Source organism: Planococcus sp. TJ-307 (assembly GCF_058268435.1).
Genome location: NZ_JBZDOJ010000002.1, coordinates 400563 through 861935, shown reverse-complemented (window position 1 = coordinate 861935; position 461373 = coordinate 400563). Strand labels below are relative to the sequence as shown.

General features: G+C 43.7%; 469 protein-coding genes, 1 other RNA gene, 2 riboswitches and 5 other annotated features (2 of these 477 running past the window's edge). Of the genes, 331 read left to right on the top strand and 139 right to left on the bottom strand.

Annotation, left to right across the window (positions count from 1 at the left end):
- From tig to AC4EHK_RS10590, 12 genes are all read left to right on the top strand, one after another.
- On the top strand, positions 1–258 hold the 3' end of the coding sequence (tig, locus tag AC4EHK_RS10645; RefSeq protein ID WP_490978761.1) for a trigger factor. 1029 nt of this gene lie to the left of the window's left edge; 258 of the gene's 1287 nt are visible here — the last part of the coding sequence; its start codon lies beyond the left edge, outside the window; its stop codon occupies positions 256–258.
- A 176-nt stretch (positions 259–434) separates the two neighbouring features.
- Positions 435–1706, top strand: a complete 1272-nt coding sequence (gene clpX / locus AC4EHK_RS10640; RefSeq protein ID WP_490978760.1) for an ATP-dependent protease ATP-binding subunit ClpX — start codon at positions 435–437, stop codon at positions 1704–1706.
- A 149-nt stretch (positions 1707–1855) separates the two neighbouring features.
- A complete protein-coding gene (gene lon / locus AC4EHK_RS10635) occupies positions 1856–4183 on the top strand; it encodes an endopeptidase La (protein WP_490978759.1) in 2328 nt (775 codons plus the stop codon).
- Complete coding sequence (gene yihA / locus AC4EHK_RS10630) at positions 4180–4764, top strand: ribosome biogenesis GTP-binding protein YihA/YsxC (RefSeq protein WP_490978758.1); 585 nt, start codon at positions 4180–4182, stop codon at positions 4762–4764. Before lon ends, yihA begins: the two co-directional genes overlap by 4 nt.
- 563 nt (positions 4765–5327) lie before the next feature.
- Positions 5328–6701, top strand: a complete 1374-nt coding sequence (gene hemA, locus AC4EHK_RS10625) for a glutamyl-tRNA reductase (RefSeq protein WP_490978757.1) — start codon at positions 5328–5330, stop codon at positions 6699–6701.
- 84 nt (positions 6702–6785) lie between these two features.
- Positions 6786–7616: a cytochrome c biogenesis protein CcsA gene (gene ccsA / locus AC4EHK_RS10620; protein ID WP_490978756.1), complete on the top strand. Its 831-nt coding sequence runs from the start codon at positions 6786–6788 to the stop codon at positions 7614–7616.
- A gap of 18 nt (positions 7617–7634) precedes the next feature.
- Positions 7635–8564, top strand: coding sequence for a hydroxymethylbilane synthase (gene hemC / locus AC4EHK_RS10615; RefSeq protein WP_490978755.1), 930 nt, complete (start codon positions 7635–7637; stop codon positions 8562–8564).
- Positions 8557–9258, top strand: a complete 702-nt coding sequence (locus tag AC4EHK_RS10610) for a uroporphyrinogen-III synthase (protein WP_490978754.1) — start codon at positions 8557–8559, stop codon at positions 9256–9258. Before hemC ends, AC4EHK_RS10610 begins: the two co-directional genes overlap by 8 nt.
- Positions 9255–10238, top strand: coding sequence for a porphobilinogen synthase (gene hemB, locus AC4EHK_RS10605; RefSeq protein ID WP_490978753.1), 984 nt, complete (start codon positions 9255–9257; stop codon positions 10236–10238). Before AC4EHK_RS10610 ends, hemB begins: the two co-directional genes overlap by 4 nt.
- Complete coding sequence (gene hemL / locus AC4EHK_RS10600) at positions 10235–11521, top strand: glutamate-1-semialdehyde 2,1-aminomutase (RefSeq protein WP_490978752.1); 1287 nt, start codon at positions 10235–10237, stop codon at positions 11519–11521. Before hemB ends, hemL begins: the two co-directional genes overlap by 4 nt.
- A gap of 155 nt (positions 11522–11676) precedes the next feature.
- Entirely contained in the window at positions 11677–12726 is a 1050-nt protein-coding gene (locus tag AC4EHK_RS10595; RefSeq protein ID WP_490978751.1) for an AbrB family transcriptional regulator, read from the top strand.
- Between the two features lie 21 nt (positions 12727–12747).
- Positions 12748–12970 (top strand) — a binding site (T-box leader).
- A 51-nt stretch (positions 12971–13021) separates the two neighbouring features.
- On the top strand, positions 13022–15655 hold the full coding sequence (locus tag AC4EHK_RS10590; protein ID WP_490978750.1) for a valine--tRNA ligase: 2634 nt from the start codon (positions 13022–13024) through the stop codon (positions 15653–15655).
- Between the two features lie 285 nt (positions 15656–15940).
- Here the strand turns inward: AC4EHK_RS10590 and AC4EHK_RS10585 are convergent, their stop codons facing one another.
- The gene (locus tag AC4EHK_RS10585) at positions 15941–16738 is read right to left on the bottom strand and encodes an ATP-grasp domain-containing protein (protein ID WP_490978749.1); all 798 of its coding nucleotides are present in this window, start codon (positions 16736–16738) and stop codon (positions 15941–15943) included.
- The gene (locus tag AC4EHK_RS10580; RefSeq protein WP_490978748.1) at positions 16735–17598 is read right to left on the bottom strand and encodes an ATP-grasp domain-containing protein; all 864 of its coding nucleotides are present in this window, start codon (positions 17596–17598) and stop codon (positions 16735–16737) included. Before AC4EHK_RS10580 ends, AC4EHK_RS10585 begins: the two co-directional genes overlap by 4 nt.
- Positions 17599–17669: 71 nt before the next feature.
- Between AC4EHK_RS10580 and AC4EHK_RS10575 the strand changes: the two genes are divergently transcribed.
- Complete coding sequence (locus AC4EHK_RS10575) at positions 17670–18857, top strand: bifunctional folylpolyglutamate synthase/dihydrofolate synthase (protein ID WP_490978747.1); 1188 nt, start codon at positions 17670–17672, stop codon at positions 18855–18857.
- A gap of 47 nt (positions 18858–18904) precedes the next feature.
- Positions 18905–20608 carry a diguanylate cyclase gene (locus AC4EHK_RS10570; RefSeq protein ID WP_490978746.1) on the top strand — a complete coding sequence of 568 codons (1704 nt, stop codon included), beginning with the start codon at positions 18905–18907 and terminating at the stop codon, positions 20606–20608.
- Positions 20609–20652: 44 nt separating this feature from the next.
- Here the strand turns inward: AC4EHK_RS10570 and AC4EHK_RS10565 are convergent, their stop codons facing one another.
- The 3 genes from AC4EHK_RS10565 to AC4EHK_RS10555 are packed head-to-tail and all read right to left on the bottom strand — an operon-like array spanning position 20653 to position 23580.
- Entirely contained in the window at positions 20653–22542 is a 1890-nt protein-coding gene (locus AC4EHK_RS10565; protein WP_490978745.1) for a hypothetical protein, read from the bottom strand.
- The gene (locus AC4EHK_RS10560) at positions 22542–23096 is read right to left on the bottom strand and encodes a pilus assembly FimT family protein (protein WP_490978744.1); all 555 of its coding nucleotides are present in this window, start codon (positions 23094–23096) and stop codon (positions 22542–22544) included. The genes AC4EHK_RS10565 and AC4EHK_RS10560 overlap by 1 nt, the downstream gene beginning before the upstream one ends.
- Positions 23089–23580, bottom strand: coding sequence for a type IV pilus modification PilV family protein (locus AC4EHK_RS10555; protein ID WP_490978743.1), 492 nt, complete (start codon positions 23578–23580; stop codon positions 23089–23091). Before AC4EHK_RS10555 ends, AC4EHK_RS10560 begins: the two co-directional genes overlap by 8 nt.
- Positions 23581–23895: 315 nt before the next feature.
- Here AC4EHK_RS10555 and AC4EHK_RS10550 point away from each other — a divergent pair, with 315 nt between their 5' ends.
- From AC4EHK_RS10550 to AC4EHK_RS10505, 10 genes are all read left to right on the top strand, one after another.
- On the top strand, positions 23896–24294 hold the full coding sequence (locus AC4EHK_RS10550; RefSeq protein WP_490978742.1) for a hypothetical protein: 399 nt from the start codon (positions 23896–23898) through the stop codon (positions 24292–24294).
- The gene (locus tag AC4EHK_RS10545) at positions 24287–25789 is read left to right on the top strand and encodes a VanW family protein (RefSeq protein WP_490978741.1); all 1503 of its coding nucleotides are present in this window, start codon (positions 24287–24289) and stop codon (positions 25787–25789) included. The genes AC4EHK_RS10550 and AC4EHK_RS10545 overlap by 8 nt, the downstream gene beginning before the upstream one ends.
- 23 nt (positions 25790–25812) lie before the next feature.
- Entirely contained in the window at positions 25813–27471 is a 1659-nt protein-coding gene (locus AC4EHK_RS10540) for a GspE/PulE family protein (protein WP_490978740.1), read from the top strand.
- A 4-nt stretch (positions 27472–27475) separates the two neighbouring features.
- Positions 27476–28516 carry a type IV pilus twitching motility protein PilT gene (locus AC4EHK_RS10535; protein WP_490978739.1) on the top strand — a complete coding sequence of 347 codons (1041 nt, stop codon included), beginning with the start codon at positions 27476–27478 and terminating at the stop codon, positions 28514–28516.
- Position 28517: 1 nt separating this feature from the next.
- Positions 28518–29729 (top strand): type II secretion system F family protein, encoded by a 1212-nt coding sequence (locus AC4EHK_RS10530; RefSeq protein ID WP_490978738.1) that lies wholly within the window; start codon positions 28518–28520, stop codon positions 29727–29729.
- A 132-nt stretch (positions 29730–29861) separates the two neighbouring features.
- A complete protein-coding gene (locus tag AC4EHK_RS10525) occupies positions 29862–30353 on the top strand; it encodes a prepilin-type N-terminal cleavage/methylation domain-containing protein (protein ID WP_490978737.1) in 492 nt (163 codons plus the stop codon).
- Between the two features lie 60 nt (positions 30354–30413).
- Complete coding sequence (gene pilM / locus AC4EHK_RS10520; RefSeq protein WP_490978736.1) at positions 30414–31340, top strand: type IV pilus biogenesis protein PilM; 927 nt, start codon at positions 30414–30416, stop codon at positions 31338–31340.
- Between the two features lie 2 nt (positions 31341–31342).
- Positions 31343–32098, top strand: a complete 756-nt coding sequence (locus AC4EHK_RS10515; RefSeq protein ID WP_490978735.1) for a PilN domain-containing protein — start codon at positions 31343–31345, stop codon at positions 32096–32098.
- A complete protein-coding gene (locus AC4EHK_RS10510; RefSeq protein WP_490978734.1) occupies positions 32095–32889 on the top strand; it encodes a pilus assembly protein PilO in 795 nt (264 codons plus the stop codon). Before AC4EHK_RS10515 ends, AC4EHK_RS10510 begins: the two co-directional genes overlap by 4 nt.
- 245 nt (positions 32890–33134) lie before the next feature.
- A complete protein-coding gene (locus tag AC4EHK_RS10505; RefSeq protein WP_490978733.1) occupies positions 33135–33890 on the top strand; it encodes a prepilin peptidase in 756 nt (251 codons plus the stop codon).
- 40 nt (positions 33891–33930) lie between these two features.
- Here the strand turns inward: AC4EHK_RS10505 and AC4EHK_RS10500 are convergent, their stop codons facing one another.
- Entirely contained in the window at positions 33931–35457 is a 1527-nt protein-coding gene (locus AC4EHK_RS10500; RefSeq protein WP_490978732.1) for an AbgT family transporter, read from the bottom strand.
- A 387-nt stretch (positions 35458–35844) separates the two neighbouring features.
- On the opposite strand from AC4EHK_RS10500, the gene AC4EHK_RS10495 reads away from it, so the two are divergent.
- The 16 genes from AC4EHK_RS10495 to pheA all read left to right on the top strand — a co-directional run bounded on the left by AC4EHK_RS10495 (position 35845) and on the right by pheA (position 46736).
- Complete coding sequence (locus AC4EHK_RS10495; protein WP_490978731.1) at positions 35845–36453, top strand: Maf family protein; 609 nt, start codon at positions 35845–35847, stop codon at positions 36451–36453.
- Complete coding sequence (gene radC, locus AC4EHK_RS10490; RefSeq protein ID WP_490978730.1) at positions 36447–37139, top strand: RadC family protein; 693 nt, start codon at positions 36447–36449, stop codon at positions 37137–37139. Before AC4EHK_RS10495 ends, radC begins: the two co-directional genes overlap by 7 nt.
- 94 nt (positions 37140–37233) lie before the next feature.
- Complete coding sequence (locus AC4EHK_RS10485) at positions 37234–38262, top strand: rod shape-determining protein (RefSeq protein WP_490978729.1); 1029 nt, start codon at positions 37234–37236, stop codon at positions 38260–38262.
- A gap of 13 nt (positions 38263–38275) precedes the next feature.
- A complete protein-coding gene (mreC, locus tag AC4EHK_RS10480; RefSeq protein ID WP_490978728.1) occupies positions 38276–39160 on the top strand; it encodes a rod shape-determining protein MreC in 885 nt (294 codons plus the stop codon).
- Positions 39157–39687 carry a rod shape-determining protein MreD gene (mreD, locus tag AC4EHK_RS10475; protein ID WP_490978727.1) on the top strand — a complete coding sequence of 177 codons (531 nt, stop codon included), beginning with the start codon at positions 39157–39159 and terminating at the stop codon, positions 39685–39687. Before mreC ends, mreD begins: the two co-directional genes overlap by 4 nt.
- Before the next feature lie 22 nt (positions 39688–39709).
- Positions 39710–40375: a septum site-determining protein MinC gene (gene minC / locus AC4EHK_RS10470; protein ID WP_490978726.1), complete on the top strand. Its 666-nt coding sequence runs from the start codon at positions 39710–39712 to the stop codon at positions 40373–40375.
- A 1-nt stretch (position 40376) separates the two neighbouring features.
- Complete coding sequence (gene minD, locus AC4EHK_RS10465) at positions 40377–41177, top strand: septum site-determining protein MinD (RefSeq protein WP_490978725.1); 801 nt, start codon at positions 40377–40379, stop codon at positions 41175–41177.
- 60 nt (positions 41178–41237) lie between these two features.
- On the top strand, positions 41238–42176 hold the full coding sequence (locus AC4EHK_RS10460) for a nuclease-related domain-containing protein (RefSeq protein WP_490978724.1): 939 nt from the start codon (positions 41238–41240) through the stop codon (positions 42174–42176).
- On the top strand, positions 42163–42351 hold the full coding sequence (locus AC4EHK_RS10455) for a hypothetical protein (protein WP_490978723.1): 189 nt from the start codon (positions 42163–42165) through the stop codon (positions 42349–42351). Before AC4EHK_RS10460 ends, AC4EHK_RS10455 begins: the two co-directional genes overlap by 14 nt.
- Before the next feature lie 48 nt (positions 42352–42399).
- Positions 42400–42481 (top strand) — a sequence feature (ribosomal protein L21 leader region).
- 14 nt (positions 42482–42495) lie between these two features.
- Entirely contained in the window at positions 42496–42804 is a 309-nt protein-coding gene (gene rplU / locus AC4EHK_RS10450; RefSeq protein ID WP_490978722.1) for a 50S ribosomal protein L21, read from the top strand.
- A 2-nt stretch (positions 42805–42806) separates the two neighbouring features.
- Positions 42807–43136, top strand: coding sequence for a ribosomal-processing cysteine protease Prp (locus tag AC4EHK_RS10445; protein WP_490978721.1), 330 nt, complete (start codon positions 42807–42809; stop codon positions 43134–43136).
- 13 nt (positions 43137–43149) lie between these two features.
- A complete protein-coding gene (rpmA, locus tag AC4EHK_RS10440) occupies positions 43150–43443 on the top strand; it encodes a 50S ribosomal protein L27 (protein WP_308787978.1) in 294 nt (97 codons plus the stop codon).
- Between the two features lie 138 nt (positions 43444–43581).
- Positions 43582–44097, top strand: coding sequence for a Spo0B domain-containing protein (locus tag AC4EHK_RS10435; protein WP_490978720.1), 516 nt, complete (start codon positions 43582–43584; stop codon positions 44095–44097).
- A gap of 1 nt (position 44098) precedes the next feature.
- Entirely contained in the window at positions 44099–45388 is a 1290-nt protein-coding gene (gene obgE / locus AC4EHK_RS10430; protein WP_490978719.1) for a GTPase ObgE, read from the top strand.
- Between the two features lie 16 nt (positions 45389–45404).
- Positions 45405–45857 (top strand): ACT domain-containing protein, encoded by a 453-nt coding sequence (locus AC4EHK_RS10425; protein WP_490978718.1) that lies wholly within the window; start codon positions 45405–45407, stop codon positions 45855–45857.
- A 15-nt stretch (positions 45858–45872) separates the two neighbouring features.
- Positions 45873–46736 (top strand): prephenate dehydratase, encoded by an 864-nt coding sequence (gene pheA, locus AC4EHK_RS10420; protein ID WP_490978717.1) that lies wholly within the window; start codon positions 45873–45875, stop codon positions 46734–46736.
- Between the two features lie 223 nt (positions 46737–46959).
- Here the strand turns inward: pheA and AC4EHK_RS10415 are convergent, their stop codons facing one another.
- Positions 46960–47493 (bottom strand): transcription repressor NadR, encoded by a 534-nt coding sequence (locus AC4EHK_RS10415; protein ID WP_490978716.1) that lies wholly within the window; start codon positions 47491–47493, stop codon positions 46960–46962.
- Between the two features lie 125 nt (positions 47494–47618).
- Here AC4EHK_RS10415 and ruvA point away from each other — a divergent pair, with 125 nt between their 5' ends.
- The 14 genes from ruvA (at position 47619) to dtd (ending at position 62913) form a co-directional block, all read left to right on the top strand.
- Positions 47619–48215: a Holliday junction branch migration protein RuvA gene (gene ruvA, locus AC4EHK_RS10410; protein ID WP_490978715.1), complete on the top strand. Its 597-nt coding sequence runs from the start codon at positions 47619–47621 to the stop codon at positions 48213–48215.
- An 18-nt stretch (positions 48216–48233) separates the two neighbouring features.
- Entirely contained in the window at positions 48234–49232 is a 999-nt protein-coding gene (ruvB, locus tag AC4EHK_RS10405) for a Holliday junction branch migration DNA helicase RuvB (RefSeq protein WP_490978714.1), read from the top strand.
- Complete coding sequence (queA, locus tag AC4EHK_RS10400) at positions 49229–50311, top strand: tRNA preQ1(34) S-adenosylmethionine ribosyltransferase-isomerase QueA (RefSeq protein WP_490978713.1); 1083 nt, start codon at positions 49229–49231, stop codon at positions 50309–50311. Before ruvB ends, queA begins: the two co-directional genes overlap by 4 nt.
- A complete protein-coding gene (gene tgt / locus AC4EHK_RS10395) occupies positions 50308–51450 on the top strand; it encodes a tRNA guanosine(34) transglycosylase Tgt (RefSeq protein ID WP_490978712.1) in 1143 nt (380 codons plus the stop codon). The genes queA and tgt overlap by 4 nt, the downstream gene beginning before the upstream one ends.
- A gap of 42 nt (positions 51451–51492) precedes the next feature.
- Complete coding sequence (gene yajC, locus AC4EHK_RS10390) at positions 51493–51768, top strand: preprotein translocase subunit YajC (protein ID WP_142827736.1); 276 nt, start codon at positions 51493–51495, stop codon at positions 51766–51768.
- A gap of 120 nt (positions 51769–51888) precedes the next feature.
- Positions 51889–52203: a post-transcriptional regulator gene (locus AC4EHK_RS10385; RefSeq protein WP_490978711.1), complete on the top strand. Its 315-nt coding sequence runs from the start codon at positions 51889–51891 to the stop codon at positions 52201–52203.
- A gap of 159 nt (positions 52204–52362) precedes the next feature.
- Complete coding sequence (gene secDF, locus AC4EHK_RS10380) at positions 52363–54636, top strand: protein translocase subunit SecDF (protein ID WP_490978710.1); 2274 nt, start codon at positions 52363–52365, stop codon at positions 54634–54636.
- Between the two features lie 76 nt (positions 54637–54712).
- Positions 54713–55066, top strand: a complete 354-nt coding sequence (locus AC4EHK_RS10375) for a LapA family protein (protein WP_490978709.1) — start codon at positions 54713–54715, stop codon at positions 55064–55066.
- Positions 55067–55150: 84 nt separating this feature from the next.
- The gene (gene recJ / locus AC4EHK_RS10370; protein ID WP_490978708.1) at positions 55151–57493 is read left to right on the top strand and encodes a single-stranded-DNA-specific exonuclease RecJ; all 2343 of its coding nucleotides are present in this window, start codon (positions 55151–55153) and stop codon (positions 57491–57493) included.
- Entirely contained in the window at positions 57484–57996 is a 513-nt protein-coding gene (locus AC4EHK_RS10365; RefSeq protein ID WP_490978707.1) for an adenine phosphoribosyltransferase, read from the top strand. The genes recJ and AC4EHK_RS10365 overlap by 10 nt, the downstream gene beginning before the upstream one ends.
- 92 nt (positions 57997–58088) lie before the next feature.
- Positions 58089–59645 carry a glycosyl hydrolase family 28-related protein gene (locus AC4EHK_RS10360; RefSeq protein ID WP_490978706.1) on the top strand — a complete coding sequence of 519 codons (1557 nt, stop codon included), beginning with the start codon at positions 58089–58091 and terminating at the stop codon, positions 59643–59645.
- Positions 59646–59665: 20 nt separating this feature from the next.
- Complete coding sequence (locus AC4EHK_RS10355) at positions 59666–60190, top strand: type 1 glutamine amidotransferase domain-containing protein (protein WP_490978705.1); 525 nt, start codon at positions 59666–59668, stop codon at positions 60188–60190.
- Positions 60191–60270: 80 nt separating this feature from the next.
- Positions 60271–62463, top strand: coding sequence for a RelA/SpoT family protein (locus AC4EHK_RS10350; protein WP_490978704.1), 2193 nt, complete (start codon positions 60271–60273; stop codon positions 62461–62463).
- 9 nt (positions 62464–62472) lie between these two features.
- Complete coding sequence (dtd, locus tag AC4EHK_RS10345) at positions 62473–62913, top strand: D-aminoacyl-tRNA deacylase (protein ID WP_490978703.1); 441 nt, start codon at positions 62473–62475, stop codon at positions 62911–62913.
- A 199-nt stretch (positions 62914–63112) separates the two neighbouring features.
- Here the strand turns inward: dtd and AC4EHK_RS10340 are convergent, their stop codons facing one another.
- Complete coding sequence (locus AC4EHK_RS10340; protein ID WP_490978702.1) at positions 63113–64708, bottom strand: N-acetylmuramoyl-L-alanine amidase family protein; 1596 nt, start codon at positions 64706–64708, stop codon at positions 63113–63115.
- Positions 64709–64820: 112 nt separating this feature from the next.
- Positions 64821–65059, top strand: a binding site (T-box leader).
- 55 nt (positions 65060–65114) lie between these two features.
- On the opposite strand from AC4EHK_RS10340, the gene hisS reads away from it, so the two are divergent.
- The 4 genes from hisS to AC4EHK_RS10320 all read left to right on the top strand — a co-directional run bounded on the left by hisS (position 65115) and on the right by AC4EHK_RS10320 (position 69275).
- Positions 65115–66395 (top strand): histidine--tRNA ligase, encoded by a 1281-nt coding sequence (hisS, locus tag AC4EHK_RS10335; RefSeq protein WP_490978958.1) that lies wholly within the window; start codon positions 65115–65117, stop codon positions 66393–66395.
- A gap of 2 nt (positions 66396–66397) precedes the next feature.
- Positions 66398–68182 (top strand): aspartate--tRNA ligase, encoded by a 1785-nt coding sequence (gene aspS / locus AC4EHK_RS10330; RefSeq protein WP_490978701.1) that lies wholly within the window; start codon positions 66398–66400, stop codon positions 68180–68182.
- A 44-nt stretch (positions 68183–68226) separates the two neighbouring features.
- A non-coding RNA gene (ssrS, locus tag AC4EHK_RS10325) (6S RNA) lies at positions 68227–68409 on the top strand.
- Between the two features lie 101 nt (positions 68410–68510).
- Positions 68511–69275: a tRNA threonylcarbamoyladenosine dehydratase gene (locus AC4EHK_RS10320; RefSeq protein ID WP_490978700.1), complete on the top strand. Its 765-nt coding sequence runs from the start codon at positions 68511–68513 to the stop codon at positions 69273–69275.
- A 96-nt stretch (positions 69276–69371) separates the two neighbouring features.
- On the opposite strand, the gene AC4EHK_RS10315 is transcribed toward AC4EHK_RS10320, so the two are convergent.
- A complete protein-coding gene (locus AC4EHK_RS10315) occupies positions 69372–70664 on the bottom strand; it encodes a replication-associated recombination protein A (protein ID WP_490978699.1) in 1293 nt (430 codons plus the stop codon).
- A 276-nt stretch (positions 70665–70940) separates the two neighbouring features.
- Here AC4EHK_RS10315 and cymR point away from each other — a divergent pair, with 276 nt between their 5' ends.
- The 15 genes from cymR to mtnN all read left to right on the top strand — a co-directional run bounded on the left by cymR (position 70941) and on the right by mtnN (position 85860).
- Positions 70941–71357 (top strand): cysteine metabolism transcriptional regulator CymR, encoded by a 417-nt coding sequence (gene cymR / locus AC4EHK_RS10310; RefSeq protein WP_490978698.1) that lies wholly within the window; start codon positions 70941–70943, stop codon positions 71355–71357.
- 15 nt (positions 71358–71372) lie between these two features.
- Positions 71373–72506, top strand: a complete 1134-nt coding sequence (locus AC4EHK_RS10305; protein ID WP_490978697.1) for a cysteine desulfurase family protein — start codon at positions 71373–71375, stop codon at positions 72504–72506.
- Between the two features lie 14 nt (positions 72507–72520).
- Positions 72521–73639: a tRNA 2-thiouridine(34) synthase MnmA gene (mnmA, locus tag AC4EHK_RS10300; protein WP_490978696.1), complete on the top strand. Its 1119-nt coding sequence runs from the start codon at positions 72521–72523 to the stop codon at positions 73637–73639.
- Between the two features lie 14 nt (positions 73640–73653).
- Positions 73654–74313, top strand: coding sequence for a tetratricopeptide repeat protein (locus tag AC4EHK_RS10295; RefSeq protein WP_490978695.1), 660 nt, complete (start codon positions 73654–73656; stop codon positions 74311–74313).
- 24 nt (positions 74314–74337) lie between these two features.
- Positions 74338–76755: an SF1B family DNA helicase RecD2 gene (recD2, locus tag AC4EHK_RS10290; RefSeq protein ID WP_490978694.1), complete on the top strand. Its 2418-nt coding sequence runs from the start codon at positions 74338–74340 to the stop codon at positions 76753–76755.
- 304 nt (positions 76756–77059) lie between these two features.
- Positions 77060–77271, top strand: a binding site (T-box leader).
- A gap of 42 nt (positions 77272–77313) precedes the next feature.
- Positions 77314–79938 carry an alanine--tRNA ligase gene (alaS, locus tag AC4EHK_RS10285; protein ID WP_490978693.1) on the top strand — a complete coding sequence of 875 codons (2625 nt, stop codon included), beginning with the start codon at positions 77314–77316 and terminating at the stop codon, positions 79936–79938.
- Between the two features lie 89 nt (positions 79939–80027).
- On the top strand, positions 80028–80294 hold the full coding sequence (locus tag AC4EHK_RS10280; protein WP_490978692.1) for an IreB family regulatory phosphoprotein: 267 nt from the start codon (positions 80028–80030) through the stop codon (positions 80292–80294).
- Between the two features lie 2 nt (positions 80295–80296).
- Complete coding sequence (gene ruvX, locus AC4EHK_RS10275; RefSeq protein WP_308788005.1) at positions 80297–80713, top strand: Holliday junction resolvase RuvX; 417 nt, start codon at positions 80297–80299, stop codon at positions 80711–80713.
- 13 nt (positions 80714–80726) lie between these two features.
- Positions 80727–81035, top strand: a complete 309-nt coding sequence (locus AC4EHK_RS10270) for a DUF1292 domain-containing protein (RefSeq protein ID WP_490978691.1) — start codon at positions 80727–80729, stop codon at positions 81033–81035.
- 127 nt (positions 81036–81162) lie between these two features.
- A complete protein-coding gene (gene mltG / locus AC4EHK_RS10265; RefSeq protein ID WP_490978690.1) occupies positions 81163–82287 on the top strand; it encodes an endolytic transglycosylase MltG in 1125 nt (374 codons plus the stop codon).
- Between the two features lie 90 nt (positions 82288–82377).
- On the top strand, positions 82378–82983 hold the full coding sequence (locus AC4EHK_RS10260; protein ID WP_490978689.1) for an O-methyltransferase: 606 nt from the start codon (positions 82378–82380) through the stop codon (positions 82981–82983).
- A gap of 34 nt (positions 82984–83017) precedes the next feature.
- Complete coding sequence (gene udk, locus AC4EHK_RS10255; RefSeq protein WP_490978688.1) at positions 83018–83641, top strand: uridine kinase; 624 nt, start codon at positions 83018–83020, stop codon at positions 83639–83641.
- 76 nt (positions 83642–83717) lie between these two features.
- A complete protein-coding gene (gene greA, locus AC4EHK_RS10250; protein WP_215098774.1) occupies positions 83718–84194 on the top strand; it encodes a transcription elongation factor GreA in 477 nt (158 codons plus the stop codon).
- Positions 84195–84325: 131 nt separating this feature from the next.
- On the top strand, positions 84326–85084 hold the full coding sequence (locus tag AC4EHK_RS10245) for a DUF1510 family protein (RefSeq protein ID WP_490978687.1): 759 nt from the start codon (positions 84326–84328) through the stop codon (positions 85082–85084).
- Between the two features lie 71 nt (positions 85085–85155).
- Positions 85156–85860 carry a 5'-methylthioadenosine/S-adenosylhomocysteine nucleosidase gene (gene mtnN, locus AC4EHK_RS10240; protein ID WP_490978686.1) on the top strand — a complete coding sequence of 235 codons (705 nt, stop codon included), beginning with the start codon at positions 85156–85158 and terminating at the stop codon, positions 85858–85860.
- A gap of 51 nt (positions 85861–85911) precedes the next feature.
- Here the strand turns inward: mtnN and pssA are convergent, their stop codons facing one another.
- Positions 85912–86451, bottom strand: a complete 540-nt coding sequence (gene pssA, locus AC4EHK_RS10235) for a CDP-diacylglycerol--serine O-phosphatidyltransferase (RefSeq protein ID WP_490978685.1) — start codon at positions 86449–86451, stop codon at positions 85912–85914.
- A gap of 95 nt (positions 86452–86546) precedes the next feature.
- Here pssA and AC4EHK_RS10230 point away from each other — a divergent pair, with 95 nt between their 5' ends.
- The 12 genes from AC4EHK_RS10230 to AC4EHK_RS10175 all read left to right on the top strand — a co-directional run bounded on the left by AC4EHK_RS10230 (position 86547) and on the right by AC4EHK_RS10175 (position 95976).
- A complete protein-coding gene (locus AC4EHK_RS10230) occupies positions 86547–87320 on the top strand; it encodes a phosphatidylserine decarboxylase (RefSeq protein WP_490978684.1) in 774 nt (257 codons plus the stop codon).
- 39 nt (positions 87321–87359) lie between these two features.
- Positions 87360–87881, top strand: coding sequence for a YqeG family HAD IIIA-type phosphatase (locus AC4EHK_RS10225; protein ID WP_490978683.1), 522 nt, complete (start codon positions 87360–87362; stop codon positions 87879–87881).
- On the top strand, positions 87878–88981 hold the full coding sequence (yqeH, locus tag AC4EHK_RS10220) for a ribosome biogenesis GTPase YqeH (RefSeq protein ID WP_490978682.1): 1104 nt from the start codon (positions 87878–87880) through the stop codon (positions 88979–88981). The genes AC4EHK_RS10225 and yqeH overlap by 4 nt, the downstream gene beginning before the upstream one ends.
- Before the next feature lie 11 nt (positions 88982–88992).
- Positions 88993–89820 (top strand): shikimate dehydrogenase, encoded by an 828-nt coding sequence (gene aroE, locus AC4EHK_RS10215; protein ID WP_490978681.1) that lies wholly within the window; start codon positions 88993–88995, stop codon positions 89818–89820.
- On the top strand, positions 89807–90106 hold the full coding sequence (yhbY, locus tag AC4EHK_RS10210; RefSeq protein WP_142827770.1) for a ribosome assembly RNA-binding protein YhbY: 300 nt from the start codon (positions 89807–89809) through the stop codon (positions 90104–90106). Before aroE ends, yhbY begins: the two co-directional genes overlap by 14 nt.
- Positions 90103–90681 (top strand): nicotinate-nucleotide adenylyltransferase, encoded by a 579-nt coding sequence (locus tag AC4EHK_RS10205; RefSeq protein WP_490978680.1) that lies wholly within the window; start codon positions 90103–90105, stop codon positions 90679–90681. Before yhbY ends, AC4EHK_RS10205 begins: the two co-directional genes overlap by 4 nt.
- Entirely contained in the window at positions 90659–91234 is a 576-nt protein-coding gene (yqeK, locus tag AC4EHK_RS10200; RefSeq protein WP_490978679.1) for a bis(5'-nucleosyl)-tetraphosphatase (symmetrical) YqeK, read from the top strand. The genes AC4EHK_RS10205 and yqeK overlap by 23 nt, the downstream gene beginning before the upstream one ends.
- Positions 91231–91569 (top strand): ribosome silencing factor, encoded by a 339-nt coding sequence (gene rsfS / locus AC4EHK_RS10195; protein WP_142827773.1) that lies wholly within the window; start codon positions 91231–91233, stop codon positions 91567–91569. The genes yqeK and rsfS overlap by 4 nt, the downstream gene beginning before the upstream one ends.
- Positions 91566–92291: a class I SAM-dependent DNA methyltransferase gene (locus tag AC4EHK_RS10190; RefSeq protein WP_490978678.1), complete on the top strand. Its 726-nt coding sequence runs from the start codon at positions 91566–91568 to the stop codon at positions 92289–92291. Before rsfS ends, AC4EHK_RS10190 begins: the two co-directional genes overlap by 4 nt.
- Before the next feature lie 201 nt (positions 92292–92492).
- Positions 92493–93050 carry a helix-hairpin-helix domain-containing protein gene (locus tag AC4EHK_RS10185; protein WP_490978677.1) on the top strand — a complete coding sequence of 186 codons (558 nt, stop codon included), beginning with the start codon at positions 92493–92495 and terminating at the stop codon, positions 93048–93050.
- An 80-nt stretch (positions 93051–93130) separates the two neighbouring features.
- Entirely contained in the window at positions 93131–93703 is a 573-nt protein-coding gene (locus tag AC4EHK_RS10180) for a ComE operon protein 2 (RefSeq protein WP_490978676.1), read from the top strand.
- Between the two features lie 20 nt (positions 93704–93723).
- On the top strand, positions 93724–95976 hold the full coding sequence (locus tag AC4EHK_RS10175; RefSeq protein WP_490978675.1) for a DNA internalization-related competence protein ComEC/Rec2: 2253 nt from the start codon (positions 93724–93726) through the stop codon (positions 95974–95976).
- 77 nt (positions 95977–96053) lie between these two features.
- Here the strand turns inward: AC4EHK_RS10175 and AC4EHK_RS10170 are convergent, their stop codons facing one another.
- Entirely contained in the window at positions 96054–96188 is a 135-nt protein-coding gene (locus AC4EHK_RS10170; RefSeq protein WP_006828710.1) for a YqzM family protein, read from the bottom strand.
- A gap of 157 nt (positions 96189–96345) precedes the next feature.
- On the opposite strand from AC4EHK_RS10170, the gene holA reads away from it, so the two are divergent.
- Complete coding sequence (gene holA / locus AC4EHK_RS10165; RefSeq protein ID WP_490978674.1) at positions 96346–97374, top strand: DNA polymerase III subunit delta; 1029 nt, start codon at positions 96346–96348, stop codon at positions 97372–97374.
- A 53-nt stretch (positions 97375–97427) separates the two neighbouring features.
- On the opposite strand, the gene rpsT is transcribed toward holA, so the two are convergent.
- Entirely contained in the window at positions 97428–97676 is a 249-nt protein-coding gene (rpsT, locus tag AC4EHK_RS10160) for a 30S ribosomal protein S20 (RefSeq protein WP_006828708.1), read from the bottom strand.
- A 216-nt stretch (positions 97677–97892) separates the two neighbouring features.
- On the opposite strand from rpsT, the gene lepA reads away from it, so the two are divergent.
- The 20 genes from lepA (at position 97893) to recO (ending at position 118230) form a co-directional block, all read left to right on the top strand.
- Positions 97893–99722 (top strand): translation elongation factor 4, encoded by a 1830-nt coding sequence (gene lepA, locus AC4EHK_RS10155; RefSeq protein ID WP_490978673.1) that lies wholly within the window; start codon positions 97893–97895, stop codon positions 99720–99722.
- Positions 99723–99781: 59 nt separating this feature from the next.
- Positions 99782–100921: a radical SAM family heme chaperone HemW gene (hemW, locus tag AC4EHK_RS10150; RefSeq protein ID WP_490978672.1), complete on the top strand. Its 1140-nt coding sequence runs from the start codon at positions 99782–99784 to the stop codon at positions 100919–100921.
- Positions 100922–101011: 90 nt separating this feature from the next.
- Complete coding sequence (gene hrcA / locus AC4EHK_RS10145; RefSeq protein ID WP_490978671.1) at positions 101012–102046, top strand: heat-inducible transcriptional repressor HrcA; 1035 nt, start codon at positions 101012–101014, stop codon at positions 102044–102046.
- A gap of 17 nt (positions 102047–102063) precedes the next feature.
- Positions 102064–102663: a nucleotide exchange factor GrpE gene (gene grpE, locus AC4EHK_RS10140; RefSeq protein WP_490978670.1), complete on the top strand. Its 600-nt coding sequence runs from the start codon at positions 102064–102066 to the stop codon at positions 102661–102663.
- Between the two features lie 21 nt (positions 102664–102684).
- Positions 102685–104508, top strand: a complete 1824-nt coding sequence (gene dnaK / locus AC4EHK_RS10135) for a molecular chaperone DnaK (RefSeq protein ID WP_490978669.1) — start codon at positions 102685–102687, stop codon at positions 104506–104508.
- Between the two features lie 113 nt (positions 104509–104621).
- Positions 104622–105731, top strand: a complete 1110-nt coding sequence (dnaJ, locus tag AC4EHK_RS10130) for a molecular chaperone DnaJ (RefSeq protein ID WP_490978668.1) — start codon at positions 104622–104624, stop codon at positions 105729–105731.
- Between the two features lie 127 nt (positions 105732–105858).
- On the top strand, positions 105859–106800 hold the full coding sequence (prmA, locus tag AC4EHK_RS10125; protein ID WP_490978667.1) for a 50S ribosomal protein L11 methyltransferase: 942 nt from the start codon (positions 105859–105861) through the stop codon (positions 106798–106800).
- A 12-nt stretch (positions 106801–106812) separates the two neighbouring features.
- A complete protein-coding gene (locus AC4EHK_RS10120; RefSeq protein WP_490978666.1) occupies positions 106813–107550 on the top strand; it encodes a 16S rRNA (uracil(1498)-N(3))-methyltransferase in 738 nt (245 codons plus the stop codon).
- Positions 107551–107671: 121 nt separating this feature from the next.
- Entirely contained in the window at positions 107672–108340 is a 669-nt protein-coding gene (gene deoC, locus AC4EHK_RS10115) for a deoxyribose-phosphate aldolase (protein WP_490978665.1), read from the top strand.
- A gap of 95 nt (positions 108341–108435) precedes the next feature.
- The gene (gene rpsU, locus AC4EHK_RS10110; protein ID WP_008431605.1) at positions 108436–108609 is read left to right on the top strand and encodes a 30S ribosomal protein S21; all 174 of its coding nucleotides are present in this window, start codon (positions 108436–108438) and stop codon (positions 108607–108609) included.
- A 329-nt stretch (positions 108610–108938) separates the two neighbouring features.
- Entirely contained in the window at positions 108939–110264 is a 1326-nt protein-coding gene (locus tag AC4EHK_RS10105) for an NfeD family protein (protein WP_490978664.1), read from the top strand.
- A gap of 4 nt (positions 110265–110268) precedes the next feature.
- A complete protein-coding gene (gene floA / locus AC4EHK_RS10100) occupies positions 110269–111255 on the top strand; it encodes a flotillin-like protein FloA (protein WP_490978663.1) in 987 nt (328 codons plus the stop codon).
- 30 nt (positions 111256–111285) lie between these two features.
- Complete coding sequence (locus AC4EHK_RS10095) at positions 111286–111780, top strand: YqfB family membrane protein (RefSeq protein WP_490978662.1); 495 nt, start codon at positions 111286–111288, stop codon at positions 111778–111780.
- 230 nt (positions 111781–112010) lie between these two features.
- Positions 112011–112970, top strand: coding sequence for a PhoH family protein (locus AC4EHK_RS10090; RefSeq protein WP_490978661.1), 960 nt, complete (start codon positions 112011–112013; stop codon positions 112968–112970).
- 227 nt (positions 112971–113197) lie between these two features.
- Positions 113198–115267, top strand: a complete 2070-nt coding sequence (locus tag AC4EHK_RS10085) for an HD family phosphohydrolase (RefSeq protein ID WP_490978957.1) — start codon at positions 113198–113200, stop codon at positions 115265–115267.
- Positions 115268–115281: 14 nt separating this feature from the next.
- Positions 115282–115764: an rRNA maturation RNase YbeY gene (gene ybeY, locus AC4EHK_RS10080; protein WP_490978660.1), complete on the top strand. Its 483-nt coding sequence runs from the start codon at positions 115282–115284 to the stop codon at positions 115762–115764.
- Positions 115751–116104 carry a diacylglycerol kinase family protein gene (locus AC4EHK_RS10075; RefSeq protein WP_490978659.1) on the top strand — a complete coding sequence of 118 codons (354 nt, stop codon included), beginning with the start codon at positions 115751–115753 and terminating at the stop codon, positions 116102–116104. Before ybeY ends, AC4EHK_RS10075 begins: the two co-directional genes overlap by 14 nt.
- A 19-nt stretch (positions 116105–116123) precedes the next feature.
- Positions 116124–116534 carry a cytidine deaminase gene (locus AC4EHK_RS10070; RefSeq protein WP_308788035.1) on the top strand — a complete coding sequence of 137 codons (411 nt, stop codon included), beginning with the start codon at positions 116124–116126 and terminating at the stop codon, positions 116532–116534.
- Positions 116518–117435 carry a GTPase Era gene (gene era / locus AC4EHK_RS10065; protein WP_490978658.1) on the top strand — a complete coding sequence of 306 codons (918 nt, stop codon included), beginning with the start codon at positions 116518–116520 and terminating at the stop codon, positions 117433–117435. The genes AC4EHK_RS10070 and era overlap by 17 nt, the downstream gene beginning before the upstream one ends.
- Before the next feature lie 12 nt (positions 117436–117447).
- Positions 117448–118230 carry a DNA repair protein RecO gene (gene recO, locus AC4EHK_RS10060; protein WP_490978657.1) on the top strand — a complete coding sequence of 261 codons (783 nt, stop codon included), beginning with the start codon at positions 117448–117450 and terminating at the stop codon, positions 118228–118230.
- A 339-nt stretch (positions 118231–118569) separates the two neighbouring features.
- Here recO and AC4EHK_RS10055 read toward each other — a convergent pair whose 3' ends face one another.
- On the bottom strand, positions 118570–119946 hold the full coding sequence (locus AC4EHK_RS10055; protein WP_490978656.1) for a glycine--tRNA ligase: 1377 nt from the start codon (positions 119944–119946) through the stop codon (positions 118570–118572).
- A 324-nt stretch (positions 119947–120270) separates the two neighbouring features.
- Here AC4EHK_RS10055 and ccpN point away from each other — a divergent pair, with 324 nt between their 5' ends.
- From ccpN to AC4EHK_RS10015, 8 genes are all read left to right on the top strand, one after another.
- The gene (ccpN, locus tag AC4EHK_RS10050; protein ID WP_490978655.1) at positions 120271–120909 is read left to right on the top strand and encodes a transcriptional regulator CcpN; all 639 of its coding nucleotides are present in this window, start codon (positions 120271–120273) and stop codon (positions 120907–120909) included.
- A gap of 10 nt (positions 120910–120919) precedes the next feature.
- Positions 120920–121726, top strand: coding sequence for a pyruvate, water dikinase regulatory protein (locus AC4EHK_RS10045; RefSeq protein WP_490978654.1), 807 nt, complete (start codon positions 120920–120922; stop codon positions 121724–121726).
- Between the two features lie 198 nt (positions 121727–121924).
- Positions 121925–123724, top strand: a complete 1800-nt coding sequence (dnaG, locus tag AC4EHK_RS10040; protein ID WP_490978653.1) for a DNA primase — start codon at positions 121925–121927, stop codon at positions 123722–123724.
- A gap of 34 nt (positions 123725–123758) precedes the next feature.
- Positions 123759–124913 (top strand): RNA polymerase sigma factor RpoD, encoded by a 1155-nt coding sequence (rpoD, locus tag AC4EHK_RS10035; RefSeq protein WP_480334763.1) that lies wholly within the window; start codon positions 123759–123761, stop codon positions 124911–124913.
- 149 nt (positions 124914–125062) lie between these two features.
- On the top strand, positions 125063–126202 hold the full coding sequence (locus AC4EHK_RS10030) for an acyl-CoA dehydrogenase (protein ID WP_490978652.1): 1140 nt from the start codon (positions 125063–125065) through the stop codon (positions 126200–126202).
- A gap of 249 nt (positions 126203–126451) precedes the next feature.
- Positions 126452–126844, top strand: coding sequence for a cytochrome c550 (gene cccA / locus AC4EHK_RS10025; protein ID WP_490978651.1), 393 nt, complete (start codon positions 126452–126454; stop codon positions 126842–126844).
- A gap of 62 nt (positions 126845–126906) precedes the next feature.
- Positions 126907–127620, top strand: coding sequence for a tRNA (adenine(22)-N(1))-methyltransferase (locus AC4EHK_RS10020; protein ID WP_490978650.1), 714 nt, complete (start codon positions 126907–126909; stop codon positions 127618–127620).
- A complete protein-coding gene (locus AC4EHK_RS10015) occupies positions 127607–128719 on the top strand; it encodes a Nif3-like dinuclear metal center hexameric protein (protein WP_490978649.1) in 1113 nt (370 codons plus the stop codon). Before AC4EHK_RS10020 ends, AC4EHK_RS10015 begins: the two co-directional genes overlap by 14 nt.
- Before the next feature lie 184 nt (positions 128720–128903).
- Here the strand turns inward: AC4EHK_RS10015 and AC4EHK_RS10010 are convergent, their stop codons facing one another.
- Positions 128904–129170 (bottom strand): SunI/YnzG family protein, encoded by a 267-nt coding sequence (locus AC4EHK_RS10010; protein ID WP_490978648.1) that lies wholly within the window; start codon positions 129168–129170, stop codon positions 128904–128906.
- Between the two features lie 166 nt (positions 129171–129336).
- The gene (locus tag AC4EHK_RS10005) at positions 129337–130317 is read right to left on the bottom strand and encodes a 4-hydroxy-3-methylbut-2-enyl diphosphate reductase (protein ID WP_490978647.1); all 981 of its coding nucleotides are present in this window, start codon (positions 130315–130317) and stop codon (positions 129337–129339) included.
- Between the two features lie 130 nt (positions 130318–130447).
- Here AC4EHK_RS10005 and AC4EHK_RS10000 point away from each other — a divergent pair, with 130 nt between their 5' ends.
- From AC4EHK_RS10000 to AC4EHK_RS09980, 5 genes are all read left to right on the top strand, one after another.
- Entirely contained in the window at positions 130448–131743 is a 1296-nt protein-coding gene (locus AC4EHK_RS10000; RefSeq protein WP_490978646.1) for a DEAD/DEAH box helicase, read from the top strand.
- Positions 131744–131755: 12 nt separating this feature from the next.
- On the top strand, positions 131756–132655 hold the full coding sequence (locus tag AC4EHK_RS09995; RefSeq protein ID WP_490978645.1) for a deoxyribonuclease IV: 900 nt from the start codon (positions 131756–131758) through the stop codon (positions 132653–132655).
- Between the two features lie 191 nt (positions 132656–132846).
- On the top strand, positions 132847–133614 hold the full coding sequence (locus tag AC4EHK_RS09990) for a metal ABC transporter ATP-binding protein (RefSeq protein WP_490978644.1): 768 nt from the start codon (positions 132847–132849) through the stop codon (positions 133612–133614).
- The gene (locus AC4EHK_RS09985; RefSeq protein ID WP_490978643.1) at positions 133611–134465 is read left to right on the top strand and encodes a metal ABC transporter permease; all 855 of its coding nucleotides are present in this window, start codon (positions 133611–133613) and stop codon (positions 134463–134465) included. The genes AC4EHK_RS09990 and AC4EHK_RS09985 overlap by 4 nt, the downstream gene beginning before the upstream one ends.
- A complete protein-coding gene (locus AC4EHK_RS09980) occupies positions 134462–134872 on the top strand; it encodes a Fur family transcriptional regulator (protein WP_490978642.1) in 411 nt (136 codons plus the stop codon). The genes AC4EHK_RS09985 and AC4EHK_RS09980 overlap by 4 nt, the downstream gene beginning before the upstream one ends.
- Before the next feature lie 33 nt (positions 134873–134905).
- Here AC4EHK_RS09980 and AC4EHK_RS09975 read toward each other — a convergent pair whose 3' ends face one another.
- The 3 genes from AC4EHK_RS09975 to AC4EHK_RS09965 all read right to left on the bottom strand — a co-directional run bounded on the left by AC4EHK_RS09975 (position 134906) and on the right by AC4EHK_RS09965 (position 137331).
- Positions 134906–135496, bottom strand: coding sequence for a hypothetical protein (locus AC4EHK_RS09975; protein WP_490978641.1), 591 nt, complete (start codon positions 135494–135496; stop codon positions 134906–134908).
- A 13-nt stretch (positions 135497–135509) separates the two neighbouring features.
- Positions 135510–136631, bottom strand: a complete 1122-nt coding sequence (gene ispG / locus AC4EHK_RS09970; protein WP_142827814.1) for a flavodoxin-dependent (E)-4-hydroxy-3-methylbut-2-enyl-diphosphate synthase — start codon at positions 136629–136631, stop codon at positions 135510–135512.
- A 181-nt stretch (positions 136632–136812) separates the two neighbouring features.
- Positions 136813–137331, bottom strand: a complete 519-nt coding sequence (locus AC4EHK_RS09965; protein ID WP_490978640.1) for a DUF1189 family protein — start codon at positions 137329–137331, stop codon at positions 136813–136815.
- 168 nt (positions 137332–137499) lie between these two features.
- On the opposite strand from AC4EHK_RS09965, the gene AC4EHK_RS09960 reads away from it, so the two are divergent.
- From AC4EHK_RS09960 to AC4EHK_RS09900, 13 genes are all read left to right on the top strand, one after another.
- Positions 137500–139131, top strand: a complete 1632-nt coding sequence (locus tag AC4EHK_RS09960) for a Na/Pi cotransporter family protein (RefSeq protein WP_490978639.1) — start codon at positions 137500–137502, stop codon at positions 139129–139131.
- A 128-nt stretch (positions 139132–139259) separates the two neighbouring features.
- The gene (locus tag AC4EHK_RS09955) at positions 139260–139739 is read left to right on the top strand and encodes a DUF456 domain-containing protein (RefSeq protein ID WP_490978638.1); all 480 of its coding nucleotides are present in this window, start codon (positions 139260–139262) and stop codon (positions 139737–139739) included.
- Between the two features lie 154 nt (positions 139740–139893).
- Complete coding sequence (locus AC4EHK_RS09950) at positions 139894–140502, top strand: superoxide dismutase (RefSeq protein WP_490978637.1); 609 nt, start codon at positions 139894–139896, stop codon at positions 140500–140502.
- Positions 140503–140615: 113 nt separating this feature from the next.
- The gene (locus AC4EHK_RS09945) at positions 140616–142793 is read left to right on the top strand and encodes a peptidoglycan D,D-transpeptidase FtsI family protein (protein ID WP_490978636.1); all 2178 of its coding nucleotides are present in this window, start codon (positions 140616–140618) and stop codon (positions 142791–142793) included.
- Positions 142794–142966: 173 nt separating this feature from the next.
- Positions 142967–143935, top strand: a complete 969-nt coding sequence (locus AC4EHK_RS09940; protein WP_490978635.1) for a PstS family phosphate ABC transporter substrate-binding protein — start codon at positions 142967–142969, stop codon at positions 143933–143935.
- Between the two features lie 75 nt (positions 143936–144010).
- Entirely contained in the window at positions 144011–144937 is a 927-nt protein-coding gene (pstC, locus tag AC4EHK_RS09935; RefSeq protein WP_490978634.1) for a phosphate ABC transporter permease subunit PstC, read from the top strand.
- A gap of 1 nt (position 144938) precedes the next feature.
- Positions 144939–145817 (top strand): phosphate ABC transporter permease PstA, encoded by an 879-nt coding sequence (pstA, locus tag AC4EHK_RS09930; protein ID WP_490978633.1) that lies wholly within the window; start codon positions 144939–144941, stop codon positions 145815–145817.
- A gap of 29 nt (positions 145818–145846) precedes the next feature.
- Entirely contained in the window at positions 145847–146659 is an 813-nt protein-coding gene (pstB, locus tag AC4EHK_RS09925; RefSeq protein WP_490978632.1) for a phosphate ABC transporter ATP-binding protein PstB, read from the top strand.
- A gap of 20 nt (positions 146660–146679) precedes the next feature.
- Positions 146680–147339, top strand: a complete 660-nt coding sequence (gene phoU / locus AC4EHK_RS09920; protein WP_490978631.1) for a phosphate signaling complex protein PhoU — start codon at positions 146680–146682, stop codon at positions 147337–147339.
- A 215-nt stretch (positions 147340–147554) separates the two neighbouring features.
- The gene (gene rpmG, locus AC4EHK_RS09915; RefSeq protein WP_006830468.1) at positions 147555–147704 is read left to right on the top strand and encodes a 50S ribosomal protein L33; all 150 of its coding nucleotides are present in this window, start codon (positions 147555–147557) and stop codon (positions 147702–147704) included.
- Between the two features lie 64 nt (positions 147705–147768).
- A complete protein-coding gene (locus AC4EHK_RS09910) occupies positions 147769–148344 on the top strand; it encodes a 5-formyltetrahydrofolate cyclo-ligase (protein WP_490978630.1) in 576 nt (191 codons plus the stop codon).
- On the top strand, positions 148341–148538 hold the full coding sequence (locus AC4EHK_RS09905) for a YqgQ family protein (RefSeq protein WP_490978629.1): 198 nt from the start codon (positions 148341–148343) through the stop codon (positions 148536–148538). Before AC4EHK_RS09910 ends, AC4EHK_RS09905 begins: the two co-directional genes overlap by 4 nt.
- A 228-nt stretch (positions 148539–148766) precedes the next feature.
- Entirely contained in the window at positions 148767–150671 is a 1905-nt protein-coding gene (locus tag AC4EHK_RS09900; protein ID WP_490978628.1) for an LTA synthase family protein, read from the top strand.
- A gap of 81 nt (positions 150672–150752) precedes the next feature.
- On the opposite strand, the gene AC4EHK_RS09895 is transcribed toward AC4EHK_RS09900, so the two are convergent.
- Complete coding sequence (locus AC4EHK_RS09895) at positions 150753–150935, bottom strand: DUF2759 domain-containing protein (protein WP_490978627.1); 183 nt, start codon at positions 150933–150935, stop codon at positions 150753–150755.
- 152 nt (positions 150936–151087) lie between these two features.
- On the opposite strand from AC4EHK_RS09895, the gene AC4EHK_RS09890 reads away from it, so the two are divergent.
- Positions 151088–151726 carry an MBL fold metallo-hydrolase gene (locus AC4EHK_RS09890; protein WP_490978626.1) on the top strand — a complete coding sequence of 213 codons (639 nt, stop codon included), beginning with the start codon at positions 151088–151090 and terminating at the stop codon, positions 151724–151726.
- Between the two features lie 72 nt (positions 151727–151798).
- Here the strand turns inward: AC4EHK_RS09890 and AC4EHK_RS09885 are convergent, their stop codons facing one another.
- The gene (locus AC4EHK_RS09885) at positions 151799–152041 is read right to left on the bottom strand and encodes a DUF2626 domain-containing protein (protein ID WP_490978625.1); all 243 of its coding nucleotides are present in this window, start codon (positions 152039–152041) and stop codon (positions 151799–151801) included.
- 294 nt (positions 152042–152335) lie between these two features.
- Between AC4EHK_RS09885 and comGA the strand changes: the two genes are divergently transcribed.
- The 12 genes from comGA to AC4EHK_RS09825 all read left to right on the top strand — a co-directional run bounded on the left by comGA (position 152336) and on the right by AC4EHK_RS09825 (position 161304).
- Positions 152336–153379 carry a competence type IV pilus ATPase ComGA gene (gene comGA, locus AC4EHK_RS09880; protein ID WP_490978624.1) on the top strand — a complete coding sequence of 348 codons (1044 nt, stop codon included), beginning with the start codon at positions 152336–152338 and terminating at the stop codon, positions 153377–153379.
- The gene (comGB, locus tag AC4EHK_RS09875) at positions 153333–154376 is read left to right on the top strand and encodes a competence type IV pilus assembly protein ComGB (RefSeq protein ID WP_490978623.1); all 1044 of its coding nucleotides are present in this window, start codon (positions 153333–153335) and stop codon (positions 154374–154376) included. The genes comGA and comGB overlap by 47 nt, the downstream gene beginning before the upstream one ends.
- An 11-nt stretch (positions 154377–154387) precedes the next feature.
- Positions 154388–154705 (top strand): competence type IV pilus major pilin ComGC, encoded by a 318-nt coding sequence (gene comGC / locus AC4EHK_RS09870; protein ID WP_490978622.1) that lies wholly within the window; start codon positions 154388–154390, stop codon positions 154703–154705.
- Positions 154687–155130, top strand: coding sequence for a competence type IV pilus minor pilin ComGD (gene comGD / locus AC4EHK_RS09865; protein WP_490978956.1), 444 nt, complete (start codon positions 154687–154689; stop codon positions 155128–155130). The genes comGC and comGD overlap by 19 nt, the downstream gene beginning before the upstream one ends.
- Positions 155131–155137: 7 nt before the next feature.
- Complete coding sequence (locus tag AC4EHK_RS09860) at positions 155138–155419, top strand: hypothetical protein (RefSeq protein ID WP_490978621.1); 282 nt, start codon at positions 155138–155140, stop codon at positions 155417–155419.
- Positions 155407–155841 carry a competence type IV pilus minor pilin ComGF gene (gene comGF / locus AC4EHK_RS09855; protein WP_490978620.1) on the top strand — a complete coding sequence of 145 codons (435 nt, stop codon included), beginning with the start codon at positions 155407–155409 and terminating at the stop codon, positions 155839–155841. The genes AC4EHK_RS09860 and comGF overlap by 13 nt, the downstream gene beginning before the upstream one ends.
- Positions 155822–156022: a hypothetical protein gene (locus AC4EHK_RS09850; RefSeq protein WP_490978619.1), complete on the top strand. Its 201-nt coding sequence runs from the start codon at positions 155822–155824 to the stop codon at positions 156020–156022. The genes comGF and AC4EHK_RS09850 overlap by 20 nt, the downstream gene beginning before the upstream one ends.
- A 26-nt stretch (positions 156023–156048) precedes the next feature.
- Positions 156049–156561, top strand: a complete 513-nt coding sequence (locus AC4EHK_RS09845) for a shikimate kinase (protein ID WP_490978618.1) — start codon at positions 156049–156051, stop codon at positions 156559–156561.
- A 142-nt stretch (positions 156562–156703) separates the two neighbouring features.
- Positions 156704–156795, top strand: a riboswitch (glycine riboswitch).
- Between the two features lie 167 nt (positions 156796–156962).
- Positions 156963–158063 (top strand): glycine cleavage system aminomethyltransferase GcvT, encoded by a 1101-nt coding sequence (gene gcvT / locus AC4EHK_RS09840; protein WP_490978617.1) that lies wholly within the window; start codon positions 156963–156965, stop codon positions 158061–158063.
- 28 nt (positions 158064–158091) lie between these two features.
- On the top strand, positions 158092–159459 hold the full coding sequence (gene gcvPA, locus AC4EHK_RS09835) for an aminomethyl-transferring glycine dehydrogenase subunit GcvPA (protein WP_490978616.1): 1368 nt from the start codon (positions 158092–158094) through the stop codon (positions 159457–159459).
- Positions 159452–160915, top strand: coding sequence for an aminomethyl-transferring glycine dehydrogenase subunit GcvPB (gene gcvPB / locus AC4EHK_RS09830; protein WP_490978615.1), 1464 nt, complete (start codon positions 159452–159454; stop codon positions 160913–160915). The genes gcvPA and gcvPB overlap by 8 nt, the downstream gene beginning before the upstream one ends.
- Positions 160916–161124: 209 nt before the next feature.
- On the top strand, positions 161125–161304 hold the full coding sequence (locus AC4EHK_RS09825) for a hypothetical protein (protein ID WP_490978614.1): 180 nt from the start codon (positions 161125–161127) through the stop codon (positions 161302–161304).
- A 102-nt stretch (positions 161305–161406) separates the two neighbouring features.
- Here AC4EHK_RS09825 and AC4EHK_RS09820 read toward each other — a convergent pair whose 3' ends face one another.
- Together AC4EHK_RS09820 and AC4EHK_RS09815 are read right to left on the bottom strand one after the other, a co-directional pair.
- Positions 161407–162681, bottom strand: coding sequence for an AAA family ATPase (locus tag AC4EHK_RS09820; protein WP_490978613.1), 1275 nt, complete (start codon positions 162679–162681; stop codon positions 161407–161409).
- 69 nt (positions 162682–162750) lie between these two features.
- Positions 162751–163134 carry a rhodanese-like domain-containing protein gene (locus AC4EHK_RS09815; RefSeq protein ID WP_490978612.1) on the bottom strand — a complete coding sequence of 128 codons (384 nt, stop codon included), beginning with the start codon at positions 163132–163134 and terminating at the stop codon, positions 162751–162753.
- A gap of 99 nt (positions 163135–163233) precedes the next feature.
- Between AC4EHK_RS09815 and AC4EHK_RS09810 the strand changes: the two genes are divergently transcribed.
- From AC4EHK_RS09810 to AC4EHK_RS09705, 22 genes are all read left to right on the top strand, one after another.
- Positions 163234–164070: a lipoate--protein ligase family protein gene (locus tag AC4EHK_RS09810; RefSeq protein WP_490978611.1), complete on the top strand. Its 837-nt coding sequence runs from the start codon at positions 163234–163236 to the stop codon at positions 164068–164070.
- A 188-nt stretch (positions 164071–164258) separates the two neighbouring features.
- Entirely contained in the window at positions 164259–166817 is a 2559-nt protein-coding gene (locus AC4EHK_RS09805; protein ID WP_490978610.1) for a vitamin B12-dependent ribonucleotide reductase, read from the top strand.
- A 253-nt stretch (positions 166818–167070) separates the two neighbouring features.
- Entirely contained in the window at positions 167071–167511 is a 441-nt protein-coding gene (gene aroQ / locus AC4EHK_RS09800; protein ID WP_490978609.1) for a type II 3-dehydroquinate dehydratase, read from the top strand.
- Entirely contained in the window at positions 167508–168575 is a 1068-nt protein-coding gene (locus AC4EHK_RS09795; protein ID WP_490978608.1) for a M24 family metallopeptidase, read from the top strand. The genes aroQ and AC4EHK_RS09795 overlap by 4 nt, the downstream gene beginning before the upstream one ends.
- 17 nt (positions 168576–168592) lie before the next feature.
- Entirely contained in the window at positions 168593–169153 is a 561-nt protein-coding gene (efp, locus tag AC4EHK_RS09790) for an elongation factor P (RefSeq protein ID WP_308788076.1), read from the top strand.
- 127 nt (positions 169154–169280) lie between these two features.
- Positions 169281–169784, top strand: a complete 504-nt coding sequence (accB, locus tag AC4EHK_RS09785) for an acetyl-CoA carboxylase biotin carboxyl carrier protein (protein ID WP_490978607.1) — start codon at positions 169281–169283, stop codon at positions 169782–169784.
- Positions 169785–169801: 17 nt separating this feature from the next.
- On the top strand, positions 169802–171151 hold the full coding sequence (gene accC, locus AC4EHK_RS09780) for an acetyl-CoA carboxylase biotin carboxylase subunit (RefSeq protein ID WP_490978606.1): 1350 nt from the start codon (positions 169802–169804) through the stop codon (positions 171149–171151).
- 15 nt (positions 171152–171166) lie between these two features.
- The gene (locus AC4EHK_RS09775) at positions 171167–171562 is read left to right on the top strand and encodes an Asp23/Gls24 family envelope stress response protein (protein WP_490978605.1); all 396 of its coding nucleotides are present in this window, start codon (positions 171167–171169) and stop codon (positions 171560–171562) included.
- A 204-nt stretch (positions 171563–171766) separates the two neighbouring features.
- Positions 171767–172156: a transcription antitermination factor NusB gene (gene nusB, locus AC4EHK_RS09770; protein ID WP_490978604.1), complete on the top strand. Its 390-nt coding sequence runs from the start codon at positions 171767–171769 to the stop codon at positions 172154–172156.
- A gap of 15 nt (positions 172157–172171) precedes the next feature.
- Positions 172172–173032 carry a bifunctional methylenetetrahydrofolate dehydrogenase/methenyltetrahydrofolate cyclohydrolase FolD gene (gene folD / locus AC4EHK_RS09765; protein WP_490978603.1) on the top strand — a complete coding sequence of 287 codons (861 nt, stop codon included), beginning with the start codon at positions 172172–172174 and terminating at the stop codon, positions 173030–173032.
- A gap of 84 nt (positions 173033–173116) precedes the next feature.
- Positions 173117–174478: an exodeoxyribonuclease VII large subunit gene (xseA, locus tag AC4EHK_RS09760; protein ID WP_490978602.1), complete on the top strand. Its 1362-nt coding sequence runs from the start codon at positions 173117–173119 to the stop codon at positions 174476–174478.
- Positions 174471–174707 (top strand): exodeoxyribonuclease VII small subunit, encoded by a 237-nt coding sequence (xseB, locus tag AC4EHK_RS09755; RefSeq protein WP_142827851.1) that lies wholly within the window; start codon positions 174471–174473, stop codon positions 174705–174707. Before xseA ends, xseB begins: the two co-directional genes overlap by 8 nt.
- Positions 174704–175585 (top strand): polyprenyl synthetase family protein, encoded by an 882-nt coding sequence (locus AC4EHK_RS09750; protein WP_490978601.1) that lies wholly within the window; start codon positions 174704–174706, stop codon positions 175583–175585. The genes xseB and AC4EHK_RS09750 overlap by 4 nt, the downstream gene beginning before the upstream one ends.
- 93 nt (positions 175586–175678) lie before the next feature.
- Complete coding sequence (gene dxs, locus AC4EHK_RS09745; RefSeq protein WP_490978955.1) at positions 175679–177583, top strand: 1-deoxy-D-xylulose-5-phosphate synthase; 1905 nt, start codon at positions 175679–175681, stop codon at positions 177581–177583.
- Positions 177580–178401, top strand: a complete 822-nt coding sequence (locus tag AC4EHK_RS09740; protein ID WP_490978600.1) for a TlyA family RNA methyltransferase — start codon at positions 177580–177582, stop codon at positions 178399–178401. Before dxs ends, AC4EHK_RS09740 begins: the two co-directional genes overlap by 4 nt.
- 162 nt (positions 178402–178563) lie before the next feature.
- A complete protein-coding gene (ahrC, locus tag AC4EHK_RS09735) occupies positions 178564–179013 on the top strand; it encodes a transcriptional regulator AhrC/ArgR (RefSeq protein ID WP_142827854.1) in 450 nt (149 codons plus the stop codon).
- Between the two features lie 16 nt (positions 179014–179029).
- On the top strand, positions 179030–180727 hold the full coding sequence (gene recN, locus AC4EHK_RS09730; protein WP_490978599.1) for a DNA repair protein RecN: 1698 nt from the start codon (positions 179030–179032) through the stop codon (positions 180725–180727).
- A gap of 77 nt (positions 180728–180804) precedes the next feature.
- Complete coding sequence (gene spo0A / locus AC4EHK_RS09725) at positions 180805–181578, top strand: sporulation transcription factor Spo0A (protein WP_490978598.1); 774 nt, start codon at positions 180805–180807, stop codon at positions 181576–181578.
- Positions 181579–181861: 283 nt separating this feature from the next.
- Positions 181862–181993 (top strand): hypothetical protein, encoded by a 132-nt coding sequence (locus tag AC4EHK_RS09720; protein WP_490978597.1) that lies wholly within the window; start codon positions 181862–181864, stop codon positions 181991–181993.
- Positions 181994–182177: 184 nt separating this feature from the next.
- A complete protein-coding gene (locus AC4EHK_RS09715; RefSeq protein WP_490978596.1) occupies positions 182178–182432 on the top strand; it encodes a hypothetical protein in 255 nt (84 codons plus the stop codon).
- 33 nt (positions 182433–182465) lie between these two features.
- Positions 182466–182687: a DUF6241 domain-containing protein gene (locus AC4EHK_RS09710; protein WP_490978595.1), complete on the top strand. Its 222-nt coding sequence runs from the start codon at positions 182466–182468 to the stop codon at positions 182685–182687.
- A 240-nt stretch (positions 182688–182927) separates the two neighbouring features.
- Complete coding sequence (locus AC4EHK_RS09705) at positions 182928–183656, top strand: glycerophosphodiester phosphodiesterase (RefSeq protein WP_490978594.1); 729 nt, start codon at positions 182928–182930, stop codon at positions 183654–183656.
- 10 nt (positions 183657–183666) lie between these two features.
- Here the strand turns inward: AC4EHK_RS09705 and AC4EHK_RS09700 are convergent, their stop codons facing one another.
- Positions 183667–183900 (bottom strand): DUF2627 domain-containing protein, encoded by a 234-nt coding sequence (locus AC4EHK_RS09700; protein ID WP_008499061.1) that lies wholly within the window; start codon positions 183898–183900, stop codon positions 183667–183669.
- 125 nt (positions 183901–184025) lie between these two features.
- On the opposite strand from AC4EHK_RS09700, the gene AC4EHK_RS09695 reads away from it, so the two are divergent.
- The 13 genes from AC4EHK_RS09695 (at position 184026) to AC4EHK_RS09635 (ending at position 201124) form a co-directional block, all read left to right on the top strand.
- Complete coding sequence (locus tag AC4EHK_RS09695) at positions 184026–186071, top strand: sigma-54 interaction domain-containing protein (protein WP_490978593.1); 2046 nt, start codon at positions 184026–184028, stop codon at positions 186069–186071.
- 133 nt (positions 186072–186204) lie between these two features.
- The gene (gene yqiS / locus AC4EHK_RS09690; RefSeq protein WP_490978592.1) at positions 186205–187107 is read left to right on the top strand and encodes a phosphate butyryltransferase; all 903 of its coding nucleotides are present in this window, start codon (positions 186205–186207) and stop codon (positions 187105–187107) included.
- 31 nt (positions 187108–187138) lie between these two features.
- Positions 187139–188233 carry a Leu/Phe/Val dehydrogenase gene (locus AC4EHK_RS09685; RefSeq protein ID WP_490978591.1) on the top strand — a complete coding sequence of 365 codons (1095 nt, stop codon included), beginning with the start codon at positions 187139–187141 and terminating at the stop codon, positions 188231–188233.
- A gap of 117 nt (positions 188234–188350) precedes the next feature.
- Positions 188351–189433 (top strand): butyrate kinase, encoded by a 1083-nt coding sequence (gene buk, locus AC4EHK_RS09680; protein WP_490978590.1) that lies wholly within the window; start codon positions 188351–188353, stop codon positions 189431–189433.
- Between the two features lie 78 nt (positions 189434–189511).
- Entirely contained in the window at positions 189512–190939 is a 1428-nt protein-coding gene (gene lpdA / locus AC4EHK_RS09675; RefSeq protein ID WP_490978589.1) for a dihydrolipoyl dehydrogenase, read from the top strand.
- Positions 190940–190954: 15 nt separating this feature from the next.
- Positions 190955–191959: a thiamine pyrophosphate-dependent dehydrogenase E1 component subunit alpha gene (locus AC4EHK_RS09670; protein ID WP_490978588.1), complete on the top strand. Its 1005-nt coding sequence runs from the start codon at positions 190955–190957 to the stop codon at positions 191957–191959.
- Positions 191959–192942 (top strand): alpha-ketoacid dehydrogenase subunit beta, encoded by a 984-nt coding sequence (locus tag AC4EHK_RS09665; RefSeq protein WP_490978587.1) that lies wholly within the window; start codon positions 191959–191961, stop codon positions 192940–192942. The genes AC4EHK_RS09670 and AC4EHK_RS09665 overlap by 1 nt, the downstream gene beginning before the upstream one ends.
- A gap of 287 nt (positions 192943–193229) precedes the next feature.
- Positions 193230–194564 carry a dihydrolipoamide acetyltransferase family protein gene (locus AC4EHK_RS09660; protein WP_490978586.1) on the top strand — a complete coding sequence of 445 codons (1335 nt, stop codon included), beginning with the start codon at positions 193230–193232 and terminating at the stop codon, positions 194562–194564.
- A gap of 97 nt (positions 194565–194661) precedes the next feature.
- Positions 194662–196356 (top strand): methylmalonyl-CoA mutase family protein, encoded by a 1695-nt coding sequence (locus AC4EHK_RS09655; RefSeq protein ID WP_490978585.1) that lies wholly within the window; start codon positions 194662–194664, stop codon positions 196354–196356.
- Positions 196357–198504: a methylmalonyl-CoA mutase gene (gene scpA / locus AC4EHK_RS09650; protein ID WP_490978584.1), complete on the top strand. Its 2148-nt coding sequence runs from the start codon at positions 196357–196359 to the stop codon at positions 198502–198504. It abuts the gene before it with no gap.
- The gene (gene meaB / locus AC4EHK_RS09645) at positions 198504–199571 is read left to right on the top strand and encodes a methylmalonyl Co-A mutase-associated GTPase MeaB (protein WP_490978583.1); all 1068 of its coding nucleotides are present in this window, start codon (positions 198504–198506) and stop codon (positions 199569–199571) included. Before scpA ends, meaB begins: the two co-directional genes overlap by 1 nt.
- Positions 199572–199636: 65 nt before the next feature.
- Positions 199637–200077 carry a BrxA/BrxB family bacilliredoxin gene (locus AC4EHK_RS09640; RefSeq protein ID WP_490978582.1) on the top strand — a complete coding sequence of 147 codons (441 nt, stop codon included), beginning with the start codon at positions 199637–199639 and terminating at the stop codon, positions 200075–200077.
- A gap of 54 nt (positions 200078–200131) precedes the next feature.
- Positions 200132–201124, top strand: coding sequence for an aromatic acid exporter family protein (locus tag AC4EHK_RS09635; RefSeq protein WP_490978581.1), 993 nt, complete (start codon positions 200132–200134; stop codon positions 201122–201124).
- 352 nt (positions 201125–201476) lie between these two features.
- On the opposite strand, the gene prli42 is transcribed toward AC4EHK_RS09635, so the two are convergent.
- Positions 201477–201572, bottom strand: a complete 96-nt coding sequence (prli42, locus tag AC4EHK_RS09630; protein ID WP_490978580.1) for a stressosome-associated protein Prli42 — start codon at positions 201570–201572, stop codon at positions 201477–201479.
- 166 nt (positions 201573–201738) lie between these two features.
- Between prli42 and mce the strand changes: the two genes are divergently transcribed.
- The 5 genes from mce to rnz all read left to right on the top strand — a co-directional run bounded on the left by mce (position 201739) and on the right by rnz (position 207131).
- The gene (gene mce / locus AC4EHK_RS09625) at positions 201739–202137 is read left to right on the top strand and encodes a methylmalonyl-CoA epimerase (RefSeq protein WP_490978579.1); all 399 of its coding nucleotides are present in this window, start codon (positions 201739–201741) and stop codon (positions 202135–202137) included.
- Positions 202138–202152: 15 nt separating this feature from the next.
- Positions 202153–203694 carry an acyl-CoA carboxylase subunit beta gene (locus AC4EHK_RS09620; RefSeq protein ID WP_490978578.1) on the top strand — a complete coding sequence of 514 codons (1542 nt, stop codon included), beginning with the start codon at positions 202153–202155 and terminating at the stop codon, positions 203692–203694.
- Between the two features lie 20 nt (positions 203695–203714).
- Positions 203715–204833: a M20/M25/M40 family metallo-hydrolase gene (locus AC4EHK_RS09615; RefSeq protein WP_490978577.1), complete on the top strand. Its 1119-nt coding sequence runs from the start codon at positions 203715–203717 to the stop codon at positions 204831–204833.
- 89 nt (positions 204834–204922) lie between these two features.
- A complete protein-coding gene (locus tag AC4EHK_RS09610) occupies positions 204923–206164 on the top strand; it encodes a DNA polymerase IV (RefSeq protein ID WP_490978576.1) in 1242 nt (413 codons plus the stop codon).
- Positions 206165–206171: 7 nt separating this feature from the next.
- A complete protein-coding gene (rnz, locus tag AC4EHK_RS09605) occupies positions 206172–207131 on the top strand; it encodes a ribonuclease Z (protein ID WP_490978575.1) in 960 nt (319 codons plus the stop codon).
- 388 nt (positions 207132–207519) lie between these two features.
- Here the strand turns inward: rnz and namA are convergent, their stop codons facing one another.
- Positions 207520–208536, bottom strand: a complete 1017-nt coding sequence (gene namA, locus AC4EHK_RS09600; RefSeq protein ID WP_490978574.1) for an NADPH dehydrogenase NamA — start codon at positions 208534–208536, stop codon at positions 207520–207522.
- Positions 208537–208583: 47 nt separating this feature from the next.
- Positions 208584–209393, bottom strand: coding sequence for a pyrroline-5-carboxylate reductase (gene proC, locus AC4EHK_RS09595; protein ID WP_490978573.1), 810 nt, complete (start codon positions 209391–209393; stop codon positions 208584–208586).
- A 368-nt stretch (positions 209394–209761) separates the two neighbouring features.
- Between proC and AC4EHK_RS09590 the strand changes: the two genes are divergently transcribed.
- From AC4EHK_RS09590 to AC4EHK_RS09550, 9 genes are all read left to right on the top strand, one after another.
- Positions 209762–210709: an MBL fold metallo-hydrolase gene (locus AC4EHK_RS09590; RefSeq protein ID WP_490978572.1), complete on the top strand. Its 948-nt coding sequence runs from the start codon at positions 209762–209764 to the stop codon at positions 210707–210709.
- Positions 210710–210808: 99 nt separating this feature from the next.
- Entirely contained in the window at positions 210809–211369 is a 561-nt protein-coding gene (locus AC4EHK_RS09585; RefSeq protein ID WP_490978571.1) for a DUF3221 domain-containing protein, read from the top strand.
- 132 nt (positions 211370–211501) lie between these two features.
- Positions 211502–212737 (top strand): argininosuccinate synthase, encoded by a 1236-nt coding sequence (locus tag AC4EHK_RS09580; protein ID WP_490978954.1) that lies wholly within the window; start codon positions 211502–211504, stop codon positions 212735–212737.
- The gene (gene argH / locus AC4EHK_RS09575; protein ID WP_490978570.1) at positions 212734–214107 is read left to right on the top strand and encodes an argininosuccinate lyase; all 1374 of its coding nucleotides are present in this window, start codon (positions 212734–212736) and stop codon (positions 214105–214107) included. Before AC4EHK_RS09580 ends, argH begins: the two co-directional genes overlap by 4 nt.
- 380 nt (positions 214108–214487) lie before the next feature.
- Positions 214488–216242 (top strand): ABC transporter ATP-binding protein, encoded by a 1755-nt coding sequence (locus AC4EHK_RS09570; protein WP_490978569.1) that lies wholly within the window; start codon positions 214488–214490, stop codon positions 216240–216242.
- Positions 216242–218026, top strand: coding sequence for an ABC transporter ATP-binding protein (locus tag AC4EHK_RS09565; RefSeq protein WP_490978568.1), 1785 nt, complete (start codon positions 216242–216244; stop codon positions 218024–218026). Before AC4EHK_RS09570 ends, AC4EHK_RS09565 begins: the two co-directional genes overlap by 1 nt.
- Positions 218027–218360: 334 nt before the next feature.
- Positions 218361–219071, top strand: a complete 711-nt coding sequence (locus AC4EHK_RS09560; protein WP_490978567.1) for a cytochrome c biogenesis CcdA family protein — start codon at positions 218361–218363, stop codon at positions 219069–219071.
- Between the two features lie 23 nt (positions 219072–219094).
- Positions 219095–219418 carry a thioredoxin family protein gene (locus tag AC4EHK_RS09555; protein ID WP_490978566.1) on the top strand — a complete coding sequence of 108 codons (324 nt, stop codon included), beginning with the start codon at positions 219095–219097 and terminating at the stop codon, positions 219416–219418.
- Entirely contained in the window at positions 219411–219911 is a 501-nt protein-coding gene (locus AC4EHK_RS09550) for a CcdC family protein (RefSeq protein WP_490978565.1), read from the top strand. Before AC4EHK_RS09555 ends, AC4EHK_RS09550 begins: the two co-directional genes overlap by 8 nt.
- 14 nt (positions 219912–219925) lie before the next feature.
- Here AC4EHK_RS09550 and AC4EHK_RS09545 read toward each other — a convergent pair whose 3' ends face one another.
- Positions 219926–220360 carry a DUF2621 domain-containing protein gene (locus AC4EHK_RS09545; RefSeq protein WP_142827912.1) on the bottom strand — a complete coding sequence of 145 codons (435 nt, stop codon included), beginning with the start codon at positions 220358–220360 and terminating at the stop codon, positions 219926–219928.
- Between the two features lie 119 nt (positions 220361–220479).
- Between AC4EHK_RS09545 and AC4EHK_RS09540 the strand changes: the two genes are divergently transcribed.
- The 4 genes from AC4EHK_RS09540 to AC4EHK_RS09525 all read left to right on the top strand — a co-directional run bounded on the left by AC4EHK_RS09540 (position 220480) and on the right by AC4EHK_RS09525 (position 221777).
- Positions 220480–220698 (top strand): DUF1659 domain-containing protein, encoded by a 219-nt coding sequence (locus tag AC4EHK_RS09540; protein ID WP_490978564.1) that lies wholly within the window; start codon positions 220480–220482, stop codon positions 220696–220698.
- Between the two features lie 22 nt (positions 220699–220720).
- Positions 220721–220936 (top strand): DUF2922 domain-containing protein, encoded by a 216-nt coding sequence (locus AC4EHK_RS09535; RefSeq protein ID WP_490978563.1) that lies wholly within the window; start codon positions 220721–220723, stop codon positions 220934–220936.
- 54 nt (positions 220937–220990) lie between these two features.
- On the top strand, positions 220991–221119 hold the full coding sequence (locus tag AC4EHK_RS09530; protein ID WP_142827916.1) for a YvrJ family protein: 129 nt from the start codon (positions 220991–220993) through the stop codon (positions 221117–221119).
- A 94-nt stretch (positions 221120–221213) separates the two neighbouring features.
- The gene (locus AC4EHK_RS09525; protein ID WP_490978562.1) at positions 221214–221777 is read left to right on the top strand and encodes an SCO family protein; all 564 of its coding nucleotides are present in this window, start codon (positions 221214–221216) and stop codon (positions 221775–221777) included.
- 8 nt (positions 221778–221785) lie between these two features.
- On the opposite strand, the gene mscL is transcribed toward AC4EHK_RS09525, so the two are convergent.
- Positions 221786–222175, bottom strand: a complete 390-nt coding sequence (mscL, locus tag AC4EHK_RS09520; RefSeq protein WP_490978561.1) for a large conductance mechanosensitive channel protein MscL — start codon at positions 222173–222175, stop codon at positions 221786–221788.
- A gap of 157 nt (positions 222176–222332) precedes the next feature.
- Between mscL and AC4EHK_RS09515 the strand changes: the two genes are divergently transcribed.
- Positions 222333–222971, top strand: a complete 639-nt coding sequence (locus tag AC4EHK_RS09515) for a lytic transglycosylase domain-containing protein (RefSeq protein WP_490978560.1) — start codon at positions 222333–222335, stop codon at positions 222969–222971.
- A 42-nt stretch (positions 222972–223013) separates the two neighbouring features.
- Here the strand turns inward: AC4EHK_RS09515 and AC4EHK_RS09510 are convergent, their stop codons facing one another.
- The 3 genes from AC4EHK_RS09510 to AC4EHK_RS09500 form a co-directional block, all read right to left on the bottom strand.
- Positions 223014–223274: a GlsB/YeaQ/YmgE family stress response membrane protein gene (locus AC4EHK_RS09510; RefSeq protein ID WP_490978559.1), complete on the bottom strand. Its 261-nt coding sequence runs from the start codon at positions 223272–223274 to the stop codon at positions 223014–223016.
- Between the two features lie 89 nt (positions 223275–223363).
- Positions 223364–223906 (bottom strand): cysteine hydrolase family protein, encoded by a 543-nt coding sequence (locus tag AC4EHK_RS09505; RefSeq protein WP_490978558.1) that lies wholly within the window; start codon positions 223904–223906, stop codon positions 223364–223366.
- 272 nt (positions 223907–224178) lie between these two features.
- Positions 224179–225039, bottom strand: a complete 861-nt coding sequence (locus AC4EHK_RS09500) for a tyrosine-type recombinase/integrase (protein ID WP_490978557.1) — start codon at positions 225037–225039, stop codon at positions 224179–224181.
- A gap of 219 nt (positions 225040–225258) precedes the next feature.
- Here AC4EHK_RS09500 and AC4EHK_RS09495 point away from each other — a divergent pair, with 219 nt between their 5' ends.
- The 4 genes from AC4EHK_RS09495 to AC4EHK_RS09480 all read left to right on the top strand — a co-directional run bounded on the left by AC4EHK_RS09495 (position 225259) and on the right by AC4EHK_RS09480 (position 229629).
- The gene (locus tag AC4EHK_RS09495) at positions 225259–225750 is read left to right on the top strand and encodes a DinB family protein (protein WP_490978556.1); all 492 of its coding nucleotides are present in this window, start codon (positions 225259–225261) and stop codon (positions 225748–225750) included.
- Positions 225751–225891: 141 nt separating this feature from the next.
- The gene (acnA, locus tag AC4EHK_RS09490; RefSeq protein WP_490978555.1) at positions 225892–228606 is read left to right on the top strand and encodes an aconitate hydratase AcnA; all 2715 of its coding nucleotides are present in this window, start codon (positions 225892–225894) and stop codon (positions 228604–228606) included.
- Positions 228607–228896: 290 nt separating this feature from the next.
- The gene (locus AC4EHK_RS09485) at positions 228897–229337 is read left to right on the top strand and encodes an acyl-CoA thioesterase (protein WP_490978554.1); all 441 of its coding nucleotides are present in this window, start codon (positions 228897–228899) and stop codon (positions 229335–229337) included.
- Complete coding sequence (locus AC4EHK_RS09480; RefSeq protein WP_490978553.1) at positions 229321–229629, top strand: hypothetical protein; 309 nt, start codon at positions 229321–229323, stop codon at positions 229627–229629. Before AC4EHK_RS09485 ends, AC4EHK_RS09480 begins: the two co-directional genes overlap by 17 nt.
- Before the next feature lie 15 nt (positions 229630–229644).
- Here the strand turns inward: AC4EHK_RS09480 and AC4EHK_RS09475 are convergent, their stop codons facing one another.
- On the bottom strand, positions 229645–229935 hold the full coding sequence (locus AC4EHK_RS09475) for a HesB/YadR/YfhF family protein (protein WP_490978552.1): 291 nt from the start codon (positions 229933–229935) through the stop codon (positions 229645–229647).
- A 22-nt stretch (positions 229936–229957) separates the two neighbouring features.
- Positions 229958–230548, bottom strand: a complete 591-nt coding sequence (gene plsY, locus AC4EHK_RS09470; protein WP_490978551.1) for a glycerol-3-phosphate 1-O-acyltransferase PlsY — start codon at positions 230546–230548, stop codon at positions 229958–229960.
- A 131-nt stretch (positions 230549–230679) separates the two neighbouring features.
- On the opposite strand from plsY, the gene AC4EHK_RS09465 reads away from it, so the two are divergent.
- The 5 genes from AC4EHK_RS09465 (at position 230680) to AC4EHK_RS09445 (ending at position 237887) form a co-directional block, all read left to right on the top strand.
- Positions 230680–231093, top strand: a complete 414-nt coding sequence (locus AC4EHK_RS09465; protein WP_490978953.1) for a CoA-binding protein — start codon at positions 230680–230682, stop codon at positions 231091–231093.
- Positions 231094–231211: 118 nt separating this feature from the next.
- Positions 231212–233182: a DNA topoisomerase IV subunit B gene (gene parE / locus AC4EHK_RS09460; RefSeq protein WP_490978550.1), complete on the top strand. Its 1971-nt coding sequence runs from the start codon at positions 231212–231214 to the stop codon at positions 233180–233182.
- On the top strand, positions 233179–235605 hold the full coding sequence (gene parC, locus AC4EHK_RS09455; protein ID WP_490978549.1) for a DNA topoisomerase IV subunit A: 2427 nt from the start codon (positions 233179–233181) through the stop codon (positions 235603–235605). Before parE ends, parC begins: the two co-directional genes overlap by 4 nt.
- A gap of 274 nt (positions 235606–235879) precedes the next feature.
- Positions 235880–237172 carry a threonine ammonia-lyase IlvA gene (ilvA, locus tag AC4EHK_RS09450; protein WP_490978548.1) on the top strand — a complete coding sequence of 431 codons (1293 nt, stop codon included), beginning with the start codon at positions 235880–235882 and terminating at the stop codon, positions 237170–237172.
- Between the two features lie 151 nt (positions 237173–237323).
- Positions 237324–237887: a DNA-3-methyladenine glycosylase I gene (locus AC4EHK_RS09445; protein ID WP_490978547.1), complete on the top strand. Its 564-nt coding sequence runs from the start codon at positions 237324–237326 to the stop codon at positions 237885–237887.
- Positions 237888–238007: 120 nt separating this feature from the next.
- On the opposite strand, the gene AC4EHK_RS09440 is transcribed toward AC4EHK_RS09445, so the two are convergent.
- On the bottom strand, positions 238008–238436 hold the full coding sequence (locus AC4EHK_RS09440; RefSeq protein WP_490978546.1) for a hypothetical protein: 429 nt from the start codon (positions 238434–238436) through the stop codon (positions 238008–238010).
- A 312-nt stretch (positions 238437–238748) separates the two neighbouring features.
- Here AC4EHK_RS09440 and AC4EHK_RS09435 point away from each other — a divergent pair, with 312 nt between their 5' ends.
- Positions 238749–240704, top strand: a complete 1956-nt coding sequence (locus AC4EHK_RS09435; RefSeq protein WP_490978545.1) for a fructose-1,6-bisphosphatase — start codon at positions 238749–238751, stop codon at positions 240702–240704.
- A 43-nt stretch (positions 240705–240747) separates the two neighbouring features.
- Here the strand turns inward: AC4EHK_RS09435 and AC4EHK_RS09430 are convergent, their stop codons facing one another.
- The 4 genes from AC4EHK_RS09430 to AC4EHK_RS09415 form a co-directional block, all read right to left on the bottom strand.
- The gene (locus AC4EHK_RS09430; RefSeq protein ID WP_490978544.1) at positions 240748–241284 is read right to left on the bottom strand and encodes a 2'-5' RNA ligase family protein; all 537 of its coding nucleotides are present in this window, start codon (positions 241282–241284) and stop codon (positions 240748–240750) included.
- Between the two features lie 318 nt (positions 241285–241602).
- Positions 241603–242094, bottom strand: coding sequence for a DMT family transporter (locus AC4EHK_RS09425; RefSeq protein WP_490978543.1), 492 nt, complete (start codon positions 242092–242094; stop codon positions 241603–241605).
- Positions 242095–242107: 13 nt separating this feature from the next.
- The gene (locus AC4EHK_RS09420; protein ID WP_490978542.1) at positions 242108–242773 is read right to left on the bottom strand and encodes a Crp/Fnr family transcriptional regulator; all 666 of its coding nucleotides are present in this window, start codon (positions 242771–242773) and stop codon (positions 242108–242110) included.
- A gap of 11 nt (positions 242774–242784) precedes the next feature.
- Entirely contained in the window at positions 242785–243210 is a 426-nt protein-coding gene (locus tag AC4EHK_RS09415; RefSeq protein WP_490978541.1) for a DMT family transporter, read from the bottom strand.
- Positions 243211–243576: 366 nt separating this feature from the next.
- Here AC4EHK_RS09415 and AC4EHK_RS09410 point away from each other — a divergent pair, with 366 nt between their 5' ends.
- The 3 genes from AC4EHK_RS09410 to AC4EHK_RS09400 all read left to right on the top strand — a co-directional run bounded on the left by AC4EHK_RS09410 (position 243577) and on the right by AC4EHK_RS09400 (position 246694).
- Positions 243577–245631 (top strand): GAF domain-containing sensor histidine kinase, encoded by a 2055-nt coding sequence (locus AC4EHK_RS09410; protein ID WP_490978540.1) that lies wholly within the window; start codon positions 243577–243579, stop codon positions 245629–245631.
- A 94-nt stretch (positions 245632–245725) separates the two neighbouring features.
- Positions 245726–246226, top strand: coding sequence for an NUDIX hydrolase (locus AC4EHK_RS09405; RefSeq protein WP_490978539.1), 501 nt, complete (start codon positions 245726–245728; stop codon positions 246224–246226).
- 33 nt (positions 246227–246259) lie between these two features.
- Positions 246260–246694: an NUDIX hydrolase gene (locus tag AC4EHK_RS09400; RefSeq protein WP_490978538.1), complete on the top strand. Its 435-nt coding sequence runs from the start codon at positions 246260–246262 to the stop codon at positions 246692–246694.
- Between the two features lie 76 nt (positions 246695–246770).
- Here AC4EHK_RS09400 and AC4EHK_RS09395 read toward each other — a convergent pair whose 3' ends face one another.
- Entirely contained in the window at positions 246771–247220 is a 450-nt protein-coding gene (locus AC4EHK_RS09395) for a DUF305 domain-containing protein (protein ID WP_490978537.1), read from the bottom strand.
- Between the two features lie 221 nt (positions 247221–247441).
- Here AC4EHK_RS09395 and AC4EHK_RS09390 point away from each other — a divergent pair, with 221 nt between their 5' ends.
- From AC4EHK_RS09390 to AC4EHK_RS09380, 3 genes are read left to right on the top strand one after another with little or no spacing between them, the layout of a single operon-like run.
- Positions 247442–248302, top strand: coding sequence for an aminoglycoside phosphotransferase family protein (locus AC4EHK_RS09390; RefSeq protein ID WP_490978536.1), 861 nt, complete (start codon positions 247442–247444; stop codon positions 248300–248302).
- A 45-nt stretch (positions 248303–248347) separates the two neighbouring features.
- A complete protein-coding gene (locus AC4EHK_RS09385; protein WP_490978535.1) occupies positions 248348–249223 on the top strand; it encodes a DMT family transporter in 876 nt (291 codons plus the stop codon).
- 39 nt (positions 249224–249262) lie between these two features.
- Positions 249263–249820 carry a GNAT family N-acetyltransferase gene (locus AC4EHK_RS09380; RefSeq protein WP_490978952.1) on the top strand — a complete coding sequence of 186 codons (558 nt, stop codon included), beginning with the start codon at positions 249263–249265 and terminating at the stop codon, positions 249818–249820.
- 112 nt (positions 249821–249932) lie between these two features.
- On the opposite strand, the gene AC4EHK_RS09375 is transcribed toward AC4EHK_RS09380, so the two are convergent.
- Together AC4EHK_RS09375 and AC4EHK_RS09370 are read right to left on the bottom strand one after the other, a co-directional pair.
- A complete protein-coding gene (locus AC4EHK_RS09375) occupies positions 249933–250838 on the bottom strand; it encodes an S-layer homology domain-containing protein (RefSeq protein WP_490978534.1) in 906 nt (301 codons plus the stop codon).
- Between the two features lie 207 nt (positions 250839–251045).
- Positions 251046–252083 carry a YeiH family protein gene (locus AC4EHK_RS09370; RefSeq protein WP_490978533.1) on the bottom strand — a complete coding sequence of 346 codons (1038 nt, stop codon included), beginning with the start codon at positions 252081–252083 and terminating at the stop codon, positions 251046–251048.
- 107 nt (positions 252084–252190) lie between these two features.
- On the opposite strand from AC4EHK_RS09370, the gene AC4EHK_RS09365 reads away from it, so the two are divergent.
- Entirely contained in the window at positions 252191–253090 is a 900-nt protein-coding gene (locus tag AC4EHK_RS09365; protein WP_490978532.1) for a LysR family transcriptional regulator, read from the top strand.
- Positions 253091–253145: 55 nt separating this feature from the next.
- On the opposite strand, the gene AC4EHK_RS09360 is transcribed toward AC4EHK_RS09365, so the two are convergent.
- Positions 253146–254054 (bottom strand): ABC transporter ATP-binding protein, encoded by a 909-nt coding sequence (locus tag AC4EHK_RS09360; protein ID WP_490978531.1) that lies wholly within the window; start codon positions 254052–254054, stop codon positions 253146–253148.
- On the bottom strand, positions 254054–254743 hold the full coding sequence (locus AC4EHK_RS09355; RefSeq protein WP_490978530.1) for an ABC transporter permease: 690 nt from the start codon (positions 254741–254743) through the stop codon (positions 254054–254056). The genes AC4EHK_RS09360 and AC4EHK_RS09355 overlap by 1 nt, the downstream gene beginning before the upstream one ends.
- A gap of 175 nt (positions 254744–254918) precedes the next feature.
- Here AC4EHK_RS09355 and AC4EHK_RS09350 point away from each other — a divergent pair, with 175 nt between their 5' ends.
- The 6 genes from AC4EHK_RS09350 to AC4EHK_RS09325 all read left to right on the top strand — a co-directional run bounded on the left by AC4EHK_RS09350 (position 254919) and on the right by AC4EHK_RS09325 (position 259807).
- On the top strand, positions 254919–255635 hold the full coding sequence (locus AC4EHK_RS09350) for a response regulator transcription factor (protein WP_490978529.1): 717 nt from the start codon (positions 254919–254921) through the stop codon (positions 255633–255635).
- Complete coding sequence (locus AC4EHK_RS09345; RefSeq protein WP_490978528.1) at positions 255622–257334, top strand: sensor histidine kinase; 1713 nt, start codon at positions 255622–255624, stop codon at positions 257332–257334. The genes AC4EHK_RS09350 and AC4EHK_RS09345 overlap by 14 nt, the downstream gene beginning before the upstream one ends.
- A gap of 144 nt (positions 257335–257478) precedes the next feature.
- Complete coding sequence (locus tag AC4EHK_RS09340; protein WP_490978527.1) at positions 257479–257925, top strand: hypothetical protein; 447 nt, start codon at positions 257479–257481, stop codon at positions 257923–257925.
- A 34-nt stretch (positions 257926–257959) separates the two neighbouring features.
- The gene (locus tag AC4EHK_RS09335) at positions 257960–258418 is read left to right on the top strand and encodes a hypothetical protein (protein WP_490978526.1); all 459 of its coding nucleotides are present in this window, start codon (positions 257960–257962) and stop codon (positions 258416–258418) included.
- Positions 258419–258669: 251 nt separating this feature from the next.
- Entirely contained in the window at positions 258670–259302 is a 633-nt protein-coding gene (locus AC4EHK_RS09330; RefSeq protein WP_490978525.1) for a hypothetical protein, read from the top strand.
- Between the two features lie 274 nt (positions 259303–259576).
- Positions 259577–259807 carry a hypothetical protein gene (locus AC4EHK_RS09325; RefSeq protein WP_490978524.1) on the top strand — a complete coding sequence of 77 codons (231 nt, stop codon included), beginning with the start codon at positions 259577–259579 and terminating at the stop codon, positions 259805–259807.
- A 253-nt stretch (positions 259808–260060) separates the two neighbouring features.
- On the opposite strand, the gene AC4EHK_RS09320 is transcribed toward AC4EHK_RS09325, so the two are convergent.
- Complete coding sequence (locus AC4EHK_RS09320; RefSeq protein WP_490978523.1) at positions 260061–260642, bottom strand: hypothetical protein; 582 nt, start codon at positions 260640–260642, stop codon at positions 260061–260063.
- A 709-nt stretch (positions 260643–261351) separates the two neighbouring features.
- Here AC4EHK_RS09320 and AC4EHK_RS09315 point away from each other — a divergent pair.
- The 5 genes from AC4EHK_RS09315 (at position 261352) to AC4EHK_RS09295 (ending at position 267166) form a co-directional block, all read left to right on the top strand.
- Complete coding sequence (locus AC4EHK_RS09315; protein WP_490978951.1) at positions 261352–261891, top strand: class I SAM-dependent methyltransferase; 540 nt, start codon at positions 261352–261354, stop codon at positions 261889–261891.
- Positions 261892–262455: 564 nt separating this feature from the next.
- Complete coding sequence (locus tag AC4EHK_RS09310; protein ID WP_490978522.1) at positions 262456–263010, top strand: TetR/AcrR family transcriptional regulator; 555 nt, start codon at positions 262456–262458, stop codon at positions 263008–263010.
- 105 nt (positions 263011–263115) lie between these two features.
- Positions 263116–264453, top strand: coding sequence for an MATE family efflux transporter (locus AC4EHK_RS09305; protein WP_490978521.1), 1338 nt, complete (start codon positions 263116–263118; stop codon positions 264451–264453).
- A gap of 410 nt (positions 264454–264863) precedes the next feature.
- A complete protein-coding gene (locus tag AC4EHK_RS09300; protein ID WP_490978520.1) occupies positions 264864–266222 on the top strand; it encodes a right-handed parallel beta-helix repeat-containing protein in 1359 nt (452 codons plus the stop codon).
- Between the two features lie 50 nt (positions 266223–266272).
- A complete protein-coding gene (locus AC4EHK_RS09295; protein ID WP_490978519.1) occupies positions 266273–267166 on the top strand; it encodes an alpha/beta hydrolase in 894 nt (297 codons plus the stop codon).
- Between the two features lie 423 nt (positions 267167–267589).
- Here the strand turns inward: AC4EHK_RS09295 and AC4EHK_RS09290 are convergent, their stop codons facing one another.
- The 3 genes from AC4EHK_RS09290 to AC4EHK_RS09280 all read right to left on the bottom strand — a co-directional run bounded on the left by AC4EHK_RS09290 (position 267590) and on the right by AC4EHK_RS09280 (position 270096).
- A complete protein-coding gene (locus tag AC4EHK_RS09290) occupies positions 267590–267787 on the bottom strand; it encodes a GNAT family N-acetyltransferase (RefSeq protein WP_490978518.1) in 198 nt (65 codons plus the stop codon).
- Between the two features lie 446 nt (positions 267788–268233).
- Entirely contained in the window at positions 268234–269484 is a 1251-nt protein-coding gene (locus AC4EHK_RS09285; RefSeq protein ID WP_490978517.1) for an MFS transporter, read from the bottom strand.
- A 21-nt stretch (positions 269485–269505) separates the two neighbouring features.
- Positions 269506–270096: an ArsR/SmtB family transcription factor gene (locus tag AC4EHK_RS09280; RefSeq protein ID WP_490978516.1), complete on the bottom strand. Its 591-nt coding sequence runs from the start codon at positions 270094–270096 to the stop codon at positions 269506–269508.
- Positions 270097–270477: 381 nt separating this feature from the next.
- On the opposite strand from AC4EHK_RS09280, the gene AC4EHK_RS09275 reads away from it, so the two are divergent.
- Positions 270478–270927: a PH domain-containing protein gene (locus tag AC4EHK_RS09275; RefSeq protein ID WP_490978515.1), complete on the top strand. Its 450-nt coding sequence runs from the start codon at positions 270478–270480 to the stop codon at positions 270925–270927.
- 227 nt (positions 270928–271154) lie between these two features.
- On the opposite strand, the gene AC4EHK_RS09270 is transcribed toward AC4EHK_RS09275, so the two are convergent.
- Entirely contained in the window at positions 271155–271556 is a 402-nt protein-coding gene (locus AC4EHK_RS09270; protein WP_490978514.1) for a hypothetical protein, read from the bottom strand.
- A 239-nt stretch (positions 271557–271795) separates the two neighbouring features.
- Between AC4EHK_RS09270 and AC4EHK_RS09265 the strand changes: the two genes are divergently transcribed.
- The 5 genes from AC4EHK_RS09265 to AC4EHK_RS09245 all read left to right on the top strand — a co-directional run bounded on the left by AC4EHK_RS09265 (position 271796) and on the right by AC4EHK_RS09245 (position 277905).
- A complete protein-coding gene (locus tag AC4EHK_RS09265) occupies positions 271796–272791 on the top strand; it encodes an SMI1/KNR4 family protein (protein WP_490978513.1) in 996 nt (331 codons plus the stop codon).
- 12 nt (positions 272792–272803) lie between these two features.
- The gene (locus AC4EHK_RS09260; protein ID WP_490978512.1) at positions 272804–273271 is read left to right on the top strand and encodes a hypothetical protein; all 468 of its coding nucleotides are present in this window, start codon (positions 272804–272806) and stop codon (positions 273269–273271) included.
- A 14-nt stretch (positions 273272–273285) separates the two neighbouring features.
- Complete coding sequence (locus AC4EHK_RS09255; RefSeq protein WP_490978511.1) at positions 273286–273771, top strand: hypothetical protein; 486 nt, start codon at positions 273286–273288, stop codon at positions 273769–273771.
- 925 nt (positions 273772–274696) lie between these two features.
- A complete protein-coding gene (locus AC4EHK_RS09250) occupies positions 274697–276550 on the top strand; it encodes an EAL domain-containing protein (protein WP_490978510.1) in 1854 nt (617 codons plus the stop codon).
- A 98-nt stretch (positions 276551–276648) separates the two neighbouring features.
- Positions 276649–277905 carry a GGDEF domain-containing protein gene (locus tag AC4EHK_RS09245; protein ID WP_490978509.1) on the top strand — a complete coding sequence of 419 codons (1257 nt, stop codon included), beginning with the start codon at positions 276649–276651 and terminating at the stop codon, positions 277903–277905.
- Between the two features lie 293 nt (positions 277906–278198).
- Here the strand turns inward: AC4EHK_RS09245 and AC4EHK_RS09240 are convergent, their stop codons facing one another.
- The 3 genes from AC4EHK_RS09240 to AC4EHK_RS09230 form a co-directional block, all read right to left on the bottom strand.
- Complete coding sequence (locus tag AC4EHK_RS09240; protein WP_490978508.1) at positions 278199–280220, bottom strand: putative bifunctional diguanylate cyclase/phosphodiesterase; 2022 nt, start codon at positions 280218–280220, stop codon at positions 278199–278201.
- Between the two features lie 152 nt (positions 280221–280372).
- Positions 280373–282130, bottom strand: coding sequence for a sensor domain-containing protein (locus tag AC4EHK_RS09235; RefSeq protein ID WP_490978507.1), 1758 nt, complete (start codon positions 282128–282130; stop codon positions 280373–280375).
- 425 nt (positions 282131–282555) lie between these two features.
- The gene (locus tag AC4EHK_RS09230) at positions 282556–283041 is read right to left on the bottom strand and encodes a hypothetical protein (RefSeq protein ID WP_490978506.1); all 486 of its coding nucleotides are present in this window, start codon (positions 283039–283041) and stop codon (positions 282556–282558) included.
- A gap of 582 nt (positions 283042–283623) precedes the next feature.
- On the opposite strand from AC4EHK_RS09230, the gene AC4EHK_RS09225 reads away from it, so the two are divergent.
- From AC4EHK_RS09225 to AC4EHK_RS09205, 5 genes are all read left to right on the top strand, one after another.
- Entirely contained in the window at positions 283624–284307 is a 684-nt protein-coding gene (locus AC4EHK_RS09225; protein WP_490978505.1) for a response regulator transcription factor, read from the top strand.
- Between the two features lie 2 nt (positions 284308–284309).
- Positions 284310–285314 (top strand): sensor histidine kinase, encoded by a 1005-nt coding sequence (locus tag AC4EHK_RS09220; protein WP_490978504.1) that lies wholly within the window; start codon positions 284310–284312, stop codon positions 285312–285314.
- A 119-nt stretch (positions 285315–285433) separates the two neighbouring features.
- Positions 285434–286117, top strand: coding sequence for an ABC transporter ATP-binding protein (locus tag AC4EHK_RS09215; protein WP_490978503.1), 684 nt, complete (start codon positions 285434–285436; stop codon positions 286115–286117).
- Positions 286114–288693, top strand: a complete 2580-nt coding sequence (locus tag AC4EHK_RS09210; protein ID WP_490978502.1) for an ABC transporter permease — start codon at positions 286114–286116, stop codon at positions 288691–288693. The genes AC4EHK_RS09215 and AC4EHK_RS09210 overlap by 4 nt, the downstream gene beginning before the upstream one ends.
- 341 nt (positions 288694–289034) lie before the next feature.
- Complete coding sequence (locus AC4EHK_RS09205; protein ID WP_490978950.1) at positions 289035–289535, top strand: site-2 protease family protein; 501 nt, start codon at positions 289035–289037, stop codon at positions 289533–289535.
- 198 nt (positions 289536–289733) lie between these two features.
- Here AC4EHK_RS09205 and AC4EHK_RS09200 read toward each other — a convergent pair whose 3' ends face one another.
- Entirely contained in the window at positions 289734–289949 is a 216-nt protein-coding gene (locus AC4EHK_RS09200) for a hypothetical protein (RefSeq protein ID WP_490978501.1), read from the bottom strand.
- Between the two features lie 508 nt (positions 289950–290457).
- Between AC4EHK_RS09200 and AC4EHK_RS09195 the strand changes: the two genes are divergently transcribed.
- The 6 genes from AC4EHK_RS09195 to cls all read left to right on the top strand — a co-directional run bounded on the left by AC4EHK_RS09195 (position 290458) and on the right by cls (position 297271).
- Positions 290458–291597 carry a PstS family phosphate ABC transporter substrate-binding protein gene (locus tag AC4EHK_RS09195; protein ID WP_490978500.1) on the top strand — a complete coding sequence of 380 codons (1140 nt, stop codon included), beginning with the start codon at positions 290458–290460 and terminating at the stop codon, positions 291595–291597.
- Positions 291598–292319: 722 nt separating this feature from the next.
- Positions 292320–293291 (top strand): alpha/beta hydrolase, encoded by a 972-nt coding sequence (locus AC4EHK_RS09190; protein WP_490978499.1) that lies wholly within the window; start codon positions 292320–292322, stop codon positions 293289–293291.
- A gap of 57 nt (positions 293292–293348) precedes the next feature.
- On the top strand, positions 293349–293816 hold the full coding sequence (locus AC4EHK_RS09185; RefSeq protein WP_490978498.1) for a DUF4279 domain-containing protein: 468 nt from the start codon (positions 293349–293351) through the stop codon (positions 293814–293816).
- A gap of 74 nt (positions 293817–293890) precedes the next feature.
- A complete protein-coding gene (locus tag AC4EHK_RS09180; RefSeq protein WP_490978497.1) occupies positions 293891–294334 on the top strand; it encodes a hypothetical protein in 444 nt (147 codons plus the stop codon).
- A gap of 253 nt (positions 294335–294587) precedes the next feature.
- Positions 294588–294752 carry a hypothetical protein gene (locus AC4EHK_RS09175; RefSeq protein WP_490978496.1) on the top strand — a complete coding sequence of 55 codons (165 nt, stop codon included), beginning with the start codon at positions 294588–294590 and terminating at the stop codon, positions 294750–294752.
- Positions 294753–295816: 1064 nt separating this feature from the next.
- Positions 295817–297271, top strand: a complete 1455-nt coding sequence (gene cls, locus AC4EHK_RS09170) for a cardiolipin synthase (protein ID WP_490978495.1) — start codon at positions 295817–295819, stop codon at positions 297269–297271.
- 69 nt (positions 297272–297340) lie between these two features.
- On the opposite strand, the gene AC4EHK_RS09165 is transcribed toward cls, so the two are convergent.
- Positions 297341–298117 carry an ion channel gene (locus AC4EHK_RS09165; RefSeq protein WP_490978494.1) on the bottom strand — a complete coding sequence of 259 codons (777 nt, stop codon included), beginning with the start codon at positions 298115–298117 and terminating at the stop codon, positions 297341–297343.
- 246 nt (positions 298118–298363) lie between these two features.
- Between AC4EHK_RS09165 and lepB the strand changes: the two genes are divergently transcribed.
- Positions 298364–299062: a signal peptidase I gene (gene lepB / locus AC4EHK_RS09160; protein ID WP_490978493.1), complete on the top strand. Its 699-nt coding sequence runs from the start codon at positions 298364–298366 to the stop codon at positions 299060–299062.
- A gap of 63 nt (positions 299063–299125) precedes the next feature.
- Entirely contained in the window at positions 299126–299656 is a 531-nt protein-coding gene (locus AC4EHK_RS09155; RefSeq protein ID WP_490978492.1) for a GNAT family N-acetyltransferase, read from the top strand.
- 38 nt (positions 299657–299694) lie between these two features.
- Here the strand turns inward: AC4EHK_RS09155 and AC4EHK_RS09150 are convergent, their stop codons facing one another.
- Positions 299695–300267, bottom strand: a complete 573-nt coding sequence (locus AC4EHK_RS09150; protein WP_490978491.1) for a histidine phosphatase family protein — start codon at positions 300265–300267, stop codon at positions 299695–299697.
- A 64-nt stretch (positions 300268–300331) separates the two neighbouring features.
- Between AC4EHK_RS09150 and AC4EHK_RS09145 the strand changes: the two genes are divergently transcribed.
- The 6 genes from AC4EHK_RS09145 to AC4EHK_RS09120 all read left to right on the top strand — a co-directional run bounded on the left by AC4EHK_RS09145 (position 300332) and on the right by AC4EHK_RS09120 (position 308309).
- Positions 300332–300751 (top strand): hypothetical protein, encoded by a 420-nt coding sequence (locus AC4EHK_RS09145; protein ID WP_490978490.1) that lies wholly within the window; start codon positions 300332–300334, stop codon positions 300749–300751.
- A gap of 18 nt (positions 300752–300769) precedes the next feature.
- Positions 300770–305665, top strand: coding sequence for a DUF4132 domain-containing protein (locus AC4EHK_RS09140; RefSeq protein WP_490978489.1), 4896 nt, complete (start codon positions 300770–300772; stop codon positions 305663–305665).
- Positions 305666–305833: 168 nt separating this feature from the next.
- Positions 305834–306259 carry a VOC family protein gene (locus tag AC4EHK_RS09135; RefSeq protein ID WP_490978488.1) on the top strand — a complete coding sequence of 142 codons (426 nt, stop codon included), beginning with the start codon at positions 305834–305836 and terminating at the stop codon, positions 306257–306259.
- Positions 306260–306403: 144 nt separating this feature from the next.
- Positions 306404–307270, top strand: a complete 867-nt coding sequence (locus tag AC4EHK_RS09130) for an alpha/beta fold hydrolase (RefSeq protein WP_490978487.1) — start codon at positions 306404–306406, stop codon at positions 307268–307270.
- Positions 307271–307382: 112 nt separating this feature from the next.
- On the top strand, positions 307383–308132 hold the full coding sequence (locus AC4EHK_RS09125) for a hypothetical protein (protein ID WP_490978486.1): 750 nt from the start codon (positions 307383–307385) through the stop codon (positions 308130–308132).
- 18 nt (positions 308133–308150) lie between these two features.
- Positions 308151–308309, top strand: coding sequence for a hypothetical protein (locus AC4EHK_RS09120; protein ID WP_490978485.1), 159 nt, complete (start codon positions 308151–308153; stop codon positions 308307–308309).
- Between the two features lie 89 nt (positions 308310–308398).
- Here AC4EHK_RS09120 and AC4EHK_RS09115 read toward each other — a convergent pair whose 3' ends face one another.
- Positions 308399–309136: an alpha/beta fold hydrolase gene (locus AC4EHK_RS09115; protein ID WP_490978484.1), complete on the bottom strand. Its 738-nt coding sequence runs from the start codon at positions 309134–309136 to the stop codon at positions 308399–308401.
- Positions 309137–309225: 89 nt separating this feature from the next.
- Between AC4EHK_RS09115 and AC4EHK_RS09110 the strand changes: the two genes are divergently transcribed.
- From AC4EHK_RS09110 to AC4EHK_RS09100, 3 genes are all read left to right on the top strand, one after another.
- Positions 309226–309588, top strand: coding sequence for a hypothetical protein (locus AC4EHK_RS09110; protein WP_490978483.1), 363 nt, complete (start codon positions 309226–309228; stop codon positions 309586–309588).
- 85 nt (positions 309589–309673) lie between these two features.
- The gene (locus AC4EHK_RS09105) at positions 309674–310171 is read left to right on the top strand and encodes a hypothetical protein (protein WP_490978482.1); all 498 of its coding nucleotides are present in this window, start codon (positions 309674–309676) and stop codon (positions 310169–310171) included.
- A gap of 492 nt (positions 310172–310663) precedes the next feature.
- Complete coding sequence (locus AC4EHK_RS09100) at positions 310664–310933, top strand: hypothetical protein (protein ID WP_490978481.1); 270 nt, start codon at positions 310664–310666, stop codon at positions 310931–310933.
- A gap of 86 nt (positions 310934–311019) precedes the next feature.
- On the opposite strand, the gene AC4EHK_RS09095 is transcribed toward AC4EHK_RS09100, so the two are convergent.
- Positions 311020–311472: a universal stress protein gene (locus AC4EHK_RS09095; RefSeq protein WP_490978480.1), complete on the bottom strand. Its 453-nt coding sequence runs from the start codon at positions 311470–311472 to the stop codon at positions 311020–311022.
- Positions 311473–311782: 310 nt separating this feature from the next.
- On the opposite strand from AC4EHK_RS09095, the gene AC4EHK_RS09090 reads away from it, so the two are divergent.
- Positions 311783–311965, top strand: coding sequence for a hypothetical protein (locus AC4EHK_RS09090; RefSeq protein ID WP_490978479.1), 183 nt, complete (start codon positions 311783–311785; stop codon positions 311963–311965).
- Between the two features lie 91 nt (positions 311966–312056).
- On the opposite strand, the gene AC4EHK_RS09085 is transcribed toward AC4EHK_RS09090, so the two are convergent.
- On the bottom strand, positions 312057–312983 hold the full coding sequence (locus tag AC4EHK_RS09085) for a hypothetical protein (RefSeq protein ID WP_490978478.1): 927 nt from the start codon (positions 312981–312983) through the stop codon (positions 312057–312059).
- Positions 312984–313380: 397 nt separating this feature from the next.
- On the opposite strand from AC4EHK_RS09085, the gene AC4EHK_RS09080 reads away from it, so the two are divergent.
- The 4 genes from AC4EHK_RS09080 to AC4EHK_RS09065 all read left to right on the top strand — a co-directional run bounded on the left by AC4EHK_RS09080 (position 313381) and on the right by AC4EHK_RS09065 (position 316871).
- On the top strand, positions 313381–314460 hold the full coding sequence (locus tag AC4EHK_RS09080; protein ID WP_490978477.1) for a hypothetical protein: 1080 nt from the start codon (positions 313381–313383) through the stop codon (positions 314458–314460).
- 24 nt (positions 314461–314484) lie between these two features.
- Positions 314485–314955 carry a GNAT family N-acetyltransferase gene (locus AC4EHK_RS09075; RefSeq protein ID WP_490978476.1) on the top strand — a complete coding sequence of 157 codons (471 nt, stop codon included), beginning with the start codon at positions 314485–314487 and terminating at the stop codon, positions 314953–314955.
- Between the two features lie 245 nt (positions 314956–315200).
- Positions 315201–316052, top strand: a complete 852-nt coding sequence (locus AC4EHK_RS09070; RefSeq protein ID WP_490978475.1) for a DUF2785 domain-containing protein — start codon at positions 315201–315203, stop codon at positions 316050–316052.
- A gap of 63 nt (positions 316053–316115) precedes the next feature.
- Positions 316116–316871, top strand: coding sequence for an SDR family oxidoreductase (locus AC4EHK_RS09065; RefSeq protein ID WP_490978474.1), 756 nt, complete (start codon positions 316116–316118; stop codon positions 316869–316871).
- A gap of 427 nt (positions 316872–317298) precedes the next feature.
- Here the strand turns inward: AC4EHK_RS09065 and AC4EHK_RS09060 are convergent, their stop codons facing one another.
- Positions 317299–317631: a DUF3784 domain-containing protein gene (locus AC4EHK_RS09060; protein WP_490978473.1), complete on the bottom strand. Its 333-nt coding sequence runs from the start codon at positions 317629–317631 to the stop codon at positions 317299–317301.
- 183 nt (positions 317632–317814) lie between these two features.
- On the opposite strand from AC4EHK_RS09060, the gene AC4EHK_RS09055 reads away from it, so the two are divergent.
- From AC4EHK_RS09055 to AC4EHK_RS09025, 7 genes are all read left to right on the top strand, one after another.
- A complete protein-coding gene (locus tag AC4EHK_RS09055; RefSeq protein ID WP_490978472.1) occupies positions 317815–318906 on the top strand; it encodes a glycerol dehydrogenase in 1092 nt (363 codons plus the stop codon).
- Between the two features lie 160 nt (positions 318907–319066).
- Positions 319067–319510, top strand: a complete 444-nt coding sequence (locus tag AC4EHK_RS09050) for a GNAT family N-acetyltransferase (protein WP_490978471.1) — start codon at positions 319067–319069, stop codon at positions 319508–319510.
- A 94-nt stretch (positions 319511–319604) separates the two neighbouring features.
- Positions 319605–319798, top strand: a binding site (T-box leader).
- Positions 319799–319851: 53 nt separating this feature from the next.
- Entirely contained in the window at positions 319852–321282 is a 1431-nt protein-coding gene (gene proS, locus AC4EHK_RS09045) for a proline--tRNA ligase (protein WP_490978470.1), read from the top strand.
- A gap of 180 nt (positions 321283–321462) precedes the next feature.
- On the top strand, positions 321463–321750 hold the full coding sequence (locus tag AC4EHK_RS09040) for a hypothetical protein (RefSeq protein WP_490978469.1): 288 nt from the start codon (positions 321463–321465) through the stop codon (positions 321748–321750).
- Between the two features lie 23 nt (positions 321751–321773).
- A complete protein-coding gene (locus tag AC4EHK_RS09035) occupies positions 321774–322502 on the top strand; it encodes a HEAT repeat domain-containing protein (RefSeq protein ID WP_490978468.1) in 729 nt (242 codons plus the stop codon).
- A gap of 15 nt (positions 322503–322517) precedes the next feature.
- Positions 322518–323096, top strand: coding sequence for a histidine phosphatase family protein (locus tag AC4EHK_RS09030; RefSeq protein WP_490978467.1), 579 nt, complete (start codon positions 322518–322520; stop codon positions 323094–323096).
- Between the two features lie 25 nt (positions 323097–323121).
- Positions 323122–323682 (top strand): GNAT family N-acetyltransferase, encoded by a 561-nt coding sequence (locus AC4EHK_RS09025; RefSeq protein WP_490978466.1) that lies wholly within the window; start codon positions 323122–323124, stop codon positions 323680–323682.
- Between the two features lie 90 nt (positions 323683–323772).
- On the opposite strand, the gene AC4EHK_RS09020 is transcribed toward AC4EHK_RS09025, so the two are convergent.
- The 3 genes from AC4EHK_RS09020 to AC4EHK_RS09010 all read right to left on the bottom strand — a co-directional run bounded on the left by AC4EHK_RS09020 (position 323773) and on the right by AC4EHK_RS09010 (position 325796).
- Complete coding sequence (locus tag AC4EHK_RS09020; protein ID WP_490978465.1) at positions 323773–323955, bottom strand: hypothetical protein; 183 nt, start codon at positions 323953–323955, stop codon at positions 323773–323775.
- A gap of 129 nt (positions 323956–324084) precedes the next feature.
- Positions 324085–325206: an MFS transporter gene (locus tag AC4EHK_RS09015; protein WP_490978464.1), complete on the bottom strand. Its 1122-nt coding sequence runs from the start codon at positions 325204–325206 to the stop codon at positions 324085–324087.
- 62 nt (positions 325207–325268) lie between these two features.
- Positions 325269–325796 carry a TetR/AcrR family transcriptional regulator gene (locus AC4EHK_RS09010; RefSeq protein WP_490978463.1) on the bottom strand — a complete coding sequence of 176 codons (528 nt, stop codon included), beginning with the start codon at positions 325794–325796 and terminating at the stop codon, positions 325269–325271.
- 195 nt (positions 325797–325991) lie between these two features.
- Here AC4EHK_RS09010 and AC4EHK_RS09005 point away from each other — a divergent pair, with 195 nt between their 5' ends.
- Positions 325992–327194: an FAD-dependent oxidoreductase gene (locus AC4EHK_RS09005; protein WP_490978462.1), complete on the top strand. Its 1203-nt coding sequence runs from the start codon at positions 325992–325994 to the stop codon at positions 327192–327194.
- Between the two features lie 52 nt (positions 327195–327246).
- Positions 327247–327600 carry a hypothetical protein gene (locus AC4EHK_RS09000; protein WP_490978461.1) on the top strand — a complete coding sequence of 118 codons (354 nt, stop codon included), beginning with the start codon at positions 327247–327249 and terminating at the stop codon, positions 327598–327600.
- Between the two features lie 133 nt (positions 327601–327733).
- Here AC4EHK_RS09000 and AC4EHK_RS08995 read toward each other — a convergent pair whose 3' ends face one another.
- The gene (locus AC4EHK_RS08995; RefSeq protein WP_490978460.1) at positions 327734–328144 is read right to left on the bottom strand and encodes a GNAT family N-acetyltransferase; all 411 of its coding nucleotides are present in this window, start codon (positions 328142–328144) and stop codon (positions 327734–327736) included.
- Between the two features lie 92 nt (positions 328145–328236).
- Positions 328237–328737 carry a hypothetical protein gene (locus AC4EHK_RS08990; RefSeq protein WP_490978459.1) on the bottom strand — a complete coding sequence of 167 codons (501 nt, stop codon included), beginning with the start codon at positions 328735–328737 and terminating at the stop codon, positions 328237–328239.
- 200 nt (positions 328738–328937) lie between these two features.
- Between AC4EHK_RS08990 and AC4EHK_RS08985 the strand changes: the two genes are divergently transcribed.
- The 13 genes from AC4EHK_RS08985 to AC4EHK_RS08925 all read left to right on the top strand — a co-directional run bounded on the left by AC4EHK_RS08985 (position 328938) and on the right by AC4EHK_RS08925 (position 340300).
- A complete protein-coding gene (locus tag AC4EHK_RS08985) occupies positions 328938–329771 on the top strand; it encodes an alpha/beta fold hydrolase (RefSeq protein ID WP_490978458.1) in 834 nt (277 codons plus the stop codon).
- A 230-nt stretch (positions 329772–330001) separates the two neighbouring features.
- Complete coding sequence (locus AC4EHK_RS08980) at positions 330002–330445, top strand: Type 1 glutamine amidotransferase-like domain-containing protein (protein WP_490978457.1); 444 nt, start codon at positions 330002–330004, stop codon at positions 330443–330445.
- A gap of 118 nt (positions 330446–330563) precedes the next feature.
- On the top strand, positions 330564–331049 hold the full coding sequence (locus AC4EHK_RS08975) for a hypothetical protein (protein WP_490978456.1): 486 nt from the start codon (positions 330564–330566) through the stop codon (positions 331047–331049).
- Between the two features lie 48 nt (positions 331050–331097).
- Positions 331098–331604 (top strand): DUF3916 domain-containing protein, encoded by a 507-nt coding sequence (locus tag AC4EHK_RS08970; protein ID WP_490978455.1) that lies wholly within the window; start codon positions 331098–331100, stop codon positions 331602–331604.
- A 166-nt stretch (positions 331605–331770) separates the two neighbouring features.
- Positions 331771–333123 carry a 3' terminal RNA ribose 2'-O-methyltransferase Hen1 gene (locus AC4EHK_RS08965; protein ID WP_490978454.1) on the top strand — a complete coding sequence of 451 codons (1353 nt, stop codon included), beginning with the start codon at positions 331771–331773 and terminating at the stop codon, positions 333121–333123.
- Positions 333120–335711, top strand: coding sequence for a polynucleotide kinase-phosphatase (locus AC4EHK_RS08960; RefSeq protein WP_490978453.1), 2592 nt, complete (start codon positions 333120–333122; stop codon positions 335709–335711). The genes AC4EHK_RS08965 and AC4EHK_RS08960 overlap by 4 nt, the downstream gene beginning before the upstream one ends.
- A gap of 554 nt (positions 335712–336265) precedes the next feature.
- Positions 336266–336835, top strand: coding sequence for a class I SAM-dependent methyltransferase (locus tag AC4EHK_RS08955; RefSeq protein WP_490978452.1), 570 nt, complete (start codon positions 336266–336268; stop codon positions 336833–336835).
- Between the two features lie 131 nt (positions 336836–336966).
- Entirely contained in the window at positions 336967–337431 is a 465-nt protein-coding gene (locus AC4EHK_RS08950; RefSeq protein ID WP_490978451.1) for an NUDIX domain-containing protein, read from the top strand.
- Positions 337432–337458: 27 nt separating this feature from the next.
- Positions 337459–338106 carry a zinc dependent phospholipase C family protein gene (locus tag AC4EHK_RS08945; protein ID WP_490978450.1) on the top strand — a complete coding sequence of 216 codons (648 nt, stop codon included), beginning with the start codon at positions 337459–337461 and terminating at the stop codon, positions 338104–338106.
- Positions 338107–338204: 98 nt separating this feature from the next.
- Positions 338205–339050, top strand: a complete 846-nt coding sequence (locus tag AC4EHK_RS08940; protein ID WP_490978449.1) for an aminoglycoside 6-adenylyltransferase — start codon at positions 338205–338207, stop codon at positions 339048–339050.
- A gap of 13 nt (positions 339051–339063) precedes the next feature.
- A complete protein-coding gene (locus tag AC4EHK_RS08935; protein WP_490978448.1) occupies positions 339064–339615 on the top strand; it encodes an aminoglycoside phosphotransferase family protein in 552 nt (183 codons plus the stop codon).
- Positions 339616–339658: 43 nt separating this feature from the next.
- Positions 339659–339970 carry a phosphotransferase gene (locus AC4EHK_RS08930; RefSeq protein WP_490978447.1) on the top strand — a complete coding sequence of 104 codons (312 nt, stop codon included), beginning with the start codon at positions 339659–339661 and terminating at the stop codon, positions 339968–339970.
- 39 nt (positions 339971–340009) lie between these two features.
- Entirely contained in the window at positions 340010–340300 is a 291-nt protein-coding gene (locus tag AC4EHK_RS08925) for a hypothetical protein (RefSeq protein ID WP_490978446.1), read from the top strand.
- 47 nt (positions 340301–340347) lie between these two features.
- Here AC4EHK_RS08925 and AC4EHK_RS08920 read toward each other — a convergent pair whose 3' ends face one another.
- Positions 340348–340965: an NUDIX hydrolase gene (locus AC4EHK_RS08920; RefSeq protein WP_490978445.1), complete on the bottom strand. Its 618-nt coding sequence runs from the start codon at positions 340963–340965 to the stop codon at positions 340348–340350.
- Positions 340966–341116: 151 nt separating this feature from the next.
- On the opposite strand from AC4EHK_RS08920, the gene AC4EHK_RS08915 reads away from it, so the two are divergent.
- The 5 genes from AC4EHK_RS08915 to AC4EHK_RS08895 all read left to right on the top strand — a co-directional run bounded on the left by AC4EHK_RS08915 (position 341117) and on the right by AC4EHK_RS08895 (position 344692).
- On the top strand, positions 341117–341533 hold the full coding sequence (locus AC4EHK_RS08915; protein WP_490978444.1) for a GNAT family N-acetyltransferase: 417 nt from the start codon (positions 341117–341119) through the stop codon (positions 341531–341533).
- 276 nt (positions 341534–341809) lie between these two features.
- Positions 341810–342277, top strand: coding sequence for a GNAT family N-acetyltransferase (locus tag AC4EHK_RS08910; protein WP_490978443.1), 468 nt, complete (start codon positions 341810–341812; stop codon positions 342275–342277).
- Between the two features lie 22 nt (positions 342278–342299).
- Positions 342300–343217, top strand: coding sequence for an alpha/beta hydrolase (locus AC4EHK_RS08905; RefSeq protein WP_490978442.1), 918 nt, complete (start codon positions 342300–342302; stop codon positions 343215–343217).
- Positions 343218–343348: 131 nt separating this feature from the next.
- Positions 343349–344260: a DUF5996 family protein gene (locus AC4EHK_RS08900; RefSeq protein ID WP_490978441.1), complete on the top strand. Its 912-nt coding sequence runs from the start codon at positions 343349–343351 to the stop codon at positions 344258–344260.
- A 150-nt stretch (positions 344261–344410) separates the two neighbouring features.
- The gene (locus AC4EHK_RS08895) at positions 344411–344692 is read left to right on the top strand and encodes a hypothetical protein (protein ID WP_490978440.1); all 282 of its coding nucleotides are present in this window, start codon (positions 344411–344413) and stop codon (positions 344690–344692) included.
- 130 nt (positions 344693–344822) lie between these two features.
- Here AC4EHK_RS08895 and AC4EHK_RS08890 read toward each other — a convergent pair whose 3' ends face one another.
- A complete protein-coding gene (locus tag AC4EHK_RS08890) occupies positions 344823–345914 on the bottom strand; it encodes an FAD-dependent oxidoreductase (RefSeq protein WP_490978439.1) in 1092 nt (363 codons plus the stop codon).
- A gap of 16 nt (positions 345915–345930) precedes the next feature.
- A complete protein-coding gene (locus tag AC4EHK_RS08885) occupies positions 345931–346512 on the bottom strand; it encodes a CDP-alcohol phosphatidyltransferase family protein (protein WP_490978438.1) in 582 nt (193 codons plus the stop codon).
- A gap of 173 nt (positions 346513–346685) precedes the next feature.
- On the opposite strand from AC4EHK_RS08885, the gene AC4EHK_RS08880 reads away from it, so the two are divergent.
- From AC4EHK_RS08880 to AC4EHK_RS08855, 6 genes are read left to right on the top strand one after another with little or no spacing between them, the layout of a single operon-like run.
- On the top strand, positions 346686–348569 hold the full coding sequence (locus AC4EHK_RS08880) for an FAD-dependent oxidoreductase (protein WP_490978437.1): 1884 nt from the start codon (positions 346686–346688) through the stop codon (positions 348567–348569).
- A complete protein-coding gene (locus AC4EHK_RS08875) occupies positions 348566–349222 on the top strand; it encodes a TVP38/TMEM64 family protein (RefSeq protein WP_490978436.1) in 657 nt (218 codons plus the stop codon). Before AC4EHK_RS08880 ends, AC4EHK_RS08875 begins: the two co-directional genes overlap by 4 nt.
- 36 nt (positions 349223–349258) lie before the next feature.
- Positions 349259–350506, top strand: coding sequence for an ABC transporter substrate-binding protein (locus AC4EHK_RS08870; protein WP_490978435.1), 1248 nt, complete (start codon positions 349259–349261; stop codon positions 350504–350506).
- A complete protein-coding gene (locus AC4EHK_RS08865; RefSeq protein ID WP_490978434.1) occupies positions 350490–351374 on the top strand; it encodes an ABC transporter permease in 885 nt (294 codons plus the stop codon). The genes AC4EHK_RS08870 and AC4EHK_RS08865 overlap by 17 nt, the downstream gene beginning before the upstream one ends.
- On the top strand, positions 351374–352189 hold the full coding sequence (locus AC4EHK_RS08860; protein WP_490978433.1) for an ABC transporter permease: 816 nt from the start codon (positions 351374–351376) through the stop codon (positions 352187–352189). The genes AC4EHK_RS08865 and AC4EHK_RS08860 overlap by 1 nt, the downstream gene beginning before the upstream one ends.
- Before the next feature lie 12 nt (positions 352190–352201).
- Complete coding sequence (locus tag AC4EHK_RS08855; RefSeq protein WP_490978432.1) at positions 352202–353275, top strand: ABC transporter ATP-binding protein; 1074 nt, start codon at positions 352202–352204, stop codon at positions 353273–353275.
- A 121-nt stretch (positions 353276–353396) separates the two neighbouring features.
- Here the strand turns inward: AC4EHK_RS08855 and AC4EHK_RS08850 are convergent, their stop codons facing one another.
- A complete protein-coding gene (locus tag AC4EHK_RS08850) occupies positions 353397–354683 on the bottom strand; it encodes an NAD(P)-binding domain-containing protein (RefSeq protein WP_490978431.1) in 1287 nt (428 codons plus the stop codon).
- A gap of 87 nt (positions 354684–354770) precedes the next feature.
- The gene (locus tag AC4EHK_RS08845; protein ID WP_490978430.1) at positions 354771–355088 is read right to left on the bottom strand and encodes an ArsR/SmtB family transcription factor; all 318 of its coding nucleotides are present in this window, start codon (positions 355086–355088) and stop codon (positions 354771–354773) included.
- A 174-nt stretch (positions 355089–355262) separates the two neighbouring features.
- Here AC4EHK_RS08845 and AC4EHK_RS08840 point away from each other — a divergent pair, with 174 nt between their 5' ends.
- The 7 genes from AC4EHK_RS08840 to AC4EHK_RS08810 all read left to right on the top strand — a co-directional run bounded on the left by AC4EHK_RS08840 (position 355263) and on the right by AC4EHK_RS08810 (position 361005).
- Complete coding sequence (locus tag AC4EHK_RS08840; protein WP_490978429.1) at positions 355263–355610, top strand: ArsR/SmtB family transcription factor; 348 nt, start codon at positions 355263–355265, stop codon at positions 355608–355610.
- Positions 355611–355655: 45 nt separating this feature from the next.
- On the top strand, positions 355656–356075 hold the full coding sequence (gene arsC / locus AC4EHK_RS08835; protein ID WP_490978428.1) for an arsenate reductase (thioredoxin): 420 nt from the start codon (positions 355656–355658) through the stop codon (positions 356073–356075).
- Positions 356076–356095: 20 nt separating this feature from the next.
- Positions 356096–356473 carry an arsenite efflux transporter metallochaperone ArsD gene (gene arsD / locus AC4EHK_RS08830; RefSeq protein ID WP_490978427.1) on the top strand — a complete coding sequence of 126 codons (378 nt, stop codon included), beginning with the start codon at positions 356096–356098 and terminating at the stop codon, positions 356471–356473.
- The gene (arsA, locus tag AC4EHK_RS08825; protein ID WP_490978426.1) at positions 356473–358242 is read left to right on the top strand and encodes an arsenical pump-driving ATPase; all 1770 of its coding nucleotides are present in this window, start codon (positions 356473–356475) and stop codon (positions 358240–358242) included. The genes arsD and arsA overlap by 1 nt, the downstream gene beginning before the upstream one ends.
- A 14-nt stretch (positions 358243–358256) precedes the next feature.
- A complete protein-coding gene (locus AC4EHK_RS08820; RefSeq protein ID WP_490978425.1) occupies positions 358257–358529 on the top strand; it encodes an iron-sulfur cluster biosynthesis family protein in 273 nt (90 codons plus the stop codon).
- 173 nt (positions 358530–358702) lie between these two features.
- Positions 358703–360295 carry a long-chain-fatty-acid--CoA ligase gene (locus AC4EHK_RS08815; protein ID WP_490978424.1) on the top strand — a complete coding sequence of 531 codons (1593 nt, stop codon included), beginning with the start codon at positions 358703–358705 and terminating at the stop codon, positions 360293–360295.
- A 152-nt stretch (positions 360296–360447) separates the two neighbouring features.
- The gene (locus AC4EHK_RS08810; protein ID WP_490978423.1) at positions 360448–361005 is read left to right on the top strand and encodes a DEAD/DEAH box helicase family protein; all 558 of its coding nucleotides are present in this window, start codon (positions 360448–360450) and stop codon (positions 361003–361005) included.
- A gap of 23 nt (positions 361006–361028) precedes the next feature.
- On the opposite strand, the gene AC4EHK_RS08805 is transcribed toward AC4EHK_RS08810, so the two are convergent.
- From AC4EHK_RS08805 to AC4EHK_RS08795, 3 genes are all read right to left on the bottom strand, one after another.
- Entirely contained in the window at positions 361029–361559 is a 531-nt protein-coding gene (locus AC4EHK_RS08805) for a DinB family protein (RefSeq protein WP_490978422.1), read from the bottom strand.
- The gene (locus AC4EHK_RS08800; RefSeq protein WP_490978421.1) at positions 361556–361768 is read right to left on the bottom strand and encodes a hypothetical protein; all 213 of its coding nucleotides are present in this window, start codon (positions 361766–361768) and stop codon (positions 361556–361558) included. Before AC4EHK_RS08800 ends, AC4EHK_RS08805 begins: the two co-directional genes overlap by 4 nt.
- A 455-nt stretch (positions 361769–362223) precedes the next feature.
- Positions 362224–363039, bottom strand: coding sequence for a DUF1835 domain-containing protein (locus tag AC4EHK_RS08795; protein WP_490978420.1), 816 nt, complete (start codon positions 363037–363039; stop codon positions 362224–362226).
- Positions 363040–363264: 225 nt separating this feature from the next.
- Here AC4EHK_RS08795 and AC4EHK_RS08790 point away from each other — a divergent pair, with 225 nt between their 5' ends.
- The 7 genes from AC4EHK_RS08790 (at position 363265) to AC4EHK_RS08760 (ending at position 370665) form a co-directional block, all read left to right on the top strand.
- Positions 363265–363708, top strand: a complete 444-nt coding sequence (locus AC4EHK_RS08790) for an ASCH domain-containing protein (RefSeq protein ID WP_490978419.1) — start codon at positions 363265–363267, stop codon at positions 363706–363708.
- A gap of 227 nt (positions 363709–363935) precedes the next feature.
- Positions 363936–364445 (top strand): hypothetical protein, encoded by a 510-nt coding sequence (locus AC4EHK_RS08785; protein WP_490978418.1) that lies wholly within the window; start codon positions 363936–363938, stop codon positions 364443–364445.
- 12 nt (positions 364446–364457) lie between these two features.
- A complete protein-coding gene (locus AC4EHK_RS08780) occupies positions 364458–365018 on the top strand; it encodes a dihydrofolate reductase family protein (protein ID WP_490978417.1) in 561 nt (186 codons plus the stop codon).
- Positions 365019–365154: 136 nt separating this feature from the next.
- Positions 365155–366363: a Bcr/CflA family efflux MFS transporter gene (locus AC4EHK_RS08775; RefSeq protein WP_490978416.1), complete on the top strand. Its 1209-nt coding sequence runs from the start codon at positions 365155–365157 to the stop codon at positions 366361–366363.
- Between the two features lie 389 nt (positions 366364–366752).
- Positions 366753–367502 (top strand): TerC family protein, encoded by a 750-nt coding sequence (locus AC4EHK_RS08770; RefSeq protein WP_490978415.1) that lies wholly within the window; start codon positions 366753–366755, stop codon positions 367500–367502.
- 38 nt (positions 367503–367540) lie between these two features.
- Positions 367541–368920 carry a phenylacetate--CoA ligase family protein gene (locus tag AC4EHK_RS08765; protein ID WP_490978414.1) on the top strand — a complete coding sequence of 460 codons (1380 nt, stop codon included), beginning with the start codon at positions 367541–367543 and terminating at the stop codon, positions 368918–368920.
- Between the two features lie 143 nt (positions 368921–369063).
- Positions 369064–370665, top strand: coding sequence for a thiamine pyrophosphate-dependent enzyme (locus tag AC4EHK_RS08760; protein ID WP_490978413.1), 1602 nt, complete (start codon positions 369064–369066; stop codon positions 370663–370665).
- 51 nt (positions 370666–370716) lie between these two features.
- On the opposite strand, the gene AC4EHK_RS08755 is transcribed toward AC4EHK_RS08760, so the two are convergent.
- The 3 genes from AC4EHK_RS08755 to AC4EHK_RS08745 form a co-directional block, all read right to left on the bottom strand.
- Positions 370717–372819: a putative bifunctional diguanylate cyclase/phosphodiesterase gene (locus AC4EHK_RS08755; protein ID WP_490978412.1), complete on the bottom strand. Its 2103-nt coding sequence runs from the start codon at positions 372817–372819 to the stop codon at positions 370717–370719.
- A 149-nt stretch (positions 372820–372968) separates the two neighbouring features.
- A complete protein-coding gene (locus AC4EHK_RS08750; protein ID WP_490978949.1) occupies positions 372969–373046 on the bottom strand; it encodes a hypothetical protein in 78 nt (25 codons plus the stop codon).
- A gap of 11 nt (positions 373047–373057) precedes the next feature.
- Positions 373058–373711, bottom strand: a complete 654-nt coding sequence (locus AC4EHK_RS08745) for a cupin domain-containing protein (RefSeq protein ID WP_490978411.1) — start codon at positions 373709–373711, stop codon at positions 373058–373060.
- Positions 373712–373940: 229 nt separating this feature from the next.
- Here AC4EHK_RS08745 and AC4EHK_RS08740 point away from each other — a divergent pair, with 229 nt between their 5' ends.
- A complete protein-coding gene (locus AC4EHK_RS08740; protein WP_490978410.1) occupies positions 373941–374327 on the top strand; it encodes a VOC family protein in 387 nt (128 codons plus the stop codon).
- Positions 374328–375146: 819 nt separating this feature from the next.
- On the opposite strand, the gene AC4EHK_RS08735 is transcribed toward AC4EHK_RS08740, so the two are convergent.
- Together AC4EHK_RS08735 and AC4EHK_RS08730 are read right to left on the bottom strand one after the other, a co-directional pair.
- Positions 375147–376379 carry an MFS transporter gene (locus AC4EHK_RS08735; protein ID WP_490978409.1) on the bottom strand — a complete coding sequence of 411 codons (1233 nt, stop codon included), beginning with the start codon at positions 376377–376379 and terminating at the stop codon, positions 375147–375149.
- 139 nt (positions 376380–376518) lie between these two features.
- On the bottom strand, positions 376519–376842 hold the full coding sequence (locus AC4EHK_RS08730) for an ArsR/SmtB family transcription factor (protein WP_203339970.1): 324 nt from the start codon (positions 376840–376842) through the stop codon (positions 376519–376521).
- A 161-nt stretch (positions 376843–377003) separates the two neighbouring features.
- On the opposite strand from AC4EHK_RS08730, the gene AC4EHK_RS08725 reads away from it, so the two are divergent.
- Positions 377004–377231: a hypothetical protein gene (locus tag AC4EHK_RS08725; RefSeq protein WP_490978408.1), complete on the top strand. Its 228-nt coding sequence runs from the start codon at positions 377004–377006 to the stop codon at positions 377229–377231.
- 54 nt (positions 377232–377285) lie between these two features.
- Positions 377286–377447 carry a hypothetical protein gene (locus AC4EHK_RS08720; protein WP_490978407.1) on the top strand — a complete coding sequence of 54 codons (162 nt, stop codon included), beginning with the start codon at positions 377286–377288 and terminating at the stop codon, positions 377445–377447.
- A 76-nt stretch (positions 377448–377523) separates the two neighbouring features.
- On the opposite strand, the gene AC4EHK_RS08715 is transcribed toward AC4EHK_RS08720, so the two are convergent.
- The 5 genes from AC4EHK_RS08715 to AC4EHK_RS08695 all read right to left on the bottom strand — a co-directional run bounded on the left by AC4EHK_RS08715 (position 377524) and on the right by AC4EHK_RS08695 (position 382548).
- The gene (locus AC4EHK_RS08715; protein ID WP_490978406.1) at positions 377524–379527 is read right to left on the bottom strand and encodes an ABC1 kinase family protein; all 2004 of its coding nucleotides are present in this window, start codon (positions 379525–379527) and stop codon (positions 377524–377526) included.
- Between the two features lie 93 nt (positions 379528–379620).
- On the bottom strand, positions 379621–380883 hold the full coding sequence (locus tag AC4EHK_RS08710; RefSeq protein WP_490978405.1) for an MBL fold metallo-hydrolase: 1263 nt from the start codon (positions 380881–380883) through the stop codon (positions 379621–379623).
- Positions 380884–381118: 235 nt separating this feature from the next.
- Positions 381119–381634, bottom strand: coding sequence for a P-loop NTPase family protein (locus tag AC4EHK_RS08705; RefSeq protein WP_490978404.1), 516 nt, complete (start codon positions 381632–381634; stop codon positions 381119–381121).
- Positions 381631–382080, bottom strand: coding sequence for an SRPBCC family protein (locus AC4EHK_RS08700; protein WP_490978403.1), 450 nt, complete (start codon positions 382078–382080; stop codon positions 381631–381633). The genes AC4EHK_RS08705 and AC4EHK_RS08700 overlap by 4 nt, the downstream gene beginning before the upstream one ends.
- Before the next feature lie 15 nt (positions 382081–382095).
- Positions 382096–382548: an SRPBCC family protein gene (locus AC4EHK_RS08695; RefSeq protein WP_490978402.1), complete on the bottom strand. Its 453-nt coding sequence runs from the start codon at positions 382546–382548 to the stop codon at positions 382096–382098.
- Between the two features lie 187 nt (positions 382549–382735).
- On the opposite strand from AC4EHK_RS08695, the gene AC4EHK_RS08690 reads away from it, so the two are divergent.
- Positions 382736–382927 carry a hypothetical protein gene (locus tag AC4EHK_RS08690; protein ID WP_490978401.1) on the top strand — a complete coding sequence of 64 codons (192 nt, stop codon included), beginning with the start codon at positions 382736–382738 and terminating at the stop codon, positions 382925–382927.
- 53 nt (positions 382928–382980) lie between these two features.
- Here AC4EHK_RS08690 and AC4EHK_RS08685 read toward each other — a convergent pair whose 3' ends face one another.
- From AC4EHK_RS08685 to AC4EHK_RS08655, 7 genes are all read right to left on the bottom strand, one after another.
- Positions 382981–383262: a TIGR04104 family putative zinc finger protein gene (locus AC4EHK_RS08685; RefSeq protein WP_490978948.1), complete on the bottom strand. Its 282-nt coding sequence runs from the start codon at positions 383260–383262 to the stop codon at positions 382981–382983.
- Positions 383263–383326: 64 nt separating this feature from the next.
- On the bottom strand, positions 383327–383548 hold the full coding sequence (locus AC4EHK_RS08680; RefSeq protein WP_490978400.1) for a hypothetical protein: 222 nt from the start codon (positions 383546–383548) through the stop codon (positions 383327–383329).
- A gap of 187 nt (positions 383549–383735) precedes the next feature.
- Entirely contained in the window at positions 383736–384329 is a 594-nt protein-coding gene (locus AC4EHK_RS08675) for a histidine phosphatase family protein (protein ID WP_490978399.1), read from the bottom strand.
- A gap of 230 nt (positions 384330–384559) precedes the next feature.
- Positions 384560–384931, bottom strand: a complete 372-nt coding sequence (locus AC4EHK_RS08670; protein WP_490978398.1) for a nuclear transport factor 2 family protein — start codon at positions 384929–384931, stop codon at positions 384560–384562.
- A gap of 299 nt (positions 384932–385230) precedes the next feature.
- On the bottom strand, positions 385231–387144 hold the full coding sequence (locus AC4EHK_RS08665; protein ID WP_490978397.1) for a PTS fructose transporter subunit IIABC: 1914 nt from the start codon (positions 387142–387144) through the stop codon (positions 385231–385233).
- Complete coding sequence (gene pfkB / locus AC4EHK_RS08660) at positions 387141–388073, bottom strand: 1-phosphofructokinase (protein WP_490978396.1); 933 nt, start codon at positions 388071–388073, stop codon at positions 387141–387143. Before pfkB ends, AC4EHK_RS08665 begins: the two co-directional genes overlap by 4 nt.
- A complete protein-coding gene (locus AC4EHK_RS08655; protein WP_490978395.1) occupies positions 388070–388822 on the bottom strand; it encodes a DeoR/GlpR family DNA-binding transcription regulator in 753 nt (250 codons plus the stop codon). Before AC4EHK_RS08655 ends, pfkB begins: the two co-directional genes overlap by 4 nt.
- Before the next feature lie 192 nt (positions 388823–389014).
- Here AC4EHK_RS08655 and AC4EHK_RS08650 point away from each other — a divergent pair, with 192 nt between their 5' ends.
- The gene (locus AC4EHK_RS08650; protein WP_490978394.1) at positions 389015–389284 is read left to right on the top strand and encodes a phosphocarrier protein HPr; all 270 of its coding nucleotides are present in this window, start codon (positions 389015–389017) and stop codon (positions 389282–389284) included.
- Positions 389281–390999: a phosphoenolpyruvate--protein phosphotransferase gene (ptsP, locus tag AC4EHK_RS08645; protein WP_490978393.1), complete on the top strand. Its 1719-nt coding sequence runs from the start codon at positions 389281–389283 to the stop codon at positions 390997–390999. The genes AC4EHK_RS08650 and ptsP overlap by 4 nt, the downstream gene beginning before the upstream one ends.
- A gap of 46 nt (positions 391000–391045) precedes the next feature.
- Here the strand turns inward: ptsP and AC4EHK_RS08640 are convergent, their stop codons facing one another.
- The 5 genes from AC4EHK_RS08640 to AC4EHK_RS08620 form a co-directional block, all read right to left on the bottom strand.
- Positions 391046–391765 carry a 3-ketoacyl-ACP reductase gene (locus tag AC4EHK_RS08640; RefSeq protein ID WP_490978392.1) on the bottom strand — a complete coding sequence of 240 codons (720 nt, stop codon included), beginning with the start codon at positions 391763–391765 and terminating at the stop codon, positions 391046–391048.
- 278 nt (positions 391766–392043) lie between these two features.
- Entirely contained in the window at positions 392044–392202 is a 159-nt protein-coding gene (locus tag AC4EHK_RS08635) for a hypothetical protein (protein WP_490978391.1), read from the bottom strand.
- A 97-nt stretch (positions 392203–392299) separates the two neighbouring features.
- Positions 392300–393244: an MBL fold metallo-hydrolase gene (locus AC4EHK_RS08630; protein ID WP_490978390.1), complete on the bottom strand. Its 945-nt coding sequence runs from the start codon at positions 393242–393244 to the stop codon at positions 392300–392302.
- A 232-nt stretch (positions 393245–393476) separates the two neighbouring features.
- The gene (murJ, locus tag AC4EHK_RS08625) at positions 393477–394997 is read right to left on the bottom strand and encodes a murein biosynthesis integral membrane protein MurJ (RefSeq protein ID WP_490978389.1); all 1521 of its coding nucleotides are present in this window, start codon (positions 394995–394997) and stop codon (positions 393477–393479) included.
- A gap of 58 nt (positions 394998–395055) precedes the next feature.
- Positions 395056–396075, bottom strand: coding sequence for an ATP-grasp domain-containing protein (locus AC4EHK_RS08620; protein WP_490978388.1), 1020 nt, complete (start codon positions 396073–396075; stop codon positions 395056–395058).
- Positions 396076–396329: 254 nt separating this feature from the next.
- Here AC4EHK_RS08620 and AC4EHK_RS08615 point away from each other — a divergent pair, with 254 nt between their 5' ends.
- Positions 396330–397181, top strand: a complete 852-nt coding sequence (locus AC4EHK_RS08615) for an NAD(P)H-hydrate dehydratase (protein WP_490978387.1) — start codon at positions 396330–396332, stop codon at positions 397179–397181.
- Between the two features lie 48 nt (positions 397182–397229).
- Here AC4EHK_RS08615 and AC4EHK_RS08610 read toward each other — a convergent pair whose 3' ends face one another.
- Positions 397230–397697 (bottom strand): low molecular weight protein-tyrosine-phosphatase, encoded by a 468-nt coding sequence (locus AC4EHK_RS08610; RefSeq protein ID WP_490978386.1) that lies wholly within the window; start codon positions 397695–397697, stop codon positions 397230–397232.
- Positions 397698–397883: 186 nt separating this feature from the next.
- On the opposite strand from AC4EHK_RS08610, the gene AC4EHK_RS08605 reads away from it, so the two are divergent.
- Positions 397884–398306, top strand: coding sequence for a DUF2892 domain-containing protein (locus AC4EHK_RS08605; protein ID WP_490978385.1), 423 nt, complete (start codon positions 397884–397886; stop codon positions 398304–398306).
- A 454-nt stretch (positions 398307–398760) separates the two neighbouring features.
- On the opposite strand, the gene AC4EHK_RS08600 is transcribed toward AC4EHK_RS08605, so the two are convergent.
- The 3 genes from AC4EHK_RS08600 to AC4EHK_RS08590 form a co-directional block, all read right to left on the bottom strand.
- Entirely contained in the window at positions 398761–400191 is a 1431-nt protein-coding gene (locus tag AC4EHK_RS08600; RefSeq protein ID WP_490978384.1) for a carbon starvation CstA family protein, read from the bottom strand.
- A gap of 283 nt (positions 400192–400474) precedes the next feature.
- A complete protein-coding gene (locus tag AC4EHK_RS08595) occupies positions 400475–401758 on the bottom strand; it encodes an alpha/beta hydrolase (protein WP_490978383.1) in 1284 nt (427 codons plus the stop codon).
- A gap of 132 nt (positions 401759–401890) precedes the next feature.
- Positions 401891–402487 carry an SGNH/GDSL hydrolase family protein gene (locus AC4EHK_RS08590; protein ID WP_490978382.1) on the bottom strand — a complete coding sequence of 199 codons (597 nt, stop codon included), beginning with the start codon at positions 402485–402487 and terminating at the stop codon, positions 401891–401893.
- A gap of 307 nt (positions 402488–402794) precedes the next feature.
- Between AC4EHK_RS08590 and AC4EHK_RS08585 the strand changes: the two genes are divergently transcribed.
- On the top strand, positions 402795–403502 hold the full coding sequence (locus tag AC4EHK_RS08585; protein ID WP_490978381.1) for an NAD-dependent deacylase: 708 nt from the start codon (positions 402795–402797) through the stop codon (positions 403500–403502).
- A gap of 53 nt (positions 403503–403555) precedes the next feature.
- Here AC4EHK_RS08585 and AC4EHK_RS08580 read toward each other — a convergent pair whose 3' ends face one another.
- The gene (locus AC4EHK_RS08580; RefSeq protein ID WP_490978380.1) at positions 403556–404122 is read right to left on the bottom strand and encodes a YdeI/OmpD-associated family protein; all 567 of its coding nucleotides are present in this window, start codon (positions 404120–404122) and stop codon (positions 403556–403558) included.
- Positions 404123–404295: 173 nt separating this feature from the next.
- Between AC4EHK_RS08580 and AC4EHK_RS08575 the strand changes: the two genes are divergently transcribed.
- From AC4EHK_RS08575 to AC4EHK_RS08565, 3 genes are all read left to right on the top strand, one after another.
- Positions 404296–405231, top strand: coding sequence for an acetamidase/formamidase family protein (locus AC4EHK_RS08575; RefSeq protein ID WP_490978379.1), 936 nt, complete (start codon positions 404296–404298; stop codon positions 405229–405231).
- Positions 405232–405289: 58 nt separating this feature from the next.
- Entirely contained in the window at positions 405290–406960 is a 1671-nt protein-coding gene (locus tag AC4EHK_RS08570) for a DUF2207 domain-containing protein (RefSeq protein WP_490978378.1), read from the top strand.
- Positions 406961–407068: 108 nt separating this feature from the next.
- Entirely contained in the window at positions 407069–407803 is a 735-nt protein-coding gene (locus tag AC4EHK_RS08565) for a YqcI/YcgG family protein (protein WP_490978377.1), read from the top strand.
- A gap of 130 nt (positions 407804–407933) precedes the next feature.
- On the opposite strand, the gene AC4EHK_RS08560 is transcribed toward AC4EHK_RS08565, so the two are convergent.
- A complete protein-coding gene (locus tag AC4EHK_RS08560; protein ID WP_490978376.1) occupies positions 407934–408941 on the bottom strand; it encodes a LacI family DNA-binding transcriptional regulator in 1008 nt (335 codons plus the stop codon).
- Between the two features lie 174 nt (positions 408942–409115).
- Between AC4EHK_RS08560 and AC4EHK_RS08555 the strand changes: the two genes are divergently transcribed.
- The gene (locus tag AC4EHK_RS08555) at positions 409116–409883 is read left to right on the top strand and encodes an arylamine N-acetyltransferase family protein (RefSeq protein WP_490978375.1); all 768 of its coding nucleotides are present in this window, start codon (positions 409116–409118) and stop codon (positions 409881–409883) included.
- A 41-nt stretch (positions 409884–409924) separates the two neighbouring features.
- Here AC4EHK_RS08555 and AC4EHK_RS08550 read toward each other — a convergent pair whose 3' ends face one another.
- The 7 genes from AC4EHK_RS08550 to AC4EHK_RS08520 all read right to left on the bottom strand — a co-directional run bounded on the left by AC4EHK_RS08550 (position 409925) and on the right by AC4EHK_RS08520 (position 417031).
- Positions 409925–410869 (bottom strand): ABC transporter substrate-binding protein, encoded by a 945-nt coding sequence (locus tag AC4EHK_RS08550; protein WP_490978374.1) that lies wholly within the window; start codon positions 410867–410869, stop codon positions 409925–409927.
- Positions 410866–411414 (bottom strand): hypothetical protein, encoded by a 549-nt coding sequence (locus AC4EHK_RS08545; protein WP_490978373.1) that lies wholly within the window; start codon positions 411412–411414, stop codon positions 410866–410868. Before AC4EHK_RS08545 ends, AC4EHK_RS08550 begins: the two co-directional genes overlap by 4 nt.
- Positions 411415–411581: 167 nt before the next feature.
- A riboswitch (cobalamin riboswitch) is annotated at positions 411582–411780 on the bottom strand.
- 90 nt (positions 411781–411870) lie between these two features.
- Positions 411871–412824, bottom strand: coding sequence for an HNH endonuclease (locus AC4EHK_RS08540; RefSeq protein WP_490978372.1), 954 nt, complete (start codon positions 412822–412824; stop codon positions 411871–411873).
- A 182-nt stretch (positions 412825–413006) separates the two neighbouring features.
- Positions 413007–413792 carry a cytochrome c oxidase assembly protein gene (locus tag AC4EHK_RS08535; protein ID WP_490978371.1) on the bottom strand — a complete coding sequence of 262 codons (786 nt, stop codon included), beginning with the start codon at positions 413790–413792 and terminating at the stop codon, positions 413007–413009.
- Between the two features lie 162 nt (positions 413793–413954).
- The gene (locus tag AC4EHK_RS08530) at positions 413955–415070 is read right to left on the bottom strand and encodes a GGDEF domain-containing protein (protein ID WP_490978370.1); all 1116 of its coding nucleotides are present in this window, start codon (positions 415068–415070) and stop codon (positions 413955–413957) included.
- Between the two features lie 195 nt (positions 415071–415265).
- Positions 415266–415754: a GNAT family N-acetyltransferase gene (locus tag AC4EHK_RS08525; protein WP_490978369.1), complete on the bottom strand. Its 489-nt coding sequence runs from the start codon at positions 415752–415754 to the stop codon at positions 415266–415268.
- 26 nt (positions 415755–415780) lie between these two features.
- Positions 415781–417031 carry an MDR family MFS transporter gene (locus tag AC4EHK_RS08520; RefSeq protein WP_490978368.1) on the bottom strand — a complete coding sequence of 417 codons (1251 nt, stop codon included), beginning with the start codon at positions 417029–417031 and terminating at the stop codon, positions 415781–415783.
- Between the two features lie 97 nt (positions 417032–417128).
- Between AC4EHK_RS08520 and AC4EHK_RS08515 the strand changes: the two genes are divergently transcribed.
- The gene (locus AC4EHK_RS08515) at positions 417129–418790 is read left to right on the top strand and encodes an ABC transporter substrate-binding protein (RefSeq protein WP_490978367.1); all 1662 of its coding nucleotides are present in this window, start codon (positions 417129–417131) and stop codon (positions 418788–418790) included.
- A gap of 462 nt (positions 418791–419252) precedes the next feature.
- Here AC4EHK_RS08515 and AC4EHK_RS08510 read toward each other — a convergent pair whose 3' ends face one another.
- Positions 419253–419663 (bottom strand): DUF1259 domain-containing protein, encoded by a 411-nt coding sequence (locus tag AC4EHK_RS08510; protein WP_490978366.1) that lies wholly within the window; start codon positions 419661–419663, stop codon positions 419253–419255.
- Between the two features lie 419 nt (positions 419664–420082).
- Positions 420083–421153 carry a DmpA family aminopeptidase gene (locus AC4EHK_RS08505; RefSeq protein WP_490978365.1) on the bottom strand — a complete coding sequence of 357 codons (1071 nt, stop codon included), beginning with the start codon at positions 421151–421153 and terminating at the stop codon, positions 420083–420085.
- A 404-nt stretch (positions 421154–421557) separates the two neighbouring features.
- Between AC4EHK_RS08505 and AC4EHK_RS08500 the strand changes: the two genes are divergently transcribed.
- Entirely contained in the window at positions 421558–422073 is a 516-nt protein-coding gene (locus AC4EHK_RS08500) for a TVP38/TMEM64 family protein (protein WP_490978364.1), read from the top strand.
- 13 nt (positions 422074–422086) lie between these two features.
- On the opposite strand, the gene guaC is transcribed toward AC4EHK_RS08500, so the two are convergent.
- From guaC to AC4EHK_RS08450, 10 genes are all read right to left on the bottom strand, one after another.
- Entirely contained in the window at positions 422087–423070 is a 984-nt protein-coding gene (gene guaC, locus AC4EHK_RS08495; RefSeq protein WP_490978363.1) for a GMP reductase, read from the bottom strand.
- Positions 423071–423191: 121 nt separating this feature from the next.
- Positions 423192–424496, bottom strand: a complete 1305-nt coding sequence (locus AC4EHK_RS08490; RefSeq protein ID WP_490978362.1) for an MATE family efflux transporter — start codon at positions 424494–424496, stop codon at positions 423192–423194.
- 31 nt (positions 424497–424527) lie between these two features.
- Positions 424528–425289 carry an ABC transporter ATP-binding protein gene (locus tag AC4EHK_RS08485; RefSeq protein ID WP_490978361.1) on the bottom strand — a complete coding sequence of 254 codons (762 nt, stop codon included), beginning with the start codon at positions 425287–425289 and terminating at the stop codon, positions 424528–424530.
- A gap of 18 nt (positions 425290–425307) precedes the next feature.
- The gene (locus AC4EHK_RS08480) at positions 425308–426084 is read right to left on the bottom strand and encodes an ABC transporter ATP-binding protein (protein WP_490978360.1); all 777 of its coding nucleotides are present in this window, start codon (positions 426082–426084) and stop codon (positions 425308–425310) included.
- Entirely contained in the window at positions 426081–426872 is a 792-nt protein-coding gene (gene nikC, locus AC4EHK_RS08475) for a nickel transporter permease (protein ID WP_490978947.1), read from the bottom strand. Before nikC ends, AC4EHK_RS08480 begins: the two co-directional genes overlap by 4 nt.
- A 47-nt stretch (positions 426873–426919) precedes the next feature.
- A complete protein-coding gene (gene nikB / locus AC4EHK_RS08470; protein WP_490978359.1) occupies positions 426920–427864 on the bottom strand; it encodes a nickel ABC transporter permease in 945 nt (314 codons plus the stop codon).
- Complete coding sequence (gene nikA, locus AC4EHK_RS08465) at positions 427865–429385, bottom strand: nickel ABC transporter substrate-binding protein (protein ID WP_490978358.1); 1521 nt, start codon at positions 429383–429385, stop codon at positions 427865–427867. It abuts the gene before it with no gap.
- A gap of 611 nt (positions 429386–429996) precedes the next feature.
- Entirely contained in the window at positions 429997–431517 is a 1521-nt protein-coding gene (locus AC4EHK_RS08460; RefSeq protein WP_490978357.1) for a hypothetical protein, read from the bottom strand.
- A gap of 337 nt (positions 431518–431854) precedes the next feature.
- Positions 431855–432574, bottom strand: a complete 720-nt coding sequence (locus AC4EHK_RS08455; protein ID WP_490978356.1) for an anti-sigma factor — start codon at positions 432572–432574, stop codon at positions 431855–431857.
- Positions 432567–433133 carry an RNA polymerase sigma factor gene (locus AC4EHK_RS08450; protein ID WP_490978355.1) on the bottom strand — a complete coding sequence of 189 codons (567 nt, stop codon included), beginning with the start codon at positions 433131–433133 and terminating at the stop codon, positions 432567–432569. The genes AC4EHK_RS08455 and AC4EHK_RS08450 overlap by 8 nt, the downstream gene beginning before the upstream one ends.
- Positions 433134–433367: 234 nt before the next feature.
- Here AC4EHK_RS08450 and AC4EHK_RS08445 point away from each other — a divergent pair, with 234 nt between their 5' ends.
- Positions 433368–434231 (top strand): SDR family oxidoreductase, encoded by an 864-nt coding sequence (locus AC4EHK_RS08445; protein WP_490978354.1) that lies wholly within the window; start codon positions 433368–433370, stop codon positions 434229–434231.
- A 111-nt stretch (positions 434232–434342) separates the two neighbouring features.
- Here the strand turns inward: AC4EHK_RS08445 and AC4EHK_RS08440 are convergent, their stop codons facing one another.
- From AC4EHK_RS08440 to AC4EHK_RS08415, 6 genes are all read right to left on the bottom strand, one after another.
- Positions 434343–434774: an Hsp20/alpha crystallin family protein gene (locus AC4EHK_RS08440; protein ID WP_490978353.1), complete on the bottom strand. Its 432-nt coding sequence runs from the start codon at positions 434772–434774 to the stop codon at positions 434343–434345.
- Between the two features lie 233 nt (positions 434775–435007).
- Entirely contained in the window at positions 435008–436888 is a 1881-nt protein-coding gene (locus tag AC4EHK_RS08435; RefSeq protein ID WP_490978352.1) for an ATP-binding cassette domain-containing protein, read from the bottom strand.
- Positions 436889–436891: 3 nt separating this feature from the next.
- Positions 436892–437464 (bottom strand): ATP-binding cassette domain-containing protein, encoded by a 573-nt coding sequence (locus AC4EHK_RS08430; protein WP_490978351.1) that lies wholly within the window; start codon positions 437462–437464, stop codon positions 436892–436894.
- A gap of 50 nt (positions 437465–437514) precedes the next feature.
- Complete coding sequence (locus tag AC4EHK_RS08425; RefSeq protein WP_490978350.1) at positions 437515–438111, bottom strand: class I SAM-dependent methyltransferase; 597 nt, start codon at positions 438109–438111, stop codon at positions 437515–437517.
- A gap of 129 nt (positions 438112–438240) precedes the next feature.
- Positions 438241–439713 (bottom strand): aldehyde dehydrogenase family protein, encoded by a 1473-nt coding sequence (locus AC4EHK_RS08420; RefSeq protein ID WP_490978349.1) that lies wholly within the window; start codon positions 439711–439713, stop codon positions 438241–438243.
- Between the two features lie 27 nt (positions 439714–439740).
- Entirely contained in the window at positions 439741–440478 is a 738-nt protein-coding gene (locus AC4EHK_RS08415; RefSeq protein ID WP_490978348.1) for an SDR family oxidoreductase, read from the bottom strand.
- Between the two features lie 174 nt (positions 440479–440652).
- Here AC4EHK_RS08415 and AC4EHK_RS08410 point away from each other — a divergent pair, with 174 nt between their 5' ends.
- Together AC4EHK_RS08410 and AC4EHK_RS08405 are read left to right on the top strand one after the other, a co-directional pair.
- Complete coding sequence (locus AC4EHK_RS08410; RefSeq protein ID WP_490978347.1) at positions 440653–441315, top strand: TetR/AcrR family transcriptional regulator; 663 nt, start codon at positions 440653–440655, stop codon at positions 441313–441315.
- A gap of 276 nt (positions 441316–441591) precedes the next feature.
- On the top strand, positions 441592–441789 hold the full coding sequence (locus AC4EHK_RS08405) for a hypothetical protein (protein ID WP_490978346.1): 198 nt from the start codon (positions 441592–441594) through the stop codon (positions 441787–441789).
- A gap of 329 nt (positions 441790–442118) precedes the next feature.
- On the opposite strand, the gene AC4EHK_RS08400 is transcribed toward AC4EHK_RS08405, so the two are convergent.
- The 3 genes from AC4EHK_RS08400 to AC4EHK_RS08390 all read right to left on the bottom strand — a co-directional run bounded on the left by AC4EHK_RS08400 (position 442119) and on the right by AC4EHK_RS08390 (position 445007).
- A complete protein-coding gene (locus AC4EHK_RS08400) occupies positions 442119–442556 on the bottom strand; it encodes a PTS mannitol transporter subunit IIA (protein WP_490978345.1) in 438 nt (145 codons plus the stop codon).
- 30 nt (positions 442557–442586) lie between these two features.
- The gene (locus AC4EHK_RS08395; protein WP_490978344.1) at positions 442587–444065 is read right to left on the bottom strand and encodes a PTS mannitol transporter subunit IIBC; all 1479 of its coding nucleotides are present in this window, start codon (positions 444063–444065) and stop codon (positions 442587–442589) included.
- Between the two features lie 528 nt (positions 444066–444593).
- Positions 444594–445007: a DUF1648 domain-containing protein gene (locus AC4EHK_RS08390; RefSeq protein WP_490978343.1), complete on the bottom strand. Its 414-nt coding sequence runs from the start codon at positions 445005–445007 to the stop codon at positions 444594–444596.
- A gap of 618 nt (positions 445008–445625) precedes the next feature.
- Between AC4EHK_RS08390 and AC4EHK_RS08385 the strand changes: the two genes are divergently transcribed.
- The gene (locus AC4EHK_RS08385) at positions 445626–446312 is read left to right on the top strand and encodes a GIY-YIG nuclease family protein (RefSeq protein WP_490978342.1); all 687 of its coding nucleotides are present in this window, start codon (positions 445626–445628) and stop codon (positions 446310–446312) included.
- Positions 446313–446417: 105 nt separating this feature from the next.
- Entirely contained in the window at positions 446418–447272 is an 855-nt protein-coding gene (locus AC4EHK_RS08380) for a metallophosphoesterase family protein (RefSeq protein WP_490978341.1), read from the top strand.
- Between the two features lie 79 nt (positions 447273–447351).
- Here the strand turns inward: AC4EHK_RS08380 and AC4EHK_RS08375 are convergent, their stop codons facing one another.
- A complete protein-coding gene (locus tag AC4EHK_RS08375) occupies positions 447352–447816 on the bottom strand; it encodes a macro domain-containing protein (RefSeq protein WP_490978340.1) in 465 nt (154 codons plus the stop codon).
- Between the two features lie 297 nt (positions 447817–448113).
- Here AC4EHK_RS08375 and AC4EHK_RS08370 point away from each other — a divergent pair, with 297 nt between their 5' ends.
- From AC4EHK_RS08370 to pgeF, 3 genes are all read left to right on the top strand, one after another.
- On the top strand, positions 448114–449355 hold the full coding sequence (locus tag AC4EHK_RS08370; RefSeq protein WP_490978339.1) for a PucR family transcriptional regulator: 1242 nt from the start codon (positions 448114–448116) through the stop codon (positions 449353–449355).
- Between the two features lie 119 nt (positions 449356–449474).
- Positions 449475–450605, top strand: a complete 1131-nt coding sequence (gene ald / locus AC4EHK_RS08365) for an alanine dehydrogenase (protein WP_490978338.1) — start codon at positions 449475–449477, stop codon at positions 450603–450605.
- Positions 450606–450736: 131 nt separating this feature from the next.
- Positions 450737–451495, top strand: a complete 759-nt coding sequence (pgeF, locus tag AC4EHK_RS08360; RefSeq protein ID WP_490978946.1) for a peptidoglycan editing factor PgeF — start codon at positions 450737–450739, stop codon at positions 451493–451495.
- Positions 451496–451747: 252 nt separating this feature from the next.
- On the opposite strand, the gene AC4EHK_RS08355 is transcribed toward pgeF, so the two are convergent.
- Positions 451748–453043, bottom strand: a complete 1296-nt coding sequence (locus AC4EHK_RS08355; protein WP_490978337.1) for an L-lactate MFS transporter — start codon at positions 453041–453043, stop codon at positions 451748–451750.
- Between the two features lie 13 nt (positions 453044–453056).
- A complete protein-coding gene (locus AC4EHK_RS08350; RefSeq protein WP_490978336.1) occupies positions 453057–453332 on the bottom strand; it encodes a hypothetical protein in 276 nt (91 codons plus the stop codon).
- 215 nt (positions 453333–453547) lie between these two features.
- On the opposite strand from AC4EHK_RS08350, the gene citZ reads away from it, so the two are divergent.
- Positions 453548–454663 (top strand): citrate synthase, encoded by a 1116-nt coding sequence (gene citZ / locus AC4EHK_RS08345; RefSeq protein ID WP_490978335.1) that lies wholly within the window; start codon positions 453548–453550, stop codon positions 454661–454663.
- 103 nt (positions 454664–454766) lie between these two features.
- On the opposite strand, the gene moaA is transcribed toward citZ, so the two are convergent.
- From moaA to AC4EHK_RS08300, 9 genes are all read right to left on the bottom strand, one after another.
- Complete coding sequence (gene moaA / locus AC4EHK_RS08340) at positions 454767–455783, bottom strand: GTP 3',8-cyclase MoaA (protein WP_490978334.1); 1017 nt, start codon at positions 455781–455783, stop codon at positions 454767–454769.
- Between the two features lie 14 nt (positions 455784–455797).
- Positions 455798–456361 carry a molybdenum cofactor guanylyltransferase gene (gene mobA, locus AC4EHK_RS08335; protein WP_490978333.1) on the bottom strand — a complete coding sequence of 188 codons (564 nt, stop codon included), beginning with the start codon at positions 456359–456361 and terminating at the stop codon, positions 455798–455800.
- Complete coding sequence (gene moaD, locus AC4EHK_RS08330) at positions 456358–456591, bottom strand: molybdopterin converting factor subunit 1 (RefSeq protein ID WP_490978332.1); 234 nt, start codon at positions 456589–456591, stop codon at positions 456358–456360. Before moaD ends, mobA begins: the two co-directional genes overlap by 4 nt.
- Entirely contained in the window at positions 456588–457028 is a 441-nt protein-coding gene (locus tag AC4EHK_RS08325; RefSeq protein ID WP_490978331.1) for a molybdenum cofactor biosynthesis protein MoaE, read from the bottom strand. Before AC4EHK_RS08325 ends, moaD begins: the two co-directional genes overlap by 4 nt.
- Entirely contained in the window at positions 457015–457536 is a 522-nt protein-coding gene (mobB, locus tag AC4EHK_RS08320; protein WP_490978330.1) for a molybdopterin-guanine dinucleotide biosynthesis protein B, read from the bottom strand. Before mobB ends, AC4EHK_RS08325 begins: the two co-directional genes overlap by 14 nt.
- Positions 457524–458768 carry a molybdopterin molybdotransferase MoeA gene (locus AC4EHK_RS08315; protein WP_490978329.1) on the bottom strand — a complete coding sequence of 415 codons (1245 nt, stop codon included), beginning with the start codon at positions 458766–458768 and terminating at the stop codon, positions 457524–457526. The genes mobB and AC4EHK_RS08315 overlap by 13 nt, the downstream gene beginning before the upstream one ends.
- Positions 458769–458970: 202 nt before the next feature.
- Positions 458971–460254, bottom strand: a complete 1284-nt coding sequence (locus AC4EHK_RS08310) for an L-lactate MFS transporter (RefSeq protein ID WP_490978328.1) — start codon at positions 460252–460254, stop codon at positions 458971–458973.
- 263 nt (positions 460255–460517) lie between these two features.
- Positions 460518–461321, bottom strand: a complete 804-nt coding sequence (gene fdhD / locus AC4EHK_RS08305; protein ID WP_490978327.1) for a formate dehydrogenase accessory sulfurtransferase FdhD — start codon at positions 461319–461321, stop codon at positions 460518–460520.
- Positions 461308–461373, bottom strand: partial view of a Na-translocating system protein MpsC family protein gene (locus AC4EHK_RS08300; protein ID WP_490978326.1) — the 3' portion only. 318 nt of this gene lie beyond the right edge of the window; 66 of the gene's 384 nt are visible here — the last part of the coding sequence; the start codon falls outside the window, past its right edge; the stop codon is at positions 461308–461310. Before AC4EHK_RS08300 ends, fdhD begins: the two co-directional genes overlap by 14 nt.

Genomic DNA, 461373 nt, shown 5'->3' with positions numbered 1-461373 from the left:
GCACTTCGCGAGCAAATGCACGGCGATGCTGAAACACGCGTACGCGTTTCATTGACGCTTGAAGCAATTGCTGAAGCTGAAAACATGCAAGTGACTTCAGAAGACATCGACAAAGAGCTTGAAAAAATGGCTGGTCAATTCAACATGGACATTGAACAGATCAAAACAGCTCTAGGTGGAACTGAAATGCTTGAAAACGATATCCGTATGCAGAACACAGTTGAGTTCCTAGTGGACAACGCTAAAATTTCTGAATAACACACATAAGCAACATATAAGTAATAGGCGAAACAAGGTGCGGAGACGCACCTTGTTTTCCACTACATAGAACACTGCTTGTACATGTCCACTGCTGAACAATTAGCAGTGAATCTAATTAGTTGCTAGAATTACGATAATCTTGTAAGATAATGGCTTGAATAGGGGTGAATACATTGTTCAAATTCAATGACGAAAAAGAGCATTTAAAATGCTCATTCTGTGGCAAACCACAAGAGCAGGTTCGTAAACTGGTTGCAGGACCAGGTGTTTATATTTGTGACGAATGTATTGAGCTTTGTACGGAAATCGTAGAAGAAGAGCTTGGTACGGATGAAGAAGTAGAATTTAAAGAAGTGCCTAAGCCAAAAGAAATTCTGGACATCCTGAACGGCTATGTTATCGGTCAGGAAAAAGCGAAGAAATCTCTGGCTGTCGCGGTATACAATCACTATAAACGCGTCAACTCCAACAGCAAAATTGACGATGTAGAGTTGTCGAAATCCAATATTGTTTTGATCGGACCAACAGGAAGCGGGAAAACATTGCTCGCACAAACTTTGGCTCGCATTCTGAATGTGCCGTTTGCGATTGCAGATGCTACATCTTTAACGGAAGCCGGTTATGTCGGTGAAGACGTTGAAAACATCTTGTTGAAGCTGATCCAGGCTGCTGATTACGATGTAGAACGCGCTGAAAAAGGCATTATCTATATTGATGAGATTGATAAAGTCGCCCGCAAATCCGAAAACCCATCGATTACACGCGATGTTTCCGGTGAAGGCGTACAGCAGGCCCTTCTGAAAATTTTAGAAGGCACAACTGCCAGCGTACCACCTCAGGGCGGACGCAAGCATCCTCATCAGGAATTTATCCAAATCGATACGACGAACGTATTGTTTATCGTAGGTGGTGCTTTTGACGGCGTCGACCAAATCATCAAACGCCGTCTCGGCAATAAAATCATCGGTTTTGGTGCAGATCCAAACAAAGAAGAGTTGGATGAGAAATCATTGCTTAGCCAATTGATTCCTGAAGATCTTTTGAAGTTTGGCTTGATTCCTGAGTTCATCGGCCGTTTGCCTGTATTGGCAAGCCTTGAGCAATTGGATGAAAAAGCCTTGGTTGAAATTTTAACCGAGCCGAAAAATGCTTTGATCAAGCAATACCAGAAAATGATGGAGCTTGATGGCGTTAAGTTAACATTCGAGCCTGGTGCCCTTGTTGAAATTGCGAAATTGGCAATTGAACGCAAAACCGGTGCCCGTGGACTTCGTTCAATTATCGAGAACATTATGCTCGAAGTTATGTTCGACTTGCCTTCACGTGAAGACATTGTCGAATGTGTGATCACAAAAGAAACCGTTGCCGATAGCGTACAGCCTAAACTAATGTTAGAAGACGGCTCAGTTTACGTTAAAGACAATAACGAAAAAACATCCGCATAATGAGTGGAACTTCACCCTGCGGAAACATCTCGCAGAGTGATGGATGAACCAATCAAAAAGGATGATACGGGCTGACTCTGATCGTGCGCATCCGCACGGTCTGAGTCAGTCCGTTTTTGTTGAAAATATTCCCGGAGGTGACTTTTCAAATGGCTAAGAAAAAAGTAACGAAAAGCGTACCATTATTGCCGTTGCGCGGATTGCTGGTATTCCCGACGATGGTGCTTCATATAGATGTCGGCCGTGAACGATCTGTGGCTGCGCTGGAACAAGCATTGCTGGAAGACAATATCGTCTTTTTGGCGACCCAAAAAGATATGAGCACCGAGCAGCCTGAGAAAGATGATCTTCACAAAATCGGTACCTTAGCATACGTCAAACAAATGCTGAAATTGCCAAATGGCACAATTCGTGTACTTGTTGAAGGTTTGGAACGCGGGCAAATGAAAAACTACGAAGAAGCGGACAACTACACGGTTGTGGAAGTGACATCTTTCCCGGATGAAACGGAAAGAGATGCCGAACAGGATGCATTGATGCGCTTGTTGCTGGAGCATTTTGAGAACTATGCCAAGAGCTCGAAAAAAGTCACAACTGAAACGTACAATACGGTAGCGGATATAGAAGAACCGGGCCGATTGGCGGATATGGTGGCTTCCCATCTTTCGATGAAAGTCGCTGCTAAGCAGGAAGTGCTGGAAACCTTTGATATCAGCAAGCGTTTAGAGTTGCTCATTACGCGTCTGCACAGCGAACAAGAAGTGGTGGATTTAGAAAAACGCATCAACCTTCGCGTCAAAAAAGCGATGGAGCAAACGCAAAAAGAGTTTTATTTGCGCGAGCAGATGAAAGCGATCCAAACCGAACTTGGCGACAAAGACGGCAAATCGGCTGAAGTGGTCGACTTGAAAAAACGGATTGAAGAAGCGAAAATGCCTGAATCCACTGAGAAAGTGGCGCTAAAAGAACTTGACCGCTATGAAAAACTGCCTTCTGCTGCTGCAGAAAGCGGCATCATCCGCAACTACATCGAGTGGCTCGTGACGATACCTTGGTCAGAAGCAACAGAAGACCGTCTGGACATCAAGTACGCTGAAGAAGTATTGGACCGCGACCACGATGGATTGGAAAGCGTCAAAGAACGCGTATTGGAATATTTGGCTGTGCAACAAATGACCAATTCTTTGCGCGGACCTATTTTATGCCTGGTTGGGCCTCCAGGTGTCGGTAAAACGTCTTTGGCAAAATCCATTGCTGAATCACTGGACCGTAATTTTGTCCGCGTCTCACTTGGCGGCGTTCGTGATGAATCGGAAATTCGCGGCCATCGCCGGACCTATGTCGGCGCAATGCCTGGTCGGATCATTCAAGGAATGAAAAAAGCGGCTACGGTGAACCCAGTGTTCCTATTGGATGAAATCGATAAGATGTCGAATGATTTCCGTGGCGATCCGTCTTCTGCCATGCTGGAAGTGTTGGACCCGGAACAGAACAATTCATTCAGTGACCATTACATTGAAGAAACTTACGACTTGTCAAACGTCCTTTTCATTGCCACAGCGAACGATTTGGGATCGATTCCTGGACCGCTTCGCGACCGTATGGAAGTGATTTCGATTGCTGGGTATACGGAAGTGGAAAAACAAATGATTGCCAAAAATCACTTGGCACCTAAGCAGTTAAAAGAGCACGGATTAACGGATGAGCAGCTGAAGTTTGAAGACGAAGCCTTGCTGAACATTGTCCGCTACTACACACGTGAAGCCGGAGTCCGTGGCTTGGAGCGTCAAATTGCTTCCATTTGCCGCAAAGTGACCAAGCAGATCATTTCAAAAGAAAAAGAACAAGTAACGGTTAACCCTGCAGAAGTTGAAGAGTACCTCGGCAAACGCAAATTCCGTTACGGCATGGCCGAAACCGAAAACCAAATTGGTGTCGCGACTGGTCTTGCTTACACAACCGTTGGGGGAGATACACTTCAAATCGAAGTGTCCTTGTCTGCTGGCAAAGGCAAATTGCAGTTAACGGGGAAACTCGGAGACGTCATGAAAGAATCTGCACAGACGGCGTTGTCGTTTGTCCGTGCCCGTGCCGAATCTCTTGGAATCGATCCAAATTTCCACGAGTCACACGATATCCACATCCACGTTCCAGAAGGCGCCGTTCCAAAAGACGGCCCTTCAGCGGGGATTACCATTGCTACGGCATTGGTATCCGCTTTGACCAAACGTCCGATTCGGCGTGAAGTGGGCATGACAGGTGAGATTACGCTTCGTGGACGCGTCTTGCCAATCGGCGGAATTAAAGAGAAAACCTTGAGTGCACACCGCGCAGGACTGAAGACCATCATCCTGCCGCTGGATAACGAACGTGACTTGGAAGATATTCCGGAAACAATTCGTGAAGAAATGACCTTTAAACTGGTCTCTCAAGCAGACGAGGCGTTGGAAATTGCCTTGGAAGGAGAAAATGAATGAAAGTAAATAACGTAGAGCTTGTAATTAGTGCCGTTCGTCCGGATCAATATCCGGAAGACGGCCTGCCGGAATTCGCTTTAGCCGGACGGTCAAACGTCGGCAAATCGTCTTTTATCAACAAAATGATCGGCCGCAAAAGCATGGCCCGCATTTCATCCAAACCCGGCAAAACACAGACCTTGAACTTCTATAAAATCGAAGAAAAGCTGTTTTATGTCGATGTTCCTGGATACGGCTATGCCAAAGTATCAAAAAGTGAACGCGAAGCATGGGGCAAGATGATTGAACGCTATATCACGGATCGTGAACCGTTGCGCGCAGTTATCCAAATTGTTGATTTGCGCCACCCGCCAAGCAAAGACGATGTCGCGATGTATGATTTCATGAAGCATTTTGAAATTCCATGCATCATCATTGCCACTAAGGCGGATAAGATTCCAAAAGGCAAATGGGACAAGCACAAGAAAATTGTCCGCACCACGTTGGATATGGACAAATCCGATCCATTGATCGTCTTCTCATCTGAAACTGGATTGGGCAAAGACGAAGCATGGCAAGAAATTGAAAGCAGAATGGAATAAACTAAAGCGCAGCCTTCGGGTTGCGCTTTTTTGTATCCAAAAGAAATGTCTGTTGTCCATTCCGAAGGATTTGCCAAGAGAGGCAAAAGGCAAGGAGTTCGAAACGGTTGGTGGGCGCTCCGGCTCTTTTGGGAAGACAACGAAAAAATTAGGCTTGCTTTGATTCCAATCCATCTCTTAGTGCTAGCGCGTCCAGGGGAGAGGCGAAGCGAGGAGACCGGCGCCCTTTGCCTGGCTTCTTGCGGGGGCCCAGCCCAGAGCGACCGAAGCGAAGGATAAAAATTAACTTCTTTGGTTCAACCTATAATGCTCCATTAACTCGATATCACAAAAGCATCTATCTAGAGCAACTTCACAATCTATTTAACCGTTTAGTTAACAGGCAATTCCGACTAAGAGCGTTATACTTGTAGACACGAAACTCCTTTGCTAGTATTAGTTTATAATAATTATAATTAAGCGCTATATTCATGTCTTGTTCACAATTTCAAAGGCATATGAAAGCTGATAAGTGGTATACTAATATTATATGAAATATTGAACGTGAAAGGTGTTTTGTACCCATGCATACCTTAGTAGTTGGGGTGAATTATCGCTCTGCACCCGTGGAGATCCGTGAAAAGCTGTCATTTATTGAAAATGAGCTGCCACAGGCGATGCAGGCGTTAAAAGAACAAAAAAGCATATTGGAAAACGTAATCGTGTCTACTTGCAACCGGACAGAAATTTATGCAGTCGTAGATCAGCTTCACACAGGAAAGTATTATGTGAAGCAGTTCTTGGCTGATTATTTTGGCCTGCCGCAAGAAGCGATTTCACAGTACTTATTTGTCTATGAGCAAGATCAGGCAATCGAGCATTTATTCCGTGTAACGGCTGGCATCGATTCGATGGTTTTGGGCGAGACGCAAATTTTGGGACAAGTAAAAAGCAGCTTTCTTGCAGGCCAGGAACATGGGACAACAGGAACCGTGTTTAATCAACTGTTCAAGCAAGCTGTTACCTTGGCAAAAAGAGCGCATTCTGAAACAGCGATAGGCGAAAATGCGGTATCGGTATCGTATGCAGCTGTTGAACTCGGCAAAAAGATCTTTGGCACGCTAAAAAACAAAAGCGTGGTCATTTTAGGTGCCGGAAAAATGGGCGAATTGGCCATTAAAAACCTTCAAGGCAGCGGGGCGGACCGTATCACGGTCATCAACCGGACATTCGAAAAAGCTGAATTGCTGGCAGATAAATTCGGCGGCAAAGCCAAACCGTTAAACCAGTTGCAATGCGCATTACTGGAAGCGGATATTCTGATTTCATCTACAGGTTCAGCTGACTTTGTCATTGACCTTGAATTGATGCAGTATGTGGAGAAACTTCGCAAAGGCAAGCCGTTGTTCATGGTGGATATTGCGGTACCGCGTGATATGGATCCACGTATTGGCGACTTGCAAAACGTGTTCTTATATGACATTGACGATATGCAAGGAATTGTGGAAGCGAACTTGGCAGAGCGTGAACGTGCAGCTGGCCAAATCATGACCATGATCGACCAGGAAGCGATCCAGTTTAACGATTGGCTAACGACTCTGGGTGTAGTTCCTGTCATATCGGCGCTTCGCCAAAAAGCACTTGGCATACAGGCTGAGACGATGGCGAGCATTGAAAACAAAATGCCGGATTTAACTGACCGTGAGAAGAAAATCTTGAACAAACACACAAAATCAATCATCAATCAATTGTTGAAAGATCCAATTTTGCAGGCGAAAGAAATGGGCGGTGCGCCTAAATCCCGCGAGCAGTTGGAGTTGTTCATGCAAATCTTCGGAATTGAAGATGAAGTGGAACAGGAAATTGAGAAGCAATCAACAGCATTACAGCAGAAAACGGATAAAGCCGTTCTTCAAACCCAGCAAGCAACAACTAAAGCTCCCGGATATTCATTTTAAGCTTTCTTAAAGAGGCGTTTTCGAATCTATATGTTAAAATGTAGAGACGGAACGCCTTTAACTATGGAAACGAAGGGGAATGGGATGGCTGATATAACAATGGCAAGGCTGCACGAAGCTATGGTTATTCTATATGCTGTCAGCCTTGTTTTTTATTTTATAGATTACTTATATAAAGAGAAAAAAGCCAGTCGAATTGCCATGTCGCTGCTTGGCATTGTGTGGGTATTGCAAACAATATTTCTAGGCTTGTACATTTTTGAAACGCAGCGGTTCCCGATATTGACCTTGTTTGAAGGCATTTATTTTTATGCCTGGCTGCTGGTGACCTTATCGCTGGTCCTGCGTATTTTTTACAGGTTTGATTTTGCCGTATTTTTTATTAACATCATCGGATTTATCTTTATGACGATCCATACATTTGCGCCGGTCCAAATCGAACGGTCTCCTGTTGGGGAAGCATTGGTGTCGGAACTATTGTTTATCCACATCAGCTTTGCCATCCTGTCGTATGTGGCATTCTCCTTGTCATTCGTTTTTTCGGTGCTTCACATGATTCTTTACAGAATGCTGAAGCAGAAAAAGTGGACCAAGCAATGGAGCAGTTTGCCATCGCTTGGCCAAACCCAGCAATTTATGACGATTTCAATTCTGGTCGGCATTTCGCTGCTGTTTGTGTCGCTTGTACTCGGTTTGCAATGGGCGTATATCTCCCTCGCTGAATTTTCATTGCTCGACATGAAGATTATTGGGTCGTTTATCCTGCTGGTCGTTTACAGCTTTATCCTATGGTGGCATCGCAAAGGCTCATTAAACGGCATGAATTATGCACTGGCCCATGCGTATGCGTTTTTATTGCTGCTGATTAATTTCTTTTTGGGCAGCCGGTTATCTGAATTTCATTTTTGGTATTAAAGAAAGGTAGGATTTATTTTGAGAAAAATTATTGTAGGTTCAAGAAGAAGCAAGCTGGCGTTGACACAAACCAACCAGTTTATCGATAAATTAAAAGCAGCTGGAGCTCCTTTTGAGTTTGAAATCAAGGAAATCGTTACAAAAGGCGACCGCATCGTAGACGTCACGCTGTCAAAAGTCGGAGGTAAAGGTTTATTTGTCAAAGAAATTGAACAAGCACTTTTTGACCGGGAAATCGATTTTGCAGTTCACAGCATGAAAGACATGCCTTCTGTATTGCCTGAAGGCCTTGCCATCGGCTGTATTCCAGACCGCGAAGATCCGCGTGACGCTTATATTGCGAACGACCATGTGAAATTGATGGAACTTCCAGTTGGAGCAGTTGTTGGAACGAGCAGCCTTCGCCGCAGTTCTCAGCTCTTGTTGCTGCGTCCGGATCTTGACATTCAATGGATTCGCGGAAACATCGATACGCGTCTTGCAAAACTAAGAGCGGGCGATTTTGATGCTATTATTCTAGCGGCAGCCGGTTTGAAACGGATGGGTTGGAAAGATGATTTGGTTACAGAATTCATGGAAGTTAGTGAATGCCTGCCCGCTATTGGACAAGGTGCATTAGCCATTGAATGCCGCGAAGAAGACGCTGAATTGATGGCGGAACTTGCTAAAATCAATGATGAAAATACAGCATTGGCCGTTAACGCTGAACGCAAATTCCTTCGGGATATGGACGGCAGCTGCCAAGTGCCGATTGCTGGATATGCTACGGTCAATGATGGTGAAATTACTTTTACTGGACTTATTTCTTCACCAGAAGCTGATCAAGTGTTCAAGGAAATGTCTGTTAGCCGCGACCCGATCGAAGCTGGCCGGATTGTTGCAGAGAAAATCAGCGCACAGGGCGGTTATGATTTGATTCAACGCGTTAAAGCTGAGAGCAATGTCTAAGGAAAGACCGCTGCTCGAAGGCGAAACCATTGTTTTTACCGGTTCCAGAGAACCTGGGGAAGCGGTTCGCCATGCACGGTCACTTGGGGCAAAGACGCTTTATTTGCCGCTTGTCACCACTTCCATCCGTGAGTCGGAAAAGCCTGATTTTAACAGCTACGACTGGCTTATTTTTACGAGCCGCACCAGTGCGCAGGCATTTTGCCAGCTTCATGAAACGGTTAGAGCCAAAATCGCAGCGGTTGGTGATCAGACAGCGGCGATTCTGCGAAAGCACGGCTACGCACCAGATTTTATTCCGCAGATTTTTAGCGCCGATCATTTTGTCCAGGAGTTCCCGGCTATTGCGGGTCATGCCAAATGCTTGTTTATCAAAGGGTCTTTGGCGAAAAATACCATTGCCTCGATGCCAATGCAAGTGGACGAGTGGACAGTCTATGACACCGTGTTGAACATGGAAAACGCTGAAATGCTGGTGTTGTTGGAAGACATCATAATTCTTTTTGCCAGTCCTTCTGCAGTGTCGGCTTACCGGCAGGCAGGGGGAGACTGGTCGAATATCCGTACCGCTGCTATTGGCCACGTAACGCAAGAGGCTATCCAAGCAAACGGCGGAACAGTTGATTTTACTCCAAAGAAATACACGTATATAGAAGTCATCAACGAAATAGCGAAAGGAAGTTTGTCAAAATGAAAGAATTGAATTTTAACCGTCACCGCCGTTTACGCGGTTCAGCCAATATCCGGTCAATGGTCCGTGAAACGAGCTTACATAAAGAGGATTTCATTTATCCGATTTTTGTTGTCGAGGGTGAAAACATTAAACACGAGATTTCATCTATGCCAGGTGTTTTCCATTATTCATTGGATAAATTGGGGGAAGAACTGGATGAAGTTGTTGATCTTGGAATTCCTTCTGTCATTCTTTTCGGCGTACCCAATGAAAAAGACGCAGTTGGTTCACAAGCTTACCACGACCATGGCATTACGCAGGAAGCAATCCGCTTTGCAAAAGAGCGCCATCCTGAGCTAGTGGTTATTGCAGACACGTGCCTGTGCCAATATACCGATCATGGCCATTGCGGCGTGATCGAAAATGGCGTCATCTTAAACGATAAATCACTTGATTTGTTGGCGCGCACGGCTGTTTCACAGGCAAAAGCAGGAGCTGACATCATTGCACCATCGAACATGATGGACGGTTTTGTGGCAGCGATCCGTTACGGCTTGGACCAGGCAGGATTTGAAAATACGCCAATTATGTCGTATGGCGTCAAGTATTCATCTGCTTATTACGGACCGTTCCGTGAAGCGGCTCACTCAACGCCTCAATTCGGTGACCGCAAAACCTATCAGATGGATCCGGCTAACCGTATGGAAGCATTGCGGGAAGCGACTTCTGATATTCAAGAGGGCGCGGATTTCATGATTGTAAAACCGGCCTTGTCTTATTTGGACATTATCCGCGAAGTTCGTGATAACTTTGATATTCCAATCGTTGCTTACAACGTTTCAGGTGAGTACGCGATGGTCAAAGCGGCGGCGGCAAATGGCTGGATCGATGAAGAGAAAATTGTTCTTGAAACACTACTTAGCATGAAGCGCGCAGGAGCAGATATCGTCATGACGTATCACGCGAAAGATGCCGCTCGCTGGTTGGAGGGAAATAAATGACCTACGAAAAATCACAAGCAGCATTCACAGAAGCAAAAAAATTAATGCCGGGCGGGGTTAACAGCCCAGTCCGTGCCTTTAAATCGGTCAACATGGATCCGATTTTCATGCAATCAGGAAGTGGCGCAACCATTACGGATATCGACGACAATACGTACATCGATTACGTCTTGTCTTGGGGACCGCTGATTTTAGGCCACGCGCATCCAGAAGTGGTAGCAGCGATTCAGGAAACTGCTGCGCTTGGCACGTCATTCGGTGCACCAACCGAACTTGAAAACACCATGGCGAAACTGGTTATGGAACGTGTTCCATCGATTGAAATGGTCCGCATGGTGTCATCTGGTACGGAAGCAACGATGAGTGCATTGCGCGTAGCACGTGGTTATACGGGACGTGATAAGATCCTGAAATTCGAAGGCTGCTACCACGGACATGGAGACAGCCTCTTGATCAAAGCAGGTTCAGGCGTCGCGACCTTAGGTTTGCCGGATTCACCAGGCGTTCCAGCATCGATTGCGAAAAACACCATTACGGTCCCTTACAATGACTTGGAAAGCCTAAGATTGGCGTTCCAGGAATTCGGCGACGATTTGGCTGCCGTTATTGTAGAACCGGTTGCCGGCAATATGGGTGTCGTGCCGCCAAATGAAGGCTTCTTGCAGGAATTGCGCAATTTGACCACAGAAAACGGCACAGTACTTATTTTTGATGAAGTCATGACAGGTTTCCGTGTTGGCTTTAATTGTGCACAAGGTTACTTTGGTGTTACTCCAGATATGACGTGCCTTGGCAAAGTGATCGGCGGCGGATTGCCGGTCGGCGCATTCGGCGGCAAGCGTGAAATCATGCAGCAAGTAGCTCCAAGCGGTTCGATTTACCAGGCAGGCACCTTGTCCGGAAATCCGCTTGCCATGCGTGCAGGTTTCGAAACCTTGTCCCGTTTGACAGAAGAAAGTTACAACGTGTTTGTAGAACGCGGCGATCAGCTGGAAAAAGGGTTCCGGGAAGCGGCGACGAAATACAACATCCCGCATACCGTTAACCGCGCCGGATCGATGATCGGTTTCTTCTTCACAAACGAAGACGTGGTTGATTTTGAAACAGCGAAAACTTCGGACACGGATTTGTTTGCGGATTACTATCGTTTGATGGCAGAAGAAGGCATCTTCTTGCCGCCGTCCCAGTTTGAAGGCATGTTCTTATCGACTGCCCACACGGAAGAGCACATTGCAAAAACCGTAGAAGCATTCCATACCGTATTTGCTAAACTGGCACGCTAATATAAAATGGAGGCATCTGGATTTTTTCAGGTGTCTCTTTTTTGTTGGCTTCATCTAATGGAGCTGGAATCATGGAATTCTGTTCACCACCCATACACGCTGAAATTTCGTGTAACATAGATAGCAGCAACAACACGCGGAAAAGAGGAGAGACAATGAGGCCATTTATACTTACTGCCATCATTGCAGTAGCATCAGGAGCGGTTTTTGAAGCGGTCGGGATGTTTCTGCCCTGGCTATTAGGACCAATGTTTGCCTTGTTGTTGGTCAATCAGTTCACGAAACTGCCCCTTTACTGGCCAAAGTTTTTGCGGACAGCGGGACTGGTGATGCTGGGCATTCAAATCGGTTCATCCTTTACACGGGATGCAGTGCTGTTGATGGCCGTGGATTTGCCATATATGGCATTTATGACGGTATCGGTCGTCGCGCTGTCGATTGGACTGGGCCTCTTGTTTAAGAGAATGGTCAATGAAAGCTTGGCGACCAGTCTGCTTGGGTCGATTCCAGGAGGCTTGGCACAGATGGTCGTTCTTGCTGAGGAGATTCCGTCCGCAAATATCACCGTCGTGACAATGATGCAGACCATTCGGATTTTCATGGTGGTAACGATTGTGCCATTCCTGACCGTTTTTTTGAATGGCAGAGGCGCGGGAGAAACGCAACAGCAGCTATTTACATTTTCGCCGATGCTATTTCTAATGGCTTTCGTAGTTGGGATTTTGCTTTTCACCGGAATGAAACGGATCGGTTTTCCAGCTGCTGAATTGCTGGCGCCCATTTTGGCGATGGCTGTTGTTCAGTCCTTTTCGGGTGATGTCCTAATTGACATGCCTTACTGGCTCATTGCCATCGCGCAGGTGTTTATTGGGGCAAACCTCGGTTTGCAGATGGAAGGCATTGGTGAAAAGCTAACATTCCGGCTGGGTGCCGCGATTGTGTTGAACAACGTCTTGCTGATCGGGTTTACGGTGTTAATTGCGATGATTCTTGCCCACTGGCTGCCCGAATACATATTTCTCGACTTTTTCTTGAGTGCGGCACCTGGCGGCATTGCTGAGATGGCAATCACAGCGCTTGCAGCTGGAGGCGATGTGGCACTGATCACGGGCTTCCAATTGTTCCGTCTGTTCTTTATTTTGCTGATTGCGGCGCCGATTGTGGCATTCATTGTAAAAAAACTTGACGCTAAAACCGGATATTGAGTACAATGGGAGTAATTAGATAATCATGCGTTGAAGAGGATAGTAGGGTGTGCGTGCATTTCAGAGAGAAGACCGAGTGGTGAGAGGTTTTCATGGGCGCGCATTTGAATGTCACCTCGGAGCAGTTGCCGTGAAACACAGTAGCGGGAACCGGACTGAACATCCGTTATGAAACTTGAGAGCCAGGTGGGCAAGTGGACCTGTGTATAAAGGTGGTACCGCGAAAAACTCCTTCGTCCTTTACAGACGATAGGAGTTTTTTGCGTTCTGCCAGAAATTTAGAGGAGGAATTCCAATGACTGAACAAATGTCGACCAAGTACGATCCGCAATCGATTGAAAAAGGGCGTTACGATTGGTGGGTCAACAACAAATTCTTCGAAGCCAAACCAGAAAGCGGCAAAACGCCGTATACCATTGTGATTCCCCCGCCAAACGTGACCGGCAAGCTGCATTTAGGGCATGCCTGGGACACAACGCTGCAGGACATCATGACGCGCATGAAGCGCATGCAAGGCTTTGATGCGCTATGGCTTCCAGGAATGGATCACGCCGGCATCGCAACGCAGGCAAAGGTAGAAGGCAAGCTGAAAGAAGAAGGGCGTTCACGTTACGATTTGGGCCGTGAAGCGTTTCTTGAAGAATCATGGAAATGGAAAGACCAATACGCGGGCCATATCCGTGAGCAATGGTCGAAACTGGGCCTTGGCCTTGATTATTCCCGTGAGCGTTTCACATTGGATGATGGCTTATCAAAAGCGGTACGCGAAGTTTTCGTAAAATTGTACGAGAAAAAATTAATCTACCGCGGCAAATACATCATCAACTGGGACCCAGCAACACAAACCGCCATTTCCGATATTGAAGTGATCTACAAAGACGTACAAGGTGCGTTTTACCATATGCGTTATCCGCTTGCGGACGGCAGCGGCCACATCGAAATCGCGACAACGCGCCCGGAAACAATGCTTGGCGATACAGCCGTTGCGGTTCACCCGAAAGACGAGCGCTACCAGCATTTGATCGGCAAAAAAGTTATCTTGCCAATCATCGGCCGCGAAATGGAAATTGTGGCGGACGATTACGTGGACATGGAATTCGGAAGCGGCGCTGTGAAAATCACGCCGGCACATGATCCGAATGACTTTGAAATCGGCAATCGCCACAACCTGGAACGCGTGCTGATTATGCACGAAGACGGTTCAATGAACGAGAATGCCGGAAAATACGAAGGGCTTGACCGTTTCGAGTGCCGCAAGCAAATCGTTAAAGATTTACAAGACATGGATGTACTGTTCAAAATCGAAGAACACTTGCATTCAGTTGGCCATTCAGAGCGCAGTGGGGCAGTAGTAGAACCTTACCTGTCCACACAGTGGTTCGTAGACATGAAGCCGCTTGCTGCTGCTTCTGTAGAGGCGCAGAAAACAGATGCGGGCGTTAACTTCGTACCGGACCGTTTCGAGAAAACCTACCTGCACTGGATGGAAAACATCCGCGACTGGTGCATCTCGCGCCAGCTTTGGTGGGGGCATCAAATTCCGGCCTGGTACCATAACGAAACAGGTGAAATTTACGTAGGCCACGAAGCACCGGCTGACCCGGAAAACTGGACACAGGACGAAGACGTACTGGATACATGGTTCTCTTCTGCCCTATGGCCGTTCTCAACGCTTGGCTGGCCGGAAGAAAACGATGACCTAAGCCGCTACTACCCGACCGATGCATTGGTTACAGGCTATGACATCATCAATTTCTGGGTATCGCGCATGATTTTCCAGGCACTAGAATTCACAGGGGAAAAACCGTTTAAGGATGTCTTGATCCACGGACTTGTGCGCGATGCGGAAGGACGCAAAATGTCCAAATCGCTAGGCAACGGCGTTGATCCAATGGATGTGATTTCTGAATACGGAGCGGATTCTTTGCGCTACTTCCTGGCAACGGCTTCGTCTCCTGGACAAGATCTTCGCTACTCGAACGACAAAGTGGAGTCTGTTTGGAACTTTGCCAATAAAATCTGGAATGCTTCCCGTTTCGCTTTGATGAACATGGAAGGCATGACGTATGACCAAATCGACCTTTCCGGCAAGAAATCCGTAGCGGATTCATGGATCTTGACCCGGTTGAATGAAACCATCGAACAAGTAACAGAACTTGCAGAACGCTACGAATTTGGTGAAGTGGGACGTTCGCTTTATAACTTTATTTGGGATGACTTCTGTGATTGGTATATCGAAATGTCGAAATTGCCATTATACGGAGAAGACGAAGAAGCGAAGAAAATGACGCGTTCGGTTCTTGCGTATGTCCTGGATAACACGATGCGTTTGTTGCATCCGTTCATGCCATTCATTACGGAAGAAATCTGGCAGAACTTGCCGCACCAAGGCGAATCGATTACGATTGCAGCTTGGCCGACAGTGGACGATTCGTTGACCGACCAAAGCCAGTCTTCCAGCATGAAGCTGTTGATGGACGTGATCCGATCAGTACGGACAATCCGTTCAGAAGTGCAGTCGCCGATGAGCAAAAAAGTGCCGTTGACGATTTCTGCAAAAGACGCCAACATGCATGCTGTACTTGAAGCGAATGCAGCTTATATTGAACGTTTCTGCAACCCGGAAACTTTGACGATCGGCCAAAACATCGAAGCGCCAGAAAAATCGATGTCAGCGGTTGTATCGGGAGCCGAGTTGTTCATGCCGCTTGAAGGCTTGATCGACATTGATGCAGAACTTGCACGTCTGAACAAGGAACTGGAGAAATGGGCAAAAGAAGTGAAGCTCGTCAGCGGCAAGTTGTCGAACGAACGCTTTGTTTCCAAAGCACCTGAAGCCGTAGTTGCAGAAGAACGTGCGAAACAAGCCGATTACGTGGAAAAACACGCTACGGTTGAAAAACGCATCGTAGAATTACAGAACCTGTAAGATATAAAAACCGCTTTCCTCAATGGGAGAGCGGTTTTTTGATTTTACAGGGATATTCCGCAAACTAGCTCCGCTTTCCTGCGGGCTTGCGCCGAACTAACTTGGGCTTAACGCCCAAGTGGATTTCGGCACTTCGCTCTCCCGCGGGAGTCTACGCTAGTTTGCTCCATATCTATCCTTTTATTTAGATAATACAAAGGAAGTGAAGAAATTGGAGTTGCTTGAAATTTCCAAGATTCTTACTATAGGTGCTTCCACTAACAAAGCATATTGTGAATGCCAAAATTATTTTGGCCGATCTTCCCGTCGAAATGGTGCGTGCTTTTCCAATTGGTGTATATGCTCCACCAATAATTCGGCAATGTTTTCATCATGTGTTTCGTAAAACGAGCGGGCGCCGACAGGGTCTTCGATTTCATTGAATAAATGGCTTCCATCTTCCAGCAATAAAAAGTCGATGCCAATATAGTCGCTCTTTAAAGCACGCGCGATCCGCAGGACGTCTTTTTCCTGAGCCGTGGTGAGTGTGTATTTTTCGATAGTCCCACCCAGTGAATAATTGGCTTTAAATGAGCTGCCGGAGCTGCGCTTTACGGCCCCAACAACTTTTGTGCCGATAACATAGGCACGGACGTCTGCCTGATGCTGAACCACCGGCTGGAAAATCAGCGGTGAAGAGACGGCTGGGATTTCTTCAACAGCATTCAGCAGCCACACTTCCGAACCGCCGTGGCCATCTAAAGTTTTGGCAATGCACGGGAATGTTGCAGCATCTCGAAAGCTGGGAATGGGCGGAACACCCAGCAATAAGAACAATTGATAGCTTTGCCATTTGTCGTTGGCGATGCGGTTGACTTCTGCCCGGTTTACTAAGCGAATGCCTCGGTCTTCTAAAAAACGTGCTGCTTCCGGCCGACGTGAACGGAACACGACCGTATCGCCATGCAGCTCATTCGCCAGCAGCTGCAGACTATCTTCACTCCAGTTATCCCAGGTAAGCAATGAAGTGTCACCTAAGCGCACCAGCTCATCAATAAAGCCGTGATTGCGGTTGGCATCCTTTGTTTCATAGAGAAGTTTCATTCCAAGTCCTCCAATATATAAGCGATCATGGCGTCTGCAACATTGATGCCTGTAACATTCAGGATATTGCGGATGTGGGCGGCTGCATTGACTTCACACACCAAAGGCTGTTCATTTTCCCCAAACAACAAATCCACTCCAGCAAATGTCGCATTAACTGCATGCGCTGCGGCCAACGCCAGTTCTTTTTGAGCAGCGGTTAGCTCAATGGGAGAAGCCACACCGCCATTGGTAATGTTGGCGCGAAAATCGGTTTCAGAGTGGCGGTACATGGCCGCAACAATCTGTTCGCCGACTATATTCACGCGGATATCGCGTCCATGGCTTGATGCAACGAATTCCTGAAAGACAAAATCGATGCCTCTCAAGCTGTCGACTTTTTTATAAAACTGTTCTTCGGTTTCGATCAAATACACTTTCATGCCGAATGAGCCGTGTCCTTCTTTAATCACCATGGGAAGCCCTATACGGTCGATCACTTTTTCAAAATATCCGGAATTTGCTATTGAAAAATTTGGATAGACTTTTGGTGCAACGATGGTCCGTGGCATCGGCAAGCCTGTGGCCGCGAGCTGGACATATTGTGTGGCTTTGTTGTCGCATAAATCAATGACGGCAGGATCGTTGTAAACTGGTACGCCGCGGCTTTTCAAAAAATATCCAAGCAATATATCTTTATCCAATAAAACTGCAAAATCAGGTATACTTAAGTTGACTGATAAATCCATGATCGTTTCATAGTTTTTCATAATCTTTGCAGCGATGCCGGCTCTCTCAGCTGCTTCGGCCACAAGCCTGGCTTGGTCTTCAAACTTATCGGAAACTAAGCTTCCGTTGTAAATCACCCAACAACTCGTCATATCCATTCCACCTTCGTGCTATAATCATACACAAAAAGTGTATCATGTTTACTGCAGAAAAGAGGCTTCTTATGATTATCGGACTCGATCAATACAAAAACAAATGGAATATACATACAGACTCAACCATCCAGCCAGGACTGGAAGCCATTACTGCTGCTTTAGATGAGCTTGGAAACCCGCATCAACAAGGACGATTCATCCATTTGGCCGGAACCAACGGCAAGGGATCCACGGCTGCTTTTCTGTCGGCCATTCTTCGGGTGCACGGATACAGTGTCGGCAATTTTTATTCGCCGTGCATTGAGGATCTTCATGACCAAATCCAACTCAACGGCAAGCCGGTTGATCCAGAAGAGCTGGGATGGGCGATGGAAAAACTGAGTCATGTAACAACACCATTAACTGATTTCGAACTGTTGACTGCAGCAGCGTTTATCATTTTCAACAAACAGGCTCCCGATTTTATTATTATTGAGGCCGGCATGGGAGGGGCTTTTGACAGCACGAATGTCATCAATCCGGATATTGCTATCATTCCATCCATCTCAATCGATCATACTAATTTTCTGGGGGATACAATAGAAGAAATTGCATGGCATAAAGCCGGAATCATAAAAAAATGGAAACCGGTTGCCGTCGGAAAACTTCCGCAAGAAGCATTGGAGATTGTCCAAGAAACAGCAGACCGGCTTCATGCTGAAGTGATCCAGCCTAAGGATCTGACAGATGCACCGTTAAAATTAAAAGGACAGCATCAGCAACGAAATGCCAGCTTGGCACTGGAAGCTGCAAAAGAACTGCTGGATTTTAGTTTTAATGAAGAAAAAGCTCGAAAAGGGCTTTCTTCCGCAACTCTCGCATACCGTTTCGAAAGCGTATTGCCAGGAGTCATTTTTGATGGGGCTCATAACAAAGCGAGCATCGATGCACTGGTTGCAACGATCAAGGAGACAATGCCAGATCGCTCCATCCACATTGTTATGGGAATATTTAAAGACAAAGACTATGTTTATGCTTTGCGCCAGCTTGAGAAGGTCAGCGACCATTTCACCTTTGTTGATTTTGACAATGAACGTGCGTTGCCTGCGAAAACTTTATTTGATGAAAGTTTAAGTAAAAGAAAGACAATTGCAAATTTATGTGATATATTACCTGTAAATAGGATAGAAAAAGAGACTATAGTCACAGGATCGCTTTTTCTTCTCACAATTCTTCGAAATTACGAAAAAACATTTTTTCAACATTACCAAACCTAAACTCCGTTGTTCACTACGGGGTTAGTTGTACAGAAGGGGAAGATGTTATGGGAAAGAAATTAACACGCAAAATGATTCTTTGGAGCTTGTGGGCATTTATTGTGCCTGCAGGCTTGGTAGTTGTTTATAATTTTTTCCCGCCATCAGTAAGTGATCCCTGGAATTTAGCCGCCTATGTGTTGTTTTTTGTGTTAATGAGTTTCATGCCGATGAATATTAATGGAGCTTCAACGTTCCTGGTCCAGTGGATGATGGTTGCTCTATTTTTAAAATACGGAATTTTTATTGAAATACTGGTTTCGCAATTAGCGATGTTGATTGTGTTGTATCGAAGCCGCACCAGCGAAGCACAGTCGAAAAGAATTCCGTTTAATTCACTCATGTTTTTTTTGATGTCCTTATTTGCCGGCCTGGCATTTGTAGTTGCAGGTGGTCAATTCGGTTCTTTGGACCTGACGGAAGTGATTATGTATGGATTGATTTTTCAAGTAGTATCGGTTTTGAGCAATCAAATCATTTTTCAGGTTTATGATCGAATGATCGGCAATCACACTAAATTTTTCTCGATCGATGCTTTATGGGATTTTGGTTTGATGTTGCTAATTTTCCCATATGCCATTGCACTTTATATTTTTGAGTCCTATATCGGGATTGCGGCACTTGTTCTGCTGGGCGTGCCATTTTTCACCATGACTGCTGTACTGAAAATGTACAACAACTCCGCTCAGGTGAATACGGATTTGAAAAAAGCAGGAGCTATTGGGCATCAGCTTTCCGTTCACTTAGAAGTGGGAGAAGTACTGGATCAGTTTGTTGTGGAAGTCGCCAAAATGTTTGATGTGGAATATGCCTATGTGATCGATTACCGGGATGGCCAGCAACAAATGCTGCGAATTTACGAAAACGGCAAGTTGCAGCCTCGCCAAATTGCGTCCATCCCTTACAAGTACGGAATTGCTGGAAACGTTATCATCACCAATGATTCCTATATTTACGATGAAAGAAGCCAGTGGCAAAATCTGGTGACCGGCAACCTTCCAAAAGATACGGAGAGTTTGATGGCTACACCCATTAACCGCAACAACAAAACGGAAGGGGTGTTGGTGCTGGCATCGAAAAAAAGATATGCATTTACCAAACACCAGCTGCAAATTTTGGAAATCCTCAGCACTTATTTTGCGGTCTCGTTGGAAAAAGCCGGCTATATGCAAAAACTCATTGCCAAAAGCGAACGCTGCGGTTTAACCAAGTTGTACAATTATCGCTATTTGGACGAAACCCTGGAGAACTCCATTAAAGAAATGAAAGAGGGCCATTTGGCACAACTGTCACTGATCATGATGGACATTGACCATTTCAAGAGCATCAATGACCGTTACGGCCACCAAAGCGGCAACGACATCCTCATTCAGCTGGCGGATATCCTAAGAGAAGAGATAGGGAATGAAGGGACAATAGCCCGCTATGGCGGTGAAGAATTTGTTGTGCTGTTGACCGATTACAGCAAAGAACTGGCCATGCTGCTCGCTGAAAACTTGCGCAAGCGCATCGAAAAGCATGAATTTCTGATTGAAAGCGACCTCGCCGAAAACCGGGAACAGCAAATTGTCCACATCACTCTGAGCATTGGCGTCTCCACTGCACCGGATGACAGCGACGAAGGCATGTCGTTAATCCGCAATGCCGATCGTGCTTTGTATATCGGAGCGAAGCAGGCTGGGCGGAATAAGGTTGCGGCTTATGTGAAATAAAAAAGAAGGCTCAAGTTCAGCTTGCTGAACTTGAGCCTTCTTTTTTATGGTGCTCCATATTTCCTTTCTAACTCAATTGGTGGAGAAACATTTGTAATCCATGGTTCGGTTTGTATATCTAATTCAGAATAATTCTTTATTATATCCTGATCATATATGATCTGGAGTCTTGAGCTAGATTTTGGAAATTTTAATTGCTCACTATCGGTGTAGTATCTTTTTCCATCTCCTCTAAGAGCATTTAAAATTATTTTCCGAGCAGAAATACCACCATTAATTTTAATGTTCGAACCCACACCATAAATTTCTAGTAACTCTTCACTATACAAATATCCTTTAAATTCACTCGGAGTTGGTTTATCAACGGAATTATTGGATAAATGAATATTCCCTTTAGCAAAAACCATTAATGAACTATTGCGCTTTTCTTGATTACTTCCGATTATTTCAATGCCTTTTATTTCTGATTCTTTAATATCTACATCGCCATCTACATAAAAAATGGCATCGCTTGTCAGTAATTTATCACAAATAGATAAGTTACCCTTAATATAAAAAGTTCCTTTTACCGTAACTTTTCTCTTATTATTTGTTGTACATCCCTTGCTTCCTAATATCAAGTCCCCATCAATGTGTCCACTATTAGTAATTAATGAGTCAGCATCAGTTAAGTTTACACTTCCTGGCACACCTAATTTTCCGAAAGTGTTAGAGTTAAGAAATTTAAAAATATTTTCACCAGTATTAATGGGGGTAGTTTTACAAACCTCTTGGTATCTTCCAAGGAAAGGGAAAAATATCCATACCCATTCGTTAGTACATGCAGTTTTTGAATTTCTAAATTTTAAGTAGGTTTCAATACCTTCTCTATTTAAATTTTTCACTTCTTTAGTTTGGTTAATTTCAAATTGATTTTGAGAATTGGGATTTAAAATAATATCATTATTCTTTTGAGAAAAATTAATAGGTTTAATATTTACATTGGTAGAAACTCTTTGTGGCACTGTAATTGTTTCAGATGCTGGGGTATGTGTGGTTCTTTTCAGAAACAATTGATCAATGGTTAGATTAGTATCATAGTTCCCTTCAGAATTAACATATTTGGCATACTCTGTTTCACTAGCATTATCAAAAGAACTCATATTTTTTCCTTTGTATAAGTTTCCCTTAATAAATACTTTGCTGGATGTTAAATTAAACCCAGATAGTTGTGGTAAAACACTTGGTTCAGTTTGATATCTCGATCCAGACTTCCATATTCCATAGTCAGAGGAAATTAAATCTCCATCTATTTTTATATCCCCTTCAATTGAGGAACCGCCATTTAATATTAAATTACCCTCACCAGGCATATCTGGAAATCTGCTTGGATCAGTTGGATCTTCTGTATTGTCCACTTCAAATGCTCCTAAAACATAGTTTAAAAACTCAGGATAATCAGTGGAGCCAATATTATATGTGGCATAAAGGGTTTCTACTTTTGTTCCCGATTTCCCAGTGCTTTTAAAAGTTATATCTCTACGCAAATATTCAGTCGAAGAATTGACTTTTATTCCACTAGTCAAGTCTTGCTCAACCAAATGTATGCAGGTGGAATACTCCGTACCCGAATTCGAATCAGCCTTGTCTTTAATTGGACTGCCACTTGTACAGTTATACTTACTAGTGATTTTATTTATTTCTTTTACATAATCCGTAATACTGAGACCTTTTTCAGCTAGAACATTATTCAATTCATTGGTGATTTGTGAAGTGATACGTTCAATTCCTTTACTTGCTAAGTCAGAAGATTGAACAATTTCTTCACGTGTTTCGTTTTTTGTTACGCCATTAAAAGTCATGGCTATTAAACTAATACCCAAAATAGAAAATAACACTACAAGTAGCAATGTTAGGAGTAGGGAGTAACCTGACTCATCTTTTAACATACGCATTAAGAACCTCCTTCTAAATCATCGATAAGCTGTAATGTATTTTCAAACTTCATTTTATGTTCTTTATTACCTTTTATGGTTTTTAAAGTAAAAATAATTTTTATTTCTTTACCTTCATTGAACTCTGATATTAGAGTGGGTGATGTTGTATTATTACAATTTGTAGGAATTAGCGTAACATTTTTGTTATAAAACTGAATTGTTTTACCAGCCACTTTTAGACTGTTTTTTTCAAAACCTGTGAAATAGTGTAGAGAATCACTATTCGTATCAGCTGGTCCTATATAAGAACTGGCTTTTCCGTTAGAACAGTTGGAAAATACTGCAACCTTCGAATTTTTTAAAAGAAATACTTCTTTTATAAAACTAGACATGATTAAATCTGCTTCATCGCGTAATTCACTCTCAACTTGGATTTTCTGATAGTTTGAATAACCTTGAAAAAGTAATGTGTATGCAAGAGTACTAACTATACTAAGGATTACAATGGTAGCAAGAAGTTCCACGAATGTAATTCCTCGTTTACTAGTGATAAATTTTGCTGGACTATTCATATGATATATATCCCTCCACTGAGCTTGAAATATTGGACTGTTCAGCTCTTACAGTGACTATAACGTTTATCAATGAAAGATCGGATTCTGTATTTATCCTAACATCACTTACTTGAGTGTCCTGTGTCTGAGAAAAATTGAACTCAACATTATACTTCTTACTATTTATTTCATCCAATTCTAAATTGATTACTCTACATTTTCTTTTAACTCCAACCTGTGGTTCGACTAGTGGGCATGGACTCATAGCAAGTACATCTACTAATAGAACGTCATTGTCAGGGAAGTTCAATGTATTTTTTGAATCGACCTTTACTCTCTCCAAATAAGCATCAGCCAAATTAATGACAACCAATTTTTCACTATTTGTAACTGCCAGCCGATTAGTATTCGCAAAAACAGCTGTAAAGCTCATCAATACGATAGAAAGTATGACCAGTGAAGCAAGTACCTCTACCAAAGTAAAACCTCTCTCGTTTTTCATAAAACACCTCTTCATTTATCCTGTCTTCGTGTGTAAAAAGTAACAAGAAAGCTTATTCGAAGTTAAACATACTGTTATATATACCATTTTCTTTTTATCTTGACTAGCTGATTTTATCAGATATTCTCATTTAAATAGGGAATAAGTAATAATAATTATTTTCAGTATACGCTATTATTTATACCACTTATCTTGTATTATAGCTATATCAGATGGGTTACTTTGACCGATTCTATTACTTTAATTTCCATATTAGAGGGAATACCAAATTAAAAATTTTATTAGTGAGTATTGCATCACACAGGAGGAGTTTAGATGGTCCGCGTTTTTATATTCATTATTGCCGCAACGGCAGTATTATCTATTGCCTATCTTTTAGGAAAAGGTGAAGACAAAAAGAAACGAATGATTTTACTTGGGGCAGGCATATTTGCTGCGGCAGTCGCTCTTTTCATTCAGGGAAGCTTTTCTTTATACCTTTCGCTGGCAGCAATAGTAGCGATTTCACTTATTGGAGCATTGGGCTATGCGAAATATCTTGAAAAAGAACAAGAAAAGGATCAACAGCTTGTCCAGGAGCGCAAGAGCAGAACCAGCAGAATTCAACCCCAACCGGAAGAATCACCTAAAAAACCAGTTCATGAGCCAATAGCCGACAAACCGTTCGGCATGCAGACCATTGCGGTAATCAGGGAGGAAAAGAAAGTTGAATAATCAAGTATTTGGAACGACATTTGTGACGATTTTTGCATCTGGCTTATTACTCTTCGGAGTAGCCAATGCAGGGTCGGCAGCTGTTGATAAATGGCTATTCCCATCAGAAGAATTTGGAAATAATACGTACATCGGAACAACAAATGTTTCCAATATGGAAGTGGCGAGTGCCATGGCACAGTTTTCTGGTGCTACCGAAACGTGGAAACAGTCATCCGAGCTATTGGTGACCTATCAAGATGCAATGGCTAATTATCCGCTTGATGATGCCGAGATTTTATTAGAAGAAACAGCTCAGCAGGCACAGTCGGGTGTGCAAAATAATTTCATCTATGATCTTCAAAGCAGAACAACTGAACGGTTTTTAGCGGAAAACTTTCCGCAAGCAGAATTTTCTGCTTCGGAAGCCGAAGTACTTACCGTAAAACTGGAGCGGGCACTTCAATCAGGGCTTGAGCAAACGCATGTGACCATCAGCGATGATTCACTTACCATCGATCGTGAAACGGTAGCTGAAGTGGTTTTCCCAAGAAGCCCTTCTAGTGAAGCAGCAATAGCTGTCGTGGCTGCGATCAATGAAATCCAGATTGCACCAGGTGCAAGTTTTTCATTTTTGGACTTTGTTAATGAAGGCAATTTTATTGGTATGACAAACAGTGAACTAACTGAAATCGCTTCAGCAATTTACTCAGCAGTGCTTCAAACAAACTTTAAAATAGAAGAACGCAGTATTGGAACTGAAATTCCAGACGAAATTCCAGTTGGCCAAGAAGCGGCGATTAATCTTGAACTGGGGATCGATTTGGTGTTTTCCAACCCCAACGCCAGTTCGTTTACTTTAAATACAGCATTTGAGGGCGATTCTTTAACGGCTTCATTGACCGGCTTTCCATTTGTTTATGACTATGTGGTATTGACAGGCGCGAAAGAAACTGTTCAACCACGCCTAGTTAAGCAGTACAGCGCATTTGTTACAAGTGGTATTGCGGTAGATGAAGCGGGAAGCGAAGGGGTCCGGCTCGAAATGATTCGTTCGGTACTATCAGAAGGAGAAGAACTGGAGTCTGAAACGATATCAACCGATTTTTACCCACCTGTTAACCGAGTTGAAATTTATCCATTAATCTCACCACCTGTAGAAACGGTTCCAACTGAAAACGCTGATGGAGTGACGGAAGATCCAACAGGTGGTTCCACAGACGGTTCGACAGAAGGTGAAACTCCAAATGATGGCCAAGCATCAACGGATTCTCCAAATGGAAATACGGATACGGGTTCTGGAACGACAGGCGGACAAAATTCTTCTGGAGGCAATCCATCCACCGGATCAGGTAACGGAAATACCAATACTGGTTCTGGAACAGGAAACACAGGGTCAGGAGCAGGGAATAATTCTTCAGGTCAAGAAACTGGCAGTTCAACTCCGGATTCAAATAACAATTCAGGGTCTGACCAACCGGTTTACGATAAAGGCGGAAATTTAGTCCATCCGTAATCGATTTTAAGGAGGAGAAAGGATTGGCGAAAATACGCAAGCGGCTAGGCGACATTCTGGTTGATCATGGACTGTTGACACAGTCAGACCTGGATGAGGCGCTCAATACGAAAAAAGCAGAGCAAAAAATAGGGGATGCTCTTCTCCAACGGGGACTGATCACCGAACAACAGCTGATTGAAACACTTGAAGTGCAGCTGGGCATTCCGCACGTTTCGCTTTTCCGTTATCCTTTTGACAAAAACCTGTTTAATATGGTGCCAAAGGAAATGGCGAAGCGCAATCAGCTGGTGCCATTAAAAATAGAAGGCGACAAATTATTTGTGGCCATGACCAACCCGATGGACTATATCACAATTGATGACTTGCGGTTGACGACCGGCTTTCAAATTCAGCCGGCCATCGCCTCTAAAGAAGATGTCACGAAAACCATCTCCAAATACTATGATGAAGAATCCTTTGACGAATTTATCGTTGATTTGCCTGAGAGAACCCAAGAACAACAAGAAGATATGGGCGACTTGGATGCCCCAATTGTCCGCTTGGTCAGCCAAATTCTTTCCACCGCCGTATCGCTGAAAGCCAGTGATGTGCACATGGATCCACAGGAAAATCGTGTATTGATCCGTTACCGGATTGATGGATCGCTTCGTACAGAGCGAGTCTTGCCAAAAGCGATGCAAGGGATGATCACGGCACGGATCAAAATATTGGCGAATCTTGATATTACAGAAAGCCGCATTCCACAAGATGGCCGCATCAAGACGAATGTAGACACGCGACCGATCGATTTGCGTGTCTCTTCATTGCCGACCGTATACGGTGAGAAAATTGTTATGCGGATCCTCGATTTGAGTGCCAACTTGACCGATATTTCCAAGCTTGGCTTCAGCAAGTTGAACATGGAACGTTTTATGCGTGAAATTGATAAACCAAACGGCATTATTTTAATTTCCGGTCCGACGGGCTCTGGTAAATCGTCTACACTTTATGCTGCGTTAAACAAACTAAATAGTGAAGAAGTCAACATCATCACTGTCGAAGACCCAGTTGAATATCAGCTGGAAGGCATTAACCAAATTCAAGTGAATACAAATGTCGGATTGACCTTTGCGGCAGGGCTTCGTTCGATTCTCCGTCAAGACCCGGACATTGTCATGGTCGGGGAAATTAGGGATAAAGAAACAGCGGACATCTCCATACGTGCTTCGCTTACCGGCCATTTAGTATTGAGTACCATTCACACCAATGATTCCATCGCGTCGATTACGCGTTTAATGGATATGGGCATCGAGCCGTTTTTGGTAACAGCTTCGCTTAATGCCGTTGTGGCACAGCGCCTGATTCGCAGAGTGTGCCGAGATTGTCGGGAAATTCACCAGGCGACTGACCGAGAAAAACACATTTTTGAAAAACGAGGCTTGACGATTGATACCATTGCACGTGGAAGCGGTTGTTCCCAGTGCAACATGACCGGCTACCGTGGACGTATGGCCATTCATGAAGTGCTGGTTGTTGATGAAGAAATAAAAGACATCATCAACCGCAACGGTACGGCTGGGGAAATACGCGAAGTAGCCATGAAAAACAAGACAATTTTCCTGATTGACGATGGCCTATCAAAAGTGAAGGAGGGCATGACGACAACAGAAGAAGTTCTGCGCGTTGCCATGATGGACTAAACCTATGCCTACTACCTATATCGATGAAATATTAACCGCAGCCAGTAAACTGGACGTATCAGATATTCACTTAACCGCAGGAATTCCACCGGTTTTCCGGATGAATGGAGAACTTCAACGATACGGAGACACAATCGTTACCCCAGATCAAACAAAAGAAATCAGTGAAGCACTGGTTCCCGAGAAGGCATGGGAAGCATTTCAGTTAAAAGGCGAAATGGATTATTCGTATTCTTTGCCGGGGGTTGCGAGATACCGGGTGAACTCGTTTCAACAGCGCGGATCCGTATCGCATGCGTTCCGTGCCATTTCTGCAGGAGTTCCAACGATCGACCAATTGAAAATGCCTGGCATACTAAAGACACTAGCGGAAACCCATCAAGGTTTGATTTTGGTAACTGGACCAACGGGGTCTGGTAAATCAACCACTTTGGCCGCGATGATTCGCCATATAAACGAAACGATGACCAAGCACATTATCACGCTTGAAGATCCGATTGAGTACTTGCATCGGCACGGCAGCTCGATCATCAACCAGCGGGAAATTGGTTTTGACACCAATTCGTTTTCCAATGGCTTGCGGGCCGCTTTGCGCCAAGACCCGGATGTGATTTTGGTCGGGGAAATGCGTGACTTGGAAACAATCACCACCGCCATTACCGCAGCTGAAACCGGACATTTGGTAATGGCGACGCTCCACACATCCAGTGCTGCCTCGACCATTGAGCGGATCATTGATGTATTTCCAGCTGGCCAGCAAGCTCAAATCCGGACGCAGCTCGGTGGTGTTTTAAAAGCGGTGGTTTCCCAGCGACTGCTGCCAAAAGCAGACGGCAAAGGACGTATCGCTGCAACAGAAATAATGATCAATAACACTGCCGTTGCGAACTTGATCCGCACCGAAAAAGTACATCAAATTCCAAACGTTATCTTAACGAATCGATCATCAGGCATGCATATGATGTCAACATCCATTCAGGAACTTCTGACGAGCGGAAAAATTACTCGCCAAATCGCTCACCCTTACCTGAAAGGGGAAGAGTAACATGGCGCGATTTAAATACGAAGGCCGCGACACGAAGAAAGTAAGAAGCGGATTTGTTACTGCCGCCAATCGCAGGGAAGCGATCATTAAGTTGCGTGATGATGGTGTTAAAGTAATCGACATAAAAGAAATTGAAACGACAGCGCTCCAAAAGGACATCACACTTGGCAACCCGGTCAAACGTGATCAGTTCATCATGTTCCTGCGCCAGTTTTCTACCTTGATGCGTGCCGGTGTAACGATCGTCGATACGATTCGCATTTTGTCGCAGCAAGTTGAATCAAAAGCATTGGGCAAAACACTTGCGATCGTTGAAGATGAGCTGCGAAAAGGCAATACGTTATCGGATAGCTTGGCAAAGCACCCGAAAATTTTTGAACCTTTAACAATCAATCTGATTAAAGCTGGAGAAATGTCAGGGAACATCGACGAATCTTTGGACCGATTGGCAACGCATTACGACAAAGCCTACCAAACGAGACAAAAAGTTATTTCGGCGATGTCTTATCCGGCAATTGTAGGCTTTTTGGCAATTGGTGTAGTAATCTTTCTTTTGGCAACGATCGTCCCCATGTTTGTAGACATGTTCGAAGGATTTGGTGGAGAACTTCCGTTATTAACGCAGGTGGTTATGCAAGCGAGTGACTTTACTATCAGTTACTGGTACTTGCTTGTCGCCGCATTTCTCGTAATGGCAGTGTTGTTTTGGTTGATGAAGCGCAATAAAAGAGGACGAATGGCGTTGGATACCATTTTACTGAAACTTCCGGTGTTCGGGAAAATTTTCAAAAAATCGGCTTTGGCCCGATTGACGCGTACCTTGAGTTCGTTGTTTTCCAGTTCAGTCCCGATTTTACAGGCAATGACCATGGTTGAAAAAGTGGTCGACAATGCCGTGATGTCGAAAGTGCTGCTGGAGTCACGCGACTCGCTGGAAAGAGGGGGATCGCTAACAGAACCGATGCGCAACCATTGGGCATTTCCGCCGTTGATTCCCCATATGATTTCAATTGGTGAACAGACAGGATCACTCGATCACATGTTGCTGAAAGTTGCGGAGTTTTATGAAAAAGAAGTGGATGCAGAAACGGATCGCTTAAAAGCACTTATTGAGCCATTAATGATCGTATTGCTTGCTGCATTGGTCGGGACTATAGTCCTTTCTATCATGCTTCCGATGTTTGAAATGTTTAATAATGTGGATAATTTGTAGTCTTTTTAGAGTGGTCTATTAAAAATATTTTACAATAAAACAAGAAACTGCTCTTGCTATAACTATGACTTTTGTTATAATTAAGCTGTACTCATAGTAGTGCTAAATAGTAAAAAAATGGAGGAAAGAAAAATGAAAAAGTTTTTAAAGAGCAAGTTGAACAATGAAAAAGGTATGACATTGATCGAGCTTTTAGCCGTTATCGTAATCATCGCGATTATCGCTGCAATAGCTATTCCAGCGATTGGGAATATTATTGAGAATAGCCGTTATAGTGCTGTTAAAGCAGATGCAACCAATGTATTAAATGCTGCACAACTTTATTACACTGAAAATCCTCAAGGCCCACAACCAGCTACAACGGGAGGTGCTGCAACTAGTTTAACAGTAACAATTTTAAAGGCTGATGGTTTTCTTGAAAGTGAAGGTGAAATTCCAACAGGTGCTACTATCGCAAGAGTTTCTACTACTACGGCAAACACATTAGAATTATCTACAGCAGCTATACCATTTTCGGGATCTAAAACTGTTACCTTTACTGGCGCAACAATTAATGAAATTAATGGCGATACTGTTAGAGGAAGCTCGTCAGGAAATAAAATTATTGGAGTAACAACTCCATAGAATTTTGACATAACTATATCTACAAAATATTAAGCAATTAACATCCTAGGAGCTGAAAAAATGGCCTTACCGTTTTTATCGAAAAAAGCACGCGTCGTGACAATTACTATAGAAGAAGATGCCATTCGGTATGTAGAGCTGAAATCTGCAGAACCGCTCTCGATCAGCCAGGCGGAAGAGATGGCTCTTCCGGCCGGGATTATCAGAGATGGCGAAATTGTCGACGTGGATGCGCTTGGATCGATACTCGGTGAGGCTGTCAATCAGTGGGGTCTCTCTAAGAAGTCAGTCCGATTCCTCGCCCCTGACGAATTCGTTATCATCCGCAAAGTCACATTTCCCCAAGGTGTGAAAGTTGATGAGCTGAAGGGCCATTTCTTTATTGAAATCGGTTCGACGCTTTATCTGCCTTTCGAAGATCCAGTGTTTGACGTTGTGCCTTACAACGACAATGCTGAAGTGCTGATCATCGCTTCAAAAGAATCCGTCGTTAACTCGTATGAACAATTGTTTGACCAAGCCAAAATGAAAGCCGCAGTAGCGGATATTACGCCGCTCGCTTTGTACCGTTTGGCTTATCTGCAGCACGATTTTGATGAAGAAGAGCATGTCATGATGATCGACCTTCAATCAAAGAAAATGACTGTTTCTATTTTTCATGCGCATTATCCATTGTTTATGCGTCCGGTTGAATTGAATTTGGCTGAAGAAGAGTTTACGGATCCAGATATGTTTATTGAAGAAATTGAAACGGAAGCTGAAAAGTTGGGCAATTTTTATCGCTACAGCATGAACGCAGGAGAAGCGGGCATTACGAAAGTAGTCTGCAATGGCCTGAGAGATTGGCCGGAACTGCAGTCAAGGCTTGAAAAGCGTTTGAATGTACCGGTTTATCCGATCGTTATGAAACCCATCCCTTCCGAATTAAGCGACAGCATTCCTGAACGTTTTAACCGTGCCATCGGTTTAGCCCTGAAAGAGGTGTAAGCATGTTAGTAGATATTAATTTATTGCCGCAAAAAGAGCGGGAACGTCCCGTTATCCTTTTTGCGGCAATTGGGATTTTATTAGCGGCTGTTATAATATGGGCGATCTTTTTCTTTCTGGCACAGTCACAAACCGATCAGCAGGCAGCTGCCAATGCAGAATATACGCAAGTGGCTGCCCAAAGTGCAGCCATCCGCACCCAACTGGAAGCTTCTATCGGACTGAACGATGAGCAGCAGTTGCAGGCCACTGTCGATTGGGCAGAAGGCTATCAATTTGATACCGTGCCGTTGCTGGGTGACCTTGTGTCAAGGCTCCCGGAACGCGGATTTTTTGATTCGTTTTCATTCGTTCAACCGAACCTTGCAACATTAACGATTCAATTTGATACATCTCGCGAAGCGGCATATTACTTGGCCCAGTTAAAAGCTTCAGCGTTTTTGGAGTCGGCCCAGTTGGATTCTGTCACCAATGAAGAATTGGATGCGGAGACAGAAACGGATCCAAATACAGGGACTGCAGAAGAAATCATTGAAAATCCACGCTACTTGGCTACGTACAGCCTGGTTTATGTCGATGAGCGTTTGCCGGAAGAAGCAACGGTCAATGCAGATGGCACGGTAACAGAGGTGCCGGCAACAGAAGATGAGGTTCCGGTAACTGAAGAAGTACCAGTTGAAGAAGAGGTGCCTGTAACAGAAACCCCGGTTGAAGAAACGGAAACGGCTCCTGCAGAAACTGAGGTGGATGTGCAATGAGCAGTTTAACAAAACGCCAAAAAGAAATGGCATTGATCATATTAGCGGTTCTTTTGTTGGCCGGTAGCGCAGCGTTTTCTTATTTTTCGTTGTATGTGCCGGCAAGAGATGCACGCGTCCAGTCTGAGCAATTGCTTACTTCGGAAAAAGAAGTGCTGATGGCTTTAGAGGCACAGCAGGAAGCAGCACCGCCAACCGAAAAAATCAGCACACGAGACTTGCAGCGACAAGTTTCGGTAGAACCGTTGACAGATTTGATTTTGTTGCAAGTCGAACAAGCTGAGCTGATTTCAGAAACCTTGGTTACATCAGTCAATTTTACAGAGGCACCAGTTACATTGCTTCAGCCAGTTGAAGGGTTGGAAAGTATTCAAGAAGTTGTAGCGGCTATTGAATTTAATGCAGTGGACTATAACAGCATTATTACCTTTATTGAAGAAATTGAGGAAATGGAACGGATTATGGTGGTCGGCGCAATTGATTTTGCTGCTAACCCGGAGCTTACTCGGGCAGATCAGCTTGGCGAACCGTTGACAGTGTCCGTATCGTTTTCAGCCTATTACCGGCCAGATCTAGTGGCGTTAGCGGATACCCAGCTGAAAGTCGATTCTCCAGCGCCGGCCAATAAGATAAATCCTTTGCCGCAAAATGATGGCACCAGCTTAGTCGCACCCGAAATAGTACCTGAAGAAACCACAGAAGTCGAAACGCAGATTACAACTGATGATCCTGATACAGAAGTAAATGTGGAAGTCGATGTCGAAGAAAGTGAAGAAACGTCCGCTCAATAATAAATGAAAGAGAGAAATCATTGTGATTTCTCTCTTTTTGGTAGAGCTGGGTTGGCTGGCTCTTTCTGCAAACAAAAGGATGTATCGCGCAAACAAACGACTTTATTCTGCAAACAACAGACGATATCCCGCAAACAAACTAAGATTTCCCGCAAATAAAATCCAGTATTCCGCAAACAACGGCTCGGATGACCTCTTTTCGTCTCCGAAAAGGGTCGCTAAAAACTATAGCAAAGAGGGTTCTTATGGTTCTGACGTATTCAATATTTATATCCTTGTTTGGGCTCGTGTTCGGCTCGTTTTTCAATGTGGTCGGCTTGCGTGTGCCGAAAAAAGAATCGATTGCTTATCCGCCATCCCATTGCACCAATTGCCAGCGGCGTTTAACGGCAATTGATTTGGTGCCGGTCTTTTCATATTTATTCCTAAAGGGCCAATGCAGAACGTGCGGCTCGAAGATTCATTGGATTTATCCATTAATGGAAGCAATCACCGCGATTTTATTCGTGGCGTCGTATTTGGTGTTTGGGTTTACGCCAGAATTGATCGTGGCCATCCTGTTTGTTTCGATGCTGGTGATTATCACTGTGTCGGACATCGCTTATATGCTGATTCCCGACAAAGTGCTCTTGCCGTTTGCAGTCGTGCTGCTCGGACTGCGCTTTGTGATTCCGCTTGATCCGTGGTGGGACAGCCTGCTCGGTGCTGCAGTTGGATTTTTGCTGCTGTTCTTAATTGCAGTCGTGTCAAAAGGCGGGATGGGCGGCGGCGACATCAAGCTCTTTTTTGTGATCGGCCTTGTGCTTGGAATAGCCGGTACGCTGATGACCTTGTTCTTTGCTTCGTTTATTGGAGCAATTGTCGGCATTATCCAGCTTCGCGTGACGAAACAAGGGCGCAAAACCCCCATACCGTTTGGCCCATCCATTGCAGCTGCAGCGATCATCGTCTATTTCTGGGGCGACGGCATGCTCGACTGGTATTGGAATATGTTGATGTAAAAAAAGCTCAAGGAGATGTCCCTTGAGCTTTTTTCTTGCTTTAATTTGAATAAAAAATAGGTGAAGCCGGACCGAGGTCGAGACCGAACAGCATCCAAACGATCAACATCAATGACCAGATGATCATGAAGAAAATGGAGTATGGGAACATGACCGAAATCAACGTGCCGATGCCCATTTTCTTATCGTATTTCTGGGCAAAGGCGATGACGATTGCAAAATACGTCATCAGCGGCGTGATGATGTTCGTTGACGAGTCAGCGATGCGGTAAGCCATCTGCGTCAGTTCAGGCGAATAGCCAAGCTGCATCATGATCGGCACGAACACGGGCGCCATCATGGCCCATTTCGCAGAAGCTGAACCGATAAACAGATTGATGATTCCAGTGACAAGGACAAAGCCAAGGATCAGTGGAATGCCTGTCAAGTTGGCGGCTTCCAATACTTCGGCGCCATATACACCGAGTACCATGCCGATGTTGGATTCTGTGAAATAAGCGACAAATTGGCCAGCGGTAAATGCCAAGACGATGAACATCCCCATGGTTGCCATTGTGTCCGTCAAATGTGCGGCGACGTCTTTGTCGCTGCGGATGTCTTTAGTAGCGATGCCATAAAACAATCCTGGGATAAAGAACAGGAGTGTGATGATCGGCACCAATGAACTCATAAATGGCGACTGGACAATGCCGCCGTCTTCGGCACGCAAAATGCCGTTTTCAGGAACAATTAACAGCGCAGTAAGAATGATTCCAACCAACGCGGAAATTCCAGCCCATAGGAGGCCTTTTTTTTCTTCGGCAGTCAATCCTTTCAATTCTTCACGGTATTGGCCGTGGTATTCACCAAGGCGCGGTTCAACCACTTTTTCCGTAACGACTGCGCCAACAATGGTCAACAGAAAGACGGAAGCAATGATGAAGTAATAATTCATCGCAATGTTCATGCCTTCCGCATAAGTAGGGTCGATGATGGCAGCTGCAGCAATGGTCATTTCACCAAGCATGGCGTCTGTTGCCGACAGCAGCAGGTTCGCTGAGAATCCAGCAGAAACTCCGGCAAATGCGGCAGCGAGACCAGCCAGTGGATGGCGCCCGAGCGCTGCGAAAATAACTGCGCCAAGCGGGGGAAGGACGACATAGCCGGCGTCAGAAGCTACACTTGACATAATTCCGGCAAAGACAAGACCTCCCGTGATCAAAAACTTCGGAACGGATAGGACAAATGCCCGCAAGACAGCACTGATGAGTCCTGTACGTTCCGCAATTCCGATACCGAGCATCGTAACCAAGACTACACCCAATGGTGCAAATCCAATAAAGTTGTCGACCATGCTGGCGAATATGTACTGAATCCCTTCGGCGTTCAGCAAGTTGTTCACCTCGATGATTTCGCCTTCTTGCCCAGGGTGTTCGACCGTGATGCCAATCGCCGAGACGATGGCTGAAACCACGAGGACGGCAAATGCCAGCAAGGCAAACAAAGTTACCGGATGCGGAAGCTTATTGCCGATAAATTCGATGCGGTCCAATGATTTTTGAAATAATCCTTTGCGCTTTGTCTTCAAAAAGACAGCTCCTTTACTTAAGAATTGGGTGAAAATCATTAATACTTTATTTCATAATAATAATTTTCAAAAATTAATAGACAGTTTTCATTATAAAGGCTCGTTTATTCAAAATAAATCATTCTCGAAAAGTGCTAATAATGCTAATTTTGAATAATGTTTATATTTATTTGTAAATGATCTCGAAACCTTGTCTGGTCAGTCACGGCAAGATAATCGGCAGCAAAGTAAATATGAACTTTAGAAGGCGAAAACTAGTGGATCACAGAAAAATGACAGGGCAAAAATGAGATTTAGAAGTGCAATACGTCGCAAAAATGAGTTTTCACAGTTTGTTGAGTACTTAGTGGAATGATATGATGCTAGAAAAAAGGAGAGAATCCATCTATGAAATTCCAATCTGATTTCCCCATTATTTTAGCTTCCCAATCTCCGCGCCGCCAGGAACTGCTCGGACTGCTCGGCGTGGACTTTGCAGTCGTGCCGAGTACGAAGGATGAACCCGATCCCGGCCAGTTTCCAACAGCACTTGGCTACGTGCTGGCATGTGCTGAACAAAAAGCGCAGGAAGTGGCACAAGGTAACAGGGAGGCTGTGGTTATTGGCTCGGATACAATTGTTGTATGCGACAGCGAAATTTTACTGAAGCCCAAAAGCACCGCGCAGGCAAAACGCTATTTGCAAAAACTGTCTAATCGCACCCACCAAGTCATAACGGCCGTGACGGTGATGCAGGGAGACAACAAGCTGTCGTTTCATGAAACGGTTGACGTAACGTTTTATAACTTGCCGGAAGCTTGGATTGATTTATACATAAGTACGGAAGATCCATACGACAAAGCAGGCGCATACGGCATCCAAACGGTATCGGGTCTGTTTGTCCAAAAAATTCAAGGCGATTACAATGCGGTAGTCGGTTTGCCGATTGCAGGGCTGACGCAAAAGCTGGCAGCTGCTGGAATTATTTTCTTGGAGGGGAGCAGTGTAGAATGCTAAACGAAGCCCCATTGATGATCCGCGATGTGCATATTGCCGACCGTCCCCGCGAGCGTTTGGTCAACCAAGGCGCTGCCTCCTTGTCTAATCAAGAGCTGATCGCCATTCTGTTGCGTACGGGGAGTAAACAAGAGTCGGTCTTGCATTTGGCGAACCGGGTGATGACTCATTTCGAGCAAATTCAGGAATTGAAAAGCGCCACCATTGAAGAAATGGTGGCGATCAATGGCATCGGGCAGGCGAAAGCAGTACAGTTGCTTGCGGCAGTTGAGCTTGGCAGACGCTTGTCCTCGAAACAAACCGATACAAAATTCACGATCCGTTCTCCAAAAGATGCGGCTTCATATTTAATGTCCGACATGACCTCACTCAAACAAGAGCATTTCGTCGTGTTGTTCCTCAATATCAAAAACCAGGTGATGCACCGGCAGACGATTTTTGTCGGAAGCTTGAATGCCTCCATTGTCCATCCACGCGAAATTTTCCGTGAAGCCGTACGCCGTTCTTCGGCTTCCATTGTCTGTGCCCATAATCACCCTTCCGGCAATCCGGCGCCTTCGCCGGAAGACATTGACGTCACTAAACGGCTTGTCGAAGCTGGCAGCATTATTGGCATAGAACTGCTTGACCACGTTATTATCGGCGACCACCAATTCGTTTCCTTAAAAGAAAAGGGGTTCATGTAGCACTGTTTATTTTTTTTCTTTTCGTCTATAATGAGTGATATTGTGTCAACGCAATTGCCGAAATATCGGCTTGTTACAGAAAGGAAGAAACTCCGTGTTTGGATTTGGTTCAAAAAATATTGGAATTGATTTAGGTACTGCAAATACATTGGTGTATGTTAAAGGCAAAGGAATCGTTCTTCGCGAACCTTCCGTTGTCGTTAAAAATAAAAAAACTGGCGAAATTGTGGCAGTCGGCAGCCAGGCGAAAAACATGATGGGGCGCACCGCAAGTACAATTACGGCCATTCGTCCGATGCGCGATGGTGTCATTGCCGATTACGACACAACCTTGGCGATGATTAAACATTACTTGGTCGAAGCTTCCAAAGCAGCCGGCAGCAAATGGAAAAGTGGAACGGTAATGATTTGTGTTCCTTACGGCATTACTTCTGTTGAACGGCGTGCAGTTTTGAATGCTGCCAGAGGTGCTGGAGCGAGTGAGGCATATACAATTGAAGAGCCCTTCGCAGCGGCAATTGGAGCAGATTTGCCAGTATGGGAACCTATGGGCAGTATGGTCGTCGATATTGGAGGCGGAACTACGGAAGTAGCGGTTATTTCACTGGGCGGCATCGTTTCGAGTGAATCGATTCGCGTTGCGGGTGATGCACTGGATATGGAAATTACTCAGTATGTCCGTAAAACATACAACGTGTTGATCGGCGAACGAACAGCCGAAGCGCTGAAACTTGGCATTGGCTCTGCGCGTATCATGGAACCGTCTGAACAGGGCGTGACGATGGAAATTCGCGGACGCGACTTGTTGACCGGTTTCCCGAAAACACTGAATGTCACGTCCGAAGAAATTGCGGGTGCTTTAAGTGAATCGGTTGCGGCCATTGTGGCTGGTGTCAAAGCGACGCTGGAACAGACACCGCCTGAGTTGAGTGCAGACGTTATGGAAAACGGCATAGTTTTGACAGGTGGAGGCGCATTGTTGAAAAACCTTGATCGCGTCATCTCAGCTGAAACGTCCATGCCGGTGTTCATCGCCGAAAATCCTTTGGACTGTGTCGCACTTGGCACGGGCAAGGCTTTAGAAAACATGGACCAATTCCGCCGCCAGATATCAATCAAATAAGGAGGATGGCGACATGCCAAAGCTTTTAACGAACAAGCGGCTTATTTTGCTGCTGTTGGGTGTCATCCTGCTCGTAGCCCTCATTTCTTTTTCGCTCCGTGACCGCAGCAATGTATCGCTCCCGGAACAAATCATAAAAGATGCTGTTGGAGCCGGGCAGTCGGTGTTTTCGCGCCCTGCTCATTTTGTAACTGGAATTTTTGATAATGTCGATTCCTTGCTGAATACATTTGAAGAAAACCAGCATTTGAAAACGCGCTTAGAGGAGTTTGCAAGCGTGCAGGCTGAAGTAAAAGACTTGCGCTCTGAAAATGAAGAACTCAATCAACTTGTTGGAAAAGAAGAAGATTTGCGAGATTACAACCCAATCCAGGCCACCGTCATTGCACGAAATCCGGATCAATGGGAAGAAAAAATCATTTTAAACCGTGGTTCCAACCAAGGCGTGGCGGAAAACATGGCTGTCATGACTGCCAGCGGCCTCATTGGCAAAGTGACGTTGACAACGCCGACGACTTCCACTGTCGAATTGATTTCCACGCTTAATCCGAACTACCGGGTATCGGCGATGGTCGTGGGTGGAGACAACGACGTTTTTGGTTTGATCGAAGGCTATGATGCCGAACGCCGCGAACTTTTATTGAAGCGGATTGATGCCGATATCGAATTGAATGAAGGCGACCAAGTCATCTCCAGCGGGCTGGGCGGCATTTTTCCAAAAGGCATTTTGGTCGGCACCATTACTGAAATCACTATCGATGAATTTGGCTTGACGCAGCTTGCTTACGTTAAACCGGCTGCAGACTTTTCTTTATTGAACCATGTGATCATCGCGGACCGGGTAATGCCGGAAGTGGACGGTGAAGACAATGGCGTGACAGGAGACGATGAATCATGATCCGTTTCCTTATCCCGTTGATCTGCCTCGTCCTGTTTTTCATGGAACCGGTTTTCGGCCTTTTTTCACCTTTGAACATTGATGGAGAGTTGAATTACATTGTGCCGCGCTTTCTTATTATGTTCCTCATTTTCCTGACGCTTTACTATGACTTGAAGCATGCGATGTTTTATGGATTATTTTTCGGGCTCTTGTATGATGTCTTTTACATTGATATTATTGGATTATATTCTTTCTTGTATCCAGCCATTTGCCTCGTGGCGTCGTTTGTCTTCAAGCGGATTCCGCAGAATTTGCTGACAGCGACAGTGCTGACGCTTGCTTTATTGGCGATATTTGAATTTGTGCTTTACCAGTTTTTTCTGCTGATTTCATTAACAGGAATGCCGCTTGGCACATTTTTGTCCACACGGCTTTGGCCGACAATGGTCGCCAATTCGATTTTCCTGGTGATGCTCGGCTGGGTGTTCAAGTCAATAATTGTTACGCAGCTGTCAGAGCGTGACAATAAGATAGGGTTATATTAATGAAAGCGCAGGTGACACATTTTTGAAGAATCTCGTTACGATTAAAGGGAAAAATAAAGGGCTTGTGCTGTATTTAGATGATCAGTGTGCGTATACGGATCTATTGGCCGAGCTAAAGGCAAAGGTGTCGGATCCTGCGCTTGACAGTGATACCGAAGTCACGATCCACCTGAATAAGCGCTATTGCACAGACAGCCAAATTCAGGAATTGAGCGAGTCGGTCCAAACCAATCCACATTTAAAAGTCGTTTCGACGACCAGCGACATCCTGACTGTTGAACAAAGCGATCAAATGATCCTTGAACGCCAATCGGAAACTTACGTTGGCATCGTGCGCTCCGGGCAAGTCATCAAAGCCGAAGGCGATTTGGTCGTCATTGGAGATGTGAATCCGAACGGCCGGGTTGAAGCAGGCGGCAGCGTATACGTTCTCGGCCGGTTAAAAGGCGCTGCGCATGCGGGGACAAAAGGCAATCGCGACGCAGTTATTGCAGCGTCTTGGCTCGAAGCAACGCAATTGAAAATCGATGACGAATTGGAAACCATGACGGACGAGTTGTCCAGTTTATCAGAGCAGCCGGAAATGGAATGCGCTTATTTACATACAAACGGCACTATTATTATTGACCGTTTGCAGGAATTGCGGTTTATCCGTCCGCAAATTTCAACGTTTAAAGGAGGAAGCTAGTGTGGGAGAAGCTATCGTAATTACATCAGGCAAGGGAGGCGTCGGTAAAACGACGACAACCGCCAACCTCGGCACTGCATTGGCTCTTCAAGGGAAAAAAGTATGCTTGATCGATACTGATATTGGATTGCGTAACCTCGACGTCATCTTAGGTCTTGAAAATCGCATCATCTATGATTTGATTGACGTACTCGAAGGCCGCTGCAAAGTACACCAGGCGCTCGTTAAAGACAAGCGTTTTGAAGATATGCTGTACCTGTTGCCAGCCGCACAAACGGCTGACAAAAACGACGTCAACCCGGAACAGATGAAAGAATTGGTGACGGAACTGAAAAAAGACTATGATTTTGTCATTATCGATTGCCCAGCCGGCATCGAGCAAGGCTATAAAAATGCGGTTGTTGGAGCAGACCATGCTATCGTCGTTACGACACCGGAAATTTCTGCAGTCCGCGACGCTGACCGCATCATCGGCTTGCTTGAGCTGGAAGAAAACATCGACGCACCGCGTTTGATCATCAACCGCATTCGTCCGCATTTGATGAAAGCGGGAGAAGCGCTGGACGTCAATGAAATTACCACTCACTTATCCATTGATTTGTTGGGCATCATCGCAGACGACGAACGCGTCATCTCGAGCTCCAACAAAGGCGAACCGATTGTTATGGATCCATCAAACACGGCGGCACTTGGCTACCGCAACATTGCGCGCCGCTTGCTCGGTGAATCAGTGCCACTCATGAGCATGGAAAAAGCACCGCCAAGCTTGTTTACCAAAATCAAAGCTGTTTTCACAAAATAAGATCATTTGAGCCTCCGCTGTGAAAGCGGGGGCTTTTTTAAAACCTTGAGGAGGTGTCGGATGAACGATTTTTTATTGGCAGGAATGATTGCGGCAGAACGTCTGCCGACCGTGCACGAATCAAAGACTGCAGTATTGTCAGAACTGAAAAATTCGTTGGCGGGTGCCAGCGGTGAGCAACGCACGGCTTCTTTATTAAAGAGAGAACTGGATTTGCCGGGTGAAGCGATTTTTTTGAGCGATGTGCATATCCCATACAAAGACGGCGCGGCGCAAATTGATTTGCTGCTGGTTCATGCGGAATTTGTTTGCGTACTTGAAGTGAAAAACATGGTTGGGGAATTTTACTTTGACACGGTGAACTTTCAGTTTCACCGTGTAGTTGACGGCCGCAGGGAAGGAATGCGCAATCCGGAAGCGCAGCTGCACCGGGCAATACGAACGGCTAGCGGGTTTCTCGGCGTTCCGGTGCATGGTGTCATCGTTCTGGCAAGCCGGTCAGGAAAAGTGGTGGAAGCACCCAAACATTATCCGATTGTATCGCTCGACTATTTGCCGTTCTATTTGGAGCAGTTGGCGAATGGTCTAAAACTTTTCGATACAGCAGCGCTGGTCTCCAAACTGGAAAACTTGCCGACGCGAAATTCCAGTCACCACTGGCTCAAACGTCACGATCTCACTTTCGATTCCTTGCGCCTCGGCGTCACCTGTCCTACGTGCCGCACTTGTTCACTGGAATGGAAAGAGCGCAAATGGCTTTGCAAGCTTTGTGGCTTTTATTCGCGGGATGCACATGAAGTGACGCTGCAGGAATATGCGCTGTTGTTTGGCAACGAGCTCGATACAAGGCTTGCTTACCGTTTGCTTGGTGTGGAAGACAAGTATGTTCTTTACCGGCTGCTGGAAAAGACGGCGCTTCAAAGCAATGTTCGTGGCAAACGGCATATTGTAGAGAACCGCGAGTTGTTGCAGGAGTATTTTTCGCGTGTTTATCGATGACCGCACCTCAAATGGATTTAACCGCACTTCAACCGGCAAAGACCGCACCTTGCAAGCCGATAACCGCACCTCAAACCGCCTAAACCGCACCTCACGACCCAAAAACCGCACCTCAATCCAATCAATCCACAAGCTGCAGATCATCAATTCCTCAAAACCTCATATTCTCTATTGACGCAACCTGTTCTGGCGTGGTATTATTTTAATGTTATGTTTGTAGCGTACCGTGCTACAACCGCTCGAATCAGGTTGCTTTAAGAATTCGCTCCGGCGAGTCACCTGAATAGGCGAGTCTTATTCTAAGAGGAGGTGCAAGGATATGTACGCGATTATTGAAACTGGTGGAAAACAAATCAAAGTTGAAGCAGGCCAAGAGATCTATGTTGAGAAATTGACTGGAGAAGCTGGAGATGTTATCACATTTGATAAAGTTCTATTTGTAGGTGGAGACAATACTAAAGTTGGTGTTCCTTTTGTTGAAGGAGCTACTGTTTCAGCTAAGATTGTAAAAAGCGGTAAACAGAAAAAAATTACTGTCTTCAAATACAAAGCTAAAAAGAACTACCATAAAAAACAAGGTCACCGTCAGCCATACACGAAATTGACTGTCGATGCGATCAACCTGTAAGAATGATACTTGTAACTGTAAAAGAAACGTCAAAACGCATTTCGTCATTTGAAATGTCAGGCCACGCGGATTACGCTGAACACGGGCAAGACCTCGTATGTGCTGGAGCGTCTGCTGTCTCATTTGGAGCGGTGAACGCCATCATGGAGCTGACGGGAATCGAACCTGACATTCAGCAAGCGAACAGCGGCTTTTTAAAAGTCAGTTTTCCGATAAACCTGAATGAAAAGACGGACGAGCAGGTTCAACTGTTGGTACGCGCAATGATTGTTTCATTAAAAACGATTGAACAAGACTATGAAGAATATATTAAAATAACCTTCACAGCTTAGGAGGTGGGACAGAATGTTAAGATTAGATCTTCAGTTTTTCGCATCCAAAAAAGGTGTAGGTTCAACGAGAAACGGACGTGACTCAGAATCTAAACGCCTTGGCGCTAAACGTGCAGACGGCCAAGAAGTTACTGGTGGTTCAATTTTATACCGTCAACGCGGTACTAAAATTTATCCAGGAGAAAACGTTGGACGTGGCGGAGACGATACACTTTTCGCTAAAATCGACGGTGTTGTGCGCTTTGAGCGTTACGGCCGCGACAAGAAAAAAGTGAGCGTATACCCTGTAATTGCACAAGAAGCTTAATAAAAACGAAAAGGGCTGCTTTCGCAGTCCTTTTTCTTTTGAACATAATACGCGCGGTTCCCGTTGTACGCATTATTTTAGGAGATTATTGCATTCTCTTGGTATACTGGAATAAGAAGCTGAATCGGGACGTGACTTATGGAAAAAACAATGACAGTGGCACAATCGCTTCGGCATGCGCGCCATGATTTCTTGAATGAACTGCAATTGATCAAAATGAATTTGGACCTTGGCCGTCATCAGGAGGCGCAGGCCATAATTCGTTCGCATGCCGAAGCGGCTATGCATGCCAGCCGGCTGTCCGACCTTGGGCTGCCGCTGACAGAGGAATGGCTGTTGACTGCCAATTGGCGGTTTTCTGGATTCTATTTTCAAGTAGAGTGTCCTGCAGTTGAGGCACCTGCGCATTTGGATGAAGAGTTTCGCCGTTTTCTGGAAGACTTTGTGGAAACCGCCAAAGGCCATCTGGATCCTTACCAGGCATTCAACAGCAAAATTCTATTGGTTTCCAATGCCTTATCTTTTGAACTACACATCACCTGTCCGGGAAATTGGCTGGATTTGAAACTCGCAGAAGCACCAGGATTTACAGTACGAAAAGAGTGCAGCGGAAACAGCACATTGATTGCTGTCCGTGCACAGATGGAGGGATAATATGTTTGTCGATCACGTAAAAGTTTATGTTAGAGGTGGCGACGGCGGAGATGGCATGGTTGCATTCCGTCGCGAAAAATATGTACCGAACGGCGGACCTGCCGGCGGAGATGGCGGGAAGGGCGGAAATATCGTCTTTATCGTTGAAGAAGGATTACGCACGCTAATGGATTTCCGCTACAAGCGGATCTTTAAAGCAGACCGCGGAACACACGGCATGAGCTCCAATAAACACGGTGCCAAAGCACAAGATACCTTGATCAAAGTTCCGCCGGGCACAGTGGTAAAAGATGTGGAGACGGGCGAAACCATTGCCGATTTGGTGGAACATGGCCAAACAGCCGTGATCGCAAAAGGCGGACGCGGAGGCCGAGGAAACTCACGTTTCGCAACGCCTGCCAACCCTGCACCGGAACTGTCTGAAAAAGGCGAACCGGGCTTTGAACGCAATGTCATTTTGGAACTGAAAGTGTTGGCAGATGCCGGACTTGTTGGATTCCCGAGTGTCGGAAAATCAACCTTGTTGTCAGTTGTTTCAGCTGCCAAGCCGAAAATTGCTGAATATCATTTCACGACGATCGTTCCGAATCTCGGCATGGTGGAAACGGAAGATCAGCGCAGCTTCGTTATGGCCGATCTTCCTGGATTGATCGAAGGTGCTCACGAAGGAATCGGCCTTGGCCATCAATTCCTGCGCCATATCGAACGGACACGTGTTATCATCCACGTTATTGACATGTCCGGACTAGAAGGACGCGATCCTTACGACGATTATGTCACCATCAATGAAGAATTAAAGCAATACAATATGCGTTTGACAGAACGTCCGCAATTGATTGTCGCAAACAAAATGGATATGCCGGATTCAGAAGAAAACCTGGCGAAATTCCGTGAGAAGTTGCCGGAAGATGCCCGCATTTTCCCAATTTCGGCGTTGTCGCGCAAAGGCTTAAACAACTTGTTGTTTGCAATTGCCGATGTGATTGAAGTAACGCCAGAATTCCCATTGATCGACGATACGGAAGAAGATTCAGAAAGCACGGTTCTTTACAAACACGAATCCGATGCAGATGGCTTCAACATTACGCGTGATTCGGATGGATCATTTGTCTTGGCCGGTTATGCGATTGAGCGGATGTTCAAAATGACCGATTTCTCGCGTGAAGATTCAATTCGCCGATTTGCCCGCCAAATGCGCGGCATGGGAATTGATGATGCGCTTCGCGAACGCGGTGCGGAAAATGGCGACACAGTTCGCCTGCTTGAATTCGAATTCGAATTTATGGATTGATGCGGAGGTAACTTGAATGAAGGATATTTCGGAACAACGGTATTATTTGGTGCGTGAAGACGTTTTGACAGAAGCGATGCAAAAAACGCTTGAAGTGAAAAAAATGCTGCAAAACGACCGCATTTCCATTATGGATGCGGTCAACAAAACAGGTCTTTCGCGCTCTGCGTTTTATAAATATCGGGACGCTGTATTTCCGTTCCATTCGATTGTCAAAGAGCGGATCTTGACGGTTTTCCTGCAGTTGGAAGACCGTTCAGGGACGCTCGCGACGCTTTTGCAGGCAGTCGCCGACAACGGCTGCAATATTTTAACCATCCACCAGACCATTCCAATCCAAGGGCGTGCGAATGTTACCTTGTCCTTGGATGTAACGGCGATGGACGGGGATTTGGACGTCTTTTTGCATCAGCTGAAAAAACTCGATTTTGTCGAGTCGGCAGATGTGGTATCAAGCGGATCATCTTAATGGAGGAATGTTTAAATGACTGGACAAGCTGTTAAAAAAAGAATTTCATATTTAGGGCCGGAAGCGTCATTTACTCATCTTGCGGCAACCAAAGTTTTTCCTGAAGAGACCCTGGTGCCATTTACAACCATCCCCGAATGTATAGAAGCAGTGGCAGAAGGCAGCGTAGACTACGCTGTCGTGCCACTGGAAAATGCGTTGGAAGGATCTGTTCCATTAACAGTGGACTATTTGTTTCATGAAGCGCAATTGTATGTGACGGCTGAAGTCTTGTCACCGATTGAGCAGCATTTACTGGTACATCCGGAAAACCGCAACGCGGAATCGTTTGAAGCGATTTACTCGCATCCGCATGCATTGGCGCAATGCCACAAATACCTTTTTTATACATACAAACATACGCCTCTGGAGCAATACAGCTCGACGGCTGCTGCTGCGAAAATGGTTTCCGAGTTGCCGGAACGCAACATCGCGGCGATCGGCAATGAATTTTCCGCCCATAAATACGGGTTGGACATTTTGCAGCGCGATATCCACGATTTCCATTTTAACCATACGCGCTTTTTCGTCTTGTCGAAATCTGACCACAAGCTGACCGATCCGGCACACGACAATCAAGTCAAAACAACCTTGATGATCACGCCGCCCGACGATGACCGTTCAGGCGTCTTGCACCAGATCTTGTCGGTCTTTGCGTGGAGACGGTTGAACTTGAGCAAAATCGAGTCGCGTCCACTCAAAACTGGCCTTGGCGATTACTTTTTTATCGCCGATGTGCTGGCAGACGAAAGCGACACGATGATGCGTGGGGCGTTCGAAGAGTTGTCGGCAATTGGCTGTACAGTGAAAACTTTAGGTTCGTATTATACGTATAAATAAAACATGAAAGTCCCGCAGCCTAAACGCTGCGGGACTTTCATGTTTGTAGAAGGGATAGGAAATTTTTGAGCTTTATAGCAAATCCTGCTCTTCGGGCTGAAGCTATGCCCTAAGCGACCGAAGCGATGTGAAAAAGCGAACTCAATAAGCCGAACTGTCTAAGTTTGAACAAATAAAAAAACCCACAATCCCGCACAATGCGGGTTCATAGGTTCACAAATACTTATTCACTTTCTTCCAGCAAAAAGCCATTTTCCCGCATTCCGTTGACGGCTTTTTCAAGCGTCGCGTTGTCAGAAGCTGTGATTGTGTGAAGATGCGTGCCGTCAGTCAGTTCGAGCAGGTAGCTGGCACCGGTGTCGCGCACGCGCTTCATAAACGCATCAACGTCTTGAGCGCTCGAGACATGGATGCCTGCTGTTAGTTCGCCGTACACCGGATGCTCAATTGACACGTCTTTGACCGTAACGCCTGACTCTACAAGCAGCTTTAGTTCGCGTTCGGTGTCTTCAGGCTGATGCCGGCAAGCAATGCGTCGGCTTGCTTCTTCGTTTACTTGGCGGGCCAGAAATAAATAGCCTTGGCTCGTGGCAATAATGGGCTCGCCTTTTGCTTTTAACAGCGTCATGTCACCGACAATAACTTGGCGCGACACATTTGCCAGCGCTGCTAATTCGCTGCCGGTCATCGGCAGCGCAGACGTTTTAATTTTTTCCAGCAGAAATTGGCGCCGCTGTTCGCCGAGTAATTTTTTCATAGAGATCCCTCGCTTATCAACTCGTTCCCTTTATCTTATCATGTGCCGAACAGCAACGGGTTTATTTCGTCTAAAGCGGCTGAATATGGTATAATCATGGAGTTGAATTAAAGGAGAGACTGTCCATGTACGATTACATAAAAGGCAAGGTTACACGCGTAACGCCGGAATATTTAGTGATAGAACAGCAAGGAATCGGCTGGCAGATTTTTGCGCCAAATCCGTATTCATTCGGTTCAGACGAGCTGCAAGTTTTCCTGCACCACCACATTCGGGAAGATGCGCAGCTGTTGTTCGGATTTCCAACACTGGAGCAGCGCGAGTTGTTCCGCAAGCTGATCTCCGTATCCGGCATCGGCCCCAAAGGTGCGCTGGCGATTCTGGCAAGCGGCCAGCCGCAGCACGTCATCGAAGCGATCGAACGGGAAGATGAAACCTATTTGGTGAAATTCCCTGGAGTCGGCAAAAAAACGGCACGCCAAATGATTCTGGACTTGAAAGGCAAGCTGACCGAGTTTTTCGGCGATCCTTTCGATCCGGAAGAGTCCCATACTTTGTTGTCGAACGACCAAGCAGAACTGGAAGAAGCAATGCTGGCACTTGGTGCACTCGGCTACTCAGAACGCGAAATTACGAAAGTTAAACCGCAGCTGCGGGATCTCGATCTTGATACAGAAGGCTTTATGAAAAAAGCTTTGCAGCTATTGCTTAAACAAACTTGATGAAAGGAGGCGAACGGCATGGAAGAACGCATCATAGACAGTGAAATTTCGGAGTTTGATGAGCGCTTTGAACAATCGCTTCGCCCGCAATTGCTGGGTCAGTACATTGGCCAGCATACCGTAAAACACAATTTGCAAATTTTCATCGAAGCTGCAAAAATGCGCCAGGAAAGTCTGGACCATGTCCTGTTGTATGGGCCTCCTGGACTCGGAAAAACGACACTTGCAGCGGTTATTGCTAATGAAATGGAAGTCAACATCAAAATGACCAGTGGCCCTGCCATTGAACGGCCTGGCGACTTGGCGGCCATCGTGTCATCATTGGAACCTGGAGATGTTTTGTTCATTGATGAAATTCATCGCTTGAACCGGTCAATCGAAGAAGTGCTGTATCCCGCAATGGAAGACTTCTGTTTGGACATTGTGGTCGGCAAAGGGCCAACCGCGCGCTCTGTCCGGTTGGATCTGCCGCCATTTACGTTAATCGGTGCGACAACACGTGCAGGCGCCTTGTCGGCACCGTTGCGTGACCGTTTTGGCGTTTTATCCCGGCTTGATTATTACGACACGGAAGCGTTAACGGAAATCGTTGTCCGTAGTTCGAAACTGTTCGAAGCAGACATCGATCCGAATGCTGCTGTTGAAATTGCACGCCGTTCTCGCGGGACCCCGCGTATTGCCAACCGTTTGCTGAAGCGCGTCCGCGATTATGCGCAAGTGCGCGGAACCGGTTCGATTACGATGGACATGGCTGAGCAGGCACTGGAAATGCTGCAAGTTGATCCGCTTGGATTGGATCATATTGACCATAAATTATTGACGGGCATGATTGAGCGCTTCCGCGGTGGTCCGGTTGGATTGGATACGATCGCTGCCAGCATCGGCGAAGAGTCGACGACGATTGAAGACGTCTACGAGCCGTACTTGCTGCAAATTGGGTTTATCCAGCGAACACCGAGAGGCCGCACCGTAACGCCACTAGCCTATGAACACTTTAAAATGGAGATGCCTGAATGACTAAACTAAACACACCACCCACAACGTTAAATGTACAAGACTTTGATTTTGAACTGCCAGAGGAATTGATTGCCCAAACGCCGCTGCTTGATCGTACGTCGAGCCGGTTATTGGTCATGAACAAAATCACTGGAGACACGGAACACCGCCATTTTCGCGATATTATCGAATACTTGCATAAAGGTGACACGCTCGTTTTAAATGACACACGGGTGCTTCCAGCGCGCCTCATGGGCGTTAAAGAAGACACGGGCGCCAATATTGAGTTGCTGCTGCTCAAGCAAATTGAAGATGACGTTTGGGAAACCTTGGTCAAACCGGCGAAAAAAGTCAAAGTTGGAACCGTCGTTTCTTTTGGCGAGGGCTTGCTGCGTGCAGAATGCACCGGCATCCTTGACCATGGCGGACGTCATTTCAAAATGATCTACGACGGCATTTTCTACGAAATTCTGGACCAATTGGGTGAAATGCCCTTGCCGCCTTATATCCGTGAAAAGCTGGAAGATCAGGATCGCTACCAAACTGTTTTTGCCAAAGAGCGGGGAAGTGCGGCAGCACCAACAGCCGGACTTCATTTTACCGACGAGCTTTTGGAAGAAATTCGTGCAAAAGGTGTCCACATTGCGTTTATTACGCTGCATGTCGGGCTCGGCACGTTTCGTCCGGTGTCGGTCGATTCGATCGAAGACCACGAAATGCACTCGGAATTTTACCGCATCAGCAAGGAAACAGCTGATTTGATCAATCAAACCAGACAACAGGGGGGCCGCATTGTGTCAGTTGGCACTACGTCGACACGCACCCTGGAATCAGTTGCGCAGAAATTTGGCGGCGAATTGCAGGAAGACAGCGGCTGGACCGATATTTTCATTTTCCCGGGCTATGAATTCAAAGCCATCGATGGCCTAATCACCAATTTCCATTTGCCGAAATCCACTTTGGTTATGCTGGTCAGTGCTTTATCCAACCGCGACCATATTTTAAACGCCTATCAACAAGCCGTTGATGAACGCTACCGTTTCTTCAGTTTTGGAGATGCGATGTTCATTGAACCACAGAAAAAGGAGACTCACCCATGACAGCAGCAGTAACGTACGAACACATCAAAACCTGCAAACAAACCGGTGCGCGCCTGGGCATTGTCCACACGCCGCACGGTTCGTTTGAAACACCGGCATTTATGCCCGTTGGCACACAGGCGACAGTCAAAACCATGTCACCTGAAGAACTGAAAGCCATGAACGCCGGCATCATCTTGAGCAACACGTACCATTTATGGCTGCGCCCCGGCAATGACATCATCAAAGAAGCAGGCGGCTTACATAAGTTCATGAACTGGGATCGTCCGATCTTAACGGATTCGGGCGGCTTCCAAGTGTTTTCGTTGAGCGAATTCCGCAACATTAAAGAAGAAGGTGTCCATTTCCGCAACCATATGAACGGCGACAAACTGTTCTTAAGCCCGGAAAAGGCGATGCAGATCCAAAACGACCTTGGTTCTGATATCATGATGGCTTTTGACGAATGTCCGCCGTTCCCGGCAACGCATGACTACATGAAGTCCAGTGTTGAACGGACTTCCCGCTGGGCAGAACGCTGCTTGGAAGCACACGAACGCAAAGCGGACCAAGGATTGTTCGGCATTATCCAAGGCGGCGAGTTTGAAGACTTGCGCAAACAAAGTGCACGGGACCTTGTGTCGCTTGATTTCCCCGGTTACGCAATCGGCGGATTATCGGTCGGCGAACCGAAAGACGTCATGAACCGTGCGCTGGAATTTACGACGCCGTTAATGCCTGCCGACAAACCGCGTTACTTGATGGGCGTCGGTTCACCCGATTCCTTGATCGACGGCGCGATTCGCGGCATTGACATGTTTGATTGCGTCTTGCCGACTCGCATTGCCCGCAATGGTACCTTGATGACAAGCACCGGCCGATTGAATATCAAAAACGCCGCGTTCAAACGTGATTTTGGACCGATTGACGACAAATGCGATTGCTATACATGCACAAATTATTCGCGTGCATACGTCCATCACTTGATTCGTGCAGATGAAACGTTTGGAATTAGGCTTACTAGTTATCATAACCTGCAATTTCTGTTAAACTTAATGGGACAGGTGCGTCAAGCAATTCGCGAAGACCGCCTGGGAGATTTCCGCGAAGAATTTTTTGAAGCTTACGGTTTCAATAAACCTAATGCAAAAAATTTCTGAGTTTGCACGAGAATAGAGAAAGTGAAAGGGGGAAAATGAATAATGGAAACTTTAATTGCGTTATCACCTTTACTATTAATGTTCTTGCTAATGTGGTTTTTCATCATCCGTCCTGCCCAAAAACGCCAAAAAGCAACTAAGAACATGCAGACTGAATTGAGACGTGGCGACCGCATTGTAACGATTGGCGGATTGCACGGCCTTGTAGATGCAGTGGACGATGCAACTATCTACATTACTGTAGCTGACGGCACGCGCATGCAGTTCGAGCGTCAAGCAATCGCACGTGTTGTAGAATCAGCAAAATCAACAATCTAAAAACAAGTAAAAGCTCGCCTTCGATTTTGAAGGCGTTTTTTTAATGAAGATAATGTCCTTATTCTAAATTTTCCAGTTACGAGGTACAATAGGTGTAGTAAGGTGGAAAGGAGTCCATGCATGGCGAGTTATACGGAACAATTTGAGTTTGTTCTGCCGGCGCTTCAAAGCAAAAGCAGCGAATTTCACCATTTTCAATACGATACGTTTACAGAAGAAGACCTATGGGAATTTTGTGTCAAAAAAAAATGGCGAAAAAAAGACATAGATACAATGCATCTCTACGAAATGATTAATGATATTATGGACATGACCGCTTCGGACTTTCTGGCTTACCACCAAGTGGAAGAGCTGAAAAAAGCCCGTTGGAACGATGACAGCACATTAGAAAATATCGGACATCTCTTGCGTCCGTCCCCGAAAAAAACAACATAGCTGGTATGGATTGTCTATAAAATTTGGTTTTGAAAGAGATTGCTTTGAACAATGAAAACTGATTTTTCATTCAATCCATCCAGTTCGATTTGACAGCAATCAGCGGCTGTTTCATAATGATAGTGCTGTGTTTTACACACCCGAGGAGGAAGTTTACATATGAAAGCAAGAGGTCGCATTATTGCCTTTTTCTTACTGGTTATTGTACTGATAGGAATCATTGGCACCACAAGTTTACCCATCGCAAAAGACATTCGATTAGGCTTGGATCTTCAGGGCGGCTTTGAAGTGCTCTATGAAGTAGAAACTTTGGATGGCTCAGAAATTACGGAAAGCGTACTGACGGATACAACAGACGCATTGATGAACCGAATCAACGTGCTCGGCGTCAGCGAACCGGTGATCCAAATTGAAGGCGAAAACCGCATCCGTGTCCAATTGGCGGGAGTCGAGGATCAAGCTTCGGCGCGTGAATTGCTGTCGACTGAAGCCAATCTGACGTTCCGCGATGCAGAAGACAACTTGCTGCTTGCCGGAAATGACTTGAGCCAAGGCGGCGCAACTGGAACGTTTGACCAAAACGGCAATCCGATTGTTACTTTGGAATTGAACGATCCAGGCAAATTTGCAGAAGTAACCGAAACCGTTTCTCAAATGCCGGCACCGGATAATGTATTGGTCATCTGGCTGGATTTTGAAGAAGGCGTGGATTCTTTCGCAGAAGAACGTTTGAAGGCAGATCCTAAATTTGTTTCAGCACCAAGTGTGCAGCAGCGAATTTCATCGCCAACTGTTGAAATTTCTGGATCGTTCACTGTGGAAGAAACGCAGAACTTATCAGGAATCCTGAATGCCGGTGCTTTGCCGGTAAGTTTGGAAGAAATCTATTCAACTTCGGTAGGAGCGCAGTTTGGTGAAGAGGCGCTTGACCAAACCATGGTCGCAGCGGCTGTCGGGATTGCCTTGGTTCTGTTGTTCATGCTGGTTTATTACCGCTTGCCAGGCGCCATTGCTGTCGTTACCTTATCGGCTTATGTTTACTTGATCTTGTTGGTGTTTGAATGGATCGGCGGCGTGTTGACGCTCCCTGGAATCGCGGCAATTATGCTCGGTGTCGGGATGGCAGTAGATGCCAACATCATCACGTACGAGCGGATCCGTGAAGAAATGCGCGTCGGCAAGACAGTTAAAGAGGCCTTTAAGGTAGGTGCGCGTTCATCGTTCTCGGCAATTATTGATGCGAACGTGACAACCTTGCTGGCAGCTGCCGTCCTGTTTTATTACGGAACAAGCTCAGTTAAAGGTTTTGCGACACTATTAATCATTTCAATTTTAGCCAGTTTCTTAACAGCTGTCTGGGGATCGCGTTTGCTTTTGGGCTTATGGGTCAACAGCGGTGCACTCGACAACAAATTTGGCTTGTTTGGATTAAAGAAATCACTCATTCACACCAAACAAGAAGAGCTGGAAATTACCGATCTTACGACACGTTTTGATCGTTTTGATTTTGCGGGCAACCGCAATAAGTTCTTCTTGGCTTCGATCGTGCTGATTGTGGCAGGAATGGCCGTTCTTGGTGTATTCCGCCTGAATCTGGGTATCGACTTTTCAAGTGGTACCCGTGTTGAGATCGCTTCAGAATCAGCATTGACGAAAGAAGAAGTGCAAAGCTTCCTAGACGGTGCAGGCTATGAAACGGAAGATATTGTTATCTCGGGTGATGAAGCCAATCTCGGTGTAGCCCGGTTTAATGAAGAATTCAGCCAGGAAGAAATCAATGGCCTGAAAGCAGTCGCTGTGGAAGAATTTGGTTCTGAACCAAACATTTCAACGGTATCTCCGACAGTTGGTGAGGAACTTGCAAAAAATGCCATGTATGCATTGGCGATTGCAGCTCTAGGGATCATCATTTATGTTGCTTTCCGGTTTGAATGGCGTATGGGTGTGGCGTCTGTCGTCGCATTGGTGCATGATGCATTCTTTATTGTTGCTGTGTTCAGCCTGCTTCGCCTTGAGGTGGACATCACCTTTATTGCAGCTGTCCTGACTATTGTGGGTTATTCAATCAATGACACCATCGTGACATTTGACCGAATCCGTGAAAATATGAAGCGTATGAAGAAAATCGATACAGTCGAGCAGTTGGAGAATGTCGTTAACGTATCGTTGCGCCAAACACTCGGTCGTTCCGTCAATACTGTAATGACAGTTGTATTGGTTGTTATTGCATTGTTGATCTTCGGTGCACCGTCGATTACTAACTTCTCCATCGCTTTATTGATCGGCTTGATTGCCGGTACGTATTCTTCAATCTTTATCGCATCCCAGCTTTGGTTAGTCTTGAAAAAAGGCGAGCTGAAGAAAAAAGGACCAATCGATATTGAGAAAAAAGACCAGGAAAGCAAATGGGGTTCTGATGAGCCTGTAGTATAAGTTTCAATTTGAAATGGAACAGGGTATAGATAAAATGACCTTGTTCCATTTTTTTATTCTGAAAGGAGAATTGACAATGAAATTACAATGGCTTATTTTACTTGGACTTGTTTTTGCAGTAATCATTGCCGTATTCGCTGTTGTGAATGTTGACGAAGTACCGGTCAACTACGTATTTGGTGAAGCGCAATGGCCGTTGATTTTGGTTATTCTGGCATCTGCTTTGCTTGGATTTTTGCTGAGCGGCGTGCTGGCAATCATGCGCCAATACCAAATGCAGCGCAAAATCAAAGCTTTGCAAAAAGAGATGGCGGTTAAAGAAACTTTGATCGCAACTCAGCAAAACGAAATTGGCGAGTATCAAAAAGCCGGTGTCGTGCCGGATGCACAGATCGTCACCAGCGATGAACTGAAAAAAGAAGAAATTTAAAAGATGAACCTTTCGGTGCAGTTGCCGAAAGGTTTTTGTCTGCGTTTTTTTGCTGTATAATGAACCGGTGAGGAAGTGAAAGCAATGATTGAATCCAAAAAGAGGTGGCGTTTGACGACGCCCGATGAAAAAGCAGTAGAAGAAATCCAAAAAGAATTGAAGATATCATCAGTGCTGGCCAAGATTTTGGTGACGCGCGGTTTAAATACGGCAGCATCAGCGCGTTCCTTTATGCAGATGGACGCCAGCGCCATACACGATCCCTATTTAATGAAGGATATGGATGTGGCAGTTGAACGCATTCGTGAAGCGATCGAAAATCAGGAAAAAATTGTAGTCTATGGTGATTACGACGCAGATGGCGTGACCAGCACAACCGCAATGATGACCGTATTGCAGGATTTGGGAGCAGATGTGTCCTTTATGATCCCGAACCGCTTTAAACATGGCTACGGACCGAATAGCGAATTGTTCCAGCAGGCATTTGACAACGGCACCAAGCTGATTGTCACTGTCGATAATGGCATTTCCGGCATCGAGCAAGTTGATTTTGCGAATGGTCTGGGGATGGATGTTATCATCAGCGACCACCATGACATCGGAGACCAAATGCCGAATGCCTTGGCCGTCGTTCACCCGCGCCACCCTGAAGGCAGCTATCCTTTTGGTGAACTGGCAGGAGTTGGAGTCGCATTTAAAATAGCGCATGCTTTGTATGAAGAAATCCCAGATCACTTGATTGAATTGACGGCGATTGGCACGGTTGCGGACTTGGTTCCGCTGCATGGCGAAAACCGGTTGTTTGTCAAAGAAGGGCTTGCCGCTTTGATTGATTCGCCAAGCCCGGCCATTGCTGCATTGTGCGAAGTGTCGGGTGTCAAACAGCAGGACATTACTGAAGAAACGCTCGGCTTTATGTTTGGCCCGCGCATCAACGCCATTGGCCGACTGCAGGATGCCGATCCTGCTGTCCAAATGTTTCTGACAGAAGATCCGGCTGAAGCACGTTCGCTCGCATCCGGGCTGGACGTACTCAACAAAGAACGTCAGGCTATTGTTAAACAAATTTCGGAAGAAGCGATACAGCAAGTAGAGCAGCGTTATCCGGATGGATCGCCTCACGTCATTGTCGTAGCACAAGAAGGCTGGAATCCTGGCGTCGTCGGCATTGTGGCATCCAAACTGACCGAGAAATACTATCGCCCGTCCATTGTGTTGTCGCTGATTCCAGAAACCGGCAAAGCGAAAGGTTCTGCCCGCAGCATTGAAGGATTTCATTTGTACAACGAATTGGCAAAAAACCGCGATATCCTGCCTCATTTCGGGGGCCACCCGATGGCAGCCGGCATGACGCTGGAAGCGAGTGATGTGGATGATCTGCGCGAGCGGCTAAACGAACAGGCTAAAGCAAGCTTGACTGAAGAAGATTTGCTGCCGGTAGTGGAAATTGATATTCCATTGCGCTTGGATGAAATCGATATTACGGCGATTGAATCCATGCGGCTCTTGGCACCATTCGGCATGGGATTTGCGAAACCGAAGTTTTACCTGGAAGGCGTCAAAGTGGCTTCTATCCGCAAAATTGGAGCGGCGCAAAATCATTTGAAAATGGAACTGACGCAGCATGCCGCCACGTTGGACGCTGTGGGATTCGGCATTGGACCAATCGGTGACGAATTGACGCCGGACGTAAAAATTGATGTTATTGGCGATTTGCAGATCAATGAATGGAACGGTCGAAAAAAGCCGCAGTTGATGGTGGAAGATGTCCGGACCGATCAATGGCAGCTCTTCGACATTCGTGGCATCCGCCAAGTGTCGCGATGGTCCAAGTTGATTCCGCAGGAAAACCAAGTTTTTCTGGCATTTAACGAGGATACGCCTGCTTTGTTCCAATCCTTTCTGTCGGAGCCAATTGTGACGGTGGCTCAATTAAATAATTTGCCCGGCACTAAAGACCATTTGGTGCTGTTGGATTTGCCGGAATCGGAAGAGCAATTGGCGTCTGTATTGGCCGCATTAAAGCCGAAACGCATTTACGCCCATTTCCATGCCAAAGATTCGCAGTATTTCGAGCAGATTCCGACGCGGGAACAATTCAAATGGCTGTTTGCCTTTATCAAAAAACGAGGAACCTTCGATTTTAATAAACACAGCGAAGAGTTGGCTAAACACAAAGGTTGGACGCGTGAATCATTATTTTTCATGCTGCAGGTGTTTTTTGAACTCGGTTTTGTTACACTTAACAATGGTATTACCGAGATTGCCCAATCGCCAAGCAAACAGGATTTGTCGGAAGCGCCGATTTACAAAAAGCGCGAGCAGCAAATTGCTCTGGAGCAGAAGCTTTTGTACGCATCTTATAAAGATTTAAAAGAGTGGTTCGATGCGAAAGTGTCTGCCAAGGAGGAAGAAATATGGATTTGAAGAAGTATATTACGATTGTAGAAGATTGGCCAAAACCAGGAATCCGTTTTAAGGACATCACATCGCTGATGGATGACGGAACTGCTTATAAGTATGCAACGGACCAAATCGTTGAATACGCAAAAACAGTAAACGCTGAGATTATTGTAGGGCCGGAAGCACGCGGATTTATCATCGGATGTCCCGTGGCTTATGCGCTTGAACTTGGCTTTGCTCCAGTCCGCAAAGAAGGCAAATTGCCCCGCGAAGTGATTCGTGCGCAATATGGCCTTGAATACGGAACAGATGTATTAACGATGCACAAAGACGCCATCAAACCGGGACAGCGTGTGTTAATTACTGATGACCTGCTGGCTACTGGCGGCACAATTGGCGCGACCATCAACTTAGTTGAACAGCTTGGCGGAATCGTTGTTGGCTGTGCATTTTTGATCGAGTTGACTTATCTGGATGGCCGCAAAAATTTGGATGGCTACGACGTAACAACTTTAATGCAATATTAATACGGAATCTCTCTGCCTTTACAGGTGGAGGGATTTTTTTCTATCATGAAGGGTATGGAAATAAGAGCAAGTATGGGACTGGAGGTGACTGGATGATGGAACTGATAAAAGAGCATGATCCTCGTTTGAACGCTGCATGGATTGACCAATTGCTGGACGACCGTACACCTCTGGAAAGGATCACCCGTGAGACAGAACAATTCTTTAAGGCCATCAAAAAAGATTTCGCTGTCAGCAAACACGCCAAGCAAAAAATGAATTTTAAAGAACGGCTATGGTCTTTGTTTGCAGAAGAGTTTTCACTTGAAGATGAACATGGTTTTAAAACCAATGTTTCTGGCCAACAGCTTTACCCTGAGTGGAAAGAACGGTTGGACAGTGAATACCGGAAACTGGAATCGACAATTCAGCGGCGTGTGGATGTCAGGGAATTTGGTGCTGTAGGGGACGGAGAAACCGACTGTACTGATGCTTTTAAAAAAGCTTTTGGCAAAGGAGCAGTGGAAGTGAAGGTGCCGGCGGGCATCTTTATGGTGGACGGCTTGCAGCTGCCGTCTTGGACTCGGCTGATTGGTGCCGGCAAAGGACAGACTGTTATCAAGCTGCAAGCAAAGGCACCACGAAAGGCGCGTCTTTTAACCAACAGCAATTATGTGTCCGGCAACCGCAACATTTCTGTGGAAGAGCTGACCTTGGATTGGCATATTGAACGCCTTGGCGATATTAAAAACACCAGTGCAGGAGGCAATCATTCCAGCTGCCTGACCTTTGCGCATGTCACATACGGATGGGTGAAAGACGTGGAAGCACTCAATCCGGGTCTGCATTGTTTTGACATTACAGCCCCTCTTTATAACTATTCCGGAGACGGCATGCGGGGCAAGGGGGGCAGCCGGTTTGTCTGGCTCGACGGCGTCAGCGGCTCCGGTTTTGGAGATGATGGCTTAACAACGCATCACAGCGATTATATATTTGTTTCCAATTCGCATTTCAGCGATCCGAGTGGACGGGCGCATGCACTGGGATTCTCCAATTCAAACGGTTTTGAAATAGATGACGGGTCCCGGCACGTCTGGCTGGCCAACAATTCGAGCAGCCGTTGTTTCGGAGGCATTGAAGTCAAGGCACATGCCAATTCTTCAGCTGCAACAGGCGTCCACATTTCAGGTCATTTATCAATCCACGACAACCGGTCCTTTAATTTCCGCCATATAGGCCATCACAAAAAAGACGATCCGGAATCGCGGTCGGCGTTTAATATACTGGCTCAACGGCTGGTAGCGATTGAACCGATTGAAACGCCGTTGTACGAAGGTTCCTCTCCGCGCTGTTTGGTGGTGTCGGGCTACCGAAACGTCGCCATCAACCGATTTTTATTCATCGGAAATCCGAATCACGACTACAAGCGGCAACCGGCCGCTGCCATTCAATATCGTGCAGGCTATGTATCGTTAACAAATGGTGTTATTCGTGATTTTAAGACGGCTGCAGCAGACGTTTCGATTGCCGGTGGTGAACAAAGCGCCCGCAATGTTCGGGTGCAAAATCTGGTCAGCATCGGTTCAGCTGAACAGGCGGTTGCGGTTGGAAAAGGCAGCGAGCTTGTCCATTTGGAAGAAATCAGAAAGCGCAGTTCACATCTGCTTTAACAAAAAAAGGAGGCAATATTATGAGATTGACGGGTAAAAAAGTATTGAGTTTTGTACATCATGAATTCGAGGATTTGGAACTGTGGTACCCAATTTTAAGATTGCGTGAAGAAGGGGCGGAAGTAGAACTTGCCGGAGAAGAAACCGGTGTGGATTATATTGGCAAATACGGTGTTCCGGCGACTTCTGATTTGTCCTACGGAGAAGCACTCGCGAAAGAATACGATGCCATTCTTGTTCCAGGTGGTTGGGCGCCGGACAAAATCCGCCGTTTTCCGGAAGTTTTGGACCTGGTACGCCGAATGGATCAACAGAAAAAGCCGATTGGGCAAATTTGCCACGCAGGCTGGGTGCTTGTGTCCGCCAATATTTTAAACGGACGAAAAGTCACCAGCACGCCGGGTATAAAAGACGATATGACCAATGCCGGCGCGGAATGGCTGGATGAGCCGGTAGTGGTTGATGGCCATCTTGTGTCGAGCCGCCGTCCGCCCGATCTGCCGGATTACTTGCGTGAATTTATTAAAGTGATGGAGCAGAGCTAACAAAGCTTTACATTTAACCACTTTGTTTTTTATAATAGAAAGATATACTTTTGGAAAAATTTAAAGCAAGGTGGGCAATTATGGCTAAAGATCAAGTAAGAACAGCTGAAGATGTATTTGAAATGGTTGCGTCTTATATGAATGCCGATCATGTAAAAACGATTAAGAAGGCTTACCAGGTAGCTTACGATGCTCACATGGGACAATTTCGAAAATCTGGTGAGCCGTATATCGTACATCCGGTGCAGGTGGCTGGGATTCTTGCAGAATTGCAAATGGATCCAGCTACCGTAGCAGCGGGCTTTTTGCATGACGTCGTGGAAGATACAGAAGTCAGCCGTGAAGACATTGTCCGTGATTTCGATGAAGAAGTGGCAATGCTCGTCGACGGTGTGACCAAACTAAGCAAGATCAAGTACTTGTCCAAAGAAGAGCAGCAGGCGGAAAACCACCGCAAAATGTTTGTGGCGATGGCACAGGACATCCGTGTCATTTTGATCAAATTGGCGGACCGTCTGCACAATCTGCGGACCTTAAAATACCAGACCGTTGAAAAACAGCGCATCAAAGCCAATGAAACGCTGGAAATCTTTGCCCCGATTGCGCACCGGCTTGGCATCAATACCATCAAATGGGAACTGGAAGATACGGCGTTGCGCTACTTGAACCCGCAGCAGTATTACCGAATCGTCAATTTGATGAAAAAGAAACGGACCGAACGGGAAGACTATTTAAATAATGTGATAAGTGAGATCCGCACACAGCTCGACGAAGTCGACATTCAGGCGGATCTTTTCGGCCGCCCAAAACATATTTACAGCATATACCGGAAAATGGCGATTCAAAACAAGCAATTTAACGAAATCTATGACCTATTGGCAGTCCGGATCACAGTCGACAGCATAAAGGATTGCTATGCTGTGCTTGGCATTATTCATTCCACATGGAAGCCGATGCCTGGCCGCTTTAAAGACTATATCGCCATGCCGAAACAAAATCTGTACCAGTCGCTCCATACAACCGTGATTGGTCCGCAAGGCGATCCGCTTGAAGTGCAGATCCGAACCGAAGAAATGCACCGCATCGCCGAATACGGGGTGGCGGCGCATTGGGCATACAAAGAAGGCAAAACCATCGACAAGCCGAAAAGCTCGGTTGATTCACGTTTGTCCTGGTTCCGTGAAATTTTGGATTTCCAAAACGAATCGGACAATGCAGAAGAATTCATGGAATCCTTAAAATACGATTTGTTTTCCGATATGGTTTACGTCTTTTCACCAAAAGGCGACGTGATTGAAATGCCGGCTGGCTCTTGCCCAATCGATTTTGCGTACCGTGTCCACTCGGAAATCGGCAATAAAACCATCGGAGCCAAAATCAACGGCAAAATGGCCCCGCTCGATACCGAACTGCATACCGGAGATATTGTGGAAATCTTGACCTCCAAGCAGTCATTTGGTCCAAGCCGCGACTGGCTGAAGATTGCCAAGTCAACGCAGACCAAAAACAAAATCAAGCAATTCTTTAAAAAGCAATTGCGTGAAGACAATGTGCAAAAAGGCCGGGACATGATCGAAAAAGAAATCAAGGCACAAGAATTCCCGATCAAAGAAGTGCTGACAAATGAAAACATTAAGCGCGTCTGCGAAAAATTCAATTTTGCAGGGGAAGACGACATGTATGCAGCAGTCGGATTTACCGGCATTACCGCACAGCAAGTCGTCAACCGCCTGGCTGAAAAAATGCGCAAAAAGCGTGAGCAGGAAGAAGCGCTTGAAAAAATTACCGTTGAAATGAAATCCAATACACCGAAAAAGCAAACCGACTCAGGCGTCATTGTCCGGGGCATCGACAACATGATGATCCGCTTGTCAAAATGCTGCAACCCGGTTCCGGGCGACGACATTATTGGGTTTATTACCAAAGGGCGCGGCGTTTCAGTTCACCGGACAGATTGCCCGAACATCCACTCTGAGGCAAATGATCGGCTGATCTCGGTGGAATGGGAAAATGCAGGATCGCCGGACAACAAAGCATATCAAATTGACATCGAAGTGCAGGCGTATGACCGAACAGGGTTGATCAACGAAGTCATGCACATGGTCAGTGAAACGAAAACAACCATTACTGCTGTGAGCGGCCGTGCAGATAAAGACAAGATTGCGACGATCAACCTGTCCATCATGATTCCGCATATCTCACATCTGAACCGTGTGGTCGAACGAATCAAATCGATTCCGGACGTCTATTCGGTCTTGCGTGTGACGAATTAAGGAGGCAGCATGAGAGTAGTTTTGCAACGATCTAAAAAGGCTTCTGTGACAGTCGACGGCGACATTACCGGCGCAATCAGCTCCGGCTATGTCTTGCTTGTTGGCATCACTCATGAAGATACAGAAAGGGATGCTGATTACTTGGCTGGCAAAATTGCGCAGCTTCGCCTGTTTGAAGACGAAGAAGGCAAGATGAACCGATCCATTCTGGATAACGGCGGCGAGATCTTATCGATTTCTCAGTTCACACTTTATGGCGATGTTAAAAAAGGGCGCCGGCCAAGTTTTATTTCAGCGGCCCGTCCGGAAACGGCTGAACCGCTTTGGCTGGCCTTTAACGACGCGCTGCGCAGTCAAGGGCTGGTTGTTGAAACTGGCATCTTTGGCGCAATGATGGACGTGCAGCTGGTCAACGATGGCCCAGTGACGATCCTGGTGGAGTCAAAATAGAAACTTGTTGAGAAGTACAGGGAATTTCCTGTACTTCTTTTTCTGTCCGATTTTTTTGGCTATGCTCGTTCGCACCCGGATATGCACGCTTAGTTGAAAATATGCTCGCTCACAGGAAAATATGCACGTTCAGAAGATAATACGCACGAAAAGCAAAAAAAGATGCAAAAAAGCACGGAGAAAAAATTCTCCGTGCTTTTTATTCGCCTAGTTGTGCATCAAAATATTCGATAATGCCGCTGTAAAGGCCAAGTGCAGCTTGTTCGCGGAATTGGTTGCTGGTCAAGACGCGTTCTTCGTTGAAGTTGCTCAGGAAGCCGAGTTCAACGAGAACTGCCGGCTGGCGGTTTTCACGCAGCACCAAATAATTGCCGTGCTGGACGCCGCGGTCATGCAAGGTCAGTTTGTCACCGAGTCCTGTATTAAGGTATTCAGCCAGTTCTTTTTGGTAGTCGTGCTGGTAATAGGATGTGAATCCAGAAACGCTGCTGTCTTCAGTGGCGTCGTAATGGATGCTGATAAAAGCATCCGCTCCAGCTTGATGGCTTTCTGCAACGCGCTTGCGAAGATCAACGTACGTGTCGGATTGTCTAGTCATGACTACTTCTGCTCCTGCCGCACTCAAATGCTGTGACAAGATTTCAGATGTTTTGAGCGTCAGTTCTTTTTCTTCAGTTTTGCGCACGCCGACTGTTCCGCCGTCATTGCCGCCGTGACCCGGATCAAGGACAATGGTCAGGCCGTTTAAAGTGCCTTTTCTGCGGTCAGTTACTGCGGTTTCTTCTCCTTCAGTAGAAGATTCATCTGAAGAAATGACCCATTCTGCCACAAAAGCGGATTGGCCATCCGGCAATTGAACCTGATACCACTCACCTTGCTTGCCTGTTACAGTCAATTTATCACCGGCATTTGCACGGCTGGCTACTTCAGAGCCGGTCGATGCAGCCGTTCGAAGATTGGTGCCATCGGTCAAGATGGTTACCGATTCAGTAGAGTCATTTTCAACGGTCGCTGCAGTTTGGTCGGATAACTGGCCGTGAAATGCATATGCCCATCCATTTTTGCCTTCTGCCAGTTCAATTTCTACCCAATTTCCCTGCATTGAAACGACAGGGAAGACTTGGCCTTTATTTACCGTTTGCTGGATATCAGAACTGAGGTCGGGTTGTGAGCGCACATTCAATGCACTGACAGCAATTTCAAAAGAAGAGACTTTGGAAATAGCGTCTTTTTGTTGTACAGGTTCGGTGTCATTGTCAGACTGTTCGGTTTCAGCTGTTGATTCAGATTCGGCGGCCGCTTCTGATTCAGCTAAGCTTATGTATTGTTTGGAAACAAACCCACGCGTGTTGCGGAAGCTGATTTCAATCCAATCACCGGTCGTGCTGAGGACTTCCGCTTCTTCACCAGCATTCATTTTCGTCAACACAGCGGCTGATAAATCAGCTTGTGCACGAACATTCAAGCCATTCACTGAAGACACGGCTGTTTGTCCAGCAGCAGTTTGTTCCTCACCAGCCGCTGTTGTTAGCCAAGAAGCGATCCAGCCTTCTTCGTCATCTGTGCGAACTTCCAACCAATCGCCCTCTTTGGAAATAACAGAAGCAGTTTCTCCTTGTTCCAAGTCCCCAATGAGGCTATACGACAACCCTGGGCCGGACCGGACATTCACGGTCGTCCCGGAAATTTCGATGGTGCCGGTATCAGCGAGTGCGTGATCTTTATCAAGCAGCGGCAAAGTGCCCGCTATAAGTAAAAAAAATAAAATAATTGCGATGGATCCTTTGTGTTTCATGCCATTCCCCCTCATACATGTTCTCTTCCATAGTATCAAAAAAAAGACAGCTTGTGTCAAAAAGGTTGACAAGCTATGTGGGAGTTATTAAGATTGGTTTATTATCTTTATATATTTGCTGACGACGAAGAAAGTAATTGCATGATTTGGCTGAAAAGAGAGGGGAAGTCTCAGGCTGTAAACTTTCCTGCAGACACCTGCGATGAATAACACTTTTGAGGCTTTTTTCTGAAAAGCGCTTGCCGCTTATTAGGAAAAGACGGAACCGGCCGTTACCCGGAATGAGAGGGTGCATTTTCTGCATCAACTAGGGTGGAACCGCGGAAGCTTATACAAGCTCTCGTCCCTTGCGTAAAGCAAGGGGCGGGAGCTTTTTTGTATGGAAAAATAGAGGAGTGAAGAGATGATGAACATTCAAGCACCACGCGGCACGTACGATGTGCTGCCCGAGCAATCTGCCAAATGGCAGGAGATTGAACAAAAAATTAATGAGTTGTGCAGGCTCTACCAATACAAGGAAATCCGCACGCCCATTTTCGAACACACGGAATTATTCCAACGCGGCGTCGGCGATACAACCGATATCGTTCAAAAGGAAATGTATACATTTCAAGACCGCGGTGACCGTTCGCTGACATTGCGGCCGGAAGGCACAGCTTCTGTTGTCCGTTCATACGTCGAAAACAAATTGTTCGGCATGCCGGACCAGCCTGTAAAATTATTTTACACTGGCCCAATGTTCCGCTATGAACGTCCGCAGGCTGGCCGCATGCGTCAATTTGTGCAATTCGGAGTTGAAGCAATTGGTTCCAAAGATCCGGCCATCGACGCAGAAGTGATTTCGTTGGCGATGGACTTGTACCGCTCAGTTGGCCTTAAGCAGTTGCGCTTGGTCATTAACTCACTTGGTGACACGGAAAGCCGCATTGCGCACAAAGAAGCATTGATCAAGCACTTTGAGCCAAGCATCAATGAGTTCTGTGCAGACTGCCAGACGCGTCTGGAGAAAAATCCGTTGCGCATCCTGGATTGCAAAGTGGACCGAAACCACCCCTTGATGGCGACTGCGCCATCACTTGCCGATTACTTGAACGAGGAATCACAAGCTTATTTTGATGAAGTGCAATCTTATCTTGCAAGCATGGACATCGATTTTGTCGTCGATCCGAATTTGGTGCGCGGCCTGGATTATTACAACCACACCGCATTTGAAATCATGAGCGACGCAGAAGGCTTTGGCGCCATCACAACCTTAGCTGGTGGTGGACGTTACAATGGCCTGGTTGAAGATCTTGGCGGTCCAGAATCTCCAGGAATTGGCTTTGCAATGAGCATCGAGCGGCTACTTTTGGCATTAGAGATGGAAAAAGTGGAAATAGGCCAGTCGCAAAACTTGGAAGTGTATGTAGTAGCAATGGATGAAACGACGAAGAAAAAAGCATTTTCAGTCGTGCGCGACTTGCGCATGAATGGCATTTCGGCAGATATGGATTTTGCCGGCCGTAAAGTAAAAGCACAGATGAAATCTGCAGACCGCAAAGGTGCCGCATTCGTCATCGTGATCGGCGAAACGGAACTGGAAAGCGGAAAAGTGGCATTAAAAGAAATGGCGACGGGTGAACAACAGGAAATGGCATTCGAAGAAATCGCTGGAACAATACTGAAAAAGAAATCACTGGAGGAATAATTATGTCAAGAACGCATTATTGTGGAGAAGTCAACGAAACAGCTACTGGACAGCGTGTTACATTAAAAGGCTGGGTACAAAAGCGCCGGGATTTGGGCGGTTTGATTTTTGTTGATGTCCGTGACCGTTCGGGAATCGTCCAAGTGGTTTTCAACCCGGAAATTTCAAAAGAAGCAGCAGCAATCGGCGAATCGCTGCGCAACGAATTCGTGGTCCATATTGACGGACTGGTTGTAGAGCGGGCAGAAGGCCAAATCAATACGTCAATGAAAACCGGTAAAATTGAAGTGCAAGTGGATCATGCGGCCATCATCAATGCGGCTAAAAATCCGCCGTTCGCCATCGAAGACAATACCGATGTCAACGAAGACTTGCGCTTGAAATACCGTTACTTGGATCTGCGCCGTCCTGCGATGTATGAAACATTCAAAATGCGTTCAGACGTCACCAAATCAATCCGCCGCTTTTTGGATGAAGAGGGTTTTATCGAAGTGGAAACACCGATTTTAACCAAATCAACTCCAGAAGGCGCACGCGACTATTTGGTGCCAAGCCGTGTCCACGATGGTGAATTTTATGCCTTGCCGCAATCGCCGCAGTTGTTTAAGCAAATGCTGATGGTTTCCGGCTTTGATAAGTATTACCAAATTGCCCGTTGCTTCCGTGACGAAGATTTGCGCGCAGACCGCCAGCCGGAATTCACGCAAATCGACATGGAAATGAGTTTCCAGACAATGGAAGACATTATTGGGATGAACGAGCGCTTGATGGTGCAAATGATGAAAGATGTTAAAAACATCGACATCGAACCTACATTCCAGCGCATGAGCTACACAGAAGCAATGGACCGCTTTGGTTCAGATAAACCGGATGTCCGCTTTGGTTTGGAACTTGTGGATGTATCGGAGCTTGTTAAAGATTCTTCTTTTAAAGTATTTACGGGTGCTATTGAAAACGGCGGCCAAGTCAAACTCATCAACCTTAAAGGGCAAGCCGCCAACTATTCACGGAAAGACATTGATGCATTGGGCGCGTTTGCGGCCGTTTACGGAGCAAAAGGCCTGGCTTGGCTGAAAGTTGAAGAAGAAGGCGTCAAAGGACCAATCGCTAAATTCTTTGAAGGTGAAGCAGCAACTGCTTTGACGGAACGTGCACAAGCGGAAGCAGGAGATTTGCTGCTGTTTGTGGCAGATAAGAAGACGGTTGTGGCTGATGCACTTGGGGCACTTCGTTTGAAGTTCGGCAAAGAACTCGACTTGATCGACAACTCGGTTTATAAATTCCTATGGATTACAGACTGGCCGCTGCTTGAATACGATGACAAGGAAGGCCGCTACTATGCAGCCCATCATCCGTTCACGATGCCGTTTGAAGAAGACTTGGATAAATTGGCAACAGAACCGCAAAACGTCCGCGCGCAGGCCTATGATCTTGTGTTGAATGGCTATGAGCTGGGTGGGGGGTCTTCCCGTATTTATCGCCGTGACATTCAGGAGCAAATGTTCGAAGTACTGGGCTTCAGCAAAGAAGAAGCTAACGAGCAGTTTGGTTTCTTGATGGAAGCTTTTGAATACGGCACGCCTCCACATGGCGGCATTGCATTTGGTCTTGACCGCTTAGTAATGCTGCTCGCAGGCCGCACCAACTTGCGCGACACCATCGCATTTCCGAAAACAGCCAGCGCCAGCGACTTGTTGACAGATGCACCAAGCCCAGTTTCTGAAACACAACTTGAAGAATTAAGCCTATCCCTGAACATTCAGAATAATAAAAAAGTATCAGAGTAAAAAGCTTGTTTAAATAAAATAGGTATGCTAACATACTGGTATAGAGAATCCTGATGTGTACGTTTTAAGCAATTCGATTTTGACCCAACATTATGTCGTCGGGAGATCACATTTTACCATGGCTAACATGCCTTAACGGGAAGTTATAAGTGGTAAAGAGATCACCCACCTGCTTTCAGCGGGTTCAAACGATGCGCACCATCAAAGACGGCACGATTGGGATTCCTAATAAAAAATCATTTTTATCCCTTCGACAATTTATTGTCGAAGGGATTTTTAATGTGTATACTTTCTATTATGCGTACTAACTTTGAAAGGCAGTGGCTCAATGTTACATCAATTTTCTAGAAATGAACTGGCAGTAGGAAAAGAAGGAATCGATTTATTGAAGAACGCAACGGTCGCGATTTTAGGTATTGGCGGCGTAGGTTCATTCGCAGCAGAGGCTTGTGCGCGAAGTGGCGTTGGAACGATCATTCTTGTGGATAAGGACAATGTGGACATCACCAATATCAATCGGCAGCTGGTGGCCAATTTGTCGACCGTAGGAAAATCCAAAGCGGGCGTCATGAAAGACCGTATTGCCGATATTAATACAGAGTGCAAAGTGATTTCTTTGCATATGTTTTATACAGAAGAAACGTATGAAGAATTTTTCAGCTACAATCCGGACTATGTGATTGATGCATCGGATACAATGATTTATAAAGTCCATTTGATGGAAGAATGCTACAAACGCGGCATTAAAATTATTGCTAGCATGGGTGCGGCCAATAAAACCGATCCAACTCGCTTTAAAATTGCGGATATCTCCAAGACTCATACTGATCCACTTGCAAAAATTATCCGAAAAAAATTGCGCCAGGCTGGAATCTATAAAGGCATTCCTGTTGTCTTTTCAGACGAAAGCCCAATTATTGTCCGCGAAGATGTAGTGGAAAACGTCGGCAAGCCTGATGCACCGATCCGAAAAGCACAGATGCCGCCGTCGTCGAATGCATTTGCACCTTCGACTGTAGGATTGATTGCTGCCAGCTGGGTCGTCAACGACATCACCAAATCCATTCCAATCACACGTGTTCGTATGAATTAAACAAAAGAGCCGGTTCAGCGATGAGCCGGTTTTTTCTATATTGGAGTTTAAAGACATACAAAAAGCCATTTCCGGAAGGGGAAATGGCTGACTCAATTATATTTTTTTGTTTTTTCGGAAACTCTTCAGCTTTTCGTATATTCCTGCGAACTTTTTTTCTTCACCAGCAACAATGGGTTTGTAAAACTCGGCCGATTTTACTTCTTTCGGCAAATAATCCTGGTCGGCCCAACCGCCGAACGATCCAACCGGCGTGTCGTGCGGGTATTTGTAGCCACCGTGGCCAAGCTCTGCGCTGCCGGCGTAATGAGTGTCCCGCAAATGCATGGGGATGTCGCCAACATTGCCCTTGTTGATGGCGGCAGTCGCAGCATCAATAGCTTTGTAAGCTGAATTGGATTTTTCGGACAGACACATTTCTGCAACAGCCTGTGCAAGCGGAATGCGTGCTTCCGGCAGTCCGAGCCGGTCAGCTGCTTGGCAAGCTGCCAGAACGTGTCCGCCAACTGCCGGGTTTGCAAGGCCAATGTCTTCATAAGCCATCACCAGTAGGCGGCGTGTGACTGCCGTCAGGTCACCGTTTTCTAGTAAATGTGCCAAGTAATACATGGCGGCGTTAACATCGCTGCCACGCACTGATTTTTGCAGCGCAGACAGCAAGTTGAAGAAATGAGATCCTTTTTTGTCGCCAAAAACACCGACACGCTTAATCATCTGCTCGATCATTTGGTCCTCAACGATGTATGTGCCGTCGCGTTCGTCCGAAGCGATGACAATCGATTCCAGCATTGTCAACGCCTTGCGCGCATCTCCGTTAGTGCCTTCTGCAATGCGCTCAACCTGCTTCTCGGAAATGTCAATTTCTTCGTTTCCAAGACCGCGCTTCGGATCCGTTAACGCTGCATTTAAAAGTTGGACGATGTCTTCGTGCGCCAACCGTTTGAGCTGTTTGATTTCGCCGCAGCGTGAGCGGATGGCTGGATTAACGTCATGGAATGGATTTTCCGTTGTCGCACCAATGAGGACGATTGAGCCGCTTTCAACATGCGGCAACAAAGCATCCTGCTGCAGTTTATTGAAACGGTGGATTTCGTCCAGAAACAATAGGACTTTTCCAGTCATTCGGGATTCCGTTACAACTTCTTCGACATCTTTTTTGCCGGAAGTCGTCGCGTTCAATGCGATAAACGGCAAATTGGACGTGCCGGCAATGGCATGTGCAATGGACGTTTTGCCGATTCCAGGTTCCCCGTACAGCAGCATGGATGGCACATGGCCGTTAGTGATCATTTTATATAAAGCTGTGTGCGGCCCAATAACATCTTTTTGACCGACCACTTCGTCGATAGTTCGGGGGCGCATACGAAAAGCTAAAGGTTCGTTGTGCATAAAAAAACTCCTTCCGTACATTCGTTCTATCAGTATAGCGTTTAGAGTTTCAAAAGTCATTGCAAGTCCATTTGCCCCAAATTATGCTATACTGTTTTGAAGAATATTGGAATTTAGTTAGAGTGAATCAAAGTATTTTTTTTTGCAAATCACGCCGGTCGCTTTGGGCATAGCTTCCGCATGAAGCGTCAACTGGAGTGATTTTTTCGTTTAGTATCTTAATCAATTTAAACAGAGAAATTTTTAGTTCAATTTATTAAACTTAGAGGTGTAATGATGAAAATATCAACTAAAGGCCGTTACGGGCTGACCATTATGATTGAATTAGGCAAGCAATACGGAGAAGGCCCGGTGCCGCTTCGCAAAATCGCTGCAGAAAATGAATTGTCAGAAGCCTATTTGGAGCAGCTGGTGGGGCCACTCCGCAATTCAGGGCTTGTTAAAAGTGTCCGCGGGGCATATGGCGGCTATATGTTGACGCGCCATCCAAGAGAAATTTCTGCAGGAGACGTGATTCGTGTCCTGGAAGGTCCGATTCAGCCTGTGGAAGGCATCGAAGACGAAAAGCAGCCCCAGCGTGAGCTATGGGTGCGCATTCGTGACGCGGTAAAAAATGTTCTTGACACAACCACCATTGAAGATTTAGCGAAAGCCAACAACGGCGAAACCGAAAGTTATATGTATTATATATAAGGGAGTTAACTGATCATGAAACAAATTTATTTAGACCATGCAGCAACGTCGCCGATGCATCCGGAAGTCGTGTCAGCGTTTTCTGAAGCTCTTGGCACAGTTTATGGCAACCCGTCGAGCATTCACGGAACGGGCAGAGCAGCACGCAAAGCGTTGGACGATGCACGCAAATTATTGGCAGCGAGCATCCGCGCTGATGACAATGAACTCATTTTCACGAGCGGTGGGACAGAAGCAGATAATTTAGCGATCTTTGGCACAGCTACGAAAAAAACAGGCAAGCATATCATTACAACAGTGATTGAACACCATGCAGTTTTGCACGCTTGTGCGAAACTGGAACGTGAAGGATATGATGTCACTTACTTGCCAGTCGGCGAAAATGGCCGAGTGCAAGCAGAAGACGTGAAAAATGCGCTGCGGGACGATACAATTCTAGTGTCCGTCATGTTGGGCAATAATGAGGTTGGCACTTTACAACCCATCGCTGAAATTGGCGAGTTGCTAAAAGGGACAGATGTAACCTTCCACACCGATGCGGTTCAAGCGTACGGTGTTTTGCCGATTGATGTGGACCATTTGAATGTCGACTTGTTGTCGGTTTCTGCCCATAAGCTGAATGGCCCAAAAGGTGTCGGGTTTTTGTATCAGCGCAAAGGAACGGCTTTGACGCCCCTTTTGTATGGAGGGGAACAGGAACGCAAGCGCCGTGCCGGAACAGAAAACGTGCCCGCTATAACCGCATTTGCCAAAGCTGTGGAAATTTCACTTTCGACAATGGAAGACAAAGCATCGGCTTTTGAGCAATACAAAACAATTTTTAAATCTGCCTTGGATCAACAAGGTGTTGTCTATAAGGAAAACGGCAGTGACCAAATGCCGCATATTTTAAACCTCAGCATCCCAGGCATTGAAATTGAGTCGTTTCTGGTCAATTTGGATTTGTCAGGAATTTCAGCTTCCAGCGGATCAGCCTGCACAGCGGGGTCCATTGATCCTTCGCATGTGCTCGTTGCGATGTACGGGGAACAGGCTGCTGAAATCCGCAACTCCATTCGATTTAGCTTCGGCATTGGATTGACTTCTGAGGATATTGAACAAGCTGCCGCAAAGACAGCTCAAATCAGCCAGCGTTTGGCGTTAAAATGAAAAGGTGAGAGATAATGACTGCAAAAGCACCACAAGATATTCGCGTTGTCGTCGGCATGTCCGGAGGGGTCGACTCTTCGGTTGCCGCTTATTTATTGAAAGAACAAGGCTATGATGTCATTGGCATCTTTATGAAGAACTGGGATGACACCGATGAAAACGGCGTCTGCACGGCGACGGAAGATTACGAAGATGTTATCCGCGTCTGCAACCAAATTGGCATTCCGTATTACGCCGTAAACTTCGAAAAGCAATACTGGGACAAGGTTTTTACGTATTTCCTGGAAGAATACAAAGCGGGACGCACGCCAAACCCGGATGTCATGTGCAACAAAGAAATCAAGTTCAAGGCGTTTCTTGAGCATGCGTTGAGCCTTGGCGCGGATTATTTAGCGACTGGCCACTATGCACAAGTGGAGCACGCGGAAAACGGCGAAACCAAAATGCTGCGCGGCAAAGACAACAACAAAGATCAAACCTATTTCTTAAACCAATTGGATCAGAACCAATTGTCTAAAGTGATGTTCCCAATCGGCCATATGGAAAAGAAAAAAGTTCGTGAAATCGCGTTGGAAGCTGGACTTGCGACTGCGACGAAAAAAGATTCAACAGGCATTTGTTTTATTGGCGAACGTAATTTCAAAGAATTTTTGGGACAATACTTGCCGGCACAGCCTGGCGGAATGGAAACTTTGGAAGGCGTCAAAATGGGTACGCACGACGGCCTTATGTATTACACCATTGGGCAGCGCCAAGGTCTTGGCATTGGCGGCGCCGGCGATCCGTGGTTTGTCATCGGCAAAGATTTGAAAAAAAATGTCTTGTACGTTGGGCAAAATATCCATCACGATGCTCTTTTCTCAGATAGTCTGACTGCGGTAAACTTAAGCTTCACGTCAAATACAGCACCAACCGGCATTTTGGAATGCACTGCGAAATTCCGCTACCGCCAACAGGATGTCGGCGTGAGCGTGGAATTTAAAGGTGAAGAAGCCATTGTGACATTTGCAGAATCGGTTCGTGCCATCACACCTGGCCAGGCAGTCGTTTTTTATGACGGTGAAGAATGCTTGGGCGGCGGAACCATCGACCGCGTCTTTAAAAATGGCGCGCGTTTGGAATATGTAGGTTAATGGGAGAGACAGCGATGAATTACAATGAAATTGGCATACAGGCCTTACAAGAAGGCAATACGGAAGAAGCGATCAAAGCTTTCTCACAAGCAATCGAGGAACAGCCGGATGATGCGCTTGGCTACATCAATTTTGGGCATGTATTGACTTCAATCGATGAAATTGAGCGCGCCGAGCGCTTTTTCCAAAAAGCGATTGTGCTGGACGAAACATCAGCGACGGCGTATTACGGCTTAGCGAATCTATATTTCAACGCCGAGCGCTACGCAGAAGCATTGAAACTGTATGAAAAAGCATTGCAGTATGAATTGGAAGGCGCCGATGCACATTTCATGATCGGCAAATGCTTTGAAAAGCTGGAACAGCCGAAATTGGCGTTGCCTTATTTGCAGCGGGCAGTGGAACTCGATGAAACCGATGTACAGTCTCGCTTGAGCTATGGCATTACCTTGGCATCAATGGAATTGTTCGAGCTGGCAGAACCACAATTTCTGCAAGTGCTGGAGCAGGATCCGAACCATTCGGACGCCCATTATAATTTGGGTGTTCTTTATGCCGTGTCCACAAATCGCACAGAAGATGCGATGCATCACTTGAAACAAGCATATACGCTTGATGAACGAAACGAAATGGCACGCTACGCTTATGATATGATTGCAACAACACTGGAATAGCCACGTGAAAGGGAGACGACAGACATGACCGGACAAATCGATTTATTTCAAGAAGAAAAACAATTTGTATTAGGGCGTCCTGTCGTCTCAATTTTTCACAATCCCCAAAATTTATTCTCCATTGCGAAAGTGAAAATCCAGGAAACCAACACCCCTTATACCGAAAAAGAAATCATTGTGTCAGGCTATTTTCCAATGCTGACCATGGAAGAGCAATACCGGTTTACCGGAGTGGTAAAAAACCACCCGCGTTACGGCGTCCAGTTTCAAGTCGAGACCTTCAGCAAAGAAGTGCCTGAAACCGAGCAAGGAATCATCCATTATTTATCAAGTGACATGTTTGACGGAATCGGCCGAAAAACGGCGGAGACGATCGTAAAAAAATTGGGCAAAGACGCCATCAAAAAAATTCTGGAAGATCCCGATGCGCTGGACAAAATTCCCCGTTTGTCAAATGAAAAAAAAGACACCATTCGCGCAACGCTTCAAATGAACTTGGGCCTCGAGCGGGTTATGATTCAGCTGAACGACTGGGGGTTTGGCCCGCAAGTTGGCATGCGCATTTATCAGGCTTACCGCGAGGAAACGATTGATATTTTGACGAAAAATCCGTTTCAGCTGATTGAAGAAATCGAAGGAATCGGCTTTCAGCGCGCGGACGAACTGGGGTTGAAGCTCGGCATTACCGGCAGCCATCCCGACCGAATTAAAGCATCGATTTTGCATATTCTCAATCAAGCCTCGCTGTCAGAAGGACATGTGTATGTTGATGCCAAAACCCTTATTCCGATGGTTAAAGAGATGCTTGAAGCGCGGCAGCAGGGAGAAATTCCAATTGATGCGATTTCCAAAGCTGCCATCGAATTAAATGAAGAAGGCAAAGTCGCAGGCGAAGAAACACGGCTTTATTTGCCATCGCTGTATTATTCGGAAGTGGGCATTGCCACGAAACTGGAAACATTGCTGGCTGAACAGGAAACCCGCACGAAATTCCCAAGTTCAGAAGTCCGCAAAGCGTTGGGTGAAGCGGAAGAGCGGCTGGGCGTTAATTACGCAGAAACGCAAATTGACGCCATCGAAAACAGCATCAATTCGTCCGTCATGATCTTGACCGGGGGACCAGGAACAGGGAAAACCACCGTAGTCCGGGGACTCGTAGAAATATACGCAGAGCTGCACGGCTTATCGCTGGATCCTAAAGAGTACGCCAAGAAAAAAGAACCGTTCCCGATTATCCTGGCAGCGCCGACCGGACGCGCTGCCAAGCGTTTGAGCGAATCCACGGATTTGCCGGCGATGACCATTCACCGTTTGCTGGGCTTTAACGGACAGGAAAAAGATGAAGAAACCGAGAAAGAAATTGAAGGCAAATTGATCATCATTGATGAGATGTCGATGGTCGACACGTGGCTTGCGCATCAGCTCCTGAAAGCAGTGCCAGAGGACGCGCAGCTGATTTTCGTTGGGGACCAGGACCAATTGCCGCCGGTCGGACCGGGACAAGTGCTGAGAGATCTGCTTGAGTCGAAGCGGATTCCGACAGTAGAGTTGACGGATATTTACCGGCAGTCGTCGGGTTCGTCAATCATTGAGCTGGCCCATCAAATGAAAAACGGCCAATTGCCGGAAGACATTACCGCTAAAACAGCCGATCGTTCGTTTATCAAAGCAGGAATCGAGCAGATTCCGTCGGTTGTCGAAAAAGTGGTCAAAAGCGCTTTGTCAAAAGGCCATACCATTAAAGACATTCAAGTGTTGGCGCCTATGTACAAAGGGCCGGCAGGAATTGATGCCCTAAATCGCATGATTCAGGAAATGGTCAATCCAAACCCGGATGGCAAACGCAAAGAGCTGGTGTTTGGTGACATCACATACCGCATCGGCGACAAAATCCTCCAACTCGTCAACCAGCCGGAAAGCAATGTCTTTAACGGTGATATGGGCGAAGTTGTCGCGATCCTGAAAGCAAAAGAAACGGTTGAAAAGCAGGATATGCTGGTGGCGTCTTTTGACGGCATCGAAGTGACCTATGAACGCAGCGACCTAAATCAGCTGACGCTTGCCTATTGCTGTTCGATCCATAAATCGCAGGGTTCTGAATTTTCGACGGTTATTATGCCGGTTGTCCGGGGCTACATGAAAATGCTGCGGCGCAACTTGCTTTACACCGGGATCACCCGAAGCAAAGATTTCCTCATCTTGTGCGGCGACCCAAGCGTTTTCCGCTACGGCGTCGAACGCACAGACGACGCGCAGCGGATGACTACTTTGAAAAACCGCCTGGCTGTCGCAGCAGAACAACCGAAAACCGAGCAGGAAACCAAAGAACAAGCAGAAGCCGTTCAAAGCGGACCCATTAGCCTGACCAACGAAAACGTCCACGCCATCCACCCAATGATCGGCATGGAAGGCATCACGCCACAGAAGTTTATGGAAGCTTAATCGATTTGTTTTTGGTTTTAATATCCTGTAAAACAACTCCGCTCTCATTGCCATTCTTAGCGATGGCGCGTCCAAGGGCGAGGCAAGAAGGGTGTACTTTGCCAGGCTTTTTGCGGGAGCCCTGACCAAATCGGCCGAAGCGATGAGCAAAAGTTGTTTTCTTTCGTACAGCATGTATTACAGTCCACTCGTATGTGTTTAGAAATTCATAGGAAAAGAATAGAAGCCTCTGCCTGGAGCGATTTCTTTTCCCCACTATTGACATCACACTAAGCTTTTTCTATAATTCAAATTAGACTGATAGACAAACACATTGATGGAGACAGTATAAAATCGCATCCGGACAGAAACGGGACCCATGGCTGAAAGGCCCCGACGAGATTTGATTTTAGAAAGCTACTCTGGAGTGCAGCTAATCCCTGCCGTTGAACCGCGTTAAGGTGTTCGAGAGACACGGAGCTTTTCATGGTCCGTGTAACTAGGGTGGTACCGCGAAATAAAGCCTTCGTCCCTTTTTTGGGATAAAGGCTTTTTTATTATGCTGAGGAGGAAAAACAGATGAAGAATTTGAAAGCTGAAGACATTAGACAATTGTATCTCGACTTCTTTAAAGAAAAAGGACATGACCAGGAGCCCAGTGCACCGCTTGTGCCTTTTGAAGATCCATCGTTATTGTGGATCAACAGCGGCGTGGCAACGTTGAAAAAGTATTTTGACGGCCGTGTCATTCCTGAAAATCCACGGATCGTCAATGCACAAAAGTCAATCCGTACAAACGATATTGAAAATGTCGGAAAAACAGCGCGCCATCATACATTCTTTGAAATGCTTGGGAATTTTTCCATCGGTGAATACTTTAAAACTGAAGCAATTCATTGGGCTTGGGAGTTTCTGACGGATGACAAATGGATCGGCTTTGATGCTGAGAAATTATCAGTAACGATTCATCCGGAAGATGAAGAAGCTTACGGCATTTGGTTAAATGAAGTTGGGGTGCCGGCTGAACGCATTATCCGCCTTGAAGGAAACTTCTGGGACATCGGCGAAGGCCCAAGCGGACCAAACTCTGAAATCTTCTATGACCGCGGCGAAAGCTACGGCAATGATTTAAGCGATCCAGAACTATACCCAGGTGGAGAAAATGACCGTTACCTGGAAATTTGGAATTTGGTCTTCTCGCAGTTCAACCATAACCCGGACCATACGTACACACCGCTTCCAAAACAGAACATCGATACCGGAATGGGCTTGGAGCGCATGGCTTCTGTTGTTCAGGACGTACCAACCAATTACGATACTGATCTTTTTGTTCCAATCATTCGCAAAACGGAAGAAATTTCTGGCAAAAAATATGGCGAAAATGCCGATATGGACATGGCTTTTAAAGTCATCGCTGACCATATCCGCACCGTAGCATTTGCGATTGGAGACGGTGCGCTTCCGTCAAATGAAGGTCGCGGCTACGTCTTGCGTCGTTTGTTGCGCCGGGCTGTGCGTTATGCGAAAAAGCTGGGGGTTGAGAAACCGTTCCTATTCGAGTTGGTGCCGGTTGTAGGAGACATCATGAAAAACTTCTATCCGGAAGTGAAGGACAAGCAGGACTTTATTATCCGTGTCATGAAACTCGAGGAAGAACGGTTCCACGAAACACTTCATGATGGCTTAGCGATTTTGTCATCGGTTGTGGAAAAACAAAAAGCGGCAGGACATTCGGAAATTCCGGGCGAAGATGCATTTCGTTTGTATGATACGTATGGCTTCCCGGTAGAACTTACGGAAGAATACGCGGAAGAAGAAGGCATGGGGATTGATCACCAAGGATTTGAAGCAGCGATGCAAGCACAGCGTGACCGTGCAAGAAAAGCGCGTCAAAATGTCAATTCCATGCAGACTCAATCTGAAGTGCTGGGGAATATAAAAGAAGCCAGTGAATTTATCGGTTATAGCCAAACAGTATCAGATGCTAAGGTCCTCTTCATCATTAAAGATGGTGAACTGGCAGACAACGCACACGAAGGCGAAGAAGTTCAAGTCATTTTGGATCAAACGCCATTTTATGCAGAAAGCGGCGGCCAGATTGCCGACCGTGGAACATTAAGCAATGATTTGGTGCAAGCAGCTGTATTGGATGTTAAAAAAGCGCCAAACGGCCAGAACTTGCATTCCGTTCGCGTAGAAACCGGCGAATTGACGAAATCTACTGTCCACGCTCAAGTGGATGCATCAGAACGCCGCCATACGGTGAAAAACCATACAGCGACACATTTGCTTCACCAAGCGCTTAAAGATGTACTAGGTACGCATGTTAACCAGGCTGGATCATATGTAGGGCCAGACCGCCTGCGTTTCGACTTTTCGCATTTTGGGCAAGTGACAAAAGAAGAACTCGAAACGATCGAAGAAATTGTCAATGAAAAAGTGTGGGACGGCATCGCAGTCGAAACGGGCTACCATAATTTGCAGGAAGCAAAAGAAATGGGCGCAATGGCTTTGTTCGGCGAGAAGTATGGCGATGTAGTCCGCGTGGTTGAAATTGGCGGCTATTCTCTGGAGCTTTGCGGTGGAGTCCATGTGGCAAATACCTCTGAAATCGGCTTGTTCAAAATTGTATCTGAAGGCGGCATCGGAGCCGGTATCCGCAGAATTGAAGCGGTAACAGGCAAAGGTGCCTACAGCAGCTTAAAAGACAGCGAACAGACTTTGGAACAGGCTTCAAGCTTGTTGAAATCTACACCAAAAGATATGGTCCAAAAAGTACAGTCTGTACAGGCAGAAATAAAATCGCTGCAGCGTGAAAATGAATCCCTGCTTGCGAAAATCTCCAATGCACAGTCTGCGGGCATTCTCGATAGCGCACAAAAAATTGGCGATATTACGGTCCTGTCGGTAAAAGTGGAAGCAAAAGACAATAACCAGCTGCGCCAAATGGTGGATGATTTGAAAACCAAAATCGACAAAGCAGTGATTGTTCTCGGTGCGACTGATGGGGACAAAGTCATGTTGGCTGCAGGGGTTACAAAAGATTTGGCTGGCGGTGATTACCATGCGGGACAAATCGTCAAACACGTGGCAGAACTTTGCGGCGGAAAAGGCGGAGGCCGTCCGGACATGGCGATGGCAGGTGCGAAAGACGCTGACAAATTGGAATCAGCACTCGAATCCGTTTACAGCTTAGTGAAATAGGTTTAATAAATCTGAGCTATCGGTTATAATGAAAAATAGACAGCGGAAACGATTAATGCTATTTAAAATCCGAAAGCGAGGTGCTTGTCGTGAGTTCATTTGATCATACTATGAAGTTCGATTCCTCTGATGAGTCGATGGAGCAGGAAGTTAAGCAAGTCATGCTTCAAGTTCATGCTGCACTTGAAGAAAAAGGCTATAACCCGATCAATCAGATTGTCGGATATTTATTATCAGGTGATCCGGCCTATATTCCTCGCCACCAGGATGCGCGCAACATGATTCGCAAGCTTGAACGCGATGAAATTCTGGAAGAGCTTGTTAACTTCTACATCAAGAAGAATAACGAGGAATAATGATGCGCATAATGGGACTTGATGTCGGTTCGAAAACAATTGGAGTCGCAATCAGCGACCCAATGGGCTGGACTGCCCAAGGAATCGAAACCGTCAAAATAAATGAAGCGATCGAAGAATTTGGAATGGTTCGCCTTGGCGAGCTGATCAAGCAATACGAAGTGACAGAAGCGGTAGTCGGTTACCCGAAAAACATGAACAATTCAATCGGGCCGCGTGCTGAGGCATCTGAAAGATTTGCAGCTTTGTTGAAAGAAGCGTATAGTATACCGGTGGTCCTATGGGATGAACGGCTTACAACGTCGGCAGCAGAGAAGATGTTGATTTCCGCAGATGTCAGCCGCAAAAATCGCAAAAAAGTGATCGACAAGATGGCAGCAGTTATGATCTTGCAAGGCTATCTTGATTTTAAAAAATAATGAGGTGACGCAAATGGAACACGGACAAGAGCACATTACAGTCGTTGATGAAAACGGCAACGAACAATTATTTGAAGTATTGTTTACATTTGAATCAGCTGACTTCGGAAAATCATACGTCTTGTATTTCCCGGTAGGCGCTGAAGAAGATGAAGAAGGCGAAATTGAAATTCATGCATCTTCCTTTACTGAAAATGCTGATTCAGACGAAACGGCAGGCGGCGGAGAGTTGCGCCCGGTAGAAACTGAAGCAGAATGGGACATGATCGAAGAAATGCTGAATACGTTCCTTGACGAAGAAGAAGAAAACGAAGAACTTTAAAAAGCAGGAGGGACGGAATTGATTGCTGATTCCGTCTTTTTCTTTTGTATGATTTTCTTGTATACTGATAGGAGTTGAACATTTTCAGTCCAACTTCTGCAGAACAGAAAAGCTAGGGGGAACACCCGTGGAAAAACCGTCCAAAAAAGACATTATGTTTGAACGAATGACAGAAAAGAAGAAGGAAGTGAGAGTCGTCCGACGCATTGTATTAATAGTCGCACTGATCCTGTTGGTCATCATCGGAATTGCAGGCTTCCAAACTTATAATTACATCTCAAATGCTTTAGAGCCGGTTGATTCAGAATCGGAAGAAGTCATTACCGTCGAAGTGCCAATTGGTTCGAATTTGGACAGCATCGCGGCATTGTTGGAAGAAAACGGAGTCATTGAAGACGCTCGAATTTACAAATACTACGTGAAGTTTAATAATGAATCGGAGTTTCAAGCCGGAACCTATGGATTGCTTCCATCTATGACGCTGGCTGAAATTACGGAAAGCTTGAAAACAGGCACTGTTTACCGAGAGCCGCTCTACACCATTAATGTTCCGGAAGGACTGACGGTAGAAGAAATTGCCGAAAATGTTATTGCCGAAAAAACATCGTTTACGGCTGAAGAATTCCTGGAAAAAATTGAGGATCCTGTCTATCTGGAGGACCTCATGATAAAATACCCTGAGTTGCTAACAGACGATATTTTAGCTGAAGATGTCCGTTATTCCCTTGAAGGGTATTTGTTCCCGGCGACTTATCCTATTTACGAAGAAGACCCATCGCTGGAATTGTTGATCGAGCAAATGCTTGATACGACACAAGCAAATGTGATGCAGTATCAAACCGTTTTAGAGGAACTTGGCCAAACGCCTCATTGGCTGCTGACTTTCGCTTCTCTATTAGAAGAGGAAGCCACTGCACAAGCAGATCGGCAGACTATTGCCAGCGTCTTTTATAACCGCATAGAAGACGATATGCCTTTGCAAACAGATCCAACAGTCATTTATGCAATGGGCGAACACAAAGACCGCTTGTTCAATACCGATTATGAGTTCGAACATCCTTACAGCACCTATCAAAACAATGGGCTTCCGCCTGGACCCATTGCGAACTCCGGAGGGTCTTCAATTGAAGCTGTACTGGACCCTGCCGAAACCGAGTACTTCTACTTTTTGGCTGATTCAACAGGTGTAAATCACTTTGCTAAGACCTACGAAGAGCATTTGGCAAATCGTGATGAATATATTGGAAACTAAAACGATCGAGAAGGAAGCACCTCGCTTTCCTTCTCTTTTTATGGTAAAATTTGAAGTAATTTTTGCTGAGCCGAAAAGGAGCACTGCAGTATGGTGAACGAGCAATTATTAGCGACGCTCGAAGCGATTCGAGCATATGCTGTTGAACAACACGTACCGATTATGGAAGAACAGGGGATTCATGAACTGATTGAGCTGCTTAAAGTACAACAGCCAGAAAAAATTCTGGAAATCGGATCGGCTATTGGCTTTTCAGCAATTAAGATGGCTGAAGCACTGCCAGCAAGCGCAATAGACACGATTGAACGTGATGACTCCCGGTACCAAAAGGGAGTGGAGTTTATCGGACAATCAGGACTTGGCCATCGAATCCGCATATTTCATGCAGACGCCCTAGAGCTTTCGCTGGCTGATTTGAAGAAACAGTATGATGCTATCTTTATCGACGCAGCAAAAGGACAATACGAACGCTTTTTTGACAAATACGAAGAACTTTTGCCGGTAGGTGGAATCATCTATTGCGATAATATGGCCATGCATGGGCTTTCAGATTTGCCGTTATCGGAAGTGCCGAGAAGAAAGCGGACCATGATCCGCAACTTGGCGGCCTTTAAAGAGCATATGCTCAACCATCCTCGTTATGATACGGAATTATTGTCATCGGGAGACGGCATTATGATCTGCAAAAAGAAATGAAACACCAAAAAGAGGTTGCAAGGAGCTAAACAACATGTCTAAAAAACGGCCGGTCGTTATTGGGATCGCAGGGGGTTCGGGCTCGGGGAAAACGAGTGTTACGAATTCCATTTATGAAGTATTTAAAGAAAACTCGGTGGTAGTGATTGAGCAGGACTATTATTACAAAGACCAAAGTCATTTGGCTTTTGATGAGCGTCTGGAAACGAACTACGACCACCCATTGGCATTTGATACGGATTTGCTGATTGACCATATCAACAAACTGATTGATCGTCAGCCGATTGAAAAACCGGTCTATAATTACGCTGTACATACGCGTGCAGAAGAAACTGTATTGATTGAGCCCAAAGACGTTATTATCCTGGAAGGGATTTTGGTGCTTGAAGATGTTCGTTTGCGCGAATTGATGGACATCAAACTATTTGTCGATACAGATGGTGATTTGCGCATAATTCGCCGACTGCTGCGCGATATTAACGAACGGGGACGGACCATCGATTCAGTTATTGAACAATATTTGACTGTCGTCCGTCCCATGCACAACCAATTTATTGAGCCGACTAAACGCTATGCGGATGTTATCATCCCTGAAGGCGGCCAAAACGAAGTAGCAATTGATTTGATGGTTACAAAAATCAAAACAATTCTTGAATAGATTGCCAGATTATAATATGATGATACGAGACTGACGGATGCAGGCATCCAGGTCAGCAGTTGAAGGAGTGGGAACAATGGCTAACGAAAAACAATTTCCAATGACAGCTGCAGGAAAGCAGAAGTTAGAGGATGAACTAGACTTTCTGAAAACGATTAAACGAAAAGAAGTGGTTGAACGAATTAAAATCGCACGTGATTTCGGCGATTTGTCTGAGAACGCTGAGTACGACTCTGCAAAAGAAGATCAGGCTTTCGTAGAAGGCCGCATTTCAACACTTGAATCGATGATCCGTAACGCGGTAATCATAAATGAAAATGAATCCAATAAAGACATCGTTCGCTTAGGAACGACGGTTACATTTATAGAAGTTCCAGATGGCGATAAAGAATCATATACAATCGTTGGGTCTGCGGAAGCCGATCCATTAGAAGGCCGCATTTCAAATGATTCTCCAATTGCGAAAAGCATGATCGGCCGTACGATTGGCGAAAACGTCAAGGTTCTGACACCAGGCGGAGAAATGGAAATTAAGATTCTTTCAATCACGTGATCAAGCGGCCATTCTATTAAAAGGATGGCCGTTTCTCTTTAATCCGACTTTTAATGAAACGAAAATATCGCTGAAACGTCAAATTTGTCATACTGGATTTATGGTAAACTATTGAGAAAGGGGGACATTACATGTCTAACGAAGAAAAACCGTATCCCTCTCGTTTGAAGAAAAAGAAAAACCGGTCTAATTCCATTTTGAATATTATGATCGGCTTGGTATTTGCATTGATTCTCATCATAGGGGTATCGATGTTGTTTAGTGGAGGGGACGATCAGGCTCAAGATCCTGAGGCAGTCACAATTTCACCTGAAACCGAAGACCAAACGAGCGGTTCGGAAGACAGTGAAGGCGAAAGTGCCAACACTGAAGAACAACCAGAAGAAGATGCTGAAGTTTCTGATGAAGAACTAGCGGCAGCAGAAAAAGCTGAAAAAGAAGCTGAAGAAGCAAAAAAAGCTGAAGAAGAAAAAGCTAAAGCAGAAAAAGCTAAAGAAGAAAAGGCTAAAGAAGAAAAAGAAGGATCTGTCACAAAAGGCGGAACCATTACACGTGAAGACTCGAATGATCCAATCGTGGAAGAAACAGTCATCAACACGAGCTGGGAACCGGTCGGCACGAAACAAAAAGGCGATCACGTCTCTGTCTACCAGAAAGATTCGGTAGATTGGAACGAAAAGGTCAATGCTGTTTCCTATGCGACTGGCCTGGATGCCAATAATATGTATGTCATGATGATTAAAAATGGCGGGGGTCCGCAAAAATCAATTGCGACTGTCCAGTCTAAAGATGAATCCGAAAAATACCGTGTCCACATGGAATGGGTAGATGGCGAAGGCTGGAAGCCAGTGAAGATGGACGTGCTAAACACGCTGCAAGGCGCCTATTGATAGAGGCGTCTTTTTCTTTGATATAAACTGAAACAGTGAAGCTAACTGACTATGGAAAGAGGAATGACAAAATGAAAATCGGTGTAATTGGTGCGATGGAAGAAGAAGTTCAATTGTTGAGAGGCAGACTGGAAAATCCTCAGACAGAAGAAATAGCAAAATGTGAATTCACAATGGGTACATACGAAGGGCAGGAAATCGTTCTGCTGAAAAGTGGCATTGGCAAAGTGAATGCAGCTATGTCAACGACGATCCTTCTTCAGCATTATAAACCGGATATTGTCATTAACATTGGTTCTGCAGGTGGTTTTGATGAAGATCTTGAAGTGGGAGCAGTGGTTATATCAGACGAAGTTCGCCACCATGACGTGGATGTCACCGCCTTCGGTTATGAAATGGGTCAAGTTCCTCAGTTGCCAGCAGCGTTCACTTCTAACGAAGAATTGATTGAACTGGCAGTCAAAGCTGTCAAAGAAATGGGTCAGCATGAATACGCAGTCGGCTTAATTGCTACTGGAGATTCTTTTATGAACGACCCGGTGCGCGTAGCTCGTGTACGTGAACATTTCCCAACGATGAAAGCAGCTGAAATGGAAGCAGCGGCGGTTGCGCAAGTTTGCTATCAATTTGACGTTGCATTCGTTGTGATCCGTGCGTTATCGGATATTGCCGGGAAAGAGTCTTCTGTATCGTTTGACGAATTCTTGCCAATCGCTGCACAGCATTCAACTGAGATTGTCTTTAACGTAATCAGCCAGTTGGCAGCACGTATTTAACCGGCAGCAAACAAAAAAGCTGAGTGACGTTTTTCAACGTTCCTCAGCTTTTTATACTTTTTTTAAGGTGAAGGTACTGACCATTAGCAGCGAACAAATCACGAATAGGAACATATAAACGACCGGTGAAAGAATCGGCAGTCCGAAGTATGAAAGCGTAATGATTGTTCCTGCTGCAGTGATGGGCAAACCGGTAAAATACCCGGTGGCATCTGAGATATTGAAGCGAGCCAGCCGAAATCCTCCACATGAAATATAAAGGACAGTAAAAACCATGCCGATAAATCCGAAGTCTGTCAGAACAAGCTGGTATATTAAAATTGCGGGTGCGACACCGAATGACAATATGTCACTCATCGAATCGAGCTGTTTTCCTAAAGCGGATTCCTGATTGAACTTTCTTGCCACCATACCGTCAAAGCGGTCCAGAAAAGCCGCGATAAATATAAATAGCACGCTATAGCTATAAGATTCATTTAAAGTGGCCATAAGAGAAGCACCGCCAAACAGCATATTGCCGATTGTGAGGGTATTAGCGGTCTGTGACCTCAGCTTTTTGATGGTGTGATCCATTCTTTCTGTAATTAACAATGGAAAACACTCCTTCTTTTTTGTAAACTTGTTCACTCTAGTATACTGTGAAAGGTAAAAAAATGGTAGACTATTTTAGCGACGGAGGCTGTACTATGAAAAAATACCTGTACCAACGTTCAATCGAATTAACGAACGGAGCTTTCACTTCGAATTTGATCCGACAATTTGCTCAATCCAAAAGCAGCCGCAGGTTCATACCCGGCTATATTAAAGCCTATCAGATTTCAGTAGATGAAGTCGAAGAACCAGTGGCATCTTTTCCAACTCTTCACGAATTTTTTGTCCGAAAATTGTCGGAGTCCAGTCGACCAGTTTCTAGTGCACCTGTGGTTTCTCCAGTTGATGGAAAAATTGAAATCATCGGAGACCTTCAGGAAGGCACTCAATTTCTAGTGAAAAACCAATTTTATTCATTGGCAGACTTGTTGGGTAACAGCGCATTGGCTGAGAAGTACCAGGCTGGCAACTATGCAGTGCTCTATTTATCACCCGCTGATTACCACCGAATCCACAGTCCAGCTAACGGTAAAGTGAATAAACAATACGTCCTTGGAAAAAAATCTTATCCGGTTAACGCAGCTGGATTGCAGTATGGCAAAGCGCCCATCAGTGGAAATTACCGTATGATTACGGAATTGGAAACACCATCAGGCAGAATGCTGGTCGTCAAAGTCGGCGCGATGTTCGTGAATTCCATCCAGTTGACTGAAACTGGAGATAACTGGAAAAAGGGTGCTGAAGTAGGCTATTTCAGTTTCGGCTCCACCGTTGTTTTGTTTTTTGAGAAGAATTCCATCAAATTTGTCGAAGATATGTCTGCAGGACAGCGGATCAAGGTGGGAGAAGCGTTAGGAAATATGATATAATCAATAGCATTAAGTTCGGGAAAACAGGAGTGAGTTGTATTGTATCAAAATTTTGTACCAAGCCAATATGTAAAAGAAGTTTTTGACATTAAGCCGGAGATGCTGATCGAAAAAAATATTAAAGGCATTATCACGGATTTGGATAATACCCTCGTGGAATGGGATCGCCCAGACGCGACGCCAAAATTGATTGAGTGGCTGAAATCAATGAAGGATGCGGGCATCCAAGTCGTGATCGTTTCCAACAACAAGGAACTGCGGGTCAAGTCATTCGCAGATCCTTTAGGAATTCCGTTTATCCACCAGGCACGCAAACCGATGGGACGGGCTTTCCGCAAAGCGCTTCGGATCATGGAAGCAAAGCGCGAACAAGTGGTAGTAATTGGTGATCAGATGCTGACGGATATTTTCGGCGGCAACTTGAACAAGATGCACACAATCCTCGTGTTGCCGGTAGCTCAGTCAGATGGTTTTTTCACACGATTTAACCGGAGAGTGGAACGCAGAATCATGAAGAGATTGAAAGATAAAGGACAATTGATGTGGGAGGAAGAAAAGTGAGTGAAATGCCAACTTGCATCGGATGCGGTGTACAGATTCAAACTGAAAACAAAGAAGAGGTAGGGTATGCTCCACCATCTTCATTGGAAAAAGAAGAAATTATTTGCCAGCGCTGTTTCCGCCTAAAAAACTACAATGAACTTCAGCCCGTATCTTTAACGGATGACGATTTTCTTCGTATTTTAAATGGTCTTGGGGAACGCGATGGCCTGATTGTGAAAATTGTCGATATTTTTGATTTTAACGGCAGCTGGCTTCCGGGCCTTCACCGTTTTGTCGGAAACAACGACATCTTGTTGATTGCCAATAAAGCCGATTTGCTGCCAAAATCGGTCAAACAGCATAAATTGATTCATTGGATGAAGCAAGAAGCCCGCAAACTGGGGTTGCAGCCGATTGATATCTTGACAGTCAGTGCGCACAAAGGAACGGGAATTGCAGAAGCCATGGAAGCAATTGAAAAATACCGCAAAGGCAAAGATGTCTACGTGGTCGGCTGTACAAATGTCGGCAAATCGACGTTCATCAACCGCGTGATTAAACAGGCCACTGGACAAGCAGATGTTATCACAACATCGCATTTTCCAGGAACAACATTGGACATGATTGAAATTCCGTTGGATGACAAACGTTCATTGTTCGATACACCGGGCATCATTAATCACCATCAATTAGCACACCATCTTCAAACGGCAGATTTAAAACAGATCATGCCTAAAAAAGAAATCAAGCCGCGGGTATTCCAATTGAATGCAGAACAAACGCTGTTCGTTGGCGGCTTAGCTCGTTTTGACTTTATCCAAGGAGAGCGCTCATCATTTACTGTCCACATCGCGAATGATCTGCCGATTCACCGAACCAAGCTGGATAACGCAGATGCCTTGTATGAACAGCATTTGGGTGATATGCTGGCACCGCCTTCAGCTGAGTACAAAGATGATTTCCCTGAGTTGGTGCGCCATGAGTTCAGCATCAAAGACGCAAAGACCGATATCGTTTTTTCTGGACTTGGCTGGATTACCATTCAACACGGCAATGCTGTCATTGCTGCCCATGCACCTAAAGGTGTAGAAGTCATAGTTCGCCCATCTTTGATCTAGGAGGTTTTTGGATGAAGAAATGGTACGCGGTGATCGGTGATCCGATTGCCCATTCCTTATCCCCATTTATGCATGAATCATGGTTTGACGAGCACGGTATCGATGCTGCTTATATTCCGATTCATGTGGAACCGTCTCAGTTGAAAAAATCATTTGATGCGATGAAGACTTTAGGTATCAGCGGCTTTAATATTACGCTTCCGCACAAGCAGTCCATTGTGCCGATTCTTGGCAAATTGGAAGAAAGCGCGATGCAAATGAATGCTGTCAATACGGTGAATTTTGATGGTACGCACTACAGCGGTTCGAATACAGATGGTGATGGTTTTGTACGTTCTATGCTCGTGTATGACGTGGAAAAAACATCAAAAGTATTGCTTATCGGAGCTGGTGGTGCAGCGAGAGGCATCGCTTTTGCTTTAAAACGGGCAGGATTCACGGATGTGACCATCACCAACCGGACTTTCCGCCGGGCAGAAGAACTGGCTGCTGAAACCGGCAGCTCGGCCATAACGCTCGCGTCTTCAGAAGAGAGCCTGTCCGAATTTGCGGTTGTTATTCAAACAACATCTGTTGGCTTGGCTAAGGATGAAGCATTGCCAATTTCTCTGGAGCTAGTAAAGCCCGGAACTTTAGTGGCGGATATTATTTACAATCCGCTCGAGACACCCTTTTTGAAAAAGGCCAAAGAGAAAAAATGCGTGACATTAAACGGTGTTGGCATGTTTGTTTATCAAGGTGCAATTGCCTTTGAAAAATGGACAGGCGTACAGCCGGATACTGAAAAAATGATCCGATTGATCACAGAAAAACTAGGAGGCACTTATGTTAACAACTAAACAAAAAAGCTTTTTGAGAAGCGAAGCGCATCATCTTGATCCAATTTTTCAGGTAGGCAAAGGCGGCGTCAATGAAGCCATGCTCGTGCAGATCAAAGAAGCATTGGAAAAACGTGAGTTGGTCAAAATCAGCATTCTTCAAAACAACGAAGACGGCAAAGATGAAGTAGCAAAAGCTTTGGCCAAAGGCACAAAATCACAATTGGTTCAATTGATTGGCCACACTGTGATTCTGTACAAGCAGTCGGTCAACAACAAAAAAATCGAGTTGCCGGTCAAAAGATGAAAAAAGTAGGGATATTGGGCGGAACTTTTAATCCGCCTCATCTCGGCCATTTGATTATGGCTAATGAAGCGTACCATTCAGCTGAATTGGACGAAGTGCGCTTCATGCCTAACTTTATTGCACCTCACAAAGAAGTAGAAGGAGCCAGTGCCCAACAGCGATTGATGATGACCCAACTGGCGATTTCAGGACATCCGCATTTTAAGGTGGAAGAATTTGAAATTAACAGTGGCGGGGTATCCTATTCTTTCGATACGCTGACAAAGCTGATTGAACAGGAACCTGACACAGAGTTCTTTTTCATTATTGGTGGAGATATGGTGGAAGGATTGCCTACATGGCATCGGATTGACGATTTAGTGAAGTGCATTCGCTTTATCGGAGTTAAACGGCCGGGGCATAATACAGAAACACCTTACCCGGTCATGATGATCGACTCGCCTGAATTGCTGCTGTCATCGACCATGTTGAGACAACGCGCTGCCACTGACCGTCCGCTCACTTTTTTGGTGCCGGAACAAGTGGAAAGGTTTATTCGAAAGGAGCGTTTGTATGGATCACAGCCAAATGCTTGAAATGGTTAAAGAACGGCTTCCTGAAAAACGCTTTACGCATGTGCTTGGCGTCGTGGACACGGCAATTGAGCTGGCAAGGGAATTTCATGTTTCCGAAGACCATGCAGAAGTTGCGGCAATTCTACACGATGTCGCCAAGTTTTCAGATCGGGACTGGATGAAGTCCGTTATTGTTGCTGAAAAGATGGATCCGCTATTGCTTGCGTATCATTCAGAACTTTGGCATGCCCCGGTTGGCGCGTATTTGGCAAAAACTGAGTTTGGGGTAGAGCACGAAGATGTTCTGAATGCCATTCGTTACCATACGACTGGACGTGAGGGCATGTCCGATTTGGAAAAAGTGGTCTACATTGCCGATTTGGTCGAACCCAACCGCAAGTTTTCAGGTGTTGAAGAATTGCGACAATTAAAAGAACGGGGATTGGATGTTATGATGGAAGCCTCGGTCAAACATTCCATCGAATTTTTAGTATCGAAAAATCAACCGGTATTTCCGGATTCACTGAAGTGCTACAACGACTTCGTGCAACAGAAAGGGAAAGTGAAAGAATGACTAAAGAAACTTTACTACAAGTGGCGTATAACGCTGCAGAAGATAAAAAAGCAGAAGACATTGTTGTCTTGAATATGGAGGGAATTTCGCTGTTGGCTGACTTTTTCGTTATCTGCACAGGAAACTCCGATCGCCAGGTTCAATCAATTGCCAAAGAAATTATGGACAAAGCCCATGAAGAAGGCCATGAAGTGAAAAGTGTTGAAGGATTTGATTCGGCACGCTGGATCCTTGTCGATCTTGGCGATGTAGTGGCACACGTTTTCCATAAAGACGAACGCTCATACTACAACCTTGAACGCCTGTGGAGAGAAGCTCCGCAAATGGAAATATGAAATACGGAAAATTTGCCGCGGTCTATGATGGACTGATGGAAGATATTCCTTATGAAAAGTATGTGGAGTGGGTCGCTTCCCATGTCACATCCGGCAAATTGCTGGATGTGGCGTGCGGAACCGGCACATTGTCACAGCTTTTTGCTGAAATGGGCTATGACGTGACCGCCAGTGATTTATCAGAAGACATGCTGACGGTTGCCAATCAACGTTTCCAGGAAGCGAATCAATCGATTCCGGTGCTTCAATTGTCTATGGACAACTTGGAGGGGCTGGAAGGATTTGATATTGTCACCATTGCGATCGATTCGTTGAATTATTTGCAGAGCGGCCAGCAGGTCCAGCAGACATTCAAAGAAGTTTGCGGTGCATTAAACTCAGGCGGCCATTTTTTCTTTGATGTGCATTCTGTTTTTAAAGTGGATGTGCTTTACATGGATAGCCCGTTTGTCTATGATGCAGAAGAGATCGCATACATTTGGCATACCGAGCCAGGGGAAGCGGAACACAGCGTAATTCATGACATGACGTTTTTCGTTCGCCATAATGAGTTGTTCGAACGCTTTGAAGAAACGCATGAGCAGCAGACCTTCCCGGTCGACGTTTATGTGAAATGGCTTGAAGCTGTCGGGTTTTCTGTGGAGTCGATTACCGCAGATTTTTCAGATGACGTTCCGGATGAAGAAAGTGAACGTATCTTCTTTCATGCCAGAAAAAAATAAAATTAGCCTAAACCATCTGCATATTGCAGGTGGTTTTTATGTATTTAAAAATGATGGACAAGCATCTTCTAATTATTATATAATTCAAACAGCTTCTATTTAATTGCCTTCTGAAGAAATGAGGAATGCCAGCTGAAACTTTCCGATCTTCAGAACAAACCCGCGTGGCTGCTGATCCCCGCTGCTGCCATTGCGCTGCTGTTGATTTACTTCTTCTTTCCACAAGAGAAGCCGGAGACAACTCCTGCTGCTTCGCTCGAATTGATCAACGCTGAATCCCCTCAGCAGACAGAAACCCCTGAACCCGAAGATCCCGAAATAGCTGCAACATTGATGATCGATATAAAAGGCCAAGTGGCAAATCCGGGTGTTTATGAACTCCCGGCAGGATCCCGCATGCAAAATGCCATCGATGCCGCAGGTGGATTTACATCTGAAGCAGACAGCCGTGCCATCAATTTGGCGTTGATTGTCATGGATGAAACGAGTCTATATGTGCCTGCAGTTGGAGAAGAAGCCGTTGTGCCCGCTGCTGCAGCTCAAACGGCCTCAGCAGGCGGCAGCGGCCTGATCAACATCAATGCGGCAACAGAAACTGAGCTAATGGAACTGCCAGGCATTGGCCCGTCGAAAGCCGCAGCCATTCTTGCGTACAGAGAAGAAGCCGGAAAATTTAAAACACCCGAAGAACTGATGGAAGTGTCCGGAATTGGCGATAAAACGTTTGAACAATTAAAAGATTTGATCACAGCCAAATAAAAAGAGTAGAACAAAAGACGGTTGACGAAAACCTTGCCTCTGCTACACTTATTTTAACTACACAAGCAGGAGGCAATTAAATGAAGCGAATAACTTGGGACCAATTCTTCATGGCGCAAAGCCATTTACTGGCACTTAGAAGCACTTGCACACGCTTGGCTGTCGGAGCGACCATTGTGCGTGACCGGAGAATTATGGCGGGCGGCTACAATGGATCCATCTCCGGAGGCGACCACTGCATCGACAAAGGCTGCTACGTAGTCGATGGGCATTGTGTCCGAACAATTCATGCAGAAATGAATGCATTGCTGCAATGTGCAAAATATGGCGTCAGCGTCAGCGGGGCCGATATGTATGTCAGCCATTTTCCATGCCTCCAGTGCACAAAATCAATCATTCAGGCAGGCATTTCCCGGTTGTACTATGCCACCGACTACAAAAATCATGAGTACGCCATTGAGCTCTTGGAACAGGCAGGGGTAGAAGTGGTGCAAGTGGTATTCGATGAGCGGAAAATCGACTTTTTAAGTGTTGAAAAGTCGGCTCTTTACATCGAACTGTTAGAAAAATTGCGAGAAAAAGGCGGCAGCGAAGAAGAATTGGCCTATTACAATGAACGGGTGAGCCAATTATTCGGAGAAATCGAAGTGTAACAGCCACACATTTTTTATATGTGGCAACGGCAACAGCTCTTGCCACATATGCAGCGCATGAAACAGCGGTTCAACTCGTGTTCATGTTGCTGCTTTTTTGTTGGATGGGCTGGAAAAAAGAACGTATTCCGGTGATAATGGGCATTTTTATAATTGCTTGTGCAGTTTATTTGGTGCAGGATTTCCGAAGCCAAGACCATTTTGATTATTCACAGCCCTATTCCGGTCAACTGATATTTCGAGCAGGCGCAGTTATCGACGGTGACAGCTTAAGAGGGTTTGCAGCGTTGGCAGATGGAACGATTGTTTATGCCCGCTACCGTGTAAGCTCAAAGGAAGAAAAGGTAGTAATGGAAAAATTAGTAGATCAATCAATATTTCAAGTGTCAGGCATTTTCGAAGAGCCGTCTCCACCCTCGCACCGCTACGCATTTCATATGGCCGACTACTTGAAACACAATGGTGCTGCCTCGTTATTGGCGATTCAGTCGATTGATGGTGCAAAGGCGAATAATACGTGGACCAATCAATTGTTGAGCAGACGGGATGCTTTAAAGCATCATATTCGAGCGCATTTTCCTGAAAGCCTTGCCGCAGAAGCGGAAGCTTTGCTGATTGGGGAGCGGGAAAATATGGATCCAGAAGATCAGCGGGTGCATCAAACACTTGGCATCTCTCATTTATTCGCGATATCCGGTTTGCATGTAGGAATAGCATCAGGCTTGCTGTATGTAATTCTTATCCGTCTCCATGTCCGAAAAGAGACAGCGATTGTCGTTTTGCTTATAGTTCTGCCGCTTTATGCGGTAATAGCGGGAGGTGCGCCTTCTGTTTGGCGAGCGGTCAGCATGGTTTCTGTAGTATTGGCAGGCAAGCTATTCGGTTTTAAGTTGCCTATTGCTCCTATTATGTTAACTAGTATGATCGTTTTTATGCTATGGAATCCGTACGCCATGTACAAAATTGGTTTTCAGCTGTCTTACGGCGCGACATTTGGCATTATATACTCGTTAAAGTTTCTTTCAGGCATTCAGTCTTCTGTGAAAACAGGATTTATCATTACCTTCATTTCGCAAATGACTTTGTATCCTTTGCTGCTGTTTCACTTTTATGAGTTGTCGTTGTCGGCATTTGTGGTTAACAGCTTGTTTGTTCCTTTATTCACATTGCTGATCTTGCCAGCCAATTTTTTGCTGTTGTTTCTGACAGCGCTATTTCAGCCAGCCGCAGACTTTGTGTTTTATTTTTATGAACCGTTGCGGGGAGAAATCGATCGTTTTATGAGTTGGCTGGCTGAATTGCCCTATCAATTATGGAATCCTGGCAAACCTGATTTCTTTATAGCAGCGTTGCTGACAGCAAGCGTCTATTTGTTTTATTGTGCTGCTGAACGGCAATTCCGTCTGCGGCAGCTGCTGATTCTTTTGGTGCCGGCTATCGTGTTTTCGGCATTGCCTTATCTGGATCCACGCTTGAAGGTAACTTTTATAGACGTTGGCCAGGGGGACAGTGCGCTGATCGAAATGCCATACCGAGAGGCGGTTTACTTGATTGATAGCGGCGGGGTGCTAAGATTTGATACGGAAGCTTTCAAAGAGAGGAAGCAACCCTATGAAATCGGGCGTCAGGTTGTGGCACCCTATTTGAAAGGCAATGGCATTTCGTCGATCGATACGTTTATTATTTCCCACCCGGATGCGGATCATGCCGAAGGGGCGGAGGAGATTTTCCGGTTATTTTCGGTGAATGAACTCCATTTGACACCGGGGTCTGCATCAAATGCATTAATGGTGGAGCTCGCCTCTGATGCTGTTGAAGCCGAAGTGGCTTTTCCAGGTGCGGAATCAAATTGGACGATTGGAGACACACAGTTTACTTATTTGTCTCCTCTGGATGCGGAATATGAAGGAAATAATGATTCGCTTGTTCTGTTGATGAAAACCGGGGATTATCGTGTTTTATTCACGGGAGATTTGGAAGCGGATGGCGAGAAAGAGCTGCTTTCGCCTTATGGCAATGAACTTGCCGGACTGACGGTATTGAAAGTGGGACATCATGGCAGCAAGACTTCCAGCAGCGAAGAGTTTTTAAGGCTTCTGGAACCCAAACTTTCAATTTTTTCCACAGGCGCAGACAATCGTTATGGCCATCCGAGTGCAGAAGTGGTGGAACGGTTTGGTAAGCTTCAGCTGAATACGCTAAACACGGCAGAAAATGGGACCATCCAGCTGCTTTACGAAAAAGGAAAAATTGAACTTGAGACCATGAGATGATAGAAGAGAAGTTTGTCTTGATATAAGCAACAAAAAAAGGTTCCACGTCGTTAGACATGGAACCTTTTTTGATTTAATTACCGTGCTGCGAATTGTACAACTCCAGCAATGATAAAGATAAGGGCGAAAAATCCAAAGGATACGACAAAGCCCATACCTGCGTCAATTGCATCGTTACGCTTGGACTGTACATTCTGTTCAAATTCATTCATTGAAATCCCTCCTAATTCCTTCTAATTATAAGCGAAGCCAACGCAAAAATCTAGATTGAAGTAAACATAAAGAGGGGAATTTACGTGCCGACACATAACTGTCAAATACCCAAAGCGGTAAAAATCCGATATAGTAGAGAGAAGGGAGGCTGATACGATGATTACTTCCGTGTGGAAATCTATACGCAGCGGACAAATAGACCCTGTTTATCTCATTGTAGGAACAGAAAGCTATTTTATTGAAAAAACCTTGGACTTATTAAAAGATAAATTAACAGATGGCGGCGAACTGGAACTGACTTTTTTTGATTTGGATGAAGTCCCTGTTGAACATGTCATCGACGAAGCGGATACCATCCCTTTTTTCAGCGACCGCAAGCTGATCATTGCGCGGAATGCGTCGTTTCTGAGAGCGGCAGAACGCGGCAAAGAAAAAATTAACCATGATTTGAAAGCGCTGGAAGCTTGGCTGGAACATCCGCCGGGAAGTTCGGTGACGATTTTCGTGGCGCCTTATGAGAAGCTGGACGAACGAAAAAAAGTAACCAAACTGATCAAGCAACATACTGTATTGGTGGAAGCTAAACCGCTGCAGACAAATGACTTGGAAAGTTGGCTGATGCACGAAGCAAAAAGTTTTGGCAAAGGCATTGACCTGAAGGCGGCTCAGAAGCTCATGGAGATGGCTGGCACCAACTTGACGCTGTTGTCGTCGGAAATTGAGAAGATGTCTCTATACCTGGGATCTGCAGAGGAAGACATTACGGTTGAGCTTGTGGAAAACATGACGGCTCGGACACTCGAACAGGATGCTTTTAAAATGCTGCAATCATATCTCGACGGCAATATTAGCGGAGCGCTCAGCGTGTATTATGGCCTGCTGCGGCAAAAAGAAGAGCCGGTTGCATTGACAGCCTTATTGGCATCGCAGATCCGGTTTATGATCCAAGTGTATTATTTGCAGAAAAAAGGCTATCACGCACAGCAAATCTCCAAACAATTAAAAGCCCATCCATACCGTGTCAAGTTGTTGGTGGAAAAACGCCAGCAGATTTCTGAGAAACGATTGTTGCAAGTGCTCGGTGATTTGGCTGAAATTGATTTGCAGCTGAAAACACTCAGCGGCAATCGCGACCGCTTTCTGGAATTTTTTCTGATGAAGCGCGGCGGGCAAGCGCAGCGTTAAAAAAGTATAGAAAAAAGCCGGTTCCCTTTAGAGGAACCGGCTTTTTACATGTTTTACGCTTGTTTCATCAAGCGAGCTTTTTTACGAGCTGCAGTGTTTTTATGGATCAAGCCTTTAGAAGCCGCTTTTTCCACCTGTTTAATCGCCGCTTTTACAGTATCGCTAGCGTTATCGTCTTTGTTAGTCAAAGCTGTTTCAGCTTTCTTAATAGAAGAACGCATTGCTGATTTTACATGTGAGTTTTGAGCGTTTTTAGTGTCGTTCGTGCGCACACGTTTGATTGCAGATTTAATGTTTGGCATATCTTTCACCTCCTAGACAAGTAAGAAAGAGAAGAAATCATTTCAACTCTTTAATGTCTCTATACAACAACAGTTATTTTATCAAATCGGGGGAAGGAATGCAATAGATACATGCAAAGAAGTTTTCCTTGACAGTTAAATGATTTCAGGAGCTTTCATTGCTCAATGTCTGCTGTACTGCTATAATTCATAGTAGTTTATATAGGAGTGAAGAGAATGAATAATGAGGAAAGATTATCCCGGCAAAGCAAAATCCGCAACTTCTCGATTATTGCGCACATTGACCATGGTAAGTCTACGCTTGCAGACCGAATTTTAGAAATGACGGAAGCACTAACTTCCCGAGAAATGAAAGCACAGTCACTGGATTCCATGGATCTTGAACGGGAACGTGGCATTACCATTAAATTAAATGCAGTTCAGCTTAACTACAAAGCGAAAGACGGAGAAATCTATATTATGCATTTGATCGACACACCGGGACATGTCGACTTCACTTACGAGGTATCACGAAGCCTTGCTGCTTGTGAAGGCGCTGTACTCGTTGTCGATGCCGCCCAAGGAATTGAAGCGCAGACACTGGCAAACGTTTACTTGGCTTTGGATAACGATTTGGAAATTCTGCCGGTTATCAACAAAATTGATTTGCCTGCAGCCGATCCGGAACGTGTCCGCCACGAGATTGAAGAAGTTATCGGGCTGGATGCTTCTGAAGCCGTATTGGCATCTGCAAAAGCGGGAATCGGCATTGAAGATATTCTGGAACAGATTGTTGAAAAAGTTCCAGCGCCAACGGGTGATCCGAACGCACCGCTAAAAGCGTTGATCTTTGATTCTCTTTACGATCCGTATCGCGGCATTGTCGCATATATCCGCATTGTTGAAGGAACTGTGAAACCTGGAGACCGCATCAAAATGATGGCTTCCGGAAAAGAATTTGAAGTCATTGAAGCAGGAGTTTTCACCCCGCATGCCATTTTGCGTGACGAATTGACGGTTGGCGACGTTGGTTTCCTGACAGCGGCCATTAAAAATGTTGGCGATTCAACAGTTGGTGATACGATTACACTGGCTAACAACCCTGCAACAGAAGCATTGCCGGGCTACCGCCGTTTGAATCCGATGGTTTATTGCGGTCTGTACCCAATTGACACCTCAAAATACAACGATTTGCGTGATGCACTGGAAAAACTGGAATTGAACGATGCCGCACTTCAGTTTGAACCGGAATCTTCCCAGGCACTTGGTTTTGGCTACCGTTGCGGTTTCCTTGGCCTGTTGCATATGGAGATTATCCAGGAGCGCATTGAGCGTGAATTCAATATTGATTTGATTACAACAGCACCAAGTGTAATTTATGATGTCCACATGACAGACGGGGAAGTTTTGAAAATCGATAACCCTGCCATGATGCCGGATGCACAAAAAATCCAGATGGTTGAAGAACCTTATGTTAAGGCCACTGTTATGGTGCCGAATGATTATGTCGGTGCAGTTATGGAAATCTGCCAGAAAAAACGCGGCAATTTCATGACCATGGATTATGTTGATGACAGCCGTGTCAGCATCATTTATGAGCTGCCGCTTGCTGAAATCGTTTATGATTTCTTTGACCAGTTAAAATCAGGCACAAAAGGCTACGCTTCATTTGACTACGAACTGATCGGCTACAAAGAATCCAAGCTCGTGAAGATGGATATTTTGTTGAACACCGAACAAGTGGATGCACTGAGCTTTATTGTTCACCGTGACTTTGCCTATGAACGAGGAAAGGTAATTGTTGATAAATTAAAAAACTTGATTCCGCGCCAGCAGTTTGAAGTGCCAATCCAAGCCGCTATCGGACAGAAGATTGTGGCTCGACAAACCATCAGTGCCATGCGCAAAAACGTTCTTGCCAAATGCTACGGTGGAGATATTTCCCGTAAACGGAAACTTCTCGACAAGCAAAAAGAAGGCAAGAAACGGATGAAGCAAGTTGGATCTGTTGAAGTACCTCAAGAAGCATTTATGGCGATCCTGAAAATGGACGACCAATCAAAATAAACGAAAAAAAGGAGGCGGGAATTTCAGCCTCCTTTTCTTATTAGAAAAGAGGAAATAAAATGGTTAAAGGATTGTATATCCATATTCCATTCTGCCACCAAATTTGTTTTTACTGCGATTTCAATAAAGTGTATTTCAAAGATCAGCCGGTAGATGCTTATATTGATTCCGTAGGCAAAGAGCTGGCGCTATGGAAACAGCAAGGGGCGCTCGATCATCCGCTGGAAACCATCTTTTTGGGAGGCGGAACCCCGACTTCTCTAACTCCTGCACAATTGGAGAAGTTGCTGGGCTATATTCATCGCTACGTAACGATGGCAGCAAACCTCGAATGGACGTCGGAAGCAAATCCGGACGAATTGACGAAAGACAAAATGCAAGTATTGTTTGACGGTGGCGTCAACCGCCTGAGCATGGGTGTCCAGTCGTTCGATGAGGATCTGCTGAAACGATTGGGGCGTACCCACAGCAATTCAGACGTGAAACGCGCCGTCGATTCAGCCCGTCTGGTCGGTTTCGAAAATTTGAGCTTTGACTTAATGTACGGATTGCCTGGGCAAACGATGCAGCAATGGGACGATACGCTTGAGCGAGCCTTTGCATTTGACCTGCCGCATTTTTCTGCCTATTCGCTGATCATCGAACCAAAAACCGTGTTTTATAATTTGATGACAAAAGGCAAGTTGAATACGGTGACAGAAGATCTGGAAGCCGATATGTACGACAAGCTGATGAATGAAATGGACATCCGCGGGTTGAAACAATATGAAATTTCCAACTTTGCGCGTCCTGGACACGAATCGCACCACAACCTTTTGTATTGGGACAATGTCGAATACATCGGTGTTGGAGCCGGAGCACACGGCTATGTGGATGGCGTCCGCTATTCAAATGCCGGGCCATTGAAAAAATATATGGCACCGTTAGACGCAGGTGAGCGGCCAATTTTGAATACGCATGAAGTGCCGGTTCATGAAAAAATGGAAGAAGAAATGTTTCTGGGTCTGCGAAAAACTTCGGGTGTGTCGCTCATTCATTTTCAGGAAAAATTCCAAAAGCCGATACAGGATGTTTATGGCAACATACTCGATAAAGAAATAGCCAAGGAAAACTTGGAGATCTCGGAAGGCTTTGTTCGTTTGACCAAGAAAGGCCGATTTGTCGGCAATGAAGTGTTTGAACAATTTTTATTGGCTTAAAGCACTTCCGTTGACAAGGATCATTATATTTGTTAATTTTAATGTAGTATTAGCACTCGGGTACTTAGAGTGCTAACAGAGGTGATGATCATGTTAACAGAACGGCAACTGCTCATCTTAAAGGTGACAGTAGATGATTACATTCAATCAGCGCAGCCGGTAGGATCGAACCAACTCTCCAAAAAAGCCGGAATTTCGTTTAGTCCGGCGACCATCCGCAACGAAATGGCGGATTTGGAAAGCATGGGCTTTCTGGAAAAAACCCATACGTCTTCCGGACGCATTCCTTCGGAGAAGGGATACCGTTATTACGTCGACCATTTGCTGACACCAAGGCCGCTGCCACAGCAGGATATTGTGCAATTGCGCTCGGTTTTTGAGGAGAAGTTAACAGAGACAGAGCAAGTCATCAAACGCTCTGCAATGATTCTTTCGGAACTGACCAATTACACATCCATTTTATTGGGTCCTGATGTACGCCGGCATATTGTCAAAAAGCTGTCGATTGTTCCGTTGGCGCAAGATACGGCGGTTGCGATTATCGTAACCGATTCAGGGCATGTGGAAAATCGTGTGTTTTCCATTCCGCCGGGCCTCAATCCATCGGATATTGAGAAAATGGCCAATATCCTCAATGAGAGGCTTGTCGGCGTGTCGCTGAACAACTTGCACTTGCGGCTAGAACAAGAGACGCTGACCATTTTAAAACAGCATGTGGAGCGTTACGGAGAACTGTTCCATACATTCAGGAAAGCGGTATTGCTGCCGCATGACGACGAAAACATTTATTACGGCGGCAAGCTGAACATCCTGAAGCAGCCGGACTTCCATGATCTTCAAAAAATCAGGGATTTGATGGATGTCATGGAAGAAGCCAAGCACATTCCGATGATTTTGCCAGTAGGAAGCCAAGGCCTCCATATTCGCATTGGCTCGGAAAACGCGCTGTCGGCAATGGAAGATTGCAGTGTCATTACGGTATCGTATAATATCGGTGAAGAACAGACAGGGTCAATCGCCATCATCGGTCCGAAACGAATGGATTACAAACGCATCGTTTCCATATTGGATTTATTGAGCGGCGATTTGTCAAAAGAACTGACCCGTATGTTTAAAAGAACGTGAACAAAGGAGGAACAGATTTGCCTAAAAAAAATAAATCCCTAAAAACCGAAGAACAAACAGCAACTGAACAAGTTGAAGCAACAGAGCCTGTCTTGGAAACAGAAGAGCAGGCAGAATTTGCGGATACAGAGACACCAGAAGTTGGCGTTACAGCCGAAGAGGAAGCTGTTGATGAAGCTGAAGAGCTTCGCAAGCAGCTTGAAGCTGAACAAAACAAATATTTGCGCCTTTTGGCTGACTATGATAATTTCAAACGGCGTACTCAAAAAGACAGAGAAATCGCCAATAAATTCCGTTCTCAATCCTTATTGGCGGATCTTCTTCCAGTGCTGGACAACTTTGAGCGGGCATTATCGCTTCAAACAACCAGCGAAGAGTCGGCTTCCTTGCTAAAAGGTGTCGAAATGGTACAAAAATCCTTGACTGAAGCTGTAAGCCGTGAAGGACTTGAAGAAATTAAAGCGGTTGGCGAACCCTTCGACCCGAATTTCCACCAAGCCGTCATGCAGGAAAAAGATGATTCTGCTGAAGCGGGAACAGTCCTGCAAGAATTGCAAAAAGGCTACATCCTAAAAGGCCGCGTTCTTCGTCCGGCTATGGTAAAAGTAAACGAATAAAAATATTGGAGGAATTTAATCATGAGCAAAATTATCGGTATTGACTTAGGTACAACTAACTCAGCAGTCGCAGTATTAGAAGGCGGCGAACCAAAAATTATTCCAAATCCAGAAGGCAACCGTACAACTCCTTCTGTAGTAGCTTTTAAAAATGGGGAGCGCCAAGTCGGCGAAGTGGCAAAACGTCAGTCGATCACAAACCCGAACACGATTCAATCTGTAAAACGTTTAATGGGTACACAGGAAAAAGTAACAGCTGAAGGCAAAGACTATACGCCTCAAGAAGTTTCTGCAATGATTCTTCAATACATCAAAGGTTATGCCGAAGACTATCTTGGCGAAAAAGTAACAAGAGCGGTTATCACTGTACCAGCTTATTTCAATGATGCACAGCGCCAAGCAACTAAAGATGCTGGCCGCATTGCGGGTCTTGAAGTGGAACGCATCATCAACGAGCCGACTGCAGCTGCGCTTGCATATGGTTTAGACAAAACGGATACAGACGAAACGATTCTTGTTTACGACCTTGGCGGCGGTACATTCGACGTTTCAATCCTTGAACTGGGCGATGGCGTTTTTGAAGTAAAATCTACTGCCGGCGACAACCGACTGGGCGGAGATGATTTCGATAAATTGATCATCGATTATTTAGTACAAGAATTTAAAAAAGAAAACGGCGTCGATTTGTCTAAAGACAAAATGGCGACACAACGCCTGAAAGACGCTGCTGAAAAAGCGAAAAAAGATCTATCCGGTGTTTCTTCTACTCAAATCTCATTGCCGTTTATCACTGCAGGAGAAGCGGGACCGCTTCACTTGGAAGTTACAATGAGCCGTGCAAAATTTGATGAATTGACTTCTTCATTAGTTGAACGTACGATGGGGCCAACTCGTCAGGCATTGAAAGATGCTGGCATCTCAGCTTCTGAACTTGACCGCGTTATCCTTGTTGGTGGATCTACACGTATCCCAGCTGTACAAGAAGCTGTTAAGAAAGAAACTGGAAAAGACCCACATAAAGGCGTTAACCCGGATGAAGTTGTCGCAATGGGTGCGGCAGTACAAGGCGGCGTATTAACTGGCGACGTGAAAGACGTTGTATTATTGGACGTAACGCCATTATCACTTGGTATCGAAACAATGGGCGGTGTATTCACAAAATTGATCGAGCGCAACACAACGATCCCAACTTCAAAATCCCAAACTTTCTCAACTGCTGCTGACAACCAGCCAGCTGTAGATATTCATGTATTGCAAGGTGAGCGTCCGATGGCAGCAGCCAACAAAACGCTTGGCCGTTTCCAGTTGGCAGATATTCCACCAGCACAGCGTGGCGTGCCTCAAATCGAAGTAACATTCGATATCGATAAAAACGGTATTGTTAGCGTTAAGGCGAAAGATCTTGGAACTCAGAAAGAACAGACAATCACTATTCAGTCCAACACATCGTTGACTGATGAAGAGATTGATCGCATGATTAAAGAAGCGGAAGAAAATGCAGATGCGGATGCGAAAGTAAAAGAAGAAGTTGAACTTCGCAACGAAGCCGATCAAGCTGTCTTCACAACTGATAAAACAATCGCTGATCTTGGTGAAGTCGTATCAGAAGAAGAGAAAAAACAAGCGGAAGATGCACGCGATGAACTTAAAGCGGCATTGGAGTCAGACAACATTGACGACATTCGCGAGAAAAAAGACAAGCTTCAGGAAATCCTGCAAGGTCTGTCAATGAAAGCTTATGAGCAGGCAGCAGCTCAGCAAGCATCCCAAGAAGAAGGCGCAGCGCCAGGCAACGACGATGTAGTGGACGCTGAGTTTGAAGAAGTAAACGACGACAAAAAATAAACGGGTCATTGAAAAGTCAAAGCAAAGCAACATGCTTTGGCTTTTTCAATGTCTTTGCAACAGCGATTTAAACCGTGTACAATTACAGTTGATTGCTAGAGGGAGAGTGACTTATGAATAAACGAGATTACTATGAAGTATTAGGCGTATCCAAGTCTGCTTCTAAAGAAGAAATTAAAAAAGCATACCGGACCTTATCAAAAAAATTCCATCCGGATATCAATAAAGAAGCCGATGCTCCTGCGAAGTTTCAGGAAGTTAAAGACGCTTACGAAGTATTGAGCGACGAGCAGAAACGTGCACAATACGATCAGTTTGGCCATCAAGATCCAAATCAAGGTTTTGGAGGCGGCGGAGACGGATTCGGATTCGACGACATCTTCAGCACCTTCTTTGGCGGCGGTACGAGACGCCGTGATCCAAATGCTCCGCGCAAAGGCGATGACCTTCAATATTCCATGACCATCGATTTCATGGATGCCGTGTTTGGAAAAGAAACAGAAGTAGAACTTCCAAAAGACGAAACATGTGAAACATGTGACGGTTCGGGTGCAAAGCCGGGAACCAAGAAAAAAACATGTCCGTACTGTGAAGGTTCTGGCCAGATGAATGTGACACAGGACACGCCTTTTGGTCGCATGGTCAATCGCCGTGCCTGCCAGCATTGCGAAGGAACTGGACAGATTATCGAAGAAAAATGTACAACTTGCCGCGGTGAAGGGAAAGTCCGCAAAGTGAAGAAAATCAAAGTTACCATCCCAGCCGGTGTTGATGATGGCCAGCAATTGCGTGTCACAGGTCAAGGTGCACCAGGTGTCAATGGGGGACCAAGCGGCGATTTATATGTCGTGTTCCGCGTAAGACCGCATAAGCAGTTCCAGCGTGAAGGCGATGACATTTACTTGGATATTTCCATTACCTATCCACAAGCAGCATTGGGTGATGAAATTGAAGTGCCAACCATCTCCGGAAAAGTGAAGTTGAAAATCCCTGCCGGCACGCAAAGCGGCGCACGTTTCCGTCTAAAAGGCAAAGGCGTGAAAAATGTTCACGGATACGGAACTGGCGACCAGCATGTGATTGTCCGCATCAAAACTCAGACAAAACTCAGCGAGAAACAAAAACAACTTTTGCGTGAATTCGCTGAAATCAGCGGAGATATTCCGGAAGAGCACAGCAGCTCACTTTTTGACAAAATCAAACGCACCATCAAAGGTGAGTAAAAGAGCAGAAGCAGTGGACGTACTTGATTTGTTGTTTATCAATGCAATTCAATTTTTACAAACGGCAGACTCTTGCAGGAAGCAGGAGTCTTGCTGCCTGTAAAAATGAAAAAGGAGCTGGGCACAATTGAAATGGTCAGAACTGGCGATCCATACGACAAATGAGGCAATTGAAGCGGTTTCCAACATCATGCACGAAGCAGGAGCCAGTGGAGTTGTCATCGAGGACTCAGAGGATTTGACAAAAGAAAGGGAATATCGTTTTGGCGAAATTTATTCGCTGGATCCGGACGATTTTCCAGTAGATGGGGTTATTCTAAAGGCCTATCTGCCGGTCAACAGCTTTCTCGGAGAGACCGTCGAGGCCATTAAACTGGCCATCAATAACCTGGTCTCATTCGACATTAACATTGGCAAAAACGAAATAACCATCAGTGAAGTCAATGAAGAAGAATGGGCAACTTCCTGGAAAAAATATTACCACCCTGTCAAGATTTCCGAGCGTTTCACCATTGTTCCGACGTGGGAAACTTACAATCCAGTTTCGAGTGATGAACTGATCATTGAATTGGATCCGGGAATGGCTTTTGGGACAGGAACCCATCCAACAACGGTGATGAGTCTCCAAGCTCTGGAGAAAACCGTTCGTGCAGGCGACCGGGTCATTGATATCGGAACAGGATCTGGTGTACTGGCGATTGGAGCAGCATTGCTGTCCGCTAAAGAAGTCTATGCACTTGATTTGGACGACATCGCTGTAAAAGCAGCAACCATCAACGTTAAGTTGAACAAAGTGCAAGATACAGTGACAGTGGAAGAAGGCAATCTGGTTGACAAAATTGACCAGCCAGGTGATGTAGTAGTCGCCAATATTTTGGCTGAAGTCATTATGTCATTTACAGATGATGCCTTCAAAATTGTTAAGCCGGGAGGTCGCTACATTACTTCAGGCATCATCGCAGCGAAAAAAAATAACGTCAAAGCGGCACTGGAAACTTCCGGTTTTGTGATCGACGACGTTATGATGATGGAAGACTGGGTTACCATCATTTCAAAAAAACCTGAATAACGGGGTGCCACGATGCAACGATACTTTATAGAAGGACAGCTTCCTGAAAATCAAATAGTGGCGATAACTGGCGATGATGCAAAGCACATCGCCAAAGTTATGCGCCAAACAGTTGGAGAAAAGCTGATTGCGGTTATGGAAGGCAAGGCTTACCTGGCAACGATCCGTTCAACTGATCTTGATGTAGAAGTAGAGCTGGGAGAAGTTTTGAAAACGCAAGTAGAGCTGCCAAAAAAAGTGACCATTGCTTGCGGGCTTCCAAAAGGCGACAAGCTTGATTTAATCGTTCAAAAAGCAACTGAGCTGGGGATGTTCGCGCTGCAGCCATTTGCTGCAGAACGGTCCATCGTAAAATGGGACAGTTCCAAGAGTGAGAAGAAAATTGGGCGTTTGCAAAAAATTGCCAAGGAAGCTGCTGAACAGTCTCACAGGACACATGTTCCTGAAATTCACAGCATCTATAGTTTTAAGCAGCTGCTAAACCAGGCTGAATCGTATGATATGGTGATTGTTGCGTACGAAGAAGAGGCGCGGCAAGGCAGCAGAAAGCGGTTTGCTGAAACTTTGAAATCGTTGTATGATAAAGATTCAGTCCTGATTGTGTTTGGTCCTGAAGGCGGCATTTCTGATGCCGAAGTGGAAGCACTGAAAAATATTGATGCCACCTTTACTTCTCTCGGACCACGAATTTTGCGGACAGAAACGGCGCCTTTGTATGCACTGGCTGCTATTTCCTGCGAATTCGAATAAAGCTGAGAGTGTACTCTAAAGACTATCAACATACAGGGCACTGAGCTGCAGCGACATTTCCCGGTTGGGGGAAATTACCTGGTAAACAAAATGACTTTTTAATAGAATGGAGATTTTATTCATGACAAACATTGCATCTTATATTGACCACACCTTATTAAAGCCTGAGTCGACAGAAAGCCAAGTTGTTCAATTGTGTAAAGAAGCGGCCGAGTTTAAATTCGCATCTGTTTGTGTCAATCCGACTTGGGTTGAAACAGCAGCAACAGCATTAACGGGCAGTGGTGTGAAAGTATGCACGGTTATCGGATTCCCGCTGGGGGCATCTACACCTGAAACAAAAGCATTCGAAACGACAGATGCCATTTCAAAAGGCGCTGGCGAAATTGATATGGTCTTAAATATTGGCGCCTTAAAAAGCGGCAATAACGATCACGTCAAAAAAGACATTGAAGCAGTCGTCAATGCAGCAAAAGGCAAAGCGATCGTAAAAGTGATCCTTGAAACTTGCTTGCTTACAGACGAAGAGAAAGTAACTGCTTCACAACTGTCTAAAGAAGCAGGAGCAGACTTTGTCAAAACGTCTACCGGTTTTTCTAAAGGCGGAGCAACAATTGAAGATGTAAAATTGATGCGCCAAACAGTCGGTGCAGATTTGGGCGTCAAAGCATCTGGCGGCGTTCGCAGCCTAGAAGACGTAGAAGCAATGATTGAAGCAGGAGCTACACGTATTGGTGCCAGCTCTGGCGTGAAAATCATGCAAGGGTTAACTTCAGATTCCGATTATTAACTATTGACCTTTCTTTGAGAATACGATATAATTTTTGAGTATATAACACTTGTTGTTCTTCGCTTCAACGTGTGTTCGGAGGGAGGGAAAAAGAGATGACAAAAACTACCGTTCGTAAAAACGAATCGATTGAAGATGCTCTTCGCCGCTTCAAACGTACTGTTTCTAAATCCGGAACAATGCAAGAGGTAAGAAAGCGCGAGTACTATGATAAGCCGAGCGTGAAACGTAAACTAAAATCAGAAGCTGCGCGTAAACGTAAATTTTAATTGACTTTAACGAGTATAATGACTTTTAAAAAATATGAACGACCAGCCTAAACCGCCAACACGGATCTTCGTGTTGGCGGTTTTTCTAATTGTCACATTTGTAAGCGCATTACTTCGTTATTGAAGAAACTTTCCTTTATAATAAAAATAGATATACTTTAGGCAATATTTAAAAAATTTCTGTTCATAGGCTTTAATTAGTAAGCAGTGGAACAGGACAGGAAGAAAAGTGTTCATTCATCAAGTATATCCTAGAAAAATGAAACCTAATTCCTGTTCATCCGTATATATACAAACAGTAAATCTGTAACGTGAAAGGAGAGGTCCCATTGAGCAGAGTCAAAGTCTATTTAGGTTTTGGACTTTTACTGTTATCGTTTCTGCTCATGCTCCCGGCTATCCAGGCTGACACTTCGACAGTGTATGTCATACCAATCGAAGATGAAGTTGAAAGAGGACTGCAGGCTTTTATCGAACGGGGCATTGAAGAAGCGGAAGAAGCTGGAGCTGAAGCCATTATTTTTGAAATTGATACACCGGGTGGATTTGTCGATGCAGCAGATGGGATAGCGCGTTCGCTGAATAAAACTTCGCTCGAAAAACTGGCTTTTATCAATCAGGATGCACTTTCTGCAGGGGCTTTCCTGGCTTTGCATAATGATGAGATATACATGCATCCCAATGGCCGCATGGGCGCGGCACAAGTGATTGATCAAAGCGGAAATGCAGCTGCAGACAAAGCCAATAGTGCTTGGCTCGCATCCATGCGAAATGCGGCTGAGACAGCCAAACGTAATCCTATCTATGCTCTGGCAATGGCAGATGCTTCGGCTACTATCCCTGAGTTGGGAGTGGATGAAGGGGAATTATTGACTCTCGGTGCATCAGAAGCTTTAGAGGTAGGCTATTCGGAAGGAACCGTTTCTTCTCTTGATGAGCTGCTTGCATTAAAAGGCTTAGAAGATGCCACTGTTGTGATGGTTGACGAAACTTTTTCGGAAAGTCTCGCTCGTTTTCTGACCAATCCGTTAGTTGTGCCAATTCTTTTGTCATTTGCAGGGCTTGGGTTGCTGCTTGAATTGTTTACGCCAGGTGTCGGAATTCCTGGAATTATCGGCCTGACATTCCTGATGCTGTTTTTTTACGGACATTTGGTTGCCGGGTTGGCAGGGTACGAGTCCATCATTTTGTTGGTGATTGGATTTGGCCTGTTGGTCGCAGAATTTATCATTCCAGGTGGTGTTGCCGGGTTCCTGGGAATAGCGGCCATTATCGGCAGCGTTTTGTTAGCGGGTGGAGACCTTAAGTCCACTGCCATAGCAGTACTTATTGCAATGATAGTAGCAACAGTAGGGATGGTGATTGTAGTGAAATTCTTTGGTAAACGGCTGGATTTGTTCAAACGGATTATCTTGACTGATGCCACCGATACGGAACATGGCTATGTATCGACTACAAATCGCCCGGAGCTTGTTGGCAAAATTGCGCTAACGGTGACGGCGCTTCGTCCGTCCGGTACCATCAAGCTGGACGACGAACGTATAGATGCTGTATCTGAAGGCAGGTTCATTGATGGTGGAAAAGATGTTAAGATTATCAAGGTAGAAGGTTCGCGTATCGTTGTTCGGGAACTTGAAAAATTAGAGGAGGAATAAAACAATGGGACTTGAAACAATTGGTTTAGGTGCAGCAATAATAGGTATCATCATCGTTTTGGCAATTTTCTTCACATTCGTGCCAATTACATTATGGATTTCAGCATTGGCCGCTGGAGTGAAAATCAGCATCTTTACACTGATCGGTATGAGATTACGCCGAGTTATTCCATCACGGATCGTAAATCCATTGATTAAAGCATCAAAAGCAGGGTTGACAGTAACCATCAATCAACTGGAAAGCCATTACTTAGCTGGTGGTAATGTTGACCGCGTAGTGAATGCATTGATCGCAGCTCACCGTGCCAATATCGAATTGCCGTTTGAACGCGCAGCAGCGATTGATCTTGCAGGTCGTGACGTGCTGGAAGCGGTTCAAATGTCAGTAAACCCGAAAGTTATTGAAACACCATTTATCGCAGGTGTTGCGATGGACGGAATCGAAGTAAAAGCAAAAGCTAGAATTACCGTTCGTGCTAACATCGACCGTTTAGTCGGTGGTGCAGGTGAGGAAACAATCGTTGCCCGTGTTGGTGAAGGGATTGTCTCAACACTTGGTTCGAGCACAAGCCACAAAAAAGTTCTTGAAAATCCAGACTTAATCTCTCAAACAGTTCTCTCTAAAGGATTGGATTCAGGTACAGCTTTTGAAATCTTATCGATCGATATTGCCGACGTTGATATCGGCAAAAACATCGGTGCAGAATTGCAGACAGAACAAGCAGAGGCAGATAAGAAAATTGCACAGGCAAAAGCTGAAGAGCGCCGTGCAATGGCTGTAGCTAGCGAACAGGAAATGAAAGCGAAAGTTGTCGAAATGAGAGCGAAAGTTGTCGAGGCCGAAGCAGCAGTGCCATTGGCGATGTCCGAAGCTCTGCGTTCTGGCAACATTGGTGTCATGGATTACGTCAATTACAAAAATGTTCAAGCAGATACAGGTATGCGGGAGTCCATCTCGAAAACAGGCATGGACAAATCCGACGATAAATAATCGGCGGTAGCCATAAGGGAGGTTTGTCGTATGGAAGCTCTCATATTTGGACTGGTGATCATGGCGGTAAGTGCTTTTTTCAATAAAGGCAAAAAAGATTCAGCCGATGATGCTCCGGCTAAACCTGTCTCGACAAGATCAACAACTGGTACAGACAGGCGGTCCGGACAAAAAACGTTCAAACGAGTGGAAGATTATGCGAAAGAAATTTATGGGGAACTGCAGAATCAAAAAGCTCAACGACCAGAACTTGCAGAAAAAGCCGAAAGAAAAATCGAAGAAGCAGTCAATCGCACCCCTTTACGGGAAGTGCGCCAAGAAGTGCAACGCCGAGTTCCGCCGAGAGAAACACGGAACGAGATACACGACCGCATAAAGGAAACTGAAGCTCGTGTACTGCGAAGCGGTGGTTCTGCTCCTGTAGTTGAGAAAGAGATGGATGAATTGCTGCCACTGAGCAGTGATGACATTCGAAGAGGCATCATCATGGCGGAGATCTTATTGCCGCCAAAGTCCAAAAGATAGCAGCAGCCGGCCAGTGAAAACACTGGGCGGCTTTTTTATTTGAATAATATTATTATGTCAACTTTTTTGGATAAAAGAGTCCATTTAGATTTTTCTGCTATTTTAAAAATACCAAATCCTGAAAGGGGAATTGCCGTGGTTAAGCAATACAAGGTAAATATTTTACAAGTGATTATCTTTAATGATAGAGTGAAATTAGCAGTAAATACTCGATTCCAAGGAGCGTCCACATGACAGAAAACAACTTACTAGAATTACATGTGAAAGACCCAAATGAAGCGGTTCAGCTGCTCGGGATATCAGATAATCACTTAACATTAATTGAAGAAGCTTTTGATATTCAAGTTATCACCCGTGGGGAAGTCATTAAGCTGTCGGGTTCTGAAGAAGGCAAGCATATAGGGAAACTATTAATTGAACAATTGCTGCGGGTCATCCGTAAAAATATTAATATCGACCAGCGGGATATTGTCTCAGCTATTGAAATGGCGAAAAATGGAACAATTGAATATTTTGCAGAACTTTATGACGAGGAAGTCGCGCGCAATGCGAATGGAAGATCGATTCGCGCGAAAACCATTGGCCAGCGCCATTACATCCAAGCTGTGCGCAGCAAGGATCTCGTGTTCGGCATTGGGCCCGCTGGTACAGGCAAGACCTATTTGGCAGTCGTTATGGCCGTGCAGGCTCTTAAAAACGGCCAAGTAAAGAGAATTATTTTGACGCGTCCGGCTGTGGAGGCGGGAGAAAGCCTAGGGTTTTTGCCAGGTGATTTAAAGGAAAAAGTAGACCCGTATCTTCGCCCGTTATACGACTCCCTGCATGACGTGCTGGGATTGGAACAGACCAATCGCTTTATCGAACGCGGCACCATTGAAATCGCTCCGCTGGCTTATATGAGAGGGCGCACGTTGGATGAAGCATTTGTTATTTTAGATGAAGCACAGAACACCACAAAAGCTCAAATGAAAATGTTTCTGACGCGCCTTGGTTTTGGTTCGAAAATGATTATTACCGGTGATAAAACGCAGATTGATTTGCCGAGAGGCGCCGAATCTGGATTGATCGCAGCCGAAACCATTTTAAAAAGTGTCCGCAATATCCATTTTCAGTATCTCGAAAGTGGGGACGTCGTCCGCCATCCACTCGTGGCAAAAATTATTGAAGCTTATGAAGGACAGCCAACATAATAATGAAATTCACAAAAGGTGCGGAAGTTTATATTTCCGCACCTTTTGTATTGGAGAAACTCATATTAAAATTCTGACTCATTTAATTGGAGATAATTTCAAATTTTTAGAAATTCACGGTGAAATCCATTTCTGTAATTGTTATGATGGATGTATGGAATGCGGGGTGTAGAGACGTGCGTCAAAAAGCACTAGCGATTTTTAGAAAATTGGGCTATCGAAAATTAATGATGATGGGAATTTTATTAGCTGGCTTGATCTTATATGCTTTTTTATTGGACTCAGTTCGGGGAAATACATACGATATAAACTTGTTTCAGCTGTCCCCAGAAACGATACGCTCTGAAAAAACAGTAGAAGATCCGATTAAAACAGAGCTTGAAAGGCAGCGGGTGTCCGAAGAAGTAGAACCAAGCTATCAGTTTGTTGAGGAAATTGCCGACAATCAATCTGCGGTGGTTGAATCTCTTTTTGGCTATTTGCTGGATGCCAAAAAAGTACCGGAAGAGGACGAAAGTGGGCCATCTTCTGAAGCACTGCTGGCGCAGCTGCGCGAAGATCTTCGGCTCATGGAAACCAGTGAAAATGGTTTGCGTTTAACAGATGAAATGCTGAATGCTTTATTGTCGCTTTCTACAAATAGTCTGCTGAGTGTTCAAGAAGAATTAGACCGTTTTCTCCAGAATTATTTGGAAGAACCGCTGCGGGTAGAAGGAGTGGCGCGAATTCGGACTGAAATCGAACAAGATATTCGCAGAAGCGAACAAATTCCCGATAATGTGGTACTGGCGGCCGTAACCATTGGTAGATTTGGAATTATTCCAAACGAGCTGATCAATGAAGAATTAACCGCAGAGCAAATGGAACAGGTTCGCAACAGCGTGGAGCCTACTCGCATTCTTCAAGGTCAAGTACTAGTCCAAGAAGGTCAGGTGGTTGACCGAGAAGTTTACCGCCAACTCGAACTTGCTGGAATGACGGAAGAACAGCGAAACTACAGGCCGCTTCTTGGGTTGTTGATTTTTGTGGTCATCGCAATGGGCCTTTTGGCGGCAGTGATGTCACGATCAACCAAAGATGAAAGAGGAAAAGCAACTGAATTTCTAGTCATGCTTGTGGTCATTACCATTTCATTGGCGCTTATGAAATTAATATACGCTGTCAGTGAAAACTTTGAATTGGTGATTGCTTTTCTTTTTCCAACAGCGTTAGCTGGTATGCTTGTCAGGTTGCTGGTCAATGAACGGGCAGCTGTCTATGTGACAATTCTGATTAGTGCGGCCGCGGGCATCATGCTGCAAAGCGTTCATACTTCTTCATTGCAAGTAGATGTAGCGCTGTACATTCTTTTAGGAGGGCTCGCTGCAGTTTACTTGATTGACCGGGATGGGGGCCATGGGCGCATCATGCAGATCAGTTTGGCAGTTGCTGGCGTGAATGTATTGTTTGTTGCTTTTTACCTGCTAATTGGCCAAACACAATACAGCTGGTCAGAGATTGGCTTTTATTTCACAGCTGCAGTTGTTTCAGGTTTAATGTCGGGTGCATTAGCAATCGGTATGCTGCCGTTTTTCGAATCGGCATTTGGGATGTTGTCGACGATGCGGTTGATCGAATTATCCAATCCCAACCATCCCCTGTTGAAAAAAATTCTGATGGAAACACCTGGCACCTATCATCATAGTTTAATGGTCGCCAATTTGGCCGATGCTTCGTGTGAGGCAATTGGAGCAAATGGATTACTGGCAAGAGTGGGCTGCTATTACCACGATATCGGCAAAACCAAACAGCCGCAGTTTTTCATAGAGAACCAAGTAAATATCGAAAACCCGCACGATCGCCTGCCGCCGGAAAAAAGCCGGGATATCATTTTGGCGCATGGGGTTCAGGGAGCTGAAGTTCTCCGCAAGTACAAAATGCCGAAAGAGATCGTGGATGTAGCCGCGCAACACCACGGCACCAGCCTATTGAAATTCTTTTATTACAAAGCAAAAGAAACCGATCCAGAGATCATAGAAGAATCTTTTCGCTACGCAGGACCAAAACCGCAAACCAAAGAAATCGCTATTATTTGCATCGCAGATAGCCTCGAAGCGGCCGTCCGTTCAATGAAAGAACCAACTTCAGAAAAAATAAAAAAATTGGTGGATGCCATTGTAGAAGATAAACTGAAAGATGGGCAATTCGAGGAATGTGATATATCCTTAAAAGAGCTAAAGAAAGTAAAGGCGGTAATGTGCGAAACCTTAAATGGCATTTTCCATTCCCGCATTGAATATCCGAAAGAAACCAATTGATAGGAGGAACTGCTATGATCGCCATCGATTTTATGGACGAAACAGAAAGCCTGAACGAGCAGGAACTTGCGTTTGTGCAAAAAATATTGGAGCACGCTGCAAAAGAAGAAGGCTTAGGAGCCTCTGAAGTGTCAGTGACCTTTGTCACCAATGAAATGATTCGCGACATCAACCGTGAATACCGCGGCAAAGACCAGCCGACTGACGTTATTTCGTTTGCTATGGAAGAGCTGGGTGAAGGCGAAACGGCCATCATTGGTTCCACAGAACCGCGCATGCTTGGTGACATTATCATATCGCTCGACCGGACAAAAGAGCAGGCTGCGGATTATGGCCATTCATTCGAACGGGAATTGGGTTTTCTGGCCATTCATGGCTTTTTGCATTTGCTGGGCTACGACCATATGACAGAAGAAGATGAAAAGAAAATGTTTTCCCGTCAAGAAGAAATTTTGGTTTCACTCGGCATAACGCGTGATCAACATGGCGGCGCGTAGGTTTTTTCGTTCATTCCAGTTTGCAGCACAAGGAATTGCTACGGCGTTAAAGCGAGAACAAAATATCCGCTTCCATGCAGCTGCAGCCGTGGTGGTAGTGCTTGCAGGATTTTTGACGGGTTTGTCCGACGTAGAATGGCTGGTGGTTATTCTGCTGATTGGCGGTATGATCGCCTTGGAAATGGTGAATTCCGCTATTGAGCGCGTCGTAGACCTGGCGACTTCTGAGCTGCATCCATTAGCCAAACAGGCAAAAGACATGGCGGCAGGTGCTGTTTTGGTATTTGCCGTGGCAAGTGCTATAATTGGGTTACTGATATTTCTACCAAAATGGTTATAAATTCGCAGAGGTGATAAACATGGAAAAAGAACAATTGATGGAGCAAGCGATCGCGGCACGCAGCAATGCGTATGTGCCTTATTCAAAATTCCCTGTCGGCGCAGCGTTGCTGACAGCTGATGGAAAAGTGTATTTGGGCTGCAATATCGAAAACGCAGGCTATTCTATGACAAATTGTGCAGAACGCACAGCCGTCTTTAAAGCGGTGTCTGAAGGCGATAAGACCTTTACGGCACTTGCGGTATCTGCAGATACACCAGGCCCTGTATCGCCTTGTGGTGCATGCAGACAAGTGTTGGCAGAGTTCTGCTCACCGGATATGCCGGTTTATTTAACAAACTTAAAAGGTGACGTCCAGGAAACGACTATCAGTGAATTGCTCCCTGGCGCATTTTCAACGGAGGATTTAAAGTATGCAGCAAGAGAATAACGGCTTCAAATCAGGGTTTATTTCCATCATTGGCCGTCCAAATGTCGGCAAATCAACGTTTCTCAATCGAGTAGTGGGGCAAAAAATAGCCATTATGAGCGACAAGCCCCAAACTACACGCAATAAAGTACAGGGCGTTGTGACGACCAACGAAAGCCAAATGATTTTCATCGATACACCAGGGATCAACGAACCGCGCCATAAATTAGGCGATTTTATGCTGAAAGTGGCAAAAAATACGTTCCGTGAAGTGGATGTACTGCTGTTTGTTGCAAGCGGTATTGAACGTGTCGGCAAGGAAGACCGCTATGTACTGGAAATGCTGAAAGGCATTGATGTGCCAGTATTTTTGGTCATTAACAAAATCGATCAAGTGCACCCGGATAATTTGCCAAAAATTATTGAATCCTACCGCAAAGAATTTGACTTTGCAGAAGCGATTCCCATTTCAGCATTGGAAGGCAATAACGTCGAGACTTTGTTGGCGAAAATTAACGAGCGACTGCCAGAGGGGCCGCAGTACTACCCGGCTGACCAAATTACAGATCACCCAGAGCGTTTTATTATTTCTGAGTTGATCCGTGAAAAAGCTTTGCATTTGACGCGCGAGGAAATTCCGCATTCAATTGCCGTGGTCATTGAAAAAATTGCACCGGATTCTGAAAACAAAGACATGATTCGTGTTCAGGCCATCATTATGGTTGAGCGAGATTCCCAAAAAGGCATTGTCATTGGGAAAAAAGGGGTATTGCTCAAACAAATTGGTACACGCGCACGCCAGGATATCGAGAATCTCCTCGGTTCGAAAGTGTATTTAGAGCTTTGGGTCAAAGTGCAAAAAGATTGGCGCAACAAAGCGATGCATTTACGTGATTTCGGCTTCAGAGAAGACGAATACTAAGGAGTCCTTCCCATGCAAAATCAAGTAGAGGGAATTGTCATCCGTACGATGCCGTATGGCGAAACGAATAAAATTGTTACCTTGTTTACGAGAGAAGCGGGGAAAATCACCTGCATGGCCAGAGGGGCAAAAAAACCAGCCAGTCGGCTAGCCGCGATTACCCAAGTGTTTACCCATGGCAGTTTTTCCATCTACAAAGGACGAGGCATGGGCACATTGCAGGCAGGTGATCCGCTGGAATCGCTGCGGCATATTCGGGAAGACATCATGTCGACCGCTTATGCCAGTTACGTGACTGAATTGGTTGACCGGTTAACGGAGCAGGATGAGCCGCAGCCGGTCATCTACGATATGCTGTATCAGGCACTTCATGCTATCGATGATGGCCATGATCCAGAAGCGATCACCTTATTTGTCGAGTGGAAGATGCTTCAGGTGGCGGGCCTTGCGCCAACGCTGCACGAATGTGCCAACTGCGGTGCGACTGAAGGAGAGTTTGCTTTTTCGTTTCAGGAACTCGGCTTTCTCTGCCATCGCTGCTTCCATATTGATCGCTATATTATTCGTTTGAGTCCGGCTTTAGTGAAACTGATCCGCACCTTCTACTTTGTGCCGATTGAACGAGTAGGCTCCTTGACCTTGAAAAAAGAATCCAAGACCTTACTCAAACAAATCGTCCGCACGATTTACGAAGAAAAAGCAGGCATTCGCTTAAAGTCACGAAAATTCCTTGAACAATTGGAACGGACACCTGAATTTTTGCCGAAAAAAGAAGAGTTGCCGAAAGACGAATAGTCTTTTGGCAACTCTTTTTGTTTTGCTTTATTTAAAAGAAGTGTAGAAATAGCTTTGTACCTGTCAGAGCTGACCAGGCAATTCCGCTTTTCAGTGTCCAGACTCCAGCAGCCAGATTCTCGGGTCATAAGCCACTCTGGCTGTGCGGCAAAGAACGCCGCTTCGCCAGCGCGTCTTATGCCCGTCGACTCTACCCGGCTGCTTCCGCTTTTCGGTGTCCAGACTCCAGTGCCTAGCTCTTCGGGTCATAAGTCAACTCGGACTGTGTGGCAAAGAACGCCACACTGCCGGTCTGCCTTATGCCTGTCAGAGCTGACCAGGCACTTCCGCTTTTCTTAATTAAAACTGGATATGCTTTTCGATGTAAGCTTGCACTTCAGCGATCGGCATGCGTGTTTGCTCCATGGAATCGCGGTGGCGTACGGTTACTTGGCCGTCTTCGACCGAATCAAAGTCGTAAGTGATGCAGAACGGAGTACCGATTTCATCCTGGCGGCGGTATCGTTTGCCGATGGATTGAGATTCATCGTAATCCACCATGAAGTGTTTCGCTAAGTCAGCAAATACGCCAGTTGCGCCTTCTGCCAATTTCTTGGACAATGGCAATACAGCTGCTTTATAAGGAGCCAATGCCGGGTGGAATCTTAACACTGTACGTTTGTCGTCGTTTTCCAGCTCTTCTTCACTGTAGGCATCTACAAGGAAAGCCAGTGTGACACGGTCAGCTCCAAGAGAAGGTTCGATGCAATAAGGTACAAAGCGTTCGTTGGTTGCCGGATCGATGTAATTGAAATCTTCTCCAGAATGCTCCATATGGCGTTTCAGGTCAAAGTCGGTGCGATCTGCAATGCCCCAAAGTTCGCCCCAACCGAATGGGAATTTGTATTCGATGTCAACCGTCGCATTTGAATAGTGGGAAAGTTCGTCCTGGTCATGCTCGCGCAGGCGCATATTGTCTTCCGCCATATTCAAATCCAATAGCCATTTTTTGCAGAAGTCGCGCCAGTAAGCGTACCATTCCAAATCTTCACCAGGCTTGCAGAAAAACTCCAGCTCCATTTGTTCAAATTCACGCGTCCGGAACGTAAAGTTGCCGGGTGTGATCTCGTTGCGGAAGCTTTTTCCGATCTGGGCAATCCCGAAAGGCATTTTTTTGCGCATAGAACGCTGGACGTTTTTATAGTTGACGAAAATTCCTTGAGCCGTTTCTGGACGCAGGAAGATTTCGTTTGTTGAAGCTTCTGTGACGCCTTGGAACGTTTTGAACATCAAGTTGAACTGGCGAATATCCGTGAAGTCCTGTTTGCCGCATGTCGGGCATTTTACTTCGTGTTCTTGAATCAGTTCCGCCATGCGTTCGAACGACAAGCCGTCGACGATCAATTCAATGCCTTTTGCATCCAATGCATCTTCGATCAATTTGTCTGCGCGGTGGCGTGTTTTACAGCTTTTGCAGTCGATCATTGGGTCATTGAAGTTGCCGACATGTCCTGAAGCGACCCATGTTTTAGGGTTCATCAAGATGGCAGCGTCCAATCCCACGTTATAAGGGGATTCTTGAACGAATTTTTTCCACCATGCTTTTTTAATATTGTTTTTGAGTTCGACGCCGAGCGGGCCGTAATCCCATGTGTTGGCCAACCCTCCGTAAATTTCAGAGCCAGGGAATACAAATCCTCTGTGTTTTGCTAATGCTACTACATCTTCCATTGACATAAAATTACCTCCATAAAATAAAAAATCGCACCCATCCCCGGACATGTTAACATGTCCGAGGACGAGTACGTTAAGACCCGCGGTTCCACCTCGATTGACTGCAAAATGCAGTCCGCTTAAAATAGTAAATGGCTCTGGATCACCTTTTCCTGTAGTTGCAGGCTTACACCATCCCTGCTCGCTTTTGTTTACAGTACTTATCTATCCGTCGTTGCCTGTGTTAAGTTCTTACATATTGTATCACGGCAATGTTTTCTTCGCAATATCACGTTGATTAGTATATAATAATTGGTATTGAGTATCACATATTTATATTTTGAGGCGGTGAGTCCAATCGAACTCAATAAACGGCAAGAAGAAATTCTTCAAATTGTGAAAGGCAATGGTCCGATTACTGGCGAACAGATAGCGGATCGTTTGAGCCTAACTAGATCTACATTACGACCTGATTTAGCCATCCTGACAATGGCAGGCTTTCTAGATGCCCGTCCGCGTGTTGGCTATTTTTATTCGGGGAAAAAACCGGGACAGGATGTCACCGATACGATGAATAATATGAAGGTCAAGGATTTCCAATCGATTCCGGTTGTGGTCAGGGACGATGTCAGCGTTTATGACGCCATCAGCCAAATGTTCCTGGATGATGTCGGTACGCTTTTCGTTGTGGACAAAAAATCATATCTCACTGGCGTACTGTCAAGAAAAGATTTGCTGCGCGCAAGTTTGGGCAGCCAGAATCTATCTGCAATTCCTGTACATATCATTATGACGCGCATGCCAAACATTACGTATTGCGCAAAAAACGAATCACTGATCCAGGCAGCGCATCGCCTCATCAATCAGCAAATCGATGCCTTGCCAGTAGTGGAAGAACAGCCGGATGGCTTCAAGGTCGTCGGCAGACTAACAAAAACGAATATTACTCGTGCGTTTTTATCGTTATCGGAAAACCACGATTTGTGAGGTGCCAACTATGAATTCACTCCGCTTATTCATTGTCTCCGATTCGGTCGGAGAAACAGGGGAACTGGTCGCAAAAGCAGCGATCAGCCAATACTTGAACGCAGACCAAAATGCAATCCTCAAACGTTTTCCGTATATTGATTCGATCGATCATCTGCAAGAAATTGTGAAGTTGGCTGTCGCTCAAAAAGCATTTATCGTCTATACTTTGGTGTCTCAAGAACTGCGGGACTATATGCAGTCTGAAACAAAAAAGTTTTACGTTACAGCTGTAGATTTAATGGGGCCACTCTTAGATGCGTTAGAGAAAGAGCTAGATGCGCCGCCGCTCCAAGAAGCCGGTTTGGTCCGCAAACTGGATGATGACTATTTTAAAAAAGTAGAAGCAATTGAATTTGCGGTCAAGTACGACGATGGACGCGATCCACGCGGCATTTTGATGGCTGATATCGTTTTGGTCGGCATTTCGAGAACATCCAAAACACCGCTGTCTCAATATTTAGCACACAAGCGGCTAAAAGTTGCCAACGTTCCACTGGTTCCTGAAGTAGACCCGCCGGATGAGCTGTATCATGTGGATCCGGAGAAATGCTTTGGCCTAGTGATCTCGCCAGATAAACTGAATAACATCCGTAAAGAACGGCTGATTGCTCTTGGGTTAAACGATGATGCAAACTACGCTAAAATCGACCGCATTCACGAAGAAATTAGCCACTTTCACAAAGTAGTGGACCGCATCGGCTGCGAAATTGTAGATGTGACGAATCGTGCAGTAGAAGAAACGGCGAACTTAATCCTAAGCAAACTTCAAAAGTAACTTCGGGAAAACCACCTGCACAGGCGGTTTTTCTTTCTTTTTGCTAGATTTTTTGATATAAACGTTTTATAATGAAGAATTGTGGCTAAAGCTTACTATTGGATAAAATAGTTTGCTTTATCTTTTTGTCGAAAAATGAAGGATTTTGTCTTTCAATCACGAATAAAGTAAGATAAGCAAACAAAGATGGTGAGAAAAATGTCCAATCGAGTTCCTGAAGAAGTGATTGAAAAGATTCGGTCCAGCACAGATATTGTGGATGTCGTCGGTGAGTATGTTCAGTTAACCAAGAGAGGCCGCAACTGGTTCGGTCTTTGCCCTTTCCACGGAGAAAGCACACCATCTTTTTCTGTCACTGCCGACAAGCAGATCTTTCATTGCTTTGGCTGTGGAGCTGGTGGCAATGTCATCACATTTTTGATGGATATTGAAAATTTATCATTTCAGGAAGCCTTATCGAGACTCGGAAGCCGTTCAGGCATTGAGGTTGATATACAGAGTTCTGCTGAATCCGGTCCTGTGCAATCTAAAAGCGATCATCAATTGATCCTGATGCACGAGTTTGCTGCGGATATGTACCACCATATTCTGTTGAATACGGAAGAAGGCCAAGTGGCATTGGACTATTTGGAAAATAGGGGCTTTACACGGGAAATGATCGAAAAAAATAAAATTGGCTGGTCGCTCCCGGAATGGAATTACATGGCGTCTGCGCTCAAGCGAAAAGGCTTTAGCGAAGAAGAGTTGGAATCGAGCGGATTGGCAATCCCTCGTGAGCAGTCAAGCGGTTATTTTGATCGATTCCGCGGTAGAATCATGTTTCCGATCATGAACGAAACGGGCAAAGTCATTGCCTTTTCGGGTAGGGTCCTTGAACATACCAAACAAGAAGCGAAATATATGAACAGCCCGGAATCTCCGATTTTCCAAAAAAGCCAAGTGCTTTATAATGTGCATCATGCCAGAAGCGCCATACGCAAAAATCGGAAAATCATTTTGTTTGAAGGGTTTATGGATGTCATTGCAGCGGGTAAAGCAGGAGTTGACAATGCTTTAGCAACAATGGGCACGTCACTCACTGCACAGCACATTCGGCAAATGAAACGATTTGCACAGGAAGTTGTAATATGTTTTGACGGCGATGATGCAGGTTGGGAAGCTGCTAAAAGAGCAGCGATTTCCTTAAATGAAGATAATTTTAAAGTAGAAGTAGCCGTTTTGCCAGGCAAGATGGATCCGGATGATTTTGTCCGCGAAAACGGAGCCGAAGCTTTTAAAGAGCAGATTATCGGAAAGCCCCATGCTTTTATTGCATTCGCAATGATGCACGCCCGCAGGCACAAGAATTTTCAATACGAGAATGATTTGCTTCAGTATATTCAGGAAGTGCTGCAATTACTAGCCGGTAGGTCCTCGCCTTTAGAGCGGGATTTATATATAAAGCAATTATCAGAGGAAACCGGATTATCTCAAGAAGCGATTTTACAGCATTATCGAAAGCTTGAAAACAAAACGATTGAGCGAAACCGCCCTGAACCACCTGCAATCAAGGCGGTCAAAAAAGAACAAAAGCGAGTCACTTCGTTGCACCGGGCGGAGCGGATGCTGCTGTCACATGCGTTGGCAGATCCAAGTGTTATGGATAAGTTAGCAGCCGAAGCCAGCGGCATCCCGTTTGTCAGTGAAGAATTCCAAGCGCTGTATGTTCAATTGCTCGGTTTTTATGAGGAATGGGACAAAGCTGATTTCCACAAATTCCTGGAGACCTTACAGGATGCAGAACTTCGCAAACTTGTTATGGAAACTGCATTGTCTGAACGTGATCCGGAACATACAGATGAAGAAATTTCCGATTGTTTAAAGCACTTAAAAAAACATCGGGTCGAACAGCAAATCAATCTAAAAATCCAGCAATCAAAAGAAGCGGAAAAACAGCATGACTTAAAGCGCGCTTTGCTTCTTGCACAAGAAGTGATTGCTTTACGAAAATCATTGTAAGTTAATTCCGGTTTTTTTTAAAGGAGGAAGTCACATGGCAGAGAAGTCTGAACGCCAAACTGAAGTTGAAGCAAGCAATGTACCATTGACTACTGAAGGTCCGGAAGCAACTGTTGAGGAAGCCAAAAAACAGCTGATCGAAACAGGTAAAAAAACCGGAGAGCTAAATTACGAACAAATTGCTGACAAATTAGCGGTTTTCGAAATGGAATCCGATGCAGTAGAAGAGTTTATCGACCAATTAGAAGGACATGGCATCGAGTTGGAACGAAAATCCGATGACGAGGAACACTTAGACCGTCTGATGAAGCCAACTGAAGACAAGTTTGATTTGAACGATTTAAGCGTACCACCCGGCATTAAAATTAATGATCCTGTCCGCATGTACCTGAAAGAAATTGGGCGTGTTGACTTGCTGAAAGCGGAAGAAGAAGTCCGTTTAGCAAAATTGATTGAACAAGGTGACGAAGAAGCGAAAAAACGTTTGGCCGAAGCTAACTTGCGTTTGGTCGTCAGTATTGCGAAGCGCTATGTCGGACGCGGTATGCTGTTCCTGGATTTGATTCAGGAAGGAAATATGGGCTTGATCAAAGCCGTTGAAAAGTTTGACTACTCAAAAGGCTTTAAATTTAGCACTTACGCCACTTGGTGGATTCGCCAAGCCATTACACGCGCCATTGCTGACCAAGCACGGACAATTCGTATTCCGGTTCATATGGTGGAAACCATCAATAAATTGATCCGAGTACAGCGCCAACTGCTTCAGGATCTGGGCCGTGAGCCTTCTCCAGAAGAAATCGGAGAAGAAATGGATTTGCTGCCTGAAAAAGTACGTGAAATCCTAAAAATCGCTCAAGAACCGGTTTCATTGGAAACACCGATTGGGGAAGAAGATGATTCGCATTTAGGTGACTTTATCGAAGATTCAGATGCGCAATCGCCTTCTGACCACGCGGCATATGAACTGTTGAAAGAACAATTGGAAGATGTCTTGGACACCTTGACGGACCGTGAAGAAAACGTTCTTCGTCTGCGCTTTGGCTTAGACGATGGCCGTACACGGACATTAGAAGAGGTAGGCAAAGTGTTTGGCGTTACACGTGAACGGATTCGCCAAATTGAAGCGAAAGCGTTGCGTAAACTCCGCCATCCTTCACGCAGCAAGCGTTTGAAAGATTTTCTCGAATAGAACTATTCGCTAAACCACTTCCAGAAAATCTGGAAGTGGTTTTTTGTGGTGAAGAAAAAAAGGAAATCAGGTTAAAGCTTGAGTTTGACTTAATTTTCCCTATATAATGAAAAGTGTAAGCGTATTCATAACAAAGGGGATGTACACAAATGGATTTCGATTTGACACAAGAACAGCAGATGATCAAAAAGACCATGAAAGAATTTGCGGATAAAGTAGTGGCACCCGGTGCCATTGACCGTGACCGTTCCAAAGCATTTCCGACTGAAATTTTCAAACAGCTGTCCAACATGGGGATGATGGGCTTGCCATTTGATGAAAAGTACGGTGGTGCCGGAGCAGATACGACCAGTTTTGCGATTGTGACAGAAGAATTGAGCCGTGCCTGTGCGTCCACAGGAATCACGTATTCTGCACATATTTCTCTTGGCGGAGCGCCGCTGAATTTATTTGGAACTGAAGAGCAGAAAGAAAAATACTTGACGCCGATTTGTACCGGTGAATCGTTTGGTGCTTTCGGGTTAACAGAACCCAATGCCGGATCTGATGCTGGAGGTACGGAAACCCGTGCGGTCGAAGATGGCGACGACTGGGTCATCAACGGTTCGAAAGTCTACATCACCAATGCCAGCCATGCCAAGCACTTGGCGATCACAGCGATTACCGGAATGAACAACGGCAAAAAGGAAATCAGTGCCATTATTGTACCAACGGATGCCGAAGGGTTTACCATTATTGACAACTACGAGAAAATGGGGCTGCATTCCTCCAATACGACAGAATTGGTTCTGGAAAATGTCCGGGTGCCAAAAGAAAACTTGTTGGGCGTCCGTGGAGAGGGCTTTAAGCAGTTCTTAGTGACATTAGACGGCGGTCGCATTGGCATTGCAGCAATGGCCGTAGGGATCGCCCAGGCGGCATTTAATAAAGCCTTGGCTTATTCGAAAGAACGGAAGCAATTTGGCAAACCTTTGTCTGAATTCCAAATCACTCAGTTTAAGCTGGCGGATATGGCGATGAAAATTGAACTGGCCCGCAACATGGTTTATAAAGCTTCTTGGTTGAAAGACCAAGGCAGACCGTTCACAAAAGAAGCTTCCATGGCGAAATTGTACGCTTCGGAAATTTCTATGGAAGTAGCAGATGAAGCAATTCAGATTCACGGCGGTTATGGCTACATGAAAGAATACGAAGTGGAGCGTTATATGCGTGATGCCAAATTACTGGAAATTGGTGAAGGCACTTCTGAAATTCAGCGCATGGTCATTGCACGCCAAATTGGCTGCTAAATAAAGGAGAGCGGGCCTTGCGAACTGCAAGGCCTTTCTGATGCAAAAGATTTTTTAAAATAAGTTTTATTGGAAATCCAGCGAGGAAACTTGTCTGTAGATGCACCTCAAGTCAATTTAATTACCGTTTTTGTCACAAACAAGGAAAAGTTATCTGATAAGACTTTTCGTTTCACGGATAATACAGTACAATAATGAATGATACGAATAATATCATCTAGCAGAACATAGTAGAGGGAGGGTTAACAGATGCAAAAAAATGCAATTGTACCTTATATCTTAATCATGGCGTTCGGTATTGGTCTCATTTTCTTCTTATCAGTACAAGGAGTTAGCGACGAAGCTGAAATCGCAGAAGAACAAGCAGCAGAAGAAGAAGGCGGCGGAGAAGCAGCCGAAGGTGAAGAAGGCGGAGAAGCAGCCGCTGGCGATTTCGATCCTGAAGCACACGCACAGGCAAACTGTATTTCTTGTCACGGTTCAAGCTATGAAGGCGGAGTAGGTCCATCATTAGTGGCTACTGAGCTTCCACAAGCAGACATCGAAGACATTTTGATCAATGGTAAAGGCACGATGCCAGGCGGACTTGTAGAAGAAGAGAACGCAGCAGCAATGGCTGAGTGGGTTCTATCACTCGAATAGCATCTAAAAACCCTTAGTTCTTCTGGAGCTAAGGGTTTTTCTGTCAAATTAGGAGGATCTGAATGAATGCTCAACAATTATCACAACGGCTGACAAGAGTCGCCCATTACGTACCCAGAGGTGCAGCAGTTGCTGACATTGGCAGCGACCATGCTTACTTGCCTTGTCATCTCGTATTAAATGGCGTGGTGGATAAAGCCGTCGCAGGAGAAGTCGTTAAAGGTCCTTATGAATCCGCTCAAAAACAAGTTCAGCAGGAGGGGCTTGCTGAAAAAATTCAAGTCAGACTGGCAAGTGGACTTGATGCCATCTTTCCGGCAGATAACATAACCGCTGTGACGATTGCGGGCATGGGGGGGCCGTTGATTTGTTCCATCTTGGAACAGGGGAAAGAGCGCCTTGCCGGCGTAGAACGCTTGATTTTGCAGCCGAACGTCCATGCGAAATCTATCCGTGAATGGGCAACCGCAAACAACTGGACCATTGTTGAAGAAGAAATTTTAAAAGAAAATGAAAAAATCTACGAAATTTTAGTGCTTGAAAAAGCCTCATCAACCGTCATATGGACACCGCAGCAATTATTGATGGGTCCAGAACTGCTGAAAGAACAAACAAAAATTTTCCATGAAAAGTGGGAACGCGAGAGCGGCCAATGGAAAAAAATGGTTGCTTCTATGGAATCCACTGCTCAAACAGAAGAGATCATGGTGAAAAAACAGGAATTGATTGAGAAAATCCAGTTAGTAGAAGAGGTGTTGCAGCGTGAAAATTCCTAACGGTCAAGAAATTATCGCAGAATTCGAGAAATGGTCGCCCAAATACTTAGCCATGGAAGGCGATCCGATTGGTTTGCATGTGGGAACCTTAAACAAAAAAATTGAACGGGTTCTGATCACCTTGGATGTCAACGAAGAAGTGGTCGATGAAGCGATAACCAAAGGGGCTGGACTGATCATTGCTCACCATCCGCCCATTTTTCGCCCCTTAAAGAACTTACAGACTGATTTTCCGCAAGGACGATTGATGGAGAAGCTGATTAAGGCTGATATTGCGGTTTACGCTGCCCACACCAATTTGGATGTGGCCACAGGCGGCGTCAATGATTTATTGGCAGGCGCTCTTGGGTTGATGAATACCAGTGTGCTAGTGCCGACATTTGAAGCGGAGCTGGTCAAGATTGCTGTATTTGTTCCAGAAAGCCACGAGGATGCAATTCGGGAAGCATTAGGCAAAGCAGGAGCAGGTGCCATCGGTAATTACGAATATTGCAGTTATACGCTGTCCGGAACCGGCCGTTTCCAAGCAACAAGTGAGGCCAATCCTTACATTGGGGAAGCTGGAAAAATGGAAGTAACGGCTGAGTCGAAAGTGGAAGTCGTGGTCCGCAAAAACGAAAAAGACCGGATCATCAAAGCAATGCTCGCGGCACATCCTTATGAGGAAGTCGCATACGATGTCTTTACATTGGAAAACAAAGAAGTCGCGATGGGGTTGGGCCGTGTGGGAACACTTGAGGCCCCTATGACATTAAAGGAGTTTGCAGAATGGGCCAAGCAGCAGCTTGACGTGCCGGCTCTTCGTATGGTCGGAGATCCGAATGCCACCGTCAAAAAAGTGGCAGTATTGGGCGGGGATGGCAATAAATACATTCAACAAGCCAAACGTGCTGGTGCGGATGCCTATGTAACGGGTGATATGTACTTCCACGTTGCACAGGACGCACAGGCGATTGGCCTCAATATTATTGATCCCGGCCATCATGTGGAAAAAGTGATGATCCAAGGGGTAGTGGATCATATGGCGAAGCAACAGCCGAACTGGCAATGTGAATATTTGCCATCAAAAATCCATACAGAACCTTTCCGGTTCATTTAAAAAGAAGAGGCAGCGGCCTCTTCTTTTTGTTTTGGTCATTCAGAAATCAATTCGTTAAAGTATTTGGAGATTAGCGAACGGCCGTGAAGTGTTTAGAATGCTTTGGAAAGATTTTAAAAATGAATGCAGAAAGATGCCTTTGTTTACCAGAATTGATTGCCAACACATTTTAACAGCGCATTTATTAAATTGGGTTAATATACGAGTTTAGCTTTTGTTGTATCGACAGATAGTTGGTTGTAAATAAGACATACGTGCTTTTCTTTGTGACGATCACGACTCTATCTGTTGTGGCATACGGCGTTCCGATTCTGATTGCCTGTTTTTCTTTTCCGCCATACGTATCATCTGTGGTCACTGCTAAAATATCAGCTACTGGAATGGTGATCTTTGTTAATAGCCATCTAATCACGATATCAGAATTAACTTTTTTTACAAATACCTCAAACACAGTATCCCTCCATTCTATGAATTAACTTATTTTAACATATTAAGACAACTTTAACACTCGATTCCTTAACTCAACTGCCGTGCATGTTACATATTTAACCGGTTTACACATAAAGAAAAAGCTGCAGCCAAAAGTCAGGAAACTAACTTTTGGGGCAGCCTTCTTTTTATTCGCCTACAGGATACGGCTCGATGCGTTCTGAAGGTTTCGGGTGCTTGATTTTTGGAAGAATTTTGTTAAGCGGCACAGAGCGTGTCAATGCATGTGTCTCTGGGTCTGCCGGATCGAAAAGATCCAAAAATTTCATTACTTCTTTGACGATTGGTGTCGGTGTCGAAGCACCAGCTGTAATGCCGACTGTTTCAACGCCTTCCAGCCAGTCCAAGTTCAATTCCGACAAATCGGAAATGCGGTAAGCGGGTGTACCTGCGATGTCCTGCGACACTTGTGCCAGGCGGTTGGAGTTATTGCTCATTGGATCGCCAATGACGATCAATAAATCCGCTTCGCCAGCTTGTTGTGCTACAGCTTCCTGACGCACTTGAGTAGCCAGGCAAATTTCTTTGTGGACTTCAGAATGCGGGAATTTTTCTTTCAAGCGTTTCATCATGTCCACAACGTCCCATTGGCTCATTGTGGTTTGGTTGGTGACAATGATTTTTTCAGAATCCAATTCCAAACGGTTAACGTCTTCAACGGTTTCCACGAGGTGGACCATATCCGGAGCAACGCCAATTGCGCCTTCCGGTTCCGGATGTCCGCCTTTTCCGATATAGACGATTTGATAGCCGTCTGCTGTCTTCTCGCGGATCAAGTCATGCGTCACGGTGACGTCCGGGCAAGTTGCATCAATTGAGACAAGACCTTTTCGTTTTGCCAGTTCGCGTACTTGCGGAGAAACGCCGTGTGCCGTGAAAATCACAGTGCCGGTTTCCACTTTCTCCAAAATTTCAAGGCGGTTGGTGCCGTCCAACGTGATAATGCCGTCCTGTTCAAATGCATCTGTCACGTGTTTATTATGGACAATCATTCCTAGTATATAAATGGGGCGTGGCAACGTTTCATCCATTGCAGCGTTTTTCGCGATGACCATGGCATCGACCACTCCGTAACAATATCCTCTTGGCGATATTTTCATAACCTTCATCAAGTACCGCGCTCCTTTCAAAATCATACATTCATTATAACGGAGACGGCGCATGTTTACAAAAGTTGCATCGCGTAAAGGCATTATTTTATGCTATAATGTCTAGAGCGTAAGGAGGGAATTCTATCCCATGACAAAATTCAACGAATATCCATTCAAACCCTTCCTATTGGAAGCAGTAGAAAAACTCGGGTTTACAGAACCGACACCGATCCAAAAGGAAATGATGCCCCATATATTGAAAGGCTCAAGTGCGATTGGCCAATCCCATACAGGGACCGGAAAAACGCATAGTTTCATTATCCCGATCGTAGAACGCATCGACGTCAGCAAACAGGAAGTGCAGGCGGTAATTGCAGCACCAACTCGTGAACTAGGAACGCAGATCTTCAATGAGCTGCAGAAACTGGTTGTCGGATCCGGCATTGAAGTGAAATCGTTTATTGGTGGAACAGACAAGCAACGTTCCATCAATAAATTGAAAACACAGCCGCATATTGTGATTGGGACACCTGGTCGCTTGAAAGATTTGGTCAAAGAAAATGCCCTTCTTGTCCACACAGGAAAAATCCTGGTAGTAGACGAGGCAGATCTGGCATTTGACCTTGGCTTTATTGAAGAAATCGATCAGGTAGCCGGCAAAATGCAGGATGACCTGGAGATGTATGTATTTTCAGCAACCATCCCGGAAAAATTAAAACCGTTCTTGAAGAAATACATGGAATCACCGGTCCATGTGAAAATTGGCGATAAACGCCCAACAGCAGACGGCCTCGATTTCTATTTAGTGCCTGTTCGCAGCAAAAAGAAAATGGAACGTCTACAAGACGTTATGAAAGTCATCAATCCGTATTTGGCGATCATTTTCGTCAATACACGCACCAATGCAGATTATGTGGCTGACCAATTGGCAAGAGAAGGCATTCGTGTCGGCCGTGTCCATGGCGATTTAGCACCACGCGAGCGCGTCAAAATGATGCGCCAGATCCGCGACTTGGAATACCAATACATCGTAGCGACAGACCTTGCAGCGCGCGGAATTGATATTCAAGGCGTCAGCCACGTTATTAACTACGAATTGCCGGAAGACCTGGAATTCTTTATTCACCGTGTTGGCCGTACAGCTCGCGCAGGGATGAAAGGCGTCGCCATCACATTGTTCAAACCGGAAGACGATGATGCCATTGTACGGATTGAAAAAATGGGCATTCCTTTCCAGCAAAAAGACGTTGTCAAAGGGGAATTTGTGGATTTGAAAGAACGCCACAGCCGGACAACACGTACAAGAAAAACGAACGAAGCAGATGCGAAAGCAAAAACAATGGTTCACAAGCCAAAAGCTGTAAAACCAATGTACAAGAAGAAGATGAAGTGGAAAATGGACGAAATTAAAAAAATGGAACGACGCAAAAATCGCAAAAAGTAAGGAGATAGTTTCATGCTATTAGGATCTCACGTATCAATGAGCGGCAAAGGAATGCTGCTAGCAGCAAGTGAAGAAGCCGCTTCTTACGGAGCGTCGACATTCATGATCTATACCGGTGCCCCTCAAAATACGCGCCGCAAGCCACTTGAAGAGTTGAACATTGACGCAGGGCTTGCCCATATGGCTGCCAATAACTTAACAAATATCGTGGTTCATGCACCCTACATCATCAATTTGGGCAATACTCAAAAACCTGAGACCTTCGCGCATGGCGTTGAATTTCTTCAAAAAGAAATTGAGCGGACAGCAGCGCTTGGAGCAAAACAAATCGTTTTGCACCCGGGTGCTCATGTTGGAGCTGGGGCAGAAGCCGGCATAGCTAAAATCATTGAAGGCTTAAATGAAGTATTGACACAGGATTATCCCGTTAATATTGCACTTGAGACGATGGCTGGCAAAGGGACAGAATGTGGCCGCAGTTTTGAAGAAATCGCTGCGATCATCAATGGCGTTACCCATAACGAGCGCATGTCTGTGTGTTTTGATACATGTCATACACATGACGCAGGCTACAACATCAAAGAAGATTTTAATGGAGTGCTCGAAGAGTTCGATCGCATTGTCGGCATCGATCGCCTTCAAGTGCTGCACATCAATGACAGCAAAAATATTCGCGGAGCGGGCAAAGACCGTCACGAAAACATCGGCTTTGGTGAAATTGGCTTTGAAGCCTTAAACGGCATTGTTCATCACCCTGATTTGCTGCATGTACCGAAAATTCTTGAGACGCCTTATGTCGGTCTGGATGCCAAAAACAAAAAGCCGCCTTACGCATTCGAAATTGAAATGTTCAAAGCGGGCATCTTTTCCCCAGGCGCCATCGAAGAACTAAAATCGCCACTACAGGATTGAGAAGTTAAAGCTGGAGACGCACCCCATTTACGGGACTGTCTTCAGCTTTTTAGTTTTCATTTACGGCAAACTGAAAAAGATTAGTGGAAACGGAAAGGTATTTAAGCCCAATCTATTTACATTACTGGCGAAGTCTACTATACTTTCTTAAGGTAAATCGTAATCATTATTATTAGAAAAGAGGCGGCACAATGGTCGCGCCATTAATTGACATTAAAGACATTAGCTTTGAATATGAACAAACAAAAGCACTCGAGAACATTTCCATGAAAGTGGAAGAAGGGGACTTTTTGGCAGTGCTTGGCCCGAACGGTTCGGGAAAATCCACTTTGCTGAAAATCATGCTGGGACTCATCAAGCCGAGCAAAGGGAAAATCGAACTTTTTGGTGTGGATGCGAAAAATTTCAAAAACCGCGAATGGATCGGCTATGTATCCCAAAAATCCAATTCTTTCAATTCAGGATTTCCTGCAACGGTAGAAGAAGTGGTAGCAGGAGGATTGGCAAAGAAAACAGGTTTGTTCCACCGGTTGCCAAAATCCACTCATCAAGAAGTGGCAGAAGCGCTGAAGGCAGTTGGCATGCAGGACTTTATGGGCCGCAGTGTCAGTGAACTGTCGGGAGGTCAACAGCAGCGGATTTTCATCGCTCGTGCGCTGGTGGCAAAACCGAAAATATTAATACTGGATGAGCCGACTGTAGGAGTCGATCATCAAAATGTCCAAGCATTTTATGACATGCTGGCATCGCTGAATCGCGACAAAAATATCACGCTGGTGCTGGTGACGCATGATGTCGATACCGTGACTGACCGGATTACACACGTTGCCTGTTTGAACCAGACCATTCATTTCCATGGATTTAAAGAGCAGCTTCACACGATGAGCGACGAACAGCGCGAAGCGTGGTACGGCCATTCGGTCCGGAAAATTCACCATATCGGAGGAAGCCATGCATGATTGAAGCTATTTTATCTTACGAATTTCTACAAAACGCCTTTGCGGCTGGATTGATCATTGGGGTCATCGCTCCGCTTCTCGGTGTGTTTATCGTTGTCCGCAGGCTGTCACTGATTGCGGATGCTTTAAGCCATGTGACGCTTGCCGGCATCGCTGGAAGCTTGTATTTGAGCCAAAGTGTCGCGTCATTAGCTTTATTAAATCCATTGTTTCTTGGCATTGCAGCTTCGGTTGCCGGTTCGGTGCTGATTGAACGATTGAGAAGCCTGTACAAACATTACGAAGAATTGGCGATTCCGATTATTTTGTCAGCTGGAATTGGTTTTGGGGCCATTTTTATTTCCTTGGCACAAGGCTTTTCCAATGACTTGTTTGGCTATTTATTCGGCTCGGTGTCAGCAGTCAGCAGGCAAGATTTACTGATTGTGGCAGGAATTGCAGTTGTAGTATTGGCATTTATCTATTTTTTCTTCAAAGAATTATTTGTGTTATCGTTTGATGATGAGTATGCACGGGCTTCTGGCTTGCCTGCAAAGTGGATTCATTTTATGTTTATGATTGTTACGGCATTAGTCATTGCGGGTTCAATGCGCATTGTTGGTATTCTGTTAGTATCCTCGCTGATGACCATTCCAGTTGCAACGGCTATGCGAGTAACGAAAAGCTTTAAGCAAACGATTATTTTATCGATTATTTTCGGTGAAGTTTCTGTCATAACGGGCCTTGTTACCGCATTTTACTTTGATTTAGCACCGGGCGGCACCATTGTGGTTACATCCATTTTGTTATTACTCATAGTCCTGGCCTATAAAAAGATCATGGTTTCACTAAAAAAAGGAGCGATCGCATGAATTTAACCAATGCATGGAACATCCTGAAAGACAATGGTTATAAAGAAACGTCAAAACGCAATCAGATTTTAGAGTTGTTTTCCAACGATGAGCGCTATTTGACTGCAAGAGACTTATTGGATGTGATGCAGAAAGACTATCCAAGCATGAGCTACGACACGGTCTACCGAAACTTGGCAACATTTGTCTCACTGGGCATACTGGAGGAAACTGAACTATCAGGAGAGCGCCATTTCCGGATGCAATGCGAAAGTGATCATCATCACCATCATTTTATTTGTATGGACTGCGGCAAAATAAAAGAAATTCCGGTTTGTCCGATGGATATGTTGGGAGCGGCATTGCCGGCTTATGAAATTGCCAACCACAAGTTTGAAATATACGGAAAATGCCCCGCATGCAAATAAAAGCGAGAGTGGAAAATCCCACTCTCGCTTTTATTATTTGCTGCTCAATGTTTCTTGTGTACGAAACTCTTTTTTGACCCATTCATTTGCTTCCAACCAGTCGTAAACGCGAATAACTTTCGTAGGAATTGGCTGCCGGTTGTAAGGCGTATCGAACAGAATGACGGGTATGTCCAGTTCTTCAGCGATCTCCACAGCGTTGTCATGTTTGTCCTCAAAAAATAAATGGACATTGTGGCGCTTGGCTGTTTCGATTTTTTTGTGTGAACCGATCAATTCAATATGGTCGTAAGCGATGGCATGTTCCGCAAACCAGTCGACGGTGATGTCACGAACATTATCGCCTCTGGCAGAAATATAGTACAACTCGTACTCGTCTTTCCAGTCATTCAAAATCGTCTTGGCATTTTCGGAAACCGGGGAAGAAGCATAAATATGGTGCTCAGCATCCCGGAACCAAGAATAAAATTCGCCTTGTGCCAAATGGGGAAGGGCGGCGGTCAAATCGTATTCTTTAATATCGTCCAATGTCAGTTCACTTTTGAACTTTTCATTTATGTGAGGAATCAGCGATGTTGGAGATGTCACTGTTCCATCAATGTCTATTCCAAAACGGTATCTCACTCAGCTCACAACCTTATGCTTGTTGTTGTTCCAGTTCTTTCTTTTCTGCAGCTTGTTTAGCAAAGTATTCTTCTGCTAATTTATCGATTTCGACTTTTAACTCGTCAACCATTGTCGCTTCAGGAACTTTGCGGACGGTTTTGCCTTTCATAAACAGCAATCCTTCTCCACGGGCACCCGCGATGCCGATATCTGCTTCACGTGCTTCACCAGGTCCGTTTACTGCGCAGCCCAATACGGCCACTTTTAACGGTGCTTTGATGTGGGAAATGTATTCTTCCACTTCGTTGGCGATGGTGATCAAGTCAATTTCGATGCGTCCGCATGTCGGGCATGAAATCAAAGTTGCAGCATTGGAAGAAAGGCCGAAGATTTTCAGCATTTCACGAGCTACTTTCACTTCTTCAACTGGATCAGCACTCAGCGATACACGAAGCGTGTTGCCAATGCCTTTTGCGAATAATGCGCCAAGGCCAGCTGCACTTTTAACGGTACCCGAGAAGAGGGTGCCGGATTCCGTGATGCCGAGGTGCAATGGGTAGTCAAACGCTTTAGAAGCCAGTTCATATGCTTCGACAGCCAGGCTGACGTCTGATGCTTTCAGCGATACAATAATATCGTGGAAATCCAGGTCTTCTAAAATTTTAATGTGATGAAGGGCACTTTCAACCATGCCTTCAGCTGTTGGGTAGCCATATTTCTCGAGGATTTTACGTTCCAGTGAACCCGCGTTTACACCAATACGGATCGGAATGCCTTTTGCTTTAGCAGCATTTACGACAGCTTCGACTTTTTCACGGCGTCCAATGTTGCCGGGATTGATGCGGATTTTGTCTGCACCTTGTTCAATGGCAATCAACGCCAATTTATAATCAAAGTGAATGTCGACTACCAACGGAATGTTGATGCGCTCTTTGATGGCTCCAATGGCATAAGCAGCGCGTTCGTCAGGGCACGCTACACGAACAATTTGGCAGCCTGCTTCTTCCAGGCGCAAGATTTCTGCAACCGTTGCTTCCACATCGTGGGTTTTGGTTGTTGCCATACTTTGTATAAACAATTCATTACTGCCGCCGATCGTCAAATCTCCGACTTTTACGGGGCGTGTGTTTGAACGGTGTGTCATTTCGCTCATGAAAAATCTCTCCTTTTTAATGATGGCCAATTTTTGCGGCTCATCTGTGTGCAGCTAACAATCGCCGGAAATTCCGAAAATTATTGCCTCTATTCTATTACCTATAGCCATTTTAGCAGTCCAGCGCTCCAAAAGACAAGAAAGACGGCTGATTCCTCGCGTTCTTTACATTAAATTAACTTTACAATTGTTTCTTTTGCATCGGCGGCTTTTTAGGGTAATAGCCGATAGCCAAGTACAAATAAACAATTGTTAACATACTGGTAGCCAATGAAACCCATAAGCCCAAATTAGAAAAGCTCAAAGCAAATGCCAGTAATGTCGGAACGGTTACACTGAGTGCAGTCGTTCTCCATAAATGGCGATATTCCCCCCGACGCTTTCTTGCATTCAAAAGGAGGAGGGCAATCAATGCAAACAAACTGATCTTAATGAAATGATAAAGCGTAGTGGAAACAAAAAGGAATACCAGCGCGAAAGGATACAGCAGCCATTCAATTTCATCCACAAATTCAATAAGACCTTCGATGCTTCCAGTGGCAGTGTCAAAACCAAAAATCCATTCGATAAAAGAAACAAGGGTCAAGAGTGCGATAAAGAGGAAGATATACTGCATGATTTTGCCGATCTGCATAATACGGACGGCAGCTTGTTTTTTAGGTTCCATTAAACTCGCTTTGAATAATTGAAAAATATTCACGATTCTCTTCCTTTCTTCTATACAATAATCGTACCACGCGAAGAGGCAAAAAAAATGGCGCTTTGTTACGGGAATGTAAATTTTAAATAAAGGTGTTTACAAATTCTTAGTAAACTCTTCATAATAGGTTAGGTGTGAATAAGAAAATTTAGGAGTTGAATATGTATCGTGGAAATGAACTGGCAAGAAATCCTCTTTTCCTTTTTCGGTGGATTAGGGATTTTCCTATTCTCTATTAAGTTTATGGGTGACGCTTTGCAGAAGGCTGCGGGCGATAAACTTCGCGACATCTTGGATCGTTTTACAACCAATCCGTTTATGGGTGTATTGGTCGGGATTATTGTAACCATCTTGATTCAATCAAGTTCAGGAACTACCGTAATCGTCGTTGGGTTGGTAAGTGCTGGATTTATGACATTGAGACAGGCGATTGGTGTCATTATGGGTGCGAACATCGGTACTACAGTAACTGCCTTTATCATCGGGCTAGATGTAGGAGCTTACGCTTTGCCGATCATGGCTGTCGGTGCCGGAATGATTTTCTTCATTAAGAAAAATCAAATCCAAAACATCGGCCAAGTCATTTTTGGTTTTGGCGGACTTTTCTACGGAATGGAATTAATGAGCGGAGGCATGAAGCCGCTGCGTGAATTGCCGGCGTTTATCGATTTGACAATCAGCTTGAGTGAATTTCCGATTCTCGGAGTTGTTGTCGGTACAGTCTTTACATTAATCGTTCAAAGTTCCAGTGGGACGATAGCGATCTTGCAGGGGCTATACGACGAAGAAATCTTGACGCTTGCAGCGTCACTTCCGATACTGTTTGGTGATAATATCGGAACGACCATCACTGCAGTGCTTGCAGCATTGGGAACTTCCATTGCGGCTCGCCGGGCTGCGGCAGTGCACGTGCTATTCAATATTGTAGGGTCAGTCATTTTCTTGATTTTACTGGTTCCGTTTACTGCTTATGTAGAATGGATCGCAAGGGTGTTATCGTTAGAACCGATGATGCAGATTGCCTTTGCACACGGATCCTTTAATGTAGCGAATACACTTATTCAATTCCCATTGATTGGTGCTTGGGCTTACTTGGTTACGAAAGCCATTCCTGGTGAGGAAGTACTGGTTGAATTTAAACCGAAGCATTTGGATATCCACTTTATTGAACAATCTCCTTCAATTGCGCTTGGCCAGGCTAAAGAAGAAATTTTGCGCATGGGTACTTATTCTGTCCAAGGTTTGCAAGAAACGTATTCGTATTTAATGACGAAGAGCAAAAAACATGCGGAAATGGGTTACCAGTTGGAAGACGCCATCAATAATCTGGACAGCAAGATCACAGATTATCTGGTGTTGATTTCAGCTGAATCCATTTCAGCAGCAGATTCTACGCGCCACACAATGTTGATGGAAACCGTTCGTGATATTGAACGGATCGGCGACCATTTTGAAAATATCATTGAATTGGTTGATTACCAAGAAAACAACAAAGTGAAAATCACAGCAGAAGCAATGGAAGACTTAACCGAAATGTTTACATTGACAATTGCTACGGTTGAAAAAGCACTAAGTGCATTGAATACGACCAGCCACGAGCTAGCTCGTGAAGTAGCTGAACAGGAAGACCTGATCGACAAAATGGAACGCAAATTCCGCAAAAAGCATATTTTGCGCCTAAATGAAGGGGCATGTACAGCACAAGCAGGAATTGTGTTCGTTGATATCGTCAGCAACTTAGAACGAGTTGGAGATCACTCAGTAAATATTGCTGAAGCCATCTTAGGTAACCGTGCATAACTGCACCGTTTAACTAAAGGGATCGAAAGGCTGAACGAAACCCAAAAGACTCTCGTCTATCTAGCTTTACATTTTAAAAAATGTAAGGCACGATAGAAGAGAGCTTTTTTTTATTAGGGGGGATACAAATGGAAGTGATCGGTTGGATTGTTATCCTGCTTTTTTTCGTAATCGGTTTTGTCGGCTTGGTTTACCCCATTATTCCTGCGGTTTTATTTGTCTTTGGCGGTTTTATCATGTACGGCTTGTTTTTTAGCTTTAGTGATTTGCCTTGGTGGTTCTGGGCTATTCAAAGCCTATTCGTCATTTTGCTGTTTGGCGCGGATGCCGTTGCCAATGCATTCGGTGTGAAAAAATTTGGTGGTTCGAGAGCGGGTTTGTGGGGCAGTACAATTGGGTTGATCATTGGCCCCTTTGTAATTCCAATTATCGGTATTTTAATTGGGCCTTTTCTTGGCGCGATCATTGCAGAGATTTTAGTGAATAAATCGTCTTTGAAAAAGTCGTTTATGTCCGGGATCGGTTCGGTGGTCGGGTTTATCACTTCTGTCTTCACGAAAGGCATTATTCAAACAGTCATGGTTGCCATATTCTTCTTCACGATTTAGACCTCCTCAATTGCAGAGTTCCACGTGCTGTTAAATCAGGATAAATCAGTCAAAGGTCTGAATAACTGGAATTACCGTGCATTATGTTTGTGTAGGTCTGAAAATTTTGATAGGCTATGAAGGTAGACCAATAGACTCAAGGAGGAATTTAATCATGGCATATGAATTACCAGAATTACCTTACGCGTATGACGCACTTGAACCACACATCGACAAAGAAACGATGAACATTCACCACACTAAACACCACAATACGTATATCACAAACGTAAACGCGGCATTAGAAGGCCACGATGATTTGTCTTCAAAATCAATCGAAGAATTGATTTCTAATTTGGACGCAGTTCCTGAAGCTGCCCGCACTGCAGTACGCAACAACGGCGGCGGACATGCTAACCACTCATTATTCTGGAAGCTTTTATCTCCAAGCGGCGGCGGAAACCCGACAGGCGCTTTAGGTGAAGCAATCAACAGCAAGTTTGGAAGCTATGACGAATTTAAAGAAAAATTCGCGGCTGCCGGCAAAACTCGTTTTGGTTCAGGCTGGGCTTGGCTAGTTCTTTCAAACGGAGAACTAGAAATCACATCAACTCCTAACCAAGACTCTCCATTAATGGAAGGCAAAACACCATTACTTGGACTTGATGTATGGGAGCATGCATACTACTTGAAATACCAAAACAAACGTCCAGATTACATCAATGCTTTCTGGAACGTTGTAAACTGGGAAGAAGTTTCAAGCCGCTACGAAAACGCAAAATAATTGTCAATAATTGAAACTTTACACACACTTTTTCGTCTGAAAAAGTGTGTGTTTTTTATATGTGATGATATACTGATAAGTGGATATTTTTTTGCGAAAGGAGCAAATCCCCCATGAAACCACCTCAAAAAAGACGTGTTTCGCTTGCGCGAGTGAAACTGCAGTCTAACACTGTCTTTCGGATGAATATCCTCTTTTTCACGATTTTCCTCTTATTCTCTGTTCTGATTTTGCGTTTAGGTTTTCTCCAAATTGTTAAGGGTGAAGACTATGCGCGTGCGATAGCAAGAACGGAAGAAGTTCCTGTCAACACTAGCGTGCCGAGAGGGCGCATTTTTGACAGTGAAGGACGGATTCAGGTCGACAACACGCCGGTAAATGCCATTACGTATACCGCAATGCAAACGACCAAAAGAGAAGAAATGTTGAAAGTGGCTACAGAATTGGCCAGTTTGATCGAAAAAGACACTGATAAAGTGACGCTCAGGGACAAACAGGATTTTTATATACAATTAAATGGTGAAAGTGCCAGCGAAAAAGTGACAGATGAAGAAAAAGCTGCAATCGCTGCAGAAGATATAACTGAGACGGAAAAGCAGCGAAAGCTGGATGCATTGGTTCGAGACAAGATTACCGATGAAGAATTGGCCAGTTTAAGTGGGGAAGATCTGGAAATTTTGGCGATCTACCGTGAAATGACATCCGGTTATGCCTTAGCCCCTCAGATGATTAAGAATGATGGCGTGACAGATGAAGAGTTTGCACGTGTTTCAGAGCGGTTAACGGATCCCAATCTGAAAGGCGTTAATACGGTAACCGATTGGAAACGGGTCAAATCGAGCGATTTGACGATACTGGGAAGCACCACAACCCCGGAAACGGGAATCCCGGCGAACAGGCTTGATTACTATTTAGCACGGGATTATTCACGCAATGATCGTGTTGGCACGAGTTTCTTGGAACAGCAATATGAAGAAGTGCTGCAAGGCCAAAAATCAGTCGTCAAAAATATTACAGACGGCAGAGGAAGTGTTATTGAAACGCTTCCTGTAGACGAAGGAGAAGCTGGAAAAGATCTGGTTCTTTCTATTGACAGCGAATTGCAGAGCGAGCTGGAAAAAATTGTTGAAAATAAGTTGCTGGAGTTAAAAGCTGGCCCAAGTTCGAGATTAGTAAAAGATGCTTACCTAGTCATGATGGATCCGCAAACTGGAGAAGTTCTTTCTATGGTAGGAAAACGGCTTGGTGAAGATGAAGACGGCAAGAGAGTGATCAACGATTATGCATTCGGCACATTTACAGCGTCTCACGAAATGGGCTCTACTGTTAAAGGTGCAACCTTGTTGACTGGCTACGCTGAGGATGCCGTCGAGTTGAATGAAGTTCAAATAGACGAGCCCTTAAAATTTGCCGGTACTGCGCAAAAAAATTCAATTTTCAATACGCAATTATTCAACCGAATTCCAATGTCCGATACGATGGCAATTGAGCGATCTTCCAACGTTTATATGTTTAAAATTGCGATGAAAATTGCAGGTGCAGAATATCAGTACAATCGGGGCTTGTATGTAGCGCCAGAAAGCTTTGATGTGATGCGAAATTCATTTGCGCAATTTGGCCTTGGCGTTCAAACGGGCATCGATTTGCCCAATGAGGCGACAGGCTATCTGGGCGGCACCGTTCCGGGTTCCATGTTGCTCGATTTGGCTATCGGCCAGTTTGACACGTATACACCGCTTCAACTAGCGCAGTATATTTCTACGATTGCCAACGATGGATACCGCATGGAGCCACATGTAGTCAAGGAAATTCGTGCTGCTTCCAGAGACGGAGAATCGCTTGGACCGATTGAAACGATTGTAGAGCCGAAGATTCTGAATCGCATTAACAATACACAAGAAGAAATTGATCAAGTTCAGACTGGGATGCGCAATGTGTATATCGGAAGTTCTGGATCCGCACGTGCGCAATTCAGCGATGCCCCATACACAGCTGCCGGGAAGACCGGTACTGCCGAAGTGTATTTCTTTGAAAAAGACCATGAAATGAATGGCCAATACGCCATTAACATCGCACATGTTGGCTACGCCCCTTATGACAATCCGGAAATCGCATATGCTGTGGTGATTCCGTATGTCACAACGGATCCAGAGAATGTTCCACGAGCCAATAACGAGATTGCCCGTGCAGCAGCTGATAAATACTTTGAATTGAAAAATAAAGAAGCAGACTCAGCTTCCAACTTAATAAAAGAGCCATATAGCGACTCTGTTGTAGTCGAAGGCGAGTAAACCCTGGCCCCAAAACAAAGTTCTCAGCATGAGAACCTTGTTCTGGGGCTTTTTGTATGCAAGAAAAATCCGTTTACAATTTCTTAACATTGCCTTTATATGTCCTCAACAAATACCGTTTATAGTAGGGAATGTAAACAAAACAAACATAAATTCTAGGGGGAAATAACGTAATGAGAAATTGGAAATTTGCAATGGCGTCTACAATTCTTGGTTCGGCTTTAATTCTTGGTGCATGTGGCGGCACAGATGACACCGGTACTGAATCAGAAGAAACAGGTTCAGGCACTGCTGGAGATGAAGCAGCAGCAGTTGAAGGTTCTGTAATTGGTGATGGATCTTCTACCGTAGCACCAATTCTTGAAGGAATCGTTGAAGAATATGCTGGAGCTCAGCCAGATGTTCAAGTTACAGTAGGTGTTTCCGGTACAGGCGGAGGCTTCGAAAAATTTGTAGCTGGTGAAACTGATTTCTCAAATGCTTCTCGTCCTATAGAGGAAGAAGAAATTGCAGCACTTGAAGAAGCAGGAATCGAATATACAGAATTCCTTTTGGCTTATGACGGTTTGTCAGTTGTCGTCAATCAGGAAAATGACTTTGTTGACAACCTGACAGTTGATCAATTGAAGCAGCTTTGGGTAGAAGATGGCACGACGAAAATGTGGTCTGACATCGATCCAGAATGGCCGGAAGAAGAAATTGTCTTCTACGCACCAGGAACAGCTTCAGGTACTTATGATTACTTTAACGAAGTCATTCTAGAAGATGAAGACATTGTCAGCTCAGCTACACTTTCAGAAGATGACAACACGTTAGTTCAAGGACTTCAGGGAGATGCTAACGCAATCGGATTCTTCGGTTATGCTTACTATATTGCTAACCAGGATACGTTGAAATTGGTATCAATCGATGGAATTGAGCCAAATGATGAAACAATCGAGTCTGGCGAGTATGCACCATTATCACGTCCACTGTTCGTTTATGGCAAAAACTCATCAATTGCTGAAAATGAAGCAGTATATGATTTCATGCAATACACAATTGAAAATTCAGGTGAAATGGCAGAAGCAGTGGGCTATGTAGCTTTGAATGAAGAAGATTATGATGCTGGTTTAGCAGATCTTGAAGCGTTAAAAGAATAAAAATAACGAACAGTTTAGTCCAGTCTAAGGGTGAGCAGCCACTGCTCACCTTTTGCGGTTGAAAGGGGATTCTATATGCGGCAATCTGTGCAGGAAATGATCGCGCAGTCGAAGGGCAAGAAGAACAAAAAAATAATCGAAAAAATTATTCCAATTATTCTATTTTTGATTGCTTCTGTTTCGGTTTTGACATCTATCGGGATTGTTTTAACATTAATATTTGAAACTATCACATTCTTTACACGTGTACCGTTCTTTGACTTTATTACAGGAACCACTTGGTTGCCATTCTCTACTAATGAAGCTCAGTTTGGTATTTGGCCATTAATCATTGGTACGCTGAAAATAACGGCAATTGCAGTCGTCGTAGCTGTTCCAATCGGTATTTCAGCTGCAATTTACTTGAGTGAATATGCAAGCGAGAATGTTCGGCGTGTTATAAAGCCAATTCTTGAAATATTGGCAGGTGTACCAACAATTGTTTATGGGTTCTTTGCTTTAACGTTTGTTACGCCGGTTCTTCAAGCAATTTATCCGGATATTAAAATTTTCAATGCAATTTCTCCTGGTATTGTTGTTGGTATCATGATCATTCCGATGATTGCTTCGTTATCTGAAGACGCCATGTCTTCTGTGCCAAAAAGCATTCGTGAAGGTGCTTTGGCAATGGGGTCGACTAAGTTTGAAGTGGCTTGGAAAATTACGATACCTGCTGCACTTTCAGGAATTGTAGCATCAGTCGTTTTGGCGGTATCAAGAGCAATTGGTGAAACTATGATCGTATCACTTGCTGCAGGATCAACGCCAAGGTTCGACGGAGATTTTACCGGTTCAATTCAGACAATGACAGCTTATATTGTTCAGGTATCAAAAGGGGATGCTGGATATGGCACAACAATTTACTACTCCATATACGCGGTAGGATTTACGCTTTTCCTCTTTACCATGGCTATGAACATCCTTGCCGGCTACGTATCCAAACGTTTCAGGGAGGAATACTAATATGAGATATATTGAACAACAAACAGTGGTTAAACGGATGAATGGCAGGTTGATTGCCAACGCCATTTTCAAATACATCTTTCTTGCTGCTACTTTACTGGCTCTATTGGCATTGGTCGTTTTACTTTTCCGGATTGTATCGCAAGGAGCAGGAAATTTATCTTTTGAATTCCTAAATAGCTTTGCTTCACGTTTCCCGGACCAGGCAGGCATTAAAGCGGCCCTAGTTGGTTCGCTTTGGCTGATGATGGTCGTCGCGCCAACATCGATCATCCTGGGTGTCGGATCAGCAATTTATTTGGAAGAATACGCAAAACAAAATCGCATCACTAACTTTATTCGCATGAACATCTCGAACTTAGCGGGCGTTCCATCTGTTGTATTCGGATTGCTTGGATTAACCATTTTCGTTCGTGCGATGGCATTAGGCAACAGTATTTTAGCAGCAGGATTTACAATGAGCTTGTTGATCTTGCCAGTTATTATCGTTGCCGCACAGGAAGCGATTCGTGCAGTTCCAGGTGAACTTCGCGATGCTTCTTACGGGATGGGTGCCACTAAATGGCAAACCATTGTCAACATCATATTGCCGGCAGCGATTCCAGGAATCTTGACGGGAAGCATTTTGGCTCTGTCACGTGCTATCGGGGAAACAGCACCATTGATCGTTATTGGTGTACCCGTCATCATTCAGTTTTTGCCAGCAGGCGTTATGGATACATTCACTGCTTTGCCAATGCAAATCTACGATTGGTCAAGCCGTCCGCAGCAAGAGTTCCAAGCTGTGGCCGCAGCCGGAATTATCGTTTTGATGGCAGTTTTGCTGTTCATGAATTCGATTGCGGTTATCATCCGCAACAAGTTCGATAAACGCTACTAAACGCAAATTATGTGGAAGGGGTTCTACAAATGACAACTATTATTACAAATAAATCCGAGTCTGGCACAACGCCAGACCAAACAGCAAAAAAAGCGGTTTATGAGACCAAGCAGCTTAACCTCTGGTATGGCAGCAACCATGCCTTGAAAAATATTGATCTGGAAATTATGGAAAACGAAGTTACTGCGATTATCGGACCATCCGGATGTGGTAAATCAACCTACATCAAAACATTAAATCGCATGGTTGAATTGGTCACTTCCGTTAAGACATCTGGAGAGATTCTTTACCGTGGACGCAATATCTTTGATCAGGATTACGGAGTGGAAGAACTTCGTACGCGTGTCGGCATGGTTTTCCAAAAGCCAAATCCGTTCCCGAAATCCATTTATGACAACGTAGCATATGGCCCGCGTATTCACGGCATCAAAAACAAGAAAATTCTTGATGAAATTGTAGAGAAAAGTTTGCGTGGAGCAGCTATTTGGGATGAAGTAAAAGATCGACTTAACGAAAATGCCTACAGCATTTCCGGCGGACAGCAGCAGCGTATTTGTATCGCGCGCGCACTGGCGATCGAGCCGGACGTCATCTTAATGGATGAACCGACATCGGCATTGGATCCTATTTCAACATTAAAAGTGGAAGAATTGGTCCAGGAACTGAAAAAAGATTACAGCATTATCATCGTTACGCACAACATGCAACAAGCAGCACGGATTTCAGATAAAACCGCGTTCTTCTTGAATGGAGAAGTGGTGGAGTTTGACCATACCGATACCATTTTTTCAAACCCTTCCGACAAACGGACGGAAGATTACATTTCTGGCCGATTCGGTTAAGGGAAAAGGAGGCGGAACTTTTGTCTGTACGCGAGAAATTTGAAATCGAACTAAATTCTGTGCAAGAACAATTAATTGAATTAAGCACAATGGCAGTCACTGCCTTGAATAAATCAATGGAAGCTCTAGTGAATCAGGATGTGGATGAAGCGCTTGAAGTCATTGAAGACGATAAAGACATCAATCAGCTGGAAGAATTCCTTAACGACCGAGTGATTTTATTGATCGCTAAGCAGTCTCCGGTTGCCACGGATTTACGGCGCCTGATTGTCACCATTAAAGTGGCATCGGATATGGAACGTGTAGGCGACTATGCGGTTAATATCGCTAAGGAAACTATCCGCATCGGCAACCAGGAGTTGTTGCCGCAGATCATGCAAATTCAACAGATGCAAAAGCTGGCGGTTGCCATGCTTAGTCAAGTTATTGATGCATTTGTTGAAGAAGATGTAGTTAAAGCCAAAGAAATTGCCGAGCTGGATGACCAAGTGGACGAATTGTATGGCGATGTAATCCGCAAGCTGATGTTTGCAGGCGGAGAAAATCCAGACCGTCTCAGCCAGATTACGCAATTGGCGTTTATTAGCCGCTATATGGAGCGTTCTGCAGATCATGCGACCAATATCGCGGAACAATTGTTTTACTTGGTGCGCGGCCAGCATTACGACTTAAATAAGTAAGCAAGAATCTCTATTTGCAGGATTTGCATTTCTCCCGCTTTTAGAGTGAATGAGAAATGCCGGGAGTGAAAACTCTTGGCATTTTTTTAAATTAAGAAAGGTTCAATTAATTGGATTTTTACAGTAGACTTTATGACAGAATATGCTATAATAATTAAGTCGTATAGATCACGCTTATTTACAAACGATCTTTGAAAGAATTAGGAGGGATACCGATGCGTGTTAACATCACTTTAGCTTGTACAGAATGTAGCGAACGTAACTACAGCACTGTTAAAAATAAGCGCAACAACCCTGAGCGTCTTGAAATGAAAAAATATTGCTCACGTGAAAAGAAAATGACAGTACACCGTGAAACGAAGTAATTCCTTGATTGCCAAAACCTCCTGAGGTTTTGGCTTTTTTCTTTGCAAAGGAGCAGGTGCTAATATGGATAAAATAATGCAGCGTAAGCGAATACTCAGTTTGCTCAACAAGATGACTTTAGAAGAATACAGAACCAAGTCCGACAGAATCGTTGAGTTGCTAATGGAAGATCCAGTTTTTTTGAAAGCGGATACTATTGGGATCACCCTGTCTGCGTTCCCGGAAGTAGATACGTTTGGATTGGTTGAGGCGTGTTGGGCAGCAGGAAAGAAAGTCGCTGTACCAAAATGTGATCCTGCAACTCGGGGCATGGATTTTCGGTTGATCGACAGCGTGGACCAGTTGGAAGTCGTATATATGAAACTGCAAGAACCCATTGTTTCCGAAACGCTGTACATACAACCAAGCGCCATCGATTTGTTGATTGTGCCGGGTGTGGTATTTTCCAAGCAAGGCTATCGAATTGGCTTTGGCGGAGGCTATTACGATCGCTTTTTGGCAAACTACAAAGGCATTACAAGATCCTTGGTTTTTGAATGCCAGATTGTAAAAGAAGTTCCAGTAGAAGCACATGACTTGCCTGTCCAAGGCATTTATACAGAATATGGTTTTATTAAAACAGAGGCGGTGGGCAAATGAAAACATTATACGATGTGATGCAATTGCTGAAGCGCTATGGCACAGTTATATACACGGCTGATTACAAAGCAGACTTGGATTTGATGGAAGACGAAGTAAAAGAACTGTATCGGCTGCAATTTATTTCTCCCAAAGAATACGCAACAGCACTGCTTATTCTCCGCCAAAAAAAATCAGAATATGATAAAAAATAAATTAGGTTAGCGAAACTTATTTTGTTTTTGTTCGTCAAAAATGAGGGTAAACACTTTGTATACGAATAAAATACTTTTATACTAGTTTGTTCTGGCGTGCCTCGGTACAAAAGAATAATGGCACAGGCTTTTTCTTTTAAAACAGGGAAGTAGTGCTTGTAACGAACTTACTGTTAACATAAAATATTATAGAATAAATTAGATTAGTGAATAAGGAGGGGGCCGGATATGCTGAAAAAAGAATGGCCAACACATACGATTTTGGCAATTGCCATCATTGCCACATGGCTGAAAACATATATTGTTTACAAAACCAGTTTTTCAATCACGATTGACAACTTCCTGCAGGAATTTATTTTGTTCATTAACCCGTTGAGTATGCTGCTATTCATTTATGGGATTTCGCTGTTTCTCAAGAGCGAGAAAGCAAAAAATCGCTATTTAATTGGAGTGGCAGTCGTCACATCAATTGTGCTATATGGAAATGTAGCATTTTATCGCTTTTTCAGTGATTTTATTACTTTGCCGGTCCTTTTCCAAACTGAGAATTTCGGTGATTTGGGATCAAGTGCAGCAGCCAGTATTTTCTGGACAGATTTGCTGTATTTTTCAGACGTAGTGATTATTTTACTGGCGATCAAATTTATCAAGGTAAAATCGGTCGCCGCTGTTTCTTCCTCGGTACAACGCAAGGCTTACTATATTCTGGCACTCGCCGTCTTGTTCTTTAACTTGGGGCTGGCAGAAGCAGAACGGCCGCAGCTTTTGACGCGAAGCTTTGACCGTGAAATGCTGGTGAAAAACTTGGGGATGTACAATTATCATCTCTACGATGTTTATATTCAATCTAAATCACAAGCACAGCGTGCATTGGCTGATGGTTCGGAATTGGTTGAAGCCAATAACTACGTTCGTGCCAATCAGATTGAACCTTCAGAAGATATGAAGGGAATCGCAGAAGGCCGCAACTTGATTGTCGTCACGTTGGAATCGCTGCAAAGTTTTACAATCAATGGCGAAATGAATGGGCAAACGATTACGCCATTCCTGAACTCCTTGACTGAAGACGAAGACACCATCTATTTTGAAAATTTCTATCACCAAACCGGATTAGGCAAAACATCGGATTCAGAGTTCCTCCTTGAAAATTCTCTTTATCCTTTGAGCGGTGGAGCGGTATTCTTTACGCATAGCGGGAATACTTATAATTCGATGGCAGAAAGCCTTGGCAACAGTGGCTACACGACAAACGTTCAGCATGCCAATACAAAGAGCTTCTGGAATCGTGACATCATGTACGAGTCAATGAATATTGACGAATTTTATGATATCGAAAGTTTTGAAATCGGTGAAGGCGAAACAGTCAACTGGGGGATGAAGGATATTCCGTTTCTGGAGCAATCTGTGGACCATATGACGGAAATGGAGCAGCCTTTTTACAGCCGTTTGCTGACGCTGACCAATCATCATCCATTCACACTGGATGAAGAAGACAAATCGATTCCTGAATTCGATTCAACTTCAGGAACCTTGAACCGGTATTTCCAAACATCGCGCTATTTGGATGAATCACTTGAAGTCTTTTTTGACGAGTTAAAAGCAAGAGGACTGTATGAAAATTCAATTATCGTCATGTACGGTGACCATTACGGAATTTCAGAAAACCATAACGAAGCCATGTCACAGTATTTGGGTGAAGAAGTAACTGACTTTACCTCTGCTGAACTGCAGAAAGTTCCGTTCTTTGTCCACATTCCTGGCTATGGCGAAGGGCACGTCAACGATGAAGTCGGTGGACAAATTGATATGCGTCCGACCATTATGAACTTGATGGGCATCGATACGTCAAAAGACATTGGCTTTGGCGGCGATTTATTCTCAGAGGAGCATGAGGAATTTGTTGCTTTTCGCGATGGGCGTTTTGTAACTGATGAAGTGGTTTACGCAGGAAATGTCTGTTATGACAAAGAAACCGGCGAACCGACGGAGGAAGAGTTGTGCGCACCTTATATTGAGCAGGCGTTTACGGAGCTTGAATATTCCGAGTCGATCATCAATGGTGACTTGCTGCGCTTTTACAATGAAGAAGATGGCCAATTGACGACGATTCCTGAAGCCGAATTAGAACAATGAGGAGAGCGCGCACAGAGCGCCCTCTCTTTTTTTATGGCATAAAAAAAGCTGATGCAATTAACTGCATCAGCTTTTTCCGAATTAATGTAAGCCCGGTGGATAACCGTGTGTAATAATAGTTGCAACAGTGAAGGCGCCGAAAATTACAAACGTTCCAAAGTTAAAAAGAAAGCCGAGGACTTCTTTATTCTTTAGCGTTTGAACAGTGCCGATTGCCGCAAGAACTGCAGTAAGTCCAAAAATAACCATTAACATCCAACTCATCGAATGACACTCCCTTCAACTTAAACAGCCAGTGCCGCTTTGTTCTCTTTATATTGTAAAGAAATTCCTCACTTTTGTCGAGGACAAAAAGTGTCAGTCTGTTGACAGTCCTGAAAAGCGCGGCATGATATAATCGTATGGAGGTGAATAGGATGCTGAAAATCGATCAACTGGAGCTGGGACCTGTCCAGACCAACTGTTACATTATTTCGGACGATCAAAAAGAGTGCTTAATTTTCGATCCGGGGGAAGAAAGCAGCAAAATCCATGCGCTGCTGAAAAAGAAAAACTTAAAGCCAATCGCGATTCTTTTAACACATGCTCATTTTGACCACATTGGCGCAGTAGACGATGTCCGGGAACGCTATTCGATTCCCGTTTATCTGCACCACTTGGAGAAAGATTGGCTAAGCAAGCCGAATTTGAACGGCTCAGGAAAGTATGCAGATTTGCCGGATTACCGGGTTAGAGATGCGGACGTGTTGTTAACGGATGAAAAGAGTTTGAAGATCGGCTCTTTCCAGATGGACATTTTGCACACGCCAGGACATTCTCCGGGGAGTATCAGTTTTTCATTTGGCAACGAAGGCTTCGCAATTGTTGGGGATACACTGTTCCGCGGCAGCATTGGCCGTACAGACCTGATTGACGGTTCTGAGAAGAAGCTGTTGCAGTCCATCCACGACTCGCTGCTGACGCTTCCTGAACATATGATTCTTTACCCGGGACATGGTCCAGAAACGACCCCTGAGCAAGAGAAAAACAGCAATCCGTTCCTTAACGGATTTTAAAAATGGGTAGAACCGAAAACAAAAGGCGCACGGGAAAAATCCCATGCACCTTTTGTTTTTTATTTGTATTGATTAGTGTCCCGCACCAGGAACGTGGATAAATGTAGTGTAATAAGTGAAGCCTACGAAGAACACTGTCAGATAGGCGCCAAAAATATACATATACATGCGTTCAGAAACATTTAAGAATCCAAGAAGAACAAAAAATCCGGTGTTAGCGACCATTAATAATGATACTTCAACCATATCGCCTACATAAAAGAGAACTGCAAATATACCAGTCCACCATCCCATTAACTTGAACATATTATTCATGGGTAATCCCTCCTTTGCCACAACACAATAATCTCTTATTTATTATATAGGAAATAGAGTGAATGTGTAAACAGCGAGTTCATCTTTCTTTGTGACAAACAGGTGTACGGTTATTTGTTGATGCAAAAATCCCGAGTCACGGATAAAGTAAAAGCTTATCAAAAATAGAATTTGGCAGCTATAGGCGTTTCAAAATTTTATTTTGGCAAAAAATATTCCTTTCTGAAAAAGAGCCGGTTATACTATGTGTGAACAGAGATGCAGCCTCTGTTTACAGCAAAACAGGAGGTGGATATGCAATCGATTATTGAGCGCCGCTGTGTTGACCTTCTGCACGACGCGGCAAAAAATGGCACGACAGACATCCACATCAAACCCGAACCATCTTGCTACACCGTTTCGTACCGCTCGTTTCAAAACTTGCGGCAAGTAACCCAACTCCCCTTGGATCTGGGTGATCGCATGATCGCCTACTTCAAATACCTATCCCTTTTAGATATGAGTGAAAAGAGAAAACCCCAAACCGGTTCATTCCAGCTTCCCATCAACGAACGACCTCATTACTTTCGAATCTCGACGTTGCCGTCGGTGTTAACAAAGGAAAGCATTGTTATTCGAATTATGCCGGACAATACCGCAGAGTCCTTGCACCAGCTGGCTGCTTTTCGTGACTCAGCCCGGCTGTTAGAGAAACTATCTGAAGCCTCTCAGGGCCTTATTCTTTTAACAGGACCCACAGGCTGCGGCAAATCAACGACACTTTATTCGCTGCTGAAACATTGTGCTGAAAAACTGAATCGCAATATTATCACCCTCGAAGATCCTGTTGAACGGAAAAACCAGTCGATTCTGCAAATTCAAGTTAATGAAAAAGCAGGACTCAGTTACGCCAGTGGATTAAAAGCGATTCTCCGGCACGATCCGGATATTATTATGATCGGAGAAATCCGAGATTCGGAAACCGCCCAAATTGCTGTGCGGGCAGCCTTGACCGGGCATCTGGTTTTTTCAACGATCCATGCCAGGCATTCTGTCGGCTGCTTGCACCGGCTGCACGATTTAGGCGTTTCCTTTGAAGATATGTCGCAAACACTTATTGCGGTTTCAGCCCAGCGGATCATTCCGATGTTTTCTGATATCAGCCAGTCTGAATCCTGTTATCGTGCGCTCTTTGAAATTCTTGACGGCGAACGACTGGAAGGTGCTCTTCAGTCGGCAAGTTTGAAAAAACCTTATACGCTGCCAGAAGAGCTGTCATTTTCCGGACAGGTCCGGGAAGGAGTGAAGATTGGTGCGATTCAAGCTTCCTATGCGCTCAGCCAACATCCATCTTCGTGACCGTGAACAATTTTTGACGCGTCTGGCCGTTTTGATGAAAGAAGGGTATCTGCTGCCAGTTGCCTTAAATTTATTGCTGCCTATGCATACTTCCAGGTTGAAAGAAGCAACGAACGGCATCACGGTCATTTTAAAGAGCGGCGGAAATGCTGCTGAAATTCTGAAGTATTTAGGATTTAAAGACCATGTGCTGTTTCCAGTGGAAATTGCGGAATATCATGGGCGGCTGCCGGAATCGATTGACAGCATTGCTAAAAGTTTTGCACGGACCGAACAAGTTCAGAAAAAGCTGAAAAATATTTTGATCTATCCTGTATCCTTGTTGATTTTCACTTCTATTCTTTTTTTGTTTTTCCGCACCAGCTATGTGCCGAGCTTAACAGAAATGATGGAGACGCTTCAGCCTGGCGAAGAAGGCAGTGGGATTCCGGCTTATTTACTCAGTCTGCCAGACTTCTTTATCGCATTTTTTATCCTTTTTGCGGTATCGGCATATGTTTTCAGGATTTTGCTGAAAAAACAGGCGATTCAGCAGCAAATCAATTGGCTGCTGGCCGTTCCGGTTCTGCGCGGCTTTATGAAGCTGTACTGGTCGCATTTGTTGGCACGTGAACTCGGCACCTTGCTGCATAGTGGAATATCCATGCAGGAGTCGCTCGATCTGTTGCAGCGCCAAAATTATCACAAAGTGATTCAGTTCATGACTAGTCAGTCTCATGAAGAATTGATGCTGGGCCAATCATTTTCTGCATCTCTCGAACGTTTTTCATTTGTTTCGAGGGACATGCCGGCTTTTGTCCATCACGGAGAAGTGACCGGATATCTCGGGAAAGAATTGATTCTTTACAGCGAAGTGCTGATGGAGCGAATTGAACAGCAGACTCAGCAATTGCTGAGGATCATTCAACCTAGTTTTTTTATTATGATCGCCGTTTGCATCGTCGGTGCATATCTCGCCATTTTGCTGCCGATGTATAACTTAGTCCATACCATTTGAGGAGGAAAACGATGCGCTTTTTAAAAAGTCAAAAAGGATTTACATTGATTGAAATGTTGATTGTTATGCTTATTATCACCGTACTGATTGCCATTGCCATTCCGAATGTCACGAAACAGTCATCAGCTGTTGATGAAAAAGGCTGTAAAGCATTTGTACACATGGTACAAGGCCAAGTTGAATCTTATCGGATGGATTTGAAAGCTGTGCCAACCTTGGCTGACTTAGTGACCGAAGGGTATCTGAAAACTGGAGAAACAGAATGTCCAAATGGCGATGTGGTGAATATTTCGGTTGATGGAGTAGTAACATCCACAAAATCGTCGTAAAAGAGTGGGGGTTTACGCTGCTAGAAATGCTGTTGGTACTCGTTGTGCTGATGACCATCATCGCTATAGCAATCCCGAGTTACCAGACCTTTGCCAGCGCAAAAGAAGAACAGCGTTTTTTCGAACTTCTCAAGCAAGATATCTATTTTGCACAAAGCCAAAGCTATTCTTTACAGAAAACCGCAAAAGTTGTTTTTCGGGAAACCAAAGGTACTTATGAAGTTTTTACTGATTTGCAATCTGTGGTATTGTCACGTGAACTTCCGAAAACGGTGTCACTGAAAAAAACCAGCAACTTAAACGAGGTGTATTTCAATTCAAACGGCTCGGTCGTTGAGTCTGGTACGTTCCGTTTTGCGACCAGCAGTGGAGAAAAAACATTGGTCGTCCATTTAGGGGGAGGTAGGGTGGTGTTTTCTGAATGAGAGAGGAGTGTCTTGGGCGGAAACAATGGTAAGCCTGTTCATGGTCTTCGTCATTTTCGGCAGTCTGCTGCCGGTCATGCTCAGTGTGCAGCAAAGCCTTCATGCAAAGAAAGAGCGCGTCAGTGCTTATGAAACCTTGCACGAAGCCGCACGTCAAATCAGTTCAACAGAAACTGCCAGTGGGCATCGTACAGTTAATGGCACTGTCTACAATTGGCAATTGGCCGATCAATTATGTGTTGAATATGCAGACTACCAAGGAGACCGTGTGCGGGTATGCGCCAATTAGTCCGCGATGAAAAAGGTTTTTCGTTTTTGACAGCCATCTTCGATTTGCTGGTGTTGATGACGCTGTTGCCGCTGATTATATTGTTTTTCGGTTTTGCTGCAAGCTTTACAGAAGACTTGGATCCACAAAAAGCGGAATGGCAACTGTTTACTGTGGACTTGCAAAGCTATTTGACCAATAGCGACTCGCTTGAAATCATAAATGGAGGCACTGGAATCCGCGTTGTTCAGATGGGAGTGGAATACGATATTGAACTGTATACGGATATGATTCGCAAACAAAAAGGCAGTAGAGGCCATGAGGTGATGTTGACTCGGGTAAAGTTATGTAGCTTTTCACTCGTTGGCAATACGCTGAGGGTCCGTACTGAATTCACTACCGGCAGTTTGGAAGAGGCAGAATATGCTTTTACGCAGCCTTAAGAATGAAAAAGGTGCAATTTATCCTGTTGCGATCGTCTTTTTCTTGTCCGCTTTAATGCTGTTCTCTCACATGCTGGCGCATTATGCAATCCAATATAAAACATATGATGGTTTGGAAAATATGCACAGACATGCTACGATACAACTACTGAAGGATATTGAGCAAAAAAAAAATACCTGAGTAGGGGTAAGTATCGGGTGGGTAGGATGAACAGAATATATTTGATTGGATTCATGGGCTGCGGCAAAAGCGCAGTCGGCAGAAGGTTGAGCTTTCTGCTAAAACTACCCTTCTATGACATGGACAAAGAGATTGTCCGGCAGACAGGGAAAACGATTCCTGAAATTTTCGAGCAGCATGGCGAAGCATATTTTCGGGACTTGGAAACACAGTTTTTGCAAAATTTTAAAAACGATCACTGCATTATTTCAACTGGTGGCGGTGTTACCATGCGAAAAGCAAACCAGCGGATCATGAGGAACACGGGACTGGTACTGTTTTTGGATGCACCTTTCCGTGAAATCTGGCGACGGATTCACCGTGATCCGAATCGGCCAATCGTCCGCAAATCCAGTCGTGAGGAAATTGAAGCGCTGCACAAATCCCGCTACCGGGACTATAAACAAACTGCACATATTACCATCCGTACGGAATTTCGGACATTGCGGCAAATTACCCAATATGCAGCTTTTCAAGTGAATCGACTAAAAGGCGAATGAAATGATTTTAATTAATCATTTTGTTCGTCTTTTGTCCTTTTAAAGAAAAAAGATTGCGCTTCCTCTTGAACAATGTTAGGATATATTCAAAGTTATACTATTCTGTATAACGGTTTGGACCAATCATTTTTGATTTGGGCGGATGATTGTACGGGGAGAGAACGCAAATGCGTCGCCGAAGGAGCAAATGACAAAAGTCATGAATCTCTCAGGCAAAAAGACTCGTATAGGACGCATCTCTGGAGAATGCTGCATGGCAGCTACCAAAGAGGAAAGCCATTATGGTAAACTTTCAGGTTCCAGGACAGAGATTTCCCTTTTAAGGGAAATCTCTGTCCTTTTTTCGTGTCTCAGTACATTGTGCTGGCCGGAAGGAGTTTGATGAATGAGGAGGAAAATCATTGGCACAGTTAAAGCGTACACCTCTTTTTGAAACGTATTCACAGTATGGCGGCAAAACCATCGATTTTGGTGGATGGGAACTGCCGGTTCAATTTTCAAGTATTAAAGAAGAGCATGAAGCAGTCAGAACAAAAGCGGGGCTTTTTGATGTTTCTCATATGGGTGAAATTTTTGTCACAGGAGCGGGCAGTTTAGACTACCTTCAGCATCTCCTAACAAATGATGTGTCCAAAATTCAAGATGGCCAAGCGCAGTATACAGCCATGTGCTACGAAGACGGCGGCACAGTGGATGACCTATTGGTCTATAAACTAGCAGACGAGCATTATTTACTGGTCGTCAACGCTTCCAATATTGAAAAAGACTTTAAATGGATGGAACGCGCCAAAAAAGACGATGTGACATTGGACAACGCTTCTGACCGCTATGGTTTATTGGCATTGCAAGGTCCTTTGTCTGAAACGGTGCTTCAGCGACTGACAGCTGAAGATCTTTCAAGCATCAAGCCTTTCCGTTTTAAGCACGATGTTCAAGTGGCTGGCCAAACCGTTATCCTGTCCCGGACGGGCTATACAGGAGAGAACGGGTTCGAACTATATGCAGCGCCTGAAGCACTAACAATACTTTGGGACAAAATTTTAGCCGAAGGCAAACCGGAAGGTGTCGTGCCTGTAGGTCTCGGCGCGCGTGATACCTTGCGTTTTGAAGCTTGCCTTGCTTTGTACGGCCAGGAGCTGTCAAAAGACATTACACCTTTGGAAGCCGGCATCAATTTTGTCGTTAAACTGAAAAAAGAACAGAATTTCTTTGGCAAACAAGCCTTAATTGACCAAAAAGAAGCAGGAGTTCCACGGAAACTGGTGGGCATTGAAATGATCGATAAAGGCATTCCGCGCCATGGCTATCCGGTATACGTCGGAGATCAAAAAGTTGGAGAAGTGACAACAGGCACACAATCGCCAACCTTGAAGAAAAATATTGGGCTGGCTTTGGTTTCAAGTGAATTTGCAGAAATGGGTATTGAATTGGAAGTTGAAATTCGCAGCAAACGATTAAAAGCGAAAACAGTAGAAACGCCATTTTACAAGCGATCCAACTAAATTTAACTTGAAAAGGGGAAAGCACTCCATGAAGCATCGCTATTTACCAATGACGTCTCAAGACGAAAAAGAAATGCTGGAAACGATCGGCATTGATTCAATCGATGAATTATTTTCGGATATTCCGGAAAAAGTCCGTTTTAAAGGCGAATACAACATCAAACCTGCCAAATCCGAGTCTTCATTGACAAAAGAATTGGCGCAGCTTGCAGCCCTAAATGCCGACACCAACCGTTATGCATCATTCCTTGGAGCGGGTGTCTACGACCATTACAAGCCAATTATCGTGGATCACGTGATTTCGCGTTCTGAGTTTTATACGGCTTATACCCCATATCAACCGGAAATCTCTCAAGGTGAATTGCAGGCTATTTTTGAATTCCAGACGATGATTAGTGAATTGACGGGCATGGATATTGCCAACTCTTCTATGTATGACGGCGGGACGGCGCTTGCAGAGGCCGGAATGCTGGCAGCTGGCCACACGAAACGCAAAAAAATTCTGGTATCGCGTGCCGTTCACCCGGAATCCCGTGATGTCGTCCGCACGTATGCCCTTGGACAATCTATTGAAGTCATTGAAATCCCGTTGAAAGACGGCCATACAGATTTGGACGCTCTAAAAGGCATGATGGATGAAAACGTCGCGACTGTTATGATCCAGTACCCGAACTTCTTCGGACAGGTGGAAAACTTGAAAGAAATCGAGCCGATCGTCCACGAAGCCGGTGCGTTATTGTCTGTTTCATCCAATCCGTTGGCACTAGGTGCATTGACGTCTCCAGGCCAGCTTGGAGCCGATATCACAGTAGGCGATGCCCAGCCATTCGGTATTCCGGAAGCATACGGCGGACCTCATTGCGGATATTTTGCCGTAACGAAAAAACTGATGCGCAAAGTACCAGGCCGTTTAGTTGGCGAAACAACTGACGAAGAAGGCCGCCGCGGATTTGTATTGACGTTGCAGGCGCGTGAACAGCATATCCGCCGCGACAAAGCGACTTCCAATATTTGTTCGAACCAAGCCTTAAATGCGTTAGCGGCATCAGTAGCTATGACGGCGCTCGGCAAAGTCGGCACGCAGGAAATTGCCAAACAAAATATCGTCAAAACACATTATATGAAACAGCAGCTAAAAGGTGCTGGCCTTGAAATTGCATTCGAAGGCGCCCATTTCAATGAAATCGTTGTGAAAACAGAAGAACCGGTCAAGCAATTAAATGATCGTTTGTTTGAACATAACATCATTGGCGGCTATGACCTGGGGTTGAGCTATGACGAGTTCGCTGGCCATATGCTGATCGCGGTCACAGAACAGCGGACCAAAGAAGAAATCGATGCATTTGTGCAGGAAATGGCTGCAACAGTAAAGGAAGCGGGTGCTACTCATGCATAAAGACAACCAAGCGCTAATTTTTGAATTGACGAAAGAAGGCCGCGTTGGCTACAGCCTGCCGACTCTTGACGTGCCGGAAGTTGATTTGAGCGAGCTATTGCCGAATGATTTAATCCGTACAGAAGCAGCTGAACTGCCTGAAGTATCGGAACTTGATATTATGCGCCATTACACGGCCTTATCCAACCGCAACCATGGTGTGGATTCCGGATTCTATCCGCTCGGTTCATGTACGATGAAATACAATCCGAAAATCAATGAAACCGTTGCGCGGTACCCGGGATTTGCAAATATTCATCCGCTGCAGGATGAAAAAACCGTTCAGGGAGCTCTTGCGCTGTTATTTGACCTGCAGGAACACCTGAAAGAAATTACCGGCATGGATGAAGTCACATTGCAGCCTGCTGCAGGTGCACACGGGGAATGGACGGGATTAATGATGATCCGCGCCTACCACGAAGCACGTGGCGATATGAAGCGTACGAAAGTCATTGTTCCAGATTCGGCGCACGGCACCAACCCGGCGTCAGCAACAGTTGCCGGCTTTGAAACCGTAACGGTAAAATCAAGCGATCAGGGACTTGTCGATTTGGAAGACTTGAAGCGAGTTGTGGGAGACGATACTGCAGCGTTGATGCTGACAAATCCAAATACGTTGGGCTTGTTTGAAGAACAGATTCTGGAAATGGCAGCCATCATTCATGAAGTTGGCGGCAAGTTGTATTATGACGGCGCGAACTTGAACGCAGTGATGTCTAAAGCGCGTCCAGGAGACATGGGCTTTGACGTGGTTCACTTGAACTTGCACAAAACTTTCACGGGACCTCACGGCGGCGGCGGACCTGGATCTGGTCCAGTCGGCGTGAAAAATGATCTTCTGCCTTATTTGCCGAAACCGGTATTGGTAAAAAATGAAGACGTTTATACGTTTGACTATGATCGTCCAGAATCAATCGGCCGTGTGAAGCCTTTCTACGGCAACTTTGGCATTAACGTTCGCGCCTATACGTATATCCGTTCCATGGGGCCGGATGGTCTAAAAGCGGTAACCGAATATGCAGTACTAAACGCCAATTACATGATGCGCAGACTGCAGCCGCATTTTGATTTGCCGTATGACCGCCATTGCAAGCATGAGTTTGTTTTGAGCGGCCGCCGTCAGAAAAAATTGGGTGTCCGTACATTGGATATGGCGAAACGCCTGCTCGACTTTGGCTATCACCCGCCAACGATTTACTTCCCGTTGAATGTGGAAGAAGGCATGATGATCGAGCCGACCGAAACAGAATCCAAAGAAACCTTGGATGCGTTCATTGATGCAATGATTCAGATTGCCAAAGAAGTGGAAGAAAATCCAGAAATCGTTCAAAATGCACCACATACCACAGTGATCAGCCGTTTAGATGAAACTAAAGCGGCACGTAAACCGGTACTTCGCTATTACAAAGGCGAATAACCTAAAAGGGCGGGGAAGCCATTCGGCTTCCCCGCCCTCAGAGTGTAGACAAGGCTTACCAAAATGAATAGCCGTGCATAACCCCAACCGGTCCGGCGACTTCGCTTTCCGTGGGCTCAGCTTCAGCCTCATCGTCACTTTCGTTCCTGCGGGGTCTTCAGCTTTCGCTGTCCCACAGGAGTCTGCGTGGCCAGCCCGTTTGGGAGCGTGTGGTTCCAATCAAAGAGAGAAGCCTGTTCCTCACTTCATGCAAGAATTCGGAACGCAAGGCGGCGACTCCTGCTGGAGCAGTGAAGCGACATGAAGGAGACTCAGCAGGAGCTTGCGACGAGGAGGCTCAGCGCTTCGTCCGCGGAAAGCGTCCGCCTGAAGCGCAGGATTCCGTATAAAACCCGACCAAACGAGATTTTATTCATTTGGTCGGGTAACTATTCTTTTGTCTACAAGCTCAGGGTGCGGAAGCTATTTGGCTTCCACGCCCTTTTTGTCGTTCAGTAAAACCCGATCGACAGTTCTGGATCTTCCCAATCGTTTTTCTCTGCCCGTTTGTTTTGCTTCTGCAGTTCCGCGATGCGTTTTTCATAGCCGGAATCGCCTTCATAATGCCAATTCAAGGCAGAAGACATGTACAGTTCGTTCAGCTGTGAAATCGACAGCCCTTTTGTCAGCTTGGCCATGTTGGCAAGTTCTGCATCTGAAAAAATGTGTTTGATATCAAGTTTCCGCAAATACTTCTCGCGCAGCGATTTGGACGGCGCCGGAATTTCATAAGCGCGGTCAAAGCGGCCGGCGCGGTTGATCAAGGCCGGATCGATTTTCTCAGGGTAATTGGTGGTGCCGATGACAAACAGCCCTTCACGTGATTGTGTGCCGTCCAGCGTGTTCAAGAAAACGGAGCGGGTAAAGTCCGGCATCGAGTCAATGTCCTCGATTACCAGAATGGCTGGAGCGAGCCTCGAGACAATGCCGAAGACCTCCTGAATGGTGTAGCTGTTAGTGAACTCAGTGATCTGCCAATAGACGACAGGGGCTTCTGTAGAACCGGTGATGGACTTCACCAATGTGGTCTTGCCATTGCCTGGCGAACCATACAGTAGGATGCCGCGTTTGTAAGGAACGCCGTAATCTCGAAAAAACTGGCCATCCGCTTTGAAAAATTCATCAATCGAGCGGAAGATGTCTCGTTTGACGGAATCTGAGAGCATGACATCCTTCCGGTCGACGATGGCGTGTTCCCCGAAGTTGCGACGATGCACACCGTCTTCTGTGTCGACAAGATACGTAATATTGTTCATCAGCACCTGGCGCAATAATGCATTCATGGCTGTCAGGAAGGCAAAAGCCGAATCAACTGTTTTGGCAAAACAATGAAACTCCGGCCAGCTGTTGTCGGAAGCTGTGTAGAAAGGCACTTGGGCAATAGCAACATCGTGCTCTGGGAAATAAATCAGTTTGTTCTCAAAGCTTTCCTGGATTTTCAAATTGCCGCTGTACAAGTCGTCGGGTGCGTTGGCAATTTTTCCGAACGGACGGGCTTCATAAATAAAAGACAGCACTTCGTAAGAGAGCAATCGCTTTTCCATCATGTCGATCAGATGGCTGTTTAATTGCTCAATGGGTTCTGTTATATCAATGTGCATCCAGGAGCCAGCAGAACGGCCATCAAGCATGTTCAGGATGCTTTGGGAGACAATGGCAAGATCCGAATAATGCGGGAGCGTTTCCCGGATGTTCGCTTGATGTGGAAAAAGTAGGTCAGGTTTCATTGAGCTTCCTCTTTTCAAATGGAATAGGATGAAAAACGCCCTTCCAAAATGTGGAAGGGCGTTTAGTGTTCAGGCTTTCGATTTTATTTTTCCGGTCCATTGCTTGAACCCGCCTTGCAGCTGGAACAATTGATCGTAGCCTTTTTTCTGTAGGAAAATGGCGACGCGTCCACTGCGTGCACCGTTCTGGTCATACAAGTAAACGGGTTTGTCCGAACGAATTTCCTTATAGCGTTGGCGCAATTGTGATTGTGGAATATTGCGTGCTCCTAAAATATGGCCGGCCGCAAAATCTTTTGGCTCGCGTACATCAATCAATTGAGCTCTGCGGTAACCTTCGATAAATTGTTCCTGCGTCAAGTTAGTGACCGCTTTCTTCATGCGGAAATACATAATCACCGCGTAAATGATGATTGCCACAACAATGGCAATCGTGATGTATAAAAATTCCAATGTTCTTGCCCCTTTCTAATCTTCTTTTATTATAAGAGAAGAGATGACGGATATTCAATGCCAATGTTACACTAATTAGCGGAAATAGGAGGCGATCTTGTGAAATATCCAAAATGGAATTTTGTAAATTCAGGTGCGAACAGCCCTTCTTTCAATATGGCCCTCGATGAAGCCTTGCTGACATGGCATAGCGAGGGGCTTATTCCGCCGGTTATCCGTTTTTATAGCTGGCAGCCGGCTGCGCTGTCGATCGGTTATTTTCAAAAAGTAGAAAAAGAAATTGATATGGAAGCCGTCAACCGGCTTGGCCTGGGATTTGTCCGAAGGCCAACAGGAGGCAGAGGCGTTCTCCATGAACATGAACTTACATACAGCATTATTGTTAGTGAAGACCATCCGGATATGCCAGAAACGGTCACGGCAGCGTACCGGGTATTAAGCGAGGGCTTATTGGAAGGCTTTAAAAACCTCGGACTGGATGCTTATTTTTCTGTTCCAGATACAGATGCCAAGCGTGCTGATTTGAAAAATCCCAAATCAGCCGTTTGTTTTGATGCACCGAGCTGGTATGAAATGGTTGTTGAAGGAAAAAAAGTAGCGGGCAGTGCACAAACGCGCCAAAAAGGCGTGATTTTGCAGCATGGTGCAATTCTACTTGATTTGGATGTTGAGAAGCTGTTGTCTGTTTTCAAATTTTCGAGCGAAGAGGCGAAAGAGCGGATGCGCAGCAAAATTCCCGAAAAAGCGGTCTCGATCAATTCAATTCGCAAGGAGCCGGCCACTATAGAAGAATGCATTCGTGCATTTAAAGAAGGATTTGAACAGGCATTGTCCATCGAGTTGGAACCGTATACGCTGTCAGAACAACAGTTCGCAGATGTCAAGGCTTTAGAAGAAAAAAAATACGCCAATGCCGAATGGAATTTCCGTGTTTGAGTGTCTTTTGGCTCATTTTATTGATTTCCAAAGCCGGAAACCTTGCCATATATAGCTTTTAAAAGTGGCGAAGTTTTGAAGCAGAAAATTGTTATTGAAAAGGCGTTTCAACATATAGTATGATGGGAATTAAATTAGTACTACATATAGTATTTATGTACGTATATAACACAAAGGAGGAATTGTCAATGGTTTCCGCCACACAATCCCAGTACTCATTAAATTCAAAAGCATTAAACGAAGATATTAAAACGTTTCCGCAAGTGCACGCCGTTACTCCGGATATGAACTTGACGCATAAAGGGGTATCTCGCCTTGTTATGATTGACCGGTATTCATTCAAGGATACAGAGAAAAAAACCTTGAAAGCTGGCGATTTTGTTGTATTGACTGTCAAAGAAGATCCGAAATTCCCAGCCCGCGGTCTTGGCTACATTGTTTCCATCGATCAGCAAACCAATAAAGCACAAGTTTGGATCGAGGAAGATTACAGAAGTGCAATCGACAACCCGAAGGAACAGGAAGCAGGCATTGTCAATCGCCCGATCGACGTGATTGAAAAGCCGCTTGAAGTGTTCTACGAGCAGATTGCCAAACGCAATGCAACAGGCCTTGCTTCTGTAGAAAAAACTTCTGAAAAACGCCAGGAATGGTTTGAAAAATTTTATCAGCAATTGGTCGGATTAAAATTCATTCCGGCCGGCCGTGTGCTTTACGGAGCAGGCGCTGACACGGATGTCACGTATTTCAATTGCTACGTAATGCCGTTTGTTGCAGACTCACGCGAAGGCATTTCCGATCACCGCAAGCAGGTCATGGAAATCATGAGCCGCGGAGGCGGAGTTGGCACCAACGGTTCAACTCTTCGTCCGCGCAACACATTGGCTCGTGGAGTCAACGGCAAATCGTCAGGATCGGTATCTTGGCTGGATGACATTGCCAAGTTGACTCATCTTGTCGAACAAGGCGGTTCACGCCGCGGTGCGCAAATGATCATGCTGGCAGACTGGCATCCGGATATTGCCGAATTTATCATCTCCAAAATGCAGAATCCACGCATCCTGCGCTATTTGATTGAAAACACACAAGACGAAACGATCAAGAAATTAGCTCATGACAAATTAAAATTCAAACCGTTAACAGAACAGGAAGATGCCATGTATCAAGGCATCCTAAACTACCGTGCAATTCCTGGAATGGGCGGATTCAACGAAAAAATTATGCGTGACGCTGAAGCAAAACTTCGAGATGGCGGAACTTATTCGGTTCATAACGAAGAATTTTTGACAGGTGCCAACATTTCAGTCACGTTGACGAGCGATTTCATGACGGCGGTTGAAAACGACGAAGATTTCGATTTGCGCTTCCCAGCAGTGGAATCTTATTCGAAAGAAGAAATGGCCATCTACAATGAACAATGGCAGGAAGTCGGCGATGTTCGTGAGTGGGAACGCATGGGTCATGGTGTGCGCGTCTACCGGACAATGAAAGCCCGCGAATTATGGAACTTGGTCAATATTTGTGCGACTTATTCAGCTGAACCCGGCATCTTCTTTATCGATAATGCCAATGAAAAAACAAATGCGGCTGCATATGGCCAAAAAGTTGTTGCGACGAACCCTTGCGGCGAACAGCCATTGGCACCTTACTCCGTCTGCAACTTGGCTGCGGTCAACTTGGCACAGTTCGCAGATCCGAAAACAAAGGCAGTGGACTTTGAAGCATTGAAAGAAACGGTTCGCGTCGGTGTCCGCATGCAGGACAATGTGATTGATGCAACTCCATACTTCCTGGAAGATAACAAAGTGCAAGCACTTGGCGAGCGCCGCGTCGGTCTTGGCGTCATGGGACTTGCTGATTTGTTGATTTACTGCGATAAAGAATACGGTTCTCCGGAAGGCAATGAGTTAGTTGATGAGATCTTCAAGACAATCGCTACTGCGGCCTATGAAGTTTCAACTGAGTTGGCTGCAGAACGCGGCAGCTTCCCGTTCCTAGTTGGCAAAACCGACGATGAAACGGCAGCACTGCGCAAAGCCTTTACGGAAACTGGGTTTATGCAGGACATGCCAGCACATGTCCGCGAAGCGGTCCTTGAAAAAGGCATCCGGAATTCGCACCTGTTGACGGTAGCACCAACAGGATCCACAGGTACAATGGTCGGCGTTTCAACGGGTCTTGAACCTTATTATTCATTCACATACTACCGCAGCGGCCGCCTCGGCAAATTTATCGAGGTTAAAGCGGACATCGTCAGCGAATACTTGAAGAACAATCCGGAAGCGGATGAAGAAAACTTGCCGAAAGCATTTGTGACATCGATGGACTTGGCGCCGGAAGCACACGCGGATGTTCAATGCATCATCCAGCGCTGGATCGATTCATCGATCTCGAAAACAGTCAATGCGCCACGCGGCTATACGGTTGAACAAGTAGAAGGCGTATATGAGCGACTCTACAAAGGCGGGGCAAAAGGCGGTACGGTTTACGTCGATGGCAGCCGCGACTCACAAGTTCTAACTCTGAAAGCTGAAGACAATACGTTTGAAGAAGAGCACCAGCCGGAAGAAACGGGCAAGCGCCCGATCGTTCTAGTTGATACCATACAGGATATCCGTTCTACCAATGTCAGCATCGGTTCAGAAGTGGGCGATACGTGCCCAGTCTGCCGCCAAGGGACAGTAGAAGAAATGGGCGGCTGCAACACTTGCACCAACTGCAACGCTCAGCTGAAATGCGGATTATAAAATAACCAGCGCGATGGCCCACCAGCCATCGCGTTTTTCTTTTGGCTGCTTCCGCATTTCTATTTGATCCAGCTTCAGCGCCTAGAATCTCGGGGTCTTAAGTCCGCTTGCCTGTGCGGCAAAGAACGACACTTCGCCGATCTTTCTTATGCCCGTCGAATCTGAACGGCTGCTTCCGCATTTCTAAAAAGTTGCTGGATTGTTCCGATATGTTAAAATAATGAAGAATGTGTTGAGGGAGGGAGAAGGTCGAATGCGCGTGCTGGTTCTGAACGGCCCGAACTTAAATCGCTTGGGCAAGCGGGAGAAAGAAGCATACGGGACGTTTACGCTGGAAGAGTTGGAGAAAGAGCTCGTTGAGTTTTCTTATCATCATGGCATTGAGTTGATTTGCCGACAGTCAAACCATGAAGGGGAATTGATTGACTGGATTCACGGAGCTGGCGATGAAGCGCTTTCTGGCATCGTCTTAAATGCAGGAGCCTATACGCATACGAGCATCGCGATACGTGATGCCATCGCTGCAATCCAAGTTCCCGTAATTGAAGTACATATATCGAATGTTCACAAGCGTGAGAAATTCCGCCACCATTCCTATATTTCCCCAGTTACGATTGGGCAGATTGTCGGATTTGGGCAGGACGTCTATAAATTGGCGCTGCAAGCGCTGATTTTAAAACAGGAGAGAGGATGAACACAGTGAAACTACAAAAACTGCGCACAGAAATGAAGCATCGAAATATCGAGGCCGTACTTGTCACCAGTTCATACAATCTGCGTTATATTACCGAATTTACCGGAACTGCCGGTCTGGCAATCGTGACACAAGAAAAAGCGGTATTTATCACAGATTTTCGTTATACGGAACAAGCCAATGAGCAAATAAAAGAATTTGAAGTGGTGCAGGCAGAAAAAAACCTGATGGATCAAGCTGTTCAAACTGTTTCCTCGATGGGCATACAGAAACTGGCTTTTGAGCAGGATTACATGACTTATTCAACAGCTGTGCAATACAAGGAAAAGATGGATGTGGAGCTAGAGCCAATCAGCAACTTGATCGAAAAAATCCGGATGGTCAAGACGCCAGAGGAAGTCTCTGTCTTGAAAGCTGCAGCCAAGATTGCAGACGATGCATTTGAGCACATTTGCGGATTTATTCGCCCGGGGCTGAAAGAAGTGGAAGTTTCCAATGAACTGGAATTTTTCATGAGAAAACAAGGTGCGACTTCATCTAGCTTTGACATCATTGTGGCTTCAGGGCTTCGCTCAGCATTGCCACATGGCGTGGCAACAGACAAAGTCATTGAAAAAGGCGACATGATTACCTTGGATTTCGGAGCTCTCTACAACGGATACATATCCGACATCACCCGTACGGTAGCTGTTGGTGAACCTTCAGCCCAGATGAAAGAAATATATGATATTGTATTGAAGGCGCAGGAATTAGGCGTGGAGAAAATCGGACCGGGCATGAGCGGCATCGAGGCAGATGCACTGGCGCGAGATTTTATTAAGTCTAAAGGGTACGGAGAAGCGTTTGGCCATTCGACTGGCCATGGCATTGGCTTGGAAGTGCATGAGAGCCCAGGTTTGTCATTCAGATCGGAAACGGTTTTGGAGCCAGGCATGGCTGTAACCGTGGAACCGGGAATTTATCTGCCAGGAGTTGGCGGAGTCCGCATTGAAGATGATATACTGATAACCGAGTCAGGAAATGAACGGTTGACTAACTCCACAAAAGAGCTTCGCATTTTATAACAAACGGAGGAACTATAATGATTTCAGTAAACGATTTTAAAACAGGTGTGACAATTGAAGTGGACGGCGGAATTTGGCGCGTCATGGAATTTCAGCACGTAAAACCAGGTAAGGGTGCTGCATTTGTACGGACAAAGCTCCGCAATCTGCGTTCAGGAAGCGTTACAGAAAAAACATTCCGTGCGGGCGAAAAAGTAGCCAAAGCACAAATCGACAATAGCAAAATGCAGTATTTATATGCTAATGGCGACATGCACGCATTCATGGATACTGAGACGTACGACCAAATCGAATTGCCTGAAAAAAACATTGAGTACGAATTGAAGTTTCTTCAGGAAAACATGGAAGTCCAGGTTATCCAGTTCCAAGGGGAAGTGCTTGGCGTTGAATTGCCGAACACAGTAGTCTTAGAAGTGGTTCAAACAGATCCAGGCATCAAAGGCGATACAGCAAGCGGCGGATCAAAGCCTGCGGTCCTGTCAACAGGCTTGTCAGTTCAAGTGCCGTTCTTCATCAATGAAGGCGATCACCTAATCATCAACACAACGGACTCTTCATACGTGTCACGAGCTCAATAGCAACCAAAAGGCCTCTATATTTAGGGGCCTTTTTTTAAAAAGTCGGCTCAGCTATTTCAAAACATGATGAAAAAGTCTAAAATGAAATAGAAATCAGTTTAATACATATTAGGGGAGTAGGATGAATATGAAAATTCAAGAAATCCGTGAAATTATCAAATTGGTAGATGGATCGTCTATTGAGGAATTCTCTTACGAATTTGAAGGCGTCAAAGTTAAAATGAAGAAAAGCGGATCTGGCAACATCCAGCAAGCTGCAAACACTGTTCAAACACCACAAGCGCCTAGTGTTGCAGAAACTCCAACCGCCGCAGCACCAGCAAAAGAACCGAAAGCTGAAGAACTGGTATCGCAGGAAGCACCGGAGATTCCGGTTAACGATGATTCTGAGTACCATAAAATTCTTTCGCCAATGGTTGGCACATTTTACGAGTCTCCATCTCCGGACGAGGCACCTTACGTACAAACGGGAACAAAAGTAACTGCCGATCAAGTGGTCTGCATCGTAGAAGCCATGAAACTATTCAATGAAATCGAAGCAGAAGTAGATGGGGAAATTGCTGAAATTCTTGTAAAAGATGGTCAGCTTGTTGAATATGGCCAGCCTTTGTTCCTCGTGAAAGCAAACTGAGGAAAGGGGAGATGGCGATGAAGAAGGTATTGATTGCAAACCGTGGAGAAATTGCGGTCCGGATTATCCGGGCTTGCAAAGAGATGGGGATCGAAACGGTCGCTGTATATTCAGAAGCCGATAAAGAAGCACTTCATGTCGAGCTCGCAGATGAAGCATACTGCATCGGTCCAAAACTATCAAAAGACAGTTACTTGAACTTTTCCAATATCATGTCGGTAGCCAAGCTGACCAATTGCGATGGCATTCACCCAGGATACGGTTTCCTGGCTGAAAATGCGAGTTTTGCGGAACTTTGCGAAGCATGCGACATCATGTTTATCGGTCCGACAGCAGATGCGATCTCGCGCATGGGCACAAAAGACGTGGCGCGTGAAACTATGCGAAAAGCAGGGGTGCCTGTCGTGCCGGGTTCAACCGGCATCGTAGCTAATGAAGAAGAAGGGCTGCGCATTGCCGATGAACTCGGATTTCCGGTTATCATCAAAGCAACTGCAGGCGGCGGCGGAAAAGGGATTCGGGTGGCACATACGCGCGAAGATTTCATCAAAGGCTTGAACATGACGCAAAAAGAAGCGGCCGCGGCTTTTGGCAACCCAGGAGTTTACATTGAGAAATTCATTGAGGATTTCCGTCATATTGAAATTCAAGTACTGGCGGATTCGCATGGCAACGCCATTCATTTGGGCGAACGAGACTGTTCGATCCAGCGCCGGATGCAAAAGCTGGTTGAAGAAGCGCCGTCACCGGCCCTGTCGCCGGAGCTGCGCGCCGAAATGGGCGATGCTGCAGTAAAAGCGGCTTTGGCCGTCAATTACCGCGGAGCCGGAACAGTGGAGTTTATCTTTGATGCCGTCAACCAGAAATTTTACTTTATGGAAATGAACACACGCATTCAAGTAGAGCATCCGGTTACGGAAATGATTACAGGAATTGATTTGATCCAACAGCAGTTAAAAGTTGCTTCGGGTGAAACACTTGCCTATAAACAGGAAGACGTGACGTTTAAGGGCTGGTCGATTGAATGCCGCATCAATGCAGAAAATCCGGCGAAAAACTTTATGCCTTCAGCTGGCAAAGTTGATATGTACTTGCCACCGGGCGGCATGGGCGTCAGAATTGATTCCGCGATGTATTCAGGGTATACGATTCCGCCTTATTACGATTCCATGGTGGCCAAACTGATTACGTTCGCAGACACACGTGAAGAAGCAGTTGCGAAAATGAAGCGCGCATTGGATGAATTTGTCATCGAAGGCGTATTTACGACGATTCCGTTCCATTTGAAATTAATGGATCACGAGGTATTCAAATCAGGCGATTTCAATACGAAATTCCTTGAAAAATACGATGTACTGGGATCATAAGGAGGAGCTTGGCAAATGGCAGAAAAAACAGCACCTTACGTACGCATGAAATCGCATGGAGCTCAAGATTTAGGCAATATTGAAGTGGCTCCGGAAGTATTGGAGATTATCGCCAGCATTGCAGCAACAGATATTGAAGGCGTCGCCAGCATGCGCGGCAATTTTGCCTCTGGTGTGGTTGAACGGTTGGGGAAAAAAGTTCATGGCAAAGGCATCAAAACCGATCTTTCGGAAGAAGGACTGGCAATTGATGTATATTGTGTCATCAATTATGGCGTCTCCATTCCAAAGACCGCTTTAAAAATACAAGAACAAGTTCGGCAAACGCTTGAGAATATGACATCGCTTCAAACACAGGAAGTGAATGTCCATATCACCGGCGTCAATTTCGAGCCCCAAGCAACAGAATAAGCAGCGAGGCTGTCCTGAAAACCAGAAGTGGTTTTGGGGCAGCCTTCTCTTTGTTTTGCTCGGATAATCCCAATATATTCCTGAAAGAAAACAAGTTTCACAGAGGCAACGTCCTATTGACCGAACATTTCAAACATGGAAGTTCAGCCGGAATACCTGTATAATGGGGAAATAATTAGCTGTGAAAAGGAGATCGGATATATTATGAAACGACACGAAGCACGCGAAAAAGCGCTTCAGACCTTATTTCAATTAGAGGGAACTGAATTGACCATCGACGAAGCCATGGACCATGTAATGGCTGGCGAAAATGATAATTTTTATAGTTTATTGGTGCAAGGCACTCATGCTAATATGGCAGAGATCGATGAAAAACTGGTTGGCCACTTGGAAAATTGGTCATTGGAACGTCTTCCCAAAATCGAACGGACAATTCTTCGCATGGCCATCTTTGAACTGGGCTATATGGAAGATGCACCGGCGCGCGTCGTCATGAACGAAGCGATTGAACTGAGCAAAACTTTCGGAGATGATAAATCCAGCCGCTTTGTTAATGGAGTCCTTTCGAAGTTCACAGACGAATCAGCAAGTTAAATTGGAGGAGTTTACATGACTGCAAAATTGATTGATGGAAAAGCGGTAAGCCAGAAAATTAAAGTTCAGGTAAAAGAGCGAGTAGAGAACCTTGTGCAGCAGGGAATTACCCCGGGACTGGCTGTTGTGCTGGTTGGGGAAAACTCCGCCTCCCTTACATATGTAAAAAACAAGAAGAAGACATGTGAAGCACTTGGCATGCGCTCAGACCTGCATCAGTTTCCAGATACGTTGACTGAACAGGAACTGTTGGCGAAAATAGACCAATTAAACCAGGATCCGGAAATTCACGGCATCCTTGTGCAATTGCCGTTGCCAGCTCAAATCGATGAATTCAAAGTCATCTCAGCTATCAGTCCAGAAAAAGATGTGGATGGATTCCATCCGATTTCTGTCGGCAATATGATGATCGGCAAAGAGGCCTTCCTGCCTTGCACGCCGCACGGCATTATGGAGCTCCTGTCCCATTACGGCATTGATCCCGCGGGCAAACATGCCGTCGTCATCGGCCGTAGCAATATAGTCGGCAAGCCAATTGGCCAGCTGCTGCTTCAAAAGGATGCAACGGTGACGTATTGCCATTCCAAAACGAAAGATTTGGCAAGCATCACAGCGCAAGCCGATATTTTGATTGCTGCGATTGGCAGAGCCAAGTTTATTGACCATACGTTTATTAAACCGGGTGCTGTGATCATTGATGTCGGCATGAACCGGGACGAAAATGGCAAACTGTGCGGAGATGTCGATTTTGAGGATGTTCAAGAAACAGCCAGTTTTGTGACTCCAGTGCCAGGCGGTGTTGGGCCTATGACCATTGCAATGCTGATGGGAAATACACTGGAATCGGCAGAAAAAGGATTATCAAAGACAAAATAGGCAGAAGCATGTAAAATAAAGAGCAATAGGGCTGTTTTTCGAAAGAAAGACAGCTTTTTAAATTCACAGACAGGGGTTGAACGTGTGTCAAACGACCCGTATTTAAGTGTCAAAGCTTTAACCAAATACATAAAAAAGAAATTTGATGCCGACCCTCATCTTCGCGACGTTTACGTCAAAGGAGAGCTGTCGAATGTCAAAATCCATACGAGCGGACATATTTACTTTACCTTAAAAGACAATGCCGCACGATTGCCAGGCGTCATGTTTTCAGCAAGCGCGAAATCCGTCAAATTCAAGCCGGAAAGCGGGATGACGGTGTTGATCCGCGGAGATGTTTCAGTCTATGAAGCTTCCGGACAATACCAATTGTATGCGCAATCTATGCAAGCTGACGGCATTGGCGACTATTACTTGGCATTTGAACAATTAAAAGAAAAATTGGCCAAAGAAGGATTATTCGATGCAAGCCACAAAAAGCCTTTGCCGCGTTTTCCAAAAAGAATTGCCGTAGTCACTGCACAGACAGGTGCTGCCGTACGCGACATCATCATCACTTTGCACCGGCGCTATCCGTTGGCAAACGTTGTGCTGTATCCGACGCTTGTGCAAGGGGCTGGAGCGACGCAATCGATCGTCCAATCCATCCAGGCAGCAAATAAAGGTGATTTTGATGTGCTGATCGTCGGGCGGGGCGGTGGATCCATTGAAGATTTATGGGCCTTTAATGAAGAAGCAGTGGCACGGGTTATCTTTGATTCACAAATACCGGTCATTTCCGCGATCGGCCATGAAACGGATACCACCATTGCTGACTTTGTTTCGGACCTGCGGGCACCCACGCCGACAGCAGCTGCAGAATTGGCTGTACCAAGCCAGGCCGAACTGCTCGAGCGCGTATCCAGCTCCCGCAGCCGCATGTACCGGACCGTTTCCGGTACTGTCAATCAGCACAGGCAATCGCTGAACCGGTTGACTTCGTCCTTTCCGCTCGCTTATCCAGAGCGTCTGTACCGGCCCTTTATCGAGCGTGTCGAACGCGCGACAGATTCGCTTCAACGCGAGTCTGTCCAGCACTTAAAACGCTCACAGGAACGCTACCGCACACTGGATCAGCAGCTGAAATCCCGCGTGCCGCTGCAGCGGGTTCGCCAATCCGAAACGGAAGTAGCAGAACTGGCAAGAAGACTTGATTATCAAGTAAACCAGCTGTTGAAAAATCGCACGCAGCAGCTGTCGTCAGCAATTCGAACGCTTGATGCCCTGAGCCCATTGAAAATTATGGACCGGGGTTATTCGATTCCTTATATAGAAGGAGCTGTCGTTAAAAGTACAGCGCAAGTAAAAGCAGGCGACCGCTTGACCATCGCAATGCAGGATGGCACCGTCCGGTCAACTGTCAATGAAGTAAATCCAGCAAAAAAAGGAGACCAAAACGATGGCTGAAAAGAAAATCATGTTCAATGATGCAATGGAACAACTTGAGGAAATCGTTCGTCAGCTCGAGCAGGGAGATGTGCCGCTCGAACAAGCCTTAACGCTATACCAAAAAGGCATGGAGCTTTCAAAAGTCTGCCACGATAAACTGCAGAATGCGGAAAGCCAACTGGTTACGATGATGAAAGACGGCAAAGAAGTGCCAGCTGATATAGAAATGGACGGGAATGCTAAATGAATTTAACAGAATTCCGCACACATTACGAACCACTCATCCAACAGCAAATGGCTGAGCAAATTTTGTCCCTGTCGATTCCTAATTCCTTGAAGGAATCCATGCATTACTCGCTGCAGGCTGGAGGAAAACGGATTCGGCCGATCTTGCTGCTTGCTGTCCTTCACGAATTAAGCGGACAAGACCATCCGGATGCACTCAAAGTGGCCGCAGCAATTGAAATGATTCATACTTACTCACTGATTCACGATGACTTGCCAAGCATGGACAACGATGATTTGCGTCGCGGCATGCCCACCAACCACAAAGTGTTTGGGGAAGCTGTTGCCATTTTGGCAGGCGACGCGCTGTTGACTTACAGCTTTGGCATCGTGGCCCGCCTGCAGCATGTATCAAGCGATGATAAAGTGCGCTTGATTGACTTAATGAGTGTTTCTTCAGGCGCTGAAGGCATGGTCGGAGGACAGGTGCTCGATATTGAAGGGGAAGAAAAGAAACTGACGCTGCAGGAATTAGAGCAAGTGCACCGGTTGAAAACAGGCGCATTGTTGACGTACAGCATTTTGGCTGGCGGCATCCTTGCAAAGGCTTCCAATGAGGAAATGATGGCGCTTAGCCGATTCGGGGAGCATTTGGGTCTTGCTTTTCAAATTCAGGATGACATTTTGGATGTTACAGGAACTTCCGAAGAACTTGGAAAAACGGCTGGTAAAGATGAAACCAGTGAAAAAAGTACCTATCCAAGCCTTTTGACCTTGCCAAAAGCTAAAGAAAAGCTGGAATTCCATGCATTAGAAGCCATCAATGCGCTGCACTCGCTGAACGGAGAAAAAGCATTGCTCTTGCAGTTGACAGAGTTGATTGTCCAAAGAAAAAGCTAATTTTTAAGGCTCTGATTTGTACATTCGCTGTAGACTGATATAATATGAACAGAAAGTCCGAAGGAAAATTATATAAAAAGGTGTGTGATGGCAATGGATCTTCATTCGATTACTAGTCCATCTTTCTTAAAAGAGCTGAACACAAAGCAGCTTGAAGTATTAAGTGAAGATATAAGACGGTTTCTAATAGAAAATTTATCAGTAACAGGTGGGCATATCGGCCCGAATCTCGGAGTTGTGGAACTGACAGTTGCACTGCATAAAGTATTCGACAGCCCGGCAGACAAATTTCTTTGGGACGTGGGGCATCAGTCTTACGTACATAAAATTCTGACAGGAAGAGCCAGCCAATTTGACACTTTGCGTCAATTTAAAGGTCTCTGCGGATTTCCGAAACGCAACGAAAGTGATCACGATGTCTGGGAAACCGGCCACAGCTCGACTTCTTTGTCAGCTGCAATGGGAATGGCTGCTGCCCGTGATATTAAAAAAGACAGCAACCACGTCATCCCAATTATTGGTGATGGGGCACTGACAGGCGGAATGGCTTTTGAGGCGCTGAATCATATCGGCCATGCGCAAACGGACATGGTGGTCATTCTAAACGACAACGAAATGTCGATCGCTCCAAATGTCGGTGCCATGCATAGCATGCTCGGCCGGATGCGGACAGCTGGAAAATACAACAAAGTAAAAGATGATTTGGAATATTTATTGAAAAAAGTCCCAGCGGTTGGCGGGAAACTCGCGTCAACAGCTGAACGGGTAAAAGATTCCTTAAAATACCTTGTGGTTTCAGGCATGTTCTTTGAAGAAATGGGCTTTACGTATTTAGGACCGATTGACGGTCATGACTTGGATGAGCTGGAAGAAAATCTTCGTTATGCCAAGAAAACTAAAGGTCCCGTTTTGCTGCATGTCGTTACGAAAAAAGGCAAAGGATTTTTGCCGGCAGAACAAGATTTGATTGGAACATGGCACGGCACTGGTCCTTATAAGATGGAAACAGGCGATTTGGTCAAGTCTTCTTCTAAAGCACCTTCTTGGAGCGGTTTGGTAGCGGAAACTGTTCGGAAACTGGCCCGTACGGACGAGCGCATTGTCGCAATTACGCCGGCAATGCCAGTTGGTTCAAAACTGGAAGGCTTTGCTTCGGAATTCCCTGAACGCATGTTTGATGTTGGAATTGCGGAACAGCATGCGACAACAATGGCTGCTGGACTGGCAACGCAAGACATGAAGCCATTTCTTGCGATTTATTCCACATTTCTTCAGCGTGCGTACGATCAGGTCGTTCACGATATTTGCCGCCAAAATTTAAATGTCTTTATTGGGATCGACCGTTCAGGTTTGGTCGGAGCAGACGGTGAAACGCATCAAGGCGTTTTCGATATCGCGTTCCTGCGCCACTTGCCTAATATGGTCATTATGATGCCAAAAGACGAAAACGAAGGACAACATATGGTCAAAACGGCCATTGATTACAACGGCGGCCCAATCGCCTTGCGCTACCCAAGAGGCAACGGCCTTGGCGTCGCAATGGACGAAGAGCTTAAAGCATTGCCAATCGGTTCATGGGAAGTGCTTCAAAAAGGAACCGACGCTGTGATTCTGACTTTTGGTACAACGATTCCGATGGCGATGCATGCAGCGGAGCAATTGCTTGAGGAAGGCATTTCAGCTGAAGTCGTGAATGCCCGTTTCATTAAACCAATGGATCAAGCCATGCTGCACAGTATTTTTGAACGCAAAATTCCAGTCATAACGATTGAGGAAGCTGTACTTCAAGGCGGATTTGGCAGCGCTGTTCTGGAATTTGCACAGGAAAATGATTACCGCGAAACTGCTATTGACCGTTTGGGGATTCCAGATCAATTTATCGAACACGGCGATGTTTCTGAGCTGATGGATGAAATTCATTTGAACAGCGATGAAGTTGTCCGTGTCGTTAAAAAATGGACACAAGTCCAAAAACAGGCAGGTTCGACCATTCTATGAACAAACCTAAAAAAGAACGTGTAGATGTCCTGTTGGTAGAACGGGGCATCTGTGAAACACGGGAAAAAGCAAAACGGGCGATTATGGCCGGAATTATTTATTCGGGTTCTGAGCGCATGAATAAGCCTGGCGAGAAAATCATGGAAGACGCTCCGCTTCAAATGAAAGGCAATGATTTGAAATACGTCAGCCGCGGTGGCCTGAAACTTGAAAAAGCACTTCAGGAGTTCGATCTTTCGGTCGATGGCAAACTGATGCTGGATATTGGCTCATCGACTGGCGGCTTTACGGATTGTGCACTTCAAAACGGTGCCAAACATTGCTACGCGTTGGATGTTGGGTATAACCAATTGGCTTGGAAAATCCGGCAAGACGAACGTGTGACAGTGATGGAACGGGTAAATTTCCGCCATTCCAAACCTGAAGATTTTATACAGGGCCTGCCGGAATTTGCCACAATCGATGTATCGTTTATATCGTTGCGCATTATTTTTCCAGTCTTGAAACAGGTTCTGGTTCCAGGCGGAGATGTCATTGCGCTGGTGAAGCCGCAATTTGAGGCAGGCAGGGAAAACGTTGGGAAAAAGGGCATTATTCGTGATCCTAAAATTCATCGTGATGTCCTGCTAAAAGTCGGCATGTTTGCAGTTGACTCCGGTTTTCACGTGAAAAATATGTCGTTCTCTCCGATTACTGGTGGGGAAGGCAATATTGAATTTTTATTTCATCTTCAATCCGCTGCTGAAGGCAGTGACATAGCCGGAATCTCTGTTTCGTTGATCAACGAAACAGTTGAGTCTGCACATACATCTTTGTAAACACATTCCAATTGGAATGTGTTTTCTTTTGGAACGTGTTTTTGTATTTGCGATCAACTGTTCTGGGTTTCTTATGATTTCACATGCTTTTCTTGTCTTATGAATGAAATAACTGTAGGATATTAAGTATATGGAATAAATATTCACTCAAGGGGGAACACCATGAACAAGGGACAGCGCCACATTAAAATACGCGACCTCATTTCAAATCGTGAAATTGAAACGCAGGATGAGCTGGTGGATTTATTGAAGTCAGCCGGATACGAAGTTACACAAGCCACTGTATCTCGTGATATAAAAGAATTGCATTTGGTCAAAGTCCCACTTCAGGACGGGCGTTATAAGTACAGTTTGCCGGCAGACCAGCGCTTTAATCCAATGCAGAAATTGCACCGCGCATTGACGGATGCTTTTGTCAGCATTGATGGGGCCAGCCACTTTTTGGTCATGAAAACATTGCCAGGGAATGCCCATGCAATTGGGTCATTGATTGACCATTTGGACTGGGAAGAAATTTTGGGAACTATTTGCGGAGATGACACATGCTTAATTATTTGCAGAGACACCGAACATCGTGAAATTCTAAAACAGCGTTTAATCGAAATGCTTTAAGAAGAGGTGAACGGAAATGCTTCGGGAATTAGACATACGCAATTTTGCTATAATCGATGCTTTGACTGTCAGTTTCTCGGAAGGGCTGACAGTATTAACGGGGGAAACCGGAGCTGGGAAATCTATCATTATCGATGCAGTACATCTTTTGGCTGGCGGACGCGGCAGCCAGGAGTTTATTCGTCACGGTGCTAAAAAAGCGGAAATTGAAGGACTATTTTCGTTGGAAGATGAACAGCATCCGGTATTCCGTAAATTAGAAGAGTTCGGCATCATCTGGAGTGATGGCGACATTTTGTTGCGCCGTGAATTGAATGACAAAGGGAAAAATGTATGCCGCATCAACGGGAAATTGGTAACCATCTCTATTTTGCGGGAAGTTGGTGCAGCGCTGATTGATATTCATGGCCAACATGAAACACAGGAACTGATGGACGAAAAACAACATCTCTATTTGCTGGATCAGTTTGCAGGAAAAAGCCTGGCCAAGTCAAAAGAAAGCTACAGCCACACTTTCGATAAATACACAAAATTAAAACGTGAGTTTTCTTCCTATACTGAAAATGAACAGCAAATTGCACAACGCATCGATTTGTTGACCTTCCAGCTGCAAGAAATTGAAGCAGCGGAACTGGTTCTCGGCGAAGAAGAAGAAATGGTTTTGGAACGAAAAAAACTGCAAAATTTCAACAAAATCTATGAATCCATTTCAGCAGCCCATGAAGCGATACAAGGCGAAAGCAAAGGTCTGGATTGGATTGGTTCGGCAATGTCTGAACTGGAGCATGCTGCAGCTGTAGATGATACCTTTACAGGATCATCGGAAACTCTCTCTGGTGCTTTTTATTTGATTCAAGACACCGGAACGGAAATCAAGCGAATTTTGGATGACATGGAGTTCGATCCCGCTCGTTTAAATGACATCGAGCAGCGTTTGGCTGTTATTCAATCCTTAAAAAGAAAATATGGTGCTTCCGTTGAAGATATTTTGCTGTATCATGAGAAGCAGACAGATGAATTGGATAAATTGATTAATCGTGATCAACGCTATCAACTGGATCAGGAAAAGTTAAAGGAATTGACCGAGGATTTGCGTGTGGAAGCAGAAGAGTTAACGATTCTCCGCCGAAAAGCTGCAAAAAGCTTGGGCAAGGCAATTATGGAGCAATTAAAGGAATTACATATGGCAAAAGCCTCGTTTGAGGTGAATTTTTCGGTATTGCCAAATGGCCGATTTGACCGTAATGGCCACGATTCAATTTCCTTCTATATTTCCACAAATCTTGGTGAACCGTTAAAACCATTAACCAAGGTGGCATCTGGCGGCGAGTTGTCCCGAATGATGCTTGCGTTGAAAACCATTTTTTCCAAGCACCAAGGCATTACTTCCATCATTTTCGATGAAGTGGATACTGGCGTCAGTGGACGCGTGGCACAAGCAATTGCGGAAAAGATCGCAGCCATATCGGTCCATTCGCAAGTGTTGTGCATCTCGCATTTGCCGCAGGTCGCGGCTATGGCAGACCAGCATCTATTCATTGAAAAGAAAGTTGATAAGCAGCGGACCACCACTGCTGTTACTGAACTGGATGGACGTGAACGAACTGAAGAAATGAGTCGAATGTTATCAGGCGCTGAGATCACGGATCTCACCCTTCAGCATGCGGAAGAATTGCTGTCGCTCGCAGCGGACCGGAAGCTACTGATGAAATAAGTTGAGCGCAGTTTGGTAAGGTCGATCTGCTGGCTGTATCGGTATCTACTAGAGTCAGTCACCAAGGAGAGAGTCGAATGGACAAAATAAAGATCGCAATTGCAGATGATAATCGCGAATTGGTCGGACTGATGAGAGATTATTTAAATGCACAACCAAATATGGAAGTGGTGGACGTTGCCTATAATGGCAAGACCTGCATCGAAATGCTGAATAACTTGTCTGTTGATATTTTGTTGTTGGATATCATCATGCCCTATCTAGACGGTATTGCTGTGCTCGATGCCATTAAGGAAAATGGTGACTTGCAGGGAATTGATGTTATTATGCTATCTGCATTTGGGCAGGAATCAATTATGAGCCAGGCTGCTGAATACGGAGCTTCTTATTTTATTATGAAGCCTTTTGAAGCGGATCGATTGGCCGTGCAGATTAATCACATCATGAATACTCGTACCGGCATGTCTGGACAGTCGAGCAATCGGCCAACCAAAGAGGATCGAATCACCAATATGGTGAAAGATATTGGAATTCCTCCACATTTGAAAGGCTATAATTATTTAAAAGAAGCTGTCTCACTCGTACTTGAGGAACCAGAAATTTTGAATAAGGTTACCAAAGTACTATATCCTGGTATTGCGGCTAAGTTTGATACAACCTCGACTCGGGTCGAAAGATCGATTCGTCATGCGATTGAACAAGTCTGGAATCGCCATGAAACCGTTGACCACATCTCTGAAATCTTTGGATACAGTGTAGCCCATCTTGAATCAAAACCGACCAATTCCGAGTTTATTGCAATGGTTGCAGATAGCCTGCGACTGGAAATGCGAAATGAAACTCACCAATAAATTTGCTAAAACTTTCTTTTCGCTAAAATCGCGAAAAGAAAGTTTTTTTGTATGCCTTAAAAGCTACAATCTCAAAAACCTTATGTCACAAGCTTTTCAACGCATTATATAAAAAACAGCTACACAGAAGACAAAAACTTTCATTTTTATAATAAAGGAATCGGGTTTAAGAGTAGCGAATTAAAGGAAAAGGTTCAAGACGCCGTTTTTTGATGGGTAATAAATAGAGAGTGATAGTGATGCAAAACGGCCAATTCAGCAGAGTGAAAAGAGGCGAACGCAAATGCAATTGATCAGGCAAATTGATGATTATTTTCTAGGGAGTGGTGAAGGGACTGTCGTCGATCGGCTGTATTTTTACGGTGTGTATTGCGTTGCTATTCTGATTGCGTTTTTTACTATGCTGTCTTTGTAGTGAAATAAAGATGTATCTATAGATGATTGGAACCAATGAGGCAATTGCTCATTGGTTTTTTAGTTGATAAAACTTAGCTCTCAAAACAAAATTTGGAAGCTTGGCAGCCACACTGTTTTTTGTTATAGCAATACTTAATGCCTAATTAAATTAAACGGAAATGAGAACATAAAACTGAAGGAGTATGAACTATGTACAAAAAAATACTTACGTGGCAACTGCATGTATGGCGTTAGCCCTCCTCGGAATCGCATCTCTCCAAGTGTTAGAAAATCTGGAGAACGGAGCAGAAAAAGAGTCAGCGCAAACTCCAAATAAACAAGAAATTTCAGAAAATACAGAGAAAATGGGAGGGTTGGAATTTGCCCAGACAGTACCAGACGATGCAACAGAACAAGCTTTATTGGCCATGATGCACAAGATGACGCATCAAAAGTGATAGCATCTGAAAAATGGGGCTTAATACGAATGAATGATGCATCGATTGTTAAAGCAAATTTTACCGGACTCCAACGTTGATTCCAAAGAAGGGTTGTTGGAGATTGTCACAAAGTGGGAAAATGGGCAGTTCGACCAAGTAGAAGATGATCATAATTATATTTGGAATTGGCCAGGTGGCAGCATTGGACGTACGACAGGAGTTTTAAGCGAACAGCAGGAACAAGAATTTATCCGCAACAACTTCTCCGAGTAGATCCAGAATCCGGCTGTTGCCGGATTAGCACGTTATAAGTAATAAATGTAGTTTTTTACATAAGGATATTTCAGGAAAATCAAAACCAGTAACAAACAAAGTGGGCTGAACGGCAATCCTTTAACTTAAAAGCTCAAAATGTTAAAATGAAGCACACGTGAAAATCCAATGGGCAAGAAAAGTAGTGAAAAATAGCATTGTCCAATTGGTGTATTTCAGAAACGGAAGAGGATGATTTTATTGTCTGAAGTCAAAGTGTATGCACACCGAGGCGCTTCAGGATATGCATTGGAGAATACATGGAATGCATTTTTCAAGGCGTGCGAATTGGGTGTTGGCATCGAGCTCGACGTACAGATTACAAAAGACGGAGTTGTCGTCGTTTATCATGACGATAATCTGCGGCGTTTGACTGGCGTGAATGCAGCTATCGAAACGCTCGCTTACGAAGAAATAAAAGATTTGCGCATCGGCAGAAAGTGGCTGCGCAATTTTCAGCGCCATCAAATGCCATTGGCTTACGAGGTATTTCAATGGGCAAAAAAAAAGAAAATTCCTTTGAATGTTGAATTAAAAGAATCGTTTGCAAAAAATTCAAAAGGACCTCAGATTCTTGCAGCGATGTTGGAAGGAATAGACGATATTCATTTGTCTTCTTTCAACCCACAGTTGCTGCACGAAATGAAAAAACTGATGCCGTCCACAGAGATGGCCTGGATCGTCAAAAAGAATGTGCAACTGTCAGCTATAAACGAAATGCATTGGATTGATAGCCTTCATCTGCACAAAAAGCTTCTGGCAAAGTCTTTTTTTTGGACAGATATACTGAAACTGGATAAAAAAGTTAGGCTTTACGGCGTTCTTGGTTCCGAATCCCTCATTGATCGACTTCATCCGATGACTGTTGGCATCATTACCAATTACCCGGATCGTGTCAAAAGAAAAATTGCGTCTACCTATACCGGGTAGACGCAATTTTTTACTTCTGGAATCTTTTCGAAACGTTTCCTTTTTTGCGGTCTCGGTTTAGCAGAAATCCTGCAAAAAAACCGATTCCTAGAACAACAAAAATGGTGCCGAGTGTAAATTGGAGCCAAAGAGCCGGATAAGGCTCAAGCAATTTATTGAACAAGGTATCACGCATTAGTTTAATGCCATACGCCGCCATGATTCCTGGAATCAGCAAAATGATAAACGCTACTAGACGACCCATAATTCCACATCCTTCACCTTCTATTGTTTCTAATTCCATTAAAGTTGTCAAGAAAACCTTCCTGATGTACGCTTAAAACATTCTTGCAATTATTTGCATAAATCTATGCGAAAGGGTGAATTTTTTTGCAGAACGTCTTGATTATCGGGGGCGGAGTCGGCGGCTCAGCCATTTTAAATCTGCTTTTGGAATCTGACTATTTGCATGTGTCGGGTGTAGTCGATTTAAACTCTGACGCCAAAGCAATAGCAGTTGCAAATTCACACGGTATCCCAGTTGGGAACGACTACCAGTCATTTAAACATACGGATATCGATATTGTCTTTAATGTCACAGGAAGCGATCTCCTGCATCAACAGCTGCAAGCGCATTTTTTGAAAAAAACAGTGATCATCCCAGGGAGCCTGGCAAATGTTTTTGTCCGTCTGCTACAGGAAAAAGAGCATTTCATCAATCAGCTCAGCAAAGAAAGCCACCGGGAAAAAATCATTTTTAATTCAATAGAAGAAGGCATGATTGGCATCGATAGGACTAGCCACATCACCTTTATGAACAAAAGTGCAGCGAGGATGCTGGAAGTGGCTGTGGAGCACACCATCGGCCGGCACATTCATGAATTTATTTCGTTGAGCGAGTTGCCGAGAATATATGAAACCGGACGTATTGAACTGAACAAGGAACTCGAACTGAAAAACGGTTCGAAAATTGTTACTTCCCGTTTTCCGATGATTGATGATAATGGCGAAACGATTGGTGCATTTGCGGTGTTCAAAGACATTACGGAAGTCGTGTCACTGGCTGAAGAAATCACCGACTTAAAAGAAATTCAGACCATGCTCGAAGCCATCATCCAATCGAGTGACGATGCGATTTCGGTGGTTGATGAAAAGGGCAATGGCCTGCTTGTAAACCCTGCCTACACGCGCATTACGGGATTACAGATGGAGGACGTTATCGGGCAGCCGGCGTCTGCAGATATTTCCGAAGGGGAAAGTATGCACTTGAAAGCGCTGCAGACGCGCAAGCCTGTGCGCGGTGTCAATTTGAAAGTGGGTCCATCCAACCGGGAAGTGATTGTCAACGTAGCGCCGATCATTGTTGACAACAAACTAAAGGGCAGTGTCGGGGTCATCCATGATACGACTGAAATTCGTACCTTAATGAAAGAACTCGACCGGGCCCGCAGCATCATCCGGACGCTCGAGTCTAAATACACTTTTGATGACATCATCGGTTTGTCATCTGAAATGCAATTGTCTCTCCAACAGGCTAAATTAGCCGCACAAACCTTGGTGACGGTGCTGTTGCGCGGTGAGTCCGGCACCGGCAAAGAACTTTTTGCCCACGCCATCCACAGTGCCAGTGAGCGGAAATACAACAAGTTTGTGCGTGTCAGCTGCGCGGCACTTTCAGAGGAACTGCTGGAAAATGAATTGTTTGGCTACGAGGAAGGGGCGATTCCAGGCATCAAAACTGGAGAAAAACGCGGTCTCTTCGAAGAAGCGAATAATGGCAGTATATTTTTGGATGAAATCGGTGAGTTGTCTTCTTCGCTGCAAAGTAAATTGCTGCGTGTGCTGCAAGAACATGAAACCTTGCGTATTGGGGGCAGTAAACCCATTCCTGTAAATGTACGGGTCATTGCTTCGACCAATACCAATATGGAAAAAGCCTTGCTGGACGGAACATTTCGCGAGGATTTGTATTACCGTTTAAACCGCATGCCAATCCTCATACCGCCGTTGCGCAACCGTAAGCAGGACATACCGCGGATTGCTGAGCGGCTGCTGATAAAACTTAACCAGGAATATGGACGGAGCGTCGAATCCATCTCTGACAAAGCACTGCAATATTTGCGTGTCTACGATTGGCCTGGCAATGTCCGTGAACTTGAGAACGTTTTGAGCCGTTCCATGATTTTTATGCAGATGAACGACCGGACTTTAACAGAAGAGCATATTCCACTCAATATGCTGCGCGTTGCCGAAACGAAAAATGAAGTGTTGATTCCTTCTTCCGGTTCATTGCAAGAACAACTGGATACAGTTGAACGCGGCATTTTACATCATGCTTTAAAGCAATCAAATGGCAATAAGTCTAAAACAGCCAAACAGTTGGAAATCTCATTGCGCACCCTTTATTATAAATTAGAAAAATATGGGCTGATGTAGTCGTTGTGCAAATAATTGCAGGGTTTTGCAACTATTTGCAAAGTATTGGAGGGTTAATTGAAAATAAAACGCTTTCATCTCTTATATCTGGCCATCTGTTCTGCTTTAATTAAGAAGAATGAGGTGAGCAGTTATGGCCACATTAAACCATTTAATCGAAAATGTACCAACTACTTCCGATCATACGGTAGCAGTAGTTGCTGCAGCTGATTTGGCTGTCCTGGAAGCTGTCAGCATGGCTGTCAGCCGTAAAATGGCCAGATTTCGCCTGTATGATGATCTATCGGCAACAACAGAAATGATAAGGGATTATTTCCCGCAGCTTCTGAACCATCGGGATGTTCAGCTTTATCACACCAGCAGTGTAGAAATGGCCGCAGAAAAAGCAGTAAAGTCTGTGTCTATGAAAGAGTCCGACATTCTAATGAAAGGCCAAATAGCGACGGCAGTGCTGCTGAAAGCAGTATTGAATCCCGAATACGGCTTAAGAGCTGGATCTGTCATGTCGCATATTGCTGCTTTTGAAGTCCCGGGCTTTGACAGGCTGATTTTTGTGACAGATGCGGGAATGAACATTCGACCGGATTTGCCTCAAAAAGTACAAATTATACAAAACGCTGTTCAAATTGCACGTTCGGTTGGTGTTGAACTGCCGATTGTTGCGCCTTTAGCGGGAGTAGAAGTTATTAATCCCAATATGCAAGCAACTCTTGACGCTGCGGCGTTGACGGCAATGAACCAGCGCGGCCAAATCAAAGATTGCATTGTGGATGGGCCCTATGCTCTCGATAATGCCATATCTGTCGATGCGGCTAAACATAAACGGATAGCGGGCGACAATGCCGGCAAAGCCGATATCCTGCTCGTTCCAACTATTGAATCCGGCAATATCCTGTATAAATCACTGGTCTTTTTTTCAAATGCAAAAGTCGGCAGCATCATCGCGGGTGCAAAGGCGCCTATTGTCTTATCATCACGTGCCGATAGCGCCGAAAGCAAGCTGTATTCATTGGCTTTGGCGATTTGCTCATCGTAACGTTAGGAACATATATTAGGGGGAATTGACAATGGAAATTTTCAAGAGAATGGAACAATACGATTACGAACAATTAATTTTTTGCCAAGATAAAAACTCAGGGCTAAAAGCCATTATTTGCATCCACGATACGACGCTTGGACCGGCACTTGGCGGCACGCGCATGTGGAATTATGCGACAGAAGAAGAAGCCATCGAAGACGCAATTCGCCTTGGCCGTGGTATGACTTATAAAAATGCGGCAGCTGGATTAAATCTTGGCGGCGGGAAAACCGTTATTATCGGTGACCCATTGAAAGACAAAAACGAAGAAATGTTCCGCGCGTTCGGACGTTTTATCCAAGGCTTGAACGGACGCTACATAACTGCTGAAGATGTTGGAACTACTGTGGCAGACATGGACATGATCCACGAAGAAACAGATTTCGTCACAGGCATTTCGCCAGCCTTCGGTTCTTCAGGCAATCCATCACCAGTGACTGCTTATGGTGCATACATCGGCATGAAAGCTGCTGCTATGGAAGCATTCGGTGACGACTCATTAGAAGGCAAGACAGTAGCTGTTCAAGGTGTCGGCAACGTGGCTTACCCGCTTTGCGAATATCTTCATAAAGAAGGTGCAAAACTCATTGTCACGGATATTAACGAGCAGGCTGTGCAGCGCGCTGTAGAAGCATTTGGCGCAACAGCAGTTGCACCGAATGACATCTATTCACAGGAAGCGGATATTTTTGCTCCATGTGCAATGGGCGCAATTATCAACGATGACACGATTCCACAATTAAAAGTGAAAGTGGTTGCGGGTTCTGCCAACAACCAGTTGAAAGAAGAACGCCACGGCGACGAGCTTGAAGCACGCGGCATTGTTTATGCACCGGATTTTGTTATTAATTCTGGCGGCGTGATTAACGTGGCAGACGAATTATACGGATACAACAACGAGCGTGCAATGAAGCGCGTTGAAACCATCTACGACAGCATCACAAAAATCTTTGAAATCTCAAAACGCGATAACGTACCAAGCTATATTGCAGCTGACCGCATGGCTGAAGAGCGCATCGAACGCGTACGCAAATCAAGATCTCAGTTTTTAAGAAACGAGCACAATATTTTAAGCAGAAGATAATACGATTCAGCAGGTGAGTCCTTCCTTTTCACCTGCTGTTTTTATCTGAAATCAGATGAGTATTTATCGTTTTCATAAACAAAACTTAACTTTTAACTGAAGAAACGGGGGATCGATGTGCAAAAACAGCCCAATCGCATTCTAGTCATTAACCCTGCTTCTGTATCGACTAAAATCGGCGTTTTTGACAACGATATCCTGATCATGGAAAAGACCATACATCATTCACCAGACGAGTTGAGCGTATTTCCTAGCATTGCTGATCAAAAGATTTTCAGAAGGAACAGCATTTTGGAAGCGTTGGACGAAGAAGGCATGAATGTTTCCAATCTGGCAGCGGTATGTGGCAGAGGCGGATTGCTTCGGCCCATTGAAGGTGGAACCTATACAGTCAACGACGACATGATAACAGACTTGCGACAAGGGTATTCAGGGCAGCATGCTTCTAATTTAGGCGGCATCATTGCTTTCGAGATTGCAGGTGGGTTGAACATCCCATCCTTTATAGTCGATCCGGTTGTTGTTGACGAAATGGAACCCATTGCCCGCATATCCGGCTGTTCTTTGATCGAACGAAAGTCGATCTTCCATGCGCTGAATCAAAAAGCAGTAGCGCGGCGATATGCCAGTAAAATTGGACGGGCTTATGAAGACGTCAGGCTGATCGTTGCACATATGGGCAGCGGCATCACTGTAGGCGTTCACCAGTCAGGCCGCGTGATTGATGTCAACAATGGCCTGCACGGCGACGGACCATTCAGTCCGGAACGTGCCGGAACTTTACCCGCCGGAGACTTGGTGGAATTATGCTTTTCCGGACGGTACAGCCGACATGATATGATGAAGAAGCTGGTTAGGCATGGCGGATTGATGGCTTATCTTGAAACCAATGATGTGGTAAAAGTGGAGCGGCGCATTTCAAAGGGCGATAAACGAGCAGAATTGATCTATCAGGCAATGGCTTATCAAGTTGCCCGCGAAATTGGTGCTGCCAGTGCTGTGCTGAAAGGACAGGTAGATGCCATCATCCTGACAGGTGGGCTTGCCCACGGCAAAGGATTTGTGGAAACGATTACCGAACGGGTCAGCTGGATTGCAGACGTTGAAATTCAACCAGGTGAAAATGAACTTCAGGCATTGGCTGAAGGAGCTGCACGGGTATTGAATGGAGACGAACTACCAAAAACGTATACCATTTAGTTTGCATAAAAACGCCTGCTGGCAGGGAATATTCTTTTCCCTCGAGGCGATTGAAACAGAATGAAGGAGGACAAATCCATGGCTCAAAATTATGATGTTGTCATTTTAGGCGGCGGAACAGGCGGATATGTAGCAGCCATCCGCTCTGCACAACTTGGCCTGAAAACTGCAATTGTGGAAAAAGGTGAACTTGGCGGCACATGCTTGCATAGAGGCTGTATTCCAAGCAAAGCATTGCTGCGCAGTGCAGAAGTCTTTGCGACGACTAAAAATCACGCCGCTGATTTTGGTGTGCAAACAGGTGAAGTTTCCCTCGATTTTGCACGTGTCCAACAACGCAAACAAGGAATCGTCGACCAATTGCACGCAGGTGTTCAAGGTTTGATGAAAAAAGGCAAAATCGATGTTTATGAAGGCATTGGCCGAATCCTTGGACCTTCGATATTCTCGCCAAACGCTGGAACCATTTCAGTGGAAATGAAAAACGGTGAAGAAAACGAAATGCTGATTCCAAACAATGTCATCATTGCTACTGGTTCGCGCCCGCGCACTTTGCCTGGCCTAGCCATTGATGGCGAATTTGTCATGAGTTCAGACGAGGCATTAAAAATGGAAAGCCTGCCAAAATCAATCTTGATCGTTGGCGGTGGTGTTATCGGAATCGAATGGGCATCCATGCTGAATGATTTCGGGGTCGAAGTGACCGTTATCGAATACGCAGACCGTATCATTCCAACTGAAGACAAAGAAATATCCAAAGAAATGTTAAAATTGATGAAGAAAAAAGGCATCACTTTTGCGACTAGCGCGAAGGTAATGGCAGATACGTTGGAAACGGGCGAGAACGGTGTCACAATCCAAGCGGAAATCAACGGCAAAAACGAAAGCTTTTCTGCTGAGAAAATGCTGGTTTCGGTCGGACGCCAAGCAAATGTCGAAAACATCGGCATCGAAAACACGGATATCATCGTTGAAAAAGGCTTTGTGCAAGTGAAAAAGACATTCCAAACAAAAGAGTCCCATATCTACGCAATTGGTGATGTGATTGGCGGAATGCAATTGGCGCATGTCGCTTCTCACGAAGGCATTACAGCCATCGAACACATTAAAGGCAACAACCCGCACGCCATCAACTATGATTTGGTATCGCGCTGCATTTATTCCAATCCGGAAGCGGCAAGTGTGGGCATTACAGAAGATCAGGCAAAAGAAAAAGGGCACGATGTCAAAGTTGGCAAGTTTTCCTTTAAAGCCATTGGCAAAGCGTTGGTCTACGGCGAATCTGATGGGTTTGTCAAAATTATTGCAGATAAAGAAACAAACGATATTCTCGGCGTCCATATGATTGGTCCGCATGTGACGGATATGATTTCTGAAGCAGGCTTGGCAATGGTATTGGATGCAACACCGTGGGAAATTGCCGAAACGATCCATCCGCACCCGACGCTTTCAGAGGTTATGGGCGAAGCGGCGTTAGCCGTTGACGGCAAAGCAATTCATAGCTAAGGGAGGAAACAATTAATGGCTTCTAAACATGAAGAAATTGGATTGACGAGTGATGATTTACTAAAAATGTACGAAACGATGTTGATGGCCCGCCGTGTCGATGAACGCATGTGGCTATTAAACCGTGCAGGGAAGATTCCATTTGTGATTTCGTGTCAAGGACAAGAAGCCGCACAAGTTGGCGCTGCTTTTGCTCTCGACAACACGCAGGATTATATCGCGCCTTACTACCGTGATATCGGCGTGGTGCTTCACTTTGGCATGACGCCAAAGGACTTGATGCTGTCGGCGTTTGCAAAAGCGGAAGACCCGAACTCGGGCGGCCGCCAAATGCCTGGTCATTTCGGGCAAAAAAGCAACCGCATCCTGACTGGCTCTTCACCTGTAACGACACAATTGCCTCACGCAGTCGGTGTTGCGTTAGCCGGAAAAATGAAGAAAAAAGATTTTATCACATTTACGACTCTTGGTGAAGGTTCTTCCAACCAAGGCGATTTCCATGAAGGCATGAACTTTGCCGGCGTCCATAAACTGCCGGTTGTTATCATGGTCGAAAACAATAAGTACGCAATATCGGTGCCAGTCGAACGCCAATTGGCCAGTAAAAACGTTTCGGACCGCGCGATTGGCTACGGCATGCCAGGTGTAACAATTGACGGCAACGATCCCATTGAAGTTTATAAGCATGTTAAAGAAGCGGCTGACCGTGCACGCCGCGGCGAAGGACCGAGTTTGGTCGAAACCGTTTCTGAACGGATGACTGCCCACTCTTCAGATGATGACCATCGCCAATACCGCTCAGCGGATGAACTGGCTGCACAAAAATCGACGGATCCGATTCTGACTTTTGGTGCATATTTGAAAGAAAGTGGCATCTTAAACGATGAACTTGAAAAAGATATTAACGACCGCATCATGGTCATTGTCAACGAAGCAACTGACTATGCGGAAAACGCACCGTATGCAGAGCCGGAACACGCAATGAAATATGTCTATGCCGAAGAAGGAGGAGACGAATAATGGCTATTATGTCTTATATTGATGCCATCACGCTTGCCATGAAAGAAGAAATGGAACGTGACGAAAACGTCTTTGTTCTCGGAGAAGATGTTGGTAAAAAAGGCGGCGTTTTTAAAGCAACTCAAGGTCTTTACGATCAATTTGGTGAAGATCGCGTATTGGATACGCCTTTAGCGGAATCCGCAATTGCCGGAGTTGGAATCGGTGCAGCGATGTATGGATTGCGCCCAATTGCAGAAATGCAGTTTGCCGACTTTATCATGCCAGCGGTCAACCAAATCATTTCAGAAGCTTCCCGTATTCGATACCGTTCAAATAACGATTGGACATGTCCTATTGTTTTTCGCGCTCCTTTTGGCGGCGGTGTTCACGGCGCTCTTTATCACTCACAGTCTGTAGAAGCGATCTTTGCCAACCAGCCTGGCTTGAAAATTGTCATCCCTTCAACGCCTTATGATGCAAAGGGCCTCTTGAAGGCCGCAATTCGCGACGAAGATCCAGTGATGTTCTTTGAACACAAACGTGCATACCGCTTGATCAAAGGTGAAGTGCCGGAAGAAGATTACACAATCGAAATCGGCAAAGCGGACGTTAAACGTGAAGGCGAAGACATCACGGTCATTACTTACGGCTTGGCTGTCCACTTTGCATTGCAGGCGGCAGAACGCCTGGCAGAAGATGGAATCTCTGCGCATATCCTGGATTTGCGCACAATTTATCCATTGGACAAAGAAGGCATCATTGAAGCGGCTAAGAAAACCGGCAAAGTGCTGCTGGTCACAGAAGACAATAAAGAAGGAAGCATCATCGGAGAAGTAGCAGCCATCATCGCTGAAAACTGCCTGTTCGATTTGGATGCCCCAATCAAACGTCTTGCGGGACCCGATATCCCAGCAATGGCCTACGCACCGACCATGGAGAAATTCTTCATGATCAACCCGGACAAAGTCGAAAAAGCCATGAGAGAACTGGCTGAGTTTTAAGAAGAAAAGCGGAAGCGCCCATGTAGATTCGACGGGCATAAGACAGACCAGCAGGGTGGCGCACTTTGCCACACAGTTGGGTTGGCTTATGACCCTAGAATCTGGGCGCTGGAGCTAGACAATAGAGAAAAGCAGAAACGGCCGTTCAGCTCCGACAGGCATAAGACGCACTGGCGAAGCGGCATGTTTTCAGCCGCACAGTCAGAGTGGCTTATGACCCTAGAATCTGGGCGCTGGAGCTAGGTAATACAGAAAACAGTAGACCATCAAGTAAAGGAGGAACTCCCTTGGCTATAGAAAATATTAAAATGCCTCAGCTGGGTGAAAGTGTAACCGAAGGAACCATTGAAAAATGGCTCGTCCAGCCAGGCGATCATGTAAATAAATACGATCCGCTTGCAGAAGTCAATACAGACAAAGTGACTGCGGAAGTCCCTTCATCGTTCACAGGAACAGTTAAAGAACTGATTGCTTCTGAAGGTGAAACCTTGGCGGTCGGAGAAATTGTCTGCACCATTGAAACAGAAGGCGGCGATTCCGCACCTGTAGAAGAAGCCAAACCTGCCAGTGGAGACAAAGCAACCGAAATGCCAGCAGCAGGCGCTAAGCCAACCGGCAAACTGGAAGGAACGGAAGGATCTTCCCAACCTGTCAAGCCGTCCGGATCAAAAGGCCGCTACTCGCCTGCAGTACTTCGCTTAGCTCAGGATAACGACATCGACCTGGCTCAAGTGGAAGGTTCTGGAAACGAAGGGCGCATCACCCGCAAGGATTTAATGAAGCTGATAGAAGGCGGCACTATTCCGAAAGCAGGAGATGCCAAAGCCGCTCCCGCTCCACAGCAGGAACAGCCGGCAGCGCAACCAGCACCTGCACAACCAGCTCCTAAAGCGGCTGCGGCACCGATTGAAAGTGCACCTGGCGATATTGAAATTCCAGTCACAGGTGTCCGCAAAGCGATTGCTGCGAATATGCTGAAGAGCAAACACGAAGCACCACACGCATGGATGATGATCGAAGTGGATGTGACCAATCTTGTTCAATACCGGGATTCCATTAAAGGGGAATTCAAGAAAAAAGAAGGCTTCAACATCACGTATTTCGCTTTCTTCGTCAAGGCCGTTTCACAGGCGTTAAAAGAATTCCCAATGATGAACTCAATGTGGGCTGGAGATAAAATCATTCAGAAAAAAGACATTAACATTTCCATCGCAGTTGCTTCGGACAGCGCCTTGTTTGTGCCGGTCATTAAAAATTCTGATGAAAAATCAGTTAAAGGCATCGGCAAAGAAGTAAATGAACTGGCACTTAAAGCCCGTTCAGGCAAGTTGAAATCTGCTGATATGCAAGGCGGAACGTTTACAGTCAACAACACCGGATCGTTTGGGTCTATTCAGTCGATGGGAATCATCAATCACCCACAGGCAGCAATTATGCAGGTAGAGTCAATCGTCAAACGTCCCGTGATCATGGACAACGGCATGATTGCTGCACGTGACATGGTCAACCTTTGCCTATCGCTTGATCACCGTGTGCTTGACGGTCTTGTCTGTGGACAATTCCTGGCTCGCGTAAAAGAAATTTTAGAGAATATGTCAAAAGAAAATACATCGGTTTATTAAGAAAAGCTGGAGTCTCTGGACTCCAAGCTTTTTTTTCTTTAATGTCAGCGTCCAGTCGGGTAAAATGAAGACAGATAGCCTTTGAGGAGGGAATAGTTTGACAATCGATTCGATGAAAAAAACAAAATTTCCAACGCGTACATACAGTGAGTGGCAGCAAGCAGCTGAAAAAGCAATTAAAGGCAAACCCTTCGACGAAACTTTGAAAACGCCTACAATAGAAGATGTGAAACTTGAACCTTTATATATTAAAAGCATGCTCGATCAATTGGGCAACTACGTACCGGCGCAAATAGCCGCAATCCAACACGGCAAGCATCAGCCAAGCTGGCTTGTTTCTCAAGAAGTAATGGCCAATTCTGCCGAAGAATACTTGGCATTGATGCAGGACGACCTTCTCCGAGGAAATGAAACCGTTGTTTATACAGGTTTTCGAAAATTCGAGTGGACAGATGCGCAATTGAAAGAACTGGCGGAACTGATTGTCCAATACCCGCTTTATTTTAAATTGGTTGGTGAAGACCAGGACATTCTACGGGTATTCGAATTTGTGGCTCCAGAGCAGCTGGACCAAGTGCAAGGCGTTATTTTTTCAGAAGAAACAGTCATTGCGCCGAAACGGGTTCGTACCCAACTAGTTGATACGATTCCGATTCACCATGCGGGCGGAACAGCGGTACATGAACTGGGGGTTGCTCTCAGCATCCTCTCAGAGCGCATGGGGGAAGAAGATTTTCTGGAAACCGCTGCTGACACATGGATCCGATTTGCGGTAGATACTCAGTTTTTTCAGGAAATCGCGAAGCTGCGTGCATTCCGTGTGTTATGGCAAGCTTTTAGTTCAGCCTATGGAGAAAAAGCGCCGACGATCCCGCTTTTTACAGAGACATCCGTCCGCTCCTATTCTAAACTGGATCCTTACGTGAACCTGTTGCGTGCAGGGAATTCCACATTTGCGGCTGTCCTTGGTGGCACCGATGCACACACTGTGCACCCACACGACTTTTTGACAGAACCTGACCTGTCGAGCCGGCGCATCGCCCGCAACGTTCAGCTGGTTATTAAAGAAGAGGCACACGTATCGCATGTAGTAGATCCGTCGGCAGGCTCCTATTTTATTGAAACCTTAACAAAAGAATATGTGGACGCTGCATGGAGTTATTTCTTGGAAATCGAAGAGGCAGGAGGTTATTCTGAAGTAATCAAATCAGGATGGCTGACAGACGATATTCAAGCAAAATGGATTGACAGAGAAAAAAATGTTGCAACACGCAAACAATCACTGATTGGCACCAATATCTATGCTAACCCTCAAGAAGCGGTCAAAGATGCGAAAATCGATGACGGCCATTTAGAATATATGACAGCTAAGCGCCTTGCGACCCCTTTTGAAAAAATTCGGGCGCAAAGCAGAGTGACCGAGTTGAAAACCGCCATCATTTTGGCAGAACCTTTGAAAAACTGCAAAGGGCAAGTCGATTTTGTTTCTGGATTTTTGGCCGTAGGCGGAATTGAACCGTTAATTAGTCCATATGTAGCCACTGCAAGCGAAATTAACCAATTTTTAGCTAGTGAAAGTATTGATTATGCGGTTCTTTGTGGCTCAAAAGAAGCGATTGCTGCTGTGGTTCAAGGTTTGGATACACGTGCAAGCATCGACCTGGCAGGCAGGTATTCAAAAGAACAGCTGGCTGATTGGGCAAGTTACGGCATAAACGACACGCTGTATTCCGGAAAGCATCTTACTATAAAATTGAAGAAAATTCTTGAACTCGGAAAGGCGGCACTTTAAATGGCCAAACCTGATTTTTCCAAAGTAAAGCTCGATCAATTATCTGTTGCTTCCCAGGAGGTTCAGCAGCAAAGCCCCTTTACCACGAATGAAGGCATTGATATCAAACCCGTCTACACACAGCAGGACATTGAATTTCTGGAAGAAAGTATGCCCGGATTTGCACCAAATGTCCGCGGGCCATATCCAACCATGTATGTTTCGCGTCCTTGGACTGTTCGCCAATATGCCGGATTCTCGACAGCCGAAGAAAGCAATGCTTTTTACCGCCGCAATTTAGCAATGGGCCAAAAAGGCTTATCCGTTGCCTTTGACCTGGCGACGCACCGCGGCTATGACTCCGACCATGAACGTGTAGTCGGGGATGTAGGTAAAGCAGGGGTAGCTATTGATAGCGTAGAGGACATGAAAATCCTGTTCGATGGGATTCCCCTGGACCAAATGTCCGTGTCGATGACAATGAACGGTGCTGTCGTGCCAATCATGGCGTTCTTTATTGTAGCGGCCGAAGAACAAGGCGTTTCTCCCGAACAATTGTCGGGAACGATCCAAAATGACATTTTAAAAGAATACATGGTCCGCAATACGTACATCTATCCACCGGCTATGTCCATGCAAATAATTGCCGATATTTTCAAATACACATCGGATCATATGCCAAAATTCAATTCCATTTCCATTTCTGGCTATCACATTCAGGAAGCGGGAGCGACCGCGGATCTTGAATTGGCGTATACGCTTGCTGATGGACTGGAGTATGTTCGCACAGGACTCGCCGCAGGCATCGATATCGACCATTTTGCGCCTCGTTTGTCCTTTTTCTGGGGCATTGGCATGAACTATTTTATGGAAGTGGCAAAAATGCGAGCTGGGCGTGAAATTTGGGCGAAAATGATGAAAAGTTTCGATCCCCAAAATGATAAAGCTCTGGCACTTCGTACACATTCCCAAACGTCGGGCTGGAGTTTAACCGAACAGGATCCGTTTAACAATGTGACCCGGACTTTGATCGAAGCAAATGCAGCAGCCATGGGCCATACCCAATCGCTCCATACCAATGCGCTGGATGAAGCGATTGCCTTGCCAACCGATTTTTCTGCACGGATTGCGCGCAATACCCAGTTGTTCCTTCAAGAGGAAACCATGATGACCAATGTGATCGATCCGTGGGGTGGTTCGTATTATGTGGAATCGCTAACCAAGGAATTGATGGAAAAAGCATGGGATTTGATTGAGGAAGTGGAAGAATTGGGGGGCATGGCTAAAGCCATCGAAACGGGCTTGCCGAAAATGCGCATCGAAGAAGCAGCTGCGAAAAAGCAGGCACAAATCGATTCCAACGAAGAAGTGATCATTGGGGTCAACCGCTACCGGCTTGAGCAGGAAGATCCAATCGACATCCTGAATATCGACAATACAATGGTTCGCAAAACGCAAATCGAACGATTGGAGCGCATGAAAGCCGATCGCGATAGCGAAAAAGTGGCAGCAGCCCTGGAAGCTTTGGCAGCAGCCGCGAAAACTGGCGAGGACAATATATTGGCTTGTGCAATCGAAGCGGCGCGGCACCGAGCATCACTTGGTGAAATTTCTGACGCAATTGAGCAAGCATCCGGAAGACATAAGGCAGTGATTCGTTCCGTGAGCGGAGTTTACAGTTCAAACTTCTCCAACCAGCAGGAAATGGAAATTGTTAAAGAGATGACGGAAGACTTTATTGAAAATGAAGGACGCCGTCCGCGTATCCTAATCGCCAAAATGGGGCAGGATGGACATGACCGCGGAGCCAAAGTGATTGCTACAGCGTTTGCCGATTTGGGCTTTGACGTTGATATCGGGCCATTGTTCCAAACACCGGCAGAAACGGCTCAGCAGGCTGCTGAAAATGACGTCCATGTCATTGGGGTTAGTTCTCTAGCAGCAGGGCATATGACCTTAGTCCCAGACCTTAAGGCGGAACTTGTAAAAATTGGCCGCGAAGATATTTTGATCGTAGTCGGCGGTGTTATTCCGGCTCAAGATTACGAATTCCTCCGCAACAATGGAGCCAGTGCAATCTTTGGACCAGGAACCGTCATTCCGGTGGCTGCACAAAAAGTGATCGAAGAAATCTATGTGCGCCTCGGGTACGAGGAAGTGGCAGACTGATGAGCCGCGAAAAAAATTCACGGCGCGTCATGGAAGGGGTTCTTGAAACCCATGATGGCATGAAAGCTTTGCCACGGAAACGATTTAAAAAACCGCTAGCCGAAACCTTGGATATTCAAGCCCTCGCAGACGGAGTCCGGAGCGGATCGCGCCTGTACCTTGGAAAAGCAATCACCTTGCTTGAAAGTTCCAATCCGGAACATAAACAAAGCGGCCAAGAATTGCTGAACCATTTGCTTCCCTTTACTGGAAACAGCGTCCGCATCGGCATTACTGGTGTTCCCGGAGCAGGCAAAAGCACCTTTATTGAAACCTTCGGGGAGATGCTGACTGGACTAGGACACCGGGTTGCCGTTCTGGCAATTGATCCGAGTTCGTCACTCACCGGCGGCAGCATTCTCGGGGACAAAACCCGGATGGAAGAGCTCGCCCGCAATCCAAAAGCCTTTATCCGTCCATCGCCCACTGCTGGAACGCTCGGCGGTGTCCACAAAAAGACGCGCGAAACAATGCTGCTGTGTGAAGCGGCAGGATACGATGTAGTCTTAGTGGAAACCGTTGGCGTCGGCCAAAGTGAAACACTGGTGCGGGGCATGGTGGACATGTTCTTGTTGTTGGTCCTAACAGGTGCAGGGGACGAGCTGCAAGGCATGAAAAAAGGGATATTGGAGCTGGCAGATGCTATTCTGGTCCACAAGGCGGATGGAGACAATGCACGGCTGGCGAAAAAGACGGTTGCCGAATACAAGCAAATGCTGCATTTTCTGCAGCCGGCAACAGAAGGCTGGACAACCCGGCCGCTTGCGGTTTCCTCGCTTGAAAATACTGCCATTCCAGCTGTTTGGGAAGTCGTCGAGGAATTTGAAGCTGAGGCAAAAAGCAATGGCTATTGGAAAAAAAGGCGGCAGAAACAAACACAAGACTGGTTTCGTTCGATGATCACAGATGAGCTGCATAGCCGCTTTTTTGATGATGCGGAGCGCCGCCAATTGGTCAAAGAGCTCGAAAAGCAAGTGTTGGAAGATCGATTAACTGTCGCACAGGCAATCACACGCCTTTTTGAGTAAGCTTTTTTGCAAGTCGGTTGAACACCTGCTATGATTAGATGAGCAATGATAAGGAGTGATAGTTGATGAGCATGGATTTTAATTTCCTAATGAATGATATTGCCACACAAGCCCGCCAGGAATTGATTGATGGTGGATATACACAGCTTGAAACAGCTGATGCAGTAAATGAAGCATTTTCACAAAAAGGCACAAGCCTTGTTATGGTCAACTCGGTATGTGGATGTGCAGGCGGCATTGCACGCCCAGCAGCTTTGCATTCGATCCATTACGACAAACGCCCGGATAACTTGTTTACGGTTTTTGCAGGACAGGACAAAGAAGCAACTGCCCAAGCACGCGCAATTTTCGGTGACGACCACTTGCCATCTTCTCCATCGTTCGTCTTTTTAAAAGACGGAAAAATGGTTGATGAAATCGGCCGCCATGAAATTGAAGGCCACGACCCAATGTCTGTAATTACACATATTCAAGCAATCTTTGAACAGCATTGCGACGAAGTATAAGATTGAATGCCTCTTTTGGGGGCATTTTTTTCATGCCAAAATATGGAGGGGACAATGAAGCTGAATTTAAAGCCTTTTTCAATTGGGTATCGAACAATGAAAACCGCGTTGGGGGTATCGATTGCAATTTATCTCGCGCAATTGCTGCAGCTCGACTATTATGTATCTGCTGGTATTTTGACGATCCTTTGTATACAACCAACTAAGAAAAAATCGATTCGGGCTGCTTTTTCCCGGTTTATCGCCAGTTTGATTGCCATCTTATATGCATTGATCTTTTTTGAAGGAATCGCTTATCACCCGATTATCATCGGCGTCCTCATTGTCCTCTTTATTCCATTATTGGTGACGCTGCGGTTCCAAGATGGATTTGTCTCAAGTTCCGTAATCTTGATGCACCTTTACGATGCCAAAAACTTGAATTTTGATTTGTTGGTTAATGAATTGGCGTTAATGCTGATCGGATTTGGTACCGCGCTGGCAGTCAATATGTACATGCCAAGCATTGAAAAAAAACTGGCAAACTATCGCTATGAAATTGAAAATTTATATGCATCCATATTTCGCGAAATCGTTGTCTATTTGCGTGAAGGCGAATCTGCCTGGACCGGCAAAGAACTGATGGAAGCCCGAAAACTGCTGGAGAGTGCCAAAGCATTGGCGTACCAGGACGTTGAAAATCACATTACACGTCACGAAAACAAGTACTATCATTATTTTGAAATGCGTGAGCAGCAACTCGAGATTATCGAGCGGATTTTGCCAAAAATCACTGCGCTGCCTGTAATTGTAGACCAGACAGAACTGGTGGCTGATTTCCTCGAAGATTTGTCAGAGCACGTCCATTCCGGCAATACCGCGTACCGCTATATATCAAAACTGGACAAAGTCAAAGAAAACTTTGCCGCCTTGCCGCTGCCCGATCACCACGAAAAGTTCCTAGCCATGGCCGAACTCTACCAAGTCATTCACGAAATGGAATCCTATTTGGAGATCAAGCAATCGTACAAAGGCTTTAGCACAAGAAAAGCGGAAGCGCCCGTGTAGCTCTGCCGGGCATAAGACAGACCCGCGATGTGGCGTATCTTTGCCACAAAGCTGGGATGGCTTATGACCCAAAGAGCTGGGCGTTGGAGTCTGGACAATAAAGAAAAGCGGAAACGCCCGTGTAGATTCGACGGGCATAAGATGCTCTGGCGAAGCGGCATTTTTTCAGCCGCACAGCCAGAGTGACTTATGACCCTAGAATCTGGGCGTTGGAGCTGGACAATAAAGAAAAGCGGAAGCGGCCGTGTAGCTCTGTTGGGCATAAGACAGACCAGCAATACACTGGTTAGACTAAAAATATCCTGAAACAAAAAACAGCAAGAGCTCTAAGCTCTTGCTGTTTTTAAATTCATTAAATTACAAAGCTCAAGCCCATCATTAAACTTGATAGAAGCATGATGACGATCATCGCGTATACGATAAACTTGCGGAAAGCCGCATTTCTCATTAGTGGTAAACTCCTTTGTCAATCAGATCTTTGTTCAAAGCATATCATATTTCAAGGTGGAGTTGAAGAGACACGTTGTCTGTTTTCCAAATATTCGCTAACAGCTAGAGTTTTCGACAGTGAATCTGTACAATAAGAGGGAAGTCAAAAAAGGAAGTGAAAAGGGATGAAGAAAGTAGACCATATCGGAATCGCTGTACGGGATTTGGAGGAGGTCCTTCCTTATTATACGGATACACTCGGGCTCCCGCTGATGAAAATCGAAGAAGTGGCGTCGCAGAAAGTACGCGTCGCATTTATTGATGCTGGCAACGTCAAGCTGGAATTGCTGGAACCGATGGATGATGAAAGCGCCATCTTTAAGTTTCTGGAAAAAAAAGGCGAAGGCATTCATCACATTGCGTTTGGGGTGGAAAACATCGAACAGCGAATGGAAGAGCTGCGTAAAAATGGAGTGCGTTTGTTGAGCGACAAGCCGAAACCGGGTGCCGGCGGAGCAATGGTGGCATTTTTGCATCCAAAATCTTCAAACGGGGTATTATACGAAATTTGTGAAAAAGAATGATTAGGGAGTGGGAAAATGGATATTTACGAAAGAATCAATGAGCTGTATGACCGGAAGCGTGAGATTGAACTGGGCGGCGGCGAAGAACGCATTGCTAAGCAGCACGACAAAGGCAAACTGACAGCACGTGAACGCATTGATTTATTGCTCGATGAAGGCTCTTTTGTTGAGTTAAGCCCTTTCGTCGAACATCGCACGACAGATTTTGGCATGGCAAAAGGTCCTGGGGAAGGAGTCGTAACCGGATATGGCAAAGTAAACGGCAGACCCATTTACTTGTTTTCGCAGGATTTTACCGTTTTTGGCGGAGCTCTCGGTGAAATGCATGCTAAAAAAATTGCCAACGTTATGGACTTGGCGGCGCGAAACGGTGCACCGTTCATCGGTCTGAATGATTCGGGCGGCGCCCGCATCCAAGAAGGCGTTCTGTCACTCGATGGCTATGGCCAAATTTTCTACCGCAATTCCATTTATTCAGGCGTCATTCCACAAATTTCAGTCATTATGGGGCCTTCTGCAGGCGGAGCAGTTTATTCGCCGGCTATAACAGACTTTGTCTTTATGGTCGACAAGACTAGCCAAATGTTTATTACCGGACCGAAAGTGATCGAAACTGTTACAGGTGAAAAAATTTCCTCTGAGGATCTTGGAGGATCGAGAGTACATACAGCCATTAGCGGCAATGCCCATTTCCGCGGCGAGTCAGAGCAAAAAGTACTGGAAATGGTCCGTCAATTAATTAGCTATTTGCCTCAAAACAATACCGAAATGCCGCCGCGTCTTGAAAGCGGCGAAGAAGACGATTACCGTCCGGATTTGGCTGACGTTGTGCCTTATGAAGCAATCCGTCCATATGACGTGCGAAAAGTGGTCGAGCAAGTGGTCGACAGGGCCAGCTTTATGGAAGTGCAGCCGGAGTTTGCCCGCAATATTGTGATTGGACTTGCCCGCATTAAAGGCGAAACAGTGGGTCTTGTCTGCAACCAGCCAAAAGTTATGGCAGGCGGCCTTGATATTGATTCTTCCGATAAAGCAGCGCGTTTTATCCGGTTCTGCGATTCGTTCAATATTCCATTGATCACGTTTGAAGACGTTACCGGCTTTTTCCCTGGGATCAAGCAGGAACACGGCGGCATCATTCGCCACGGTGCGAAAATATTGTATGCCTATTCGGAAGCGACTGTTCCAAAAATGACGGTTATCCTCAGAAAAGCATACGGAGGAGCCTACGTGGCGCTTAATTCCAAATCAATCGGTGCCGACTTGGTGTATTCGTGGCCAAATGCAGAAATTGCGGTAATGGGGCCTAATGGCGCTGCCAATATTATTTTTGCCCGTGAAATCGCAGCAAGCGATAATCCAGAAGAAACCCGTGCAGCGAAAATTGAAGAATACCGCGTGAAATTCGCCAATCCTTATGTTGCAGCTGCACAGGGCATGGTCGATGACGTTATCGATCCGCGCGAAACGCGCATTAAACTGATTCAGGCATTGGACATGATGCGCAATAAAAAAGATACACGGCCAGCCAAAAAACACGGCAATATGCCGCTGTAAGAACAGAAGAGGTGCTTTGAATGAATAATGAAAGACTGATAAACGAATTTTTGGAATTGCTTCAAATTGATTCTGAAACTAAACACGAAGGCGAAATCGCCGCAATTCTCCAAACTAAACTGGAGGCAATGGGCTTTCATGTCGCAATCGATGAATCCGCGGCAGTTACCGGCCACGGTGCAGGCAATATTATCGCTACGCTTCGCGGCACGCTGAGCGAAGTTCCGGCTATTTATTTTACGGTCCACATGGATACAGTTACGCCAGGCGTCGGCGTCAAGCCTGAAATTCGCGACGGCTATGTCTACTCGGATGGCACGACGATTTTGGGAGCAGATGACAAAGCGGGAATTGCGGCATTGTTTGAAATGATTCGTGTGCTTCAGGAGCAGCAAGTGGAACACGGTGATATTCAATTGGTCATTACAGCCGGAGAAGAAAGTGGTTTGGTTGGCGCGAAGGAGCTGGACTCGTCTCTATTGATTGCCAAATACGGCTATGCGGTCGACAGCGACGGCAAAGTCGGCGGCATTGTCACAGCAGCCCCGAATCAGGCGAAATTGTGGACGACCATTCATGGAAAAACGGCTCATGCAGGTGTAGCGCCGGAAAAAGGCGTTTCCGCCATTACCATAGCGGCGAAAGCCATCGCAAAAATGACGCTTGGACGCATTGACGAAGAAACAACGGCCAATATCGGCCGTTTTGAAGGCGGTCGAGCGACGAATATTGTCTGTGATGAAGTCAATATTTTGTCAGAAGCGCGTTCAATCAGTGAAGATAAACTGGCAGATCAAACCACGCATATGGAGTCAGTGTTTGAACAGATGGCAGAAAAAATGGGTGGCCGTGCCGAGACGGAAGTTAAGCTGATGTACCCGGGATTCCATTTTGATGATATGGATCCAGTGGTGGAAATTGCACAAAAAGCAGCGGCTAAAATTGGTCGGCCGTCACCCATTTTGACAAGCGGGGGCGGCAGCGATGCCAATATTTTCAACGGCTTTGGCATTCCAACTGTCAACCTCTGTGTCGGGTATGAAGAAATTCATACGAAAAACGAACGCATGCCGATTGAAGAACTCGAAAAGCTGACTGAATTGCTGGTTGAAATCGTCAAAGAATCCACACAAAATTAAATAATGAACGTTGCGGGAGAGAGGGAACAGGATGTATGTTCCCTCTTTTTTTGATACACTGAAAGAAAACGGAAAGAAGAGCGATTTTCATGGCCAGCCGAATCATCTTCCATATTGATATGAACAGTTTTTATGCATCTGTCGAGCAATCGCATAATCCAGAGCTCAAAGGCAAAGCCATCGCCATCGCGGGAAATCCCAAAGAGCGTAGGGGCATTATTGTCACTTGCTCTTATGAAGCCCGTGCACATGGCATTTACACCACCATGCAAGTGCATGAAGCCAAGCGGAAATACCCAGATCTTCTGCTCCTGCCGCCAAACTTTGAACGCTACCGGGCAGCCTCAAAAGCAATGTTTGATATTTTGCGTTCCTACACGGAAATGGTCGAACCGGTATCGATTGATGAAGGCTATGTCGATGTCACGGAATTGGCTGAACAGCGGCATGCATTGGAAATTGCGGACGAAATTCAGCAGCGCCTGCTTGCTGAATTGGATCTTCCCTGTTCGATCGGCATTGCGCCCAATAAGTTTTTGGCCAAAACCGCTTCTGATATGAAAAAGCCGCTCGGCATCACCGTTTTGCGAAAACGTGATATTAAAGCCATGCTGTGGCCAAAACCGGTCATCGAAATGCACGGAATTGGCGACAGTACGGCAGCCCGGCTGAAAAGCTTAAAGATTGAAACCATTGGGGAGCTGGCTACAGCGAATGAAGGACTGGTCAAAGAAAAAATGGGGAAAAACGGTATTCGTCTGCAAGCTCGGGCAAACGGTGTTGATGATCGGCCAGTGGATCCGGATTCAATCTACGACACCAAAAGTGTTGGTACATCAACAACATTGCCAGTTGATGAAACGGATGAACAAAAGCTCAAGGCTCTGTTTCGTCAGCTTAGTGAAAAAGTGGCCAATCGTTTGGAAGCAAAAGAACTAGCCGGTCCTACAGTCAGCATCCAGACGCGCAGCTCGGATTGGAAAAACAGGACCCGCAGCATCACGCTGAACAACACCGTCTGGAAAGCAGATGATATTCACCGGAACGCCTGGCAGTTGTTCACTAAGCATTGGAACGGAGAGCCTCTCCGGCTGATTGGTGTCACCGTGTCAAATGTCGCTGATAAAGGCGACATGACAGAACAATTGTCGATCTTTAATTTCCAGGAGCATGTTCGTGAAGAGCCAATCCTCAATTTGATGTCACAACTGGAGAGCCGATTTGGCAAAAGCGTTTTGACAAGGGGTACAAAAATCAAAAAAACAAATTATGATTCAAAAACAAGTTTCAGCAAAGATTTCTTGGATGATCATGATCACGAAAGAAAGTAGGGAAAGCATGCAATTATTATTTTTAGGCACCGGTGCCGGAATGCCTTCAAAACAACGCAATACTTCTGCACTGGTGCTGAAGTTGCTTGAAGAACGGGGAACCGTTTGGTTGTTCGATTGCGGGGAAGCGACACAGCATCAAATTCTTCACACGACTGTAAAGCCCCGAAAAATTGAAAAGATTTTTATCACTCACCTGCATGGCGATCATATATTTGGCCTGCCTGGGTTGCTTGGCTCTCGCTCTTTTCAGGGAGGCGATGAGGCATTGGATATCTATGGTCCGGCGGGAATTAAAGAATACATTGAAATGACATTGTCCTTAAGCCGTACCCACCTGACTTATCCGATAGTGTTTCATGAGCTCTCGGAAGGCCTGCTGTTTGAAGACGAATTGATGACGGTGGAAACCCGTTTGCTGAATCATGTCATTCCATCTTACGGCTATCGCATTACCCAAAAGCCATTGCCGCCGAAACTTCTAGTCAATAAGGCGCTGGCACTTGGCGTCCCGAAAGGCCCGCTGCTGGCGAAGTTGAAAAACGGAGAAGATGTGGAAGTCGCTGATGGGCAGTGGGTTCGAAGCCAGGATGTGACAGAACCTGAAGAACCCGGATTTATCGTCACAATTTTAGGGGACACCCGTTTTTGCGAAGCAGCTGTAGAGCTGGGCCGCGGGGCAGATGTTTTGGTCCACGAAGCAACGTTTGATGGAACTTCTAAAAAAATGGCTGGGGAATACGGCCATTCAACTGTTTACGATGCCGCCGAAACAGCTCGTTTGGCTGGTGCTGATACGTTAATCATGAACCACATCAGCGCTCGTTTTTTGCCGGAAGATGACAAGCTGCTGCTGAAGCAAATGAAGGAAATTCATCCACGTGGTTGGATTGCACACGATTTTGCCGAATTCGACTGGGTACAGCACGATAAAAAAATCAGGAAAAAACAGGTAAGCCGTCCCTAAAAGATGGCTTTTTTTAGTAAATGCAAAAATTATTTATGGAAATAATAGAACACACGTTCCTTTTGTGATAAAATAAAGTTACAGCTGTATGAGGGCGGTTTGGCCATTCCCCAGGAAAGGGGGTGGTAACATGACCATCACAGAATCTTTCGGTCTCGTTTTTACGAGCATCGGGTTAACGATCAGCGCTTTGACACTCGTCGTTTCCATGATTTTGGTCATAAACAAAAAAAAATAACCGTCCCATGTGGCGTGGAATGACGGTTATTTTTTAAGCCTGTATTCCAGCCAACCGCTCTCGTGGCGGCATACAGCTGGCCGAATGCTCACGCATTCGGTTTTTTACGTTATCTTTAGTATACTAAATCTGAATTATTTTGCAACCGCCTTATACCCAACCGCGCTCATAGGGCACAGGGGCCGTAATGTCGGCCTTTAGCTCTTTGGCAGCAGTGTATGCCCAATAAGGATCGCGAAGCAGTTCACGGGCAAGGAAGACCATATCTGCACGATTGTTTTGAAGAATTTCTTCTGCCTGCAATGCGCTGGTGATCAAACCAACTGCCCCAGTTGCTATGGGAGTGTGCGTTTTGATGGTTTCCGCAAAAGGCACCTGATAGCCAGGATAAACAGAAATTCTTGCAGGTACAACCGCACCAGAACTGACATCAATCAAATCGACGCCTTGCTGCTTCATCCATTGGCACATTTCTACGTAATCTTCAGGCGTCATGCCGCCTTCACTGTAATCGTGTGCGGAAATTCGGACAAACAGCGGGCCATTCCATACTTCATTGACGGCATCAATGACTTGCCCTAAAAGCCGGTAGCGGTTCTGTGCATTGCCGCCGTACTCGTCAGTGCGTTTGTTGGTTAACGGAGAGAGAAACTGATTAATTAAATAGCCGTGAGCTGCATGTAGTTCAATTACATCAAAACCGGCTTTCTTTGAACGGGTAGCCCCGTGTTTAAAAGCTTGGATTGTTTCTTCAATGTCCGCTGCAGACATTTCCTTAGGTGTTTTGTAACTTTCATCAAAGGCAATGGCACTTGCCGAATAGATCTCGCCATCGATTGTTGCCTTTCGTCCAGCATGGGCCAATTGAATCCCTGTTTTGGCTCCATTTTGTTTCATTAAACGGACGATCTCTGCCTGGCCATCAATATGGCTGTCTTCCCAAATGCCGAGATCTCTGGCTGAAATACGGCCCTGTGGCTGGACGGCAGTTGCTTCAGTTATAATTAGGCCGACGCCTCCAACCGCTCGAGTCGGATAATGGATACGGTGCCAGTCCATAACTTGGCCGTCTTCCTGATCACTTTGATACATGCACATCGGTGCCATGACGATGCGGTTTTTAAAACTGGTTTGTTTGATCTCGTAAGGTTCAAATAACTTCGCCATTCAACATCCTCCTTATAGGTATACACTTACAAAGTATACAGAAGAATTTATTTAAATTCTTTTCCAAGCTCTTTTGATCGTTCAGAAGCTCGTGTTACGCATTCGCCAATCGTTTCTTTAAAATGATTGTCTGCTAATGATTTCAGGCCTGCTGCAGTCGTTCCGTTCGGGCTCGTAACTTTCTGGCGCAGTTCAGCAAAATCTTCCTGCTGCAACATTTCAGCTGCTCCAGCAAAGGTTTGGCGGACAAGCTTTTTGGCATCTGCATTGGACAGGCCATTCGCTACGGCTGCTTCGGTCATTGCTTCCGCAAAATAATAAATATATGCCGGACCGCTGCCGGCAACGCCCGTAACAGCATGCAATTGTTCTTCCTCTACGACTGTTACGCTGCCGATTGAAGACAGCAAATCACGCAAATCGTGCTGCTGTTCTTTTGTTACGTGCTTGCTCCAAGCCACGCCTGTTGCGGACTTGCCAATTTTAGCCGATGTGTTTGGCATGGCCCGCGCTACTGGGAAGTTTCCTACATGCTTTTGAATTGTTTCGATAGAAACACCAGCTGCAACAGATAAGATGACGGTATTGCCAGTCAGCTTGTCTTTAATACCGCTTAGTGCAGCCTCCACATCTTTCGGCTTCATTGCCAGCAAGATAAAATGAGCATCTTTCAGCTCTGTTTTTTCTGCGCAAACAATATGAACACCATATTCGTCGCTTAAAAATTCCAAGCGGTCCTGATCAGACCGGTTCATGACCGATATTTCCTCCGGTTTCATAATTCGTTTATTGATCCAGCCATGAATCATGGACTCTGCCATCGATCCCGCACCTACACATACGATTTTCATGTTCATCACTCTCTTTCTTCAAATTAAAAAGCGCAATCATCCCTGTTTTTACAAGGACGAAAACGCTTTGCTTCCGCGGTACCACCTAAGTTTGCCATTAAGACACCACTCGATATCCATAACGCGGACAAACGGCCGTGTTTTCACGGCAGCTAAAAAAGAAGGTTCCACAAAGGAGAGGGGGTGCGCATTTCAGCAATAGCGACACTCTCTAAACACCGTCACTCCGTGTACTGGCCTTTTATCTTCGCTCACATATGTTATTGAATTATAGAGGATATCTCTATCTCTTGTCAAATGCCATTAAGGAGTGACGACATCCTGTTTTACCTGTATGATTGATGAATAGTGATTCAGTTAGAGGAGATGGTAGCTTGACTTTACATAAGATTATTATTCCAACGCCTTTTGCGGTTGGAAACGTCAATTCTTATTTATTAAAAGGGGATGTGCTGACGTTAATTGATGCTGGGCCTAAAACTCCGGAAGCTTGGTTGGCTATACAGGCAGGGCTTAAGGATGCTGGCGTGGAACCGGGAGATATTGAGCAAGTTGTGCTGACCCATCATCACCCGGATCACGCGGGGTGGGTAGATGGTTTTGAACATGCGAAATTGTATGGTCATCCATATAACGATCCATGGCTGCGCCGCGATCAAGCTTTTTTTGAAAATCATGATGCTTTTTATATGGAAAGGCTAAAAGAAGAAGGGGTGCCGGGGGATCTGGAATTTTGGGTCAAAAAAATGAAACGTCCCTTAAACTTGATGGGCAGCCGTCCGTTGGATATGGCCATTAATGAAGGCGACACTTTACCGGGCTATCCGGAATGGCAGGTTCTTGAAACACTTGGACATGCGCAGAGCCATCTGTCTTTTTGGAACAAAGAAACCGGGGAAATGATTGGCGGCGATCATGTGATTGCCAAAGTATCGTCCAACCCATTGATTGAACCCCCGCTTGATCCAGCACAAGGGCGTCCAAAGTCTCTTCTCCAATACAACGCGTCTCTCAGTCGGCTGCTGACCATGCCCATTGATGTCATTTACAGCGGACATGGGGAGGAAGTGCGCAATGTCCATGAACTGATTACTTCCCGTTTGGCCAAACAGCATCAACGTGCAATGAAAGCATATGGAATAATTGGTGAGGGGCAGTATACAGTTTATGAACTGACAAAAGAGTTGTTTTCCCATGCCTACGAAAAAGAATTGGGATTGACTTTGTCTGAAACGATTGGCCAGATTGATTACTTGCTGGAAGAAGGTTTAATTACAGAGCGTTTAGGAACTGACGGCATTTTCTACTATAATAAGCTGTAAACTTTTGGCTGATAATTGCAACTGCTTTGTACAACAGGTAAAATTATCTCGTCAGTGTTTTAACACACCACGAATATACAGGAAAAGGATTGGGTAACTTTGAAAAAATGGAGTTTATTTTTAGCCAGCGTGGTATTGCTTGCCGCATGTTCAAACGAAGAAGCCGAACCGACTGAACCAGAAGAGGCGGAAGAACCAGAATTGGCAGTAGAACAGCAAGGGATGACTGAAGAAGGATTTATTACACAAGTCAGCGGAGAAGATATTTTGGTCAACAGCATTTATTTCAGCATTCCGGAAGATGTCAATGTTCAGTTCAACGACGGTGCAGAAACAACGGATGGAGAAATTCGTGACATCCGAACAGGGATGAAAGTCAGCATGGATTACCAGGGGCCGCTTGCTGAATCTTTCCCTATGCAAGGAAAAGCAGAAACCATTACGATTTTGACAGATGAAGAATCTGTCAAACAGTCGGATGCACTTGAAGCGTTTATCAATCAAGAGCAATTGTCAAGACTGATCATGATGGGGCAGCCTATCGTTCGCGACAATGAAATTGGATTTTTGTTCAGCAACATGGAAACGGGCGACGTGTCTGAAGTTCGGATCGATCTGGATACGCATGAATATACAATTGGTGGAGAACCAAGTGAATAAAAAATGAGAAAGCGGCTCTGGCCGCTTTTTTTCATGAAAATTTCTGATTGTATCTCTTGCACTTGATAAAAATCCATGATATAGTTTGTATATTCATTTCAAACATTGCATAAAAATACATTGGAGGTTTTCATATTGAATAAAAAGATTGTACTCGCATACTCAGGTGGATTAGATACATCGGTGGCCATTCCGTGGCTGAAAGGACAAGGCTACGACGTCGTCGCTGTTTGCCTGGATATCGGGGAAGGCAAAGATTTAGATTTTATTAAACAAAAAGCGCTGCAAGTTGGAGCGGTTGAAAGTTACATGATTGATGCAAGAGACGAATTTGCAGAAGAATACGCGTTGATTTCATTGCAAGCCCATACGCTTTACGAGGGCAAATATCCATTGGTATCTGCTTTATCTCGTCCATTAATTTCAAAAAAATTGGTTGAAATTGCAGAAGCAACGGGTTCTACTGCTGTGGCACACGGCTGCACAGGAAAAGGCAACGATCAGGTCCGTTTTGAAGTTTCCATTAAATCATTAAACCCGAATCTTGAAGTGGTCGCGCCGGTGCGTGCTTGGGCTTGGTCACGTGACGAAGAAATTGCATATGCCAAAGAGCATAACATTCCGATTCCCGTCAATTTGGACAGCCCGTTCTCCATCGACCAAAACTTATGGGGCCGTGCCAACGAGTGTGGCGTATTAGAAGATCCTTGGGCAACGCCGCCTGAAGAAGCGTATGACATCACTTCTTCGTTGGAAAACACACCGAACACACCGGATATTGTTGAAATTGAATTCGTCAACGGTGTTCCGACGCAATTAAATGGTGTATCGTACTCATTCTCTAAACTTATTCTTGAACTCAACGAAATCGCCGGCAAACATGGTGTGGGAAGAATTGACCATATTGAAAACAGACTGGTCGGCATCAAATCCCGTGAAATTTACGAAGCTCCTGCCGCAATGACTTTGATTGCAGCGCACAAAGAGCTGGAAGACATCACGTTAGTAAAAGAAATGGCTCATTTCAAACCGGTTATTGAAAAGAAAATGACCGAATTAATTTATGAAGGTCTTTGGTTTTCTCCATTGCGCATCGCATTGGAAGCATTCCTGAAAGAAACACAAACCTTTGTCAACGGAACAGTTCGTGTCAAACTGTTTAAAGGACATGCGATTATTGAAGGGCGTAAGTCACCAAACTCACTTTACAGTGAGCAATTGGCAACTTATTCTACAGACGATACATTCAATCACGAATCTGCGGTTGGCTTTATCGAACTTTGGGGCCTTCCGACAGTTGTTAATGCCATGGTCAACAAAAAAGAAGTGGCAGTTCCTGAAGATTTGAAAGAGAAGGTGAAATCATGACCAAACTGTGGGGCGGCCGTTTTCAAAAATCGGCCGAGCAGTGGGTCGATGAGTTCGGTGCTTCAATTTCCTACGATCAAAAATTAGTAATGGAGGATCTGGAAGGCAGCACAGCGCATGTAAAAATGCTGGCCGCCTGCCAGATTCTTTCTGAAGAAGATGGCGCATTGATCTTGTCCGGTCTTGAAACGCTGAAACAAAAAGCGCAGAACGGCGATTTGGAATACAGTGTATCGAACGAAGACATCCACTTAAACTTGGAAAAACATTTAATCGATGAAATTGGTCCGGTTGGCGGCAAACTGCACACAGCCAGAAGCCGAAATGACCAAGTGGCTACAGACATGCATTTGTATTTGAAAAACCGCGTCCAAGAAATTATTGAAGCCATTACGGCTTTCCAGGATGCCATCGTGACTCAAGCAGAAGCCCATGTGGAAACGATTGTTCCAGGCTATACGCATCTTCAGCGTGCGCAGCCAATTTCATTCGGGCATCATTTGATGACTTATTTTTGGATGCTTCAACGCGACAAGGAACGGTTGACAGAATCGCTGAAACGCATTGATATTTCTCCGCTTGGCGCGGGGGCAATGTCAGGAACAACTTTCCCAATCGACCGTGAAATGTCCGCTGAGTTATTAGGCTTTTCAAGCGTTTACCAAAACAGTTTGGATGCTGTCAGTGATCGTGACTTTATTCTTGAATTTCTCAGCAATTCCTCCATGCTGATGATGCATCTGTCGCGTTTTGCTGAGGAAATCATCCTTTGGTCGAGCGAAGAGTTCCGTTTTATCGAACTCGATGATACCTTCTCGACAGGATCAAGCATCATGCCACAAAAGAAAAATCCGGATATGGCGGAATTAATCCGCGGCAAAACCGGACGCGTATACGGCAACTTGTTTGGTTTGCTGACGACGCTAAAAGGCCTGCCGCTTGCTTACAACAAAGACATGCAAGAAGACAAGGAAGGCATGTTTGACACTGTCCACACGTTAATGGGCTCATTGCCGATTTTCGAAGGCATGATCCGTACCATGACGGTTCGTACCGATTCCATGGAAAAAGCGGTGCATTCCGATTTCTCCAATGCGACGGAGTTGGCTGATTATTTAGCTGCTAAAGGCATGCCGTTCCGTGAAGCGCATGATGTGACCGGCAAACTGGTGTTTACGTGCATTCAGCGCGGCTATTTCTTAAAAGACTTGCCGCTCACTGATCTCCAGCAAGCGAGTCCACTGATCGATGAAGACATTTACACTACCTTAATGCCGAGAACGGCAGTAGAGCGAAGAAACTCACTGGGCGGCACAGGTTTTGAACAAGTACATCATCAATTGGGACTTGCCAAGCAACTCATCGGGTAAAAAGTCCATATGATAAAGCCGTAGGCGGTTGGTACCCGCGTTCGGTCGATAAAAGCCAATTTTCCTCTTCCCCTATGGAAAATTGGCTTTTATTTTTTTGTCTTTTTCCAGAATAGGACCGCTATTTTTTTCGGAAAAGCACCTGGTCTGTCCGCAAGACTGATTTATTTTGCAAATCGAAATATTCTCTTTCCAATAGTTGACAAGTTTTGCTAAAATAAAGAGAATCTTTCTTCGGTAAGGATTGTGCCTATCCAGTCTTCTGATTGCAAACGGTGCTCCAAGCGCTTGGAGCTGCGAATCGCTTGGATTGATGGCGATTTTTCACCTTGCACGAAAAGCAAAGCATACAAACATCAAACGGCAAGGAGTCAAAGAATATGCGTGTATTTTGGGAGTTGGGTTGGTTTTTTAAAGAACGCAAAAAGCAATACTTGCTTGGAATTTTCATGTTGCTGATTGTCGCATTTTTGGGTGTTTTGCCCCCGCGAATTATTGGATTTGTGGTCGATCGCATCAGCCAGGGAACTTTGACACCGGAATACTTGCTTCAGTGGCTGGGAATTTTGGCGGCGGCAGCAATTGTGATGTATGTGTTGAGGTATGCATGGCGGCTGATGATTTTCGGCTCATCTATTTTGCTGGCACGAAATTTGCGTGAGCGGCTGTTTCAGCATTTTACGCAAATGTCCCACGCCTTTTATCAAAAACGGCGCGTAGGCGATTTGATGGCACACGCCACGAATGATTTGCAGGCAGTCCAGCAAACAGCTGGTGCCGGGGTATTGACACTGGTCGATTCGATTGCGACAGGCGGCTTCGTCATTGCTGCAATGGCTATCACGATTGATTGGAAGTTGACCTTGATTGTCCTGCTGCCCATGCCGTTGATGGCTTATATGACAAATTACTATGGCAAACTAATGCACAAGCGCTTCCACGGAGCGCAACAGGCATTTTCTGGGTTGAACGACAAGACACAGGAAAGCATTTCAGGGATGAAAGTCATTAAAACCTTTGGACAGGAGCAACAAGATATTGAAGATTTCACCAAGATGTCGGAACGGGTTGTCGCTGAAAACATTCGGGTAGCGCGGGTTGATTCCCTATTTGACCCGACGATTTCGGCGATTATCGGTATTTGCTATTTCCTGACCATCAGCTTCGGCTCTTATTTTGTTGTCAACGGAGATATGACCATCGGCGATTTGGTTGCTTTTACGGCCTATCTTGGCTTGTTGGTATGGCCTATGCTGGCATTCGGCTGGCTGTTCAATATTGTGGAGCGTGGACGCGCGTCTTATGACCGTATCCGTTTGCTGCTGGCAGAACCGATTGACATCGACGACCGGAAAGATGCCATCGATGAGGATCCGGCGGGTGATTTGATTGTTTCGCTGGAACGCTTTCAATTTACTGGAGACCAGCGGGCAGCGCTCAAAGATGTTTACTTTACGGTGAAGCGCGGCGAAACGCTCGGGATAGTGGGCAAGACAGGTTCCGGGAAATCCGCGATTCTCCGTTTGCTGCTGCGTGAATTTGATAATTATGAGGGAACGATTCTGTTTGGTGGTTATTCGATAGACAGCTTTAAAAAGCAGCGGTTGCGTCAGGCAATTGGCTATGTCCCTCAAGACCATTTCTTGTTTTCCACAAGCATTGCTGGCAATATCGCATTTGCACGTCCAGATGCCGGCTTGGAAGAAGTTCAGCAAGCAGCTGCACTTGCCTATATTCATGAGGACATTGTCAATTTCACAGATGGCTATGCCACCATGGTCGGCGAACGCGGCGTGTCATTGTCAGGGGGACAAAAGCAGCGCATTTCCATTGCCCGGGCATTAATGACCAAGCCCGAATTGCTGATTTTGGATGACTCGTTGTCTGCTGTAGATGCTAAAACAGAAGAAGCGATTCTGGGAGCTTTGAAAAAAACGCGTACCGGAAAAACGACCATCATTACCTCTCATCGGTTGAGCGCTATCCAACATGCCCACCAAATTTTGGTGATGGACAATGGCACGGTGGCTGAAATCGGTTCACACGAAGAATTGATGAAGAAAAAAGGACGCTATTATGAAATGTATGAACTTCAGCAATTGGAAGCGCTCGTCGAACAGGGAGGTGAGGTGTAATGCTGGCAAAAAAAACTGAAAAACAGCAGGAATTGACTGGGCATGATCAATGGATTGTCTTTAAACGATTATTGAAATACTTAATGCCGCATAAAAAGATGCTGGTGTTGGCTATGGCATTGTTGATTTTGACAGTGCTGGGTGATGTGCTTGGCCCGTTGCTTATTAAAATATTCATAGATGACTATTTAACGCCTAGCAGTTTTCCTACAGGTCCGGTGGTCGGTTTAGCATTTGCCTATTTGTTTATCCAAACTTCCAATGTTGTCATCAGTTATTTTCAATTGCTGAAGTTTCAAGAAGCTGCTTTAAAGATTATCCAGCAGCTAAGAATTGATGTTTTCACAAAAGTTCAAGGGCTCGGCATGCGCTATTTTGATCAAACACCAGCAGGCGGCATTGTGTCACGTGTCACCAATGACACAGAAGCCATCAAAGAAATGTTTGTTACCGTACTGATTGGTTTTATTCAAAGTGCATTTCTGGTTGTTGGAGTTTACATCGCCATGTTTTTCTTGAATTTCCGCTTGGCGCTGATTACGTTGATCCTGTTGCCGATTCTTGGCTGGATCATTTATTTGTACCGTAAATACAGCTCGGTCTTTTACCAGGATTTGCGGGAGCGTCTGGGACAATTAAATGCTAAGCTTTCCGAATCTGTTCAAGGGATGGGCATGATCCAGGCTTTCGGCCAAGAAACACGCTTGAAAGATGAATTTAACAAGATCAATGACAAGCATTGGCAAGCTGGAAAGCGCAACATCAAAATCGATGGCTTGCTGCTGCGGCCTGCAATCGATCTTGTCTACGCTTTGGCATTGATTATGCTGTTGAGTTATTTTGGCATTACTTCATTTTCGAATACGGTAGAAGTTGGCGTCATTTATGCATTTGTGACGTATATTGATCGATTTTTTGAACCGATCAATCAAGTGATGCAGCGTTTGTCTATTTTTCAACAAGCCATTGTCGCTGCATCCCGGGTTTTTCAACTATTGGATGAACCTGAAAAAACGCCACAGCAGTCCAATTCATTGGCGAAGGTAGAAGAAGGAAAAATTGAATTTCGTGATGTCAGTTTTTCATATGATGGCCAAACGGACGTGCTAAAAAATATTTCATTTACTGCTTGGCCGGGGCAGACGATCGCCTTGGTGGGGCATACGGGAAGCGGTAAAAGTTCCATTATCAATTTGCTGATGCGCTTTTATGAGTTCAACATAGGAGAAATACTGATCGATGGTGTGTCAGTGAAAGAGTATGAAGCAGCTGAGCTCCGAAGCAAGATGGGGCTTGTACTGCAAGATCCATTCCTGTTTTATGGCACGATTGAAAGTAATATTCGTCTTTTTGATCAAACCATTCCGGAAAAAGTGGTTCGCGAAGCAGCAGAATTTGTGCAAGCTCATCGCTTTATCGAAGCATTGCCGGAAGGGTACAACCAAAAAGTAACTGAGCGCGGCTCGACGTTTTCAAGCGGCCAGCGTCAGTTGGTGGCTTTTGCCAGAACCATGGCAACCGATCCAAAGATTTTGGTGTTGGATGAAGCGACGGCCAATATTGATACGGAAACGGAAATAGGCATCCAGTCGAGCCTTGAGCGCATGCGTCTCGGCCGAACGACCATTGCCATCGCGCACAGACTCAGCACCATTCAGGAAGCAGAATTGATTTTGGTACTCCACCACGGAGAAATTGTAGAGCGGGGCTCGCACCAACAATTGCTTCAGCACCAAGGTTTGTACCATAAAATGTACTTGCTGCAAAATGGCATCGTTCAATAAGGAAAAGAACAGCTTAGGCTGTTCTTTTTTATGTGAAAATAGAATCGGATAGATAAAATGGTTGTAAAAAATTTCAATGTAACAAACTACATAAGGATATATTAAAAAAGTTCAAAACCAGAAACAAGAAGAAATACATCTAAAAAGATAAATAGCAAATAAGAAACACGAAATTCGCTTTTTGAATAGAGAGTGTTGAAGGAGTAGCAGAGACAAATTAATACTGGATGCTTTCACCTCAGTGTATTTGTCCACAAAGATTTCACAGACATAGGGGCGGTGTTTCATGTGAAAATTTGGTAAGATGGGGAGAGTACAGGAAGGAGAATAACCAGTGGCATCAGATATAAATCTATTTTTGGCTTTTGGAGCCGGTTTTTTGAGTTTTATTTCGCCATGTACGCTACCTTTGTATCCCGCATTTTTATCTTATATAACAGGTATGACCATGGATGAAATTAAAAATGATAAAAAAGTTATGCAACGACGTGGCATGTTCCATACACTGTTTTTCTTATTAGGTTTTTCAACCATTTTTATTGCACTTGGATTTAGTACATCTTTTTTCTACGAATGGTTTATTCGCTATGATGAACTGATCCGTCAAGTAGGTGCCATTTTTATTGTCTTGTTCGGTTTGATGATCGTTGGTGTTTTTACGCCGAAGTTCCTCATGCAGGACCGTAAATTTTCGTTTAAAAATCGTCCGTCCGGCTTTTTGGGTACATTTGTTATCGGTTTGGCTTTCGCAGCTGGCTGGACACCTTGTACTGGCCCGATAACTGCAGCAATTTATGCCCTTGCAGCGGCCAATCCAGGTTCGGGCATTTGGTATATGTTGGCGTACGTTCTCGGCTTTGCAATTCCATTTTTTGTCCTGTCATTTTTCGTGGCACGTATGGGTTGGCTGCGCAAGCACAATCAAAAAATTATGAAGGCTGGCGGCTATGTTATGATTGGAGTCGGCATCCTGTTGTTTTTTGATGGCATGACCTATATAATCCGTGTCCTGAGCCCATTCTTTGGTGATTTCCAAGGATTTTAAATTGACTTGAAGCAGGTGACAAAATGGAAACCATTTCTAAGATAGAAGAATACCAATCAAAAATTGGTCAAGAGCAGTCGTTTCTGCTTTTTGTAAAAACCGATAATTGCTCAGTCTGTGAAGGGTTGCGTCCTCAGGTCGAAGCTTTTGAAGCGGATTACAAGCTGCCATTTTACTTAGTAAATGCTGCAGAAATATCGGAGTTGGCAGGGCAGCTGATGCTTTTTACAGCACCTGTTGTCCTGTTGTTCCGGCAAGGCAAAGAAATTCACCGCTTTGCGCGGTTTGTGCCGATCGAAGAATTGCGCCGCAGATTGGATAGTTTGGAGGGGAGTTTACATGTTTGATCAAATTCCCGCTGAAGTTTATCTAGTCGTTTCAACTGTCGGTGCGTTCGTGATGGGTTTGTTGGCCATGATTGTCCGATCAAAATCTGCTAAAAAGCCAGCTTCGGTCAAAAAGATTATTTTGCCGCCATTTTTTATGTCGACCGGCGCCTTAATGTTTATTTTTCCTTTTTTTCGAGTTGCCCCTTTGCAGATTTTCGAGGCGCTGGCCGTTGGTATCCTGTTTTCAACAGTATTAATCTGGACTTCCAAATTCGAAGTCCGCAATGGCGATATTTATTTAAAACAATCTAAAGCATTTGTCTTTATCTTATTCGGTCTGTTGCTGGTGCGTGTTCTCGCCAAAGTGGTCTTAAGTTCGAGCATTGACATCGGTGAGTTGGCAGGCATGTTTTGGATCTTGGCATTTGGCATGCTTTGGCCATGGCGTCTTTCCATGTTGTGGCAATACAAAAAAATTGCAGCAAAAGATAAAAACGCGATTCCCACATAAGGGAATCGCGTTTTTTACTGTTCAAAATACTGTTCGTACGGGCGGACATCGATTTCCATTTCCGCCAATTTCTTTCTCAAAAATTTATGATCGCGTTTTGGCGTTGCTAAAATATACCCTCGAATGATGTGTTCCAGTTTCATCTTTTTGACTTTTTCTTCAAGCATAACCTGGCCGATTCTTCCGGCAATTTTCTGTTTCGCTACCGGACGGAATAAGTCAGGAACCGGCTGCACCAACTCATTTAACATGGCTTTTTCTTCATCGCCCCATAAATGGATGGTTTTGTCGACATAATATTCTTCCCAGTTTAAATCTGAAAGGCCATCTTCTTTCGGCATAGACTTCAGGAACTTTCTGAACATGAAATATCCCCCAATGGCGAAAAGCCCCACCAGCACGACTACCCAAAATAGGATAAACCATAAAAACCAGCCACTCAGTTCCATATTGTTTCACCTCGTTTTTCCATTACTTCTATTATAGAAGGGTTTGAAAAGAAATTCATTAAAAATGTATCTCTTTTTTCCATCTGTGTCTATATAGCGAATGAAAGGAGGTGAGGAACATGGCCTTTAGTGATTTTAAGAACGCCAGTATTCGGTGCACATACGACAATGGCTTGGATGCCAGCGGCAAAGTAAAGAGAAAAGTTAAATCGTACCAAAACGTCAAAGAAACTGCAGCAGCAGATGAAATCTTCGAAACCGCTGCTATTTTGACGAATCTCGGAACCAAAACATTGATGGATGTTGAAAAACAATCTGCAATGACGATTTACCAATAATTCATTTAAGGAGGAATAACGAATGGCGAAAACATTGGAGCTCATATTCACGACAATCGCAGGGAAAGACGTCACATTAAGCGTGGACGAACCGCGTGACAATGTCACAGAGGCGGAATTGCTGGCAGGAATGCAGTCTATTATTGCGCAGAACGTTTTCGAAGTAGAAGGTTCACCACTTGGTACGGCGAAAGGTGCACGAATTGTCGAGCGAAATATTGTGGAGTACGAAGTATAAGCAAGAAGCTCTCCTGATTCGGGAGAGCTTTTTCTTTAGAAAGAGGTGAAAACAATGGCAGAGTGGATGCAATGGATTCAGGAACTGGGTTTCCCCATTTTTGTGTCTTTTTATTTGATGCATCGTGTGGAAACAAAGTTGGTCGCTATTCATGACGCATTGCTTACGTTAAAGCTGTCCTGACTTCACAAAATCGTGACAATGGCGGTTTATCATGTATTGTGCAGTTTCTTCACTTTCGCTATGATAAGAAGGATGAAAGAGTGGAGGCAATCTCATGCGATTTTTTTATTTATCCGTGCTGCTAAGTCTTGTCCTGTTTTTAGGAGCATGCGGCAGTTCTTCAATAGAAGATTTTTCTTATACCGATCACCGGGGAGAGCCGGTATCTTTAGAAGATTTAAAAGGAACGCCATGGCTCGCAACTTTTGTTTTTACAAATTGCGAAACGGTTTGTCCGCCGATGACATTCAATTTAAGCGGAATCCAGGAAGAGTTCGAAGCTGAGGGCTTAGAAGATTACAAGATTGTGGCCTTCAGTGTGGATCCAACGATCGATACGCCGGAAACCATGCAGGAATATTTAGCGCAATATTCGGTTCCGGATGAATCCAAATGGCATTTGCTTACGGGCTATACACAGCCGGAGATATCGGAATTTGCGAAAGACAATTTTAATTCTTTTGTACGGGACGATCCGGAGAGTGACCAGGTCATTCATGGAACCGCCTTTTACTTAGTGGATCAAGACGGAGTGGTTGTAAATAATTACGACGGTTTTGAAAATGTGCCGGTTGAAGATATAAAAAACGATTTGCGCGAATTAATTGAAGAAATGTAAAAAACCGGTCATAGACCGGTTTTTTCTTTGCCTAAAAGATCTCTGATTTCGATAAGGATTTCCTGAGTTTTATCCAAAACTTCTGGTTCTTCTTCGGCAGGCACGTCTTTTTTTCGTTTTATATTGGTGAAAATGCGGATAACTAGGAAGATCGAGAAAGCAATGATGAAAAAGTCGATAATCGACTGTATAAATAGTCCGTAATTCAACACCACATTATTGAACGTATAGCTCCAATTTGCGACACTGATTCCTCCGACCAATACTCCGATTAAAGGCATAATAATGTCCTGAACTAACGAAGTTACTATTTTTCCAAAAGCTGTTCCAATCACAACCGCCACCGCAAGGTCAATGACGTTTCCTTTTAAAGCAAATTTCTTAAAATCTTCCCACATATGTTTCACCTCCTGCATTTAAAGCTTAATTTTATCAGAAGCCTCCTGAATAATACAGGTGACTGCAAAATTTTAGCAAAGCGAGCGATCTGTGGGGAAACGGCAACGATAAGGAAGATATGCTACACTGAAACAAATGACAAATTAGGTGTGAAAAATGATGAAAAAGAAAATACCCAAAAAATACAAGCGCCAATTAGGCTGTCTCGTACTGTTGGTGCCAGCGGCGATTGTCGCTGCAACACTCGGTGCGATTGTTTACATGTTGTTTAATTCGGCAGTGGTAGTAGATACGCTCAAGGAAGCCCCAAGCCGCATCATTGAAATGGATGTGCCGGAAGAAAACATTCCGCTTTATCAGGAAGCAGCAGATGCCTACAGCATTCCCTGGACCTTGCTGGCAGCACACCACCGGATTGAAACCAGGTTTTCCACAATGGATCCGTTATTGTCGCCAGTCGGGGCAGAAGGGCACCTTCAGTTTATGCCCTGTACCTTTGTCGGTTGGAGCCATCCCACATGTTCAGGAAAAGGGCAAGGCGAAATTAGCGAAGAAGACAAAACCAATCTTGATGTGATTGCTTACTACGGGGGCTATGGAGTGGATGGAAATGGGGACGGCATTGCGGATCCTTATAATCTTACAGATTCCTTGTACAGCGCAGCCAATTATTTGTCGCAGAATGGAGCAGCAGAAGGCGATTTAGAAAACGCCATTTTCCAATACAACCACAGCGAAGAATATGTCGCGGATGTGCTTCATTACTACAATATGTACGAAGAAGAATATAATTAAACGCAAAAAAAGAGAGTGGACAATTGTCCACTCTTCTTTTAATTAAGATCTGCTTTTTTTGCGCATAGATCCCATGATTAAGCTAAGTACGAATACGAAGATTAAGGCACCAATTAATGCTGGGATAATAGCTACGTCCCAAATAACTGGACCTAGATCTCCAAGAATTAATCCACCTAACCAAGCACCAACAATACCTGCGATGATGTTACCGATAATGCCGCCCGGTACGTCTTTACCTAAAATCATTCCAGCGATCCATCCGATGATACCGCCCATGATAAGGAATAAAATAAATCCCATTTTTTCCAGCTCCTTTAGAATAATGTATAATTGCTACACTCTAGGTATAACCGGATTCAGGACATTTGAAACATAAAAAGTAAAAAAGATTATAAAACTTGTGCGCCCAAGGTTGTAGAGAAGTGGCGCAAAGCCCATTCGTGCCCGGCTGGATCGAAGCTGGCGACACCATTTTCATGAACAAAAATTTTATATCCTTTGTTGTAAGCATCCACTGCTGTGTGCAATACACATATGTCTGTACAGACCCCAACCAGATGAATTTCTTCTATATTGCGCTCTTGCAGCAGCAACTCCAGATTGGTGCCGGCAAATGCGCTGTATCTTGTTTTGTCCATCCAGATGATGCGGTCTGCATTGGCTTTATAGACGTCTGCCAAGCGGCCATATAATTCTCGCCCAGCAGTTCCTTCTATATTGTGCGGAGGAAAGAGTTTGGCTTCCGGATGGAATGCATTGGTTTTGTCATGCAAATCAACCGGCATAATGACAAGTTCTTTTTCTGTCAAGAAATCCTCCGTCAGCTGGCATATTGTTTCTTCAATAGCCTGTCCGGGCTTTCCACAGGTTAAAGCACCCTCGTCTGCTACAAAATCCAACGTATAATCGACAACCAATAATGCCTTTTTCATCTTATCCTCTCCAATCTTTTTCATTAATTATAAACCAAAAGCCATCAAAAGAAACAAAGCTTGCCACAAACTTTAGTTTTCAGTATAATCAGACTACAAAGAGGGAAGGGGTGGTCCTGATGCAATACGAAAATGTTGAAAAGCTAAATCGGCAGGCAACAATCTTTGTTGTTGTGCATACTTTGCTTATTTTAAATTTTGCTTTGGATTTCGGTTTCTTCCTATGATCGTATACAAAAATAACCTATCCCAACATCGTGGGATAGGTTATTTTAATGTGTGCCCCGTTTTAAGCGGACCAAGGAATCCTTGAGAATTCGGGATGCAGAGTCAAGTGAAACACCTAATATTTCCTGAATCTCCTCCAGGTTTTTATGTTCTACTGAATAAAGATAATACACATAAGCAAAACGAATATCGCCCGAGCGCATCGGCATGCCGACAAAAGAGGAAAGTGCCTCTGTATAGTCGGATAACGAACCCATCTGAAACATCGTATATTCATTTTTTACTTTAGATGACAAGAGATAAGGCGTTCCACGGAAAACCGCACGTTCGATCCCATCGAGCATAACGGAAATCTCTTTGTCGGTGAATTCGAGAATACACTGGTAGCCATCCTTTTTTTCAACGGCCAACCTCAATTTTCCGCTGCGGTCATCAAAATTGTCAATATCGATTGTTACCATATCGCGGAGGCGAAGTCCGCGCAAGTAAAGAATATAAAGAATCTTGGCATTCAAGGATAACTGATCTGCTTCAAGTACGGCATCCTTTTTCTTTAGCAAATCCTCGTAGTCCAAGTAGATATCGGATGGCGTCAAATCCAGTTTTCTGCTGAATTTAAATTTGGGCATGAAATCATTTGGAATGCGCCCGATCTGCCACATATAATCGAACCATCTTCTAATATAAATCAGCTTACGGTTTAAGGTGCTGTCTTTAATGCCGGACTCATGCTGATCCATCAAAAACTGTTGAATGTCAGAGGGGCGAATATCATGCGGTTCGACCGGTTTTTTATACGTATGCCTAAGAAAAGCGAAAAGCGAGCGGATTAATTGGACTTCATGGACGACCGTATTGGGACTAATGCCGTTGTCCAGCCGAAATTTCTCGTAACCATAAGGCATTCTGCGTCACCTCTTCTTCAGGGATTTCCTTAATTATACCATTCATTCATGCAAATAGAACGTGTTTTCCCTTATGCAGCGCGGCTTCAGCTTGACTGCTGATTTATTAGTAATAGGCAATATCTATAAAAACAGAGCTGTTCAAATGTATATAATTCATTCAGATTAGGGTATGTTAATAAAGATAGGCAAACAGATGAAACGAAGGTGGAACCCATTATGTTTAAAGAAGACAATGCAAAAATCAGAAACCAGGTTCTTCAGGCAGTGGAGGGGATGACTGATGAAAAACTAAACCAAAAACCATCACCAGAAGAATGGTCACCTATGCAGATTTTAGATCATATGCAACTTATGGAAAACACAGTTGCAAAAGGCGTATCCTACGAGTTAACAAAAGAAACAAGCGAAAAAGCCATGAAAAAGCCAATCGCATTGACTGTCAGCCGTTCGTTCAAAGTAAAAGCGCCAAAGCATGTCAAACCGACCGAAGAATTTGTCACGCTCGAGGAAATGAAAAAACGGTTAAATGCATCGCATAATTTCCTGTATGAAGTATATGCACAGGCAAACTCAGAGCGGCTTCACGAGAAATCAATGGCTCATCCGGTGTTTGGCAAATTGCCGCTGGTCCAGTGGTTTCCATTTGTTGGCCTTCATGAAAAACGGCATTTCAAGCAATTGGAAGAAACCTTAAGCAAACTCGATTGATTTAAAAGAAAGTCATTCGAAAAACTTATCACATTATATAATTTTAATGTAATTTACTTATGCTCATGCTTTCGGTATGATGGAAGAGGAGAAAAGCGCTGTCACGAGCCTTTTCAGAAGATTCAAAGGAGGAACACACACATGGCAAAGAGCAGTTTGCACAACAGCCGCACTTCTTTTGAGCTAAATGGCAAAACGTATAACTATTATCGTTTGGCTGCATTAGAAGAAGCAGGGATCGCTAAAGTATCACGCCTTCCTTATTCAGTAAAAGTTCTATTAGAATCTGTATTGCGTCAGCACGACGGATACGTTATCAAAGATGAGCACGTTGAAGAATTAGCAAAATGGGGCAAAGATGCCAACAAAGAAGCAGAAGTTCCATTCAAGCCTTCACGCGTTATTCTTCAGGATTTCACGGGTGTACCCGTAGTCGTTGATTTGGCTGCACTTCGTTCAGCAATGGCTGAAATGGGTGGAGACCCGAACAAAATCAACCCTGAAATTCCAGTGGATCTTGTAATTGACCACTCGGTTCAAGTTGATAACTACGGCACACAAGATGCACTTCGCATCAACATGGAGCTTGAGTTTGACCGCAATGCGGAGCGTTACCAGTTCCTTAGCTGGGCTCAAAAAGCTTATGACAACTACCGTGCAGTTCCACCAGCAACAGGTATTGTTCACCAAGTTAACCTTGAGTACTTAGCAAATGTTGTCCATGCAGTTGAAAATGCTGATGGCACATTTGAAACATTCCCTGATACATTGGTCGGAACAGATTCACATACGACAATGATCAACGGAATCGGCGTTCTTGGATGGGGTGTTGGCGGCATTGAAGCGGAAGCTGGCATGCTTGGACAGCCTTCTTACTTCCCAATTCCGGAAGTTATCGGCGTGAAAATGACTGGCGAACTTCCAAACGGCGCGACTGCGACTGATTTGGCGTTAAAAGTCACTCAAACTTTGCGTAAAAAAGGCGTAGTTGGCAAATTCGTTGAGTTCTTCGGACCTGGCGTTACCACATTGCCGCTTGCTGACCGTGCAACAATTGCCAACATGGCTCCAGAATACGGCGCAACTTGCGGATTCTTCCCAGTTGACGAAGAAGCGCTTGACTATATGCGTTTGACTGCACGTGATGCAGAACAAATCGCTGTAACGAAAAAGTATTTGCAGGAAAACAACATGTTCTTCAAAGTTGAAAACGAAGATCCAATCTACACAGACCTTGTGGAAATCGATCTTTCTGAGATTGAGCCAAACCTTGCTGGACCAAAACGTCCACAGGATTTGATTCCGTTGTCTCAAATGAAGCCTGAGTTCAACAAAGCTGTAACAGGTGAAGAAGGACCACACGGCTTTGCACTTGATGCAGCTGAAATTGCTAAAACAGCAACAGTCAACTTCAAAAACGGCAAAACGGCCGAAATGAAAACTGGTGCACTGGCAATTGCCGCCATCACATCTTGTACAAACACTTCTAACCCATACGTAATGCTTGGTGCTGGACTAGTAGCGAAAAAAGCAGTTGAAAAAGGATTGACTCCGCCTGCTTACGTGAAAACGTCATTGGCTCCAGGTTCGAAAGTTGTTACAGGCTACTTGAACGATTCAGGCTTGTTAGACTACATGAACCAAATTGGCTTTAACTTGGTCGGCTACGGCTGTACTACATGTATCGGTAACTCAGGTCCATTGCTTCCTGAAATCGAAGAAGCGATTTTGGACAATGATTTGCTGGTTTCATCTGTATTGTCAGGTAACCGTAACTTTGAAGGACGCATCCATCCGCTTGTAAAAGCGAACTACTTGGCTTCTCCAATGCTGGTTGTTGCTTATGCACTTGCTGGAACAGTGGACATCGACTTCGCAGTTGAACCAATCGGTACAGACAAAGAAGGCAAAGACGTATTCTTTAAAGACATCTGGCCTTCAACTGAAGAAATCAAAAAAGTAGTTAAAGACACGGTTACTCCAGAATTGTTCCGTAAAGAGTACGAGCATGTATTCAACGAGAACGAAGCTTGGAATGCAATCGAAACTAACGACGATTCATTGTATGAGTTTGATGCGTCATCAACTTATATTCAAAACCCGCCGTTCTTTGAAGGTCTTTCAAAAGAACCGGCTCCAATCCAGCCATTAGCTGGCCTTCGTGTCGTTGCAAAATTTGCAGATTCGATCACGACTGACCACATTTCACCAGCTGGTGCGATCGGCAAAGATACACCAGCAGGCTTGTACCTTCGTGCAAACGGCGTCGAGCCGCGTAATTTCAACTCTTACGGATCTCGTCGTGGTAACCACGAAGTCATGATGCGCGGAACATTCGCCAACATTCGTATCCGTAACCAAGTAGCTCCAGGAACAACTGGCGGTTACACCACTTACTGGCCAACGGGCGAAACAATGGCAATTTACGATGCAGCCATGAAATATCAGGAACAGGGCACAGGACTTGTGGTCTTAACTGGTAAAGATTACGGCATGGGCTCTTCACGCGACTGGGCGGCTAAAGGGACATTCCTTCTTGGCATCAAAACAGTCATCGCTGAAAGCTATGAGCGTATTCACCGCTCAAACCTTGTGATGATGGGCGTTCTGCCATTGCAGTTCGTGAACGGCGAAAGTGCAGATTCACTTGGCTTGACTGGACACGAAACCATCAGCGTCAACTTGTCTGACGACGTGAAACCACGCGACGTCTTGACGGTTACAGCAACTGCTGAAGACGGTAAAGTGACTGAGTTTAAAGTATTGGCACGTTTCGATTCCGAAGTGGAAGTGGATTATTTCCGCCACGGAGGCATCCTGCAAATGGTGCTCCGCAACAAATTGCTGGAAGTATAAGAAAAGCGAAAGCGCCCAAAAGCAGAAGCTAACCTAAGAGCGCGACTTCCTGTCGCAACGGTTAGCTGACCCGCATCCTGCAGCCCCTCGACGGGTATAAGACACACTGGCGAAGTGGCGTTTCTTCAGCCACACAGTCAGGGTGGCTTATGACCCTAGAATCTGGGCGCTGGAGTCTGGACAATAAGTTTTAGCTGAAAGTTAAAAAGGCTGCCGGGAAATTTCCCGGCAGCCTTTTCTACTATATTAAGAAGAAATTTCTTGTATACTGGTAAAGAGGTGAAATGGACATGTACATCAGTGAAAAAGAAATTGAAATCCGTTACGCAGAAACCGATCAAATGGGTGTTGTTTATCATGCCAACTACATCATTTGGCTGGAAATCGGGCGCACCAAGCTGATTGAAGACTTAGGATTCACCTATGCGGGCATGGAAAAGGATGGTTACTTGTCACCTGTAACCGATATTTCCATTCAATATAAAGCCGTTCTTCGGTACGGGCAAAAAGCTTTTGTCCGGACTTGGGTGGAAGAGCATGGACGATTGCGGACCAAGTATGGCTATGAGGTTGTTCATGAAGACGGCACCATTGCCGCAACTGCGATTTCCGAACACGTTGTGGTCAAAAAAGATACATTCCGTCCGGTTTCCATCAAGAAAATTTACCCGGAATGGCATGACAAATACGAAGAAATCAAAAAGCAGGCACCCGATGGCGTTCGGAATTAAGCGAGACGAGCTGGAACGCTGGAAACAAGGAGTCACTGATGGCCAGATATCTTTTTTAACCCATTATTGGGTGGACGATCGATTTCCGGGATGCAGCACGGTCACAAAAGTGGGCTGCTGTGACCTCGACAAACTTGAAAGTTGGGGCAAGCAATACGGATTGCAACGCGAATGGATGGATTTGCGGGGGAATTATCCGCATTATGACTTGTTCGGTGATCGCCAGCAGTCGATTTTACAGCGTGAAGGACATTTAGAACAACTGAATAAATTACAAAATAAAAAAGCATGAATAGCTCATGCTTTTTTATTTTGCGTATGAATAATCAAGTTCGTGCAATTCATCGTTGACGCTGACTTGAAGATTATGCCCATCAAAATACCAGACGTCGCTTTGTTCAATAAAATAAGTGACTTGATCTTGTTGAACTTGGACAGCCATTTCATGCGGCTGATCTTTGGTTACGCCGAGTGAAAATCCCGGCTGAAGCTTGCTGGAGCCACCGTAGCGGACGAAAAAACGTACAGCTTCTCCGGGCGCCACTTCCATTTCTTTCTTAAACCAATTGAGTGCGTCGTCACTGATGGTGATCTTCATATCACACGTCCCTCCACTGGAATTACCAGTTGATTTTAGGCTCTGTTCCTGCGCGTATGCGTGCAATATTGGCACGGTGGCGGAAAATGATGAACAATGCCAAAATGTAGATGACAATCATAAACAGGTAGTCGCCGGTGAAAATTGCGTAAATGGTCGTATAAATGATCGCCACAATCGATAAGATGATTGATGATAACGATACCATTTTAGTGATCTTCAATGCAATCAACAGCACTATGACCGCCATGACAAATAATGGCCATTGGTAGCCGAGCAAGATGCCGCCAGAAGTGGCAACGGCTTTCCCGCCTTTGAATTTGGCAAAGACCGGATAAATGTGTCCGATCACTGCGATGACACCAAACACCAGTGGGTGGATATCTGTTGCCATGTAAAGTGGAATCAGTGTTGCAGCTGTTCCTTTAAGAATGTCTAGCAAAGTAACCGCAATCCCGGCTTTTTTGCCGAGCGTCCGAAAAGTATTGGTAGCACCAAGATTGCCACTGCCTTTTGTGCGGATATCGGTGTTGTAAAAAAGTTTCCCAACCCAAAGGGCAGACGGAATCGAGCCAAGCAGGTATGCGAGTAAAATGGGAAGCAGTATAGTCATCATGGACTCCTTTAAAACAAGCTTATTTTTGTAGTATCAGTTTACCATGACTGAAGTTCTTTAAACAATAGCTGCCGGATTATTCAACAGGCAGGACAAAATCGTGTATGATAGAATAAAAAGGACAGGTGATCCTCTTGAACAATCCAAGCCGCAAAGAAATTAAAAACATACTTGATCATGCAAAAACGATTGCTGTGATCGGCCTCAGCCCGAACCCAAGCCGCACTTCCTATATGGTATCCGAAGCGATGCAACGGGCCGGCTACCGCATCATTCCGGTCAATCCTCAGGCAGAAACTGTTTTGGGTGAAAAAAGTTATGGTTCTTTGAGCGACATTCCAGAAAAAGTGGATATCGTCAACGTCTTCAGACGCAGTGAGTTTTTAGAGGATATAGCCGATGAGTTCACAAAAATCGAATGTCCTGTATTTTGGACACAATTAAATGTAGTTGATGAAAACGTATTTAATCGGCTGACTGATGCTGGATATACAGTCATCATGGACCGTTGCATCAAAGTGGAACACGCCATCCTGAAATAAGGCATTATCGCTAAGGGCGCCCAGCGCTCTTTTTCTATGAAGTTTGACAGATGGCAAGGAAATAGAATACGATAAAGAGAGATTAATATGCGAACGAATGTTCGTTGGAGGGAATTAGATGGCTAAAATTCAAAATACGGCATACAACGAAGAAGCGATCCAAGTACTCGAAGGCTTAGATGCTGTCAGAAAACGGCCAGGGATGTATATCGGTTCAACGGATACACGCGGTCTTCATCATTTGGTGTATGAGATTGTCGACAACTCGGTCGATGAAGCGCTTGCAGGACACGGAGACAAAATCACGGTTACCATTCATGACGACAACAGCATCAGTGTCCGGGATTACGGACGCGGCATGCCTACAGGAATGCATCGCAGTGGAAAACCAACACCGGAAGTTATTTTAACGGTCTTGCATGCCGGCGGGAAATTCGGACAGGGCGGTTACAAAACAAGTGGAGGTCTTCACGGTGTCGGTGCGTCTGTTGTAAATGCACTGTCTAAATTTTTGGAAGTGACGATCTACCGCGATGGTAAGAAATACCGCCAACGCTTTGAAAATGGCGGCAAGCCGGTGACGACATTGGAAGAAATTGGTTCGACTAAAGAAACGGGCACCTTGCTGCACTTTTTGCCGGACGAATCCATTTTCTCCGTATCGAAATACAATTACGAAACCCTTTCAGAACGTCTGCGCGAATCGGCTTTTCTGTTGAAAGGACTGAAAATTGAGCTGTTTGACCAGCGTACGGAAACGAAAGATATTTTCCATTACGAAACGGGCATTGAAGCTTTTGTTGCTTACCTCAACGAGGAAAAAGATGTGCTGCACCCCGTAGCGTATATCGAAGGTCAGCAGGACGAAATGGAAATTGAGTTTTCATTCCAGTTTAACGACGGCTATTCTGAGACGATCCTGTCGTTTGTCAACAACGTCCGGACACGTGACGGCGGAACGCATGAAACTGGCGCTAAAGCTGCAATGACACGGGTGTTCAATGACTATGCGAGAAAAATCAACTTGCTGAAAGACAAAGACAAAAACCTGGAAGGCTCCGACATCCGTGAAGGGTTGGCGGCCATTGTGTCTGTCCGCATCCCGGAAGCGCTGCTGCAGTTTGAAGGGCAGACCAAAAGCAAATTGGGAACGAGTGAAGCACGAAGCATCGTGGACTCGGTCGTTTCCCAGAAATTAATGTACTTCCTGGAAGAAAATGCAGATCTCAGCGCGTCTCTTGTACGAAAAGCCATTCGGGCATCACAGGCTCGATTGGCGGCTCGAAAAGCCCGGGAAGATGCGCGAAATGGCAAAAAACGCAAAAAATCGGATGCGTTGCTGTCCGGCAAATTGACGCCTGCGCAATCACGCAACGCCTCGAAAAACGAATTGTATTTGGTAGAGGGAGATTCGGCCGGCGGTTCAGCAAAACAAGGACGCGACCGGACATTTCAGGCAATTCTTCCGCTGCGCGGGAAAGTCGTTAATACCGAAAAAGCGAAGCTTGAAGAAATCATGAAAAATGAAGAGATTTCCACTATCATCCATGCCATTGGCGGCGGTGTGTCATCTGATTTTTCGATTGACGACATCGCCTACAACAAAATCATTATCATGACGGATGCGGATACGGACGGTGCACACATTCAAGTGCTGCTATTAACGTTCTTTTTCCGTTACATGAAGCCTTTGATTGAGGCCGGCAAAGTGTTTATTGCGCTGCCGCCGCTGTACAAAGTATCTAAAGGCGTTGGCAAAAAAGAAGTGATCGATTATGCATGGACCGAAGCGGATTTGGATGAGTCCATCAAAAAAGTCGGCAAAGGCTACACCTTGCAACGCTACAAAGGGTTAGGTGAGATGAACGCTGACCAGTTATGGGAAACGACCATGAACCCGGAAACCCGTACGCTGATTCGTGTAACCATTGAAGACAGTGCGCGCGCAGAACGCGGCATCACGACCTTGATGGGCGATAAAGTGGAACCGAGACGCCGCTGGATAGAAAATAATGTCGATTTTGGACTGGAAGATGACAGCAACATTCTAGAAAATGATTTGATTCACGCTGAGGAGGAACTTGTATGACACAAACCGAAAAATATCAAGATTTGCCGCTGGAAGAAGTCATCGGCGATCGGTTTGGCCGTTACAGCAAATACATTATCCAAGACCGGGCGTTGCCGGATGCCCGTGATGGATTAAAGCCTGTTCAGCGCCGAATTTTATATGCGATGTACCACGAAGGCAATACCAACGATAAAGCATTCCGGAAGTCTGCCAAAACGGTTGGTAACGTTATTGGCAACTACCATCCGCACGGAGACAGTTCCGTTTATGAAGCGATGGTTCGTTTGAGCCAAGACTGGAAAATCCGCCACATGCTCGTTGAAATGCACGGCAATAACGGTTCGATGGACGGGGATTCGCCAGCTGCCATGCGTTACACCGAAGCCCGTTTGTCCGCTATTTCTTCCGAATTGCTGCGCGATATCGACAAGCGTACCGTGGATTTTATTCCAAACTTTGACGATTCAGATATGGAACCGACCGTTTTGCCTGCCCGATTCCCGAACCTGTTAGTCAACGGTTCAACAGGCATTTCTGCCGGTTACGCGACTGACATTCCGCCGCATGCGCTTCATGAAGTACTGGATGCAGTATTGATGCGCATGGACAATCCGCAAGTAACTGTTGCCGAACTGATGACCGTCATTAAAGGCCCAGATTTTCCAACAGGCGGCATTATCCAAGGGGTGGATGGAATCCGCAAAGCGTACGAAACCGGAAAAGGCAAGATCATTGTCCGTTCAAAAGCTCAAATTGAACCGTTAAAAGGCGGAAAAGAACAAATTGTCATCACGGAAATCCCGTTTGAAGTCAATAAAGCCAATATGATCAAGAAAATCGATGACCACCGATTTGACCGCAAGCTTGAGGGCATCTCTGAAGTACGGGATGAATCGGATCGAAGCGGATTGCGCATCGTCATCGAACTGAAAAAAGATGTACAGGCAATGGGAATTTTAAGCTATCTCTACAAAAATACCGATCTGCAAGTCAGCTACAACTTCAACATGGTGGCTATCTACAAGCGCCGCCCAACAATGATGACCTTGCAAACCATGCTGGATGCATACATTGAACATCAAAAAGAAGTCATCACCAAACGCTCGGAATTTGATCTTCAAAAAGCGAGCGACCGCATGCACATTGTGGAAGGTTTGATGAAGGCCTTGTCGATTTTGGACAAAGTAATCAAAACGATCCGCTCTTCAAAAGACAAACGCGATGCGAAGAACAATTTGATATCGTCGTTTGATTTCTCAGAAGCCCAATCGGAAGCGATTGTTTCGCTGCAACTTTACCGATTGACGAATACTGACATTACCGATTTGCAAAAAGAAGAAAGCGATTTGAAAAAATTGATCGCTGAACTGACGGGCATTCTAACCAGTCCAACTAAGTTAAAAAACGTCATCAAGAAAGAATTGGCAAGCATCCGTAAGCAATTTGCTGAACCGCGCCGTTCGGTCATTGAAGACAAGATTGAAGAAATCACCATCACACGCGAAATCATGATTCCGAGTGAAGAAGTCGTGGTGACGGTAACAAAAGAAGGCTATGTCAAGCGGACCAGTACACGTTCACATGCCGCTTCAAACGGCAAAGACTTTGCGATGAAAGAATCGGATTACCTGTTGTTCGAAGACAACTTGAACACGCAGCACACCATTCTGATTTTCACCACTGCCGGAAACTTTGTATTCCAGCCGATCAACGAGCTGCCGGATATCAAATGGAAAGACTTAGGCCAGCATTTATCAAGCATCGTGCAATTAGATGCCAATGAATCGGTTCTTGCAGTCTTTCCATTCGAGAACTTTGAGGCAGATGCCAGTATTTTAACTGTTTCGAAACTGGGCCAAGTCAAACGGTCGGCTTTGAAAGATTACCAGATTCAGCGCTATTCACGCGCCATCAAAACCATGAACTTGAAATCAGATGACGCGATGATTTATGCCGCATTGGTGACGAAGGAAACCGAATTGTTTATTGGCACAAAACAAGCTTACGGCGTTCGTTTTCCGATGGATGAAGTGCCGCTTACCGGACTTCGTACCGGAGGCGTCAAAGGCGTCAACTTAAAAGACGGGGACGAAGCCGTTTCTGCAGTCATGATTGATCCGGAAGTAAAACAGGAACTCGTACTGATCACCCACCGCGGTGCAGCGAAAAAAATGAAGCTCCAAGAGTTTGAGAGCGGCAGCCGGGCCAAGCGAGGCGTTGTTATGCTCCGGGAGTTAAAATCAAATCCTCACCGTGTAGTCGCAGTGATTGGTGCAACGGGCAAAGAAGAAATTATTCTGGAAACCGATAAAGGTATCCGCATGCCGCTGGTAGCAAATTCGTTGAAGAATGTGGACCGCTATTCTAATGGTTCCTTCATTGCAGATGAAGCAAGTGATGGCAAAGTAACAGCAGCTTATCGATTCGATAAAAAGGAATAAGTACAAAATAACCCTGAACTCTCATTCAAGAGTTCAAGGTTATTTTTTATGAATAAATATATTACCATTCAAATGAATATTACTTTTTTATTCATCTAAAATTTAGTGAATAAAAATGACTGAAGCTTAAAGTATGGATAAAAGTCAACAGTTACATGTTCATATAAAATAGAGGAAATAAAAAGTTTTCGAACAATTGTCGCAATTTTCTCTCCAATTCAGCGAGTTGATGTGTTAGAGTAGTGAGATAAATAAAAATAAGAGGGTGACATCTATGACGAAAACCACCACCATCACAGAGCTTGACAGGGAAGTGGCATTTTCAAAAGTATCCGTGGAAGAAATCATGGTGGCTAACCAAGCCCTAAAGGATGTCGTCATCAAGACGCCATTGCAAAAAAACGAACTGCTGTCGGCACGATACGGCTGCAATGTGTACTTAAAACGGGAAGATCAGCAGGTCGTCCGGTCGTTCAAGCTGCGCGGTGCCTATAATTTCATTCGCAGCCTGAATGCAGCTGAACGTGCTAAGGGGATCGTCTGTGCCAGCGCAGGAAACCATGCACAAGGTGTAGCGTACTCATGTTTTGCATTAGGAATTGAAGGAAAGATTTTCATGCCGCTGACAACACCTCGCCAAAAAGTGTCGCAAGTCAAACGGTTTGGCGGGGACAAGGTGTCCGTTGTGTTGACGGGGGACACCTTTGATGATTCATTCACAACGGCTATGGACTATTGTACGGCAGAAGAAAAAGTCTTTGTTCACCCATATAACGACAGCCGCATCATCGCAGGACAGGGAACCGTTGCGGTGGAAATTTTGAACGATATGCAGGAGCCGCTCGACTTTCTGTTTTGCGCTATCGGCGGGGGCGGATTGGCTTCAGGCGTTGGCTCTTACTTAAAAGGCATTAGCCCTGCGACTAAACTAATCGGTGTGGAACCGGCGGGTGCTGCCGGCATGAAAACGTCGCTGGCTAATGGCAAAGTCACGCGTCTGGATACCATCGACACGTTTGTAGACGGTGCTGCAGTCAAGCAAGTGGGGGACCTCTCCATGGCCATTTGTTCCAAGGTATTGGATGACATTGCCCTAGTCCCAGAAGGCAAGGTCTGTACCACTATTTTGCAGCTGTATAACGAGAATGCCATTGTTGCGGAACCGGCAGGCGCGTTGTCTGTTGCGGCTCTTGATTTTTATAAAGATGACATTAAAGGGAAAAATGTGGTTTGCGTGATCAGCGGTGGCAATAATGACATTGAACGGATGCAGGAAATTAAAGAAAAATCCTTGATCTATGAAGGACTCAAGCATTATTTTATCGTTACGTTTCCACAGCGTGCCGGTGCACTCCGCAAATTTATGGAGCAGGTGCTAAGTGAGACTGATGACATCACTCATTTTGAATACACAAAACGAACAAATCGCGAAGAAGGACCGGTGCTGGTCGGTATTGAATTAAAGTTCCGGGAAGACTATGAGCCGCTGATTGAACGGATGGCAGAAAACGGCTTTCCTTACAAAGAAATCAACAACGACTCCTTGTTGTTCAATTTATTGATTTGAGGATTTTCTATAGTCCTAATTCTATTCAAAAGGGCGTTCGCTTTGTGCATAGGCACTGAGTGGACGCCCTTTCAATGTAGCTGGTAATCGTCCTCTATAAGGACTCGACTAATGGTATAGTAGAAGCAATAACAAGAACGGGGTGAAACAAGTGGAGAAACGGTGTTTATGGGCACAAAGCAACCAGCTTATGCAAAACTATCACGACGAAGAATGGTGCAGGCAAAGCTGGGACGATCGGTACATTTTCGAATTGCTGACGCTTGAAGGCGCGCAAGCGGGTTTATCGTGGAACATTGTGTTATCGAAACGTGAAGCTTATTTAGAAGCTTTCCATCACTTTGATGTGGCGCAATGTGCCGAGCTTACAGATGCCGATTTGGCAGCCATCAAAGAAAATTACACAGTCATTAAACATGCCGCCAAAATTCAATCCGTCCGTACCAATGCTCAAGCGGTTCAACATGTTTTAGAAGAATGGGACAGTTTTGCTGCGTTTTTGTGGAGTTATACAGACGGCAAGCCAATTCACAACCAGTGGAAAACCGATGCAGAAATCCCGGCCCAGTCTCCGTTATCGGTTCAACTGAGCAAAGACTTGAAAAAGCGAGGATTTAAGTTTGTAGGACCTGTGACCACTTACTCATTTATGCAAGCCATTGGAATGGTCAATGACCACATCGAAAGCTGCGCCTACCGAACACCGAAAAAATGAACGATTTTTAAAGCGCGAAAATGAAGGGCAGAGAAGCTGTGTTATTCCTTCTCTGTTCTTCTTTCTTCACCAGAGAGTTTTAATTCTGAATAAAATTAGTTCGAATATAAGCGATTCAACCTAATCATCCCGCCATTCGATCTCCAATTTATCAAGACTGTCGGTCAATACGGTATCCAGATCCATTAAACAAACATTGAAATCCAGGACATTCAGCAATTCAATACCGTTTCGGTACAGGCTGTAATGCCAAAGGTAGCTGAAGTCTTTGTCCGGATCTTGACGGTTAAATTCCATCATTAACGTTCGGACAAAATCGTCCAAACTGCCAAAGTAAATCGAGCTGTCTTGCATATTTGGCCAGCGCCCCACTTTTAAACCCGGCAAAGCTTCAACTACAGGTTTTCCGTTCTCTAACGGATTTTCTGGATTGTATTTTCCATTTGGTAGTACCACACTAAACTCGTCAGCCAATTCTAATGCGACGGCCAGAATTTCTTCCCAGCGTGGGAAAGAATCAATATTATAAATCATTGAATACTTAATCACGGCAACTACCTCTTTTTCTTTAAACGGGGGAAATGCTTCTGTCTTCGAAAGCTTTTTATCGTCTTGTTTTTTTGCACTAGAGCTTAGGGCGTTTCTGCTGTAAACTGAGAAATAAGAGAGACTTCTTTTTACGAATTGTTTCAGGCGACTTATATAACTAATGATACGATTCTTTCTATCCAAATAAAACTAGTTTATTAAACGCCTGAACCATGAGTTTGGCCAGCTGTTGATCCTTAATTACAATTTTTAGTATATCCGTTTCTGTTTTGGTTGAAAAAATAGAAACGAGACACAAAGGGGGATTATGCGATGTTAAACTTAAAATACTTGGATTTGCTAGCACAAAAATATGATAGCGAAGAAAAAGTCGCCACTGAAATCATCAACCTGGAAGCGATTTTGGATCTGCCCAAAGGAACGGAACATTTTGTGAGCGATTTGCACGGAGAATTTCAGGCGTTTCAACACGTATTACGAAACGGTTCCGGCAATGTCAAAGTAAAAATTAGAGACTTGTTTGAAAACGAATTGAGCGAAAAAGAGCTTAATGAGTTTGCCACATTGGTTTATTATCCGGAAGAAAAAATGCAATTGATCAAAAGCAATTTCACCACCAAAAAAGAATTGCACGACTGGTACATAGAAGTGATTGAGCGGATGCTGAAGCTGATTTCCTATGCAGCTTCCAAATACACGCGCTCAAAGCTGCGAAAAGCTTTGCCGAAGCAGTTTGTTTATATTATCGAAGAACTGTTGTACAAAACAGATGAGTTTAAAAACAAAAAAGAATATTACGCTAAAATGGTTGAGCAAATCATTGGATTGGGACAAGCGGATAAATTGATTATTGGCTTGGCGTACACCACCCAGCGTTTAACGGTGGACCACCTGCATGTTGTAGGAGACATTTACGACCGTGGACCGGATCCGCATAAAATTGTCGATACACTTATTGATTATCATTCGGTGGATATTCAATGGGGAAATCATGACGTTCTGTGGATCGGCGCATATGCGGGATCAAAAGTATGCCTGGCGAACATTCTGCGCATTTGTGCGCGCTACAACAACCTGGATATTATTGAGGATGTCTATGGCATTAATTTGCGGCCGCTGCTGAACCTGGCGGAGAAGTATTACGACGACAATCCTGCGTTTCACCCTAAGCGGATTTCAGATGAAAAACTGACAGAGCAGGAGCAGCTGCAAATCACCAAGATCCATCAAGCGATTTCAGTCATTCAGTTTAAATTGGAAAGTCCGATTATCAAGAGGCGCCCGTGCTTTGCAATGGAAGACCGCCTATTATTGGAGAAGGTCGACTATGAAAAAATGGAAGCCACCATCCATGGCAAAACCTATCCATTGGAAAATACGTGTTTTGCAACAATCAATCCGGACCAGCCCGATGAATTGCTGGAAGAAGAACAACTGGTCATGGACAAACTGTTGTTTTCGATGCAGCATTCAGAAAAAATGACGCGCCATATGAATTTCCTGATGAAAAAAGGGAGCCTTTACCTGAAGTACAATGGCAACCTGCTTATTCATGGCTGTATTCCACTTGATGAAGAAGGCAATATGGAAACAATGGAGATTGAAGGAAAGAGTTACGCTGGACGTGAGTTGTTGGATCTTTTTGAATATTATTTGCGGTATTCATTTGCACATCCAGAGGAAACCGACGATTTTGCGACCGATATGGTTTGGTATTTGTGGACTGGTGAGTACTCCTCACTTTTTGGGAAGCGTGAAATGACTACTTTTGAACGCTACTTTATAAAAGACAAAGAGACCCATAAAGAACGCAAAAACCCTTATTATTATTTGCGTGAGGACGAAGAAATGTGCCGCAAAATGCTTGAAGAGTTTGAATTAAATCCAGATCTCGGCCGCATTATCAATGGGCACACACCGGTCAAAGAGCGGGACGGGGAAAACCCGATCAAAGCGAATGGCAAAATGCTGGTCATCGATGGCGGATTCTCAAAAGCTTATCAGTCAACCACAGGAATCGCCGGATATACATTGTTATACAATTCTTACGGCATGCAGCTGGTTGCCCATCAACTGTTCAATTCAAAAGAAGAGGTGCTGCAAAATGGAACCGATGTATTGTCCATTAAGCGGCTGGTGGACGAAGAACTGGAACGCAAAAAAGTGCGGGAAACGAACATCGGTGAAGGACTGTTGCAAGAAATTTTCAATTTAAACAGCTTGAGAGAATATCGGTATACGAAGAGAGCTTCATTCAAAGTGAAATAGCAAAAGGAAGAGCCTCAGCGGCTGCGCTGGCTCTTCCTTTTTTTCAATGGGAATTAAGATTAATGTCTAAATACGGTTTATATGTGCCACCATCTGTTTCTTCATAGATTCTAATAAAAGTAACTCTAAAAACAGGGTACGATTGCAGCTCTTCTTCCGCTAAACGTTTCATGGTCTTTAATTCTCCTTGTGTGATTCCATTAAAAGTCTTAGCTAAGGTTATATGTGGTGTGAAATCTTCCAACTCAAAATACTTTTTTATGAATTCTTGAGTTGGAGAAATGGTTCTGACCAGCACGTTATGGAGTTCGACTAGTTCAGGAGATTGTGCACTTAAATACAAGATGTCTCTACCAAAGATATGGGGGTCACCAACAGTTAATTCAAATGAAGAAAAATTGGCACATATCTTTCTGACTCCATCAATCCATGTTTTGTCCTCAGTCAATCCACCTTGCGCTTTCAACGTCAAATGTGGTTCAACTGCCGCAGTCATCCCTTGAAAATTATATTTTTTCTGGAAGTTTGTGATTTTGGATTTTAATTCCTCCGGCGGCACAATGCCAATGAAGTACTGCAAGGAAATCCTCCTAACTAAACACTATATGTTGAGATGACGATTTTGACTTGCTGGTATTTCGCACATCAGCAATGTCTCCTGTAATTTGTTCCAACTCTTTTAGGAATCCAGCGGAAAACATCGGCTTGCTTTGAATTTTCCTTCTTAGCGCCGGCGCGTCCAAGGGTGAGGCGAAGCAAGGAGACAGGCGCACTTTCCCTGGCTTCTTGCGGGAGCCCTGCCCCCGAGCGGCCAAAGCGGTGGGTAACAGTTGGTTTCTGTAGTTCAACTTATATAGAAGTTCTGAATTGTTCTACTTAGGAAGCATACTTTAAAAATTTACCCCTTCACCGATTCACGAACGTTTAGTGATTTTCTGTTCTGTTCAGGCTGTTCTAACTTAGGGCCAAGCTGGAACAGCAAAACGCCTCCGCTGATCAACAGCACACCGAGCAGAGACTGCCAAGTGAAAGGAACTTTGTCGAGGCCGAACCAGCCGAGGGTATCCCACATCAGGCCAAAGAAGATTTGGGATACCATGATGAGTGAAATGGCGCGGCTGGGTCCAAGTATCTGGACGCCTTGGGTCACACAGGCGACGACGCCAACACCGAGTATGCCGCTGAACCAAAACCAGGGTTGTGCCTGGAAGTTAAACAGGGAGCTGCCTTCAAACGCCAATCCTGCAGCCAGAGAAGCCAAAAAACCAAGCAGCAACACCAGCGCTGTAGTGGACCAAACACTAATCTGTTTTTTTACATTGGCATTGAATGTGTTTTGAAGGCAGACAAATGCGCCGCCAAGCAATGCCAGTAAGATGCCGATTGCCATATCCTGTTTGCTCCTATTCGTATATATTTTGACCTGCTTGTGCAAGCAGGGATGCGCGGTCGACGATGGTAATCTTGCCGCGCTTTTTCGTGATCCAACCGGCCTGTTGAAATTGCAGCAAGACCCGGTTCAAATGCCGGTAACTCGTACCAATCAAATCTGCCATGTCGACAAGGGAGGTCGCATCAAGCTTGGGTTGTGTAGGAGTCATTGACAGCAGGTAGCTGGCCAAGCGAATGTCCACCGGGTACAGCAAGTTGAAATTCATAGCATACGATTTGAGTTCAAATTTCTGTGTAATGGTTTTTAAAAGAAACGCCAGCCACGCGGCATTGTCGTTCAGCACTTTTCGCAGCACTGCATAAGGAATTCGGATTACGCGCGTGTCGGAGACGGCTTCTACTGTGTTAATGAGCGGGCAGTGCTGGACATATTCGATATCTCCCACGACATCGAATGGACTTTTAAATGCCAAAATCAGGCGTTTCCCTTCAGGGGACAGCATAGAGATTTTTAACTTTCCTTCGACCAGCAAGTAAAGCGCTTCAGCATCGTCGCCTTGAGACAGCAGCCGCTCTCCGGCGGTTAAATTGTCGATTTGCATGGTTTGCTGGATCTGTTCCGGAAATAAATGCTCCAGTTCGTATTGGCGAAGGTAAGTAGTGATAGATTTTTCCATTGTTACCCTCCTTACCACTTTAATACAACAACGCCAGCGATCATTAAGACGAGTCCTGCAACTTGTGTGCGGCCGATTTTTTGCTTGGTCATGTCAAACCAGCCTTTGCCGTCAATCAGGACAGCCGTCATAAGCTGTGCAATCAGGAAAACGCCGATTGTCAGCGTAACACCCATTCGGTGGACAGCGGTCATATTGCTGTAAAGGACAACAGCTGCCAGCATTCCGCCAGAGGCATATAGCAGAGGCACTTGTGTTAAGTTTTGATATGTTCGATCCCGCAGCGATAAGACAATCAAAAATGCTAGGACAAATCCTGTGAACTGGGTCATCGTCGCTGCCTGCCACGTGCCGATGCTGTCGCTGATTGTGGCATTGGCAACACTTTGAAATGTCAAAAAGAAGCCGCCGGCCAGGGCAAAAAGTGTGCCTTTCATTCTATCCACTCACCTTTCTTTCCGTTCACTTTACGGAACTGACAAAGGGTTGAAAAGGACATATGTCCCTTTTATCATTGTAGCGAATACTGGATAACATTACAGAAGTATATTCAGGCGATCGATCCTGCAGCTTTACTTTTCAAGTTTTAAAAGGGCAATGAGAACTAACTTGAAAAAAGCGGACAGATAAAGAAAAAATAGATGCCGTATCGCTTTTTTAGTACAGGTGGATAAAATTTATCAGCCCAGGCAAATATATTTGTGGTAAGCTACTGACATAATATCTTGATGAGATAGAACGCTTTTTTACTAAAAAAGTTGGAACATTTTATTTCATGATGATCAAGAGCGGAGCGAATAGCCATGTTAAAAGAACAAAGTAGGTACTCAAGACTGGCAGAGTTAACAAAAGTCATCAACACAAAACTGGAGCTGCACGAGGTGCTGAATCATGTCACTGCAGCTATCTCGGAAGAAATTGTCCAGTGCGATTCTGTTGGAATATACTTGCCGAATGGTCCTGGCAGCTTTAAAGCAGTGGCTGGAAAACCGGAATCCATCAACGGCCACTCCATTCTGTCGCAAAAAATCAATTTGGAAACAGATCCGTTTGCGAAAGATGTGGTCACCGCAAAACAAACCATTTACATTCCAGATACTTCCAAAGACAGCCGGCCCAATCCAGGAGCGGTCGCTGCTTTCAATATCCATTCTCTGTTGGGTTTGCCCATTGTTTACGAAGACCATTTATTTGGCCTTGTTTTTTTGTTTGATTGCGGCAAGCCTATGAATATTTCGGGGCTTCAAATTCAAAGCGTTGAAGCTTACGTCAACATGGCTGCAGTTGCCATTCAAAATGCCAATAATTTAAAGCAAAAAGAACAATTAATCGCAGAGAAGCAATTGTTGCTTGATGCCAACCGTGAACTTTCTAGGTGTTCAACTGTAGAACAAAGCTTGGATATTTGCTTTCATTACTTAAGCAAAACGGTCGACTGTAAAAATGTAGCGGTTTATTTAAGAAATCCAAACAACTTGGATCGCCTGGACTTCAAAGGAATGAGCAAAGAAGCCGAATGGACAATAAGCGAATGGGAACGCGCATTGGTGGATATTCAAACAAACCTGAAGCACGAAAATACGATTTATGAAGTAATCGGCGAGCAAAAGATCAAGTTTATACCTAGTGAGGAAAGATGCCGTTTGCTGCTTATTCCGTTGATCTCCAAAGGAGAGTCGTTTGGACTCGTTGCGATCGCCTGCTTGATGGAAACGCTGCAGTCTGACGAGAAATCACAGGTGCATTTGGCGCAGTCGATTGTTGACGCAACAGCTTTAACGTATTCCAACTTAACGTATATGGACCAACTCGAGCTGCGCGTCAAAAACCGGACAAGTGAGCTGGCCACGGCAAATGAAAAAGTTACCAATGTGATTGACAGCATCACGGATGGTTTTTTTGCATTAAACAAAGACTGGGAAGTGATTTACATCAATCGCCACCAGGCGTTGCCGATTGGAAAAACTGCTGAGAATGTGCTAGGTGAGACCATTTGGTCGATTTTCCCTGAAAAGTTCCACGATATTATATACCGTGAACTTTCCCGTGCTATGACTGGACGGCTGCCGGTTCATTTTGAAATATCTTCTACAGCAGAATCGTATTGGTATGATGTGGTTGCCTATCCATTTGATGACGGCATCTGCTGTTTGTGCAAAAATACTACCGAGAAAAAAATCTATGAAAACGAACTAAAGCGCCTGTCCAATCTGGAATTGATTGGACAGATGGCTGCAGGAATCAGCCACGAAATAAGAAATCCGATGACGACAGTTAGAGGATTTTTGCAATTGCTGACAGACAATAAGGAATTACAGCATTTCAATACATATTTTGAACTGATGATTGAAGAACTGGACCGAGCCAATTCCATCATTTCAGAATTTTTGTCGATGGGAAATACCCAGTCATCAGATTTAGTAAAGCAAGATTTGAATGCTATTATTTGTGAAATTTCTCCGTTACTAGACATTGATACGTTCAATCAAAATAAGTTTATTCAATATGAAACCGGGCCTATTCCTGAGATGTTCTTAAACCGGAATGAGATTCGCCAATTGCTGATCAATCTTTGCCGAAATGGTCTTGAAGCTATGGAACCAGGGAAAATGTTGACAATTCGGACGTACATGGAAAATGACAAAACGGTGGTTCTTGAAATTCAAGACCAAGGAGAAGGCATTGAAGAAGCGGTATTGAAAAAGATCGGCACACCGTTTTATACGACAAAAGACAATGGCACTGGCTTAGGGCTAGGTGTTTCCTACGCCATTGCTGCGCGCCACAATGCAAAAATTGAAGTGCAATCGAGCAGCGAGGGCACCATTTTTGCAGTGAAATTTCATTATGAATGTTGATAGCTGTTGACTTGAAACAAAGAAGAACGAGATGCAGCTGCATCTCGTTCTTTGATCTATGGAATTATTCATGGAAAGAAAGAGAGTGAACGCCATGGTGGAAATCTGGGATTTATTTAACGAAAAAAGAAAATTGCTGGACAAACAACACATACGCGGCCAAGCATTACAGCCGGGAGAATACCACATTGTAGTGGAAATCTTTACGTTTAATAAGGACGGCAAGCTGCTGATTACTCAAAGAGATGCGGCGAAGACATATCCTTTATTGTGGGAATGCACAGGCGGATCGGTAACAGCTGGTGAAACAAGTTTAATGGGAGCGGTTCGAGAGTTGAAAGAAGAGACGGGGCTTAGAGCTAATCCAAAAGACCTGCAACTTGTCGGCAGCCTGAAAAAAGATGTCTATTTCTTAGATAGCTACATTTGGAAAAGCCCGACGCAAATTGACTCAACCGATTTCAAGTTGCAACCTGGGGAAGTGTGCGATGCCAAATTTGTTACGTTGCATGAATGGGAAGCAATGAATGAGCATCAATTGGTTGTTCCGAAAGTATGGAAGCGTTACCGGCATTACAAAAGCAGAATTGAATAATTATGAATGGTATGGGAGGAGGGTTTAGTGGTTTTGGAAAAACAGAATAACAATTCAGCATTTTCAGTGCCCAAGCATATCTTGTCGGCAGCAGCCATCGTGCTCAACGATAAAGGTGAGTTGTTGTTAATCAGAGGGCCGCGAAGAGGATGGGAAATGCCAGGTGGACAGGTTGAGGAAGGTGAATCGATTAAAGAAGCAGCGATCCGAGAAGTAAAAGAAGAAACAGGCATCGACATTAAAATAGAGAAATTTTGCGGTGTCTTTCAAAATGTGGAAGACTCTATTTGCAATATGCTCTTTTTGGCGAAACCGATTGGCGGCAAAGAAACCATCTCTGCCGAGAGCTTGGAAGTGGCATTTTACCCAATAGCAGATGCACTGCAGATGGTTACTTGGAAAAACTTTAGAGAACGAATTGAGTATTGCCTCGATGACAGCAGTCATCCGTTTTGCATAGAATTTTAGGTGCAGTTAACAGGACGTAAGGAAAAGGCCGGGAGCAATGGTATTTGCTTCCGGCCTTTTTTGGTTTGAAAAGATTTTATTCGTCTTCCAGCTCTTCAATCAGCCTTTTCATTTCAGCAATTTCTTCCCGCTGCGCTTGAATAATTTCATCAGCCAACTCGCGAACTCGGGGATCGGAAATATTGGCTCTTTCACTCGTCAAAATGGCGATTGAATGATGAGGAATCATCGCTTTCATCCAGCCACTGTCTTCAACCAGTACTTGACTGCGTGCCAGCCACAGTGAAAGTGCAAATACAACCGCACTTCCTGCCAAAATTAGCGTATTGGCCTTTTTATTCTGGTACATGGGCCGCATGAACAGCAGCATAACAATCGCCATAACGGAGCCCATTATCAAAGCCATGTATATACGGGTTTCACTGAAAAGAATGTGGTCCAATTGGAACACGTTCAAAAACATCAACCAATACATTATAAATGTTGATGTGAAAATCATGATTCCAAACTTCAAATAAGCATTCATAAGACATCCTCCTTTATCAATAGATTCTATTTGATGCTTCTTTATAGTGTTTACCATTTTATAGCCACAATAAACTCCATAAAAACTGCATAAATAGGTTGAGCATCTTTAATACTTAAGGAGAGTCCTATTTCTAAATCCAGTTCCTAAAAAATAACAATGGTTAATCTGGAAAATGGTATGATTATTTTAATGAAATGACAATAGTTAGGAGGTATTAGGTGGATGTTTCAACAATAATTTCCAAATTGAAAAAGGAAAACATACTGCCAGCGGTTAGTTGGCAATCCAAGCCTTTGACGGGTGGAACAATGAGTCGAGTGTTCCTCCTTCATGAAAAAAACAACAAGTCCTATATCCTCAAGCTAAACAATGCAAGTGTCACCAAATTAGAAGCTGATTTTCTTGTAATGTATCAAGAGATAACGTTGTTGCCAAACGTTGTAGCGGTAGATTCTTGCCATCGATATATCGTCTATGCACACATTCCCGGATCTACTGTCAAAACCATCAGCAGCAAGAAAGAGATTCTCCAAACTCTTGCTGTCCGTTTAATCAATCAGTACCAGGCTGTTTCTTCAAATGCAGGGTGGGGGCGGCAAGATGCGCCAGCAAGTTCGTGGCAACAATTTTTATCGCAAGAAGTGCAGGCAGCACGAGAATTAGTAGAGCCATTTCTAAAAAAAGAAGATATACCTATCACAGTCCCATTGCCGATTGAACAAAATTGGGACAGGGTTCAAAAAGAGCCCTATTTGATCCATGGCGATTGTGGATTCCATAATTTTATTGTGTGTGAAGAAAGGTTGATGGGTGTAATCGATCCCACGCCTATTTTAGGATTTCCACACTACGATTTGATTTATGCGTTCTTTTCATCACCAGAAGACTTGTCAAAAGACACATTGGATTCCGCTATTGCAGAGCTTACAGCGGAACTGCCGGAACAGAAGTTGCTTTATGAAGAAGTGCGGATTGGCTTGTACGTCCGGATCGCTATTTGCATTAAGCATCATCCAGCAGACTTGCCGGCATATTTAAAGGCTTGGGATTATTGGAGCCAGATAGCGGATAATTCTTAACGGCTAACGCAAACTTGGCTTTATGAGTGAAAGGAGAGTGGCAGAGTGAAAGAAAAACTCATTTTTTCATTTCTGGTCATCCTGACGACCGGATTGATGGGATCTTCCTTTGTGGTAGCCAAAATTGGATTGCTCTATGTATCCCCCTTGTTATTGGCAGGAACACGATTTACAATCGCCGGCAGCATCATGATCCTTTTTGTGTTGCTGTTCAAACGGAAACACCCGGAAACGGCTGTAGAGTGGGGGAAAGTCGTGCTGATTGGTGCTGTTCAAACCGCCGGCGTCATGGGGGCTATTTTTTTGAGCTTGAGAAGCATTACTTCTGGTGAATCCGTCATTCTCACTTTCATGAATCCTTTATTGGTGGTGATATTCGCAACATTGGCTCTCGGCATGCGCTACCGAATCGTTCAGTGGCTCGGCGTAGTTATCGGATTTCTGGGTGTTTTCGTCACGATGGGAAGTCAGTTGGGCATTGGAATTGGGACATTTTTCGGCTTTTCGAGTGCGGTATTTTGGGCAGTGGGAACACTGCTAATTAAGAGGTGGGGAGTCGCCATTGATATGTGGGTGTTGACCGCTTACCAGATGCTGTTTGGCGGACTCATTTTGCTATTGGGTTCTGTCGTGTTGGAAGATGCTTATTTTGTTCTCAATAAAATAAGCATCTCTATTCTGCTATGGCTTTCCATTCCAGCATCCATTGTTCAATTTACAATTTGGTTCCATCTTTTGCAAAAAGGAGATTCCGGAAAAGTAAGTGCCTTTCTCTTTTTGGCACCTTTTTTCGGCATCCTGTCCGGATGGCTGGTGTTGGGAGAAGAAATTGGATTGCCTCTGTTGATCGGCGGAAGTTTGATCTTCACGGGAATTTTCCTTGTAAATTGGCCGGAGAAACGGATAGGAGTGACAGTTTAAAAAGTAATTAACCATGAGTAAGAAGGGAAGCGGATTATGTTGATTACGATTACAGGAGAAAAGATTAGACTTATTAGTGCAACAGCATCCCTTTTGGATGCGCTTTATTACTGGCGTTTTGAGGACATTCATCAGGAAGCCAAAAAATGGAACGGCCCTTACATTCCAGAAGCATGGCTGAGCAAAGAGCAACACCGAAAACAGTGGCTGGAACAAACAGTGATTGCCAAAGATGTACCTGCCTCTCTCGTCATTATTGCCGATAACAAAGCGATTGGCTATGTAGGAGCTTATTGGGTAGACATAAATACAAACTGGCTGGAAACAGGCGTCGTTATTTATGATACCGATTATTGGAACGGCGGATACGGTTCGGAGGCCTACCGACTGTGGATAGACTTCTTGTTTACATCCACCGATTTGCACCGATTGGGCATGTCGACTTGGTCAGGCAATGAACGGATGATGAAAGTCGCTGAAAGGCTCGGAATGCGAGAAGAAGCACGCATCCGAAAAGCACGAATCGCAGAAGGAAAATATTTTGATGCCATTAAAATGGGGATGCTGCGCGAGGAGTGGGAAAGTGGAGTGATGTAACACTGATTCTGAAGTTTTTCCAGAAAGGAACAGGGAAAGTAGAAAGCCTTGGAGGCTATCACTAGTGTGTGATAGTCATCCAAGGCTTTTTAATGTATTGGTAATGGCTTATTTATTGTTTAAAGTTAAAATTTGCTTTAACAGTTGATTCAAAATCATCGACAATAAACTGGCCTGCTTTTCCGCTCAGGTTTTGTTTAGCGTGCTCAATTGTCAATAATTGGCGATCTGGCGATAATTTAAAAGAAGTCGGTTTTACAGGAATTTCAGTTCCATCTTCTAAAATAATCGTGAAGTAAAAGAAGTCAGCTATTTCGATAGCACTATAATCAGCTATTGCCGGCTCTGTCAAGGTAATGACAGTAGTAGTAGCAGAGTCTACTTTAGCACTTGAAGCTTCTGGATAATAGAGCCAATCTGTTGTTGTTTCGATTGTTTTGTATAGCAGATTCGCATATTCCCCACGTGTAATGTTGCTATGTGTTCCATAAGAAGTCGGTGTCTTACCTGAAGTGATTTCTGCACCATACAATGCTTCGATATACGGTTTGAATACTCCACCTGCATCAGAAAAAGGGGTTGGTTGCTGATATTCTTCCAACTCAAATGCGACAGACAAGAATTTAGCCATTGCTCCACGGCTTAATGGAGCAGATGGTTGGAATTCAGTTTTAGTTACTCCAGATACAATTCCTTCTTCTGCAAGTGCGTTTACTGAATTACGAACGCGATTGTTCAAGTCTTTAAAACCAGCATCTGTCGGGCTTTCAGTATCCAAGAACAGTAATTCCGCTAAAATTACCGCTGCATCTCCACGAGTTAATGGGTTTTGTGTACCAAACTTCGTTGAGCTTATGCCATCAGTAAGGTCTAGTGTGTATAAGAAATCCACTGCTTCATCATAATTCTCTCCAACGTCTGTGAATGGGTGTAAAGAAGAAGCGGAAGCAGGTGCTGAAATCGTAACGGTTGCTAATACTACAGCAGCAGCTGTATAAATAAATTTTTTGATAGTCAATGATGTATCCCCAATCTAAAAATAATAAGTTCAATTGTAAAAAATGAATACGAAAACAAGTTGCTCCTTCCATTCAATTCGTTAAACTTAGATTATTATAGCTGGTAATACTCTTCTTTGTATAGTAATTTTTTATAATAATTTCTAGTTATTAGTAAATATATATAGTCTAAATAAAATAGGTTTGTTCATGAGCTTAAAAACACTTTAGCGAACCATGAAATACGCAAAGACCGACAGCAAAATGGACGTAATGGTCATGGCGGCAAGCGGCAGCATGGCGCGTTCCCGCAGATCCCGCAGGCTGACCGTCAAACCTAGCCCTACCATCGCCGCTGTCAGCAACCACGTTGTCGTTGTCGACACAAAATCACGCAATGCTTCTGGGAAAGGGACAGAATGTCCGAGAACGTAGCTTCCCAGAACACTCAACAGGATAAAGCCCAGAAGAAACCATGGAAATTGAATTGAAGCGTCCGTTTCCTCGTCTTTATTTTTGCGTTTCATTAGGAAAATAAAGATTAAGCACAGAGGGACAAGTAGAAAGACCCGACCCAATTTTCCCAATAAGGCAATGGCCAGCCCATCTTCTCCGGCTGGGGCCCCCGCTAAAGCCACATGGGCAATTTCGTGCAGGCTGATGCCGACCCACATGCCGTATTCGATGTCATCAAGCGGCAGGAATGGGCGAAGAAGGGTGTAGGAAATGGCAAAAACAGTACCCATAAGCGCAATGATGCCGACACTGATTGCCGTATCTTCGTCTTTTGCTTTGATGATCGGGGCAATGGCGGCAATGGCGGCTGCGCCGCAAACCGCGGTCCCAACACCGAGCAAGAGAGAAATGGTCTTGTCGGCCTTAAAGCGTTTCGCCAGCCATACAGTAAGCAGGATAGCGAAAGCGATAACCACCATGTCGCGCAGCAATAAACCGAACCCATCGCTGAGGACCGTATCAATGTTCAATTTTAATCCGTACAAAATAATGGCAACGCGCAACAGGCGCTTTGAAGAAAAGGTGATCCCGGACCGGATGGCATTCGGGTAGCCGAAAAGTTGTCGGTAGAAAACCGCGATGATGATGGCACAAGCCAGTTGGCCGATTTGATCAAAGCCTGGCACTTGAGCCAAACCATAGCCGAGAAACGCAATTAGAAATGTAAATAGGACACCGCCAACCCAAGCGGTTTTAGGTGACAACGGATTTGCATTAGGTTGGATAGAGTTCGTGTTGTTAGTATTCATGGTGAAAACCTCCTGCAGGTAAGTATAGAAAAGGGCTATACATTAGTAAAATAACTATTTAAAATAATGATAATAAGTATTCCAATATACGAGAGTGAGGGCTAAGGATGGAGCAGCGTTTGGAAGTATTTCTCAAAGTGATTGAAATGAAGAACTTTTCTAAAGCAGCAGAGGCCCTGCACATGACGCAGCCTGCTGTCAGCCAGTATATTCGGTCACTGGAAGAAAGCATGGGCGTCAAGTTGCTGGAGCGAACCAATAAATATGTGCGCTTGAACAAAGCAGGTGAAATCGTCTATCACCACGCCGTTGAAATCAAAGAACTTTATGCAAAAATGGATCATCTTCTTGATGATTTAACCAATAAAGCGAGCGGATCAATCGCCATTGGTGCGAGCTACACATTCGGCGAATACTTGCTTCCGCGCATTATTGCAGAAGCAAAAGCACAATATCCGGACATCAAGCCGACCGTCACCATCGGCAACACGACCACAATTGCCGGACTTGTGCTAAGCCATCAGTTGGATGTCGGCATCGTAGAAGGGCATTTCAAAGATGTTCAGGAATTAAAGACTGAACCGTTTGCAAAAGATCGGATGGTCATTGTGGCATCAGCCGATCACCCCATGGCAAGCCGGCCGGTAACGATGGAAGAGTTGATCGAAGAAACCTGGATTTTACGAGAGCTTGGCTCCGGGACAAGAGAAGCATCCGAAAACGTCTTCAAGCAGTTTTCAATTGCACCCCAGTCCATCATGCATTTCAGCAGCACCCAGCCGATCAAAGCCATGGTCGAAGCGGGCATGGGCATTAGTTTGTTGTCGGAATGGGCCATTCAAAAAGAACTGCTCTATGGGGACATTAAAGTACTAAATGTTAAAGAACTTCCCTATACACGCGATTTTTCCATTGTAACCCGCTCGCCCTTTCAAACGAAGGCACTTTCTGCATTTTTGGACTTGTTGAAAAGCCATAAAGAGCTGACTGACTTTAAGATTCAGTAAACCCAAAAACCGATTCTGCAATTGCTGCAGAATCGGTTTTCTCACAATTTTTTTACTATTTTTCAGCCAAAAACATTTCTTCCAATGAAGGTTCATTGACCTCCACCCGGTAAATATTCACCTGGCAGTTTGTGAATGCGCGGATGATGTCGGCAATTTTTTGTTCACTGCCAACTGTAATGGTGGTATATGCTAGCGTTTTTTGCAGTTCAGTACCAGCCGTTTCCAGCCAGGCATATAGCTTCTGGGCTTCAGCAGCTGGTATTGGATCATGCTTTAGCTGAACGGTGATGGCGGAGCGGTAATAGGAACGCAGTTCGTCCATGGTGCCGCTTTTAACGATGCCACCGTTTTTCATGATGGCGATGGTGGTGCAAATTTTTTCGACTTCATCAAGATTGTGCGACGTCATAAATATAGTTTTTCCTTGCTGCTGCAATGAACCAATCAGCTTATGGATGTGCAATGCAGATTCAGCATCCAGTCCGGAAGTGGGTTCGTCTAGAAAAATCAGGCTTGGGTTGTGGATGATGGCTTGTGCAATGCCGAGTTTTTTCTTCATGCCAAACGAAAACTTGCTGACCTTTTTCTTTTCCACCTCTTCTAGTCCAACAAGCTTTAAGACATATTGGCATTCTGCATCAGAAACCGGTCTGCCAGATAGGGAAGAAAGAAACTTCAAATGTTTCATTGCCGACATTGAATGAAAAAGTGTAGAATAATCGGGCATTACGCCAATGTGCTTTTTCATGCGTTCGTCTGGACCATTTACGCCTAGAAGAGAGAAGCTGCCGCTCGTTGGAAAAGTAATGCCCGTCAGCATATTGATAAAAGTGGACTTTCCAGCGCCGTTGCGGCCGAGGAAACCAAAGATTTCGCCTTCTTCCACAACGAGGTTAATCCCATTCACTACAGAGGTAGAGCCATATGTCTTATGTAATTGCTTGGTTTCAACCGCTCTCATCAAAATTCCCTCCGACTGAAAAATATAGCTGCAGCTGCAAATAACACCCCAGCAAGGCCAAACACAACCAGAAACAAGTAGTTGTCTTCAATAAGGTAATAATAGGGGCTGGCAAACTTCAGCCAGCTAACCCAAGCATTATTTGTCAGCGCAACCCACGTGCCAAGAATTGGTGCCAGCAATCCAATAAAGATACCTAAGAACATGGTAATCGATGGTTTGGAAATCACGACGGACAATAATATAGCCAAAGCGATTTGGAACGTCGACAAAGCGATTACTTGTGAAAAAATGAAGAAGTTGAATTTCGATGAAAACAGGCCGATTACTATAAAGGATACGAGAATGCAAACAAACCAGAACAGCCAGGCACCCGCAAATTTGCCAAGCAAAATACGGAAACGTGAAGTGCGTGTCACTAGAAAGCGCATCGTGCGTTCGTGGCTTTCTTTATTAATGCTGTCGTGCGAAAGGCTCATAACGAACAGTTGACCGAAAAACATCAACACAAACAGCAGTCCCACCGTATGGATATTTGCCATTTCGTTTTCTGTCAGCGCAACGGCCGTACCCAAAATTTCCGAGTATTTTGCTGAAAAATAAGAAGTGATGAGCAACACCGCGATGATGATGATTGATTTAATACTTTTAAACATACCGATAAATTCTCTTTTCCCAATCGCAACCATGGTAAATCTCCTCCAAAATTCTTTTCGATGTCCTCTAAGTAAGGCATGCTTTTATTATAGAACCTTTTTCTTAAGGCAGAACAAACGTTACCTTAATTTTTCCTTAATTCTCCTTTTATCCCTTAAGAAAGTGATAGTATAGTTTACAGAATGCTCATGGAAAGGAACGGTCGCGATGAAAGAACCGCAGTTATTGATTGTTGAAGACGAACAAGCCATTTTACAGATGCTGATGACCATCTTAAAAAGAGAAAACTTTCTTCATATTGATACAGCAGGGTCAGCTGAAGAAGCTTTGGCTTTGTGTCGAACGAAATCCTATGACTTGATCTTGCTTGACGTAACACTGCCTGGTCGGAGCGGAATTGAAGTTTGTCCGCTTATCCGGGAAATCTCGGACGCATCGATCTTTTTCCTGACCGCTCGTTCAACGGACTTGGATAAGCTTTCGGGGTTTGCTGTGGGGGCGGATGATTACATCACCAAACCATTCAATCCATTGGAAGTTGCAGCACGCATCAAAGCGCATCTCAGACGTCGCTCTGGAAGTGCACCAAAAATTGACTCTTATCTATTTGAATATGGACCGCTTACTGTCAATACGAGTGCTGGCGAAGTGAAGTTACACGGACAGAACATTGAACTTCCAGCACAAGTTTATCAACTGCTGCTGTTTTTCTGCAGGCACCCCAATCAATTGTTCAGCAAAAGCCAGATTTATGAAAAAGTGTGGGGAGAAGAGTTTTTTGGAGAAGACAATACAGTGATGGTTCACATCCGTAAGTTGCGGGAAAAAATCGAAGCAAGTCCAAGCAGTCCTAAGTTTATCATCACAGTCAGAGGATTGGGCTATAAGTTCGTTCCGGATGGGGGCAGCCATGAATCTGCATAAGCGCTTTATGGTGCAATTTTTCATCCAGCTGTTCCTGCTGTCGCTGATTTTCTTAGTGTTGATGCTCACGGTGTGGGGAGTGATTGGTTTCACCATTTCAGAAGAAGAGATTCAAAACGATTTGGCCGAATCGGATGCCAGCTATTTCACCAATCGAATTGAGGAAGCTAATAATCAGTATTCCCTAAAAAAAGAACTGAAGGAATTAGCCAAGAGCCAAAATGGCTGGTTGGTTCTTTTAGATGAAAGTGGAGCGGTCGTTGATTCTTTCGATTCGCCTGAAGAACTACCGACGAAATTCACTGCGGGTGATTTTACAGATCGGCTATGGGGAAGTACTGAAAACAACCAACAATTCCAGTATTGGGAAATCGAATTTTGGGATGAGAAATCGCTGATGCTGTTGTATGGCAAACGAAACGCAGCCCAAGACTTAGTCACTTCCGCTATACCAGCCATTGATTGGCAAGAGGCAAAATTGAACTTAATCGCGGAAAGGAAAGAGCAGCTGACAAGTGAGCAGGCTTGGATGCAGCTTATTAGTCCCGAAGGCAAGGTTTTGGATAGCTATGGAGAGGTTGGTGATACCAGTCAGTATGCAATTCAGCAGTTGGGAGAGCTCGAAGGTAACAATCGGTCGCTTGCATCTTCAACAAATACGGAAACTGGACTCACAGTAATCGCAGGACTTCAAAACGTCCCGTCGACAGCTTGGGAGACGACCTTCTCAAATCGAAATTTCTTATTGTTTGGTTTAGTATCACTTATTCTATTGGCTGCTGGAACGTTTTGGTATGCCCGAAAGTTTGGTATGCCGCTCCTTGTGCTAATGCAGTGGATCCAAAACTTAGGAGAAGGGCGCTATGAACAGCCAGCGCATGAGAAAACCGGCTCTGTGATTACCAATAAAAAAGGGAAGGTCAAAAAAAAATACAGGCTTTATAAAGAGTTGGTCGCTACGCTTGATCAGTTGACTGCCACTTTAAAACTTCATCAGCACCAGCAGAAAACCTTGGAACGTACACGTGAGGACTGGATCAGTGGACTGTCGCATGATTTGAAAACGCCGCTGTCATCCATTTCAGGCTATGCCCAGATGCTCGAGTCACCCAGTTACGACTGGTCAGCAGAAGAAACCCGAGAATTTGCCTCCATCATGAATGAGAAATCTTCTTACATGATGGACTTGCTGGAAGAGTTGACCTTGACTTTCCGGCTGAAAAATCAAGCACTGCCTTTGGCTAAAGAGCAAACGGACATCAATGAATTTATCCGCCGTATTGTCATCCACTTTATCAACGATCCGTCAAACACAGCAATGAAGTTTGCATTTATGCCGGCTCCTCAAACTATTCAAGCTCATATTGATCCCATGTGGTTTCAGCGCATCATTGATAACTTAATTTCGAACGCTGTAAAATACAATCCAACAGGAACGGAAATCAAAATTTCTGTCTCAGTTATTGAACAGCATTTGTTTGTGGTGGTTATTGAAGATAACGGAATAGGGATGGAAACGGCAACACTCGATAAGCTGTTCGACCGCTATTATCGTGGGACCAATACCCATGACTCTACTACAGGAACAGGACTTGGCCTGGCAATTACCAAACAGCTTGTCCAGCTTCACGACGGCTCGATCCATGTAGACAGTATGCTGGAAAAGGGTACTGCCATACGCATTATTGTTCCAGTTTGAAGGAGCAAAGTATTTAAAACCGTTCGTAAACGTGGAACTTTTACGAACGGTTTTATTTCCAAATATCTCTGGATGTCTCAGTTACCCCTCAGTATAGTTAAAGAGAATTGTTTACCAGGAGAACCAAGCAAGTGAGAATTGGCGATGAATGATGACAGGCGTACCAGAATAGATGAATTAAAAATGGTTCAAAGACAAAAACAATTTATACAAATGCTTGAATCAAAAAATTATCCGTCACACCAACTTCTAGCCTCTAATGCAGATGAAGAAATATGGGATAAAATAAATCAGGGAAGAGTAATAGAAAGAATTGAAGAACTCAGCTTAGAAACCCTTCAAAGACAGATTGGTCAAATTTTTTCTGCTGACGAGAAACTAGGGACAGTACTTTACTTTAGTACAGACAGTTTCCCCGTTCAGTTTAATAAAAGTGAATTGATCCAGCATACGGATAAGATGGTTGAAGACCTCTCAAAGGATGCACTCTTGCATTGGTTCATATTTTCAATCGACTTGAACCAAATACTTTTGTTAGTAGAAAGTGAATACGGCTATTATGAGCTGACTTATTACGAAGAACACATTTAACATGATTTATATATCTGGAGATTGTCGGGAGGAAGTGAACTTCATAAAAAAAGAGATGGTGGAATTAGCAACTACATATGTAACTGGGAAACTGGATCGAGAACTTCTCATCCAGAAGGCAAGTCAATATTATAAACTAAACGCATATCATAAAGAGGAACTTTTCTTCAATTTGCTTGAAGAACTATTTGAAGATCCAGAGGACAATGAATTATTAGTCACCCGAGATTCGATCATCCGTATTATAGACAATTACATTCAAAAGTCTATCACCTTAGAGGATGTAGAACTTTGGTTTTGGGATGTACTACATTTAAATACTCCAGGGGATGATTCTGAAGAAGAATTAATTTTTTATCTCCTCTATTTGTTCGATAACTTGGAAATTAACGGAATCACAGAAAAGCATATAATAGATGTAAATAGGGTTTTAAAAAGGGTTCAACATGCTGATCTTGCTCTTGGGGAAGTAAAACGCATAATTGGAGAATAAAAAATCAATCGTAAAAGGAAGCTGTACCTATTAAACAATTTCACTGTATAAAGCTTTAGCTGAGACTAAAAAAGCGCTTTTTCTCTTTTTTGACTGTAAAAGTGTATGTGTAATAATGGTTTGGTTGCCCAAATTAGCTAGCTATCTTTTATGGAGTATGTATATTTGAAGGAACAATTAAATAGGTTCTCAGTTCTTCAAATGAAGAGCTCATTCAACGATTTGTATAGAGAAACAAAGGAGACGGCTGAATGATTGATAAGATAAGACAAGCTATTGACGATGGCAATTATGAAACGGATATTTATTTACAATTTACTGAATTTCAACAACAGGAAGACTGTTTGACCCTTACATGTTCAATTTATATGGACAAAGACCACGAAGAAAAGTTAATGGATCAATGGCTAATCAATTGCCTGGACTGGGAAGAATATCGAATGGAGTCTTTCGTTTCTTACGAGCAAGGAGAGTTTGAGGTTACAGATGAGCATCCTTACCTGTGGGATTATCAAAAACCATTGACTGAGCTATATTTTAAAGGGAAAACCATGAATGTAAAGGCGCTCATAGGGGCTCTGTATTTAAAGCACCACAGCCTCACCAATCATTTAATTCCCCTTGATCACTATTTAAATACGCATACCGGGATTGGTGACTTGGAATGGTTGCTAAGTAGCGGCCAAGGGTTGTTCTCAACAGCGCCGGAAATTTTAACCGAAGCCTATCAGGATTTATTAGTGGAATATGGATTTTTGACTTCTCAATTATCCGAAAAAAATTTGATTAGTAAGGATTTCCAGCTTTTGCGCTTAGGACCAAGCCATGTTATCGCGAAAGAGTTCAAAGTCGTCCGAGTTGGTGTTGAAAATTGGCTTTTATAAAATGGGAAAGCGATCAATTTTCTCGTGTTTTATCCTAGTATTTCATTTTGGCTGTAAGATACGAGTGCAATGAATCATTACTATATAGCTGTGACTTCTGACTAAAGAATTTATTATAGCGGAAGGATTTGAATATAACTTAAGCGCAGTTAAGTTACATTCAAATTCAATAGGAAAATAATTAAAAGGTTTTAGTATGCCAAAAAAAGGAAAATCGATTGCCTATGAGGAATTATTAAATATAAATTATTTGATACTAAAGGCGGTGAATTAAATGAAAGAAATACTAGTAGGGGGAATCGGGATTTTATCAGGAGTGATTTTATTCGGACTGACGCTAGTGGCCGCAGCGATTTATTCTCCTTATTTAGCACCAGTAGGTTACTCTTCTAAATTAGGGCTATATGTCACAGCACTAAAGGAAATTGGAATTTTACCAGTAGTAATCAGCATTGCACTTTTTACTTCTGGAGGTTATTTTCTAGTCAAAGATCTCAAAAGTTAATGGCCAATTATATTACCTATAAAATTATTGGTTCATTAGAATGTAACTGGGTCCTTTTTGTAGTTTTGAATGTAACTTATTATGAATTAAGTTACATCCAAATTAAAGGAAATATTGATTTTTTTATGGAATAAAAGAACCCTTTAAAATAATGGTTTCCGTTGGCAAAAATAAAAACGCCAATCCAATTAAGAATGACGTTTTCGTATGTTTACTTATAAGTGGCTTATGTTAATGTAATCATTTTTCAAATTCACTGCCGCAGTTTGAAATTCATTGTACTTCTCCCCACGGTTGAAACTTCATCTTTCCATATAAATTCTAAAGCATATTGATTCCCTATCATGTCTTCTTCAATTGTGATTTTAAGCATTGTATTTTCAGGGTTTTTTTGTTCCCTATTCAGTTCTTTTAAATTATATTCATCGGAGTTGTCTATTTGGATTAAATTAATTTCTGTTGGCTGAGGTTTCATCGAACTCCAATCAATCTGAAGCTGATTACCAACTTCGACATCGCCACTATGGATATCAGGGTAATTGTATTGAATAACTTCATCACAATCATTCCAACAAATTTTTTCATAAGAATGATCAAAAGATAGACTTTTCAAATTTTCCTTAGAAGATAACAGAGAAACGGAAGGCATAACCATACCCGAAAAATCCGATGGAAATTTTTCTTCAATTTCAATGATATTTTTTTCACTCTGTTTTTCTTGCTCAGATGCTTTGATTTCTTCCTCTGTCTTTCGTGACTCTTGATCTCCATTATTACAACCGAATAAAAGTATCGTGAACATTAGTATTACTAATAATAAATTGATTTTTTTCATTTTATGCCTCCTCTTTTTGTTATAACGTTGATATCCGAGAAAACTTTTGAATATAGGGCTTTTTATAAATAAGAACTTCTGTGATAAAAGTAATTATCAGATTTTTAAACTGTTAATAAGGCGTTTTCCTTTTGTATTCATTGAAAGTAACGATAGTTTTGTTTGTCATAATGAATACCTCTTTAACTAGCTGCTGTCCATTAATGAAATTTTCGAGCATTTTGACTATAACATTTTTTAATTGTATTTAATAGGTATTTAAGGAATAATATACCGATAAAAAAGCTAATTTTGAATGTAACTTAATAGCATTAAATAGCTATAGAAAGCAGTGTGTAGGTTTCAGAAAGTGAAGCGCTTTTCGCATAGCTACAATTAATAAAAAGCCGCCAATCAATGTGGAAAAAAAACCAATAGTGTAAATATTTCCCGGTTATATGAATAGTCACACTTATAAAAAGTACATCTAGTTATAACGAATCCTTAGTCCTGATAGAGGCGCTTACCAAAAAACAGCAGTAGAATTACTTCGCTACTCTACCACTCTTTATGAAACAGAAGAAATTCTCATCAATTTGAGAAATTAGATTTTCTAATTTCTTATGAGCTAATTTACATTCAGTGTTAAATTTTATTAAAATGCAAGTCATCTATAAACCAATTTAAACAAAAATTAGAGGTGATCTTGATGGAAGACGAACAAAAGTAAATTAAGGTGGTCATTGGAGCTGATAATTACAACAACAATACTGGATGGATTCATGCCCAAGAAGAGGAACTGAATTTAGTAGATATAACTACATGGGAAAATCATTTTAAAAAAGGTTCACTAACAGCTATCTTGGCGGAACACGTGTGGGAGCATCTTACCTATGAAGAAGGGATAGAAGCTGCAAAGATTTGCCATCAATATTTGAAACCTCAGGGGTATATTCGTTGTGCGGTTCCAGACGGATATTTTCCCGACGGAGCCTATCAAAATATCGTTAAAATCGGGGGACCGGGTCCTAAAGAGCATCCAGCTGCTAGCCATAAAATCGTTTATACCTACAAAACTTTAACGTCTGTATTTGAGATGGTTGGCTATGAAGTGAACTTACTTGAGTATTGTGAGGAATCAGGTCATTTTAAGTTTAATGACTGGCAGGAAAAGGATGGAGTTATCTTCCGCTCGAAAAAATGTGATCATAGAAATCAAGGGGATAAACTCAAGTTCCTATCACTCATACTTGATGCGATTAAGAGATGATTTACTCTAGTAGAATATATTTTATTATCTAGTTAAAACACATTTGCTTTTCACAAGATTGGAGTAATAGTTACAGGGATTACATAAAAAATCGAGGTCTATGGTTGGCCATGAAAAAGTGATTATGGTATTTGCTGGTGCATTTGTATTTGATGGAGAAATTGCCTTTTGTACGATGAATCCTTGAATAACAAGTTTCATAACCTTTTACATATCCATACCTTACAAAAGGGAAGAAGTTAGAAAGATGCTTCTTCTGTTTCTTTTCATTTGAGAGAGTTTTCTTTTACGAACGTTTTCTATTTATTGAATGGTTTATGAATGAAAAAATTAATGGGCTAAAATAACTCTTTTCAATAAAGAGGGTTATCAGAATTTTTCTTGTAACCAAGTAACTCTAAGTTGCTTTCAATTTAAATTTTAAATGAGTCAGCCTTGTCGCTTTTTTCTGAAAGCTTTTTTTACGAAAGGTTTAAAAGAGTTAAAAAACAAGAACTAAAGATTATTTAAATTGAACTTATAAAACTATTAATGTATTATTAGTTTTATGAATGGGGTGTTTAAATGAAATCTCGAATCATCCAGGCTTTTATAGAAGAAACTCGAGCTAATGGAATCAAATTTACAATGGATGATTTAACTAAGCGATTGGGAATCAGTAAACGGACACTCTATGAGCATTTTTCATCCAAATTAGAGATCTTGGAATCCATCATTGACTTAACTTTATCTGAAATTGATGAACGTTCTCGTGAAATTATTGAAAATAAAACACTTAGTTTACAAGAGAAAATCCGTCAAACCATCAATATAATGCCTGAACACAACGACTTTTATGATTTGCGGATTTTGGAACAGTTGAAACGTTACTATCCAGAACAATGGGAACGAATCAATCGAGAAATAAATCAATGGGATGATTTAAAACAACTTCTGGAAGAAGGAATGGAAAAAGGCCTGATCAAGAAACAAAATATAGATTTGTTGATGAAATTAATTATAGATGCAATCAATATTACACTTGATCAAAAGTTCTTCTCCGATCACAGCATTTCCGTTAAAGAGGCAGTGGAAGCAATCACTGAATTGCTGCTACATGGATTGATAAAAGAAAAGTAGGAGAAAAAGCTGGCTTTGGATAGCCAGCATTTTTTCGAACTCAGAAAACTATTTAAACAAAAAAAGTTTTATTGTTCTCAAAGAAGTGAGAAAGGTGAATTTATTATGAAACAACACGATTCAATAAATCGTTTAGATGTAGACTCAGTCAGAAAATCTTTTGCTCGCTACTTGATTCCTTCAACTATTGGGATGCTGCTCATGGCTGTCAATATTGTGGCTGATGGAATTATGGTCGGAAACCGGCTGGGGTCGGTGGCATTGGGAGGCATCGGAATCGCTTCTCCTATATATACGCTCTTTGTGGCTGTGTCGCTATGGATTGGGGTTGGTGCAGCAACCCGTTTTTCCACATTAATGGGGGCGAAGCGGGAAGATGAGGCACGTACAGTATTTTCACACGCAATCGTATCGATTTTCATCGTCACGATGCTTATCGGACTCGTGGCGTTTCCACTACGAACAGAGCTGGCATATCTTCTCGGTGCGAATCCAGATACGTATCCATATGTCGCTGATTATCTGTATTTGATTTTATTGTTTGGATTTATTTTTACGATTGAAAACACCCTTAGTATTATGGTCCGAAACGATGGCAGTCCAAACTTATCAATGATTGCATTAATTGTAACGGCAGTATTAAATATCATCTTAAATTATGTATTTCTGTTTGTACTGGATTACGGAGTAATGGGCGCAGCAGCAGCTACGTTGATAGCTGGATTTATCGGAATTCTCGTGTTAATCACCCATTTCTTTAAGAAATCTAATAACTTGCGGTTCGTCCGCTTTAAGTTTAACCGAAAGCTATTATTTCTGATTATCATAATCGGGTTCCCAAGCTTCTTATCTGAAGTGGGAATTTCTGTCTTCACTATATCGCATAATGTTGTATTCGAACGTTTGGCTGGTACAGCAGGTGTCTCAGCCTTTGCGATTCTCAATTATGTGCACAGCGTCATGCTTTTGGCTTTTCTAGGAATGGGATCAGCAATTCAGCCACTTGTTAGTTATTACAATGGTTCTGGAGAAAAAGAAAAAATGAAAAAGACACTTCAATTGGCTATCAGTACGGTACTTATTGCTGGCATTGGCTTTTTTATGATAGGTCAGTTTTTTTCTGCTTCCATTGTCAGTGTCTTCGGCGATTTTCCAGTAGCGGTCATAGGCTTAGCGATACCAGGTATTCGACTGTTTTTCATCGCTTATTTATTTATGGGCATCAATTTTGTGATGATGACTTACTATCAATCCACCGGGCATATCCGGATGGCCGTTTGGATTACTGCAGCTAGAGAAATAATTTTGTTGTTGATTTTACTCAGTATTCTTCCAGTTGTTTTTGGTGTAACAGGTGCATGGCTTGCTATCCCTGTTTCTGAATTTTTGGTTCTTCTGACAATCTTTTTTTATCAGAGAAAACGAACCAAACCTATTTTATAAAGAAAGCATAAAAAAGTTAGCCTATTACTAATCTACAAGGTGGAAAAAAGCATCATCACCGAATAGTAAGCTTGAAATTGAGAAAGACCGGAGGAGACAAACGCTGGAGCAAGTATTTCAATATTTAGAAGCGCTTCATTTCTAGCAGACAATTGGTGCTTAATAGTCTACTGCCACTAATCTGCCAAAAAGAGTTTCGTTTTGCAGAAGATCAACTTTGTGGGAAAAAGCTGGTTTCGAGCGATGAATTAAACAATTAAAGAAATTAAGCCGATAAACATGCTTGAAGAATGGTTAAAAGCTAGACGAGTATATTAGAGTGAATAGTCAAAAATCAAATTATACAGATTTAATAGAATATAATTTCTTAATAACAAGTGACAAAAAGTATGAACAAAATGGAGATGAACATGAAAAAAATACTGATGGTTTGCAGCATGACATTATTTATTCTATTTTTTGGTATGCTCTACATAAATGGGGAAGAGCATGCAGAAATTTATGTAGCGACAAATGGCAGTGACGTAAACACGGGATCAAAAACAGAACCATTTCGTACACTAAAAAAAGCAGCCTCTGTTGCTAGAGCAGGAACAACTGTCTATATCCGTGAAGGTATATACAAGGAACAACTTGTCATCCAACACAATGGAAATTTTTTTAAAGAAGTTATTTTTAAACCGTATAATCATGAAACGGTTGTACTAAGCGGAGAAAATACAAAAAGAGAAGAAGGCGATACGTCAATTGTTACTATTGAAAGTAAAAGCCACATTAGTATTGAAGGATTGCTAATAAAAGATTTAAAAACCGATTTGGCAAATGAAACAGTAATGGGGATTTTGGTAACCGGCTCCAGCAATCACATTACATTGAAGGATAATCATGTTCAGCAGATCGAAACTCACGCAAAAGATGGAAATGGCCATGGCATTGCAGTATACGGAACTGGTCCGATCGAACATATTGCAATTACAAACAATATCGTAGAAAATTTAAAGCTCGGAGCCAGTGAAGCGCTCGTTTTAAATGGTAATGTGAGCGAATTTAATGTGAGCCAAAATATCGTGCGCAGTAATGATAACATCGGAATTGATTTGATCGGGTATGAAGGTGTTTCTTCTGATGAAAGAGTGGATTTTGTACGCAATGGAGTAGTTTCCAAAAATACGGTCCATGACATCTCCACTTATGAAAATCCGGCATACGGCAAAGAATATAATGCTGGAGGGATTTATGTAGATGGCGGAAAAAATATTAAAATTGAAGAAAATAGTGTCTATCACAGTGATATAGGCATTGAAGCGACTTCCGAACACAAAGGAAAGTATGCGGACAATATCGAGATTGTAAATAACAAAATTTATGAAAACCGTTTTACAGGAATATCAATTGGCGGTTACGATGAGGAACGTGGAGGAACTCGAAATTCAACTGTTTCTCAAAATGTGATGTATCAGAATGACACGAAGGAGATGGGTGGAGGACAGCTCTTGATTCAGCATGATGCAAATGGAAATACAATTGAGAAGAACACCTTAATTGCTGGTCCATCACGCATATTTATTGCAAATTACTTTTTAACCAGTAAGAATAACAAAATGAAACAGAATGTTTTTCATAAAGAGGCAGGAAAAGAAGGCATCTGGATTTGGGAAGATAAGGAATTTACTTCTTTTGCTGATTTCAAATCCGTCTCTGAGAGTGATGGAAAGTCGAGTTACCAAGATTCGAACTATATCCCTCCCGAAAATTTTGAACTTAACTAAAAACAGTCAGACACTATTGTGTTTGCATGACTTACTAAGGAGCGAAAACTATGAACCAGTTTATCACCATCAATGAGCGAAAAATGGAAGTCGTTCAAAAAGGAAAGAATGGAGTACCTATCATTATTTTACCGGGAATGGGTTGTTCGTATGATGAATGGTTTAGAGTGGTAGAAAAGCTGAGTAAGACGAATAAAATGATCATGTTTCACCGTCCAGGATCAGGTGAAAGTGACATAGGAGAAGAAGAACGTACCACAATGGCGAATGCTGAAGAGGTGAAGCAGCTTTTAGAGAAGTTGGAAATAAAAGAACCGGTCATTCTGGTTGGACATTCCTATGGGGGATTATGCGCACAGCATTTTTCGAAACTCCATCCTGAAAAAGTAAGAGCATTGCTTTTAATTGATTCTACATCTGAGGACTTGGAAAGACTGGATGAGCTTGAACTTCCTGGATTAAGAGGGAATTCATCTAGCAACAATTGGCTGGAAGATTATCAAAACTATGCAAATACGAAAGAGGAAGAACTTAAAGAAATTATTCATCCCCAATTAACTGAAAGCCAGAAAAAGCTGCCTTTGCCTATACAAGAGCAATTAATTCGGTTTCGGCAAAAGCCGAATTTGTACAAAGCCATGATATCCGAATTCGCAAACTTTAAACTGGATGCAAAAACGATTAAAAACCTGGGTACGCTTCATGATATTCCACTTATCGCCATCGGCCGCGACAAAGACCATGTAATTCAAGAAGGTGTCAGCAGAGGTTTGCCTGAGTCGGAACTGTTGATGTTGGAAAATATGTGGCAGCAATTGATACTCGAACAAGGAAAACTTTCGAAAAAGAGCACAGTTAAGTTTGCAAAAAACGCAGGACATTCAATCCATTTGGATCGACCGGATTTTGTCGTAGCGGCTTTAATAGAATTAACAGAAGGCTAAAATTAAAATCGCTTATGAATAAAGCCTATAGTTCAAAAGCTGTTTTCCGTTCCAAATGGCCATAAATTTGAATTTCATATAAGGAACTTTATTGACCGATTGACCTGGTACAAAGATGAAAAAGACATTTGGCGTTCTTCGAATAAAAAATGGATTGAGGGAGAAGTAAGTTGTGAAAGATAGGTAACTTAAGGAACTTCTTAAGAAGGCGGGAAAAGTAATAAGTGAACATGAACTGCAGCCGTGCAACGATTTAACCCGAGACATTTTAAAAGAATACTCGCAAACAGAAGGGGCGGGATACAAACCACATCGGCTTAAATTCCAGCACGAGATTCGAGATGGAATTCAGGAAACAATCGACCAAACAGGCAGGTGTTTTGAACACTCTACAGGTCTTCTATTTGAACGCTCTATTTGATGTTACTCCCGGTACAAGTAGTAATCCTGTGCGTGGATGACTCTAAAACCAATTGACTCGTATAACCCTAAGGAATGAACATTCTTCGTCTCCACGTCAATATGGACCAAATAGCCAGCTTCGCTTTGCTGTTTGACGATGTTTCGTAGTACGTTTCTTCCTATACCATTATCCTGGTGTGCAGGAAGAATAAAATCCATACTTGGCGATCTTCTCGTTGTATGCGAATTTTTCCGACGGTTTCATTGTTTACATCAATCATCAGTGTCTCCCTATCCGGCTCTAAGTTGAGCCTGTTTACCATTTCCCGTGCATCTTCCAATGATAGATTGAAGGTTTCCACATCAAGTCGAATTCTCATTATCAAATTAAAATAGTTTTGCATATTACCTAGATAGAAGCAAGCAGTGATCTTCATGTTATTGAGTGATGAGTAAGATTAGCCGCGCCAACTAAAAAATATCATTTCATGACCTATTTCGGAGTGCGAAAACACATCATACAGGATTACCTATCAGTACATATTAGAAGCGGCCAAAATTTAGAAACTATAAATGCAGAAAGGGAAGAAGGTGCATTGAAAAGTCCTTTCTTTCTATTGGTGTGGGTTGTCTAAGTGTGAAGAATTTGGCTATCTTGCTTACTTCTAATCTACATTTCTGACAACTTTAGAGCGTAAGAGATAGATGGAAGAAATCAAGAGAATCAGCATACCGCACAGCAGCATCACGTTTGATATCGTGAACTGCATCACAAGAGCCAACGACACAAATGCATAAGATAAGGGAACAAGCCCATTTGAAGAGGCATTGACCAAGCTCATGACACGCCCGATTTTATTCGGGTCGGATTGTGCCTGGATCGTAGAAATCAGTGTGACATTGATAAAAGAAGAAAGAATACCCATGAGCGAAAGCAATAGAATTCCTTGCCACAGGAACCCAATTTGCCCTAGGAAGGTTAAGCAAACGCCCAAAATGCCAATCATCACCAACATGGTCAAACCTCGTTTTTCCCGCAGATTCAGAATACCTACCAGAATGGCTCCGGCCAGCATCCCGCCTTGATACGAACTTTGCAGAAAACTTAAATCCAACACTTCCCCTTTAAGGACACTATCCACCAGCAAAGGAATCCCCATTAGCAGCGGACCGAAAAAGAAAAAATTGATGAAGATTAAAATCACCAACATGTTTTTTAGGAAGGGCATTCCCCATACATACGAAAATCCTTCCTTCAGCTCCGATTTCGTGGAGGACCGGTCAGCAACTACTGGCCTTTTTTCTTCTTTAATGAGCGACGAAAACAGAAACGTCAGCAGTAAGAAGCCAGCAATTACTCCGAATAACAGACTGAACGACCCGAGAGAAAGCACCCATCCGCCCAACATCGGACCGGAAAAAAGAGCAATTTGATTGGAACTTTGAATGAAGGAATTCGACCTAGGAAGTGCTTCTTTCGGCACGACCGATGGCAGGAGCGACGTATTTGCAGGTGAAAAAAAAGCATCGACAATGCCAAAACATAAAGCAAAAAGAAGAAGTGCCCACAATTCCAACAAACTGAGTTGCAGCAGTAAAATCATGCCTAGTACCAACAGGCAGCGTACGAAACTGGAGATCAACATGATACGCGACCGACGGAATCGGTCAGCCCAGACACCGCCCAGCGTCATGAACAAGATCCGCGGCACCATGGTCGCCATCATGACGATTCCCAGCAGGCTCTCTTTTTCCAGAACAGTGATGATGTACCACTGTTCTGCAAACAGATACGTTGACAAGGCCAGGAAAGACGCGGTACTGGAAAGCCAGAGGAAAATAAACGAACGATTGCTGAACAGATTTGGAACCGATTTTTCCTGTACGGTCGCTTCGGCTACTTGGTCAATTGCCATGGGAGTTCTCCTTTCAACCGCTTACTTCTCTTTCCTAAACAATAACTCTTCAATCTGGAAAGCCGTGGTCATCAGGTAGTAATGCTGTTTGTCGGATTCCTCGTCCTCTTCGTTCAACGTCTCCAAGAGTTCTCGGTATTTTTGGGTAAATTCCACAAATTTTTTCTGACTTACCGTAAATTCGGTTTGAAGCGATAGGTTATTCCATTCTTCGACGTTGGAGGAATGCAGTTCGAATGATTCATCAGGTGCCGTCAGCACCCTGGTTTTAGCTCGGTCGATAACTTCCAGGTATGACTGACGTGTGGCTTCCTTGGATTCCACATACGTAAGCAGATGATCCGCTGGAATAAACCCTCTGGCGACCGCCTGATAGAATTTCAGGATATTTCCCCCTCGCTCTTCTTTCCGGACCAACCGAATGATTCCATACTTTTCTAATTCCCGAAGGTGATAGAGAACTTTAGCACGCGAAAGGTTGAGTTCTTGTGCGAGCATCTGTCCCGTATGAGGCTGTTCCACTAAATGAATGAGCATTTTGGTTCGCAGTGGATCACTGATGACTTTCAATTGTTCGTACGTTTCCAGAATAAAAATCGATTGTTGCTCCATTTATTAAACTCCTTTCTTAACCGGTTAACTTTTATTAACTTGATTATATACATAGACGATTTAAAAGTGCAACTTTTCTAAAAAAAATTTAAAAACATATAAACTTCTAGTCAGCTTCATTTTACATACAAGAATTTATTAGAAGCTAATTAACCAGAGAAGGCAGAGCAGCGGCTATTCAAAACGCATCACCTGCCTTTATATTTATGAAAGTGTAGTTTTGAGAAAGGTTTTGGTTTTAATTCAAAATAAAACGGAGTAAACGATATTGGAGTATTTTGGTATAATGAAAAAGATTTTTTGGTGAATCTTTTAACCATCGAAACTCGTATATTCATCACGGTTTTATTCGACCTTAGAACAAGGGAGGGACGTACTCTAATGGAATTTCGTTCAAAGATTGACCGATTCTTTCTCATAATGAACGGACTTGCCTTGTTGGTCGTGGCCGTTAGTATTTTTTGGCCTTTCTTTATTGAAGATAATATACCTCTGATGGCGGCAGTTTTTCTCATTGGAACTTTTGTTTTAACTTTCATTTTTATGCTGTGGATTATGTTCGACATCAAATATATTTTCCACTCGGATTATTTATTCGTCAAAGGTGGCCCGATTAGAAGCCAGATTCCATATAATGAGATCACTCGCGTCTCACCTACTTCTGATATTTTCACAGGTTACCGGATTTTGTCTTCGAAGGAAGGGATCGAAATTTTCTACAGCTCCGCCATAATGGGTAGCGTAAAAATCTCACCAAAAGAACAAGAGCTTTTCTTGGCAGAACTGAAGAAGCATGTTGCAAAGGGGCATTTTCGAACTAACCCGTATTAAAAGAATACTCCTGAAGCAGACACGATTTCGGATTTCTTACTTATTTATATTCACAAAGTCACTTAAGTTAATAACATCCGAAGTCGCCAGTCTTTTTTCTGATGACGTTTGAATGCAACTTACTTCACCTTAAATTGTATTTACAATAAAGGTAGACACTAAATGGCTCGAAAAAGAATCATTTCATGAGGTTGAAGCGCGAATTTATGAAATTAACACTTCAGTCATTAACCTTCAGCAATTATTACATACAATCTTTTTTCATTATTAACTACAGCTATATACCCTTGGTTTGGGCTAGCTGCTTCATAGATTGCTGTTCCTACAGCCAGCTTGGAAGCTGTCCCATTTTCAAAATCGTCAGCGTCATCAGTTTGAGTTTTAATTTCAAGAGCTTTTTTTCCTAATTTTAATTCTCGGTAAAATTCTCTACCGATATCTTCGACATTTATATAAGTAAGATCATCAACCATAATAATGTCCGCATCTGGATTTTTTGTTAATCGTTCCTTAGGATTTGGGTTTCCAATGTTTTCATCGTTAGTGGGCTGATCTACTGAATCATCATTACAGCTAATAAGTACCAATGAAACAAAAAATAACAGAAGCAACAGTAAGGGCTTTTGCATAAAAATTCTCCTTTTTAAATTGGTTTTCAAGTGTATTTCCTTAATATCACATCACTCATTGTCAAACACATCGCGCATTCTCAAAGTTAGGTGATATTAGTTTAGCATTAATGATAATCAGATATTTAAGTTTATCTGCCTAATAAATTATTTTGAATTAAAGGAGCTTATTAAATTTTCGCGAAATCTGATTTTTTTAATAAGATTATTATATCGAGTGAGAAAGAGGTGTTTCACTAATGATGCACAAAGGTTGGAGGCTACACTATTATTACAAATCCACTGAAATGTTTGCAGGTAGAAATGGTATTCTTCTCACAGCTGATATGCCGCATCCGTTTTCGGATAAGTTCGTTAATATTGCCAGCAAAGCTGAAATGGAACATATACATCCGAAAACAAAGGAGTCCATTCAGTATCGGCTGTCTGAATATGCACATGGCAATTATTTGGTTCGTTATTTGCTAGTGGATTTAGAAGAAGAACATGTAGCAGTGTGGCGGAAAGTCGAGCCGCTTGAACGAAGTGTTTCGGACTACAGGAACGAACCATCTTCTTCTGACGATACGTATGGAGTTTATATCGATGTTCCAGGATTAAAAGCCTTTATTGATGGCTACCAAAGTCAGAGTTTTCAATCGATCTGGAAAGAATACGATGACTTTTTAAATGACATATGCCAGCAATATTTGATTCCATTGAATCCCGGCAATGCCAAAGAAACGTGTTTACAGGTACTGGAATTATTGAGAAAAGAATCAGCGGATGAGTTTGTAACCTTATATCAGCTTTGCAATGGGCAAGATGAAGGGCAATGGCTAGACTTTATTGAAGCAGTGGGAGTTGCTTATGGGCATCTCAATGGGTACCCTTTGATGACACTGGAAGAAATACTGGTTGAAGTGAAAGAATCCGTAAAACATGAAGGTGTTAGAGCACCTGTAAAATCTATACCCGCAGGATATGTGAAAGATACCTTTATGTTAGGGAATAAGATACCCTTCCATCATGATGGAGGAGGCAATTTTACTGCCATTGACCTTGACCCGGATATTAACGGATCGTATGGCCAAATTATTTCTGTCGACCATGAGTACGACGAGAGGGTTGTACTGGCCCAAAGTTTAAAGGAATATATCCTGATTTTGTATTATTTCGTGAAGGAACTGGGTGTCATCGACAATGGCGAAGGATTTGATGGTGAACGGCCTATGGGCAGCTATATCCGAAAGTGAGGAGTGAATTTTATGGAGTTGAAGCTAACGAAATGGGAAGAAGACTATGCTAAATGGCCAAAATCCGATGTGTTTATTGCCCATACAGAAAAAGATGCATCGCTTATTTCTGAGATCAAAACTTTTTTTAAAGAAAACAATATTTCCTTCGCAACGCCAGAAGATGCGCGAGTCGCGAAAGAGTATGTTTTAACAATGGTTGGACCTTCACCGGTCCGGGATAGTTACTTTTTTCTGTTGATTGGCACCGAAGAAAATCTACATGATGAAGAGATTCAAGATTGGTTGTGGCATGCAGCACAATTGAACAAATCATTAATCAATCTGAAATTTTCTGAAGAAGTACAGCCGTCTGTAACTAATTGTTATTATTACAATGAAAAGACTAAGCAAGTGCAATTCAATGAGATTATGAACCGTGTCCGAACGGAAATACGCGATCCAAATTGGGTTTTTCCCCAGAAAAGGACACTCGAATAAAGAGGTGGCAAATATTGAAAAAAGCACTTATTACTTTATTAATATTATATGCGATTTCCTTTTTTGTTTTTATGCTAATTAATCAAATGACAGTTAGTCCAGGAACTTCATCTGGAAATGGTAATCCCGCTTTGCTGCTTGCGGTACCTCTGATTCCAATTCTAATTGTTGTGATTGTTTTATGGAAACAAATATTTCGTGCTTATTCAGTTACCACTCGTTTTTCTATAGTGGGTCTCTTTGGCACCTTAACTTATTTAATAACGGCTCTTGTTTACCAAAAGAAAAGAGTTGAAGATTATAAAGAAGTGATAAGAAGCGTACTAAACGAACAAACAGGTTTAGTCGATATAGATTATCTAAATAGCATCACTTCGCCTTTTTCTATCTTTGTAAACAACCAGTATTTTAACACTCATACTTTCTTAATTTTTATAGTTGCGTCTATTTTTCTTGCTTTGGTTTACGATTTATTAACCATTTCTGATACTTCTTCTTAGACGGTATTCCTAAAAAGATTCAGTAGTTTATCAACTCAGGAACACTACATAATTGGTATTCTCCAACGTGTCCATTGATAAAGAAGTACTAATAATGGCGGAGTTTCATTAGTTGAGGCGATCCGGAAAGTAAAAACCACGAATATTATGAATCGGGAAACTTTCAGGCAAAAAAACTGTAAAACGGAAGAAGTTTTGATGTTTCTGCTTTATAAACAGCTTTTTAGAAAAAACTTGTGTGGTGTTGTCAAAGGGGAAGGAACTTAACAATAAGTTCCTTCCCTTTTTTGGTTTTCAGAAATTTCCTTTTGTAAAAGGCGCACCGGCAATATGTATGTAAAAGTAAATAAATCTTTTCGTGTATGTTGGCATTCCTTCAGTTTCTCTAAACTTTAGACTTGTTTCTATACGAACTTAATCAAATCCAAATTCATAAAACTTCCCTATAGCTTGTCATACTTTTTGTTTCTTGTTGGAGAACTTAACTGATGCTCCATTAATTTCCTTTTTAATGCTGGATAATGGAATGACATAATCTAACTGGCTTCGTCCCCATCAGATAAGGCTTTTTCTTATAGCATAGGGAGTAAGTGACACAGAAAAACAAATTTTTTTAAAATTTTCATAAAATATAACTTTATAGGTCTTTATTAGTGGTATTATAATTTTTACATACTATATTATTTATAAAAATGTTAAATAATACAATTTTAATAAATAGTTTTACTATGTAAATAATGTTACTAGAGGAGTTTAATAACATGCTAGAACACATATTAGTTCTACATTGGTAGGTTTCACCATTTTTATTGTCACTCATCATGGTATTACTTACTTCATTTGCTAAAACAAAACTGTTCTTTGCAAATAAATTAAAAAAAGCATCAGGGCCTATTCTCAGAGAATTAATAACGGATGGAAGGAATTGAAAACCATACAACACCTAAATTATACAGACTACTTAACTGGATTACCGAATAGCAATTTCCTAAATAAACGATTAAAAGAGTTGGTAGATGACAAAAATGAAACTGCTATTTTGTTGTTGGAATTAGAAAGAATGAACAATATTAGAGACTCTATGGGACAAGAATCGAGCAATGCGATTATTCTTCTTGCCAGCGAACGAATAAAAACGGTTTTGGGTGAAGATAGTATTTTAATGCGGTGGCAAGAAGACAAATTCGTTATTCTCTTGACGAATACAAATTTTAAACGAACCACAACTATAGCAAAAATAATTTTAGAAATCATAGCTCAACCTTTAAAAAATATTCACCACGATATGTATGTCAATCCAAGTATAGGCATCAGCATGTATTCCAAAACCAGTAACACTATTGAGATATTGTTAGAAATGGCGAATTCTGCTCTTCATTATGCAAAAAAACACGGAAATAACAGTTACCACTTTTATACGTCTGACTTGGACGAGAAAACCCGAGAAAGTTTAGAGCTTGAAATGGAACTCTATAGAGCCATTGAACTTGACCAACTGACACTTCATTACCAACCACAACTTCATTTAAGTACGGGAGAGTATATTGGAAATGAAGCTTTAATTCGATGGAATCATCCAACAAAAGGAATGATTTCTCCTCTCCAATTTATTCCCATTGCTGAAGAAACGGGGCTTATTATTCCAATTGGGGAATGGGTATTGAAAACAGCTTGTGCACAAAATAAAAAATGGCAGTTAGCTGGATTTCCTCCAATGGCGATATCAGTCAATCTTTCCTCTCGGCAATTTTCACAAACAAATATCGTTGAAGTTGTGGAAAGAGTATTAGCTAAAACAGATTTAGAACCCAAATATCTTGATCTTGAAATTACAGAGAGTATGACAATGGATGTTGAAAGTTCCATTAAAAAATTACATGCCTTAAAGAAAGTCGGTATAACAATTAGTATCGATGATTTTGGCACAGGCTACAGTTCGTTGTCTTATTTGAAAGAATTTCCCATAGACCGGCTGAAAATAGATCAGTCTTTTATTCGTGACTGCCATCTTGATCCAAATAATGGGACCATCGTGAAAACAATTATTTCGATGGCCCATCATTTGAGCATTCAAGTAATTGCAGAAGGTGTGGAGACGAAAGAACATTTGGATTTTCTTCAAGAAAATTTATGTGATGAAGTTCAAGGTTATTTGTTAAGTAAACCACTGCCTGCGAAAAGTTTAGAACAAAATTTTTCTGATTTACACGAGAGCATTAGAAATCATGGACTTACGCCTGGAATAAGTCAAAGTTTATGGTTGGAAAGAGAATTAACACTGACTAAGCAAGAATTGCAAGACACCATTCGACAACAGGACGGCATCATTTTTAAGTTTAAATACAAAGATGGGAAATTCATTCATACCCTTTGCGATGGAGAACTACTTTATCGAATCGGATTGACTCCTAAACTGGTGATCGGCAAAGAACTCTCGCAGATTTTTTCTAATGAAAAAGCAAAAGATATCGAGCGGAACTATAGAAGGGCCTGGAAAGGGGAACAAAATATTTCTTACGAAGGTGAGAAAAATGGAGTATACTATCTTGTGATTTTACGCCCGATAAAAAGAATGAAAAAGGTTGTGGAGGTCATCGCAACCTGCATCGATATCACACAACGGAAGCACGCAGAGATAGCCCTGCAGCACAGCGAAAACAATTACCGGTTAATGGTGGAAAATATTAGCAACGCCATTAATGTGGTTGATAAAAATGGTCTAGTTCTTTATGCATCTCCATCTCGTGAAATTTTAAAAGGAATCTATCAAAACAACTAATTGTTTTATTCTAAGCAATAAAAATTAATAAGTAGACAAGTATTGTACAAAATACTTATCAACCAGGAGAACCCTGTAAAATTGGAGCGAAATACTAAATGACAAATGATTTTTATTTTCAAGTACAAGAAAGAAATGACCACGCAGCAGCGTTAATCACTGCAACTAAAGAACTTGCTTTTCAAACCGAAGAAAAAGCTGAACTTGCAGCAGCGTTAATCATCATGAACAAAGAGCTTATCTTTCTAAATGAAGAAAAAGATAAGCGCGCAGCAGAGTTAATTATCGCGAACAAGGAACTGGTTTTTCAAAATGAAGAAAAAGATAAGCGCGCAGCAGAATTAGTCATTGCGAACAAAGAACTTGCCTATCAAACGAAAGAAAAAGCTGACCGCGCAGCGGAGTTGGTGATCGCAAATAAGGAACTTATCTTCCAAAATGAAGAAAAAGATAAACGCGCAACAGAGTTAGTCATTGCGAACAAAGAACTGGTTTTTCAAAATGAAGAAAAAGACAAGCGTGCAGCAGAGTTGGTCATTGCAAATAAAGAGCTTGTCTTTCAAACCAGAGAAAAAGTAGATCGTGCAGCAGAGTTAATCATTGCAAACAAAGAGCTGATCTTTCAAACGGAGGAAAAAGCTGATCGTGCCGCAGAACTAATCATTGCAAATAAAGAGCTTGCTTACCAAACAGAAGAAAAAGCTGACCGCGCAGCCGAGTTAATTGTCGCAAATAAAAAACTTATCTTTCAAACGGAAGAAAAGGCTGACCGTGCTGCCGAATTAATTATTGCGAACAAAGAGTTGGTTTTTCAGAATAAAGAGAAGGATAAACGTGCGATAGAGTTAACAAATGCAAACAAAGAACTTGTTTTTCAAAACGAAGAAATTCTCTATCTTAGCTACCATGATCAATTAACAGGTTTATATAATAGAAGATTTTATGAAGAAGAGTTAAAAAGACTTGATACGATCAAAAATTTGCCTTTGACGATACTTGTTGGAGATGTAAATGGCTTAAAGGTAATCAATGATTCTTTTGGACATTCCATGGGTGATGTATTGCTGAAAAAATCTGCAGAAGTAATTAAAAGAGGCTGCCGGATCGATGACATTATCTGCAGAATCGGGGGAGATGAGTTTGTTATTTTATTGCCTAACACAGATTCTTCGGAAGCAAAAAAAATCAGCAAACGCATCAATGAAATTTCATTGCTGGAAAAAGTCGGCTCTATTAGTATTTCGGTTTCTTTTGGTTATGACACTAAATATGATGAGCAATGTGATATTGAAGAAGTCTTTAAAAAAGCAGATAAAAACATGTATACCAACAAGCTCTTAAGAGTTGGAAAGTAAAGAATAGCAGTGCTTTGATTTGAATCGGTCCATGTACATTCCGATTTCTTGACTCACTAATATGCAATTCGGAACTGAAGAAGGACCCTGTGTTTAAATAGTTGCTAATTTATAAAAAAAAAAACAGCCTTCGATGAACTGCACCGAACTTGTTAGACACCAATCTAACAATGGAGGTGCAGTTTTTTTATGGAAATAGATAAGAATACCAACCCTTGTGAGCTGTAGAATCGGAAAACTTAAGTATGACGAACTCTATTCCATCATCGGGTACTTTATTCAAGGAGCTGGTCTTATGGTGTAAATAGGTGTTTATTCTTCAGGTATTTCGTTTCAAAGTCGGTAACTTTCATTGGCTTGTCGTACAAGTAGCCTTGAAAAATACTGCAGTCGTTAGTCAGAAGAAAGTCTGCTTCTTCAATATTTTCAACGCCTTCAGCCACTAGGTCACATTCAATGCTTCTAGCCAGATAAATCAGAGATTTTAAAACGGATTCCGATTTCACATCCTGGCCAATTTTTTGCACAAAAAACCGGTCGATTTTGATTTTGCTGATGGGGAAGTGTGTCAAATAGGAAATCATCGAAAAGCCGGTGCCAAAATCATCAATGGCGATGGACATTCCCTTCGACTTGCATAGATATAAATTCTCCAATATCTTAGGTGAATAGGTCAATTCTGCCTGTTCGGTAATCTCGATTTCAATCATCTTTGGATTAATTTTATACTCGGACATTAATTCAACGAAATGTTCGAAGAAGTTCGAATTGCTTAGAAGTGACGCAGTCATATTGATCGCTACCGGTGAATTCCATCTGTATAGCCTTTCCCATTCCTTCATCTGTGTAAAAACTTCGTTGAGCAGATGAGAGGTCATTAACACAATTTTTCCAGATTCTTCGGCTACTTTGATAAATTCAAGCGGGGAGATTTCACCGAGCGTCGGGTGAGACCAGCGCGATAGAATCTCTGCACCCACAATTTTGCCAGTGTGCCCGTCGATTTGCGGCTGGAGGGTATAATAAAATCCGTTTGTTTTCAAGTCGCCGTCGAGCCCATCTTCAATCAATACCCGGCGATTCCGCAGAGTGATCATTTCCAGACTGAAAAAGATATGGGAATTACCAGGGGAAAGCTTCGCTTCGCTCATGGCGATCTCTGCATTGGAAAGCAAGGCATCTACTGTAATGGCATCAACTGGGTGGCTGACTATGCCAACGCTGGTACTAACGTTAACCTTTTGAGCATGATCTAAAGAGAAGGGATTGGCGAATATAAGTTCAATTTTTTTTATAAGCTCCTCATATAATTCGTCAGGATGCTGCTTCCAAACGATCAAAAATTCATTCCTATCAGAGCGTCCAATGTGGCAGGATTCGCTGACGAGCTCTTTCAGTTCATCAGCCACTTTTTTCATGATGGTATCACCTGCGTCATAGGTGTAAATGGAATTAATGAAGTTCAAGTTATCAACCATCAAATGGACAATAGAAAAATCGATTCCTTGTTCCAGTAAAGACTGTATCTTTTGGATAATTAGCTTACGATTTGGCAAGCGGGTCAAGTAATCGTAATACGCAAATTCTGTTAATTGAGCTTCTATTTTTTTCTTTTCGCTTACATCCTGAAAATAGACGGACAAACCGCCTTTTTCTAGAGGACAGGCTTTCACCAGGAACCATTTATCCAGCGGTTTGTAATAATCGACAAACTCGATGATGGTCTGTTCGGTCAAAGCACGGTTGTAGTGATGTGAAAAGGAGTCCAAAGCTTCCGGAAAGAGTGTAAAAATCCCTCTCCCGGCTGCGACTCCTCTTTTAACCTTAAGCAGCTCTTCTGCAATTTCATTCATGTAAATGACATTCAGATGGTCGTCCAACAAATAGAAACCATCTGTCATGCTTTCTAAAACAATTTCAGCAGTAATTTTCTCTTCAGAATGGAAGGTTATTGGTTTGAGATAGATGACAGCTCCTCTAGCGTGTTCGGAATCTAACTGAATCCCGCGGACAGTCACCTGCAGCCATTGAGTTTCTCCATTGCCCAAAAGAAAGGGATGCATCTGCCTATGTTCAGGTAGGTCATTTGCCATTACTTGTTTAATGAGGTTTTGTTCATCTGTTTTGCCCCGGCGCTCCAATTGTTCAAAATAATCCGTTCCAGTTTTCCAAAGGCCATCTTTTATTTCGTGTTCGATGCAAAAATTAACCCATGCTTGATTTACCTTAATAATTTTTCCATTTTCATCAATGGCAATAAGGAATTGATCTAGGGTGTTAATCCACTCCTGAATTTGTCCATAATTCTTTTTCATTAAGACACCCTCATTCCTATCAAATTACTATATCTGTTTGAGCGTGTTCAATTTTATTGGAGTGCCTGTTTTTTGTCCTCCAGTAGTTCAAAATAAAACACCTTTTTCTTACGTGAAATTTGTTTTATCGTTCCGCTCATTTTCTAACTTCGTCAAAGGTTTGATTCATAAGAGTTAGCAGTTTCTTTAGTCGGTTGTCCAACAAATGGACTGTTATCACCAGTGCTCAGGTTGACTCCTTCAAGACTTTGAAGGCGATAGGTGCCTCTGCCGGCTTTTTTGGCTTCGTACATCGCCAAATCGGCCTTTTTCAGTATGGAGGACACCGTGGCGCCCTCTAAAGAAACCAATGCAATGCCCATGCTGGCTGAAACATTTGCTGGGCCCTTCTCAAGCGTCCACGGGGCTTCCATGGCCAATTGGATGTCGTGTGCGAGTTCTTTCGCTGCTTCGCCTGTCGTGACGCTTGGCAGCAGCAATACAAATTCATCGCCACCGAGGCGGGCAGCCATATCACCTTCTTCAAGTGATTGAGTGAGACGTTTGCCAAATTCCTCGATTACCTCATCGCCAACTTCATGGCCCAGTTGGTCGTTGATTTGTTTGAAATGGTCAATGTCCAGCAAGATGACCGCTAAAGTTTTGCCGGATGGCTGTTGAGCAGCAATTTCTTCGGTTAGCCGCTGCTTGAAAAAGCGCCGATTGGGCAGCCCCGTCAGCGAATCGTGATAGGCGTAATAATGAAGTTTCGTTTCGTATTCTTTTTGGAGCGTAATGTCCCGTGTCATAGTCAGCATATGGACAAAGGCACCCTGCTCATTAAAAATCGGGGTTCCCTGAAGTTCCGACCAACGCCATCCCTTGGTTTTGTGTTCCATTCGGATTTCAATCACATAGCTTTTCGCTTCTTGGAGCGCTTGCGCATAAATTTCCCTTACCTGTGAAATATCTTCTGGATGAACGGTATGAAAAGAGGGTTTGTCCATGTATTCTTCCGGCTGAAATCCGTAGACATCTTTGATGGAAGGGGAGACGTACAAAATCTCTCCTTTGTCATCCCGTAAGACAATGACATCATGGGCATTTTCGGCAATGATGCGGAAGCGATTTTCACTTTCGGCGTATTGGCTGATGAGGTGATCAATTTCCGTCATATCCCGCAGGACGGCATAAACGCCGACGATGGCGTTTTCTTCTTCAATGGGCGCAAACTGGATGGACACGCTTATCAAATGTCTCATTTTTCCGCGAAACTTAGTTCGACACCCTTCGACATGTCCGTTCACTGCCTGACTGTAGTAATCTTTCAGTAATGCAGCGTCAGATTCGTAAAAAAAATTCTGGAATTCTACGCCAGTAATTTCCTCAGGCAAAAAGCCGGTCAGCTGCTCGACAGTTGAATTGCCTGCCTGAATCTTGCCGGCCAGGTCAAGAGACAGGATGGCATCTGCGTTGTTGTTATATAAGGACCTGTAGCGGGAACGGCTCTCCAGAATGCGTCTCCATGCTTCCTGGCTCTCGAGTTTTGCCAGACGTTCGCCGGTGGTATCTCTGACCACGCCGATAATGTACCGGCAGTTTCCATCGCCTTCAACGAAAGGAGTTAAGGTAGACTCGGAAAAGGAAGAATTGCCCTCCGGCGACATATAGGAGTCTGAATACATGACAATTTTGTGAGTGGCGAGCACCTTTCGATACTGCATCGTCAGTACATGTGCCAATTCGTCGTCATGTACTTCTTGAAAGGTTTTGCCGATGGCTGCTTGAGTTAAGCTGGTGCGGTCAAAAACGGCTTGATTCAGAAAGACATAAGTGAAAGCGTCATCATTTCCAATCTGGACGATAAATACCATATCTTGTATCGCTGTCATCAATGCTTGATAAAAAGGAAGAGCGCGACCTTTTTTCATGTTGTAAACTTCCTTTCTATAAACAAATTTAGGTTAATTTTCTGTGCAACGGTTCTCATTCAAGTGTGGTTTATCTTTTATTTGGACTATAAATTATTTTATTAAGGTAAATTTTTAAAATTAAAATAAATATAAAGTAATAATATGGAAAATTAAGAATAGACTGTCTCTCTATACTACAGGAAAAGTAGTAGAAATATACTAAATTAAAAATATATATTTAATTCTATGTATCTAATTAATTTAATGAGTATAAAGTTTTACTTGTCCCTTCTTATAGTGGAATGATTTTTTCGAAGGAATAGATCGGATTCATTGTTGCTTTTAGCAGGCAATTGTTCTAGCTCTTGATAAAGTCATGTGATGACAAAGTGAACATTCAATCGATTTTGAACGGGATGAGGAATCTTGGTATTACTTGTTGCTTAATCATCGTTTAATGTGATCTGCAACGTGTCCCATTCGGTATCTTTTTTATAGCGAAGAACGGAAATCACGTAGTCCTTCAAAACAAACTCATAATAGGTCTTACTGTTGTCTAGATCCGAATTCACTTCGATCGGTTCGCCGAACACTGTTTTAAGTTCATCAATGGTTTTATAATCTGCAAATACTTCTGCCGAAACTTCCAAGTGTTGAACCTTATCGCTGTCATGAGCGGTTGAATACGTTATATCTATCCCAAAATACCAGGTCTTGTTATCAAAATTTTTAACAAAGTAGGGCTTTGGTGCAGCTTTTTCTGGTTCTTCTTGCGGCATCTCCAAGCGCAAATCCGAAAATGGGAAATACCCATTGTTTATAGCAGCAAGGGTTTCAGCATCCAGAGAAGTGAGGGCTTCGGTCACATAAAACTCATCGTGCATGTTGAAATCACTGAGAATGTCTGCTGCTTTTCGCGGGTAGGTCACAAGGCCACCATTATTAAAAGTTTTTTCGCCGACTTTTTTAGGCGCTGCTTCGCCAGAAATAAACTCCCAGGTGGTGTATGCTGTTTAAAGCAACCCGAATAAAATACTTAATATGTTTATAAATTCTTCTTGATTATTTTGAACTAGTTTCATGTTTCCCATTATCAAATCTTTATAATAATTCGTAAATAAGTAATTGAGATCATTTTTAGGTACATCGATTTATTATAAATTCTTTTTCAACACTATAAATGACTTGTTGACCTTGTTAAAAGTTTTAATTTTATCAAAAAAACATTTTTTTATTTTTCTATTAGTGAAAATGTTCCTTGTTTAAAGTAGGTTAAAAGTAACTACACTATTTTTAAAGTCTTTTCACTTTTCTGGAGAACGTAAACTATCTTATTGGAAATAGATAATTGTTCAGGATTCCGAGTATCAGTGAAATTTAAATGAATTGCTTCAAAACAAAAATAGCCCTCTAGTCACGGAAAGCAAAAGCATGTATCGTAGATTCGTTAGGAATTTACGATACATGCTTTTTAATTTGCGAATTTCAAGTGAAATGATAGGGGGATACACATGAATATCCTAGTTGTCGAAGACGATCGCACCATCGCTTCCGGATTAACATATTCGCTTCAACAAGAAGGTTTCCATACAATTTTGTGTCATACAGCAGCTTCAGCAAAAACGGCAATCGAACAACAGCTTAGCGACATTGATTTATGTTTGCTTGATTTGTCTTTGCCGGATGGAAGTGGCTATGATTTATGCAAGCTGGCTAAGGCAAAGCGGGACATTCCCGTCATTTTTTTGACAGCATTTGATGATGAAGTGAACGTGGTTATGGGGTTGGACATGGGAGCCGATGATTACATTACGAAGCCATTTCGCATACGCGAACTTCAATCCCGTATCAATTCGGTATTGCGCCGCTACCAGCATAAAAGTCCGTCCAAATCCGTCATGCAACTGGGAGATGTCCAAGTGGACACAGTGAATGGGAAAGTACGAAAAGGCGGCAACGAAATTTTTTTAACGGCTTTAGAATATCGGTTGTTATTGGTTTTTACTAACCACGCCGGTCAGATCATCACAAGAGCTCAATTGCTCGATCAGATCTGGGATGTAGGCGGAGATTTTGTCAATGACAATACGTTGACGGTTTATATCAAGCGGCTGCGTGAAAAACTTGAGGCCGATCCCGGACAGCCTACTCTTATCAAGACCATCCGAGGTATGGGCTACAAGGCAGGTGATTGAGCTTGTTGCGAAATCGCGAAATTCAGCTATTTTTTACTGTACTAGTTTTTTTAAGCTTTGCTGGGGTGTTGCTTGCAGCTGTATGGGGTTCAGCTGCAGCCGGTTGGAGTGTGTTTGCCATCTCTATCGTATTGATTGCAACTACTGGGGTGTTCACATGGTGGCGCTACAGGGAAATTGACAGGCTGTCAGGCTATCTGCTAAAGATCAGTAATGGCGACTATCAATTGGATGTTCGAGACAATACTGAAGGTGAATTGAGCTTGCTCAAAAGCCAAATTTACAAAGTAACAACAAGGTTATCAGAACAAAGTAACACACTCCACAAAGACAAAGATAAGCTGACGAATGCCATCTCTGATATCTCTCATCAACTAAAAACGCCGCTCACCTCCATGATGATTATGGCAGATTTGTTAAGTGACAATCGAATTGATGATGAAAAACGTACTGAATTTACTCGGAATTTGAACAGTCAGTTGAAACGGATGGACTGGCTTGTTTCGTCTCTTCTCAAGTTATCAAAAATTGATGCCGGTACGATTGCTTTCAAAAAAGAGCCAATACTAGTTGCCGAGCTCATCGAAAAAGCATTCGCGCCCTTAATGGTGCCGATGGATATTAAAATGCAGCAATTAGATATCCAAGGAGACAAGCTTACTGCATTTTCAGGAGATCTGAATTGGACTGCTGAAGCACTGATCAATATCTTGAAAAACTGCGTTGAACATACCGCACCTGGTGAGAAGCTGTCTGTTCGTTACAAGGAGAATATTCTTTTTACTGAAATCATCATAACGGATAATGGAAGCGGCATATCAAAACAGGACTTGCCGCATATCTTCAAACGTTTCTACAAAGGCAGCAATGCAAACGATGACAGCGTCGGCATTGGCCTTGCGATGGCCTATAGCATCATCACGAGCCAACAAGGAGATATTGAAGTGAAGAGCGAACCGGAGACAGGTACGGTTTTTCATATTAAATTCTACAAGCAGGTAGTTTAAATGACCCTGCTTTTTTGTGTATGTTGCAAAGTGACAAAACTGTCACTCCCCGAGTCATCTCACAGTCATAAAGTCTCTTTATACTGAAACTAGAGATAGACATAAATGGAGGTATTCTAATGACAATTGTAGAAGTGAAAAACTTATCAAAAGTATATGGTGAAGGCGAAACTGCTGTGGCAGCGCTTGATGACGTATCGTTTTCTGTGAACAAAGGCGAGTTTATTTGCATCATCGGGCCATCGGGTTCAGGGAAATCGACCTTGCTCCATTTGCTCGGAGGGGTCGATCAGCCAACGAGTGGCAATGTATCAATCGATCAAACGGACATTTATGCATTGGACGAAACCCAACTCGCCATTTTCAGGCGTCGGCAAATCGGATTGATCTATCAATTTTACAACTTGATTCCGATTTTGACCGTCGAAGAAAACATTACCTTGCCGATGTTGTTGGACGAGCAAAAAGTAGATCCGCTGCAATTCAACAAAGTTTCAAATGCATTAGGGCTTGAAAATCGGTTGTCCCACTTGCCCAATCAGCTTTCCGGCGGCCAACAACAACGGGTGTCAATCGGGCGGGCACTGATCAGCAATCCGGCAATTATGCTGGCCGATGAACCGACTGGCAACCTGGACAGTAAAAACAGCGAAGAAATAATGAATTTGCTGAAAATGTTCAATAAGACATACAATCAAACTTTGATCGTGATCACTCACGATGAGCGCATCGCTCTGCAGGCCGACCGTATCATTTCCATTGAAGACGGTAAAGTAGCAAAAGATGAGGTTATCCGCCCATGAACATCATCAATAAAGTCACCATCCGTCATTTAAAGGAGAACAAACGCCGCTCGCTTGTGACGATAATTGGAGTCATCATTTCTGTTGCAATGATCACAGCAGTAGCCACACTGGGCGTATCGTTTCTTGATATGATGGTTCGCCAGGAAATCGAGAAAAATGGTGAGTGGCATGTCCAATACCAAAATGTAACGGAAGAACAGGTAGAGGCAATTGAACAGGACAGCGCAACACAAAATATGGTTGTCTCAAGCGATGGCTACGCAATTCTGGAAGGTTCTGAAAACGAGTACAAGCCGTATTTGTATTTCAAAAACTATGATAAAGAGGGGATGACGCAGTTTCCTCTTGCTGTCGCTGAAGGGCGTTTGCCGAATACGGAAGAAGAAGTCGCTATTTCAGAGACGGTTCAAGATAATGTTGATATGCCTTTTGAAATCGGAGATGAACTGACTGTGGACGTCGGTGAGCGAGTTCAGATAAACGACAACAAGCTGTTATCACAAGTGGACTCGCTTCAAATCACTGAAGGCGAAACCATGGAAAAGCTGGAAAATTTAGAAACTAAAACTGTAACAATTGTTGGAGTCATCAACCGCCCTGATTGGGAACCAGCCTGGTCACCCGGCTATACGGTAATTGGGTATGTGAATAAAGCAAGCGCTGCAGAGGGGCAGGAATTGGACGTATTTGTGACTGTTGCCAAGCTGGAATCGGAGCTTTTTGACCATGCCGATGAATTGGCCGAACAGAATGGGATTGTTGGCGTTGAGTTTAATTCCGAGTTGCTTCGCTATCATGGCTTGACAGACAACGACAATCTCCGGAGTACACTATTTTCTTTAGCCGGTATTTTTATGGCGGTTATCCTGATTGGTTCGGTAGCACTGATTTACAATGCATTTGCGATTAGTGTGTCTGAGCGGGCCAGGCATTTGGGTATGCTATCGAGCGTTGGGGCGACGAAAAAACAAAAACGCAATTCTGTATTTTTTGAAGGCGCTGTGATCGGAATCATCAGTATTCCAATTGGCCTCTTAGCAGGAATCGGAGGAATCGGGCTAACATTTATCTTTATCAACCCACTAATCGAAGATGCACTCTATATTACGGAAAAGCTGGAATTGGTAGTTACACCGGCTTCTGTGATCCTGGCATGTGGTATTTCAATTTTAACCATTTTCATCTCTACTTATATACCGGCAAGGAGGGCGTCCAAAATATCAGCGATTGATGCCATGCGCCAAACTCAGGATATCAAGCTGACTGGAAAAAGCGTCAAAACGTCCAAATGGGTCCGTAAAGTGTTCGGTCTTGAGGCGGAGATTGGATTGAAAAACGTTAAGCGAAACCGCAAACGCTATTTAGCAACTGTGTTCTCACTTGTTATCAGCATTGTGTTATTTTTATCCGTGGCTTATTTTACGGACGGGTTGAAAAAATCATTGGAAATGTCGCAAAGCGCCAGTCAATATGATCTGCAAATAAGCGGAGATGAATTGGACGATGTTGACTTGGCGAGTTATGCCCAGTTGGAGCAAGTCACAAAGACAACATTGATCAAAAATGCCCAAGCAGAAGCATTAATCGAAAGGGATCAGCTTCCTGGACAACTAACAGAACAACTGGAAAACGGCGAAATGTTCCTTGAAGATGAGAAATTCCGTTACTATGTTGATCTTCAAGGCATAGACGACGCAAGTTTTGCAGCCTATGCTAAAGAGATGGGGATGGAAGCTGATGGGTTTGCAGGCAATGGGAAAGCGATTGTCATTGACCAGACATCTTATGAAAATGCAGATTCCGGTAAATTCGTTGAAACTAATACCATCAACACGGAGGTTGGAGAAGAGATTGAACTGAATAAAATCCTATACAGTGAGTCAGGTGAACAGCTCGAAGGCGAAATATTGACTACAGTTGAAATTGCAGCTTTGACTGATCAACTGCCCATGGGTGTCCAAGCGGCGGGGCTTGGTGGTCTGACCATCATCGTTCCAAAAACGGCATTTGATCAATTGGATTTCACTGAAGAGGAAGCATCGACTTCCATCTATGCGACCAGCTCTGATCCGATGGCAACTCAAGAAGTGATTGAAGAACAAAATGATACGGATATTCAAGTGTATAATATTTTTCAACAGCGTCAGCAGCAAGAGCAGATGATTATATTAATGTCCATATTTACTTACGGTTTTATAACACTTATTTCCCTCATTTCCATCGCGAATATTTTTAACACAATATCCACAAGCATTTCGCTTCGGAGAAGGGAGTTTGCAATGCTGAGATCGGTCGGCATGACCCCAAGTGGATTCAACAAAATGATTCGTTACGAAAGCCTTTTTTACGGAGCAAAAGCATTAGCTTATGGTTTGCCAATCAGTATAGCAGTGATGCTAGTAATGCACCGTTCGCTCGGCTACACGTTCCAGTATGAATTTTCTCTTCCGTGGATGAATATTCTTTTTACTATAGTGGTAATCTTCCTGATTGTTGGAGCAGCCATGCTGTATTCAATTATCAAAATAAAGAACGCGAACATTATTGAAAGCCTCAAACAGGAAAACGCGTAAGACACGGCAATAAAGAAGAGCAGTAGTTTACAAGTGAAAAGTTGTCAAAAGCTATTTATGAAGAAAGAGAGAGAAGGTCTGTATTATTGAATAGCATCATCCGATCAACTTAAAAAGGTCAGCTAAGCGCTATGAACTTTAGAGCGCTTGGCTGATCTTTTTTGATACTTGCGTTGAGTTAGTTTGGAAATAAATTTATACAATCTAAACTGGAAAATTTGCTCAAAAATGAATCTTTTATTATTTTCCAACGTAGTAAAGAATAGGAAAAAACGGTTAACTTATTTTCAAAAAAAGGTGCCAACGACCAGCACCCAAAGAAAATGGAGGTTAGTACATTGATGGTTTTAGAAATTTTTACTGTTCTGCTGATTATCAATATAGTTCTCTTAATTCATGAAATGGGCCATGCCATCGCAACAATTATGCAGAATCAAAAAGCGAAGGCAGAAATTTATTTTGGTTCATCCAGCAAAGAGAAAAAACTGAAACTCAAGCTTGGGAGAATTACCTGCTATTTGACAATTGCGATTTCAGCGTTCTGCTGTACTTCGAACCCTGAGGAACTGCCGCGAATTACTCCAAAACAAAGATTTTGGGAACTGGCGGGTGGACCAATTGCTTCATTAGTAGGTTTCCTAATACTTTACTTTACCTCCCAGTTTTTTTCTGGTGTGGCAGGAAACATTTTCATCAACCTTGCAGGTGCTAGTCTATTTCTATTTATAACGCCATTAATTCCGTTTACTTACCCAGCATTTTTAGGGGGACTTCCAAGTGATGGGTTGCAGATTTTAAACCTGTTCAAGCAAAATAGAAAACAAAGTAAAGCTGTTTTATAAAAAGAGGCAAATGTAAAATGAGAGGCGAACCTGTGAAGTTCAGTCCGATGATTTTAGTATTGGATTTTACTCTTTTTAAATGAACTTATAATAAGGTACGAGAATGGCCAGGTTTAGGGAAAATCCTTTACCTGGCCATTGTTAGTAGTTTACAAGATTTATTAAAAACAGCTACTAGTCTTCAATTAAATTGGGAAACTATTTCCGTTTTTTTCTTTCACGCATACAAACAATTTTAATCTTTGTTTTTCCAGCTTCATAGTTGTACTCACGACTACTAACTATGTAACCCCATCCATTGTGAAATAGGGTATCTCCATTGTTTGGAATAAATATAAAACCATCTGATGCAATTGCTTCTGGAAAAAGATATTCGTTGTCAGCAATATCAAAATACCTTAATTCAGTTTTCATCCTCTCACCTCGATTATTATTACGTTCTCATGCTAGTTAAAGTTTCACTGATTGCGAACAAGTAAAACCAATTTAATGTGCATCTCCGTTGTTAAGCACAATTAACACCAGCCTCAAATACTAAAGAGTGCTTGGAATTTAATTTTAAAAAGACATAGAAAAACAAGTAGAGAAGAAGTATGATTAAGCAAACTTCTTTTCCTAATTGTCTGTAAAATCCTCCAATTATAACCTTTTTTTAATTAATTATTTTGAATAAAAAAGGAAAAGAATGCTTTCACTCACGTTAGTAAGGTTGGAAGCGAAACCATCATCATGGTTCTGGTAGAGAAGGGAAGGTTGGGCATAAACATGCAGATCAAAGAAACTGATTAAAAGGCAATTCAATATAGAAAATCTATTTTATTTACTGTAAAAATAAGAACATGCTTTTAGAACAGATATCCTGCAAAAGAGTCATGATTTTAAAACGAAACTCGATTGAATACATAATTATTGGAGGCGTAAGATGAATATATTTGCAAAAGCTATAGCAGGAATTATGATAATAATTGGAATTCTTTTTGTATTTTTTGGTGGATTACTTCATATTTTAAACACAGGGGATACCCAGTTAGTTGGCATCTTTGGCGCAATCATTATTTCACTAATTATTTTCTTTATTTTTCTCATGGAAAAGAGAAACGGAAAAAAAACAGTGATTTGGATTTCATTAGTTTTAGCGGGTGGAGCGGCCTTCGCAATTCCTCATTATTACAAAGAAAGTTTTGAAAAAGTGAGTGATGCAGAAGTAGATCTCTATGCCTATGAACCGTTTAAAGAAAATGAAAAACTGGCGAGATTGGATCAGAAATCCTCATTTCAAATAGAAGGAGAAGTCCCGATTTTGGACGGGGCAACGGCGCTATATCCATTGTTTGCAGCATTTGCTGAGGCTACATATCCAAAGAAGACTTATGATCCGTATAGAGGCCCTGTCGCTACCACAACAACGCCTTCAGCCTATAGTCGGCTTATCGAGGGGAATGTTGATGTAATTTTTGCGGCAGAACCTTCTAGTGGCCAGAAACAGGCGGCAAAAGAAGCAGGCATTGAATTGAATTTAACACCGATTGGCCGAGAAGCCTTTGTGTTTTTCATTAATTCTCGAAATCTCATAGATGATTTATCCAGTGAGGAGATCCAAGGAATTTACTCAGGGGAATTTGAAAATTGGGAAGAACTTGGTGGAAGAAACGACGAAATCCGTCCTTTTCAACGACCAGAGGATAGCGGAAGCCAAACTATGTTTATTAAATTTATGGAAGAGCAGGAAATTCAGGAACCTGAAACGGAAGAAATTGCTGGAGGAATGGAGGGAATGATAGAGGAAGTAGCAAGCTATCGCAACTATAAAAATGCCATTGGCTATACTTTCCGCTTCTATTCTGTCGAGATGGTTCAAAATGACAAAATTAAGTTACTATCAATTGATGGCAGTGAGCCAAGCCTCGAAAATATTCGCACAGGCGAATATCCATTGACTTCTGAATTTTATGCAATAACCGCAGGAACTAAAAATCCAAACGTGCAGCCATTTATTGAATGGATGCTTTCTGAAGAAGGGCAACAATTAGTGGAGGACACGGGATTTGTGCCGGTCAAGTAAACGTTGGAAGAATGTTAAAAAATAGTAAAATAAGAACAAGCAAAAGTGCATCTCTTTAATCCTAGCCGGACCGAAATTTGTTCCGCTAGATTAGTTTTAACCAAAATTCCATTTTTAAATTGGACAATAAGGCAACATGTCCTCAAACAACAAGAGCAACAGAGAACTAAAACAAGCCAGTAGGGTGATGCATTCCGAAAGTTAGAGTTTAAATCTAACTTTAAAGGGCATTCCCAAGTCGGCTTGTTTTTTTATAAGATCCATTTTAGAAATTATTGAAAGTATTTAAGTTACTGGCCGAATGCATCTCATTAGTTGAGATTTTAGTCTTTAACCAACTACTCACTCTAACTATTATTCTCCTCCACTCGTATAATTATTATCTCCCATTTTATAATTTGAACTTTCTCCGGGCTTATTGAGAATGCTGTTTCCGGTGTAGGAATATTCATTTCTTTTTTTGCGCTTCCATTCTATTAATACTCCAAAAGCTACAAGTGCGGCTATAGGAATTGAAAACATCCACATCTTTCATTCACGTCCTTTCGCTGAATTAAAATAGGGGTATAAGTTATAATCTACTTAAAACTAGAATGTTTGTTAAAAACTGATTTATTTGAATTTTAACATAAGAATGATTCTATTTCATCAAAATCAAATAGATAATCAGATGTTTGAAGAGTGAATACAGGCCATTGGAATAAAGTTTGGAGGAGAAGCCAGTGTGCTCAAGTATTAAAAATATAACTTATAATAAAAACGAAAAATACTGGGAAAAATATCAGCAATTCTTTCCAGAAGAAATGCAAATAACTGTCAACAACATGCCTGTCGAAAGATGGTGGCATTGGAACGATTATCACATCCATTTGGATAGAATGCAGGTTTCAAGTTCAAAAATCAAGGTTGTATTACTTCACGGAGCAGGCGGGAACGGCAGGCTTTTGGCACCTTATGCCCACATGCTACAACGGCTAGGGTATGATACAGTCTCCCCAGATCTTCCACCTTTTGGACTCAGCTATACTGATCCGTCCAAATCTATGGAGTACCGGGATTGGGTAATGATAGTAACGGAATTCGTCGAACAGGAGTTCAGGAGAGACGGTAAACCCATTGTTATACTGGGAGCCAGTATCGGAGGCATGCTTGGATACCAGGCAGCGTGTATGAGCAATCGAGTCAAAGGGTTGATTGTAACGACGTTTGTGGACACTAGTGATCAAAAAGTTCGTGACCAAATAGCCCCTAACAAGATAATAAGCCGCGCTGGCAAAATTGCGATGGATGGCTTTCCAAGGGCGTTAGATGGGTTTCACATACCAGTTAAAAAAGTATCAAAAATGGAGTTCATTACAAATAATGACGAACTGACAACATTAATTATGAACGATCCTCTAGCTGCTGGAACAAAAGTGACTCTGCGATTTCTAAGAACTTTTTTAAATACAAAGCCATTGATTGAGCCCGAACTCTTTGATGTCTGCCCCATATTACTTGCCCATCCTGAAATAGACCCGATGACGCCATTTAACTTAAGCAAGCCTTTTTATGACAGATTAAAGTGTAAGAAAAGATATGTGATGTTAGAAGGAGCAGGTCACTTTCCAATTGAGCAGCCAGGTGTAGAGCAATTAAAACAGGCCATGCTGCAGTTTTTAATCGAAATCGAAAATAGCGTCGCCGGCTATTAGTTTTGCTAACTGATAAGTAAGATGCAAGTCAATTGAATAATCATAGAGGGGTGCACAATGGAAGAAACAAACAGCTACACGTACTTTGGAATTGAAAGCAATGGAGAAATTGCAAAGGGTGGTTTAACTTCTTATCCCAAAGGCATGTTTAATCCAGAAGATATTTCAAATCTGCTGGGTATCCATGCTTTCAGCAGTTGGGCTTATGGAGATAAAAGAAAGGATGGATCCAAGTTTCTTTTTTCTTCATGGAGTGCAGAAAAATCTGCTATTGAAAGATTGGATGCAGAAGCTCAATGCCGGGATACCATCAAACATTTAAAAAACAAAATTCCACTGCTCAAACAAATCAAAGAACAATACGATGTGAATTTTATACTGGTGATTGTCCCCAGTGTATATGGCGAAGAAGCTCCTTATATAGGATTTGAAGAAGAGATCATTAGATTTTGTTATTTAACGGGAACAACAATTACAGTGGATATGTACATTTATCCAGCAGAAGATGAAAAGAGCTATTTTTAAACTCTTGAGTTCAGAAACCTATGTACAAGCAAGATAAATCTACGAAGATCACTGGTTTTAAGGAGATGCAAGGAATGTCGAAAAACAAAAAGAACAAGAAAGCAAAAAAGGAACAGAATATTTCATTTGATCCCTATTTTTCTGAGAAAGCAAAAATGGAAGTGAAAGTCGATAAACACGGCGTTTCTTTTGTTGGTAATGCGGAAGGGTACTTGTCACTTTCCAGGTTTTTTACCTATTTGGCAGAGGTTCACTTGTCTATAAGAGAAGAGCCTCACAGATCCGAGACAAATACAGTACAAGGGTATGGAGCCTACCACTTTAAAGACTACGTGGCTGAAGAAAAAATTCAACAAGGCGATTATTTATTTAGACCGGGTCCCATTCGCGAATTAGAAACTGACAATCACGAACAAGATGTATTATTTTGGTTATCCGATGTTATAGGTCCGGAATTTTGGTTGGAAAAAGAAAAGAAGGGTACAAAAGAAAAAAAGGAAAAGAAGGATTCAAAATGATGAAGGCAGTAGAGGAAGAGATTGTGAAATCATTCTTTGATAGGAAGGTGCAGGAAAGAGTGCTGCATGAATTGGTTTCACCTAATGTTTCATGTGTTCCAGGTGGCATATTTTGAAGCGGAACAAGCCTTTGGATCGCCGCCAAGGTATTTGTTAAAGAGACCCAAAATGAACTGATAAAGAACTAAGTCAAATTGTCTAGTTAATATAGGCTGCATAACATTTTAAGCGATTGAAGAAAGGGATTTTAGTTATGAAATTAGCATGGACAATATATTTAATAGGCTTGGTTCTTGTAATCGTATATTTCAATACTGGTTCCACCATTGCATTTATAATAGGGATTGGGCTTCAGCTAGCAGGGTTTGTCATTCAAACGATTACCAAAAGAAAAGCAGTAAAAGCCATACATAAATAGTAGAAAAAACTGTTTGAGTTTTCAAACGGTTTTCTTTTTCAATAGTATATATTTCAAATAGTTTTGGAATTTTTTAAAAAGAAGAACCAAAAGAGAGTCTTTTCGTTCTATAGAGTGAAAGCGATTTATTTTTTCTTATGAAGAGGGATACATCCCATGTAACGATATTGGAGGCTTCCAAAGCGAAAAAACTGATCAAAATTGTTTTAGTGATTTTAAGTGTGATTGCTTTCGGTATTGGGGTGTTTGTCATCATGTTCTACCTAAGTATGCAGCCAGATGCAGACCGAGAAGCACAGATTAGAGATGAAGCGGAGCTCTACTTGGCCGAAAATTTTAACAACGATTTTGAAATATACGATGCTTTGTATGACAACATGGGAAACTTCGAATTTGAATATGCGGCAAAGGCTCGGGATGTTCCCAACAATTCAATCTCGGAAGTTACAAAAACAATAACCTGTCTCTCGTTATTCGTCTTACTTTACCACGAGAAAGTAAGAGCGAAGATGAGATGCTTTTCACTGAGTTTATCTCTTTTTTACAAACTGAAAGAGAGTTAGAGCATGGAAAGTTGATCGTTTCTTATATTGCCAAAACAGGAGAAATGCTGGAGGATTACGAACGGAGCCAGGAATTTTAACAGATTAGAAGGGAGAGATTTTACTGAAAAAATTCTACTCTATACTTTCCGCCATTTGTTTTGCTTTAATGATCTTACCGTTTGCACTTCCTGCATCTCCTGGCGGCTTTGACCTTTTGGTTTTTATTTTGGGTATTAACTTTTACTTGCCGCTCGTTTTCGGCATAGCTGGAATCGTTCTGGGGCTGCTCGGCGTTAAAGGAAATGCCAGACTTTATTTAGTTTCGTTTAATGCATGTGGATTAATAATTTATATTTTTATTATGTTTACAGCTTTTTGGGGTTTTAAAGAACCTTGAGGATTTTCTAACTAAAAAGCGATAGAGGAAATAAATTTCTTCTATCGCTTTTTCCTTTTTATAAAGAGGATTATTCGGATATTTAGAGAATAGGAATGGGACATAGCGAAAGGGGTGGAGAGATGGATTGGTCGATCATTTTTAGCTGGACGCTGACTGGTATAATCCTATTGAATATTGCATTGGCGATTGTCGTTATTTTTAGTGAACGGCGTGATGCCGGTGCTGCCTGGGCATGGCTGCTGGTTTTGTTTTTCTTGCCAGTTCTTGGCTTTATAGTCTACTTGTTTTTCGGGCGACTGTTAAAAGATAGGAATTTCTATAAGTTAAGTGAAGAAGAACAGTCCTATCACTCTCGGCAAATTAATTCTCAAATCGAACGCATTCAAAGCGGCGCAGTGGAATACGATGATGAACTGCTGAAAAAACACAAGCAGCTGTTGATCATGAACTTGGAATCTTCCCGCTCAATGATCAGTTTTTATAATGACATGGATGTGCTTTCTGAAGGTGTACAAAAGTTCGATACAATGATTGCGGACATTGGAAGTGCACAGGAAGAGGTCAATATTCAGTATTACATCATCAAGCGGGATGCCCTCGGCAAGCGGCTTCTGGATGCTTTGCTGGAGCGGGCAAAAGCAGGGGTCAAAGTTCGTCTTCTTTATGATGGATTTGGTTCAAGGAGTTTAAAAGAGGCCGACTTTAAAGAATTGATTGCGAATGGCGGCGAAGTGCAGATTTTCTTCCCTTCGACTCTCGGCTTGATCAATTTCCGGGTTAATAACCGCAACCACCGCAAAGTTTGTATCATTGATGGAAAAGTTGGTTATATCGGTGGCTTTAATGTTGGTACAGAGTATTTAGGTGAAGTTGAGAAGTTTGGCTACTGGCGCGATGTTCATTTGCGTATACAAGGAGATGTTGTCCATCATATCCAGGAACGCTTTATTTTGGACTGGAACTACTCCAACCAGCACAAAAAAAGAGACGACTTATTTTGCTTTCCCCAGCACGAAGTTAAGAATTTGTCTCCCATGCAAATCGTCACAAGTGGCCCGAACTCCCATACAGAACACTTGAAGAACATGATGATCAAAATGATCCTAACGGCCGAAAGGGAAGTTTACATCCAGACTCCGTATTTCATACCCGATAAGAGTTTCATGGACGCCTGCAAAATGGCGTTGCTGAGCGGCGTGAAAATGCATATTATGATCCCGGGTAAGCCGGACCATCCATTTGTTATGTGGGGATCTTGGTCATTTCTGGGTGAACTGCTCGATTACGGCGCGGATGTCTATTTGTATGACCGTGGATTTCTCCACTCCAAAACAATGTCCATAGACAGTGAAATTTCTACCATTGGCACGACTAATTTGGATGCCCGAAGTTTCCGCCTGAATTTTGAAATGAATGCATTGGTGTTCAATCGCCAAGTCGCGCTTGAATTGGAGTCGTTGTTCGAGACAGATGCAGCTGACTGTCGGAAACTGACGAAAGAACTATATGCCAAGCGCAATTGGACGATTAAGTTCCGCGAAGGGGTGTCGCGTTTGTTAAGTCCGATTTTATAAACTGAGGAAGAACCCTTCAATGACTCTACTTTAGAAAATACTAAGACAGAAAGCTTCTAAACTTCGAGTTTAGTTTGTTTCACCGAAAATTGAATTGACTGCCATTTTCGCAATTGTATCGTTGGACATGATAAAATTATCTACTTTAATATGCGAAAAACTCTCCAGATGTTCCTGCCGCTCAATCTCTACAGTTTTAAACACATCAGGAGACAGTCGTTCTACAGCGGTAGCAATCAGTAGTGATTTTCCATCAGTCAGCATTTGATCCTCAATGCGGTCATCTGCAAAAATCAGGACCGCTTTCGCTTGATGAACATTGGCCTGCCGAAGTATCTTTTCATGTGTAGCATCCCCACGGACATAATGAATTCTCGTGTTGACCTTTTTTACTTTTTCCATTCTATCAATCACTACTACCTCAACTTGTTTATCAAGTTTCAATATTTCTGCTATGGCATTTTCAGCTTTATATGACCAATCAATGATCACAATATGATTTTGTCCTCTGAACATCAACTCACCCCTTTCTTTCCTTTTTTTATGCAATGTCATACTTTCGATTGTTTTTCCGATAAAGGCTGCAAACAACCCGATGCCAATAATATACAAAAAAACAACGGTGAAAATTCTTCCCTCATTGGTGGAAGGAGAAAGATCACCATAACCGACAGTCAAAATCGTCGTCATAGTGAACCATAATGAATCTGCGTAACTAGTAAAAGTCGATGGCTCTATGACAGGCAATAGAAGGGTACTCAATCCAATGAGTACTAATGTGCTAACCGTAAGTATAAGCCACGATAGTCTTATGGCCTGTAAGTAGAGTTTTCGAAGTATAATCAATTCTGAACCCTCCCTTTTTTCATTAGTATATACTACCAAATGTGAGTTTGGACTTCTCAATTTCAAGCAGTTTCAAGGCATATAGAAATACATATTCAGATTTTTCTTTTTTTAGACAAGAGATTTTAAAGACTTACTCGGAGCTTATTATGAAGCGATAAGGTTTATCTAACCGAAGAAAACATCCCTATGAAGACAAAAAATGAGAAGAGGCGATTGATTATAAACCAGAAAGGGGAATGCGGTATGAAAAAACGACCAAACAAGGATTTTTCTAGGCTGCCAAAAGCTTCACCAAAACGAAAAAAGTGGCGACGAGCAAAATTCATCGGTAGCATCTTAGGAGTTGGAGTCATCACGCTTTCTTCTTTTTTTGTGTTCAATAGTCCAGAAATGTTTTCACGTACAAATGAAATGAAGGATGATCCAGCTCCAGAGAGACTCTCCCAAGTTCCGGAAACCGATAATACTTTCACAATCGAATGGTCGTTTGATTCGATGGACAGGGGAGAGCATGATTTACTCACGGCTTTTCATGGTGAGCTTGTTGTTTCAGAAGAAATCGAACCACTAAAGCTTGGAGATATCCTCTATTACCAATTTCATGGAGAACAACAATTGGGACGCCTTGTTGGCTTGCCTGGTGAGACTGTAGAAATACAAAATGGGCAAGTGTATGTCGATGGCAACGAGCTAAATCCTTTTTACGGTGGAGCAGCAAGTCTCGGTATGACAAAAGAAGAGTATTTTAAGAGTGTCCACTCGGAAAATGTAGATTTGGATGCAATGGAAGAGTATTTTAATACTTCAATGGAGCCGGTCACTGTTGCAGGAAATGCGGTCTTTGTTTTGGTGGATATGTGGTGGAGAGGCAGGGACAGCAGAGAATACGGGCCCATTCCCTATGAACAGATACAGGGGATAGTTTTGGGTTATAAGCAATAGCTACGACTTGTAAATGATTGCAGAAGCGAAAATAGTAAATGGACAGATTCAGGGGGGACCGATATGAACTTCAAAAGCGCCCGGGTGTACTTGCGCCCCTTAAATGAAACGGATGCACCGACCTTGTTGACCAATACAGAGAATGAAGAAATACGCTACCTGACTGGAACGACACACTCATTTACGTTGGAACAAGTCCAGCAGCATATTCAAAACGTGGCGAAAGATGCAACCCGCTATGATTTTGCCATTTGCCTAACGGAAACTGATCAAATGATTGGAGAGCTATCAATTACAGATATTGACGAAAATAACAGAAAAGCAGGATTTAGAATTTCAATGAATGCTATGGAACTGACTGGCCAAGGTTATGGCACGGAGGCCATTCGCCTTGTCTTGAAATTTGTTTTTGAGGAACTTCGATTGAATCGTCTGCAATTGGAAGTGTTTAGCCACAACCTGCAAGGAATCCGAGCTTATGAAAAATCGGGTTTCCAAAAAGAAGGAATTTTGCGAGACTCTCTTTATTATAATGGGAAGTTCTCAGATGAAATTATCATGTCAATTATTCAAACAGATTACGATAAAATTTAAATATAGGTTTTATTTCAAAACACCAAAATAAAAACTTTTTATTGGTCAATCCATAATCGTTGAACATTCACTAATTCTTCCCCATCAAACTCCATCTTATAAATATCAGGTTTCGAGATGCGATTTAAAAACTGTAAATCGTAATTTCCCTCATAAAAACCCATCATCAACGTCATTACAACACCATGGGTTCCCAGTGCAATTTTTTTGCCGTGATATACAATTAGCAGTTCTTTTAAAATGTCTACAGCTCTTTTTTGGCATTCGGCATTTGATTCTCCTGCACCTAACGAATACTGTGGATCTGAAAATGATTTTTCTATTAATGGATCCAACTCGTTGTCGGCCATGCGCTCAGGAGCTGTTGAAAAAACTCTTTCTTTTAAGTCTTCAACCACTAAAACTTCTTTTCCTAACCGCTGTGCCAAAGGTTCAACCGTGGCAATTGACCGTGCATAGGGGCTGGAAACAACAATATCAATTTCTTCATTTTCCAAAATGGCAGTTACTATCTTTGCATCCAGCTGCCCTTTTTCTGTTAATCCTCTGGTTCGTTCATTTTCTTCTTTTGGTGAGTCGCTGTGCCTTACCATATATACAACTGTCGCCATAACTTTGTCCCCCTTTATATTATAAAAAGACTCCCATATTGACGGAATAGGAGAAATGCCAAGCATGAAAATATTTATTACCGTAAAAAATGCAAGTGCCAGGAAAAATTATGTGGACAAGCTGGAAGTAGAATTGCCCGCATCAATCACTACGCTGCAATTGCTGGTTGAAGAAATCGTCAAACAAAACGTCATGCATTACAATGCGTCCCTCGAACAAGGCAAGCTTGCTGCATTTCTCACTGCAAATGAAATGAGAGATCTGGAACCTACAGGAAAAATAGGATTTGGGGAAACGTATGACAATCGCCAAGCGGATATGGAAAAAGCATTACAAGAAGCCGAAGCAGCATTTGAAGATGGATTGTACCGTGTGTTCATTAACGAACTGGAAATAATGGAATACAAACAAACCGTCGCAATGGAACAGCACGACACAGTTGTATTTCTTCGATTGACAATGTTGGCTGGAAGAATGTGGTGACCCCAAGGAGGAAGTTAGATGAATGGCAAAATTGATAACGAGTATTTGAAAGAACTTCAAGAAAAAGTCGACAGTTTACCAGAAACAGACAAGGAGTTAGGGCGCAGACTGGAGAGATTCTGCACATTGGAAGAGTATAAATACGATGCCCACATTCGCCGATTTGAAAGACAGCTGGGGCGAAATGCGCCAAACTTTCAACTGAAAATTGAAAAGCTGCAGGACCTGACAAAACTGCTGCTGCCTCCATATTATTCGGACGTATTGGCATATATCATCCAACATGCAACAGATCATGCCTATACCATAGGCTATAGCAGAAAGCCATTTAGAACGAACGAGTTATCGGTCCATTGGGACACCATTCTTTGGAAATGTTTTGCGCTTCATGCACATGCAGCTTCTGGACTCCATTCTACGGAGCTGTTGACGCAAAAAACAGAACTTGCCGAGTACAGCATCAAAAGCGACATCATCGCCTATGAAATTGATCAGCAAAACCCTGAAATATTGGATCAGATACAACTTGCTGTATTTGGCGACAACAATATTGCCCTTGTCTCCAGAAATCTGATCAAAGGCATCGTCATGAGCCATGACAAAAAAATGCATACCTTGCTTGGCCAGCTGCTGGTGGCTGCTAGATTACAGGAGGGACTTCGGCAGAGCATTGTCGAAACGATGGATGAAGGCTGTTTGGAAGCCACAACCTGCTTGATGAACGTTATTTTAGAGCACGATCTTATCCGCTTCAGTTCGGTCGTGCGTGCAATGAGTGTATGGACAGGCATAGCTTTTGATGTAGAAAACAATCGAGTATTGAAACAAACGATTCGCTTCATGCATGAGGCATTGACTGACGAGGCACGCAGAGTTGAGGGTCTAACCAGTAAAAATGCAAACGAATTGTATATCAGTTTATGGGCAACTGCGGTTCAAGAGGAAAAGCTGTTGCCCGCCGCAGCAGCTGATGTTTTGAAAAACGGCGAGTCTTACCAGAAAGTTGTTGCTCTTTATTTAATGCACGAAAGCGAAAACCTGTCCGCAAAGTACAGCGTTGCCTCGGCAAACTTGGGTGTCTCCAACACTGAGGTAGAAGCAATGGTAATCGCTAATTACCCAGATACATATGACTACAAAACAATTTTTAACATACAGCGGAATGTAAAATCCATAACCGATGGTGTAAATTACATTCCTGAATTGACGGATACCAGAGAGCGCAACCATCAATTTGTAACATTAATGGATATGTTTTTGGCGGCTCCCAAGAAAGAGATTACGCTCACTTTTAAACTAGGCACCGGTGTTGAAATCTCTTACTCTGCAGACTCAGTCGCGCGAAAAATTCTTTACTTGATCGCCTATGATCGTGACGTACAAAAACTCAATAAACTTTTAGCGCACAAGGAGATTTTAAGTTCCGAAACAAAAGGCGTGATCCTAGAGAACTTTTTACACAATCCTGAAGATCTAATTCAACGAAATTTTATTTTTTCCAGTTTATCGGATCGAAGCAGCCAAAATCGGTGGCTCGCACTGAAAAAAGTTGAGCGTTTGTCATTGGATGCCAACGAAATAGCCCGTGTAGAGGCATTGTTAAAGCTAAAAACAGGAACTTTAAGGCAAAGTGCAATCAACATATTGATGAAGTTGGAGAAAAACGCGTTGCAGCAGTCTATTAATCGTCTTCTCTCGAGCAATCAAGAATTGCTGCGCCTTGGCGGATTGGAAATCCTCACGGAAATCCATGATAAAAAGAGAGATCAATTTTCTTTTTTTCAAAATGAGCATTTAGCTATTTCACAGCCTACGCAGAAAGAACAGGTTCTGCTCGATAAGCTAAAAGCGGCAGAACCTGATGATGCCCAAATAGGATTTGGGTTGTATAATCCCCAAAGTACGTTTCAATTTTTTGTAGAGCAAGCTCCAATTAAAGCGCTTCTGCTGCAGGATTTCTTAAGCATCGAGAAAGATCGTTTTGCAGAACTGCTAACGGGACTGGATGGGTTGGTGCTCGAGCACAAAGATACATCGTATGAACTGGAATGGTACGGTTCAATGGAGGTTTATTTGATTGGAGCGGAAATAAACAGAGACAACACTTATTACAGAGAAGAACACGAAAAAGGCATCACTTCGCTGCCGCTGGCAGAAGTATGGAAATCTTATATGGAAAAACAGAAAGCAACGGCTTCTGAACTGTTTCAACTGGAAACGATTTTTTCACTGCAAAAAGTTTACGACTATTACGAAAAGCTTTGTCAAATTGAAGCCAACCGGTCCACAGCCTCCAGCAAATGGAGAAAAGAGCTGCTGGAGTCGCTTTACCCAACGGAAAAAATGGCTGATTTCATTGGGATCCAGCAACAAATGGTATACATGCAGCAGATCAAAGAAATCATCACCGCCTTTTTTGAAGACCGGGACAGCCAGGCTTTTTTTGATGCGACCAGTCGGATTTTAAACACCTTAATTCGAGCCGTTCCTGAAGAAATCCGGAAAGATCAGAGTGGTTTGTATGAATACATGGCTCATCCTTGGTTAGAGTGGATGACTGAAGATTCCTTGGATGATGCTTGTTTTGCACGCTATTTTACCAGTAAATATGTACTTTACACCAGCAAGAAATTCCGTAGTTACCAGCCGAGTCTTGAGGAAATCAATCGAGCCTTTTCCCTTGCTCTGATCGATAGAAATGAATGCTTCCGGGAATTACTGGAGCGAGACGGCGGAGAGTATGGGCATCATCTCTATCAACTCACACAAGATAATCGTTCCCAGAAGTTCGAAGCGCTGAAAGAGCTAAAACATACACTGGTGGAACGCCTGCTTGAAATTGAGTTGAAAAGAGGAGAATTGCCAACACCGGCTTCCAGTTTGGCGGAAAAGATCGCCTATTTTGAAGGAGTAGAGTATTTCTTCTCTATCCTCAAAGCGCTGGAGGGAAATACCTTAGCGCGCGGTTATTTTTATTCTTTTGATGAGCATTACGCCAAAAAAGATATGATGAGCCAGTTGCTGAAAAGTTGTCATCCGCGACAAGGAGACACTTCAGACCATTTGGCTCGGATGTGCAACGAATTTCCCATTTCAGAAAAGCGTTTGTTGGAAGCTGCTATGTACGCTCCCCAATGGACTGACCTTATAGCTGACTATTTAGGATGGAGTGGATTGAAAAAAGCAATCTGGTATTTTCATGCGCATACAAGCGAAGTGCTATCTGCAGAAAAAGAAACGATTATTGCCCAGTTTTCCCCGATTTCCCCTGAACAGTTTAATGATGGAGCGTTTGACCTTAAGTGGTTCAAAGAAGCGCATGATGAACTGGGTGAAGAACGTTTTGAACTTTTATACCAATGCGCCAAGTATATTTCAATGGGTGCCTTGCATAGAAGAGCTCAATTGTTCGCAGATGCTGCAATGGGAAAATTAGATCCAGAAGAATTAAAAACAAGTGCTCAAATCAAACGCAACAAGGAGCATTTGCTTTCTTATAGTTTGCTGCCGGTCATTGGCGATACGGAAGAAACAATTCTGGAACGCTACGAATTTATTCAACAATTTCTCACTGAAAGCAAAAGCTTTGGAGCCCAAAGGCGGACAAGCGAGGCAAAGGTTGTGGAAATCGCTTTGGAAAACTTAGCGGAAACTGGCGGCTACCAAGACAGCATAAGAATGCGCTGGGTTATGGAAGCAAAGAAAATAGAGTCTCTCAAACCGTATACCATCCCTGTAGAAGTAGAAGGCTATCAAGTTTATATTGTGATTGACAAAAATGGCAAGAGCCGTCTTCAACTTGCCAAAAACGGAAAAGAGCTTGCTTCTTTGCCCGCAAAACTTAAAAAGAACGATTATGTACAAAAGCTAAAAGAAATCCACACAGAGTTGAAAAATCAAACTCGCCGTAACCGCACCGAACTGGAAAAATCAATGGTTAGGCAAAGCAAATTCAGCAAAAACGAATTGGAACGGATGATCCAAAATCCAACCGTCGAACCTATGGTTAAAAACTTGATCTTTCAAGTAGGAAATCGCTTTGGTTTTCTTGAAAAAAGTCAGCTCGTTCAAGAAAATGGAGAGATTTATGCTCTGCAAGAAACGGATCAAGTCAGGATTGCCCATTGTGTTGATCTGCATATGCACGGGGTGTGGGAGAAGTACCAACGGATTCTGTTTGACCGACAGATTGTACAGCCGTTCAAGCAAGTGTTCCGGGAGTTGTATGTTCTGAATGCTGATGAAAAAGCAGCCAGGTTCCGTTCAGCAAGGTATGCAGGGCACCAGCTCCAGCCTGCAAAAGCACTTGCTTTGTTTAGAGGACGTTCGTGGACAGTCCATTACGAAGAAGGGCTGCAAAAAGTAGATTACCAAGAAAACATTATCGCAACAGTGGATGCAATGGCTGATTGGTTTTCACCAGCAGATATTGAAAGCCCTACGATTGAACATGTGGCGTTTTTTGAACGAAAAACAGCGAAAGCTTTGGAACTGGCAGACGTTCCGCCCATTCTCTTTTCAGAAACGATGCGCGATGTGGACTTGGCCATCAGCATTGCTCATGTCGGCGGCGTGGATCCACAAGCAAGCTTGACCACAATCGAAATGAGGAAAGCAATCATACGGGAATCCATTCGACTGACGCAAACGGCAAACGTTCACCTCAAAGAAAACTTTGCTTATATCGAAGGCACCCTCGGTTCTTATGGAGTCCATCTAGGCAGTGGATCTGTCCAAAAGCAGGCAACAGGCTCGCTTTATCTTATTCCGGTCCATAGCCAGCACAGGGGCAAGCTATTCTTGCCATTTCTAGACGAAGACCCAAAAACAGCGGAAATTCTGGCAAAAATTCTTTTGCTGGCGAATGACAAGAAGATAAAAGATCCGCACATCTTGGCGCAGATAAACAATTAATTGTTTATCTGGCTGAGGGATTGCCACAAGTAATAGACAACCTGTCCGTATTATTTGGAGTTGAACACACATACTTTCAATAAATAATAATTTGAACTTATGCAGGTTTCTTCTAGACTTTAACGAATTAAATAAATGATTAATTTAATTCAGAACGGAGGAGAATCAATGGCATTAAAAGAAAAAGAGATTTACGTCAATTTGCCTGTGAAAGATTTGGATAAATCGGTGGAGTTTTTTACGAAGCTTGGATTTGAATTTCATCCAGAAATGACGGATGAAAATGCATCATGCATGATTGTCGGAGAAAACATTTTTGTTATGCTGTTAATTGAGCCTTTCTTTAAAACGTTCACCAAAAAAGAACTTGCCGATTCAACAACAAACACAGAAGTGATTGTGGCGCTTTCTGCCGATAGCCGTCAAAGTGTTGATGACATCGTCAACAAAGCGTTAGAAGCGGGCGGAACAGCTTCGAACGATGTGATGGATAACGAGTATATGTATGCTTGGAGCTTCCAAGACCTTGATGGCCATTTATGGGAAGTCATGGCCATGGCAGAAAACGGCGATTCGAATAAGAGCAATACGTAAAACCAGAAAACCATTTAGGAGAAATCCTAAATGGTTTTCTGGTTTATAAATCATGGTCTCGTAAAGGGGTTAAGTTATTGAAAGAAAGCAGCAATTTAAAATTTTGGGGGATTATACAATTGACACGACAAGAGGTGAAAAATTATGAAGCGAAAGGTCGAAATTTTCACGTGGAATGGCATGTCTATTGAGTATTCCATTGTTGGAAAGGGAGAACCCGTACTGGTCATGCACGGTGGACATTCAAATTGCAATGAAGAAATGGGTTACAGAGCATTGGTTGAAAACGATTTTATGGTGATCACTCCTTCAAGAGCAGGCTATGGAAAAACTTCAAAGAGGGTGGGGAAAAGCCTGTCGACAGCTTGCGAATGTTACCGCAAATTGATCAATCACTTGAATATCGAAAAAGTTCACTTGCTTGCGATTTCAGCTGGTGGACCCAGCGGCATCTACTTTGCATCACATTTTCCTGAAGTGGTCAGCACGTTGACTTTACAGTCTGCAGTAACCACTAATTGGCTTCAACCAAAAGATAAAGAATACAAGGCAGCTAAAATATTATTTCAACCTTATACTGAAAAGTTTACCTGGTCTTTTATTTCTGAACTAAACAATCGGTTTCCGCAATTGATTTTCCGCAGCATGTTTTCATCATTCAGTACTCTGTCCTACAGGGAGGCAAAAACTAAATTTGCGATTACTGATCGCGAATCCATGCGAAAAATGAACAATCGCCAGCGATCGGGCATTGGCTTTATGATCGACCTCAAGCAAAATGCGGAAATAACCATCGAAGATTTACAAGCAATTGCTTGCCCCACACTCCTTCTTCACAGTAAGCATGATGGAGCCGTCCCTTTGGAGCATCCTTACCATGCACATACACACATCCCTCATTCGAACCTTAATTTAGTCGACTCATGGGGGCATTTAATTTGGCTTGGGAATACGGCAAATGAAATCGATACAAAAACAATCTCTTTTCTAAAGACAAAAGGTATTTCTTGATGAACGACTGGATATTATTGGTATAATTAATGTGGAAATAGTTGTGATAAGATCACTTTCCAAACTTACTGCTGTTGCACCTTAGCTGAAATTTTATGAAAGGAGTCTTTGAATGAAGCATATTTATGCCTTTGAAAAAATAGAAGAGGTTGAAAAGTACCAAGCCGTCATAGAACGATTCAAAAGACATTTAAATGCCTATCAAAAACATTTAGAAACTAATTATTCCCTAGTAGACAAACCTAAGGCAGTTGTTTGGACGTCTGTAGAGTCAGCTACAACTGTTTTTTCTAATCTTCCCATCCCAGCATTTACAAACAAGAACACGATTTATATCTCACCAGATGTCCTAGCTTGGAGAGAACTTTTCGTCCAGCAGTTGGATGGGCTGGATCTTCCCCATATCATCCAGTTTTACGAGAAGCTTTCAGAAAAGCATGTTCTCACAATTCTCGGTCACGAACTAACTCATCACTCCGATTTGTTTTTAGATGAGTTTGACGAAGAGCGGGAAGACAGCATATGGTTTGAAGAAGGGATGTGTGAGTACTTACCCCGAAAGTTCCTGTTAACTGATGAGGAATTTCATCAAGTCTCAGCCATTGAAAAGGAGCTGGTCAACGTATTTGCGGTAAAGTATGGAGATCGACCGCTTGACGAGTTTGGAAGCAATTCGTATCAGGAAAGTTTATCAAGCATCATGTTTGATTATTGGAGAAGTTTTCTTACAGTAAAGTATTTGGTGGAAGTTTGTTACGAAAATAATATACAGGCAGTTTTTGAAGATTACACTGAATGGCATGCAGAAGGACGAAAGATTTCGCTTACTGAATATTTTAGATTAGAGAAGTTATCTGTGTAAAAATGAGGAAGAATTCATATGACTGTTTTATTAAAAGTTATAAGCATCCTGCTTATAATTTCAGCGGCGATTTTAATCTACACCGAGACGACCGGTCTTTTAATCGGTGTAATTCCTTTTGTTGCAGGCGCTCTTCTTTACGCCTATACGAAAAGTAAGAATGCATATGCTGAATAACTGATTAGAGTATGAAGAAGAAAAGAAGCTGAGCCCAGCAAATCTTTTCTCCTTCAGTTTGATCGGGTTATCAGCAGCCCTAAACTATATCAGAGATCATTTAACCACTCTCTCAAAACACGGTTAAAAAGCTCTGCTTTTTGTACAGGCCAGGCATGTTGTGCTCCTGGAATTAAACTCCCTTTGGCGTTCGGAATGAATTTTGGAGCCAATTGAATTGATTCAAGAATACCGCGGGACTCGCGATCGCCTGCGACGATAAAACATGGACTGGTGATCTTTCCATAGGATTCGTCCAATCTGAAAGACATGATTTCCTTCCAAATCGTTTCGTAGGTTTTACGTGTCAGCAGCTGATAATTCGTTATGAATTCAGTCGTTTTATCGGGAGGCAATTGGTAGTACTCCCGGGCCAGTTTGTTCAGGTAGCGTTCATTTTGTATGCCACGCTGTACTGCACGAGATTGCAATTTCATTAAAAACTGAAAGTGCATCGGTTTTGCGGTAATGCCGCTGACCAATAGGCTAAGAATATTTTCGGGAAACCGTTTTGCTAATTCTAACGCTACATGGCCGCCTAATGAAATTCCGACCACATGAACCTTTCGATTTCCAATCACTTCATGGGCAATTAACTCTGTGGTATCCGCTAAACGAACCCATGGCGTTGAGATGCTTTTCCCATGTCCCGGCAAATCGACCAGGACTAGTGGATAATCTGAGAAAGCAGCTTCTTGCTGCCACCACATCCAGCGGCTCGCCCCAAGTCCGTGGAGAAAGAGTATTGGGTCATTTTGATCGAGTCTGGTTTCCTTGTAATTTATCATATCTGAAATCCCCTATAGTAAATTATTTCCGAGGCAGGCAATTTTATTTAAGGAGTCATTAGTGGTTTCAACAAAAGTGGAGGGATATCATGACCAACGGAATCGATTTTTATATTGCCAATAAACCCAAAGAAATAGCGTCTTCCCCAAAACACGTAAAGTTTGACGAGAGACTTCACCAGTACCTGATAGATCAGGAGGGATATCCTGCAAAAAAACACAGCTTGTTAATCAATCTTGATCAATCCAGTGATCGCTTGTTTTCAACGAGAGATGTATATGAGTTAGTGATGATTTGTGAAAGACTGTTAAATGAATACAGACTAGATCTAACTAAACAAGGGGAAGCAGACAAAATTACGTGGGGCATCAACCAATTTGCACAAGATCTGAAAACGCTTTGCCTGGTTGCAATAGAACAAAACAAAAAAGTATTTGCAGCAGGTGATTGAAAAGTTTTTTGTATTTGCAACAAAGTGGTCCCGCTGTAACTAAAGTTTTCAACCGCCGTCTAAATGGTATTGGAGGCGGTAGGAAATGACCTTAAGACAATTATTTTTAATGAGTATACTTATTAGTATGATGGTCGGCTGCAGCTCCAAAAATCCACTGGTGCAAAATGCCAGAGACATGAATACTTCTTCGGAGGATCTAGAATCCATCTCACAAAAGCCACCGCAAATGAAAATCGAAATAAATGGAGAACAGTTTATGGCTGCCCTAAGTGGATATGCATGGAGTTACTTTGACCCAGAAGAAAATGCGATGGCTTCTGTGCAAGCAGAATCCATCTCACCTTTTGAACTGCTTGGCAACCGCAGTGCTCCGAAAGTAAATTCGAAAACATCTATTCAGTTTAAATTTGAGACAGATCCACTTTCTTACAAAGTAACTATTTGGGAAGCTGAAAAGAATTTAAAGAGTTCTTCTGATATGGTCGTTTTAGATGGACAAACTGGCAGAACGATTTATGAAGTGACAGCAACTTGGGAACAAGGAACAGCCCATTATTTTTTTCCTTTGATGGTTGAATAGTATTCGGACTTGGTAGTTGGTGTCTTTTTATAAAACTATATTTTGTCTAAAATTATTTACACTTGATAAAAAAGTCAGAAAAGAAATGAATAGAATCAATTCCATTTCATCCTAATATGTTAAGGTAATAATTAGGAGGTGATCTCTTGGAACGTTTTGATTTAAGCTTCAACAACCGAAGTGTAAGGATATATTTCGCTACAGTTCTTCCGTTAATGCTACTGGCAATAGTGTTGTATCTCTTTTTGCCAACTGAATTTCATTTGATTCCATCCTTACTATTGGTTACGGGGACTGTCAGCTATTTTATATGGTATTACTCGAATAAGAAAAAACATAGAAATTATTAGTTTTAAATCCGTGTTGGGTAAAGATGTAAGTTACATTTACTTATAGCGGAGGGATACTAATTCATAAATTGATTGTTATTTTTTGTTTCTACTAAAATTGTGTAAAGCTCTATGCTTTTGAAAAATACAAGGAGGGAGTACATTGGATCAAGTAGAGAAAAATCAGCAATTCTATTGGATCATCTGGCATCTTGCGCTGTTATTTATAGGTTTAGGAGCCATCAGAGCTCTTACTATTTACCAAGACGGGTTAGGGTTTGTCCTCAGCTTTATAGGTTTTTCTTTTGTGTCTATCCACGTCAAGTTTATGGAAAAAAAGTGGGGGGTTTCAAGAAAGGTGTCAATTCTCAGCTGGGTTGCATTTATGCTTGTGCTAGTTCCACTCGCTTACTGGCTTTCCTATCCTCGGTAAATAGCTAATCACCATGCCTTTATATACAATCAAAAAAGCTCGGTTAGCTTGAAAAACAAGTTAACCGAACTCTTCCGGAGAAATAATTACTGCTTAGGCTTTTTGCTTCGGACCACCAAAACATCACAAGGGCTGCTGCTGACAATATGTTGAGACACACTTCCCATTAATATATGTTCGACTGCATTCAAACCTTGCGCTCCGCATACGATAAGGTCGGCATCCACCTGCTTGGCATAGTCTCGTGTAATGACCTTATTAGGGGATCCCGGAACCACAAATTCATTCACTTCCGGGATGCCTGCTGCAACAGCTTCCTTCTTATAATCATCAAGCAGCTGGATGCCATAATCAAATACATCATCGTTTTTATCCGGTACACGTTTTGTCATCGCCGTAAAGGAGCGGGTATCGACTACGTAAATTAAGTTCAATTCCGCATTATCCCGTTTCGCTATTTGCACCGATTTTTTAAAAGCCGCTTCCGCTTCAGGTGATCCGTCAACCGCCGTCAAAATGTGTGTGTATTCCAAAGTCATGCTAATCCCTCCCAATTTTTTAATTCTTTTCTAAAGCTTAATTCTTCAATGCTGCTTAAAACCCTTTTAAAAAGACTGAATATTTAAATAAAATTTAAAAATAGACTTTTGAAGAAATTCAAATCTCAGCAGTTCCGAACAAAGCCAGTGCAAAAGAGCTTCAAATCCAGCTATGGGTGCCTTGTTTGTTTTGATGAAATGAGCAAGCCTGTTGTCCAAACACAGGAAAAACATGAAACCTCAACTGTACCGCTTCGTATATAAGAAATTAAAGATGTACATAAAATACAAATGAAAAGAGGGATTATTCATGTCTTCAGAAATAATCGGCCTACTTGCTATAGTCACAAGTATAATTTGGGTTACTATGACCTACGAACTTATGAAATCTTCAGAGACACAGAATGGGCGTAAGATTGTCACTTTAACGACAGCGGGCACTTTGTTTACATCGATCCTCACAGTTTCACTGTTTCAAAGTCTTCCATTTTAAAATGCGGAGAAATCATGAAGCAAAATATATACTAATAACTAGAGAGAAGGAGCCGCCTAAAAGCTCATCTTCTCTCTTTTCTCTATAACGCTCATGTTTGGGAAATGACAATGTCCTTACGAATGATTTCATTGTAATAATCAGGAGAGTACCGTTTTAAAACCATTAATCCTCTTAATGTATTCATAGCTCCAATTTTTGCGGTTTCCATCCGAAAGTGAATCTTGCCAGTGTAGGCTGGCCCTTTAGTCAAGTACCCTTTTTCAAACTTTTTTTTGAGCAGTTCCAATCCCTCTTCCAATGCGGGGGCATGCGGATAACTGATGGCCGCAAAATAAACCAAGGCGCGTAAGACGTCGTATTTCCACCTTGTTGGGAAGTGAAACTCAGCAATATAAGGCAAAATGATTTCATGGGTCGATTTTCTGCGCAACAGATTCCGGTCCAGCAAATAGCTTTGGCCCGTTTGAGTCTGTTTCTTTATCCTGGAAAGGCTGTTTCCATATCCTTCTTTTTCGTATTCTGCATATGCTTCCAGAACAGACAAGGTGGTGTGTATGGAACTTTTAGCACTATGGCTATGCGCAGCAGAACAATTCCAACCACCATCCGGCTGCTGCTGTTCAAGCAAATAGCGAATCATCTCATCAATAACAGATGACCGGTAATTGCCGTAGGTCAATAACCCAGAAAGCATTGCTACGACACAAACATCGTCTTCCACAAATTCTCGAGGGTTCCACATATAGTCGATCAAGGTCTGCAATCCCTGTTGGTAAATGGGATGCGCCGGATCAATTTCCAAAGATTTTAAATCTCTCATCGTATAAAAAGTCGATATCCACTTCGGGCTGTAAATCCCGTTTCCCCACGTCTTTTTTTCTCCATCAAAGTAAGAAAGAAATTGACTGATCCAACCGTCTGTTGTGTAAGAAGGATGTTTATCCAACAAATAGAGCTCAGTCTGCCTTTTTACAGCCGGGTCGCTGTCCAATAAAAAGTCAATAATCTTCATCATGGAAACCTCCTTCGGATACTTACCCACCTATTTATCTGGAAGTTATTCTAGATATCTTGTCTGTATCAAAATCAGATAGTTGATTGACATAAAGCTTGAATTCCGTACTTAAACTAAAAATTTGCACCCACGTACCAAAAATCAAAGCATCGTAAACGCTAGTCGGTAGAATATACCCAGTTAGTAGCATGAGGCCCTTTAAGTGTGGACGATAATTTCGATTCCACTGTTTAACATACTTCCATGTGCTTTTAATATTTCCTTCAATAACGTTAGATTTTTAAAATAAAAGTTCATACTGATTTTTAAAAAAATGTAAGAAAAGAACATTTCGAATGTTCTTTCATATAAAATTAGGAAAGATAAACTAAATAAAGGGTAGAAAGCAGGGAGTAGCATGGATCGAAAAAAACTGGAAGCAGCACTAGTTCATGCCGGTGTTCAAGAACCAATATTTCTCGGTGAGGGTGCATGGCATTGTGCTTGGAAAGTACAAAAAGACAATGATGATTTTGTATTGCGAATTCCGAAACAAACAGCTTATGGAAAAGCGGTACCATATAACGAGGAAACGTTAAAAGCGGACTATGGTGGAACCAAGCTGTATTACCAGTCTGTTAATGGAGCAACAGAAAGCGCAGCACCTGAATTTTACGAGTTTCATATTTCGCCGGAACTGACGTATACACTGGAAACTTTTGCTGGAAATCCTATCGACTTGCATACAATGACCGAAGAAAGGGCTTTTCAAATAGGACAGGAGGTCGGGAGGATCCACCGCGAAACTGAAGAAACTCTACACGGACTTAATGGTTTTGGATATCTTGCATGGACAGAGGAAAAAGGACTGCAAGGTACTTTTGCTGGCGATGCCAAGGAATTTTTGAAAGAAGAAAGCGAAGAGCATTTAGCAGATTACAGAACCTTATGTGCAGCTCGTTCGGAGTTTAAAGACCCAGTTGTTAACCAAACGATTCAATTGGCTGTTAAACTTCGAAATCAGCAGTTCACGAAACCGCTTCTGGCAAATCAGGACGTTTCGCCGGAAAATATCTTACTGGATAGCGGCCGTATTCGCTTAATCGATCCATATCCAAGCATTTATTATGCACGGGGAATGGCTGGCAATTTTATGAACCTTTATGAAACTTATTTTATCGGCTTGGCAGATACTCAGCGATATCGCAAACATCAGTTTTTAAAATGTACCGACCAGCTGAGAGCATTGGCAAAAGGATTTCTCGAAGGATACTGTGCAGGAGATTTGCATGTGGTAAAGGAAGTGAGAGGAGAACAAGTACTGCAGTTGCTGGAGACTGCATACAGTCATTTTTGTTTGTTGGGAGAAGAGATATCTGAGGGGACGAGAATTCGGTACGGCGATAAGGCAGCAATAGAAGAAAGGCTTGCGTGGCTTTCAAAAAAGTTGAAAACATTGGCCGATTCTCAAATCACAGAGCTTACTGCCAGTAACTGAAATCTAATAAAGGCAAGGTGGAAAATGAATTTGACTCAAGTTTTGCAAGAAATGAAAATTCATCCCATTACACAGTCATTTGAAGAAGAAGCAAGGGATGTAATCCTAAAAGGCTTAGAAGAGCGCTTTGGCTTTATCGATCCCAAGTACAATCCAGATTTGAAAAGCATCATTGAGAGCTATAGCGGGCGAAGCGCTGTGTTTTTAGTTGGCACCTACAAAAATCGAATAATTTGTACGGGTGCCGTTTCTTCGGAAGCTTCGGGTGTTGGAAGGGTCGAGCGAATGTCTGTCTTAAAAGAATACAGAAGAACCGGCGTTGCCAACCGGATGATTCATAGTTTGGAGTTATGGGCGGGAGATAACGGCTATAAAAAACTACTTTTAGAAACAAATAATGACTGGCAAAGTGCGATTGAATTTTATAAGAATAGCGGGTACAGCTTATATTTGGATGATGGAGAGCGCAGCCATTTTGTGAAGAATTTACTTTAGGTATGCTAATCAAAAACTGTACTCTCTCTTTGCTGGATCTTTTGCTTTGGTAAAAACGAAAGAAACATTTTAATGGATGTAGAACAAGTGGCAAAAAAAGTGAGAGCTCCTTGCAGGAAAAAAGTCAATTACAGAAACAGAGAAGGAAAACGCGACTAGAGACTTTTATGAAGATGTCAAAGTTGATGAAATAGATTTAAAAATTATGGGTTATTTATGATAACACTAGTTGAGAGAGGTGACTTATGACTACTCTTTTTGACACTATTCCGATGGAGGCAAATCAACTAAAGAAAACTTTGGTAGCTTTGCAGAAGAGAGAACAAAGCTGGAAGAAAGAAAATGAACTTTTAATAATCAAATCTATGATGGAACATATTGGATCGTCCGATAGTGAGTTGCGTGACAATCTGATTTACGGGACTTTTAGCAAATTAATACTAAACAAGAAAATTGAACATAAGCTATTGATTGAAATGTTGAACTCTTGTTTAGGCAGCAGTATGCTGTTCAAAGGCATAAGGGAAGTAAGATCAGATACAGTTTTTACCCGCTCTTTCACGTCATTATTAATTGCACTAATTTTATATAGAGATAATGAAGATGGTTTTTTAACAAGACACATGGTTTTGAAAGTAAAAGACAACCTGGTGTCCTACATAGAACAAGAAAACGATTTGAGAGGTTTTGTTTATGGAAAAGGGTGGGCACACAGTGTGGCACATGCTGCGGATGCATTTGATGAGCTTATAAAAAATAAAAACATTAAAACAGATGCGTATTCAGAAATACTAAATTCGCTTTGGAACAAAGCTTCTGTCTCTCACCATGTATATATTCATGATGAAGATGAAAGACTGCTTGTACCCATTCTTGAACTACTTAACAACGGGTTAGATCCTGTAGAGATTGAGAATTTGGCAAAAGATATTCCTTTAGAGTTAGAAAAATTAAACAAAGTGATAGAAGAAGAAAATTACTGGAAGTTGTACTCGAACTGTAAGAAATTCTTAAAAAGTTTTTACATAGTTATTGAAGATATTTCTGGTGCTTCGTCATTAAAAAAGAGTATAAGAAAATGTATTTTAGAGATGTAAAAATCAATATCTATCTATAAATTGCATTAGGTTGGAGCGTTTTCTCATAGGAGGGATTCAATCGTGACAGAACAACAAAAGCGTATCGCGGTTATAACAGGAGTTAGCAATCCAAAAGGTATTGGGGCTGCAGTCTGCCGAAAGTTGGCGTCACAGGGTGTAGATCTATTTTTCACTCACTGGAAATCAAACTTTGGTTTCCCTAACAACTTCAAATCAGAAATTACCGATATGGGTGTGCAGTGTGAGTTTATAGAGGTAGATTTGTCTGAAACAAGTGCTTACAAAACGGTTTTGTCTTCCGTGAATGAAAAGTTGGGATCACCTAACATTTTAATCAACAATGCGGCCTATTCAACCAATTCAAATTACATGGAGCTTACTGAAAAAATATTGGATGACCATTATAGTGTGAATGTCAGGACAACATCTTTGCTTTGTACAGAGTTTGCGGTGCAATTCCAAAAAAGTGAAAATAAGTTTGGAAGAATTATCAATCTAGTATCTGGGCAAGGTCTGGGTCCCATGCCCGAGGAGTTGGCTTATGCAGCAACTAAAGGGGCCATCTCAGCCTTTACGGTTTCGCTATCATCAGACCTTGCGAAATTAGGCATTACAGTCAATGCGGTTAATCCTGGGCCGACCGATACGACTTGGATGACGGATGACATTCGGCAGCATTTGCTTCCCAAATTTCCAACTGGAAGAATCGGACAACCTGAAGATGCAGCGAACATTATCGGATTTCTGGCCAGTGAAGAAGCACAATGGATCACCGGACAGATTATCAATTCAGAAGGCGGCTTTCTTAGAGGGTAGAAAATGTATACGCGGCACAGTAATAGCGGAGTTTTATTGCTAACCGTTTGAAAGAGGAACGTTATGGAGATCACAATAAACTTGCTTAACGAAAATCTATGCAAAAACAACCACTATAAATATAGCATCTCAAAAAGTGTTGAAGAAAACTGGTTTTATTCAGCAGGAAATTGGCGATGAAGAGTTTGAAATGAATGGTCAAATGAAGAAATTCATTTATTATTCTTGGGAGAAGAGAATATCGAGTTAAAAAGCATATATTACGACAATCACGATTTTTTATTGGGGTATGAAATATTAGAAGTTCCAGCAAAGGAGTTTATTTTACAGACATTTCACAGAAATCAACATCTTAAAACCGAGCAAAACAATAAAAAATGAGGGCATTCGATCGAATCATCGAATGCCCTCATTTTTTAATTTAAATTTAGGAACCACCGTTCTTTTTATATCGATTTCCCGTATTCATATAAACCAATGCAATGACGATGGTAGCGATCATCAAACCAATCCCGATGGTTAATAACCAATTTGTTTGGAGATATCCGCCTAAGAAAATAAAGGCCATTGAAAACGTAATGCAAAGCATCATTTTTCCTGTCGCTTTGCATAAAGCTACCTCATCATATTTGGCCTTTTCTTCAGCCGGCATCGTGTTATATCCTGCAATCAAAAATGCGCCTTTTCCCCGTAATAAAATAAAGCTCAAAATAAGAAACAAAATCATTACACCAAGTGGAACCAGCATTTCAATTGCCATAGTGACAAATCCTCCTTCTTAAAAAACTATAGTAATCATATCGTTTCATTTCTTATAAAGTTTCATTTTACTGCCATTTTGAAAACATACTTTGTTTGCCCAGTTAAATTCCAGGGAACGATAGTATTTAGAGCGATTAGTTGAATGGACTATAATAACAAGATTTGAAAGGAGCAATACATTATGCAAAAGAAAGTATTTATTTCACCTAAAAAATATATCCAAGGTGCTGGGGTTCTTAGCGAAATTGGCGAAGAGGTAGCAAAAATCGGGAAAGCTCCACTCGTGTTATCGGATAGCATTGTTTGGGAAATTACCGGAACTACGGTAAAAGAAAGTTTTGAAGCAGCAAATACGTCTTACATCTACGAAGAGTTTACAGGCGAAGCATCCAATACAGAGATTACTCGTCTGACTGAAGTCGGCAAGAATAAAAAAGCAGACGTAGTCATTGGCTTAGGCGGAGGCAAAACCATTGATACGGCAAAAGCTGTGGGTGATGCATTAGGAATCCCTGTAGTTGTAGCGCCGACTACTGCGTCTACAGACGCACCAACAAGTGCACTTTCTGTTATCTATTCGGATGAAGGCGTATTTGAGGGCTATAAATTCTATAACAAAAACCCGGAATTGGTGTTAATTGATTCCAAAGTAGTGGTAGGCGCACCCATCTTCTTGCTTGCTTCCGGTATGGGTGATGCGATGGCGACATTGGTTGAAGTGAGAGCTTCACAAAAACGCAATTCCAATACTATGGCTGGCGGGAAAGCAACGCTTGCAGCCATTGCGATTGCGGAAAAAGCAGAAGAAATCTTGTTTGATCAAGGGATTGCGGCATACAAAGCAGCCAAACAAAAAATTGTCACACCACAAGTGGAAGCAATTATTGAAGCAAATACTTTATTGTCAGGATTAGGCTTTGAAAATGGAGGACTCGCTGCCGCTCATGCGATTCACAACGGATTTACTGCCTTAAAAGGGGATATTCACAAATTGACCCATGGCCAGAAAGTGTCGTACGGAGTATTGACGCAGTTGGTCCTTGAAGGCTATTCTGAAAAAGAGATTATGCGTTATGCTGACTTCTTTAAAGCAATTGAATTGCCAACCACCTTAAAAGATCTTCATTTGGACGATGTTGCTTACGAAGATTTGTTGGAAATCGGCAAATTGGCAACGGTGGAAGGCGAAACCACGCACAACATGAATCCAGAACTTACACCTGAACAAATAGCAGATGCTATTTTGGCAGTAAATGCATTAACGACTGCTTAATTTTAGTTGATCAATACCCCCAATGGACTCAACAAGTCCATTGGGGGTATTTTGGTTGGGAATAAAGAAACCGTTGAATCCAAATTTTGCTCTTTCTAAACACGTTACTTTATTTTACTATATATTACAGAAGTACTAATAAAAGAAAAGAGGCAATAGCATGCAGATAGAAAGAGTCACACTGGACATGGTGGAGCGGGTTGTTCCTTTATTTGATGGATATCGGCAATTTTACGGTCAGCAAGAAGATAAACAAGCAGCACAACAGTTTTTGGAAGAACGCATTTCAAAAGAAGAGTCGATTGTTTTTATTGCATTGGTGGAAGGCGAAGCAGCTGGCTTTGTTCAGTTGTATCCAGTATTTTCTTCTGTTTCCTTGAAGAGAGCTTATATCCTCAACGATTTATATGTTGATCCACGATTTCGCCAGCAAGGCGCAGGAAAGCGGTTAATGGAGAAAAGCTTTGCTTACTGCGAAGAAAATCATGCCCGCTTTGTCGCGCTTGAAACAGCAACAGATAATGTCCAAGCCCAGAAGCTTTATGAACACATGGGCATGAGCCAAGAAGAAATGCTTCACTACTCAAAAACTTGGGAAGAGTAAGATACAACTAGTTTTGACAGAGGATCATCTAATTGGTGTTGACTTGTTTCACTATTTCAATTAATCTGTATAAAATACAAATAGCATTCCATTCGCACGTTTAAGGACTAGTAAACAAGCTGTACTTTTTCAGAGAGGATATTGCAAGCTGCGAGATATCCAATGTACATTTGTCGAACCTGCCTTTCATATTCTGTATTGAAAAATGCAGCGGTTGATGCCGTTAGCCATTTCGAGAGTAAAGCTTTGCTTTAAATAAGGGTGGTACCGCCTTCAGAGGTCCCTTAGTTTAAAGTGGGGCTTTTTTGTGTTCCAAAATATTTATTAAAAGGAGAATGGACATGGCCAAACAATTAGTTGAACAAATTACCAACATGGATCAAGACTTTGCGAAATGGTACACAGATGTTGTCACCAAAGCAGAACTGATTGACTACTCGAGCGTACGGGGCTCTATGATCATCCGCCCTTACGGATACGCCATCTGGGAAAACATCAAAGCTTCGCTTGACCAGGAAATCAAAAACACGGGCCATGAAAATGTCTACATGCCATTGCTTATACCGGAAAGCCTGCTTCAAAAGGAAAAGGATCACATAGATGGATTTGCGCCTGAAGTGGCCTGGGTCACGCACGGGGGAGATGAGCAGCTGGCAGAACGCTTGTGCATCCGACCGACTTCAGAAGTTTTGTTTGCAGAACATTATAAAAACATCATTCATTCCTATCGCGATTTGCCAAAGTTGTATAACCAGTGGTCTAACGTTGTCCGTTGGGAGAAAACGACCAGGCCGTTTTTGCGGACGCTCGAATTTCTGTGGCAAGAAGGGCATACGTGCCATGAAACAGAAGAAGAAGCTAAGGAAGAAACTCTTAGGATGCTCGATGTTTATGCCGATATTTGTGAGCGGGTGCTGGCAATTCCAGTAGTCAAAGGGCGGAAAACGGACAAAGAGAAATTTGCGGGAGCAAAGTCTACTTACACGATTGAAAGTTTGATGCACGACGGAAAAGCGCTTCAATCCGGTACTTCACATAGTTTCGGTACCGGATTTGCGGAGACATTTGGAATCGAGTTTTTAAACAGGGAAGGGAAGTTAGAGCCGGTTCACCAAACTTCATGGGGATTCACGACGAGGATTATTGGCGCGATGATTATGGTCCATGGCGACAACAAAGGATTGGTGTTGCCGCCTGCTATAGCGCCAACTCAAGTACTCGTTGTTCCAATCGCGCAGCATAAGGAAGGCGTGCTGGATGCCGCCTATGCCATTCACCAATCGCTTCAAACTTCATTGCGGGTCAAGATAGACGCGAGCGATAAAAAGCCAGGGTGGAAATTCAGCGAGTCCGAAATGAAGGGAATTCCAATTCGTTTGGAAATCGGTCCAAAAGATATTGAAAATGAGAAAGTGGTGTTGGTCCGAAGAGATACAGGAGAGAAAATTGATGTAAAAAACAAAGATATCGAAACAACAATCGACCGGCTGCTTCAGGAGATCCAGAGCTCGTTGTACGACAAAGCATTGGAACATCGCTTAGCCAAAACAACCGTTGCTGTGAATATGGAGGAGTTTAAAACGAATTTGTACCATGTCGGAGGATTTATCAAGGCGATGTGGTGCGGCGACCAAGCATGTGAAGATCAAATAAAAGAACAGACGCAGGCGACTTCACGCTGTATTCCCTTTGAGGAAAAAGGCGTTTCTGATACTTGTGTGTATTGCGGAAGAGCTGCGAAAGAATTGGTTTATTGGGCAAAAGCATACTAGAGCTATATGCTTTAGTTAGCAAAGAGGAAGAGCTTCTTAATGAAGTTTCTTCTTTTTTATTTGGATAAGGACGAAAGTGATACTCCGAAGCAAAATACCTGGGGCAATTTGCAAAAAATGAAACTATCCTCTTCCGCTTTTCGTATAAATAACCATCAAAGGTCGATGAAGAGGTGAGAAATGCAATCCAATTCGGACGCAAAAACTAATTCAATTAAACAAATTGGCATAAGAAGCGTTATGAATTTATATGGTGCGTTTCTGTTTTCGGGATTACTTCTGTCTATTTATGCACATGAAATTAAAGATGTCGGTGGATTCCTGGTGTTTCTTCTAATCAGCAGCGTGCTTTATTTTCTGTTGTGGAATCTTTATTTTAAAAGCGAACGGTGGAAAAAGATGGTTTTTATTACGTTATGCTTTATTGCATTGTTCAGCCTGTTTATGGTGTTCTTTACAGCAGCTTAAAAGAGGAGTTGAACACTACAATCATGAGAGTTGAACAGAAAAGGATGGCAATTGAACAGTTGCTGGCTCGAGGTGGACCAGATGTCTTTCAAAGAATAGCAGAATATGCAAAAGAGGAGGATCGAGAAGTACGAATCATGGCTATAGAAGGTTTGGGAGGACTTCCTGTCCATCCGATGATTAAATCCACACTTTTGCCACTAACAGAAGATCCGGACGAAGAAATTCGCTATTTGGCTCTTGAAGCATTATGGGGGTACACGGGAGAAGAAGTTTTTATTGCCCACATTAGGCGATTGAAAGACTCAGACGAGCTGGTCCGCATGTCAGCGGTAGAAGGGTTAGGTGAACTGAAGGACGCCCGAGCAGAAAAATATCTTATTGAATCCTTACGTGATGAGGAAGAAATTGTCCGGAGAGATGCAGCAGAAGGACTTGGCAAAATTGGAGCCGCAACTGCCATTCCAGTACTACAAAAGCATCTTCAACAGGAAAAGAGCAGTTTAACCAAGGTGGGGATTTATACCGGTTTGTACTTGCTGGGTTCCCAAATTCATTTGCAATCACTCTTGAACTTATTGAGCGATCCTTCTTATGCAGTCAGATGCGCTGTTGCGAACACGGTCGTGACCTTAGCTGACCCAGAAAATGAAAAAAACATCAAAAAAGCGCTGAAAGCCGCATTACGAAGAGAGCCGACAATTTCTGGCCAATCCACCCTGCAAGAAGTATTGGATGAATTAAACTCATAGACTGGGGATGTAAAGTTGGAATTGATTTTTATTCGCCATGGGCAAGGTGAACACACTGTGAATTTGCCAGACAGCCTTCAACTGGCCAATCCTTCATTGACAGCTAAAGGATTCAGCCAAGCTGAAAAACTGCGTTCTACACTTTCGTTAACTGCTGAAGATGTATTAATTGTCAGTCCAACTTTAAGAACCCTTCAAACGGCAACGATTTGGAGTGCAGATATAGCGTGCCAAAAAATTATCCATCCTTTGGCAGCACCACGCATATTTCCAACGCGGTTAAATGCAGTTACATTACCATGCGATATATTGCTTGATTTAAAGCGGCTTCAAAGTGACTTTCCTAATTTCTCTCTTGCACCAAATCTGTCTTTGTCCTTATGGTCAGAAGGCATTAATACGCTATCTGAAGATGAGTTTGCTAACTTAGCTGAAGAGTTTATTGGGTTTTGCCAAAGTTTCAAATGCCACAAAGTTTATGTCGTTACACATGATGGGACCATTACTTCATACCGCCAAAAGATGTTAAAGCAAAAATTCACAAGAAAAGATTTTCTTGAAGAAACAGAATGGATTCGACTGGTGGTTGAGTAAGTTACTACTAGTCAAGGAGGAACCGATGGACCAAACAAATAAGTTTCCCACACTTAAATCCGAGAGATTGATATTAAGGCAAGTTACTGAAGAAGATGCAGCAAATGTACTTGAGTACTTGTCCAATGAAAAAGTAACCAAGCATATGGGAATTGAAGCCTTCAAATCACGGCAAGATGCAATCGATGAAATTTCTTGGTATAAATCAATTTTCGATAAAGATACTGGAATTAGATGGGGCATTACGATAAAAGGCCAGGAAAAAGTTATTGGCAGTTGTGGGTTTTTAAATGTAAAGTCTCAGCACCATCGTTCGGAAATCGGAGTTGAATTGAGTGAAGAGTACTGGGGAAAGGGAATTGCAGGTGAAGCTTTCCAGTCGGTTTTAGCATATGGATTTGAACGCATGAATTTGCAGCGAATCGAAGCTTTAATCGAACCGGCCAATACTCCTTCCCAAAAGTTGGTGGAAAAACACGGGTTTCAAAAGGAAGGTTTGCTTAGAAGCTATGAATTTACGTGTGGAAAGTTTGATGATTTGTTTATGTATTCGCTGCTCAAGCAGGAGTTTAAGAGTAAAAACTAGCTCTAAAGGAACTAATGAAGGAGCGAACAAGAATTCTGAAAGTGACTTTTCAACCTATGTGTCACTTTCAAAACAGATCATGACAGTTTTTTAATCTGAAGATTTTTTATAATATTTATCCGTAAAGATGATGTAAAAGAGCGTAATCACTGCAGATAGTGTAATGTTGCTAAACCACTCAAACGAACCGTGATTTATATAATCGAGTCCGACTAAAAAAACAAGCAATATCGTAAACAAGACTACGTAAAAATAAGGACGATTCAGTTTCATGACGATCCTCCTCTTCAAACACTAATGATTGTTTGTGGTTGCATCTCTTATTATGGCGATTGGCTTCGAAAAAAGTTTCTTGTTAGAATGAAATATTTTACAAATTTTAACCGGTGAAGTGTTTGTTCATTACTCCGAATAAATTTTCGTTTTGCAAAAAAGAAACAAGAGCCCAACGATCGCAAACACGTTAAAGGCAAAAGGATATGAAATTTCTTCTATCAACATGCCCGCAGCCATCGATCCGGCTGATTGGCCAATGCCCAGTGAAAAAAATGAGATGCTGACGCCAATAGAAGGTGAAGCTGAAAACTCGCGTGTGCCCCAAACGATAAACAGGCCCGTCATGAAGATAAAAGAAATTCCGAATAACAGGGCCGAGAAGTAGATGGCTTCTTGATTGGAAATGGTTAACAAGAAAATAGAAGCAGAGACAACTACAACGCCCAATCGGTAGGATTGATTTAGTCCAATGGATTGAATAATGGCTCCAGCAATCCCCCCAAGAATTCCTGCGCCTCCCATGATGATCCAGAAAACCACACTTTCATTTGTTGAAAGGCCATGAACAACGGTAACGTAACTTCTCGAAAAGGTCCAATATATAGAAGAACTGAAACCGATTCCGACAGATGCCAAGATCAAAAATCGTGCCTTTGTTAATAATTTCAAATTAAATCTATTCGATTTTCTTACTGAAGGGGTTTGTTTTTCTTGTTCAATTACAGATGCATTCCACCAGCAAACCACGGTTGCAAGAACTGCAAATAGCACGTAACTCCATCTCCATTGGTCTGTAAATAGTAAAGCTACAGGGCCCATCATAAAAATTCCAAAGCTCGTACCCGCATTAATCCACGTGTTGCCCTTATCCCGCAAATTCGATTTCATTGTATAAGACACCACTTGGCTAAATGCCGGTGAAACCCATCCGCTGCCGGATCCTGCAACAAAAGCGCTGAAAGCCAGCATATAGAATCCTTGGGAAGCTGCCATCCCAATCATTCCAAGGCAGGCAGCACCACCAGACAGTAGAATTACGTTTCGCGCATTTAGTTTATGAATAAATAGTGAAGACGTCAGCAAAGCGAGTGTATAAGCAATGTAGGCTGCCGAACTTACATAGCCCGATTGGCTTTCAGATAAATTCAAAGTCGAACTGATGTCGGGCAAAAACAAACCAAAACTGTATCGTGCAAAAGCATAAGTGACAGCCACCATGGCAATACCAGGCATAATAATTTTCCACATATTTTCATCTCCTAATTATAGATAGAACGGTCACTATATTTTTGGTTAAAAAAAGTAAGCAGTCAGCCTACTTCTAAGTGTTGCACTAAAGGGATGAAGGAATCTTCAACTTTACCGATCTCTATGGTTTCGGATAGGGAAGTGGCTCCTTCAAATAACAGGGATAGCTGCAAAGCGGTCAAAGTGGAGAGCCCACTTGATTGGAAAAACTGAAGCAAGTTTTCTTTGTGGGAATAAACCTTCTGAACAATCAATTGATCTGGAGCACTGCCAAACTCTTCTTTAGCACGCAAAAACATACAACCGTTAGGCGAACTATTTTTTAACCACACTAAGTGGCCAGCAGCAAGGCGATTCTCAATAGATCCTTTTTCGCTATTTTTAGCTTCCTCTAATAAATCGAAGTAACCCTGTTCTCTTCTGTTCAGAATTTCCAAGATAAGTTCTTCTTTGGAGCTAAAATGATTGTACAGTGTCATCAGCGCGACGCCAGCTTCCTGGACAATCGCTTTCAAGCCAATTGCGTGAAACCCATGGCTGTAAAAAAGACGTTCAGCGGTTACGAGCAAATCTTCTTTTTTGGAACTCATCGTATCCCTCCATTAATATTAGATATAACGGTCACTCTAAAAATAACACATAGAAGTTTATTGCACAATGTATTGGGATAAAAATTTTACTTGTTTGTGAAAGAAAGAAGTGGTAAATTTAAAAGTATATTTCATAAATAGTAATGGTTACGTTTTAAGTCGAAAGAGTAATAATGGGAAATGGGGAGGCGTACGATGTTTAAATGGATAATCGTGGGCGGTGGAATTCAAGGAATAACCATGGCCAGTTATTTGATCAGAAAACAGAAAGCCAAGGTAGAGGAATTATTAATAATTGACCGGCACACAGAGCCTTTAGCGAACTGGCATCGCTGTACTGCCACTATTTCAATGCCTTTTCTTCGATCACCCGGAGTCCATCACCTGGATATAAATCCGTTTGGACTGGGAGCTTTTGCGAAGGACAATGAATTTGACGACAGCGCTTCTTTTCTTGGAAGATTTAAACGTCCTTCTCTTTTGCTGTTTGAAGAACATTGCACTTGCATGATTCAAGAATTGGCACTGAAGAAATGCTGGAAAAAGGGATCTGTTGAATCTATTAGCCGAAAGAATACAGGTTGGCAAGTAAATATGAGTAACAGCGAAACGGTGCAAAGTGAGCAATTGATCTTGGCGATTGGCAATAACGAACAATTGCATTTGCCTGAGTGGGCTGCCATTTTGCAGGAAGGTACACATGCACCGATATACCACATTTTCGACATGTCCCTTCCGAGATTAGAGAAACTAAAACCACCATTCACCGTAATTGGCGGAGGCATCACGGCAGTCCATTTAACTCTCAAGTTAAACAAGCTTTTTCCAAATCAAGTAACGCTGCTAAAGCGCCATTCGTTTCGCATCCATGACTTTGATAGCGATCCAGGATGGCTCGGCCCCAAAAAGCAAATGGCTTTCCATAAAACACACAGCTACCAAAAACGGCGACAGCAAATCAAGGCAGCGCGTTATAAGGGATCCATTCCCCGTGACTTGTACATCAAACTGCTTCACCAAGTGCGAAAAAATCCCAATCTCACAACGGATGGCGAAGTCCATTTCGGCAGGTTTGAGAAAGGTGCGATAAACCTGTACGATAAGTCTAACCGATTGCTTCAGCAAAGCGGAACCGTCTTATTAGCTACTGGCTTTCAAACAACGCTGCCTGGGAAAGAGTGGCTGGCACCAGCGATAGAAGAAAACCATTTGCAATGTGCCGACTGCGGATATCCCATCGTTTCCAAAAATCTTCAATGGGCCCATAACCTCTATGTCATGGGGGCATTGGCAGAGCTGGAAATCGGGCCGATCGCCCGAAACATTTCCGGCGCACGCCAGGCAGCTGATCGCATTACTCAACAGGTTTATGAAAAAGCGACCCAGCAATCGGACTAAGCAAAGCACCTTGCTGGAATTGACCCTATCAAGTAAATAAGGAGAGAGTCGTATGAATGAACGATTAATGGACTTTTTGTGGAAGAGTGAAGTTGCCAAACTTCCTATCGGAAAAAAGAAAATTTATGAATACGTTGTACAAGCAGAAAATGGCTTGGCAGAAAAAGCTGCAACGGCAGATGAGTTCTGCAAACTGCTATTGGCCGATTCTCCTGTAACTGCGGCGATGAATCATTTTCAACTGCCTTATGAAAAAGTAGTCTTTACAATCATGAGCACTGAAGAAGAGCTTCATCATAAAGTCGAACAACGTTATAAAAAGGTAAAGTGGGTAGATTACAGCAAAGCGGTAGATTCTAAAAATGCCAATAGCAATGGGAATTATTTATTCTTGTTTGTGAACTAGAAAATCTTTTAAATAGTTGCTAGAAAAAGGATGGATAATTAATATTTTCTGTCAAATAGCTTCCATATTAAAACAAAAACGTATTCGACTTTCTCGAATACGTTTTTGTCATGGGAAATAATTAAACTTTGTGCTAATCCATCTTTGCAAAGGCCACTAGCGTTCCCTTATCACAAGATTCAAAGCCAGTCTTTTCATAAAAATGCCGAACATTAGGGGCTTCTTCGGTCAGGAGTACTTTTTGCCGGACATTTTTGAATTTTTCCAAAACCTGATCTACTAAACGAGTCGCAACCCCTTGATTTTGATGACTGTATTTTACCAAGATGTCTTGTATATAGATGATTGTAAAACCATCGCCAACTACTCTGATCAAACCAATTAACTGTTCCTCTTCCCATGCTGATAAAACATATAGGGAATTTGATAGTGATTTCTCTAATTGATTTAAATCTTTAGTGTATGCGTACCATCCTACATCTTCATATAAAGCAGCCAGCTCTCTTTGATCAAATTCCTTTGTTACTTTTAATATAATCGTCATTGTTTTTCCTCCTCAAAATTTTATTTTGAAGAGTTCAGGCGTAATTTTTCCACTGTCTTATGCCTCCTTTTCTACTGATAATCTATAAGTTTTTATTGGAGCAGTTTGCGTTTTTCTTCCCATGCCTTTAACAGGTTTTCATGATATTCTTTTGGCTTTTCAATCAAAATCCAATCAATAGAGTGTCCAGGTGTTGGCATCCATTTTTTTCGGCGAAGCCGTATTTTTTCGTGGTTTGTGTAGTGAGGATGAATTACAGTAGACCTCATTAAAATTTGAAACCACAAAGAAGATTTACGGATACTTTCGATTTCATCCCAATACACTTTTGCCCCTTTTAAGTCAATGACTACTCCTTCATTATCCCAATAAAAACCTCTGCCTTCCTTTCTTTTTTTCCAAAGATAAATGGGATACCAAATGAAGGGGAGAGGGAAAATTAGTGTGATGCCTACAAACTTAAGCGTTTCCAAAAATCCTTCCGACAATGTCTCTCTTATAGCCAACACACAGATGAATAGAATTAGAAATCCAAATAGTAAAAAAACTACAATTAAGGGGTATGAAATTTTGTAAATCTTACTTTTTTTCACTAAAATCGCTCCATTCTAAGCTCACTTCTTTTGAAAACTTAAAATTTGTTAATTCGCTTCCAATTTAAGTATAACTAACAATATGAGAAAGTAAATTTAATTAAAAAGTAAAATGGATGACGATTTTTCTTGAAAACTTCATTTATTATTTTTACATATATTGTATAATTAAATGAAAAGTCTGAAAAGTGGTGAATAAGATGTGGAGACAAAGGATTATTGAAACAGAACGAGGCGGTTTCGAAATATTTGAGCAAGGAGAAGGAGAACCATTAGCTGTGACGCATCTTTACAGCGAATTTGATGAAAGAGGCAATTCAATGGCGGCTTTCTTTTCTAATGATTATCATGTCTATCTTATTAACCTTCGCGGAGCGGGGCAGTCCGCTAAAGTTTTAAACCCAGAAGAATATAGCATGGATGAAACTTTAAAAGATCTGGAAGCTATAAGGAATGCACTCGGCTTTGAAAAATGGGCGTTCGCCGGACATTCTACAGGCGGAATGCTCGCCTTAAAGTACGCCATTAATTACCCGGCATCTCTTACTAAAATCATTGCTGGTGGAGCAGCTGCAAGTAATGGCTATGGAAAAGATCCAAATAGCATTTATTGCAAGGAAAATCCAAATTACAACCGTGTAATGGAAATCATGACGCTACTGAATAATCCGGAAACACCTATTGAAGTACGTCAAAAGATCAGTTACGAATGGGCATTGATGTCGTATCATTCCGAAGAAAAACTAAAAGTTGCAATGAAAAAGCCAAACAGTGGGAAAACTGTTGGACTGCGACTGGATTATTTTATTAGAAAGGAATCTCCAAATTTTGATATCCGCGAGCAAATAAAAGAAATTACCGTTCCAAGTTTTATTTATGCAGGAAGGTTTGATGCACAATGTCCTGTAAATTTTGGAGAAGAAATAGCAGAGTTGATTCCAAACGCTAAACTGACTATCTTTGAGTGGAGCAATCACAATCCTTTTTCTGAGGAAGAAGACTTGTTCCAAGAGTTTGTGAAAAAGACACTTTAGAATATGGAAAAGACTTTTGGAATAGCGAGGTGTTCTACTTGGCAAGGTTGTTCTTTTATAGCGATCAAGTTGTTGAATCAACTGGAAACAAAAGAATGGATGGTTTTCTTTTTAATGGATTAGATATCAAAAATACAAAAATTGGCTATATTCCTTCCACAGAAGATAAAGAAAAAGTACACTTTCTTAAAAAAACACAGTATTAGCAAAGTTACGGAATAGAAGATGTTATGTTTTTTGACCTTTATGATGGGTTTGATTCTTCAAAGATAAAGGATTTGTTACAGTGTGACATCATTCATCTTGCTGCTGGAAATCCAATTGAATTTAGCAAAGCGCTTGAGCGGCATAATTTTAAAAAAGTATTGCGAGACTATGCAGAAGCAGGTGGAACAATCGTTGGGGTAAGTGGAGGAGCAGTTCAACTGGGCAAGTCTATTAAACTTTTTCAGCTGTTTATAGGGGAGAATGAAGAACAGTTAGAAAGTTTAAACCTTACAGAGTTTGAATTTTTACCTCACTATAATCGCTGGACCAGTGAATATATAAGAAAAGTGCAGCAATATGCTAAACAGACGGATACTCTTGTTTACGCAGGAAATGATGGAGACGGACTAATCGTTGAAAATGGAAACCTCAAAATGATAGGAAATATCGTTTTGATTAATTCTTAAAGATCTTTCTTGAAAAGTTGATTTCGAACTTCCAAAAAATAACCTGTAATTATTCAACAATAATTTAATGTAACTCATTCTTTTTTCATATATTTAGTTTTAAAGAGCGGAGATAAATATGAACTCTATACGTATAACAAAATACAATCCACTGAACAGGGATGCAAACGGCCATTACACATTAGTTGAAGAATGGACCAGTATATCAGATGTTGGAAAATCTTTTTATGGTCAAACCTTTACAATGCAGCAGTACTTGATCACAGAGGATAAATATATCGACGCCGTTGAATCGCTTATGCAGGAAACAGGTAGTACTCATTTGAGGATAATAGGCTTAGAGAATCATTTTAACGTAAAAGAAATGAACCTAACAGAAGGAAAAGCCATTCTTAGAAAAATGGTGAAAGAGCTGGTTAAGATGATTCTTCGGGAAGAAGTCTGGGGTAAACTTATAGCCAAAAACCAATTCGAAATACATTTCGGAACTGATTATTATATGTATTTTGTAGGAGAAGGGATTACAGAGGAGCTTATTAAAAGACTGAAAAGGATCGAAGGTTTATACATAGAAGAATTTCGGTCACCTTATCTGGATCAATGAAATTATATTTCATTTTAGTTTTATCAAATAATTTTTAGGAGAAAGAACATGCGTGAGAAAAAAGTCCGTGGGATAAAAAGGAAGTCGAATCAGATGAAACGAAGAATTGAAGAAGAAACTGCTGAGTTTCCAACCCATTTCTACCATGGCTACTGGCATCTTCATTTGCCAGTGGATCAAAGTTTTATCGATTCCACTCAAACACCTAAAAAAGTTAGGCAGCTGTGCATCCAAACCTTGATAGATCAAGCTGAGTATTTAATTAAACAGAAACCGAATACAGAAGAAACATACCGAGTAGTCGTGGCAGTAGATTTGCCCAAGTTGTGGGATTCACAACTTATTGTTTTTAAAGGCAACGAACATTTTGAAGGGTTTTTTAGCAGAAATAGTGAGGAACAAAAATGGCTGGAGCTTCCGTCAGACAGGAACATTCCAACCGAATGGGCGTTAACCATTCCAGAAAGTTTGTTTTTTACCGGCTGCAAAGAAGTGATTACAGACGATGATTATTATCATGAAGGGGAAATTTGGTTTATTGGAGAAATTATTTAAGCCGAGCATAAGGACTACGTTTTGAAAATAGGAGTGCAATGGGTTTTACGAACGTCTCGAAATCTTTTTAAGATGAAATTATTACTAAATATATGAATATATTTTCTAAATTTTATGATATGTTTAAGGCATTAAAGCAGAGGATCAATCCAAAGGAGAATACAGTATGCAGTTGACGATTCGGGCAACCGGTGACAATGTAAAAGCCATTTCATATTTAGTGTCCAAAAATCCGGAAAATTTATACGAGCGAAACCAAAAGGGCCATTTGGTCCGAATGTTTTACAGCAAGTTTGCAGATAAAGAACTTGAAATGACGGTTTTTGTAACTCCAGATCCACTGGAATTGATGCAAAACAAGTCCAATTCCTTTGATATTACGCATTATATTAACGACCGCGAATTTGCCGTCAGCAGTATTTTTTGTTCGTTTATTCGCTCTGCGCTCGGTACGGCATTAAATGGCCAGCCAAAAGAAGAATATGCTCAGTGGGTTGACCATGAATTCCCTTTCGTATTGGAATTGGGGCCGGTTGCTTCAACCTTATCGGATCAGCAGCTCAAGGATTTGTTCGAGCCTATGGGATACCAAGTAGATATTGAACGTCCTGAGATACACTACTCTTTTCAGTTGAAAGAAAGCAGCACTGTCCGCACCCTCACATTAACCGGAAATCAAACCCTCCAAAATTCTCTGCGTCATTTGTTTGTTCTCATTCCGGTCATAGACAATTACAAACATTATTTCATAGACGAAAAAGAGATTGAAAAACTGGAAAGGTACGGAGATGGCTGGCTGGAAGAGCATCCGATGCGGGAAATGATTTACCGGCAGGCCCTTCGCTTTAAAGAAATTTATAGCCTGGTAGAAAGCCCAAAAACAGAAGAAAAACCGGAAGAACCAGTGAGAAAAGTACGGTTGAATGAAATGCGCTATGAAAAAATTGTGGAAACCGCCAAACTGCTAAAGCCAAATAGCATTGTGGATTTTGGCTCTGGCGAAGGAAAACTGGCTGTTCAGTTGGGCTTTATCAACGGTGTCCAAGAAGTACTGGCAGTAGAGCCTTCTCAAGCAGCGACTTTAAAAGCAATCAAGCGTTTTGAAAAAGTGAAAGACCGGTCGAACTTTATTGAACCCACTACCTTATGGGGCTCGTTATTCTATTACGACGAACGCCTAAAAGGAAAAGACCTAATTATCCTATGCGAAGTGATTGAACACATAGACGAACAGCGGCTGCCAAAAGCATTCGATACGATTCTAAACTTGTATGCCCCAGAATCGCTTATTATTACTACACCAAATCAGGAGTATAACGAAATTTATGACATGGAAGACCATTTCCGGCATGACGACCATCGATTTGAATGGACACGTCAGGAATTCCGGGAATGGTGCAAGGCCCGGAATCACCTTGATTTATATGAGCTCGAATTTAGTGGAGTTGGTGAAGAAAACTTGAATCAAGGATTTCCTACGCAGATGTGTGTGTTTAAAAGGAAGGTGAACAACTCATGAAAATCGGCTTGCCCCATTCAGGGATCGTTTTATTAATTGGTCCATCAAATAGCGGGAAAACGACGTTATTGAAAAGATTAATCGAAGAAAAAGGAATATTGCCTTCAGAAGTCGTCAGCTCAGATGATTTTAGGGTGATGGTCAGTGACGAAGCGTTTATCGACTGGCGAAATCGTCCTCAGGATGAAGCTGCAGGGTTAATGGACAGCTATCAGGAAATTTCAACAGAGGCCTTCGAGATGATGGATTCTGTTATTGAAGCCCGGTGCCGCTTGAACAAGGTAGTCCTGGTTGATGCGACACATCTTCATTCAGAAGACCGCAAAAAGTATATTTTATTAGCGAAGAAGAATCATGTTTCCATTCATGCCATTGTCTTTGACGTTCCTGAAAAGATTTTGGTATACAGAGACGAAGTGCGTGACAATCCACGCGGAAAACGGCGTATCAAACAGCAGTTTCAAATTTTCAGGAATGAAAAGCGCACCATAAAAAAAGAAGGCTTTGCGACTGTGTATATGGTAAAAGAAACCGAAAGCATAGAAATCTTCAGGCATGCAAGCCAAATTGAACAAGATATCGGGCAAGGCATCGACATTATTGGAGATGTCCACGGCTGTTACGCAGAGTTGATGGAGTTGCTTGAAAAACTTGGCTATCAAGAAGATCAAGATGGATTTTTTGTACATCCGGAAGGCCGGAAATTCATTTCTGTCGGGGATGTAATGAGCCGCGGACCCGAGTCACTCAAGACGATGCTCTTCTTTTACAGACACGTTCAGCAAGAGCTTGCTTTGATGGTAGACAGCAACCACGGCTGGAAAATTGCCAGGTGGCTGGAAGGGCGGCAAGTGGTACTGGGACATGGAGACGAAAAGGTGGAAGAAGAATTTCTTGCCTATGAAACACAGTACGGGGAAACTGAACTTCAAAAACTCAAACGGCAGCTGCATCGGTTTTTGCTGGAAGCCCCTTCCCATTACGTTTTCAAAAAGAATGGAGCACCAGTTTTGGTTTGTACACATGCAGGAATCAGAGATGCATTTATCGGCAAGCAATCTGAGGCAATCAGTGATTTTTGCCGCTACGGAGATACGGATGGGTTTAGTGACACAGGAAAGCCGGTGCGAAAAGATTGGACAGTGGCTCACCAAAACAAATTACTGATCGTTTGGGGGCATGATCCAAAACCCAAGCCTCTATTGATCAATAACACCATCAATATTGACCAGGGCGTTGTTTTTGGCGGAGAACTGACGGCTTATCGATATCCGGAAAGAGAGTTCACAGCAGTAAAGGCCAAGCACGATTATTCCGGTACGGATGAAAACCCATTGGCTGAATGGGAGAAAAACCGGTTAAATCCGCCAAACCTTGCCAAGTTTATCCACGGGTATTCTGTATTGACAGAAGCGCTGGGTGAAGTGAAAATATTTCCAGAACAAGTTAAACCGGCAATCGATGCCGTTTCCCACTTCACGGTCCCAATCGAACAATTGGTCTATATTCCGCCAACGATGAGTCCGACACCAAAGGCATCCGGACTTGCAGATTATTTGGAACACCCAAAAGAAGCAATGGAGTATTTTAAAAGCAACGGAATCCAGACGATGATTGCAGAGAAAAAACACATGGGCAGCCGCGGCATCCTGTTCTTGTTTAAAGACAAACAAGCAGCGTTAAAGCATACTGGAATCGAATCACTGGGGACCATTTACACCAGAACCGGAAAGCGGTTTTTTGATAGTGAAACTGAAGAACGGCTTCTCGTACAATTGAACAAAGACTTAATTGGCATGAATTATTTCGAACAGTACGAAACCGATTATGTTTTGCTGGATGCAGAAATTATGCCGTGGAACTTAAAAGCGAAAGAGCTCATCAGCAGCCAGTATGCACATGTGGCAGAAAATGCATTGGTCGACCGCTCGCTGCTGAAAAAGAAGCTGAGTGCGGCGCTCGGAACCAACGAAGGCTTGCAGCTGTGGCTTGAGGAGTATGAGCAGAAACTTGAAAACGCGCACGAATTCAATGAAGTGTTCCAGAAATACTGTTGGAATGTGGACTCGATCAACTCTATTCAAATTGCGCCATTTCATGTGCTGGCACACAGCAACAAGGCTTTTATCGACAAGCCGCATGCGTGGCATATGGAAATGAACCAGTTTCTTTCCAGCCAATCTCAATTATTTGTAGAAACAGAATTCAAACTAATAACAGATGAAGCAAGCGAGAATGAGGTAATTGAGTGGTGGGATAGAATCACAGAAGACGGCCACGAAGGACTGATCATCAAACCTGAATTTTTTATTGCCAAAAACAAAGGGAAACTGCTGCAGCCTGCCATTAAAGTCAGGGGTCGCAAATACTTGCGGATCATTTACGGAATGGATTATGTAGAAGGCAAAAACTTAGAACGATTGAAGAACAGAAATACTAGCAAAAAACAGAAGATGGCATTAAAAGAATTTGCACTTGGAGTTGAAGGATTGCTTCGCTATACCAGCGGAGATACGATCGAACGGGTCCACGAATGCAGCTTGGGGACGCTTGCGATGGAATCAGATCCTGTCGATCCAAGATTGTAAAAAAACTGATCGAGTCAGAAGCTGTCACAAGTTTTTTGGCACAAATGAGACTTTTCCGATTGGATATGTAAAAGGAGTATTGAGAGGGCTTGGTCCAAAAACACGCGAGCATTTTATTTCCATCTCAAGTTTAACCAATGAGATATTCCTTTATAGAATTGAGAATAAAGAAGAGTACGGTAGTATAATTTAAGTCATTAATAGTTCGCCGAAATTATGTAGGGAAAGCTTTCTGTTAAGAAGGCTTTTTTCTTTGAATAAAATCGGCCCTAAAGAAATCCTACTTATGTTCACAAATCTCTCGAATATTATCAGTACTACAAACATTAATCGAAATATCCAATTAAATTTTTTGTATGTTTACATTTTCTTTAATGCAAAAATACCAATAATTCAAACAAATGAAATTTTAATTTATTTATTTTGTTTTTAAATGGTAATATAAGTATGTAATGAGGTTTATTCACAGCATCAAACGATTGGAAGGGTGATCATTCCTGTTAAATAATCGAGGATTTGATTTATGGGCAGATGATTACGACAGAACAGTTCAGGTGAGCGAAGACAACAACTTGTATCCATTTGCTGGATACAAAGATATATTGAACATGGTTTTTAATGAAGTGATGAAAAACGAAGAGTCGCGCGTGTTGGATATCGGATTTGGCACAGGGATTTTAACCAACAAACTATACGAAAATGGCCATCGAATAGACGGCTTGGATTTTTCGCCTAGGATGATCACAATCGCACAAGACAAAATGCCACAAGCTAATTTAGTGGAATGGGACATTTCAAAAGGGTTGCCGGACTCTGTGAAACAGAAAGAATATGACGTTGTCGTCAGCACATATACCTTGCACCACTTAACAGACGTGGACAAGGCACAACTTATAAAAAATCTATTGGAAATTCTTTCGGAACAAGGCAAGATCGTTATCGGCGACATTGCCTTTCAAACACGCGAAGAGTTAGAGATTTGCAGAGAAAACAGCAGTCCTTATTGGGATCCGGACGAATTTTATTTTGTATTTGATGAACTTCAGGCAGTATTCAAAGACTTTTGTTCCTGTGAGTTTTATCCACTTTCACATTGCGGTGGAGTAATCATAATTTCGAAATAGAGGAGTTGGAATCAGGGTCAAAAATCAGATTTCTAGCTCTCTCAAAACCTTTTATAAGTCCAGAGGAAATTGAGAAATACAATTGAACCCATTGAAATTGTTAAATACGAACGGATTGGAATGAAGAATGGATGGGGATTAGAAATTCGGCAAAGGCAGTTATTATTCAAGGACCTAAGGTTTTGATGACTAAAAATCAGGACGATGAAGGATTCTTTTATCTTTTCCCAGGTGGCGGCCAAGATTATGGGGAAACTCTGACAGATACAGTGAAGCGGGAATGCATAGAAGAAATCGGAAGCAACGTCGAAGTAAAAGAACTTCTCCACATTCGGGAGTACATAGGCAAAAATCATGAGCATGCTCATTTCGATGGTGGTGTTCATCAGGTGGAATATTACTTCGTTTGCCACCTGCTGGAAGAACAAGTGGCAGCGTCTGCTCCAACCAATCCGGACTCGCATCAAGTAGGGATCGAGTGGCTGACAGTTTCCCAACTGAAGGATTATCGAATTTATCCAAAAGGTATTTGCAAACTGATTCAAAGTTATGCAAAGAATAAAAAAGAAGCGGTTTATTTAGGGGATATTAATTAGAAAATTTCTGTGAAAGGAGTTAAGACAATGGGTTCTAGAATGATGCACTTGCTCATTGCTGATAAGGTGTCTGAGCAGTTGGCCATAGTGGATAAGCAACTATTTCTGTTAGGAGGAATTGCGCCTGATGCTACTTATACAACTGAAAGAAAATCAGCTTCGCATTTTTATGAAGGAAGTTTGGATGATGGTACACGGCACGTAAATTACAAGCGGTTTATTGGAAAATATCCACGAGATGTTCAAACAGAATATGGACTTGGATACTTGATTCATCTTATTTCCGACAATGTCTGGCTAAAGCAGGTTTATTTTAAAAACGACTTCAAAAACCGAATCGATGCTGATCCTCAATTGCTTGAAAAATGGCATAGCGATTTTAGAAAATTAAATGGGAAATTGATTAACCATTTTGGATGCGACGCTTTGAAAGATGAATTGATAGAATCCTTTCTGTATGCGACTCATATAAGTGAGATTAAGATTGAAAATCTTGAAGAATTCAAGCAGGAAACGGCTAAAGATTTTATATTTACGAGGAATGAACTAGCAAGTGAGCTGGAGGTATATTCCATGGAGCAAATTTTAGACTACATTGATTCCGCAGCCGAGGAGGCAGTAAAGGTTTGCAGAGACATTCGACTAGAATTGCTGGTAAACCAAGGAGATGAGTAAATGGAATTAACAGATTCTGCTGCTCATCAAGCATGGTTTATCCCCACACCCACAGGAAGGGTATGACCAGTCGAAGTTTTGGAGACAGGAGAGATCGTATGAAAAAAGGGTTTAGCAGTAGACATACTGAGAGAGATATGTCGATACCTACTTACCGAAAAGCTTTACTAGATAACGCATTGCAAGATTTAACAGCAGATCCAGATGTACTAGCGATTTACCTTAGCGGTTCATTAGCGAAAGAAAATTTTGATACATATTCAGACATCGACTTGCATACAATTGTAAAAGCTGAAAAGAAAGCAGAGTTTATTAAAAACAAGCGTGGCAGATCCGAGAAATGGGGGAAGGTGCTCTTTCATGAAGATCCCAATCCTAGTGGGCCAGTGGTAGTAAGCCATTATGAGCACTTCGTAAAAATAGACAGTTGGTATCATGAAGCTGATGAAATTTCGGCTTCTATTTGGTTGAAGAACACAAAGGTTCTATATGATCCAAACAGTGTATTGAATAAGATTTTACAGGAATCGGCTAAACTATCTTACAGTTTAGAATCAACTGAAGTAGAATTCTGGAAATCAAAAATTCTTGCGTATTCTCATGAAACTTATCGGGCTGCAATGAGGAATGAGAGGCTTCACGCAGAATCAAGTGTAGATAGAATGCAATGGCTTATTGTTTTTGGTTGGTACATGGAAAAGGGCGAACATTTTGATGCTTCTTACGGAAGTTGGTCCAAAGTAGAGGGTGAGAGAAGTATTTTGACTTTGAAGCAACTAACATTATTGAGAAGTTGGGAATGCGGTAAGAGTATTAATGAAGTAATAAAAATTTTGGTAAAAATGATTCCCGAAATTCTCAGGTTAAATCAAATTTTAAGTGAAAAATGTGGAATCGATTCTGACCAAGAACAATTTCAAAACATCTTGGAAATGAGTTATTGAGGGGAGTGATCTAATGAGTATCAGCCTGGTCAAACAAATTCCAGAAATCAGAAATTGCCAAAAGGTCACTCAAATAGACAAAGGATTTTCATCAGACACAAAATACTTAATTGATATGCATGTAGGCAATGACAAGCTATTGCTTCGAACATTTAGCTTGGAACAGTTCGATGTGAAAAAAATTGAGAGTACTATTTTACAAGAAATGCAGAGGCTTGGTGTCGCTTGCCCCAAACCAATAGCAATTGGCCAAACAGAAGAATTCGGATATATGATCGTTACTTACATAGATGGAAGTGATGGAGAGAGTGAAATTTTAACCACTTCAGAAAAAGAGCAGTTTTCGATCGGTTATAAAGCAGGCATGGAGTTACGCAAAATGCACCAGCTTGAAGCGCCCAAGCATATCGATTCCTGGTATAGAAGAAAAACAGAAAAGCATAAACGCTATATGAAAGCATATCTTTCATGCGGTGTGAAAATCGAACAAGATGAAAAAATTATAGATTTTATCGACACCAACCTTCATCTTATGAAACCGCGGCCAAATCGATTTTCAGCATGATGATTTTCATCTCAGCAATTTGATTTTGCACAATCAGCAGTTCGTGGGTGTTATAGACTTTGAAAGGTACGATTGGGGAGACCCCATTCATGAATTTCTCAAAATAGGGATTTTTAGCCGTGGACTAAGCATTCCGTTTTCCATCGGCCAAATAAAAGGCTATTTTAATGGGGCAGAGCCCGATGAAGATTTCTGGAGATTGTATTCATTGTATTTAGCGATGTGTGTGTTTTCTTCAGTCGTTTGGACTTTGAACACGTTTCCTGAGGATATGGATAATGCGCTCGATAAGATTTATACGTTTTTAGATGACCACGATTATTTCATTGACATAAAGCCGAAATGGTACAAGTAAGTTGCTGTATAAATCTAAGTAAATTGGATGTGAACAACGGTGATGAAAATGCTTGGTATACTGATAATTCTTACGGTTTTTTTATCAGCATGTGGAAGCTATGAAGGAACCGTAACAGAAAAGACAGATTCGAGTTTTATTATGGAAGTCTCTTCGAATGATTCAGAAGACGAAACGCTTATTGAATTGCATTTAACTGACGGCACAGTTTTTAAAGGCTCAATCCGTTCTTTTGATGAACTGGAAGAAGGAGATCAAGTCCGGGTTGTTCCCTTCGATCTGCCAAAAGACTTTTCGTATATTCTACCTTCAGAAGTGATAGTGGAATGAGTTCTGGATTAGAGAAATAACAGGTCTTAAATTTGTGGGTTACCAAATTACTCAAAAACTGTTGGTTTTGCCGGATTTCTCTCGAAGTCAAAAAGCAGCTTTATCTGGGATGCGATATTTCGATTTAATGAAAGGTCAGGTAAGTCATCTTCAGGAAAGAAATCTACTCCTTGCGTTTCGACACCGCTTTTAGCCTCACCGCCCACAATTTCGCATCGAATGAAAATTTTGTAATAATGAAAGGGTTGCGGAGGATGCGTGTGTTTCCTCATATCCAGCAAAGCCAGTATTTTTGTCGGAACTACGATAAAGCCGGATTCTTCTTCAATTTCTTTAGTAATGTTCTCTGATGGAGATAAGCCGATGTCGCAATATCCACCAGGCAACGCCCATTTGCCGTCAATTTTTTCTCGTACCATCAGAATTTTTCCATGTTGAAAAACAGCACCGCGCACATCCATTTTTGGTGTCTGGTACCCTTTCTCCACCGCAAATAAATCTTTCACCTGCTGCATTTCCAGTCCTGTGTGCTCTGACATAATTTCCACACTGATGCTACGCAGCTCCTCGTATCGTTCCAGATCATGTACATCGGTTGCGAAAGTCAATCCAGATTGAGAAAGCGCTTGGATCCGTTGCGCCCATTCCAGCCATTGTAAACTCATTTTTCAGCCTCCTAAATAATTTGTTTTTATTATCAGACGATCTATGACCTGCTTGCATCTTATTTAAATATTCTATCGTAACTCACTGGATTTTAACAATTGCATAAATTCAGTTATTATAAGAAATAAAGAATACTCTTAGGAATAAGAGGTGAGAATTATAAAGGAAATCAAAGCTGCGCAACTTGAGTCGGACTTGGCTGCACTATTTTCATACGTAATACCTGACGACAAAATTGCACAAGAATATGATCAGTATATCTCTTTAGAAAATCGTAAATTATACGGATTTTTTGTTGAAAATATTTTTGTAGGAATGATTGGCATCGAGTATTTAACTTTAAGTCATTGTGAACTTAAGCATATTGCTGTGTCTCCAATTCATAGAAAGAAAAGAACAGCAAGTTGCATGATTGACTTTGTGTGCCAGACGCATTCGTTCGATACCCTAACGGCGGAAACAGATATTGAATCTGTAGGATTTTATCGGAATTATGGATTTGATATAACTAGTTTAGGAGAAAAATATGCAGGTGTAGAAAGATTTTTGTGCACATTAAAAAAATGAAGTAAAAAAGGTTCAGTCAATGCGCTGACTTGCTTCTAGAGATGAGGAGACACTTATAGAAAAAGAAGAATTGTTGTCTTTGGTGAGGAGTAATTTTCCGGATTTATCGATTAACGAAATACGCGAGAACAATAGCGGTTGGGATAACAATATCTTGATTATGATTGGGACACTGCCTTAGCAAAATTCTCTCTGCTCCAAGGCAACTATTTATGTGTAAGCGACTTCTTGCGCAATAAAAATAATCCGTAATGGTCAAAGATAGGAGTAATGAAAGTGTTATATAGATTTCACCCTATGTCACAACAGCAAGCAGAAGAAATCGCCACTTGCTGGCGCTATGAAGGAATATATGCCTTTTACAACATGGATGCAGATCCAGAAGACTTTCAAGGGTTTCTGAATTCCAATGAAAGAGGAGATTCTTATTTTGCAGTTACACAGCAGCAAGAAGTTATAGGATTCTTCAGTTTTAGTCTGTTGACTGACAACAGCGTAGACATAGGGCTTGGAATAAAACCTAGTTTAACAGGACAAGGCAAGGGGTTAGAGTTCATGAGAGCGGGACTCGACTTTGTCAATTCAACTTATCAACCAGAAGAAATCTCACTATCAGTAGCTACTTTTAATGCGAGAGCCATAAACGTCTATAAAAAAGCTGGCTTTATAGAAGATGCAAGATACATACAGGCCACAAATGGAAGCAATTTTGAGTTTATGAAAATGATTTATCAACAAGAATAATGGTCACCGAAAGGAATACAGAATGAATCAATTTATAGATGTAAACAAAAAACGACTGGAAATATCTTTAAAAGGAACGCGCGGGATTCCAATTCTTATTCTTTCCGGTATGGGTTGTTCATTTGAAGAGTGGTTTGAAGTGACAGAACTTCTTGACCAGTCGAACAGAACGATCATGTTCCATCGGCCAGGTCTTGGAGAAAGTGAGATAGGTGGAGAAAAACGCACTACTTTACAAGTAGTCGAAGAAATCAATCAAGTGTTGCGTATTCTGCAAATAGAAGAGCCCGTTATTTTGATTGGCCACTCGTATGGTGGACTGTGTGCACAGCATTTTACCAAGCTGCACCCTGAAAAAGTGATGGCACTTTTTTTGATAGACGCTACCTCGGTGGAATTGGAACGACTCGATACATTGGATTTACCCATACTAAACCAAAATTCTTCAGATGAGGAGTGGCTAGAAGCATGTAAAAAGTACGCTCTTTCAAGTGAACAAGAACTAAAGAGAATGATTCATCCTGTATTATCGGATGCTCAAAAAAAGTTGCCACCATCTATTCAAACCAAATTAATAGAGTTCCAGCAAAAACCAAACTTATACAAAGCGATGAAATCCGAAACAGAAAATTGGAAAGCAGATGCCAAAGCGATAAAAAAACTAGAGTGCCTATCGGATCCATTGCTGGTTGTGATGGGCCGTGACAAAAAACATATGATTCAGCAAGGAATAGATGAGGGGTTGCCAGAAACTGAGTTAACTCTGCTCGAAGACACCTGGGAGCAACTGATTTTAGAACAGGCAGTGCTTTCAACGAATAATAAGGTCATTTTTGCGGAAAATGCATCGCATTCCATCCATTTGGACCGACCCGATCTTATAATTAAAATAGTTAAAGAAATTACAAACAAGTTTAATAAACACGAAAGGGATGTGTGATTTTGAAGTTAAGCAGTAAAAAGATAGAAGCGAGATTACTGGCTTTTAATTACATTACAATTTTCAAAAACACTTAATTTCCAGTCAACGGCCATGGACATCATCACCAAATAGTACAGGGAGGCGATTTCATGACACTCGATATTATCCGACATTCTGAATGGGCAGAGACCAAATTCACTTTGCACTTGATTTCACAAATTTTAGGTAAGATTAAACTGGAAACGGCGCAGCAGGAACCTCAATGGGCACATGTTGCACTGACGGTTACAACCGATGGGTTTTCGACAGGGTTATTATTTGCTCAAAACACTTCTTTTCAAGTTGAAGTAGACATTCGGAACAGCCAAATCCTTGTAAATGTCGAAGGGGATGTTCAGACGATTAGACTGGAGACAGCTAAATCCATAAAGGATTATTTTGAAGAGATATTTGGAGCGTTAAGCCGTCGCGGGATAAACATAGCGATCAATCCAAAGCCGCAAGAAATGGCTTATAAGAACAACTTGAATGAAGACACAGCTCCTTTACAGTTTGATCAGCAGCAAGCGATGAGAGGGCTGAAACTATTGCAGTTTGCACTGCGTGAACAGTCCAAATTTGTAGGTCCGCTGCGCTGCAGAAAAGTAAAGCCGGCGCTTTTCTGGGGAACCTTTGATGTGTCACTGCTCATCCTTCACGGCATCATGGAGCCATTTCCAGAAGACAAAGTCATTGAGAAAGCCGCTTTTGATGAACAGATGATCGAATACGGATTTTGGTTGGGCGATGAACAAGTGGATGTCCCCACATTTTTTGTTTTGCCATATCCTTTTTTATACAAGGATTTAAACAGCAATGCCTTAAAACCAACTCAAGCCTATTATGACCCTGCAAAAAGCGAGTTTTTTTTAGATTTGCAAAGCATAGCTGATTCTGCTAATTTGAGCGACACCATACAGGAATTTTTCTATTCCAGTTTCAATCTCTTAATAGAAGAACTGGGATGGGAAGGCTGCGCGGCATATTTTATTCCATTACAAATGAAGAAACAAAAGTATTAGCCGCAGAGACACTGCATTTCAGCACATCGTAATCAAAATGTGCTGAAACGCAGTTTTTTTCATTAAATTGAAAGAAAATTCGCTAATTTATATACGGAATGCTGATAGATTGATATACTAAAATATGGAATAAAAGAAAGGAAGATGGAAATGAAAATCATTTGGCAATCATTGCTTGGAGCTGCAGCGATTCATATCCTCTATTTTGCGGCAGCGATGTCTGTTGGATATGTTCAAACCATCACATACAAACCCAATTTTTCTGCTGCCTGGGAACATGCCGAAGCCTTGCCAAATGCAGTGGCGTTCGGCTCTTCAACTTCTCCTGTATGGTATGCTGGCACATTTTTAGCCGCGGCGATTGTTTGTGGACTGTTGCTCGTTGGGTACAAAAAACTGACCACCCAGCCCTTGCGTATAGAAAAGCATTAATGTACCGAAGAAAATTTTACAAATTAATATTTAGTTGAGAGTGATCTAAATTTCGAACGAGATGTTTACTGGGAGACTCATTTCTACCGATTTCATAATGTAAAAAAGCTGCCAACTGGCAGCTTTTCATTTACTCATAAAGATCTTTATAGCGCTTCATAAACTTCCGGTCGATACGCTGTTTAAGCTTCCAGGCAAACGCCCCGTGAAAATGCTTCGTGCCATAAGACAGAAAAGCTTCGCCTCCACCTGTAGACAGGATGGAGACATAGCATTTCTGCGGTGCAAACGGGAACAGCTTATTATTGGACAAGCTGTTTTTTAAATTCTTCCACAAGACAGGTCCTTGGCGTACTGCATAGACGCCATTTTTAGCGAGATCTGGATAACGGTCTATGGTGATGCAATCGCCGGCCCCAAAAATCTCTGGCCATTGAATGCTTTGCAGCGTCTCGTTGACCAGCAAAAATCCATCTGTATCTGTCGGTAAGCCCGAAAGCTTAAACAAAGCTGCACTTTTGGGTCCAGTTAGCCAGAGTACATCGGATTGCGGATAGGAATGGCCATTACTGGTTGTAACACCCACTTCATTGATGGACTGAATAGAAACCCCTGCGAAGAAAGGGAGTGATTTCTGCGCAGCGATGGCTTCGATTTTTTTAGAGGCTGACTCGCCCTGTCCTGCGAGCAGGGAAGTCGAGCTGAATAATGCGAGGTTCAGTGGCAGACTGTGCTGTTTTCTCCAAGCCAGTATCGAAAATGCCAGTTCAACACCTGAAGCTCCGCCACCGACAATCGCAGGCTGTGCCGATTCGCGCATCTTTATTAATTGCTCTGGAAAATGATAGTTGGGTTTGATGGACCTTACATATTCTATTGCCGTTTCCGGAATATTGCTTTGCGATCCGATATCAAACGATACCAAGTCATACCCATAGGTTTCACCCGAAGTACTTGCCAACACTTGATCTTCTGCTCTGACAGCCACGATTGAATCTTCTATAAAGCTAACATTTGCTGTCTGGCAAAGCCTTTTCAAATCAATTCGAATGTCCTCCAAATTATAAATGCCTTCCGTAAATCCCGAAAACATTCCAGAATAATATTGATAACGTGAGGGAGAGATGAGCAGGACACGCCAGTTTTCCGGGAGGCCCTGTTTTAATTGTTCCAGGCAGTGCAAATGTGCATGTCCGCCGCCAACCAGCACAAGGGTCTTCATCTGATGTCACCCCCATCTATTTTAAAATCAGTCGCGCTTCAGCCATGCGCTGAGCAATCGTCACAAGTTGAACTGCAAAAAATACCAGTGTGATGGCAGTTAAATGCGTTGAAAAAACAATCATTAGGGTAAACAGAATAAAGCCTTCTGTTCGCTCTGCCAGGCCGGCTTGGTAATAAAATGACTTCATGCCTTCTTTATCGGAAAGTGCGCCAACTGTCAGAAACACGGTCATCGCAACAATGATGGAAACGCTCAGCAGCAGCAAAGCCCACATCGAATCGGGAAAGCGGAACGCCAGCCCCAAAATAACGCTGATCTCGACCAGCCGGTCAAAGCTGATATCGAGCAAAGTTCCCCACGAAGAAGGTTTTGTTTTTCGTGCCATGGTTCCGTCAACCACATCCAAATACCCTGACACCCATAGAACAACGACCGCCCAAAAAGGCTGATCCAAATAAATAAAGAGGCCTGACGACAGCCCGATTGCAAAGGCAATTTTGGTTACGCCATCCGCGGTAAATCCTAATTTCAGCAACCTGTCAGCTGTTTTTTCTACAATTGGTTGAACGTGCTTTCGTGCATGAGTATCCAACATCGTGTTCACCTTTTCGTTTTCAAGATAATTTCAGTATATAATAGGATCCAACTGCTGACCCGTAATCCCACTCATTCAATGAAAATTAGAAGAATCGAGGGCGATTAAGAGAAAGTCAATTATGTTTTTTGTTAAGATGAACTTAATTCAGGAAAAGAGAGGAAATGGTAAAGATGGTTAAAAAATATGATATCGCCATAATTGGAGCCGGCGCTGCCGGACTGACTGCTGCTTTTACAGGAGCGGGGTTTTCAAAAAGCGTAGTGCTGATCGATAAGAACCTGCCAGGAGGAGAGTGTACCTGGTCTGGATGCATCCCAAGTAAATCGTTGATCAACATCGCAAAAGAAGTTCATCACGCCAAAAAATATACGCCCAATTTGGAAGTGGATACTTCGGTTGTTCTTAAAGACATCCAAGACGTGATTCAAAAAGTTTACGCTGGTGAATCTCCAGAAGTGCTGAAACAAGCGGGCATCGATTTTATCAATGGCTACGCAAAATTTGTAGGACCACATGCCGTGGAAGTAGACGGCGAACGCATTGAAGCGAAGAAAATCATTCTTTCTACCGGTTCTTCTCCGATGGTACCGCCAATCGATGGGTTGGACAAGGTATCGTATTTAACGAATGAAACCATTTTTAAGCAAAAATCTTTTCCAAAAACGATGACCATTCTTGGTGGTGGCGCAATTGGCGTTGAATTGAGCCAAGCGTTAAACCGCATCGGTGTCAAAGTGACGCTTGTGGAGAAATTCGAGCGAATCCTGCCGAAAGATGAAGAAGAGCTAGTCTTAATGATTCAGCAGCGTCTAATTGATGAAGGTGTAACTATCCATACAGGTGCTACTGCTATCAAAGCCGAACAAAATGGCGGACAGATCGCGTTAAAAATCGAAAAAGACGGCAATGAACAAACCATTTCAAGCGAAGGCCTCTTGGTTGCACTTGGTCGTCAAGCAAACGTCAAAGGCTATAATTTAGAAAGAGCGGGCGTTAAATTCGATTCGAAAAGCATCCAAGTGGACGATCATTTAGAAACCACTGCCAAAGGCATTTATGCGATTGGTGACGTTGTCGGTCCATACCAATTGTCGCATATGGCAAATGCTCAAGGAATCACAGCAACGCAAAACGCTATTTTGCCAATTAACCGAAAAATGGACTACGAGCATGTTACGTGGTGTACATACACCGACCCTGAACTGGGCAGATCTGGTATGTCCGAAGAAGAAGCGCGCGAGAAACATGGTGATTCGATTCGCGTTTACGAACATGACTACGCGGACATTGACCGTGCCAACACGAAAAAAGACAGCATCGGCAAAGTGAAAATCATTTTGGATAAAAAAGGCTTTATTTTAGGAGCTAGTATTCTGGGTGACCGCGCGGGTGAAATTATCAGCCAAATCCAGACGATCAAGTCCTTGCACATTAACTTAGGCAAATTATCCGGCGTGATTCATCCGTACCCGACTTACAGCGAAGTCTTGGTGAAGATCGGCAAAAAAGTCTATGTCGATAACCTGCTCAATCAGCCCGTTGTCAAAACCTTTAACAAAGCAAAAGCAGGCGAATTGCCGGCAGGCAAAATTGCCAGTTATGGAGCAGCTGCTGCAGCTGGCATCGGCATTGCTAATATGGCGATTAAAAACAACGTTAAACCCAAATTGGGCGTGGAAAATGGACGATTGAAAAAAATGCCTTCCACACCAAATGCAGTGTCGTCGCAATCTATACCAAAAGATAAATACGTACCTGCATTGCCATACAATGGCACCAAAAGCGAAGCGAAAAAGAACTTGATCGGCATGCTGAAAGGCTATGAAGGAGTCGAAATTGTTCAAAACGATGAGAATTATGTTTACGCAGTTGCCACTTCCAAAAAGATGAAATTCAAGGACGATATTGAATTTTACTTTAACGACGCCGCTCAGTGGATCGAATTCCGTTCGGCTTCGCGTGTCGGTTATTCCGATAACGGTGTGAACCGCAAACGCTATGAAGAAATGAAAAACCGTTACAACAACATCTCACGACATACCCGCAACTCATGAACCCAAAAACGCTTCAAATCGGAAAATGGCTGCTGATTGCCGTTGCAATTGGAGTGGTCATTTGGCTCAGTCGATCGGTTTTTGAAGTCGATGCCAATGATCTTCGCAACTGGATTTTGTCCTTCGGTCTGTGGTCGCCTGTAATCTACATCTTAATCTACACCATCAGGCCTTTGATCCTATTTCCGGCATCTGTCTTATCAATTGCTGGTGGATTGGCCTTCGGTGCTTGGCTGGGTACACTATATACGATTATTGGGGCTACCTTGGGGGCAATGCTGTCATTTTACGTGGCCAAAACCTTGGGCAAGAGCTTAGTCCGCAAAGAGTGGACCGGCAATGCCGCAAAAATCCAATCCCAAATGGAGCAAAATGGCTTTTTGTATGTGCTGCTGTTCCGTTTCATACCAGTTATTAATTTTGATTTGATCAGTTACACGGCTGCTTTTGCCAAAGTGCGTTTTTCTTCTTTTGCATTGGCGACGTTAATTGGCATCATACCCGGTACGTTTGCCTATAATTTCTTGGGCAGCAGTTTTGTCAGTGGAAACCCACAGATCATCGTTTTGGCTGTGGCGGTTTTTATCATCTTGACGGTGGTCCCGATTGTCATGCGAAATCGCTGGATGAAAAAACAACCACTGGACAAATAGGACAGTGGTTATCAACGGATTTAGGAAGTGAAACAAATGAAAAAATCTTTAGCAATAGTGCCCGGTATCCTTGCACTGTCGATCGCCGGGTGTTCATCAGAAACGGGAAGCGATGCAGTTGAGAGTGCTGACAGCTTGCTGACTGCCGATTGGCAGGAAGTAACTGAGGCTTCATCAGGGCAGGAAGTCAATATGTACATGTGGGGCGGCAACGACAACATCAACCGTTACCTCGACGAATGGGTGGCTCCACGTCTGAAAGAAGAACATGCCGTTGAGCTGAAACGCGTGCCGATGAACGATTCGCAAGACATCATCAATCAATTGGTGGATGAAAAATCAGCAGGTAAAACCGATGGCAGCATGGACATTATTTGGATCAACGGTGAAAATTTCAAGGCCGCCAAAGATAATGAACTGCTGTGGGGGGATTTTACCAACCAGTTGCCGAATTTTAACGACTATATCGATCAGGAAGCTCCCGAAATCGTGGCTGATTTCGGTGAACCTGTTAATGGCTTAGAAGCGCCGTGGGGAAAAGCACAATTCGTATTTGTCCATGACGAAAATAAATCAGCAATGCCGCCAAAATCAATGGAGGAACTGGCCGAGTGGGTCCAGGACAATCCCGGACAGTTTACATATCCGGCGTTGCCTGACTTTACGGGCAGTGCTTTTATTCGCCACGTGCTTTATGAAACAACTGGCGGCTACGAGCAATACCAGCAGCCAGCGGCGGACATTGCCGATTTAGAAGAACGATTGGAACCGATGTGGCAATATTTAAATGATATTGAACCGTACTTGTGGCGCGAGGGAGAAACGTATCCGGAAAGTTTGGCCAAGCAAGATCAGCTGTATGCAAGTGGTGAAATTGGCATGACCATGAGCTACGATCCGGCGCTTGCTGCCAGTGAGGTGTTGAAAGGCCGATTCCCTGAATCGACCCGCACTTTTGTTCTGGACGAGGGGACACTCGCCAATACGCATTTCTTGTCAATTCCATTCAATTCTTCTGCAAAAGCGGCAGCGATGGTAGCCATCAATGACCTGATGTCGCCAGAAGCACAAACCGCGAAATTGTCTCCTGAGAACTGGGGAGACTTATCCGCATTGGATCTGGAAAAATTGTCGCCAGAGCAGCAGCAAGCAATGAACGATGTGGATTTGGGTGAAGCCACATTGCCGCTGGAAGAGCTGGAAAGCCACCAATTGCCGGAATTATCGGCAGATTACATTGAGATTCTCGAAAAAGGATGGATGGAACATGTGGCGAAAGACTAAACCGTATCTTTTGCTGCTGCCAGCCATCGGCACCATTGTCCTCCTGTTTTTTGGAGGACTTTTTGATGGATTTTTGAAAAGTCTAGGCTATTTCCCGGCTATCGGTGAAACAGGCTTTGAATTGACGGCTTATACAAACCTGTTCCAATCACCTGATTTTTGGGAATCACTCAGTTTGACATTTCGAGTAGCCGCCCTGTCGTCAGTGATTTCGGCAGTGCTGGGAGCAGGAATCGCAATCTCGCTGTTTATGCTGAATGAATCTTCAAAGTCAGGCGCTGCCCAAGTGTGGCACCGGCTGTTTCAATTGCCTTTAACCATTCCGCATTTGGTGGGCGGCTATGTCATTGTGCTGCTCTTTATGCAAAGTGGTTTTTTGTCAAAAGTACTTGCTTCTGCTGGCTTGATTGATGAAATTACAGATTTCCCGGTTTTGGTCAATGACCCATTCGGCTGGGGCATTATCTTCACCTATGCTTGGAAAGAAGCTCCTTTTGTGTCTTTGTTGATCTATCCCGTGTTGGCCCGAATACATCGATCGTGGCGGGATGTTGCGCGTGTTTACGGGGCAGGCAACTGGAATTTTGTTCGTGAAATTGTTCTGCCGGCCGTACTGCCAGCCTGGACAATTGCGACTTTTATTGTTTTCGTCTTTACCTTTTCAGCTTTTGAAGTGCCATTTTTGCTGGGGGTCACGTATCCGAGCATGCTGCCGGTTTTCTCTTATCAGCTGTATACGAGCGGGACTTTAACTGACCGGCCAGAAGCACTGGCTGTCAACATCATACTTGCAGCACTGACCATATTATTGGGTCTCGTCGTTTACTACTTCAGCAAGCGCTGGAATGTGCTAAAGGGGTGGGATTGATGCAAAGTCCGCGCCGTTTACTGAATTCAGTTTTATTCTTTCTGGTATTTGCACTGATAGCATTGCCTTTTGTTCCGTTGATTTTGTCGAGTGTGTCTTTTGGCTGGCAATGGCCAAATGTTTGGCCAGAATCCTTCAGCTTCCGTGCGTGGACCTATGTTCTGTCCGGAAGCGCGGGAACCTGGTCGGCAATTGGAGCCAGCTTATTGATTGCGTTTGTTGTCACAGCTCTAAACGTACTGTTAGCTGTACCTGCTGCGAATGCACTGGTTCGCTATTCTTTCCGTGGAAAATGGCTGATGGAGGCAATTATTTTCGCCCCGATTGTGATTCCGCCATTTGTCGCTGTGATGGGCATCCATTTGACCTTTTTGCGCCTCGGTTTGACCGAGACAATCTTTGGGGTGGTGCTGGCACATATTTCACCAACTTTGCCGTACATGGTGCGCGCCATCATGATCAGTTATAACACCTTGTCGGTAGAATGGGAGAATCAGGCACGCATGCTTGGCGCTGGGCCGATTTCCCGTTTTGTTCATATCGTCTTGCCCCATTTGTTGCCGGGCATTGCAGCGGGAGCAAGTTTGAGCATCCTGATTTCTTTGAGCCAGTACTTGATCACGTTTATCATTGGCTCCGGACAGGTTGTCACACTGCCAATTTTGTTGTTCCCGTTTATCAGTGGAGGAGATCCTGCCGTAGCTTCGGCATATTCTTTGCTATACGCAGGCATCGCAATACTCACGCTGCTGGGAATGGACGTTGCTTTAAAGAACTACTACAAAAATAAGAAATCCGCTACAATGGACGGCTAAAGGAGTAAAAACATGAGTGACTTGCGCATTATCGACATTGAAAAGCATTACTCGCAAACCAAACAAGAAAATGCTACTGCCTTTTCTCTGAAGCCGGTCACGCTGACCATCAACGAAGGGGAATTTTTTTCCTTGTTGGGCCCTTCCGGCTGCGGAAAAACAACCTTGCTGAAATTAGTAGCCGGATTGTTGCCTGCAGACAATGGGGAAATCTGGGTGGGGGAAGATAACTTAACATCAGTTGCTCCAGAATTCAGAAGGTTCGCTATGGTGTTTCAGCAATCGCTGTTGTTTCCGCACATGACAGTAGAAGATAATGTGGCATTTGGGTTGAAAATGCAAAAAGTCAGCAAAAAAGAACGGCTGACCGATGCGCGCAGTATGCTCCAGCATGTCGGGCTCAATGGATTCGGCGAACGGTTTCCGCACCAACTAAGCGGCGGCCAACAGCAGCGCGTAGCTTTGGCACGGGCATTGGTTGCTAAACCGCGGGTGTTATTAATGGATGAACCGTTCAGTGCACTGGACCCGAGCCTCCGTGAAGAAATGAGAGAGCTGCTCAGCCGCATTCAAAAAGAATTTCAAGTGACCGTCCTGTTTGTTACCCACGACCGTGAAGAAGCATTTTATTTGTCGGATCGCATCGGCGTGATGAGCGAAGGAAAGCTATTGCAAGTGGGCAAACCAGAAGAACTATACGAACGGCCCATAAATACCAAAGTCGCTTCATTTTTGGGACTGAAAAATATTATTGAGGGAACCATTACAAACAATCGCTTTGTATCTAATAATCAGGGATTTGAATTTCACATTCAACATTTTATTCCAGAAGGCTCTGGTGCATTGGTTATTCATCCGGAGTCTATTCAATTAGTTTCAGAGGAAATTGGTGAATTGGATTCTATTCATTTCAAAGGAGTTATTCAACAGAAAAATTTCAATCATGGTTTTTACTCTGCTAAAGTAGAAGTGAGCGATTATACGTTAATATGCAGTTTCACCAGTCGGGAAGTTCGAGGAGTAGAGCCTGGTCAAAGGATTGACTTAATGGTAAGTAGTAAGGATATATTGTTTTTGAATAGCTGAATAAAAAAGACTTGCAGTCATTTTGACATGCAAGTCTTTTTTTATTTAAATTATTCATTCATAACACCCGCTCAAAAAATGAATGAATATGAATAGAATATAAAAATGAATGGTTTGAATTTTAACAACAACTGTTTCCAGCATCTGTCCCGGAAATAGTGAATACTAACGGCCGGCTGTTGCAGACACCGGTTTCTGGAAGATCCAGTTCGACACGTTTTGCGGCTTGGAAATCGCCCGCTAAGTGAGCCACTACGGAACGTGCTTGTTCAAAGCCTGTTGCCATGAGGAAAGTTGGGGCACGTCCGTAGCTTTTTGCACCAATGATGTAGAAGTCTTTTTCTGGCTGCCGCAATTCCTGCTCGCCGTGTGGCCGAACCGTGCCGCAGCTATGGACATTTGGATCAATTAGCGGCGCCAGCGCTGGCACACTTTCAGTAGCTGGGTCAAAAGCATAGCGAATCTCACGCAAAAAATCGAAGTTCGGGTGAGCACCGGTATTGGCAATCACCCGATCGAATGGACCAAGCTCCATCGCAAGGCCGTTTTGTTGAGCATGCAACACAATTTGCTCTTGATCTATCTTCAAGGATTTAACCAAGCATGCCGTTTTTACATCTATTTGTCCGTCATCCAGCAAAGCTTTGACTCGTTGTCCTAGAGCACCACGCTCGGGCAATTGGTCTGCATCACCTCCGCCCAGTGCTTGTTCAATGGATGTTTTTCGGACCATCCAGGTGATTTGCGTCTCCGGAAACACTTCCTTCAGTGCAACAAGCTCCAACAGGGAATTTAAAGCGGAATGTCCGCTTCCAACCACAGCAACACGTTTGTTTTCAAAGCGCTTTTGGTCGGCTCCTAAAATGTCTGGAATGCCGGTATCCACCCCTTCTGTTGCTTCATTTGGACCACCGGACACAACCGGGTTGGGGTTTTGCCACGTACCAGTCGCATCGATCACTGCCCGTGCAAGTATCGTTTCTCTTGTACCTGTCTCATTTTCAAAAACGAGTTCAAAAGGTTTTTCCTCACGATTAGCTGACTTCATTTTATCCAGTCCTTGCCGCTGAATGTGAATGACCCGGCTGTTTAAGTGAATAAACGGTTCCAGCTCGGGGAGTTGTCCCAGCGGCTGCAAGTACAGTTCAGCAATTTCTTTGCCAGTAGGCAGTTCGTTGGGATTGGGCAATGCCAGTCCATGCTGCTCAAATAGTTTTTTGGATGCCGCATCGATATTGTAACGCCAAGTCGAGAACAACCGAACGTGGCCATATTCGAAGAAATGGGTGCCAAGTGTGGGACCAGATTCAACTAACACAAAGGGTTGCTGGTACTGGACCAGATGGGCAGCAGCCGCCAGTCCTGCAGGTCCGCCGCCGATGATCGCTACGGGCAAAGTGGGGGTCATTGTGAAACACTCCTTCTATGATTAGATTTCATTTGTGAGCACTGTTCCATGTCTTTCCGATAACTGCAGTTTGAAAAAGGAGTTTTGCTAATCGGGGCTGATCATCCGGAAGAGCTCTTCCGGCAACAACCGATCGATTTCAGCTGTTTTTAACGCATAATAGCTCCACGTGCCTTTTGTTTCCTTCGTCACAAGACCAGCAGTTAATAAGATTTTCAAGTGATAGGACAGTTTTGATTGGGGCATGGCCATTTCGTCTACCAGGTCACATACACAGACTGATTGTTTCCGCGCAATCAATTCCAGTAACTCCAATCGTTTTGGATCGGCCAAAGCTTTAAATTTTTGAGCATAAGCTTTGTAAGGTGCGTGAATCGCAGCTGTCTGTTCTGTTTGTTGAGCCATTCCAGTTTCCTGCTTTCTGTTAATCAATTTTATTTGATGAAATAAGCATAGCCTTGATAAGTTCTTGTTGCAAGAATTAAATCAAAAAAAATTGATTTAATCTAAATGTTGTTTTATAACGATTGACTTATATAATCATAACGTTATATACTAGGCGCGAAGGAGTGGATCCGAATGAAGACCTTAACCAAACCATCTGCAGCTGACGTTACCGTTTGCTTAAAAGCAGTGAGTGATCCAACCCGCTTGTTCATGATGAAGCTGGTGGAAGCCGATGAATTGTGCGTTTGCCAATTTGTTGAGATGTTTGACATGAGCCAGCCGGCCATCAGCCAGCATTTGCGCAAGTTAAAATCTGCGGGACTTGTAACAGAAAACAGAAAAGGGCAATGGCGGTTTTATTCCATGAATCAGGAATCTGTTCATGCACCGCTGCTGCAGGATATTTTAAGTCATATTGAAGATACCGATCCACAACTGCTGGCATTGCGTGCAAAAGAAGCGCCCGTGGATTGCTGCTAGAGTACGTTTAACTACTATAGGACGATAAAAGGAGAACTTATACTCATGACGAAAAAAACTATTTATTTTTTATGCACAGGAAATTCATGCCGCAGCCAAATGGCTGAGGGCTGGGCAAAACAGCATTTAGCAGGTGAATGGGATGTTTACAGTGCAGGAATTGAAGCCCATGGATTAAACCCGAATGCGGTAAAAGCCATGAATGAAGTGGACATTGATATTTCTGCCCAGTCTTCAGACATCATCGATATGGACTTGTTGAACAATGCGGATTTCGTGGTTACGCTTTGCGGGGATGCAGCTGATAAATGCCCGATGACTCCACCTCACGTGAGACGTGAACATTGGGGCTTTGAGGATCCGGCAAAAGCACAAGGAACCGATGAAGAAAAATGGGCCGTATTCCAAACGGTTCGAGATGCAATCGGCACACGCATCGAAACTTTCGCTAAAACTGGAAACTGAACGTTAAAGGAGAATGACCGATGACAAAAGTGACGATATACGATCCAGCGATGTGCTGCGATACCGGTGTTTGCGGACCTGTTGTGGATCCGAAACTGACCGCTGTAGCAGCTGCTGTTTTTTCGCTTGAGAAAAAAGGATTTAGCATCAAACGTTTTAATTTAGGAAATGATCCAGCTGCTTTTGTGGAAAACAGGAAAGTCAACGCCCTGTTGTTTGATAAAGGCGTCGAGTCGTTGCCAGTGGTTTTGGTTGATGGCGAAGTCGTTAAAACCGGAGATTACCCCACGGCTCTAGAATTTTCTGAATGGTTCGGAGTGGACGCAGCCGAATTGCAGATGGGTAAACAGCCAAGCAATCCATTGAACGTCACAATTGCATCATCAGGTGCGAAATGATGAACGGAACATTCCAACCAGCTCACGTCAGCTCCACACCCTTTCTGTTCTTCACTGGAAAAGGCGGAGTCGGCAAAACGTCAACTGCTTCAGCGACAGCTGTTGCTTTAGCTGACACAGGCAAGCGCGTGTTGCTGGTTAGCACAGATCCGGCGTCCAACCTGCAAGACGTCTTTGGCATGGAATTAACCAATGAACCTCAAGCTGTTGATGGCATCCAAAATTTATTTGCCTGCAACCTCGATCCAGAAGAAGCGGCACGTACGTATCGGGAGTCGGTTGTAGGGCCCTACCGCGGCAAATTGCCGGAAGCAGTTGTCGACCAAATGGAAGAACAACTGTCGGGTGCTTGCACGGTTGAAATTGCGGCATTTGATGAATTCACCAAGCTATTGGCAGATGAGAAGGTTATGGACGATTATGACCACATCCTCTTTGATACGGCACCTACTGGCCATACCTTAAGGCTGTTAAAACTGCCAACTGCCTGGAGCGGCTTTTTGGATGATTCGACTCATGGTGCCTCTTGTCTTGGGCCACTTGCAGGACTGGATGCCAAAAAAGACCTTTATGCCAAAACGGTTCAGGCATTATCAGATTCAACTCAAACCACACTCGTCCTGGTGGCGCGTCCGGATACGGCTTCTTTCAAAGAAGCGTCCCGTGCGTCTCAGGAACTCGAAACCATAGGCATTGAAAATCAGGTGCTGATCTTGAATGGTGTTTATTCACCGGTTCAAAATGAAGACAAAGTGTCTGGCGCATTCGCGCACCAGCATAAACAAGCATTAAACGAAATGCCCGCCCATTTGAGGACCTTACCAGCGTACAGTTTGCCATTTGTTGCGTTTTCGCTGACCGGCATAGCCAATTTGCGGCGTTTGTTCCACGAGCCGGAATGGCGTCCAGCGTCGATTGGAAACACGGTTCATTCTCTTGCAGAACTGGATAGTTTAAAGGACATGGTGGACTATTATTCATCGCAGAACACGCGTGTCATTTTAACCATGGGCAAAGGCGGTGTCGGCAAAACGACGGTTGCTTCACTGCTTGCTGTGGGGTTGTCTGAAAAAGGCCACCACGTGCATTTAACGACGACAGATCCGGCGGCTCATCTGGCAGACCGCTTTGAAGGGACTGGTGGAGACCACTTGACGGTTTCGCGAATCGATCCGGAGCTGCAAGTAGAAGCATATAAAGAACAAGTGATGGAAGCGGCCGGTCCACTGGACGACGAAGCACGTGCGTATTTGGAAGAAGATCTGCGTTCTCCGTGCACCGAAGAAATCGCCGTATTTCGTGCATTTGCAGAAGTGGTGGCCAAAGCGGACAATGAGATTGTCATCATCGATACCGCTCCGACGGGCCATACATTGCTGCTGTTGGATGCCACGCAGACTTATCACAAGGAGTTGGAACGCTCAACCGGTGAAATTCCGGAAAGTGTCCAAAACTTGCTTCCGCGTCTGCGCAATCCGAAAGAAACCGATGTCTTGCTTGTCACGCTGCCAGAAGCAACCCCGGTGTTTGAAGCAGCACGTCTGCAGGAAGATTTAAAGCGAGCGGGCATTCAAGCAAAAAACTGGATCATTAACCAAAGTCTTGCGGGCACTGGCACAACCGAGGCGCTTCTGCAGGCAAAAGCTTACAGTGAATGGCCATGGATCCGTAAAGTCAGCCATGAGTTGGCTGAACAGACCGCGTTAATTCCGTGGCAGTCTCAAGACAGCATCGGCTATGAAAAAATGAAACAACTTGTTGCTAAATAAAAGGGGGATTTTCAATGAACATCACACAACCAGCGAAAGAAATGCTTTTAGAATCAATGAAAGAAAAAACGGCAGAAGGCATTCGCCTTTATTTCGCCGGACAAGGTTGTTGCGGACCGCAATTCGGCTTATCAATGGACGCACCGGAACAAGGCGACGTAATCAAAGAAGTCAACGGCATCCGTGTGGCGCTGGATGAACGCGTCAGCACCATGGTAGACGAAGTATCGCTGGATTTTAAAAATGGCGGCCTGGTACTGGAAGGCCTTCCCGAAAGCAATTGCTAATTGAATAGTCCATAGGTGCAAAAAAACCGGCTGCTTACAAAAAAGAGGAGCCGGTTTTTCTTGATCTGCCTGAATTGTCAATCCATTCCGAAAACTGTGTTGACACAGATTCCGGGGCTACCTATACTTGATCTATAACAGTGAACGATTTTAAAGACGAAAGGGGCCAAACTATGCTTGCACCATTGACACCCATCGATTGGAAGCGCCGAGCCGTTAAGTATTATCCAGAAAAAGTGGCCATCATCGATGAAGAAAAAACATTTACATACAAAGAATTCGGTGATCGGTCAGACCGCCTAGCATTTGCTTTGCACCATTCAGGCATTCAAGAAGGCGAACATGTCGCGGTTATGTTGCCTAACACCCATTACATGCTGGAATGCTTTTATGGAATTAGCCAGATTGGCGCGGTCATGGTGCCGCTCAATTACCGGTTGGCGGCAAAAGACTTGGAATACATCATTAACCATAGTGACGCTAAAACCTTAATCGTTGATGCCGAGTTCGGCAAACTGATCGAAGACATTCAGGACAAACTGCCGATTGAAAAATTTATTGTGGTGAAAGTCGATGGCCACGAGTCAAACATCGACGGCATTTCTTATGAAGATTTCATTCTGGTAGACGAAGGATTCATGCTGCCGGATGTAAGGATTGATGAAAACCAAATGCTGACACTGAATTATACGAGCGGCACCACTTCTAATCCGAAAGGGGTCATGCTGTCGCATCGCAGCAATTACTTGAATGCGGCCAACTTCCTTTATCATTTGAAAGTGGTCCACGATGATGTTTATTTGCATACCTTACCGATGTTCCATGCCAATGGCTGGGGCGGCGTGTGGGCCATTACAGCAGCGGGCGGCACGCATGTCTGCCTGCGAAAAGTCGATCCACCGCTCATACTCGATCTATTTGAAACACATAGCATTACCGTTCTGTGCGGTGCACCAACAGTTGTCAATATGCTCGTCAATGAACCAAAAGCAAAAACCGTCAACATCACCACCAACCCGCGTATGGGGACTGCTGGCGCTCCGCCTGCTGCTGCATTGATCGGCAAAGCCCAAGATCTACTCGGGTTGAATATGATGCATGTTTACGGATTAACCGAAACTTCGCCATTCATTTTGTACAACGAATGGAAAAAAGAGTTTGATGGCAAAACTCCGGACGAACAAGCAACCATTAAAGCACGCCAAGGCATTGAACTGGCGTTTAACGGCGAAACCAAAGTCGTCAATCAGGAAGATGGCAAAGAAGTCGAATGGAATGGCAAAGAGTTGGGCGAAATTGTCACACGCGGCAACGTCGTCATGAGCGGCTATTACAAAGATCCGGAAAAAACCGCAGAAGCGATTCGTGATGGCTGGTTTTATACGGGAGATTTGGCTGTTACGTATCCAGACGGTTATATTGAAATCCAGGACCGGATCAAGGACATGATCATTTCCGGCGGCGAAAATATTTCTTCTACGGAAATTGAAGGGGTCTTGTACAAACATCCGGATATTATGGAAGTTGCGGTCATCGCTGTTCCGGATGAAAAATGGGGAGAAGTGCCAAAAGCTATTATCGTCCTGCAGCCGGGAGCAGCAGTGACTGAACAGGAAATCATCAGCTACACCCGCGACAACATGGCGCATTTCAAAGCACCGAAGTCGATCGAGTTTGTCGAAGCGCTGCCAAAGACAGCTACGGGCAAGTTACAAAAGTTCCGCTTGCGTGAAATGTATTGGAATGGACAGAAGAAAGTGAATTGAACTGGTTGAATCGTGTTACTAATCTCCTGCTGTTACATGCTTTGGTGCATGTGACAGCAGGAGATTATGTATAGGTGCTGATTGATGCTTCTTAATATGGTATGTTGTAGTGAAAAAATGGCGTGGAAACACGGATGTTATCAGGAGGTATTATGAAGTTTATACTGCTATTCGGTCCTCAAGCTGTGGGAAAAATGACAGTCGGACACGAACTGGAGAAAATCACGTCTTTAAAACTGTTTCATAATCATATGACAATCGATATGTTGCATCCGCTATTCGGGTTTGGTGCTGAAACATGGCGATTATCCACTATTTTTCGTGAAGAGATATTTAGATCAGTCGCCCAAAGTGATGGAATAGGTATGATTTTCACATATGTTTGGGCATTTGATATGGAAGAAAATTGGGCTTTTGTGAAAAAGACACAGTCTATATTTGAAACTGTCGGTGGGCAAGTTTATTTCGTCGAACTGGAAGCAGATATTGAAGAGAGACTGCAACGCAATAAATCTGCGCATCGACTTGAACACAAACCAACTAAGCGTAACGTAGAAGAATCAGAGTCGGAACTAATTGAATCCATGAGTAAACATCGTCTAAATTCATTGCCAGATGAGATAAAAGAGAAAAACTACGTACGAATTAATAGCACGAAACACGATGCAAAAACAGTTGCTAGCTGGATTAAAGATCATTTTCATTTATAGGAATATAGAGCTGGAGCTATTTATTACCAATCCATGTTTTTATTTCGCAAAAGTCGCTGAATCGTCCGAATCTGTCCTCGATGACTGATTTCATCTTCCATCACATGAAACCATAAGTAAAAGTTATTATAGGGAACGCCATTCTCCCACTTGTTTTCTTCAAATAGCCAGCTGTCTTGTTTAGACGCCAATTGTTGCAGCGTTGTCTTTCGAACTTGTAGCAACTCATTTATGTAGTAATCAACAGAGCACTCTTTGATAGCTGTTTTTGCTTCCGTGCCCAGTTCCAGTGCAGTTTTCCATTTTTTAGTCTCATTTTCGGTCAAGTCTCTATGTTCAAACGATCCGATTTGATGGACAAATTCAATTGAGGCAATATGCAGCAAGAGAGAGGCAATTGAATTTGAACTGTCATTCGGCAAATAGTCGAGCTCTTCTTGAGTTAACTCCGAGATTTCATACAAGGTAAGGTTTCGGGTGTGTTCGAGCATTGAAACTAGTTCGCCGACTTTATTGGCATACAGATTTGTAGATACAATTCGATAATCAATCATTTATTCACGCCCTTTTTTAATTTATGGTATTTATAAACGAATGACAGGATCATGCATCCAGTAGCGACGAGCGGCAGATAGAACTTAACAAATGGATCCCCTTCGTAAGTATAGGCCGCAATATACAAAAGCAGCAAAGCCCCGCAACCTCCCCAAAGAGAGCGGACGAACTTTTCACGATTGCTTAAATTCCAATAAAAGATTTTCATCAATCACACCTCCTTTTCATTGCATGAAGTTACCATTCAACTTATTGCCAATCACTGCATAAGTAAGAGTTTTTTTTATAAGTCAGGTGTATAAAAGAAAAAGGAAGCAATCGAATGTTTTGGATTGTTTCCTTTTTTTGTGCTACAGTCTTTTCACAAAACGATTTTAGGCTATCTGTTAGGCAGTTAAGAGCTGTGTTGATTTGTCAGGTGCCATCAGTAAAAGCGTTAAGCTGCCCTACATAAAGCTTGTGATTACAAATGAGCGTTAGATCACTCGAACTGTCAAGGTGAATGTTCTTTCCTCCTAGAGACAAAACTCGGGGAAGATGATTATCAAAAAGATTGATTATTCCCATTATACATTATTTATTGGAAATTAAATGGCTAGTTAAGAAGAAAATGGATATAGTGAAAGAAAGGATCTATAAGCAAACCACTCCTTTTCAGATGGTTTACAAGGGTACTTTGACCTGATACGTGCACATAGAGTGAAGGTCACCTTGATAAGCTAATTGACCGCTCTTAATCAAAGAACGAATCCGGTAATCGATCCAGACATCCGAAAGCGACTGATCTGATAAACTGAGAACCTCACCAACGATGCGAACAGTTTTCACATAGTCGTTTTCTAGTGATTGGTCCAGGTTTCTTTGGATGCATTCGAGTATAAATTTATCTTCTCGAGTTTCTTCGTCCTCTACAATGTTGTTTTGTTTCCAAGAGCGGAGCAAGCCATTGCTGTCAAGCAGTTTTTCTGCGTCATTTTCTAAAGCACCTCTCATTTGTTTCGTAATTGCCATGGAGGAATATTTGTAGAAATGCGCCAGTTGTTTGCTGCAGCATTCACCCGAATGCCGTAAGATTTGCTGCATCTCTTGGTCTTTAAAATAGTCATCTATTGCATGTTGTGTGTTTACCATGTAGAGCTCGACTTGCTTTGTCTTGAGTAAAAAGCAGGAGATCCTCAGTCCAATTTGTTCTGCTGCATTGTCGCAGGTCCAGATGGTCACTTGTTGTGAGTCTTTCACATTTTGCAATGCTTCTAAAGAAGTGAGGTATAAGTTCTGGTTTTCAATCGAGTGGTCTTTAATGGGATTGAAAGAATGCTTTATCCAGTCAAATCGAGTTGAAATCCCTCTTTTTTGATGGATTTGTGCGATGGGACCGACAGAAAAATCAACAGGCAACTCAATAACCGGTTGGTCCAACCGATGAAAAACAGATCTTAAACAGGCCGCAGCCGATTCTCCAGTGACAACATGAATCATATGAAAACCCCTTTTTTTTAACACATTTTATCCAACTATCAAGATCGTAGCACAGCTTATTCAAGAATGGAGCAAATAAATGAACAATTCACCCGAATGTTATTTAGCTAAGTATTTTAATGGTCTGGTATTATGAATATAACCAATGCATTTTTAACTACGATAGAGAAAGAATAGATTTAACATTTAAATATATGAATAAAAATGAATAGTTGAGGTGTTTTTATGAATGAAAAAACAGGCGGTTTTTGGAATGAATATTGGATGCGGCAAAGCAAAGAGCCGCCAGAAGAATATGACGCTTTTCAGTTTGGAGCGGATGCTGATCGTTTAGCCCAACTCGTTGCAGTGGGTAAGAAAACCGCTACGTGTTCGGCGGCTGTTCTTTATGAGCTCGAAGGTGAGGCGATGCCAAAAGTTGGTCAATACAGCATCGTGTTAAACTTTAACGATTTGCCAGTTGCCATTATTCAAGTGACCAGCGTTGCTTTGATTCCTATGAACAAAGTTCCTGAAGAATTTGCGTTGGCAGAAGGCGAAGGAGACTATCGATATTGGTGGGAGGCACACAAAGATTTTTTCACACAGGAATTGGCTGTACATGAACTGAGCTATTCTGAAGATCTGCTGCTCGTATGTGAGCGGTTTAAAGTTGTTCACCGAGCTTAAAAGGCCGTTTTTAAATAGAAATGTAGTTATCTACTTAAGGATTTACCATTAAAAATCAAAACCGTCAACAACAAAAGAAAAAAATTGCCAACTTACTCGTAAGACAAAAGAGGAACAAAACAACTACTCACCGAATAGTATTAACTAGAATACCCAAAAGAGCTTTAAAGCGATGAAAAAAGACGTCTGAGTGTTACTATTTTTGCACTAAGAATGGAGAACGATAAATGGAGAGAATGGAGCAACAATTTACCATACTGTTTTCGGATGAACAAAGCCCATATTTTCAAGTGGATTCCACACTGCGCTGTGTTCTTCCTTTAAGTAAATTAAAAGGAAGGACTTTTTTCCAGAAATCTTTCATCTTGTTTTTGTTTGCCGATCATGGCCAAATCGATCTTACTTTTTTAAAATCCTATGCCAACGGGACTAACAAGAACTTTCGCAGCTTTGAAAAGCAATCCTTGCACCACACCATCCGTATTCAGAATTGGCGCGAGGATGTTGTACACAAAAAAGATGACACTGTCCAAATTAGATGCGTAACGATACAAGATATCGCCGCAAGCGAAGTTCTGGCCTACATTAAATCAATTGCGCGTGGGAAAGCGCCGTCTTTTATTGCCTTTTACAATGATCGCTACTTGCTCACCGTCGACAGCGACGAGCTTGTCGTGATTTCCAAAAACCAAGACGATTCAAATGCCGTGCGGACCTTTATCCAAAAAAATCAATGAGGAGAGATTGCTATGGCAAAAGTATATTTTGGCATGATTGTTTCACTTGATGGATTTGTTAACGATCGCAAAGGGGAAATCGATATGTTGTACGAAAGCTACAAGCCGCACGCGGCGACTCAAAAAGCGGATGAAAATACAGGTGCTGTGGTCATGGGGCGCAACAGTTTTGAGATGGCTGAAGATACGGATGGCTATGCCGATCACTACGAATTTCAAGTGCCGTTATTTGTATTGACGCATACACCGCCGGCTAAGCATCCAAAAGAAAATGATCAATTGACGATCACCTTTGTCACAGATGGCATCGAAGAGGCGATCCGGCAAGCAAAAATTGCGGCGAACGGCAAAGATGTGTTGGTGTTAGGCGCCAATGTTTGCCAGCAATTGCTTCAGGCCAATTTGGCTGATGAATTGCAGATTGCTTTTGCCCCTGTGCTGCTTGGCAAAGGGGTCCGCTTTTTTGAACATCTGCAAGAACGTGAAATCCACTTGGAAAAAAACATGGTAATTGAAACCGAGCAGCAAGTTGAGGTTTGGTACAAAGTGCTTCCAAGTCACCCAATGAATTAAATGCCTTCTTCTTTAAAAGCCTGGGATCTGCTTGACACACGAAATCTTCTTCTTTTGTAAAGAGAGCTGACAGACATCGCACAAGTGCTGTATAGTGAGTAAGGATTTATTTAGAAGTGAAAGGTGTTTTCTTACTATGTTGCAGAACCCCAAAGGAAAAAAACGGCTCGGCTTGGCCTTGATCCTCAGCATGCTGGGAGTCTTGGCGCCGCTGAACATCGATATGTACTTGCCGGCTTTTCCATCCATCGCAGACGAGCTGGATGCGCATGTGTCGCTCGTCCAGCTCAGCTTGACGGCATGTCTCATCGGCCTCGCTGCCGGGCAAATTGTGGTAGGATCTGTCAGTGATGCCATGGGTCGGCGGAAACCTTTAATTGTTTCGGTTATCTTGTTTGCCCTGGCATCGGTTCTTTGCGCTGTTGCCCCGAATATTGAAACATTGATTGCGGCCCGGTTTCTTCAAGGCTTTACCGCTTCTGGTGGTGTCGTAATATCCAGAGCTGTCGTCAGTGACGTGTTTACAGGACGGGAAATGACCAAATTCTTTGCCTTGCTGATGGTCATCAACGCAGTGGCTCCCATGGCCGCTCCGATTGCAGGGGGCGGCATCCTGGCTTTGCCGTTTGCAGGCTGGGAAACGATTTTTTATTTTCTGGGCTTGCTTGGACTCATCATGGTAGTGGTTGTGATGTTCCGGTTGCCGGAAACCTTGCCCCCGGAACAGCGTGTGCCAAGTTCGATTGGCCATTCGGTCCGGACAATGGGCAGTCTGTTCAAGGAACGTCCGTTTATCGGCTATGCGCTGGTTGTCGGGCTGATCCATGGGGGCAGCTTTGCCTACGTTGCCGGAACGCCTTTTGTTTACCAGGACATTTACGGGGTGTCGCCGCAAACTTTCAGTGTATTGTTTGGCATCAATGGCCTGGCCATGATTCTCGGCAGCTTCATCATCGGCAAATTTGGCGGCCTTGTTTCTGAACACCGCCTGCTGCAGGGAGCCGTGATTGTTGCGGTCAGTGCAACATCGGTATTGTTGGTTCTGACGATCATCGAAGGGCCGCTCGCTTCTCTCATCACGTCGATTTTCATCTACATGATCGCCATCGGGATGATTTTCACCAGTTCGTTTACATTGGCCATGCGCGGACAAGGGCACCGCGCGGGTAGTGCCAGTGCGGTGGTCGGTATGCTGCCTTTGGTCATTGGCGCGATGGTCTCTCCACTTGTCGGCATTAACGAAACATCGGCAGTTCCCATGGGGGCTATCCTATTCGGCACATCCGTCCTTGGCACCATCGCCTTTTTCAGCCTGACCGGACACAACAAAAAAATCGCTGACTAACTGAATGGGGTTATGCAGTAAAACATAAGTATCCGTTTTGCTATCAAATAAGAGCTGGAGGCGCAATCTTCCGCTCTTTTTTTCATTAAAAATAACTTGTTTTTGGGGTTTAAGAAGAAACCCAATGGTGGTATAAACTAACTAAAGAATTCAATGGATGCAGTAATTTTTCAGCCCGTGACGTGAGATACAGTTGTTTGGTACTGTGCAAACTGAATGGATTGCCCTCAGCCAAGGGGGAGTAGCTGGAGGAACACCTCTTTCACAATCGTCAGGACATGATGATGCGTCATCATCGGTTGTGATGGCAGATTACATGCTCAGCGAGACCTTTGCCTAATCAGTTAGGCAGGGGTCTTTTTTGTTTGATGAAAAGGAGGAGAGGAGCCATGGAAGTTCTAGTGTTGCAATATGCCTGGATTCTGTTGGTGCTGGTCGGATTGGAAGGTCTGCTTGCCGCGGACAACGCCGTGGTAATGGCAGTGATGGTGAAGCATTTGCCAAAACCGCAGCAGAAAAAAGCATTGTTTTACGGGTTATCGGTGGCGTTCTTGTTTCGGTTTTTGGCTCTTTTTGCGATTACCTTGCTGGTGAACATCTGGCAAATTCAAGCCCTCGGTGCTCTGTACTTGCTGTTTATTGCTGGCAAGAATCTGCGGGATCAGAACAATCACCAAAAGCAATCGGGTCATCAACCGCGCAAACAATCCGGTTTCTGGCTGACGGTGCTAAAAATCGAAGTTGCCGACATCGCTTTTGCGGTGGACTCGATGCTCGCGGCGGTCGCCTTGGCACTGACACTGCCGCATTGGGGAGACTTTACCATTGGCGGCATTAACGGTGGGCAGTTTTCGGTCATGATTGCCGGTGGCTTGATTGGGGTAGTTTTGATGCGCTTTGCGGCTCATAAGTTTGTTGTTTTGTTGGAACGTTATCCCCAGCTCGAAACCGCCGCGTTTGTTTTGGTGGGTTGGGTCGGTGTAAAACTGGCTGTTTTGACCCTGTCGCATGAAAAAATTGGCGTGCTGCCGCATGACTTTCCGCACTCGCTTTTATGGAACGTCATCTTTTGGTCCGTCATGATCGGCATTGTTGCTGCCGGTGCTTTGATGAGCGTCAAACGAAGCCAAAACCATTGAATAACCTCACCACTTGTTTGTAGAAAGGAGAAATCTGTATGAAAGGCATCGGGCTTTTTCGCGCTTTGCGTATGACTTACCGTTCGCAGTCACTTAGCCGGCAGCAACTAATCGAACTGCAGCAAGAGCGCCTCGCACAGTTAGTCGGATACGCCCAAAAAAACAGTCCTTATTTCGAAAAGAGGCTGAGTCACCTGAACAGAGCGGTGCACTTAAAAGACTTGCCAGTCACCGAAAAGCATGAGCTGATGAATCATTTTGACGATTGGGTTACCGATCCGTCCCTCACAAAACAAGACATTGAGCACTTTATGGAAAACACCGACAACATCGGCCGGAAGATAGAGGGGCGCTACTTGGTTAATACAACTTCCGGTTCCACGGGGCATCCAGCCATTGTGCTGTATGACAAAACCACGATGAACGTCGTATCGGCCATCGCCGTGTTGCGGGGCGTGGCCCGGCGCGCGGACTTGCTGGCTTTCTTGAAAAACGGCAAACGCACGGCCGGCTTGTTTGTGGATGGCGGCTTTTACTTGGGCAATGGCACGGTGCGCTGGAACCAGCGGCGCATGCCGTGGAGAAAAAACCAAATCATTGTCGATGTCCGGCAAGACACCGACAGCATTGTCCAACAATTGAACGACTTTCAACCGGCGCTGCTTGGCGGCTACCCGACTGCCTTAGAACTGCTGTTGCCTTATCAGCAAAACGGCTCGCTGCAAATCACACCGGTGCTGATTATGGCCGGTGGGGAGCACTTGAGTGCGGAACTGCGACGGAAACTCCAGCAAGCATTCGGCTGCACTGTGCAATCCACGTATGCTTGTACAGAAGCCGGAACCATGGCGTGTGAATGTTTGGAAGGACGCTATCACCTCAATGAAGACTGGTTGATTGTCGAAGCCGTCGATATTGATTTTCAGCCGATTCCAGACGGATTTCCCGCAGAACAGCTGTTGATCACCAATCTGTTTAATTACACGCAGCCATTCATCCGCTATGTGGTGACAGACCGTGCGACGATCCACAGCGATCCGTGTCCTTGCGGCAGAGCAACCCGGTGGATCGAGCTCGAGGGACGTACCGATGACATTCTGCGCTTTGCAGGCGGCGTGAAAGTCGCCCCGCTGTCGCTTCAGTCGCTGATTGCGGAAAGTGCCCCAATTGAACGGTTCCAACTGATTCAGCACAGCGAAGACAAACTGGAGCTGCGTTTGCAGGCACCAGACCGGGAAGCAGCATTTGCCGCCGCTAAAAGAGTGCTGCAGTCGTTTTTCCGTGATCACGGCCTGCAGGTGGATGTGTTCTTGTCTGACCGATTGCCGCACGTTCATCCGAAGAGCGGGAAATTCAAGCACATCTACGCACATCCGGATTACCTGCCGGAAACATGTACCTCCGATGACAAAAGCTGAGCCAAGTAAACTGAAGAGCTCCGCTAAGGCGAAGACGTCTGAGCGGAGCTCTTTTTCATGGCCGCACGTTTAACTCCACCGAGCGGGAGGTATGAGCTAGAGATAAGGCCAGTACGAAACTTTAGAAAGCGGGGAATGTCCACATGTTTGAACAGACAGCAGGAAGCCACGTGGTCGAATTGTTGAAAGCGTGGAACATCGACCACATTTACGGAATGCCCGGAGACTCCATCAATGAATTGATGGAAGAACTACGTAAAGAAGACGACATCCGGTTTATCCAAATCCGCCACGAAGAAACCGGTGCGCTCGCAGCGTCCGCTTATTCCAAATTGACCGGCAACATTGGCGTTTGCCTTTCCATTGCAGGACCGGGGGCCATTCATTTGCAAAACGGCTTGTACGACGCCAAAAAAGACAAAACGCCCATGCTCGCCATTGTTGGCCAGGTCAGCAGCGAGTTGGTCGGCACGGACAGTTTTCAAGAATTAAAAATGGAGTCATTGTTTGAAGAAGCCACAGTCTACAACCGGCGTGTGCAAAAAGCGGAGCAGCTGCCGGATATGCTGAATCAGGCGATCCGGACGGCCTATGCCGAATCCGGCCCCGCAGTGCTCATTGTCTCTGATGATTTGTTTGGAGTGAAGATTAAGCGTGACAAGGCGTTGACATCTCCGGCTTACGCCAGACCGAATATCCGGGCTGGTGAGGAAGACTTGCAGGCGGCTTTGAAATTGCTGCAGGCGGCGAAAAAACCGGTCGTCTTAACTGGAAAAGGCGCAGCAGGCGGTGTGGCACAGGTGCTGGCATTTGCCGAAAAATTAAAAGCGCCGCTCGTGGCCTCGTTTCCGTCAAAAGGACTGATTCCCGATGACCACCCGCAGAACCTGGGGCAATTGGGGCAACTTGGCACCGATCCGGCAGAACGGGCGATGAAAGAAGCAGACCTGTTGATTTTGGCGGGGACTGCGTTTCCCTACCGCGAGTATTTGCCGGATGACGTGCCCGCCATTCAAATCGATATCGATCCGAAAGCCATCGGCAAGTATTATCCGGTGCTGGTCGGTTTGGTCGGAGAACTCGCGCCAGCTGCTGCATGGCTGATGGCGCACCTAAATGACAAAGAAGACGACTTCTTGTTGAAATACCAGGAAAAACGCAAAGCGTGGCACGACACCTTGCAGCGCGACATGGCAAAAGAAACCGAGCGATTGCAGCCGCAACATGTCATTGCAGAAGTGCAGGCCATTTTGGAGCGGGATGCGGTTGTCTCACTCGATGTCGGCAGCGTGACCTTATGGGCGGCGCGTTACTTGCAGCTGACTCAGCAGCAACTCGTCGTATCGGCATGGCTTGGCACCATGGGGTGTGGTTTGCCGGGTGCAATTGCCGGGAAACTGGCGTATCCAGACAAGCAAGTGGTGTCGCTCCTCGGTGACGGCGGCTTTTCCATGGGCATGCAGGACTTTGTCACGGCGGTCAAATACGACTTGCCGATGATCCTGGTGGTGTTCAACAACCAGAAAATCCAATTGATTGAACACGAACAAGAAGAAATGGGCAACAAAGCAACTGAAACCGATCTGGCCAATATCGACTTTGCGGCATTTGCGCATGCTTGCGGCGGGGAAGGCTATACGGCAAAAACCCGCAGTGAGCTGAAAGACGCATTGGCAAAAGCCAAGCTTAGCCGGAAACCGATCGTTATTGATGCCTATGTGGAAGACAGTGCACCGCCTTCTTAAAAACATATAAGGAAGAGGCGACCGAATAAATTCGGCCGCCTCTTTTTATCATCATGTTGTAAAGCGGATAGACAAATCATGCAGTTCTGCAGGCAATGGCCGGCCAAAGTAATAACCTTGGCCTTCATCGCAGTGATTCGCTTGCAGAAACTCCAATTGGATATGGTCTTCAATGCCTTCTGCTACAACGGTCATGTTCAGCTGATGCGCAAGTGAAATAACGGTTGCTGTGATGGCTTTGCCGTTTCGGTTTTTGCTGATGTCTTCGATAAAACTGCGGTCGATCTTGACGCGGTCAAATGAAAATTGCCGCAAATAACTAAGAGAGGTGTAACCGGTGCCGAAATCATCAATGGACATGGAAACGCCCAAGTCTTTTAAGCGTTGCAAACTGCATTTAAGCAGGTCCGTGTCCACCAATAAAATACTTTCGGTTACTTCCAGTTCCAGCCACTTGGCAGCCAGTCCGGTTTCTTGCAAAATCGCCTTAACGGTTTGGACAAAATTGGGCTGCTGCAGTTGGATGGTAGAGATGTTCACGCAAATTTTAATCGGCGGATGGCCTTGGTCTTGCCACGCTTTGTTTTGCGTACATGCGGTATGCAGGACCCAGCGGCCGATCGAAACGATTTGTCCGGTTTCTTCAGAAATGGGAATAAAGCGGTCCGGCGGCACCAAGCCCAGTTCCGGATGATTCCAGCGGATCAGCGCTTCCATGGCACTCAACTGACGGGTCTTCAAATCCGTGATGGGTTGATAATGCAGCACCATTTCTTGCTTGGTCAGCGCTGACTTTAATTCTCTTTCAATTGTCAGGCGGTCCGCCGATTGCTGGTCCAGTTCTTCGGAATACACCGTGTATGGATTGGTTTTGTGTTTTTTGGTGTAGTACATGGCAGCGTCCGCTTTTTTGATCAGGGCATCCATGGCTTCTTCTGTTCCTGTGCTAAAGGCGATGCCGATGCTCGCCGAGATGGTTACCACATGGCCCTGCGTTTCAAATGGTTTGGCCAGTGAGTGATGGAGCTGTTCCGCCAATTCAAAAACGTCTTGCTGGTCCCGGTTTGACACCAACACCGCAAATTCATCTCCTGCAAACCGTCCCACGGTATCGTCTTGTTCGACGGTGTTCAAAAGCCGGTGGGCAATGTCCTTCAGAAACTCATCGCCAAACTGGTGACCAAATGAATCATTGATGAATTTAAAACGATCCAGGTTTAACGACAGTACGGCAGTCGGACGTTTTTTCTCTTTGGTCTGTGCAAGGACCTCTTTTAACCGCTCTTCAAATAATTTGCGGTTTGGCAAACGGGTCAAGGGATCAATAAAGACCAATTCTTCAATCAGCTTTTTGTAGTTGACTTTATCGGTGATGTCTTTGGCAATGCCATAAGCGCCGATGATGCTTCCGCCCGCTTTCATCGGGAAATTGGTTACCAAAAGATGGCGCTTTTCACCGTCTTTACGGACGATGGTGATTTCATAGGTATTGGCGATGCCGTTTAACGCGTTGCCAAAATGCAGGTGTGCGGTCGGCAGATCTTCTGGAACAATAAAAGGCGCAAAGGTCAATTGGAGAATTTCTGCAATGGAATAGCCGGACAATGTTTCACATCCGGGATTGGCGGCAGTAAAATTCCCTTCAGTGTCAAACGTGAAAACGGCATCTGGATTGAACGTGAACAGGGAATTCAGCCGCTCTTCGTTTTCTTTTAACCGCAAATTCGCGGTGACTTCTGCGGTAACGTCTATTACCGTCCCGAACAGAATGTTTTTGCCTTCCCGTTCTTTTTTGTTCGAATGGATTTCAACGTGGCGCAGCTGCCCGTCGCTTCTGTACACCCGGACGCGGTAACGTGCATAAGTATCCTGGACGGCGTAGTCAGATAAAATTCGTGCTTGGATAACAGCCAAATCATCCGGGTGAATCAAGGTGCCGGGGGTGACGCGCCCACTGAGCATCTCTGCTTCGCTATAGCCCATCAACTCACAAAAATGCTGATTGACATACGAATACGTCCATCCATTTAATATGTACATGCTGACGGGAGCATTGTGGACCATACCGTCAAATAATTCTTCATAGAGCAGACCTGTCGAAATGGGCAGGCTCTTGTTAGTGGAGGTTTTAAAACTATTTTTTTCGCTTTCCACGATTAGGACCTCCTAGCAATTCAATAGTGCAAATACTCGTCGTTCGTCATAAGAATCGGCTCTCTATCTATGATGATAGAGTATTTTTCAAACTAATGCCAATTTTATTTTTATTTAACAAATTAAAAATAATTCCTAAAAACCACCGATTAGTTTGGAACTCTCATTCGGTACTCCCTGGGTGTTATGCCGACTGCATGTTTAAACGCTGCTTGGAACTGCGTCACGCTTTTGTAGCCTATGGTGTGTGCAATAACAGATACTGAGGTTTTTGATGACGCTTAAAAAGACGCGCCAACTGGTACTTGTCCATGTTGAACTTAGCGGCAAGATCTTCTAGCAACAGGGAGCGGCAATGGTTTTCTTCCATGAAGTGCTGCACTTCCAAAATCAGATCAGCAGGTGAACGCGAGACCGGTTTGCAACTTGGCAACGAGCGATTTACCAATGCCAATAGCAGGGCAATGACGTGTTGGGCAACACGAGTGCCATCTTCATAAGGCTGCGCGGTTTCTGTTTGCAATTGAACAAACAAAGCTTCCAGCTGGGCCGGATGGCTGATTGGGATAACCACTGGGAAGCCGTTTTCAGGCAAGGGCATTGCCGAAGGGGTCCGCATAAAAGACAAACCATATCCGCTTTGCTGCGATGCTGCAGGGTATTTCAGTTCATGCCAGCTGCCTCGCTGGATAAGCAAAATGCTCCCAGCTTTGACTAGGTGAAGGTTGTTATCAATTTGGCATTCGATTGTTCCTTCCGTTATCAAATGCAATTCCACTGTTTCAGGGTGGCGGTGGAGCGGTTGATGCTGCGCTTGTCCTTTTGGAACGATAAAAGAATGGGTGCGCTGAAAAAGAAGGGGATAAGCTGCTGTATCCGGGAATGTAGGCAAAGAGATCGCTCATTTCTGTTTTCCTTTAATATTATCAAGAATCAATAAGTAAATCTGTATAATATCGGTATATCTTAGATAATAAGAATTTTTTTAACAAGAATTAATAATTTCCCTTAGTTTCTGCTAAAACAATAAAGCTTTAGCTCTAATTGGAGATTTTTGCTATGAATATTCTGATAATTGGACTAAAATTTAATGGTAGAAACGCATAAGGAGGTGAAACATTATGAAAGAATTATGGATCAACTTGCCAGTTAAGGACTTAGGAAAAGCAACGACGTTTTTTCAGGACATTGGTGTAAAAATTATGGACGGAGGTGCGGAAAATAACCAAATGGTGGGAATGGTCGTAGGCGACCACCAGGTGCACGTGATGCTGGTGCAAGATGAGCGGTTCGAGAGATTTACACGCAATGCGATGACGGATACCGAGCAGTCGACAGAAGCGTTATTTTCGATATCTGTGGACACCAGAGAAGAACTTGAGGAGATCATTGGCAAGGTAAAACAAGCAGGTGGATTTGTTTTTGGCGAACCTGCAGAAGTTGAAGGATTGTATGGCGCAGGATTTGCGGATTTGGACGGACACCGGTGGAATTTGCTGGTGATGTAGTTTAGCCGAAAAAATAAAGCCGTTAAGCAAATTCTCCATAGAAATTCTCAGTTCAGTTGAAAGCCATAGAAATTAGCATATTGGATCTGACGATTCTAAATTACTGAAGAATTTTTGTCGCTCTAAAAATTCTTCAGTAACAGATCCATATAGAAAATGCTTGAAAAAGATAACAATCCAGCTAAACACACACAAAGATAAAACGCGCAAAATATGCCCAAAATAGATAGAAAATCCGTTCCGTCTCACTGTCATGAGTATACTTTTTGAACGAAACACTACTTCCGATAATTTATATTATGTCAACTAAAATTAAAATTCAAAGAAAGCGGCTGATTTCCATGAACTCTCCTCTTACTTCGATCTTCTATACATGCTGCGCCTAACCTCGTTCTTTATTCATTCACCTGTAAATTCAGTTTAAAATTTGTCATACATCTTCTCTAGTTTTTAGCAACTTCTTTCTGCATGATCCATCTCAATAATAATCATCCCATCCAAATTTTGAAATTTTATTTAAACTTATTCATGTTCTTACTTAGCAATTTCTAATCTAGTTGCCATTTCTATTTTTGTTTTACTTTCTTGATTCAATTGCTGATATTTCTTTACACCGCTGACGCCAACTGTAAAATCCGGATTTGTCTCACATGTTGCTAATCACTCCGCTGCTAAGTATGCTATCGGCACCCACAGCAAAATTCCTGCCAAATTGCTTTAGAACATCACCATTATTTATGTAAGCGTCCTCTTTCATGTCTCAATCTAGTTTAACAACACAAAAAAAACACCCAGCACTATGCTGAGTGTCAATTTGCCTTATAATCCCGAACCTTGGTATGCGGGTTTTTTTACGGTTTCTTCTTTTTGATCCAACCGGTAGCTGATAAATGCCAGTCCCGATGCAATCAGCGCACACAGTCCGCCGACCCACGACAAGTGAATCAAACTGGCGTTTGCAACTACATATCCGCCGAGCGTTGCACCGAGCGCAATTCCGATGTTAACAGCGACTGGCGTTAACGATGAAGCGAAATCTTTCGCTGCAGGAAAATACACAGCTGCCAAGTTCATCAAGTACAGTTGAATGGTCGCGTTCATGACGTAGATCATGACCGCCATCAGCATGATGCTGATGAGTCCGGCAATGGTCGATTGCATCGTAAAGAACAGCGAACCTAGGATGATGGCCTGCGCGATAAACACAAACCGCAGCTTGCTGATGCCGTTATGGCTGGCAATCTTCCCTGCCAAGACATTGCTGAGAATGGAAAATGCACCATAAGCCAGCAAGATGATGCTGATGTAGCGGGTTGGGATGCCAAGTCCTTCTTCTAAAATTGGGGTAATGTACGTGTAAACTGTGTAGGTCCCCGCAATCGCGAATGTTGGAATAAAGAATGCCAACACCATCCTCGGATTGGTTAATAGTTTTAATTGTTCTTTCGCAGAGGCTTTTTCGACCGGCAAGTGCTTCGGAATAATAAAGATGCTAATGGCTAAACTGATGACACCCAATAGCGCGGTAAACCAAAACGTCAGCTGCCAGTTCCCCAGCTGTCCAATAAATGTCCCTAAAGGCACGCCCAAGACATTGGCAATCGTAAATCCGGCAAACACCAAGGCAATCACGGATGCTTTTTTAGCTTCAGGCATCGTGTCGCTTGCAATGCTCATCGAGATGGCAATCAGCACACCGCTGACGACTGCCGTGATGATGCGCGATACGATCAACAGTTCATATGATCCTGACAACGCACTGATGACGTTGCCCACTATAAAGATGGAAATGAATAAGAGCATTAACGGGTATTTGGGAAACCGGCTGACGTAAGCGGTCAACAACGGTGTGCCGATTGCATATGCGATGGCAAATCCCGATATTAACGTTCCGGCAGTAGCCAAGGTGATATTTAGATCACTTGACACTTCTGTCAACAATCCAACGATGACAAATTCACTCGTTCCCATAACAAAGGTCAATAAGGTTAACGTAAATGCCAATACTTTTTGCTTGGTGCTTAATACATCTTCTTTCGCTCGTGCAGCCATAAAACAGTTCACTCCAACTTCATAGTTTATTTGTTGTGCATGTTCCCCATCCTTTTACACCAGTCAGGAATCTGTAAATATTGATATATCTAGAATAATCGATATGGAAAGTACACAGAGATTTGATCCCATAACGGAATCAAATCTCCTGTTTCACGAATTCTGCAATTTTAGCCAAAGTCTCTTCGTTCCGTCTGTAATACGTCCACTGGCCATAGCGTACAGCTTCTAGCAACCCTGCCTTTTGCATAAGTGACAGGTAATGCGAAACCGTGGATTGGGATAAATTGACCTTGTCCTGTATATCCCCAACACAAACGCCACCTTCGATGCTTACCTCCTTCGGCAAATGCGCTTGCTGTTTTGGGAAGTTCTTTTCAGGCTCTTTTAACCATTTCAGTATATCCAGACGGGTCTTATTCGACAAAGCTTTAAATACATCCAACTCATTTAAATTATCCATAGATGCATTGTATATCGAATAAGTTCGATATGTCAATGAACTAAGCTTAACCAACATGGGAATGGTTTTTCATTCAGTGTAATATACAACCCAACTATAGCTGGGTTTAAAAGTATGATAAGGTAAAACTATGTAAAATTCTAGAAAGGATGAGGTTCCTCGTGTTAGGAAAATTCAATATCGGTTTGGCATTGTTGGTTTTACTGGTTGTTTTGCTGGGGCTTTTCAATGATCGCTTCGCCCTTTCGCCTCAATTAATGTTTGGGTTACTTTCCCTTTCTTTCTTATCCTTTGGGGTGGAAAAGCTCCAGACTGGCATGAAGAAAATGGGAATTCTTTACCTATTTGTTTTCTTTGTTGCTTTTGGAGCTGCTGTTTCATCTTTGTAGATTTGGAATGCAGAAATTATTTACAGGAAGCCCTGATGAAAGGATGACAATCTATTGATGCTGTATTTTCTTTTACTATTTGCAGTGGTCTTTGCCGCTATTTTCCTCATCAGTTTGGTAGTCAACAAACTGGTGGGCACAAAGGGAGAGTTTCAATGGCTGGTCTCCATCATTATCAGCATTGTGTTCACCCTTCTATTTATCGCATTCTTGTAAATTATGGATTAACAAGTAAGTAAATCTGTATGAATCACCAATAAAAAAACTGCATCCCTGAAAAGGATGCAGTTTTTTAGGTGGTGCTTCGTTTCATATCGCGTATCGCCTGGATGGACAGCCTGACGAGCAAGATGACACATAAGAACAAGCCTGTGTAAGCGGCTGTATTCAAGTAGATGGCGTATTCGGTATTAATGAATTGGGCAATGGCCAGTAAGCCTGCTGACACCAATCCAAAGGTGATGCCGGACATCAGCAGCACGAATCGGGAGAACAGCTGGAGAACGAAGTTGGCATTGTGCTTATCGGAAAAGACATCGTGATGCAGAATGATTTTTCCACCTTCGATGCGCTGGATCAATTGATCTGCGCGTTTAGGCAATTTCATCATTTCTGGAATCAGCAAAGCCAGTTCTTCTTCCAAACGCTGTTTTGTTTCACGCGGTTCGGTAAACGGTTTTTTTAGCACAGCCGTTTTGTACTTTTTCGCAAAGACCTTGGCTTCTGTAAACATATCAAATTTCGGGTCTATGGTGTGCAGCGTACTGTCTAAGCTGATTAAGGACCGAAGTGCCATGCCGACAGAAGGATAAAACGCCAAGCCGAATTCGCGGACAATATCGAACATCGCGTGAATCAGTTCTTCGGTTTGAATTTTATCGACGTATGCAATCTTCAACAGCAATTGGCCAACTGCCTGTTCAAGTTTTTGGCGATCGATTTGGCTGCTGTCTTCCACCAAGACATGAATGGCGTCACAAATGACTTCTGCATCATTTTGCTGGACTCCTATGATAAACAAATTCAATCCGTCCTGTTGTGGAGCAGCGAGCCGTCCGACAGCACCAAAATCCAGCAGAATCGGTTTTCCATCCTGTTGGTCGATAAAGATATTGCCAGGATGCGGATCGGCGTGAAAAATACCGGAAAACAGCATTTGTTCAAAAAAGGAAAACAGGACGGTGCGTCCGAATTCTTTTTGGTCCACATCAAACTGGTCAAACACGGCTTGTCCTCTAGAAACACTTTTCCCTTTAAAATACTGCATAACGATCAAGTTGTCGTTGCTGTATTCCCGGTACACATGTGGAATTTTAACCGGATAATCGCTTTTCTTTAAGGCATTCGCAATTTGGATGGTGTTGCGGGTTTCGATTTCAAAATTGATTTCTTCCCGCAAGCCATTTGCAAAACCAACCGCCAGTTCGCGGAATCCAATATTTTCGGCCCATTTCGATTTGCTGGCTACCCAGTCAGCAAATTCGACCAAAATATCCAAGTCATTGCGCATAATGCCTTTGACTTCAGGCCGCAGCAATTTAATGACGACGTCTTCCTGGGTTTTTCTTAAAACGGCCCGGTGCACCTGGCCAATTGAACCGGCAGCCAAAGGTTCCATATCAAATTCCGAAAAAACATCTTCAACGCTCGCCGATAACGAGTTCTTTAAAATCGCCGTTACTTGCTCACTGGACAGCGGTTTGACATCCTGCTGCAAGGTTTCCAATTCTTCGATAAAAACCGGAGAAAACAGCTCTGTGCGCGTTGACAATACTTGTCCGAACTTGATAAAGATCCCGCCGCTTTGTTCCAGCGTGTCGCGAAACGCAATGGCAAAATCCCGGTTGCTTTCCCGATGGCGGGCATACCGGATGGTCCGTGAAAAGCCGTTTCGAACGGCAATTTCCAGCACCTGGCTCAGGCGTTTTTGACGTCGCCACCGATGACGCAGCCGGTGGTAAATAAACTTCTGGCCAGTGATGCGTTCTCCCCGTTCCCCGAGTTCAATGGGGTCGAAGAGCTCAAAAAACAAATAAAACAGCATCGAAATCAGCAGCATGCTGCCAATCCAGATGAGCGAACTGGCATCCAGAACGGCGAACACAATATTTTCGCTTAAAAAATCCGTGTAGCGCAAGTAAGAGTACCAATAAACAAATGTAGTCAAACTCACACCCAACAAGACCGAAAGAATTCGTTTAGTGAAATTAACTTTAGATCCCATTAAACGCCCACTGACGTAATAAATGAATAGCGCCACGACAAACAATTCCAGCAACATTATGAAAAAATTCATGGAGGGCATTTTTTCTTCAACACCAATCCTGACCGGCAATAACCCGGTTTAATTTCTTCAGTATACCAAAATTTTGCCAAATATTCTTTCCCATCATTTGCTTGGTTTCACAAGGTCCGGCAACTTCTGGATGAGGTCGTATAAACCGACCGGATATAAAGTTGTTTCATCCAGCGCCAACTCTTCCAAACTGACCCATTTTGCCTGGGTGACTTTGCTGCCTTCTGTGACGTCAAACTGCTCGCTATCGAGTAAGCGGGCATCTTCAAATTCAACTTCATACACAAGGGTGATTTCATGGAAGACCTGACTTTTTAATGCGAAGATGTTTTCCACCACATCCAAATAACGCACAATGTGGATGTCGGTCCCGATTTCTTCTTTAAACTCTCGTTTTAATGCACTGGCGGAAGGCTCTCCCAGTTCAATGGTGCCCCCGAGCGGCCGGTAAAAAGGACCGGATCCTCCTGAATGAGCGGCAAATTGCTGTTCGAGCAGAATTTCATTGCCTCTTCTTAAAATCCCCAAGGTATTGGCCCGGGGCTGCAAATGCCGAGCCATTTTAGCATCGTAATCCGCAACAACAGATGAAACAATGTGGCAGGTATCCCATTCCCCTTCTGAAAACGGGACGATGGGGTATGTTTTTTGAAAAAGCTGTTGATTGATGTCGCGTGGGTGCAGCCCTTCTTTGTAAAGTTCGATAATGTCTTGCTGGAGGCTTTCCAAATGCGTCAATTTTTGTTCGAGCAGCATGCGCCCGTTTTCCAAAAAGCCCGCATGGCTGCAAAACACTGATTGAAATGGCAATGCCAATAAGGTGCGCAAAGATGCCGCGATGAGCGAGACGGACTCGCTTTTCATCATGACGCGTGTTTTTGGCGATACAAACAAATCACCTGCAAACAAACGCGCAGAGTCTTTGTGAAATAAAGCCACGTGGTCCTCTGCATGGCCAGGCGTATGAATAACTTGCCAATCGAGTGTGCGGGAGCGGATTTGATTGCCGAGCGGACGAGCTTGAAACGCTTTCCGGTTGCCCCAAGTGGTTTTCCGATAAGCTGGGTAGTCTCCATCTGCTTCAAGCACCTCAATGCCCAGTGGATGGATATAAAACGGAATATCCTGATTTTGCTGCAGCCACGACGCATTACCAGTGTGGTCTTCGTGATGTTGTGTCAACACTACTTGATCAAATGAGTGGTTGTTCAAAAAATCTATCAGCTCTTCTTGCAGTTTTTCAGCGCCTGTATCGATGAGCATCCCATCTACTAGATAGACAAATACTTTGCTGCCGGTTTCTTCAAGAACACCTTCCACGCACAAGACTTGCTCTTTTTCATAAACCTTAATCACATTTGATTCCCCCTGCCTGTAGTTGTCGAACTATGTGTTTTTTCTTAATGATACAAAATTTAACAGTCTCCTGCCATCTAGAACTTTTTTAAAACCTAAATTTTTAGCACAAAAACTCTCTAACTTTTTGTGTTGATTTATTTGCAGAGTTAAATCTATTTTTTTGTTGATAGCGTTTTTGATTTAAAATCTAATACCTTATGTAGTTATTTACATAGTAAAAGGTGAAAAGAAATTAGGCACGGTTTTTAGCGATTCGTGCCTTTAGCGCTTCGATTTGCTTATTGTTTGCAAGCACTGCGGTTTTGTCTGGCATCGTTTTCAGTTGCTGCAACAATTGCACTTTTATGGTTTCTTCAAAATAACGGTTCCACCCAAACATTTTTTTGAGCATAACCAGGCTCGGTCTGTAGTTGGAAGCCTCCTTCCCCACCTTCTGCTTCATGTACCGTAAAACAAAACGGCAGCTTCTTGTGTGGTACGGAACATCTAAAAATACAACAAGGTCCGCTTCTTGAAAAGCTTTTTTCGTCCATCCGATATGCACCCCTTCGATGATCCATTCATCTTGCTTGGTCGCTGAAATAAACTGTTCGTCTCTGGCAAGCTCCGTATTGCGGACATCCCCGCCTCGTTGCCGCTGCCAGACAAAATTATCTGTTTCAAAATGCGGAATAGCCAATTTGGCTGAAAGCTGCCGTGCCAATGTGGTTTTGCCGCTCCCTACGGATCCAATAATATAGATTTTCACGCTTCGGCCTCTTCTGCGACCCGTGCCATCAGATCCTCCACTTCCTGCTTGCTGCTGTTTTGCTGATCCAGTTTCAGCAAGGTGCGCCCGACCAGATTTGCCCCTGTAGTAGAGCCGCTATAGACAAATAAGGTCTTTTCGTCATCTATGCGGGAAAGCACAAAGCTCAAGCGAATATTAAATAACCCGGCCGCGACAAACCCGATGTCTTTTTGCTTTTGCACGGGCGTATCGACGTAAGCTGTGATTTCCATGACGTAGTTGACTACTCGTGGGCCGATTCGGTTTTGCTGAGCGTATTTAGAGCCGACTCCATTCGGCGGCCCTTCAACCAACTGATGCTTTTCCAGCTGCGGCATAATGGTCTGCAGCCGCTCATCTGAGAACAAATCCCATACTTTTTCAATCGGTGCGTTGATCACGCGTTTCTCGCTCCACTGGACCATCCTAATTCCCCCTGTTTATAATTTTAAGGCTTCGTCCTGCACCCGCTTCATAAATGCCGTGACAGTTTGCTGACGCGCCTGTTTGCTGCCAGACAGCAGCATGGCTTTGCCCATCAAGCCTTTTCCTTTATTGGTTCCCTCGTAAATGAATTTTGTCCGGTTTTCACCTTCTTTTAGAAGTGTAAACGAATAAAAGACATGAAAGCTTTGCCCCATGTCGAATTGGGTTTGCTTGAGCTTCTTATCCGGCAAATCTTCATAGCCGACTGTTTCAATAATATAGGTTTGCAGCTGGTTGCCTTCATGGTAGCTTTGGGCATGTTTGGCGCCTAGTTGATCCGGGCTGTTTTCAAGCAGAATGTGTTCTTCCACTTTCGGCATAAGTTTTTGGATATTTTCATCTTTGAACAAGCTCCAAACCTTTTCAATTGAAGCATCGATCATCATTTCCTCTTTCCATTTAACCATTTCTATTTCTCCTCTGCATCTGACTGTCTCTTTGTTATTATCCCATGACAGCGTCGAACATTCACGCCTCATTGTCTCGGTTCGTAGGATCGATGGGATTTTACCGTTGTTAGCTTGCCTGTGTAGACAAAGGCTTGAATTTATCGCCAGCATGTCTCTATAATGAGAAAAGAAACGGAGTGATTGAATGAAGACTGCCACTATTTTGATTTTGCTCATCGTCCTGATGCACGCAATCACTGCAATAAATACGTTGGTTTTTAACGGCGTGCTGGCTGATTTGGTTTTTTGGTTTAATTCAGCTTTATTTATGGCAGCACTGGCCATTTATGTATATCGCTTAGATAAAGACAAGGCAGCTATTGAGAAAAAAGGATAAAATACACCCCGGTTTGAGAAGCTCTGGCTTTTCAAACCGGGGTGTATTTTATATCACCAAAGCGGTTCTTGCTCGTTTGAAAGTTTGATAGTAAAAGGAAGAAGCACCGATAAGAAAACAACGAGCAAAATTCCTAAACCACTATACATTGCCATGGATAAATCAAAGAGCGGACCTGATGCTAATAGGATTACCAATGGGATCATATAGAAGAAATAGGGGCCTTTTCTTGATTTCATAGAAACATATTGCCTCTTTTGGCAAGATGAGCATCGTTTGCTGCTTTTAACCCCCATTTTGAATGTCTCTAACCAACTCCATTGGTAATTGGTAATTGCAATTTTGGCAGTTTGGCATGTTGCTCACTCCTTTCACTCACGCTTCTATTGGCAACTAGAACTATGCAGAATCCCACTTTCTCTGGGTAAGATAAAGAATGCCCAATACAGTTGGTGGGATCATCGGCAGAAGAGGACCTAAATGATTAAAGAACAAGAGCGGAGCTAATAATGCGCCACCACCCGATAGTGTTAGCGCCAGCGACTTATTCTTCATGCCACGGAACACCATAATGATACCCGTTATGCTTAGTATGGTGAAAAATAAGATAAGCCAATCCATTCTACTCTCTCCTTCCTATCCGTCTATCTTCATTGAACAGAATGTTCCGTCAATCCTTCTTGATTTTAGTGTAACCTTTTTCCAGTAAAAATCCAAATGTCCCTTTTCCTTGAAAAAAACAACTAGACTGACAGAACTTAAATCTGTAAGCTAGCTGTTTAATATTCTTATATGAAAGCTAAAAAATTTAAATCTGCCGCTGACTCAGTGAAGGCTCTAAATGGCTCACTTGGTTGTAGTTTTGAATAACCCAATGGTTTTGATCAAATTGAATGTGGCTAAGGCAAGCATTCAATAAGCGTGTTTTACCGGAGCCGATTTCTCCGGCCGACAACTTCGCCAGAATAGCATTGATAACCCCTCCGTGGGAAACCAAGAGAACGCGCTTGTTCGGATAACGGTCATGGATGATTTTCAGCCCCACTGCTAAGCGCTCATGGAAAAAATCGTTGTCCTCTTGATTTGGGTAAAGCCGGTCCGGAAAAGTTAAAGCCCGCTCTTCAAAAGTCAGCCCTTCAGCGTCACCGAAATGTTTTTCTGCAAACTCTTCCATTTCGACGAGCGGCAGATCCAAAATTTCATTGACAATTTCAGCGGTACGACGCGCTCGCTGCAGTGGACTCGTAATAATTAAGTCCCAGTCAGAAGCGGTTAAATATACCCCGCATTTTTCAGCTTGCTGGGCTCCGATACTATTCAAAGGAATATCGGTTTTTCCCTGGATCTTCCCCAATGCATTCCAATCCGTTTCACCGTGGCGAATCAGGCAAACGATGGTCATATAAAGTCACTCCTCGAATTATGGATATTGTTTTCATATTAGCACAAATGCTAAATCAACTCACTCGAGAAGTTTGTGCACTCTTCTTAACTTAATAACTGATTTTGAACTTATTTTTTATTCCTTATGTAAATTGTTACATTTATTAAACTCTCCATCGTTTATCTTTTATTTAGTATTTTTACCCGCAAAAAAACCCCAGTCTTCAGCTGGGGTTAAAGTTTATTCTGTCACTCTTTTATTTCAATGACGAAAGTCGTCAGTTCTTTGACTTTTTGTCCGCTTTCCGCGTCCATTACATAAAAGTCACAATAAGCGTAAACTTTTGGCTCATCTGCAGTTCCCTTCTTTTTCATCGTCCCTTTAACTGCTGCTTGCCCATTGGCAGCAACAGAAAGATCAATTACAAAATCGACATCCTTATAACCGTCCTCCACACCAAATGCAGCGTCAAGAAAAGCTGATTTTCCGATGATGGGTTCTGAACCGACAATGGTCCACACCACATCCTCTGAAATATGTTCTTCGATAAATTGTCGATCTCCGTGAAAGAAAGCCTGATTGAAGTGGCAGAAAAAATCCGTGTTTTTTACCATGTTCATTGCCAGCAGCTCCCTCCGGTCGTATTATTCCTTTCTAAAATTTGTACCTTGCTTGATCACTTGCCGTCAAATGAAACACCCGATGAATCCCTCAGGTTCCCCCTTGTATATGATGATCGGCTTTTTCACCTCTTCCCCCTCTTTTATCCCTGTATGGCTTCAAATCCGCGGCTCCAGCTGTAATTATTCAATACCCAAATTCAATGGAAATCAGACGTCATTCTCCTCTTCTATGAAATTTTTTTCGTTTATTCAAAAAAAAAACCGTTTCAGGATTTTGGTCCTGAAACGGTCGGAGATTATGCGGCTACTGCCACACGTTTTTTCAATGTACCAGCTACAAGTGCAGTGACAACCGCACCGGCTATAATGGCCACAGCATACATCAAGATACTGCCAACCCCGCCGTCAACAAGACCGACAACAAAGATGCCGCCGTGAGGAGCGCGCAGCCCGATGTCAAACAGCATCACCAAGGCTCCAGTGACGGACGCTCCTGCTACTGTAGCCGGAATGACACGAGCCGGATCGGCTGCAGCAAACGGAATCACACCTTCTGTGATAAAGCAGGCACCGAGGACGTACGCCGTTTTGCCGGCTTCACGCTCCGGTTTGGTGAATTTGTTTTTAAACAACGTCGTAGCAAGTGCCAAACCAAGCGGAGGAACCATTCCGGCCGCCATAACCGTTGCCATAAAGTTGAAGTTTTGCGCATCCAGCATTGCAATGCCGAATGTATAAGCTGCTTTGTTGATTGGACCACCCATATCGATCGCCATCATGCCGCCAAGCAGCAATCCGACAAGCACCAAGTTCGTGCCGCCCAAGCTTTCAAGGAAAGAAGAAATCGCTGTGTAGACTTTCGTCAGCTGTGGATTCACAAGCATCATGACAATACCCGTAATGGCAATGGCAAAGACCGGGTAGAACAAGACCGGTTTCAGGCCTTCCAAGGAATTTGGCAATCCGGAAAATACCTTCTTAACCCCAAGCGTTACATAACCGGCAAGGAAACCAGCGATCAATCCGCCGAGGAATCCGGAACCGCCGTTTGCTTCTTCAACACCGGTAACCGTAATGGCAATCAAACCACCGATCATACCTGGCGCAAATCCGGGCCGATCAGCAATGCTCATGGCGATAAAGCCGGCAAGGACAGGAACCATTAAGAAGAAGGCATTGCCGCCGCCGATGGTATTAAGCATGGCAGCGAATTCGTTGTATTCAGGGCTGTCTGGATTTGAGGCGTTGATGCCCCAGAAAAATGAGATGGCAATAAGGATACCACCACCGACCACAAACGGCAGCATATTGGATACACCGTTCATTAAGTGCTTGTAAAATCCGCCTTTGGTTTCACCCGTATCGGCTTCGTCTTTTGATTTGTCGTGCTTGTAGGTCGGTGCATCACCCGTTACAGCACGGTTCAATAAATTGTCCGTTTCGTATATCGCTTTGCCGACGCCCGTTTGGATGACCGGTTTGCCGTCAAAACGGCTCATTTCGACTTTCGTATCTGCCGCAACAATAATGGCATCCGCTCCGGCGATATCTTCCGCAGTCAAACGATTTTTGACACCGCTCGAGCCATTGGTTTCCACTTTTAAAGCGATGCCCAGTTCTTTGGCGCGTTCATTTAGTTTCTCAGCCGCCATATACGTATGCGCAATGCCGGTTGGGCAAGCGGTAACCGCTAAAATTTTCTTTTGAGTGCTATCAACCGGAATATTTTCCGCTGCTGTTTCCGGTTCTTCCACAGAAGCCTCTTTCGCAGAGACTACTTGGAGCACTTCCTGCTTTGACTGAGCGGCAAGAATATTGGCTCGGAACTTGTCGTCCATTAAGAAGGTCGCAAGGCGTGACAGCGCCTCCAAATGATCGTCATTGGCGCCTTCGCTTGCGGCAATCATAAAGAACAAGTTAGCCGGCTGGCCATCGAGCGATTCAAAATCAAGTCCGTCAGTTGCACGGCCAAAAGCGATGGCTGGTGATTTTACTGCAGAAGATTTGGCGTGCGGTATCGCGATGCCGTCTCCGATGCCGGTGGTACTTTGGCTTTCACGCTCCAAAATTGCGGCCGTGAATGCACGTTTGTCGGATAATTTGCCGGCGCGGTCCAATTTGGACGCCAGTTCTTCCAGCACTTCTTGTTTCGTTGTTGCGGAAAGATTCAAGATAATGGTTTCTTCTGTTAAAAGTTGAGTGATTTTCATAGTGTCACATCCTTTTCTTCATATGGGTAAATCTGTACTTCCTCCAGTAATTTCTCAACGTCTTCTTTGCGGCATAAATCTGATCGGAAGGCCGTCGCACTGCCGCTTGCAACGCCGTAGCGAAAGGCCAGCTCAGAATCTTGGTCTGTCGCGTAGGAAGCGATAAAACCAGATACTAGCGAATCACCTGAACCAACGGTATTGACAACAGTCCCTTGTGGCGCCTTCGCAATCAACGCCGTGTCTTTTGTCACGAGCAGCGCCCCGTCTCCACCCATGGAAACAACTACATGTTCCGTGCCCCGCGCCACCAACTTGTTGGCGTAATGGAAAGCATCCGACAGACTGGCAATTTCCACACCAAACAATTCACCCAGTTCCTGCTGGTTGGGCTTAATGAGGAAAACCGGCGTGTCGATCAGGCTTTGGAGTGCCGGTCCAGACGTATCAAGTACGAAACGGACTCCGTTCGCCTGACAGATTTTCGCCAGTTCCAAAAAGTAAGCTGCCGGAATCGAACTTGGCAAGCTGCCAGCGAGAACAAACCAGTCACCGCCATTCATCTGGCTTACTTTATCGGTCAATGCCTCAAGCTGTGCCTGATTGAGTTCAGGTCCTGGACCGTTCAGCTCGGTTTCCTTATCAGACTTAATCTTAACGTTGATGCGGGTAATTTCAGCCGTTTGAATAAAATCTGCATCGACGCCTTCATTTTTTAAAAACTCTTCTATAAAACTGCCAGTAAAGCCTCCAGCATAGCCAAGTGCTTGATTGGAAATGCCCAAACGCTTTAGGACGCGGGAAACGTTGATGCCTTTCCCTCCCGGGTAGTAGTAGACCTCTTCCGACCGATTCAGTTTCCCGCTTTCAAATTCGGGTACATATACTGTGTAATCGATGGAAGGCGTAATCGTACAGGTGTATATCATGGTGTCACGACCTTTACTATTGTCTTTTTTTGGAGCCCAGCATTGGCTTCTTTGGAAATTTCATCTACAATTAAAGTGGCGCGATCCAAATCCATAATTTTGGCGAAACTGATTTTATGGGATTTGGAATGATCAGCGAGCGCATACGTTTTGCGTGCCAAGGAACTGGCCAGCTGTTTGACGGCTGCTTCTTCGGGATCCGGCGTCGTATAGCCATAGTCCGGATGAAACCCGTTTACGCCCAGAAAACAGACGTCAAACCGATAATTTTGCAAAGCTTGGATCGTGTGGGAACCGACAAACGCGCCCGTTCGCGGCTTCATCAATCCACCCGTTAAATAAGTGGTGATGCCCTGTTCGTTAAGTGCTTCGACGAGCGTCAGCCCGTTGGTCACAACCACCAGATCCTTGTCTTTCAAAAATGGAATGAGTTGAAAGGTTGTGGTGCCGGCATCCAGGAACACACTGTCTCCTTGTTGGACGAGCGAGGAGGCATATTCTGCGATCCTGATTTTCGCTTCCAGAAACCGGGTGGACTTATCGGAAATGCTGGGTTCCATCAGATTTCGCCCTGGCAGGATTGCACCACCGAAAACGCGCTCGAGTTTTTGCGATTGCTCGAGATCGGTCAGATCTCTTCGGATGGTTGATTCCGAGACACCTGTCGATTCCACCAGTTCTTGTATTTTGACTGTCTGCTTTTCTTCGAGCAGCCCCAAAATATAGGCATGCCGTTCGTTGGTCAGCAAGTTATCACCTACTTTTAATAGAGTAAAAGTTCTGTTAAATAGATAATACTTGAAATCGCTTCCACAATCAATCATAATCGTTCATAAGCAATCAAAAAACGTCATTTTTTTATTTTCATTCAATCAAAACCCGTCATTACCGGTCATTGAGTGAACAAAAATGATTGCATCTACTAAAGGAGGAAATTAATCATGGTCGAAAAACAATTCACAATTACAGATGAAGCAGGTATGCACGCACGTCCGGCATCCGCATTAGTTGGAGCGGTGTCAAAATTCAAATCAGACATTACTATCGAACACAAAGGCAAGAAAGTAAACTTGAAATCAATCCTAGGCGTGATGTCTCTAGGCATTCCAAGCGGTTCTGAAGTGACCATCGCAGCAGATGGCGAAGATGAAAACGAAGCAGTTGAAAGAGCAGCTGAAGTGATGAAATCTGAAGGGATTTCAAACCAATGACACAAACAATGTCCGGAATAGCCGCATCGAATGGAATAGCCATCGCTAAAGCTTTTCGCTTAGAAAATCCGGAATTGAATGTGGACAAGCGGACAATTTCGGATGTCGACAGCGAGTTAGCGCGATTAACCTCGTCTTTGGAAACATCCATTGCTGAACTTGAAGTGATCCAGAAGAAAACAGCAGAGACAATCAGTGACAAGGAAGCCGCAATTTTTGGCGCTCACCTATTGGTCCTGAGTGACCCTGAACTGGTCGGTCCGATCACCGAACGCATCACAACTGACAAAGTCAATGCAGAGTTTGCCTTGCAGGAAACTACCGATATGTTCATCTCCATGTTTGAAGCAATGGACAATGACTACATGAAAGAACGCGCCGCGGACATCCGCGACGTCAGAAAACGTGTATTGGCCCACTTGCTGGGTGTGACCATCCAAAGCCCAAGCATGATTTCAGATGAAGTCATCATCATCGCAGAAGACTTGACGCCTTCTGATACGGTTCAATTAAACGCCCAATTTGTAAAAGGCTTTATCACCGATATCGGCGGGCGCACTTCCCACTCGGCGATTTTGGCACGCACATTGGAAATTCCCGCAGTAGTCGGCGCGAAAACCGCAATGGCGGATATTCAAAATGGCACCATTGTCATCGTAGATGGGTTGGATGGGAAGATTTTAATCGCCCCTGAAGACAGCATCATTGAAGAATACAAAAACAAACAAGCAGCCTATGACGAGCAAAAAGCGGAATGGGCCGTCTTGAAGAATGAAGCCACCGTTTCCGCTGACGGCCAGGCCGTTGAAATTGGCGCCAATATCGGCACACCAAAAGACATTGCAGGTGTCGTCGATAACGGCGGCGAAGCAATCGGCTTGTACCGTACGGAATTTCTTTACATGGGGCGTGACCAGTTCCCGACAGAAGACGAGCAAACAGAAGCCTATGCTTCTGTCTTAAAAGGCATGCAAGGCAAACCGACCGTTGTCCGCACACTGGACATCGGCGGCGACAAAGAGCTGTCTTACTTGGATCTGCCGAAAGAACTCAACCCGTTCCTTGGCTTGCGCGCAATTCGCTTATGCCTGGAAATGCCGGATATGTTCCGGACGCAGCTGCGGGCATTGCTGCGCGCGAGCGTCCACGGAAACTTGAAAATCATGTTTCCGATGATTGCAACGCTCGATGAATTCCGTCAGGCTAAAGCCCTGTTGATGGAAGAAAAAGCGAAGCTGCAAGCTGAAGGCGTAGAAGTGAGCGAGTCGATCGAAGTCGGCATCATGGTGGAGATTCCATCGACTGCCGTCATGGCGGACACGTTTGCCAAAGAAGTTGATTTCTTCTCCATCGGTACGAATGACTTAATTCAGTACACGATGGCTGCCGACCGCATGAACGAAAGCGTGTCGTATTTGTATCAGCCATTCAACCCGGCCATTTTGCGCCTGGTGAAAATGGTCATTGATGCATCTCACCGCGAAGGCAAATGGACCGGCATGTGCGGAGAGATGGCGGGAGACGAAATTGCGATCCCAATCCTTCTTGGCCTCGGCCTGGATGAGTTCTCGATGAGCGCTTCATCCATCTTAAAAGCCCGTTCTCAGATCAGCAAACTGTCAAAAGCTGAAATGGCTCAGCATACAGACCGCATTCTGGCTTTGAGCACTTCGCAGGAAGTTGAAGACTATGTAACAAAACTAACTGCCAACTAATGAAAAACGAGCCGAGAGATTTCTCTCTGGCTCGTTTTTCTGTGGTTTAAAATGGGTTGGTTGCCCATTGGCTGGATGTTGGTATAAAAATTCGGGGATGCAGCTTTAGCTGTGCCACCATGTATTCCGCTATATCTTCCGGCTGCATGAATTTTTCTTTGTCTTTTTCGGTTTCCCCTTCTTTATACGTTAAGTCCGTAACGACCCGGCTTGGCGTCAAGGCAAACACCCGAATGTTGTTTTTGCGGACTTCCTGTGACAGTGATTCTGTCATGCCAAGTACACCGAACTTCGAAGCACTATAAGCACTTGAACCCTCTGATCCCCGCAAACCCGAACTCGAGGAAATATTGATAATGTCTCCCCCGTTTTTCTTGATCATTTGCGGAAGTACAGTTCGAGTCACATAATACATGCCCATTAAATTGACATCAATCACTTGTTTCCACTCTTCCGGATCCAACTCTAAAAACGGTCCGTATTTGCCGATGCCTGCATTATTGATCAAAATATCAGCCGTGCCGATTTCAGCTGTCAACTTTTCAACGGCCGCTTCCACTTGTTCCAAATTCGAAACATCCGCTACTGCATAAGCTACACGTCCACGCAATGACTTGATTTCTTTAGAAAGTTTGACCAAATCTGCTTCTGTCCGAGCGATCAGCCCAACATTGACTCCTTCGTTAGCTAATGCGAGCGCTGTTGCCCGTCCGATCCCTTTTCCCGCTCCTGTAATAAATGCTGTTTTTTCGGTCAATAATTGCATAATTAAAAATTCCACCTCTCGCTTCTCGCTGATAACTTCCATTCATTAAACGCCCTCAAATTTTCAGATGTGGGTGAAAAATGTTTTTTACTTGTGTATTTTTTCTTTACCCTTAAAATGCGGACGCATAAACTGTTTCATTCACATTTAATGTGTTTTTAGTAATTGACTTACATGGATATTCAGTTATTCAGTATGAATAACTGAATATCGTTTATGAATGAAAATCTTGCGAAAGCGGACTTTTTGATTCAGCTTCTTTATGATTCACGATTGTGTCAGTCAACAGAATCTTGCTTTTTTCTCGAACTCTGTGCCTTGTCAGACTCCTCATCGTGCTGTTTTTCTGCTTCAAAATCTGGAAACTGATGTTCAGGGCTGCCGGTAAACTCTTCGTTTGCCTCTTCTTCCTCGCTCTTTTTATCTTTAGTTAGCATGTTGTGCCACTCCCTATCAATGTCGTTACCTATTGAATACCCGCTCTGGATTTCTTTAATCCAGCGCGGGTATTCAATAGAAATCAAATCCACAGATTCACTTTTGTTTCGACAGTCTATCCAGTATTCCCATCGAACTGACTTGCATGTCTAAGCGGATATACGGATAAACCTCGTGGGTGTCCTCCACGCCTTGGCTCTGCAAATAGCGCTGTACACGATGGAAGAGAAGGTCTGCCAGTTGTTGAGGAGAAAAATCGGCAGCGAATGCTTTGTCTCCTTCTGCCACAAATACGTTCAGCCATTCCTGGACTTGGCGAAGGGCTTTCTCAGGCTGGTCGCTTTTGCTGTAATGCCCATAATATATAGCGTCCAATTGGGCCAAAGACATGCGTTCTATGGCCTGATGCATGGCCCCGGGATTGAATTGATTGGGAGACGTGGATGGCAAGTACAGATCAATGCCTTCTTCCCCCAATTGCGCATAGCGTATGCCGACCGTGTCTCCGGCAAACACGCCGTTGCTGACAGGATCGTAAATGCTGAAATGGTGGTTGGCGTGCCCCGGAGTATCCCAAAATTCCAGCCTGCACGCAGCACCAATTTCAAGATAGTCCCCTTCGGTTTTGATAAGCAAACGTTCTTCTGGAATGGCCATAATCGGATCAAACAATTGATCAAACTGCTCGCCGTAGACCATTCGCGCTCCGGCGGTCAGACGGCTCGGATCCGACAGATGGCGTGCACCTTTCGGATGGACCACGACCGTGGCGTTCGGGCAATCCAGAAGCAACAACCCCGCCCCACCGGAATGGTCCAAGTGGACGTGTGTGACAATTATGTATTTAACATCGTCAAGTGTATGCCCTAAAGCAGCTAAGCCTTTTTGGATGTGTTTAACAGAAGGGCTCGGCCCGGTGTCCACAAGCGTCAGGTTTTCTTCAGCAATAACGTACGTGCCGGTTCGCTCCGGCAGCCCCATATCAAATCCGTCAATGATGTGCAAACGTTCAGACAAGCGAACAGGTTGTTTGTTTTCCATATTTTCCATCCCCTTTTTAATATGGCCAGCAGCCTTGTTACCAACAGTCTACCATTCTTTAGGGCTTAGCAAGTTGGCTCTCACACATTAGGCTTTTTAGCAGCCGGAATTGCCGCCCATCTGAAACTTATTTTTAGGAAAGATAACTGCCACTTACACCGGTTATTGCATAAAAAAACTTCCTTTCAAAGAAGAAAAGGAAGTTTTGACAAACATCAGGCTAGTCCAGCTTCTACCGCTTTACAATTTTCCTGCGTAATCCCGCAATCAGCTCGTCTACATCTTCTATTTTCATCATGGAGACGAGCGCGAAGTAGACTGCTGCTGCAAACAAGATCGCTGCAATGAGCGACAAATGTAAACCGGCTGCGGGCAACAGCAATTCATACAGAAGCTTTGCGGCTATGCCCATGGCCAGCGAAGCAAATGAAATTTTTACAAAAGGCAGGGAGATGGTCTTCATATCCAGTGGACCGATTTTTTTCCGTAAACTGATAAACAGTAGCGCAGTCCCGAAAATGGCCGAGATACTGGTGGCTAATGCCAAGCCCCCGATCCCTAAGTATTGGGACAGAATGAAGTTCAGGACAATGTTCAGCAGCATGGCAATTGCTGCATTGATCATCGGCGTACGCGTGTCCTGCATGGAATAGAACGCGCGTGACAGCACTTCCCGCAAGCCGTAGCCGATCATGCCGATCGAGTAAAAGAAAAAAGCCGCAGAAGTCATGGCAACGGCCTGTTCATCAAAAGCTCCCCGGCCAAACAGCAAGGCAACAATCGGTTCTGCAAAGAACAGCGAACCGATTGTTGCGGGAATAACCAGCAAATTGATGCCGGTGATCGCTTGTGCCAGCGCTTTTTTCAGGCCATCCAAATTGCCTTTAGACGCCATTTTCGAGATCAGCGGATACATCACCGTCGAAATGGAAACCACAAACACTCCCTGTACAAACAAATTGAGCGTATTGGCGTAGTTCAATGCCGAGATGCCGCCGACCGAAATTTGCGAAGCCAATGTGCGATCGACCAATTTGTTGATTTGATTGACGGAAGATCCGATAATGACCGGAACGGCCAAAAACACCATGTTTTGGATGTGTTGATCCTTCAAGTTGAAAATAAACTGATAGCGGAATCCTTTCCGATAGGAAAAATAAAGCAAAATCAGAAACTGGATCACGATGGCTGCGACATTGCCAATAGCCAGCAACAAGATAAAATCGTAGCGGTCACTGAGGACAATCGATGCGATGAGCACAATATTCAGCGGCAAACCAATCAGCGTCGGCACCACGTAATACTTTTTCATGTTCAAATAAGCACTCAAGATACGAATGGCCATTGTAAAGTATATGCCGACAATGCTGATGCGCGTAAAGGTAATCGCCAATTCAAGAATGTCGCCAGTAAAACCGCTGGCAAACAACTTGACCAGTGTTTCTGTGAAAATCAAACCGGCAATGACCACAAGTGTTGCAAATGCAAACAAAATATTCAGCAGGTTATTGGTATAGGCTTTGCTTTGCCGCTCGCCTTCTTTTTCTGCTATCCGGCTATACATCGGAATATAGCCAGTTGAAATGCCGGTGGCGACAAAACCGAAAATGACTGTTGGGATTGTCAATGAAATCAAATAGGCATCACTAACTCCAGAGGCTCCATAAAAATACGACAAGGTGATGTCTCGGAAAAAACCGATGAACTTAGAGAAAATCGTTAACACCATAATAAGTATGACTGCTTTTTTCATAGGAACCTCAATTCGACCATCTATCGTTTAGTTGGCAACTTTGTTATTCGGCTGCTGGTTAATCTTCGTGGATAAAGAAATGATCCCGAAAACGAATCATTCGGGTATTCCACCTCGGCTCCACTTCTACAAGCTCATTCAGCACATTGTACTGAAGATACAAATACGGAAAGTTGACACCGGCTCCGAGACTCATCACCTGGCTGCCGCAAAAACGGGCGTTGACGTCCGTCAATTTATAGCCAGTGTCTGTTTTAAAAAATTGCAGGTTTAAAAACCCATTGTCCGCCAGCACTTCTGAAATGCGAGTTGCAGCTTCGATCAAGTCTTTATTAAACAACACTTTGCCATCCAATACAATTCCGCTTGAAACGCCTGTCCGCTCTCGTGGAATCGCTGCTACCACTTTCCCGTCATGGATCAGCACGTCGACACTGTATTCTTTGCCAGCTAAAAACTCCATCGCAATTCGCCGATTGCTTCGGTCAAGGTCGCAATAATCATCTGCATTGACGAACTTATTTTTGCCTGCCCGCAAAGCCGCTAAATAGTTTTCTCTGTTGGTCACTATAGAGAAACCCATGGACCCATAGCCAGTCACTTCTTTCACGACAACATATGGCTCGCCTGGAAATGATTCTTTCAGTATTCTATGTATGTGTTGTGTCCCTGTAAAACCTACATATTGGGGAATATATTGAGACAAGCCATGCTCCAAAAGAAACTCGTACGTTTTTTCTTTGTCATTCAATACTTCAAAGTTGTTGCTTTCCGGCAAAGCCACAAGAACGTCCAGTTCGCTTCGGAACTCATGGTATAAGGCAATCTCTTCATGGAGTGAGGGAAATATGACATCAATTTTTTCCTCTTTCACAATCTTTAAAATCGCCTGCTTGTATAATTTCACATCAGTAAATCGAGGAATTTGATAGGTCTTGTCGCAAAATTGGTTGCCGGATGTTAGCGGGCGGCGGTCTGCACCGACAGCATAGACGTCGTCCTTCTCCTGAAAACCGCGCAGTAGCCCTTGTGCTGTCGGCCCGCCTATTCCGGTTACCAGTACATTAATCGTCTTCATCTTCAATCTCCTTCACTCGCTCATTCATTTATAGCTCCTGTTCTGATAGAAGCGACATAATTTCATTTTATCAGAATTAACTGGGTATTTGCTTTTTATTTTGCAATCCCCACAAAAGTTAAGTAACTTTAAGGTATAAGTCAACAGAAATAAAACAAATGTTTTTCTTAAGCCGTCTATTTGATTTATTTCCCTTTATGGACTATCACGACTTTGCTACGATACTACTTCACCAAATAATAGGAGGAATGACCATGACATCATTGACAGGAACACCACGTTTATGGACAGAAGCACAAGTAAAAGCTTCACTCCCACGCAGGGGATCCGACAGCCATAAAGGAAGCTATGGCACCGCTTTGCTGGTTGCGGGTACGAAAGAAATGCCGGGGGCCGCGTTGCTGGCAGGGCTCGGTGCTATGAGAAGCGGTGTCGGCAAGCTGGTCATCGCGACAGAAGCTGAAGCCATGGGCATGATTGTCCCGCAGTTGCCAGAAGCGACCTACCTGTCAAACGGACTGAAGCAAATTGCTGAACAGCAGTCATCGGTCAATTCATACCGTGCAGCTGCCATCGGTCCCGGAACCATTCCGGACAGCTTGATGGAAGATGCCGTAAATGTTCTTCTTGAAAGCCGAATGCCGATTATTTTAGACGCAGGCGCTTTAAGCAAGAGGACATACTCCGATCGACAGGCACCCATCATCCTGACGCCCCACCCTGCCGAGTTTTCTCGCATAACCGGGGTCACTGTCGAGGCCCTGCAAGAAAATCGTGCGCTTCATGCCGGTGAGTGGGCGAAAAAACTGGGAGTTACGATTGTATTAAAAGGGAAAAAAACCATTACCGCGTTTCCGGATGGTGAAATTTGGGCAAATCCATCCGGCAATAGTGCCCTTGCAAAGGGCGGCACCGGCGATACGTTGACGGGCATGATGCTTGGCATGTTGTGCTGCCACACCGATTGGAAGCAAGCCGTGCTGAACGCGGTCCATCTGCACGGGGCGTGTGCAGACGAATGGGTAACGAATCGCTCTCCCCATACGCTCTTAGCACACGAATTGACTGAGCTGTTGCCAACAGTTTGGGCAAGATTTGAACAATAAACCCCAGAAAAAACCAGCCGTTTTTGTCCACGGCTGGTTTGCAACATTTTAACCCCATTTATTTTCTTCTTTTATTTTCATTAATAATGCCTGACAGCCATCTACAACCAGTTGATAAGTTTCCTCAAAGTTACCTGTATAATAAGGGTCCGGAACGTCTTTCGAATGATAGGTTAAATCCAAAAACCGAAGAATTTTCGAGTCGCTTGGCTGATCGAGCATTGAACGGATATCTGCAATATTTGTCTGGTCCATGCCAACGATGTAGTCGAATTTGTGGAAATCGTCCTTGTGCAGTTGGCGCCCCTTCATCCCGCTTGACGAGATGCCATAATTTTTCAGTATTTTCACCGTTCCTGGATGCGGCTTTTTGCCGACATGCCAATCTCCTGTTCCAGCCGAGTCTACCTCTACTTTTTTAGATAACCCTTGTTTGTTGAGCTGCTCTCGCAAAACCGCTTCCGCCATAGGCGAGCGGCAAATATTGCCTAAACATACAAACAGTACACGGATCATGCAGAACACTCCTCTCCATTGGTGGTATACAAATGTTATAGACTTTATGTGCATAGTATAGCACCCGCTGCTGCCTCAAGCAGTGCGGAATTGCTCTTCCCATTGCATCAGTTTATTTACAGAAAAGGTTTAGCGTCCCCTCATTGCGGAATACTACTAACATACTGCGAAAGCGAGGAATCGATTATGAACACAGATATTCAAACATTGCCATCCACACAAACAAAAATTGCCGAGGCAACGCCGGACCACATCAATCAACAAATAGAACGGGAAACCGAAGCCCGTATCAATCAGTTTAAACGTGAAGAACCCGAAGCGATCAAACAGCGCATCGCTGAACTGGACAACGAACGGGATACCGAGCAGGTTTTGAAAATCACGATGGCCGGTATTGCCTTGTCCGCCTCTTTATTGACGCTTACAGCCAATAAAAAATGGGCGCTATTGGGCGGAACCGCCAGTGCCTTTATGCTCCAGCAAGCGCTCCGGGGGTGGTCTCCACCACTTTATTTGATCCGCCGCCAAGGCATTCGCACTGCGAGTGAAATCAACTTGGAAAAACAGGCGCTGAAAAATTTGTTAAAAGACGAACATTATCCAGTCTAGCTCCATAAATAAGTAAAACGGCTTGCCCCACAGTTGAATGGGGCAAGCCGTTTTACTACCGGTATTTAAATTTTGAAATGTCGTTTACCCGTCGGTTTATTGCGCACTAATTTTCCTTTGTATATAACCCACAGCAAATAAAGTGTGCCGATGATGCTCAATGAAAACAAAAGTACCTGATAAGAAGCCAGGCCGCGGTGCATCATAGTTTCTGCATAGCGGATGCAATTCATCGAAAAAATCAAGATCGGCAACCATAACCAATTATTAGAAATTGACTTTTCCCCCTTTTTTACGAGTGACCGGCTCTATCTGCGAGAGCTTCTAATCATCTCAGTTTTTAATTGTATCAAAAAATCAGGAAAAATAAAGATTTTTTATTTTACTTTCATTTCTCACAAGGTTTTATCTCTATAACATAGCAAAAAGCAGGCTTGTAACAGCCTGCTTTTTGCTATTCGACTGCAGCAACTGTCTGCACGTCTTCTTTTCGGTTCTTTCTGGCTTTGCCATAAAAAAGTACAATAACGATAGCCGTCAGAACCAACCCGATAATGAATGAAAGATTCAAGTCCAAGTTAAAGCCAATTTTTTGGTTCAGTATATAGACGAAAACCATATACGTGATAAAGATCGCTGGTGCAAGAGACACCAAGTAGTTTTTGCCTTGGATGTAGAGGTACATCGTCGCGATCCACAACGCAATGGCCGCAGTCGCCTGATTGGCCCACGAGAAGTAACGCCACAGCAGATTAAAGTCAACCTGCGTCAACACTGCCGAAATGATGAAAAGTGGTATAGCAATTGCCAGTCGTTTCACCAGCTTGGTCTGATCTACTTTGATGTAATCGGCAATAATGGAGCGTGCCGCGCGGAATGCCGTATCGCCGGAAGTGATCGGCAAAACGATGGCACCCAAAACAGCAATGGTTCCGCCTACTGCACCAAGCAAAGTCATAGACACTTCATTGACAACCGCTGACGGCGTGCCGGAGTTGATCAAGCCGCTCAAGGTTTGGCCGTCAAAAATGCTCATGGCTGCAGCTGCCCAGATCATGGCAATGATCGCTTCCGCAATCATCATTCCGTAAAAGATGTAACGGCCCTGAGATTCTTTTTCAACCGTCCGTGAAATAATTGGCGACTGGGTTGCATGAAAGCCCGATAGTGCCCCACAAGTAATGGTGAAGAACAAGATCGGGAAAATTGGCAAATCACCCGGATGCATATTCGTAAAGTTTAATTCCGGGATTTTGTATTCGGAAAACATCAGCGCAACACCGACGCCCAAGGTCCCAATCAATAGCACTGCCCCAAAGTATGGATAAAGCCGTCCGATGATTTTATCGATTGGCAAAATGGTCGATAAGAAATAATAAATAAATATGATGACAATAATAATGCCTACAGCAACTTTTCCATCCAACAAAATTGACAGCAGGGATGCCGGCGTCGTCACGAATACCGTTCCGACCAACAACAGCAGCAATAGGGCAAAGACATTGACGACATGGCGAGATGCAGCTCCCAAAAACTTGCCGGCAAGTTCCGGAATGTGCGCTCCTTTATTGCGAATGGAAATCATGCCTGTTAAATAATCGTGTACTGCTCCGGCAAAGATTGAACCGATCACAATCCAGAGAAATGCCACTGGGCCATAAAGCGCTCCCATAATAGGACCAAAAATCGGTCCCGTTCCGGCGATGTTCAGCAACTGAATTAATGCATTTTTGTGTTTGTTCATTGGTACAAAATCGACACCGTCCGCATTGGCATAAGCAGGCGTTTTTCTCGTTTCGACCGGATCAAACATTTTTTCAATAAATTTTCCGTATGTAAAGTAGGCCACCACCAAAATGGCAATGGAAATTAGAAAAGTAAACATTGGGCACCCCTATTCTTATATGAAAACGCTTTCTTGATATACTAAGAAATTCCAGCTATGTGCTATTTTCTTAGTATGATTGGCTTTGCTCCTTTCATTTGTCTTTAAAAGTAGTTTTACAAAAAATAATCAAACTTATCATTTATATACTAGAAACATATTTTATGTTATTAGTATAGTTTTAAATAGTCAATCTTTTTTTGAAAAACAAAAAAAATAACGCCAAGCTTTACCGAATTGCTAACTAAAAACGCCTTCCGGCAATCGGAAGGCGTTTGGATCATTAGTTCAGAAACTCTGTTATCCCTTCCACCAATCCATCTGCAAGCGGTAAATCCGGATTGCTGTACGTTTCTAGATTTTCTGCAGAGTCGGCAGAAGCATTTTTAAGAACATGGTTCATGTCTTCGATTATCAATATTTCTGCATCTTTAGAAGCATCTTTCAAAAGCTTGGCATCTTGCGCAGGCACTTGAAGATCAGTGGTGCCACCAATGACTAGGACAGGAATATCAAGCTTGGCGAGTTCAACCTTGGGGTCATATGCTAACCACGAAATCAGGTACGATTGAACCGATGGCCGAAAAATGTTGGCCAGCTCTGGACTGATTTGCTCGACCCTGTTCCCTTCTTTTAACGCTGCTATGATTTCCGCCGACTCCGCTAACAGATTTTCAGAAAGCTGCCCACTCAACTGCTCCATTAGCACCTCATCAATTGCACGGCCGGGCCCTGCTAATGAAACAAACACTGAAGCATCTTGCTGCTGTGCCGCAATCATGCCAATCAATGATCCTTCACTGTGTCCTATGACACCCGTCCGGTTAAAGGTTTCCTGTGACTTTGCATATTTGATCCAGGCCGCTGCATCTGCAATGTAATCATCAAATTCCAAGTCTTCTTCCATCCCAGCCAAGTGTGCGTTTTCTCCAACTCCCCGTTTATCGTAACGGATTGAAGCGATTCCTTGTCCAGCCAATGCTTCCGCTACCATTTTCAAGCTATTATTTTTCCCTGCCAACAGCGGCGAGTTGCCATTTTTATCGGTCGGTCCAGAACCTGACAGCATAACCATCACAGGAAATGGTCCCTCTCCTTCTGGAGTTAAAACAAGTGCCTTCATCGTTCCCCCTTCCACAGCAATTTCCACTTTGGTGCCAGCTTCTTTTTCAATGGTTGCAGTGGATCTGACCAGTTCGAATGGAAAGCTTTGTCCTTGTTGAGTGAATGTACCCGTGATTTCACCTTGAATCATTTCACCATTAAAAATCAATTTTTGATTTTGAATATTCATTTCAAAACGAATAACTGGGTCATCAAATTCAATGGCTGTTAGCGGGAAATCTGCAATGCCTTGAACAGGTATTGAAATGGTCCCTTCTTGCCCGTTAAATGCAACGATAATCGGCAGTGGTTGATCGGGTACTTGAATAGCCCCTTCCCAGTTTCCTTCAAGTTCCTCCATTGGTTTCTCCTCCTCGTCCTCTTTGCTGTTTTCCTTGCTGCAAGCTTGTAAAGACAAAAACAAAATGACCAACACGATACCAACACGTAAGGTTTTCTTCATTTTTTCCCTCCGTCCCTTGGCGTCTCACTCTTAAAGGCGTTATAAACAAAATGATCTATCGATCTTTTCCGGTAAAGAAAAAAGCACAGAAAAATTCTGTGCTTCCTCTTACTGTAAGTCCACAAAAGCCGACTACTTTTTAACTGGCTGAATGGAAAATCCAGTTGTGGATAAGGTTTGGATCATCAACTCATGCATGAGCTTATAGCCTTCGTCATTGGGGTGAATAGAATCCAACCAAATAGACGGATTTTTTCCCATCGCAGCTGTTTTCGAAACGATGATACCTTTTTCGCCGATGGCTGAATTCCAGGCGCGGAACAACAAGTTTGTAAAACCAAAATATTGCTCTTCTTTTTTCATGGAATTGTACAAGTTATTCTGAACGATGATTGCCTCGTCGTTTGCCTGTCGGATCAAAGAGTAAATTTCAAGCAGGTTTTGGCGGTAGGTACGTTTTAAAATGGAAAACTGCCGAAGCAACCCCTTTGGCCCACCATTTCGAAATCCACGAAGCAAATCATTGCCGCCAATATTTAGCAGCACTAGGTCTGCTTTTCCGAGTGGCCCATGCCAAGAATCTGTGCGCATTTTCTGGACCAAGCCGCTGCTGGTCAGTCCATTAATGCCAAGATTCGTAATCTTACTTGTTGGGAATGTTTCTTTCAAATAATTGGCAATGCCGCCTTTGGTCCCGTAGCCGTAAGCTACAGAGTCGCCTAAAATCACTATGTTTTCTATATAAAGCGGTGTTTCACTTTTTTTGGTAGTAAGAAAAGGTACTCTTCCAAAAAGGGCACCCGATCGGAAATGGATCAATCTGCTGCACGTCCCTTCTTGCTGTTTTTCTCTGTTATTTTATCATATTTCAGCAAATTCGCCGTGTAAAACGCTCCTGCAGTACATCGTCAACTTATACTTTCGGTGCCGAAACCTTTATCATTAAAACTGAGAACTGGCCTCCCAGTCCAACTTCTCGTCGCAAACGCACCGTTAATTGGGCTGTTTTAAGAATTTTTTTAAAGGAGTGGATTTAATGATCAAAGACTGGCTTTTAAACGCGAAGCATGTGGTTGTCTTTACCGGTGCCGGCATGTCCACAGAAAGCGGGTTGCCTGATTTCCGCTCAGCAAACAAGGGATTGTGGCAGCAAAAAGACCCAAGCAAAATAGCCAACATCGAGGCGCTGAATACGAATGTTGAAGAATTTATCGTTTTTTACCGCAAGCGGGTTATGGGCGTAAAAGAGTTCGAACCGCATCATGGCCACCGCATTTTGGCGGAATGGGAACGACAAGGACGCCTGCAGTCCATCATTACCCAAAACGTTGACGGTTTCCACCAGCTGGCCGGCAGCCAACAAGTCGCTGAGTTGCATGGCAGCTTGCAAAACATCCATTGCCAGCTGTGCGGCACTTCCCGCAACAGTCAAACCTTTCTCGACGAATCCTATCGCTGCGGATGTGGCGGCATTTTTCGCCCTTCTGTCGTGTTGTTTGGAGAAATGTTGCCCGAACAGCCTTTTGAAATGGCCTACGACGAAGCAAAGCGGGCCGATTTGTTCATTGTCCTCGGCTCTTCGCTGTCGGTTGCGCCTGCCAATCAGTTTCCGCTGATTGCCAAAGAACATGGTGCAAAGCTTGTTATTGTCAACCAGGAATCAACACCACTCGACCGCTATGCCGACTCGGTTATCAATAACCGCCAAATTGGCGACGTCTTAAAAGAATGGCACCAGTACTGACTAAATAGAAAGTACCGCTTTCTGGTGTTTTCCATTTACCATCGAAACCGCTCTCAATAATCGATCAGCCGGCCATTATCGTTCCACTGCCCATACATTTTATTTGCTCTCGTATTTTCAATCAACTTATCCAATCTTTTGGCAAAAACTATGGGATCATTTTTATATCCTTGAATGTTGTCAATTCGAATTCTTCGATACAATTCAGGAAAGTTTAAAAAGTTCTCATATACGTCTTCTTCTTTCAATCGGTACTCAATGTCTGGATCGATACTAAAAGATTCTGGGCGCATATCAGGAAGAATATTCAATCCTTCTTCTTTCATCAAACCTAGCTTTACCAACCTTCTCACGCGCTCTTTGTTTAACTCTGTCCAGTTGCTTGTTTTTTTTCTGGGTGAAAATCGTTGAGCCAGTTCTGTATCAGATTTCTTCTTCATGATGCCGTCAATCCATCCAAAACATAAAGCCTCCTCGACTGCATCCAGATACTGAATGACGTGCGGTTTTTCTTTTACACTGACCAATAGCCAACAAAACTTTTCAGTAGTTGCATGTTGTTCGAGCCACTCTCTGAACTCCTGTCTTGTATTGATGGCCAGTAAGTTTTCAATTTCCATCTTAAGCAGCTCCTTTCTTGTGTTCTGTTGAAAGTAGTGGTGAAAATAATCCATTCTCTTTTTCTATCTAAATGTTTCTCTGTTGCTGCCGGAAAATCCTTTTTGTTCATTCAGCCAGTCATTGATATAATCAGAAGAATAAGAAAATCCATTCAGTTGAAAGGGGCATTTTTGTGATCCATTCCATACCACTCCATTCCAGTCAGCTACATTCTTCTTTTAACCGCGACTATACACCTATTTTGACGGTCGCTTCAGGAGACACCATCCAGTTGACAACACCCGACATTCAATGGGGATATTCCGCATCCGAAAACGAAGAACGAACCCTTTTTACATCTCGCGAAAATGAAGAAAAATTGATCCATCCCATCATAGGGCCAATCGCCGTTCAAGGAGCCAAGCCCGGCATGGTGCTGGAAGTACGCACCAACAAGCTGATTCCCGGCTGGTACGGACGCAACTGGGCTGGCGGGCTGCCAGCTTGGCAAAACGGAAAACTCGGCATCACCGACAGCGAACGATTGCAAGTCGACTGGAAGTTGGACGCAACTAAAATGACTGGAAGCTGTGAACTCGGCGGTCAGGAGTTTAAAGTCGGCCTGTCTCCTTTTCTTGGCTTAATGGGCGTGGCACCTGCCGAAGCCGGGAGTTTCCCAACAAAGCCCCCTGGCTACTTTGGCGGCAATATCGATTGCAAAGAATTGGTGCCCGGCAGCAGCCTTTTCTTGCCTATTTCGGTAGACGGTGCGCTGTTTTCATTGGGCGATGGCCATGCGCTTCAAGGAGATGGGGAAAGTTCCGGTACGGCAATTGAATGCCCCATGGACTTGGCTGACATTACGCTGGTCCTGCACGAGGATATGAAACTGACCATGCCGCGGGCAAATACCCCAGCCGGATGGATCACCTTCGGATTTAACGAAGACCTAAACGAAGCAGCAGCAGTTGCACTTGCTGAGATGGTTTCCTTTATGGAACAGCTGTATGGCATTTCCCGGACAGAAGCGACCGCTTTATCAAGTGTTGCAGTCGATTTGCATATCACGCAAGTCGTTAACGACGTCAAAGGGGTCCACGCAATTTTGCCGCATGCAGCAATTCGCTAAACAAGATTTCTGAAACTTTTGCTTGCAGTTTCCGTACATAAAGAAAGAGGTGATGGAAATGAACAAGAAAAGATCTTCTATAATTGCAGCAGTTCTACTGGTTTTTGTCCTGTTTCCTGTTCAAGCCCTAGCTGTTGACTATTCTATTTCCGAAGTGATCATTGAGGCGCAGGTTAATGCCGATGGAACGGTGGACGTGGTGGAGAACCACACTTATGCGTTCGAAGACGATTTTAACGGCATCACTCGAGAAATCGTTCCAAAAGAAGGCACGTCAATTCAAAACTTTACTGGCTATGAAGATGGAGCCGAACTAAATGTTGAACGTGACGGGGACTTGTATCAAATTTTCCGTGAAGGCGATGACGAAACCATTACAGTTGAATTGCGCTATGAAATTCAACAAGCCGTTGAAAAATTTGAAGACGGCGCCGAGTTTTACTGGCCTTTCTTCGATGACCGCAATGAAAGTGATTATGAAGACATGACGATATCGGTAAGCCCTCCCGCTCCAGCAGAAAGAACCGATTTTGTCGGCTATGACGAAGCCTTTGAAACAGGCTCTGTGCAAAATGACGGCTCGGTCCTGTTTGAAATGGGCTTGGTTCCCGAAGGCTCAAACGGCGATGTCCGCGTTATTTTTGATGCCGAACTGTTCCCTGCCCTTCCCTTGCAAAACGGCTCTGTACGCGAAGAGTTAGCTGATGAAAAAGAGCGGCTGGAAAACGAAGCGGCTGCTTTTGCAGCACGACAGGATACGGGAAGATTTATCGGCACTGGGCTCGTTCCAGCGGCTGGAGCATTGCTGCTTGCCATGACCGCTTGGGCTTGGAACCGTTCACGAAAAACCAGGCAACAGGCACAACCAACTGATGGTGCTTTCTTTGTACCAAAGCAGAAGATGAGCATTCCGGCTACTTTGTATTTCACCAAGTCTTCCATTTTGACACCATCCGTAACCGCAGCTGCATTAATGGAACTGGTGCGCAAAAAGTACGTTGAACAAGTATCGCAAGAACAATTCCGGCTAATTGACCGCAATGCAGAACTTGTGCATGAAAACAGTTTGATCGAACTGCTTTTTGACAAAGTTGGCGACGGAGAATTCTTTGAAACAAAAGATCTTGAGGCTTACACAAAAAATGAATTAAACCATGCGGCTTATAACGAATCTATCGCTGCCTGGCAGCAAGGTGTTGCAGCAGAAGCAAAACAGCATGAATTGTACGGCAATCCGAAAGGACTACGCTGGACGGTCGGATTGATTGGACTGGCGTTGTTTGCAGCGGCGATTTTCTTCGGGATCATGAACCTATTGCCGCTAATGTTCTTCTCGCTCGTGATCGGCATTTGCTTTATCGCTTTTTGTTTTTACTCCCCCATTACTTATGAGGGCCACGTCATCCGTGCAGAATGGAAGCAGCTGCGAGAAGCCATGGAAAATTTGAACGAAGATGATTGGCACCACTTGACGCAAGACGAAAAAATGCGTGCTTTTGCCTATGTGTTAGGCGTTGATGAAAAATCATCAAACTCCAATACCCAAAGATTCACCACTGCTTACAGTGAATCGGCATTTGCGGACTTTGGCGTATTTTACAACCCTGTGCTGCTGACGGGCATATTTGTCGCTGCCAATTCAAGCACAAGTGCTTCGGCCAGCGGAACAGGCTCTGTTTCTTCCGGTGGTGGTGCTGGCGGCGGTGGCGGCGGCTCGGGTGCCTTTTAACAAACCGCTCAAACGGCTGAGATTTTTTCTCGGCCGTTTTTGTTTTGCCTACAGCTTCTTGGGGAACAACAAGGTAGATGTTATTTTTTGTATATGGAGGAACTTTACATGATTACTACTAACGAAGCTTTATTAACAAAAGAGGACTTTTCAACCCGTACCGACCTGCCGGAATGGCTTTTGGCTGAATACAAGACCTTTCACGAAACCGTGACAGACAAAACCTTTCCTTGCTACTTTGGAATGAGCGGCGAGTTAAAAGGCGAATTGCGCTATGCCTATATCACACAAGAAGATTGGAGCAATTTGCCTGCAGCTGTCGAATCGTTCTTGGCTTTGTTCAACAACCCAAAACATAAACGCCACGGCTTGTTCGTTTTTGTGGAACCGTTCAAGGAAGAAGGTTCTTTGGAAACCTACCGCCAACAATTTTGGGACATTCTCCAGTATTTGCATGACGAAGACGAAATGGAATGGCCCAAAGATGCTCCGCGCGATCCGGACCATTATTTATGGGATTTCACGTTCCAGGGCGAACCTATTTTCATCTTCGGCAATACCCCAGCCTACAAGCAGCGGAAAACGCGGGATCTTGGCAACGCCATGGTGCTTGGCTTTCAGCCCCGCCGTATTTTTGAGGGGTTAAAAGGAACTGAAAAAGGCGGTGTCATGTCACGCGAAAAAGTTCGTCAGCGTGTAGAAGAGTGGGATCACCTGCCAACACACCCAGATATCAGCCATTTCGGCGACCCTGAACACAACGAATGGAAACAATTTTTCATCGGGGATGATAGCGAACCCATCCAAGGAAAATGCCCTTTCATGCACAAAGACATGAAGTAAGACAAAATGAAAAGAGTCGTTTTGGACGGATTCCAAAACGACTCTTTTTTGGGTTTAAACATAAACCAGACAAGGGTAATCCTATAGTGTTGCCCTAATGCGGCTGAAAAAAATCAGCCCGCTCGACTGGTTAAAGGGATGCAGTAGACTTTCGCTCATGCAAGCGAACTTCTCTGCTGACATGAAATGCTTCGTCTTGATTGAGGGTTAGCATATCAAGAAGCCGGTTGATTGCTTCTTGCCCAAGGTCATCCAGGCTATCCGTTGGACCAACAGATGTCAAGCCAATAGCCGAATGTTGACTCAGTTCCGAGTTGCCAATGCCGATAATGCTGACATCTTTCGGAATGTGGTAGCCGGCTTGTTGATAAAAGTCTAAAAACTGAATGGCAATTTCGTCTGTAGCAGCCACAATCGCCGTTGGTTTTTTCTTTAACGACTGAAGATCTTCGAAGGCGCTGTAAAGAGACTCTTTGTCCGTGTCTGCAATTACCAATCGTTTTTTGCGAATTTTATTCCCTGCTTCCTGCAGCGCATAAACAAACCCTTGAAAACGCTCTTTATGCGAAGGATTATTCAGTGTTCCGCCTATCCAAGCGATTTCCTCGTGCTTGTTTTCGAGAAGATGGCTCGCGGCCAGGTAGCCTGCCTCCACATTGTTTAAACCAATTGAGTTGTGACTATCAGGGTAGCTTGAGTTAAGGAGAACAAAAGGAACTTTTGCCTGATTCAGTTTTTCGTAACCTGCTTTATCCAGTCCAACAGATGCGATGATTAGCCCATCAACGTTGCTGGACAAGATCGCGTCATAAGTTTCCGACTCATTGTCTTTCGTGACGAAATGTACATTGACTTGATAGCCTTTTTCTTTTGCAACATTGAGAATTGCAGGAGCAGAACCAATAAAAATTGAATCATCCAACGACCCAGCAATAAGACTGATGGTTTTAGTAGCTTCGACCATAGGCATCGTATCTTCATTACCCGTCGTCGAATAATTTAATTCATTGACTGCGGCCATCACTTTATCATAAGTGTCTTTTTTCACTTGATCCGGTTTATTCAATACTCGTGAAACCGTGGTTTGTGAAACACCTGCATGTTTTGCAACGTCTGTAGTTGATACCAAATCGATCACCCTGCTTTCTTTTTTTAGCTAACTCAGCTATTCATTTCAACCATTAAATACAATTCATTTACTTATTCACTATACCACCTTTAACCATTTTCTACACATTTGAAAACAAAAAATCCGAATGAATAGAAAAATAAATTATTCGGTATCATAATTTGAAGGGAATGAATAATATTCATGAATAAAGAAGTGTACTTAAAAAGATTTAAAGCTAATCCAATTCAGGAACATTTTTTACAGAATTTAGCAGAGCTTCAATCCTTGCATATGCAAAATGTCCCGTTTGAAAACTTAGATGTTATACGTAAAACACCCATTTATTTAAATCTCGAAAGCATTTACGATAAAATTGTGAATCACCATCGAGGCGGTTATTGTTACGAGTTGAATGGTTTGTTCCATTGGCTGCTGGGGGAACTGGGATTCGATGCAAAGCTAATCTCTGCCACTGTTCAAAAACCGGATGGTACTTGGTCTAAATCAGATACTCATGCAGCGATTCTGGTAGAGCTTGATACCTTGTATTTAGTTGATGCCGGATTCGGCGATTCCACGATCAGCCCTATCCCAATTGGCGGAGAACGCCATACAGACCATAGCGGCACTTATCGCGTTCAGCAAGTAGACGATGTGTATTATGATTTAATTAGAGAAAACGATGACACTGAAAAAATTCTTTACCGCTTCTCAACTGTGGAAAAGCAACTGGTTGATTTTCACGAGGGCTGTGTGTTTAACCAAATATCCAAAGATTCGCCTTTCACCCACGATGATTTGGTGACGCGCGCAACAGCTGATGGACGCATTACTTTATCCGGAAGTCAGTTGACACGTTCAGAAAACGGAGAAAAAACCAAAGTTGAATTGTCTGTTGAGGAAAAAAGACGTGTACTAAATGAGGAATTTGGCATTGATCAGGAGACACTGGAAGAACAACTGCAATAACCCAAAAAATCCCCGCTTGTTAAGCGGGGATTTTACTGTTTTTATTCAAAAGCTTCCGGATACACAGTTTTAGCTACCAATTCGACGGCATCGCCAATTCTTGGTCCTGGCCGTGATGTGATGTCCGAGTCCAGGAAAAATACTTGGTCATTTTGGATAGCGTCAATATCGTTCCAACCTTCGCGCGCTTTAATTTCATCAACGGAATTTTCTACATAAGAAACGGTAGTGGCGATAATCTTTGGATTCCGTTCAATAACTTCTTCTTCAGAAATCTGCGGCCAGCCTTCGAGATCGCCAAACAGATTGTCGACTTGGGCATGGTCCAATATTTCCTGTTGGAACGTATTTTGGCCGGTCGTATAGATTTCCGGTGAAGGGCTGATTTCAACATACAGCTGTTTTTTCTCTTCTATGGAAGCAACTTGCTCTTGTATGCTTTCAATTTGCTGCTGTATGGAAGCAATCAGCTCATCCCCTTTATCTTCAAGACCTAATACCGTGGAGATTTGCTCGATGTCCCCATAAACATCTTCAAATGATTCTGCGGTTTCAATGACAAACACTTGAATCCCCGCTGCTTCGAGATCTTCAAAACCGGTTGGCCCACCTGTGGAATAGCCGATGACAACGTCTGGATCCATTTCGATAATGCGTTCTGCGTTGAATGTGACAGAATCTGAAACCCGCTCCACCTCTGTTGCTTCAGCTGGATAATTATCGTAGTCTGTAACGCCGATAATTTTGTCTCCTGCTCCGATTTCGTAAAGAATTTCGGTATTGCTTGGAATCAAGGAGACAACGGTCGCTGGAACTTCTTCAAAAGTCAGCTCTTTATCCAAGTCATCGGTTACCGTGTACTCAGTTTGTTGCGAAGGCTCGGTCGCTGTTTCGGGATCTGTTGTTTCGGCAGTGTCAGACTGGCAAGCTCCGAGTGCTAAAGCCAGTGTTCCGATCGATAAGAATTTGAATACGTTGATTTTCATTTGTTTTTGGCCACTTCTTTCTTTTTTGGTCTTGTTGGATAGGACTTGCTGACGAACGGAATTTCTTCCACGCCGTGATGCTGATTGACATATACCGCCATAGTAAACAATACGTTTGCCAACAGGTTGGCATAATCAAAAAGGATTTCGGGCACTTCCCGCTCTAGGCTCACTTTATGCAAAGCCCGTACGGATTTTTTCGCTTCACTGCGGCACACATGCAGCACACAGGCGGCTTGGGTTCCTTGCGGCAAGACAAAATTCCCAATTTTATCTTTAGTAAAGTTTACATAATAATCATACATAGCGCTTAACATAGATAAATCCTCTTCTGCGATGGCAAGTTTGCCCCGTACCGAACCATTTAAATGGTAAGCCATGGGCTGTAAAGTTTTCAAATCCCGCTGAACCACTTCAATATCTGTTGTCAGTGATAAAGCTTCCCCGATTCGGGTCGTCAAAGAATCTGTGCGAATTTCAAAATCCACTGTGGAAGCGGATTCACGCATGAACGGATAACACAGAAAACGCATGTCTTTTTTCATCTTTTCACCTCACTTTTGTTTGGTGAACACCACTGCATTGAACGCTCCCGCAAAACAGCAAAAAGCCGCCCTCAAAAAGAGGGCGGCACTATAGCTATTCAAAGACATACTTCAGCAGTCAAAAATAGACATTTTGCCGTATGATTCCCTTAGCTTCCGAAGAGTAAAAATACGTTCAAAAAAAGGTAGGTCTCCTGGCTTGTGCATCACTTTACTCTAAGAACCTTCCCGTTCAGATGACTTGGAGCATCTAAACAGTGGCATTTTCTTATTTCATACGCACTTACAGTTGCGGAAACAGCCCCGGAATCTAACCGGGTTCCCTGTTATGCTGATTGATCAGCACCTTTTTTCTGCATGATTATTCACTTGTTTTCAGTGTAGCATACCCCTGGCAGCAAAAGACATACGCAATTAAAACTAACTCGAAAATTCTTACCTTTGAGCTTGCCTGTCTTAATCCTGATTTGTCAGCAGGTTTACTTTTCTCGGCTCTGCAAAGACAATTCGTTTGTGCCATCTCAAATATGGTGCATGCTCGGGTGATACCGGCACTTTCATATTTTTGCGCAACCTGTATATGGGGTAATCGTCTTCCGGGATTCGGCTGGAAATATGCAAACGGCCGCCTCCTGTAAACGCAATCAGTCCTGCTGAGTACAGTGCTGCGTGATTGGCACAAAGCAATACCCCATTAAAAGGATCCAGGCGTTCGGCATCTGAACTGTCTTTCCACGGCTTGGCATGGCTCGCTTTTAGTACGTCCCCAATGGCAATTCCACACAGCGGACATTCACCGTTCCACAGCGGCAGCAAGCTTTCGCGGAATTGCTCTTTGCCTCTGCGCATTTTTGTTTTGATTTCCAATTCCGCTTCCGCAATCAACCCGAGCAATGGATTGTGTTCGGTTTTTTTGATGACTTCCATTGCCAGTTCCAGCTGTTCCACTTCCACTGTGAAAATATTCAATGAGCTGATAAGTTCTAAAAACTTTATGGCCAGTTCTTCATTGCACGGATACAAATAGCCTGAATTGCCGCTGGCGTCTTCCTGGAAAGCTGCATATTTCACCGGCAGCAAAGACTGGATATCAGAAAAACGTTCTTTAACAGACAGCGGATTGTCAAGCTCCCGGTATTCCGTTTTTGCAATAAAAGCAGCTTCGGTTTCTTGGGAATGCGGATGTTCACTTTTCGGCTTTGTTCCTTTTGAGCACCCTTTTCGCACTCGGCTAATGGCTACCACATACCCTTTGACATAGTGGAAAACGATATCGCCCTTTTTCAGCTCCTGCATCCGGTTCCACGAATGCGGTACCATGCCGGATTTATCAATTTGCGGTGTCCAAAGAACCCCCGCATTGCGTTCTTCCTGATAAGTCTCTCCTTGCATAACAATAAAACTATTCATGAACTTCCTCCTAGTAATGGCAATACTCAAATTGATTCGATCCTATGTAGTCGAGCTGTTCATTCGAAATTAAACGCTTATTTTTAGTTTACCCCAAATCCAAAGCTTTTGCCGGGGAAAAGAAAAGCGGAAGCGCCCGTGTAGCTCTGCCGGGCATAAGAAATCAAAGAAAGGGAATTCCCCTATACCTTTTCCATTGTTTCTGTCTTTTTTGGTGCAGTCGCCTTGTACCAGTGATAACACAAAATCACAATGATGAGTAGCTCTATTAAATCGCCCCCGTAGTACATCAACATCCCACCAGCTTCTGCCTGTGCCTGTGGAACCCCTGCAGGTGGATGGGCATAAAGGAATTTGGCTAAAATTTTATGGGCTGCCAGCGACAAAATGAGAACGATTGAACGAAGCACGTAACCCACACGGTGAGCGGTAATGTCAACATAGATTATAGAAGCAGTAAACAGATAGCCTGCCAGAAATATATGGATATGGATGAAGGCATAGACGAACACGGACTGATGCATCCATTCGAACAGATTGGTCAAATACAATAGATAAAGTCCACCAATGTTAAGAGTAAATGCAGGAATTGGGTGGCTTAAAAATCTGGCAAGGCGGCTCCTCAACAAAAAGGACATCCTTCTAGCCAGTGGAACAGGCAGCGACCTTAACAGCAAAGTCATGGGCTTCGCAAGCAATAACAATAGCGGTGCCAGCATACCAAGCAGCAAATGCGTCCACATATGGCCCCTGAAATTATTTTGAGCAAAATCAGCAAGCGGTCCAGCAATGGATATCGCGATGGCAACAATTCCTAGGCTCCATAAGAAGATGCGGTGCAACGGCCATGGCTTATAACGCAGGCTTGTTAACGCAGCAGCCAGTGGGTACAGCAGAAACGACAGAAAAAGCAACACTATAGCCACTGCCTCTAGATTCGCCATCCCTGATTGCAACTCATGCTCCAATTGGACCTCCCCCTTCCCTGAATTTGTTTTCTTGTGACCGAAACTTTTCAGGGGTTTCTTCATTCTCTACCCGATTATGCTGCCAGCTATGTATAGTCTTTTAGTCCTCAAAAAAAGGCAGACACGTTGCTGAAAGGTGTCTGCCTTGCTGAATTTTTTTCATCAAACACTGATGGTTTCAAGCTGTCCCATACTTCCAAAAGCCGAAACTTGGTTTTTTCCATTTCTCTTGGAATGGTACAAAGCCTGATCGGCCTCTCCGATCAACTGTTCGAGTGATTTGCCTTGTGAAGCTAAACAAATTCCCATCGATACCGTCAGTTTGCCATTGGGCTGTTGTTCTTCCCCTTCAAAATGATGGTCCTCGATGCCCGTGCGCACCCTTTCAGCAATCGACAAGGCTTCATCAGCATTTGATGGATCCATGATGCAAAAAATAAATTCCTCACCGCCATAGCGTGCCAAATAGTCCTTATTGCGTGTATTGTCCCGCATCAATTGGCCAATGGATCGGAGGACGGCATCTCCTTTTTGATGTCCATGGGTATCGTTGTAAACTTTAAAGTAATCTACATCCATCATGACAATCGCCACTGGCACTTGTTGTTCAACCAAAATTTGGGCTTTGCTTCTAAAATACCGCAGATTGGGCATTTGCGTTAAATGATCTTGATTTGAGAAATATTCCAATTCTTTTCGAACTAAAATATGATAATTTTCTCCATTCGCCATCAACCCCATCGAAAGAATCGCAATTCCGGCAAAAGCAGCCATTGATAAAGTCATAAAAGGCGTAGCTGGTGTTGTACTTTCCATCCAAACCGACTTTAAGAGTTCAAAAACTACCCACCCTACCATCATTCGCTTAATATCCAATCGGGCAAAAAATTTATTGACCGTTTTTTTGTTTCGAAATAGGCTTCCCATGACAACAGGAAATAACACTGTTTGAAGAATTCCGGCCACTACAGTAGGACCGCCAAGAGAAAAGCGATAATACGTAGGGAAAATGGCAGATAAGATGCCGATGCGCCATCCCCCAACATAGGAAATAAAGTAAAGAGGAACTTCCCGTAAATCCAGTCTCATTCCTTCATAAACAAACGGATGATACATGACTGAAAAAGTTAAAAAGCTGATAAATACAATACTTAACAGCAATAACCACTTCGATTCGTTTAAATCAGGAAATAAAAATTCTTTGGCCTTTAAACCAATATACAAAAGTGAAATAATCAACGCCATATTTTCAAGAAAAGAAAAAAGCAACGAACCCATTTAACCAACTCCTATTAAAACCTTCCCTATTAGTTTACCGCTAATCCACACATAAATATATATAAAAACTACAATATTATACAAATTTACGGGAAATTAGTTAATCTCATTCCCTACTACATAACCAAAAAAAGTAAAATAAACAGTAGTATTTTTAAAAGCAATTAGGAGAAATATTCGAATGTCAAAAATTCATTACAAAATTTTCGACATGTACAATTCATTGGCATACTTTCCATTTATCACGAGTGAATTCCGCTTGATCCCTTCTACCTCGAATCCCATTTTCTCATAGAGGGCTATCGCAGCATGATTGCCTTCCAATACAGTCAATTCAATGCGGCGAGTCAACTTTTCTGTTGCCCATTGCTCCAAAGCTTGAAATAGTTGGGTTCCAATGCCTTTTCCGCGCTGTTCTTGATGTAAGCCAATGACAATATAGACCGAATGACGTTTGCGGTTGACGCCTTCATTTATTGCGAACAAGTACCCTTTTAACTCGGATTCTTCTTCGGCAAGAAGTATCGTTGATTTATCGTTCATCGCAACGAGCCTGTCCTGCAATTGCTCACCCGTGGTTTTTCGTTCTCCTGGCTCAAACAGCATATAATTGGATTCTTCTACATGTTTCATCAACTTCGCCAATTGGTGGGCATCTTTTGGAACTGCTTTTCTGATAATCATGGCCATCCCCCTACTATTCCATAATTTTAGACGAGCTCTGGTTTTTCTACTTGTTTTCCCTTGCCTTTTCTAATAAATAATCCTGTATAAACCAATAACGTTCCGATCATCAATAACACGCCCATGTAAACAGACATCATCGTGGGTAGTAGAAAAGCACCGACGATAATGGTCGAACGTGCCAGCAGATCCGCTCCGCTGAATGAAAAATTGGAAAAAGCGGAATACGAGCCTCGTTTGTCTTCAGGGATCATGTTTGCCATTTCTGCATTGCGGACCGGCGAGTAAATCAATTCACCGATTGTCCCGATAAAATTGAACAAGATTAATAAGTACCAGCTGTTCGCTGACGTAATGGTGATGTAGCCAACACTGTAGAGCAGCAGACCGGTCAGGAGAACATGCTGCTTAGAAAAACGGTCCGTGAATTTATTGACTGCGAAAGTTAAACAAACTACTAGCAACATGTTTTGAATATTAAGGAGGCTCAACATTCGAACGCCTGCCACTTCAAAATCAGCTATGGTGAATGTTTCAAAACTTTCGGCAAGCCGAACGCCAATATAGCTGTTTAGTGAAAACTCAGCTGAAAAGATGAACATCGATCCAACTACTACTTTAACAAAAGGCCGGTCTTGAAAGGCAACTTTGTAATTTTGCAGCAAATCCACGAATACATTGTGATGCTGTTTTTTCAAGCTTTGGACGTTCTCATCTCTCAGCCAAATCTGGTAGGCAATCGGCAGGCTGGCAGACGTTGCAGTCAAAACGATAAACAGTTCCATCTGGTGATTCACATACAATAAGCCTCCAAGTGCGGCACCGATCGCCATCGACAAATTGACCAGCCAGTAATCAATGGCATAAATGGCTTTTCGGTTTTCGGGAGTGGTTGAATCCATAATGATGGCATGCATGGCAGGTCTTCCAAGACTGCTGGTAATGATAAACATGACATAAGACGCTGCAAACAGGCCGATCCATTTGTCACTTGGCACTAAACTGAGCGTCATGAGCAGAAACATCATGGCACTGAGAGCAGATGTTGTCACCAATACCTTTTTACGCGGAAAACGATCGGAAATATACCCGCCAATCAAATTAACGAAAAAACTGATCAAAACCGTCATGATCAAAAAAGAACCCGCCCATACTTTGTTTATTTCCTGTGCAAAAAATAAGGCCATAAAAGGCATGACAGCTGAAGTAACAGCTCGATTAAAAAAAGAAGTAATTAAACGCACTTTAATGTTCTGTGGATAGTCTTTCCATTTCATCTTGTCAGCCCCCTTTGTCTTATGTATATTAAACTAGACTATGGTTACTAAAAATAGACATTTTTTATAATCTTGTCCACTTTTAGGAGGGAAGATGATGGAAAAGACTCTTTTAGCACTTTGGCAGGCTGTTCCATCCGGCAACATCAAACAAACTCAACTTGCTGATTTACTCGGTTTGAGCAGCAAGCAGACTGCTCGCCTGTTGCGAAAATGGGCAAGCGAAGGCTGGCTTACTTTTACACCTGGCAGCGGCAGAGGCAATGCTTCCCACATAGAGTGGCATCAAGATGTAGAAGATGCTTACGAACAGCAGCTGTCTCAATTGATTGACGAACAGGCTATCGAAGTGGCTGGAAAGTATCTTTTGTTTGATTGGTCGCCCGAAATTAAACAGCGATTGATGCATAAGTTCCGCTCGAATTTCGGCTATGTTCAAAACAGTATGAGCAGCACCGACAAGCTGATCATTCCGAGGAAGTATCCGCTGATCACGCTCCATCCACTCCTTGCAGCAGATGTCCACAGTGCCAATATGGTGGCGACAGTATACAGCCGTTTAGTGTCAGTCAATGAAAACGGCATCGTTTCTCCAGAACTGGCACATAGCTGGGATTTGACGGCCACAACGCTCAGGCTTTACATTCGAAAAGAAGTTCGTTTTCATGATGGCTCGTTTCTGACTGTGGACGATGTACTAATTTGTTTGGAACGACTGCGAAGACATGCCGCGTTCAAGGAACTGTGGAAGCCGATTACTGCCATAAAATCCATTTCTCCCTACGCACTAGAAATTTCTTTTCCCGGGGGCTGCAGTTATTGCCTGCAGATGCTGGGCATGATCAATGCCAGCATCTATAAGGAAACCGATTCCCAGCCTATTGGTTCCGGCAGTTTTTTTGTGGAAGAAAATCACGAGTTAAAAACCACATTGACGGCGTTTGGAGATTATTTTCAGGAACGTCCGTTGCTCGATACCGTACAATTTATCCAAGTGCCTGAAGACTTTGACTTTGCCTATCGGACTTCAGCAAATGATCAAACGGAAGAGACATTTCAAGTGGAAAGCGATTCGGGGTTTGGCGTCGTCATTTTGAATGCCTTTCGAGAGTCTCCTATAAAGCAAAAAGAAGTGCGCGACTATATCCATTATGCGATTGCCAAACACCGCCATAAAATCGGACTGTATCATCCAAGAGCGATGCCCAATCATCAAAGTTGCTTGATTGGACAAGATCAGACTTATTCGCTGCCCTTGTCCCAAAAACCTACTCTTGAAAAACCTTTAATTATTAAAGCCGCAAATTATACCAATGGTTCAACACGTTGGTTGAAAGACACTCTTGAAAGTGAAGGCATTCCTGTCGAAATTGAGTGGCTGTCTTTTCAGGACAAGATGCTCGACACGAAAGAAGACCAAACAGCCGACTTGTTTATCCACGGCGAGGTATTTGAAATGAATCAAAATTTTTCATTTTTTTACTTTCTGTCAAATGGCTATTCGCCACTGGCTGCCATTATGAAATCCCAGCCAATGTTCAGCAATTACATGCAGCTATATGGAGATACACCGTTTGAAGAATGGACAGCACTGAACCTAAAAATTGAGCGGCAATTAATGGAATCCTCCATCATGCTTCCTTTGTATTATGAAAAACGCCAAATTCCTTTTTCAGCAGATTTAATGAATATATCCATAAGTCATTTTGGTTATGTCAACTTTTCAAAGCTGTGGGTGCGGCCAAGTATCGTCGAATAAATTAAAAGATGAGACAGCACACAAATTTGTGTACTGTCTCATCTTTTTTATGAAATAAACTTTATAGCCTATCTAGTCCTTGGTCACACATTACCGATGCTTTCAATGTGCATAGATTTATATGGAGTGCAGATTACTGGAGAAAATTAAGTACAGGCCTAATGTCATGACATTAAACAATACAAGATTGAATTTCATGTCTCCTCTGGCACCAATCAGTGCGGTTACAATTCCCATACCACTAAGAAAACAGGGAAAATGAAGGTGAAAACTCAACAGCAGTTCAAGTGGTTTGTGGAACCAATGAATCGCAGCAAAAGTCAATGGCAGCATAGTCAAAAGCAAAATAATTGCTGAAATGCACGAGAAACATTTCTTATACATATGAACACCACCTTATACTGTTGCTATGGCGCGAGTCAGTGACAATTAAAACAGAAAGGCAGTTCAATATGTGCGAGGCTAACAATCAATTGCTTCTAGGGCTGATGCAACACGTTCGGCAAAGATTTCTGGAAATTCCTTTGATTCTAGATAGATGCAATAAACATTGGGTTCCATTACAAGACGCTGCATGTAATTGTTTGGCAGTGGATGGGCATGGCGGATTAAAGTCGATAAAAAAATGGAAAGTTCTGACGGCAACAGTAAAATTTCGGCCCTGTTAATCATAATTCCTGGCTGTTGCATTGCTTGAAATGTAATCTCACAATCCATCTTGAATGAAAATTTTGTGTCACCACTTTGGATGATTAAGCTTCGAAGCTTCTTCACTAATAAGAGATTTCCGGTTACTTCTACCTCAGCCTTTAGAGCTTTCTTTAAAAACCTGGTTGTCTCTTGAATCGGATCTGCTAGAATCATTTTCCTCATCCCTTCATAGCCTCCCATTAAACCAATGACAAAATATTACTAAAACCAATAATTCTAAATTTTACTTTAAATGATAATAAAAAGTCTTATAACCTATGTTTTTTACTTTTAAGTTGAATTAATAGAACTTACATCACACTATTAGACTACAGTGGATTATGCAAATTGTAAATAGAAAAGTATTAATATGATACTTTTTTTGCACCAATAAACAGGATGTGGATTTTTTAAACCTAAAACTTCTATCGTTATATATCTTTAGTTAAACGTTTTTATTTTATTACTACTTCTATAACAGGGAAATATGTCCATTAAATAACAAATGGTAAATATATAATTATTCACCCAAATCATTAATCACTTAAATTTATAATTTCAATTTTTTATGGTTAAATCTTTTTTTCACAAAAAAGAACCCTTTATGGGTTCGTAAGTGACACATTGAACTTTTTAAGTAAGTCTTTAAATGACGGCCGTTCATTTCCAGCACGCCCAACGACAGCTTCTGCAGTGATTAGTGAATTTAGTACCGCCTCTTCCGTCGCTTCTCCAACGGCTCGAAAAGCCTCATCCATATCCTCCTCATGAATGGTTTTAATTGTTAAACAGTGTGGCGGTTTGATATGTGGAATTTTAGTCGCCGTTGTAAAGCCTAGAATGATTTCACCGCTGCCATTAGTGATGATGGAGCCGGTTCGAGAAAGTCCTGTGATCGTTCGTTTGAGAACGCGGTTTAATTGCCGCTCTGACAAAGGCAAGTCTGTCGCCACGATAACCATAACGGATCCCTTGTCTTCTTCTTTATACGACTGCAGAATGTGTTTCTTCAATTTTTGACCTACGGGATTGCCACTGACCGTTAAATCACTGAGCATTCCAAAGTTCGATAGAACCAACACGCCGAGTGTATACGTGCCATGATTCAGCTGCATGAGGCGGGAAGCAGAACCGATTCCACCTTTCAACGAATAACACAGCATACCCGTCCCTGCACCGACGGCACCTTCCTCGAATTCCACATTGGTATGGTCCAGTGCATGCCGTACATGCTGTTCTTTAACAAATTGGCTGCGAACATCGTTGAGGAACATGTCGTTGCATTCACCGATGATTGGATTGACTGTCCCCGTCGTGCTGCCGATATCAGCATTTCTCTCCAACATGTAATCAATCACGGCATTGGCCGCCGTCCCGACATTCAAAGTGTTGGTTAGAACGATAGGTGTCTCCAGCGTGCCGAGTTCCGCAAGCTGAATGGTTCCCATTGTTTTTCCAAACCCGTTGATCACATGGCTTGAGGCAATCAGCTTATCGTGAAAAACATCTCCTTGATGCGGCAAAATGGCCGTCACACCGGTTTGCATGTCGCCGTCACTCAATGTCACATGACCTACTGTTACACCTGCTACATCTGTTATGGCGTTTAATGGTCCAGGCTTCATGCAGCCTATTTCCACGCCGTAATCTCGGATTCTTTTTTGATTGTACACGTGGCTACTCCCTCTCAACTGATAGATTTCTTCAAGGATCCATTGAAGATTTTGTCCATCACTTTTTATTTAATCATACAGCTAGCATGTCGCTCATTGGAAATTATTACTCAAATTTTACTTGCCATATTTTTGTATCGTCATGCACGTTGTTGAGTCAACTATCATGACGTCTACAATCTTCCTCGTTCGTTCCTCGGAGGAATTTATATTTTTTCAATCAAAGAGTGCATTAACCTCAACATAACGATTAGGGAATTTATCGAAAGCTATTTTACATTCATGTTAAAATAAACTTACGTAAATGAGCCATGCGTACACGTCTGTTAAACCTGTGTAAATACCATAATAAGGAGGCATAATTTATCGATTTTCTACCTGTTTGGATTGAGTTTTTAATTCTGATGATCGTAAATTTAGCAGTCGGAGCAGCGGGTTTTGTTCCGAGCTTTTTAGTGACTGCTGTTAATATCCAGTCGTTCGGCATTTATGGCGGTGGAGCTTTGACATTTGCAGGTGAAATTTTTGGCGCGTTGCTTGGATTTTATTTGTACCGCTATGGATTTTCCAAAGCCAATCCAAAATGGCTGCGACATCCATATTGGCAAAAGTTTAGGCACCAATCGGATAAACGGGTTTTTAGCTTGGTGATCCTGCTTCGGCTGCTTCCGTTTATGCCATCCGGCTTTGTTACAGTAGGGGCAGCACTTACAACAATAAGTGCCAAACTGTTTTGGTTCGCCAGTACAATTGGCAAAATCCCAGCGGTGCTATTGGAGCTTGCTGCCGTTTACGGCTTTACCCAAGTTGTCCCTACCAATGTGCAGTATATCCTGTTTGGCACCGTACTAGCTGTATCTTTAGTGCTCTGGCAACTAGAACGGCTAAAGCAGAAAAAAGCCCCTCAATCTATAGATTGAAGGGCTTTACTAGTTAATAAACTTTGTCGCCATTAAAAATGGAGTTTTTAACGATCACGTAATCCACGTTGCGGATTGCCAGTAATTTGTCTCCGCCTGCGTAAGAAATTGAAGATTGAAGATCTTGCTCCATCTCCACCAACGTGTCTTTTAAAGACCCCTTGTATTCTACAAACATCTTTTTGCCTTCAACATTTTTCTTTTCGCCTTTTTGAAATTCAGATGCCGAACCAAAGTATTCTTTCAGCAACTTGCCATCCTGGTTGATGGTTTCTCCGGGAGATTCTTCATGCCCGGCAAATAGCGAACCGATCATCACCATGGATGCGCCAAAACGAACAGATTTGGCAATGTCTCCATGGGTACGGATGCCACCGTCTGCGATGATGGGTTTGCTGGCTGCCTTGCCGCACCAGCGAAGTGCTGCCAATTGCCAGCCGCCTGTTCCAAACCCAGTTTTGATTTTGGTAATGCAAACTTTTCCTGGTCCGATACCCACTTTTGTAGCATCCGCTCCAGCGTGTTCCAGTTCGCGGACCGCTTCCGGCGTCCCAACATTACCGGCAATCAAAAAACTGTCTGGAATCAACTTTTTAATGTGCTGAATCATGTTAATTACCGCATTGGAATGGCCATGGGCTACATCAATGGTGATGTATTCCGGCGTAATCTTTTCATCAGCCAATTGTTGCACAAATTCGTATTCTTCCGGTTTCACACCGACACTAATGGAAGCATAAAGTCCGCGTTGCTGCATGTCTTTAGCAAACGCTAACCGTTTTTCAGGTTCGAAACGATGCATAATATAGAAATAATTATTTTCAGCCAAGAATTTGGCAATTTTTTCATCTACAATGGTTTGCATATTGGCTGGTACAACTGGCAATTTGAAAGTGCGGCCACCAAACTCAATCGATGTGTCACATTCTGAACGGCTGTCTACTACAGCTTTTGCAGGAACCAATTGAATATCTTCGTAATCAAATACATTTTCCATTAATTACACCCCTATACACGAATGATATATCTATATACCATAATAATTGTTCGTCCATATGATAATGTACTTTATTTCAGAAGAGATGTCAAAGAGGAAATAATTAAGCAGATTCTAATTTCTAAGGAGTGTCCATCAACTTTAATAGTTTAGGCACATACAACAATAAAAAAACAGATCGACCCAAACTAAATAAGATAAATGCCAACCATACCCCATGGTTTTGCAGGAGCGGTACAGCAGTCCATAACACCACCAAAAAGATGCCCAATGACAAGAGCATAGAGTTTCGAATTGGTGCAGTCTCGGTGGCACCGGTAAACACGCCATACAACACGATTCCAAAGCTCGAAACCAGCGGAAACAGCAGCAGCCAATCGCCATATATTCCGCCGAGTTCTATAACTTCAGGTATGGCGGTAAAAAAAGCAAAAACTTTAGAGCCAAACAGCCAGTATAGGCCGGTCAGCGCAATCGATGAATACAGTGCCCATTCGAAAGATAGCTTCAGATTCTTTTTGAAGAGAACTGGATTGTTAGAACCGATTGCTTTTCCCGAAAGAATGCTGGAAGCGTTGGACAGGCCGTCATAAAAATAGGCCATTATGTAGTGAATTTGCAGCAAAATTGCATTGGCTGCCAAGGTTTCTGTACCAAATCCTGCACTTTTATACGTAAATAAATTAAAGACGGCAAGCAGGCACAGCGTCCGGACAAACAAATCCTGATTCACCGCCATCATCTTTCGAATAGCTGAGCCATTTGTTACCAGCTTGAATGCAGGCAGCTGAAATTTGTAAGCCGTGCCGCGCCATACTACCAGCAAGCCGATTAGACAAGCCGATACTTCTGCAATTAAAGTTGCGGCAGCAACTCCAGAAACGCCCCACCCGAATCCAAAGACAAAAAGCAGATCCAATCCGATATTCAAGAGATTCATAAACACTTGAATCAACACTGAAATTTTGATGCGGGACATGCCGATCAACCAGCCCATGATGACATAGTTGACCAATGTAAAAGGCACCCCCCATATCCGGATGCCAAAGTAATCGGATGCCAGCGCAGCAACGTCTTCGGCAGGCTGAAGCAAATTTAATGCCGCGTATTCAATCGGCTTTTGCAGCAAGAAAAAAACAAGTCCCACGATCAGTGCGATGACCATCGGCCGAATGAGAGCCAGCGTTCCTGACAGTTGATCATTTGCTCCGTGCGCTTGTGCAGCAAAACCAGAAGTCCCAATACGCAAAAATCCGAAGAGCCAGTAAAGTGTATTGAAGATGACCGAACCGATGGCAACGGCGCCAATATAAGCAGGATTTGGCAATTGTCCCACAACCGCTGTATCAACTGCTCCCAATAAAGGCGTAGTGATCGTTGAAATGGTCAGTGGAATTGCTAAAGCCAGGTATGTACGATGATTCATTAGAAGCTCCTAACCTTTCAACATCATTTTTTCAAAACATGGACAGCAGCTCTTTTGTATAGGGATGGCGATCGTGCGAAAAAATTTCCGCATTGCCAAATCCATCCACCATGTGTCCATCTTTCATAACCAACAGATTTTGGCTAAGTGAGGCAACGGCTGCTAAATCATGCGATATGAACACATAAGAAAGCGAAAATTGCCGGCGAAGGTCATCCAGTAATTTCAGCAAGGAAGCCTGCGACAACACATCAAGGCTGGATGTAGGTTCATCCAGTATTACTATAGCCGGTTCAATGCTAATGGCTCGGCTGATCGTCACGCGCTGCTGCTGTCCTCCGCTCAATTCGTGCGGGTAACGTTCAGCCAGATTGCTTGGAAGTTCAACAGCCTCCAATAACTGGCTGATGTAATGTTCTCTGCTTGTGTAACTGAAATGCTGCAGCTTTTTTTGGCTGCCAAATTGCAAATAAGGATCCATCAGCGAATCTTTGATTTTCAATTTAGGGTTTAATGAAGCTGAAGGATTTTGAAAAACAGCCTGGACCTGCCGTCTGAAAGGCTTCAGCCTTTTGCCCGTCAGCTTATGGACAGCTTCGCCATTTAATACGATTTCTCCTGAGTCGATGGATTCCAAGTGCAGCAGGCATCGTGCCAGTGTGCTTTTGCCGCAGCCGCTTTCCCCAATAATACCAAGGCATTGACCTTTCTCGAGAGAAAATGATACATCCTTGAGTACTTGAAAGCCGTTTGCATATGTTTTATTGATGTGGTTTATGGTCAACAGCTCCATTGAGCACCTCCAATACGTCTAATTTCCCTGTTTTTTAAAAACTGGAATCGCGTCAATCAATGCACGGGTGTAGGCATGTTCAGGACAAGCGAAGATTTTTGTTTGTTCTCCTTGCTCAACAATCTGCCCTTCTTTCATTACCAAAATATGATCCGCATAGTTCGCAGCATGCCGAAGATCGTGAGTAATGTATAAAATGGCACAACCTATTTCTTTCCGCAGCTTTTCCAGTAATTGCAAAATCCGATAGGAGGAAATGCTGTCTAAGGCGGTTGTTGGCTCATCCGCAATCACCAAATCAGGTTTCAGCAGCAAGGCAAGTGCAATCGCAACACGCTGCAGCTGCCCACCGCTTAACTGAAAAGGATAACGGCTCGAGAGTTCAGCGGCCAGGCCGACAGACAGGAGAGCTTGTTGTGTATTCTGTATTCGCTGGGATTTCCCTGCAGTCAGGTGGGTCCGCTGGTATTCGTCAAAATGTTTGCCAATTGTCAGAAATGGTGTAAACGAGCTTTGATAATCCTGGAAAACATAAGAAATTGCTTTGCCTCGTACCTTTCTCATTTCCTTTGATGTCAGTTCCATTAAGTTGGCGCCATTAAATCGGATCATTCCCGTTGCAGAGAGATTTGGCTTCAATAATCCGCCGATGGCCGAAGCGGTCACGCTTTTCCCGCTCCCGCTTTGCCCAACTACCGCCAGCCAATCTCCTCGTTGAATTTCAAATGAAATCTCTTTGACAATCTGCCGGGTGTCCACTCCGACGCTTAGTTCGTCGACTTCCAATAAACTCATGACTGCACTTCCTTTTTCACATCAAACTTGTCCCGTAAATAATCACCCAATACATTGGAAATAAGAACCACTGTAACGATTGCCAGCCCTGGAGTAATCATCAGTGATGGCATCGATTGAAAATAAGGGCGTGCATCATTCAGCATGGCACCCCATTCTGGAGCCGGGGGTTGTGCGCCAAGGCCGATATAAGACAACGAAGAAATCAGCAAAATGATTTTCCCAAGATCCAGGCTGCCCAGCACCAACACATGGCCAATGATGTGAGGAAACAGATGCTTCCGAATAATTTGTCCGTCTCCCAAACCGTTGACTTTAGCCATGGCGATGTATTCTTTTTGGCGCTCACTGACCACCGTACTTCTGACGAGCCGGGCATAATTGACCCATTTCACAAAAATAATGGCCAACAGCAGGTTTTCAATTCCCGGTCCCAGCAGGCCGCTCAAGACAATCGCTACAATGGTATCCGGAAATGCCAAAAACGTATCGGCAACGCGCATCAAGAGCCGATCCAGCCAGCCGCCTTTATAGCCGGCGATCAATCCAATTGGCAACCCGATAGCGACTGCCGCTAACAGTGCTATAAAAGAATAGCCAACTGTCAATTGGGCTCCCAGCACTATTCGCGTTAACACATCGCGCCCCAGATGATCTGTACCAAATGGATGCTCCAGGCTCATAGGCATCAGCTGGGCAGTCAAATCGACTGCGTCTGCATCATGCTTCAGGTACAAGAACGTGTAAGCCCCAAGCAACGCAATTAAACTTAGTAGCAAAACGAGCATTCCCGCTTTCCAATTCCATTTGTGCAGATTTGTTGTTAAAACAGTCATCAGCTCGCTTTCCTTTCCGTTAATCTGATTTCGGGGTTCAAGTACCGGTATGAAATATCTACCAGGCTGTTCACAATAAAAACGATAACCGCCATGATAAACAGATAAGCTTGGATAACGGGATAATCCCGTGCCCGGATTGCCTCTACTACCATTTTGCCTATTCCCGGATAAGCAAAAATCACCTCAATCACCACAACACCGCCAATCAAACTGCCAAGACTGACGCCAAAAACAGTAATGACCGGTGGCAGCGCTGCCCGCAATGCGTGATAGAAAAAGATGCGGATTTCTGAAATCCCTCTTGAACGGGCAGCTTTAATATAGTCATGACTGAGCGCATCGATCAAACTGGAACGCAGCAAACGGACATAAACACTGGTGATGGCAAGCCCCAATGTAGTGGATGGCAAAACCATTGAGCCAAAACTGTCTCGGCCCATCGTCGGCAGCAAGTCCAGCCGCACGGCAAACAAGTCAATTAACAACAATCCCAACCAAAAGCTTGGAACCGCTGCACCAAGCAAGGAAAACCAGCGGCTAAGCTGATCAATCCAGCTGCCTCGGTATAGCGCAGCAAGCGATCCGAGCGGCAAAGCAATTAACAGCATAACGAGCAGCGCTCCTGCAGCCAATTCCAAGGTAGCCGGAAGTCCGCTGAGAAGCATCTGTAATACAGGTTGATTGGTCAAATAAGAATTGCCAAAATCCAATTTTATAAAATCCATAAACCATTCTCCATACTGTACGAGCAAAGGTTCATTAAATCCCATATCTTCCCGGAGTTGTTCGACTTGGGCCGCAGTGACCGATACATCATCAACACGGAGGATGGACAGCACCGGATCTCCCGGTGCCAGCCGTGCAAACATAAAACTAACAAACGTCACCAGCAGCAGAAATACAGCCACTTCAGTAAATCTTTTCAGTAAAATCCGGACCATTTACTTCACATCCAAGGTGTTGGTCAACATGTAGTACTCGCTGCGGGTAGTGACCCAGTTTTCTACTTTATCGGCATTGTAGGCAACCAATGTATTGGGATGAAGAATAAATGAATTGTATACTTGCTCATCGACGTAAAGCGCAATCTCTTCTGCAATCACGGAGCGTTCGCCCTCGCCTACAGTTACATTCAATTTGTCGATTAGCGCTGTCAGTACATCGTCATTAGCACCACTGAAATTTAATGCACCTTGCGGATGGTACGTGGCATTTAAATAATAACCTGCATCACCGCGTGGTGCAGTCAAATTGCTGTAAGTGGTCAAGTCCCAATCTCGGTTTGCTGCCATGTATTCTTCTGGTACTTCGATTTGTTGAATGTCTACTGCAATTCCCAACTCTTTAGCATCCGATTGAAATACTTGGGCCATCAGCGGCAAATCTGCACGCGCGCTATAAGTTAATAGCGTAAGCTCTAACGGCTCTCCGTCTTTTTGCATCACACCGTCCTGCTCTGCATATCCTGCTTTGGTTAAATGTGCTTTAGCTTCTTCCAACCCGATTTTTTTGTCAGGATAGTCCGGTGCAAAAGTAAAGGTTGATGGAAACGGACCCGTCGCTACTTCTGCATGGCCTTGCAAAATGGTTTCCGTGATGGCCTTGCGATCGATTAACACGTCTATCGCTTTGCGGACATTGATGTCTTTCATGGATTCCCGTTCAAGGTTCATTGTCATTTGGTGTACCCGGAAAGTTGAAGTAGACTCTACTTTTACTCCTTCAACTGCTTCCAATTTTTCCAAACCTTGAACTTCTGGGCGAAATACAATATCAACATCTCCTGATTCCAATGCCAATGACCGAGCGTTGGCATCTTCATTAAACGAAAACCGTGCTGCTTCCAACTTGGCAGCCCCGTTCCAGTATTCATCAAAACGAACCAAATCAACTGCTGTGCCTGGTGTAAATGAGGAAACAGCAAATGGTCCTGTCCCAATCGGCTTGTTGATAAAGTCCGGTTCCGTCACATCGATAATGGATGTATTCGGGTGAACCAGCTCAGACGGAAACTCTGGAAATGGCATAGTCGTTCGGATCGTCAGCTGCTGGCCATCCGCTTTGATCGATTCGATCCGAAGCGCATTGCTGATGGCAATATTGTCTGCCATGGCACGCTCCAGCGAAGCTTTTACAGCTGCCGCATCCATTGGGGCACCATTTTGAAACAACACATCGTCTCTCAGCCGAATCGTCCATTCTTGGCCATCTTCACTGTCCCAGCTTTCTGCAAGCCACGGCTCGAGCGTCAATGTCTCGTCATTTAAATGCACCAAGGTTTCCGTTATCCCTGCACGCAACGGCACATAGCTGCTGTCTACGTTCGGATCGAGCGATCTTGTGGCAAAATTGAACAACAAGTTCAATTCTTTGCGATCTTCTTCTGGGATAGCTGCATCTGATGTACAAGCGCTTAAAATAAATGCCAATGCCAAAAGCAATAGTATAAATGCGTTCTTCATTAATAAACACTCCTCTTTTATAAAATGTAATTATTACGATTTATTTACCAAAAAAATAATTCTCTCTTTCCTCCTGTCCTGCCACTGGAGAAAAAAGAGAGCTTTTCTTGATTCTTTCTTTAAAACTATGTATTTTACAAATCGTAACTATTACGTTTTAAATCATATCCTTTTGGATTAACAAATGCAATCTCTTTTTTTAAAAAGTTTTTTATCTTTTCCAAGCTATATAAGTTGAACTACTAAATCTTTCATTGTCGATATTCCGCAAAACAGCTGCGCTTTCCGCGGTCGCGCGTTCACGAGCTTGCGGATGAGCAGTCGTCTTTGCTCTACCCAAAGCGACCGATGCGGTATATAAATTGATAATTCCTAAGCTCAACTTATATAGATATAGCATCAATATTAAGAGTAAAAAAAAACAATATAAAAAAGGGGCTGTCCCACAAGGTCATGAAAATGGCGGATGTTAAAAAGGGTATAAAAAACCGTTCATCTCTGTAAAATGAAAGTTACCATACTACAGAAAGTACGATTTTTATGTGCAATCCGAAGATTATTTCCTCAAACCATAGTGCTGAACAAGCCATATCTTCACTCTCCCTTGTGCATTAGAAGTCCTCAGGGTATTCTTCACTCAATTTGTCTTTCAGGTTATCCAAAACATATGTGTTATACACCCACTCTTCACGAATGAGCTGCCGATATCCTGCCAACGGTTCAGAAGAGTTTATTGTTTCATAAATAGGCAGGAGTTCTTCGTCAAAATAATAATATTCGTTTTCTAAATATGCTACTTGAGCTTCTTCTGCTTTCTCAAGTGATAGTTGCGGATCAATAAGCAGATAAATTTCTGCCAACAATACCAAATCATCGACTAAAAACTCTTCTGCGTCTTCAGCGATTTTGAGTTCAAGCAATTCTGCAGCTTCGGCGAATTTCTTTTGGTCCAGCAAGACGTCGACCAAAATCCACTCGGCCGCATCCTGATCGTAAATGTCTCCGGCCCTTTTGATGGCTTCAATTGTTTTTTCAGCACCTGTGTATTCTTTTTTATCCAGCTGAACATAAGCCTGATCAAACAATTCCATCATTTGGTTTTGTTCAGCAATTTTTTGATTAAGAAAAACTTCTTCATATTCCTCAATTTTCATGCCGATTGTTGTTTCCAGCGTTTTGTAAAAAGCTGGGGTTGACCTGGACATCAATAAATTTGGAATAAGTTCTTCCCCGTGTTCATCCACCAAGCTTTCCACTGCTAGAAAGCTTTGGAGATAAGGATCAAACGTTTCTGTAGAAGAGCTGTCATAATCTTGTGGGCTATCCAGCTCATGAAAGTCTATAATTTCTGTCGTTTCCAGGTCATACCAACCGCCGGATTCATCTGCCAGATAATCGGCAACCCCCTCTTCAAACCAGGAAGGAATATGGGTGATTGGCAAGCTGTGCTGATTGGAAAAAAGATGGCTTTGGTAATGTGAATACTCATGGACCAAGATCAGTTCCCAGCTCTCGTCCGTTGGAACCAAATGGATGCTTTTATTGCCAAAGTTGTAATAGCCAGCCACTTCTTCTCCGCCGTAGCTGGATTCCAGCGAGTCGTAATCTTCGTGGAATTCCACCGTTAAACCGCCTTCATCTTGAGTTCCTAGATATTGATTCAATCTTTTGCGCTGCTGCTGGAGAACTTCATCGATTTTGGCGATTTCATCTTCCGTTTTTTCAGAGTAAAAATAAGTAACACCATTCTGCTCAGTCTTCAGCAGTTCGGGCTGTGAAGAAACCTTGAATACAGTGGACGCAAAAAGCCTCACTTTAGCATCTGCCGCCTGATTTTCATCTCCAGTCGTGTAGGTTGCAAATGAGTTGATAATCGTCACACACGCCACGATGATTGTCAGGGCAATGGATAAAACCATAAATCCAATCGCTTTTTTGACATGGTTAATTTTGAGGAACTTGAGCTTGCCTTGTACAATGGCGACAACGCTCGAAGAAAACAAGAACAGACAGATTGCAAAAAATAGTCCTGAAATCATCAAACCACCAATGAGTCCCTGGTTTAATATGAAGAAATATGCCAAATACGAACAGCCAGCCAGGATGAAAACTTGCTTCAAAATACTTTTCATTGGTGCCTCCAGTTAGGTTAGGTTTCAAAGACAAATAAACTTTGCCACAAAACAGATAACCGTGCTGCTGGAAACCAAGTTAATGTGATAAACCCTTAATCTTTTCTATATATTAGCAGTTTAGCAATTGAATACATAGTCCTTTTAAAGTTGGCTTAACATTTGCTTATGATCGTAGAAACATCTGGATAAACTGAATCTTTTACTTGATTAAAGAAGCAGGTTAAGAAGTTTCTTGTACGGTTTCCAAAGGCAGCCATTTTTGCCCTTAGCTGTCTGTTAATATCATTCTTTAACATTACTAAAAATAAAAAAAACTGACCGCAAAAGCGGCCAGTTAAATTTCTGCACTTAATACAACTTCACCTTCAGGCAAGTCATTTCCCGCTTGAGGCTCGAGCGTAATCGCGATTGTGTCCCAATCGGTTGAATTTTCGTTAAGCTGATAGTAACTTGCCCCTTCGCCGTTTGGACTCGGCGAGAAAGCGCCTGCTGGTATCGGCTGGTCATCTTTGATCAACCATACTTGATAAACTTGGTCGGCGTCCAGTTCAGCCAATTGATTGGCTTGTACAACCAGATTCAGCGCACCTGCTTCTTCAATCATTTCAGCTGTGGCCGTTCCTGAAAATGCTTCGTTCGGTGCCAGTTGAATTGATTGAATAGCCGTTTCCACCGCTTCATCCTGATCTGACAATTGAAGAAACGCATAGGCATTTCCTAACAAGGATGCTAAGAACACTGCTGCAATCAGCGGTTTCCAAATATTCGGCTTGCTTTTCTTATTGTGCATCGGTATTGGAGACATCGTTGGTTTCAAAGCAGCAGGCGATTCGTTCTGTGTCGGCTTTTCTTCAAATACATTGGATAAAATTCGTGCTTTCATATCAACTGGCGGTTCCACTGGATCTGCAAGATAAGGGAGCTCGCCTGTTGCTTCCACTATTTCCTGGCATTCTGTACATGTTTTCAAATGTTGTTCAAACTGCTTGCTTTCATCTGCCGACAGCGTTCCGTTTAAATAATCTACTAAACGGTCACAATCCATGCTATTCATCATAAGCCCCCCTTTCCTGCATCCCATGCAGTGATGTTTTTAATTTTTTTAAAGCCAGCCTTATTCTGCTCTTGACAGTCCCGAGTGGAATATCGCACATGTCTGCGATGGTTTCATGTGTATGTCCTTTAAAATAGAACAAATCGATCATTTTTTGCTGATCGTCCGATAAGTGCTGAACAGCCGTTTGAATTTTTTCCTGCTTTTCCTGCCATTCCACTTGCACATCTACAGGTGTGTCATTACTGACCATTTGAGCAGCTTCTTCAATCGGTACGGTCGGTTTTTTACGTTTTCGTATCAAGTCAATGGCTGTATTTTGGGCCATTCTAAAAAGCCACGAAGTAAACTTTCCTTTGCTTTCATCATATACACCTTTGCCACGCCAGATTTTAATAAAAACCTCTTGCAGCGCTTCCTCAGCCAGATCACGATCTTCCAGCATCTTATATAGAAATGAAAAAAGGATTTTTTCGTAGCGGTCATATAATTGTTCCAATGCGGCTTTGTCCTGTTGATTAACCCGCAAGTATAAGCTGATATCGGTACTTTTTTCCATCCCCTGTCTCCTTTATTACATATTTCGTCTTTCTACCTTACTATACTTCCCGCTACAGGAAAATCTTTTCTTTTAATTGAATATCCTGATATCCAGTAATTTGAAGAAATGCATTGCAGTAAATCTTTTCATTTCCCTTATATACAATACGTATAAAGCACGGAAATAGTTCACTTTTTCGGAAAAACGGGAATAGAATAACGAAAAGCCAATAACATGACTGGAGGAGATTGGATGATTTACAACATCACGGCTGCTACTGGACATCTTGGTGTGAAAATTGTGGAAGAGGCGTTGTCATACATCAAACCTGAGAATCTAGTGCTGACTGTTCGCAATCCCCAAAAAGCTGTCCGCTTCAAACAAATGGGCATTGGGGTAAAGCAAGCCAATTATCGCTCAGAACAGGCGCTAGCGGCCGCTTTTAAAGGAACAGATGTCCTCATCTACATTCCAAGCTTGACGTTTCCGAGTGTTGCACGAATCATGGAGTTTGAAAATGCCATTGTCGCAGCTGAAAAAACAGGCGTCAAACAGTTTATTTTTATTGGATTTATGGCTGACCATGGCAATAACCCTTTCAAGATGAGTCCTTTCTTCGGCTATGTGCAGCGCCGTTTGGCTTCTGGGAGCGTTCCGTACACTTATATCCGAAATGGCATGTATTCCGATCCCTTGGCCCCTTATCTTCCCGAACTTGCCAAACGGGGGAAGATTCTTTATCCGGTAGCTGACCAAAAAATATCATTTATTTCCAGAGCAGATCTTGCAAAAGCTATTGTTCAAGTTGCGGTACTAGAAGATTTTCACAACAAGGAGTATACATTAACAGGACCGAAAGCTTGGTCAATGGAAGAACTGGCTGATCTCATGAGCCAGTTCAGCGGATCCCCAATTTTTTATGATCCGCTCACAAGTGAGGAATTTGCAGAGCTTTACGATGAGCCAAAAGGCTTTGGGCCTGTTCTTGTCTCCTTGTACGAGGCAGCGGCTAAAGGATTGATGGGAGAAGTGACAGGAGACTTTGAACGCATCACAGGAGAAAAAGCAGAAGATTTGTCCACATATATAGAGAGAGAATATCGAAATTTGTTTTAGTTTCCAATAAAATCATCAAAAATCGTCCGTTTCTGTATAATGGCAGTTACTGCACAACCATTGCAGAAAGGACGATTTTTATGGGCAATCTGTTGTCAGCTACAATTAACACTATTCGATCATAATTTGATGGCCTTCCTCTTTTTGCTTGTCCTCTTTTGATTTTGGCACTTGCAGCATTAATACGCCATCTTTGAAAGAACCGGAAATGTGGTTTTCATCTACCTCGCCAATGTAGAAACTGCGTTTAAATGACCCATAGGATCGTTCTTTCCGGATATAGTGGCCGTCGTTTTCTGTTACTTCTTTGTTTTCTTCTTTCTTGCCTTGAAGCCGAAGGTAACCATCTTTGTACTCCACGGAAATATTTTCTTTAGCAAAGCCTGGAATGTCCACTTCCACTTCGTAATGATCATCAGCATCTTTGATGTCTACTTGAGGATAATTGGCTTCTTTAAAAAAGCGGTCAAAAACATCCATTTCAAAGTTGCTGTCGAAAAGATTCGGAAAAAAATCATCTCGTTTTCTTGGCAAAAGTTTCATTTCAAAACTCTCCTCTCAGGTTTGTGTTTAGCAGAATTTCAATTGAACTCTTTCCCATAAATCGGTTATGCAACAAAGTAGACTACCCAAAACTTCTCTTTCCTATGGCAATTTCACTTCCATAAGCTGAAGAAACACCCCTTCTACTCATTATTATAAAAAATAATATTTTTTTGTCAATTTATAATGTCTGAATTTACATTTAATTCAGATAACTAATTTTATATCTTCACTTACAAATATCTGCCTGTATAAGAGTTCTCGTTGGCCTTTATCTCTTCCAGAGTTCCTTCAGCGATGACCTGCCCGCCTTCATTTCCCCCATTAGGCCCCAAATCGATGACCCAGTCAGCTTCCCGAATAATTTGCGTATTATGCTCTACAATAATGACAGTATGTCCTTCATCCACCAGTTTATTGAGCAATAAAAGCAGCTTTTTGACGTCGTTCGGGTGAAGGCCGGTGGAAGGTTCATCCAAAATGTATAGCGTCTCTCCTCTGCTTCCTCTGCTTTTTCGATTCAATTCTTTAGCCAGTTTCAAGCGCTGCCCTTCACCACCTGACAAAGTGGTCAAGGTCTGGCCCCATTTTAGATAACCCAGCCCGACTTCACAGAGCAGGTCGATAGTTGAGAGGATTTTTTTCTGTTCACCCAAAAAAACAGCGCTTTCCTCAATACTGACATTCAGGATGTCTGAAATTGACTGCCCATGGTACATTACGGCCAATACTTCCTCTTTAAAACGTTTTCCTGAACAAACAGGACAAACCACTTCCACATCCGGCAAAAAATACATGGGTGTAAAAACATAGCCCATCCCGAGACAGTGTTCACAGCGGCCGCCTTCTGTATTAAATGAAAAATGCTTTGCGGTCAGCCCAGCTTTTTTTGACTGTGCCAATTTGGCAAACAAATTACGCAGCAGCATGTAGACCTCTGTATACGTTGCCACATTCGACCGCTGCATCCTGGTTAAACTGGATTGGTCAACTGTTACCATCCCGCTGAGTTCTTTTGTTCCAGTGATCCGGTCATAGCCATCTTTAACGTGGTCAATCCCTCCGCTAGCTGCCAATATTTCAAACACTAAAGAAGATTTACCAGAACCTGATACCCCGGTGATTGCGGTAAACGTACCGAGCGGAATGCGAACCGTAATGTTTTTTAAATTATTTTTGTAAGCGTTATGGATGGTTATTTGATGCCCATTGCCTTTTCTGTGAATCTTTCCAGGCAGTTCGGGTTCTTTTAGGTAAGCCCCGGTCACCGAATAGTTTTGGTTGACTAATTGAAGCAGTGTGCCTTCCCCAACAATCTCCCCGCCGTTTATTCCAGCCGCTGGACCCAGATCGATGATCCAGTCTGCCTGTTTCATGACATCTAGGTCGTGTTCAATGACTAGAACCGAGTTGCCCAAGTCCCGCAACTCTTTCAACACATCAATCAATCCTTGCGTGTCTTTTGGATGCAGTCCAGCAGTCGGTTCGTCCAATATATATAAGACGCCCGTCAAACTGGAACCCAGAATAGTCGCTAGCCTGAGCCTCTGAGCTTCGCCGCCCGACAAAGTGGCAGATTGCCTTTCCATGGACAAGTAGCCGATGCCCACATGAATGATCCGCTTAATTTTTTCACGCAGTTCAAAAACGAGGGATGCCGATACCGATTCGTCTTCCGCTCTAAAATCCCGTGAAATCTCCTCTACCCAGGAAAGTATGGCATCTAACGGAATTCGGGAAACCTCAGAAATCGATTTATCATTCACTTTAACTTGTTGGCTTTCTTTTTTTAGCTTGGTGCCCTGACACACGGGACAAGTCTCCTGAAAGAAAAATTCTGCTTCTCCTGAGTTTCCGCCTTTTTCCTGATAGCGCCTCCACATCCCGGTCAAGACACCCTCAAAATTTCCTTTGGCTACCGTTTTCGGGGGTGGAACTTCGGGATAATGCTTTTTGAATTCTTCACTTTCCACTCCGTAAAAAAGCAGATCTCTTTGTTCGGCCTGCCAGTCCTTTACTGGCAGATTTTTATCAAGTTTAAAGCCATAGTGAAGGGTCGCTGCGACAGCGGAGTTGCCGTAATAATCGGCGACCGCCGCATTCCAGATGGTCACTGCTCACTCATTTAAACTTTTCTCGAGATCCACTACACGCTCTGTCCGAATCCCGAGCTTTTTCCCCAGTCCCGAACAGGCTTCGCAAGCGCCTTCAATTGTATTAAAGGAAAAATGGGCCTTCTTTAAGTTTTTCATTTCGTAACCACAGACAGAACAAGCCATCGTTTCACTTTCCTCATCCAGCTCCAACGGTTTCCGGACCATTTGGTGACAATTCGGACATTTTCGTATGCCCAGTTTTTCATAAATGACACGCAAATACGTATACATGTCAGTCACCGTTCCGACAGTTGAACGTGGATTTCGGTTGCTCGCTTGCTGCTGCCCGATGCCAATAGAAGGCGACAGCCCGCTGATGGATTGCACTTTAGGCTTATTGATGAAATTGGTGGTCAAACCGTTCAATTCCATATATTGCCGCTGGCTTTCTCGTTGGATGATATCCAGTGCCAATGTAGATTTTCCAGAGCCGGAAGGACCGGTAATTACGACGAGTTGCTGCTTCGGAATCGCGACTGAGACGTTTTTCAAATTATTTTCAAAAGCTCCTTTGATGCGAATAAAATCACTCACATGCAGCACCTCTTTCTTGAATTTCTATCTGCTGGTTTGTTAAAGAGGGATCATCGTTGCGGATTGCGGCATTCAATGGTCAAAAATAACCCACCGTAGTAGGAAGTCACCTTTTGCACTTCCCAACCCGAACTCCTCACTAACCCAAGAGTGTCTCGGTTTAAATGGCAGCCGTCGCACAGCTTTTTCCAGATCGGCGTCAAAGCCTCTTGCGTTTTCCCCAGTAGTTTTTGATCCATTTTGACATGTTCAAATAAGAGAAGCTTGGCTCCTGGTTTGCTAACTCGTTGAATTTCCCGAAGAGCACGCATCGGTTCCGGGATGGTGCAAAAAACCAAGGTTGCAACCACACTGTCAAAACTGTTGTCGGCAAACGGCAGCTGCTCTGCTTTTGCTTCGTAAAGACGAATGGGTATCCGTGATTTTTTGATGTGTTTGACTGCTTGCTTGCCCATTGCCGGGTTTGGTTCAATGGCATCGACCCGTAAAACATTTCGGTAATAGCGAAAGTTAGCTCCTGTGCCGAAACCGATTTCCAATACCTTTCCTTGCGCTTTTCGAACAAGCTCAGCACGAATCCTCTCAAAACGGGTTTTTTCCAGCGGCTTCATTGCCAGGTCGTATACATGAGGTAACCATCCGGCCATTTTCATCAACTCCTTTCCCAATGGTTTGGTTGCTGTTGAATTCGACTTTCCCTTCACGATCTCCTCTGTAAAAAAGCAGAAGATACAAAACGGCAGCCCCATCTCTGAGGCTGCCGTTTCATCAATTCCTTATTTTTTTGTATTGTTGACAAACGGTCCATATTCGCGGCGCTGATGCTGAACCGATAACCATTTCAAAGTCGTAAACTCTTCCAGTACCCATTCGCCGTTAAAGCGGCCAAGTCCTGAATCTTTTTCTCCGCCAAACGGCATATGTGCTTCATCATTAACCGGCTGATCGTTAACGTGGATCATGCCTGTATGAATTTGGTGTGCAATATTTGTGCCATGCTCGATATTTGCTGAATGGACGGCTCCACTCAATCCGAACGGATAAGCGTTCGCTTGTTCAACCACTTCTTCGTCACTGCTAAACGGAATTAAAATGGCAACCGGTCCAAAAATTTCATTTTCAGCAAGCGGCATGCTGTTGGTCACGCCTGTTAATACAGTCGGCTCCAATACATTGCCTTCTGCTTTTCCTCCAAGACGTACTTTCGCACCTTGTTCGACAGTCGCATCAATGTCTTTAAGGATACGGTCAACTTGATCACGATTGATCAGCGGTCCAACCTGCGTATCCTGCTCTGCCGGATTGCCGAATTTCAATTTGCCGGCACGATCGATAAATTGCTCTGCAAACTCATCGTAGATATCTTCATGAACAAAAATGCGGTTAATCGCCATGCAAATCTGGCCTTGGTGATAGAACTTGCCAAACAATGCAGAATCGACAGCCTGATCAACATCGGCATCATTCAACACGATAAAGTTATTGTTGCCGCCAAGCTCAAGTGCTGTTTTCTTCAGAGCACCTCCGGCAAGTTCACCGATGCGTTTTCCGACTGGTGTTGATCCAGTAAACGAAATAAGGCGTGGTGTTGGGTGCGTAACGATATCGTCGCCAATTTCCGAGCCGCGTCCAACGACAACGTTTAACAATCCTTTAGGCAAACCAGCTGCTTCGAAAATGCTGGCAAATAACAAGCCGCCTGTCACCGGAGTGTCCGTTGCGGGTTTGATGACAACTGCATTGCCTGTAGCAAGTGCTGGCGCGATGGAACGAATCGCCAAGTGCAACGGGAAGTTCCACGGGCTGATAATGCCAATTACTCCCAGAGCATTGCGGTAAACGCGATTTTCCTTGCCTGCTTGCTGCGAAGGAAGAATTTTGCCTTCCATACGGAACGGGAAGGTGATCGCTTCTTTTAAGATGTTTATGGAAGCACCAAACTCGACCGTGGCTTTGATAACCGTACTGCCTGCTTCTTTAACAAGCCAGTCGATAATCAATTCTTTATTTTCCTGCATTACGTTCAATGCTTTTTCCATGACAGCCTGTTTGTTTTGAGGCAGTTCTTTTGCCCATTCCACTTGTGCTTCAGCAGCTGCTATGTAGGCAGCATCTAAATCACTTTTATCTGCGGCTTGAGTTGTCACCAGTTCTTCCCCTGTGAACGGGTTGGAATTTTTCATTTGGCTGTCGCTTGAACCTTGAATCCATTCACCATTTATATAAATTTTCGAAAAATCGGTTTTCACTTTTATCGTCTCCATTCTCTTTTGGGTTTACGCCTGTTGTCTAGGGCGAATTAAAATCTCATTGACGTCAACATGTGCCGGCTGTTCAACTGCATAGGCAATTGCATTGGCAATATCCTGCGCTTCAAGTGGTTTCATCGAACCGCGGTTTTTCATCGAAGCCAGTACATCTTCGTCTGTAATCGTATCCGTCAGTTCCGTCTGGACGGCACCAGGTGAAACGATGGTTACACGGATTTCGTGAGATGGATCGATTTCTTGCCGCAATCCGTCTGAAATAGCGCGAACCGCGTATTTGGTACCGCTATATACCGCACTTCCTTTGAAGACCATATGGCCAGCTACAGATGACACGTTCAACACATGACCGAACTTTTGTTTTTCCATGATTGGCAATACAGCAGCGATCCCGTAAAGAACCCCTTTGATATTGACATCAACCATTTTATCCCATTCATCCACTTTTAATTTATTCATAAAGGATAAAGGCATTAACCCGGCGTTGTTTACCAATACGTCGATTTGCCCAAACTTTTCGATCGCTTTTTCAGCTAATGCTTTCATTTCATCTGCTGATGTAACATCTGTAACTCTATATTCAGCTGTACCACCAGCTTCTTCTATTTCTTTCTTTAGTTCAACCAATCTGTCTTCCCGTCTTGCAGCAAGAAGGACTTGATATCCTTTAGAAGCTAATTCTTTCGCAGTTGCCTGGCCAATCCCACTGCTGGCACCTGTAATAATTGCCGTTTTTCCTTTTGCCATATCAATCCAACTCCATTTCTGTATTTTAGACGTTTTCTTGGAAAATAGTCTATTATTGTTCTCATCATACATCTTTACCCCCTTCACTTGTCCACTCAAACAAACTCGTGTAAAAAATGGCAATCTCCTTCCACCTAACATGTGTTATAATTTTCACAAGATGGAGGTGTTTGTATGCGGAAGATTACACCGGAAGAACGGCAAATTATGCGCCGCTCCTATGCTGAAAAAATTATGGAGACCGTTCGTACCGAAGGATTTAATACGTTAACGATTCTGGATTTAGCTCATTTAATGGGAATCAGCAGGGCTTCCCTTTATAATTTTTTCGCATCAAAAGAAGACATCATCCTGGAAGTAACAGAAATTTATATTGACTACTTGAAAAAAACCAACCAATTTATTAACAATTCTCGTTTTTCATATATTCAACGATTGCCAACTGTTTTTGAGCAAGCTGCATTTTCCACCGTGTATGCGTCAGAAATCTATTTAAGCGAATTAAAATCCACCTGTCCGGACTTATACAAACGAAAGTTGGAATTAGCAAATCAACGCATCGCCACACTTCATGCCTTTTACGAAAAGGGCATCGAGGACGGCGTATTCAATCCGCTCAACCCATCACTTGTCGTTGCTCAAGACGAAGCTGCTTTGCGAAAAATTTTGAATTCCTCTTTTTTGATGGATGAAGGCCTTTTGTTGGAAGACAGCATGTATGAGTATTATGAAATTATGAAGCACCGCACATTTACTCCAGCGTCCATCAAAAGAGAAAAAGATCCCTATATTAAAAATGTAGTGGAAGTCATTGTCGGCCAATTGACTAAAATTTAAGCGACTTTTACAGAGCTTGTGAAGTTACTTTAAAATTATCAAACTCTCATCCTTCTGTTGTGAAGTCATTAAAACCACGAATTCTTGACAGCCTAAAAAGCGACATCACATTACGTGACATCGCTTTTTTATTTTCTGTAAAATTGGTTTTGATTTGTAATTCCATGGGAATAGAATTGAACAAAAACTTTTAAGAAATCCAGAAAATAATAGTTTAAAAATTCCGACTAATGGAATATAATAAAATTCAACTACCGAAAAAAGGAGATGGTTAAAATGAACTTGGACTCTATTAAAGGCTCAAGTATGATCGTGAAGATGGCACGTGCATTAGTGGAAGACGGTTGGTTGTTCACGCCCAATGAATTCGATGTCATCGTTAAAGCAGAACACAAAGATACTGGGGAAGCCATCTCTTTTCATTCGATCGGCAACTTGAAAAGATGGATGTACGAAAAAGCGTTAAGCTACTAACCGCTCTCAAAATAGAAAACCTCGTTGACCCGTGTGGTCTGCGAGGTTTTTCCATTTTTATAAGCTCGCTGCTTTTTTGCACAATTCCGCATTGATGCCCTGCTTTTTCAAGTTTGTAACGATTTCACTCATTTTTTTCTGTTTTGGGTTTGCACAAAATAAGATTCTACTCATTCTCTCCAACCTCCATAAACTTTAGATAACCTCAGTATATAGAGAAGATGTGAACAAACTATTACCAAATGAACATTTTTAAAACTTATGGCAGTAATTCTTCGAAACTCAGCGACAAAGTCGCTCTTTTTTATCAGCCAGTATGATGCTACTTTTTAGCTCACTTCACTAAAAATCTCCATAATCTCATCTTCTGAAGAAGCATTCAGTATTTTTTCGATATTTTCTTCCTCAGAGCAGACAATCGCAATATTGGACAAAATCTCCAAGTGTTCATTATTTTTTCCAGCAATGCCAATCAGAATTTTGGCGATGTTGCCGCTGCCGAAATCAATACCTTCGGGTACGGTAACCACTGATATGCCGGTTTCCAGAACATTCGCTTTGGCATCTTCCGTACCGTGTGGAATCGCCAGGCTATTGCCCATAAAAGTAGAAGCCATTCCTTCCCGTTCCAGCATTTTATCGATGTATCCAGCATCCACATAGCCATTATCTACCAGGATTCCTCCCGTATACCGAATGCCTTCTTCCATTGTAGCAAGCGGCACATTTAATTTGATGTTATCCTTTTTCAATACTGCTTTTGCCATGTCCACCACTCCTATCAGAATTTTCATGTTCTATTCTTTATTTTTTAAGCGCTTTGCCAATTTGTCATACTCTGGACTGTTCATAAAGTTTTCTACTGAAATATGCTCTGCCTGTGGCAATTTTTCTTTTGCGCGCGCGGTCAAATCTTTATGGGTAACAACAATATCTGCATCTTCAGGCAATTGGCTGATGGCAGTATTCGTAACCGGTATATCTATTTGTTCTTTTTTAAATTTATTTTTCAGTAAAGAGGCTCCCATCGCGCTGGAACCCATCCCTGCATCACAAGCAAATACGACACGCCGAACTTGATCAGCTGTTTTCATCCCTGGGTCTGATGTCACTACAGCTCCTTCTTGCAGCACTTCACCATCCGAAGTGTCGGTAGGACCTTGAGCAGCTTTAGGCGCTAAATATCCGGCAGCTGAACTTTTCTTACCCTTCATTTCTTCCATTTTTCCAGTAGCAGCGGTCAAATCTTCCTCGACATCTTTGGTCGTTTTTAAAATAATGGAAGCAATAGTGAAAGAAACAGCTGCCGCTACCACCACCCCAAGAACTACGCCTACATAATTGCCTTGCGGCGTCAACGCCAGCAAAGCGAAAATACTTCCGGGAGACGGCGTTGCGACTAACCCTGCATCGAATAATACAAAAGTGAACACGCCGCTCATTCCCCCTCCGATGACCGCCAATACCAACAATGGCTTCATCAACACGTAAGGGAAGTAAATTTCATGAATCCCGCCAAGAAACTGAATGATGGCTGCACCGGGAGCCGAGCTCTTGGAAATCCCTTTGCCAAAAATACTGAAAGCAAGCAGGATACCAAGACCGGGACCAGGATTTGTTTCCAACAGGAACAAGATGGATTTTCCATTTGCTGCAGCTTGTTCAACACCCAATGGACTCAACAGCCCGTGATTAATGGCGTTGTTCAGAAACAAAATTTTTGCTGGCTCGATGATGATGCTGGCTAAAGGCAACAGGCCAGCATCCACAATTACTTCAACACCAGCAGCCAGACTATTGGTTAATGAATTGACTATAGGACCAACACCAATTAATGAAATCAATGCAAGGATTGCACCTAAAATACCAGCCGAGAAATTGTTGTAGAGCATTTCAAACCCGGCCCGAATTTTGTCCAAAAACAAGCGATCGACTAATTTCATCAAATACGCCGCAAGTGGCCCCATGATCATTGCACCTAAAAACATCGGAATTTCGGCTCCTACAATGACACCCATTGTAGCTGTAGCTCCGATTACTCCGCCTCGGAAATCATAGACCAACCGTCCACCCGTGAACCCAATTAACAACGGCAGTAAATACTTAATCATTGGATCTACTAAAGCTGCAAAATCTTCATTCGGCAACCAACCGGCTGGAATAAACAATGCCGTAATAAGGCCCCATGCAATAAAGGCGCCGATATTCGGCATGATCATCCCGCTTAAATGACTTCCAAAGCGTTGAATACGCGCACGATTTTTACCTTCAGCCATTTTGAATCCCCCTCTTCTGTAGTAGTTACGCCAAAAAGACAAGTAAAATGCAGAAATGTTCATTTAGCTAACGCCTTCGGATTTCGAAGCTCTTTTATGCTATTTATTGCAAATGCTTCAGTTCTCACCTCTTTCACAATATAAGTACAAAGTTGTAAGTATTTTGACTTTACTTAGATGTTAGCATATTCCCATTAAAAGATGTTAGTTTTTTCTGAATAATCAATTAAATTAAAAGGATGCAGATTTATCTCAGTCGCACCAATAAATAACGGCAGCGAAGATGCTATCAACATCTTCGCTGCCGTTATTTTAACTATCTATTTTTTCTTTACAGATGATGTTCAAATGATGGACGGTCATTTTTCGTTGCTGCTCTGCGAAAATCTTTATTAGCTTACTCATCGCGCCCATAACCATGCCATCGAGCAAAAAAGCAGGCAATCAGTTTCCAAATGAATTCTCAAGTGGCTTGTACAACAAACTGCCAGCAAATTCCGCTCAACAACACCAATTATTTTTGGCATTTTAATAACGCAGCATCCGCAACATGAAAAACAATACACTGCCAAATACTACAATTAACAAAACGGGCAGGAAAAAGACACCCATTCCTTCTGCCGTTCCAGAAGCCACTCGGATATTCTGGACAGTAATAAAACTGAAAAAAAGCAGTATTTCATTTTTCAATACGTTCATCATTCTTCTGCCATTTTTGTACTGGAGTTCGGCATTATCTTTTGTCAAATTTATATAATTATAACTATAAGTATGAGGATGTCTTTCAAGTACCGACATACCTATCCATAAACCAGCAGCGATTATTGGAAGCAGAAATAGCTGTTCTTTGCCTCCCCATCCATCCACTTCTCCGGCTCCGTTGTAATGACTTGGCACTTGATTTGGCAATGCGTCAAATTGGATCAATAGATACAGCAGCATCGCAAAAAAACTTAGCAAGGCAATGGCATTTAGTAGAGTTTCAAACCTTGAACTTGGCACTTTTATTTTCGGTTGATTGCTCGTAGCAAGTCCCCTCCCCTACCGCTTCGTTTTTTTCAAAAAAAACCTGAGACTAGTCATATCAAGGCTCCAAGAAATTTATACATATAAGAAAGCAAAATATTATCATTTTTAACTATTTAAAAAATATGTCCATATTCGCAGACTCTGACTCGGAAATATGATTTTGCGGCCAGCTCATCCTGTCCAGATCTTTATGAATTTTCCTTTTTCTTTTCCTTTGCTTTGCTGACTTGCAGTCCAAGTACGCTTCTGTTTTTCAGCTAATAACATTGGCGATTACTTCTTCTCCTCTTATCTATTCAGGAATACAGCACATTAAACGGAGGACTGTTGCAGCAACGAGTTTGTATTGTTCATTAGTTTTAGATTGATTAGATTTAAAATAAACGTTTCAATTAATCATTTTTTCCAGACATATCCTTGTTAGTTAAATATTTTACATTTTTTGTACTTCTACCCTCTTATTTCTTCGTATTTATACTATAATAAGGGATAAGCCCTAATTATTCCAACCGCTTTGAGGAGGCATGTGCCATGTTCAAAAATTTTTTTGCTAAATTCACTAAATCTCAAAACCATCCCGCCGAAAAACCCACGTTTCAACCTGTACATTCAGATAAAATCTACCTTTTCGACTCCAACCAACAGGAACTTGATCGCGTTATCCAGCTCCCTACTCTGCCTGGAAAAGCACCCGGATATGTTTACTTTGTTCAGGAATACATGACCGGTTCATTTAAGATTGGCAAAACAAAGCAGATCGACCGGCGCATGAATGTCTTTAATGTGAAGTTGCCTTTTGAAAACAAGCTGATTTTCCTCATCAAAACTGCAGATCACCATCAAACAGAAGCTGCGTTCCACCAACATTTTTCTGCAAAGCGATTGGAAGGTGAATGGTTCAAACTGACAAGGGACGATCTGAAGTGGATAAAAAGCGGCTTTTATACCGATAACATTCATAAAACCATCAATTCCCCATCTCAAGTGACAAAACAGCTAATTGCCAATAAAGCAAAAACCGAGCAAAAGCCTTTGACAGAAAAGCAAATCGAATTTGCCAAAACCTTGATGCAGAAGTTAGAACAAGGATACGAACTCAATTCGGAATACGCAAATTGGACACAGAAAGACTTGAATCGCTTAAGTGGCTATTTCCGATTCAAAAATATGGGTGCTTTAACAAATTTGATTGAGAGCGGCGTCCTGAAAACGAAATAGCTGTTAGTTTTGCCGATTCATATAACTTTTACGCCGGCTTAAAAGAAGCTCAACAATTTCATGCGATACTGTCTATAGAAACGCTTGAAAGGGGCAGAAAAGCTGATGAAAATTGCGGTGATCGGTGATTTGCATTACCCGGCATTAAAAGAAACCTACTCCTTTATTGAAAAAGATCGACAAACGTTTTATGAGGTTTTTTTAGAAAAGTTTTTTTCCATCCCTGCTGACCTCTATGTATCTATCGGCGACTTGACTAATTTTGGGACGCATGATGAACTGGCAGATGTTTATTCCATTATTGAGAAACATGGAAAACCATTCAAGCACGTTCTCGGCAACCATGATGTGTATGGCATGACACGTAAAGAAGTACTTGCCATCACTAAGCAGCACCGCTTCCATCAAGTTTCAACAAATTCGGTTGTTTTGGCCTTTTTGGACACGGCGCAAGAACAAAATTATGCCGATTGGGGCGGAACGATGGATTCACTGCAGCAAGATTGGCTGTCTGCTGTTGTACAGGAAACGGAAAATCGGCCGCTTATCCTTTTTGGGCATCACCCGATTCATGGCACCACTAAAAATTCGACGAAAGAAAAACGCTCTATCCACCCGGACATTCCAATGTGGGAAATCTTATCTCAAAAAACAGGCGTTGGATTGTATGTCAACGGCCACAACCACTTTAACTCTATCGCAGCGCGTGAGAATTGGACATTCTTGCAGCTGGCAGCCGTGCTCGATGAACAAGCTATCCGCTTGATTGAGGTTTCCGACTCTCTGTTGTCGATCGACTATGTATCTTTTGCTGATTTAGAGCTTCAAAAGCATGCGCAAGTAATCGGTGACGCCATCGACCATTTCCGGCTGAATCCATGTCCTCTTGGAACTGCTGCAGACGTGAAATACGCTATTCCTTTGCCAAAAAAAGATGCTTTGGCTCCACTTCAAAATTAATAGGCAAACTTCTAAAAGCCGCAATTCCGTTACTGGAATTGCGGCTTGTTTTCGCATTTTCTTCAAACAGGCATAGAGATTAATTGGCGAACAGCACCAACTGCACATGCATATCGTTTTTTTCTAAAAAGGTTTCTATTTCTGAAACGGCCACTTGCTGTGCCTGATCTTTCGGGTATCCGTAAATTCCTGCAGAAATCAGTGGAAACGCGATTGATGTGCAATTGAGTGATCGAGCCAATTCCAAAGAGTTTTGGTAGCACTCCCGCAATATCTTTTCTTCCCCCTGTGAACCTCCGCGCCAAACAGGGCCGACCGTGTGGATAATGTGCTTTGAGGGCAATCGGAAAGCATCGGTGAAAACAGCTTTTCCCGCTGGACACCCTCCAATTTTGTCACAGGCCCTTTGCAGTTGTGCTGCACCGGCTGCATGAAAAATCGCTCCGCAAACGCCTCCGCCCATCTGCAGCTCCGAATTAGCAGCATTGACAATGGCATCTGTTTCTACTTTTGTAATATCCTGTTGAATAATTTCGAATGGCATGCTGGAAAACCTCCTGTTGAATTAAAATCCAATGCGACTAAAATTCGTCTTTACACTCTAACACTTTACGGAACAGGTCTAAGTAGTTTCTTGATACCACTCTGATAGGTGCATCAAACTCTTTATCCCATACATTTCCTTAATCAGCGCAAAGCCATCGGAATCTATTGTGCTTATTTGGAATTCTGTTCACAGTCTTTCCTACGGGTCTAGAGTAAGCCGCTCATTTTCGTTATACTAGGGTGTAACGATCAATGAATGCAGCGTGATTTAGAGCGCCGCTAGAGGAGTTGCCCCATGTACGAAATGCCACACAAAAACCCATTTAAAAAATCATTTTTTGACTTAAATGAACTGGTTGACTGCATCCAGGAAACTTTTCATTGTCCAGCAACAATCGAGGACACCAATCACCGGCTGCATGCATACAGCTCTCATGAAGACGATACAGATTCAGCGCGCATCGGTACAATCATTTCCCACCGTGTTCCCGAAAAAGTCATTAACCGACTTTGGAAAGAAGGCGTGATTCCAAAATTGCTGCAGTCAAACTCTGCAGTGCGCATTCCCCATATAGAAGACATCGGACTTCGTGACCGGGTGGCGATCTCTATTCGAAAAAACAATGAAACCCTTGGCTATATATGGATAGTTGAAGGCCAGTCAAAGCTGACTGATGAACAGCTGGAGCTGCTGCGGGATGCAGCGGTTGCTGCCATGCCTTTAATGTCGAAGCTTTATCAAAACCGCAAACGAAAAGAAGAAAACTATCAGGATTTTTTGTTGCAGCTGTTAACTGGACAATACAAAAATCTGAATGAAATCCAAAATAAGTTTTACGATTTGAATTTAAAAATGCCTACCAGCTTTACCGTTCTTGCTTTTCGTTTTGAACAGGACATTACTCGAAAAATGGAAGAGCAAGTTTCCTACTTGATCACAACCAGCCAAAAAATTACCAATCATTTTTTAGTAGTGATGGATGAAGAACTGATTCTTATTGCATCCCCCCATCCTTCACAGCAAGATGACAAAGCTTTTGGCGACTTTATTTCGTTTTTCATCTCTGAAATGGCTAACCGATTTTTTGTTAAAGGCATTAAAGGAAGTTCGGGAACAAGCTACAATGATTTCGACAAAGCCGAGACAAGCTATCAGGAGGCATTGACCGTGTTGAAAATGAAGTCACGTTTTCCAGTGGAGTTGGAGCATGTCCATCATTTTCGCCATCTAGGTGTTTTCAGGTATTTGGACCTTATCCAAAAAGAGCAGCGGACTCAACGTTATGAGCATCCAGCCATCGCTAAGCTCGAAGCATATGATGCTCTACATAAATCCAATTTGCTGAAGACACTTGAAGTTTTTATCCAGCAAGACAGCAATATGAACGATGCAGCCAAAAAACTCTTTGTGCATACCAACACCCTCCATTACCGAATCAAGCGCATCACGGAAATTGGGGATGTTCAGCTAACCAATATTCACGAGAAAATCAGTATTTACCTCGATTTAAAAGCCCGAAAACTCGACGGGAAATAGCCTTTTGTGAAATTTCACAAAAGAAACCGCTTTCTTTCTTTTTTTCATCCAATGAACAAATAAGTTCTTCTCGCTATACTTATGGATATCTACACGATCCGTTTAATAGGGGGAAAAAAATGATTATTGGGGTTCCAAAAGAAATTAAAAACAACGAAAACCGGGTGGCGATTACTCCTGCTGGTGTCGATGCTTTTGTAAGAGCTGGACATCAAGTTAATATCGAAACAGATGCCGGACTTGGAAGCAGCTTTACAAACGAAGATTACATTGCAACCGGCGCGAATATCGTCGCTACCGCTCAAGAAGCATGGGCTGCTGAAATGGTGTTGAAAGTAAAAGAGCCGATCTCTTCTGAATACCAATACTTCCGTGAGGATCTATTATTATTCACCTACCTGCACCTGGCAGCTGAACCTGCTTTAACACAGGCATTGGTCGACAATAAAGTAACAGCAGTTGCGTATGAAACGGTCTCGGTTAACCGGACCTTGCCGTTATTGACACCAATGAGCGAAGTAGCCGGCAGAATGGCGGCTCAAGTTGGCGCGCAATTTTTAGAGAAAATTTACGGTGGAAAAGGCATCCTCTTGTCGGGTGTCCCTGGCGTGCAACGTGGAAAAGTGACGATCATTGGCGGCGGTGTGGCAGGAACAAATGCAGCAAAAATGGCAATTGGCCTTGGCGCGCAAGTAACGATGATTGATTTAAGTCCGGAACGGCTTCGCCAATTGGATGATCTTTTTGGAACGGATGTTACCACATTGATTTCCAATCCATTCAATATCGCAGAAGCAGTTAAGGCATCTGATTTGGTTATTGGCGCTGTCTTGATTCCAGGTTCAAAAGCACCTAAATTGGTATCGGAAGAAATGGTTCAGTCAATGAACCCTGGATCGGTAATTGTCGACATTGCCATCGACCAAGGCGGCATTTTTGAGACAGCAGACCGCATCAGCACACATGACGCCCCTACTTACCTGAAACACGAAGTGGTTCACTACGCTGTGGCCAATATGCCTGGCGCTGTGCCACGTACTTCCACTATCGCGTTGACCAATGTCACAGTAGGCTATGCACTTCAAATGGCCAACAAAGGTGTTCAGCGTGCAGTAGCTGAAAATCCGGCGTTAAAACTTGGCGTTAATACCGCAAACGGCAATGTGACATATGAAGCTGTGGCCAAAGACCTTGGCTTTGACTTTGTCTCTGTCGATGATGCACTTACTAAACCGGCATCATTAGTCTAACAACACATCAAAAGACGTTCCTCCACTGTTTGACAGTGCTGGAACGTCTTTTTCCTTTTTTAAAAATACAGTTTCCTCTCCTTGCTGTACAGAATTTCCGAGTTGCTTTACATTGGAGAAAGGTGATGAAAATGAAAGCAAAACGATACGCAAATGACGAGCGCTTTGTTTCGGGCATGACACTAAGAGATTCGGCAGCACCCGAACAAAATAACATGGCGCTGCATGCTTGTGAAAACCCAGAAACGATTATAGCCAATCGAGAAAAACTGGCTCAGTGGTTAAATGTTCCACTGGCTGCATTTATTTGTACGCAGCAAACACATAGTGCAAACTTTCGGCAAGTTTCCATAGCAGATAGCGGGCGTGGCGCATACGATACAGCGGATGCCTTTTCCGATACCGATGCTTTGTATACGTATGACGCTGGGCTTGTACTGTGCAGCTTTGCGGCGGACTGTGTACCTGTCATTCTCCGCGACAAAAAAACCGGATTGATTGCCGTTGTCCATTCCGGTTGGCAAGGCACGATCAAAGAAATCATGCCTAAGTTGCTTCGCCACTTAATCGAAATTGAACATTCCCATCCTGCTGATTTGGACATCCAGATCGGTGCAGCCATCGGCCAACAGCAATTTGAAGTCGATGAGGACGTGTATTCAAAATTCCGTTCTCTGGGTTATGCTGATGCGTTCATTTATTTTAACGAAGCTACGAGTAAATACCATATCGACAATCAAGCAACCGTCAAAAAACAATGCGAACTGGCAGGGGTTCCAACTGGACAGATCTTTGTTGAGCCTGTCTGTACATTTTTAAGTCCGGATGGTTTCTCTTACAGGCAAAACAAAAAGAGCGGCAGACATTTGATATTTGCAATGAAAAAATGATGCTCGTGTCGCATTGGAATCCCAATCAGTTTCGGGAAGTAAGTTGAGAAACTATTAGAGTTTATCAATTTTGGAAGTGCCACTTCCCCTTGCTATGTCTAAGAGTTACATATTATATTCCAAACAAAAAGTCGTTTCTGAAAGTTTTCAGAAACGACTTTTCTATTTATTTCGATGAATTTCTGTCAAAATTGCCTTCAACAAATTATAAACTATAGACCTATTATCACCATAACTTTATAACTATATAAATCAGTTGTTGCCTTCTTGCAAATTCAACCCTTTTGAAGAGTTGGCAGCTTTTTGTGATTCCTGCTGTCCTTCAACCCGCTTAATGTCCCAACGGATCAAGAGTGAAATTAGGAAAGCGATGGAGACTAACACAATAAAAACATAGAACACTGGAACATAGCTGTCTGTACGCTCACGAATTTGCGAGACAATTGCCGGTCCGATAATGCCGCCCATTGACCACGTTGTCAATAGGTAACCATGGATTGCGCCCAGCTGTTTTGTTCCGAACAAATCGCCGATAAACGCTGGAAGATTTGAGAACCCACCACCGTAGCAGCTGACAATGACTAAAATCATCGCTTGGAATATGAGTACATTTCCAATGTTCGGAAGCATCGTGAAAGCAATAATTTGCAGCACGAAGAAAATGGTGAAAACGGTCGGGCGTCCGATGTAATCAGAAAGTGCTGCCCATCCTAGACGTCCTCCGCCGTTGAAAATTCCCATAATGCCAACTAACGTAGCAGCGCCGGCTGCAGATAGACCGATCATTTCTTGTGACATCGGTGATGCTACAGAAATGATCATGATGCCTGCACTGACATTGATCAGCATCATCGACCAAAGCATCCAGAAACGGCGGGTTTTTACTGCTTCTTTAGCAGTCAATTGCGCCAAATCTTTCTTCATCACTTTTTTGCCCGAGTCGATCGCCTGCTGCATTCCTTGAGGCATCCAATCTTTCGGCGGCGGCGCAATGTAAGCGGCACCTAAGAGGATCAAAATAAAATAACTGATTCCAAGAATATAAAAGGTTGTGCTGACACCGTACGTACCGATTAGGTCAGCTGCAACTGGTGCCGTGATTAATGCACCTGCACCAAAGCCCATAACCGCCATTCCCGTGGCCAATCCTCTTCGGTCAGGAAACCATTTAACTAGAGTCGAAATTGGGGCGATGTACCCTACTCCAAGCCCAAGGCCGCTTAAGAAGCCATATGTTAGAAGAAATAAGATCAGCGAATCGATTTGAATGGCAAACCCTGCACCGGCTTGTCCAAAACCAAACAAGAATGCTGCCACAATTGCGGATTTCCGAGGTCCGTTCTTTTCAACAAATCCTCCAAAGAATGCGGCTGAGATACCACCAAGAGCCATCATAATTGTAAAGGCGTATGTAATTTCTTTAGGTGCCCAACCCATTTCACTACTGATTGGCGTCGTATATACACTGTAGGCATAGGCCGCCCCGATTGATAATTGGATAGCAATCGCTGCCAGAGCAATCAGCCACCTGTTTTTTGTTTTTCCCATCGAGCATCCTCCTTTAAATTAAAAATCCACTCTGTTTTTTCAGAAGCGATTCTTCAGAGAATACCTCCTTATTCAAAATAAAACAAATACTTTTTTGGAAATAATAGTTTTTGCTAAGCGTTTTTCGGGCTTGAAAACCAGCTGGGAGTAAGATTAAACAAAGCAAAAAAAATATTATTATAAAATATTTGCCAGAGTATTCTTTCTTCTTTTGCATCATTATCGTTTTATGCGATGTCCAAATTACAAAATCTTCTCTTTCAACATCAATTTCTTCTGCTTTAGACAAAATAAACCTAATCGCAGTCAATTATTATGAAGTTCTCAGCAAAATAAGTTAAGGTAAATAAACAACACAAAATAGTCACAAATTCCTCAAAATGTGCATTGATAGTGGTTTCGAATTTTATTTAAGCGTTAAAATGTAAACGCTTTACTCAAATTTCAGTATAGTAATATTTAGTAAAAACATCACGTTACAATAAATTTAAAGGAGAGATTTACATGACAACAACAAAAGGTTTAGAAGGTGTAGTAGCAACCCAATCCGCCATCAGCTCAATTATTGATGACACACTTACATACGTCGGCTACGATATTGACGACCTGGCTGTCAACGCCAGCTTTGAAGAAGTGATTTACCTGCTGTGGCACCAGCGGTTGCCAAAAGCAGACGAATTGGCGGAACTCAAGCAGCAATTGGCTGACAACATGGCCGTTCCCCAAGCCGTGCTGGATCATTTCAAAACATACGACATCAAGCATGTCCACCCAATGGCCGCGCTTCGCACCGCCGTGTCGATGCTCGGCTTGTTCGACGAAGAAGCGGAAGTAATGGAACCGGAAGCGAACTACCGCAAAGCCATCAAGATTCAAGCAAAAATCTCGACGCTGGTGACGGCATTCGGCCGCATCCGCAATGGGCAGGAGCCAGTCGCACCGAAAACCGACTTGAGCTTCGCGGCGAACTTCTTGTACATGCTGTCAGGCGAATTGCCGGAAGCGATTGAAGAAGAAGCGTTTAACAAAGCCTTGGTGCTGCACGCAGACCACGAATTGAACGCTTCGACGTTCACGGCGCGTGTTGCTGTCGCGACCTTGTCGGATGTCTATTCTGGCGTGACCGCAGCCATCGGTGCGCTAAAAGGCCCGCTTCACGGCGGTGCCAACGAGCAAGTGATGAAGATGCTGACGGAAATCGGTTCGGTCGATAACGTGGAACGCGTCATCACGGAAAAATTAGCCAACAAAGAAAAAATCATGGGCTTTGGCCACCGCGTGTACCGCAAAGGCGACCCGCGTGCCAAGCACTTGCGTGACATGTCCCAGAAACTCACGAAGATCCGCGGCGAAGAAAAATGGTACGACATGTCGGTGAAGATTGACGAAATCGTCACGGGCCAGAAAAACTTGCCGCCGAACGTGGATTTCTACTCGGCATCGGTCTACCACAGCCTGAACATCGAACACGATTTGTTCACCCCGATTTTTGCGGTATCCCGCACATCGGGCTGGCTGGCCCACATCTTGGAGCAATACTCGGACAACCGCTTGATCCGCCCACGTGCTGATTACATCGGACCGGGCATGCAGACATACGTGCCGGTTGAAGAAAGATAATTGGAAAACCGAGCAACTATAAGCATAAGTGCTTCACGATAAAAAAATAAAAAGGCGTTTCCTGCAAAGTCCAGGAAACGCCTTTTTATTGTCCAGCAGCTCGTCAGCCGCCGATATAGGACATGCCAATCTTGTTGCGATTTTTTGCGGTAAATTCTGTACGTTCATCTGAATAGCGGTCATCACGCCGCTCCCAAACAGCTGAGATTTTCCGAAACAATTCTTCATCATTCAGCCCACTGCGAATGAGTTCACGAATATCAAAATGTCCGGTTGCGAACAGGCATGTGTAAAATTTTCCATCAGATGATAAGCGTGCACGGGTACAAGAAGAGCAGAAAGATTCGGAAACAGATGTGATAAATCCGACTTGCGCATCGCCTTCTTCAAATCGGTAGCGTTTTGCGACTTCACCATAGTAATCTTTGTCTACCGGCTCCAGGTTATAAACCGACTGCAGTTTCTCGAGAATTTGCTTCTTGGTAACCACTTTCTTAAAGCTCCAGCCGTTGTCATTGCCGACGTCCATAAATTCAATAAAACGCAAGGTCATGCCGCGTTCTTTAAAATATGCAGTCATCGGCAAAATCTCCTGTTCGTTAACATCCTTTTGGACGACCATGTTGACTTTGATTTCAAAGCCGATTTGGCGGACAAAATCGATTTGTTTCAGAATGTGCGAAGGATCGACGCCGCGTCCGTTCAACTTGCCAAATAACTCAGCGTCGAGTGCGTCCAAACTGATGTTTAGCCGGCGAAGGCCAGCGTCGTAAAGCGCCTGTGCCTGATTGCCAAGGAGCAGGCCGTTTGTGGTCAAGCCGATGTCTTCTATTCCTTCAACAGAAAGAATTTTCTCGACCAATTCCGGCAACCCTCTTCGCATAAGCGGCTCGCCGCCTGTCAGGCGTATTTTTTTAACGCCCATCGCAGCAAATATTTTCGTCAAGCGATGGATTTCTTCAAATGACAACAATTCCTGCTTCGGCAAGAACGCATAATCATCTCCGAACACTTCTTTCGGCATGCAATAAGAACAACGGAAATTGCAGCGGTCGGTGACAGAAATCCGCAAATCCCGTATCGGACGCTGAAATTGGTCCTTTACTGGTTGTATGGCCATTACGCCACCCCCTTTTAATTATCTGGCTGATTTATGTTTCGAAACACGAGCGGATCCTTATGAATTAGAGATGAATCGATCCACTGGGTCGTTACTTTTTCCATTAATTTCATAACGCGCAATTGGCCGGCAACTAGATCATTATGCAGCAATTCTTTCACGCGGTAGTTCCAAATGCTAAACAGCGGTATTTTTTCAGCTGCATTATGGACAGCTGTTATGTCAGACAAAGGATCCGCTAGAGCAAGCAGCTTTGCAGTTTCAGACTCCCCGATAAACGGCATGTCACACGGCAGCACTACATACTTTTTGGCAGTTCTGGCCGACATGCCTGTAAGAATACCGGCTAACGGGCCTTGCCCTGCAGTCCAGTCCAAATCCGTAACGACGTCGTATCCTGCTGGAAAATGAGTTACCAAATCCGGTCTGGAAACGATGACCACATGATCGCAAACATGATCCAAGGCTCTGTAAGCGCGTTCGTAAAACAATTCTTCTCCAATTTCGGCAAAGGCTTTGGGTGAACCAAATCGCCGCGACATGCCGCCTGCCAAGAGAATTCCAACCAGCTCGGTCATCCGCCGCTAACCGGCGGAATAAATGCGACTACATCTCCCGCTTCCAGCACATCTGTCGGCAACGCGTATTCTTCATTGATTGCCACACGGGCTGCTCCTGATTGGAAATTCGGATATTTATCCGCTGCCCATTGCCACAATTCCTCTACCGTTCGGCCTGCCAGCTCGACTTGTTCTACCGAAACACCGGTCTGTTCTTTAAGGCCTGCAAAATAATGTAAAGAGATCATTTGAAGTCTCCTTCCGGTTTTTTCTTTTGGTCGCCAATCCATTCTTCGCCGTCTTCCCAAATTTCTTTTTTCCAGATAGGCACAATTTCTTTGATTCGTTCTATGGCATATTCATTTGCTTCATAAGCTGTTTTGCGGTGCGGTGAAGAGACAGCGATAACTACAGCGATGTCGCTGATCTGCAATTCCCCAATCCGGTGGGCGATTGCCACTGTTGTTCCTTCCCAGCGCTGTTCGATTTCTTCACCGATTTGCGCCAGTTTTTTTTCGGCCATCGGCACATACGCCTCATATGCCAAATACAGCGTTCGCACTCCCTTTGTCCACTCACGGACATGTCCCGTAAACACAGTCACTGCTCCCGCTTCTGGTCGCAGCACAAAATCTGCATAGACCTGAGGATTGATTGCTTCTGTCACGATCTCAAATGCTTTCACTTTTGTCACCATCCATCCAATTAGTAAACCAAAAATAGAGTTGCTTGCTGTCAGTCTGCGGAATTACCTGGACATTGTCCAGTTTCAGCCCATCTGGTGCAATTACCAATTTTACCTGCTCCAGATTTTGAAGTTCCAGCCAGTCCTCAGCTGAGCGCAGCAAAACAATTTTTTCGTAGGCAGCTTCTTTAAATCCCTCGACCAAAACGATATCTGGACTTTCTGCCGAAGCGAGGGCAACCAGTTCGGCCAGTTTGGCTTGTTTTTTTCGCTGATGTACTTGGACGACACCGTCGCCAAATACAATCGAACAGGATGCGCCTTCCTGAAAAAAACGCATGCTGTCAGTTTCATTTGACGGCATTTCCAAAGCACCGCCATGGCCATGATGCTTCACTGTAGAAACAGTCATGCCCTTTTGGATTGCCTGCTTTAACAAGTCCAACATCAAAGTCGTTTTCCCGCTGTTTTTAAAACCAACTAGTTGCAGTACTTTTACAACTGCCATATATCGGTCCCTTCTTCCATGCCAAGAAGCAACACGTCGACTGTATCTCCTGATTGGAAACCACGAGTCCCCCCTGGCAATACAATCAATGCATTGCCTCGTGCGATAGATGATACAGCATTCGACTTATTGAATCCAGCCGGCGCCACTTTATTTCCATCGTAGGAAGCGCGGATAAATCGCGTAAACGGATTGGCTTTTGTAAAATCTTCACCTAATTCTGCTTCAGTATGAGGCAAATACAGCTTATTGGCTCCCATCATTTTAAGTAATGCTGGCCGGACAAACAATTCAAATCCAGTAAAGCAAGCAGATGGATTGCCGGATAAACCAAACAAATATTTGCCGTTAGCCACTGCCACCGTTGTTACACTCCCTGGGCGCATCGCTACTTTGTTAAATAGAACCTCTGCACCGAGCTTCTCGTAAATGGCTGGCAAAAAATCAAAGTCGCCCACAGACACGCCGCCTGTCGTAATCAGGCAATCGGTTTCTTCCGCCGCTTTTTTGACCACGTTAAAGCTTTCGTCCAATTGATCGATGGACATGCCATACATTTTACACCGGAAACCCATCCGCTTTAATTGTGCAACAATCATCGGTCCATTGCTGTTGCGGATTTTTCCCGGAACAAGTTCGTCCCCGACTCCCAATAATTCCGTTCCAGTTGAAAGGATCCCAACAACCGGCTGCTTTGCCACCGATACTTGCGAATAGCCAAACGTTGCCAACAACGCAATCGTTCCTGGATTGATATAACTCCCGCTGTCGATCACCACTTCGTTCTTCCATACATCTTCTCCTTGCAAAGAAACGTTTTCCATTGGTTCAAACGGTTTGCGAATGGTGATGGCATCTGGTGTTTCCACCGTTTGTTCAAACATCACTACAGCATCCGCACCTTCTGGAAGTTGTGCTCCAGTCATAATGCGAATTGCTTTGTGTGCCTGAAGCGATTTAGTGGAAACTTCTCCTGCCCCAATATGGTCGATTACGTCAAATGCAATTCGATTTTCGCCCGATGCGCCTATAGAATCCATGGAACGAATGGCGTAACCGTCGTAAGGTGACCGGTTAAATGGCGGCACATCCGTTGTCGCAATAATCGGTTTAGCCAGAATCCGGCCATAGCTTTCTTCCAAGTCTACTTTTTCGTTTCCGATCGAAACAGCATATGCTAATACTCGTTCAACCGCTGCTGAAACAGCAATCGGTGTGCGTTTTTCAACCATTTTTTCATCTCCAATTAGTTGGTTTGCTTTATTTTATATGTATTTTCATGTTGTTAAATGTATGTGTGCGTATCTTTATGTGATGACTTCTCGTACTAAACTTATACAATGCCTCGATGGCTGTCAAACAGACTTTCTAGAAGATAAGAAAAAACAACCTTGAAACTTGTTGATTTCAAGGTTGTTTTAATATGTGTTCTAGTCAATCGCTGACGGTCTCTCTATTGGCAGACACGGCAACTTTCTCATTTTGTGTACGAATTCTCCGGATATCGAGGCGAATGACCATCGAGATGACCAAAGCCACCACAAACAGACCGGCGAAGAACAACAAACTGCTTTCATAGCTGCCTGTTTGATCTTTCATAAATGCCGCAAACAAGGGTCCCGCAAGTCCAGCAGCTGCCCAGGCTGTTAAAATATACCCGTGGATGGCACCGAGCTGCTTCGTACCAAAAATATCCGCGATATAGGCTGGAATTGACGCAAAACCACCGCCGTAGCAGGTGTAGATAATGGCCAACATGATTTGAAAGAAAATAGCGTTCGTAGTGAACGGCAATAACGCAAATAAGGCAATTTGAATAACAAAAAAGGCAGTATACGTATTCGGACGTCCGATGTAATCGGAAATCGATGCCCAACCGAGACGGCCAAGGCCGTTGAAAATTCCAAGAACTCCTACCAGTGCTGCTGCTTGGACAGTCGTCATGCCTATGCTGTCGATCGCCATCGGTTTTGCGGCCGACAGGATGGCGATTCCGCATGTTACGTTGATAAACAGCATAAACCATAAGTAATAAAAACGTTTTGTTTTAATGGCTTCATTGGCCGTCAATTGAGCTAAGTCGATTTTCCGTTCAACTTTGCCATTGTTGACTTTTTCTTCAAAGCCAGCTGGTGACCAGCCTTCTTGCGGTTTTTCAAGGTATAGAGAAGACAATAGCATGATGATAAAATAAGAAGCACCTAGAATGTAAAAGGTCTGCTCTATCCCAACAGACGTGATGAGCGCCTCCATGATAGGGCTGCTGATGGCTGCTGCAAATCCGAAGCCCATAATCGCCAAGCCGGTAGCCAGTCCGCGGCGGTCAGGAAACCATTTGACCAATGTTGAGACCGGGGCAATATAACCAATTCCGAGCCCAATTCCCCCGAGCGCTCCGTAAAACACATACAACAGCGGCAATGAGGAAGCGCTTACAGCAAACCCTGATCCGATAATGCCGGTACCGAAGAAGAAAGCGGCCACAAGACCCGCTTTTCGCGGTCCGTATTTTTCAACAAAACTGCCAAAAAAGGCGGCGGACAATCCTAAAAATAAAATGGCTATACTGAACGTCAATTGCACTTGACTCGTCGTCCACCCAAACTGTTCAATCAACGGATTAGTAAAATTGCTCCATGCATAGACAGAGCCGATCGAAATATGTATCCCCACTGCAGATAACGCAATCAACCATCTGTTTTTCGGCTTTTTTTTCATTTTTCTTAACCTCCTGTTGAAATTGATAAAATAATATATAAAATGATTTTTAAAAAGCCAAATCATTAATTTTTCAAGCTGAAAGGTTGATTGCCTTGAAGAAAGGAAGAGGCCAAGGACATCTATAGCCACTTCCTTTGTTTTGATGGGCGGCAGTCTTAAAGGGGTGTTGGCCACTGAAAATTTATGGCAATAATTGACTAAATAATAAGACGATTAGAATCATAGCACCCTTCTCTTTTTTTGTCACCACAAATTTTTGTTTATTTGGCGGGCTGTTTGTCTACAATCCGTTCCGGGTGCGTGTAAAGATTAAACGAGCTGCCGCGGATAAAGCCGACTGCCGTGATTCCCAAGTCATCAGCCAGCGACAAGGCCAGTTCAGTCGGAGCAGATTTCGACAAAACGATTTCGCAGCCGATCTTCGCTACTTTCAGTAAAATTTCAGAAGAAATTCGGCCGCTGAAAGCGATGACTTTATCGCGTACGTCAATATTGTTTACCAGGCAATAGCCATAAATTTTATCCAGCGCATTGTGCCTGCCAATATCCATGCGCGAAACGATGATGCCGTTTGCGTCGCATAGCGCCGCATTATGGACACCACCGGTCTGTTTGAACATTTCTGCTGAGTCGCCCATGTCCTCCATCAATTGAAAACAATTTTCTGGACTCAGTGTCACCCGAACTTCTGTCATTTTCTTGGCAATCATAGCATCGTGCGCAAAAACAAATCCCTGGCGACTCATGCCGCAGCAGGAACTGATAAAGCGCTTGTTCTGCAGCTGCTCAAAAAACGGATAGACTTTTTCGGCGGTGATGTGTACGGTACCGGTTTTTTCATCCACTCGTATATCCTGTATGTCTTTGTAATTAGGAATGACGCGTTCAGAGACCAAAAACCCAATGGCCATTTCTTCCATCTGCTCCGGTGAACAGACAATCGTAATAAATTCCTTGCCATTTATTTTGATCGTTGCCGGCTGTTCAACTACAACGCGGTCCTCTTTTTCAATAAATCCGCCTTTTTCATAACGCATGATTTTGCGTACTTTATCTTGTTCCATCCGGCTTGTTCCCTCCTAGAAAATGTTGATCAATTGGCCGATCGAAAAGAAA

Bases quoted from the DNA above. Each gene is read 5' to 3' on its own strand.
- lon (WP_490978759.1), top strand. From the start codon at position 1,856: ATGGCTAAGAAAAAAGTAACGAAAAGCGTACCATTATTGCCGTTGCGC.
- yihA (WP_490978758.1), top strand. From the start codon at position 4,180: ATGAAAGTAAATAACGTAGAGCTTGTAATTAGTGCCGTTCGTCCGGAT.
- hemA (WP_490978757.1), top strand. From the start codon at position 5,328: ATGCATACCTTAGTAGTTGGGGTGAATTATCGCTCTGCACCCGTGGAG.
- ccsA (WP_490978756.1), top strand. From the start codon at position 6,786: ATGGCTGATATAACAATGGCAAGGCTGCACGAAGCTATGGTTATTCTA.
- AC4EHK_RS10610 (WP_490978754.1), top strand. From the start codon at position 8,557: ATGTCTAAGGAAAGACCGCTGCTCGAAGGCGAAACCATTGTTTTTACC.
- hemB (WP_490978753.1), top strand. From the start codon at position 9,255: ATGAAAGAATTGAATTTTAACCGTCACCGCCGTTTACGCGGTTCAGCC.
- hemL (WP_490978752.1), top strand. From the start codon at position 10,235: ATGACCTACGAAAAATCACAAGCAGCATTCACAGAAGCAAAAAAATTA.
- AC4EHK_RS10595 (WP_490978751.1), top strand. From the start codon at position 11,677: ATGAGGCCATTTATACTTACTGCCATCATTGCAGTAGCATCAGGAGCG.
- AC4EHK_RS10590 (WP_490978750.1), top strand. From the start codon at position 13,022: ATGACTGAACAAATGTCGACCAAGTACGATCCGCAATCGATTGAAAAA.
- AC4EHK_RS10585 (WP_490978749.1), bottom strand. From the start codon at position 16,738: ATGAAACTTCTCTATGAAACAAAGGATGCCAACCGCAATCACGGCTTT.
- AC4EHK_RS10580 (WP_490978748.1), bottom strand. From the start codon at position 17,598: ATGACGAGTTGTTGGGTGATTTACAACGGAAGCTTAGTTTCCGATAAG.
- AC4EHK_RS10575 (WP_490978747.1), top strand. From the start codon at position 17,670: ATGATTATCGGACTCGATCAATACAAAAACAAATGGAATATACATACA.
- AC4EHK_RS10570 (WP_490978746.1), top strand. From the start codon at position 18,905: ATGGGAAAGAAATTAACACGCAAAATGATTCTTTGGAGCTTGTGGGCA.
- AC4EHK_RS10565 (WP_490978745.1), bottom strand. From the start codon at position 22,542: ATGCGTATGTTAAAAGATGAGTCAGGTTACTCCCTACTCCTAACATTG.
- AC4EHK_RS10560 (WP_490978744.1), bottom strand. From the start codon at position 23,096: ATGAATAGTCCAGCAAAATTTATCACTAGTAAACGAGGAATTACATTC.
- AC4EHK_RS10555 (WP_490978743.1), bottom strand. From the start codon at position 23,580: ATGAAAAACGAGAGAGGTTTTACTTTGGTAGAGGTACTTGCTTCACTG.
- AC4EHK_RS10550 (WP_490978742.1), top strand. From the start codon at position 23,896: ATGGTCCGCGTTTTTATATTCATTATTGCCGCAACGGCAGTATTATCT.
- AC4EHK_RS10535 (WP_490978739.1), top strand. From the start codon at position 27,476: ATGCCTACTACCTATATCGATGAAATATTAACCGCAGCCAGTAAACTG.
- AC4EHK_RS10530 (WP_490978738.1), top strand. From the start codon at position 28,518: ATGGCGCGATTTAAATACGAAGGCCGCGACACGAAGAAAGTAAGAAGC.
- AC4EHK_RS10525 (WP_490978737.1), top strand. From the start codon at position 29,862: ATGAAAAAGTTTTTAAAGAGCAAGTTGAACAATGAAAAAGGTATGACA.
- pilM (WP_490978736.1), top strand. From the start codon at position 30,414: ATGGCCTTACCGTTTTTATCGAAAAAAGCACGCGTCGTGACAATTACT.
- AC4EHK_RS10515 (WP_490978735.1), top strand. From the start codon at position 31,343: ATGTTAGTAGATATTAATTTATTGCCGCAAAAAGAGCGGGAACGTCCC.
- AC4EHK_RS10510 (WP_490978734.1), top strand. From the start codon at position 32,095: ATGAGCAGTTTAACAAAACGCCAAAAAGAAATGGCATTGATCATATTA.
- AC4EHK_RS10505 (WP_490978733.1), top strand. From the start codon at position 33,135: ATGGTTCTGACGTATTCAATATTTATATCCTTGTTTGGGCTCGTGTTC.
- AC4EHK_RS10495 (WP_490978731.1), top strand. From the start codon at position 35,845: ATGAAATTCCAATCTGATTTCCCCATTATTTTAGCTTCCCAATCTCCG.
- radC (WP_490978730.1), top strand. From the start codon at position 36,447: ATGCTAAACGAAGCCCCATTGATGATCCGCGATGTGCATATTGCCGAC.
- mreC (WP_490978728.1), top strand. From the start codon at position 38,276: ATGCCAAAGCTTTTAACGAACAAGCGGCTTATTTTGCTGCTGTTGGGT.
- mreD (WP_490978727.1), top strand. From the start codon at position 39,157: ATGATCCGTTTCCTTATCCCGTTGATCTGCCTCGTCCTGTTTTTCATG.
- AC4EHK_RS10460 (WP_490978724.1), top strand. From the start codon at position 41,238: ATGAACGATTTTTTATTGGCAGGAATGATTGCGGCAGAACGTCTGCCG.
- rplU (WP_490978722.1), top strand. From the start codon at position 42,496: ATGTACGCGATTATTGAAACTGGTGGAAAACAAATCAAAGTTGAAGCA.
- AC4EHK_RS10445 (WP_490978721.1), top strand. From the start codon at position 42,807: ATGATACTTGTAACTGTAAAAGAAACGTCAAAACGCATTTCGTCATTT.
- rpmA (WP_308787978.1), top strand. From the start codon at position 43,150: ATGTTAAGATTAGATCTTCAGTTTTTCGCATCCAAAAAAGGTGTAGGT.
- AC4EHK_RS10435 (WP_490978720.1), top strand. From the start codon at position 43,582: ATGGAAAAAACAATGACAGTGGCACAATCGCTTCGGCATGCGCGCCAT.
- obgE (WP_490978719.1), top strand. From the start codon at position 44,099: ATGTTTGTCGATCACGTAAAAGTTTATGTTAGAGGTGGCGACGGCGGA.
- AC4EHK_RS10425 (WP_490978718.1), top strand. From the start codon at position 45,405: ATGAAGGATATTTCGGAACAACGGTATTATTTGGTGCGTGAAGACGTT.
- pheA (WP_490978717.1), top strand. From the start codon at position 45,873: ATGACTGGACAAGCTGTTAAAAAAAGAATTTCATATTTAGGGCCGGAA.
- AC4EHK_RS10415 (WP_490978716.1), bottom strand. From the start codon at position 47,493: ATGAAAAAATTACTCGGCGAACAGCGGCGCCAATTTCTGCTGGAAAAA.
- ruvA (WP_490978715.1), top strand. From the start codon at position 47,619: ATGTACGATTACATAAAAGGCAAGGTTACACGCGTAACGCCGGAATAT.
- ruvB (WP_490978714.1), top strand. From the start codon at position 48,234: ATGGAAGAACGCATCATAGACAGTGAAATTTCGGAGTTTGATGAGCGC.
- queA (WP_490978713.1), top strand. From the start codon at position 49,229: ATGACTAAACTAAACACACCACCCACAACGTTAAATGTACAAGACTTT.
- tgt (WP_490978712.1), top strand. From the start codon at position 50,308: ATGACAGCAGCAGTAACGTACGAACACATCAAAACCTGCAAACAAACC.
- yajC (WP_142827736.1), top strand. From the start codon at position 51,493: ATGGAAACTTTAATTGCGTTATCACCTTTACTATTAATGTTCTTGCTA.
- AC4EHK_RS10385 (WP_490978711.1), top strand. From the start codon at position 51,889: ATGGCGAGTTATACGGAACAATTTGAGTTTGTTCTGCCGGCGCTTCAA.
- secDF (WP_490978710.1), top strand. From the start codon at position 52,363: ATGAAAGCAAGAGGTCGCATTATTGCCTTTTTCTTACTGGTTATTGTA.
- AC4EHK_RS10375 (WP_490978709.1), top strand. From the start codon at position 54,713: ATGAAATTACAATGGCTTATTTTACTTGGACTTGTTTTTGCAGTAATC.
- recJ (WP_490978708.1), top strand. From the start codon at position 55,151: ATGATTGAATCCAAAAAGAGGTGGCGTTTGACGACGCCCGATGAAAAA.
- AC4EHK_RS10365 (WP_490978707.1), top strand. From the start codon at position 57,484: ATGGATTTGAAGAAGTATATTACGATTGTAGAAGATTGGCCAAAACCA.
- AC4EHK_RS10360 (WP_490978706.1), top strand. From the start codon at position 58,089: ATGATGGAACTGATAAAAGAGCATGATCCTCGTTTGAACGCTGCATGG.
- AC4EHK_RS10355 (WP_490978705.1), top strand. From the start codon at position 59,666: ATGAGATTGACGGGTAAAAAAGTATTGAGTTTTGTACATCATGAATTC.
- AC4EHK_RS10350 (WP_490978704.1), top strand. From the start codon at position 60,271: ATGGCTAAAGATCAAGTAAGAACAGCTGAAGATGTATTTGAAATGGTT.
- dtd (WP_490978703.1), top strand. From the start codon at position 62,473: ATGAGAGTAGTTTTGCAACGATCTAAAAAGGCTTCTGTGACAGTCGAC.
- AC4EHK_RS10340 (WP_490978702.1), bottom strand. From the start codon at position 64,708: ATGAAACACAAAGGATCCATCGCAATTATTTTATTTTTTTTACTTATA.
- hisS (WP_490978958.1), top strand. From the start codon at position 65,115: ATGAACATTCAAGCACCACGCGGCACGTACGATGTGCTGCCCGAGCAA.
- aspS (WP_490978701.1), top strand. From the start codon at position 66,398: ATGTCAAGAACGCATTATTGTGGAGAAGTCAACGAAACAGCTACTGGA.
- AC4EHK_RS10320 (WP_490978700.1), top strand. From the start codon at position 68,511: ATGTTACATCAATTTTCTAGAAATGAACTGGCAGTAGGAAAAGAAGGA.
- AC4EHK_RS10315 (WP_490978699.1), bottom strand. From the start codon at position 70,664: ATGCACAACGAACCTTTAGCTTTTCGTATGCGCCCCCGAACTATCGAC.
- cymR (WP_490978698.1), top strand. From the start codon at position 70,941: ATGAAAATATCAACTAAAGGCCGTTACGGGCTGACCATTATGATTGAA.
- AC4EHK_RS10305 (WP_490978697.1), top strand. From the start codon at position 71,373: ATGAAACAAATTTATTTAGACCATGCAGCAACGTCGCCGATGCATCCG.
- mnmA (WP_490978696.1), top strand. From the start codon at position 72,521: ATGACTGCAAAAGCACCACAAGATATTCGCGTTGTCGTCGGCATGTCC.
- AC4EHK_RS10295 (WP_490978695.1), top strand. From the start codon at position 73,654: ATGAATTACAATGAAATTGGCATACAGGCCTTACAAGAAGGCAATACG.
- recD2 (WP_490978694.1), top strand. From the start codon at position 74,338: ATGACCGGACAAATCGATTTATTTCAAGAAGAAAAACAATTTGTATTA.
- alaS (WP_490978693.1), top strand. From the start codon at position 77,314: ATGAAGAATTTGAAAGCTGAAGACATTAGACAATTGTATCTCGACTTC.
- ruvX (WP_308788005.1), top strand. From the start codon at position 80,297: ATGCGCATAATGGGACTTGATGTCGGTTCGAAAACAATTGGAGTCGCA.
- AC4EHK_RS10270 (WP_490978691.1), top strand. From the start codon at position 80,727: ATGGAACACGGACAAGAGCACATTACAGTCGTTGATGAAAACGGCAAC.
- AC4EHK_RS10260 (WP_490978689.1), top strand. From the start codon at position 82,378: ATGGTGAACGAGCAATTATTAGCGACGCTCGAAGCGATTCGAGCATAT.
- udk (WP_490978688.1), top strand. From the start codon at position 83,018: ATGTCTAAAAAACGGCCGGTCGTTATTGGGATCGCAGGGGGTTCGGGC.
- greA (WP_215098774.1), top strand. From the start codon at position 83,718: ATGGCTAACGAAAAACAATTTCCAATGACAGCTGCAGGAAAGCAGAAG.
- AC4EHK_RS10245 (WP_490978687.1), top strand. From the start codon at position 84,326: ATGTCTAACGAAGAAAAACCGTATCCCTCTCGTTTGAAGAAAAAGAAA.
- mtnN (WP_490978686.1), top strand. From the start codon at position 85,156: ATGAAAATCGGTGTAATTGGTGCGATGGAAGAAGAAGTTCAATTGTTG.
- AC4EHK_RS10230 (WP_490978684.1), top strand. From the start codon at position 86,547: ATGAAAAAATACCTGTACCAACGTTCAATCGAATTAACGAACGGAGCT.
- aroE (WP_490978681.1), top strand. From the start codon at position 88,993: ATGAAGAAATGGTACGCGGTGATCGGTGATCCGATTGCCCATTCCTTA.
- yhbY (WP_142827770.1), top strand. From the start codon at position 89,807: ATGTTAACAACTAAACAAAAAAGCTTTTTGAGAAGCGAAGCGCATCAT.
- AC4EHK_RS10205 (WP_490978680.1), top strand. From the start codon at position 90,103: ATGAAAAAAGTAGGGATATTGGGCGGAACTTTTAATCCGCCTCATCTC.
- yqeK (WP_490978679.1), top strand. From the start codon at position 90,659: ATGGATCACAGCCAAATGCTTGAAATGGTTAAAGAACGGCTTCCTGAA.
- rsfS (WP_142827773.1), top strand. From the start codon at position 91,231: ATGACTAAAGAAACTTTACTACAAGTGGCGTATAACGCTGCAGAAGAT.
- AC4EHK_RS10190 (WP_490978678.1), top strand. From the start codon at position 91,566: ATGAAATACGGAAAATTTGCCGCGGTCTATGATGGACTGATGGAAGAT.
- AC4EHK_RS10180 (WP_490978676.1), top strand. From the start codon at position 93,131: ATGAAGCGAATAACTTGGGACCAATTCTTCATGGCGCAAAGCCATTTA.
- AC4EHK_RS10170 (WP_006828710.1), bottom strand. From the start codon at position 96,188: ATGAATGAATTTGAACAGAATGTACAGTCCAAGCGTAACGATGCAATT.
- holA (WP_490978674.1), top strand. From the start codon at position 96,346: ATGATTACTTCCGTGTGGAAATCTATACGCAGCGGACAAATAGACCCT.
- rpsT (WP_006828708.1), bottom strand. From the start codon at position 97,676: ATGCCAAACATTAAATCTGCAATCAAACGTGTGCGCACGAACGACACT.
- lepA (WP_490978673.1), top strand. From the start codon at position 97,893: ATGAATAATGAGGAAAGATTATCCCGGCAAAGCAAAATCCGCAACTTC.
- hemW (WP_490978672.1), top strand. From the start codon at position 99,782: ATGGTTAAAGGATTGTATATCCATATTCCATTCTGCCACCAAATTTGT.
- hrcA (WP_490978671.1), top strand. From the start codon at position 101,012: ATGTTAACAGAACGGCAACTGCTCATCTTAAAGGTGACAGTAGATGAT.
- dnaK (WP_490978669.1), top strand. From the start codon at position 102,685: ATGAGCAAAATTATCGGTATTGACTTAGGTACAACTAACTCAGCAGTC.
- dnaJ (WP_490978668.1), top strand. From the start codon at position 104,622: ATGAATAAACGAGATTACTATGAAGTATTAGGCGTATCCAAGTCTGCT.
- AC4EHK_RS10120 (WP_490978666.1), top strand. From the start codon at position 106,813: ATGCAACGATACTTTATAGAAGGACAGCTTCCTGAAAATCAAATAGTG.
- deoC (WP_490978665.1), top strand. From the start codon at position 107,672: ATGACAAACATTGCATCTTATATTGACCACACCTTATTAAAGCCTGAG.
- rpsU (WP_008431605.1), top strand. From the start codon at position 108,436: ATGACAAAAACTACCGTTCGTAAAAACGAATCGATTGAAGATGCTCTT.
- floA (WP_490978663.1), top strand. From the start codon at position 110,269: ATGGGACTTGAAACAATTGGTTTAGGTGCAGCAATAATAGGTATCATC.
- AC4EHK_RS10095 (WP_490978662.1), top strand. From the start codon at position 111,286: ATGGAAGCTCTCATATTTGGACTGGTGATCATGGCGGTAAGTGCTTTT.
- AC4EHK_RS10090 (WP_490978661.1), top strand. From the start codon at position 112,011: ATGACAGAAAACAACTTACTAGAATTACATGTGAAAGACCCAAATGAA.
- AC4EHK_RS10085 (WP_490978957.1), top strand. From the start codon at position 113,198: ATGATGATGGGAATTTTATTAGCTGGCTTGATCTTATATGCTTTTTTA.
- ybeY (WP_490978660.1), top strand. From the start codon at position 115,282: ATGATCGCCATCGATTTTATGGACGAAACAGAAAGCCTGAACGAGCAG.
- AC4EHK_RS10075 (WP_490978659.1), top strand. From the start codon at position 115,751: ATGGCGGCGCGTAGGTTTTTTCGTTCATTCCAGTTTGCAGCACAAGGA.
- AC4EHK_RS10070 (WP_308788035.1), top strand. From the start codon at position 116,124: ATGGAAAAAGAACAATTGATGGAGCAAGCGATCGCGGCACGCAGCAAT.
- era (WP_490978658.1), top strand. From the start codon at position 116,518: ATGCAGCAAGAGAATAACGGCTTCAAATCAGGGTTTATTTCCATCATT.
- recO (WP_490978657.1), top strand. From the start codon at position 117,448: ATGCAAAATCAAGTAGAGGGAATTGTCATCCGTACGATGCCGTATGGC.
- AC4EHK_RS10055 (WP_490978656.1), bottom strand. From the start codon at position 119,946: ATGTCAATGGAAGATGTAGTAGCATTAGCAAAACACAGAGGATTTGTA.
- AC4EHK_RS10045 (WP_490978654.1), top strand. From the start codon at position 120,920: ATGAATTCACTCCGCTTATTCATTGTCTCCGATTCGGTCGGAGAAACA.
- dnaG (WP_490978653.1), top strand. From the start codon at position 121,925: ATGTCCAATCGAGTTCCTGAAGAAGTGATTGAAAAGATTCGGTCCAGC.
- rpoD (WP_480334763.1), top strand. From the start codon at position 123,759: ATGGCAGAGAAGTCTGAACGCCAAACTGAAGTTGAAGCAAGCAATGTA.
- AC4EHK_RS10030 (WP_490978652.1), top strand. From the start codon at position 125,063: ATGGATTTCGATTTGACACAAGAACAGCAGATGATCAAAAAGACCATG.
- cccA (WP_490978651.1), top strand. From the start codon at position 126,452: ATGCAAAAAAATGCAATTGTACCTTATATCTTAATCATGGCGTTCGGT.
- AC4EHK_RS10020 (WP_490978650.1), top strand. From the start codon at position 126,907: ATGAATGCTCAACAATTATCACAACGGCTGACAAGAGTCGCCCATTAC.
- AC4EHK_RS10005 (WP_490978647.1), bottom strand. From the start codon at position 130,317: ATGAAGGTTATGAAAATATCGCCAAGAGGATATTGTTACGGAGTGGTC.
- AC4EHK_RS10000 (WP_490978646.1), top strand. From the start codon at position 130,448: ATGACAAAATTCAACGAATATCCATTCAAACCCTTCCTATTGGAAGCA.
- AC4EHK_RS09995 (WP_490978645.1), top strand. From the start codon at position 131,756: ATGCTATTAGGATCTCACGTATCAATGAGCGGCAAAGGAATGCTGCTA.
- AC4EHK_RS09990 (WP_490978644.1), top strand. From the start codon at position 132,847: ATGGTCGCGCCATTAATTGACATTAAAGACATTAGCTTTGAATATGAA.
- AC4EHK_RS09985 (WP_490978643.1), top strand. From the start codon at position 133,611: ATGATTGAAGCTATTTTATCTTACGAATTTCTACAAAACGCCTTTGCG.
- AC4EHK_RS09980 (WP_490978642.1), top strand. From the start codon at position 134,462: ATGAATTTAACCAATGCATGGAACATCCTGAAAGACAATGGTTATAAA.
- ispG (WP_142827814.1), bottom strand. From the start codon at position 136,631: ATGAGCGAAATGACACACCGTTCAAACACACGCCCCGTAAAAGTCGGA.
- AC4EHK_RS09955 (WP_490978638.1), top strand. From the start codon at position 139,260: ATGGAAGTGATCGGTTGGATTGTTATCCTGCTTTTTTTCGTAATCGGT.
- AC4EHK_RS09950 (WP_490978637.1), top strand. From the start codon at position 139,894: ATGGCATATGAATTACCAGAATTACCTTACGCGTATGACGCACTTGAA.
- AC4EHK_RS09945 (WP_490978636.1), top strand. From the start codon at position 140,616: ATGAAACCACCTCAAAAAAGACGTGTTTCGCTTGCGCGAGTGAAACTG.
- AC4EHK_RS09940 (WP_490978635.1), top strand. From the start codon at position 142,967: ATGAGAAATTGGAAATTTGCAATGGCGTCTACAATTCTTGGTTCGGCT.
- pstC (WP_490978634.1), top strand. From the start codon at position 144,011: ATGCGGCAATCTGTGCAGGAAATGATCGCGCAGTCGAAGGGCAAGAAG.
- pstA (WP_490978633.1), top strand. From the start codon at position 144,939: ATGAGATATATTGAACAACAAACAGTGGTTAAACGGATGAATGGCAGG.
- pstB (WP_490978632.1), top strand. From the start codon at position 145,847: ATGACAACTATTATTACAAATAAATCCGAGTCTGGCACAACGCCAGAC.
- rpmG (WP_006830468.1), top strand. From the start codon at position 147,555: ATGCGTGTTAACATCACTTTAGCTTGTACAGAATGTAGCGAACGTAAC.
- AC4EHK_RS09910 (WP_490978630.1), top strand. From the start codon at position 147,769: ATGGATAAAATAATGCAGCGTAAGCGAATACTCAGTTTGCTCAACAAG.
- AC4EHK_RS09905 (WP_490978629.1), top strand. From the start codon at position 148,341: ATGAAAACATTATACGATGTGATGCAATTGCTGAAGCGCTATGGCACA.
- AC4EHK_RS09900 (WP_490978628.1), top strand. From the start codon at position 148,767: ATGCTGAAAAAAGAATGGCCAACACATACGATTTTGGCAATTGCCATC.
- AC4EHK_RS09895 (WP_490978627.1), bottom strand. From the start codon at position 150,935: ATGAGTTGGATGTTAATGGTTATTTTTGGACTTACTGCAGTTCTTGCG.
- AC4EHK_RS09890 (WP_490978626.1), top strand. From the start codon at position 151,088: ATGCTGAAAATCGATCAACTGGAGCTGGGACCTGTCCAGACCAACTGT.
- AC4EHK_RS09885 (WP_490978625.1), bottom strand. From the start codon at position 152,041: ATGAATAATATGTTCAAGTTAATGGGATGGTGGACTGGTATATTTGCA.
- comGA (WP_490978624.1), top strand. From the start codon at position 152,336: ATGCAATCGATTATTGAGCGCCGCTGTGTTGACCTTCTGCACGACGCG.
- comGC (WP_490978622.1), top strand. From the start codon at position 154,388: ATGCGCTTTTTAAAAAGTCAAAAAGGATTTACATTGATTGAAATGTTG.
- comGF (WP_490978620.1), top strand. From the start codon at position 155,407: ATGCGCCAATTAGTCCGCGATGAAAAAGGTTTTTCGTTTTTGACAGCC.
- AC4EHK_RS09850 (WP_490978619.1), top strand. From the start codon at position 155,822: ATGCTTTTACGCAGCCTTAAGAATGAAAAAGGTGCAATTTATCCTGTT.
- AC4EHK_RS09845 (WP_490978618.1), top strand. From the start codon at position 156,049: ATGAACAGAATATATTTGATTGGATTCATGGGCTGCGGCAAAAGCGCA.
- gcvPA (WP_490978616.1), top strand. From the start codon at position 158,092: ATGAAGCATCGCTATTTACCAATGACGTCTCAAGACGAAAAAGAAATG.
- gcvPB (WP_490978615.1), top strand. From the start codon at position 159,452: ATGCATAAAGACAACCAAGCGCTAATTTTTGAATTGACGAAAGAAGGC.
- AC4EHK_RS09820 (WP_490978613.1), bottom strand. From the start codon at position 162,681: ATGAAACCTGACCTACTTTTTCCACATCAAGCGAACATCCGGGAAACG.
- AC4EHK_RS09805 (WP_490978610.1), top strand. From the start codon at position 164,259: ATGGTTTCCGCCACACAATCCCAGTACTCATTAAATTCAAAAGCATTA.
- aroQ (WP_490978609.1), top strand. From the start codon at position 167,071: ATGCGCGTGCTGGTTCTGAACGGCCCGAACTTAAATCGCTTGGGCAAG.
- AC4EHK_RS09795 (WP_490978608.1), top strand. From the start codon at position 167,508: ATGAACACAGTGAAACTACAAAAACTGCGCACAGAAATGAAGCATCGA.
- efp (WP_308788076.1), top strand. From the start codon at position 168,593: ATGATTTCAGTAAACGATTTTAAAACAGGTGTGACAATTGAAGTGGAC.
- accB (WP_490978607.1), top strand. From the start codon at position 169,281: ATGAAAATTCAAGAAATCCGTGAAATTATCAAATTGGTAGATGGATCG.
- accC (WP_490978606.1), top strand. From the start codon at position 169,802: ATGAAGAAGGTATTGATTGCAAACCGTGGAGAAATTGCGGTCCGGATT.
- AC4EHK_RS09775 (WP_490978605.1), top strand. From the start codon at position 171,167: ATGGCAGAAAAAACAGCACCTTACGTACGCATGAAATCGCATGGAGCT.
- nusB (WP_490978604.1), top strand. From the start codon at position 171,767: ATGAAACGACACGAAGCACGCGAAAAAGCGCTTCAGACCTTATTTCAA.
- folD (WP_490978603.1), top strand. From the start codon at position 172,172: ATGACTGCAAAATTGATTGATGGAAAAGCGGTAAGCCAGAAAATTAAA.
- xseB (WP_142827851.1), top strand. From the start codon at position 174,471: ATGGCTGAAAAGAAAATCATGTTCAATGATGCAATGGAACAACTTGAG.
- AC4EHK_RS09750 (WP_490978601.1), top strand. From the start codon at position 174,704: ATGAATTTAACAGAATTCCGCACACATTACGAACCACTCATCCAACAG.
- dxs (WP_490978955.1), top strand. From the start codon at position 175,679: ATGGATCTTCATTCGATTACTAGTCCATCTTTCTTAAAAGAGCTGAAC.
- AC4EHK_RS09740 (WP_490978600.1), top strand. From the start codon at position 177,580: ATGAACAAACCTAAAAAAGAACGTGTAGATGTCCTGTTGGTAGAACGG.
- ahrC (WP_142827854.1), top strand. From the start codon at position 178,564: ATGAACAAGGGACAGCGCCACATTAAAATACGCGACCTCATTTCAAAT.
- recN (WP_490978599.1), top strand. From the start codon at position 179,030: ATGCTTCGGGAATTAGACATACGCAATTTTGCTATAATCGATGCTTTG.
- spo0A (WP_490978598.1), top strand. From the start codon at position 180,805: ATGGACAAAATAAAGATCGCAATTGCAGATGATAATCGCGAATTGGTC.
- AC4EHK_RS09720 (WP_490978597.1), top strand. From the start codon at position 181,862: ATGCAATTGATCAGGCAAATTGATGATTATTTTCTAGGGAGTGGTGAA.
- AC4EHK_RS09715 (WP_490978596.1), top strand. From the start codon at position 182,178: ATGAACTATGTACAAAAAAATACTTACGTGGCAACTGCATGTATGGCG.
- AC4EHK_RS09710 (WP_490978595.1), top strand. From the start codon at position 182,466: ATGATGCATCGATTGTTAAAGCAAATTTTACCGGACTCCAACGTTGAT.
- AC4EHK_RS09700 (WP_008499061.1), bottom strand. From the start codon at position 183,900: ATGGGTCGTCTAGTAGCGTTTATCATTTTGCTGATTCCAGGAATCATG.
- yqiS (WP_490978592.1), top strand. From the start codon at position 186,205: ATGGCCACATTAAACCATTTAATCGAAAATGTACCAACTACTTCCGAT.
- AC4EHK_RS09685 (WP_490978591.1), top strand. From the start codon at position 187,139: ATGGAAATTTTCAAGAGAATGGAACAATACGATTACGAACAATTAATT.
- lpdA (WP_490978589.1), top strand. From the start codon at position 189,512: ATGGCTCAAAATTATGATGTTGTCATTTTAGGCGGCGGAACAGGCGGA.
- AC4EHK_RS09670 (WP_490978588.1), top strand. From the start codon at position 190,955: ATGGCTTCTAAACATGAAGAAATTGGATTGACGAGTGATGATTTACTA.
- AC4EHK_RS09665 (WP_490978587.1), top strand. From the start codon at position 191,959: ATGGCTATTATGTCTTATATTGATGCCATCACGCTTGCCATGAAAGAA.
- scpA (WP_490978584.1), top strand. From the start codon at position 196,357: ATGGCCAAACCTGATTTTTCCAAAGTAAAGCTCGATCAATTATCTGTT.
- meaB (WP_490978583.1), top strand. From the start codon at position 198,504: ATGAGCCGCGAAAAAAATTCACGGCGCGTCATGGAAGGGGTTCTTGAA.
- AC4EHK_RS09640 (WP_490978582.1), top strand. From the start codon at position 199,637: ATGAGCATGGATTTTAATTTCCTAATGAATGATATTGCCACACAAGCC.
- AC4EHK_RS09635 (WP_490978581.1), top strand. From the start codon at position 200,132: ATGAAGCTGAATTTAAAGCCTTTTTCAATTGGGTATCGAACAATGAAA.
- prli42 (WP_490978580.1), bottom strand. From the start codon at position 201,572: ATGAGAAATGCGGCTTTCCGCAAGTTTATCGTATACGCGATGATCGTC.
- mce (WP_490978579.1), top strand. From the start codon at position 201,739: ATGAAGAAAGTAGACCATATCGGAATCGCTGTACGGGATTTGGAGGAG.
- AC4EHK_RS09620 (WP_490978578.1), top strand. From the start codon at position 202,153: ATGGATATTTACGAAAGAATCAATGAGCTGTATGACCGGAAGCGTGAG.
- AC4EHK_RS09615 (WP_490978577.1), top strand. From the start codon at position 203,715: ATGAATAATGAAAGACTGATAAACGAATTTTTGGAATTGCTTCAAATT.
- AC4EHK_RS09610 (WP_490978576.1), top strand. From the start codon at position 204,923: ATGGCCAGCCGAATCATCTTCCATATTGATATGAACAGTTTTTATGCA.
- rnz (WP_490978575.1), top strand. From the start codon at position 206,172: ATGCAATTATTATTTTTAGGCACCGGTGCCGGAATGCCTTCAAAACAA.
- namA (WP_490978574.1), bottom strand. From the start codon at position 208,536: ATGGCGAAGTTATTTGAACCTTACGAGATCAAACAAACCAGTTTTAAA.
- proC (WP_490978573.1), bottom strand. From the start codon at position 209,393: ATGAACATGAAAATCGTATGTGTAGGTGCGGGATCGATGGCAGAGTCC.
- argH (WP_490978570.1), top strand. From the start codon at position 212,734: ATGACCAAACTGTGGGGCGGCCGTTTTCAAAAATCGGCCGAGCAGTGG.
- AC4EHK_RS09570 (WP_490978569.1), top strand. From the start codon at position 214,488: ATGCGTGTATTTTGGGAGTTGGGTTGGTTTTTTAAAGAACGCAAAAAG.
- AC4EHK_RS09565 (WP_490978568.1), top strand. From the start codon at position 216,242: ATGCTGGCAAAAAAAACTGAAAAACAGCAGGAATTGACTGGGCATGAT.
- AC4EHK_RS09555 (WP_490978566.1), top strand. From the start codon at position 219,095: ATGGAAACCATTTCTAAGATAGAAGAATACCAATCAAAAATTGGTCAA.
- AC4EHK_RS09550 (WP_490978565.1), top strand. From the start codon at position 219,411: ATGTTTGATCAAATTCCCGCTGAAGTTTATCTAGTCGTTTCAACTGTC.
- AC4EHK_RS09545 (WP_142827912.1), bottom strand. From the start codon at position 220,360: ATGGAACTGAGTGGCTGGTTTTTATGGTTTATCCTATTTTGGGTAGTC.
- AC4EHK_RS09540 (WP_490978564.1), top strand. From the start codon at position 220,480: ATGGCCTTTAGTGATTTTAAGAACGCCAGTATTCGGTGCACATACGAC.
- AC4EHK_RS09535 (WP_490978563.1), top strand. From the start codon at position 220,721: ATGGCGAAAACATTGGAGCTCATATTCACGACAATCGCAGGGAAAGAC.
- AC4EHK_RS09530 (WP_142827916.1), top strand. From the start codon at position 220,991: ATGGCAGAGTGGATGCAATGGATTCAGGAACTGGGTTTCCCCATTTTT.
- AC4EHK_RS09525 (WP_490978562.1), top strand. From the start codon at position 221,214: ATGCGATTTTTTTATTTATCCGTGCTGCTAAGTCTTGTCCTGTTTTTA.
- mscL (WP_490978561.1), bottom strand. From the start codon at position 222,175: ATGTGGGAAGATTTTAAGAAATTTGCTTTAAAAGGAAACGTCATTGAC.
- AC4EHK_RS09515 (WP_490978560.1), top strand. From the start codon at position 222,333: ATGATGAAAAAGAAAATACCCAAAAAATACAAGCGCCAATTAGGCTGT.
- AC4EHK_RS09510 (WP_490978559.1), bottom strand. From the start codon at position 223,274: ATGGGATTTATTTTATTCCTTATCATGGGCGGTATCATCGGATGGATC.
- AC4EHK_RS09505 (WP_490978558.1), bottom strand. From the start codon at position 223,906: ATGAAAAAGGCATTATTGGTTGTCGATTATACGTTGGATTTTGTAGCA.
- AC4EHK_RS09500 (WP_490978557.1), bottom strand. From the start codon at position 225,039: ATGCCTTATGGTTACGAGAAATTTCGGCTGGACAACGGCATTAGTCCC.
- AC4EHK_RS09495 (WP_490978556.1), top strand. From the start codon at position 225,259: ATGTTTAAAGAAGACAATGCAAAAATCAGAAACCAGGTTCTTCAGGCA.
- acnA (WP_490978555.1), top strand. From the start codon at position 225,892: ATGGCAAAGAGCAGTTTGCACAACAGCCGCACTTCTTTTGAGCTAAAT.
- AC4EHK_RS09485 (WP_490978554.1), top strand. From the start codon at position 228,897: ATGTACATCAGTGAAAAAGAAATTGAAATCCGTTACGCAGAAACCGAT.
- AC4EHK_RS09480 (WP_490978553.1), top strand. From the start codon at position 229,321: ATGGCGTTCGGAATTAAGCGAGACGAGCTGGAACGCTGGAAACAAGGA.
- AC4EHK_RS09475 (WP_490978552.1), bottom strand. From the start codon at position 229,935: ATGAAGATCACCATCAGTGACGACGCACTCAATTGGTTTAAGAAAGAA.
- plsY (WP_490978551.1), bottom strand. From the start codon at position 230,548: ATGACTATACTGCTTCCCATTTTACTCGCATACCTGCTTGGCTCGATT.
- parE (WP_490978550.1), top strand. From the start codon at position 231,212: ATGGCTAAAATTCAAAATACGGCATACAACGAAGAAGCGATCCAAGTA.
- parC (WP_490978549.1), top strand. From the start codon at position 233,179: ATGACACAAACCGAAAAATATCAAGATTTGCCGCTGGAAGAAGTCATC.
- ilvA (WP_490978548.1), top strand. From the start codon at position 235,880: ATGACGAAAACCACCACCATCACAGAGCTTGACAGGGAAGTGGCATTT.
- AC4EHK_RS09435 (WP_490978545.1), top strand. From the start codon at position 238,749: ATGTTAAACTTAAAATACTTGGATTTGCTAGCACAAAAATATGATAGC.
- AC4EHK_RS09425 (WP_490978543.1), bottom strand. From the start codon at position 242,094: ATGGCAATCGGCATCTTACTGGCATTGCTTGGCGGCGCATTTGTCTGC.
- AC4EHK_RS09420 (WP_490978542.1), bottom strand. From the start codon at position 242,773: ATGGAAAAATCTATCACTACTTACCTTCGCCAATACGAACTGGAGCAT.
- AC4EHK_RS09415 (WP_490978541.1), bottom strand. From the start codon at position 243,210: ATGAAAGGCACACTTTTTGCCCTGGCCGGCGGCTTCTTTTTGACATTT.
- AC4EHK_RS09410 (WP_490978540.1), top strand. From the start codon at position 243,577: ATGTTAAAAGAACAAAGTAGGTACTCAAGACTGGCAGAGTTAACAAAA.
- AC4EHK_RS09405 (WP_490978539.1), top strand. From the start codon at position 245,726: ATGGTGGAAATCTGGGATTTATTTAACGAAAAAAGAAAATTGCTGGAC.
- AC4EHK_RS09395 (WP_490978537.1), bottom strand. From the start codon at position 247,220: ATGAATGCTTATTTGAAGTTTGGAATCATGATTTTCACATCAACATTT.
- AC4EHK_RS09370 (WP_490978533.1), bottom strand. From the start codon at position 252,083: ATGAATACTAACAACACGAACTCTATCCAACCTAATGCAAATCCGTTG.
- AC4EHK_RS09365 (WP_490978532.1), top strand. From the start codon at position 252,191: ATGGAGCAGCGTTTGGAAGTATTTCTCAAAGTGATTGAAATGAAGAAC.
- AC4EHK_RS09360 (WP_490978531.1), bottom strand. From the start codon at position 254,054: ATGAGAGCGGTTGAAACCAAGCAATTACATAAGACATATGGCTCTACC.
- AC4EHK_RS09355 (WP_490978530.1), bottom strand. From the start codon at position 254,743: ATGGTTGCGATTGGGAAAAGAGAATTTATCGGTATGTTTAAAAGTATT.
- AC4EHK_RS09350 (WP_490978529.1), top strand. From the start codon at position 254,919: ATGAAAGAACCGCAGTTATTGATTGTTGAAGACGAACAAGCCATTTTA.
- AC4EHK_RS09345 (WP_490978528.1), top strand. From the start codon at position 255,622: ATGAATCTGCATAAGCGCTTTATGGTGCAATTTTTCATCCAGCTGTTC.
- AC4EHK_RS09340 (WP_490978527.1), top strand. From the start codon at position 257,479: ATGAATGATGACAGGCGTACCAGAATAGATGAATTAAAAATGGTTCAA.
- AC4EHK_RS09330 (WP_490978525.1), top strand. From the start codon at position 258,670: ATGATTGATAAGATAAGACAAGCTATTGACGATGGCAATTATGAAACG.
- AC4EHK_RS09325 (WP_490978524.1), top strand. From the start codon at position 259,577: ATGAAAGAAATACTAGTAGGGGGAATCGGGATTTTATCAGGAGTGATT.
- AC4EHK_RS09320 (WP_490978523.1), bottom strand. From the start codon at position 260,642: ATGAAAAAAATCAATTTATTATTAGTAATACTAATGTTCACGATACTT.
- AC4EHK_RS09310 (WP_490978522.1), top strand. From the start codon at position 262,456: ATGAAATCTCGAATCATCCAGGCTTTTATAGAAGAAACTCGAGCTAAT.
- AC4EHK_RS09305 (WP_490978521.1), top strand. From the start codon at position 263,116: ATGAAACAACACGATTCAATAAATCGTTTAGATGTAGACTCAGTCAGA.
- AC4EHK_RS09300 (WP_490978520.1), top strand. From the start codon at position 264,864: ATGAAAAAAATACTGATGGTTTGCAGCATGACATTATTTATTCTATTT.
- AC4EHK_RS09295 (WP_490978519.1), top strand. From the start codon at position 266,273: ATGAACCAGTTTATCACCATCAATGAGCGAAAAATGGAAGTCGTTCAA.
- AC4EHK_RS09290 (WP_490978518.1), bottom strand. From the start codon at position 267,787: ATGGATTTTATTCTTCCTGCACACCAGGATAATGGTATAGGAAGAAAC.
- AC4EHK_RS09285 (WP_490978517.1), bottom strand. From the start codon at position 269,484: ATGGCAATTGACCAAGTAGCCGAAGCGACCGTACAGGAAAAATCGGTT.
- AC4EHK_RS09280 (WP_490978516.1), bottom strand. From the start codon at position 270,096: ATGGAGCAACAATCGATTTTTATTCTGGAAACGTACGAACAATTGAAA.
- AC4EHK_RS09275 (WP_490978515.1), top strand. From the start codon at position 270,478: ATGGAATTTCGTTCAAAGATTGACCGATTCTTTCTCATAATGAACGGA.
- AC4EHK_RS09270 (WP_490978514.1), bottom strand. From the start codon at position 271,556: ATGCAAAAGCCCTTACTGTTGCTTCTGTTATTTTTTGTTTCATTGGTA.
- AC4EHK_RS09265 (WP_490978513.1), top strand. From the start codon at position 271,796: ATGATGCACAAAGGTTGGAGGCTACACTATTATTACAAATCCACTGAA.
- AC4EHK_RS09260 (WP_490978512.1), top strand. From the start codon at position 272,804: ATGGAGTTGAAGCTAACGAAATGGGAAGAAGACTATGCTAAATGGCCA.
- AC4EHK_RS09245 (WP_490978509.1), top strand. From the start codon at position 276,649: ATGACAAATGATTTTTATTTTCAAGTACAAGAAAGAAATGACCACGCA.
- AC4EHK_RS09240 (WP_490978508.1), bottom strand. From the start codon at position 280,220: ATGAAAAAGAATTATGGACAAATTCAGGAGTGGATTAACACCCTAGAT.
- AC4EHK_RS09235 (WP_490978507.1), bottom strand. From the start codon at position 282,130: ATGAAAAAAGGTCGCGCTCTTCCTTTTTATCAAGCATTGATGACAGCG.
- AC4EHK_RS09225 (WP_490978505.1), top strand. From the start codon at position 283,624: ATGAATATCCTAGTTGTCGAAGACGATCGCACCATCGCTTCCGGATTA.
- AC4EHK_RS09215 (WP_490978503.1), top strand. From the start codon at position 285,434: ATGACAATTGTAGAAGTGAAAAACTTATCAAAAGTATATGGTGAAGGC.
- AC4EHK_RS09210 (WP_490978502.1), top strand. From the start codon at position 286,114: ATGAACATCATCAATAAAGTCACCATCCGTCATTTAAAGGAGAACAAA.
- AC4EHK_RS09205 (WP_490978950.1), top strand. From the start codon at position 289,035: ATGGTTTTAGAAATTTTTACTGTTCTGCTGATTATCAATATAGTTCTC.
- AC4EHK_RS09200 (WP_490978501.1), bottom strand. From the start codon at position 289,949: ATGAAAACTGAATTAAGGTATTTTGATATTGCTGACAACGAATATCTT.
- AC4EHK_RS09195 (WP_490978500.1), top strand. From the start codon at position 290,458: ATGAATATATTTGCAAAAGCTATAGCAGGAATTATGATAATAATTGGA.
- AC4EHK_RS09185 (WP_490978498.1), top strand. From the start codon at position 293,349: ATGGAAGAAACAAACAGCTACACGTACTTTGGAATTGAAAGCAATGGA.
- AC4EHK_RS09180 (WP_490978497.1), top strand. From the start codon at position 293,891: ATGTCGAAAAACAAAAAGAACAAGAAAGCAAAAAAGGAACAGAATATT.
- AC4EHK_RS09175 (WP_490978496.1), top strand. From the start codon at position 294,588: ATGAAATTAGCATGGACAATATATTTAATAGGCTTGGTTCTTGTAATC.
- cls (WP_490978495.1), top strand. From the start codon at position 295,817: ATGGATTGGTCGATCATTTTTAGCTGGACGCTGACTGGTATAATCCTA.
- lepB (WP_490978493.1), top strand. From the start codon at position 298,364: ATGAAAAAACGACCAAACAAGGATTTTTCTAGGCTGCCAAAAGCTTCA.
- AC4EHK_RS09155 (WP_490978492.1), top strand. From the start codon at position 299,126: ATGAACTTCAAAAGCGCCCGGGTGTACTTGCGCCCCTTAAATGAAACG.
- AC4EHK_RS09150 (WP_490978491.1), bottom strand. From the start codon at position 300,267: ATGGCGACAGTTGTATATATGGTAAGGCACAGCGACTCACCAAAAGAA.
- AC4EHK_RS09145 (WP_490978490.1), top strand. From the start codon at position 300,332: ATGAAAATATTTATTACCGTAAAAAATGCAAGTGCCAGGAAAAATTAT.
- AC4EHK_RS09140 (WP_490978489.1), top strand. From the start codon at position 300,770: ATGAATGGCAAAATTGATAACGAGTATTTGAAAGAACTTCAAGAAAAA.
- AC4EHK_RS09135 (WP_490978488.1), top strand. From the start codon at position 305,834: ATGGCATTAAAAGAAAAAGAGATTTACGTCAATTTGCCTGTGAAAGAT.
- AC4EHK_RS09130 (WP_490978487.1), top strand. From the start codon at position 306,404: ATGAAGCGAAAGGTCGAAATTTTCACGTGGAATGGCATGTCTATTGAG.
- AC4EHK_RS09125 (WP_490978486.1), top strand. From the start codon at position 307,383: ATGAAGCATATTTATGCCTTTGAAAAAATAGAAGAGGTTGAAAAGTAC.
- AC4EHK_RS09120 (WP_490978485.1), top strand. From the start codon at position 308,151: ATGACTGTTTTATTAAAAGTTATAAGCATCCTGCTTATAATTTCAGCG.
- AC4EHK_RS09115 (WP_490978484.1), bottom strand. From the start codon at position 309,136: ATGATAAATTACAAGGAAACCAGACTCGATCAAAATGACCCAATACTC.
- AC4EHK_RS09110 (WP_490978483.1), top strand. From the start codon at position 309,226: ATGACCAACGGAATCGATTTTTATATTGCCAATAAACCCAAAGAAATA.
- AC4EHK_RS09105 (WP_490978482.1), top strand. From the start codon at position 309,674: ATGACCTTAAGACAATTATTTTTAATGAGTATACTTATTAGTATGATG.
- AC4EHK_RS09095 (WP_490978480.1), bottom strand. From the start codon at position 311,472: ATGACTTTGGAATACACACACATTTTGACGGCGGTTGACGGATCACCT.
- AC4EHK_RS09090 (WP_490978479.1), top strand. From the start codon at position 311,783: ATGTCTTCAGAAATAATCGGCCTACTTGCTATAGTCACAAGTATAATT.
- AC4EHK_RS09085 (WP_490978478.1), bottom strand. From the start codon at position 312,983: ATGATGAAGATTATTGACTTTTTATTGGACAGCGACCCGGCTGTAAAA.
- AC4EHK_RS09080 (WP_490978477.1), top strand. From the start codon at position 313,381: ATGGATCGAAAAAAACTGGAAGCAGCACTAGTTCATGCCGGTGTTCAA.
- AC4EHK_RS09075 (WP_490978476.1), top strand. From the start codon at position 314,485: ATGAATTTGACTCAAGTTTTGCAAGAAATGAAAATTCATCCCATTACA.
- AC4EHK_RS09070 (WP_490978475.1), top strand. From the start codon at position 315,201: ATGACTACTCTTTTTGACACTATTCCGATGGAGGCAAATCAACTAAAG.
- AC4EHK_RS09060 (WP_490978473.1), bottom strand. From the start codon at position 317,631: ATGGCAATTGAAATGCTGGTTCCACTTGGTGTAATGATTTTGTTTCTT.
- AC4EHK_RS09055 (WP_490978472.1), top strand. From the start codon at position 317,815: ATGCAAAAGAAAGTATTTATTTCACCTAAAAAATATATCCAAGGTGCT.
- AC4EHK_RS09050 (WP_490978471.1), top strand. From the start codon at position 319,067: ATGCAGATAGAAAGAGTCACACTGGACATGGTGGAGCGGGTTGTTCCT.
- proS (WP_490978470.1), top strand. From the start codon at position 319,852: ATGGCCAAACAATTAGTTGAACAAATTACCAACATGGATCAAGACTTT.
- AC4EHK_RS09040 (WP_490978469.1), top strand. From the start codon at position 321,463: ATGCAATCCAATTCGGACGCAAAAACTAATTCAATTAAACAAATTGGC.
- AC4EHK_RS09035 (WP_490978468.1), top strand. From the start codon at position 321,774: ATGAGAGTTGAACAGAAAAGGATGGCAATTGAACAGTTGCTGGCTCGA.
- AC4EHK_RS09025 (WP_490978466.1), top strand. From the start codon at position 323,122: ATGGACCAAACAAATAAGTTTCCCACACTTAAATCCGAGAGATTGATA.
- AC4EHK_RS09020 (WP_490978465.1), bottom strand. From the start codon at position 323,955: ATGAAACTGAATCGTCCTTATTTTTACGTAGTCTTGTTTACGATATTG.
- AC4EHK_RS09015 (WP_490978464.1), bottom strand. From the start codon at position 325,206: ATGTGGAAAATTATTATGCCTGGTATTGCCATGGTGGCTGTCACTTAT.
- AC4EHK_RS09010 (WP_490978463.1), bottom strand. From the start codon at position 325,796: ATGAGTTCCAAAAAAGAAGATTTGCTCGTAACCGCTGAACGTCTTTTT.
- AC4EHK_RS09005 (WP_490978462.1), top strand. From the start codon at position 325,992: ATGTTTAAATGGATAATCGTGGGCGGTGGAATTCAAGGAATAACCATG.
- AC4EHK_RS09000 (WP_490978461.1), top strand. From the start codon at position 327,247: ATGAATGAACGATTAATGGACTTTTTGTGGAAGAGTGAAGTTGCCAAA.
- AC4EHK_RS08995 (WP_490978460.1), bottom strand. From the start codon at position 328,144: ATGACGATTATATTAAAAGTAACAAAGGAATTTGATCAAAGAGAGCTG.
- AC4EHK_RS08985 (WP_490978458.1), top strand. From the start codon at position 328,938: ATGTGGAGACAAAGGATTATTGAAACAGAACGAGGCGGTTTCGAAATA.
- AC4EHK_RS08980 (WP_490978457.1), top strand. From the start codon at position 330,002: ATGTTTTTTGACCTTTATGATGGGTTTGATTCTTCAAAGATAAAGGAT.
- AC4EHK_RS08975 (WP_490978456.1), top strand. From the start codon at position 330,564: ATGAACTCTATACGTATAACAAAATACAATCCACTGAACAGGGATGCA.
- AC4EHK_RS08970 (WP_490978455.1), top strand. From the start codon at position 331,098: ATGCGTGAGAAAAAAGTCCGTGGGATAAAAAGGAAGTCGAATCAGATG.
- AC4EHK_RS08965 (WP_490978454.1), top strand. From the start codon at position 331,771: ATGCAGTTGACGATTCGGGCAACCGGTGACAATGTAAAAGCCATTTCA.
- AC4EHK_RS08960 (WP_490978453.1), top strand. From the start codon at position 333,120: ATGAAAATCGGCTTGCCCCATTCAGGGATCGTTTTATTAATTGGTCCA.
- AC4EHK_RS08950 (WP_490978451.1), top strand. From the start codon at position 336,967: ATGGGGATTAGAAATTCGGCAAAGGCAGTTATTATTCAAGGACCTAAG.
- AC4EHK_RS08945 (WP_490978450.1), top strand. From the start codon at position 337,459: ATGGGTTCTAGAATGATGCACTTGCTCATTGCTGATAAGGTGTCTGAG.
- AC4EHK_RS08940 (WP_490978449.1), top strand. From the start codon at position 338,205: ATGAAAAAAGGGTTTAGCAGTAGACATACTGAGAGAGATATGTCGATA.
- AC4EHK_RS08935 (WP_490978448.1), top strand. From the start codon at position 339,064: ATGAGTATCAGCCTGGTCAAACAAATTCCAGAAATCAGAAATTGCCAA.
- AC4EHK_RS08920 (WP_490978445.1), bottom strand. From the start codon at position 340,965: ATGAGTTTACAATGGCTGGAATGGGCGCAACGGATCCAAGCGCTTTCT.
- AC4EHK_RS08905 (WP_490978442.1), top strand. From the start codon at position 342,300: ATGAATCAATTTATAGATGTAAACAAAAAACGACTGGAAATATCTTTA.
- AC4EHK_RS08900 (WP_490978441.1), top strand. From the start codon at position 343,349: ATGACACTCGATATTATCCGACATTCTGAATGGGCAGAGACCAAATTC.
- AC4EHK_RS08895 (WP_490978440.1), top strand. From the start codon at position 344,411: ATGAAAATCATTTGGCAATCATTGCTTGGAGCTGCAGCGATTCATATC.
- AC4EHK_RS08890 (WP_490978439.1), bottom strand. From the start codon at position 345,914: ATGAAGACCCTTGTGCTGGTTGGCGGCGGACATGCACATTTGCACTGC.
- AC4EHK_RS08885 (WP_490978438.1), bottom strand. From the start codon at position 346,512: ATGTTGGATACTCATGCACGAAAGCACGTTCAACCAATTGTAGAAAAA.
- AC4EHK_RS08880 (WP_490978437.1), top strand. From the start codon at position 346,686: ATGGTTAAAAAATATGATATCGCCATAATTGGAGCCGGCGCTGCCGGA.
- AC4EHK_RS08875 (WP_490978436.1), top strand. From the start codon at position 348,566: ATGAACCCAAAAACGCTTCAAATCGGAAAATGGCTGCTGATTGCCGTT.
- AC4EHK_RS08870 (WP_490978435.1), top strand. From the start codon at position 349,259: ATGAAAAAATCTTTAGCAATAGTGCCCGGTATCCTTGCACTGTCGATC.
- AC4EHK_RS08865 (WP_490978434.1), top strand. From the start codon at position 350,490: ATGTGGCGAAAGACTAAACCGTATCTTTTGCTGCTGCCAGCCATCGGC.
- AC4EHK_RS08860 (WP_490978433.1), top strand. From the start codon at position 351,374: ATGCAAAGTCCGCGCCGTTTACTGAATTCAGTTTTATTCTTTCTGGTA.
- AC4EHK_RS08855 (WP_490978432.1), top strand. From the start codon at position 352,202: ATGAGTGACTTGCGCATTATCGACATTGAAAAGCATTACTCGCAAACC.
- AC4EHK_RS08850 (WP_490978431.1), bottom strand. From the start codon at position 354,683: ATGACCCCCACTTTGCCCGTAGCGATCATCGGCGGCGGACCTGCAGGA.
- AC4EHK_RS08845 (WP_490978430.1), bottom strand. From the start codon at position 355,088: ATGGCTCAACAAACAGAACAGACAGCTGCGATTCACGCACCTTACAAA.
- AC4EHK_RS08840 (WP_490978429.1), top strand. From the start codon at position 355,263: ATGAAGACCTTAACCAAACCATCTGCAGCTGACGTTACCGTTTGCTTA.
- arsC (WP_490978428.1), top strand. From the start codon at position 355,656: ATGACGAAAAAAACTATTTATTTTTTATGCACAGGAAATTCATGCCGC.
- arsD (WP_490978427.1), top strand. From the start codon at position 356,096: ATGACAAAAGTGACGATATACGATCCAGCGATGTGCTGCGATACCGGT.
- arsA (WP_490978426.1), top strand. From the start codon at position 356,473: ATGAACGGAACATTCCAACCAGCTCACGTCAGCTCCACACCCTTTCTG.
- AC4EHK_RS08820 (WP_490978425.1), top strand. From the start codon at position 358,257: ATGAACATCACACAACCAGCGAAAGAAATGCTTTTAGAATCAATGAAA.
- AC4EHK_RS08815 (WP_490978424.1), top strand. From the start codon at position 358,703: ATGCTTGCACCATTGACACCCATCGATTGGAAGCGCCGAGCCGTTAAG.
- AC4EHK_RS08810 (WP_490978423.1), top strand. From the start codon at position 360,448: ATGAAGTTTATACTGCTATTCGGTCCTCAAGCTGTGGGAAAAATGACA.
- AC4EHK_RS08805 (WP_490978422.1), bottom strand. From the start codon at position 361,559: ATGATTGATTATCGAATTGTATCTACAAATCTGTATGCCAATAAAGTC.
- AC4EHK_RS08800 (WP_490978421.1), bottom strand. From the start codon at position 361,768: ATGAAAATCTTTTATTGGAATTTAAGCAATCGTGAAAAGTTCGTCCGC.
- AC4EHK_RS08795 (WP_490978420.1), bottom strand. From the start codon at position 363,039: ATGATTCATGTTGTCACTGGAGAATCGGCTGCGGCCTGTTTAAGATCT.
- AC4EHK_RS08790 (WP_490978419.1), top strand. From the start codon at position 363,265: ATGAATGAAAAAACAGGCGGTTTTTGGAATGAATATTGGATGCGGCAA.
- AC4EHK_RS08785 (WP_490978418.1), top strand. From the start codon at position 363,936: ATGGAGAGAATGGAGCAACAATTTACCATACTGTTTTCGGATGAACAA.
- AC4EHK_RS08780 (WP_490978417.1), top strand. From the start codon at position 364,458: ATGGCAAAAGTATATTTTGGCATGATTGTTTCACTTGATGGATTTGTT.
- AC4EHK_RS08775 (WP_490978416.1), top strand. From the start codon at position 365,155: ATGTTGCAGAACCCCAAAGGAAAAAAACGGCTCGGCTTGGCCTTGATC.
- AC4EHK_RS08770 (WP_490978415.1), top strand. From the start codon at position 366,753: ATGGAAGTTCTAGTGTTGCAATATGCCTGGATTCTGTTGGTGCTGGTC.
- AC4EHK_RS08765 (WP_490978414.1), top strand. From the start codon at position 367,541: ATGAAAGGCATCGGGCTTTTTCGCGCTTTGCGTATGACTTACCGTTCG.
- AC4EHK_RS08760 (WP_490978413.1), top strand. From the start codon at position 369,064: ATGTTTGAACAGACAGCAGGAAGCCACGTGGTCGAATTGTTGAAAGCG.
- AC4EHK_RS08740 (WP_490978410.1), top strand. From the start codon at position 373,941: ATGAAAGAATTATGGATCAACTTGCCAGTTAAGGACTTAGGAAAAGCA.
- AC4EHK_RS08735 (WP_490978409.1), bottom strand. From the start codon at position 376,379: ATGGCTGCACGAGCGAAAGAAGATGTATTAAGCACCAAGCAAAAAGTA.
- AC4EHK_RS08730 (WP_203339970.1), bottom strand. From the start codon at position 376,842: ATGGATAATTTAAATGAGTTGGATGTATTTAAAGCTTTGTCGAATAAG.
- AC4EHK_RS08715 (WP_490978406.1), bottom strand. From the start codon at position 379,527: ATGAATTTTTTCATAATGTTGCTGGAATTGTTTGTCGTGGCGCTATTC.
- AC4EHK_RS08700 (WP_490978403.1), bottom strand. From the start codon at position 382,080: ATGGTCCAGTGGAGCGAGAAACGCGTGATCAACGCACCGATTGAAAAA.
- AC4EHK_RS08695 (WP_490978402.1), bottom strand. From the start codon at position 382,548: ATGGTTAAATGGAAAGAGGAAATGATGATCGATGCTTCAATTGAAAAG.
- AC4EHK_RS08690 (WP_490978401.1), top strand. From the start codon at position 382,736: ATGAAGACTGCCACTATTTTGATTTTGCTCATCGTCCTGATGCACGCA.
- AC4EHK_RS08680 (WP_490978400.1), bottom strand. From the start codon at position 383,548: ATGGATTGGCTTATCTTATTTTTCACCATACTAAGCATAACGGGTATC.
- AC4EHK_RS08675 (WP_490978399.1), bottom strand. From the start codon at position 384,329: ATGACCATCGTTTGCCTGATTCGCCACGGTGAAACGGATTGGAATGCA.
- AC4EHK_RS08670 (WP_490978398.1), bottom strand. From the start codon at position 384,931: ATGAACATGGTAAAAAACACGGATTTTTTCTGCCACTTCAATCAGGCT.
- AC4EHK_RS08665 (WP_490978397.1), bottom strand. From the start codon at position 387,144: ATGAAAATCACTCAACTTTTAACAGAAGAAACCATTATCTTGAATCTT.
- pfkB (WP_490978396.1), bottom strand. From the start codon at position 388,073: ATGATATACACCTGTACGATTACGCCTTCCATCGATTACACAGTATAT.
- AC4EHK_RS08650 (WP_490978394.1), top strand. From the start codon at position 389,015: ATGGTCGAAAAACAATTCACAATTACAGATGAAGCAGGTATGCACGCA.
- ptsP (WP_490978393.1), top strand. From the start codon at position 389,281: ATGACACAAACAATGTCCGGAATAGCCGCATCGAATGGAATAGCCATC.
- AC4EHK_RS08640 (WP_490978392.1), bottom strand. From the start codon at position 391,765: ATGCAATTATTGACCGAAAAAACAGCATTTATTACAGGAGCGGGAAAA.
- AC4EHK_RS08635 (WP_490978391.1), bottom strand. From the start codon at position 392,202: ATGCTAACTAAAGATAAAAAGAGCGAGGAAGAAGAGGCAAACGAAGAG.
- AC4EHK_RS08630 (WP_490978390.1), bottom strand. From the start codon at position 393,244: ATGGAAAACAAACAACCTGTTCGCTTGTCTGAACGTTTGCACATCATT.
- murJ (WP_490978389.1), bottom strand. From the start codon at position 394,997: ATGAAAAAAGCAGTCATACTTATTATGGTGTTAACGATTTTCTCTAAG.
- AC4EHK_RS08620 (WP_490978388.1), bottom strand. From the start codon at position 396,075: ATGAAGACGATTAATGTACTGGTAACCGGAATAGGCGGGCCGACAGCA.
- AC4EHK_RS08615 (WP_490978387.1), top strand. From the start codon at position 396,330: ATGACATCATTGACAGGAACACCACGTTTATGGACAGAAGCACAAGTA.
- AC4EHK_RS08610 (WP_490978386.1), bottom strand. From the start codon at position 397,697: ATGATCCGTGTACTGTTTGTATGTTTAGGCAATATTTGCCGCTCGCCT.
- AC4EHK_RS08605 (WP_490978385.1), top strand. From the start codon at position 397,884: ATGAACACAGATATTCAAACATTGCCATCCACACAAACAAAAATTGCC.
- AC4EHK_RS08600 (WP_490978384.1), bottom strand. From the start codon at position 400,191: ATGTTTACTTTTCTAATTTCCATTGCCATTTTGGTGGTGGCCTACTTT.
- AC4EHK_RS08595 (WP_490978383.1), bottom strand. From the start codon at position 401,758: ATGAAGAAAACCTTACGTGTTGGTATCGTGTTGGTCATTTTGTTTTTG.
- AC4EHK_RS08585 (WP_490978381.1), top strand. From the start codon at position 402,795: ATGATCAAAGACTGGCTTTTAAACGCGAAGCATGTGGTTGTCTTTACC.
- AC4EHK_RS08580 (WP_490978380.1), bottom strand. From the start codon at position 404,122: ATGGAAATTGAAAACTTACTGGCCATCAATACAAGACAGGAGTTCAGA.
- AC4EHK_RS08570 (WP_490978378.1), top strand. From the start codon at position 405,290: ATGAACAAGAAAAGATCTTCTATAATTGCAGCAGTTCTACTGGTTTTT.
- AC4EHK_RS08565 (WP_490978377.1), top strand. From the start codon at position 407,069: ATGATTACTACTAACGAAGCTTTATTAACAAAAGAGGACTTTTCAACC.
- AC4EHK_RS08555 (WP_490978375.1), top strand. From the start codon at position 409,116: ATGAATAAAGAAGTGTACTTAAAAAGATTTAAAGCTAATCCAATTCAG.
- AC4EHK_RS08550 (WP_490978374.1), bottom strand. From the start codon at position 410,869: ATGAAAATCAACGTATTCAAATTCTTATCGATCGGAACACTGGCTTTA.
- AC4EHK_RS08545 (WP_490978373.1), bottom strand. From the start codon at position 411,414: ATGAAAAAAGACATGCGTTTTCTGTGTTATCCGTTCATGCGTGAATCC.
- AC4EHK_RS08540 (WP_490978372.1), bottom strand. From the start codon at position 412,824: ATGAATAGTTTTATTGTTATGCAAGGAGAGACTTATCAGGAAGAACGC.
- AC4EHK_RS08530 (WP_490978370.1), bottom strand. From the start codon at position 415,070: ATGGGTTCGTTGCTTTTTTCTTTTCTTGAAAATATGGCGTTGATTATT.
- AC4EHK_RS08525 (WP_490978369.1), bottom strand. From the start codon at position 415,754: ATGATTATCAGAAAAGCAGTTCCAAAAGATGCCCACCAATTGGCGAAG.
- AC4EHK_RS08520 (WP_490978368.1), bottom strand. From the start codon at position 417,031: ATGAAATGGAAAGACTATCCACAGAACATTAAAGTGCGTTTAATTACT.
- AC4EHK_RS08515 (WP_490978367.1), top strand. From the start codon at position 417,129: ATGGAAAAGACTCTTTTAGCACTTTGGCAGGCTGTTCCATCCGGCAAC.
- AC4EHK_RS08510 (WP_490978366.1), bottom strand. From the start codon at position 419,663: ATGAGGAAAATGATTCTAGCAGATCCGATTCAAGAGACAACCAGGTTT.
- AC4EHK_RS08500 (WP_490978364.1), top strand. From the start codon at position 421,558: ATGATCGTAAATTTAGCAGTCGGAGCAGCGGGTTTTGTTCCGAGCTTT.
- guaC (WP_490978363.1), bottom strand. From the start codon at position 423,070: ATGGAAAATGTATTTGATTACGAAGATATTCAATTGGTTCCTGCAAAA.
- AC4EHK_RS08490 (WP_490978362.1), bottom strand. From the start codon at position 424,496: ATGAATCATCGTACATACCTGGCTTTAGCAATTCCACTGACCATTTCA.
- AC4EHK_RS08485 (WP_490978361.1), bottom strand. From the start codon at position 425,289: ATGGAGCTGTTGACCATAAACCACATCAATAAAACATATGCAAACGGC.
- AC4EHK_RS08480 (WP_490978360.1), bottom strand. From the start codon at position 426,084: ATGAGTTTATTGGAAGTCGACGAACTAAGCGTCGGAGTGGACACCCGG.
- nikC (WP_490978947.1), bottom strand. From the start codon at position 426,872: ATGCTCGTTTTGCTACTAAGTTTAATTGCGTTGCTTGGGGCTTACACG.
- nikB (WP_490978359.1), bottom strand. From the start codon at position 427,864: ATGGTCCGGATTTTACTGAAAAGATTTACTGAAGTGGCTGTATTTCTG.
- nikA (WP_490978358.1), bottom strand. From the start codon at position 429,385: ATGAAGAACGCATTTATACTATTGCTTTTGGCATTGGCATTTATTTTA.
- AC4EHK_RS08460 (WP_490978357.1), bottom strand. From the start codon at position 431,517: ATGAAAAGTATTTTGAAGCAAGTTTTCATCCTGGCTGGCTGTTCGTAT.
- AC4EHK_RS08455 (WP_490978356.1), bottom strand. From the start codon at position 432,574: ATGAATAGCATGGATTGTGACCGTTTAGTAGATTATTTAAACGGAACG.
- AC4EHK_RS08450 (WP_490978355.1), bottom strand. From the start codon at position 433,133: ATGGAAAAAAGTACCGATATCAGCTTATACTTGCGGGTTAATCAACAG.
- AC4EHK_RS08445 (WP_490978354.1), top strand. From the start codon at position 433,368: ATGATTTACAACATCACGGCTGCTACTGGACATCTTGGTGTGAAAATT.
- AC4EHK_RS08440 (WP_490978353.1), bottom strand. From the start codon at position 434,774: ATGAAACTTTTGCCAAGAAAACGAGATGATTTTTTTCCGAATCTTTTC.
- AC4EHK_RS08425 (WP_490978350.1), bottom strand. From the start codon at position 438,111: ATGGCCGGATGGTTACCTCATGTATACGACCTGGCAATGAAGCCGCTG.
- AC4EHK_RS08415 (WP_490978348.1), bottom strand. From the start codon at position 440,478: ATGGCAAAAGGAAAAACGGCAATTATTACAGGTGCCAGCAGTGGGATT.
- AC4EHK_RS08410 (WP_490978347.1), top strand. From the start codon at position 440,653: ATGCGGAAGATTACACCGGAAGAACGGCAAATTATGCGCCGCTCCTAT.
- AC4EHK_RS08405 (WP_490978346.1), top strand. From the start codon at position 441,592: ATGAACTTGGACTCTATTAAAGGCTCAAGTATGATCGTGAAGATGGCA.
- AC4EHK_RS08400 (WP_490978345.1), bottom strand. From the start codon at position 442,556: ATGGCAAAAGCAGTATTGAAAAAGGATAACATCAAATTAAATGTGCCG.
- AC4EHK_RS08395 (WP_490978344.1), bottom strand. From the start codon at position 444,065: ATGGCTGAAGGTAAAAATCGTGCGCGTATTCAACGCTTTGGAAGTCAT.
- AC4EHK_RS08390 (WP_490978343.1), bottom strand. From the start codon at position 445,007: ATGCTGCTGTATCTATTGATCCAATTTGACGCATTGCCAAATCAAGTG.
- AC4EHK_RS08385 (WP_490978342.1), top strand. From the start codon at position 445,626: ATGTTCAAAAATTTTTTTGCTAAATTCACTAAATCTCAAAACCATCCC.
- AC4EHK_RS08380 (WP_490978341.1), top strand. From the start codon at position 446,418: ATGAAAATTGCGGTGATCGGTGATTTGCATTACCCGGCATTAAAAGAA.
- AC4EHK_RS08375 (WP_490978340.1), bottom strand. From the start codon at position 447,816: ATGCCATTCGAAATTATTCAACAGGATATTACAAAAGTAGAAACAGAT.
- AC4EHK_RS08370 (WP_490978339.1), top strand. From the start codon at position 448,114: ATGTACGAAATGCCACACAAAAACCCATTTAAAAAATCATTTTTTGAC.
- ald (WP_490978338.1), top strand. From the start codon at position 449,475: ATGATTATTGGGGTTCCAAAAGAAATTAAAAACAACGAAAACCGGGTG.
- pgeF (WP_490978946.1), top strand. From the start codon at position 450,737: ATGAAAGCAAAACGATACGCAAATGACGAGCGCTTTGTTTCGGGCATG.
- AC4EHK_RS08355 (WP_490978337.1), bottom strand. From the start codon at position 453,043: ATGGGAAAAACAAAAAACAGGTGGCTGATTGCTCTGGCAGCGATTGCT.
- citZ (WP_490978335.1), top strand. From the start codon at position 453,548: ATGACAACAACAAAAGGTTTAGAAGGTGTAGTAGCAACCCAATCCGCC.
- moaA (WP_490978334.1), bottom strand. From the start codon at position 455,783: ATGGCCATACAACCAGTAAAGGACCAATTTCAGCGTCCGATACGGGAT.
- mobA (WP_490978333.1), bottom strand. From the start codon at position 456,361: ATGACCGAGCTGGTTGGAATTCTCTTGGCAGGCGGCATGTCGCGGCGA.
- moaD (WP_490978332.1), bottom strand. From the start codon at position 456,591: ATGATCTCTTTACATTATTTTGCAGGCCTTAAAGAACAGACCGGTGTT.
- mobB (WP_490978330.1), bottom strand. From the start codon at position 457,536: ATGGCAGTTGTAAAAGTACTGCAACTAGTTGGTTTTAAAAACAGCGGG.
- AC4EHK_RS08315 (WP_490978329.1), bottom strand. From the start codon at position 458,768: ATGGTTGAAAAACGCACACCGATTGCTGTTTCAGCAGCGGTTGAACGA.
- AC4EHK_RS08310 (WP_490978328.1), bottom strand. From the start codon at position 460,254: ATGAAAAAAAAGCCGAAAAACAGATGGTTGATTGCGTTATCTGCAGTG.
- fdhD (WP_490978327.1), bottom strand. From the start codon at position 461,321: ATGGAACAAGATAAAGTACGCAAAATCATGCGTTATGAAAAAGGCGGA.